Origin of the sequence: Haloferax prahovense, assembly GCF_000723845.1 — an archaeon.
Taxonomy (GTDB): Archaea; Halobacteriota; Halobacteria; order Halobacteriales; family Haloferacaceae; genus Haloferax; species Haloferax prahovense.
In genome coordinates this window covers 2,106,808-2,551,907 of record NZ_LK053000.1, presented here as the reverse complement: position 1 = coordinate 2,551,907, position 445,100 = coordinate 2,106,808, and the positions used below count along the sequence as shown (strand labels likewise).

The following is a 445,100-nucleotide window of genomic DNA, read 5'->3' as shown; positions in this document are numbered from 1 at the left end:
GACGTGGACCATCCCGTTTCGCGCGCGGACGTGAGACGTCATGACGTGGAGAAACCGAAACACGTGGTCCCGCTCGTACCGCGAGAGGAGCGACGGCAGACAGTCGAACGCGACGCGGAGTTCGGCCGGAGAGAGCCCCCCGGCGAGGCTGTCGAACTCGGTCACGTCGGTCGCGAGTTCCGCGCCGAGTTGGCCGAGGCCACCGCTCACCCGGCGTTCGCAGGTCTCGACCGCAGTCGGGACGGCGGCCGACGGTGACGATGACGCCGCTGCGCTCCGTTCGAGCGTCGAGTACCGCACCACGCGGGTCCACTCCTTCGAGCGTTGGATGTCCGTGTCGAGGCGGGTGTCGAGCGGCGTCGAGTCGTTGAGAACTAACAGGCGGCGTCGCGGCTCGTCGGGAGCGCCGAGCATCTGCTTGGACGCGCGTGAGTAGAGTTCCGTCGGAACCGACCCGACGACGAGGAGTGCGCTCCCTCGTCGCTTGAGGTCGTCCAGCCCGAGTTGGAACGTGGACGTGTCCTCCGTCACGGCGATGTCCGTGTCACCTCCCGAAACCATTCGTGTTGCACGAGGAAACCATATTTAATAATACTTTGCGTGTTGGTCTCTCGAAATGTGTCACTATGTGTCATTATTGATGGTGAACTCTGATTGGGGCGTGTTCGGCCGCTTCGCCCGCCCGAGACGGCGGGTCAGATTACCCCGTCGCCCGGACGGTCAGCACGGGCACCGGCGCGGTCCGGACGACGCGCTCGGTGACGCTCCCGAGGAGCACGCGTTCGACGCCCGTCCGGCCGTGCGTCGCCATCGCGATGACCTCCGCGCCGTGTTCCGTCGCGTAGTCGAGGATGGTCTCGTGGGGCGCGCCCCGTCGCACGGCCCCGACCGTCTCGATGCCGCGGCTCTCGCCGCGTTCGACGACCTCGTCGACGACGCGTTGGCCCTCCTGCTCCAGCGTTTCGAGGACCGTCCCGCCGATGATACCCGCGTTGTCCCGCGTCGTGTTCACGACGAACAACACGTGTACCGTCGCGTCGTACCGCTCCGCGAGGTCGAACACGTGCGGTATCGCCTGTTCGGCCGCCGGACTCCCGTCGACGGGGAGCAGGATTTCGTCGTACATCGCTGGATGTACGCGCCCTATCTGTGTGAATCCTTCGCACACACCGGTGCGCCGCTCGTTCGGTCAAGAAACGGAGTTACCGGCAGGTCGGGGCTGACGGCCGGGGCGGGGCAGGACGTCTCAGTCGCTGACGTACGCCTCGATACGGTCCATCGCCTCGCGGAGTTCGCGCATCCCCGTCGCATAAGAGACTCGAAGGTGGCCCTCGCCGCCCTCGCCGAAGACGCTCCCCGGAACGAGCGCGACGTTCTGCTCTTCGAGGAGGCCCTCGGCGAACGCCTCGTCGTCGCCGTCGGGGGCCTCGGGGAAGACGTAGAACGCGCCTTTCGCCTCGAAGCAGTCGAGTCCCATCTCCTCGAAGCGGGCGAGGACGAACCGCCGGCGGCGGTCGTACTCGCGGCGCATCTCGTCGACGGAGTCGTCGCACGACCGCAGCGCTTCGAGCGCCGCGTACTGCGCCGTCGTAGGCGCCGAAAGCATCGCGTACTGGTGGACCTTGTTCATCGCGTCGATGGCTCCGGGCGGCCCCATGGCGTAGCCGAGCCGCAGCCCCGTCATCGCGTAGGCCTTCGAGAAGCCGTTGAACACGATGGTCCGCTCGCGCATCCCGGGATGGGTGGCGATGGAGGCGTGGTCGTCCTCGTACCGGAGGTCGGAGTAGATTTCGTCGGAGAGCACGACGAGGTCGTGGTCCCTGACGAACGAGGCCACGTCGGCGAGTTCGTCGTCGGACATCACCGCGCCGGTCGGGTTGTTCGGGTAGCAGAGCACCAGCACGTCGGCCTCGTCGGCCCCGGCGGCTTCGAGCGCCTCGGGGGTGAGCGTGAACTCGTCTTCCGCGCGAGTCGGTACCGGCAGCGGTTCGCCGCCGGCGAAGATGGCTCCCGGCGTGTACGAGATGTACGACGGCTGGGGAATCGCCACCACGTCGCCGGGGTCGACGAACGCACGGAACGCGAGGTCGACGGCCTCGCTCGCACCCGTCGTGACGATAATCTCGTCTTCGGGGTCGTACTCTTGGCCATAGCGGGTGACGCGCTCCGAGATGGCCTCGCGGAGTTCGCGCATCCCGCGGTTCGACGTGTAGGAGGTCTTGCCGCGTTCGAGCGAGTCGATGGCGGCGGTCCGGGCGGCCCACGGCGCGGAGAAGTCGGGTTCGCCGACGCCGAGGGAGATGACGTCGTCGACCTCCTCGGCGAGTTCGAAGAACTTCCGAATCCCCGACGGCGGCACCTGTTTGACGCGGTCCGAAAGCTGGTCGCCGAGCGTCATGGCGACACTGAGAGCCGGTCGTCGTCGTCGCCGTCGCCGAGTTCGATGCCCTCCTCCTTGTAGGAGTCCATCACGAAGTGCGTGACCGTCTTCGTGACCTCGGGGATGGGGGCGATGCGCTCGGAGACGAAGTTCGAGACGGCGTGCATCGACGCGCCCTCGACCTCGATGAAGAAGTCGTAGTCGCCGGAGACGAGTCGCAGCGTGGCGACTTCGGGGAACCGCGCGATGCGGCGGGCGATCTCCTCGTAGCCCGTCTCGCGGTCGAGTTCGACGTCGACTTCGACCTGCGCCCGGACGTGTTCCTCGTCGACGTTGTTCCAGTCGACGACCGCCTGGTAGCCACGGATGACCCCGTCTTCTTCGAGTTCCTCGAGCGCTGCTGCCACTGCTTCGGCGTCTGCGCCCAGCTGGCGGGCGATGTCATCTACGCTCTCGCGAGCGTCGTGACGCAGCAAGTCGAGCAGTGACTGCTTGTCCATGGACAGTCCGTTGCAGGCATCCGTAAAATGGTTTGCCCAACCGGGCGGAATTGTCGTGTCACACAGTGTCATGCGACGGTCGTCGTCGCCGACCCGTCCGGCGGAACACTATTCCGCCGCCGGCGGAAACGTGTCCGCCATGAACACCGAGTTCGATTGGCTCACCCTCGACGACGACGAAGCGGTGCTCTGGGCCGACACCCCGCATCCCTACAGCCTCGTGCCCTCCTTCATCGTCGGCGTCCCGCTCTCGCTCGTCCTCGTGGGCATCCCGCTTCTCGTCGGGTCGTACCTCTCGCACAAGAACACGAACTACGTCGTCACGTCCGACGCGCTCTACCGGAAGTCGGGCGTCCTCTCTCGGAGCGTCCAACGCATCGAGTTCGACAAGGTCCAAGACACCTCCTACAGCCAGACGTTCCTCGGCGCGCAGTTCGGCTACGGCTCCGTCAACATCAGCACCGCCGGCGGGAGCGGCATCGAGATGAGTTTCCAGAACGTCGCCGACCCGCAGTCGCTCCAGACGCTCATCAACGAGCGAATCAAGCGCCGGGCCGGGCCGGAGACCGACGCCGAGGGGAAGGCCGCCGTCCTCGACGACATCCTGACCGAACTCCGCGCGATTCGGCGGGCCGTCGAAGGCGACGAAGGGGTCGCCGCGGGCGACGACAGTCCCGACGGGGACGGAACCGAGTCCGCCTCCGGCGCGTCGGCCGACGCGCTCGAACCGAGCGACTTCGAGTTCGACGCGACGACCGACGAGCGATGACGGGCGGCGATTCGAGCCCCGCGGACTCGCCGTCCGAGCGCGCCGCGACTGACTCGGCGGCCGGCGACGCCGATTCTGCGACCGCCGCGGCCATCGACGACTGGCTGGCCCGCGGCGACGACGAGACCGTCCGCTGGGCGGGTCGCCCGCGGATACAGACCGTCATCCCCGCCGCGGTCGTCGGGGGCGCAATCGCCGTCGTGGCCGTCGCCGTGGCCGTCGTGAACGACGCGCCGGCGCTCGCACTCGTGGCCCTCGTCGGACCCCTCCTGCCGGCGTGGTCGTACCTCCGCGTCACCAACACGCGCTTTGTCGTCACCGACAGGGCGCTCTACCGGAAGTCGGGCGTCCTCTCTCGGACCGTCCAGCGCGTCTCCCTCGACCGCGTCCAGAACAGCGCGCTCTCGCAGGGCGTTGCGGGGTCGCTGTTCGGCTACGGGACCGTCTCGGTCGAGGCCGCGGGCGGCGGCGCAATCCGCTTCGAGGACGTTGACGACCCCGGTGCCGTCCGCGACCGAATCGAGGGTCGGGACGACCGCGATGGCGACGAACTCCCCGGCACGGTCGAGCAGTGGGTCGCCGTCCGCGACGAGGTGCGGGCGCTCAGGGCGGCGGTAGAGCGGTAAGGAAAAACGGTAGTTTTCGGTTCGCGGCGCGGGTTTCCGTGCGTCAGTCGTCGTCCGCCGCCGGAGCGGCGGGACCGGGCTGTGCCGTGCCGTTCCCCGAGAAGCCGACGCCCGCGAGGACGAAGGCGAACAACACGAGCGGCGAGAGGTAGCCGAACATGTAGTACGGGGCGTACTGGAGGGTCGAGACGCCGAGGACGCCGGCCATGTACGCGCCGCCGGCGTGCCACGGGAGGAGCGCACCGGTCGGGGTCCCGGCGGACTCGATGGCTTGCGAGAGGTCCGAACTGTCGAGGCCGAACTCGTCGTAGGTGTCGCGGAGCGTCATGCCGGGGACGACGATGCTCATGTACTGCTGGGCGGTGAGCGCGTTGGTCAGCATCGCCGAGACGCCGGTGGAGGCGACGAGCAGGCGCGGGCTCCGAATACCGCGCTGGAGGCGGTGGGCGAGGACGGCGAGCACGCCGGTCTGTTCGAGCAGGCCGCCGAGCGTCAGCGCCGCGACGACGACGGCGATAGTCCACGCGGAGCCGGAGACGCCGCCGGAGGCGAGCAGGCTGTTGACGAGTTCGGAGCCGGTTTCGGGGCCGGTGCCGCTCATGAACGTCTGCCACGCCGTGACGAACGACGCGCCCTGCACGAGGATGCTCGTGAACGCGCCGGCGAACGCGCCCGCGAGGAGGACCGTCAGCGCGGGGTAGCCCGCCGCGGCGAGGCCGAACGTGACCGCGAGCGGCAGGAACGCGAGGAGCGTGATGTCGTACGAGGAGGCGAGGGCGGTCTGAATCTCGGCGATTTGGCCGGCCGGAATCGCGCCGGTGATGCCGAGGCTGAGGAGGACGAAGCCGACGAGCGAGAGGCCGAACGCGACGGCCGTCCCGCTTCGCATCGCGCGGATGTGGTCGTAGAGGTCGGTGTTCGTGACGGCGGCTGCGAGGTTCGTCGTGTCGGACAGCGGCGACTGCTTGTCACCCGCGTACGCGCCGGAGAGAATCGCGCCGGCCGTCATGGGCTCGGGGACGCCGAGCCCGGAGCCGATGCCGATGAAGGCGACGCCGAGCGTGCCGACCGCGGTCCACGACGAGCCGATGGCGAAGGTGGCGATGCCGACGAGGAGCGCCGTGGCGGGGAGGAACACCTGCGGCGACAGCAGGTCGAGACCGTAGTACATCAGCGCCGGAATCGTCCCCGCGGCGACCCACGTCGAGACGACGCCGTAGATGACAAACAGGATGAGAATCGCCTGTAGCCCCATCGCCAGGCTGCGTTCGATGCCCTCGTAGAGGTCCTCCCAGGTGTAGCCCCAGACGAACCGTCCGAGGAGGCCGACCAGCGCGATACTCCAGATGAGCGGGATGTGCGGGTCGAGTCCCAACCACGCCGACCCGAGACCGAGGAAGGCGACGAGTCCGAGCACCGGAACGAGTGCCTGTTTCAGCGTCGGGCGCTGCTCCGGGGCGATGTCGTCGTACGACCGCGGTGTGTACCTATCAGTTCCCATCGTAGCTCGACAAATAACTTTAGAGCATAAAATTATGTCGTGTTATGATTCAAGTGCATTGTTATGCAATGACGTACTTTCGTTTGACAATATAATTCTCGACAGTAATACTGAGGGCGAGTCGCCGCGGGCGGTCGCTCCGAACAGTCACGTATTCCGATAGGTCGATATTTCGGAACGTGTCAACAAATAGGGAAACAGCCATACCGGAGGCGCGCCACGGGTCGGGCATGGCCCTCGACGAGTTCTTCTTGTTTCCCCTCGGGTTGATCGCCCTCTTGGGGGCGGTCCCCCTCGTCATCCTCTATCTGCTGCGGCCGGAACCGGTCCGGCGCACCCTCCCGACCTTCCGGTTCCTCGCGGACTCGGCGGGACGAAACGCGTCGAACCCGATCTTCGACCGCCTGCTCCGGAGCCTGCTCCTCCTCATCCAGCTGCTCGCGCTCGTCGCGCTCGTCGGCTCGCTGGCGACGCCGTACGTGATGGTTCCCGAGTCGGAGACGGTCCAAGAGACCGTCCTCGTCGTGGACACGACCGCGAGCATGGGCGTCCGCGACGGCGGCGGGACTCGATTCGACAGCGCCCTCGCGGCGGCGCGAGACGAGATCTCCGGCACGACCTCAGTCGTCGCGGCGGGGTCGAACGCGAACGTGGTGCTCCGCCGGGGGAGCGCGACCGACGCCCGCGCCGCCCTCGACGGCCTGCGCGCGAGCGCGGCACCCGGCGACCTCCGCTCCGCGATTACCGCCGCCGCCTCCATCGCCGGCGAGGACGCCCGCGTCGTCGTCCTGAGCGACTTCGCCGACGACTCGCCGTGGAGCGACGCGGTCCGCGAGGCCCGCGCCCGCGGCCTCGTGGTCGAACTCCGGCAGTTCGCGGGCGGCGGACAGGGCAACGTCGGCATCGTCGACCGGCGCTTCTCGGGCACGAACGTCACCGTGACAGTGAAGAACTACGGCGACTCGGCGGCGACTCGGACGCTCTCTCTCGCCGGCGTCACACGGGAGGTCCGGATGGACTCCGGCGACGTGACGACCGCGACGCTTCCGGTCCCCGCGGGCGGCGGACGCGCCGAACTCTCGCCGGGCGACGCCTTCCCGACCGACGACGCGCTGTACGTCGCGGCCCCCGAGGACGCCTCGGTGGACGTGCTCGTCCTCACGAACGACGAGAACCGCTACCTGACGACCGCGCTGTCGGTCATCCCCGAGGTGTCGCTGACCGTTGACAACCCGCCGACGGCGGTCTCGACGAACTACGACGTGGTCATCTACAGCAACGTCAACCCCGGTCGCCTGCTCTCGGGCAACGTCGAGGCCGGCCGCGAGGTCGTCGCCGACGGCGGCGGCGTGGCGATTCAGGCACAAGAGGAGTCGCCGAACTACGGCGACCTGCAGCTCGTCTCGCAGGCGAGCATCGAGACGAACCCGACCATCGGGACCGTCGAGAGCCACGAGATAACCCGCGACATCACCTTCCCGCCGCCGACCGAGTACGTTGCCGGCGACCTCCGGTCGGGTCAGTCGCTCGTGACCACGACCGGCGGCACCTCGCTCGTCGCCGTCGAGCGCCGCGGGGGCGGCCGCGTCCTCTACTACGGCTTCATGGAGGACAGCTCGGCGTTCAAGTACAACTACCAGTACCCCGTGTTCTGGAAGCGCTCGGTGTTCTACCTCGCCGGGCGCTCGACGCTCTCCGAGCTGAACCGGGCGACCGGCGGGTCGCTCGCGGCGGGCGCGAACCAGACCGTCGAGACGCCCGCGGGCGAGGCGACCGGCCCGGAGGTCCGCCTCGCCGACGCCGGCTTCTACCGCGTCGGCGACGAGCGGTTCGCGGCGTCGCTCCTTAGCGAGGCCGAGTCCGACGTGGTCGCCGCGCCGCTGGATGGCGAGTCGGCCCCCTCGGACTACCCGACGCGGGTCGAAGAACGGAGTGTTCCCGACCCGCTCACCGAGTGGGCCGCGTTAGTCGCGCTCGCGGCGACGATGCTCGAATTGGCCTACCTGCGCCGGCGGGGTGACCTCTGATGGCGGCGTTCGGCTCGGCGTCGGCCGCGCTGACAGCGCTCGACGCCGTCGCCGCCACGACTCCCGCCGCCGCGACGACGCCCCTCGCGTGGACGGTCGAGGCCGCCGGACGGACGCTCGGCATCCAGCGCCCCCTGTTCCTCGTCGCGCTCCCCGTGGCCGCGCTCCTCGCGTGGGCGCTCATCTTCCGCGGGGCCGACGGGACGGCCGGCGGGCGCTCCCGGCGACTCCTGTTCGCGTCCCGGTTCCTCGTCGTCGTTCTCTTGGTCGTCGCGGCTGCGGGGCCGTACACTATCACGACCCGGATGACCGACGGCGACCCGCAGGTGACGCTCCTCGTCGACGACTCCGACAGCGCGGCCGTCACCGAGGACGTGGCGTCGCAGCTCGCGGCGGACATCGAAGCGGAGGGCGTCCCCGTCACGACCTCGACGGTCGCCCGCGGCGAGGAGTCGCCCATCGGCGACGCCGTCGCGGCCAACCTCAGACCGGACGGGACGGTCGTCCTCGTCTCGGACGGGCGGGTCACCTCGGGGCGGAGTCTCGCGTCCGCGACGACGCTCGCCCGCGACCTCAACGCGACCGTGAGCGCGGTCGCGCTCGAACCGACCGAGGCCGAACACTACGTCGCCGTCAGCGGCCCGTCGAAGACCAGCGTCGGCGTCGAGAACGCGTTCCTCGCGCAGGTCGACGGGGTCGTTCCCGAGGGCGCCGAGGGCGCGACCGTCGAACTCGTCGTGGATGTCGACGGCGAGGAAGTCGCCCGCGAGGTGGTCAACACCACCGGCGGCGTCGAGTTCTCCCAGACGTTCGAGACCACCGGGACCCACCGCGTCACCGCTCGCATCGAGAGCGACGACCGCTTCCAGACGAACGACGTGTTCCGCAAGACGGTCCGCGTGGTCGAGCCGCCGCGGGTGCTGTACGTCTCCCGGGGGGACTACCCGTTCCGCGACTACCTCTCGGAGCTGTACGACGTGGAGACCGCCGAGACCGTCCCCGCGGACCTCTCGTCGTACCACGCCGTCGTCTTGCAGGACATCCGCGCCGAGGACGTTGGCAACACCGACTCGCTCCAGCGGTTCGTCATCGACGGCGGCGGTCTCCTGACCGTCGGCGGGCGCAACTCGTTCGAAAACGGCGGCTACGACGGGTCGAGCCTCGCGTCGATGCTTCCGGTCACGACCGGCGAGGGCACGTCCCAGCAGACGAACCTCGTCTTCGCCATCGACGTGTCCGGTAGCGCGGAAAGCGGCATGCGCGTCCAGAAGTCGGTCGCGCTCGACGCGCTCGACCAACTCGGCGACGAGAATCAGGTCGGCATCGTCGGCTTCAACTACCGCGCCTACGAGGTCTCGCCGCTCCGCCCGCTCGGGCCGAACCGCGAGTCGACAGCCGACCTCATCCGCCGGCTCCAGTCCGGCGGCGCGACCGACATCTCCGTCGGCCTCGAGGGCGCGGCCCAGCAACTCGGCGACAGGCGCGGGACGATTATCCTCATCAGCGACGGACACGACCGGTTCCAGGACGCCGCGAGGGTCGCGGACCAACTCGGCCGTGACGGGGTCCGCGTCATCACCATCGGGACCGGGCCGAGCCCGAACGAACAGACCCTCCGAACCATCGCGCGGGCGTCCGGGGGGAACTACCTCAGGGCCGACGAGACCGACCGACTCCGCATCCTCTTCGGCGGGTCGAACCGCCAGTACGCCGGCGACGGCCTCACGGTCGTCGACCAGAACGACTTCGTCACCGCCGGCGTCGAACTGACCGCGAACCCCGGCAGCGTCAACGACGTGTCGGTCAGGAGCGGCGCGAACTTCCTCGTCGCGGCCGACGACGGAACCCCCGCAGTCGCCTCGTGGCGCTACGGTCTCGGCCGCGTCGCCACCATCACCACGTACGCGGGCGACGGCACGCTCGACGGCCTGCTCCAGAGCCCCGACTCGCTCCTGCTCACGAAGTCCACGAACTACGTCATCGGCGACCCGGAGCGGAAGGCGACCGGCGTCGCCGAGGTGGCGGACACCCGCGTCGACCAGCCGACGACCGTCGTCTACCGCGGCGGCGAGCGCCCGCGGGGCGTCGAGGGGCTGTCCTTCTCGGCGGTCGATTCCGGGGTCTACGAGGCGACGGTCGTCCCCACGGAGACGGGCTACCGGAACGTGCTCGACACCGCCTTCGCGGTGAACTACCCCGCCGAGTACGCCGGGTTCGGTCGGTCGGCCGCGCTCGAAGCCGCCGTCTCCGACAGCGGTGGGACGATGTACGACCCCGAAGACGCGACCGAAATCGCCGCCTCCGCTCGCGACAACGCCGCTGGCGTCCAACCCGTCCGCGACGACTGGGCGGCCGCGTTCGTCGCCGCCGCGTTCCTCCTCTACCTCGCCGAGGTGCTCGTCCGGCGTCTTCAAGTGTATCGGGGTCGAACGCAAAGTGAAGGTGGTCTGATATGAGTTCCCTGGGTCGGTCCCTGAATCTCGGTCTCGTCCTCGTCGTCGTCCTCCTCACCGCCGGAACCGTCGGCGCGACGATGTTCTACCAGTACTCGGTCGATTCGCTCGACCAGCAAAACGAGCAACTGCGCGAGCGAAACGAGGCGCTGGAACAGGACCTCTCGCAAACTCGACAAAACTTGTCGGCGACGCGGGCGGAGCTACAGGAGCTGAACAGCAGTCTCGAACGCACCCGCGGCGACGTCTCGCAGGTCGCGAACAATCTCGAAGACACGGAGTCACAGCTCGAATCGACCCAAAGCGAGCTGTCGTCGACCCGGAACGAACTCCAGGAGACCGAAAGCAATCTCCGAGACGCCCGCAACCGTATCAGCGAACTCACGGCGACGCTCGACGAACTCGAAGAACAGCGCAACCGGCTCGAAAACCAGATAGACGACCTCGAAACGGATAACGAGGAACTGGAGGAGACGAACGCCGAACTGGAGACCCAGATAGAGACGCTCCAGTCCGACATCGACGACCTCGAAGACCGGGTCGACGAACTCGAAGCCGACCTCCGGCGGGCCTGTTCCGAGTTCGAAGACGGCAACGAACCGGCGGTGTGCAGCGGTGTCTGAATCACCTCCGCCCGAACCGGGCACCGACGGCAGCGGCGTTCCCGACGCTGCCGACACGTCAGACGCACCCGACACGGCCGCCGGCTCGGAATCGGGAGCGACCCGCCGGGAGGCCATGGCCGACGCCGTCAGCGAGGTCCGCCACGAGGCCGCGAAGGCCGCCATCGTCTCCAGCGTCGTCGACGCCGCGGTCGCGACGCTGTTGGCGAACATCGCGTTCCGAGTGGTCGCGTTGCCCGTCCAGTCGTCGGTGTCGCTCGGCTTCCTCCCGCGGGTCGACCCGGCCGTCTCGGTTCACGTCGCCGTCCCAATCGCCCTCGCGGTGGGCCTCCTCGTCGGTGTCGCGGAGTACCTCATCCTGATGCGGGTACCGCCGGTCGAGCAGTTCGAGGCGGTGAATCCCTCGGTCGCCGAGGCGCTCCGGACCGCCCGCGACCTCGTCGCCGACGAGGGGAACCCGAACCGCGACTCGCGCATGTCGGTCGCGCTCTACGACGACGTGCTGTCCCGCTTGCGGGAGTCGTCGTCGGTGGAGCTCCTGCCGACCCGCCGCATCGTCGGCGCGCTGCTCGTCGCCTTGCTCCTCTCGGCGGGGAGCATCCAAGTCGCCGTCTCGGACATCCAGTTCGAGGGGCTCGCCGGCGACGGCGGGCCGGCGGGCGACAGCCTCGACCAACCCGACGAGGAGACGGGGCTCCAGAACGGGAGCTCGATTCTCGGCGACCCCGAGGACGTGGACGCCGGCTCGGAGCAGTTGAACGCTACCGTCGCCGGGACCGGCGGGAGCGGCGACGGACCAGAGTCGTCGGCCGCGGCTTACGACTCGACCGGTTACGGCGGCGACAGCGCCGTCGAGAGCCAGCGCGCCGGCTACCTCGCCGACGACACGCTCGAAGAGGCCGACCTGATTCGCGACTACACCCTGAAGATACGAGAGAACGAAGATGAGTGACAAACGAGACTGGCTCGGAGACGACGGACAGCAGACCGCGGCCGAAGGCGATATCGCGGTCGAAACAGACGACGACCTCAGCATCGAGGACCTCCAGGCGAGCGTCGCGGCGGTCAAAGACGAGGTCGGAAAGCGCATCATCGGCCAGCACGACGTGGTCGAACGACTCCTCGTCTGCGTCCTCTGCGACGGCAACGCGCTGCTCGAATCGAACCCCGGACTGGGGAAGACGACGCTCGTGCGCGCCCTCTCGGACGCGACGGACCTGCAGTTCTCGCGGGTGCAGAACACGCCCGACCTGATGCCCTCGGACATCACGGGCACCGAAATCATCCGCGAGACGCCGGACGGTCGGGACTTCGTGTTCGAGCGCGGGCCAATCTTCGCCAACGTCGTCCTCGCCGACGAGATAAACCGGGCGACGCCGAAGACGCAGGCCGCGCTCCTCGAAGCCATGCAGGAAAAGCAGGTGACCGCCGCGGGCGAGACCTACGAGCTTCCGGACCCGTTCTTCGTCCTCGCGACGCAGAACCCCATCGACCAGGGCGGCACCTACCCGCTCCCCGAGGCGCAGACCGACCGCTTCCTGATGAAGATTCTCGTCGGTTACCCCGAGTTCGATGAGGAGCGGTCCATCGTCAAGCAGTACGCCGAGGGCGGCGCGTCGCCCGAAGTCGAGCGCGTCCTGCCGCGGACCCACCTGCTGGCGGCCCAACGGCTCGTGCGGCAGGTCCCCATCTCCGACGACATCCGCGACCGGACCATCGAACTGGTCCGCAAGACCCGCGAAGACGACCAGGTCGAGTTCGGCGCGAGTCCCCGCGCGAGCATGGCGCTCGTCCTCGCCGCGAAGGCGCGGGCGTTCGTCCACGGGCGCACCCACGTCTCGTGGGAGGACGTGGTCGAGATGGCCCCGCCGGTCATCAGACACCGCATCATCCTCGACTTCCGGGCGGAGCGCGAGGGGCTCGACCCCGACGACGTGATTGCGCGGCTGTTGAACGAGTGACGAACCGATGATAGACCCCGGCTTCCTCGACGAACTCGACCGCTTCGACACCTCGCTGAAGCGCGTCTCGAACGCCCGACGGCAGGGCGACCAAGAGTCGCCGGACGTGGGCGAGGGGCTCACCTTCAGCGACCACCGGCGGTACGCCGCCGGCGACGACCCGCGGCTCATCGACTGGAAGGTGTACGCCCGGACCGAAGAGCTGTTCATCAAGCGGTTCGAGGCCGAGCGGAACCTGACGGTCCACGTCCTCCTCGACGCCTCGGCCTCGATGGACTTCGGTGAGGGCGACACGAACAAGTTCGAGTACGGCGCGAAGCTCGGCCTCGGCTTTTGCCACCTCACCGCCGAGGAGAACAACGACTTCCGCTTTTCGCTCCTCGGCGACCTGCCCGACCGCATCGACACCGACGCGTCGAGCCGCGGCGAGGTGCTTCGGCTCGTCGAGCGTCTCAACGAGACGACGCCCGGCGGCGACGGCGACATCACGGCCGCGCTCTCGACCTACGCCGAGACCATCCGCTCGCGGTCGCTCGTGGTGGTCGTGAGCGACCTGCTTTTCGACCCCGACGACGTCGCTTCCGGCCTCGCCGCGCTCGCGCGAAACGACGTGCTCGTCGCGCAGGTGCTCACCCCCGAGGAACTCGGCCCGGAGGCGACGGGCGACGCCATCTTCGAGGACCCCGAGTCCGAGGCGACCCGCCGGACCTACTTCGGCGGGTCGGCGGCGCGGCAGTACACGGACCGACTCCAATCGCATCTCGCGGCGGTGGACGAGCGGTGTCAGGCGCTCGGCATCGAGCGCGAACTCGTCGACACCGGTGCGGACTTCTTCGACACGTTCGCCGACCTCTGGCTCGGCGCGCGCCTCGGCGGGGAACGTCGCGGCCGCGGCTAATCCGACTCCGGGACCAACATCGCCGCGGACCGCGGGCTTTTCACGAATCACCCCCCATTGGCCGGTGTGACGGAGACACAGGAGCGCCGCGTGGTCGGCCTCGTCGCGGGCTCGCACGTCGTCAACCACGCCTACCTCGTCGCGCTCGCGCCCGTCATCGGCCTCGTCGCCGACGACTTCGGCGTGAGTATCGCCGCCGTCGGCCTCGCCATCGGCGTTCAGGGCGGGGTCGTGACGCTCCTGCAACTCCCCTTCGGCTACCTCTCGGACGCGCGGAGTCGGACGCTCGTCCTCGCTGTCTCGCTCGTCGTCGGCGCGGTGGGAATCGTCGCGACCGCGCTCGCGCCCTCGTACCGGTGGCTCCTCGCCTCGCAGGCGCTCCTCGGCGTCGGCATCGCGGGCCACCACCCCGCGCACTACCCGCTTTTGGCGACCGCCTCCTCGGAGACGAACCGCGGGCGGGCGTACTCGCTGCACGCCCTCGGCGGGTCGCTCGGCTTCGCCGTCTCGTACGCCATCGCGGCCGGCGTCGGCGCGCTCGGGCTCGGCTGGCGCTGGACCGTCGCGGCCATCGCCGTCTTCGGCGCGGCGTTCGCGCTCGTCGCGCTCCCAGTCGCCCGCGGCTTCCCCGAGCGAATCAAGAAGCCGGCGGCGGAGGACCGCCCGTCGTCTCGCCCCACGCTCGCGGGCGTTCGGCGGGGCGCGTCGGCACTCCTCTCGTCGGCGGGGCTGATGGGCCTCGCGCTCCTCTCGTTTCTCACCTCGGCGGCCGCGTGGTGCATCCGGACGTACTCGCCGCAACTGCTCACCGCCGGCTACGACCTCGCGCCGGGGACGGCGAACCTCCTCGTCTCGGGGATGCTCGTCGTCGGCGCGGGGACGATTCTCGTCGGCGGCGCGCTCACCGACCGCGTCGGCCCCGGAACCGTCGCCCTCGGCGGCTACGCCGCGCTTGCCGGACTGGCGGCGCTCTTGGCCAGCGGGTCGCTCCCGCTCGCGCTCGTCGTGTTGATTCTCCCCTTCAGCGGGACCATCAGCGTCTCCCGGCCGGCGCGGTCGACCCTCGCGGACCGCCTCTCGGAGCGCGCCGACCTCGGCAAGAACTTCGCCGTCGTCACCATCGGCATCTCGCTCGGCGGGGCCGTCGCGCCCCCGGCGTTCGGGGCGCTCATCGACCTCGCCGGCGTGCGCGTCACCTTCGGCGTCGTGGCGGTCCTCGGCCTGCTCTCGTTCGGGCTGACCCGGTGGCTCCTCGGCCGGGTCGACGGGTCGGCGCGGCGGCCGCAGGCGGCCCCGAGCGACTGACGGCGGCGCGTTCGCTCGCGGCGGTCACTCCGGTGCTTCGTGCTCAGTACTCGTCCCCTCGACCCACGAGCACCCCGAGCGCGATGCCGACGACCGCGCCGAACCCGGCACCGAACGGCCCCAGAAACGCGAACCCCGCGCCGCCGAAGGCGAGCGCCGGAACGAACACTGCAATCGGCGAGACAGTAGCGGACATATCCGCGATTCCGTCTCCGCGGCGATAGTTCTATTGACACTTCGGCGTCGACGGAGCTTGGGGGTGCCGTCGGTTCCCTTCTCCGGCCACGTTCATGATGCCAAGAATCCATAACTAAGCCGCTGTCTGCCGTCTCTCCGAGCGGTGGTAGAAATGGCTGCAACATCCGAGAAAGAACAACAGCACCGAGCGTCGTTCCTGCACGTGGCGGACGAACTGTGGAACAAACGCGACTACGAGGTCATCAGAGAGGAGTACGACCCGCTGGTCGAGGTCCACGCCTTCTCTGACCCCGACGGCATCATCGGGACCGACGCGGTCGAGGAGTGGGCGCGGCGGTACCACGACGCCTTCTCCGACTTCCACGTGGAACTGTTCGACGTGGCGGCGCGAGACGACAGCGTGTACGCACGGTATCACCTGACCGGCACCCACGACGGGACGCTCCGAAGCGCCCGCGGCGACATCCCCGCGACCCACCGCAAGATGGACACGTGGGGTATGGTACAGGCGCGCTACGAGGGCGGACTGTGCGTCGAAGAGTGGAACAGCACCGACATCATGACCATGCTGTCGCAACTCGGCGTCGCTCCCGAGTGAGCCGACCGAGTCGCGAAAAACGACCGTTTTTGGACGCCTATCCGGACCACTCGCCGCGAACGTCGTCGGCGACCGCGTCGCGCCACATGCCGAACCCCTGTTGACAGATGGGGCTCTCTTCGAGGTGGTCCATGAACCCCTCTCCTTCGCTCTCCAGTTCGTCGAGACAGAACGGACACCGAGTCGGGTCGTCCCACGTGTGCGCGATGACCGAGGGTTGTACTTCCTGAGACATACACACCAATATGCGATAATACTTGATAAAAATTTGCACGTGGGCTGTATATGGTCTACTTCGTCTACTTGGAACCATATTTTGTACTTGATTCTAAACTGGGTTCTCCGGTTCCGTCCCCGTGTTATTCCGGCTCGTTCACGCGGTTTCGACCCCGAATCGTAACCCTATACACGACTCGGACCTCGGTGTTATCCGTGAACTACATCTCGTGGGCGGTCGTCGCGCTCGGGGCCTACTCCCTCGTCGCGCCGCTGATGAAAGTGGCGACGACGGGACAGGGGAAGATTCCGAGCGACGTGGCCGCGCTGGTCGCCAACACCGTGCTCGTCGTGGGAACCGTCGGGGTCATCGTCGTCTCCGGGCAGAGCGTCACGGACTCGGTCGTGAGTTCGAAACTCCCCTACGTCCTCGCCGCCGGTGCCTGTCTCGCGGTCGGCATCCTCTCGTACTACCGGGCGCTCGCGCTCGGCCCCGTCTCCATCGTCGCCCCCATCTTCGGGATGTTCCTCGCGATTTCGTCGGTCGTCGGCATCGTCGCGCTCGGCGAGCCGCTGACGGTTCGTAAGGCGGCCGGTATCGCCTTCGCCGTCCTCGCAATCGCCCTCGTCTCCATCGACTGAGGGGCGTCACGGAGCCGATGAAGGCGACGCGGAACTGCCGCGGGCCAACCGCTTTTGATGCTCGCGAGCCAACGCGCTGACATGGTACTCCTGGAATCCGACTCCGAACTCGAACGCGGCGACGCCGCACCCGACTTCGAACTCCCCGGCACCGACGGCGAGACGTACTCCCTCTCGTCGTTCGCCGACTACGACGCGCTCCTCGTCGTCTTCACCTGTAACCACTGTCCGTACGCGAAGGCGAAGTTCGAGGAACTGAACCACCTCGCGAGCGCCGACGACGACCTCGCGGTCGTCGGCATCAACCCGAACGACGCCGAGGACCGCCCCGAAGACTCCTTCGAGAAGATGCAGGAACTCGTCGAGGACGGCACGATTGGGTACACCGCCTACCTCCGCGACGAGTCGCAGGTGGTCGCCGCCGAGTACGGCGCGGTCTGCACGCCCGACCCGTTCCTCTTCGAGAACACCGGCGACGGCTTCGAACTCGCGTTCCACTCCCGCATCGACGACGCGATGAGTCCCGACGACGAGGTGACCGACTACGAGATGCGCACGGCCGTCGAGGCGCTCCTCGCCGGCGACGACATCCCCGTCGAGGAGTCCCCCTCGCAGGGCTGTTCCATCAAGTGGAAAGACCAGTAAAATAGCGCACTCGGAACCGGTTCGAACGACTGGCGGACGGCCCTACTCGTCGCCGAGGAGGGCTTCCCGGGCGTTCTCCACCGCGGCTTCTTTCTTCGCCGGGTAGGCCTCGACTTTCGCGCGGAGGGTGAGCCCGCCGCCGCGGCGGGCCTCGCCCTTGAACGCGGCCTGTTTGTCCAACCGCAGGAAGAACTCCGTGTTGTCCGTGACGCGCTGGTCGAGTTCGTCGAGGAGCGTCTCGAAGTCGGGGAGGTCGCGAATCTTGGCGAGGACGTGCCGCACGTCGTTGGCGCGCTCGACGCGCGCGGAGAAGACGATGATGCGGTCGCCGTGGTGGCCGGTGCTCTCGACGCGGTCGACATCGAACTCGTCGGGGAGGAACGTCCGCAGCGCCTCCTCGACCCGTTTTTCGTCTTCCGTCTCGTAACAGAACGTTCGGAGGTCGATGTAGTGGAACGGAACGCGTGGCATAGTGGGTCTAAGAGGCGTCGGTCGGTGTCGGTCGCTTACTCTTCGTCGGCTTCGTCGGCTTCGTCGGCTTCGTCGTCGGCGTCGGCGGCTTCGAGCTGGTCCTGCGCGATGCCGACCTCCTGGCCCTCGTCGAAGCTGATGGTGTAGGTCGGCTCGCCGAACATGCTCTCGATGACCTGCGTGACCGTACCGGTCTCGCCGTCGAACTCGCTGTGCTTGTCGTGCAGAACGACCTTGTCGTCTTTCTCGAAGCTCATACGCACAGGTTCCGCGTCACCGGATAAAAGGGCGATGATTGGCCGCGAACTCGCCGGCTCCACCTCGCGACGGCGCGTGTCGAAGCCGATTTGTGGAGCCGCGCCGAACCGTGAGCTATGCCGAGTCGCCCGCTCGCACATCGACCGCCGGTCGCGCGCCGATGACGGTCGACGACCTGTGGTTCCTCGCCGACGAGGCGCGACAGCGCGCCGAGCAGGCGTACCACCGCCTGCGCCGGAGCCACGCCGACGCCGACTACCTCGAACCGGTCCACACCCGCCGCGTCTCCCGCCCGCGGTTTCGCACGCTCGCCGCCCGCGTGAAGTCCACGGGGACGCCCTACGGCGTCCACACCGTCGTCCGCCGCCGCGACGACGAGATACTGCTCGTCCGCCACGAGGGCGTCGACCTCTGGGTCCTCCCCGGCGGCGGCGTCGACGGCGACGAGGGGTTCACCGAGGCCGCCCGGCGCGAACTCGCCGAGGAGGCCGGTATCACCGCCGACTACGGCGGCCTCGCGATGGCCACCCGCGTCGACATCCGCTGCGACGGCCACCAGACGTGGGGCGTGATGCCCGTCTACCGCGCCCGCGCCGACGAGGCCGCGGAGCTCAGCGTGAACGACCCCGACGAGGAAATCTCGGCCGCGCAGTGGTTCCGCGTCTCGGAGCTCCCGCCAGACACCCGCGACCGCGACGACCTACTGTCGTGGTACGACCACGTCGCCGGCGACTGACCGGGCCGCCGGCTCAGTCGGTCGGTTCCTGCGCGTCTTCCGCGTCCTGCACAGCTCCTGTTTCGCTCTCGTCGGCTTCGACGCGTTGGCCCCAGAACCCGGGGTACTTCTCCACCCAGAGGTCGCCGAGGACGACCGTCTGGCACGCGAGTCGGAGCCCCGAGTCGGAGTCGTGCGGTGGGAACCGGAGCCGGCGGCGCTCCTTTTTCGTCCGATAGGTCACGGGGCCGCGAACCCGGACGGCGCAGGTGCCACACGAGCCCCCGCCGCGGCAGTTGAACCAGGACGAGTGACCGTTGTGCGGCGGCTCGCCGGCCGCTCGAAGCACGTCACGGAGCACGTCCCCGCGGTCGCACGCGATTTCCCGGCCGCGAAAGTGGACGGTTGGCACGTGTTGGGTGACGCCACGCGAGGCTTAAGCGGTGTCGTTCGAGCGGCGACGGGGAGGGCCGGCAAAGGGCCGCCGACCGTCCACCGCCGCGCCGCCGCGGTTCCCGAACCGAACCACGAAAAGCGGCAATGGCGTCCGAAACTCCCCGATTCGCCTCGGAGAATCTAAGTTCGTCCGTCCCCGAATCCGACCATGCGCAACACACGACGCGCGTACCTCGCCGCCACGGCGGGTGCGCTGACGCTGGGAACCGCCGGCTGTCTCGGCGGCGGAAGCGGCGGTTCCGGCGACGAAGCCGTCGCCGCCATCGGTTGCGAGGTCCCCGCGCGCGACACGGTCGATTCGCTCCCCACGCCCGTTATCGGGGCCGAGGACGCGAGCGTCGTCGTCGACGTCTGGGAGGACTTCGCCTGCCCTCACTGCGCGACGTTCGCGGTCGACGTCGCCCCGCAACTCCGGTCCGAGTACGTCTCGGAGGGCGTCGTCCGCTACCGCCACCACGACTTCCCGATTCCGGTCGACGACTGGTGGTCGTGGAAGGGCGCTTCGGCGGCCCGCGCCGTCCAGGACGAGGCCGACGACGAGACCTTCTTCGACTTCGCCCACACGCTCTACGAGAACCAATCGGAGTTCGGCGGCGGCGACGCCGAGGGCTCGCTCTCGACGCTCCGGTCGCTCGCGGACGACGCCGACCTCGACGGCTGTTCGGTCGCCGCGGCCGCCTCCCGGGAGCGTTACCGCCCGCTCGTCGAGGCCGAGCGGACCGAAGCCGTCGACGAGCGCGGATTCCAGGGGACGCCGACCGTCCTCGTCGACGGCGAGCAGGTCGCGCCGCGGTGGTCCGACCTCCAGAGCGCCGTCGAGAACGCCCGGTAATCGGATTCGACGCCCACACCACCTCTCGCGCGGGATTCGCGCACGACACCAGCGATGCTTTAGGGCGAGATTCACTAGCCACAGTTATGCACGCGACGCGACCGCTCCGCCGACGCCGACGAGGTGACGACCGGTGAGACGACGCGCCCTCCTCTCTCTTCTCGCGGGCGCGGGTGTCGCCGGCCTCGCTGGCTGTCTCGGCGACGGGTCCGCACCCGCGGAGGCGACTGAGACGGCCGAGACGACCGCCGGAACGACTTCGGAGAGCGCGTCGTCCGGGTCCGGCGACCTCCCGCTCGTCGTCGACACCGTGGAGGCGCAGGGGTCGTCGGCCGGCGAGGCTCGAATCCCGGCGGACGGGACGCCGACCGTCCTCGACCTCTTCGCGACGTGGTGTGCGCCCTGCGTCGCCCAGATGGAGTCGCTTCGGACGCTCCACGAGGAGTTCGGCGACGACGTGGCGTTCGTCTCGGTGACGAACGAGCGCCTCGGTGGCGGCCTCACGATGGACGACATCCGCGCGTGGTGGGCCGAACACGACGGCAACTGGACGGTCGGCCACGACCCCGACAGCAACCTGATGCGCGCGGTCCGCGCGAACGGCCTCCCGTACCTCGTCGTCTTCGACGCCGACGGCTCGATAGCGTGGACGCACCGCGGCCTCGCCAGCGAGGAGAACCTCCGCGCCGCCGTCGAGGACGTCGCCTGATGCCCGGGTTCGGTCTCGGTCCCGTGCTGGGACTCGACCCCGGATTCGCCGGCACGCTCGCGTTCGCCGTCAGCGCGGGCGTCGCCACCTTCTTCGCGCCCTGCGCCTACCCGCTTCTCCCGGGCTACGTCGGCTACTATCTCTCCCGCGAGGAGGCCGACCTCGGCGGTGCGGCCGTCCGCGGGTCGGTCGCATCGCTCGCCGCGCTGGTCGTTCTCGGCGCTATCGGGAGCGCGCTCGCCGTCGTCGGCGGCCGCATCGCCTCGCACCTCGCACTCCTCGAACCGCTCGTCGGCGCGGCGCTCGTCTGCTTCGGCGTCCTCATGTTCACCGGTCGCGCGCCGAGCCTCCACGTCGTCCTCCCGGAGTACCGGTCGTCCGTGACCGGCTTCGCCGTCTTCGGCGGGGTGTACGGCCTCGCGGCGGCCGGCTGCGTCGTCCCGATTTTTCTCGGCGTCGTCACGCAATCGCTCGCGCTCCCGACCCCGCAGGCGGTCGTCTCGCTCGGAGCCTACGCCGCCGCCGCGGCGCTCCCGCTGGCGGTCGTCACCGTCGCGGCCGCGCTCGGCGACGGACTCGCCCGTCTGTTTTCGGGTTACGTCGGATGGATTCAGAAGGTCGCCGCGGTCGCGATGGTGCTCGCCGGTCTCTGGCAGATTTGGCTGGCGCTGTCGTTCTTGGGACACGTCTGAGGGCGCGACTGGCTGAACACGTAACCGGGGGCGCTCGCCTCAGTCGTCCAGCCCCGGAACCTCGCCGGTCGGCGTCGGCAGCGACCGAATCTCCCGCGGCGGCACGAGGAAGTTGCCGCGGCGCTTGACGAAGATGTACTCTAAAATCCCGTTGTTGACGCGCTGGCGGACGGTCGGCACGTCGGTCAGGTCGGTGCCGTTCATCGCCTCGCGGACCGCCTCGAACTCGGAGATGCCGCGCTGGAGCGACGGGAAGTGCAGGCTCGCCACTCCGTCGTCGGCCGACTCGAAGTGCCGACGGAGCAGTCTGACGTTGCCCTCGTCGTCGCGGTTGGCGCGGGCGGCCTTCTGGGCGTGGCCGACGTGGCCGAATTCGAAGGCGTCGTCGCGGAGGCTGTCGAGCATCGCGTCGATGCCGCTTTCGTCGCCGAGGTTGTCGCCGACGCCCTCGACGAGTCCCTGTTCGGCGTGTTCCGGCGAAAATAGCTTCATGACCCGGTGGTAGCGGTCTTCCTCGTCGTACCAGTCCGAGAGGCGCTGGCGGACGTTCGCCACGTGCTTCGTGGTCGCGCCCGCGAACGGCCCGTCGTCGATGGTGACGTACTCCTCGGTGGCCTGATTCTTGGCGAAGCCGGCTTTGAACCCCATGAACAGCGGCGACTCCTCGGGGACGGGGTTCCCGTCGGGGATGCCGTTCAGGTCGGACTGGTGTTCTGCCGGGAGGCCGGCCCCGACGAAGCCCGTCCGTCTGGAGGCGACCGAGAAGACCCCCGAGAGGTCGGCGTCGACGGCGATGCCGTTGGCCTCGTCGACCTCGCCGAGGAGCGCCTGCTCGGCTTCGAGGACCGCGTCGGCGCGGTCGGACGCGAGGTGGACGAGCGCGTCCTGCCGGTCGAACTCGGGCGTCTCGAAGGGCGACAGCGCCCGCGGTTCGGGCAGGTCCACACTCGCCGGGAGCGGGTCGTCGAAGCGGTCGAAGTACCGCGGGGAGTAGGCAACCGACCAGATGACTCCCTCGTGGCGCCGCTCGTAGGCGCGGTCGAGGACGCGGAAGGCGTTCTCGACGGTCTCGCGGTCGGTCTCGGCGGGCGGTCCCTCGCCAGCGAGGTCGAGGTAGAGAAGCACCTGATGCCGAGGCATCTCGACGTTGCCGTGGTCGTCAGCCCGGCAGAACTCGTTCCACGCGTGCTGTCTGCTCGGGAGCGTCTCGAACGCGTCGGTCCCCGCCGGGACGGGGTCGTCCGGTGCCCTGTCGAGGCAGGCGGAGAGCGCCGCCGCGCCGCCGGCGGCGACCGCGGCCTTCAGGAACTCCCGGCGGGACGCAGACCCGTCGAACATACCTCGGCTAAGGACCTCGCGGGGAAGTCCGTTCTGGTGTGTGCGTCGAAGATTTCGCCGCGGTCGTGCGGAACGAGAACACGCGCGCTGGCGTTCGAAACGCACACCAAACGGCATTTGAGTACCGGGCCGCTAGCGAGGGTAATGAAACGACGAACGTATCTCCGCGCCGCGGGGGCGGGCGCGGCGCTCGGTCTCGCTGGCTGTCTCGGCGGCGGCGACGCCAATCCGAACGTCTCGCTGTCGAAGCCCGACCGCGAGAACGACGTGTCCAGTGAGGACCTCCCCTACCCGGCGTGGGGCCAGCAGGTCCCCGACGTGACGCTCTCGGACCCCATCGCGGGGGCCGAGGTGTCCGTGCGCGACATCGACGTGCCGCACTTCCACACGTACTTTTTCACCAACTGCATGACCGTCTGTCCGGTCCTCATCAGCGCGCTCCGCGAGGTCCAGATTCACTCGGTCAGCGAGGGCTACGCCGACGAGGTGTCGTTCTACCCCATCACGTTCGACCCCGCCCGCGACGACGCCGACGCCTTCCGCGCGGAGGCCGACCAGATGAACGTGGACATGGACGCGGGCAACTGGCACTTCCTCCGGCCCGCCGACGAGTCCGAGGCGAAGTCGGTCGTCGAAGACCAGTTCGGCGTCTTCTTCCAGAAGAACGAGCCGAACGACGAGGGCAACTACATGTTCACCCACCTCGGACTCGTCTCGCTCGTCAACGGCGACGGCTACGTCGAGCGGACCTACCGCGGCAACCAACCGGACGAACAGACGCTCATCGACGACCTCACCGCGCTCCGGGAGGCATGACGAGCCGGCGTCGGTTTCTCGCGGCGAGCGGGACCGTCGCAACCGCCGGGCTCTCCGGCTGTCTCGCCGAACTCGGTCGACTCTACACGTCGAACGAACCGCCAGTCGTCTCGAACCGCCCCGACGAGGTGTACGTCCCGACCCACACCGAGGGGATGCGCATGGTCGGGAGCGCGGACGCCGGCGGCCTCCGGGTGGGGGTCTTCTACAGCTATCCGCACCGGTTCTGGGTGATGTCCGACGAGGGCGACGGCTTCGGCACGTCGAAAATCTCGGTCGAGGCCGGCGACGACGTACATCTCATGGCCGCCGTCTGGGACGCCGAGACGGGCGTCGTCGTCCCCGATACCGGTCTCTCGCTCGAAATCGCCCGCGGCGGCGACCTCGTGAGCGAGGAGGTCGTCTACGCGATGCTCTCCCAGCGGATGGGCTTTCACTACGGCTCGAACTTCGGCCTCGACGGCGACGGGACCTACGAGGTGACGGTGGACGTGGGCGCGCCCTCGCTGCGCCTGTTCGGCGACCTCGACGGGCGGTTCGACTCCCCCGCGACCGCGACGCTCGACTTCGAGTACAGCGCCCGCGACCGCGACGACATCCAGTACACGATGCTCGACGACCAGCAGGGCGACCCCGGCGCGGTCAAGCCGATGGAGATGGACGGGCTTCCGCTCGGCCGCGCCCCTGAGACGCTTCCGGGGACGGCGCTCGGGTCGGCGACGACGGGCAGTCTCCGACTCGTCGGCACCGTCCTCGACGCCGACCGTTTCGGCGACGACCCGTATCTGGCCGTCTCCCCGCAGACGCCCTACAACCGCCTTCTCGTCCCGCGACTGGGGCTCACCGGGACCGTCGCGTCCGGCGGGTCGACCCGCTTCGACGGTCGACTCGAACCCGGCCTCGACGCCGACCTCGGCTTCCACTACGGCGCGACGGTTCCGGGGCTCGCCGGCGACGACGCGACCGCGGACCTCGCGGTGGACGTGCCGCCGCAGGTCGCCCGCCACGAGGGATACGAGACGGCCTTTCTCGAATTCGACCCCGTCCGCCTCGGGTAACGGCAACCGAGTCGAACAAGGACAGGGCTATTTTCGTCCGGACCGACCGACCCCGTATGGACTCGACGCGCCGCGAACGAGCGACACTCGCCCTCGCCGTCTGGGGCGTCCTCGTCTCGCAGGTGCTCCTCTACCCGGGCGTCTCCGACCTCGTGACCGCACTCGGCGGCGGACAGGGGGAGTACGACCTCTCGGCCGGGATGCTGTTTCTCGTCGCGGAGTTCGCCTCGTTCGTCGCCTTCTCCAGCGTCTGGGGCGCGCTCTCGGACGCCCTCGGTCGGCGGACGTGGCTCATCGTCGCGGGCGCGGTCGGCGGCGCGGCCAGCTACGTCGCGCTCCTCGCGCTCGCCACGCTCCCGTGGCTCGACGCGACGTTCGGAGCAGTTCTCGCAGTCCGCTTCGTCGGCGGCGCGATGACAATCGGGGCGTTCTCGCTGTCGATTACGATGCTCGCGGACCTCTCGGGGGGCAACGGACGGAACATGGGCGCGGCGGGCATCGCCATCGGTCTCGGCGCGGCGCTCGGCTCGGTCGTCGGCGGCCAACTCACTACCATCGACCCGCTCGCGCCGCTGTACGCGTCCGCCGCGTCGCTCACCGCCGTCGCGCTGCTCGTCACGACCGTCACCGACCGGACGCCCGATTCGACCCGCGTGGGCGTCGGCGTCGTCCTCAAGAAACTGGCCGCGCGCCCGGCGTTCGCAGTCCCCTATGCCTTCGGCTTCATCGACCGCATGACGGCCGGCTTCTTCGCCCTCGTCGGAGTGTACTACTTCCGCGAGGTGTTCGGCGTGAGCGCCGCCGTCGCGGGCGGGGTGCTGGCGCTCTTTTTCGTCCCCTTCGCGCTCCTGCAGTACCCCCTCGGGTCGCTGTCCGACCGCGTCGGCCGGTTCGTCCCCGTCGTCGCGGGGTCGATGCTCTACGGGGTGGCCATCATCGCCGTCGGGCTCGCACCGGTCTTCGAACTCGCGGCCGGCCTGATGGTCGTCGTCGGCGTCTTCGGCGCGCTCGTCGCGCCCGCGACGATGGCGCTCGTGACCGACCTCGCCGAGTCGGGCGAGCGCGGGGCGGCCCTCGGCGGGTTCAACGTCTTCGGGAGCCTCGGCTTCCTCGCCGGCTTCCTCGTCGGGGGCGTCGTCGCCGACGTGGTCGGCTACCTCCCGTCGTTCCTCGTCGTCGGCTTCGCCGAGGTTGCCATCGCGCTCGTCGCGCTCCGGGCGGTGAAGCGGCTCGACGGCATCGACGCGACTCAGACCCCGTCGAGCGCCGACTGAAGTTCTGCGTTCACGACGAGCCACATCCCGCGGAGGCAGACGACGACGGCGAGGCCGACGCCCGCGAGGACGAACGCCAAGAACAGGCCGACGAAGACGCCGCCGCCCCGCGGGTCGGGGACGGTCGCCGCGAACTCGCCGAGTTGGACGGCGAACGCGACGATGCCGGCGACGAGAAACGCGAGCATCAGTTCGAGGAGCCGCCAGAACGTCTCGATTCGCAGGCCGCCGCGGCCGGTGAGAAGGAGGGTGATTCGCCGCGACGCGGCCAGAAGCGAGACGGCCGTCAGCAGGAGCGTCGCGGCGGCCGCGAGCCCGAAGCCGACGTCGGCCAGCGGTAGCGACGACGCGAGCGGCGAGACGAGCGTCAGCGCGACGCCGAGGAGGACGCCGGCCGCGAAGAGCGACTCGACGCCGAGAATCGCCGTCTCCGGCTCGTCGCGGGCGATTCGAGCGAGTGTCCGGTACACAACCGACGCTCTCGGCGGGCGCTGAAGGCTGTTTCCCTTGGACCTAGTCGTGTCCGGAGACGCGGACCGGCTGGTAGGGTTCTTCGAGGTAGTCGATGTCGGAGCCCGAGAGCTTGATGTCGAGGGCCTCGACCGCGTCTTCGAGGTGTTCGATACTGCTCGTGCCGACGATGGGCGCGTCGACCCAGTCCTTGTGGAGCACCCACGAGAGCGCGAGTTGCGCCATCTTGACGCCCTTCTCGTCGGCGAGTTCCTCGACGCGCTCGTTCACCTCGCGGCCGCCGCCCTCGAAGTACGGGTGGCCCTTGGCGTGCTCGTCGGTCCGACCGCGGGTCGTCGCCTCGAACTCCTCGTGGGGGCGGGTGAGGTAGCCGCGGGCGAGCGGCGACCACGGCATGACGCCGACGCCCTGCTTCTCGCAGAGGGGGAGCATCTCGCGTTCCTCCTCGCGGTAGAGCAGGTTGTAGTGGTTCTGCATCGTGGCGAAGCGGTCCAACCCGAGCGAGTCGGCGGTGTACTGCGCCTCGGCGAACTGGTGGGCCCACATCGACGACGCGCCGACGTAGCGCGTCTTCCCGCGGCGGACCGCGTCGTCGAGCGCGCGCATCGTCGTCTCGATGGGCGTGTCGTCGTCGTAGCGGTGAATCTGCAGCAGGTCGAGGCTGTCCATCCCGAGGCGTTCCAGCGAGTTGTCGAGTTCCTGCTCGATGGCCTTCCGCGAGAGACCGCCGGAGTTCGGGTCGTCCTCGTCCATCTGGAAGTACACCTTCGAGGCGACGACGGCCTCGTCTCGGCGGCCCTCCAGCGCCTTCCCGAGGACGCGCTCGGACTCCCCGTTCGAGTACATGTTCGCGGTGTCGAAGAAGTTGATACCGAGTTCGATGGCGCGGTCGACCAGTTCGAGGCCCGCCTCCTCCTCTAAGACCCACTCGCGCCACTCCGGGGTGCCGAAGCTCATACAGCCGAGACAGATGCGGGAGACCTCCATGCCGGTGTCTCCGAGCGTCGTGTACTCCATGCCGAAACATCCCCGCGAGTCGGCAAAAAGATGGACCAAGCGGTAGCCGCGGTGGGGGACGCCCCCTTCTCGTCCGGTCGTCGACTCACGAGATTCAGGTAAAACGGCCGTTTCTCGGGGTTTGAAACCGTCTCTCTCGATTTATGCCGCTGCGAGTCGTATCATTCATCCGAGGCGTTGCCTCGGTGATTCCGATGTTCACAACGAAACAACTGGTCGCGGTCCTCCTGAGCCTCCTCGTGGTGGGGTCGCTCGCGGGCGTCGCGGCCGCACAGCAAGGCCCGGCGGCCGGCGGGGCCGTCGTCGTCGGCGAAGGCGAGACCGTCGACGGCGACCTCGACGCGGTCGGCGGCACGGTCGTCATCGCCGGGACGGTGACCGGCGACGTGTCGGCGACCGCCGGGACCGTCCTCCTGACTGAGACCGGAACCGTCGACGGGAACCTCGACGGCGTCGCGGGCTCCGCGACCCTCGAAGGGACCGTCGGCGGCGACGTGAGCCTCGCGGGCGGCGCGGTGTTCGTCCGCGACACCGCCGACATCGGCGGGTCGTTAGACGCCGCCGGCGGCACCGTCCAGCTCGACGGCGCGGTCGCCGGTAACGTCCGCGTCGGGGCCGACGAGTTCGCTGTCGGCCCGACCGCTCGGGTCGGCGGCTCGCTCGAATACGACGCGGCGACCGCCAGCATCGACTCCGCGGCCGTCGTCGACGGCGGCGTGCGACAGGTCGACGACCTCGTGGTCGCCAGTCCCGTCGTCGCCGGCGCGGCGTTCCAGTTCGGCCAGTTCGAAGCCCCGGTCATCCCCGGCTGGGTGGTCTCGGGCTACTGGCTGCTCGCCAACTTCGTCCTCGGCGCGATTATCGTCCTCGTCGCTCCCGACTTCGCCCGCCGCGTGACGGGCCTCGGGACGAAGAAGGCCGTGCGGAGCGGCGGCGTCGGCCTCCTCGCCATCGTCGCGATACCCATCGTCCTGCTGCTCCTGCTGTTGACCATCGTGGGCATCCCGCTCTCGCTGGCCGGCGGGGTCGGCTTCCTGCTCGCCCTCTGGGTCGCGGGCATCTACGGGGCGCTCGTCCTCGGGACGTGGCTCCTGTCGCTCGCGGACTACGACAACCGCTGGGCCGCGCTGTTCGCCGGCCTGTTCGTCCTCGCCGTCCTCGACTTCGTCCCCCTGGGGGGCGTCCTCGAGTTCGTCGTCCTCCTCGTGGGTCTCGGCGCGTTCGCGCTGGCGCTCCGCGGGGAGTCCGGCGACGACGGTGACGAGGGCGTGAGCGCCCCCGGTGAGGGCCCCCAAGAAGGCTCGCCGATGGCCTGACGGCTCGGCCGCCCCTGCCCAACCCGGACGAACAATTATTATGGTCTGTTCTGTCTGTCGAGCCATGGCAGTCGAGTACGAGACCGAGTCGGAATCGTTCGAGTGGGACATCCCCGAGGACTACAACATCCCCGCGGTCATCGAATCGCACGCCGACGCCTTCGGCGACCGCGTCGCCCTGAAGTTCCGCGACGCCGACGGCGGCCGCGAGGAGCGGACCTACGGCGACCTCCGGGACGACATGAACCGCTTCGCCAACGCGCTCAAATCCATGGGCGTCGGGAAGGGCGACCGGCTCATCCACCTGCTTCCCCGCGACCCCGACGTGTTCGCCGTCCAGCTCGGCGCGCTCAAGCGCGGCGCGCTGCTCGTTCCCAGCTCCTCGATGCTCAAGCCCAAGGACATCGCGTTCCGCGCGAACGACTGCGAGGCGACGACCGCCGTCGTCCACGAGTCGCTCGTCGGCATGGTCGACGAGGTGCGCGACGAGACGCCGCTTTCGAACTTCGTCGTCCTCGGCGGCGACGCCGACGGCTGGACCTCGTTTTCTGACCTCGTCTCCGACGAGTCCGCCGACCACGACGGCCCCGACCTCCGGGCCGAAGACCCGATGTCCATCAACTACACGTCGGGGACGACCGGCCAGCCCAAGCCGGTCCGCCACCGCCACCGCTGGATGCGCTGTTTCGAACTCGTCAACGCCCCCTACTGGTGGGGCGTCACAGCCGACGACGACCTCTCCGACGAACTGCTCTGGGCGACGACCGGAACCGGCTGGGCCAAGTGGTTCTGGAGCCCGGTCGGCGTCGGGCTGACGACCGGCGCGACCCAGTTCGTCTACCGCGGCGACTTCGAACCGGACACGTTCCTCGACATCATGGAAGAAGAGGGCGTCACCCGTCTCTGTGCCGTCCCGACCCAGTACCGGATGTTCGCCCAGCGCGACCTCGGCTCGTACGACCTCCGACTGAAAGAGGCGCTGTCGGCGGGCGAACCGCTCAACCGCGAACCCATCGAGGCGTTCCGCGAGGCGTTCGGCGTCATCCCGAGAGACGGCTACGGCCAGACTGAGACGGTCGCGCTCCTCACGAACTACCCCGGCATCGACGTGAAACCCGGCAGCATGGGCAAGCCGACGCCCGGCCTCGGCACGACCATCATCGACGAGAACGAGGCGGAGGTCGGCGTCGACGAAATCGGCGAAATCGCCGTCCTAGTCGGCTGTCCCGGTATCTTCGACGGCTACTACGAGAAGCCGAATCTCGACGAGAAGACGTTCTCGGGCGACTACTACCGGACCGGCGACCTCGCCTCCCGTGACGAGGACGGCTACTTCTTCTTCGAGGGCCGCGCCGACGACATCATCATCTCGGCGGGCTACCGCATCGGCCCCTTCGAGGTCGAAGACGCGCTCGTCTCCCACGAGGCGGTCGCCGAGGCCGCCGCGGTCGCCAGCCCTCACGAGGAGCGCGGGAGTATCGTCAAGGCGTTCGTCGTCCTCATCGACGGCTACGAGGGCTCCGACGACCTCGTCGACGAACTCCAAGCGTTCATGAAAGAACAGACGGCCCCGTACAAGTACCCGCGCGAAATCGAGTTCGTCGCGGAACTGCCGAAGACCTCCTCGGGGAAGATTCGCCGCATCGAACTGCGCTCGCAGGAACGGGACTGAGCCGCGTCCACCGGGAACCCATTTCCCCTTTGTCACCTTTCTTTAGGCGTCGTCGCTTGGTGACGCCCATGTACATCGCGGACCAGACGTGGCCCGAACTCGGCGACTACGTGGCCGAATCGTCGCTCGCGGTCGTGCCGCTCGGCTCGACGGAACAGCACGGCCCGCACCTCCCGCTCGCCACAGACCACCTCATCGCGGAGGCGTTGGCCCGCGAGGCGGCCGACCGGACCGGCTACCTCTGCACGCCGACCGTCAACGTGGGCGTCAGCCCGCACCACCGCCAGTTCCACGGGACCATGTGGGTGGACGCGCCGCAGTTCCGCGACTACGTGGAGTCGATGACGCGGAACCTCGCGTACCACGGCGTCGACCGGGTCGTGTTCGTCAACGCCCACGGCGGCAACGTCCAGCACCTCCGGGAGGTCGGTCGCCGCCTCCGCGACGACGGCACCATGTACGCCATCGAGTGGATGTGGGACGAGTCGATTCCGGACCTGGTGACGGACCTGTTCGACCACCCCGGCCCCCACGGCGGGCCGAAGGAGACCTCGATGATTATGCACATCGCCCGCGACCTCGTCCGCGAGGGCGAACTCGAAGCCGCCCGCGACGACGGCGTCGTGGACCTGGGCGACGAGCACCTCCGCGAACACGGCGCGCGGACCTTCTACGACGCCGTCGAGAACTCCGAAAACGGCGTCTTCGGCGACCAGACCGACGCGTCGCCGGCGGCCGGCGAGGAACTGTTCGAGGCCGCGACGGACCAGCTCGTCCGCCTGCTGTCGTGGCTCGACGACCAGCCGATTGAGGACCTGCTCGCGCCCGCGCACGTCGACCCGCAACCGGGCTCGCGTCGCTGACCCATCGACTGGCCGACACGCTCTTTTCTCCGCCGCCGAAGGGACGCCTATGACCGTCTGGGTCCTCGGCGACCAACTCGACCCGTCGGCCGCGCCGCTCCAGTCCGACGACCGCGTGCTGATGATAGAGGCGCACGGCTTCGGCGACCGACTGCCGTACCACCCCCAGAAGCTCGCGCTCGTCTTCTCGGCGATGCGGCACTTCCGCGACGACCTCCGCGAGCGCGGCTTCGAGGTGACCTACGTCGAAGCCGAGACGTTCGGCGAGGGGCTCGACCGCTACTTCGACGCCGCGCCCGGCGACGACCTCGTCGTGATGGACCCGCCGAGCCACGGGGCGGGCGAGCGGCTTCGGGAACTCGTCGCCGCCCGCGGCGGGTCGCTCACCCTCGTCGAGAACGACCTGTTTCTCACGACGCCGGCCGACTTCGACGACTGGGCCGGCGACGCCGACACCTACCGACAGGAACACTGGTACCGGCACGCCCGCCGGGAGACGGGCGTCTTGATGGACGGCGACGACCCCGCCGGCGGCGAGTGGAACTACGACGACCACAATCGAGAGACGCCGCCGGAGGGGTGGACGCCGCCTGAAGCACCGCGGTTCGAACCGGACGAGACGACACGGGAGGTCATCGAGTTCGTCCGCGAGCGCTACCCGGACGCGTGGGGGTCGCCAGAACCGTTCGTCTGGCCGGTGACGCGCGAGGCGGCGAGACAGGCGCTGTCGCACTTCGTCGAGGTCCGCCTCCCCGAGTTTGGCCCGTATCAGGACGCGATGGTCGACGGCGAGTGGGCGCTCTGTCACTCCCTGCTGTCGGCGGCCATCAACCTCGGCCTGCTCCACCCGCGCGAGGCGGTCGAAGCCGTCGAGGAGGCCTACGAGGCGGGCGACGCCCCGCTCAACAGCGCCGAGGGGTTCGTGCGGCAGGTTCTCGGCTGGCGGGAGTTCGTGCGGCACGTCTACCGGCGGTCGATGCCCGAGTTGGCCGCGGCGAACCAACTCGACCAGACCGAATCGCTCCCGGAGGCGTACTGGACCGCCGAGACGGACATGCGCTGTCTCTCGGAGGCCGTGGGCCACGTCCGCGACCGCGGCTACGCCCACCACATCGAGCGCCTGATGGTGCTTTCGAACTTCGCGCTCGTCTACGGCGTCGACCCGGCGGAACTCGACCGCTGGTTCCACCTCGGTTTCGTCGACGCGTACCACTGGGTGACGACCCCGAACGTGGTCGCCATGGGGTCGTTCGCCACCGACGTGCTCTCATCGAAGCCCTACGCCTCCTCGGGGAACTACGTGAACGAGATGTCAGACTACTGCTCGTCGTGTCCCTACGCGGTGTCGAAGACGACCGGCGAGAACGCCTGCCCGTTCAACGCGCTCTACTGGGATTTCCTGAAGGAGAACGAAGAACGCCTCCGGGGAACGGGTCGGATGGGACTCATGTACTCTCACGTCGACCGGAAGGACGACGAGGAGTGGGACGCCATCCGGGCGCGGGCCGACGAGATTCGGCGGATGGGCCGGGCGGGGACGCTCTGAGAGAGTGCAAGGAGCGGCCACGACCCGCCCGAGACCGGCGACCACGGGGCGCGAGCGCCGCGGCTCGACAGGTGATAATGCAGAACGCTGTTCGCTGTCGAGTCGCCGTCGGCCGGAACGCGCCGGACTCAGAGTCGCGTGACGTTGACCGCTCGCGGGCCCTTGTCGGCCTGCTCGATGTCGAACTCCACTTCTTGACCCTCTTCGAGGTCGGGGCCGCCGATGTCCTCCATGTGGAAGAACACGTCGTCGTCGTGGTCTTCGGTCTCGATGAAGCCGTAGCCGCCGGAGGACTTGAAGAATGCAACCTTACCTTTCGCCATTGCGTGTCGAAATGCACCGCTATCGGCCATAAGGATTCCGCCGGTTGCTACCACTGACCGTGGTACTGTTTACTATCCTTCGAGTCAGTCGTCGCGCGGCTCTCGGCCGAGCGTGTGGAACTCCTCGTTCGGCCGCATGTCGGCGAACATCGCCATGCGGTTGCTGAGGTTGAAGAAGGCCGTGACCGCGCCGATATCCCAGACCGCCTCCTCGGAGAAGCCGGCGTCGCGGAGTCGCTGGAGGTCGTCCTCGCCGACCTCGGCGGGCGACTCAGTGAGTTTCACCGCCACGTCGAGCATCGTCTTGTGCTTCTCGGGGATGTCGGCGGTGCGGTAGTTGGCGACCAGTTGGTCCGCGAGCAGCGGGTCTTTCGCGTAGATGCGGACCAGCGCGCCGTGGGCGACGTTGCAGTAGTAACAGTGGTTGACGCCGGAGACGGCCACGATTATCATCTCGACCTCGTGGCGTTCGAGGTCGGTGTCCTCGACGAGGGCGTCGTGGTACTCGAAAAAGGGCCGGAAGTGCGAGGGCTTGTACGCGAACGCGGCGAAGACGTTCGGGGTGAAACCGGCGCGCTCGGTCTCGTCGTCGATGCGCTCGCGCAGGTCGTCCGGGAGGTCGTCGCGGTCGGGCACCGGGAAGCGGCGCATGGCGTCGTCGTCCATGCGTCTCCGCTCTCCCGGGCGGACCTTAACGATTCCTCAGGTTCGCGGGGCGCTCGACGCCTCGCGTTCGGGGTCGCTCAGAGCGCGACCGAAAGGTACGCCGCCGCGGCCACGGCGAACACGCCGACGGCGAACAGGCCGTAGTTGGCGACGGTGTTGTCCGCGGTCCACAACGAGAGCGTGAACTTCCGGGACGAAAGCGGCCACAGGGGGCGGATGCCGGCCGGCGTGAGCACGTCGGCCAGAAGGTGCGCGAGGATGGTGAGCGCGCCCACGGCGAAGCCGAACGCGCCGAGCGCCGTCGCCGCGGCCTCGGGTTGGCCGGCGTTGCTGGCGAGGAGGTACGCGCCGCCGCCGCCGACGCCGCCGACGAGGGCCGCAAAGAGGACCGTGTGGGTCGGCCCGCGGTGGGAGATGCCGGGGACGCGCATGTCGTAGTCGGGGAGCATCGCCAGCCAGCACATCGCCGCGCCGGCGACGAAGGCGAGTTCCGGGCGGCCGGCCTGCACGAGCGCGAAGCCGACCGGGGCGAACACGAGGAGCGAGACGCCCCAGTGACCGAATCGGTACATCTGGTGTGCCCTCGCGCCCGCGGCGAACAAAACCTTTCGGCCTCCGCGACCGTCAGCGGAGCAATCGTTATCCCCGGTGGCCGCGATTTCCGTCGCATGAGCCAACACCTCTCGTCGTTTCTCTCGGGCCTGTCGGCGCTTGAGGTGACGGCCCTCGTGCTTCTCATCTCGGTCGGCGGCGCGTTCGTCATGGAGAAGGTGGTCATCCGCCTCCTGTTTCAGTACACCAGCCGAACCGAGACCTCGCTCGACAACATCGTCGTCCAAGAGCTTCGGTGGCCTATCGTCGTCACCGTCTCGTTGACCGGTATCTTCCTGTTCTCCAGGGCCCCCGCGGTCGCCGAGGCGCTCGTCGTCGACTCGGCGACGCTCAACGACTTCTTCGGCCTGCCGTCGCTGTCTGTCGGCATCGTCGTCTGGGCGTGGGCGCTCAACCGCCTCGTCAACCGCCTCGTCGAGGCGGTCAAGGACAAGGGCAGTCGCTACGACTTCGCGCCCGTCTTTTCGAACGTCTGGACCATCGTCGTCTCGGTCGGTACCGTCGGCGCGCTGCTGTACATCTGGGGCATCGAAATCACGCCGCTTTTCGCCGGCGCGGGCATCGCCGGCATCGCCGTCGGCTTCGCCGCCAAGGACACCGTCGCCAACTTCTTCGGCGGCATCGCGCTGTACTTCGACGACACCTACAAAATCGGCGACTACGTCGTCCTCGACTCCGGCGAGGCGGGCACCGTCGTCAAGGTCGGCATCCGCTCGACCACGCTTCTCACCCGCGACGAACTGCTCGTGACGGTGCCGAACTCGGTGCTCAACGCCGCGAAAATCATCAACGAGTCCGCGCCGAACCGCCGCCGCCGGCTGAAGGTCCCGGTCGGCGTCGCCTACGGAACCGACGTGGACGAGTTCGAGGAGTTGCTGACCGAACTCGCGCTCGACGAGCCGCTTGTCCTCGACGCGCCGCGTCCGCGGCCGCGGTTCCGCCGGTTCGGCCCCGACGCGCTGGAGTACGAACTCGTCTGTTGGGTCAACAGCCCGCTCAAGCGCGGGAAGGCGACGCACAACCTCAACCGCGAGATATACAAGCGCCTGAACGACGCGGGCATCGGGATTCCGTTCCCCCAGCGAGACGTTCACGTCCACTCGACGGACACCGAAGCGACCCGGCAGTCGCCCGCGGCCGGACTCTCGAACGGTGGGGTCCGGCAACCGGCTCGCACCCCCGACATGGCGAGCGAGGGCACGGCCGACGAAGTCGCGGACGCGGACGCGGAAGCGACGACGGACGAAGACGACAGCGCCGACGACGAGTGAGCGCCCGGAGCCGTCCGCCGCGCCCGCCGGGAGCACCCGCGATGACCGCCCGCCGGGAACGTTAACCGCAGCGCGGCCGTGGCTTGGATATGCTCCAACTCGGTCCCGTGGACGGACTCATCGAGACGTTCGGTCCCTTCGCCATTCCGGCCTTGCTGTTCGTCGCCGGGTTCGTCGGCTACCTCGTGCTCGTCGCGCTCGGGCGGACCGGGCGCGACGAGACCTGAGCCTGCTCCTCGACGACGAGACTACTCCTCGACGGCGATAGTTCCTGTCATGCCGGCGGCTTCGTGAGGCACGCAGTAGTACGCGTGCTTGCCGACCATCTCGAAGGTGTGGACGGAGGACTGGACCGCGCCCTTGCCCTCGCTCCATCCGGTCTCGGCCGCGGTCGAATTCTCGGTCGACTGGCCGTTACAGCCCGCGAATCCCGCGGTAGCGACTGCGAGTTAAAAAATTGTCAGGGCGGCTCAGTCGGCCGTCGCCGACTCGTCGCCGCGGAAGCGGTCCAGCGCCGACTCGAAGTCGCCGTCGTCTTCGACGGTGTCTTCCCACTCTTCGAGGCCGCGCTCGGCGCGGGTCCCCGAGATGGTGTTGTCGAAGAAGAAGGCGATGAGGCCGCCGACGGCCATCCCGGTCGAGCCGATGACGAAGACCGTGTCGGCGACGAGTTGGGTCCCGAGGACGGGGCCCACGAGCGCGACCTGCCGCATCCCCTCGCGGAACGCCGCCGCGCTCTCGACGTTGCCCATGTAGGCGGGGACGGCGAGGCCGGCGAACATGGCGACGCCGACGATGAACACGTTACGGGAGGAGTCGAGGTCGACGTACTTCAGGTTCGAGAGGCCGACGGCGACGATTTGGCCGAACATGGCGACGTAGAGGCCGCCGACGATGGGGTCGGGAATCGTCGCGATGAGCTGTCCGAAGTAGCCGACGAAGCCCATGACGAGCATCACGACTGCGCCGACCTGTACGACGTAGCGGGAGGCAACGCCCGTGAGGCCGATAGCGCCGATGTTCTCGGAGTAGGAGGTCGAGCCGCTACCGCCCATGACGGCCGAGAAGACGTTCATCACGCCCTCCATGCCGATGCCGTGGTTGATGCGGCGCTCGGAGGGCGCGCCGACGCCCGAGAGCCGGGCGACGGCGTGGTAGTCACCGAAGGACTCGACCATCGAGGCCGCGACGCCCGCGAGCATTCCGATGATGAAGGAGGTCGTGAACTGCGGGATGCCGAAGGCGACCGAGCCCACGACGGGGAGCGCGACCGTCGTCGTCCCCGCGCCGCCCGCGAAGCCCCACTGCAAGGGGTAGATGGTCATGAGCGCCGGGGCCTCGACGACCGTCTGGAGGTTCACGTAGCCCGCCGCGCCGGGGGCGATGACGCCCGCGACCGAGAGGCCGGCGGCGACGACGTACGAGACGATGACGCCGAGCAGCACCGGGAACAGCTTGAACGCCGGGTGCGCGGTGTCGAGGTACTGCGAGAACAGGACGATGAGCGCGAGCGTCAGGCCGAGGAGCCACCAGTTGTTGGTCGCCGACGCGACCTGCGGGGCGTTGAAAAGCGACAGCCCGATGAGCGCGATGGTCGGCGCGATGACGACCGGCGAGATGAACTTTCGGAGGCGTCCGAGCAGGCCGAAGTAGCCGACGAACACCTCGACGACGGCCGCGACGATAATCGCGCCCTGCAGTTGCAAGAGGGCGCTCTGCCACGCGACGCCCGACTGGTCGGCCGCCGTCGCGACGCCGATGACGGCGAGCGCCGGCGCGAGCATCGAAAACGGTGCCCCTTGCACGATGGGGTAGCGGTTCCCGAACGTCGTCTGCATCAGCGTCGCGATGCCGGAGACGACGAAGAACGTCCCGACGAACCGCGGCACCACGTCGGCGGGCATACCGAGGGCTCCGGCGAGGATGAGGGGGACGGCGATGTTCGCGCCCACCATAGTGAGGTAGTGTTGGGCGCCGAGAAGGAGAGCGGTCGGAAGGGGTGGTTTGTCGTCGATACCGTACTGCACGAACGAGGAGGGAGAGGAGTCGTCCGTCACGACCATCCCCCCGTGTGTGGTGGTTCGCTCCCGAGCATGGTTGTCCGAGGATTTTGTTCAGACTATATATGTCCTGCTTTTCGCGCGCGTTCGGGGGGTAACGACTTTGTTTCACCGGTTTCATTCGTGACGCGTGACCGACCGACACGGACGTTCGAAGACGGGGAACCGCGACCGGTGGCTGTTCGGTTGGGCGCTGGGCTATGCCGCGGTGGGCGCGTCGTCGCTCGTCGTCCCGCTGTACGCCATCGAACTGGGAGCGAACGCGCTGTTCGTCGGCCTCATCGCCGCGACCGCCGCCTTCGCCGGCGCGCCGGGCGCGGTGCTCTGGGGCCGGCTGGCCGCCCGCGCGAAGCGCAGGCGACCGTTCATCCTCGTCGCGCTCGTGGCGACCGCCGGCGCGCTCTTCCTCACGGCCACCGTGTCGTCGCCGGCCGCGGTCCTCGTCGCCAACGCCCTGTTGTGGTTCGTCGTCGCCGCGGCCGCGCCGGTGTTGAACCTCATCGTCGTCGAGGGCGTCCCGTCGAAGGACTGGGACCGCCGCTTCGGCGTCCTCAACCACTATCAGGGGTACGGCTGGCTCGGCGGCCTCGTCGTCGGCGCGGTCTGGTCGGCGCTGGCCCCGCGCCTGTTCGGTCTCGACGCGCTCGCGGTCCAGCGGCGGTTCCTCGTCGCGGCCGCGGTCGCCGCCGCGCTCGGTGCCGTCCTCGTCCGCGTCTGGTACCCCGAACGCTCGACGCTGTCGGCGCGGCGGTTCGCCCGTGTGTCGGCCAGTATCCGCCGACAGAGCGGCCTCGTCGGGCGTTCGGTCCGCGCGGTCCCGTACGGTCCCTCGCGGCTCTACTGGGCGCTCCAGAGCCTCGACCTCGACGACCTCCGGGCGCGGATGAGTCCCGAACTCCTCCGGTACCTCGCGGCCGCGACGCTGTTCTTCGTCGGCTTCTCGGTCTTCTTCGGGCCGCTGCCCGCGTACCTCGTCGGCTCCGGCCGGTCCGCCGACGAGGTGTTCGCTCTGTTCGTCCTGTCGAGTCTCGGGTCGGCGGTGAGCTACGCGAAGGTCGGCGCGTTCGCGGCGCGACACGACCCCCGTCGCCTCCAGGCCGGCGCGCTGGCGACCCGCGGACTCGCCTTCCCGGCGGTCGCCGTCGTCGGCACGCAGTTCGCGGCGCTCGCCGCGCTCGTCACCCTCGGCGCGACGTTCCTCGTCATCGGCGTCACGTGGGCGGTCATCGCGGTGACGGCGACCGGGATGGTGACGCGACTCGCGCCCGACCGGATTCGCGGGGAGGCCCTCGGCGCGTACACGGCGCTTTCGAGCCTCGGCGGCGGGGTCGGCTCGGCGCTCGGCGGGTTCGTCGCCGACGCCGCCGGCTACGTCGCCGCGTTCGGCCTCGCGGGCGTCGTCGTGGGTTGTGCGCTCGTCGTGGTGGTACTCACCGGCGGGCGGGGCGTCGCGGCGGGAGAGCAGTCGCTCGCCGATTAGGTTCTCGAAAACGAGAGCGGGGCCGGTCGCAGAACGTCCCTACTCGATGGCGTGCACCGGCGAAATCCAGACGACGAGGTCGCCGTCGCGCTTGATGACGCCCTCGATGGAGTCGTCTTTTTCGAGCGGCGGGTCCTCCACGTCGTCCATCGAGACGCGCACGACTTGGTACACCTCGTCGACGAGCCAGCCGGTCGCGGCCTCGTCTTCGAACTTGTTGGGGTCGAAGATGACGATGCGCTTCGACTCGCCCTCGTCGTCGATGCTGAGAAGCGACTTCGGGTTGATGATTGACGTGGTCCGCCCGCGGAGGTCCATCACGCCCTCGACGTAGTCCGGCGCGTTCGGAACCGCCGTGAGCTGGCCCTTGTCGACGATTTCGCTCACGTACTCGATATCGACGCAGTACGTCTCCGGGCCGAGTTGGAATTCCAGCACCTGTACTTCTTCGGCGGAGTCCTCCGCGTCGGTCTCGTCCGCGCTCATCTCGGTCGTGATTGCATCTTGTCGCATGGTCATCCCCGGCGGCGACATCCGCCGCCACCTGTCTGCTTCAGAGTGGTGAGATTCAGCGTATAAAGATACGTACCCGATTATCAGCCGTGATTATCCTCGCCGAGTGTTTATATACCCGATTTCCGAACCTCGGAGGTAGATGAGCGGTCAACGAAACGGCACACTAACGAATCCACCGAGCCCTCGGCGGGGGGGCCACTCGGCGTCGTCGAGTTCCCGCCGACCCGGAACCGCCGGGTGGGGACGATGAGCGCGTCCGCCGGCGCGGAGCCGACTCGCGCGGTCGTCGTCGACGACTCGCGGTTCATGCGGACGCTGATTCGCACGCTCCTCGAAGACGCCGACGTCGAGGTCGTCGCCGAGGCGGCCGACGGCCGCGAGGCGATTTCGGTGGTCGAGGCGAACCGACCGGACGTCGTGACGATGGACATCGAGATGCCCGAGATGAACGGACTCGACGCGGTCGAGGCCATCATGGAGGAGTGTCCGACGCCCGTCCTCATGCTCTCGGCGCACGCCGAGGAGGACGCCGATGTGACGTTCGAGGCGCTCGACCGGGGGGCGGTCGACTTCGTGACGAAGCCGGGCGGCGAGGTCACCTCCGAGATGCCCCGCGTCAAGCGGGAACTGGTCGAGAAGATTCAGTCCGCCGCGGCGGTCGACCTCTCGGCGACGCGCCGGGGCTCCCGGCCGCCGAAGACGGAGCCGAAGTCGACGGCGACCGCGGGGTCGAAACCGGCGTCTTCGGGGGCGACCGGGTCGCTGCCGACCGAGGGCTCGACGCTGATTATCGGCGCGTCCACGGGCGGGCCGAACGTCGTCGAGCGGTTGCTCGCGGCGCTCCCCGAGGAGGCGGGCCTCCGCGTGCTGGTCGTCCAGCACATGCCGGCCGGCTTCACGAAGCGCTTTGCGGCGCGGCTCGACGGCCGCTGTGACTACGAGGTCAAAGAGGCGAGCGACGGCGAGCGAATCGGCCCCGGGCAGATTCGCATCGCACCCGGCGGTTCCCACCTCCTCGTGACCGGCGACCGGGCTGGACGTCTCCGGCTCGAACTCTCCGACGACGAGCCGCTCCACGGCGTCAAGCCGGCTATCGACCTCACGATGGCGTCGGCCGCCGAGGCGGTCGACGCGCCGCTGGCCGGCGTGCTCCTCACCGGCATGGGCCGCGACGGCGTCGAGGGGATGACCCGAATCAAGCGGGCGGGCGGCCACACGGTCGCACAAGACGAATCGACCTCCGCGATCTTCGGAATGCCGAAGCGGGCCATCGAGGCCGGCTGTGTCGACACCGTCTCGGCCGACGGGCGAATCGCAGACGAAGCACTCCGCGGGCTCACTACCTGACCATGGACGAAGAACTCTACCAAGCATTCATCACCGAGAGCGAAGAGAGCATCACGCAGTTGAACAACTCCCTGCTGTCGCTGGAGTCGAACCCGGACGACACCGAGGCCATCGACGACATCTTCCGGCAGGCCCACACGCTGAAGGGGAACTTCGGTGCGATGGGATTCGACAACGCCGCGACGGTCGCCCACGCCGTCGAGGACCTCCTCGACGAGATTCGCCACGAGCGACTCGACGTGACGGCCGAGCGGATGGACCTCGTCTTCGACGGGATGGACCTCATCGTGGAGATTCTCCACGACATCGAGGAGAACGGCGAGTCCACCATCGACCCGACCAACACGGTCGAGGAGATTCGCGCCGCCGTCGAAGACGGAGGTGACGCGGGAAACTCGAACCCGGCGGCGTCTGACGAGGCCGACCGCGAGTCGGTCGACCTCGACTCTCTCGCCGCCGACTGCGTCGACACCGATGCGCTCGATGCGACCACGCTCACCCACGCCCACGTCGAACTCGACGCGGGCCAGATGAAGGGCGTCGACGCCGGCATCTTCCTCAGTAGCATCCCGGAGGAACTCGACGTGGTCGGCGCGAACCCGAACCGCGACGCCATCGAAGACGGCGAGTTCGGCGACGGCTTCGACCTGTTCGTGGCCGAGCGCGACGCCGCCGTCGTCGAAAGCGAACTCGACGGGCTCTGGAAGGTCTCGACGGTCGAGACGACCGACGTGTCCGACGCGCTCGCCGGCGGCGACGAGGCCGCGGACGCCGGCGACACTCCGGCGGCGGAGTCGGATATTGACGCCGGGGTTGACGCCCCGGCATCGGATGGCTCCGACCAGTCCGCTGACGCTGACGGCGCTGTCGACAGTGACAGCGACGCGGCGTCCGACGCACCCAGCGTCGACGACGGGAGCGAAGGAGACGCCGACGAGGCCGAGTCGACCGAGAGCGACGAAGAACCGGAGTCCGGCACGGAGAAGAAAAAAGAGGCCCGCTCCATCTCCGCGGTCAAGTCCGTCCGCGTGGACGTCGACCAGCTCGACGAACTCCACGAACTCGTCGAGCAGTTGGTCACGAGCCGCATCAAGCTCAGAAACGCCATCGACGTGGGCCAGACGACCGCGCTCGACACGCTCGACGAACTGGACAAGATTTCGTCGAACCTCCAGAACACCGTGATGGACATGCGGCTCATCCCGCTGAAGAAGGTGTTCGACAAGTTCCCCCGACTGGTGCGCGACCTCGCCCGCGAGCAGGACAAGCGCGTCTCGTTCAAGGTCGAGGGCGCGGACATCGAACTCGACCGCACCATCCTCGACGAGATTTCCGACCCGCTGATGCACGTCCTCCGGAACGCCGTCGACCACGGCATCGAAGCACCCGACGTGCGCGAGGCAAACGGCAAGTCCCGCACGGGGACCATCAGACTCTCCGCGCGCCGCCAACACGACACCGTCATCGTGACCGTCGAGGACGACGGCGGCGGTATCAACGCCGACGCCGTCCGCGAGAAGGCCGTCGACAAGGGCGTGGCGACCCGCGAGGAGGTAACCCAGATGCCCGACAGCGAGGTGTACGACTACATCTTCCACCCCGGCTTTTCGACCAACGACGAAATCACGGACGTGTCCGGCCGCGGCGTCGGCATGGACGTGGTGAAGACGACCGTCGAATCGCTCGACGGCTCGGTGTCGGTCGAGAGCGAACCCGGCGAGGGAAGCACGTTCAACATCCGGCTGCCGGTGTCGGTCGCCATCATCAAGGTGCTTTTCGTGCAGGTCGAAGACCGCGAGTTCGGCGTCCCCATCAAGTACATCGACGAGATAAGCCGGCGCGACCGCGTCCAGACGGTCAGCGGCGCGGAGGTCATCGTCCACGAGGAGACTATCTTCCCGCTGATTCGGCTCCGCGAGGCGCTCGAAATCGACTCGCCCGAACCCGACGACGGCATGGTGGTCCGCATCCGTCCCGACGACAGACAGGTCGCGCTACACTGTGACGGCGTGACGAAACAGGAGGAAGTCGTCGTGACGCCCCTACAAGGACCGCTGTCGGGCGTCGGCGGGCTGTCGGGAACGGCCGTCATCGGCGACGGCAACGTCATTCCGATTCTGGACGTCTCGACGCTCGAACTCCCCGCCGACGGCCAGCAGGCGATGCGCGAGTTCGACCCGAGCCAGCTCCCCGACACCGCCGAGGAGGCGGCCGACTGATGCCCTCGTCGGCGACCGACGACCCGGCGTTCGCCCGGCTCTTGGACTACATCGAAGACTCCCTGCAGTTCCAGACGAGTTCGTACAACGACGCCTACCTCGACCGCCGAATCTCCGCGCGGATGCGGCGGCGACGTGTCGACGACTACGGGTCGTACCACAACCTCCTCACCGACGACGAGGAAGAACAGCAGGCGCTCCTCGACGCGCTGTCAGTCAACGTGACGAGCTTCTTCCGCAACCCCGAGGTGTGGGAGGCACTCCGCGAGGTGCTCCGCGACCTGAGTTCGCGGGGGAGCCGCCACGACCCCATCAAGATCTGGAGCGCGGCCTGCTCGGACGGCCGCGAGGCCTACTCGCTGGCGATGCTCGCCCACGACGACGACCGCGTCGACGAGCGCCGCATCGAAATCGTCGGCACGGACATCAAACGCGAGATTCTCCGCGCCGCCAGGGCGGGTGAGTACCGCGCCTCCGAGACCAACGACGTGGCCGAACAGCTCGACCCCATCGGCCGCTGGGAGCGCTTCGTCGACCGCGACGACGACACCTTCCGGGTGAAAGACGCCGTCACCGACATGGTCCGCTTCGAGCGACGCGACCTCATCCGCGAGGAGCCGCCGGGGACGTTCGACCTCGTCGTCTGCCGGAACCTGTTCATCTACATCAACGCCGAGTCGAAGCGGGCGGTCTTCGAGACGCTCGGCTCCGCGCTGAAGCCGGACGGGTACCTCACCATCGGCATGACAGAGACCATCCCGCCGACGTGTAGACAGCAGTTCGACCCCGTCGAGAAACGACTCCGCATCTACCGCGCGAGCGACGCCGCGGTCGGGAGGTGAGCGATGAAACCCGGTGAGCAAAAACTCGGAGACACCCGCGGGCGGTTCCTCCAAGTCATCAAGAACGGCCGGGAGATACACGACGTCGACTGGACGAGCGGCCGAATTCTGCTTTCGAACAGGCGGCTCATTCTCGCGGGGACGGGCGGCAAGCGGACGATTCAGCTCTCGAAGATACAGGAGTTCGGCGGCCGGTACGACGTGAACCAGCGCATCGCGACCGTCTCCGACTACTTCAGCGTCCACATCCCGTCGGGCGTCGTCCTGCTCGCGCCCGTCGACTACGACGAGTTCGAGACGGACTTCTTCGGGGCGCTCCTCAACACCGAGCAGTTCCTCGCGCGACATCCCGCAGTCGCCGGCGGCGTCGTCCAGAACACCGAGTGGGAAAAGTCCCGGCTCAAAGTCGAAGACGAGGCCGTGAGCATGGCGACCGTCGGCGGCAAGTTCGTCGAGGTCCGCCTCGACGACATCGGCGACGTGAAGACCGGCGAGCGAACCATCGTCGACAAACACCGGAGCGTCATCGAGGTCGAACACTCCGACGACGAGGGGACGAGCCTCCAGACGTACATCTCCGGCTCCGACCGCGCCGTCAGCTTCCTCTACACGCTCCTCCGCGAGGGCGAGGAGCTTTCCGAGACCTCTATCGAACTGAGCGAGACGGACAAACAGGTCCTCACGGCGCTGTACTCCGGCGTCTCCCCGTTCGACATCCCCAGCTTCCTCGGGCTCGACGTGGACGAGGTCGAGGAACTCTTCCAGCGGCTCATCGACCACAACGTCGTCGAGGAGATTCGCGTGCGCCACGAGGTGCAACTCAACGCCCGCGGCCGCAGCATCGCCTCCGACGCCATCAACGAACAGTAGTCAGCACTCGGTTTTTCCCGGGGAACTCGCCGGACGAGAGCGACGCGTCGCGCTCGTCAGTCGTCGCTCGCGCGCCGAGAGGCGCGTTCGAGTGCGATTCCGGCGAAGAGACCACCCAACCAGAGCCCGCCCAAGAGAACCATTCCCCGAACGCGCCCGCCGGGTTCGAGGTGCAGGCCGTACGCCGCGAGGATTGGTAAGAGGGCGCTCAAGACGCCGACTATCGTGTACCAGAAGTGGTCGTTCGGTCCGGACCACCGCCAGCGGTACGCGGGAAACGCGGCGTACCCGAAGCCGGCGATTGTGTACGTGAGAAGGAGAGCGACCCCAACCCAGACCGCACCGTGTCGGAAGCCGAATGAGTAGCTGACCGCGCTCCCGACTCCCAGACCGAAGAGCGACGAGGCCCACGTTCGCATAGAAACAGAATCAATTGCACCGTTGATAGTTCTCCCCGGTCGCCGGTCGACTCCGGTTTCGGGAGAAACGCCCGCTCTCAGACGTTCACGTCTTCGATTTCTTCGTTGACGACGAACCGTCCCTGCGGTGTCAGCGAGGTCGGAAGCTCGTCGTCGCCGATGAGTTCCTCCTCGTGGAGCTTCTCCAGTTCCGCGTCGAGGACTTCCTCTTCGACGCCGAGGAGTTCGCTGAAGTCGACTTCCGCGGCCATCTCGCCGGCGGAGTACAGTCCGACGAGGACTTCGAGGCCCTGTTCCGTGACCTCGACGTTTCGGACGCCGGACTTTATCCAGTGGTAGACGAGTCGGAGGTAGCGCCCGAGGATGTTCATCTTCCGACGCGAGTCGAGCGTTATCTCGGAGGTAACCGTCTGACCCTGCTTGACGTGCTGGACCGAAAGCACCAGCCGCGTTTCGCCGTCGACGGTCCGCTCGAGCACCTCGAAGAAGATGACGCTCGCGAGGTCGATGTGGAACGGGTCGCCGTTCTCCGTGAGCGGGCCGTCGTCGTCGGGGAACGTGACGGCCTCGTAGTCGAGGTGGAGGCCGGAGGGTTGTCGCTCCGTGTCGAGGACGCGCCCGCCGATGCGGGCCGGGTGGGTGACCTGCGCGCGCGAGCCGTTGAGCGCCGCGCGGAACAGCAACAGCGAGAACTTCTCGATGGTATCTCGGTCGCCGCCGATGACGGTCGTCCGGCGCTGGCGGCCGATAATGTAGCCGACCATCACCGTGTAGTCGAAGAACTCCTCGACCTCCGGGGGGACCTGCCCGACGGCGATGTCGAAGATGGAGGTGATGGGGATGACGGTCTTGGCCTTCGACGTGGCGAGGATAAGCCGGCGCTGGCTCATCAGGACGCGGCCCTTGACGGGCTCGAACGAGGCGTTGCCGCCGGCGACGAAGTTAGCGACGAAGTCGACGACGATGGACTCGCCGTCGCTGGTCTGTTTTTCCGTCTGTCTCTTCGAGCGCGCCCGCTCTTGTTCCTCGCGTTCGTCCGACGGTTCGGACTTCTTCCGGCGGTACGCCTGTAGGAGGTCGCTTTTCGCCACGTCGCCCCCCTCGGGCGCGCGGGAACGGGCCTCCTGTGGGGTCTGTTCGCCTGCCGCGTCTGGCATCGAATCTCGGGTCTGTTGTCCGTCTTCAGTCATATACTAATCAGCGCTCCTGCGAGCGACGAGGTGGCGACCGCCATCAGGGAGCCCACCCAGACGAGCATCACGAAGTGCAGGTAGGCGTTCGCCTTGTGTCCGCCGTCGACCATCCGAATCATGAGCGACGACAGGAGGGCGTTAAACAGGATGATGAGCGTCAGCATGTACTCGATGAAGGGCACGTCGTAGACGCCCGCGTAGATGAGCGTCCCGAACTGGAGGCTGTCGAGGTTCATCTGCGTCGAGAAGGACGCCAGAATCTCGACGACTTCCAGTCCGATGAAGAACGCGAACGACGCGGAGGCCGTGATGCCGTAGAGGACGCCGATGAGGGTGACCGTCGACTGCTTTCGCTGTCGGCGGAGCTTGATTATCTCGTTCATGTTACGGCTGATGAGTTCGCCGAGGAGCTTCGGTTTGCCACCCATCGACCGGCCGACGTTGTACATCTCGGAGAACTTCTGGACGAGATAGGAGTTCGTCTCCGCGGTGAAGAAGAACCACGACCGGTCGGGGTCGAGCCGCATCCGAAGCCGCGTGTACAGCCGCGATATCTCCCGCGAGAGGACGCCGAAGTCCTTCGTCTTGAGCGTCTTCAGGACGGCCGTGGTCGTGCTCTGTTTCGCCGTCTCGGACGCCCCGAGCGCGCGGATGAACCCGGGGTACTCCTCGTCGCGCTCGCCGATGCGTTTCTCGTGGCGGCGCGCGACGATGCCGGGGACCGCAAGCGGCGTCAGCGGCGTCGAGATGAGGAGTGGAATCGGGAGTTCCATCATGATGGGCCGGACCGTCTCACCGACGACGGTCAGGTTGAACGTGCCCAACGCGAGCACGAGGACCATCGTGATAGAGAGGCCGACCGCGCCGTACAGCGTGATGTCTATCTGCCGGTCCGCCTTCGTCCGGTACTCGCGCTGGTGGAACCACAGCGGGTCGTACGGCGACATCGTCCGGATGACGAAGTAGAACCCCAACTGCACGAAGACGAAGAGTACGATGACCGCGCCGATGGTCATCGTCGCGTCGGTCCCCGTCAGGATGGGGAGGACGATGGCGTTGATGATGGCGAAGGTCATCGACAGAATCATCGAGAGATAGAGGTCCTTCATGACCTCCAGGTTCCCGAGCGCGCTCTCGTAGACGGTGATGTACTTCTGAATCATCGCGTTCTGCTCGCCGAGGAGGAAGTCGTCGATGCTCTGGCCGGCGTTGATGGAGTACGCGAGCCTGTCGAGGAAGTCGGCGAGTGGCTTCGACGGGACCTCTCGGGCCCGGCGCTGACAGGCGTCGTCGAGCGACTGGTTCCACGCGTCGACGAGCTGGACGATGCGGTTCATCTCGGTCGCTAGCTCGCCGTACTCCTCCTCGCGCGCGAGCGTTCGAAACACGGCGACACGGTCGATGTTCGTCGTCGAGAGCACGGTCATGTGCGTGATGAGGAGGTGGAGTTGGTTCTCTAAGCTGCGGCGCGTCTGCTCGACGAGGAGCCGCGGGTAGAGGACGGCCCCGCCCAACAGCAACACGCCGAGGAGGAACACGGGGATGCGGACGAGAAGGGGAAGCGGGAGCGCGATGGCGCCGGCCAGAGAGAGCATGAAGAACACGATGGCGGGGCCGAGCACCGCGAGCAGGTACCGCGGCAGCGCCATCGGCATCTTCTCGTAGGACTCGACGATGTCGCTGATGAAGTCCCGAACCTGCACCGCCTGCATCGACGCGCTCTGTTCCCCTGCCATCTCGCTACACCCTCGCCATGTCGAACGGCAGTCCCTCGACGCCGTCGCGTTGGTAGTCCTCGATGAGTTCGTTCACCTCGTGGTAGCCGAGGACGTTCTCCTGAATCGCCCGGCGGACGAGTTCGGCGCGGAACTGGATGTCGTCGTATATCTTCCGCGTGTCGTCGTAACCGAGGAGCGTCGCGACCTTCTGTTCCATGATGAAGGAGTTGTTCATCCCCTGGAAGATGATCTCGTCTTGGACGGGGTCCCAGTAGAACGCCTCGCGGGTGACGACGCCGCCCATCTCCTTCGAGTAGCCCTCGATTTCCTGCACGCTCGTCACTCGGCGCAGGATGTCGTTGCCCCGGCGGACGCGGTTCTGGAACAGCGCGATGTCGCAGTTGTCCATGAACGTCTCGGGGACGTTGATGGGGTCGCCGGTGAAACGCTGAATCATCGAGACGATGTCGGACGCGTGGAACGTGAGCATCACCGGGTGGCCGGTCTGGGCCGCCTGGAACGCCATGCGCCCCTCCTCGCCACGGACCTCCCCCACGATGATGTAGTCGGGGCGAGAGCGGAGCGCGGCCGCGACGAGGTCGAACATGTCGACTTCGGAGTCGGAGCCGCGGCCCTCGCGGGTGAGGAGCTGCTGCCACGTGTCGTGCGGCGGGAGCACCTCGGCGGTGTCCTCCGCGGTGTAAATCTTCGAGTCCTGCGGGATGAACGAGAGGATGGCGTTGAGCGTCGTCGTCTTCCCCGATGCCGTCTCGCCGACCACGAAGATGGTTCGCTCGTTCTCCAGCGCGATCCAGAGGTACGCGGCCAGTTCGGGTGAGAGCGTCCCCCACTTGGCGATTTGGAACACCGAAAGCGGCACGTCGTCGCCCTGACGGATGGTGAGCGACGACCCCTTCAGCGACACGTCGTCGGAGTAGATGATGTTGATACGCGAGCCGTCGGGGAGCGTGGAGTCCACGATGGGGTGGGCGTCGGAGACGGGGTCGCCGATGCGTTCGCCCATGTTGCGGAGCCAGTTATCGAACTGCTCCGTGCTGTCGAACTCGACGCTCGTCTCCAGCAGGCCGAACGTCCCGTGGTCGACGTCGACCTGGCTGGGGCCGATGACGTGAATGTCCTCGTTCTCCGGGTCGCGCATGATGGGTTCGAGCGGCCCGAGGCCGACGATGTCGCGGACGAGTCGGTACTGTATCTTGTCGTAGGTCGTCTGGGAGACCTCGATGCCGGCCACGTCGAGCCGCTTGGCAACCGAGCCGAGCGGCCCGCGGTCGTCGCCCTCGATGTGGACGATTTCGGAGAGCAACTCCTCGATGCGCTCTTCGTAGTCGGCGCTTTCTTCGGGCGCCGGCTTCGAGACGCTGCGTTCGAGCAGTTTGTCCTTGACCCGGCCGAACACCTCGAGTTCGTCGTCGTCCATCTCGGGTTCGATGGTGTAGTACTTCGTCGTCTCGCCGAAGTTGCCGTACACCTGGCAGAACACGGGGCCGCCCAGCGGGTAGATGATGTTCGGACGCCGGGACTCGTAGTCGCCCGGCTCGTCGACGAGCATCGGAAACTCGCCGGTGATCTGTCGGAACCGCTTGAGGTGGTCCCGCAGGTGCGGCCACTGCATCGCGAGGCGCTTGAGGTCGTCCGACAGCCTGGCGGAGCCGTGTTCGCTCGCCATCTACGCCACGCTCCTCGATTCGATGACGAGCCCGATTCCCGACCGGACCGAGAAGCCGACGCGGTCGCCGACCTGCTGGCCCATCCCCGCGAAGCGCTTCACGAAGATGTTCCGTCGGACGTCGTTTCCGACCTCCACCATCTCCAGTTCGAAGTAGACGTCGGCGATAGAGCGGAACGGACCGATAGACCCCTCGTCGACCGACGACGGGTCGACGGTGATGATGATGGTCTTGCCCTTCGTCGTCAGCTCGCGGAAAAACGAGATGATTTCGAGGGCGGCCTGCCGCTCGTCGTTCTGCCGGACCAGCGCCTCGAACTGCGGGTCGTTGCGCAGGATGGCGTCGAACGTGTCGATGATGATGACGTCGGCGTCCCAGAGTGTCTCGGCGTCCATCAGCCGCCGGAGGAGCTGCTTGCGCTCCTTCTGGCTGCTGCCGCCAGAGAGCGCGCCACTGCTGTCGATTTCGGCCTGGAGGAACAGGATTCGCTCGTCGAGCAGATGCTTGACGATGTCGTACGAAAGCGAGTGCATCTGGTCGAGGAAGCCGCGGACGCCCAGTTCGGTCGAGACGAGCGTCACCACCGTTTCCTCGTCGCAGAAGCCGTAGCTGAATCGCTGCGACAGCACGCTTTTTCCGGCGCCGTAGTCCCCTTCGATGAGGACGATTGCACCCTTGGGGATGCCGCCGCCGAGTTCCTTTTCGAGACGGTCGTGCCCGGATAGCCCGAGAGAGAATTGACTGCTCATGATACGCGGAATTCGAACACCTCTTCGTCACCGTCGACGACGACGGTCATCCGGTAGTCGCCCGAGCTCAACGCGATGTCCGTCACCGTGAGTTCGATGACGTTGCTCGGCCGCCACTCGGTGCCGTCGACGACGTTCACCGTGACGTTGGTCTGGTACTGTCCACCGACGATGATATCGAAGCCGCCGCTGGTCGCCGGGAGCGTCCTGAGGCCGGTGTTCTTGACGTATATCGAGAGGTTGTCGTTCGCACCGTCGTAGACGCCCGCCTGCGGGTCGCTTATCACTTCGATGTCGGTTCTGATCTCCGTGCTCACGTCGCCGCCGCGCTCGTCGAGCGAACTGCTGATGCCGGTCACGGTGTCGATGAGGACGCCCGAGACGCCGGCGGCGACGACGATACTGGCGATGAACAGGATGAGGCTCGGAACGGAGATGTCTGCCATTTAGTTCACCGCCCCCGTGGCGGCGACGCCGCTTCCGGTAACCACTTTCACGCGTGCGGGCGTGGGGTCGGCGTCGACGACGAGACTGAGATTCTCGCCGGCGTACCAGAGGTCGGTGCCGGCGTCGCCGTCGACGGTCGCGTTGGCCGCCGGCACGTCGACGTAGGTGTTGTCGACGAGCAAGGTGGTCTCGCTGACCGAGAGCGTCTCCGAGCCGGCGTTCGTCAGGTTCACCGTGAGGCTCTCGTTGCCCGCGTCGTAGGTCGCGTTCGTGACGGCGATGTCCGTGTTCGTCCGTTCGAGGGCCCGCTCCGCGTCGGCGTCCTGCGCTTCGAGCACGTTCTCCGACGCGTTCGACGTCGCTGTGTACAGCGTCCCCGTGGCCACGAGGACGCCGAGGAAGATGACGGCGGTCGAGCCACTAACACCGAATCCCATCGAATCTCCTCCCGTAGGCGACTAACTCCTCGTACAGTTGGCCCCGCGGGACGTCCTCCGCGAGTCGGCAGACGTACGCGAGACTCGTCTGGTGGTCGTCGATGCGGAGTTCGCCCCCGTCGGCGTCAGCGACCGACGGCGAAATCTGTCCGACGTGGGCGTTCAGTTCGCTCTCGACGGCGCGCGATATCCAGTCCTGCTCCCGATACTGGCGGAGCGCGCGCGACGCGCCGAGCGCGCCGCCGACCGCGACGAGGTGTTCGACCCACTCGAGGACGAGTACTTCGGAGACGTAGTTCGACGGGAGAGCCGCCAAGTAGGCGTCGGACTCCTCGACCGCCGCGGACGGCTCGGGTTCGGTGGCCGCGTCGTCCTCGTCGTCGGCCGAAAGCTCGTCTTTGGCCATCGCCGCGGTGGCGTACTCCGCCTCTAGCTCGTCGAGCGTCTTGCGGACGTCACCGTCGGCGTCTTCGACCTTGGGTTCGGACGGTTCGTCGCTCGGGTCGTCGGCCTCGTTGGCGACCGCTTCGAACTCGTCTTCGATGCCGTCGACCGGCTCGTCTTCGAACCCGTCTTCGATGCCGTCGACCGGCTCGTCTTCGAACCCGTCTTCGAGGTCGACCGCCGCGTCGGCGAGGTCCGTTTCGGCGTCGTCAGCCTCCGCTTCGTCCGTCTCTGCTTCGTCCGCCTCCGCTTCGTCTTCTTCGTCCCAGCCGCCGCCCTCCTCGTACTGCTCTTTGAGGTCGTCGAAACTCGCGCCGCCCGCGGCACCCGAGTCGTCGGCCTCGGCAGCCTCTTCGTCGCCGTCGCCGTCGTCGAGGGCGTCCGCGGGACTCTCGCGTTCCGCTTCCACGAGTTCGTCTTCCGCGGCGAGTTCCGCTTCCTTCGCGCCCTCCTCGGCGTCGAGTTCGCCGAAGTCGTCGTCGAAGAACGACTCTGCATCGGCGTTCGCCACGTCTGGGTCGAGGTGCTCTTCGTCCTCGGCCTCCGCCTCGAAGAGGCCGAACGACCCACCCCCGCCGTCGAGGCCGCCCATCTCGCGGGCGTCGTCGACGAACGGGTTGATGCCGCGGGTGACCATCTCGTAGATGTCGAGTAGTTTGCGAATCGTGTCGTCGAGCTCTTCGACGGTCTCACCGATCTGTTTGTTCTCTTCGCGGACGGTGTTCATCCCCGACGAGATGGCGCTTACTTCGTTCTCGAGTTCGCCGACGCGATCTTCGAGCTCTGCGAGTTCCTCGCTGTTGTCGTCGTCGAATCCGCCGAAATCGTCATCGTCGAATCCGTCGTCGAGGTCGTCGCCGAAGTCACCAAACTCGTCGGAGAGGTCGTCTATCCCCTCCTCGAATCCAAGTCCATCGTCTGATGACATGTGTTGTTCTTCCGTCTCCGTTTTGTCCCCGGCGTCAGCCGTGTCTTCGTCGTTCTGCCACTCCATCATGCTCGCAGCGAGCACCTCGGTACCGTTTGCGGGGCGCTTCGTTCGAGCGACGGCCTGTCACCCGGCCGAGCGGCGGACCGGCCGGGGCGGTCCGACGGACTCGGGGGAGCAGGTAACATTGGTGCAAGGTACGTAAGTCGGTACAAGAAAGTTCCCGTCCCGTTATCAGTAGCGATATTTTAGACGTTCGGAATTTTCGCCCGTCAAGTATGTAATAAAAGTCAGACGGCGCCGTAGCGGCGGTAAGAAGAATTATCCGGCGTCGGCACGGACGTTCTTCCGACAGCCAACACACGTTCCAACACAATCATGACAGAACTAGTCAAGACCGGTGTCGAAGGACTCGATTCCATCCTGAACGGCGGTATCGTCAAGAACGCCGCGGTGCTCATCAGCGGAAACCCGGGGACGGGAAAGAGTATCCTCGGCCTCCAGTACCTCTACAACGGCGTCGACCAGTTCGACGAGGGCGGCCTGTATCTCACCTTCGAGGAGACCGAAGACGACATCCGCGAGGCGGCCGAGTCCATCGGCTTCGACCGCTGGCACGAGTACGTCGAGTCCGGAGATATCAAGGTTTACGACAAGCGGACGCTCCTCCGCGACGGTGACTTCTCGACGACGCTCGACCGCATCCTCGGCGACCTCCAGGACACCAACTACGACCGACTCGTCCTCGACTCGCTGACGATGTTCCAGCTGTTTTTCGACGACGAGAAAGAACAGCGCCAGTACCTCCTGAAGTTCATCGACATCCTGAAGGACAGCGGCCTCACCTCGCTTCTGACCACCGAGCAGTCGGCCATCTTCCCCGAGACCGACATCGGCCTCGAGAACTTCCTGACCGACGGGAACATCTACCTCATCCAGAGCCCCGCGGGCGCGACGAGCAACCGCTACGTCTGGGTGGCGAAGATGCGCAAGCAGAGTATCAAGAACTCGATGTTCCCGCTGGAAATCGCACAGGGCGGCATCAAGATATACGAGCAGGCGGCCGGGTTCTCTATGGTCGGCGAATCCCCGCCGTGGTTCGGCGAAGAGACCGAATAACGCGCGGGCTCGGCGGCGAGCGACCGGTCCCGACGGTTCTTTTTCTGTCTTCGCCGAATCGACTGTTCTGACGGCCCCGAACGCGGAGCGCGCGCCGCGCTCGTCCACTTCGCTCGGGGTCATGTCGCTGCAGACGTCTCGCTTCGCCTCGCCTCTCTGGCCGTCTCGACTCGGCCGTGATAGTCGTCTCCCAAGCGAGTGTCGTCGATGCCGGCGGCCGAGAGCGTTGCCGTCTAGTCCAGTGCTCCTGTGTGCGCGGTGTACTACGGACACACGACAGCGCCGCCGCTCGACGGCTGAGGTGGATAAAATGAACGGAAAGCGTGAAGTCGGGTTACAGTTCGACTGGTTCGCCCTGCGTCTTGCCCGCGAGCTGCTGGGGCATCGTCAGGATGACCTGCGTCGTGCCACCCGTGCGGGAAGTGATTTCGAGGGTGACCTGCTCGCCCGTCGAGAGGCCGCCGACGAGGTCGGTCTCGTCAGCGTTGCTGTCCTCGATGGCGGCGGTGTCGATCTTGACCTCGTAGCGGTCGTTCATGCTGTTGAGGACACCGAACGAACTGTCGTCGTCGGTGACCTCGGTGAGACCGAACTCATCGGCGTCGGGGTTCGGTTCCGTCCCGTCGCCGTCGTACTGCGTCTGGTTAGTCAGAGTCTCGACGCTGTCGCCGCTGAGGTACTTAATCGAGGTCTCGTTCATGTCCACCGCGTCCGAGCCGGCCGCCAGACGAACGGTGAGCGTGATGTTGTCGATGTCCGCCTCTCCGCCGACCGTTCCGTGCGTGTTGAGGACTTCGACGCGGTTGGTGACCTTGTTCACGGACTGCTCACCGGCGTCTTCGGCAGTCGCCTGCAGGAAGCCGGCCGTGTTCACGAGGACGCCCGCCGCGATTGCAGCGACCAGAACCATCGCGATGAAGACGATGAGGGTCCCGATACCGACCTGACCGCGGTCGTCGTCAGTAATTTTGTTAAACATATGAATCTCCTTAGAGCGCGATCGGGTCGTTGTCGTCCTTACCCGCGAGCTGCTGGGGCATCGTCAGGATGACCTGCGTCGTGCCACCGTTGCGGCTGGTGATGTCGAGCTTGACCGTCTGGCCCGTCGCCGTTCCGTTGGCGGAGGTGCCTTCGACCGTCGAGGTGTTGATGACGATCTCAGCGCGGTCGGACTGCTCGTTGAGGACCTCGAACGAACCGTCACTGTCCTCGAGGACGCCCGCGGTGAAGTTGTTCCCCGTCGTCAGGTTAGCGGGGTCTGCGGTGTCAGCGTTGTTGACGGTGTCGTTGTAGGTGAGCGTCCGCGCGGTCGTCTCACTCAGGTACTTGACCGTCGTATCTTCGAGAGAGACACTTCCGGAACCGGCCGCGAGGCGGACGGTCAGGAAGACCTGGTCGACCGTGCGTTCCTCACCGGACTGGTTGACCAGCCCGTGCGCGTTCACGACGTCGACGCGGTTGGTGACCTTGTTCACAGATTGCTGTCCAGCGTCCTCGGCGGTAGCTTGCAGGAAGCCAGCCGTATTCACGAGGACGCCCGCCGCGATTGCGGCGACCAGAACCATCGCAATGAAGACGATGAGGGTCCCGATACCGACCTGACCCCGGTCTTCTTTGATGTTTTCGAACATGGGTTTCGTGGGTTTGGTCCCACACTCAGCGGGGAGCGGGGAACCGTCACTCGTCAACTTGGAGAGGTGCTACATAACGCTACGGCCCTCAATATCAAGATTGATATCATGCGGCCGGTACGTCGATAAGTAAACTTCTTCGCACGCTCACGCGAGACGCTAGTCGACACTTACCTCAGGAAATATAAGAAAAGAGTCCGGAGCCGGAGCGGTTCAGTCCTGCGTAATCTTCCGCCACACGTCGTCGAGTTTGTTCTTCACCTCCGGGCGCTCGGTGACGCTGACCGTGTAGTCGTCGGCTTCGAACCGGACGACGATTTCGTCGACTTCGCGGCGGTAAACGTTCGTCCGTCGGTGCTCGTCGGAGAGAACCCGGTCGTGAAGTTCGAGGAGGCCCGCCGCCGTCAGTTCCTCGATTCGGCGATAACAGGTCGCGATGGGGATATCCAGCATCTCGCTGAACTCCTGTGCCGAGTGCGGTTCGTCCGCGGCACGGAGGATGTCAGGGTTGTATTCGTTCCCCAGTGCGGAAAGGGTCCTGTCAGACTCCATAGATGGAAATTTATCGGAACGCACCGCTTGTCAATGTGTTGGTTGTCTCTCTGCCACGTTCTCAGTCATAGTAGTGAGTCTGTCACGCTCGGTGACGATGGGATTATATGCCACGACACCGAGCATTCGCCGATGGACGACGAGGACGAACGTCCTCCCAATCACCCGCGGGAACAGGGTGTCGTCGGGGCGGACGAACTGGATATCAGCCGCGACGAGCACGTCGCGGCGCTCGACACGGGCCGGTACGTCATCTCGACGGGAGAAAACAGGCCGCCCGCGCCGGTCGACGGCGGGGACAGTGACGGGGACGGTGACGACCGCCGACCGCCCGGCACGGACGGAACGACCCAGTCCGACTCCGAGCCGACCGGCGAGCGAGGAGAGAGCGACCGGAACACCGGCGCTCCCGAACTCGTCCTCCCGAAAGACCCGAAAAAACGGGCCGTGCTCGCCCGCCGACTGCTCGCAGAGCGCGTCGGAGCAGTCACCGCGGACCACGCGCTCGTCACCACTGCGCTCGTCGATGGCGAGGTAACCCGTCACGAGACCGTCTCCGACGACGTGACCGAGGTCGTCAACTCGTTTCTCTCGTGGTACGCCGACGCTGTCGGCAGCCCCGACACGCCGCCCGACGAAGTGCTCGGCATCCTGCTTTTAGCCTCGGAGGTACAGGTCACCTATCCCGGTCGGGCCGTCGAGGCGCTCGCGACCGCGAACGGACTCGACCGCGACGACAGTATCGGTGACCTCCTCGACGCCGTCGAAGAGGCCGGCGCTTCGTTCCCGCCGCGTCGACGATGATGCGACGGTGACAGGTTCCGGTTCGAGCATCGGAGCTCCCGAATCTTCGGTCGACACGATGTGACGCGGGCGAATCGCCCGTCCAATACCGTATCATCCTTGATAATGGGGAGGAAGGGTTTATGGTGTGATTTTCGGAAATCTGGAGGTATGGCAAGCAAGGTACTGGTCGTGGACGATTCTGCGTTCATGCGGAACCTCCTCAAACAGCTCCTCGAGGGTGAACACGAAGTCGTCGGCGAGGCCGAAAACGGGGTCGAAGCGGTGGAACTCTACCGCGAACTCGAACCTGATGTCGTCACGATGGACGTCGTGATGCCGATTCGAAACGGCATCGAAGCGACGTCCGAAATCAAGTCGCTCGACGCCGGCGCATCGGTCATCATGTGCACGTCGGTCGGACAGGAAGAGAAGATGCGCGAAGCGGTCGAAGCGGGGGCAGACGGCTACATCACGAAACCGTTCCAGAAGCCGAACGTGCTCCAGGCTATCGCCGACGTGATTCAGGCAGAGGCATGAATCTCGACGTCCGGTCGCTTCGCACGTTCAGTCGGCTCGCCCACTCGGGCGCGGAGAAAGCCGCGGGTTCGCTGACCACACTCGCCGGCATCGACACGTACGTCAACGTCACCAAGGTGGAGCTCGGGACGAAGGCGGACGTCGAAAACGAGTTCGCCGAACGCGACCTCGTGAGCGTCCACATCGGCTTTTCGGGCGGATTGGACGGTCACACCGTGTTGGCGTTCTCGCCGGAGTCCGCAGAGCGCTTGGTCGACGCGCTGATGCCGGGTATCGACGCCACCGACGCCGAGGGTGAACTCGCCGAGAGTAGCCTGAAGGAGGTTGCGAACATCATGCTCGGCGGCTTCATCGACGGCTGGGCCGACTACCTCGACACCACCGTCGACATCACGACGCCGACCTACGTCGACGACGAAAACGACGGCCCGCTCGACCACGTCGACGCCGAGGGATTCGAGAACGGCGGCGACGACGAGCACGTCCTCGTCTTCCGTAACCAGTTGGAGGCCGCGGACAACGCCATCGAGTTCGACCTGTACATGGTTCCGACCGCCTCGTCCATCGGGACCATCGTCGAGGCGAGCGGCGAGGACGGCGCGCTCCCGGTCGAGTCGTTCGCCGCCTTCTCCGAGATGATAAACGACGGCGCGAACCAGGCCTCGGAAGACATCACGGCGATGACGGGCATCGACACGACCGTCGAGGTGAGCCGGCTGAGCTTCGTCCCCATCGAGGGCGTCCCCATGTCGTTGACCGACGCGGTCCGCCGCGGCGTCGTGTTGGAGTTCAGCGGGACGCCGAGCGGTTACATCGCCATCCTCTTCGACGAGCCGTCGGCCGAGAACATCGCGAGTAGCCTCCTGCCGGGCATGGAAGGCGACGAGGCGATGCGCCAGAGCGCGATTCAAGAGATTGGCAACATCACCACCTCTGGCTTCCTCGACGGCTGGGCCAACGCGCTCGAGACGACTATCGACATCTCGCCGCCGAAGCACGTCCACGACATCGGGTCGGCCATCATCGACCCGCTCGCGACCGACCTCGCGCAGTCTCAGGAGTACGCGTTCCTCATCGATTCGACCATCCGGACGGACGACGACGAGTTTACCTGCGACATCTACGCGCTCCCCGACGAGACGGAGCTGCGCAAGGCGCTCAAGCAACTCTCGCCCGCCGCGTGAACCCTCCGTAGAGGCACCCAGTAATGCAAGTATACACCACGGACACGCCCGCGGCTCGCTCCGGTCGAATCAAGGTCGGAATCGCCGATTACGCCGTCTCCGGCGACGAGAGCACGCTGACCACGAGCGGTCTCGGCTCCTGTATCGGCGTCGCGTTGTACGACCCCGAGACCGGCGTCTCCGGTCTCGCACACGCGATGCTTCCGGAGGCGGACGACGGCAGCGAGCCGGCGAAGTTCGTCGACACCGGCATCGAACTCCTGCTCTCGGAGATGCGAGCCGCCGGCGCGGACATCGACCGCGTCGTCGCGAAAATCGCCGGGGGAAGCACCATGTTCGACTTCACCTCGGCCGACGGCGACGGCAGTATCGGCGATAGAAACGTCGCCGCGACGCGAACGACGCTCGACGGGTTCGGCATCGACGTCGTCGCCGAAGACGTCGGTGGCTCCCACGGCCGCTCGTTGGAGCTCGACAGCCAGACCGGCGACCTCCGCGTTCGGAGCGCGAAGAGCGGCAACCACGTTCTCTGAGGGCGTCACCGGCCGAAGTTCGGCTTCGACGACCGTCTCTCCTGTCTCTCGTCCGTCTCAACTGCGTCGAGCGCCGCCCGCGAGCAGGGAACCGAAAACGGCTGACGCGTGAGAACCGACCGAAGCCGGTTCGACCCCGCACCAGAGGTATCAGTTCTGATAGCGCCTCGAATAGATTTATGTCGCCTCCTTCGAATGCTTTCACCGAAACGGTACGATATCGCGTGTGACACCGCGGACAGCGCTCCGCGCTCTCCGCCGCCCTGAGTCGGGGGACTCGGGGGGAGTCGTGCCGTCCCCAACGAGGTGACCTATGTACTTGGACCCGGACGAATACGACCCAGACGAACTTCGACGTATCGCGCGTGACGCCCCACGGCCCAGACGGAACGGTGACGGCCGATTCGACGACAGCCGATTCGACGACAGCCGATTCGACGACGGCAGATTCGATGACGCCCGGTTCGACGACCGGAGTCCGTTCCGGTTCGACAACCCGCTTTTCGACCGGAGCCGACAGGAGGCGTCCGAAGCCCTCCGGTCGAGCCAGCTCGAACACCTGCTCGTCCACCAGTCTCGCGACGAGGAAGACGGCGTCGAAAAGCCGTACCTCCGCTCGCTTCCGGACAAGTACGGCGCGGAACGCGTCGTCTTCGACTGGCTCGAGTTCCTCGTCCTCAAGGGCGGGTTCAAGCGGGCGATGGACGCCCTCCGGTACTACCAGACGGTCGACTGGGTCACGCCCGGCGTCGAGGAGACGCTCCGGGACTACCTCCTCGGGTTCTCCGCTGACGTCGACGAACCGACCGACCTCGACGTCGACGACCACCTGCTGAGTCTGGTCTACGTCGCACGTCTCTCCTCGATGGTGTGACGCCGACCGACGGGTCTCGAATACGGTCTCTCCTTCCGACAACCGAGTGTATACCATGACTGCGCGAACCACCCGCCCGCCGAGTCCGAACCGAGTTGATACCGCATGACGAACGACGCAGCCGCCGCTAACGACGCTGGTGTGGCGTCCGAGTCCGACGAGACCGACGTGCCGACGGCCGTCGGCGTCAAGTTCGGGAGCGCCCGGACGGCGCTCGCCTTCGACGACGGCGACGCGGCGAGGACGGTTCACCTCCCCTCGTGCCTGACCGACGGCGAAGACGCGCTCGCCGGCGACGAGGGCGTCCACGACGGCGGAGAGACAGTCCGGGAGTCCTCCGAGCGAGTCGAGTTCATGCTCCGCTCGGGCGTGCCGGCGACCGCCCGCGACGCCGAGTCATTCGAGCGGTTTGTCCGCGAACTCTGCGCGCGACACGACCTCTCCGCCGAGAGCGCCGTCGTGTACGCGATGCCGACCGTCGACGACGATATCGGTCTCGCGAACTTCGGCACCGCGGTCGGCGAGTGCGGCATCGGTGAGGCGCTCGCGCGAGGCTTCCCCGAATCGCTGTGCGCGTCGATTCCGGCGCTCGGCGACGGAATCGAGGCGGTCGACGAGGTCTTCATCGCTCTCAACCTCGGTGCGACGAACCTCGAAGCGTGCGCGTACCGACGCGGAGAGCGGTTGCTCCCGTTCGTCTCCGCGGAGGCGTCCGGCGACCGCGTCGACCGGCGCATCGCCGAGGCGGTCGAAGCCGAGACGGGCGGGCGAGTGACGATTGACCCCGCCACCGCCCGCGGGTACAAGGAGACCCACGCCGACTTCGGCGGGTTCGACCCCTTCACCGACGCGGTCGAACGCGGGGACGAGGGCGCACACGAGTTCACCGTCGAACGGGGTGTGATGGAGCCGTTGGACGAGTATCTCGACGACGTGGTCGCCGAGCTCGGCGATTTCTTCTCGCGACTGGCAAGCTCGCACATGAAAACCTATCAGCTCGCTCGCGCACGCCCGCTCGTCGTCTCCGGCGGGATGGCGTGCATTCCCGGACTGGTTGAGGAACTCGAAGCGCGTCTCGCCGCGGAGCTCGACCGCCCGGTGAACGTGGTCGTCCCCGACGACCCGGTGACCGCCGCGGCCGAGGGCGCACACAGACTCGCGGTACGGCTCCGCGACGCGGCCTGAACGCTCGGCTCTCGGGTCTCTCGTTTTCTGTTCGACTCACCCAGTCGCTGCGTAACTCAGTCCGTCTCCGACTCGGTCGAAACCGTTCCGCCGTCGCCGACGGAGACCGCTCGGTCAGCGCTCCGGAGGCCGACGATTGCGACGGTCCCCCTGGGGTCGTTCTCCGCGAACCGGAGCCGACCGTTCGAGCGGTCGATTATCCACTGGACCAACCAGAGCCCGAGCCCGCTGATGTGTTGGAGCGGCGTCTCGGTCCCCGATTCGAGGACGGAGAGCTCGGCGTCGGGGACGCCCGGCCCGTTGTCGGCGATTCGAATCTCCACGTAGTCGGTCGAGGTCGCCCTTCGCTCGACCGTGACGCCGACTTCCGGAATGACGCGGTCGTTGTGTTCGAGCGCGTTGTCGATGAGGTGTTTGATGGCCGATTCGATGAGGTCGTCCGCGGAGACCCACATCTCGTCGGGGAGGCTCCGGTGGACGATGGCCTCGGGGTAATCGGACTCGATGTCGTCCAACTGCGCCTCGATGCGCCCGACGACCTCGACGGGTTCGATTCCGGACGACCCGCGGGTCAGTGTCGTGTCGATGTGGCGAGTCTGCTCGCCGAGTTCGACCAGCGACGACGCCTTCCGCTTTATCGTTCGAGCGTGGTCTTTCGACTCGGCGGGGATGCGCTCGTCGAGGAGGAGGTCCGCGTGGCCGAGGATGACGTTCATGTCGTTTCTGAGGTCGTGTCGAAGGACGCGATTCAGCACCCGGAGACGCTGTTCGTAGCGATGGCGACTGGTCACGTCCCGCGAGTTCAACACGACGCCGTCGACGGCGGGGTCGTCGAGGAGGTTCACACCGACCGTCTCGAACCGCCGCCACACGCCGTTCTTGTGGCGGATTCTGAACTCCGAGCGCACGGGAGAGTCGCCGGCTATCACCTCGTCGAGGCAGCCGGCGACCCGGTCTCTGTCTTCGGGGTGGACGAGGTCGAGCACCGACTCGCCGACGAGCGCGTCGGTCTGATAGCCGAGCACCTCGGTCATCGAGGGGCTCGTGTAGGTCCGTTCGCCGTCCTCGTTGAGGACGGTGATGACGTCCCGGGAGTTCTCGATGAGCGCGCGGAACTCCTCTTCGGTGTGCCGGCGCTCCGTCACGTCGTAGAAGACGAGCAAGAGTGCGCGGTCGTGCGTCTGGTCGCCGACCGCCTCGGAACGGACCTCGAAGTAACGGCAGGTGCCTCCGTCCTCGACGACCGCCTCAGCCCTGTCTCGACCCTCCAGAACCGTCCGGACCTCGGCCGGAACGCGAACGCTTTCGAGGACCGGCTCACCGATGCACTCGTCGACCGGCCGCTCTAGTAGCTCCGAGGCGGCACCGTTCGATTCGACGATTCGGTCCTGTTCGTCGAGGACGACGACTGCGTCGCGCATCTCCGAGAGAATCGCGTCGCGGGCGATGGGTGTGATGTCGAACAGCTGGTGTCTGAAGAGCGCCCAGAGCACGACGACCGAGCTGACGCCGATAGAGAGGGGAACTGGGTTGATTCGAATCGGGAAAAAGAACTCACCGGCGAGTGCGGCGAGAGGTATGAGACCGGCGACGACGAGGAACCCGGCCTGTCGTCGATGGATGCTCGAACTCCGGAGGTACGTCTTTCCGATGACGGTCAGCCCGGTGAGGGCGACGCCGGAGCCGTAAATCACGTGGACGACGAAGAGGAGCTCCGGACCGGGCGGGACGAGAAGGTGCAGACCGGCTCCTCCGGTGTTGTCCGGTGCGGTGGCCGCCCAGAGGTCGAGCGAGGACCCGAGGAGTCCGTGAGAGTGGTTCGTCAGCGCGAGGGCGATTGCGACGGCGGGCTCGACGGCGAGGAAGCCGACCATCTGGGTGGTGAGCAGTTGGTCCTCGCCGGCGTAGACGAGGGCGAAGATGAGCCATATCGTGGGGAGCACGGCCGCGCCGGCCCACGCCAGATACGCGTAGAACAACTCGGCACCCGGCGTCGTCGCGAGAAAGGCGAAGCCGTACGCGGTGGCCCAGATACTTCCGGAGAGCGTCAGGAGCGCGAACGGGAGGCGGACCCGCCGAGAGTAGAGTCGGAACCGACCGAGGACGACGAGCGTCACGACCCCCGCGAGGATGCCCGCGGCGAACAGCGCGTACGCGTACGGGAACTGCCCGACGCTGGTCATGAGTTGGTCGTGGTGCGCATCTGTGAGCCTCTGGAACTGTTCTTTCCGACGAGTGTCACATCGGAGCGATATCAAACGTGTATCCGTTTCTGAACTTAAGCGGTTCGCCCTCTTTATCAACGCTGATACTTAGTTCCGGTTGAGAGACAAGCGGCCGGTTCGAGGGGCTCTTACGCCTCAATAAGGTCTCATTCACCGAATGGTCGGTTACATTATCAGAGATAACATCACAGGGAATGCTGACGGTTCGCGCGAGTCGCAGAAATGTCGATATTCGGACGTTCGCCCGAACGCTTAATTCGGATGGATGCACACGCAGGGATAGATGCCGCGCGAGTCACGTCGTCCCAACGTCGCCGAAGCCCCGAGCGGACCCGGGCCCCGTCGGGACACCAGCGACCGGTCGTTCGACTGGGTCGACGCGCCGACGAATCGGACGTGGAGCGACGTGGCCCACGAGCGCCTCCTCGCGACGACCGCGGCGGTCACGTCGGACGGTGAGCCGTTTCTCGACGAGATTCCGCGGACGCCGCGGGCCGAGCGGGTGCTCCTCGAGTGGTGCGTTCACCTCGTCGAGCGATTGGGCGGCCGCGGCGCGCTGGAGATGGCGTCGTACTACCGCGATATCGGCTGGATCGGCGACGGGCCCCACGACGCGATTCGCGAGCGCGTCGTCTCCTTTACCGTCCCCTCGGACTTCGAGGACGCGCCGACCGAAGAGGACCACGTCCGCAGTTTCTCGTACGTCGCCCGGCTGTCGGTGATGGCCGATTCGGAGTGAGAAAAGGACGGCTTCGACGAGTCCCTAGAGTCCGAGTTCGCGACCGATGATGAGGTGTTGAATCTCGCTCGTTCCCTCGCCGATTTCCATGAGCTTCGCGTCGCGGTAGAACCGCTGGGGGGCGAAGTCGGTCGTGTAGCCGTAGCCGCCGAGCACCTGCACCGCGTCTTCGGCGACTTCGCGGGCGGCCTCCGAGGCGTCGAGTTTCGCCAGTGCGGACTCTCGACTGACCCGCTCACCGGCGTCGTACCGCGTCGCCGCCTTGTGGGTGAGCAGTCGCGCCCGCTCGGTCTTGCGGTGCATCGAGACGAGTTTGTCGCGGATGGCGTCGAACTTCGAAATCGGTCGGTCGAACTGCTCGCGCTCTTGGGCGTACGATTTCGCGTGACCGTACGCGCCCTCGGCGAGCCCCACCGAGAGCGCCGCGATGGAGATGCGGCCGCCGTTGAGCGTCTTCATCGTCTGCTTCCACCCCTCGCCCTCCTCGCCGAGGAGTCGGTCTTCCGGTACCCAGCAGTCGTCGAAGGAGAGCTCGCAGGTCGGCGAGCAGTTGAGGCCCATCTTGTCCCACTCGGTCGTCACCTCGAAGCCGTCGTCGTTCTCCGGGTCGACGATGAACGTCGAGATACCGTCGTAGCCCGCGCCGGGGTCCGTGACAGCCTTCACGAGGACGGAGCCGGCGACGCTCGCGTTCGTGATGAACTGCTTCGTTCCGTTGATGACGTAGCCGTCGCCGTCCCGCTCTGCGACGGTGTCCATGTCGCTGGCGTCGCTCCCGGAACCGGGTTCGGTCAGGGCCCAGCCGCCGAGGTACTCGCCGGTCGCGAGCGGCGTGAGCCAGCGTTCTTTCTGCTCGTCGGTGCCGAACAGTTCGATGGGCTTCGACGCGAGGCTGACGTGGGCGGCGTACGACAGGCCGATACCGCCCGAGACGCGACCGAGTTCCTCCACGACGAGGGCGTACATCAACTGGTCGCCGCCGAGGCCACCGTACTCCTCGTCGATGGGGACGCCCATCACGTCCAACTCGGCCAACTGGTCGAATATCTCCGCGGGGAACCGGTGTTCGTCCTCGATGTCCTGCGCGATGGGCGCGATTTCTTCCTCGCAGAACTCGCGGACGGTGTCGCGAATCATCCGGTGTTCGGCCGGGATGTCGAAGTCCATGCGACAAACTATCGCCGTCCCGGACATAAACTAATCGAACGACCATGAAGAATTGTGGCGGCGCGAGCGGCGAACTGGGGCCGTCCGACCCCTTTCGGGCCGACCGCCCCCGACCCGAACGCTCTCACCGCGTGGGAATAGGCGTCCGGGTCTTTTTGCGCCGCGGTCCGAGATTCTCGTATGTACTCCCACATCCTCTTTCCGACCGACGGAAGCGAGTGCGCGGACGCCGCCTTGGACCACGCCATCGAGCACGCCCGCACCTACGACGCGACGCTCGTGGCACTCTACGTCGCCGACGTGCGCGAGGTCGGCTACGCCGCACCCGCGCTCTCGCTCGAACGGGTCCGAGAGGCGCTCCTCGAAAGCGGCGAACAGGTGTTAGACCGCGTCGCCGAGAGGGCCCGCGAGGCCGGCGTCGAGGTCGAGACCGCCGTCACCGAGGGCACGCCCGCGAGCGAGATTATCCGTCACGCCGACGAGCGGGACATCGACCTGGTGGTGATGGGCACCCACGGCCGAAGCGGCATCGACCGCTATCTCATCGGTAGCGTCGCCGAGCGCGTCGTCCGCGGCTCCGACGCGCCCGTGTTGACAGTCCGACAGGAATCGGCGTAGGCCCACGAGGTTAAGCCGCCCCTCGTCTTACGGGGGTGCATGGACCTCCGTCGGCTCGTCCGCGGCCGCCTCGGGTGGCCGCGTCTGGAGACGGTCGCCCGCGAACTCGCCCGGCGGTACGACCGCGACACCCTCCACATCCGATTTCTCGAGGCGGACAACTGGCTTTCGACCCCGATGGTCGTCGACGACGAGTGGTTCGTGAAGGTCATCTCCAAACAGAACTCGCTCGTCCACGCCGTCTTCACCACCGGGCGGAACCTCGGCGCGTTCTCCAGCGGGACGGAGGGTTTCTTCGGTCACTTCGGGACGCCGCTCGAGATGGCCGAACACGAACTCGAAGCCACGAAGCGACTCCGGAACATCGGCCTGCAAGCGCCCGCGCCGGTCGAGGCGTTCGAGGTTGACGGCCTCGGCGTCCTCGTCCTCGAATACCTGCCGAACTTCCACACCCTCGACACCGCCCCGCGGGAGGAGGTCGAACGGCTCGCCCCCGAGTTGTTCGCGGCGCTCGCGGAGATGCACGACAACCACCTCGCCCACGGCGACCTCCGGGCGGAGAACGTCCTCGTCCGCGAGGACGGCATCTACTTCATCGACGCGACGAACGTCAACGACGAGGGGATGCGCGACGCCCGCGCGTACGACCTCGCCTGCGGGCTGGCGGCGCTCGAACCGCTCGTCGGTCCCAAGAAAGCCGTCGCCGCGGCGCTCGACTCCTACGGTATGGACGCGCTCTTGGACGCCGTCGACTTCCTCGACTTCGTCAACATCCGACCCGACCACGACTTCGACGCCGCGGCGCTCAAAGGCGAGATAGAAAAGCACGCGGCGTAGTTGTCTCCGGTTCCCCGTGTCTCGACGTCCTCCGACTCACTCGCAGGGGAGCGTGCCGTCGTAGCTCGCGTCGCCGACCACGACGACCCCGCACATCGCCTTCGAGCCGTGGATACCACAGTCGTACTGGTAGACGCCGGAGTCGTCGAACCGGTAGGTGACCCGCCCGTCGCGGCCGACCGTCCCGGACTGAAACGACCAGTCGGTCGCCGCGTCGTCGAAACTCGCCGCGCGGACGTTGTGCTGAAGCGCCTCTCTGTTCTCCCACGCGACCGTCGTCCCCGGCTCGACCGACAACCGCATCGGCGAGAAGGCGACGCTCTCCATGGTGACGAGCGGGTCAGACTCGTCGTCCGACGCCGGTTCGCTCGTCGGCGTTGGCGACTCGGTCGGTGTCGGCGTCGCCGTCGTGTCCGGTGACGTGGTCGTCTCCGGAGACGCCGTCGTCGCGGTTGTGGTCCCAGTCTCGGACCCGGTCGACTCCGTCTCGTCGTCCGTCTCTCCAGCGTCGTCACCACCGGTACAGCCGGCGAGCAGTCCGAGTCCGGCGGTCGCGGCGGCGAGGGCTCGTCGTCTCGTGAGTCGCATACCGGTGGTCGGACCACCCGAAGAATAAGCGATGTCCCAAATTCCGCCCGATTGGAACCCCATCTCGCCGAGAGCGGCGGGGGTCGAGGCGGAACACGGCGTTCCGTGACGGATGGACGAAGCCGCGGGGTGCGTCGCACCCGCGAGTCGCGGGCTACTCGCCCTCGACGCCCTCGTAGTCCGCGCCGCCCATGTAGAGCCGCGAGACTTCGGGGTCGTCGAGGAGGCCGTCGGCGTCGCCCTCGTAGGCGACGGTCCCCTGGTCGAGGACGTAGCCGCGGTCGGAGATGCCGAGCCCCTCGCGGGCGTTCTGCTCGACCATCAGGACCGCCGTCCCGAGTTCGTTCACCTTCTTTACGTCCTCGAACACCGACTTGACGATGTTGGGCGCGAGGCCCGCCGAGGGCTCGTCGATGAGGAGCACTTCGGGCTCCATCACGAGCGCGCGGGCGAACGCGAGCACCTGCCGCTGGCCGCCCGAGAGCGTCCGCGCCTTCGCAGAGCGCTTCTCGTCGAGAATCGAGAACTGGTCGTACAGCTCGTCGATTCTGGCCTGCAGGCCCTCGGAGCGGGCGACGCCGCCCATCTTGAGGTTCTCGTCGATGGTGAGCGACGAGAAGACGTTGTCCACCTGCGGGACGTAGCCCATCCCGACGCGGACGAGGTCCTCCGGCTCCTCGCCGGTGATGTCCTGTCCGCCGAGTTCGACCGAGCCGGTCCACGGCTTGAGGAGGCCGAACACCGTCTTGAGGACGGTCGACTTCCCCGCGCCGTTCGGCCCGATGATGCAGACGATTTCGTCCGATTCGAGGTGGAGCGACAGGTCGCGGAGGACCTGCACCTCGCCGTAGCCGCTGTCGACGCCGGAGACGTCGAGTGCGCGGTTGGTCATGGGCTGGCCCCTCCGAGGTACGCCTCGATGACGCGGTCGTCAGAGCGGACTTGGTCCGGCGAGCCCTCCATGAGCACCTTCCCTTGGTCGAGAACGATGATGGGGTCTGCGAGGTCCATGATAAACGGCATGTCGTGTTCGATGATGAGGAAGGTCTGACCCTCCTCGTTGAGTTCGCGGATGAACCGCTTGATGTCGTTTGCGAGCGTCGGATTGACGCCGGCGACCGGCTCGTCCAAGAGCAGGATGTCGGGGTTCGTCGTGAACGCCCGCGCCAGCTCGACGAGCTTCATCTGCCCGCCGGAGAGGTCGGTCGACGGCTGGTCGATGAGGTGCCCGATTTCGAACCGTTCGAGCAACTCGCGCGTCTGTTCGATGTTCGCTCGTTCCTCTTCGGTGACGTCGGAACTGGAGAAGAAAAGCGAGAAGATGGACTCGCCTTTCTGCGGTCCGGGGCCGACGAGCATCGCCTCGCGGACGGACATCCCCTCCAGCCGCCGGGGCGTCTGGAAGGTCCGAACGAGCCCCTTTCGGGCGCGCTCGTGCGGTTCGAGGTCGGTCACGTCCTCGCCGTTGACGGTGACGTGACCGGCGTCGTTCTCGTAGAAGCCGGAGATGAGGTTGAACAGCGTGGACTTCCCCGCGCCGTTCGGCCCGATCATCCCCGTGATGGTCCCGCGGTCGACCTCGATGGAGACGCCGTCGGTGGCGACGAGGCCGCCGAACGCCTTCTCCAGGTCGGTCGTCTTCAGAACGACGTCCGACTTCCCGAGGCGCGCGCCCTCGTACGCGTCGTCGTTCATCGGTCGTCACCCCCGTTCGAGGCGGTGCCGCCGTCCGGGGCAGCACCCGACGTGGACGCGCCGCCGGCACCGCCCCCGTCGCGCGCCGCCGGCCAGATGAGTTCGTCCTTCGGCGGAAGGAGCCCGTCCTGCCGGAAGCGCATGATGAGGATGATGAGCCCGCCGACGAACAGCAGTCGAAGCGGGGCCAGGTCGACGCCGAGCGTCTGGATGAACCCGATGTCGTTGAGGAAGCGGGTCCCCTCGCGGATGGCGATGACGACGGCCGCGCCGACGACCGCCCCGCGGTTCGACCCGGTCCCGCCGAGGATGACGGCGATCCAGATGTAGAACGTCGTCAGGGGAACGAGGTCGGAGGGGTCGATGTAGAGGTTCAAGTGAGCGTAGAACGCCCCGGCGACGGCCATGATGACCGAGCCGATGACGAACGCCTGCATCTTGAACTGGTAGGTGTTTTTACCGAGCGCCTTGGCGAGGTCCTCGTCGGACCGGATGGTCCGGAGGACGCGGCCCCACGGCGACCGGTGGACGCGCCGGAGGAACAGGTAGACGACCGCGATGAGGACGACCACCACTGCGGCCGTCGTCGCGGCATCGGTCAGCGGCAACCACGACAGGAGTTCCGGGATGCCGCTGATACCGCTCGACCCGGCGGTCCACTGGTCCTCGTTCAGGATGATGGCGCGGATGACTTCGGCGAGTCCGAGACTGGCGATGGCGAGGTAGTCCTCGCGCAGGCGGAGCGTCGGGATGCCGATGAGCACCGCGACGAACGCGCTCACGACGATGGCCGCGAGGAACCCGAACACCGGGTGAAGTCCGAGTCCGAGCGGGGAGTTCGGCGCGGTCAACAGCGCGGCGCAGTAGGCTCCGATGCCCCAAAACGCCGCGACGGAGAAGTTGATAAGCCCGGCGTAGCCCCACTGGACGTTGAGTCCGAGCGAGAGCAGGGCGTACATCCCGACGAGCGCGATTTGGAACAGGAGGAACCGCGGCCCGATGACGCCGGTGAGGACGCCGACGACGAGCAGCACCGTGATGAGTCCGAGCGTCGCGAAGATGCGCCGCTCGGTCACGTCGCGGACGAGCGTCTCGCTCACCCACGAGGACACGGCGCTCATCCGCTATCACCCGCGATTCCGCTCGGGCGAACGAGCAGGATGGCGACCATGATGACGAACGCGACGGCCGCGGCGTACCGCGAGCCGACCGGGATGATTCCCCACTGGTTGAAAAGCGGAACCAGTTCGTGGACCATCCCGATGACGAGGCCGCCGAGCATCGCGCCGTAGACGGAGCCGATGCCGCCGAGGATGACGGCGGCGAAGATGATAAGCAGGATGTCGAAGCCCATGCGCGGGCGGACGAGTTCCTCTAACCCGAGGAAGACGCCGCCGGCCGCGGCGAGCGCGCCGCCGATGAGCCACATGGCGAAGATGACCTCTCTCGTCCGAATCCCGCTGACGCGCGCGAGGTCCGCGTTGTCGGCGGTCGCGCGCATCTTCCGGCCGAGGGTCGTCCGCGTCAGCGTCAGGTGCAGCGCCGTCACGAGGACGACAGTGAGCATCACGACGACGAGGTTGCGCGGCGTGACCGCGATGCCGAGCGTCTCACGGACCCACGGTATCGGTCCCTGTCTGGGCACGCCGTAGCGCTCCGGCTCGGTTCCGAACGACAGGAACACGAGCGCGCGATAGACGAGCGCGACCCCGATACTGGAGATGAGCAGGCCGATGGAGTCGGACCCCTTCACCGGTTGGTAGACGACGCGGTCGGTGATGACGGAGATGACCGCCGCCGCGCCCATACCGAACGCGAGCGCGAGGAAGAACCAAAGCGGCAGGCCGAACACGCCCGCGTCGCCCAGCATCGGTCGGAGGAAGCCGACCGAGAACAGCGCGGAGAACGCCCCCACGGTCATGAGGTCGCCGTGGGCGAAGTTCGCGAAGTCCGCGATGCTGTAGACGAGCGACAGCCCGATGGCCGCGAGGACGATGATGCTCGAAAACACCACGCCGTTTGCGACGTACTGGAAGGGGCTGACTTGGAGCGGTATCACGGCTCGGTGGCCCCCCTAAGGGTCGTTCGGCGTCCGTTCCGTGCGTGCATGATTAGCTCGTGATGTAGTCGCCGAAGACGTACTCGTGGTCCTGGACGCTGTAAATCTGGTAGTAGCCCGGCGGATCGCCGTTCTCGTCGAGGTCGACCGGACCGCTGACGCCCTGATAGTTGATGTCGCTCGGCGAGCCGCCGTCGCGCAGGACGGCCGCGGCCTCCTCGAAGTTGAAGACCTCCTCGCCCTCGGGGCGGGTCACGTCGCGGACGACCGACGAAAGCGCCTCGCCGGAGAACTCGTCGGCAGCCTCGATGGCGAGCGCCGCCACCGTGACGGCGTCGTAGGCGTAGGCCGACCAGACCGTCGGCGTCGCGTCGTAGTTCTCTTCGAACGCGGAGACGAAGTTCTGGTAGTTCTCCTGGTCCTGCGGGGCGCTCTCGGTGATACCTTTCATACCGTCCATGCTGCCCGGGGCCGTGTTCTCGATGATGGAGTCGGCGACCGTGGACTCCGCGCCGTAGTAGTCGACGGTCGTGTTGTAACCCTGGTCGAACCCCTCGTTGACCATGACGGTGTACTCGTTCGCGTAGGTGAGGAAAATCCACGCCGAGGCGTCCGTCGAGGCCATCTCGGTGAGGATGCCGCTGTACGACGACTGACCCTGGTCGTGGGGTTCGTTGTAGGCGACGGTGCCGCCGAGTTCGGACTCGAACGTCTCGGCGAACACGTCCGAGAGGCCCGTCCCGTAGTCGTTGTTGATCCACGTGATGGCGACGGTGTCGTGGCCGTCGTCGCTGACGAGGCTGGCGAGCGCCTGCCCCTTCGCCGCCCCCGAGGGACTCATGCGGAGCAGTTCCGGCCGCGACGTGAGTTCGGGGCTCGTGCTGTTCTGGCTGATCTGGACGACGCCGGCGTCGTTGGTGACGCTGTCGTGGATGGCGATGGAGACGCCCGAGCCGACGGAGCCGATGAGGAGCGGCACGCCGTCTTGGTTGACGAGCTTCTGCGCGCCGTTGACCCCGCCCTGGTTCGTACTCTCGTCGTCCTCAACGGAGATTCTCAGCGACCCACCCTCGGAGCCGATGCCGACATCGTTGATCGCGGCGAGCGCGAGTTCGCGACCGCGGGTGTTGCGCTCGCCGTAGGGCGCGAGCGACCCGGTGAGCGAATCGACCATGCCGATGGTGTACGACGACTCGCCACCGCCGCTCTCTTCGGTGGTCGTGGTCTCCTCGCCGCCGCCACCGCCACTTTCCTCAGTCGTCGTGGCCGTGGTCGTGTTCTCGTCTTCGCCTTCGAGACAGCCGGCGGTCGCTCCGACAAGTGAGAGTCCCGACAGCTTCAGCAGCGTTCTGCGGTCCATGTCGTGTGGTGACATAACAAACTATGCTCTCCAGTTATCGTAAATATACCTGTAACCGTCCATGGTCGGGAGTCCGAAACCCGCCGGACGAAACGAGTATCCGCTCTTTATTTCACTAATATTTTTCAGAATGATTTGGTAGGGTCTCTCTTTAGGGTACGTGTCTCACAATAGCCGGCCATGATACCCCCCATCGCGAACAACTTCGTGGCGGGTGAGACGTCCGACGGGGCGGTCTCGCACGTCGAGTCCCTGAACCGCGACGGCATCGCGGGGATACTGAACCTGCTCGGCGAGCACTACACCGACCGGGCCGACGCCGACGCCGACGCCGACGCGTACGTCGACCTCGTCCGCCAACTCGGCGCGACGAACCTCGACGGCTGTGTCTCGGTGAAACCCTCGCAAATCGGCCTCGATATCGGCGACCACGCGTTCCGGGAGAACCTCGACCGCATCGTCGACGCCGCGGACGCCGAGGGCGTGTTCGTCTGGGTCGACATGGAGGACCACGAGACGACCGACGTCACCCTCGACGCCGTCGACGACTTGGGCCACCGGACGGGCGGGAACGTCGGCGTCTGCGTGCAGGCGAACCTCAAGCGCACGCGCGACGACCTCGAACGCCTCGCCGACGTGCCGGGGAAGGTCCGCCTCGTCAAGGGCGCGTACAACGAGCCCGCGTCCATCGCGTACAAGGAGAAGTCGAAGGTGGACGAGGTGTACGAAGAACTCCTCGAGTACATGTTCACCGAGTTCGACGACGGCGTCGCGGTCGGCAGTCACGACCCGCACATGATCGCGCACGCTCGCCATCTCCACGAGCAGTACGGGACGCCCTACGAGGTACAGATGCTCATGGGCGTGCGCGAGGACGGCCAGCGCGACCTCGCGGACGCCGACATCGAGATGTGGCAGTACGTCCCCTACGGGGACAAGTGGTTCTCTTACTTCTACCGGCGCGTCCGCGAGCGGAAGTCGAACGCGCTGTTCGCGCTCCGCGCCGTCGCCGGCATCTGAGTCGGGGCGTCCGACCTACTGCGGGTCGAGCAGTTTCGATTCCGCCTTTCGGAGGTGTTCGAGCAGCGTCGTCTTCGAGATGTCCATCTCGGCGGCGAGTTCGCGGGTGGAAACCTCGCGGGGCCAGCGGTAGTAGCCTTCCTCGCGCGCGAGTTCGAACGCCTGCCGCTGACTCCGGGTGAGCGTGTCGAGCCGCCGACTGCGCTCCGGTTCCGCGCCCTCGGACGTGGAGATGGAGGCGACGCGAATCTCGGCTCCGGTCTCGTCCATGACGGTCTCGATGCGCGGCTGTATCTCCTCGCGCGCGCCCGCGAACCAGACTTCCCACCGCTCTCGGCCGTTTTCTATCTGCGTGGGGGCGCTGTGGACGAAGCCCTGCTTGAGCAACTGCGGACACATCATGTCGCTCGGGTCGTACTCCAAGAAGAACTCGCGGGCGACCGGGCCGGGCGCGACGTGCTTCCCGCGGGAGTCGAACCGCTCTTGCAGTTCCAACACTTCGCCGGTGAGGTCCGAGTCGGCGATAACGTCGAGGAGCGTTTCGACCTCGTCGAGCGACTCGCCGTAGGCGGTGAACAGGCCGTTCGACCGCTCGACGCCCGCGGTGGGGGCGTCGTAGATGGCGTGTGCGAGGATGCCGCCGTCGTACTCGCTCGTCGATTCTATCGCCCAGCAGTTCGGATGCCACAGGTCGAGCGTGAGGCGCGTGCCTTCACCTGACGTGCGCTCGCTCATACACCGGGTAATACGCCGCTACGTAAGATGTTGTCTGTGGTCACTCGGGGGCGGGTTGACGCGTCGACTCGGGCGCGTCCCTTCCATGGGAGGGTCCGGGGTTATTAATCCTAGTTGTGACTCTAGAGTCATATGGCGCAGGACGAATATCGACACTATATCGACGGCGAGTGGACGGACGGAACCGGCGACGAGACGTTCGAAAGCACGAACCCCGCGACGGGCGAGTCGCTGGGGACGTTCCGACGAGGGACGCCCGAGGACATCGACGCCGCGGCGGCCGCGGCCGACGAGGCGTACGAGGAGTGGCGCGAACTCTCGCACATCGACCGCGCGGAGTACCTCTGGGACATCTACCACGAACTGCGCGACCGCACCGAAGAGCTCGCGGAGGTCGTCACCAAAGAGTGCGGGAAGGAGATTTCCGAGGGCCGCGCCGACGTCATCGAGGCGTACCACATGGTCGAGTGGGCCGCGGGCGACGCCCGCCACCCCAAAGGCGACGTGATTCCCTCCGAGATTCCCGCGAAGGACGCCTACATGCGCCGCAAACCCCGCGGCGTCGTCGGCTGTATCACCCCGTGGAACTTCCCCGTCGCCATCCCCTTCTGGCACATGGCCGTCGCGCTCGTCGAGGGCAACACCGTCGTCTGGAAGCCCGCCGAGCAGACGCCGTGGTGCGGTCAGATTATCGCCGAGATGTTCGAAGACGCCGGCATCCCCGACGGCGTGTTCAACATGGTGCAGGGCTTCGGCGACGCCGGCGCGACCATCGTCGACGACGAGCGCGTCGACTCCGTATTGTTCACGGGCTCCGCCGAGGTCGGCCACGAGGTCGCGAGCAAGGTGGCCCAACACCCTGGAAAACTCGCCGCGTGTGAGATGGGCGGCAAGAACAACATCGTCATCACGGAGAAGGCGGACCTCGACATCGCAGTCCACTCCGCGACGATGTCGTCGTTCAAGACCACCGGCCAGCGCTGTGTCTCTTCCGAGCGCATCGTCGTCCACGAGGAGGTGTACGACGAGTTCAAGGAACGCTTCGTCGAGAATGCGAAGAACGTCTCCGTCGGCGACCCGCTCCGCGAGGACACCTTCATGGGCCCTCTCATCGAGGAGGGCCACAAGGAGAAGGTCACGAAGTACAACGAACTCGCGGAGAAGGAGGGCGTGAACGTCCTCGTCGACCGCACCGAACTCGACGCCGACGAGATTCCCGAGGGCCACGAGGAGGGCCACTGGGTCGGGCCGTTCGTCTACGAGGCCGACCCCCACGACGACCTTCGTTGCACCCACGAGGAGGTCTTCGGCCCCCACGTCGCCTTGCTCAAGTACTCCGGTGACATCGAAGACGCCGTGGAGATTCAGAACGACACCGACTACGGTCTCGCCGGTGCCGTCATCTCCGAGGACTACCGCCAGATTAACTACTTCCGCGACCACGCCGAGGTCGGCCTCGCCTACGGGAACCTCCCGTGTATCGGCGCGGAGGTCCACCTCCCGTTCGGCGGCGTGAAGAAGTCCGGAAACGGCTACCCCTCGGCCCGCGAAATCATCGAGGCCGTCACCGAGCGCACCGCGTGGACGCTCAACAACTCCAAGGAGATTCGCATGGCGCAGGGCCTCTCCGCGGACATCAAGACCAAAGAAGACGAGTAAGGTCGGTCACCCGCCGCGGCCCCGCATCTGTCCCACGTTTTCGTTCCGTCGTTTCACCCGTCGTCCGCAGACTCTTCCGCACCGCGAGCGGCCGCCGTAACGTAGACGCCGGGCATGTCCGTCTCCTCGACGGTCAGCGTCACCTCCTCGTCCTCCTGGGCCGGGCGGTCGGTCACGACGGTCACCGCTTCGATGGGGTCGCGGCGGACGAACGCCCAGATGAGGTCGAGTATCGAGGGGTGACCGCCCTTCCGGACGACGAGCACGTGGCGCGAGTCGGCCAGCGCCCGGAGTTCCGGCGACAGGTCCTCTTCGTCGAGTTCGTCCGGCGGGATGGCGTGCAGCACGTCGCCTCGAATCGTCTCGGTCATGGTGTCTCAACGGTCCCCGGAGGAAAGAAGCGTGCGCTCCGAGACGCGACCGGTATCGGCGACCGACGGCGCCGTGGCTCGGAGCGAAGCGGTCGTCAAAAGGCGGAGGCGAATTCGCCTCCCACCGAATCTCGTGTCACCAGTTGGCGAAGTGAGACGAGGGGAGTGCCCCCACCGGGCTTGGGGGCGTGAAACGACGTGGCCACGTCGTTTCGGATGCCGCAACGGACCCCGAAACGTTGCGGCGGGTGCGGCGGATGTGGAGTCGCCGACGACTGGCGAGAAAAGCGCCTATTGCGTCGGCGATTTTCGCTTAGAAGCCGCGATGTATAAACCCTCCGCAACACGGGTTCCCACGCCCCGTGAGCGCACGGTTCCCGCGGTTCGTCGCTCCGGACTCACCGTGAATGAGCGGTCGTCTCCGGCCTCAGGCGGTCGCTTCGAACTCGCGCCGGAGCGCCGATTCGAGGTTGTCGAGTTCGCGGTCGAGGTTGCGCTCGAAGAACGCCTCGACACCCGGCAGCCGGCCGTCGACGATGAACTCGTTGACGAGGCGGCTGCCGCCGTCGTGCTCTTCGATGGTGTGTTCGCCCGTCACCCGCATCACCCGCGACTTGCCGACGAACTTGACGTGCGTCGGCTCGTCGACTTCGATGTCTTCGGTCTCGACGGTCACCGTCGAGCGGATGAGCGGAATCGGCAGTTCGAGGTACCACGTCGCGTGGCGGCCGTCGTCGGCCACGTCGAAGCGGTCGACGACGCTGATAGCCCCCGCTCGCTTGGCCGGGTCGGCGATAAACTCCCAGACGCGCTCGCCGGGAGCGTCGAACTCGAAGGTTCGTTTCACGCGGACGGTCATGGGATACCATCACACCTCCACAGTAAAAAGCCGTGGAATCGCCTCAGCTTCGGGTGACGCGCCACGTCGTCGAGCGGGCACGTCCCCACTTCTCGATTTCGACGTCCTCGGACTTCTCGGCCAGCCGCGGCAGACGGGACCCGACCTGCTTCGCGGTGAGACCGATGGCTTCGGCGATGTTCTTCGCCCGGAAGTAGCCCTCTCCACGGCTGACGCTGTCGCGGAGGTAGGCGAGAATGCGTTGTTCCTCGTCGGTGTACTCAGTCATCCTCGGGCCGTCTAGGGAATGGGCGTTATTAACGGTTACCCGTGTTCCTCAACGTTGATAGCTACTGGAACAGATGCGCACCGCAGACGGCCAGCGAGGCCGCGATAATCGCTACCATGAATCCGAGCGCCTTCGTCAACTGGTCCGGTCCGGCGACCATCAGCCCTGCGCCGACGAGCGTGAGCACGCCGAACAACGCCGCAAAGCCGATGGACTTGTCGGATTGCACCGTCTTGGTTTCCATGTTTCCGACCTTCGCGGGTGCGCACTTAGTTCATTCGACACCGCCTGTCGTGGGGCGGCGTGACGCGGGCGCGAGGCGTGCGGTGCGGTCCCACGGACCGACCCCGCGCTCGGCCGTTCGACATATGTACCACTAGTCTCGTGTGTCCACAACGATGGGACTGACATCCGCGTTGTTCGGCGGAAAACTCCGTATCGCACTCGTCGCGCTGGTGCTCGTCGCGGCCGGCGTCGGCGGGGCGTACGCGACCGGCGTCATCGGCGCGCCGAGCGTCGACCGGGTCGACAACCGGTTCGCCGGGGTCAACTCCACGGAGACGGTCATCGAGACCGACCTGTTCGTCTCGAACCCCAACCCGCTGTCCGCGAACCTCTCGGGCCTCGAAGTCGACTACGGCGTCGAGATGAACGGGATTCGGATGGCGACGGGCGAGAAGGAAGGCGTCGCTATCGGGCGGGGGACCTCGGCGGTCCCGCTCCGGACGACCCTCGAAAACGAGCGCATCCCCGAGTGGTGGGTCTCGCACATCCAGAACGGCGAGCACACGGACCTCGTCGTGGACGCCAACGTCTCCTCGGAGACGCTGGGACAGACCTTCAAAGCGCCCGAGATAACTCGGAGCATCGACACCGACCTGCTGTCGGCGTTCAACTCCACGGAGACTCGCGAGATAGACGCGGACTCGCCGGTCGTCTCGGACCCCGTGTTGTACGTCAACGAGACGAGCGCCGAGTGGGGCGAGTCCACGAGCGAGCGCACGGCGCTCGAACTCACGTTCGTCGTCCACAACCCCAAGCCGTACCCGATTGCGGTCTCCGAACTCGGCTACGACATCTCCATGAACGACGTGGACGTGGGCGAGGGGACGACGAACTCCGAGTACGTCATCTCCCCGCAGTCGACGGAGACCATCGAGGCGACGACCTACATCCAAAACGACAAACTCGACGAGTGGTGGGTCTCGCACCTCGAACGCGACCAGACGACCGACCTGCGCATCGACTTCTACGCGAACCTCGACGCCGGCGGCACGACCCTCCGCGTCCCGCTCGACCCGCTGACCTACGAGAAGACGTTCGAGACGGACATCTTCGGGAACAAGGCGGCGTCGGCGGGGAACGAGACGGCGACTGAGACGACCACGGCGACCGAGACGACCACGGAAACCGCGACCACCTCGACCGCGACTACAACTGAGACTTCGACGGACACCGCGACGGCGGCAACGACAACCGAGACGACAACGACCACGACGGACGACGAGACCACCACGTCGGACGGCGGGACCACCACGACGGACGACGGCCTCCTGTAGCGGTCGCGTTCCGCCCCGCGGCGGACGCGAAGTCGGACCGTCGTTCGACCGTCCCGATTCGCCGAGAAATCTTCGGTGATTCCTGACTTAGCCGACAACCCTTTACCGTCGGACGAGATATTCGATGATATGACACGGAGTACCCACGCTCCTGATCGAGTTCTTCTCCCGTAATGAGAACCCTGTGTCCGTCGAGAGCGACGACGAAACCATCGTCGTCTCCTTTGGCGACCAGTCCTGTGAACTGTCCCGAGACGCCGCCGCCGACCTGCAGGAGGCTATCGGCTCGGCGCTGACCGAGAAACGAGAGTTCTTCCGCACGGCCGGCGAGTACCGTCGGGACGGCAGTTACGTCGTCTCCCGCCGCGGCGCGGACTCCACTGGCAACGCGAAGGTGTTCACCAGTTTCGACGAACTGCGTCGGCTGTACGACCGCCTGCCCGAGCGCTTTACGGCCGAGGACATCGGTCGAACCGGCATCACGGGGTCGCGGCGTCACATGATACTCCGGCACTTCGGCGAGCATCCGGCGTTCGACTGCCGCATCGCCAGTCGCAACCCGCTGACGGGCGAAAAAGAGTCGTCCGAGACCGAGAACAACGACGCGATGGAAGTCATCGCCGACTGAGCGCGACGGCGCGCCGCCCGCGGTCTTTCGTTCCTCAGTCTATCGTGACGTGGTCCGACTCCTCGTTGAGCGCGAGGTTCGATGCGATTTCGGCGTTCCGCATCGCGTACTGCGCGGTCTGCTGGAGGCTCACGAGCACCTCGCGAATCTGGAGGAGCTTCTGGTTTTCCATCTCCGGGAGGTCGTTGAGGATGTCGCGCTCCCGGTCGCTTATCTCGCGGAACAGCTCTCGACACTCGATGGTGAGGTCGTAGTCGCGCTCGACGACGGCCCGAACCGCGGTCGTCGTAATCTCGTCGACGTGGTCGGTGAACTCGCGGATGCGCCGCATCGTCGACTGGTCGACGTCGATGGTGTGGCCCTCGGCGTCCATGACGATGTTGGCGATGTCCTCGGCGTTGTCGGCGGTCAGTTCGAGGTTCTTCGCCACCGAGCGGTAGCCGATGAGCGGGAAGCCGGAGTCGAGGCCGACCGCCCGCGCGAGGTTGGGGTTCTGGTAGGACGTGAAGATGAGTCGGAGCAGGAGGACGAAAATCTTGTTCGCCTGCCGCTCGCGGTTGAGCGCCCGCTGGGCGAGGTCGGGGTTGCCGTGGGCGAGCGCCTTGATGGCCTCGCCGCGCATCGTGCTCCCCGTGTTTTCGAGGCGCTCGAGCAGGTTGTCGAGGGTGAAGTCCTCCGCGTCGACCGAGCAGCGAATCGCGATTCGCTCGGGCGTCTCCTCGATGACGCCGAGGCCCATGAGCTGGGTCTCGGCCTTGTAGACGGCGTTGATGTGGTCCGAATCGAGCGCGCCCTCGCTTTTCTCGATGTGGATGACGCGCCGTCCGAGGACGTACTGCGCCACGATGGCGCGTTCGAGCGCCTCCGCGTTCAGACTGTCAGCGCGAATCGTCGCCTTCGAGTCCTCCGTGTTGACCGACTCGGGAAGCACGGTCAGCGTTCCCTTGCCGCTCGTCCGAATCGTCACCTCGTCGCCCTTCTCGACGTTGTGTTCCTTGGCCCACTCCGCTGGAAGCGTCATCGCCAGCGTGGAGGGACCGAGACGCTGGACTTTCCGGGTTTCCATGCCAGTCAGAACCCATCCAATGACCTTAAATCTCACTATATTACACCCTCCATGAATAATGGGTAGTGGGTCTCATTGCACACGGTCCCAAATATTAAATCATTCACGTCGTCCGAATTCGAGCGAGAGGGACCTCGTCGGGCACCGCCTGTTCCGAGAGACTGCGTATCTCTCGGTCGGCCCGGTGAAGTGGCTCAGCTTTGCGGAATTCGACGCGACGCAGGCGGAGGATGTGTTCAGAGGAGGTGAACGTCGGTTCACCTTTTTCGGGATGAACGTCCGGTAAAGCAGCGTATTAACTGCGCAGTTCCGCGGAACGTCGTCGATACGGTCAGATTATACATTTCTAGTTAATATATAACTTTACCATTCTGATACGTTATACTAACACACCTCCCTGCCGCATTGGGCTTCGGAGGTTCAGGGTGGGTAACACATGGTATCGAAAGCCACACAACAAGAGATGGAGGGAATGCTCGGTCAAGTCCCGGGTTGGATGGAGAACTTGGCAGAACCGGCGAGCGAACACAGTTGGGGGCTCTTCCGCGACCTCAATCTGGGCGAGAACACCGAACTGTCCGCGAGAGAGAAAGCGCTCATCGGGGTCGGCGTCGCGGCCGCCACCAACTGTCCGTTCTGTACCTACTTCCACAAGGAAGAGGCTCGGTTGAGCGGCGTCACAGACGACGAACTCCGGGAAACCGTCAACCTCGCCGCCGACACCAAGTACTTCTCGACGATTCTCCACGGGAACGAGACCGACCTCGACGAATTCAAGGCTGAAACGGACGAAATCGTCGAGTACATCACGCAACAACAGGCACCGGCAGACGACTGACGAGACGGCCGACGGGAGCGTTCTCCCGCTCGATTTTTCTGTTGGCGCGGCGCGTCGAGTCGGTCACGACCGGCCTGCGCCCCTGGTCAGTACAGCGCACCAAGCGACCGCAACTGAGTAGTTCGACGGCGACGCTCACTCGATTTTCATCATCCGCCGCTCGACGCGACCCACGCGGACTTTCGTCCACCCGCGGAGGTCCGCGTCGAGGTCCGGGTCGTCGGTGTCGACCCGAAGGACCGGAATCGCGTCGAGTTTCGACCGCGAAGCGACGACCGACACGTCGCAGCGGCGAATCACGTCGGGAGAGAGTTGAGGGTTGCCGCGGCCGAAGACGAACCCCTGTCCGCCGATTGGCGTGACGACGATGACGTTCTCCTCGCCGAGGCTCGCCAGAATCTCGGCTTCGGTCGCGTCGCGGGCGAGTACCTCGCCGTCGCGGTAGATGTCGACGCCCAGCGGCGACCCGTCGATACCCAACTCGGCTTTCACCGCGCCGACGGTGCTCCCGGGGCCGAGGACGTAGGTGACGCCCGCCGTCGCCCGGATGTCGTCGGCGACGCCCGCAGCGAGCGCCTCGACGGTTCCGCCGCCGGTCTGTTTCGACGACTGGAGGTCCTCGGCGACGGGAACGTGCGCGACCGCCCGAAGCTCCGGCCTGACCTCGCCGGCGCGGTAGTCGTCCTCGTCGATGTCCATGACCTCGCGGGCTTCGGTCCGCTCGAACGAGGTGACGACGTGGGCGGCGTCCTCCGGCGAGACGGCGAAAACGGAGGAGTAGACCTTCACGCCCGCGGGGACGCCGAGCATCGGGACGTCGGTGCCGTCGAGCGCCTCGGCCACGTCGGCGGCGGTCCCGTCGCCGCCGACGAACAACACGAGGTCCGCGTCGGCGGCGACAAACGACTCGACGGCGGCGACCGTGTCGGCCGCGCTCGTCTCGCCGCCGGACGGCTCGCCGAGCACGTCGGGGTCGAACCCGGCATCTCGGGCGGCCGACGCGCCCATCTCCCCGCCCCACGCGAGCAGTTCTGTCTCGGGGTCGGCCTCGAAGAGCCGCGAGAGCGCCCGTCGCGCCCGCTCCGGCGACCGCGGCTCCGCGCCGCGCGCTCTGGCCTCCGCGACTTTCCCGTCGGTTCCCTTCAGGCCGACCCGGCCGCCCATCCCCGCGACGGGGTTGACGACGACACCGATTCGCATGACTGAACGAACCCCCGCCCGGGGGAAAAGCGACGCGGTAGCCGGCGGCCGAACCGCCCGCCGCGAGCGACGGTGCCGCGGGCAGCGCGCGTCGACCACGGTGGCGACGTTCAGCCCGCACCGACCGTCGCCGGAACCTCACCGTTTAACAAGGGGACCGAGCAATTGTCATCCATGATTCCGTTAGAATCCGCCGGACAGGTGCTGCCGACCTCGGAGACGGCCGCGACCGTGCTTCTCGTGGGTATTCTCATGACCGCCGGGTGGCTCTGGTACCTCCAGCGCTGACCCGTCGGCCGACCGACCCTATTCTTCGTACGACTCGACTCGCGCTTCGAGCCACGCGGCCGCCGATTCGACGGTCTCCTCGTCGGCCCCGGCGAGTTTGATTCTGACGTGGTCGCCGGGGTAGCTCCCGACGGTCACGTCGAACTCCGATTGGACGGCCTCGAACCGCTCGATGAGCGAGCTTTCGGGCTCCGACGTGTGGACGAACCGGACGTGGGTCCGCTCGCCGGCGAACTCGTCGGCGACGCGGGCGAACATGGCTTTCATCTCGCCGGGGACGCCGGGGAGCACGTACACCGAACCGACGACCGCGCCGGGCGCGACGCCCTCGTCGTTCGGGAGCATCCGCGACCCCGCAGGAAGGTCGGTCGTTCCCTCCACGAGGTCCGCCGCGGAGTAGCCGCCGTTCGTCTCCAGCCACTCCTCGGCGTCGGGGTTCCGCTCCAGAGAGCGCCCGAACGCGGCCGCAACGGCCTCCATCGTCACGTCGTCGTGGGTCGGCCCAAGCCCGCCGGTGACGACGACGGCGTCGTACTCGGCGTGGTATTCGTTTACCACGCGGGCGATGTCGGCGACGCGGTCGGGGACCGTCGTCACGCGCTCGACGGAGACGCCCCGCTCTGTCAGTTCCGTGCACAACCACGCGGCGTTCGTGTTGACGGTGTCGCCGGCGAGGAGTTCGTCCCCGACGGTGACCACGGCGACTTGCATATCCCGAGGTAGCGGGCTGCGAGGCAAAAAAGCGTTCACACCGGCGAACCGAGCCGGGCGACCGACGCCGCGTCTCTCGGGCGGCCGTCAGCGGTCGTCGTCTTCGACGTCCAAGCCGAGTTCCTGTCGGCGGTCGCGAAGCGCCTGAATCTGCCGGCGGTAGTAGAGTATCCCCGCGCCGCCGACGAGCACCGAGACGGCGGCGACGGCCGCGAAGATACCGAGGTCGCGCTGGAGGTAGAACTGCACGACGACGTTCCCGTCGGTCACCTCGGGCCACCGGATGTGGACCCGGTCGTCGATGACCTCGGTGTCGTAGCCGGACGGCCGAACCGCCCCGAATATCGGGAAGTCGACGCGGCGGTCGGCGGGCAGGACGACCTCGTAGCTCCCCTCGACGAAGACGGGAAGCGAGAACCGCTTCGGCGAGGACGACGAACTGAACGCGATTTTGCCGGCGCTCCCGGCGTCCGCGGGGAGCGTGACGTTCGTGATGCGGTCGTTCTGGGTCACGTCGCCGCCGCGGGCCTTCAGTTCGGTCCCGTTGATGACGGTCCCGTTTTCGTAGCGGTAGCGGACCGCCTCGACCGGAAGCGGCGTCCGACTGCCGAAGCCGTCGAACCGGTAGAGTTCGACGAACGAGCCGTTCATCTCGTAGACCGCGCGGAACCGGCCGTTGTCCTGGACGGTGATGTGCGCGTCCGTCTCGGCGGTCCACGCGTACTCGCCGTCGGGCGCGGCGTCGAGCCGGTCGTTCGAGACGCTGGAGGTGCCGCCGAGACAGCCGGCGGTCACGAGGAGGAGGGCGAGCGCGGCGATACCGACGAGGAGTCGCCTGTTCATCGTCTTACTGGCCGATGACGCACTTCAGTTCGGCCGGCAGGTACGAGCCGATGCTGGCGAGGAGGCCCGGCGGGTCGGTCTCGTCCCGGCAGACGATGCTCTGTTCGAGGAGGCCGAGGCGCTCGACGGTCACGATGTCCTTCGCGTGACCGGCGCGGTTGACCGTTGCGCGGACCTCGCCGCGGGTCGCGCTATTGACGTTGACGCGACCGCTGCCGCGGGTCCAGTCGTAGAGGCGGTCGACCTGCTCGTCGGCCAGCCGCGAGGGCTCGTCGTCGCCGCCGTAGACGAACGTCAGCGGCATGTGCTGGACGAGGCCGAAGCGGTCGCGAATCTGGGTCGCGGAGCCGCGCCCGAGGCCGAGTTCCTCGGTCGGGATGCGCACCTCGATGCCGGCGTCGAGGACGAAGCCGTCGTCGTCCCAGTGTTCGAGCGTGCCGACGTAGGTCTCACCGGCCGAGAGGTGCGGCGTGACTTCGCCCCACTCCTCGCGGAGGACGTTGCGCGCGACCGTCTCGTCGTCGCCGGAGACCGTCACGGAGATGAAGTCGTCGTCGCGGACGCCGATGTCGTACTCCACGTCGAGGTCGCCGATATCGTTGGCGACGAGCGAGGTGAGGCTGTCGAGCGCGCGGTCGCGGGCGTCACCGTCGATGTAGCACTTCGTTGCGAGAACGACCATTCAGTTCGTCCCCGTCACTTCGACGTTGAGCTCGTCTCGAAGCTCTTCGATGCGTCGTTCCATCGCGTCGACGAGGTCGTCGTTGTCCATCGGTTCGAGGGGCGCACCGGTCTCGGGGCACTGGAAGCCGAGCTCCATCGCCTCGGAGAACTCGAAGCGGATGCCGGCGGGCTCCGAGAGGTAGAACTCGTGGTCGCGCTCGTAGTCGAGTCGTTCCTCGAGCGCCTCGAGGAGGCGGTACATCTCCTCTTCGAGGTTCTCGGGGATGTTTTCGTAGTGGAACGTCCAGAGGTAGGTGAGCCAGCCGGAATCCTCGTCGCGGACGCGACGATACGACGCGAGGTCGTTCTCGTAGAGGATAAAGAGCGCACGGCGCACGTCGTTGAGCTCGAGCCGCAGTTCCTCGGCGAGTTCCTCGTCGGTGACCTCGCCGTCCGGGGGTGCCGCCGCGACCGGCATCCCAGTGGGCCCAACCAACTCGTGGAGGTACTTCTGGATAACAGGGTCGTTCAGTAACTCCTCAAAAGCCATTGTGCGAAATGGCGTCAGGAACGCCATTAAGTCTTATTACTCCCGGGCAGCGGAGAACCGCCGGCGGGCGCGCCGACGCGTCCGATTACTCCTCGTCGGCCGGTACGACTTTCTTGCCCGTCGCCATCGGGACGACCCGGTTTTCGGCGTCCTCCCACTCGCGGTCGAGCTCGCGCCCGTCGAACAGGCGGTCGAGGAACACCGCGAGGCCGGCGACCTCCGAGTGCGGCTGGTTCGTGACGCCGACGTTCCAGTCCGCCCCCTCGTACACCTCGAAGGGGACCTTCTCCCCGCCGACGACGACGAGAAGCGGTTCTTCGGCGTGCGCCTCGCGGATGTCGGCCTCCACGTCCTGAACGCGCTCGCCGTACATCGTGAGGTGGACGACCTTACCCTCCCAGTTGCGGATGACGCCGTTGAGCGCCTCGGTGAGTTCGACCTCGAAGGGGCCGCCGAACCGGCCCGTGATGTCCTCGACGGTCTCCATCGAGTGGCCGGCGTTGTCCGGGAGGATGACCCGGTCAGCGCCGAGCGCGCGGGCCGTCAGGCCGACGTGCGTCGTCATCCGGTCGTCGCGCCCCGGCCGGTGTCCGTACCGGAGGACGGCGACCTCGGGTTCGTTGTGCATGTCTCTCCGAAGACGGTGGGGGAAAGTGGTGCTTTCGGAACGCGGGCGGCGGCGCGGCGGTCCCTTGTCCGTTCGTCCATCTGTCCGTTCGTCTACCTGTCCCCGCGGTCGAGATTTATCTACGCTCCCGCCGCAGACGTACGCATGAACCACCGCCCGGAAGTCGGCGCGGGCGTCGAGCGCGCCGACCTGTCGAACCGAACTGCGCTGGTGACCGGCGCGACCTCCGGCGTCGGCCGCGAGACCGCGCTCGCTCTCGGCCGACTCGGTGCGACCGTCTTCGTCCACGGCCGCGACCGGGACGCGGGTCGGACCGTCGCCGCGGCCGTGGAAGACGCCGGGGGCGACGCGGTCTTCTTTCGCGCCGACCTCGCCGAACAGGACACCGTGCGCCGCCTCGCGGCGGCGGTCCGCGACCGGACCGACCGCGTGGACGTACTCGTCAACAACGCCGGCGCGCACTTCTCGACGGGCGAACTGACCGCCGACGGCGTGGAGAAGACGTTCGCCGTCAACCACCTCGCGCCGTTCGTCCTCACACACGGGCTCCGCGACCTGCTCCCCGACGACGGCCGCGTCGTCACCGTCTCCTCGGAAGTCCACCGCCGATTCGAGGGCCCGCTCGACGCGACGGGTCTCGATGACTACGACGGCCTCGACGCCTACGCTCGATCGAAACTGGCAAACGTCCTCTTCACCGCCGGCCTCGCCGACAGGCTCGACGGCCCGACCGCGAACTGCTGTCACCCCGGCTTCGTCCCGTCGAGCGGCCTGTGGCGCGACGCCTCGCTCCCCGTCCGCACCGGGGTCGGCCTGCTCTCCCGACTCCCGCGCCGACTCGTCGGCGGCTTCGCGGATACGCCAGCGACGGCCGCCGACACGACCGTCTACCTCGCCGCGTCGCCGGCCGTCGCGGGAGTGACCGGGGCCTACTTCTCCGACTGCGCGCCGGCCGAGCCGTCGGCCGCGGCGACGGACCCCGAACACGTCCGGGAGCTGTGGCGGCTGAGCGAGGACCTGACCGGACTCTCGTGGTCCCGGTAGCGCGGACGTCACCGACGCCCGGCCGCGGCCCGGAGGGGAAACGGACTTATCACTCGGTCGAATCATCTGAGCCATGTCGCTGGAACTCTCCGACAAGCGCGTCCTCGTGACCGGGGGCGCAGGACTCGTCGGGTCTCACCTCGCCGCGCGCCTCTCCGAGGACAACCACGTGGTCGTCGCCGACGACCTCTCGAAGGGAGACCGCGAGCAGGTCCCCGACGGCGTCGAGTTCGTACAGGCCGACATGACCGACCCCGACGACGTCGCCGAGGCCGTCACCGAGGACCTCGACATCGTCTTCCACTTCGCGGCCTACACGGACACGAACTACGGCAACCCCCGCCAGCTGTTCGAGGAGAACACCGAGATGACCTACAACATCCTCGAACGGATGCAGGAGGTCGGCGTGTCGAACATCTCCTTTACCTCGTCGTCGACGATTTACGGCGAGGCCCCGCGGCCGACGCCCGAGGACTACGCGCCGCTCGAACCCATCAGCATCTACGGCTCCTCCAAACTCGCCGACGAGGGCCTCTTGTCGACGTTCGCCCACTCCTACGACGTCACGGTCTACATGTACCGCTTCGCCAACATCGTCGGCCCGAACCAGCGCGGCAACGTCATCCCCGACTTCATCGAGAAGCTCCTCGAAGACCCCGAGACACTCGAAATCCTCGGCGACGGCCGGCAGGAGAAGTCCTACCTCCACGTCGAGGACTGCATCGACGCGATGTGCCACATCGTCGAGCACGCCGACCGCGACTACAACGTCTACAACCTCGGCACGCGGACGACCACCTCGGTGACGACCATCGCCAACATCGTCGCCGACGTGCTGGACCTCGACCCCGAGTTCGAGTACACCGGCGGCGACCGCGGCTGGACCGGCGACGTGCCGAAGATGCGCCTCTCCATCGAGAAGCTCTCCGCGCTCGGCTGGGAGCCCGACGGGTCGAGCGACGAGGCCGTCCGCCGCGCGGCCGAGGAACTCGCCGAAGAACTCCGCGCCGAGTACGAATAACGACTGCCGATAACCGCGACGGACAGCCGCGACCAACACCGACACCGCGGGGCGACGCCCGGCAGGCCTCGCAGTTCGCCCCCGGAGCGAGCCACCTTTCTACCGCGACTCCCTACCCCGGAGCGTGCAGGTCGTCGGCTACGATACCGGAACCCCCGCGCTGTTCGTGAGCGCGAGCGGCGGCATCGACTCGGTCGCGCTCGACCCCGGCACCGAACTCGACTACCGCCTCGGCGAGCGACACTGCGCGGGCACCATCCACGACGACCGACACGTCGCCTGCGACAACGACCGCGCGCCCTACTGCCCGGACCACCGCCACACGTGGGTCTGCGCGAAGTGTACCGGGACGTGTCTGAAAGACGAGATGGACTGCGACGAGGACCACGCGGTCTACCTCGCCGCGTTCGCCCCCGACACGTTCAAAGTCGGCGTCACCCGCGAGTGGCGACTCGACACCCGCCTGCGCGAGCAGGGCGCGGACCGCGGGGCCCACATCCGAACGTTCTCCGACGGTCGCGTCGCCCGCGAGTACGAGGCCGAACTGGCGACCGAGATTCCGGACCGAATCCGCGTCCCGACCAAAATCGAGGGGTTCGGCCGGGCGGTCGACGCCGCGGCGTGGGACGCCCTCGTCGCCCAGTTCGACCCCATCGAGACGTTCGCGTTCGACTACGGTCTCGACCTCGCCGGCTCACCTGTCGCCGAGACCGTCGCCACGGGAACGGTCCGCGGCGTGAAGGGGCGCGTGCTCGTCCTCGACCACCGCGGGACGACCTACGCGGTCGACATGCGCGACCTCGTCGGCCACGAACTCGGCGACGGCGGGACCGACCGCGACCTCCAGTCGAGCCTCGGCGCGTTCGGGTGAGCGACGTCACGCTTCTCAGAGACCGTCAGCACTTTCCGGGAGGACGGCCAATTCGCTCTCATGGCTGACGACGAACCCGCAGACGAGACGCAGACGCCCGGCGAGGGCGACGACGGCGAAGAAGAGAAGTCGTTCCGCGAGCGGGTCGAAGAGATTCGACAGCGCCGCGAGAAAGAGCGCGAGGAAGGCGAGCGTCCCGACCCCGAAGAGATGATGGGCGGCGGCGGCCCCGGCGGCATGGGCGGCGGCGGCAACCCGTTCGCGCAGATGATGAGCGGCATGATGGGCGGCGGCGGCCCCGGCGGCATGGGCGGCGGCGGCGGCATGGGCGGCGGTCCCGGAAGTATGGGCGGCGGCCCGCGCGACCCCGAGCAGGGGAGCGGAAACGACGAACAGCTCGTCCGGGAGGTCCGACAGCTCCGCGACGAGGTCCGCGACGTGAACCGCGAACTGCGCCGCATCGCTGACGCGCTCGAAGGTCGCGACTAACGCGGTTTCGCAGTCGGTCTCGCTGTTTTTTTATTCCGATGCCAACCGGTCGTAGAGCGCGGCGAGTCGGTCGACAGACCGGTCGACGCTCACCTCGTCACGGCGGTCGAGACACCGCGCGCTGAGCTCCTCGCGCTCCGCCAGCGCCCGCCGGATTCCGCGCCGGAACCCGTCTAAGTCGCCGGACTCGTAGTGGTAGCCGGTCACGCCGTCGAGGACGGTGTCCTCGAGCGCGCCCTCGTTGACGCCGACGACGGGCGTCCCGCAGGCGTTGGCCTCCAGCGCGACGAGCCCCTGCGTCTCGACGGGGCTCGGAAAACAGAACACGTCGAGCGCGGAGTAGAACGCCGGCAGTTCCTCGCGGTCGAGAAAGCCGAGGAAGTGTGCGTCCACGCCGAGGTCGTCGGCGAGGGCTGACAGCTCGTCGCGGGCGGGGCCGTCGCCGCCGAAGACGAGCGTCGCGTCGAGGTCGGCCGCGGCCCGGACGAGTTCGTCGAGACGCTTCTCGTAGCCGTGACGGCCCGTGTAGCCGATGAGGGGGCCGTCGCCGAGGTCGTAGCGGCGGCGGAAGTCGTCGCCCTCGACGGGTTCGAACCGCTCCACGTCGATGCCGTTCGAGAGGACGACGATTTCGGCCTCGACGCCGACCTCGTCGACGAGGCGGCGCTCGGCGTCCTCGCTCGGGACGATGACCGCGTCGGCGCGGTCGAAGAACCACCGCTCGTACCGCTCGGCGGTGCGCTCGACGCCGCGCTCGATAGCGCCGACGGAGCTGAGGTACTCGGCGTACTCGCCGGTCGGGGTGTGGTAGGTCGCCACGAGCGGGAGGTCGCGCCGGCGAGCGAGTCGGAGTCCGGCCAGTCCGAGGCCGAACGGAGTGTGGGCGTGGACGACGTCGACGTCGTCGACGGCTCCCGGAATGCGCGGCGCGCCGATTCGAATCCCCTCGTAGAACGGGAACGGAAGGCTTCGGACGCCGTACTCGCCGGGCTCGGGGTCGTAGTCGTCGTCCGCTGGGAACACCACGTCCATGCGGCCGCCGCGGCGGTGCCACCGCTCGCGCCACGTCTGAATCGTGTAGGTGACGCCGTTGACGGTCGGTAGGTACGTGTCGGTGAACGCGGCGACCGACTGCATGGCCGTTCGTGCGACCCCGACGGGATAAACCGTTGTGACTTCCCGCTGGACTGTCGTGTGTTACCGAATCAATCGGCAGCCTCCCGGGGGTCGGCCAACGAGAGTCGCCGGACGAGAGTCGGCCACTCAGCCTTCGAGTCGTCCGGACAGCGCGTCCTCGTACGTCTCGACGAGCCTGTCGCCGACGCGGTCGAGGCTGTGTTCGGCGGCCGTCTCGCGGGCGTTCTCGCCGAGTCGCCGCCGGAGGTCGGGGTCGCGGGCGAGCAGGTCGAGCGCCCGGCGGAACTCCGCGTCGGTCGAACACTTCAGGCAGTCGTGGCCGTGGGTGTAGAACTCCTCGAACACCGGGATGTCGCGGAGGACGACCGCCTTCCCGCAGGCCATCGCCTCGAGGACGGCGATGCCCTGATTCTCGTTTTTCGTCGCGAAGAGGTAGACGTCGCCCGCGCCGAACGCGCCGCGGATGTCGTCTATCCACCCGGAGAATGTGACGTTCTCCGGGGCGTTTTCGACCCAGTATCGCACCTTCTTCGAGGCGTGCGGCCCGGTGTCGTAGGGGCCGAACCACGCGAAGTCGTAGTCGGTCTCCTGGGCGAGCGTACAGAACGTCGTGAGGCCCTTGCGCTCGAAGACGTTGCCGACGGTGAAGACGGTCATGCCGTCGAGGTCGTACTCGGCTCTGTACTCCTCGCGGAGCTCCTCGAACCCGTCGAGTGCGTCGGTGTCGACGCCGTTCGAAATCGGTCGAATCGGCGCGTCGATCGGGTAGGATTCGAGGGTTCGCTTCGTGTACTCGGAGGGACAGAGCACCACGTCTGCCTGCGAGTAGAACCACTTGAGGTACTTTCCGAGGGCGGGGGCGACCGCGGTCGACCCGCGGAAGCTCTCGGCGAAGTCCTCGCGGGTGACGTGCGAGTGGAGCACGAGCGGGATGTCGTTCCGTTTGGCGTGTCCGGCCACGGCGAGCGACCCGGGGCCGATGAGGTTGCAGTGGGCCACGTCGTAGTCGCGGATGACCCCGTCGCCCCGCAGGAGGCCCGCGGCACCCGCGGCGGCCGACTCGGGCCACGGGGAGGTGACGACCTCCACGTCGGTCGTGGCGAGGGCCGCCCGCTGCTGGTCGGTGGCGGTGCCGATGCCGCTGCGTTCGAGTTGCGAGGCGAACTCGAGGTAGTTCAGGACGCGCACAGTCGCCGTTTTTCCGGCCGAGGTTTCACGTTACCGGCTTCGGCTCCGCGTCGCGGTTCGGAACGTCTTTGTCCGGGCCGCTCGCCCGAACGTGTATGAACATCGCGGAGGAGCGCATCGACCGACTCCACGACCTCGCCCGTGAGGCGGCGAGCGACCGCGACCACGAGCGCGCCCGCGAGTACGTCCGCCTCGCCCGCCGGGTCGCAGAGCGGAACCGCTGCGGCCTCCCGAAGGCGTTCCGCCGGTTCACCTGCGACGACTGCGACGCCTACCTCCGTCCCGGCGTCAACGCCCGCGTCCGGACCCGCGCCGGCGGCCGCGTCGTCGTCAGATGCGACTGCGGGGCGACGAAACGCTATCCGTACTGACCGCCCGCCGGCGATTCCGGCAGTATCGCCCCGTTCTCGCGTGTGTACGACAACCAAACGGCCGCCAAAGCCTTACTATTGAAGCCCTCCGGCACATAGTGGAGGCCACACATGAACACGCAGGAGCTGCGAAAGGAGGCCCACGACGTCGACGTGACCGTCTGGGTGGGTAAGAGCGGAATCGAAGCGGTGGTCGGCGAACTCAACGACCAACTGGCCGACCGGAACCTCGTGAAAGCGAAGTTCCTCCGGGCGGCGCTCGGCGGCACGACGGTTGACGAGGCGGCCGCAGACCTCGCAGACCGGGTGAACGCCGAACTGATAGAGACGAGGGGGAAGACCGCGGTCTACCACCGATGAACGCGCTCGCACTCCCGCTCCAACTGCAGGGTGACGGCGGCGCTATCGGTCGACTCCTCACCCAGCAGAACGTTCCGTACGCCGAGACGCTCGGGACGCTCCTGGGCCTCGTTCTCGGCTTTGTCGTCGTCTACATCGTCGGCAAGGCGGTCGTGTCGTCCGCGCTCAACCGCGTCCTCGACCGACGCGGCGCGGAGGAACACGCCAAAAAGCCCCTGATGAAAATCGCGACCCTCGTCGTGGCGTTCGTCGCCCTCGGAGCGGGGTTCGCGTTCGCCGGCCTCGGCAACATCCTGCAGTCGCTCGCCACCATCGGCGCGGCCGCGACGCTCGCTATCGGCTTCGCGATGCAGGACGTCATCGCCAACTTCGTCGCCGGCATCTTCATCTTCACCGACAAGCCGTTCCGCATCAACGACTGGATTGAATGGGACGACAACTCCGGCGTCGTCGAGGACATCTCCTTCCGCGTGACGCGCGTTCGTACCTTCGACAACGAACTGCTCACTGTGCCGAACTCGCAGCTCACCGACGGCGTCATCAAGAACCCCGTCGCGAAGGACAAACTCCGCCTGCAGGTGCCGTTCGGCATCGGCTACGACGACGACATCCAGCAGGCGACCGACATCATCCTCGACGAGGCTGAAAACCACGAGGGAATCATGACGACGCCCGAGCCGTCGGTCAGACTGACCGAACTCGGCGACTCGTCGGTCACGCTCAAGTCGCGCATCTGGATTTCCCAGCCCAGCCGCGCCGACTTCGTGAAGACCCGCGGCGAGTACGTTACCGCCGTCAAAGAGCGGTTCGACGAGGAGGGAATCGACATCCCCTACCCGAACCGCACCCTCAGCGGCGAACTCTCGGTCGGCGGCGCGGAGCGCCTCGCGCAGTCGAACGACTGAGGAGAGAACCGAACCGGTGCCGACTGCGGGACCCACCCGCGGCGGTCGCCCGTGCGGACGACTCGGATTTTTTGACTCCCGACGCGCCGCTTAGAGTTCGATGCGCTCGACGAGCCTGTCTTCGGACTTCGTGTTGACCGCGACGATGCGGACGTGGTCTTCGAGGCCGGAGCCGTCGAGTTTCGCCTTCAGGAGGTTGTCGACCTGATAGACGCCCGCGGCGTTCACCATCTCGATTTCGACGAGGACCGGCGACTCTTCGCCGGGCTTCAGGACGACGTTGTTGATGGCGCGGCTGGAGAGCGTGTTGATGCCGCGGCCGCCCTTCTCGTAGGGGATGCGCGAGCGGCCGCGTTCCATGTCGAGCGCGTCGGCGACGCGGATGACGCCGGCTTCGAGCGTGAGCGGGTCCTCCTCGCGGTGGTGACAGAGGATGGCGTGGAGGACTTCCGCTTTGATTCGGACCGCGTCGGCGAGGCCGTAGAACTCGGGGAGGAAGCGGTCGAGCACGTCCGACGCGAGCGGAATGGAGTAGTACGCGTGGTTGTCGCGGTGGACGATGTGACCGATGTCGTGCAGTTGCGCCGCGAGGGCGATGATGACCGCTTCGTCGGCCTCGGCGAGTCCCTGCTCGGCCGCGCCGTTGAACTCGCAGTCGCCGGCCTTGAGCAGGTCGTACAGCCGAAGCGCGCGGTTGCGGACGATTTCGATGTGCTTCGGGCCGTGGTCGTTGTAGCCCTTGCGCGTCACCGCGTTCACGTTCTGCGCTTCGAGGAGCGTCGTCACTTCCTCGTCTTCGAGGAGCGCGGGGAGCACCTCGTTGAGCTTCTCGTCGGGGAAGGCGTGGTCCGCCTCGGGGTCGTAGACGCGGCCGCCGTTCAGGGTGTCTTCGGTATCGCTCATGACCCGCAAGGTGGTCGCACGGAGAGAAAAGAACTTGGGCTCCGAATCAGGTGCGCTAACGCGTCGCGTGGCGGGGTGAGCCTACGCGGCCTCGGTCGGTTCTTCGAGCTTCGCGGCGGCGGCCTCGACCGCGTCGTAGTCGGGTTCGACGCCGGGGTCGTCGCTGACCCACGCGTAGGTGACTTCGCCGTCTCCGTCGACGACGAACACCGCGCGCTTCGCCACGCGGTTGACGCCGAGGCTCGCGAAGTCCATCGCCACGTCGTAGGCGTCGACGAGTTCGCGGTTCGTGTCGCTGATGAGGCCGAAGTTGAGTCCGTTCTGCTCGGCGAACTCCGTCAGCGTGAACGGCGTGTCGATGCTGATGCCGTACACCGTCGCGCCGACGTCCTCGAAGTTGGCCATCTGGTCGCGGAAGGTGCACATCTCGGTGGTGCACGTGCCGGTGAAGGCCGCGGGGAAGAACGCGAGGACGATGGGCGCGTCGTCGAGGTTTTCGGAGAGCGTGAACGACTCGATGTCGCCGTCGATGTCGGTGAGCGGTGCGGTGAAGTCCGGGGCGTCGTCGCCGACTGATACCATACGGGTGCCATTCGACTCCGCACACATTATTTCACCGTCGTCGGAAATTCAGGGGACCGGTGGTGACGGACCGACCCAGTCGGCGCATCGGAACGGCCAAGCGCGTCCGGCAGCCTGCCACAAGTTTTTCGTAGGAGTTACGCGCCGAAACGCGTCGATTCGGCCGATGCGGGAGTTCCGGTACGCCGATATTCCGTCTTTCCAGAACCCGCAGAAGGCAAAAAGCCTATAATTGCCACTAGGTAACGCAGAAATAGCGATGTTCGAGACCATCACCCCACTGTTCCCGGGACTCCCGGGCGGGCCCGAGCTGCTCGTCGTTCTGCTCATCGTCGTCCTGCTGTTCGGCGCGAACAAGATTCCGAAGCTCGCTCGGTCCTCCGGGCAGGCCATCGGCGAATTCCAGCGCGGCCGCGAGGAAATCGAGGACGAGCTGCAGGATATGAAAGGCGACGACGAAGACGAAGACGACGCGACCATCGAGAGTTCGGCTGACTCGGTCGAGACCGAGTCCGCTTCGACCGAATCGTCGAACTAATCGCAGCTCACTCTCTCTCTTCTGCCCGCGCAGGGCGAACCACGCGATTTTTGACCAGTCCTGAGAGATTGCGCCGTAGGGCGTGTGGCCTAGTGGACAGGGCGAGAGGTTCCTAACCTCTCGATCGCGGGTTCGAATCCCGTCACGCCCGTTATCGTGACGAGCGGAGCGAGTCCGATAACGCAACGTGCGGGATTCGAATCGGGGAGCGAACGTCAGTGAGCGACCGAGGTTCGACTCCCGTCACGCCCGCTTCGCTCACTTCGTTCGCTCAGCGGCCGCGACGAACATCGCGAATCCTCCGGATTCGCTCAATCCCGTCACACCGTTCGCCACTTCGTTCGCTCAGCGGTCGTTCCTGAGTCCCACTCGCTCTGCTCGCGGGACTCCCGCCACGCCCGCTTCGCTCGTCGCGACGCTCCTCGCTGCACGGCCGCGGTAGAAATCGCAAATCCCGGAGTCCAGTCCCGTCGCAAACGTCTCTGACTCACCGCTCTTTCGTCTCCACGGCGGAACCCCGGCCCGCAACGGCGACAGCCCGTCTCCCGTGCTGCACGACATATCAGAAAACCACTATTCTACGGGCGTCCCTCGATTCGCCCCGGTTCACGCCGCGATAAAGCCCCGATTTAGCCGGCGGTCTGGATGCGTCGCCACGACCTTCCCTGATAAAATGGTATAAAAATAGAACTTAAACAGGACTTAAACTGTGAATTAGCTGAGAAAAAGACTTTTCCATCGGCCCGGATACCCGGTGACAATGGCAACCGACGACGCCGACGGAGGGGAGCGAAAGGCGTTAACGGGTGATGTAACACCGCCCGTGGAGAGCGACACCGCTCCGGAGCAGGCGTCGAACGCGCGCGTCGGGTCGTACACGTGGGCAGACTTTCTCGACGAGTACGGAACCGACGGCGACGTGGAAGCCCTCTACGGGACCGATCCGCGGACGCGACGCGACGCGCCCGGCACGTCCCGGTGGGAGGAAGACGACGAGCGGGCGGCCTCGACGCCGACCCGGACCGACTGGGAGCGCGTCGACCTCGACCCCGAAGAGTACCTCGACTGTCACCCGGTCGACGCGGCGGAGTTCATCGGTAAGCGCGGCGCGCACGCGACGGACATCAACGAGCAGTTCGAAGCCTTCTGTAACCCCGAGACGACCCCCGTCGTCAAGGACGTCTGGCTGTGGGAACACTACAAGCGGGAGTACTACTACGAGGACGACGGTTCCCGCCCGCGGGATTCCGAGGGCGACATCGTCCGCTTCGACGCCGAAGAGGCGCTCGGGTTCGACCCCGACTACATCGAGAACGCGCTCGCGCGGGCCGGCCAGCGCGCCGAGGAACTCGACGCAGTCGTCGAGGAGCGAACGGTCGATGTCGACCCCGAGTTCGACGAGGACGCGTTCTTCTCCAGCGTCGACGGCACGACCACGCTGGCGAACCGCTACGACCTCGAGAAGGCCGTCCCGATGGAGAAGAAGACGCACTTCCGCGAGGTCGAGCGCTACTGGGTGAACAAGCCCTACGCGTTCGTCATCATCTTCCACTCGGTCAAAGAAAACGAGAAGAAGTACTACGTGGTCGAACCGTACCTGAACCGCATCGAAGACGACCTGACGGAGTTCCTCACGAACAAGCTTCGGACCGCCATCAAGTACGGGGACGAAAGCGTCGTCGAGGGCGGCCGCGACAACCGCGGACGGGTCATCGAGGCCGAGACGTACGAACTGCTCTCGCGGTACGACCTCTACGACCCGCCGGCGTCGGCATCCGCGGCTGGCGAAAGCGACGACGGTTCGGCCACTGACGCGGCGGCGGAGTCTTCGGGCCTCGCGTCTCGGCTCGGACTGGACGGCTTCCTCGGTGGCGGAGGTGGGTCGACGGACGGCTCTTCGGCGACTCCCGCGACCGCCGGGCGATTCGGCGGACTCGGCGGTATCGGGTCCCGACTCGGGTTCGGTTCCGTCTTCGGCGGCCGCGCCCGCGACGCCGACGATGACGCCCCGCTCGGCGGCATCGACGGTATCGCCGCCCGACCCGAACCGGCGGTCCTCGCCGACGACGCCGACGACCTGAACGACTACCAAGTCCGGAAGCTCCAGTACTACCTCCGCCGCGACTTCATCGGCTACGAGCGCATCGACGGCATCAAACACGACATCAACGTCGAGGACATCTCCTGCGACGGCTACAACTCGCCGGTGTTCGTCTACCACTCCGACTACGAACAGATCATCTCGAACGTCTACCACGGCGAGGGCGAACTCGACGACTTCGTCGTGAAACTCGCCCAACGCTCCGGGAAGGGCATCTCGAAGCGCCGCCCGCAGGTGGACGCGACGCTCCCGGACGGGTCGCGCGCGCAACTCACCCTCGGTCGCGAGGTGTCGGACCACGGGACGAACTACACTATCCGCCAGTTCAAGGACGTCCCCTTCACGCCCATCGACCTCATCAACTGGTCGACGTTCTCGCTGGAGGAGATGGCGTTCCTCTGGCTCTGCATCGAGAACGACAAGAGCCTCATCTTCGCGGGCGGCACGGCGTCGGGGAAGACCACCTCGCTCAACGCCGTCTCGCTTTTCATCCCGTCGAACACGAAAATCGTCTCCATCGAGGACACCCGCGAGGTCGAACTGCCCCAGCGCAACTGGATCGCCTCCGTCACCCGGCCGTCGTTCGCGGACGACGACAAAGGCGACGTGGACGAGTTCGACCTGCTCGAAGCCGCGCTCCGCCAGCGCCCGGACTACATCGTCATGGGCGAGATTCGCGGCGAGGAGGGCCGGACCCTGTTTCAGGTCATGTCCACGGGTCACACCACCTACACGACGTTCCACGCCGACTCGGTCGGCGAGGTGCTCAAGCGGTTTACGACCGCGCCCATCAACGTCTCGAAGACGATGTTCACCGCCCTCGACCTCGTGTCCATCCAGACCTCGACGCGGGTCGGCGGCAACAAGGTGCGCCGGAACAAGTCGCTCACCGAAATCAACCACTACGACCCCGAGAACGACGAGATAAACGTTCAAGACGTCTACCAGTGGCAGGCCGAGACCGACGAGTTCCTCCAGATGGGTTCGTCGAACACGCTCGAAGAGATCAAGTTCGACCGCGGCTGGAATCAGGAGACGCTCGAACTGGAGGTGTTCAAGCGACAGGTCATCCTCGCGTACCTCATCGACCGCGGGCTCAACACCTACACGCAGGTCGCGGCGACGTTCCAGGCGTTCATCAACGACCAAGACACCATCCTCGGACTGATGGCGACCGACGACCTCGAACGGAGCCTCGAAGACCTCCGGGAGATGGAGTCGGTCCACATCAACATCGACCCCGAGAGCGAGGCGATGGTCCCGCGACCCGACCCGCCGGAACACGTCCGAAAGCTGGCGAAGGAAATCCTCCGCCGGGCCGAAGAGGAGCTGTTCCCCGACTACCGCGGCCGCGACGTGGGCGAGGTCGCGGAGGCGCTCAACCACATGCGCGACGAGTCGGACGTGGAGGCGACGCCCGGCGAGCGCGGCGAACTCGACTCGCTCGACGCGTCGACCCGAGACCCTGAACTCGACGAGGGAGACGACCGCGACGAACTAGACGCCGGCGACGAAACTTCCGAAATCGAGGGCGACGACGGGCCGTCGTCGCTCGACGGCGAGGACGAGACGCCGGCGCTGGAGGCCGGGCGCGACGAGGCGGACGCGGACCGCGAGGGCGACGAGCCGACCGGCTTCGGCGACCCCGGCGGGGCGTTCGGCTTCGACGACGCGCCCTCCTTCCCCGACCCCAACGGCGACGACCTGGACCTCGACGACTTCTTCGGCGCGTTCGGCATCGACGACGGGTCGGACTCGACCGCGGCTTCGGACGGCACGGCGGGGCGAGGCGAACCCGACAGGGCCGACCCCGACGACGCGGCCGACGAGACGTGGGGCGGGTTCGAGGCCGCCGAGGCCGACGACCCGCACGAGGGCGACGAGGACGACGACGCGGGCGCTCGCGGGACCGACTCCGAAGAGGGCGAGTAGATGAGCAACCTCGACTCGAAGACCTCGGGCGGCCTCGACCGCAGTACCGACACCCTCGGCGACGCCTTCTACCCGCTGTTTCAGCTCATCTTCGACGAGGACGGCGAGTTCGTCGCCGACATCGAAGAAAAGTTGCAGCAGGCACGGATGCCCGACACCGTCGAACTCTACCTCTCGCGGGCGCTCGCTATCGGCGTGCTCGTCGGCCTCGCACTGTGGCTCGTCGGGATGGCCGTCGGCTACGGCGTCTTCGCGCTCGGCCTCGTCTCGGCGGACTCGGTGAGCCTCGGGATTCCGGTCGGAAGCGAGTCCACGGCGGCCACGCTCCGGTCGCTCGCGATGCCCGCGGCCGTCGTCGTCTCGGGGCTCGTCTTCGGGTCGCTCGGCTTCGCCGGCGGCTTCGGGACGCTCGTCGCGATTCCGTACTCGACGGCGTCCGCCCGCAAGCGCGAGATAAACATGCTCCTGTCGGACTCCATCTCGTTCATGTACGCCCTTTCGGTGGGCGGGCTGAACCAACTGGAGATTCTGGAGGCGATGGCGCGCGCCGAAGACACCTACGGCGAGGTTTCCCGGGAGTTCCAGAGCATCGTCCAGGAGACGGAGTACTTCGGGACCGACTACCGCAACGCCATCCGGCAGCAGGCGATTTTGACCCCTTCGGACGACCTCTCGCAGTTCCTGACGGACATGCTCTCTATCGTCAACTCCGGCGGTAATATGCAGGGCTTCCTCGACGACAAGAAGGACAAACACCTCCGGACCGCGAAACAACAGCAAGAACAGACGCTGGAGACGATGGAGCTGTTCGGCGAGATGTACATGACGCTCTCGCTTTTTCCGCTGCTTCTCATCATCATCCTCGTCATCATGAGCATGCTCGGGGAGGCCCAGTCGAGGCTGCTGTACGCGACCGTCTACGGCCTCATCCCGCTGACCGGCGTCGGCTTCCTCGTCCTCGTCTCGACGGTCAAGCAGGACGAAATCGGCGACGGCTTCCTCAGCCCCGAAGACGAGAGCGACCGCCTGCAGGGTCAACAGCGCGAGGGGCTCGTCCACATGGGGCTCGTCGAGAGCTACGTCGGCGAGTTCAGCCTCTTTTCGCGCATCAAATCCCGCGAGGGGACGTTCAAGACCAAAGAGCTCCTGCGCCGCCCGCATCTGTTCTTCAAGCGGCACCCGCTTTTCACCCTCGCGCTGACGGTGCCCGCGGCGCTCTCGCTCCTCGCCGTCTCCGTCGTCGAAGGTGCCGCCCCGACGACGTGGGACGGGATGGTGGCTAACCCCGTCTGGGGGACGTTCATCTGGTTCTACGTCCCGGTCTACCTCGTCGCGGTGCCGCTCGCCGTCTTCCACGAGTGGAACGTCCACTCGCGGTCGGCCATCACGGGGAAGCTCTCCGACAACCTCCGAAAGCTGTCGAGCGCGAACGACACCGGCCAGACGCTCCTCGAGTCCATCAAGACCGTCTCCGACACCTCCTCGGGGAAACTCGCGGACGAGTTCGAGGTGATGTACGCGAAGGTCCACTACGGCATGAGCCTCAGAGAGGCGCTCGTCGAGTTCAACAACAAGTACCACATCCCGCGGCTCGCCCGGACGGTCAAGCTCATCACGAAGGCCCAGGAGGCGTCGAGCCAGATAACCGAGGTCCTAACGACGGCCGCGCAGGCCTCCGAGAACCAGGACGACATCGAGCGCGAGCGCATCTCGCGGACCCGGATGCAGGTCGCCATCATCCTCATGACCTACGTGACGCTGCTGGCGGTGATGGCCATCCTGAAGACGCAGTTCCTCGACGTGATGGCCGGCCTCTCCTCGCAGGCGTCGAGTTCCGGCGGCGCGACGACCGGCGGCCCGAGCTTCGGCGGCGGCATCGACCCCGACCTGCTGTCGCTTCTGTTCTTCCACGGCGTCACCATCCAGGCGATGCTCTCGGGGTTCATCAGCGGCTACATCCGCAACGCGGACCTCCTCTCGGGGGTCAAGTTCGTCGTCATCCTCCAGACGCTCTCGCTCGCGGTGTGGATGGTGGTCGGCTGATGCGGCGACGCGACCGCGGCGACGGCCGACGCAGTGACGGCCGACGCGGAGCTCCCGGCCGGAGCACCCGCGCCCAGACGACCATCGACTTCGCCGTCGGCGTCGGCATCTTCCTCCTTGCGGTCGCGTGGGTCGTCGGCACCATCCCGCAGATTCTCGACCCCTTCGAGGCCGAACAGGACCGCCCGCTCGTCGCGAACCGCGCCGCCGACTCGCTCACCCAGCGCCTGCTCGTCGACGACGAGAATCCGGACGCGCTCGACGCGGCCTGCACCGAGGCGTTCTTCGACGGAGACCCGCCGCCCGGCGACTGCGACTACGGGAGCGCCGACCCCAACGCCGCGACCGGAATCGACGCGTCCTACGGACTCAACGTCACGCTCTCGCGGGGTGGGACCGTCGTCGAGACGACCGGCGAGCCGGTCCCGACAACCCGGAGCGTCGTCGCCGCTCGGCGGGCAATCCTCCTCGACGGCGAGCTCCACGAGCTATCGGTGAGGGTGTGGTGACCGTGTCTCGCGCACAGGCCCACGCGCTCGAAGCCATCGTCGCCGCGATGGTGCTCCTCGCCAGCGTCACGTTCGCGTTGCAGGTGACCGCGGTGACGCCCCTGACCGCGAGTACGTCGAGCCAGCACATCGAGAACCAACAGGCCGCCGTCGCCGACGGCGTCCTGACGGCGGCCGCCGAGACCGGCGCGCTGAAGCGGACGCTCCTGTTCACGCACCCCGAAAACGGGAGCTTCTACGGCATCGACGCGCGCGGCTACTACGTCGACGGCGGCCCGCCGACCGCCTTCGGGACGATGCTCGACGAGTCCTTCTTGGACCGCGGCATCGCGTTCAACGTCTACGTACACTACCTCCGCGACCGGGAGGTCCGCCGGACGAGCCGACTCGTGTTCATGGGTGAACCGAGCGACCACGCCGTCTCGCGGACTCGGGTCGTGACGCTCGCGGACGACGACGCGCTGACCGAGCCGGGAACGTCGCCGGGCGGCGAGCCTCGCGCGGTCGAGACGACCAAGACGCTCGAATCGGTCGCCGCCGCGAGCGACGAGACGTATTTCATCCAAGACGGGAGCGCGGGGCCGCTCTACGGCGTCGTCGAAGTGGAGGTGGTCGTATGGCGGATGTGACCGACGCGTTCGACGGCCCGAGGGACGAGGCGACGGGAGCCGTGCGCTTCACCGGCGACGACCGCGGTCAACTGATGCTCGTCGCCGCCCTCGCAATCGCGGTCCTCCTCGTCGGTCTCGCGCTGACGCTCAACACCGCGATTTACACGGAGAACCTCGCCACGCGGACGACCGATACGAGCCTCGACGGGGCCGTGAGCCACGGCCGAACGGTCGAAGCCGGTGCGGGACTCCTCCTCGACGAAGCCAACCGCGAGGGCGGAACGTACGGCGAACTCGCCGGCTCGTTCGACGAGACGTTCGGCAACTGGAGCGACGCGACCGCGACGCTCGCCGCGGTCAGGGGAGCCGCGACGAACGCCTCGCGCGTCGACCACGTCGAGGGCACCCGAATCTCGCAGACCGACGCGGCGCGGAACTTCACGGACGGGAACGAGACGACCGACTGGACGCTCGCCAGCGGCGTCGGCGTCCGCGGCGTCCGGTTCAACGTCTCGCGCGACTCGCTCGCGACGAGTAGCGGGTCGGCGTTCGAGCTCGTCGTCGACGACGGGACGAACGCGGTCGAGACGGAGGTCTACCGGAATTCGACGCGGGTCTTCGTGACCGTCGAGGACGCCGGCGGGAGCCGGACGACCTGCGGCGTGGCGGCCGACGCGGGCGATTACGTCACGATTGACGTTGCCGACGGCCGACTCGACGGGGCCACCTGCGACCCGCTCGATGCGGTCCACACCGACCTCGACGGCCCTGTCACGCTCTCGTACCGGAACGCCGTGCAGGCCGAGGGGACCTACGAACTGTACGTGAACGAGACGAACGCGACGGTGTTCGACGCGGCGAAGTACGCGCCCGCCGGGAGCGGGTCGTCGCCGGTCGCAGAGCAGGCGCTGTACGCCGTCAACGTCTCGTACGTCTACGAGACGGGCGAGGCGTACGTCTACCGAGAGCTTCGGGTCGCGCCGGGTGAGATTGCGTGACGCCACCGATAGCCCCGGACGACCGGGAGAACCGCGTTCGGCGCGGGAGCCGCGGGCGCCGCGCCCGCTCCCGTTCGACCGACCGCGGCGTCTCAACGGCGCTCGGCTACGTCCTCACGCTCTCCATCACGGTCGTTCTCATCTCGGGGCTGTTGGTCGCCGCCGGCGGCTTCGTCTCCGACGAGCGCGAGCGGGTCACGGAGACGGAACTCGACGTGGTCGGAAACCGGCTCGCGGCCGGCATCGAATCGGTCGACCGAATCGGGGCCGCACCGGGCGAGTCGCGGGTCGAGGCGACGGTACGACTGCCCCCGAGGGTCGCCGGCACGACCTACTCCATCGAGGTGGTGTCGGGGTCGCCGAACGAACTCGTGCTCACTTCGACCGACCCCGAGGTGACGGTCCGCGTCCCCGTCTCGACCGAGACCTCGCTGACCGCGAGCCGAGTCGACGGCGGCGACGTGACCATCACCTACGACCCGTCGTCGGGGCTGGAGGTGAACTCGTGAGCGACCGCGCGGTGAGCGACACGCTCGGGTTCGTCTTCGTCTTCGCCATCGTCCTCTCGATGGTCGGTCTCGTCAGTGCCGTCGGGATGACCGGCCTCCAAGACGCCCGCGACGTGGAGCGCGTCAACAACGCCGAGCGCGCGCTCGACATCCTCGGCGACAACATGGAGGACATCGCCGACCGCGGCGCGCCGAGTCGGGCCACGGAGGTGAAACTTCAGGACGCTCGCTTGACCCTCGACCGGCCCGTCGAGTTCGTCGTCTCCGGGGAGTTGACGTCGGACCCGTCGGTCAACTTCACGAACACCTACGACGTCTCGCCGGTCGTCTACACGGCCGATTCAAGCGACGAGCGAGTCGTCTACGCGTTCGACGCGCTTCTCAGGACTCGCGGCGACAGCGGGACGTTCGTCCGGCGGCCATCGTTCGTCCTCACCGAAGAGCGGGTGTTGATTCCGGCGTTCGTGACGCGCCCCGACGAGGAGGCGACGACCTCGGTCGGCGGGTCGGGGACGTTCCTCATCCGAGCCGACAAGGCCGCGAGCGACGTGTTGGCCGCGCGGACCGACGGGCAGTACGACGTGAATCTAACCGTTCGCTCCCCGCGTGCGGCGCTCTGGCGCGAGGAGCTATCGAGCCGTCCCGACGTGACCTGCGACCCGGTCGTCCCGGCCGCGACACCCGACAGCTATCCGAGCGTCTCGTGTTACGTGAACGGGGCAGAGCGCGTCTACGTCGTCTCGACGTCGGTCGATATGACGTTCGCCGACTGAGAGACTGAAACCCGGGGTCGGACACCGCCGTGACGGTCGGTCGGGAGACGCACCCGCTTACTGGACTTCGACTTCGACCTCGTTTTCCGTGACGTGGAGGAAGGTGATGAACTGGCCGCCCTCGGCTTGGTCGTAGTCGAGTTCGCCGCGCGACCCGGACTCGTCGACGCTCTGGCTGTTGCCCGGACCGTCCGTGACGGTCAGTTCGAACTGCGGCGCGGCCAGCGAGAAGTAGTGGTTGACGACGAAGTCCATCTGAGCGGTGTCGCCGTCGGCCTTCGAGAACGTCTGGCCGCTGTCGGCGTCGTGTTCGTCGAAAGTGACGCTGTCGTAGGCTTCGCCGTCGACGATTTCGGGGGCGAACTGCCACTTGTTCTGGTTGCCGAAGCCCTTGTCCGACTGGATGTCGCCGTAGGTCATCGTCTCCGAACTCGTGAAGTCGACGGTGAGTTCGGGAGTGCTGGCCGTGCAGTCGATGCTCACCGCGTCGCTCGTGTCCGGGTCGAGGTCGGTCGCCTGCCAGCCGTGGTACTTGCCGTCCTCGGTGGCGTAGTAGAGCGTCAGGTCGAACGTGCCGTCGTAACTCCCGCTCTTGCACTTGTCGTCCGCCTGCACGTGGAGTTCGAGGTCCTTCTGGTCGCCGTCGTAGTACAGCCCCCACTCCATGTTCTGGAGGTGCTGGTCGTTCGAGAGCGTGAGCGAGAACGTCGAGACGTTGTGGTTCGCGGCCATCCCGCGCACGTCGACCGACGTGCCCTCGTTCGGCATCTGGAACTCGCCGACGAGCCCGAGCGTCTCCAGTTCCACGCTCGCGGTCCGGTTGGCGTCGTCGACCGTCACGGTGCCCTCGCTCCGCGACTCGAAGAACGAGGCCCATCCTCGGTAGTGGTCGCTGTGGACCGTCACGACGACCGTTCCGTTGCTGACGGGGTTATCGAAGCTGGCCGTCGGTAGCTCGTCGTAGCTCGCGGTCTCGTTGGGGTAGACACGCCGAGCGCGCTCGGTCGCCGAGACTCTCGCGGACACGTCGCCCGACGCGGACCCGTCGCCGGCGACCCGAACGACCGGAAGCGTCAGCGTCGCGCCGCGGTAGTGGAACTCCGGCGGCGAGACCATGGTCGTGCCGCCGTCCTGCGTGCGCCAAACACCGCCTCCTTCGTAGGCGATTCGGGCGTCGCCGTCGCGGTACTCGACGCTTCCGAGGGACTCGTTGTAGAGCTCTTGGTCGTCGCCGGCGTCCGTGTAGTTCTTGTGCGTGACGCGTATCCAGCCGGTGTCGTCGTCGACGACGTAGGTACCGCCGCCGGTCCCGCCGAGGTCGACGAACTGCGTCTCTCCCTCGCCGAGCGCGGCGATGGCGACCCGCGAGTCGAACAGCGTCATCGAGTGCTCGGCGCGCGTCAGTTGGGACTCCTGTTTCGTCTCCTCGAGGGCGACCCCGCCGAGCGCGACGACGGCGGTCGTTCCGGCGACCGTAATCGCCAACAGGAGAACGACCGCAATCGGCGAGGTCTGCGCCGTCCGGTCTCTGACGACGCGATAGACCAGTGGAACACGGGGACGACCGCTCATTACCTGACTGGAGGCGACGCGGGGTGAAAACCTCGCGGGGTACCTGACAGTCTGGTAAGTGGAATCGTTCGCTGGGACTGGCCTGCGCCGCGTCGGAGGCCCCGTGTCATGGAAAACGAATTTCACCGGGATACGAGACAGACAGACGAGTGACCAATGTCGGAGGATGCCGAGACGACGACCGGGCGGACGACGCGAAGGCGGAGAACCATCGACCACGAGCGGATATTTCGCCGCGACGACTACACGTGCCAGCACTGTGGGCGCGAGTACGACGAGGGCTCGAACGTTCTCGAGGTCGCCCATCAGCGCCCGGCGCGGGATTTCGAGAACCCCGACGACCCCGAGAATCTCGTCACGCTGTGCCCGAACTGCCACCGGAGGTTCGACATGGGCGAACTCGGCGACAGAATCGCGTCGAGCCTCCAGCGCGACTTCCGCGAGCGGGCGAAGGCGAGAAACCACGCGAGTACGGTCGAGGCGTTCGCGGGCGACGCCATCGAGATAACGAAACTGAACGTCCTCATCGCGAGCGTCTTCGGGACGGGCGTCACGGTGCTCCTCCAAGCGGACGTCGTGACGGACGTCTCCGCGCTGGCGAACGTCGGCGTCGGGTTCGGCGGACTCGCGTGGGTGCTATCCACGGGGTTCACCCTCTTGGCGTATCATTCGTGTCGCACCTCGGGAGCGAGTTCCAGCGCCATCGAGGAGGTTCTGGAGCGCGGCGACGACGACGAACTCCCCCAAGAGACGACGAAAATATACTACCGAAACGCCAGGCGAATCGGCATCGCAATCGGCCTGACGCTCATCTGCGTCCTCTTGCTCATCGCCGGAATCGCCCTCGCGGTGACGGGTGATGGTGGGCTCGCGGCGCTCGTTGGGTAACGATAGCGTGTGCCGACCGCTGGGGCGCTCACAGACGAATCCGGATTGAATTATCACCCAGTTCGATTGCCGGACTCGCCGGGAGTCCCGCGAGCAGAGCGAGACGGCACTGCCGTCTCGCATGCCATGCGGGCGACTCGCGGGTCGCCCGCAGACGGAGCGAGTGGGACGTCGGCGAGTCCACGAATGACTGAAGGGACGAAGTGACCGAAAGGAAGTGAGTGGACTCGCCGGGATTTGAACCCGGAGGAAGACGTGCTCGCTTACGATGTTCGCTCCGCGCGACTTCCAGGGCTTCAAATCCACGCGCTCGCTACGGCGAGCGCTCGTCTCGTCATTTCTTTACTTCGTTCAGAAATGGACTCGCCGGGATTTGAACCCGGGGCCTCTCCCATGCCAAGGGAGTGATCTACCCCTGATCTACGAGCCCTCAAACGCAATCATTCATTCCCCGGTCGGATAAATAAGGGCTTCGAATCGTTCGACGGCTGTGGGGTGCGGACACAGATCGCATTCCGTTGTGGTTGTCCCTTGTCTACGCGGGCCGAACTTCACAGACGTACACATCCGTGAACAGGTTTCGGAACGTCCCCATCCAATGCTCTTGGGTGTCCTGAAACTGGTCCGTGTGTGCTTTGACTTCCACGAGAACCGGGCCGCCGAACAGCTGTTGGTCGATGCCAACGAGGTCCGGTGCGCCGGAGAACCCGAGCGCCTCACGCACGCGCTCGATGGGTTCGGCTCGGTCGAATATTTCAGTGAGAACCGTTTCAGACGCGTCGGTCCGCATCGGTCCGGCGATCTCGCGGAGGCCGCGTTCAATCGCGTCCGCGAATCTGACACGCGAAAATCGACCGTGTTCGTCCAAGTTATCGGTCTCCCACGCCGGTTCTACGAACTGTTCGCCATCGAGGACGGGCTGATTCCGCGTGCTGTCGATATTGATGACGAGGCCGCCGAGACACTCGGTGAGGTAAGTCGAAACCAAGTCCTCGGCGTTGACCGCATCGCCCTCGTAGCAATACTCGTACGTTTCTGGCGATTCGAACGACTCTGGGTACGACGCCGTGTCTGTCGCCCAATCCTTCTCTAGGTAGGTTCGCCCCTCGATTGTGCTGGTCCCCGTCAACCGCCTGAAAACGAGTTCATAATCGCCGGCACCGTATTGCATCGTGTAACCGCTGTCGGCGTTATCCCGTATTGACTTGTTGGAACGGCCGAGACGCGTTCCAAACGTTTCTCCGCTCCCGGCAACGAACCGACTCGTTTTTTCCGTCGCTGACGGAACGATTCGGTATGACTGACGACGACGCTCCCGAAGTCCCGGTCGTGTGCGAGGCCTGCGACACGACCACGCGCGTTTCGCTTTCCGAGGTCGCGGACGCCATCGAGCGACACAACGAACAGGTCCACGACGGGGACGATATCGCGCAGGTCGACCCTGAGATTGTCAAGCACGTGACCGACCTCGCGGCGAAGGACATGAGCGTGTTCGAAGACGAGGCGTGAGCCGCAGGGAGGCGCTGACGCGTCGCATCTTTTCAGCCGCGGTAGCTCGGATACCGATTACCGGACTTGTGGGACGCCCATAGCGGGGCAAACGGTTGACCCGGAATCCACCAGTCCTTCGAGTGCGATTGCAGGACTCGCCGGGTTGACCCCGGGAGTAGACGTGCTCGCTCACACGGTTCGCTGCGCGCGACTTCCAGGCAAACCCACGCACTCGCTACGGCGGGTGCCCGGTCGCCATTTCTTCGCTTCGTTCAGAGTGGACTCGCCGGGAGTCCCACGAGCAGAGCGAGACGGCACTGCCGTCTCGCATGCCATGCGGGCGACTCGCGGGTCGCCCGCAGACGGAGCGAGTGGGACGTCGGCGAGTCCACGAACGACTGAAGGGAACGAAGTGACCGAAAGGAAGTGAGTGGACTCGCCGGGATTTGAACCCGGAGGAAGACGTGCTCGCTCACGATGTTCGCTGCGCGCGACTTCCAGGGCTTCAAATCCACGCGCTCGCTACGGCAAGCGCTCGTCTCGTCATTTCTTCACTTCGTTCAGAAATGGACTCGCCGGGATTTGAACCCGGGGCCTCTCCCATGCCAAGGGAGTGATCTACCCCTGATCTACGAGCCCGCACCTTCTGGTAGCCGTCGCCCGTTTAGAAGCCCTTCGATTCCGTCCGAGGCGAGTTGAGGCCGAGTCGAATCCGAGTCGAAACGGTTTAACCCGGCGCGCGTGGACAACACGATGGGAATCCAGCACGGCCGCAAATCTGACTCGCCCGGTTCGGGCTTGGGATTGCGGTAGTGCCCCAGCAGTCGGTGATACGACTGCGGGGTACTCGTTTCTGCGGTCAGTGCGGTTCCAACCCGCAACAATGGCACGAATGCACACCCGCCGCCGTGGCTCGTCCAGCTCGGACAAGCCGGTGGCAGACGAAGCACCGGAGTGGAGCGACGTCGACGCGGCTGACATCGAAGCCCGCGTCGTCGAACTTGCAGAACAGGGCAAGGACCCGAGCCAGATCGGCCTGTCCCTGCGCGACGAAGGCGTCAAGGGCGTTCCCGTCCCGGACGTCAAGCTCGCCACGGGCAAGAAGGTCACCACCATCCTCGAGGAGAACGACGCCGCAGGCGACCTCCCCGAGGACCTCCGTAACCTCATGGAGCGCGCCGTCCGCCTCCGCGAGCACATGGAGGAGAACCAGCAGGACAAGTCCAACCGTCGCGCCCTGCAGAACACGGAGTCGAAGATTCGCCGCCTCGTCTCGTACTACCGCGGCGACAAGCTCGACGACGACTTCACCTACAGCTACGACGTCGCTGTCGAACTCCTCGAAGAATAACTGAATGTCCGTGAGCCCCGCCGAACAGACACCCGCCGCCGACGCCGCCGCGACGCTCCGCGAGGCGACGTTCGTTCGCCTCCGCGTCAGCGCGAGCGGTGCCGCCGTCGCGGCCGCCGGTGTCATCGGCCGGGCGCTCAGGACACTCGACGTCCCCTTCCGCATCCGCGCGACCGACGCCCCCGACACTGTCGCAAACGACGACGTTGTGGCAGTCGTGGGCCTGTCGAACGCCGATGCGGACCTCGAACTCGACCCGACCGACGCCGTCTCTATCGTCCGCGAACTCGGAGTCGACCCCGACCCGGCGGTCGCGCTGGCCTGCTTCCACGCCGCCGGCGTAGCCCCGGACGACGACACCGACCTCGCGAACGCCGCGGCCGACGCGGGCGTCGAAGCCGGACCCGGCGTGGCCGTCCCGACGGGCGACCTCGCAGACGGGCTGGCGCACTCGACGCTCGTCCACGCGTCGTTTTCGGCCGACAGGGAGCGCGCGCAGGCGACGCTCGCCGAACTGTCGCTCCCGGCCGAACTCGACGCGGACGCCCGCAGACGCGTCGCCTCCATCGTCGCCATCGACGCGACGACCGGTGAGGCGACCGCCCGAGCGGCGACCGCCGTCGAGCGCGTCTTGCGCTCGGAGGCGACCCCGAACGGGCCGTTCGAAACCGTCGGCGGCTTCGCCGACGTGCTCGACGCGACCGTCCGGGAGTCGCCCGGGACCGCCGTCGCGCTGGCGCTCGGACACAGCGTTCGAGACGCGGCGCTCGACGCGTGGCGCGACCACGCGCAGGCGACCCACGGCGCGCTCCGCCAGGCGACGACGGGACGCTACGAGAGCCTCTACGCGCTCTCCTGTGACCTGTCGTCGCCGGGGCGACTCGCCACGGTGGCGAGGCTCGCCCGCGACTTCCGCTCGCCCGAGCCGACCGTTCTCGCGGTCGGCGTCGGTGCCGCGGCCCTCGTCTCGACCGGCCCCGCCGGACTGGACGAGGCGCTCGCCGCGGCCGCGAACGAACTGCCGGACGCGTCCGCGACCGGGTCGCCGTCGGAGGCGACGATGACGTTCGACTCCGCGGCGGAGCGGAGCGATGTCGTCGCGGCCGTCAGGGAGGTGCGCCGATGACGCGGCGTGCGACCCTGCGGACGACCCACGGCGACCCCGGCATCGTCGCCGGCGCGCTCGAACCGGACAACACGGCGTCGATGCGCACCCGAGTTGAGGGGGACGAACTCATCACCACAATCGAACGCGATTCGACCGGTGGCCTGCACGCCACGGTCGATGACTACGTCGTCAACGTGACGGTCGCCGAGACCGTCATCGAAGCCACACGAACGCACACAGACACTAACCATGAGTGAACGATCCGTCTCCAAGCAGAAGCGCGGAAAGCGATGGTACACCGTCATCGCTCCCGAGAATTTCGACCGTAAGGAACTCGGTTCGACCTTCGCGGACGAACCCGAGAAGATCAACGGTCGCACCGTCGAGTCCACCCTCGGCGAACTCAACGACGACCAGGGCGCCAACAACGTCAAGCTCACGTTCAAGATTACCGACGTGGGTAGCGACGCCGCCTACACCGAGTTCATCCAGCAGGAGCTCACCCGAGACTACCTCCGTAGCCTCGTCCGCCGCGGCGCGTCCAAAATCGAGGCCAACGTCACGGCTATCACCAAGGACGACTACCGCGTCCAGCTCCAGCCCGTCGCCTTCACCACGAAGAAGGCCGACCGCAGCCAGGAACACGAGATCCGTCGCATCATGACGGAGCTCACCCGCGAGGCCATCACGGGCCACACCTACGACGCGCTCACCGAGAGCGTCGTCGAGGGTCGCCTCTCGTCGGCCATCTACGGCGACGCGAAGGTCATCTACCCCCTGCGCCGCGTCGAGGTCAAGAAGTTCTCCCTCGAGGCCCGCCCCGAAGAGGTCGAGGCCGAAGAGGAAGCGGCCGTCAGCGTCGACGAAGACGACGTCGCAGTCGACGTGGACGAAGAAGAGACCGAAGCGTAAGCCCGTCTCGCCGACGGCTCGACTTCGAATTTCGACTTTTTACGCGACGACGCGACGGGCGAGAGCCACGCCGCTCTCGGGTCAGATGCTAAACTAAATCCCGGATTCGACGCTGCGCGCCGAGCCTATTCCTCGACGACGATGGTGCCGACCATGCCGGCCTGCTCGTGGGGGATACAGAGGTACTCGTACTCGCCGGGCACGTCGAAGGTGTACGTGTAGGTTTCGCCGCTCCCGATGAGCCCGCCGAGCGAGTTAGAGTAGGCGTCGCGGGCGGCCTGCTCAGTCTCGTAGTTCCCGCTGGCGAAGAACGCGGCGTCCTCGGGAAGCGTGCCCTCGTAGGCGGTAACGGTGTGGCCGCGCGAACTCGTGTTCCGCCAGACGACCTCGTCGCCGACCTCGACGGTCAGCGTCGGCGGGTCGAACGCGACCGCGGTCATTCCGATGTCGAAGTCGTCGCCAGAAGCCATCAAGGTCGCACAGCCCGCGAGGCCGGCCGTCGCGGCCGCTCCGGCCGCTGCGAGGAACTGACGCCGCGTCCGACCGCCGTCCGAGGACCCGTGGTTTCGCATGGTCGCCTCTCGGGACGCGACCGATAAATGTCGCATGGTTCGCTCGCCGAACCGCCGAATCGACCGAGACCGGCCGGAACGCCGCCGGTTCGGGGTCGGTGCGCGGAGCCGCCCACCGACGGACGGAACGTAAGAGGGAAAGGGAAGGTACGCAATCGCATCGGTATGAGACCCCGATTCGTCGGTCGGTTGGGGCCCGCCGACGTGGTCACCGCCGGGAACGCGGCGCTCGGATTCGTCGCGGCGGTGCTGACCGCGGTCGACGTGCGCCTCGCGGCCAAGGCCATCCTGCTCGCCGCGATGGCCGACGGCCTCGACGGCGTGGTTGCCCGGCGCTACGGAGGAACCGACGCGGGGCCGTACCTCGACTCCCTCGCGGACGTGGCTTCCTTCGGCGTCGCCCCCGCCCTGCTCGTCGTCACCGTCGTCCGCGAGATGTGGGGCTTCGACCGGATTCGGGTCGTCGCCGGCGTCGCCGTCGCCGCGCTGTTCGTCGCGGCCGCGGTCGTCAGACTGGCGCTCTACACCGCCTACGACAGCGGCTCCGACGAGACGGTCGGCGTGCCGACGACGCTCGCCGCGACGATTCTGTCGGCGGGCGTCCTCGTCGGCTTCGTCGAGCCGATGTTACTCGTCGTCCTCTCGGCGGTTATGGCCGCGCTCATGCTCTCGGACGTGACCTACCCGGACCTCCACGCGCAGGACGCGCTCGTCATGGGCGTCGTGCAGGGCCTCGCCATCGTCTGCTCGGGGACGCTCGGGCAGGGCTTTTCGTTCGGCTTGCTGTTCTTGGCGCTCGGCTATCTGTTTTTGGGGCCGCGCTTCTACTGGGGTTAATCGGCGCGACGAGAGCCGCGCGCCAGAGTCACATCCCCATGTCTGCCGCGTCGTCCGGGACCGGCAGGTCGTGCGGTGAGACGCCGAGGAGCTCCGCGGCGTGGTCCAAGGCCATGTCGAAGCCGTAGTAGCGTTCGAGTTCGTCGCCGTCGGCGGTCGGGCGGACTTTCAGCATAGCGTAGCCGTCGATGTTCTGAGCCACGGCGGCGGTTCGGCCGTCGCGGTCGAATTCGAGGACGCGCTCGGAGTCGGTGACGTAGTACCGCGCGGTGACGCCGTTCGCTTCTGCGGTTGCGTCGGTCATGCGAGGCGCTAAGGAGTAGGGCCTGTCTAAACTACCGGTTCCGGCGGGCGGGTCGGCACGGCGGACCGGCGTAGAGGGCCACCGGAACGAAAGTGACGTGTGTGTCTCAACCGAGGGGTTAACTATGTGGTTTCAGAGCGGCCGCCGGCGCGACCTTTGTGCCATCCTCTACGACGCGGGCGAACTCCGCGGACAGAAGCTGAAGACCCGACTGGAACGCTACTACGACCTCCGAATCGACCCCCAAGCGTTCTACGGGACGCTCGACGCGCTCGTGGAGGCGGACCACCTCGAACGGCGAACCGAGGGAATCTACGACGTGTACGGCCTCAGCGACGCGGGCGCAGACCGGGTCGAATCGTACCACGCGTGGCTCGCGGAGCGGGTCGGAAACGGGGAGCGCCGGGCGGCCGACGCGGACGCGTCGGTCGTCGACTGACGGTTACTTCTGGAGCCAGTCGCCGATGGTGTTGCGGAGAATCTCGCTCGTCCCCTCGTAAATCTCGTTGAGCTTCGCGTCGCGGTAGTAGCGCTCGGCGGCGAAGTCCTTGGTGTAGCCGTAGCCGCCGTGAATCTGGATGCCCTCGTTCGCCACCTCGCGGCTGATTTCGCTGGCGTAGAGCTTCGCTTGCGCGGCCTCCTTGATGAACGTCTCGTCGCGCATCTTCAGGTCCGCGGCCTTGTGCATGAGGAGCTTCGCGGCCTGGACCTTCGTGTCCATGTCGGCCAGTTTGTGTTTGATTGCCTGGAAGTCGCCGATGGGCTGGTCGAACTGCTCGCGCTCGCCGGCGTACTTCACGGCGTCGTCGAGGGCGGCGCGGGCGATGCCGATAGAGCGCGCCGCGATAGTGATGCGGCCGCCGTTGAGCGTCTTCAGCGCCTGCACGAAGCCGTCGCCCTCGTCGCCGAGGAGCCGGTCTTCGGGGATGCGCATGTCGTCGAAGCGGAGTTCGGCGGTCGGACAGCCCTTGTCGCCGAGTTTGTGTTCCGTACCCTCGACGACGAAGCCGTCGTCCTCCTCAGGGCGGACGACGAACGACGAGATGCCCTTGTTGCCCGCGTCGGGGTCGGTCTTGGCGAAGACGACGACGGTGTCCGCGACCGAGCCGTTCGAAATCCAGAGCTTGCCGCCGTCGACGACGTACTCGTCGCCGTCTTTGACCGCCGTGGTCTCCATCGCCGGTACGTCGCTGCCCGCGCCGGGTTCGGAGAGCGCGAACGCGCCGATGTCGGTGCCCTCGTTGACCGGCGTCAGGTAGGTCTGCTTCTGGTCTTCGTTCCCGAACTCGTAGAGCATGTTGCCGGCGAGGCTCGTGTGGGCGGCGACGATGGTGCCGAGGCCGCCGGAGCCGCGGGAAATCTCCTCGAGACCGATGGCGTAGGAGTGATAGTCGAGGCCGGCACCGCCGTACTCCTCGGGGAAGGGCATGCCCATCAAGCCGAGTTGGCCCATCTCGCGCACGAGATCGGCGGGGAACTCGTCGGTCTCGTCTATCTCCGCCGCGCGAGGTTTGACCTCCTCGTCGACGAACTCCGAGACCATGTCCTTGATTTGCTTCTGCTCCGCAGTGAGCGCGAAGTCCATACGTGAGTCTGTCATCGACTATGCTTATGATTTTCTCCTGCGCCGTCTCGGCCGTTTGAGAGTGGACTCCCCCACGAGACTTTTTATCCCCCCTTCCGTAATACCGGTACGCTTCGAATGTCTCGACACGCCGATGCCCGGCCACCGGCAACTGATGACGACCTCGATTGGTGTCACGATGCAGTTCAGGGGGTCTCTCGTACCTTCGCCCTCACGGTCGACGTCCTCGACGAACCGATGGCGTCGCACATCTGTATCGGATATCTCCTCTGTCGAATCGCCGACACCGTGGAGGATTCGTCTTCAATCGCGCCCGACGAGCAGGCACACCTCCTTCGACTCTACGACCGCGCGCTCGACCCCGACGACGACACCACCGTCGACGAGTTCGTGACCGCAGTACAGCCGCACCTCCCCCCGGAGGGCGAACAGTCCGACGACTGGATGGTCGTCGCCAACACCGCTCGGGTCTTCCGGACGTTCGAGGCGCTTCCGGAGGACGTGCGGGAGGCGGTCACGCCGCCGGTCCGCGAACTCGTCTCGGGCATGGCGATGTTCGTCGAACGCTACTCCCAGACCGGCGGGCTCCGCATCCAGTCACGCGAGGAGCTAGAGGAGTACTGTTACTACGCCGCCGGCACCGTCGGCAACCTCATCACGAACCTCGTGACCCGCGGCAACGTCGACAGCGAGCGCCGCTCGCGGCTCTACGACACCGCCGAGGAGTTCGGCCTGCTCCTCCAGCTCGTGAACATCGCGAAGGACGTTCACGACGACTACACGGCGGAGAACAACGTTTACCTCCCCGCCGACTGGCTCGACGACGCGGGCGTCCCCCAAGAGGAGGTCGTCGCCCCCGAGCACAACGACCGGGCGGCCTCGGTGGTCAAGCGGACCGCCGACCACGCCAAGTCGTTCCTCGACGACGCCCAGACCTACTTGGAGACGGTGCCGCTCCGCGAGGGCAACACGCTCGCCGCGTGGGCGATTCCGTTCCTGCTCGCGGTCGGCACGCTCCGCGAACTCGTCGCCAACCCCGAACACGCGGTGACGGGTGAGGGCGTCAAAATCTCCCGCCAAGAGGTGTTCGCCGTCGTCTCCGAGATGAACGGCGCGAGCGCCGAGTCGCTCGCCGAGATGCGCGAAATCATCTCGCGCCAGCCGTTCCACCGAGCGACGACGAACGCCGACTGAACGACGCAGAGGCGCTGTCGGTCGGGCCCGTTCTGTTTCGCTTCTCTTCTCGCGTCGCTTCGCGCCGAGCGCCGCCGAACGCGCCGGCAGCTTCGGGTCTCGCGAGCGCCGTGTTTCGCACCCGCGGCGGTCGCCGTCGGAACCGCGGTCCGAGACCCATGCGGTCCCGTGACGAACGCAGTTTGGGAGGATTTTTAGTAACCCAAGCATAACGGGCGTCTATGAGTACCGAAGAAGCACACGACGACCACGGCCATCACCTGCCGGCGGTTCAGGACTGGCCGCGCGGCTTCGGCGAGGCGAGCTGGTGGCCGTTCGTCACCGCCGTCGGGGGCGCGGGCATCTACGCCGGTGCCGGGCTGTACGTCATGGGACAGGACGGAATCGTCGGCCAGACGGCGGGACCCGCCGTGTTCATCGGCAGTATCTTCCTCTTCCTGGCCGGGCTCTACGGCTGGTTGTACCACGCGTTCGTGAGCCACTTCTGGTCGCGCGACGCGAGCCAGAAGAGCGCATCGAAGCTCCGTTGGGGCATGATTGCCTTCCTCGGCTCCGAACTCGGGACGTTCGGCGCGCTGTTCGCGTACTACTTCTTCATCCGCGCGGGAACGTGGCCACCGCAAGAGCTACCGCATCTCACCGGGTCGTTGGTCTTGGCTAACACCGCCATCCTCATCGTGTCCAGTTTCACGCTCCACTGGGCGCACGTCGCCATCCGCGAGGAGAACCACCGTAACTTCATCCTCGGTCTCGCCGTCACGCTCCTGCTCGGCGTGATATTCATCGGCGGGCAGGTCTACGAGTACTACGAGTTCATCGTCCACTCGAACTTCTCCATCACCGACGGCATCTTCGGGTCGGCGTTCTACGGCCTCACCGGCCTGCACGGCCTCCACGTCAGCCTCGGCGCGGTGCTTCTCGGTATCGTCTTCGTCCGCGCGCTCCGCGGACAGTACTCCGCCGAGCGTCACGTCTCCGTGAGCACGGCCTCGATGTACTGGCACTTCGTGGACGTCGTCTGGATATTCCTCGTCGTCGTCCTCTACGTCGGCGCGGAAGTCGGCGCGTAACCCCCGTCGCCGCGACGCGACGGCGACCGATTCTTTTTTAATCTACTCCTCCGAGAGCCACGGACGCCGGCACGTCCTGTCGAGGGATGGTAACGGGCGTCCACTGCCATGGGTTGTTCGGACCACGTCCTCGGACGCGACGTGGACGTGTCGGACGTCTCGACCGCCGAGCGGCGGGTCCGGCACACCGACCGAGAGCCGGGTCCGCGTCCGCGACCGAACTCTCGCCCGCGACCGCTCACCCGAACTGTTCGTTGAACCGGTAGATGTCCTCGTCCACGCCGGCGACGATGAGGTCGTCGTCGGCCTCGACTCGGAACTCCGGGCCGATTTCGGTGACGAGCGCACCGTTTCGCTCGACGGCGATGACGGTGCAGTTCGTCCGGGCGCGAACGTCGGCCCCGGCGAGCGTCCGCCCCACGAGGCTGGGCGCGTGGGTCCGGACGATTTCTATCTGCGACTGGGGCGCGATGACCTCCTCGTCGAGGACCGTCGAGGCGAGCATGCGCCCGGCGACCGTCGACAGCGCGAGGACGTAGTCCGCGCCGGCGCGGTAGAGTTTGGCGATGCTCTCGGTCTCGTTGGCGCGGGCGATGACCTCCGTCTCTTCGGAGACGCGCTCGGAGACGAGCGTGGCGAAGACCGCCGTCGTGTCGTTGTCGAGCGCGAGAAGGACGCCGCGAGCCTCGGTGACGTTCGCCTCCGAGAGCGTCTGCGGGTCGGTGATGTCGCCGACGAGGTCGACGCCGGGTTTGTCCTGCTTGTCGACGACGAGGTGCGGGACGCCGGCACTCGCCAGCGTCTCGGCCGCGGTCGAGCCGACCTCACCGTACCCGGCGACGATGACGGTCCCGCGGCGGAACCGCCGCGCCGACGACAGCGTCAGCGCGCGGAGCTCTTCGAGCTGTTTCTCGCGGCCGACGACGAGCAGGATGGTGTGCTCGTCGATGACGGCGTCCGGGGCGGGCGGGGAGACGAACTCGCCGGTGAACCACGCGCCGATGACGTTGACCCCGGTGACCTGGCCGATGCCGCTCTCGGCGATGGTCCGTCCCTCGACGGGGCTCCCGCGCTGGACGAGCAGCTCCGCGACCTCGAAGTCCTCGCCGATTTCGATGGCGTCGCCGAGTTCCGAGGAGATGGACGTGGTCGCCTTGCCGGCGAGGCTCTCGCCGAGGAGTCGGCGCGGGGAGACGACCCGGTCGGCCCCGGCGTAGCGGTGGTAGTCGGCGACCTCGGGGTCCTCGATGAGGCTGACGACGCGGGCGTCGGGGGCGACCTGCTTGGCGGCGAGGATGATGCTCGCGTTCGTCTCGTCGTCGTCGTCGGCGACGATGGCGAGCGCCTCGGCCGCGTTCGCGGCTTCGAGCGACTCGATGGCCTCGGGGTCGCCGTGGACGACCTCGTACCCCTCGCCGTACAGCTCCTCGGCGCGGTCGCGGTCGGCTTCGAGAATCACGTACGGCATGTCCATCGAGTCGAGTTCGTCCACGAGGGCGTCGCCACGGGGGGTGAACGTACAGATGACGACGTGGTCCGTGCGCGTCGAGGTCGTCGGCGGTGCGGTCCGCAGGGCGTCTTCGACGAGCGGGACGAGAAACAGCGGGAGCGTGAGGAAGACGGTCGTGACCCCCGTGAGCTGCATCAGAATCGACAGCATGAGTAGCGGCGGGTGGTCGACCCAAAACCGGGTCTGTTCGCCGTAGCCCGTCGTCGTGAACGTCTCGACGACGACGTGGACCGCCTGCAGGAACGTGACGTCTTCCCCGGCGAAAAAGCCCGCCGCCCACTGGTAGGCGACGGAGAACGCGAGCATCAACAGCCCGGCCCCCGCGAGGTAGCGGCCGAGTCGCCGCTTTGCCTTCGACAACCCGGGGCCGTCGCCCGAAATAGACATAGTCGGGCTATGAGCGCCGGTGGCTAAAAGCGTCCTGACACGGTAAGCACTCCATGAGCCGCCGACGGGACGCCGCGCTCGCGGGGTCGGTGCTCGTCCCCACCGCGGTCGCGGCGGTCCTCCTACGGACGCCGGTGACACCGGGACCGGTCCTCGTCGGCGTCGTCGGGGCGCTCGCGCTGGAAGCGGCGCTGTCGATTCGGGCGTCGAGCGTCCGCGCGCTGTGGGAGCGACGAACCGTGCAGGCCGTCTCCGTCGCGGTCGCCGTCATCGGAACCGCCCTGGGTGTCGTCGTCTTCGGACGCGCGACGCTACTCGCCGTCGCGGCCGGACTCTCGACTTATCTGTTCCTCCTCGCCGCGGTCGAACTCCGGAGTCGTCGCCGAGGAGATAGCCGCCCGTGATTCGGCTCTGCCGACCTGTTACGCGAGGAATACTTAACCGGCGTCCGTCCACCAGTACGGGTATGTGTAGCACACCGTCCGACCGCCGAGGCGACAGTCCGCGACCGTGACGCTCTCGGGGAGTAACGGGGCGACTGCTCGGACGACCCGCCGGACGAGACGCCGCGTGCTCGAAACCGGCGGCGCGGCGGCAGCGGCAACGCTGGGGTTCGGCGTGCTCCTCGCGACCGAGTGGGTGTGGCTCGTCTCGCGCGCCGACCCCTCGCCCGAGACCGCCGCGGTGACGTGGGCCGCCGGAACCCTGCTCGTCGTCGTCGGCCTCTGCGCGTACGCCTACGCGAACGCGGACGAGAACGTCGCGCCCGGCGACGGAGCGACCGAGTCGGAGCCCGGGCGGCCCTACGACAGCCTCGGCCTCCCGACCGCTGTCACGCTCGCTCGAGGCTTCCTCGTCGCGGGCGTCGCGGGCATCGCCGGCGTGGCGCTCTACGGGCCGCTGAGCCCGTCGTGGGCGTGGGCCGCAGCCGTCGGCTACGGGGCTGCGGCCGCGCTCGACGCCCTCGACGGGGCGCTCGCTCGCAGACTCGACCGCGTCAGCCGACTCGGCGCGCGACTCGACACCGCGGTCGACGCCTTCGGCCTCCTCGTGGCCCCGCTCGCCGGCGTCTTCCTCGGAGAACTCGCGTGGTGGTACCTCTCGGTCGGGGCGGCGCGGTACGTCTTTCTCCTCGGCCTCCGGCTCCGCGAGCGAGCGGGCCGACCGACGTTCGACCTCCCGCCCCGCGCGTCGCGGCGCGTCCTCGCCGGCGTCCAGATGGCCGTCGTCCCGCTGGCGCTCGCTCCCGGTGTCTTCGACCCGTGGATGCTCCTCGTGACCGGCGTCGCGGCGGCGGCGCTCCTGCTCGGGTTCGCTCGGGACTGGGGCTACGTCTCGGGCCGGTTCAGGAGGGAAGGCGACGGAAACGCGTCAGTTTCGGAGTAATCAGTCGAGTTCGGCCAACACGTCGAGGTTGTGGGCGACGTACGCGAGTTCGTCGCCCGCGAGGTCGTCGTGCCGGGCCTCGAGCCACCCGTCGAGCGTCTCGCGGTCGACCGCAGCCGACTTGCCGACCGACTCTTCGACGAAGCCGAGGACGCGGTCGAGGAAGATTCGCGCCTCGTCGTCGTGCGGCGGGTGGACGACCCAGTCCGAGCCGCCGGCGGCGACGACCGGCGCGCCGAGGTCGGGAAGGACCGAAAGGAGGTCGGAACCGGTGTCCGGCCCCGCGCGTTCGCCGCCGCGCATCGTCTCGTGGTACGCGCCGAGAACCGCCTCGTCGGCGGGGTGACTCGGGCGGAACGCGGTTCGGCCGTCGAACGTGATAGGCGCGTAGAAGAGCCCCCCGTCCGTCAGCCGCGAGAGGAGCGCGTCGACCGCGCGGCGGAGCGGGAGCACGTCGAGGACTGCGTGCGCGACCACGAGGTCGATGGCCTTCGGGAGGACCGTCATCGCCTCGAAGAGGTCGCTCGTCACGTACGTGAGAGAGACGCTTCGGCCGTGACGCTCGATGCGGAAGCCGTCGGGCGTCGGCTCGGCGGTCCAGCCGGCGGCGCGCGCCCACTTCGCGAACGCCGCGGCCGCGTGGTCGGCCATCCCGCGCTTCCGGTCGACCATGACGTACTTTATCTCGTCGTACGCGTCGAAGACGCCCCACGAGAGGAGTCGCCGACACATCGCGCCCGTCCCCGCGCCGACCGAGACGACGCGGAGCGGCTGTCCAGACCGCGACTCGGCGCGCGCTTCCAGCCGGTCGATGAGACTGGCGAGGGTCGGTCGGTGGAGCGCGCGGTCGTCCACGGACTCCTTCGCGCGGAGGTAGTGGACGAACCGGTCGTCGTGGCTGGTCACGACCGCCCCGTCTCGGCGGACTCGTATAACCGTTCTCCCGACGCCGGCCCGACGGGTGCGAGCGAACCGGTCACAGTAAACACGCTGAAGTGTGAACTGAGCGAAACGTTCACCCGATTCGCCCGGAAAGTATTTGATTCGGTTCCGGTGATGTAACCCCAAATGGATAGCGAGATTATCGACGCGGTGACCGGGTGGGACTCCGCGCCCGCCGGACGTGGCTACGGTGGCCTCCGGTCGCTCGCGGACGACGGCTTCACAGGTGCCGTCGTCGCTGGCATGACGTGGGGATTCATGCTCAACGGCCGTCTCCTCGGGGTTTTCGATGGGACGGTCGCGGATTTCGAGGGTGAATCGTTCGAGGCGCACCGCGCACCGGACCCGGCGCTCCCGCTTCTGTACGCGATGCGGGAGACCGGCGGCGACATCCGCGCGCAGTACTACACCGAGGAGACGCCGCTGGGGGACGCCGACGGAACGCTCTCGGCGGGCGGCTTCACCGGCTACGTCGAACTGTCCGAGAACGTGCTCTCGGGCGACTACTACGTCGTCTACCACGGGGGGAAGTCGATGAGCGCGGCCTTCGTCGGCAACAGCAAGCGACTCGTCACCGGCGACGACGCGTTCGAGCGCGCGAGCGACGAGGTCGGCATCTACAAAGTCTACGACGTGGACCTCGACCTCGTCGATATCCCGGAGCCCGAGTCCGACGAGGACGAGGACGAGGACGCGGCGGGAGTCGCGGCGGCGGGTGGCGAGGCCGACGCGACGGACGCGTCCGGAGAGCCGGAGACGCCGACGACCACAGACGAGCCGAGTACGACCGGGGCAGCCGACAACGAGTCCGAGCGCGCCGGCGACGGCGACGACCCCGCCGACGGGGAGCCGGAGCCGGCGACGGCCGACGCCCCGGCGAGCGCGGAATCCCCGACCGAAACCGCGGCCGACCCGGAGCCATCGACGCCCGACGACGACGGCGCCGAGACGACCGACAATCCGTCCGCGGGCTCCTCCGAGTCACAGTCCCCGGAGCCCGCCGAGACAGAGGCGGCGGCAGCGACGGACCGGCCCGCGTCCGACGAGTCGGCCTCACCGATGTCCGAAGGGCCCGTCGTCGCCGACGCCCCGCAGAAGAACGGGGAATCGTCGTCTCCGGACCCGCTCGCCGAGGACGGCGCGACCGGCGACGACGTGTTCTCCGCCGAGGCACAGTGGCGGAACGCCCGGTCGATACCCTCGCTCGACCCTCGCGACGCAAAGGACGAGGCCGTGGACGACCACCCCGGAACCCCCCGAAGCCGTCGGGGGAACACGACACAGGCGACGCATCACCGTCCGTCACGGAGTGGGACGGGCGGCGAGGCGCGACCGTCGCCGAAAGACCAGTCGAACCAGCAGCAGTCCCAGCCGACCGAACAGACGCCGGACGAGCCCGCCGTCGACCCGGGGGAAGCCGAGTCGCTGAAAGAACGAGTCGAGGCGTTGGCGTCCGAGCGCGACCGGCTCGAATCCGAGCGAAACGCTCTCCGCGAGGAGCGGGACGAACACCGCTCGCGCGCCGAGGAGCTCGAAGAGCGCGTCGCCGAACTCGAATCCGAGGTCGAACGCCTCCGCGACCGGCTCGACGAGGCGGGCGTCCGGTCGACCGACCGGTCTATGTCGGCCGACGAGGCGCTCCGTGGGACGAACCTCTTCGTCCGCTACGCCCAGAAAGGGCAGGCGACGCTAGAGAAGGCCCACGACGGGCAGGCCTCCCGTGAGGAGGTCATCGAGAACCTCCGGCTGGAACACCACACCACGTTCGACACGGAGGGGCTCGGCATCGACGGCCAGCCCTACGAGGAGTTCCTCCGCGGGACGCCCGAGTACGGCTTCGCCAAGTGGGTCGTCACCGACCTGCTCTACGAAATCGGCGAGACGGGCAACCGGTCGAGCCTCGCCGGCGTCTTCGACTCGATTCCGAAGGCCGACCGAATCGAGCTGTACGGGAGCGTCTCGGTGCCCATCGGCGACGGCGAAACCGAGTCGCGGCAGTTCGACGTCATCGTCCGCGACCAGATGGGCGAACCGCTGTTCGTGGCGAACCTGAACGACTCGCGGGACCCGGCGACCCAGCCGATGGTCACCCAACTCATCAAGGACTCGAAGGCCATCGCCGACGCGAAAGAGACCCTCGGCTCGGCGTTCGTCGTCACGAGGAGCTTCTTCGAGCCGGAGGCGCTCGAAGCCGCCACGGCCGAGACCGGCGGCGGCCTCCTGAGTCGGTCGAAGCGCAAGAGCTTCGTGAAGCTCTCGCGGAAGCAGGGCTACCACCTCTGTCTGGTGGAGGCCCGCGGCGGCGAGTTCCACCTGAACGTACCCGACCTCTGAGTCGGCGACGCCTCGCGTCGACCGGCGCCGTCGCTGCGCTGTCGCTTGTTACGTTGCGTTCCGCCCCGATAGTCGCACGCGGAGCGCCGCGGCTGTCGGCGTTACTGAACGATAGTGAAACGACCGCGGCGCTCGGAGCGCGGCCGCGGCGAGTGTCCGTGGTGTCGTGTCGGAACCGTTCGGTACCGACTGAATCGAAGCGCGGCTAACGCGGTCGGTCCGATGTCGTGCCCGGAAAGACTCGTCGGACGAAACAGGATAGAACGACCGCGTGCGCCTGAAGTGTGGTTAGTTCTCGATTTCGGCCGCTTCCTCGATCTTCATCGATTCGAGTTTGCCGACGATTTCGTCGAGCTTGTCGTCGAGTTCGTCGACGAACTCCTGGGTGCGCTCGGTGGTGATTGCGCCCTGGCTGGAGGGTTCGATGAGGTTCTCTTCTTCGAGAACGCGGAGGGAGTAGCGGACCTTGTGGTGCGGGTAGCCTGTCTCGTTGGACATCTTCACGATGCCGATTGGCTCACTTTCGATGACCATCTTCAGGACCTGGAGATGGCGCTCCAACATATCGACTTCCTTCTCAAGTCGGTCTATCATGCCATTTGTTAACTCTTCTTGGGAGGCTTTAAGCCTTGCCCTCCGGGTCGGCGAATAATGAGATAACGCGACCTTAACGAGGACACTAATTAACCGTTGTGTTATCCGTCGTCACGCCAATGCGTGTTCATGGCGTATTCTTCGGCGACGACTCGATAATTAGGCACGAATGTGCATTGCTCGTCGGCCGCGACCGTAATCTGTTTAGTGCGGCGCGGGGAACGGCCGACGTATGACTGTTACCATCGTCGGTTCGCAACTCGGCGACGAGGGCAAAGGCGCGCTCGTCGACCTGTGGGGCGGCGACGCTGACATCGTCGTCCGCTATCAGGGCGGCGACAACGCCGGCCACACCGTCGTCGAAGACGGCGAGGAGTACAAGCTTTCGCTCGTCCCGAGCGGGGCCGTCCGCGACAAGGTCGGCGTCCTCGGAAACGGCTGTGTCATCAACCCCCGGACGCTGTTCTCCGAGATTGACGACCTCCGCGAGCGCGGCCTCGCCCCCGACGTGCGCCTCGCTAAGCGCGCGCACGTCATCATGCCGTACCACCGCCGCCTCGACAACATCGAAGAGGAGGCGAAGGCCGACTCGGACCTCACCGTCGGCACGACCGGTCGCGGTATCGGCCCCACCTACGAGGACAAGGCGGGTCGCCGCGGCATCCGCGTCGGCGACCTGCTCGACCCCGACGTGCTCCGCCAGCGACTGGAGTACGTCGTTCCCCAGAAGAAGGCGCTCATCGAGGACGTGTACGGCCTCGAAGCCGGCGAGGAGTGCGACGTCGAAGCGCTCGTCGAGGAGTACACCGAAATCGGCCGCCGCCTCCGCGAGGACGACATGGCCGTCAACTGTGGCGACTTCCTCGCCGAGCGCCGCGAGGCCGGCGACAACGTGATGTTCGAGGGCGCGCAGGGCACCCTCATCGACATCGACCACGGGAGCTACCCGTACGTGACCTCCTCGAACCCGACCGCGGGCGGCGCGGCCACCGGCACCGGCGTCGGCCCGACCGTCGTCGGACAGGGCGAGGTCGTCGGCATCGTCAAGGCCTACCTCTCCCGCGTCGGCGAGGGCCCGATGCCGACCGAACTGAAAGACGACGACCGCGAGGAGGAACTCGCCGACTTCATCCGCGAGAAGGGCGGCGAGTTCGGCACCGTCACCGGTCGCCCGCGCCGCATCGGCTGGCTCGACATGCCGATGCTCCGCCACGCCGCCCGCGTCAGCGGGTTCACCGGCATCGCGGTCAACCACCTCGACGTGCTCGCCGGCCTCGACGAGGTCAAGGTCGGCCACGCCTACGAACTGGAGGGCGAGGAACGCCTGACGATGCCCGCGACGACCGAGCGCTGGGGCGAGTGCGAACCCGTCCTCAAGGAGTTCGACACGTGGCCGGAAGTGGACTGGGCGGCGGTCGCCGAGGAGGGCTACGACGCCATCCCCGACGCCGCACAGGACTACCTCGAATACCTCTCTGACGAACTCGACGTGCCGATTTACGCCGTCGGCGTCGGCCCGGGCCGCGAGCAGACGGTCCACCTGGAAAACCCGTTCGACAACTGAGCCTCGACGACCGGACACCGATTCGCGGCTGACGCGACTGCGGCGGCCGCCCCCTCCGCCGAGCCCGCCGCGACGGCGGCGAACCCGTACGCTTTTACTTCGCGCAATCCACCGTCACGACGATGAAAGAATCCCTGATGGACATCCTCTGTGACCCCCTCGACAAGAGCGAACTCGAGCTGGAAGTCGACGAGCGCGACGGCGACGAAATCATCGAGGGGCGGCTCATCGGTACGGTCACCGGCGAGGTGTACCCCATCGAGGACGGCATCCCGAATCTCCTGCCACCGGACATGCGCGACGACTGAGGCGCGCACCTCATCGGACCTGAACGTTTTTCTATTCTCGTATCGACGGTGAACCCGTGTCGAACGCGCCGCTCACCGTCACGCTGAACGACGAGCGCCCCCACGACCTCTCGGTAGCGCCGTCGTTCGCAACGAACGGCCCGTTTTCGGTCGAGCTCGCGAACCAGGGACAGGCGGTGCACGTCCACCTCCACGTCGACGACGAGCTCTCGCGCGCGGCGAGCCTGTCCGAAGGAAATCACTTCGTCGACGGCGGCCAGACCAAGACCGTCGAGGTGTTCGTCACCCCGCCGCCGGAGCCAGTGTCGGGGAAGCTGAAGATAGTCTCCGGCCACGGCTCGGAGACGAGGTACGTCGACGTGACCGTCGAACCCGGCGAGGGTGGCAAACCGCCGGTCGACGTGGACGAGACGCTCTCGAAGCCCAAGCAACCCGACCCCGAGCCGAGCGTGACCGAAAGCATCGCGGACGTGTTCCCGAGCGTCGATCCGCGAGCCGCCCCGCTTTTCGGCCTCGCGCTCGTCGCGCTCGTCCTCGCGGTGGCGCTCGCGTCGGTGTTCGAGAGCTTCGCCATCACCCTCGGTGCCGGCGTCGTCGTCGGTGGCGTCCTCGCGGCGCTGGTGCTGACGATGCGGTGACGGCGTCCGAAAAATCGGTCCGATTCCCGTTCCTCGCGGCGCGACCTACTCGTCGTCGGACGCGTCGGTCGGGACGCCGCCGAGGTTGCCCTCGTCGTCGAACAGCTTCGCGCGCAGGAACCGCGCCCGGTAGCGGTTCGCGCCCTCGTACACGTCGGCCTCGCGGATGGCGTCGGTGCGGTCGTCCGCGACGACCTCGATGATATCTTCGACCTGTTCCTTCTCCGAGGGCGTGAGTTCGAACTCGTACGTTTGGGTCTCCTCGCCCTCCAGCCGCGTCCACTTGCGGGACGCCGCGATGACGACGGAACACGGCTCGCGGCACGGGAACGCGCCGTCGCCGCCGTCCACGTCGAGGTCGGTGTCATCGTCGTACTGCCACTCGCGGCGCTTGACGCACTGGCTGTCGTCGCAGCAGGCCTCCGCGACCCAGTTGACGTGCTCGTGGCCGTCGCCGCGGTTCCACGTCTTCACGACGCTGTACATCCCGGTCTGGCGGCCGATGGCGTCCGCCCAGTGCGCCACGTCGAGTTCGCCCCGGCGCTCGCGGTACCAGTTCGGCACCGACGCGGGGTAGAACGTCTCGACGGTCTCGACGAGGTCGTGAGCGTCGAGGTCGGGGAACACCCAGCCGCCGGCGAGGTTGTTGCCGGTCTTCAGCGGGCGGTACCGCCCCTTCTCGTCGTAGGTCGCCAACTGCCGGGCCGCGAGCGGTTCGCGGTAGGGGTCGAGTTCGTCGCGGTCGGCGTCGACCTCGTCGGCGTGGCGGAGTTCGTAGGACCGCTCGCCGTGATCGTCGACGGTGACCGTGACGAGCAGTTGGCCCCACTCGCGACAGACGCCGTCTCGGAGGTCGTCGTAGCGCTCGGGAACCGAGGGGGCGTCGCCGTCGTTCTCGGTGTCGTCTGCGTCTCCACCGTCGTCGCCTCCCGCATCGACGGACGCGCCCTCGACCCAGCGGAGGAACGCCCGCCGCTGGGGGCTGGACTCGCCGACGACCTCGGACCAGAAGTACCAGTTCGTCGCGTAGTCGTCGTAGTCGGCGAGGGCCTCGCGGAGACCGCCTTCCGTGAGCCCGTTCAGCGTCGATTCGGGCGTTTCGAGGCGGAAGCCGTCGTCGGAACGGGAGACGGTGAACCCGTCGAGGGAGATTCCGTCGCCGGTCGCCGCGGCGTCGACGAGGGCGTCGAGGTGGTGCCCCATCAGTTCGCCTCCTGCGGCGTCTTCCGAGTACGTTCGCGCACGACTTCGAGAGTGTTGCCGATGTCGGCGCCCGCGTCGGCGGCGCGTTCGAGCACCACGTCGGCCATGAGTCCCTCGGTCCCGACCGCGCCGGCGTACCAGATGCGGTGGCCGTCGACCTCGGTGGGCACGTCGTAGCCCGTGCGGTAGTCGTCGGTCAGGCCCATGTCCTCCGGGATGTCCTCCTGGGTGTGGAAGCCGTCGGCGATAAACAGCGGGACGACGACCACGTCCTCGGACTCGAAGTAGTCGGTCACGTCGTCGACCTCGGGTTCCTCGTCCATGTAGAGCGCCTGCACCTCGTCGAAGCGGTCCATCTCTCGGATGCGGTCGGCGTGGTACTCGATGGCTTTCGCGGAGTTCTCGTTGCGCTCGGTGCCGTGGCCGACGACGGCGAGGCCGAAGCCCTCGCCGACGTTCGGGTCGCCGGTGACCGTCTCGGCGCGGCGGACCAACACGTCGGTCATCGCCGCGTGGGTTCCGACCGGCCCGCAGTAGTGAATCGTCTTCTCGGGCACGTCCGTCGCGGAGAGGGTGACGTGCGACGCCGACAGGCCGTCGGAGTCCCAGTCGGCCACGTCCCACCCCTCGAGACGGAGTTCGCGCGGGATGACCTGTTCCGTGAAGTAGCCCTCGCTGATGAAAAGCGGGACGACGTACACCTCGTCGGCCTCGACGGTCCGGAGCACCTCGCGAATCGACGGCTCTTCCTTCCAGAAGCCGGTCCGCACCTCGTCGAACGCGCCCACCTCGCGGACCGTGTCCGCGTGGTCGTAGGTGGGGGCGCTCGAATCCGGGTTCAGGTGCGACCCGTGCGCCACGATGACCAGGGCTTGCATGTCCGGGGGTTACGAGGCGACTGTCTTATGAACTTCGCATCGAAGAAAGGAATCTTCGGGTTCGGACAACTCGCGTTCGCCACTCGTTCAGGAGACGCGAGGCGGGGCGCGGGGAGTCGCGACCCGCGGACGACCGCGGCAGCGCCCGGCGAGCGGCGCTTTTTTGCGCGCGCCCGACGACCCGGCAGACATGTCTCTCGCCGCCGACGCGCGCGACGCAGTCCGCGAACGACCGTACCTCCTCGCCGCGCTCCGCGCGGGCGTCGTCAACTACGCCGCCGCCGCGGCCGAACTCGACCTCGGCGACGACGAGGCGGTCGCGGCCGCGCTCCGCCGGTTCGCCGCCGACCTCCCGCCGCTCGAAGCCGACCCCCGAGACGCCGCCGTGACGATGCGAAGCGGCGTCGGCCTCGTGGGCGAGGACGTCGAGGAGACCGATGGCGAACCCGTGCTCTCGGTCGCTGGCGTCGACCTCGCGGGCGGCGGCCCGCTCACGGCTATCATCGCTGAGGGCGAGGTCGACCCGACCGTCCTCGCCGCCGTCCTCTCCCGACTCGACGCCGAGTCCGTCGTCGTCGACGCCGCGGGCGTCGCGGGCGACACGCTCGCCGTGGTCGTTCCGCGCCGACAGGGGGCCGCCGCCCTCCGCGTCGTCGAAGCGGCCGTCAGCGATTTATACGTCTGATTCCCGGATATCAACCGTGATAGACGGCGGCCGGCGCTTATTACCTCGGAGCCGGTGAGTTCGTCAATGGTTTCGCCCAGCCCCCGCGACGACGACGGCAACATCTCGCTTTCATCCACGGAACTCCTCGACGAACTCGACCTCGACGCCGACGAGTTGGGCTGGCGGCAGTCGTTCGTCGGCTTCGACGACGAGGACGCCGCGCGCCTCGCCGACCTCCGGGGCGTCGTCGAGGCCCGCGACGAGGCGCTCGTCGACGGCTTCGTCGAGCCGATTCTCGCGAACGAGCGGACGACGGACGTCATCGACCGCTCGAAGACCGACCTCGACGGCCTCCGCGCGGTCGTCTCCGGCTACTACCGCTCGTTCACCGACGGGAACTACGACCAGAACCACTACGCGGCGCGCACGCGAATCGGCCTGCTCCACGACAAACTCGACATGCCGCTGCACTACTTCGGCGGGATGTTCGCCAACGTCACCGGCATCTTCGCGGACGAACTCCGCGAGCGCGCCGTCGCCGACGCCACCGAGTCGCTGTCCGGCGACGACGCCGACCGCGTCGAACACGCCGTCGAGGAGGCGTTCGCCGACATGATGGCCGTCGTCCGCGGGCTCAATCTCGACCGGCAGGTCGTCAACGCCACCTACCTCTACTCGTACTCGCTTGACGTCCGCGAGGAGGTCCGCCGAGCCAGGGAGAGCCGCGGGAATCTGGAGTCGGTTGCGTCCCAACTCCACGAGGAGACCGCCGGCACGAGCGAGAGCATCGCGGAAATCGAGGGACTGGCGGCCCGACAGGCCGACATGACCGAGGAAATCGCCGCCGAGCTATCGAACCTCAGCGCGACCGTCCAGGAGGTCGCCGCCACCGCCGACGACGTGTCCTCCCGGAGCGACGAGGCAACCACGCGGGCCGAGGAGGGCCGAGCCGAGGCCGGCGAGGCCATCGACGCGATGCGGCAGGTCGGCGACGACCGCGACGAGATCACCGTGAACGTCGAGGCGCTCGTGGCCGCCATCGACGAGATTCAGGACATCGTCGAGGTTATCGACGAGGTGGCAGACCGGACGAACCTGCTCGCGCTCAACGCCTCCATCGAGGCCGCCCGCGCCGGCGAGGCCGGTTCCGGCTTCGCCGTCGTCGCGGACGAGGTGAAGTCGCTCGCCAACGAGTCGAAGTCGCAGGCCGAGCGCATCGGCCAGATGATAGAGGACGTGACCGACCACATCGAGGACACCGCCGAGGCGCTGTCGTCGGCCGACGAGAACATCGACCACGGCATCGAGCGGGTCGAATCGACCGTCGAGAGCCTCGACGAGATAACCGACTCGGTCGCCGACGTGACCGACGGCATCGACGAGGTCGCGCGGGCGACCGACGAGCAGGCGACGCTCACCTCCGACATCGCCACCTTCGTCGACGACGCGGCGACGCAGGTCGACGAGGTGACCGCGGAGATAGACCGCATCTCCGAGAGCGTCTCCGAGCAGGCCGAACAGGCCGCCGACCTCGACACGGCCGTCGACAGTCTGGACCGCGAGGCCGACCTCGAATCGTTCCGCCGGCGCGCGGAGACGACGACCGACGGCGGCGTCGCGACCAGAGGCGGCCACTACGCGCTCGCGTCGGCGACGAACGCCGACCGCGCGGTCACGAGAGACACGGCACCGACGAACGCGACCGGCGACCGAGTCGGCAAAGCGGGTTCGGCCACGACCGACGGCGATGCGACCGACGACGACCCGACGGACCGGATTCCGGCGTTCGTCAAGCGACTGCTCTCGGAGGAGACGCTGGCGAAGATTCGCCGCGGCGAGGCCGACCGCCCGGAGTGGACGAAGTAGCGGCGACGACGGGGATGACGGCCGCGAGGGTAACGGCTACGGGGTGACGGCTACGGGGTGACGACTGCGAGGACGAGGCGATTGGCGTCGAGAGACCGACCGCGCTTCCGACGGGTTGAAAGTGGTCCCGGAAGTAGCCGAGTGTGATGACCCTGTCCGTGACCAACACCCTGACGGGAGAGCGCGAGGAGTTCGAGTCGCACGGCGACGAAGTGTTGCTCTACGTCTGCGGACTGACGGTCTCGGACGACGCCCACCTCGGCCACGCCCGCCTGTGGATGCACGCCGACCTGATGCACCGCTGGCTGGCCTACGAGGGCTACGACGTGCGCCACGTCGAGAACTTCACCGACGTGAACGAGAAGATAGCCGCCCGCATCGGCGAGGACGACCTCGGCGACGACGAGGCGAGCGTCGCCGAGCACTTCGTCGGCGACGTGATTCGCGACATGCGCGGGCTCAACCTAAAGCGCGCCGAGGTGTACCCGCGCGTCTCCGAGCACATCCCCGAGATTATCGACCTCATTCGGACGCTCGTCGACCGCGGCCACGCCTACGAGTCAAACGGCTCCGTCTACTTCGACGTGTCCACGTTCGACGACTACGGGAAGCTCTCCAACCAGAAACTCGAGGAACTGGAGTCGCGGGCGACGAAAGACGAGCGCTCCGAAAAGCGCAACCCGACCGACTTCGCGCTCTGGAAGGCCGGCGCGGTCGACCCCAAGACGGCCGCCGAACACCGGCACCCGGACCTCGAACCGCTTCACGAGCCGTGCGGCGAGACGTGGGAGTCGCCGTGGGGCGAGGGCCGACCCGGCTGGCACATCGAGTGCTCGGCGATGTCGATGACGCACCTCGGCGACACCCTCGATATTCACGTCGGCGGCCGCGACCTCGTGTTCCCGCACCACGAGAACGAAATCGCCCAGTCGGAGGCGGCGACCGGTCAGCAGTTCGCCCGCTACTGGCTCCACGTCGGCCTGCTCCAGACCGAGGGCGACAAGATGAGTTCGAGCCTCGGCAACTTCTTCACCGTCGGCGACGCCCTCGCCGAGTTCGGCGCGGACGTGATTCGGACGTTCTACCTCTCGACTGCCTACGGCTCCGAACAGACGTACTCCGAGGAGACCATCGCCGAGGCCGAAGAGCGCTGGGAGCGCCTCGAACGGGCCTACGAGGCCGCCGTCGACGCGGTCGACAGCCCCGACGCCCGGACGAAAGTCGAGGCGACGGAGCTCCGCGAGACGGTGACCGAGACCCGCGAGCGCTTCCGCGCGGCGATGAACGACGATTTCAACGTCCGCGAGGCGATGGCCGAACTGCTCGGCCTCGCCGGCGCGGTCAACCGCCACGTCGCCGACGCCGACGAGTACGACTACCGCGCGCTCCGGCGGGCAATCGAGGCGTTCGAGGACCTCGGTGGCGAGGTGTTCGGGCTCTCGTTCGGCGGTGCGGGCGAGGGCGGTGACGTGTCGGTCGCGGAAGACCTCGTGCAGCTCGTCTTGGACGTGCGCGAGGCCGAGCGCGAGGCGGGCAACTACGAGCGCGCCGACGACCTGCGCGACGACCTGACGGCGCTCGGCGTCGAGGTCGAAGACGGTCCCGGCGGCGCGACGTTCCGCTTCGAGTAACCCGAGTGGCGACGGTCCGGACCGCCCCCTCGACGCTCACATCGTAAACAGGTGCGAGTCGTCCGGGATGTCGAACAGCCCCATCCTGACGCCCGCGTCGAGCCAGCCGTAGCCGTACGAGAACGACGCCAGCGCGTTCACCCAGTCGTCGGCGGCCTTGAAGTGCCGGCCGTCGTCGAGGTAGGATTCGGCCATCTCCAGGCAGTCGGCGGCTGCGTCGCCGAGGTGCGTCTCGTCGGGGACGGCCTGCACCGCCTCGTCGAGCGCGTCGGCGAGCATCCCCTCGTAGCGGTTCGTCTTCTCCTGTAGGTCGGCGGCCATGCGGAGTGATGCGCCGGCGACGGATACCGGTCTTTCGCTCCGCGCGCTTCGGAGCCCGTGGCATGCGTTATCGTGACGGTGTTGTAGCGCTCCTCGCAATACAGCGAAACCTTAAGACACCGGTGTAGCGAACTATCGGCTATGACAGAGGACGCCGATTCGTTCGTGGAACACAGGAAACTCATCGTCGCCGGCTCGGGCATCTCCGGGCTCTCGTCGGCTATCTACGCGGCCCGCTCCAACAACGAGCCGCTGGTGCTGGAGGGCGACGAGCCGGGCGGACAGCTCACGCTCACGACCGAGGTGGACAACTACCCCGGCTTCCCCGAGGGCATCTCCGGGCCGGAACTCATCAACAACATGAAAGAGCAGGCCGAGCGCTTCGGCACGGAGATTCGCCACGGCATCATCGAGGACGTGGACGCCTCCGAGCGCCCGTTCACGGTCACGCTCAAGAACGGCGACGTGTACACCGCAGACGCCATCATCGCGGCGTCGGGCGCGTCGGCCCGCACCCTCGGCATCCCCGGCGAGGAGAACCTGATGGGCTACGGGCTCTCGACGTGTGCGACCTGCGACGGCGCGTTCTTCCGCGGCGAGAAAATCATGGTCATCGGCGGAGGCGACGCCGCCGTCGAGGAGGCCAACTTCCTCACGAAGTTCGCCTCGACGGTCTACCTCGTCCACCGCCGCGAGGAGTTCCGCGCCGAGGACTACTGGGTCGACCGCCTGATGGAGAAGGTCGACGAGGGCGAAATCGAACTCATGCTCAACACCGAGGCGACAGAGCTTCACGGCTCGCCCGAGGAGGGCGTCGACCACGTGACGCTCGTCCGCAACCCCGAGGGGCACCCGAGCGACAAGCTCGACGACCCCGAGACCGAGGAGTTCGACTTCGACGTGGGCGCGGTGTTCTACGCCATCGGCCACACGCCGAACGCCGACTACCTCGAGGGGACGGGCGTCCAGCGCGACGACGACGGCTACATCGTCGCCAAGGGCGGTTCCGGCGGCGGCCAGACCGCGACCGACGTGCCCGGCATCTTCGCCGCGGGCGACGTGGTCGACTACCACTACCAGCAGGCCGCGACCGCCGGCGGCATGGGCGTGAAGGCCGCCCTCGACGCCGACGACTACCTCGAAGAACTCGAACGCGAGGAAAAGCGGGCGGCCGCGGGCGCGGCCGAGTAAGGCGAGCGAGCGACCTCAACGCTCGGCGTTCGGGTTTCATCTCACTCGATTTCTCTTCGGCTCCCTACGTCAGCGACCGCAACAGCCACGCGAGGATGAAGCTAATCGCCACGAAGATGAGGTAGACCCCCGGCGAGAAGCGCACGTCCACGACGCCGACCGCGCCCGCGACCGCCACGGCGAAGAGGACGATCCCGACGCCGACGAGACCGTTCCCGAGGATGTTCGGGACCCCTCGTTTGGTTTCCATACCCCGCGGTTGGACTCGCCGAAAAATAAGCGTGCGGAGCGTTCCCAGCGGGTGAAACGGGACGCGGTTGTGGTCCGACGGACGCGGCCCGCCCGCAGTTGTCAGTCGGCCGCGCCCGGACTCGCGTCGGCCCCCGCGCCGCGCTCTTCGGGCGTCAGGTAACACTGCGGGTCGGGGCCGAACAGTTCGCCCGTCGCCGCGAGCGACCGAAGCCGCGAGGAGCCGCGGCACACGTCCTGATACTGGCAGGTCGCGCACTTGCCGGTGAGATGCCGTTCGCGCTCGCGGAGCTTGGCGAGAAGCGGGTTCGACTCGTCGTCCCAGATGTCTCCGAACGGGCGGTCCCGGACGTTGCCGAGGCTGTAGCCCTGCCAGAACTGCGTGAGGTGGACGTCGCCGCGGTAGTCCACGTCGGCGACGCGCTCGCCGGTCGGGTCGCCGCCGTTGACGCGGAGGTACCGGTGAATCCGCTCGGCGTGGTCGGCGTCGAGTTCGTCGCGGGCGTACTCGACCACGTAGGCGGAGTCGGCGTAGTTGCCGACCAGCAGCGTCTCTATCTCCTCGCCCTCGGCGTGGTACTCGCGGGTCATGTCGAACAGTCGGTGGACGGCGCGGCGCTGGGCCTCGTCGTCGAGGTCGGCGTCGGCGATGTCGCCGCCGCGGCCGCCGTAGTCGAGGTGGTAGAAACAGAAGCGGTCGACGCCGACGTCGTACAGCAGGTCGACCACGTCCTCCATGTCGGCGGCGTTGTGCTCGGTGATGGTGTACCGGAGGCCGGTCTTGAGCCCCACCGACAGACAGTTCTCGATGCCGCGGACGGCGGCGTCGAACGCGCCCTCTTTCCCGCGGAAGCGGTCGTTGCGCTCTTCCAACCCGTCGACGGAGACGCCGGCGTAGGAGAGCCCCGCGTCGCGGAGCGCTCGGGCCTTCTCCTCGGTGATGAGCGTCCCGTTGGTCGAAAGCACCGCCCGGATGCCGGCGTCGGTGGCGTAGTCGACGAGTTCGACGAGGTCTTCTCGGACGAGCGGTTCGCCGCCCGAAAACAGCAGGACGGGCACGTCGTAGGCCGCGAGGTCGTCGATGAGCCCCTTCGCCTCTGCGGTCGAGAGTTCGCCCTGCGCGGGGTCGAGGTCGGCCCCGGCGTAACAGTGTTCGCAGTAGAGGTTACAGCGCCGCGTCGTGTTCCAGACCACGACCGGACGTTTCTGTTTCTCCTCGCGTATCTGGTCGATGTCGGCGTCGGGGTCGTCGTAGCGGAGGCCGTCGCCCTCGGCGCCCTGCCCGCACAGGAGCTTGCTGATGGAAATCACTCGACCGACACCCCGTTTTCGGCACCGCGGGCGGCCCCCGCCGTCTCGCCGTCCGCCGCGTCGCCGTTCGCGGCGAGGTCGTTCCCGCCGAGTCGGAGGAACTCGTCGGCCGGCGCGAGCCAGAGGTCCGCGTCGCCGTCGCCGAACAGCGTCCGCGCCTGCTCGGTCGCGAGGTCCTCGGCGGGTGCGCTCACGCTGCCGACGTGGCGCATCGGCTCGGCCGACGCGTCGCGGTAGAACACTTCCCACTGGCGGCTGCCGTCGATTCGCGGTCGTCGCCTCGGGTCGTCGTCGTCCATGTCGTCGCCTTCGGGCGGGGCGGCCACGCTCGTTTCGCCCGTTTTCAGCGCGTGGGAATCGAAGCTTTAGACTTGTTCGGCCACTCACTACGGCCAGCTAATGACGCAACGGTTCACCCGGCGGTCGGTTCTCCGCGCAACGGCGGCTTCGACAGGTATCGCGCTGTTGGCGGGCTGTTCGAGTTCGTCCGGCGACGGCTCCGGCGGCGCGGACGACGGGGGCGGTTCCGGCGGCGATTCGTCCGGCGGGGAGGACACCGCCGACCGCGAGATGCGGGACTTCGGCGGCTGGTTCGACCGGACGGGGAACTACGACGGCGTCCACGACCTGACGGGACAGGACACCGTCACGGTCGCGGTCGGTGCGGCCGGCAACGGCGGCGGCTACGCGTTCGCTCCCGCCGCGGTGGAGGTTTCGCCGGGAACGACGGTCGTCTGGGAGTGGACCGGAAACGGCGGCACCCACAACGTCGTCAACCGCGAAGACGGGCTGTTCGAGTCGGACCTCACCGTCTCCGAGGGCCACACCTTCGAGTACACGTTCGAGGAGTCCGGCGAGTACAAGTACGTCTGCGTCCCTCACGAGACGCTCGGCATGGTCGGCGTCGTCGTCGTCGAGTAAGCGCACGTCGTCGTCTTCGCGTCGTTGCGGGCGAGTGAACTCCCCAGCCCCCTCAGTCCGCGGGCAGGCCGGCCGGTGTCGGCGTCATGCGGACCGTAGGACGTCGTTCAGCGGCGCGGTACAGAGGACGCAGCCGGTCTCCCGGAGCGTCCGCATCATCGGCTCGTTGACCCGATAGCGCTCGCCGCACTCGGGACAGGTCACGTCGAACTCGCGCATCGTTGCTCACCGACTAGTGGTACGCCGTGGAGGTCCGAGGGGGCGCACCCTGCATTCGCGGGGGGCTGATACCCCGTCGGTGCGTCTCATCTCGTCACCCCTGAAGAATGGCACCCATGAGCTTCTTTTGCGCCATGGCGAGGTGCTCGGAGAACGTCGAGGTCGTGATGCCGAGTTCGGTTGCGACCTCGCCCTTGTTGGCGCGCCGCGGGTGGTCGAAGTAGCCCATCTCGTGGGCCGTCTCCAGCACCTCGCGCTGGCGGTCGGTGAGCTGGCCGCGCTCGACCAACACGAGGTCCCGCGACTCGTCGGACGACGACTGGAGCAGTCGGCGCACGTCCACGGAGCCCGACGATTCCCGAAGGGAGGCGACCACGTCGCGGAGCGTCTCAACGTCGGGCGCGTGGAAGGTCAAAAACAGCGCGCCGTCGCGCGTCTGAACGTCCACGACCGGGCAGTCGAACGCCTCGACGCGCTCGCAGGGACAGCCGATGCCGCCCTCGCGGTCGAACCGGTAGACGCTCCCGTCGCCGTACGCGAACAACTCCTCCATCTCCTCCGGGACCTCGGCGTCGTCGTCGAAGACGAACTCCTCGACGACCGACCCGCGCTCGTTGGGAGCCATGCTCCGCGAGAGCGCGTAGCCCGAGGTGTCGCCCTCGGAGACGGTCGCGACCGGACAGCCGTCCGGCCCCGTCACTTTCAACTCCGCTCTGATGCCCGCTGCGCTCGTCATAAGAGTATGCAGTCTCTCCAGCCCCTGATATAAACACCCCCGATACACCGGGCCTTTATATCGTGGTTCGTTTCCACCCGCCGACTGCCGTCGCGCGGACCACGGCGGGTCACGGGGTGTATAAAGCGCCCTGTATATTCTGGGTGCCCTTCGACGGACGACGCGGCCGAAGCTACGGGTGAGCATGCAGACCGGCCTCAGACGCAAGCCGACCGGACCGAAGCCCGCCGAACTGGAGGCGGAACAGGTGCTGGAAGCGCTCTCGGACCGCGCGTGCCGGCAGATTCTCACGACCCTGCAGGGCGCGACCGAGCCGATGACCGCACAGGACCTCTCCGAGGTGTGCGACGTACCGTTGTCGACGACCTACCGGAAGGTCGAACAGCTCTCGGAGGCGGCGTTGCTCGAAGAGACGCTCCAACTGCGGGCGAACGGGACCCACACCCACCAGTACCGGTCGAGCGTCGAGTCGGTCACGGTCTCGCTGGACGACGAACGGGGGCTGGAAGTCGCCCTCAGCGGGGACCGCTGATGGGGTCGGAACCGGCACACCCGCCGGACTCGGGGCGCGAACACCCCGTGCGCCCGCGGCTCGCATCTCGGATGACTACCCATCCCGACGGGCGCGAGGAGTGCACGATTTACCCGGCCGACGCGACGCCCGAAGCGCAACTGACCCGGTGGCTATCGGCGTTCGAGGGGAGCTTCGTCGACCTCGAATCGATGGAGTAAGCGCGGCGTTACAGTCGGTCGGCGTCGACGCCGTCGTCGCCCTTGCTCCACGGGCGCGGGCTGTCGAGCGCCATGAGGTACTCTTCTAAGAGGGTCGGAAACGCCCGCCCGCGGAGGTTTCGGAGGCCGAAGTCGGCGGCCCAACTGATGATGCCGGTGTCCTCCGTGACGACGCCGGCGTTCAGTTCACGGGCGAGGATGAGGAGGTCGAAGTCCTCGCGGGAGTCGAGGACGCCCTGTCTGAGCGCGCCGCGGTAGTCCTCGCGGAGGTCGGAGATGACCTTATCCACGTCGGAGAGCTTCGACCCGCCGTTGGACCGCTGTTTCGACTCCTCGGCCTTGCGGACGGCCTTCTCGGAGACGCGGAGGCCGCGGTTGACTCGGTCGGACATCTCGTCGATGAAGCGGTAGACGACCTCCGCGGGGATGTACACCTCGTAGCGGTCGGGGTGTTTCTTGATGACCCACGTGTCGAGTTTGCCGAGTACGTCCTCCGAGACGCCGCGCTCGCGCAGGATGTGTTCCAACTCCGCGGCGATGGACGGCGGCATGTAACACGAGATGTTCAGGTCCAGTCGCGCGGCGGCGATGGTGTCGAGGAGCCGTTCGATTCCCTCCTCGAACGTCTCGTCGTCGTCTCGAATCTCCTCGGAGAGAAACAGCGAGGTGTCGAGCACGAACCGTTGTTTCAGCGGGTACTCGGCCATCGGTCGCCAATTGGTACCGCGGCACTATGACCCTTCCCCGTGATGAAAGTGAGAGGAACCGCCGGAGAGACGGTCAGAACAGCGGTTCGATGCGGTCGTCGCCGGTCGAGACGAGGTCGTCGAGCGACGCCGCGCTGGACTCGCGCTTGGCGAGCATGTCGCGTTGGGTCTCGATGGCGACCGCCTGCAGCTCCTTCACCCGCGGCACGTCGTAGACGCCCGACAGGAGCACGACCGCCGCGACGAAGTCCGAGTCGACGGGGTAGTCGCCGCCGCGAATCTCCATCGTCCCGGTCTCGTCTTCGAGCCACGTCCGCGCGCGCTCGATGCCGCGGCGCGAGAGCACGTCCGACGGGCCAGCGACGACGACGAGGCCGCGCTCCGCGCCGGCAATCTCGCAGGGCATCGTGAGCCGGCCGAGGGCGGCGCGACGCACGAGACTGGTGATGCGGTTCGTCGAGTCGCCGCCGTCCTCGGCGACGGCGTTCCCGCCGGAGAGCCGGGAGAGCAGGCCGCGCTTGGGGCGGTCGAGTTCGACGGCGGCGTAGCCGATAGTCGAGACGCCGCCGCTCCCGAGCGTGTTGATTATCTCGGAGGCGTCCACGACGGACTCCGCAACTGCCCCGGAGCCGTCGCCCTCGCCGGCGCTGAACAGCACGCCGAGGCGGCGGGCGAGCTCCGCGTTGAGGCTGCCGTAGCCGGCTTCGAGCGACTCGCCGGTCCTCCGCCAGGCGTCGTTGTCGAAGACGATGAGGTTGTCCACCTCGCGGACGAACGTCTGGAGCGACCGCGCGGCGTTGAGCGTGTAGATGCCGCCTTCGTCCCGCGCGGGGAGGATACCGAGGCCGTAGACGGGCTCGGTGTAGATGTGCTTCAGTTCGCGCGCGATGACGGGCGCGCCGCCGGAGCCGGTGCCGCCGCCGAGCCCGGCGACGACGAGAAACGCGTCTATCTCGTGGACCGGGAGGTCGTCGACCATCGAGAGCACGTCGCCCACGTCCTCCGCGGTCACCTCCGCGCCGAGTTCGTTGTCCGCGCCGACGCCGTGGCCCTTGACGCGCGTCAGACCGACGAGCACCTGCCGCGATTCGGGGACGTTTCGGAGCCCCCGGAGGTCCGCGCGAGCCGAGTTGACCGCGATAGCGTCGACGACGAACCCCGTCTTCGTCCGTCGCTCGTAGTCGACGAGGACGTCGACGACCTTGCCGCCAGCCTGTCCGATACCGATGAGTGCGAGTTTCATGTCCGTGTTCCTCTCAGAAAACGAACCACTAGACGCGCGCTCAGGCCTTGAATATGCTGTGCGTAGCGCTGTGCAACGACAGCTTAATCGGAGAACAGGTCGGCCGCCGTGTCGTCGCCAACGGCGTCGTCGTGGGTCGATTCTGTGTCGTTCGCGCCGGCGTCGGCGTCGCCCGGACCGGTTTCGCCGTCGCCGGTGCCGTCCCCGCCGGCGTCACGCTCGCGGAACGAGTCGCAGGCGAGTTCGCCGACGACCGAGAGCAAGTCACCGGGTTCGACGATGGTGCCGCGCTCCCGGAGGCGCTCGTAGACCGCGAAGCCGTCGTCTCCCGCGTAGTTTCGCTCCGAGAAGGGGCGTTCCTCGACGAGGACGAGGCGGTCGGCCTCGGCGGCCGCGTCGAGGTTGGCGAGGTTGCCGTCTCCGACCTCCACGTCGGCGACGACGGTTACGTCGGCGGCTTCGACCCGCGACTCGACCGCGGCCCGCGCGGCGTCGTCCACGGGCGAGTACGGCGGCACGGTCACGAGGTCCGCGCCGACTCGGCGGGCCGCCTCGGCGTCGGTGTCGCCCTCGTTGAGCGCGCCGGCGGAGAGGGCGTAGCCGGCCGCCGAGAGCAGGTGGAGCGCCCGCGCGCCGGTGCCGCCGCCACCGACGACGTGAACCCGACCGTTGGCGTCGTCCGACGACGGCGGGAGGGCGGTCACGTACACCGAACCGGTGACAGGGTGCCGGGAGACGACCGCCTCGGCGTCGAAGGCCTCGCGTAAGTGCTCCTCGGAGAGCACCGCCGCGGGGTCGCCCGCCGAGAGGATGCGCCCGCCCGAGAGGAGGATGAGCGCGTCGCAGTAGTGGGCCGCGAGGTTGAGGTCGTGGATGGCCGCGACCGCGGTCGTCCCGTCCGCGACGAGGTCGGAGACGAGTTCGAGCGTGCGGACCTGGTGGTTGATGTCGAGGCTGGCGGTGGGTTCGTCGAGGAGCAAGACGGGCGTCTCCTGTGCCAGCGCGCGGGCGATGAGGACGCGCTGGCGCTCGCCGCCGCTGACCTCCGTCACCGGGCGGTCGGCAAGCGACTCGACGGCGGTCCGGCGCATAGCGTCGTCGACAGCGGCGGTGTCGCGCTCGCGCCAGCCGTCGAACCGCCCACGGTGCGGGGTCCGACCCATCTCGACGACGTCGCGGACGGGGAAGTCGAAGGTGACGCTCGTGGTCTGGGGGACCGTCGCCACGAGCCGACTCGCCGCCTTCGACGACAGGGCGTGCACGTCCTCGCCGACGACGCGGACCGACCCCTCGTCGGGCGCGAGCGCGCCGTTGAGCGTCCGGAGCAGGGTCGTCTTCCCCGCGCCGTTCGGACCGATGAGGCCCACGAAGGTGCCCTCGCCCACGTCGACGGAGACGGAGTCGAGAATCCGGGTGTCTCCGAGCGAGAGCGACACGTCGTCGAGTCGAATCGCCGGGTCGGCGTCGCCGAAGGGGTCGGAGTCGGCGGAGTCCGCGTCGGCACCGAGGTCGGTGCCGCTGGAGCGGTCGAAGTCGCTCACGGCGAGCGCACCTCCCGCGTGCGGAGCAGGTAGAGGAAGAACGGCGCGCCCACGGCGGCGGTGACGACGCCGACCGGTATCTCCGCGCCGCCGGAGCGGGCGACGGTGTCGGTGGCGACGAGGAACGACGCGCCCGCCAGCGCCGACGCCGGGAGCAACACCCGGTGGTCGGGCCCGACGAGGAGTCGGAGCATGTGGGGGACGACGAGGCCGACGAAGCCGATGACGCCGGAGACCGAGACGGCCGCGGCGGTGACGACGCTCGCGGTGGCGAGGAGCAGTTGTTTCGTCCGCTCGACCTCGATGCCGAGGGCGTGGGCGTCCTCCTCGCCGAGCAGCAGGACGTTCAGGTCGCGGGCGTGGACCAACAAGACGACGAACGGAAGCGGCAGGACGAGCGCCAGCATGCCGACCTCGCTCCACGTCGCGCCCGCGAGATGGCCCATGAGCCAGAAGACGACCTGCCGGAGGCTCTCGCCGCTCTGGAGGAGGAGAAACGAGATGACCGCGCCGAGGAACGTCTGGATGGCGACGCCCGCGAGAAGCAGGGTCGCCACGGGCGTCCGACCGTTCTCGCTGGCGAGGAGGTAGACGACGAAGGCGGTGACGACGGCGCTGACGAAGGCCGCGCCCTCGAGACCGAACGGAATCGAAAGCGAAAGCACGATGGTCGCGACCGCGCCGACGGCGGCCCCCGAGGAGACGCCGACGATGGAGGGGTCGGCCATCGGATTGCGGAAGAAGCCCTGCATCACGGTTCCCGCGGTGGCGAGCGCGAAGCCGACGAGGGCCGCGAGGAGGATGCGCGGCAGGCGGACCGAGAGGACGATGATGCGGGCGGGCCTCGGCACGGAGAACGCGAACGGCGAGACGAACTCCAGCGTCGGCGTCGGAACCGACCCGACGAGGGGGAGGACCGTCGCGCCGCCGAGGGAGACGCCGACCGGGATGGGAACCGCGTCGGCGAGGATGGCGGCGACGGTCCGGGGCGGGATGGTCACGGCCCCGATGCCGGCGCTCACGACGACGACGAGAAGCAAGAGCCCGGAGAGGCCGAGCGACCACGTGGTCGCCCGCGTGCGAACGCTCATTGAACACAACCGCGCTTTCAGTAGGTAAATATTTATTGAACAGTCGCTGAGGCCACTACCGTGAACCGACAACTCGTCGTCGCCCTACTGGCGCTCGCGACCGTGTTCGCCGGGGTTCCGGCACCGGCCGCGGCCGCGGTAGACCAGACCGCACAGCAGCAGACCGCGCAGTGTACGTTCCCGATGACAGTCACCGACGCCACGGGAACCGAAGTCACCATCACCGACGACCCCGACCGGGTCGTCACGACCAACCCGAGCGCCGCCCAGACCATGTGGGAACTCGGCGCGCGCGACGAGGTCGTCGGCGTCTCGCAGTACGCCATGTACCTCGACGGCGCATCGGAGAAGGGGAACGTCTCCGGCTCCGGCGGCCTCAACGTCGAGGCCGTCATCGGCCTCGAACCCGACCTCGTGCTCGTCCCGAACTCCTCGTACAACGCCGAGCCCGACCGCGTCGGACAGCTTCGCTCGGCGGACATCTCGGTCGTCGTCTTCGAGTCCGGGAAGTCGCTCGACGCCGTCGCCAACAAGACCGAGCGCGTCGGCCGCATGACCGGGAACTGCGAGGCCGGCGTCGAGCGCGCGGGCGAGATGCGCGAGTCGATGGAGCACATGCAACAGGCCCTCGACGACGCGGAGCGTCCCGTCGGTCTCAACTCCTTTTTCGGCTACACCTCGGGCTCCGAGACGTTCATCTCCGACATTATGACGACCGCCGGCCTGCGCAACGGCGCGGCGGAGGCGAACCTCACCGGCTTCGCCCAGATTAACGAGGAACTCGTCGTCGACATGAACCCCGAGCACATCGTCGTCCCCGACCACGCGCCGGTGCCGAGCAGTCCGGCGTACAACAGCACGACGGCGATACAGGAGGGCAACGTCATCGTCATCGAGGCGCACAAGCTCCAACAGCCCGCCCCGCGAGCCGTCGAGGCGAGCGAGGAGATTCTCGAAGCCGTCCACCCCGACGCCTACGAGCGCTACCAGCAGCTCGAAGACGAGTCGGCGACGGAGCCCACCGAGAACGCAACTGAGACGACCACGGCCGCGGATGCGACCGAAACCGACGCGACCGAGTCGCCCGCGACGACCGAGTCGTCGGAATCGACCACCGAGAGCGACGCGCCCGGATTCGGCGTCGTCGCCGGCCTCGCCGCCATCGGCGCGGTCGTCCTGCTCGCGCGTCGCCGGTAACCGGACCGACTCGCGCGTCGTTTTCCATTTCTCGTCGTCCGGCTCCGTGAGACCACAACCGTATTACCGGCGGATGGCGGACACACGGGTATGGTCGAGAACGTCATCTACCCCGCCTACCTCGACGCCGCGCTCTCGCGCAGCGAGGGCCGACGGGTCGCCCAGTCCGCGGCGGTCGAAGCGCCGACCGTCGACGAGATTGCGAAGGCCGTCCAGCAGGTCGGCTACGACGCCGTCATCGAACGGGACAAGCGGTACTCTCGGGAGTTCGACACTCGCGGGCGCGTCCTCGTGAACAACGCCGACGACGCCACGAAAAACGACATCGTGCAGGCGGTCGCCGCCTACGTCGGAATCCTCCGCGACTGATGCGGCGAATCGGCACGGTCTCCCGAACGGCGCAGGGGCTCGCTATCGTCCGCCTCGACGACGACGACACGCCCGACATCGGAACCATGGTCCTCGACGAGTCGCTGTCGACGGTCGGTCGCATCGTGGACGTGTTCGGCCCGGTCGACCGCCCCTACGTCGCTGTCACGGCAGACGACGGCTCGCCCGCGCGGCTCGTCGGCAGCAAGCTCTACGCTCGCTGACGACTCCAGAGCGCAACCCCCATACTCCTCGGGTGGGAACGCCCCTGCATGTCACGCCGCGCCTATCGGGGGGTCGCCCTCGCCGCCCTCATCTTCCTCGTCGTGCAGGTGGGTGCGCTCGCCCTCGTGCCGACGTTCTTCGAACAGGGATACCAGACGGTCGAAGACCCCACCGACCCGACGAACAGCCTCCTCTACATCGGCGCGATTATCGCCATGACCGCGTTCATGCTCGCGGCGTTCAAGTACGACCTCGACCAGCTTATCCGCCTCATCATCGTGTTCACGAGCGGCCTGCTCGCGTGGTACGTCTTCGCCGCGCTCGTCCCCAACGCGCTCGTCGCCATCGCCCTCTCGGCGGGCGTCTCGCTCGCCCTCCTCGTCTACCCCGAGTGGTACGTCATCGACACCGCAGGTGCGCTCATGGGCGCTGGCGCGGCCGCCCTGTTCGGCATCAGTTTCGGCCTGCTGCCGGCCATCGTGCTCCTCTCGGTCCTCGCCATCTACGACGCCATCAGCGTCTACAAGACAAAGCACATGCTCGACCTCGCGGAGGGCGTGATGGACCTCCGCATCCCGGTCGTGCTCGTCATTCCGACGACGCTGTCGTACTCGCTTCTCGACGACGACTTCGCCCGCGACGCCAACGAGGTCGGCGATGGCGAGAACGCGACAGACGGGGGCGAACCGGCAGCGGTGGCCGACGCGGAGACGGCTGACACCACTGCCGACACCGACGCCGAGGACTCCGGTTCCGGCGAGCGCGACGCCTTCTTCATCGGTCTCGGCGACGCGGTCATGCCGACCGTGATGGTCGCCTCGGGCGCGTTCTTCTCCGAAGCGCCGTCGCTCGGCTTCGGTGCACTCCCGGCGCTCAACCTCCCGGCGCTCCTCGCCATGGTCGGGACGTTCGCCGGGTTCGCCGGGCTGATGTGGGCCGTGATGAAGGGGCGGGCGCACGCCGGCCTGCCGCTTCTCAACGGCGGCGCAATCGGCGGCTACCTCGTCGGCTCAGTCGTCGCGGGCGTCCCGCTCGTCTCCGCGCTCGGACTCGCGCCGTACCTCTGAAACGCGGCTCCGTCGAAAATCTCTGTCAGTGACAATTTGTTGCGGCTGTGCTGAATACAGGGCGCAAGTCGGTCACAGAACCTGCCGGTATCGATGTTAGGTATGGGGATTTTTATTATAACTCCCACAAGGGCTATCACTCTATAGATATCATATAACTAACACATGAAATTCATCTACATCGCTATTGCCGGTGCGATTCTTGCACTAATATCGCTCCCACTCGGCCTCATGCTAATTATTGTGGGATTGTCGTTGCATTTCTTTCAAAAGTACAACTCTCGCCGCCTTGATGAAGCGGGTGAGCGCTAGATAACCACGAGGATAGCAATGAACACCTACCTAACGACTGTTTCATCGCTGGTCGCGTGAATCGAACATCGAAATCTTGCTGAACTCATCTTCTACGTCTTGCACGCCGGTTCTATCACTTATCTAGAAGTTCAACAGCGACGTACCGCCCGGGTTCCCCGGTTTTACCTCATTCTTCGTCCGCGCCCTCGCGGACGCGAACCGCCATCCCCGTCTGGAAGTCGAGCATCGCGTCCGCGGAGAGTTCCGCGCGACCGACGCCCAGCAGGTCGCCGTCGGGGCCGACGACGCACACCTCGTCGCCCGAGCGAACCGCCGGGTCGGCGGCGGTGACGAACTTGGCGAACGCGTTCTTGCCGTCGCTGACGAACGGGACCGACTCGTCGCCGACGCGGACGACGTAGGCGTTGCCGCCGAGGGCGTCGTAGAGGCGGCGGCCGCCGGCGACGCCGAGGGTGAACCGCCCGTCGGTGCCGTAGGAGGTGACGCGGTCGCCCTCGACGTACACCTGTCGCGGGCGGCCGCTGCGCGAGCGCGAGAGTTCGATGTCCGCGTCGGTCGGGAACAGCGCGTCGCCCGCGCCGGCCCCGAACTGGTAGTCGGCGACGACCCGGAGGTCGTCCAAATCGGTCGCGTGGCCTTCGGTCATACCCCGTCGTTCGCCCCGCCGGCTAAAGTGGGTCGCGGTCCCGTCCGACCGCGTGTACCGGGTTAGCACGCACGTTCGAGACGGAAAGCCCTAAGTACGGGACAGACCCCCGTCGGAGTATGTCTGTGGACGTTCGACTCGCCGCCGTGGGGACTGTGCTGCTGCTCGCGAGCAGTATGCTTCTCACGCAGACGGCGCTCGACTGGCGGCTCCCGACGGTGCTCGCCGCCATCGCGGCGCTCGGCGCGGTCGCCACCGTCGCCCGACTGGCGACGCCAACGGCCTGACACGCCGCTCGCGGGCTCGGCCGCGACCCCAGTACGCCGCCGTCTCGACCCACCCGTTTTACGTATTATCGCATCGACACGTCGAGGTATGGCTGCGATTAGCTCCCTCCAGACCGCCCTCCGAGGCATCCGGTCGAACCCCGTGTTGTTCCTCGCCGGGCTCGCCTTAGGTCTCGTCACGCTCCCGCAACTCGCCACGCAGTTGGCGCAGATACCCATCGTCCCGACCGCCCTGATGGCGGTGACGTTCTTCGTCACGCCGTTCGTCGCCGCCGGCCTCTACGGGATGGCCGACGAGGCGGTCGACAGCGGGGGTTCGACCTCGCTGTCGACCCTGACCGACGTCGGCCGCGAGAAGTACGTCCCGATGCTCCTCGCGAACATCGTCCAACTCGGCATCGTCATCGCCTTCGGTATCGTGTTCCTCATCGTCGCGGTCGTCATGGCCATCTCGCTCGGCCTCGGCGGCCTCGCCGCCGGCGGTGGTGACGTCTCCAACTTCGCTCTCGGCGGCGGCTTCCTCGTCGGCCTCGCCGTGCTCGGCCTCATCGGGCTGGCGTACTTCGTCGTCATCTTCCTCGTTCAGTTCTACCCTGTCGCGGTCGTCGTCGGCGACAAGGGCGCAATCGAGTCGTTCGGCGAGAGCTACCGACTCGTCCGGAACAACATCGTCCCCTCGCTCGGCTACTCGGTCATCCGGTTCGTCGTCGGCCTCGTCATCAGCATCCCCGTCACGGGATTCATCGTCTTTCGGACGTTCCAGAACGTCCAGCAGGTACAGGACGCGGCGAACCCCGCGGCGGCGCAGGCGGGTCTCGGATTCTCGCCGACCGAAATCGCCGCCATCGCCGCCATCTCGCTGGCGACGCAGATGGTTCTGGCGACGTTCCAGTACGTCTACGCGGTCGCCTTCTTCGAGGCGCACGACTCGGGGTCGAACGGACCGGCCGGAACGGCCGGCCCGGACATCGACGGCGACTCGGTGATTCCGCAGTTCGAATAATCGCCCCGCGACCTACAGCAGGAACGTCTCTTTTCGTTCGGAGAGGTCGATGAACGTGTCCGCCGCCTCGACGAGTTCGTCCGCGGTGGACTCCTTGAACGCCATCACCTCGACGCGGACGCCCTCGTGGCGGAGGTGGGTACAGAGCCGCTCGAAGTCGCCGTCCCCCGAACAGAGGACGACCGTGTCCACGTGGTCGGCGAGGCTGACCGCGTCGAGCGCGATGCCGAGGTCCCAGTCGGCCTTCTTCGAGCCGTCGCCGAACGTCTTGATGTCCTTGATTTTCGTCTCGAAACCGATGTCGACGAGTGCATCGAAAAAACTCACCTCGTCGGGCGAGTCCGCTCGGATGACGTAGGCGATGGCGCGGGTGAGCGCGCGGCCCGCCGTTCCCTTCTTGAGGAGCGACGAGTAGTCGATGTTCCGCGAGTACAGACTCTGTGCCGTATGGTAGAGGTTCTGCGCGTCGGCGAGGATGGCGACGCGCTGGTTGGGGTGAATCTCGGTCATTCGTACGACGCTTGGGCGGCGCGGGCTAATAACCGTCCGGGGAGACGGGGGTGCGGCGGACGGGTGTCCACCTCGGTGACCGAAAACCGGACGGAGAGCGCCCCAAAGCCGCCGGAGGCGGGCCGTCGAGGTCCGGCAGGTCCTGCAGACGACGCAAGTTATATTACGCTTCCAGCACCTGCATCCGGTGTGAACGACGCGACGCGGCCCTCGGAGGTCACCACACCCTCGACAGCGTCGCCGTCGCGTGCCGCTTTCTTTTCGAAAAAACGTGCGTACTGAATCGCTCGTTGCGGGAGTAGCGACCCCGTCTCGGGCGGCCTTCGGCTGACGCACGTTCCGGTCACACGACCGATACCGACCTTCCCACGACCGTCACCACACCCATCACCGACACATGACATCATTCGACTTCCGCGGCGTCTATCCCGCGATGACCACGCCGTTCCACGACGACGGCAGTATCGACTTCGAACAGTTCCAGGCCGACGTGCGACGCCTCGAAGAAGCCGGCGTCGACGGCATCGTCCCCGTCGGCTCGACCGGCGAATCGGCGACGCTCACCCACGACGAACACGTCGAGGTCGTCGAGGCGGCCGTCGAGGCCGTCGAGGACGTGCCCGTCGTCGCCGGGTCCGGGTCGAACTCGACCCGCGAGGCGCTCGAACTCTCCCGGCGCTCCGCCGACGCCGGGGCCGATGCGTTGCTTCTCATCTCGCCGTACTACAACAAGCCCGAGCAGGCCGGCCTCGTCGAGCACTACCGGACCATCGCCGACGAAATCGACCTGCCCCAGATCGTCTACAACGTCCCCGGTCGCACCGGGAGCAACATCCTGCCCGAGACGGCCGCGACGCTCGCCGAGCACCCGAACATCACCGCCTACAAGGCCGCCAGCGGCGACCTCGGACAGATTTCGGAGGTCGTCGAGCGGACCCGAGACGAGCAGTTCGCGGTGCTGTCGGGCGACGACGCGCTCACGCTCCCGATTCTCTCGGTCGGCGGCGTCGGAGCCATCTCGGTCACGGCGAACGTCGAACCCGCGCGCGTCGGCGCGATGGTCCACTCGGCGCTGCAGGGCGACTACGAGCGCGCCCGGGACATCCACCACGACCTCGCCCCGCTGAACCGCCACCTGTTCTCCGAGACGAACCCCATCCCGGTCAAGGAGGCCATGGAGATTCGGGGCTACGGCCCGGCGCGCCTGCGCCCGCCGCTCACCCGCCTCACCGAGGAGAACACCGAAGAACTGCGCCGCCTGCTGTCCGACCTCGAAGCCGAACAGGCGATTCCGGACGGGGGTGCTGCCGAGTGACGGTCTCTCTCGGCGTCACCGGCGCGACCGGCCGCATGGGCGGGGAAGTCCTCGCCGCGGCCGCCGACCGCGACGACCTCGCTGTCGCCTTCGCGGTCAGTCGCTCGCCCGGCGACGAGGTCGAGGGCGTCGCCGTCGAGGACGCGGCCGACTTCGCCGACCTGCTCGCTTCGCACGACCCCGACGTCGTGGTCGACTTCACCGGCCCGGGTTCCTGCATCGAGTACGCGTCGGCCTGCGCGGAGGCGGGCGTCGGCTTCGTCACCGGCACGACCGGGCTGAGCGAGGGCGGCTTCGACGCGCTCCGCGAGTCCGCATCGGAGGTCCCGGTGCTGTACGCCTCGAACTTCTCGCGCGGCATCGCGGCGCTCCGCCGGGCCGTCCGCGAGGCGGTTCCCGCCCTCGACGGCTACGACATCGAACTCACGGAGACGCACCACAACGCCAAGCGCGACGCCCCAAGCGGGACGGCGCTGACTATCCTTGACGATATCGACGATGTGCGTGGCGAGTCCGAGCGCGTCCACGGCCGCGAGGGCGAAGCGCCCCGGTCCGAGGGCGAAGTCGGCGTCCACGCTCGCCGGGCGGGGGATATTGCCGGTGAGCACGAGGTATTACTGGCTGGAAATCACGAGTCTCTTTCACTCACGCACCGCGCGGGGTCGCGGGGGGTCTTCGCCGCTGGCGCACTCGACGCCGCGACGTGGCTCGCCGACCGCGACGCCGGGTGGTACGACTTCACCGAGGTACTCGAATGAACCTGGAATCCGATGTACGAGACCTGTGGCAGCGATACAATGACGGCGACGTCGACGCCGAATCGGCGACCGTCGACGAACTCGACACGCTCGACGCGTTCCTCGACGCCCTCGAAGCGGGCGAGGTGCGCGCCGCCGAGAAGACCGGCTCCGACGTGACCTCGTGGGAGGCCAACGAGTGGGTCAAGCGGGGCATCCTGCTCAACTTCGGCCTGCGCGAGACGCTCGCCCGCGAGTACGGCGACGTCCGCTACCACGACGTGCTCCCCCTGCGCGACACCGAGGACCTCGGCGAGCGCGGCACGCGCAACACCCCGGACGGCACCGCCATCCGCCGCGGCGCGTACCTCGGCTCCGACTGCATCATGATGAGCCCCTCGTTCGTGAACGTCGGCGCGCACGTCGGCGACGGCACGCTCGTGGACTCCTGTGACACCGTCGGCTCCTGCGCGCAAATCGGCGCGAACGTCAAGCTCGGCGCGAACACGCTCATCGGCGGCGTGCTCGAACCCGTCGAGGACGCCCCGGTCGTCGTCGAAGACGGCGCGGCGCTCGGCGCGGGCTGTCGAGTCACCTCCGGCTTCGTCGTCGGCGAGAACTCCATCGTCGGCGAGAACACGCTTCTGACGCCCCGAATCCCCGTCTACGACCTCGTGGACGAGGAGATTTACTACGGCCACCTGCCCGCGAACCGCCGCGCCTTCACGCGTTTCGTGGAGTCGTCGCTCGGCGACCACGACCTGTTCGCCGGCGGCGCGTACAAGCCCGCGGTCGTCGCCCTCGACATCGAGGACGACACCCTCGACGCGACCCGTCGGGAGGAGGCGCTGCGCGAATGAGCGGCGGCGGGCCGGCCGTCCGGCGGCTCTCGGACTGGGACCGCGAGCACCTGCTGTCGCTCGCCGACGAGTTCGGCTCGCCGCTGTACGTGACCGACCTCCGTCGCGTCCGCGAGAACTGTCACCGACTCCGCGAGGCGTTCCCCGAGGCGCACGTCAGCTACGCCGTCAAGGCCCACGCCGGGCGCGCGGTGCTCGAAACCGTCCGCGAGGCCGCCGTCGACGCCGAGTGCGCCTCCGCGGGCGAGGTCGAGCGCGCCCTCGACGCCGGCTTCCCCGGCGAGCGCGTCCGCTACACGGCGGTCAACCCGCCGGACGCCGACCTCGACCACGTCGTCTCACGGTGGGAGTCGAACCCCGAGATGACCGTCACGGTCGGCGCGGCGGACACTATCGACCGCCTGCGCGAGCGCGGCTTCGACGGTCGGCTCTGCCTCCGGGCGAACCCCGGCGTCGGCGCGGGCCACCACGAGAAGGTCACGACCGGCGGGCACGCGAAGTTCGGTATCCCCATCGACCGCGTCCCCGACATCGCCGCCGACGCGCGCGACGAGTTCGACCTCGTCGGCGTCCACGCCCACGCGGGAAGCGGCATCTCCGGCGACGACCTCTCGGCGCACCGCGAGTTGGTCCGCCGGATGGGCGACCTCGCCCGCGAGGTCGGCGACCTCGAATTCGTCGACGTGGGCGGCGGCTTCGGCGTCCCCTACCGCGAGGACGAACCGCCGCTCGACCTCGACGCCGTCGCCGACGCGACCCGCGAGGCGCTCGGCGAGGTGGACGCACAACTCGCAATCGAACCCGGCCGCTACGTCGTCGCCGACGCGGGCGTCCTCCTCTCGCGGGTCAACACCGTGAAAGAGGCCCCCGAAACGACCGTCGTCGGCATCGACGCTGGTATGACGACCCTGCTCCGACCGGCGATGTACGACGCGTACCACGCGATTTCGAACCTCTCTCGGCCCGACGCCGACCCGGTTTCGACCATCGTCGCGGGCCCCGTCTGCGAGACGAGCGACGTGTTCGCCGACGGCCGCGAACTCCCCGACCCCGAGCGCGGCGACTGTCTCGCGCTCGGCAACGCGGGGGCGTACGGCTACGAGATGGCGAGCACCTACAACTCTCGTCCGCGCCCCCCGGAAGTCGTCCTCGACGCCGACGGCCACCGACTGGCCCGCCGGCGCGAGACCCTCGACGACGTCACCGCACTCGAACGAACCGCATCCGAGCACATCCCCAACTGACCAAGCACCAACACAGAATCATGAGCGTACTCAACACCGTTCCCTTCGAAAAGTTCCACGGCACTGGAAACGACTTCTTCGTCGTCGACGCAGACGACCCGGTCCCGGACCGACCCGCCTTCGCCCGCACCCACTGCGATCGCGAGGCCGGAATCACCCTGAGCGAGAGCGAACGCCGCGGCGCAGACGGCGTCCTGTTCCTCGCGCTCGAATCGCGCTACGACCCGCCGCGGGTCGTCATGACCCTCGTCCAGCCCGACGGCTCCGTCGCCGCCATGTGCGGCAACGGCGCTCGCGTCGCGGCCGCGTGGGCCGCCGAGCGGACCGGCACGAACGAAGTCATGATAGACACGCCCGCCGGCACCCGCCGCGCGAGCCTCGACGGCACCGACGTGACCGTCGAGATGGGCGCGCCCTCGTTTGCGCCCCGCGACGTACCGCTCGCGTCCGACGACGAACTCGTCGACACCGAAGTCGAGGGACTGACCGTCACGGCCGTCAACACGGGCGTACCCCACGCCGTCGCCTTCGTCGACGACGTGGACGACGTGGACCTCGAATCGGTCGCGCCGGCGGTCCGTCACGCACCGGTGTTCACCGAGGGCGCGAACGTCACGCTCGCCTCCCCCGACGGCGAGGGCGGCTTCCGCCAACGCACCTTCGAGCGCGGCGTCGAAGGCGAGACGCAGTCCTGCGGCACCGGCGCGGTCGCCGTCGTCGCGGCCGCGAAGCGACTCGGACACGTCTCCGGTGACGACCCCGTAACCGTCACCCCGCCGGGCGGCGCGCTCTCCGTGACCGTCCCCGACGAGGGCTCCGCGCTCCTCGGCGGCCCGGCCGTCTACGAGGGCGACGGCGAAGCCGACATCGTCTTCCGCGAGCGATGAGCGGCGACGCCGACGGGTTCGACCCCGTGGCGTTCCTCGAACGGGCCGTCCCCGTCGCGTCGAACGACGACGTGGGCGAGATGCGCGACCTGCTGGTCGAGACGCTCGAAGCCGAGGGCGTCGACCCGACCGTGGACGACGCCGGCAACACCGTCGCCTCGAAGGGAGCGGCGGAGCCGGCGACGCACCTCGTCCTCAACACGCACATCGACACCGTCTCGCCGCACGTCCCGTACGACCGCGACGAGGGCGTCATCTACGGCCGCGGCTCCTGCGATGCCAAGGGCCCACTCGCGGCCCTGCTTTCAGCGTTCTTCGCCGCCGACCCCGGCCCCGACGCCCGAGTGACGCTCGCCATCACGCCCGACGAGGAGCTCCTCTCGACGGGCGCGGCCCAACTCGACCTCGACGGCGACATGTACATCGTCGGCGAGCCGACCGGCCTCGACGTCTGTACGGCCGCGAAGGGCCGGTTCGAGGGAACGGTGTCGCTGTCGGGTGTCGCCGCGCACGCGGCCGAACCGCAGTCGGGCGTCAACGCCGTGGATGCGCTCGCACCGGTCCTCGACGCGCTCCGGTCGTTCGACGACGACCGCGAGGCGCACCCCGACCTCGGTCCGGCGACGCTGACGCCGACGATGGTCGACGGCGGGGCGAACTCGAATCAGGTGCCCGCGGACTGCCGACTCGTGGTCGACCGTCGGAGCGTCCCGCCGGAGACGGCCGAGGGCTTCCGCGAGGAACTCGAATCGACGCTCCGGGCCGCCGTGCCCGACGACGTTGGCGTCGACTTCGCGCTCACGGAGCGCCCGACCCCGTTTCTCGAAGCGTTCGCGACCGACCCCGACCACGAACTCGTGACGTCGCTCGCCGCGGCCTCCCGAGACGCCGGCGGGCGGGCGGACGTCCGGCCCTTCACGGCCGCGACCGAGGCCTCCTACTTCTCGCCCGCGCCCGTCGCCGTCTTCGGTCCCGGCGACCTCGCCGACGACGAGGGCGCGGTCGCGCACGCCGACAGAGAGTACGTGCGCACCGACGACGTGCGAACTGCGGCCGCCGCGCTCCGCGCCGCCGTCGCCGCGCTCACCGCCTAACTGTTAATTAATCAAAACGTACTTGTTGTCCGAACGATACGTTTCGGACGATGCGCCCTCCCCACCTCGTCGTCGTCCTCCTCGTCGTGGTCGCGCTCTCGCTTCCGGGAGCTGTCGCCGCCGACGGCACCGTTATCGACCACTCCGGCGAGGGACTCACTCTCGACGCGGCCGATGGCGAGCACATCCACGGTTCGACCCCGTTCGAGTCCGGGACGCTCATCGGCGTCCGCGTGCAGTCCGTCGGTGACACCCACTCGTTCCTCGTTTCGAGGATCGTCCGCGTCGGCGAAAACGGCACGTTCGACGTGACGTTCGACCTCTCGGGGCTGTCCCAGCTCCGCGGCGGACCGGTTCAAGTCTCGATTCGCCACAACCAGCAGGCCATCTACCAAGAAAACGCCACGCTCGTGACGTACGACATGCCCGGTGACTCGACGCTCACGCCCGACATCGAGACCTCGGAGGCGACGACCGAAACGGCCCCGCCGTCGACGGCGACGACGACCGATTCGCTGTCCGGGTTCGAGGTACCCGGCTTCGGCGTCGGTGCGGGCGTCGCCGCGCTCTGCCTCGCGTCGCTCGCTGCGTACGCCCGGTTCTGACAGTCCGTCGCCCGCCCTCGCGCCGGAGCTCCGGAACGCAACGCCCTTTTCCCACCCGTTCCTGTGTCGGCGTATGTACGAGGCGGTCTACGCACACCCCGACGGCGAGAGCACGGCCAGCCGCGCCGCCGTCGCCGCCGGTCGGTACGACTACGACGGCGTCGTCGTCCGCGCGCTCGACGCCAGCCCCGACTACGACCGCCTGCGCGACGACCTCGACGTGGACCTCGTCGACGCCGTCGAAATCGACGCGTCGAACCCGGAACGCGCCAGCGGCGCGGTCGGGAACTACCGCCCGCAGCGCGAACTGCTCATCCTCCGCGGCGGCACGAACGCGCTCAACCGCTTCGCCGTCGAACAGCCGCGAGTGGACGTGCTCTCGCGTCCGATGGACGGCGACGGCAACTTCAATCACGTCCTCGCCAAGGCCGCCCGCGACAACGGCGTCCGCGTGGAGTTCGACTTCGGACCCGTGCTTCGAAGCGACGGAGGGACTCGCGTACAGGCGATTTCGGCCCTCCGGAAGCTCCGCGAACTCGTCGAGTACTACGACGCGCCCTATGTCGTCTCCGCGACCCCGTCGTCGCACCTCCACCTGCGGAGCCCCCGCGAGCTGGCGGGGCTGGGCGAGGTCATCGGCTTCGACCGCGAGCAGGTGCTCGACGGCCTCCGAGAGTGGGGCCGTCTCGCGGCGCGCAACCGCGAGCGCATGTCCGAGTCGTTCATAGCCCCCGGCGTCAAACGGGGACGGTATGAAGAAGACGATTGAGGAACACGCCGCCCGCTTTTCCCACATCGCCGCGGAGTACGACGATTCGCAAGACAGCGATGAGTACCGCGCGTGCGTCTCGCTCGTCGTCCACTACGCCGACCCCTCCCCCGAGGACGTGGTCCTCGACCTCGGCACCGGCACGGGCGCTATCGCCCTCGCGCTCGCCCCCGACGCGAAGCGCGTCGTCGGCCGCGATATCAGCGAGGGGATGCTCGAACAGGCCCGCGCCAAGGCCGCCGAAGTCGGCATCGAGAACGTCGAGTTCGGCGAGGGCCGGTTCCGCGAACCGAACGTGGGCGAGGACGAGCAGGTTGACATCGTGGTCACGAACTTCGCCATGCACCACCTCTCCGACGAGGAGAAACGCGAGGCCATCGGCGCCATCGCCGACCTCGAACCGCGGCGGTTCGTCCTCGGCGACGTGATGTTCTTCGGGACGCCCGACCCCGACGAGCCGTTTTACTCGCCCGAGGTGGACGACCCCGCGACCGTCGGCTTCCTCGCCGACGCGCTCACGGACGCCGGGTTCGTCCTCACGGCCGTCGAGTCCGTCCACGAGCAGGTGGGCGTCCTCGTCGCCGAGCGAGCGACGACCGCCGACGAGTGAACTGAGCCGATGAAACACCTGCCCAAACACCTCCGGCCGCGGCGGCGGTACCTCGCCGTCGAAATCGAGACGTGGCCCGACGCCGACCTCGGCCGCGGGCCGTTCCAGCGCGAACTCTGGTACGCCGCCCAGAACCTCTACGGCGACGCCGGGAGCGCCGACGCCGACCTGACCGTCCTCGGATTCGACTACGCCGACGGCATCGCCGAGACTATCGTCCGCGCCCGTCGCGGTCACGTCGAAGACGCCCGGGCCGCGCTCGCCTGCATCGACGCGGTCGGCGGCGACCCCGTCGGGGTGAGAGTGCGAGGCGTCTCGGGGACAGTGCGTGCCTGTTCGGAAAGGTATTTACACGGCCGGGCCGGAATTTCCGAGGAGAGAACCGTCGTGTTCGAGAACGAATCCCGAACCGCCGTCGTCCGCGACTCACTCTTGGACGTCGGCGGTCCGGACGGGTTCACGGGCGCGACGCAACTCGATTTCGAGTGATATTCCATGCAGGGACAAGCGCAACAACAGGCGTACGACCGCGGGATTACGATCTTCTCGCCGGATGGTCGACTCTATCAGGTCGAATACGCTCGTGAGGCCGTCAAGCGCGGCACCGCGAGCATCGGCGTGCGAACGCCCGAGGGCGTCGTCCTCGCGGCGGACAAGCGCTCTCGCTCGCCGCTGATGGAGCCGACGAGCGTCGAGAAGATTCACAAGGCGGACGACCACATCGGTATCGCGAGCGCCGGCCACGTCGCCGACGCCCGTCAGCTCATCGACTTCGCCCGCCGCCAGTCGCAGGTCAACCGCCTCCGCTACGGCGAACCCATCGGCATCGAGACGCTGACCAAGGAAGTCACCGACCACATCCAGCAGTACACGCAGGTCGGCGGCGCGCGCCCGTTCGGCGTCGCGCTCCTCATCGGCGGCGTCGAAAACGGCACCCCCCGCCTCTACGAGACGGACCCCTCGGGGACTCCCTACGAGTGGAAGGCCGTCTCCATCGGGGCCGACCGCGGCGACCACCAAGAGCACCTCGAAGAGAACTTCCGCGACGACCTGACCCTCGACGAGGGTATCGAACTCGCGCTCGAAGCCATCGGCTCGACCAGCGAGGAGGGCACCTCGCCCGACGGCGTCGACGTGGCGACCGTCTCCGCGGAGACGGAGCGCTTCGTCGAGCTGTCTAACGACGAAATCGAGAGCTACCTCGAAGCCAACGACCTGTTGGCGACCGAGGACGACGAACAGACCGAAGAGTAAACCGCGTCCCGCGGTTCCCGTTCTCGCGCGTTCTTCTTCGACTCCCATCCCCCGAGCGACTGCGCCGTCTGCTCGGACGCGGCGGGCGGAGCGGTCGCGTCGCTCACGGTCGCTCATGGGTGCAAGCGAGACGCTGGATGGGATGAAAACAGACCCGGACGGAAGGAAAACGGACCGGAAACAGAATCGGGAAAGCGGTCGTCTATCGGGTTCTCGAACGAGACCGCGGTCGTCTCAGTACTCCTCGTAGGCGAGGTTCATGAGCCACTGCGAGAAGGCGTTACTGTTGGCGTTGATCTCTTCTTCACCGATGAGCGGCGAGAGCATGTCGCCCGCCATCAGCATCGAGAAGCTGAGGTCGCGCGCGGCGGGCTCGAGGTAGTAGGTGGTGTGGCCGTTGTAGACGGTCTCGGTTCGCTTGATGAGACCGAGCGACTCCAGCACCTCGGCGATGCGGCTCCCTTTCCGGGAGGAGATGTCGAGTTCTTTCCAGAAGTCGCTCTGGTGGATGCCGCCCGACTCGCGGATGAGTTCCAGTCCCGCGTGCTCGTCGGAAGAAAGGTCTTGCTCGGCTTCGCTCGCGCTCATACCACCTACACGTCGTGCGAGCGGTTTAATCCTGACGTTCGACCGGTTCGAAGGCGGTCTGACACGGCGGGCCGTCGGCGAATTCGTACGCGAATTCCGCCTCACCGAGCGTGATGACCGACGACGAGCGCGTGCCGAACCGACCCTCCGGGTCGTGAACGCAGACGCCGAAGTCGTGGTCGCCCAGCGCCGCCTTCGCCCGCTCGCGCCACGCCGTTACCGACTCGTCGGGCTCGGGCTGAAGCGCCTCCTCCAATCGCCGGGCGTTGTCGGCCTGCCGCTCGCCCACCTCGGGCCGTCGTTCGGGGACGAACCACGACTCGGGCGTGCCGACGTTGACGACGACGCGGACGCCGGGGTCGAAGTTCCGCACCGACAGGCTCCCGTCCCACTCGAAGAACAGCGCGGCGTTCTCGTCGGCGACGACGAGGTTGAAGCCGTCGTAGGTGTGGTCGTCGACCGCGCGTTCGACGAACCGGGCGGCGCCCTCGGCGGTCTCACGGCGAAGCGCGTCGCGGACGAGATGCCCCCGCGAACGCTCGCCGCCGCCCGCGACTTCGACCCAGCGGTTGGTGATGCCGACGAAGACGCCGGCGTCGTTGTAGCCGACCCACGTCCCGCCCGCCTCGGCGTCCCGCGGGGCGACGATTGCGGGACCGTCGCCGTCGTCCCACCGCCGTGGCGGTTCGGCGGGCCTGCCGAGTTGCTCGTCGCGGTTGGCGGCGACGACGACCGGCGCGTCTTCGAACACCTGCCACGCGAGGATGAGTGTGCACACGAGGAGAGAGTAGGCACTCGGCGCAGAAAAACACCGGCTCCGACTGCTGTCCCCGCCTCCGGCTCCCGGTCCGGCACCTGATTCGGCTCCCGAACGACCGGGAGACGCCACTCACTCGTCGGACCGCTCGTCGAGTTTCGTTTCCAGTTCCGCCACTCGGCGTTCGAGGTCCCGCCGCGGTTCGAGCATCCGCGAGGCGAGCGCGTTCGCGGCGAGACCGCCGACGGGGAAGAGTATCAACAGGAGGGGAACCGCGACGACCAGCACGTGTGGGAACTCCGTCGAGAGCCAGTACGGGAGGAGGGACATACGCGAGACTAATCAAATGTGTGACAAGAATTTGTCGGAGCACGGGACCTGAGCCGGCAGCGGTGTCTCAGTCTTCGCTCTCGGGGCCGTCTTCGAACCGACTCGGGTCCCGCGAGGCGAGCGCAACGTTCACGGCCGCGACGTTCTCCGGCACGTCGTGGACGCGGACGATGTCGGCCCCGCGGTCGGCGGCGATGGCCGTGCCCGCGACGGTCGCCGCGAGGTTGTCGCCCGGCTCTTCGCCGACGAGCGAGAACATCGACTTGTGGGAGTGGCCGACGAGAATCGGACAGCCGAGCGCGGCGAACTCGTCGGCGCGCCCGAGGAGTTCGAAGTTCTCGGCCTTCGACTTCCCGAAGCCGAGGCCGGGGTCGACGATGAGGTTCCGCCGCGGGATGCCCGCCTTCTCGGCGAGTAACACCAGTTCGGTCAGTTCGTCGATGACGTCCTCGACCACGTCGTCGTAGTCGACCTCGCGGGACGGGTCGACCGGCGCGTCGATGCTGTGCATCACGATGACGGGCGTGTCGCGCTCGGCCGCGAGAAAGCGCATCTCGGGGTCTTCGAGGCCGGTCACGTCGTTGAGGATGTCCGCGCCGGCGTCGAGGGCGGCCTCGCCGACGGCCGCCTTCCGGGTGTCGACCGAGACGAGCACGTCGAGGTCGGCGATGGCCTCGATGACGGGCGCGACGCGGCGAACCTCCTCGTCGACGGGGACCTCGTCCGCGCCGGGACGGGTGCTCTCGCCGCCCACGTCGATGATGTCCACGCCGGCGTCGACCATCGCCCGCGCCTGTTCGACGGCGTCGTCGATGTCGTAGAACTCCCCGCCGTCGTGGAAGCTGTTCGGCGTCACGTTCAGGATACCCATGACGGCCGTGCCGTCGTCCCACGGGTACTCGCCGGCGCCGTCGCGGTCGGTGCCGCTCGCGCCGACGCCGAGCGCCTCCCGAATCTCCGCTGCGACCCCCGCGAGCGCGTACGGCCGGGCTTCGAGGGCCGCCGTCAGTCGCTCGAACTGGTCGAGCGTCCCGGTCAGGACCACGTCGACGAGTTCGCCGCCGAACTCGTGGCCCGAGACGGCGCAGTCGCCGCCGACGGACAGCAGTTCCTCGCGGAGCACTCGGGCCTGTCGGCGCTGGACGCGGGTGTGGACCGTCCGGTCGACCGCCCGCTTCGCGCGCGCCCCCCGGTCGGCGGCGTCCGCGACGTTCGCGCGTTCGAGCGTCCGGCAGGCGTCGTCGAGGGTGCGGTGGGATTTCGGGACGACCGCCCGCGTCCACGTCGTGCGCGCCTCGGCGACGACGTACAGCGAGCCGACGACGAGCACGCAGTCGTCGGGGTCGGCGCGAGCGCGCGCCCGGTCGAGCGCCGAGGCGACCGCGCCGCCGGTCTCCACTTCGGGGCCGTCGAGACGCTCGAAGACGGACGACAGAATCTCGGGGTCTTCGCCCCGCGAGATATCCGCCTTACAGGTGACGACTGACGCGACCTCCGGGAGCGCTCCGACCATCTCGCTGTGGTCCTTGTCGTGCATCGCCCCGTAGACGAGGTGGAGGTCGTCGTAGTCGAACTCGTCGAGGACGGTGGCGACCTGCGCGCAGGCGTCGGGGTTGTGCGCGCCGTCGAGGACGACCGTCGGCTCCGTGCCCATGACCTCGAACCGACCCGGCCAGTGGGCGTTTCGGAGGCCGCGGTGAATCGCCTCATCACCGATGTCGGGGCGGACCTGCCGAGCCAGCGATACGGCGATACCGGCGTTTTGGGCCTGATACGCGCCCAAAAGCGGGATTCGAACGTCGAGCGTCTCGTCGTCGGTCTCGACGGTGACGGCGGCCTCCTGGTGGTTGACGCGGCCGCCGTAAGAGGCGCGAACGTCGGCGTCGGAGCCGGCGTCGCCGACGGTCAGCACGTCGCCGACCTCCTCGCGGATGACCGACAGCGCCTCGCCGGTCGCCCCGGTCACGAGCGGCGCGTCGGCGGGCGCGACTGCGGCTTTCGTCTTCGCGATTTCCGCGACGGTGTCGCCGAGGACGGCGGTGTGTTCGAGCGAGACGTTGGTGACGGCGCTGGCGACCGGGTCGACGGCGCTCGTCGCGTCGAGTTCGCCGCCCATCCCGACTTCGAGGACCGCCACGTCCACGTCCGCGCGGTCGAAGTACCACAGCGCGAGCGCGGTCACGGTCTCGAAAAAGGTCAGCGGCTCGCCGTCGGCGGCCCGCTCGACGAGGTACGGCTTTGCTTCGGCCACGAACGCCGACAGCGCGGCCTTCGGAATCTTCCGGCCGTCGACGCGGATTCGCTCCCGCACGTCGTCGAAGTGCGGTGAGGTGTAGAGGCCGACGTGCGCGCCCGACTCGCGCAGTATCGCGTCGACCATCCGGGCGGTGCTTCCTTTGCCGTTCGACCCCGCGACCTGCACAAACGACACGCCTTCGTGGGGGTCGCCGAGGTGAGAGAGCAACCGCTGAATCGACTCGGTCCCCGGCTTGACCTGAAACCGCCGGAGGTCGAAAAGGAAGTTCACCGCCTCGTGGTACTCCATACGCGTGAGAAACCGGACGGTGGGCTTAGGCCTAACGCTCCACGTCACTCCTGCGACACGACGCCGGTCGCCCGACAGCCCCGACCGCCACCGCCGCCATCGGCGACGCTCCGCGAGCGCCCGGAGCGTCACCGGAGTGCGCTTAACGCGCCGGTTTCAGTCGATGTGGACGACGAGCACCGGGCGCTTGGCGTTCTCGATGACGCGCTCGGTGACGCTCCCGAGCGACGTGAGTTTGTCGCGACCGGTCCGCCCGTGGGTCCCCATCACGACCACGTCGACGTCGTGTTCGTCGGCGTAGTCGAGGATGACCCGGTGCGGCACGCCGTCGCGGATTGCGGTCGCCGTCGAGGCCTCCCCCTCGCATTTCTCGGCGCACCGCTCGACCGCCTGTACCGCGTCGTCGCGGAGCGACTGGATGACCGCGTCCTGTTGGTCGCCGCCGGCGGCGAGGTACACCCGCTGGTCGACGACCGACAGCACGTGAATCTTCGACTCCGCGTCGGCGAGTTCGAGCGCGTGTTCGACCGCCTGCATCGTCCCCTCGCTCCCGTCGGTCGGCACCAAGATGTGTTCGTACATACCTCTGTGTTCGCCTCGCCGACACTTGAAGGGACACCGTCGGTGTTAGGACGTGGGAACGGTCTCGGGAGGTCTGGAAGTGAGAGCGGAGATGCCCAGTCGTGTCTAAAATCGCGCGAGACTCGCACCGCTCGTCTCGCTGACTTCCGTCACTTCTTCACGCTGTTCAGTCGTGACGGAAGTATCGCGTCTGCGCTACGCGCGGCCACGAGTTTCAGGCACTAATCGTGCCTGAAACACCGCTGCCCGGTGAAGACCATCGCAATCCCGCGCTCGTTGCAGGCCGCAATGACGTCCTCGTCGTTCACCGAGCCGCCGGGCTGGATGACCGCCTCGATACCCGCGTCGGCCGCCTTCTCCACGCCGTCCGGGAACGGGAAGAACGCGTCGGAGGCCATGACGGCACCCTGCGCGTCCTTGCCCTCGGCGTGTTCCTCGGCCTTCATCGCGGCGAGTTCGACCGCGTCGACGCGGGAGACCTGCCCCATGCCGACGCCGACCGTCTCGGTTCCCTTGGCGAAGAGGATGCCGTTGGACTTCACGTGCTTCAGCACCTTCCACGCGAACAGCATCGTCTCCAACTGCTCGTCCGTGGGTTCGGTCTCGGTGACGACTTCGAGGTCCTCGAGCGTCGGCGTCCAGAGGTCGCGCTCCTGAACGAGCCGCCCGCCGACGAGCGCCTTCTCGGTGTAGGTCTCGGTGCGCTCGCCGAGGTCGCCCACATTGAGGACGCGAAGGTTCTTCTTCTCGGTCAGCACGTCGAGCGCGTCGTCGGTGTAGCCGGGCGCGACGACGACTTCTTTGAACGAGTCGATGATGAGTTCCGCCGTCTCGGCGTCGCACTCGCGGTTGAGCGCGACGATGCCGCCGAAGGCGCTCATCGGGTCGGTGGCGAGGGCGTCGGCGTAGGCTTCAGCGAGCGTGTCGGCGGTGGCACAGCCGGCGGGGTTCGTGTGCTTGATGACCGCCGCGGCGGGCTCGTCGAACTCCTTGATGATGTTCAGCGCGCCGTCGGCGTCGTTGTAGTTGTTGTACGAGAGTCCCTTCGCGCCCTCGTTGAGCTGGGGCGCGCCGACGACCGACGCCTCGTCGCACGTCTCGTCCACGTAGACCGCGGCGTCCTGATGGGGGTTCTCGCCGTATCGGAGTTCGTCGTAGCGGTCCTCGGAGGTGACGCGGCGCTCGGGCAACCCGGCGTCAACGTCGCCCTCGACGGTGACGGAATCGTCTTCGACCGTTACGCGGTCCTCGGCGAACCAGCGGACTGCGCGCGGGTAGGCCTTGAACTCGGCGTCGTAGAGGACGCGAGATTTGAGGTCATCCGCGTCGTCGTCGGTGTAGACCGGAACGGCCTCTTGCGTGACGATGGGGCCGGCGTCGACCTCCTCGTTGACGACGTGGACCGTACAGCCGGTCGTCTTGACGCCGGCGTCGAGCACCTGTTCGTGGGCGTCCATGCCGGGGAATGCGGGGAGCAACGACGGGTGGACGTTGAGCGTCGTCGGCGCGGCGTCGAGGAACGTCGAGGTGAGCACGCGCATGTAGCCGTCGAGGCAGACGAGGTCGAAGTCGTAGTCCGCGAGGACGTCGAGGATGCGCTCCTCGTGGGACTCGCGGGCCTCGTCGTCGCCGCGCTCGACGACTTCGCTGGGGATACCGTGTTCGTCCGCCCAGTCGAGGACGGGCGCGTCGGCGCTGTTCGAGACGACGACGCCGAGTTCCGCCCCGCCGGGGGCGCGGTCGGCGATGTTGCGAAGGTTTCGTCCGCGGTTGCTCGCGAGACCGGCGATGGTGACCATGTGAGAAAGGGGACTCGCGGCCCTCAAAGTGGTTGCGGTCCTCGACGGTAATATATGCTCGATTATGTATATATGCGACGACACGCAGCCGCAGAGTGCGTCTGAGTAGGCATACATGTGCGCAAGTATCGCCTCCGCGGCGGCGACGAACCCCCGGCGTTTAACCTCCCCCATCGTGACGATCCAGACATGACCGACGCCGACCGGCACGACCCGCTGTACGCGGTGTCCCCGCTCGACGGGCGATACGCCTCCCGAACCGCACCCCTCGCACCGCACGTGAGCGAGGCCGCCCTCATGCGCGCCCGCGTTGAAGTCGAAGCGGAGTACCTCCTCGCGCTCGCCGACCTCGACGCGACGCCGCTTTCGTTCTCCGAGAGCGAGCGCGCCGGCCTCCGGGCGCTCTACGAGGAGTTCGACGCCGACGACGCCGATCTCGTGAAACGACTCGAAGTCGAGGGCGCGGCGGGCTTCTCGGCGACGAACCACGACGTGAAGGCCGTCGAGTACTTCATCCGCACCGAGACCGACGAGTCGGTCCACCCGTGGATTCACTTCGGCCTCACCTCCGAGGACGTGAACAACCTCGCCCAGCGCCTCATGGTGAAGGGCGCGGTCGAAGAGGTGCTCGTGCCCGAACTCCGCGACACGCGAGACGAACTCGTCTCGCTCGCACAGGAGTTCCGCGACGTGCCCATGCTCGCGCGAACCCACGGCCAACCCGCGACGCCGACGACGTTCGGCAAGGAGATGGCCGTCTACGCCGCTCGCCTCGGCCGGACGCTCGCCCGCGTCGAGGCCGCGTCCGACGACCTCGCCGGCAAACTCGCGGGCGCGTCGGGCGTCTACGCGGCTCACGTCGCCGCCTACCCCGGCGTTGACTGGCGGGCGTTCTCCCGCGAGTTCGTCGGGTCGCTCGGCCTCGAACACACCGCGCTCGCCACGCAGGTCAACCCCTGCGACGACCTCGCGGCGCTGTTCGACGCCGTCCGCGGCGTCAACAACGTCCTCGTCGATCTCGACCGCGACGCGTGGCTCTACGTCTCCGACCGCTATCTGGGACAGGAGGCCGTCGAGGGCGAGACCGGCTCGTCGACGATGCCGCACAAGGTCAACCCCATCGACTTCGAGAACTCCGAGGGCAACCTCTCGAAGGCCAACGCGGACCTGACGTTCCTCGCCGACTACGTGACGACCTCGCGCCTCCAGCGCGACCTCTCGGACTCCACGGTCAAGCGGAACATCGGCGCGGCGTTCGCCCACTGCCTCATCGGCTACAAGAAGACCCAGACTGGCCTCGGAAAGGTCGTCCCGAACGAGCAGGTCATGCGCGACGAACTCGACGACACGCCGGCCATCATCGGCGAGGCCGTCCAGACGATTCTCCGCCGCGAGGGCGACACGCAGGCCTACGAGCGAGTGAAGGAACTCACCCGCGGCCGCGAAGTGACCCTCGACGACTTCCACGACCTGTTTGCGGACCTCGACGTGGACGAGGGGACTCGCGAGGAACTGCTCGCGCTCACGCCCGCGACGTACGTCGGTCTCGCGGACGAACTCGTCGACGACATCGAGAACTGAACCGCCGGTCGGGCCGTCGAACCGTCGGGCCGTCACTCCGCCGAATCGACATGCTCTCTTTTCTGCGGTCGGTCGAACGCGTCGCTGAGTCGGGCGACCGTCAGGAGAAAACCGAGACCGCCTCAGAAGCCGACGGGCACGGGGTATCGGCTTCGGCGCGGTTCGGGCACGGGTTCGGAGAGCGCCGGCACGGTTGGGCTGGACAGGCTGGTCCGCGCGAGACGGTTCGTCATGGGCTGGTGCGACGACGCAGGGCGCTCACCGTGGCTGAATTATTTACTCATCATAGAATAAGTCTTTTGGTGGGGTGGTGCATTGGTGGGGGTATGAAAGCAATCGCCGTCAAGCGCGGGGAAGACAAACCGGTCGTCATCGAGAAGCCGCGACCGGAACCCGACGTCGGGGAGGCGCTCGTCCGAACGCTTCGGGTCGGCGTGGACGGGACGGACCACGAGGTCATCGCCGGCGGCCACGGGGGGTTCCCCGAGGGCGAAGACCACCTCGTGCTCGGCCACGAGGCGGTCGGCATCGTCGTCGACCCGAACGACACCGAACTGGAGGAAGGCGACATCGTCGTGCCGACGGTCCGCCGCCCGCCGGCGTCGGGGACGAACGAGTACTTCGAGAAGGACCAACCCGACATGGCTCCCGACGGGATGTACGCCGAGCGCGGCATCGTCGGCGCACACGGGTTCATGTCCGAGTACTTCACCAGCCCGTCGGACTACCTCGTCCGCATCCCGCGCTCGCAGGCCGAACTCGGCTTCCTCATCGAGCCCATCTCCATCACCGAGAAGGCCCGCGAGCACGCCTACGCGAGCCGCTCCGCGTTCGACTGGAACCCCTCGTCGGCGCTCGTCCTCGGCAACGGGAGCCTCGGACTCCTGACGCTCGCCATGCTGAACGCCGACGACAAGGGCTACGAGGACCTCTACTGCCTCGGTCGGCGCGACCGACCCGACCCGACTATCGACATCATCGAAAAGCTCGGCGCGACCTACGTCGACTCCCGCGAGACCTCGGTCGAGGAGATTCCGGGCGCACACGAGCACATGGACTTCATCTACGAGGCGACCGGGTTCCCCAAACACGCCATCCAGTCGGTCCAGGCGCTCGCGCCGAACGGCGTCGCCGCACTCCTCGGCGTGCCGAGCGACTGGGAGTTCGAAGTCGACGCCGGCGCGTTCCACCGCGAGATGGTCCTCCACAACAAGGCGCTCGTCGGCAGCGTCAACTCCCACGTCAAGCACTTCGAGGCCGCGACCGTGACGTTCACTAAGCTTCCGCGGTGGTTCCTCCGCGACCTCGTCACCGGCGTCCACCCGCTTTCGGAGTTCGAAGCAGCATTCGAAGACGACGACACCACTATAAAAACGGCCATCGAATTCGGTACTGTATGAAGAACGTCGACGACCTCATCGCCAGCGCGGCGGAGCTCGCGGACCGTGGCCTCTCGAAGGGCGAGATTGCCGACGAGTTGAACGTCTCCCGCGAGACCGCAAGCTGGCTGGTCGAACGGAGCGGTGCGGCGACCGAACCCGAGCCCCAGGTAGAGCCCGACGGCCCCGACGACATCCACGTCGATTGGAACGCCATCGGGAGCGGCGGCAAGCGCCTCACCTACGTCGGGCGCGCGCTCGCCGACCTGCTCATGGAGACGAACGGCGAGGCCGACGTGACCGTCGGTATCGAGAAAGCGGGCGTCCCGCTCGCAACCTCGGTCTCGCGCGAACTCGAAACCACCCTCGCCGCCTACTCGCCCGCGAAACACCAGTGGGACGAAGGCGACATCGAGGACCTCGGCGGCGGCTTCTCCCGGAACTTCGCCCCCGTCGAGGGACGGAACTGCTTCATCGTCGACGACACGGTGACGAGCGGTACGACCCTCCGCGAGACTATCGACGCCATCCGCTCCGAGGGCGGCGAACCCCTCGCGTGCGTGGTCATCGTCGACAAGCAGGGCGTCGAAGAGATAGACGGCGTCCCGGTTCACTCGCTCATCAACGTCGTCCGCGTCGGCGAGCAGTAACGCCCAGCACGGGCCGCCGCGCAGTCGGAGTCGGCCCTGCGGACCGAACCCACCGGCGACGCAACTCCTTTGTCCGCCCGGCGGTTATCTGGGCGCATGACGTTCCAACCGGAGAGCTTGGACCCAGAGGAAGTACAGTCCCGCGTCGACGAAGCCGTCGCGGACAACCGCGTCGTCCTGTTCATGAAGGGTAACCGCCTGATGCCGCAGTGCGGCTACTCCGCGAAGGCGGTCGACCTCATCTCCCAGCACGTCGACGAGTTCGAGACCGTCGACGTGCTGCCCGCGCTCCCGCACTACCGCGCGGCGCTCAAGGAGAAAAGCGACTGGGAGACCATCCCCCAGACGTTCGTCGACGGCGAGTTCGTCGGCGGCAGCGACATCCTCGAAGAGCTCGACGAGCGCGGCGAACTCGAAGCGACGCTGACCGGCGCGAACTGACCGCCGGAAGCGACCCCGGCAGACCGCCGGACCGCGGCCCGACGCCGACTTCTTATCTGTCGCCTAACGAGAAGGGGAGGCCATATAAGCCTCGAACTCGTACATGCACACAGGTATCGCCATCCGGGTGCGCCCGCACCGTGGCTCTCGTCGATACCGAAGCCAACAATGTCAGGCCGCGTATATCGACTCCATTCGACGTTGGAACTGCCACTCGAAGACGTGATGGACTACTTCGAAAACGACCCAGAACTTCCGCCTGAGGTCGAGAACGTAGACATCACCCGCCGAAACAACACCCTCATCATCAAAGCCGTCTCCGCCGACGACAACCTCAGCAAGTACACGCCGACGGCCCAGTTGAAAGCGAGCGTGACGGAAAACCGCGTCTACGAGGAAGAGCCGCCCCGCGCGGGCGCGCCCAACTGGGGAGATGAAGAAGAAGAGGAGATTCCCTCCGAACTCGTCGAGTTCGCCTGCTTCAAGGGCGACCTCGAAACCGTGCTCCAGAACACGGCGCTCCAGTACCCGATGTTCCTCGTCCTCCGCGAGATTGCGATGCTCTCGGAGAAGGGGACGCTGACCGCTATCACCGAGGAAAGCGACGAACTGCAGGCGACGCGCATCGTCGAAGGCGAGGTGCGTGCCGCCTCCGTCGAAGTCGTCGAGAACCCACAGCAGAACGGTTCCTCGGACAGCGGCATCAACTGGCGCGACAACAAGTTCATCTCCTAAACGCGTCGTATCTTCTCATCCTGTCACCGCCGAGCCACGTGAGTCAGCGGCCCAAATCGTGTTCGGCGGTATCACGCGCCACACTCTTCCTCGGGCAAAAAGCATTTACACCGCCTAATTAGATGTAATTACACATCATGTCGGAAGCCGAATCCTTCCCGGACTACCTCGACGTCGACTACACCGACGGCGAAGGTGAGACGCCGGAGGACTACCCGAGTATCGAGGACAAAATCGAGAAGGCCATCGAGGTCACGAAGCAGGGACTCGAGCAGTACGAGAACCCGGCCGTGATGTGGACTGGTGGCAAGGACTCGACGCTCACGCTCTACTTCATCAAGGAGGTCGCAGAGCGCTACGACCTCGAAGTCCCGCCGGCGGTCTTCATCGACCACTACCAGCACTTCGACGAAATCATGGACTTCGTCAAGCACTGGGCCGACGAGTGGGACCTCGACGTCATCTGGGCCCGTAACGAGGACGTCGGCGCGTACGTCGACGAGAACGGCCTCGAACCCGGCGACGACATCCCCGTCTCGGAACTCTCCGAGCACAACCAGCACCACATCCGCAACATCCTCGAGTACGAAGAGGACACCTTCCCCTTCCTGCTCGACACCTACGTCGGCAACCACCTGCTGAAGACCGTCGCGCTCAACGACACCCTCGAGGAGTACGACATCGACGGCGTCATCTCCGGCGTCCGCTGGGACGAACAGGAAGCCCGCGCCGACGAGACGTTCTTCAGCCCCCGTCACAACCCCGACATCTACCCGCCGCACGACCGCATCCAACCCATCCTCCAGTTCGAAGAGAGCGCCGTCTGGGACGCCTTCTGGTACTTCGCGGTCCCGGACACCGTCGAGAACTACCCCGAAGACGGCTACGTCCCCACGAGCGACACCGACCTCCCCGAGGGCGTCACGCAGGAGGACGTGCCCGTCTCGCCGAAGTACTTCGCCGGCTTCCGGAGTCTCGGCAGCGAGGTCTCGACCGACAAGTCCGCCGAGGAACCGGCGTGGCTGCAGGACATGGAGAACACGACCGAGCGCGCGGGCCGCGCACAGGACAAAGAGGACCTGATGGAGCGCCTGCGCGACCTCGGCTACATGTGAAGTCAGTCGACGGCTAACCCGACGAGACGTTCTTTTTCGACGCTGGCTCCCCGACGCCGACTGCAGAGAGTGACTGCGACTGCGACTGTCTCGCAGCGGAAACAGGGATATCCTCAGCGAGCGACATCTGTGGCATGACCCTCGCGTTCCCCGACTATCTCGACCTCGACTACACCGACGGCCGAGACCAGACCGCCGCCGACTACCCGACGCTCGAAGACAAACTCCAGAAAGCAGCCGCGGTGACCGCGACCGCCCTCGAACAGTACGAGCGCCCGGCCGTCATGTGGACCGGCGGCAAGGACTCCACGCTCGTCCTCTACGTCGTCCGCGAGGTCGCCGCCGACATGGGCGTTCCCGTTCCGCCCGTCGTCTTTATCGACCACTTCGAACACTTCGACGAGACCGAGGCGTTCGTCCGCGAATGGGCCGACCGATGGGGCCTCGACCTCGTCGTCGCCCGCAACGAGGACTTCGCGCGACTCGGCGCGTCGCCCGGCGACGAGATTCCCCTCTCGGACCTCGACGGCGACACCCGCCGCGAACTCGCCCGCCTCGGCTACGAGGGCGAGACGGTCGTCCTCGACGCCGACTCCTTCGAGGGCAACCACCTGCTGAAGACCGTCGCGCTCAACGACACGCTCGAAGACCGCGGCTTCGACGGCGTCTTCTCGGGCGTCCGCTGGGACGAACAGGAAGCCCGCGCCGACGAGACGTTCTTCAGCCCCCGCCACGACTCCGAGAGATATCCGCCGCACGACCGCGTCCACTCCATCCTCCAGTTCGAGGAGGCCGACGTGTGGGCGGCGTTCTGGAACTACATCGTCCCCGACTCGGTCGAGGGGTATCCCGCGGGCCACGTCCCCGAAACGTCCGCCGACCTCCCCGAGGGCGTCGAACCCGCAGACCTCCCCGTCTCGCCGAAGTACTTCGAGGGCTACCGCTCGCTCGGCACCGAATCCGGCTCCGCGAAGTCTGACGACCGGCCCGCGTGGGTGCAGGACCTCGGCGCGAGCGCGGAGCGCGAGGGGCGCGCGCAGGACAAAGAGGACCTGATGGGTCGGCTTCGCGACTTGGGTTACATGTAATGCGAGCTGCTCGAAACGAGTCCGCGGCGTCCACACCGTAGCGCCTATCTCCCCCAACACGCTATCGCCTCCATGACAGCCGAGTGGGTCAGCCTCTTTTCGGGCGGGAAGGACTCCTCGTGGGCGCTCTACCGCGCGCTCGAGGAGGGTCTGAACGTCACCCGTCTTCTGACCGTCCATCCGAGCGACGACTCGTACATGTACCACGTGCCGGCGACCGACCTCGCCGCGCTCGCCGCCGAAAGCACCGGTATCGAACTCGTCGAGGTCCACCCCGGCGACCTCGAAGCGACCGACGCCGCCGACTCCGGCGCGCAGGGCGACGCCGAACTCGAACCCCTCGAAGCGGCGCTGTCGGACCTCCAGTCCGACATCGACCTCGCGGGCGTCACCGCCGGAGCCATCGAAAGCGAGTTCCAGACCAACCGGATTCAGGCGATGTGCGACCGCCTCGAAATCGACCTGTTCGCCCCGCTGTGGCAGGAAGAGCCCCGCGAACTCGGCGACGCCATGCTCGAGGCGGGCTTCGAAATCACCATCATCCAGGTCGCGGCCCACGGTCTCGACGAGTCGTGGCTCGGCCGGACGCTCGACGCCGACGCGCTCGACGAACTGGAGGCGCTCAACGAGCAGTACGGCGTCCACATCCTCGGCGAGGGCGGCGAGTTCGAGACGCTCGTCACCGACGGTCCGCACATGGACCGCCCCATCGAACTGGAGTACGAGACGGAGTGGGAGGGGACTCGCGGCAGGCTCCACATCACCGACGCGTATCTCGGCTAAGAAAGAGCGTCCGCGGTTGCAGTTCGGACCGCGTTACTGGCCGTTCGTCAGCCGCGAGTGCGCCCCGATGAGGGCGTTCGAGAGGTCGAGGCTCTCGATGTGAGTCTCCTCGTCGACGATGGAGTTCTTCAGCTCCGCGTTTCGGATGACCGCGCCGGGGAAGACCACGGACTCTTCGAGCACGGAGTCTTCGACCACCGCGTTGGCCATCACGTGGACGTTGGTGCCGACCTCGGTGTTCGTGAGCGTCGCCGACTCGTGGACGAAGTTTTCGCCGCCGAGGTACCACGCCACGGCGTCGAGGTAGCTCTGGGGCGTGCCGATGTCGAACCACGCGCCGTCGAACGTGTAGGCGAACACGTCGCCGTTCTGCTGGAGCCACTGCATGAACCAGCCGGGCTCGTCGGGGTTGTTGTCGCCGGAGAGATACTCGTCGAACTTGGGCAGGTCGTCCGCCGGGAAGGCGTAGCAGGCGATGGAGACGAGCGTGCTCTTGGGGTCTTCGGGCTTCTCCTGGAAGTTGATGACGCGGTCGCCGTCGAGTTCGACGAGGCCGTAGGACTTCGCGCGCTCCTTGTCGCCCACGTCGTAGGCGGCGAGACACGGCTCGTTTTTCTCGTAGAAGAAGTCCACGAAGTCGCCCACGTCGAAGCTGATGAGGTTGTCGCCCGCGATGACGACGAGGTCCTCTTCGACCTCCTCGCGGTCGATGAGCTGGGCGAGCGCGCCCACGACGCCGAACTTCTCGTCTTCCTCGCTGGTGTCTTCGACCGACAGCGTCGGCTTTTCGAACGGCGATTCGTCGATGTACTCCTCGAATGCGCCGGCGAAGCGCTCGTTCGTGCTCACGAACACCTCAGAGACCCGGTCGTCGGCTTCCAGGTCTTCGAAGATGGTGTCGATGACCGTCTGGTCACCGACGGGTAAGAACATCTTAGGTCGGTGTTTGGTAATCGGCCACAGACGCGTTGCGTACCCACCGGCAAGGACGACTGCCTTCATATCCCCCAAATCCCACCACGTGGACAAGGCCTTTTTGCATCCTCTCTATCTTTCTGACACTTCCGGGCGGAAGGCGGCGCAAGGGATTTTCCCTTCGACTCCCAATCGAGCGATATGACAGTCCGGGAGTCCGACACGACGGCCCGCCAGCGCATCGCCGACGCCCTCCGCGACGACCCCGCGACGGCCTCCGAGCTTTCGGCGAGCGTCGGCGTCTCGGTGTCGTCGGTGTACGGCCACCTCCAGCACGTCGCCCAAACAGTCCACGGAGCGGACGGCGAGCAGTTCCTCGTCGCGCCGCCGGAGTGCAAACACTGCGGCTTCAGCGCCTTCGACGACCCCGTGAACTACCCCTCCCGGTGCCCGGAGTGTCGAAGCGAGGGCATCGAAGAGGCCGTGTTCAAAATCGAGTAGTCGGTCTAAAACGACGCCACGGTCCGATTGTGGTAGTCGAGAAAGTCGGCGTCGAGGCCGTGGTCCTCGCGGACCGAAAGCGAGGTGCCGTCCAACTCGCGTTCGTAGGCGTGGGCGATGGTGTACGTCTCGGGGTCGACGGCTATCATTCCGTAGTCGAAGTCAGCGTGGTGGTCCGGACAGAGAACGAGGAGATTCGCCTCGACGTCCGGGCCGTCGTGGGGTCGCCCGAGCGGTTTGAGATGGTGCGCCTCCGCGTAGCCGTCGTGGACACCTCGACGGCGACGCTCTCCACAGACCTGGCACGTGTGAGAGTACCGCTCTTTCAACTCGGTCGCAAGCGCCGTGTTTCGAATGATTCGGCTTCGCGTCGTCTCGGTGCGTTCCGCGGGCGCGAGGTCGGCCGCGGCTTCTTCCTCGTCGATCCGCTCTCGCCTTTCGTGACGGCGGCGGAGCACGAATCGGTAGACGTCCCTGTCGTCTCCCTCGAACGGGCCGTGCGCGTAGTCGACGACTTCGACCTGACCCTGGTACTCCCAGTCAGCCCCGGCCGACCCTCGATGGAAGAAAAATATCGGTAACGGATGGTGTTTGGCCCGCGCGAGGAACTTGTTGCCACCGGTGAGCGTCTGGTCGCCGGTCCGCCCCTCTCCGATGTACGTGAACTGGCCGCCGGTCACGTCGTCGCCGTACGGTCCGGTGTCGCTCGAAAAGAGCCGGAGATACCGCTGGTCGTCGTCGTCGTAACAGATTTCGATGCCGCGGCCCGTCATTCCGCGGTCGAATCGGGACCGGAGTTCCGACCCGCTCAACCGCTCTCCGGGTTCGAGCGAGAGCCCTGCGAGTTTCACGACGGAACCGACGGACGAGTCACGAAAAAGGGTTCCCCACGATGGTTCGTTCCCTCCGGCCGGTGCCGTTTATGCCGCGTCTAACTCGTCCAAGAGCGCCCGCGCTGCCGCCGACGAGGAGCCGGGACCGCGTGCGGTGATGAGGTCGCCGTCGACCGTGACGCTGGTGTCGCTGTCGAGTTCGGCGTCCCAGACGCCGCCGGCGGCCTTCACCTCGTCTTCGACCCAGTACGGGAGCTTCCGGCCGTCGGGCATCAGGTCGTTTTCGTCGACGATGCCTTCCTCCCACTCGTTGGGGAAGCCGGTGACCTCGCGTCCCTCGACGAGGAACGAGCCGTCGGCCTCGCGGGTGAACCCGAGGATGCCGACCGCGTGACAGACGACGAGCGCCTTCGAGTCGTCGCCGGCGACCGCCTGCAAGAGCGCCTGTCGGGCGTGTCGGTCCTGATTGATGTCCCACGCGGTTCCGTGGCCGCCGGGGAACACCACGGCGTCGTACTCGCGGGCGTCGACCTGCGCAATCGGCTCCGGATTCTGCAGTCGCTCGTCGTTCTCGTGGACCTCGACGACGCGTTCGGCGAGTTCCTCACCGACCTCCTCGGGGTCGATAGAGCGCTCGTCGACGACCGGCGGCGCGCCCGTCGGCGTCGCGACCGTCACGTCCACCTCGGCGTCGGTCAGGGTAGTGAGCGGCTCGATACATTCCTCTCCCCAGTAGCCGTCTTCGCTGACGATGAAAAGCGCCGATGTCATCGCTCCCGGGTACGGTCCGGCCACAAAAAGGCCCCGCGGAGGCGGAAATCCGCGGGGGAGGGCGGCGCGACGGTGAGGCGTCGCGGCCGCGTCGGTGTCGGGTCAGTCGTCGCCGTGTTCGTCGACGATGACGACTTCGCCGTCTTCGACGGTGACGTTGATGAGCGTCTTGACGTGGTGGTCCGAGTCGTCGAGTTCGTTCGGGCCGGCCTTCTTGATGATGGCGACGGTGTCGACGACGTCCGCGCCGATGTGGTCGAGCGCGTCGAGGACGGCCTTCATCGTGCCGCCGGTCGAGAGCACGTCGTCGAGGACGAGCACGCGGTCGCCCTCGTTCACGTCGTTGATGAACATGTCGCCCTCGGAGTAGCCCGTCTGCTGGTGGAGCGAGACCTCGCCGTCGAGGCCGTACTCGCGCTTGCGGATGACGACGAGCGGGATGTCCGTCATGAGCGAGACGGCCGTCGAGATGTGGATGCCCATCGCCGCGGGCGTGACGATTTTGTCGACGTTTTCGAGGTTCGCCTTGCGGATAATCTTGATGACGATTTCGCGCAGGAGACCCGGTTTCAGCATCGGAACGCCGTCGCTGATGGGGTGGACGAAGTACTCGTAATCTCCTTTTTCGATGATCGGCGCGTCGAGAAGGGACTGCCGCAACTGGTCCATGGCGCTCGTTTCCCCGGTTAGGCATAAAATGTGGCGGTTCGATGGCTCTCGGACACGCCGACCCACGTCTCGCGGTATCGACTACCGTGGACCGACCGACGCCGAGCGCGACCGCTCTCCGACAACAGTCTCTGCACGGAGCGCCCCGCTCCGTGGACGGTTACATTCCGCCGAGAAGCTTCGAGGCGGTCTTCACCAGCGGCTCGACCGTCTCGTCGGGTTCGACGAAAAGCAACATGCCGCGGCCGCCGCAGTAGACCTGCAACACGCCGTAGCCGTCGCGTTCCTCGAACCGATACTCGACGCTGCTTTGCACCGGACTAAGCCCGGAAAACAGTCCGCGCTCCATGAACTCGCGCCGAGTCTCTTCGGCGAGCGAACTCAGATGCGTCACGAGTTCGTCGCGGCTCCCAAAATCCTCTCGGACGGCCTCGCCGACGTGGAATAGGTCGAACGCCGTCGCACCGTAGACGGCGACCAGAGAGACTGCCCCCTTCGCAGTCCCCCGAAGCGCGTCCATTGCGACCTCGCTGTCGGGTCCCGGTCCGTTGGCGGATGCCATTCGTGACGGGTCGATTATCATTCGTTTCCCCCCTTGCCCTGACGCTGCGCGTCTCCCTGCCCGGAGCGCGCGCCTGGACGTATCATGCATGTCCGATTGTGAGTCAGTATTATAAATTTGAGGGTCACACTGGAGGTAATAATTCGCCCCCGCCAAATCCGGCCGGAAACCACCTGACACCGGCGTTTACTGCGAGCCCTGACTCCCTGATTTGACCCCGGTCTCGAGGGCGGCGTTTCGACCCCCTCGTGGCTAGTAGGAACCGTTAACAAATGTATCCGAGAGCGCGATATCGTACAAACACACTAATTTTTGCTGAACTACGCTGCCCGTATTTTCAGTTATTTCATCCCAAAACCAACAGACAGCGTAGTGGTTCGGGTGGGGTTCCGCCTTCGCCAGTATCCTAGGACGATTCGACAAACATCCTCCTTTCATTTTGTCGATTAGCTACAAAACCCGATTGAAATATATGCTTTCGTCCCATAGATAGCGTGAGTGACCGAACGCTGCGCCCAGTTTGAGTCACGACCATACCCATGATACACCAACCACTCGTACTCGGTGGAGAGCACGCGGGTCGCGCGCTCGCCGAGCGACTACTGGAGGAGTACGAATCCGTCACGTTCATCGACGAGAACGAGGCAGTGGTCGCCCACGCGACCGAACGCGGCATCGACGCGCGAGTCGCGGCGTTCGACGAGCCACAGTCCCTCCGAACCGCGTGGAACGCAGACGCGGACGCGGTCATCGTCGTGGGGCGGGTCGACCCGACGAACCTGCTTCTCACGCAGGCCTCGCGGACGACGTTCGACGTCGACCGGGTCACCGTGCTCGTTAACGACCCGCAGAACACGGACGTGTTCGAGGACCTCGGTGTGGAAGTCATCTGCGTCACGTCGCTCGTCACTGACATGGTCGTCGGGTCGAGCGCCGAACCGGCAGAGGACGCCCGAGCGGGTGGATAACCGTGGAAAAAACACTCGAACGAGACCTCGGTCTCTTCTCGGTGCTCGCGATCAGTATCGGGGCGATGGTCGGCAGCGGAATCTTCATTTTACCGGCGCTTGCGGTCGACATCGCGGGTCCCGCGGTTATCCTGGCGTACTTGATCGCCGGCATTCTCGTGCTGCCCGCGGCGCTGTCGAAATCCGAGATGGCGACGGCGATGCCCGAAGCCGGCGGCACCTACCTGTTCATCGAGCGAGGGATGGGTCCACTGTTGGGAACCATCGCCGGTATCGGCACGTGGTTCTCGCTCTCGTTCAAGGGTGCGCTCGCACTCGTCGGCGGCGTGCCGTACCTGCTGTTGCTGTTCGACGTCCCCTCCACGGTCGTCACGCCGGTCGCACTCGCGCTCGCGGCGCTCCTCGTCGTCGTCAACCTCGTCGGGGCGAAACAGACCGGGAGGCTACAGGTCGGAATCGTCGCCATCATGCTCGTCGCGCTCGTCTGGTTCGTCCTCGGCGGGACGCCGACCGTCGAGTCGACGAACTTCCGTCCGTTCTTCAACGGCGGAGTCGGCGGCTTGCTCACCGCGACCGGCCTCGTGTTCGTCTCCTACGCGGGCGTGACGAAAGTAGCGAGCGTCGCCGAGGAGGTCGAAGACCCCGACCGAAACATCCCGCTCGGCATCCTCGGGTCGCTCGGGTTCACGACGGTCCTCTACGTCCTCATCGTCGCCGTGATGGTCGGGGTCACCGACCGCGGCGTCCTCGCCGAGAGCGCGACGCCGATGGCGCTCGCCGCGGAGGCTTCGCTCGGAACCGCCGGCGTCGTCGCCGTCGTCGTGGCTGCGGTCCTCGCGCTGGTCAGTACCGCGAACGCCGGGGTTCTCTCCTCGTCGCGGTACCCGTTCGCGATGAGCCGAGACAAACTTGCCCCGCCGTCGCTGTCGACGATCAGCGACCGGTTCGGAACCCCGAGCACGTCGATTACCCTCACGGGCGTCGTGCTGTTGCTCCTCATCGCGTTCGTTCCGCTGCTCGACATCGCGAAGCTCGCGAGCGCGTTCCAGCTCCTCGTGTTCGTCCTCATCAACCTCGCCGTCGTCGCGTTCCGAGAGGGACACGTCGAGTACGAGCCGTCTTTCACCTCGCCGCTGTATCCGTGGATACAGGTGTTCGGCGCGCTCAGCGGTCTCGTCCTACTCACGCAGATGGGGACCGTCCCGCTCGTCGGCGCAGTCGTTCTCACAATCGCGGGCGCCCTCTGGTTCTTCGTCTACGCCCGGTCTCGCGTCGACCGCGAGGGCGCGGCCGCCGACGCTGTCCGCCAAGAGGTCAGCCGCAACGCGGTCGAACGAGCCGAAGCGGCCATCCAAGCGCACCGCGACGAGTACCACGCCCTCGTGGCAATTTCGCACGACATCTCGAAAGCCAGAGAGCGGGCGCTGATTCAGGTGGCTTCGAGGCTCGCTCGCGCCAACGACGGGCGGGTCACGGTCGCGCGGTTCGAGACGGTGCCGGACCAGACGTCCTTGGCCTACGCGTCAGCGGTCGAATCGCCCGCAGACGTCGAGTTCGAACGACAGACCGACGAGCTCGACGACGAGTTCGGCGTGCCGATACGGTGCGGCACCATCGTCACCCACGACACGCGACACGCGGTCGTCAACTACGCCGACAACCAGGACGTCGACTTCCTCCTCGTAGAGCACCCGACGGGGACAAAGCGCGTGAGCGAGCGGCTCTTCGGAACCGATACGTCGTGGATTCTCCGCCACGCACCCTGCGAAGCCGGTCTACTCAAGGGACCCGAACTCGACGGGATTCACACCGTCGAACTGCTCGCGAGCCAGGGGCCGTACGACCCGACGAAAGTCGCCGTCGCGGACGCGCTGGCGAGCGAGTCCGAAGGTCGAATCCACCTGAGTCACTGCGGGGACACCACCGACTCGGCGGCCCGGCGACAGTCCCTCGAACAGTACAAAGCCGACATCGCCGAGTTGTGTAGCGCTCCCGTCGAGATGGGGACGCTCTCCACGGACGGTGGCCGCCACGCCCCGTCGACCGAGAGTGACCTCCTCGTTGTGGCCGCCGACGAGTGGAACGGGGCGTCGGACGCGAAGGCGGTCATCGACGAGTGGAGCGGTTCGGTACTCGCGGTTCACGGTCAGGACGCGGCTCGACGCGGGCGACTCATGCGCGCGCTCGACCGTCGGTTGTTCTGACCTCGGCGGGCAGTTCACCGCTTTCCGCGCGTTCATCGGTGGTTTACGCGACCAAAACACATATTTTCAGGAGCCCCATTGGTCGGCTCATGGCGTCGACATCCATCGACGAGCTCGATAGATACATCCTTTATGCGCTGCAGAAAGACGCGCGACACACGTCGGGAAACGATATCGCGTCCGCACGTAACGTCTCTTCGAGTACGGTTCGAAACCGGATTTCGAAGCTCGAATCGAGCGGGATTATCCGGGGGAGCCACCTCGACATCGACTACGAGGCGCTCGGCTACCAGCTCCACACTATCATCTTCTGTACGGCGCCGATTTCGAAGCGAGAAGAGCTCGCGAAGAACGCCCTCTCGGTCGAGGGAGTCATCTCGGTTCGGGAGATTATGTCCGGCGAGAAGAACGTCCACATCGTCGCGCTCGGTCGAAACAGCGACGACTTGAGTCGAATCGGACGCGAACTCAGCGATATGGGGTTCGAGATTGCAGAAGAAGAGATAATCCGCAACGAGTACACCTGTCCCTACAGCCCGTTCGCCGGAGACTCGACGAACGAGCCGTAACCCCGGATGTCGACGCCGTTTCAGCGGTCTCGATTGGACACCGCGACCCGCGTCTGACCGTCGGATAGCGGAAAGGGTTTTGCTTGGCTTTCGCTACAGACACGTAGTACCAATGAGCCAGTATCGAACGTCCCGACGAATCGTCCGGTCCGACTTCGGAGGTGGCTGATGCCCGATACGAGTTCCCGAATTCTCGTTCCGGTCGGAGAGTCGTCCACGTTCCGGAACACCGTCGCATACGCGGTCCGCGAGGCGCGGCGCATCGCCGCGGAAACCGGCGAAGAATCGACCGTTCACTTCGTGTACCCCGTCCGATGGCAACTGGTCGACGAGAGCGAGCGTTCGGCGGCTGACGCCGTCGCCGATGCCCTCGAACGGGCGCGCGTCTGGGCGAACGATGACCTCGACTACGACGACGACGGCGACCTCGACGCCGAGGACGTCTCGGTCTCTATCGAAACCGCCGTCGTCGGCGAGGACCGATACCTCTTCTCACCGAACGATTTCGCCGAAGTACTCCTGGAGTACGCTCGTGACCGCGGCCTCGACCGCATCGTTCTCGACCCGGAGTACCAACCCGGCGGGAGCGCTCCGATGCTCCAGCCCCTCGAGTTCGAACTCGCGCGGTCGGGGTTGCTGGTCGAAGAGGCGCCGGTCGACCGCGTCGTCGAGCGCGGCCGGCTTCCCAGCCGAGCGAACGTTTCGAAGGCCCTCGCCATGTTCGGCGTCTCGTTCGGATTCTATCTCCTCCTCGCGGGAGTCTTCGACACGTTCAACCTCGTCACCGGCGCGGTCTCCGCCGGCGTCGTGACGGCGGTCTTCGCGCGCATCTCGTTCGTAAACACGCCGTCCGCGACCGGAACCGTCGCCCGCATCGCCCGCTTTCTCCTCTACGTTCCCTACCTGCTGTGGGAGATCGTGAAGGCCAACTTCTCCGTGGCCTACATCATCCTTCACCCGGACCTCCCCATCGACCCGGAGATGCAGCGGTACCGGGCGGCGATTTGGGGCGACCTCTCGGTGACGACCCTCGCGAACAGCATCACGCTCACGCCGGGAACCCTGACCGTCGATATGGACCGGGACAGCCTCATCATCCACTCGCTCACCGGCTCCGCCCGAGACGGACTCGCGGGCGGCGCACTCGAACGCGCCGTTCGGTTCGTCTTTTACGGACGCTCGGCGGCGCGTATCCCGACGCCCGCCGAGCGCGGGACGATAGCCTCGTGGACCGACGACGACCAAACGGACGGTGACGAGTAACGATGCTCGGACAGCTCTCGACGTTCGAGACGGTGTTACTCGGTGCCGCGGGCGCGTTCATCACGTTCGCGGTCGTCCTCCTGTACCGCGTCGTCCGCGGACCGACGATGGAAGACCGCGTCATCGCGATCAACGCCATCGGGACGAACACGGTCGTCGTGTTGGCGCTCGTCGCCGCGGCGTTCGGTCTCTCCGGATTCCTGGACGTCGCGCTCGTGTACGCGCTCTTGAACTTCCTCGCCAGCATCGCCATCTCCAAGTTCATCGTCGAGCGCGGAGGTGTCCTCTGAGATGACGCCGCTCGAATACCTCGTCGTGGGACTCGTCCTCGCGGGCGTCTTCTTCAGCTTCGTCGCGGTCGTCGGAATCATCCGACTGCCCGACCTCTACACCCGCGCCCACGCGACTTCGAAGAGCGATACGCTCGGAACGGTGCTCTCTCTCGGCGGCATCGCGCTCCTGTTCGGCGCGGAGGTCTCCGCCGTCAAGACGGTCTTGCTTCTGTTGTTCATGCTCATCACTAACCCGACGGCCGCTCACGCCATCGCACGGGCGGCCCACGACCAAGGTATCGAACCGTGGACCGCGAGCGATGAGGAGGGCGACTGAACGTGCAGTTACTCCTCTACGGGGTGTTGCTGACGTTCGTCGTCTTCGCCGCGCTCGCCGTGGCCTTCCTCCGAGACATCCTCAGCGCGATTATCGCGTTCGCCGGGTTCAGCTTCGGCGTCGCAATCGTCTACATCCTCCTCAGAGCGCCCGACGTCGCGCTGACGGAAGCGGCCGTCGGGGCGGGTGTCACGACGGTGTTGTTCCTCCTGGCAATCGTCCGGACCGTCCGGCCGGGAGGAGACCGACTCTTCGAGCGCGTCGCGTGGGGGCCCGCGATAATCGCGACCGGTCTCGTGGCCGTGTTGCTCACGACGGTTCGGTCGCTCCCCACTATCGGCGACCCGAACTCGCCGGTCGCGACCTCGGAGATCACACGGTATTACCTCGAAAACGCCTATCCGCAGACCGAAGTCGAAAACGTCGTCACGGCGATTTTGGCCGCCTACCGCGGATTCGACACGCTCGGTGAGGCCGCGGTCGTTCTCGCGGCGGGGCTCGCGGTCCTCGTCGTCCTCCGCAAGGAGGTGTACGTATGAGCGCCACGGACGGCTCTCTCAGCGCGTACGTCGAGAGTACGATTATCATGACGACGGTTCGCGTCGTCAGTCCGTTCGTGTTCACGTTCGGGCTGTTCGTCATGTTCCACGGCGCGGAGTCCGCCGGTGGCGGGTTCCAGGGCGGTGCGATTGTCGCGTCGAGCATCATCATGCTCGCGTTCGCGTTCGGTATCGAGCCGACGCGAGAGTGGCTCGACGACAGCGTCATCCGACTCCTCGTCGGCGTCGGCGCGACGACGTTCGTCGGTATCGGAATCGGTGCGCTCGCGTTCGACGGGGCGTTCCTGGAGTACGCCGCCTACGGTATCAGCCACGGCGTGAAGTATGGTATCGAACTCGTCGAACTCGGTATCGGCGCAATCGTCGCGGGCGTCATCGTCTCGCTGTTCATGAACCTCGCGGGTGGCTTCAACCACGACTCCGGAGGTGACGACGCGTGATCGACCTCCTCACGACGCACTACAACTACGTCGCGAGCATCCTGCTGTTCGGTATCGGACTCTACGTCGTCATGGGCAGTCGGAACCTCGTCAAGAAGATCATCGGTATGAACATCTTCCAGGTCGGCATCTTCCTGTTTTTCGTGACGACCGGGTACGTCGACGGCGGGGCTCCGCCCGTGGTCGGCCACGGCGAAGAGGCGTTCGTGAGCCCGCTTCCGCACGTGCTCATCCTGACGGCTATCGTCGTCGGGGTCAGCCTGACGGCGGTCGCGCTCGCGCTCGTCATCCGCATCTACGACGGCTACGGTTCGCTGGACGAAGACGTCATCAAGGAGGTGCAGGTCGATGACTGACGCGCTCGTCCTCCTCGTGGTCGTCCCCATCGCCGCGTCGCTGTTCCCCGTCGTTCTCGGGGGCCGGTTCGAGCGAATCGGTTGGTTCGTCGCGGCCGCGATGGGTCTCGTCCACCTCGGACTCTCCGCGACCGTCGCGGCTCGCGTTCTCGACGTCGGCCGTATCTCGTACGCCGTCGGTGGATTCGAACCGCCGTTCGGCATCGAACTCGTCGCCGACGGCATCTCCGCGCCGCTGCTCGTGCTCGTGTCGCTTTCGACGCTCGGCGTGCTCGCCTACGCCCGCCGCGCGGGGCCGCACTCGAACGCGTTCTACAGCGAGCTCGCACTGCTCACGGCCGGCATCTCCGGCGTCTTCGCGACCGCTGACGTGTTCAACCTGTACGTCTTCCTGGAGATCACGGGGCTCGCGACCTACGCCCTCGTCGCCAGCGGTCGGTCGCCGAGCGCGGCGTTAGCGAGCCTCAAGTACCTGTTCGTCGGGACCATCGGCGCATCCCTCTACCTCCTCGGCGTCGGGTACCTCTACATCATGACGGGGACACTCAACATGGCGGACCTCACCGAGGCGGTCGCGGCGGTCGGCTACACCTCGCCGGCGATACTGACGAGCTTCGGGCTCATCGTGACGGGTCTCCTGGTCAAGGTCGCCGTCTTCCCGCTGCACACGTGGCAGCCCGGTGCCTACGCCGAGTCGCCCGACACCGTCAGCGCGTACATCTCCGCGCTCGTCTCGACGGCGGCCGGCTACGCGCTCGTCCGCATCATCTACGCGGTGTACACGACCGAGTTCCTCGACGCGGTCCCGCTCGCCAGCGACGCCCTCGTGGCGCTCGCATCGGTGAGTATCGTCGTCGGGGCGGTCCTCGCGGTCATGCAGTCCGACCTCAAACGCATGCTCGCGTACTCCTCGGTCTCGCAGTTCGGTCTGGTCGTCGCCGCAATCGGCCTCGCGAACGAGACGGCGCTCGTCGGAGCGGTCGTCCACCTCGTCGGCCACGCGGTGATGAAAGGCGGGCTGTTCCTCACCGTCGGCGTCTTCGCAACCGGCCTCGGCGTGCGGACGGTCGAGGACTTCGCGGGACTCGCCGCGAAGGCACCGGTATCGAGCGCGGCGTTCGCCGTGCTCGCCTTCTCGATGGTCGGCATCCCGCCGGCCGTCGGGTTCGTCGGGAAGTGGAACATCGTCGTCGGTGCGGTCGAAGCCGGCGCGTGGTCCGTCGCGGCCGTCGTCGTGGTGAGCACGCTGCTCACTCTCGCGTACTTCGGCCGGGTTATCGAGCGAATGTACTTCACCGCGCCCGAACCCGAGGCGGACGCCGTCTCGACCGACGGCGGAAACGACGCCGTGGAAGTGTCGTTCGGCATGCGCGCGGTCGTCGTCGCGTCGGCGGTCGCCGCAGTGGTCCTCGGCGTTCTCGGCTCCGACCTCATCGCCGTCATCCAACCGGCACTGGAGGTGTACTTTTAAATGACAGACGTTCTCTCACTGAGACCGCTCGCGGCGGTGCTAGCCGCGGCGGTCGGTATCGTCACTATCGTCGCATCGAGACGCAGCCCCAACGTCAGGGAGGGCTTTACCGTCCTTTCGGCAGTCTCCGCGCTGGGCATCGTCGCCAGCATGGTTCCGGGGGTCCTCAACGGGACGACGTACGTCACCGACCTCGGGACGTTCGTCCCCGGGGTTCGGTTCGTCCTCCGAGCCGACCCGCTCGGGATGATATTCGCCCTGCTCGCGAGTCTCCTGTGGCTCATCACGAGCTTCTACAGCATCGGCTACATGCGCGGGCTGGACGAACACGCCCAGACGCGCTACTTCGCGGCGTTCGCGGCGAGCGTCAGCGCCGCCCTCGGCGTCGCGTTCGCCTCGAACCTCATCGTCCTGTACGTCTTCTACGAGCTGTTGACGGTGGCGACGTATCCGCTCGTCACGCACGACGAGACCGAGGAGGCCCGAAAGGCCGGTCGGAAGTACCTCGCGTACACCTTCGGTGGCGGGGTCGCCGCCCTGGCCGGGACGGCGCTCGTGTTCTTGACGACCGGAACCGTCGAGTTCTCCGCCGGCGGCATCGCCGCGCTCGCGAATGCCGACCCGGTCGTCGCGCGGGCCGCGTTCGCGCTGCTCGTCACGGGATTCGGCGTGAAGGCCGCGCTCATGCCGGTCCACTCGTGGCTCCCCGACGCGATGGTCGCCCCGACGCCCGTCTCCGGGTTGCTCCACGCCGTGGCGGTCGTCAAAAGCGGCGTGTTCGGTATCGCACGCGTCATCCTCGACGTGTACGGTCCCGACGCAGTCGGCTCGCTCGGAGTCGGCCTCCCGCTCGCCGCGGTCGCCGCGTTCACCATCGTCGTCGCGAGTATCATCGCACTCCGACAGGACAACCTCAAACGGCGGCTGGCGTACTCGACAGTCAGCCAGCTCTCGTACATCGTTCTCGGATTGGCCTTGCTCCACCCCGCGGCGCTCGTCGGTGGCCTGCTCCACATCCCCGCCCACGCGTTCATGAAGCTCACCCTGTTCTTCTGTGCGGGCGTGATTCACGTCGAGACGCATACCGACGATATCAGCGACATGGCGGGAATCGGCCGGCGGATGCCGCTGACGATGATCGCGTTCACCGTCGCGAGCCTCGGGATGGCCGGCCTGCCGCTGGTCGCCGGGTTCGTCAGCAAGTGGTACCTCCTCATCGGGAGCATCGAGACGGGACAGACGGTCTTCGTGTTCGTGCTCTTGGCGTCCGGCCTGTTGAATATCGGCTACTTCTGGCCGATCATCTACCAGGCGTTCTTCCAGACGCCGGAGGACTCGGACGCGAAACCGCTCATCGAGTTCCCCATCGGCGGCGTGCGGGCAGTCACCGACGGCGGGTCGAAAGACTCGGTCGCCGAGGGTGAGCAGTACGCCGTCGACCGGAATCCGAGCGACCACGTCGCCGTGGCCGACGGCGAGGCCGACCACGACGCCGCGACCGACGGCGAATCCGACCACGGCCACGACCACCACGGCGGCCCGCCGGCCGGCGGGTGGGAACGTCGTCGACTCGGCACCGAGAGCACGTGGTTCATGATGGCCCCGATTACGATTGCCGCGGCCGGGGCTATCGTCCTCGGGGTCGTTCCCCAGACGGCGGTGTTCCTCGCGCTCGTCCAGCGCGTCGTCGCCGACGTGACGGGGGTGGTGTTCTGATGTCTACAGCCACACTCCTGCCGCCGGCGTTCGTCGTGCTCGCGGTCGCGCTCGTCATGCCGTTCGTCTCGCGTCGGGTCGGGCACGCCCTGGGCGTGCTCTCGACCGGCGGGGTGGCCGTCTGGTCGCTTCTCGCGCCCGCCGGCGCACACCTGCCGGTGACGTTCCTCGGCTTCGACGCCGTGTTGTTCAACGTCGACGAGTTCTCCCGGTTGATGGGGATTATCTTCGGCCTCATCGGCGCGGCGGCCGTCCTCTACTCGTACTCGTCGTCCGCGCGGAACATCCAGACGGCCTACGCCCTCGGCTACGTCGGGACGAGCCTCGGCGCGGTCTTCGCCGGCGACTGGCTCACCATGGTGTTCTTCTGGGAACTCATGGCGGTCACGAGCACGCTTCTCGTCTGGGACTACGGCGGCGAAGCGGTGCGCGCGGGCTACCGCTACGCGATTGCCCACGGACTCGGCGGCAGCCTGCTCATGGGCGCTATCGTCTGGCACTACGTCGAAGTGGGGTCGTTCCTCTTCTCGGCGACCGGCGGTATCGCGGCCGGCGTTCCAGCCGCGCTCGCGGCGCTCGGTATCGGCGTCAACGTCGGATACGTCGGGTTGCACACGTGGCTTCCCGACACGTATCCGCGTCCCCACTTCGCCGCGAGCGTCTTCCTGTCGGTCTACACGACGAAGACCGGGATTTACGGCCTCGCTCGCGCGTTCCCCGACGGGAACCTCGCAATCGCGTACATGGGGACCGCGATGGCCGTCGTCGGCGTCGGCTACGCGCTCATGCAAAACGACATGCGACGGCTCCTGGCGTACCACATCCAGTCGCAGGTCGGGTACATGGTCGCCGGCGTCGGCATCGGCACGGCGCTCGCGACCGCCGGCGCGTTCGCACACGTCTACAACCACATCCTCTACAAGGCGCTGTTGTTCATGACCGCCGGCGTCGTCCTCTCGCGGACCGGCGAAGAGAATCTCAAGTACCTGGGGAACCTCCGCGGGGCGTTGCCGGCGACCGCGCTCGCGTTCACCGTCGCCGCCCTCTCGATTAGCGGCTTCCCCGGCTTCAACGGGTTCGTCAGCAAGGGCATGATTACCGCCGCCGCCCACAAGGAGCATCTGGACGGCATTTTCTATCTCCTCCTCGCCGGGGGCGTCGGAACGTTCATGTCGTTCATCAAGTTCGGCTACTACGCGTTCTTCCGGGATGCGGACCGCGACTGGTCGCTCGATCGCGCCGGGACGGGCCAGTCGGTCGCGATGCTCGGCGTCGCGGGGCTCTGTGTCGCCTTCGGGCTGTACCCCGACGCGCTGTTCGCGATACTGCCCGGAAGCACCGCCGACGCGCACCCCTTCACGCTCAGCCACCTCGGCGAAGGGTTCGCGCTCGCCGTTCTCGGAGTCGTCGGCTTCGTGGTCGTGAAGAAACCGCTCTCGAAGGTCGGAGACGTGCCGGACGTCGACGCCGTGTTGAATCCCGCTGTCTTCTACGGCACCCGCGCGCTGGTTCGCGGCTCGACCGGTCTCTTCGCCGCCGTCGACCGCGCCGTCTCGACCGCGTCCTACGACGTCGCGGGCGCGATTGCGAATCCGTACCCCGCGTTGCGCCGAATCGCCGGCGGTCTCGGCCGGACCGAGGCGGACTCGATTACCGTCGGGAGCCTTCGCGCGACGATTGCGACGAGTATCGCACTCGTCGTGTTGATACTCGGCGGCGTGCTCGTCGGACTACTCGCGTAGTCCCGAGCCGGCCCGGGTCGTTTTTCACGAGAGTTCCGTTTTCAGTTCGACAGCGATGCGCGCGCCGAGTCCGTCTTTCGACCCGACGTACTCGCTCGTCTCGTCGGTGCGGACGACGAGTGCGCGGGTCTCGGACTCGCCCATGACGGAGGCGTCGTTGGCGACGACGAACGCGAGGCCGACGCGGTCCATGATGCGGCGGGCCTCGCCGACCATCGCCTCGTCGTCGCCGGTCGTCTCGGCTTTGAAGCCGACGATGGTGAGGTCGGGATGCGCCTCGCGGACCGCGTCGATGAGCTTCGGCGCGGGTTCGAGGTCGAGCGTGCGCGCCTCGCCGGAGCGAATCTTCTCGTCGGCCGCCTCGACGGTGAAATCGGAGATGGCGGCCGCGGAGACGAGCGCGTCGGCGTCGGCATCGACCGCGGCCTCGACGGCGTCCAGCATCTCGGCCGCCGACTCAACGGCGAGCACGTCGGCGTAGTGTACGTCGTCGCCGTCGTGGACGAGCGTCACGTCCGCGCCGCGAATCGCGAGCGCGCGGGCGACGGCTCGACCCGTGCGACCGGAGGCGCGGTTCGAGAGGGTTCGAATGGGGTCGATGGATTCAGTCGTCGCGCCGGCGGTGACGACGACCGACTTCCCGGCGAGCGTCTGTTCGGTCGTCGCCGTCGCCACGCCGGTGACGATGGCTTCCTCGGTGGCGATTTTCGCCTTCCCCTCCTCGATGCGCGGGTCGACGAACTCCACGCCCCACGACTGCACCCGCTCGATGGCGTCGAGGACGCCGGGGTGGTCGTACATGGGCTCGTGCATCGCGGGTGCGACGACGACCGGGACGCCCGCGCCGATGGCGGTGGTCGCGGTGGTCGTCACGGGGGAGTCGTCGACGGCGGCGGCTATCTTGCCGACCGTGTTGGCGGTCGCGGGCGCGACGAGGAACACGTCGGCCCAGCCGTCGCGGCCGCAGAGTTCGACGTGTTCGACGCGGCCGGTAATCTCGGTCACGACGTCGTTGTCGGTGGCGAACTCGACCGCCCACGGGTGGATGATTCCCGTCGCGGCGTCGGTCATCACCGCGCGGACCGACGCGCCCCGCCGCCGGAGTTCGTGCGCCAACTCGACGACTTTCACGGCCGCGATACTCCCCGTCACCCCGAGCGCGACGTTCACACCTTCGAGCATTCACTCGTCTCTGCGCCCGCTATCGGTTAAAAGGATTCGCGTCCGCGCGGGGTGGTCTCGGACCGCACCCGCGCGAATCGGAGTCGGTTATTCGTCGAGTCGCCCGAGTTCGTCGTCGACGAGACTCGGGTGGGTGCGCTGGGGCTCGTCGTGCGGTTCGGCGAAGAACTCGCGCATGACCTCGCGGGACTCGCGCTCGCGGGACTCGCGCTCGTCGGCGTCTATCTCCTCGCAGGCCGGCGGCACCTCGCGGCCGCGGTCGGTGAAGTAGCCGGCCGGCGCGACCCAGTCGTTGTAGAACGCCGTCCCCGAGTCGTGGACCAGCGTGATGGCCGTCTCCGCGGCGTCGCCGGCGGCGACGACCGCCTGGTGGTAAATCTCGGTCAGTCGCCCCGCGGCGTAGATGCCGGGGACGGCGGTCCGGCCGAGGTCGTCCACGTCGACGTAGGTCTTCGACCCGGCGGCGCGGAGGTCGACGCCCGTGTCTTCGAGGTACGACGCGTCGGACCACGACGCCGCGACGACCCGCGACGCCTCGACGGTGTCTTCGCCGTCGTCGGTCTCGACGGTCGCGCGGAACAGCGGGTCGTCGTCGCCGAGCACGTCGAGGTCGGTGACCCGGCCCGTCAGTCGGTCCGCGCCGTTTCGGTCGGCCTGTTCGGAGAGCAGGTCGGTGAACAGTCGGCTGTTGACGCCCGCCGGGAATCCGGGGACGTTTTCGAGGTGGGCGTTTCGGCGAACGATCGGCTCGCCGTCGTTGACGACGAGGGTGTCGAGGCCGGCGCGCGCGAGGTACGTCGCGGCGGTGAGGCCAGCGACGCCGCCGCCGACGACGAGCGCGTCTCGTGGATTCGTCTCGCTCATGCCGTGCGATAGCTCAGCGGCGAGTAAAACCGTGCGGATGTCGCCGAAGTCTGCCGAATCCCGTGTCGCGCGAGGCGCGCGCTACCGCCCCAGCGACGCGCTCGGGTCGTTGAGCCAGCGGTTCTCGGCCGCCTCGACGCTGACGAGCCCCGCGGAGTCGCCTTCCGGGGTCATCCGGACGCGAAGCCGCCAGCGACCGTCCGAGAGCGCCTCGCCGTCGATGAAGCGCACCGCCCGCCCGGGCGTCCGGCGGAGGAGCGACACGGCGATGGGGAGCGTCGGAATCCGGCCGGTCCGCTCCGCGAGCGCGTAGTCGCCGAACGTGAGTTCCCACGTCCGAGAGCTGTCGTCGCCGTCGGTCCGAGCGTCGGTACGAGCGTCGGCTTCGGACATCCCGCCGGCCCCGACATCGGCTCCGGCGTCGGGAATCGGCCGCACCGAGTAGCCCTCGACGAAGCCGGCCGTTTCGAGGTGCCCGAGCGTCGCGTCAACCGGGTTCGGCGTCGCAGTCGGGCAAAACAGGTCCGCGGCCGCCTCGACGACCGCCCGCTGCTCGGCGGGCGAGAGGCGGACGTCCAGTTCGCTCATCAGGCTCCACACCAAGGTGAGACAGAAGTCGTCGTGGTCGTCGACGACCTCGGCCAGCGTGAGGTACGTCTCCATCGCGGCGGTCTCGGCCTCCCGGTGGCCGAGTTCCGACAGCGCCTCGAACAGCGCGCCCGCGGTGTCGTGACAGAAGGCACTGTAGCGGGTGTAGTCGTCTTCCGACCCCGCTGCGGCCGACCGAGGCGGTCCCTTCGACACCTCGTACACCTGCGGGTCGTCGTACGGGATGTTCGGGTCGTATCGCCGAAGCGCCGCCCGGTAGTCCCTCGTCAGTTCCGCGGCCTCTGCGGCCACGCGCCGGTCCGGAAACCGCCGGCCCGTCGCGGCACCGGGCTCCGAGCCCGTGCGACCGCACACGATCGCGTAGTCGCCGTCGGGACGCGCCAGCGACCGAATCTCGGCTCTGACGTCCCGAAGCGTCCCCCCCACCATCTCGGCTCTATGTCGAGACACCGGCCGATTATAGGTTGCGATTGCGACGGCTGTCGGTCCCGCGGGAACGGGCGACGCGGCCCACAAGGCTTTGGTCCCGCCGACCCCATTCGACGCTCGTGGACGAGATAGCCGTCAGCACCGTCGTCTACCTGCCCCCCGAGGAGATATACGAGTTCCTCGTGGACTTCCCGCGGTACGCCGACTACTCGAAGCACCTGCGAGACGTGCGACAGTCGGGCGACGGGTCTCCGGGCACGCGGTACGCCCTGTACTTTTCGTGGTGGAAGCTCACCTACACCGCCGAGTCGAAGGTGACGGACGTCACCCCGCCGACGCGCATCGACTGGACAATCACCAAGGACGTCCACGCCGTCGGCCGCTGGCGGGTGGAGGAGCTCGACGACCTGCCCGACGGGGCCCCGTCGGACGCCGACACCGCCTGTCGCGTCTTCTTCGAGGTCGAGTACGACCCCGACAGCGTCTCCGCGGGCGACATCGACCTCCCGCGGTTCGTCTCGCTGGGCTGGGTCATCGACAAACTCCGACCGGTGCTCCAGAAGGAGGCCGAGCGAATCGTCGAACGAATCGTCGCCGACATCGAGGGGCGGCCGCGGCGCGTTGAACTCACGATACACGCGAAACCGGGGCCGTGAGAGACGATGAGCGGGAGATTCGAGAAGGGAAATGCACATACGCGCCCGCAGTCCAACTCAGGGGTATGACAGGGGCTGGTCTCTGGTGCGCGTGATAATCATCGGTGCCGGACAGGTCGGGTCGTCCATCGCGGCCGACCTCGACGAGACCCACGAGGTCGTCGTCATCGACTGCGACCCGGAGCGCGTCGACGAACTGAACTACTCGCTCGACGTGCTGGCGCTCCACGGCGACGGAACCTCCGTGGACACGCTCGAAGAGGCCGACGTGGAGCGCGCCGACATGGTCATCGCCTCGACCGACGACGACGAGACGAACATCGTCGCCTGCGCGACCGCCAAGGCCATCTCGGACGCCTTCACCATCGCCCGCGTCAAGAACACGGAGTACCTCCGGACGTGGCAGCGCTCTGAGAAGGCGTTCGGCATCGACTTCATGGTCTGTACGAACCTGCTCGCCGCGGAGTCCATCGTCCGCGTCGTCGGCCTCCCCGCCGCCCGCGACGTGGACCCCTTCGCGGGCGGGCAGGTCCAGATGGCCGAGTTCGAAGTCGACGAGGAGAGCCCCGTCGCCAACCAGACCGTGAGCGAGGCCGACCGGTTCGACTCGCTGACCTTCGCGGCCATCCTCCGCAACGGCGAGGTCACCATCCCCCGCGGGGACTCCGTCATCGGCCCCGGCGACCGCGTCGTCGTCATCGGCAGCCCCAAGAGCGTCCAAGGGTTCGCCAGTTCCGTCTCCCCGGACGAACCGCCGGGAACCGCCGAGGAAGTCGTCATCGTCGGCGGGAGCGAAATCGGCTACCACGTCGCCCGCCTGCTCGAAGAGCGCGGCTTCAAGCCCAGACTCATCGAGCACGACGCGGAGCGCGCCCGCGAACTCGCGGAGATGCTTCCGGGGACCATCGTCATGGAGAGCGACGCGACGGACGTGGACTTCCTCGAACGCGAGTACATCGGCGACGCCGACCTGCTCGTCTCGGCGCTCGACTCCGACGAGAAGAACCTGCTCGTGTCGCTGCTCGCCGCCCGCCTCGGCGTCGAACGCACCGTCGCCGTCATCGACACGACGCCGTACGTGGAGCTGTTCGAGGCCGTCGGCGTCGACGTGGGCGTCAGCCCCCGCGAGGTCGTCGCCGAAGAGATAACGCGGTTCACCCACGAGGGCGGCGCGGAGAACGTCGCGCTCATCGAGTCTGACAAGGCAGAGGTTCTCGAAATCGAGGTGGACGCCGAGAGCGTCCTCGCGGGCAAGCCGATTCGGGAGTCGGTCGCGACGCTCCCCGAAGGCGTCGTCATCGGCGCGATAACCCGCCGCCGCGAGTTCATCACCCCCCGCGGTGACACCGTCATCGAACCCGGCGACCACGTCGTCGTCTTCGTCGATAGCTGCGTCATCGACGACGTGACACCCAATCTGTAGGTCGGTCCGCCGCACAGCCCCCGTTCTGCGCCGAAAACTCGACCCCGTCACGCCGTCGCGCGCCCGACCGCGAACCCGAACAGGGAAGAACCCGGCGCTCGGTACGTTAGTCCACGGATGAAATTGCGGGTCGATTACAGAGCCAGCCTGCGTCTCGTGGGGACCGTCCTGAAGTATCTCGCGGTCCCCCTTTGTTTCCCGCTCGTGGTCGCGCTGTACTACGGCGAGTCGGTGCTCCCGTTCGTCGTCACGATGGCCGTCACGGTCCTCGTCGGCGCGGGGCTCGAACGGCTCGCCGACGACCCCGACATCGGGGCCCGCGAGGGGTTCCTGATGGTCGCGGTGACGTGGTTGGCCGTCACGATAGTCGGTGCGATTCCGTTTCTCATCGAGGCCCACGGCATCCCCTTCGTCGCGTCTCCCATCCACCCCGAATCGACCCTCGGCAACCCGGTGAACGCGCTGTTCGAGACGATGAGCGGCTTCACCACGACCGGGGCGACGGTGCTCGGCGACATCTCGTTTAACTCCCACACCCGCGGAATCATGATGTGGCGACAGCTCACCCAGTGGCTCGGTGGGATGGGTATCGTCGTCCTCGCGGTCGCCATCCTCCCCGAACTCTCCGTGGGTGGTGCACAGCTGATGGACGCGGAAGCGCCCGGCCCCGGCATCGAGAAGCTCACCCCGCGCATCGCCGAGACGGCCCGCGCGCTCTGGGGCGCGTACCTCGGCCTCACGGTCCTCGAAATCGTCCTCCTCTACGGCCTGCACGTCACCGGTAACGCCCCGAACATGGACGTGTACAACGCCATCGCCCACGGGCTGACGACGATGCCGACCGGCGGGTTCTCGCCGGAGGCCCGCAGCATCGAGGCGTTTTCGGCGGCCGCGCAGTGGGTCGTCGTCCCCTTCATGGTCGCCGCCGGGACCAACTTCGCGCTCTTCTGGCACGTCCTCACGGGCGACCCGAAGCGACTGTTCCGCGACACCGAGTTCAAGTCGTACCTCGGCGTCATCGGCGTCATCTCGGCCATCCTCGCCGGAATTCTCTTCCTCGGCGACGGGCTCATGTCCGTCGCGCCCGCGGGCGAGACCTACGACCAACTCTACCTCGAAGGTATCCGCACGGCCATCATCGGCAACGTCGAACCCGCGGTCCGCCAGTCGGTGTTCCAGGTCGTCTCCATCGTCACGACGACCGGCTACGCCAGCATCGACTTCAACGCGTGGAGCGCGCCGGCGCAGTACGTCCTGCTGTTCGCGATGTTCATCGGCGGCTCCGGCGGCTCGACCGGCGGCGCGGTCAAAATCGTCCGCTGGTACGTCATCGTGAAATCGCTCCGCCGAGAGCTGTTCACGACGGCCCACCCCGAGGCGGTCCGCCCGGTCAGGCTCGCGGGCCGCGCGGTCGACGAACGGGCCATCCGCGGCATCTACGCCTTCACGCTCCTGTACCTCGTGCTCTTTTTCGTCTCGACCGGTCTGCTCCACCTCGACGCCGCGCGAACCGGCTTCGACGTGAGCATCCTCGAGACCATGAGCGCCGTCGCCGCGACCCTCGGGAACGTCGGGCCGGGCTTCGGCGTCGTCGGTCCGATGGGGAGCTATCTCGACTTCTCCAACGGCTCGAAACTGTACATGGTGCTTCTCATGTGGGTGGGGCGACTGGAGATTCTCCCCGTGTTGGTCATCTTCACGCCGGAGTACTGGCGGCGATAGCGCCGGAAAAACAGAAGTCAGTGCCCGTTTTTCGTCAGGGGTTCAACCCGTAGATGACCGAGCGAGCGAACACCAACACCGGGATGATTTCGAGGCGGCCGACCCACATGTTAAAGAGGAACATCGTCTCCGCCCACGGATTCATCCACGGGCCGGTGATGCCCGTCGAGATGCCGACGTTCCCCTGCGCGGACGCGACTTCGAACAGCGCGTCGGCGTAGGTGAACTCCGGCCCGGCGAGGTTCACGAGGAGGACGCTCGACCCGACGAGCAGCAGCAGCCAGAGCATCGAGACGATGGCCGCCTCGGAGAACTCGCGGTCCATCTCGGTCCGCGAGAGTCGGCGGCCGTTCATCTCGATGTTGACAATCGCGCTCTCGGGGAGGAAGACGCGGGAGAACTGCCAGCGGATGCCGCGGGAGATGGTGTAACCGCGGATGATTTTGATGCCGCCGACGGTCGACCCGGCGGCCCCGCCGAGGGTCATCGCCCCCGACAGCAGAATCTTCCCGCCGTCTGACCACTCGCCGAGCGGCGCGGCCTGAAAGCCGGTGCAGGTGAGCGCACTCACCCAGTGGAACGCGGCGTCGCGGACGGCGTCCGACTCCGGCCCGCCGACGACGCCCGAGAGGCCGAAGTAGTCGGCGGTCGCGACGAACGCGGACCCCGCGGTCGCGGGGAGACTGACGAGGTTCTGGACGGCCAGCGCGACCGCGCCGACCGCGAAGAGGACGAGAAGCCAGCGCGTCTGGAGGTCGCCCCAGAGGCGGTCGATGTCGCGGTTCTTCAGGATGGCGTAGTGGACGGGGAAGGCGATTGCCCCCAGCGCCATGATGGGGAGCAGCACCGTCTCGATGAGCGGCGAGTCGTACGTCCCGATGGAGCCGTCGGTGACGGCGAACCCGCCGGTCGACAGGCCGGTCATCGCGTGGTTGAGCGCCTGCCACGCGACTTCCCACAGCGGGAGCGCGGCCCCGTAGTCGCTGGCGCGGATGGCGAAAAAGAGGACGACCACCGAGAAGAGCGTGTAGGCGACGAAAATCTTCCACACCGTCCGAACCGTCGAGACGACGCTCGGGTGAATCTTCTCCTCTCTGGCCTCGCCGCGGTAGAGCGCGTAGCTCCCGCTGCCGGGCCGCGAGAGGATGGAGACCGTGAGGACGATGACGCCCACGCCGCCGACCCACTGGATGAGCGAGCGCCACCACTGAATCGTCCGCGGGAGCGACGGTTCGTGGATGCCCATGGTGAGGCCGCTGCCGGTCCACCCGCTCATGCTCTCGAACAGGGCGTGTAAGGGGTCGCGGAAGTAGACGAGGCTCGACTGGGCGTAGTCGACCCCGGCGGGAACGAGCGCCGTGAACACGCTCTGCGGGGCGAAGTGCGCCGTGAGGAAGAAGGGAAGCGACCCGAAGGCGGCGGTGGCGAACCAGCCCGCGGCGGCGATTATCATCCCGTGTTTCATGCGGGGCGCGGGGGCGTCTTCGAACGCCTTCCGCGCGCCCAGCCCGACGAACGCCGTCGCGCCCCCGGCGACGAGGAACGCGATGGCGGCGTACCACTCGCCGAAGCCGACCGCGACGAGGACCGACGCGGTCATCAGCGCCGACTCCATGGCGAGGAGCGAGCCCACGTCGCGCCCGATGACCGCGAGGTCGGCGGGCCATCCCGAGACGGTTCGTCCGCGGCGGGGCATCAGTGGTCCTCGTAGTGGCCGAACACGTCGGTCACGTCGGGCGTCGCGCCCTTCGCGGAGTAGACCGTCAGGAGGTCACCCGCGCCGATGGTCGTGTTTCCGCGGGGCGTCACGGGGTCGTCGTCGCCCTCGCGCTCGATAGCGACGATGAGGGTGTCGCCGTCGAGGAGGTTCTCCTGGGCCGCCTCCTGAATCGTCATCCCCGTTATCGGCGCGTCCTCGTCGACGCGGATTTCGAACACTTCGGCGTGCTCGCCGATGCGCATGTAATCGACGATGGAGGGGCGTTTGACCGCCCGGTAGAGGTACTCCGCGATGAGTCGCTGGGGGTTCTCCATCGTGTTGACGCCGATTTGACGGTAGAGGCTCATGTGCTCGGGGTTGTGGACGACGGAGACGATGTCGGGGATGTTGAGTTCCTTCGCCAGGAGGCAGACCATGATGTTGGTCGCGTCCTTGTCCGTCGTCGTGATGATGGCGTCGGCGCGGTCCGCACCGGCCTCGTCGAGCGTCTGTTTGACCGTGGCGTCGTCGTTGAGGACGAGACAGTCGAACGTCGCGGCGGCCGCCTCGGCCTTCGCCTCGTCGCGCTCGACGACGACGACCTCGTTGCCGCCCTCGGTGGCGATTTCGATGAGCGGCGTGCCGATGTTGCCCGCACCGACGACGATGATGTACATGACGTTCCGGCGTGCGCATCGGCTGGTGGAAAATCTGTCGGCATGTCGTTTCGTTGTTCAAACGAGAACTTTCCGCGCAAACAGCTACCGAACTCGGCGTCGACGCGTGTTCGGTCACCCTACTGGATGATAAACTGAGCGTTTGTCCAGCCCGAACGCGCGTCTATGGCGTCTCGGTCGGGGTGGTGGACCGGATATTTATCAACAGATATGGTATATGTGGACACATGACGGCCCCAGCCAGTCGGTCCCGCGACCAAGCGAGGGTCGACCCGTGAGTCACTCTGGCGGGCGCGAACCGACGGTGAGTCTCAGTCTGCTCGACGCGACGATGGTCGGAATCGGCGCGATGATCGGCGCGGGAATCTTCGTGTTGACGGGGCTCGCAGTCGAGATCTCCGGCCCGGCGGCCATCGTCGCGTTCGCCCTCAACGGCGGCGTGACGACCTTCACGGCGCTTTCGTACGCCGAGCTCGCGGCCGCGATTCCGCGAAACGGCGGCGGGTACGCGTACGTCCGTGAGGTGTTTTCCGCACCCGTCGCCTTCGTCATGGGGTGGACGCGGTGGTTCACGTACATGATTGCGGGGTCGCTGTACGCGCTCGGGTTCGCCTCGAACTTCGTCGAGTTCGGGCACATCTACGGCTACACCCTTCCGGGGCCGCCGGTCCTGTACGCGCTCGGGGCCGTCGTGACGCTCGTGGCGCTCAACGCCCTCTCGACGGAAGCCTCGGGACGGGGCGAGACAGCCATCACGCTACTCAAAATCGCCATCCTCGGCGTGTTCGTCGCGTTCGGTCTCACGGCTGCGGACGCGGGGGAGTTCGACCCGCTTTTCACCGAGGGAGCGCTGTCGGTCCTCCCCGCGATGGGGCTGACGTTCATCGCGTTTCAGGGATACGACCTCATCGCCACCGTCACCGAGGAAGTCGAGAACCCGCAGGTAAACATCCCGCGGGCAATCCTCCTCTCGGTCGCCGTCACCGTGGTCGTCTACCTGTTCGTCGTCTTCGTCGCCATCGGGACGCTCGGCGCGGACGGGCTCGCCGGCGCGGGCGAGACGGCAATCGCGCAGGCGGCGGAGGGTTTCATGCCGACGTTCCCGATCGTCGGAACGGGCGCGGCGCTCATCGCCTTCGGGGCGGTCTTTTCGACCATCTCGGCGCTCAACGCGGTCGTCATCGGGTCGTCGCGAGTGGCGTTCGCCATGGGCCGCGAACGACAGTTGCCCGCCCGCCTCGGCCGGTTCCACCACCGGTACGGGACACCGCTCGTCGCCATTCTCGCGTCGGCCGTGGTGATGCTCGTCGCCGTCCTCGTCGTTCCCATCCGCATCGTCGGGAATCTGGCGAGTCTGTTCTCGCTTCTGGGGTTCATCATCGTCAACTACGCGTTGATTCGGCTTCGGCGGCGACAGCCGAACCTACAGCGACCTTTCGAAGTGCCGCTGTACCCCGTCACTCCGGTCCTCGGCATCGTCTGTAACGTGCTTTTGGCCCTCTTTATCGACTGGTTCACCTGGGTGCTGGCCATCGGCTGGCTCGTCGTCGGCGGCGGCGTCTACCTCCTCTTGTCGAGGCGCGACGACGTCGGCCCGGCGGGACCACCCGAGATTCAGGAGCCGGAGCCGATTGACCCGGCGGAGGGAGCCGACGACTGACCGACGAATCGACCCGAGAGTCCGAAGACTACCCGCCGACGAAACACCACACCGAGACGACTACTACACGCCGACACCAATTCACACGCATGCCCGACCCAGTAACACACGATTTACGCGTCGTCGTCGCCGGCGGGGGAGAGTTGGGCCTTCGGACGGCCGAACTCCTCTCCGACCGGGGCCACGACGTGGTCATCGTCGAAGCGGACCCGGACCGAATCCCGGACGTCGCCGACAAGTACATCGCCACCGTCATCGAGGGGGACGCCTCCCGCCCGGAGATACTCAGACAGGCCCAACCCGAGCGGAGCGACGTGGTGGCCGCACTCACCGACGACGAGTCGACCAATTTCGCCATCTGCCTGGCCGCTCAGCGGATGTCGGACGTTCGGACCGTCATGCGAATCACCGGGACGCCGGACGAACTCTACGAGGAGTTCGTGGACGGACTCGTCTTCCCAGAGCGACTCGGCGCGCGGGCGGCGACCAACGAAATCGCGAACGGCGGCGTTCGAACTATCGAAGACATCGGTGGCAACGTCGAAATCGTGGAGGTCGAAGTCGCCGAAGACGCGCCCGTCGCCGGCAAGCGACTCGACGAGGTTCGACTCCCACAGGGGAGTCTCATCATCGTCGACTATCAGGGGAACCGAATCGGCGGCCCCGACACCGTCCTCGAAGCCGGTCACCGCTACGTGCTCGGCGTCGAGTCGGACGTGGCCGACGAAGTGATGAATCTGTTTCGAGGATAGTCCACCGACGACGACGACCGACGACGCGGAACCGAGCGACTCGATCGGCGCTCGGTGCCGTGAAAAGTCGTGCCCGTGTTAGTTCTCGACCGCGGACGCGGCGCGGACGATGGTCTCCTCGCCGAACTTCGGGCCGATGAGCTGGAGGCCGACCGGGAGACCGTCGGTCTCGCCCGCCGGCACCGAGATGGCGGGGAGGTTCGCGAGGTTCACCGGCACGGTGTTCGCGTCGGCGAGGTACATCTGCAGCGGGTCGTCGAGGCTCTCGCCGAGTTCGAACGGCGGGACCGGCATCGTCGGCGACGCGACCACGTCCACGTCCTCGAACGCCTCGTCGAAGTCCTGTTTGACCCACGCGCGGGCGTCCTGGGCCTTCGCGTAGTACTTGTCGTGGTAGCCCGCAGAGAGGGCGTACGTGCCGAGGAGGATGCGGCGCTTGACCTCGGAGCCGAAGCCGTCTTCGCGAGCGCGGGCGAACGCCTCGTTCCAGTTGCCGTCGTAACCGCCGGACTTGCCGTAGCGGACCCCGTCGAAGCGGGCGAGGTTCGACGACGCCTCGGACATGGCGATGACGTAGTAGGCGGCGACGGCCTTCTCGACGGAGGGCATGCTGACCTCGCGGTACTCCGCGCCCTGCGCTTCGAGTTCGTCGAGCGCGGCCCAGAACGCCGCTTCGACGCCCTCGTCCGCGCCCTCGACGAACTCGGTCGGGACGCCGATGGTGAGACCGTCCACGTCGCCGTCGGCGGCCGCGGCGTAGTTCGAGTCGGCACCGGCGTCGCGGGTCGTGCCGTCTCGGTCGTCGGGGCCGGCGATGACGTCGAGGAGCGCGGCGGCGTCCTCGACGGTCGGCGCGATGGGGCCGATCTGTTCGAGGGAGTTCGCGTAGGCGACGAGGCCGTACCGCGAGACGAGGCCGTAGGTCGGCTTGATGCCGACGACGCCGCAGAACGCGGCGGGACAACGGATGGAGCCACCCGTATCGGTGCCGAGCGCGAGGTCGGCCTCGCCGGCGGCGACGGCGGCCGCGGAGCCACCGGAGGAGCCGCCGGGGACGCGGGACTCGTCGACGGGGTTCTTCGTCGGGCCGAACGCCGAGGTCTCGGTCGTCGTCCCCATGCCGAACTCGTCCATGTTGGCCTTGCCGACGATGGTCGCGCCGGCGCCCTTCAGGAGTTCGACGACGGTCGCGTCGTACGGCGGGACGTAGTCTTCGAGCATCGCGGAGCCGCAGGTCGTCCGCAGCCCCTCCGTGGAGATGTTGTCCTTGACGGCGACCGTCTTGCCGGCCAGCGGGCCGTCGTCGGAGCCGTCGAGCGTCTCTTTCGTGATGAAGGCGTTCAGCGACATCTACGACACCCGCGGGCCCTTGAAGAAGCCGTCTTCGGTCTCTGCGGCGTTCGAGAGCGCCTCCTCTTGGGAGAGGCCGTCGCGGACCTCGTCGGGGCGCATCACGTTCACCAGTTCGTCCTCGCGGTCGACTTCGGGGACCTCGTCGAGGGCGTCGAAGTAGCCGAGGATGTCCGCGAACTGCGCCGCGAACTCCTCAACCTCGTCCTCGTCGAGGTCGACCCGCGCCAACTCGGCGACGTGTCGAACCTCGTCGGCGTCGACGGGCGTATCGCTCATGTATCGGAGGTGACGGAGACCGGGAGTAAGAGTTTCGGTGTGGGTCGTTTCGTCCGGTCCCCGGTGCGGACCCGCCCGGTCGAGGCCACCGACGAGGCGGCCGAGATTGACCGTGCGAACTCAGCCCATTCCGTCCTTCTGCCGCCGTCAGATATAAGTAACGAGGGTCGATACGAATAGACGGAGAACGACCGTTCCCAGTTGCTTCTCTCGCACACAAATGACAGAAAGTGTCCGACGTTTCACGACCGGCAACGCGCGCGTGCGCAATGAGAATACGAAAGATACCGAACAGACCGACGCTGAGCGGGAGCAGACGCGCTCGTGTCCCGAGTGCGGCTCGGAGAGTCTCGTCGCCGACTCCGAACACGGCGAGACGGTCTGCGAGGACTGCGGCCTCGTCGTGGAGGAAAACGAGATAGACCACGGCCCCGAGTGGCGCGCGTTCAACTCCTCGGAGAAAGACCAGAAGTCCCGCGTCGGCGCGCCGACGACGAACATGATGCACGACAAGGGGCTGTCGACCAACATCGGCTGGCAGAACAAAGACGCCTACGGGCGCTCGCTGTCGTCCCGCCAACGCGAGAAGATGCAGCGACTTCGCACGTGGAACGAGCGGTTCCGCACCCGCGACTCCAAGGAGCGCAACCTCAAGCAGGCGCTCGGCGAAATCGACCGCATGGCCTCCGCGCTCGGCCTCCCGGACAACGTCCGCGAGACCGCCTCGGTCATCTATCGCCGCGCGCTCGACGACGACCTGCTCCCCGGCCGCTCCATCGAGGGCGTCGCCACGTCGGCGCTGTACGCCGCCGCTCGCATGGCCGACACCCCGCGGTCGCTCGACGAGATTACGAGCGTCTCGCGCGTCGAGAAGGACGAAATCGCCCGCACCTACCGCTACGTCGTCCGCGAGCTGAAGCTCGAAATCAAGCCCGCCGACCCCGAGCAGTACGTCCCGCGGTTCGCCAGCGAACTCGGCCTCTCCGACGAGTCCGAGCGACGCGCGCGCCAACTCTTGAAGAACGCCAAAGAACAGGGTGTCCACTCCGGCAAGTCGCCGGTCGGCCTCGCCGCCGCCGCCGTCTACGCGGCCTCGCTTCTCACCAACGAGAAGGTGACGCAAAACGAGGTCTCCGAGGTCGCCAACATCTCGGAAGTCACCATCCGCAACCGCTACCACGAACTCCTCGAAGCCGAAGAGCAGGTCCAACTGCCCTAACCCGGCCGGGCCGCTCGGTTCGCGCCGCCGCGTCTCGCTCCGCTTCGTTTCGTCTCGTTTCGCAACAGCCATGCCGTTCGCTCCGGAGCCACAGCCATGGAGACGACGCGACACTTCACCTCGACCGTGTACATCGTCAACGACGGCGCGGTGGCCCTCCACCGACACGAGCGCCTCGGCATCCGCATCCCGCCGGGCGGCCACGTCGACCGCGACGAACTCCCCCACGAGGCCGGCCTGCGCGAGGTCCGCGAGGAGACGGGCCTCGACCCGGAACTCGTCGACGACACGCCGACCGTCCCCGCGCCCGACGGTCGGGCGCTCCCACAACCCCGCCAGCAGATGCTCTACGACATCAACGTCCACGGCGACGGCTCGGTCGGCCACCAGCACATCGACCACATCTTCTACGCCCGCGTGGACTCCCGCGACATCGACCCCGCGTCGGGCGAGGCCGACCCCGAGGTCTGGTCGTGGTACGACGAGTCGGACCTCCGCGAGAGCGACCTCGACCCCGACACGGTGCAGTTCGCCCTGGAGGCCATCGAGGTCGTACGCGGCGACGAAACCGAAAACTGAGTCGAACAGAGGCGACGAGACCGACAGGACCCGGCCTACTCCACGAGCGATTCGACGTACCGCTGGACGTGGTTCTCCATCCGTCGCTTGAACCCCGCCTGTCGCGCGAGCCGGTCGAGTTCGCGCGAGGCGTAGGTCCCGTACTGGACCGCCTTCTTGTCCGCTTCCGCGACCGACTCGGGGAGCACGCCGCTCGCGGCCTCCCTGAGCGCGACCTTCCGCCGGTCGCCGTCGACGAGTAACGCGCCGGGAAGCGGGAGCGCCGCCGAGACTACGCGGTCGTGGAGCAACGGCGCGACGGGCTCGACCCCGGCGGCGCGGAGGACGAGCAGGTCGCGTTCGAGCTGGTCGGGGAGCGTGAGAATCATCTCGCGGGCGGCCCCGCGGACGGTTTCGGCCTCGACGCGCGGGTCGTCGGGAGCCTTCTGGACTTTGGCGTAGCCGCCGAACAGTTCGTCCGCGCCCTGCCCGACCGCGAGGCGGTCGTAGCCGTCTTCGGCGACTTGCTCAGCGAGTAGATACAGCGGGAGGACGATTTGCACGTCCATCGGGTTCGTCCGCCCGAGCGCGGCGACGATTTCCGGAACGGCGCGTTCGAGCGCCTCGTGAGTGAGTTCGACAACGGCGAGGTCGCGGTCCATCGCGGCGGCGGCCTCGCGGGCGGCGGCGACGTCGTGGGAGCCCTCGAAGCCGGCGACGTAACAGGGGGTGTCAGGCACGCCGGCCGCGACGACCGCGGAGTCGACGCCGCCCGAGAAGGCCACGGCGAGACCGTCGTCGTCGACCGACCGAACCGAATCGAAGACCGCGTCGCGGACGCGCTCGAGCGCGGCGTCGCGGTCGGTGGCTGCCGGCGGGTCGGGGAGCGACCAGACGCGTTCGTCGTCGCCGGCGGCTTCACCGGCCGTCTCGCGGGCGTGACCGGCGGGGACGGCGACCGGGTCGTCGAGGTCGCGGTGGTCGAACGACCACCGCTCTGGGTCGTCGCGTTCGGTGAAGAGGGGCTGACGACCGAGCACGTCGCGGACGAGTCGGCCGTCGAGTTCGCCCGCGAAGCCCGCGGTTCCGGGGAGCGGGTCGCGCTCGGCGAGGGCGCGTCGGACGAGGTCGGGGGAAGCGCCGCGCATCAAAAGAGGTCCGTCAGGGCGTGTTTCAGGCGTCGGGTCGCGCCGCCCGCGGCCTGCCGGAACGAGATGCGCCACGGGGTCTTGTTGCCGACGACGCTGGTTCGCCCCTCGGCGACGGCCGAGAGGATGGCGTCCGCGCTTCGGGTGTCGGTGCCGACCTCGGTGACGGCCTGTCCGACCATCTCCGCGATGTGAGCGTCGCTCCCGGCCGTCATCGGGAGGTTCCGCCGCTTGGCGAACCGCTCGGCGCGCTGGTTTGCGATGCCGGTGAGGAGCCGCGAGTTGTAGATTTCGATGGCGTCGGCGCTGGCGAGTTGCGCGCTGGAGATGTGCGGAGCGACGCCGTGACGCGACTTCTGGAAGGGGTGCGGGACGACGGCGATACCGCCGGCGTCGTGGATGCGGTCGAGCGTCTCGTCGTACGACAACCCCGCTGGAATCAGTTCCTCGACACCGAGCGCGAGGACGTGGCCCGCGGCGCAGGTGACTTCCATCCCGGGGATGCCGACCAGTCCGTAGTCGGCCGCGAGTTCCGCGGCTTCGAGGCTGGCGTCTATCTCGTCGTGGTCGGTCACGGCGAGGGCATCCAAGCCGACCGCGACCGCCTGTTCGAGGAGGTACTCGATTGGGTCCCGCCCGTCGTAGGACAGAGACGAATGCGAGTGCAACTCGACCGATAACACACCGTCTCCTAACGATGGAGGCTAAAAAAGCGCCCCGGTCCCGGTGTGATTGGCGTGTGTACCTCACGCACGGTTTCCGGTGGGGTATCGGGCACGCCGCCCGTTGATGACGCCGACGCGAGAGACCGTCCGCGTCCGCAGACACTCCGCGCGCGCCGACATACCGCCAAAACTGGTCGAAATGTAAGAATACAGAAATAATATCGCGGGCGACGAACTCCACGGACGGTGGCGCACCCGCACCGCGCGGCTCCACCGGGTGAGAGAGATGACCGTACGAGACATCGCACGACCGAGAGACGAACTGGTGACAGCGAGGGAAGACACGCCGATTCGAGAGCTAGCGAAGCTGATGGAGGACCGAAAGGTCGGTTCGGTCGTCGTCGCGGACGGCGACGACATACAGGGTATCGTGACTGACCGAGACATCGCGCTCAAGTGCGTCGCCGCCGGCGGCGACACGAACGGGATGACGGCGAGAGACGCGATGACCGAGCGACCGTTCACCGTCGACGCCGACGTGGGCGTCTTCGACCTGTTCCGGCAGATGCGGGAACACGGCGTCCGGCGCGCGCCGATAACCGACGGCGGCAGGCTGACGGGTATCGTCACGATGGACGACCTGCTCGTGTTGCTCCAAGACGAGATGCACGAGCTGACGGAGATAATCCGCGCCGAGTCGCCGCCGTACACGCCCGCGTGAGTCGGATGCGGGCGACGACGGCGGCTCCGACCACATTTTACGCACGTTCGTGCACATAGAAAGGGTTTACAATGTGCGTTCTGACCATACCAGTGAATGACGCTTTCCGACGCGGACCGCGACCTCGTCGTCGCCGAACTCGGTCGAGACCCGACGCCGGCCGAGGAGATACTCTTCGAAAACCTCTGGAGCGAACACTGCGCCTACCGGTCGTCTCGCCCGCTTCTGTCGGCGTTCGACTCGGAGGGCGACCAGGTCGTCATCGGTCCCGGTGACGACGCCGCGGTCGTCGCTCTGGACGACGACACCTACATCACGCTCGGTATCGAGAGCCACAACCACCCCTCCTACGTCGACCCCTACGACGGCGCGGCCACGGGCGTCGGCGGCATCGTCCGCGACACCCTCTCGATGGGCGCATACCCCATCGCGCTGGCCGACTGCCTCTACTTCGGCGACTTCGACCGCGAGCACTCGCGGTACCTCCTCGACGGCGTCGTCGAGGGCATCGCCGACTACGGCAACGCCATCGGTGTCCCGACCGTGACCGGCTCGACCTCGTTCCACGAGAACTACGAGGGCAATCCGCTCGTCAACGTCGCCTGCGTCGGCCTCCTCTCGGCCGATCGCCTCGTCACGGCCGAAGCGCAGAAGGCCGGCAACAAACTCGTTCTCGTCGGCAGTTCGACCGGCCGCGACGGTCTCGGCGGCGCGTCCTTCGCCAGCGAGGACCTCGCGGAGGACGCCGAAACCGAAGACCGGCCCGCGGTGCAGGTCGGCGACCCCTACACGGAGAAACTGCTCATCGAGTGCAACGAGGCGCTCATCGACGAGGACCTCGTCGAGTCCGCCCGCGACCTCGGGGCCGCCGGTCTCGGCGGCGCGTCCTCCGAACTCGTCGCCAAGGGCGGTTTCGGCGCGGAAATCGACCTCGAGAAGGTCCACCAGCGCGAGCCGAACATGAACGCCTTCGAGATTCTCCTCTCGGAGTCCCAAGAGCGCATGTGCTACGAGGTGACCCCCGAGAACGTCGAGCGCGTGCAGGAACTCGCCGCGCGCTTCGACCTCGGCAGCGCCGTCATCGGCGAGGTCGCCGAGGGCAACTACGTCTGTACCTTCGACGGCGAACCCGTCGTCGACGTGCCGCCGGAGTTCCTCGCTGAGGGCGCACCGATGAACGACCTCGACTCGGTCGAACCCGAGTCGGCGGCGCGCGACCTACCCGCGTTCGACCTCTCCGAGGCGTTCGAGGCGGTCGTCTCCGACCCCAACACGGCGTCGAAGCGCTGGGTCTACCGCCAGTACGACCACGAGGTCGGCCTGCGGACCGCCCGACGCCCCGGCGACGACGCGGCGCTCCTCGACGTGCCCGAGGCCGACACGAAACTCGCGTTCACCGGCGGCGCGGACCCCAACTGGACGACCGCCGCGCCCTACGACGGCGCGCGCGCGGTCGCCTTCGAGAACGCGACCAACCTCGCCGCGAAAGGCGCGTCGCCCCTCGCGACCGTCGACTGCCTCAACGGCGGCAACCCCGAGAAGCCCGACGTGTACGGCGGCTTCAAGGGCATCGTCGACGGCCTCGCCGACATGTGCCGGGCGCTTTCGGTCCCGGTCGTCGGCGGCAACGTCTCGCTGTACAACGACTCCGTCTCCGGCCCGATTCCGCCGACGCCGACGTTGGCGATGGTGGGTAAGGCCGACGGCTCCTCGCCCGGCCTCTCGCTCTCGGGCGAGGGCGACCTGTTTCTCGTCGGCCACTCCGGCGGGGCACTCGGCGGCTCGGCGGTCCTCGAACACGCCGGCGGCTCCGACGCCTTCCCGGCGCTCCCCGAGGACGCCGACGCCGCGACGGCGGTCGAGACGATTCAGGCCGTCGCCGCGGACGACGCCACGGTCGCGGTCCACGACGTGAGCCACGGCGGCCTCGCGGTCGCGCTGGCCGAGATGGTCACAGACGAGGTCGGCGCGGACGTGTCCGTCGACGACTACGTCTCGCTGTTCGAGGAGACGCCCGGTCGCGTCGTCGTCGAGACGACCGACGAGGCCGCGCTCCGCGACCTCGCGGGCGACGTGCCCGTGGTCGAACTCGGAACGACGACCGACGACGCGACGCTCTCGGTCGCGGTCGACGGCGACGAGGCCGCCTACGACGCGGCCGACATCGCCGACCTGCGCGACGTGCTGGCTCGCGAACTCGACTGAACCGAAAGCTAAACTGAAAAGGCGCGGTGCCGCGTCACGCCGCTTCCGTTACGGTTCGAGGACGACTTTCCCGCTGCTCTTTCTGGCTTCGATGTACTCGTGGGCCGCCGCGGCGTCTTCGAGGGCGAACGTCTCGCCGACGACCACGTCGAGTTCGCCCGCGGCGAGCAGTTCGGATAGTTCCGGCACCGCGCCGAGAATCGACTCGGGGCGCTGCTGCATGGCGCTTCCGAGGTGGAAGCCGATGACCGACTTGTTCTCGAACAGCAGGCGCGTCGGGTCCGCCTCGGCCGCGTCGCCGGACGCCGCCCCGTAGGTGACGAGTCGGCCGAAGTCGGCGAGGGCGTCCAGACTGCGCCGGAACGTCTCGCCGCCGACGCCGTCGAGGACGAGGTCGACGCCCGCGCCGTCGGTCTCGTCGGCGACGACCTCGCGGAAGTCCGCTTCGGTGTACTGGATGCCGTGGTCGAGTCCGAGGTCGGCCGCGAGGTCGAGTTTCTCCTCGGTGCTGGCCGTGCCGAACGTCTCGACGCCGGCGTGGGAGGCGAGTTGGACCGCCGCGGTGCCGACGCCGCCGGCGGCCGCCTGAATCAGCACGCGCTCGTCGTCGGCGAGGTCGCCCCACTCGTGGAGGCAGTTGTACGCGGTGAGGAACTGGACGGGGAAGCCGGCGGCCTCGGCGAACGACATCGACTCGGGGACGTCGAACAGCGTCGGGGCCGGCGTGGTGACGTACTCGGCGTACGCCCCGCCGCCGGTCATGGCGACGACGCGCTCGCCGACCTCGCGGTCGACGCCGTCGCCGACCGCGTCGATGGTTCCTGCGGCCTCCATCCCCGGCGTATACGGCGGTGCCGGGCCGTCTCGGTAGGTCCCGCGCCGCTGCATGATGTCGGCGAAGTTGATGCCGGCGGCCTCGACGGCGATGCGGACCTCGCCCGGTCCCGGCTCGGGCGTCTCGGTCTCTCGCAGTTCGAGGCTGTCGGAACTCCCGTACTCGGTGACGACGATAGATTTCACGCCGAGTCGTAGCGCCGGGTGTCGTAAAAGCGGAGAGAACGCGGAAGTTCGTACAAATTGCCGGTTCTGGGGGTCCCCGAGCGCGCTTACGCCAGCGCCAGCGGGAGGCCGAACACGACGACGAGGCCGACGACGAGAACGAGGATACCGGTCGTGACCTGACTCATCGAGAAGTCCTGCATCGGGGAGGTGACGCGGGCGTCCTCGTCCGCGTGGTGGTCGTCGTGTCCGTGGTCGCCGTGGTCGTGGTCGTCGCTCATACGCGGGGCGACGGGTTCGCGGTACAAAAACGCACCTAACCGTCGTCCGCGGACGGCGCGGCCCGCGAGTCGGCAGCCAGTCGCGGGAGAACGCCTCGCCGGACGGGGCAGGACCGGAGCAGCACGGTCAGGTTCGGGACAGATACAGCACGACCAGAAACGCGAGCGCGAGCGGGAGGAACGGAATCGCGGCGTCGAGCGGGACCAGAAGCGCCACTATCGCGGCCATCACCACGAACTCGACGACCACCAGCAGGCTGAGTAGCTCGGCTGAATCCGCCATCGTTCGAACTGGAACCCGCGTCGTGGTTCTCACGGACGGGACATCAAGGTGGCTCTGCCGCGGGGGACGGCGAGGGAACCGGCTCAGTCTCGCGGTCACCGGGCGACTCGGCGAGGTGGTCGGAATTCCGCCCACCACCTGCCGTAGTCGAAACGGTGAAACGGCTCTTTCGCCAACGATTCGGTAGCGAATGCTCACGAAGCGCATCATCCCCTGTATCGACGTCGACCTCGACGAGGACGGGAACCCGGCCGTCTACACCGGCGTCAACTTCGAGGACCTGAAGTACACGGGCGACCCGGTCGAAATGGCCAAACTGTACAACGAGGCGGGCGCGGACGAGTTCGTCTTCCTCGACATCACCGCCTCCGCGGAGGGGCGCGAGACGATGCTCGACACCGTCTCGAAGGTCGCAGACGAGGTGTTCATCCCGCTGACCGTCGGCGGCGGCATCCGCACCCGCGACGACATCAAAGAGACGCTCCGCGCCGGCGCGGACAAGGTCTCTATCAACACCGCGGCGCTCCAGAACCCCGACCTCATCGAGGAAGGCGCGCGCTCCTTCGGGAGTCAGTGCATCGTCATCTCGGTAGACGCCCGGCGGCGCTACGACGAGGATGGCGAGCACTACGTCGAGGTCGACGGCGAGTCCTGCTGGTTCGAGTGTACGGTCAAAGGCGGCCGCGAGGGAACCGGCGTCGACGTGGTCGAGTGGGCCCGCGAGGCCGAATCGCGCGGCGCGGGCGAGCTGTTCATCAACTCCATCGACGCCGACGGGACGAAAGACGGCTACGACATCCCGCTGACGAAGGCCGTCTGCGACAGCGTCTCGACCCCCGTCATCGCCTCCTCCGGCTGTGGCGGCCCTGAAGACATGTACGAGGTCTTCACCGAGGCCGGCGCGGACGCCGGTCTCGCCGCCTCCATCTTCCACTTCGACGAGTACACCATTCGGGACGTCAAGGAGTACCTCGACGAGCGCGACGTGCCGGTTCGACTGTAAACGTCCACGTCCCTTCTCCGTCTCTCTTCGTCCCTCTTTTCGCGCCCGCCGCCGGCCCCGCCCGCCGGTCGTGCGCCCCCCGCGCAGTCGGAACTAATCTTAACCCGCCGGCGCACCGTATCTCGACCCGAGATGACCGACGACGCGTGGCTCGAAGCCCTCCGCACACACCGCGAAGAGAAGGACCGCTATCTCGCCGCGGACCGCAACTCGCCGATTCCGCCGGACCAGCGGGAGTTTTTCGACGGCCTCGACTACTTCGACCCCGACCCCGACCTCCGGTTCGAACTCGAACTCCGGGCGTACGACGACCCCGAGCGCATCACCATCGGCACCACCACCGACGGCGAGCGCGAGTACCTCGCGTGGGGTCGCTTCGAGTTCGAGGTCGGTGGCGAGACGCACTCCCTCGACGCCTACCACGCCGACGCCGACGAGGACCGCCTGTGGGTTCCCTTCCGCGACGAGACGAACACCGAGGAGACCTACGGGGCCGGCCGCTACCTCGACCTCGAAGCCGCGGACCGGACCGACGACGGCCGGTGGGTCGTCGACTTCAACGACGCGTACAACCCGTTTTGCGCCTACTCCCCGCGCTACGAGTGTCCGCTCGTCCCGATGGAGAACTGGCTCGAAGTCCGTATCGAAGCCGGCGAGAAGGACTACGAAGGCCCGGGCGGCGGAGGCGAATGACCGAGAAACGCACCGCTCACGGTCGGAGCGAAACGAGAGAGAACCCGCAGATTACGCGTCGATACCGGCGCGGTAGGCGTCGGTGAAATCGTCGGCGGTGCGCTGGACGCCGCGAGCGGCCTCCGCGAGCGCGTCGAGGGGGTCGACGCCGGGTTCCGTCTTGATAGAGAGGACGGGGTCCGTCTGTCCGCCGGACTGCTCGGGGTTCACGTCGTAGGTCGCGGCCGTGACGGTGTCGGTCTGGAGGAGTTCGCCCTTCAGGACGTTCATGAAGGTGTGGTCCTCGCCGCCGATTTCGATGCGGAGTTCCTCGTCGGTCTTGTCGATGACCCGCAGTTCCATGGCTCTCCGTTCCCTCCAGCGGCGTTTTAACGTTTCGTCTCGGGGACCGCGACCAGTTCGTCGAAGTCCGGGTCCGCGTCGAGGAGTTCGTACCGCCCGTCGCCGTCTGGGGCCGCGACGACGCCCTCGGCGACGAGGTGGTCCAAGTGGGCGAACGCCTCGCCGGGGCCGTGGAGAATGTGGATGGCCGAGAGGTCGCCGAACAGGCGCGCGCTCACGGTCCACGCGTCGGCCGGGCCGTGTTCGTCGAGGACCGAGACGACGCGCTCGGTGCGCTCGCGGTGGTGCTCGGCGATGACGCGCGCCCGGCCGGCGGGGTCGTCGATGGGGTCGCGGTGGCCGGGCCACGCCTGCGCGAAGTCGAGGTCGACGAGGCGCGCGAGGCTGTCGAGGTAGGTTTCGAGCGGGCGGTCGACCCGGAGGTCCGCGCCGCCGACGTTCGGGGTGTACTTCGGGAGAATCGCGTCGCCGACGAACGCCTCGCGGCCGCGCTCGCCGTCGAAGGCGAAGGCGCTCAGCCCCGCGGCGTGGCCGGGGAGGTGGACGACTTCGAGGTCGCCGTCGCCGGCGGCGATGCGGTCGCCGTCCTCGACGGGCGTCACGTCGACCCGGTCGCCCCGGAGGTCGTCGTGGCCGTCGAGGAACGCGGTCACTTCGGCGAGCGGTTCCTCGGGAATACGCCACTCCCCGAAGCGGCGCTCGCGAATCTCGCGCTCGGCCGCGATAGCGTCTGGGTCGCCCGCGACGATGCCCGCGTCGTCGGCGTGGACGTACACCGGCGCGCCGCTTTCGGTCTGGAGTTCGCCCGCGAGACCGGCGTGGTCGGCGTGCCAGTGGGTGAGGACGATTGCTTCGAGGTCGGCGACCCCGTAGCCGGCCGCGTCGAGTCCCTCGCGGAGGTCTCGGCGGACCGAGTCGGTCGCGACGCCGGCGTCGACCAGCGTCGGCCGGTCGCCGGGGAGGAGGTAGGCGTTGTTCAAGCCCTCGAAGACGGTGTTACCCAGCCGTATCCGTTCCATGCGGCCACCTGGCCGCCGAGGTTCATGATTATTCCGAATGGTCTCGGAGGGCCTAGCGTCCCGCGGTTTGTCGGGCGGTCGCCGTCGGTCGGTCCGTTGACGGCCCGGCTTGCCGGCGAACGCCCGGTACATTCAAAAGCCGGCGTTGCATCGAATCGCACGTCGAATGCCGGTGGACTTCTACGAACTCCTCGGGGTCGAACGCGACGCCGAGACGGCGGAGATAAAGCAGGCCTTTCGTCAGCGCGCTCGGGAGTACCACCCCGACGTCAACGACGACGAGCGAGCGACTGCGCAGTTCACCGTCGTCCGGAAGGCCTACGAAGTCCTCACCGACGACGCCGAGCGCGCCGACTACGACCGGATGGGTCACGGGACGTACGTCGAGAAACGGCTCGACGGCCTGACGAAGTTCAAATACCCCGGGAAAGCCGGAGAGAACGACGGTTCCGGGTCGGAAACCGGCAGTCGGTCGACTTCGAGTCGGACGTCATCGTCGCGGTCCTCGACCGAACGGTCGTCTTCGTCCACGACGTCTTCTTCGTCCTCCGGTCGGTCGTCTTCTTCGTCCTCGTCGTCCCGGTCGTCGTCCTCCCGACGGTCGAGTTCCGGACGCGCGTCGTCTTCGTCTTCGAACGCGAGTTCGTCGCGGTCGAGTCGGTCGAGTCGGTCGCGCACCTCGGGGTCGGCTTCCTCGTCGTCCTCGTCGCGGTCCACGGGCTCCACACAGTCGACCACCGCGGGCGGGTCGTCGCGCACCCGCGCCCGAAACTCGCAGTCCGGTCGGACGGGGACGACCGGCCGGTTCGAACGCGAACGCGGCGGGTCCGAGTCGGCGGCCGCGACCGCGTCCGGGTCGACGAACCCGCTTTGGTACGGGTGGGGCGTCTCGCTCCTCGCGCTCCTCGCGTACCTCGGCGGCTTCGCGTGGCTCCTCGCGGGCGACGGCGCGGGATTCGTGACCGCGCTCGCGTCGCTCGACACCGCCGCGCCCGCCGCTGGACTCCTCGCGTCGTCGCCGCTGTCGCTGCCGAGCCTCGCGGCCCTGCAAGCCGCGGCAGCGACGCCGACGGTGCTCGTCTTTCCGGTCGCGGCGGCGCTGCTCGCCGTCTCGCTCGCCGCTGTCATCGCTCGGTTCGGCCACGCGTGGACCACGTGGTTCTACGCGCTCGCGGCGACCGTGCCGCTGGCGCTCGTGGCGGCCGGCGCGGTCGGCGTCGGGCGACCCGTCACGGTCGACCTCCTCGGATTCGTCGTCTGTCCGCTCCTCGGAGCCGGCGGATTCGTCGTCGACGCGGGTCGGTATCTCTTCGCCTCGCGGTAACGTCTCGAACCGCGGCGTCGCCGTCGCCCACGATTTTTGTCGTTCGCGTCCGACGGTTCGGTATGGCCATCCCGACCGACTCGGTCCGGCGGTTCCGACTCCGCGGCGTGAACGCGTACCTCGTCTCCGACGGCTCGGAGACGGTGCTCGTGGACGCCGGGACGCCGCGGGATCGCGACCGACTCCTCCGCGGTCTCGCCCGCGTGGACCTCGACCCCGGCGCTATCGACCGGGTGCTCGTGACCCACTTCGACCTCGACCACGTCGGGACGCTCGCCTCGCTCAGCCTCCGCGACGACGTGCCGATTCACCTCGCCGAGCCGGACGCCTCGCACCTGACGGGCGCGTCGAAGCCGTCGCTCCGGTCGGCGAAGGGCGCGGCGCAGCGCGTGCTCACGTCGTTTCTCGACCGACCGACGAACCCCGTGGAGGTCGTCCGCGACGGCGACGAGCTCGGCGACTTCGTCGCGTATCGGACGCCGGGACACACTCCCGGCCACACCGCGTTCGTCCACGAGGACCACGGCGTCGCGTTCGTCGGCGACATGGTCCGCGAGTCGAACGGGAGCCTCGGGCTGTTGCCGGGGGTACTCGCGACCGACGCCGCGGAGAACAGGCGGAGCGTCAGCGAGTTCGCGGCGCGCTGTCCGCCGGTCGACGTGGTCGCCATGGGACACGGCGAACCGGTCACGGCGTACGGATACGGCGCGCTGAAGCGACTCGCGGACAGGCTCTAATCCGACAGCGACCGCTCTCGAGAGGTATGACGGGTCGCGTGACGGCGAGAAACCGGGCTGTCGCTCGTGTCTGAGTTAAGAGCGGGGACCGCGGCCGAGCGCAGGTCCCCGGACTGACCAAGCCACTGTGAGGAGCACCAGTCTCACAGCTGCCTGACGCGCCCGGCGGAAGTGAATCGAACCACGCGCGTCAACACCACGTTGGACACTAGTTGTAAAAAGTCCTTTGTTATCGCCAATTAGAACCACGCCCTCCAGAACGACTGGATAAATATGCTCTTATGTGAGCCATATGGGCGCATCAACTGAACATATCGTAACCTTCATGGTTGTTACTGGACGAACGAACGGCAGAATCGTGAAGAATCTATCGAATCCGCGGACGACGGTCGAATACGGCGGAAAATACGCTATCTGACCAGGTACGGGTCCGCTCCGGGCATGAAGCGACCGAGGTCTGACTCGCGGCGGAAGTCGGTCGACTGGAGTTCCAGCAGGCCGGCGACGAGTTCGTCGTGGTCGCCGTCGTCCCACTCGTCGGGGTCCTTGATGGGCAACACGAGAAAGCCGCTCCCGCGGAGTTCTTTCCCGTGGAGCACCTCCATGTCGACGTCGGTCTTCCAGCCGACGGACGTGTAGTTGTTCAGGACGTGCTTCGTCGCCACCGCACCGACCGGCAGGAGGACGTGGGCGGCGATGGCGCGGAGTTCCGCGTCGAAAAAGCGCTCCATGTCGGTGTAGTCGGCCGCCGACGGCGTCCCGTCCGGCACGCACATGTGTAGATACGAGAAGAACGTGCGGTTCACCGTCGGTTCGTCGCCCGCCTCGGCCAGCAACTCGCCGCCTTCGAGCGCCGGGAACAGTCTGTCGCCCGCCTCCCCCGAAAAGGGGATGCCGGTCTCGACGCCCCCGTGGACGCCGGGGTGGTCGCCGATGACGTGGAAGTCGGCGTTGGCGTCGCCGTAGCCGGGGACGTACCGGTCACACGACGGTCGCATGTCGAACGGGTTTCTCGTGCGGTCGGTTACGTTTCTCACGGTACTCTCTGTGGGAGCGGTCGGTAAAGAAGACGTGGTTCGCCCCGATATCGTACACGAACGAGCGTGAGGGACGCGTCGAGAGGGAACGTCGTCCGCGCGGTCGCCCCGCCGAGGGCCTCGGTCAGAGTTCGACGCCCGAGGGGATGAGGCTCTGGCTCCGCAGGAGCGTCCCGTCGCCGTCGTAGACGAGGAACGTGGATTTCCCGAAGGTCTCGAAGTGGTCGCCCTCGATGGCCACGTCGACGCGGTAGCGCCCCTCGTCGTCGCCCGCGGCGCGCCCGTACTCGCGGGCCGCGCGGATGAAGTCCAACACGTCGTCGGCGCGAGCGTTGAGTTCGAGGACGTAGTCGCCGGTGAGCCGGTCCGTCACGCTCACGACGCCTCGGGCGTCCGAGTCGTCGACGGAGTCTTGCAGCCGAAAGGAGACGTCCAGTTCCTCCGCGGCGAGCACGTCGCCGCTGGTCGAGAGGAACCGCGACCGGAGCTCCTCGGCCGGGCCGTAGAAGTCGATAGATACCGTCGGTTGGCGAGGGTCGCCGTCGTCCTCGTACCAATCGACATCGCGGACATCGAGTTCGAAGTAGTCACGCCGCATTCCGTACTGTTGGTTGTACTGCGCGGCCTATTAACGTGACGCCGCCGGACCGTCGTTCCGACGTCGAAACCGGCCGATTACGCCGGTTCGACGCGCTCTCTGCACAACGGTTATCGGCCGCCGCCGCGAGCGGACCGCATATGGAACCCGTCAACCTCGACGAGAGCTTCGCGTCGTTCGACGAGACGTGGGCCCCGAGAATCGCCGCGGAGCTGAACGACTACGGGGTGAAGGTCGCGAAACTCGACGGCGAGTTCGTCTGCCACACCCACGACGAGACTGACGAGTTGTTCCTCGTCCGCGACGGGCGGCTTCGAATCGAGTTCCGCGACCGCGACGACGCGGTACTCGGGTCGGGCGACCTCCTCGTGGTCCCCCGCGGCGTCGAACACCGGCCCGTGGCGCTCGAACCGACCGAAGTCCTCCTCGTCGAGCCGACCGAGACGCTCAACACCGGCGACGCCGAGGAGAGCGACCTGACTCACGGCGACCCCGAACGGCTCTCCTGAGGGGTCAACCGGGCGTGTTCGTTCCCGCCACGTCGCCGCGATGGCCCGCCTCTACTGTCGGTAGTTTTTACCTGTCAGCCCGTGCGATTGTCCTATGGTCTGGGTCCGCTCCGAACACGCGGGTGCGCTGGCCGTCGTCTCGACGTGGCTCTGCGCGCTCCTCCCGTGGAACGTCACGTACACGCCGAACCTCTCGGGCGTGAGCCTGCTTTTCGTCCGGTTCCCCTTCGCCGAGATTCAGTTCGCGTGGGGCCTCTCCAGCCGCGTCGCGGTCAGGAGCCCGCTGTCCGCGCTGTCGCTGCAGTCGGGACAGACCGTCGCCGTCGCCTACCAAGCGTGGGTCGTCGGCGCGGCCGTCCTCGCGCTCGCGGTCCTGTTTTCCATCGTCTATTACCTGCGCGACGAGCGGGTCGAAGCCGGGCCGGTCGACCCCGTTCGAGTCCTCGGCGGCCTCCTCGGCGTCGTCGGCGTCGTCCTCGCCGCAGCGACGTATCTGCTCGCGACGCGCGGGCTTCCGGGTATCCCGCTCCCGCTCGGCGTCGTCATCTCGCTCGTTCTCGCCGGCGTGCTCCTAACGGTCGACCGGACCTGAACGCGAGCCGCGGGCCGGTCGTTCTCGCCGAGTGACAATCTCCCGCGCGGACCTTTTAAGTTCCAACCCCCCATACCTCCCGACCAACCAACCGGGTGACGATGGCACGAGATATCACGAGCGAGACGAAGGCGACGCGCGACCCGCCGGGTGACCGAGGGGTGTTGCGACTCCTCGCCGACGGGGAGTTCGACGCCGCGACCGCCGAGACCCAGCGGCTCCTGCGCCGGACCGCGGAGATGCTCCGGGGGTCGAAGCTCGACGTGTTCCCGCTGACGCCGGATGACACGCCGCTCGGGACCTACGAGATTCCCGAGGGCCACGAGGAGGTCGAGCGTTACTGGGTGAACGCCCCCTTCGCCTACGTCGTCGTCACCTACGACACGGACGCGACCGCCCACCAGTACCACACCGTCGAACCCGACCTCGACGAGTTCGAGGCGTCGCTGCTCGAACGCGTTCGCACCGACGTGCGCGACCCGCTTTTGTACCGCCGCGAGGCGGACCCGCGGACCGAGTCGGCGCTCGTCGAAGAGCTCCAGTCGCTTCTCGAGCAGTACGGGCTGGAACTCGACATGAACACCTTCTACACGCTGTTGTACTACCTCCGGCGGGACTTCCACGGCTACGGTCGCCTGGACCCGCTGATGAAGGACCCGCACATCGAGGACATCTCGTGTGACGGCTACGACCTCCCGCTTTTCGTCTACCACGACGAGTACACCGACATCGCCACCAACGTCTCGTTCGAGGCCGAGGAACTCGACAACTTCGTCATCCGCCTCGCCCAGCGCTCCGGCCAGCACATCAGCGTCGGCGACCCCGTCCTCGGGACGACGCTCCCGAACGGCGCGCGCGCCGAGTTGGCCCTCGGCGAGGAGGTCACCCCGCGCGGGTCAGCCTTCACCATCCGCCTCTACGCCGAAGAGCCGTTCACGCCCATCGACCTCGTTCGCTACGGCACGTTCTCCATCGAGCAGATGGCCTACCTGTGGCTCTGCATCGAACACAACAAGAGCCTCATCTTCGCGGGCGGCACCGCCTCGGGGAAGACCACCTCGATGAACGCGGTGTCGATGTTCGTCCCCCCGCGGTCGAAGGTGTTGTCCATCGAGGACACCCGCGAACTCGCGCTCTACCACGACAACTGGCTGTCGTCTGTCACCCGCGAGCGACTCCACGAGGGGACCGACATCTCGATGTACGACCTGCTTCGCTCGGCGCTCCGGCACCGCCCCGAGTACATCATCGTCGGCGAGGTCCGCGGCGACGAGGCCGTGACGCTGTTCCAGGCGATGAACACGGGGCACACGACGTTCTCGACGATGCACGCCGACAGCATCGAGACGGTCATCAACCGCCTCGAAAACGAGCCCATCAACGTCCCGCGCGCGATGGTGCAGTCGCTCGACCTGCTGTGCGTCCAGACGCTCACCCGCCACGACGGCGAGCGCGTCCGCCGCTCGCAGACCATCGGCGAAATCGGCGACATCGACCAGCGGACCGGCGAACTCGACTACTCGTCGGCGTTCGCGTGGGAGCCAGAGACCGACACGTTCAGCCGGAACGACAGCTCGCTCCTCACCGAAATCCAGCGCGAGAACGGCTGGTCGCGGACCGAACTCCGTCGGGAACTCCGTCGCCGCGAGGTGTTCCTCCGGTACCTCCTCGACAAGGACGTCTCCGACTACCGGCGGTTCACCGCGCTCATCAACGAGTACTACGCGGACTCCGAAGACGTGATGCGGCGCGTCGAGGCCGACGAGGACATCGTCGACGCCGGCACGGAGGCCTGAGATGGCCGCCGCGCAGTACCTGTACCTGCTCCCCCTCGTTCTCGCCGTCCTCCTCGTTCTCCCCGTCGTCCTGTCGCCGGTGAGCCGTTCGGCCGGCCTCCTCGTCTCGCGGGTCGCCCTCTCCGTCTTCGGCTTCTACGTCGCCAACGAGAACCCCCGGCGCAGGGAGCAGCGAAACCAACTGCGAGCGGCCCACGTGAGCGTCACCCACCGCGTGTACGCCTCGCGGACGCTCCTCATGGCGGCCGTCTTCGGCGTCGCCGGGAGCGTCTTCGGCGTCTATCTGGCCGCGGTGACCCTCGAAACGCTCGCCGTTCAGTCCGAGACGATTCGCGAAGTTCTTCCGGCCGCCCTCGGCTTCCTCGGCGGGCTCACGAGCATTCAGGCGCTCCCGCTCCGCGACCTGTTTCTCGCGCTCTTGCTTTCGAGCGCGACGCTCGGGGCGCTCCTCGCGCTCGGCGTCTACTGGGGTCGGTGGTACGTCCTCACCGAGCGCGCCCGCACCCGCTCGTCGGAAATCGAAGCGACGCTCCCGCGGACGGTCGCGTTCGTCTTCGCGCTGTCGCGGTCGGGGATGCCGTTCCCGCAGGTGCTGGAGACGCTGGCCCGAAACGAGGCAATCTACGGCGAGGCGGCGCGGGAGGTCAGCATCGTCGTCCGCGACATGGACGCCTTCGGCACCGACGTGCTAAGCGCCCTCCAGACGATGGCCACGCGGACGCCGAGCCCGAGTCTCGAAGAGTTCGCCGAGAACCTCGCCAGCGTGCTCGGGAGCGGTCGCAACCTCTCGTCGTTCCTCCAAGAGCAGTACGAGCGGTTTCAGGCGGAGGCGGAGGCCCAACAACAGCAGTATCTCGACCTCCTGTCGACGTTCGCCGAGGTGTACGTCACCGTCCTCGTGGCCGGGCCGCTGTTTTTCATCACCGTCCTCGTCGTCATCGGTCTCGTCCTCGCGGACACGCTGACGCTCATCCGAATCGTCGGCTACCTCGGCATCCCGCTGGCGAGTTTCGGCTTCGTCGTCTACATCGACAGCATCACCGAGTCGCTCCGGGGCGCGGCGGTCGCCGACGACGACGCGGAGGCCGCGGGCGCGTCGCTCCGGCGCATCGACGCGAACGGCGGCGTCGGTTCGGCCCCGGCGACCGACGGCGGCGAGACCGACACCCGAGGCGACCCGTGGCGCGCGAACCGCGAGCGACTCGCCGCCTACGACCGGTTCCGCGCGGTTCGCGACTGGTTCGACCGCCCGCTCGACACCCTCGGCCGCCACCCGCTCGCCACGCTCGCGCTCACCGTTCCACTGGGGCTCGTCTGGGTCGCCCTGCGGACCACGTTCCCCGCCGACCCGACGCTCCTCGGCGTCGCCGACGCGGTGGACCAACACGTCGTGGAGGCCGCAATCGGCGCGCTCGTCGTCGTCTCGGCGTTCCACGAGCTTCGGAAGCGGCGAATTCGAGCCATCGAGCGGAGCATGCCCGACTTCCTCGACCGCCTCGCGAGCGTCAACGAGGCCGGACTGACGGTCGTCCAGAGCCTCCGCCGGGTGTCCGCGTCGGACCTCGGCCCCCTCGGCGACGAGGTCGACCGCGCCGTCCGCGACATCGACTGGGGGGCCGACGCCCAGACCGCGCTCCGGCGGATGGACCGCCGGACGACGAGTCCGATGGTGTCGCGGTCGGTGACGCTCATCACCAACGCGATGAGCGCGAGCGGCGACCTCGCGCCCGTGCTCCGCATCGCGGCCAACGAGGCCCAAGACAGCCGCCGACTCGCCCGCGAGCGGAATCAGGAGATGGTCACCTACCTGCTCGTCATCTACATCTCGTTTCTCGTCTTCCTCGGCATCGTCGCCGCGCTGACAGTGTCGTTCATCCCAGCGGTCGAGCAGGCCAGCGCCGGTGCCATCGGCTCCGGCGAGGTCGCGGGCGTCACCTCCGGCGCGTTCTCCGGCCTCCGCGACGTGAACACCGACTCCTACACGCTGTTGTTCTTCCACGTCACGGCGATTCAGGGACTCTGCTCGGGACTCATCGCCGGACAGCTCGGCGAGGGACAGGTCGCCGACGGCGTCAAACACGCCGCCGTCCTGCTCGCCATCACCTACGTGACGTTCATGTTCATGTAAGTTCCGCGCCCGTCCGGCGACCCGTGACTCCCGACCGCCGCCCGCGACCCGTGCGGTCTTTGTCTCACCGCCTCGACCGACCGGCATGGACGGAGACGAACCCCGAGACGGGGTCCGCGAGACGTACGACCGCATCGCGTCGCACTTCGCCTCGACCCGCGAGTACCCGTGGCCCGAAGTCGAGTCGTTCGTCGGCGACGCGACCGAGTCGGGGGCGGCGGCCCGCGCGCTCGACCTCGGCTGCGGCAACGGCCGGCACGTGGAACTCCTCTCCGCGCACGCAGAGGAAGTCGTCGGCCTCGACGTGAGTCGCGGCCTCCTCGACGAGGCGGTCGCGCGAGCGGCCGAGCGCGGCTTCGACGCCGGACTCGTGCAGGGCGACGCCTCGCGACTCCCCTTCGCCGACGGCGCCTTCGACCTCGCGGTGTACGTGGCGACGATTCACCACCTCGCGCCGCGGCCGGCGCGCGTGGCGAGCCTGAACGAACTCGCGCGCGTGCTCGACGCCGACGGCCGCGCGGTCGTCAGCGCGTGGAGCACCGCCCACGACACGTTCGACCGCGAGGACGGCTTCGACACGACGGTCGACTGGACGCTCCCCGGCGGCGAGACGGTGCCCCGATTTTACCACATCTACGCGCCCGACGAGTTCGACGCCGACCTCGACGCGAGCGACCTCGCGGTCGTCGAATCGACGGTGTCCAGCGGGAACTGCTACGCCGTCGTCGCGGGCGCTGAGCCTCGCGGGCGCTGAGCGTCACGGGCGGTTTCGGGCGTCGGGCAGAATCGTGTTGTTTGCTAACTCGTTTCGGGTGGATGCCGGCCGCGCACAGGTGATGTGGGCTTAAGAGCGCCGCGACGAATTCCCGTGTATGACTGAAATCGACGAACCACGGGAGTACGAGGTTGTCGTCGTGGGCGGCGGCCCCGCGGGCCTCCAGACCGCGCTCTACACGACGCGACTGGGCCACGACACCGCGCTCGTGGACCGCGGCGGCGGCCGCGCGGCCATGATGCTCGACACGCACAACGTCATCGGCGTCACCGAGGACGTCTCTGGCAACGAGTTCCTCGAAACCGCGCGCGGGCAACTCGAAGACTACGGGACCGACATCCACCGCGACTTCGTGACCGACGCGGAACGGTTGGACGACGGCCGGTTCCGCCTCGTCGGCAACGAGGGCGAGTTCGTCGCCGACCGCGTCGTCCTCGGCGTCGGCTTCAACGACGAGCGCCCCGACCCGCCGCTTCCCCGCACCGGGAAGGGCCTGCACTACTGCCTGCACTGCGACGCCTACATGTTCGTCGACGAGTCGGTGTACGTGATGGGCCACTCGGACTCCGCGGCCTACGTCGCCATGATAATGCTCAACTTCACCGACGAGGTGGACCTGCTGCTCCGCGGCGACGAGCCGACGTGGTCCAACGAGACGGACGAACTCGTCCGCGCGCACCCCGTCGACATCGTCGAAGCGGAGATTTCGGGCATGACGAAGCGCGACGACGGCTGGCTGGAGAGCTTCGAGTTCGAAGACGGCACCGTCCGCGAGTACAAAGGCGGCTTCGCGATGTACGGCTCGAGCTACAACACGACGCTGTTCGAGGCGCTCGACGTGGAGCTCAACGACGACGAGACGGTCCCCGTGGACGACCACGGCCGGACCAGCGCCGACGGCGTGTTCGCGGTCGGCGACATCACCCCCGGTCACAACCAGATTCCGGTGGCGATGGGCAAGGGCGCAAAGGCGGGCATCGCCATCCACATGGAGCTCCGCGAGTTCCCCAAGAGCCTCGACGAGATTCGCGCCGAGGGCGCGGTGAGCGTCGACGACGTGCCCGGCATCTCCCCCGGACTGCTCGACAAGGCGAAACGGTTTAACGAATCACACGCGGACGACTGAGGCCGTAATTCGGCGAAATTCGGTGAAAACCGAGGCGTACGAACACCCTTCTAAAGTTCTCTCGGCCAGTACGGTCTCTCACGATGAAACGTACTGGACTTGCGACTGTCTTGCTCGCGCTCATGGTCGTACTGGCCGGCTGCGCGGGCGGGACCGGCACGCTGACCGAGACGCAGACCGACGGGGCCGCCGACGCGACGACGACCGCGTCGTCTGACGGCGACGCCGCCCGGACGGGGACCGTGAACTTCTACGTGAGCGACGAGCAGAACGCCATCGCGGACTTCGAGCACCTTAACGTCACCATCGAGCGCGTGACGCTCGTCCGCGCGGACGGCGACGCCGAGTCGGAGAGCGAGGTCGAAACCGAGGACGCGGAATCCGAGGCCGACGAGAACGACACGGACGCCGACGCGGAGGCGAACGCGAGCGTCGAGGTCGAACTCGAAGCCAACGCGACGGCGAACGCGACGAACACGTCCGTCTCGACCAACGGGTCGGTCGACGCCGACGCCGACGCCGACGCCGACGCCGACGCCGACGCCGAGGTCGAAGAATCGGCCGACGTGAACGACACCGACGCGGCCGAGGGCGAGTCGAGCGTCACCTACGAGGTCGACAACGTGACCGTCGACCTGACCGAACTGCAGGGCGAAAACGCGAGTCTCGTCGGCGAGTACGACGTGCCAGAGGGCAACTACACGAAGGTCTTCGTGCACGTGGGCGACGTGAACGGGACGCTGAAGACCGGCGAACAGGTCAACGTGAAGCTCCCGAGTAACAAGCTTCAGCTCAACACGGACTTCGAAGTCGGCAACGGCGAATCCGTTGACTTCGTCTTCGACATCACCGCGTTCGAGGCGGGCAACAGCGGGAAGTACATCCTCAAGCCCGTCGTGAGCGAGTCGGGGACGGACGTGCCGATTACGAAGGTCGGCGCGGAGAAGAAGGCCGAGGCGGAGGCGGAAGCCGAGGCCGAGGCCGAGGGTGACGCGAACGCCGAGGTCGAAGCGGGCGAAAACGGGACCGATGACGGCGAGCGCGCCGAACTCAACGCCGAGAGCGACCTCACCGTGAGCTTCGACGGGAACGTCTCCGCCGGCGAGAACGTGACGGTCGTCGTCACGCGGAACGGGGCGCCCGTGGAGAACGCGACGGTGACGATAAACGACGAGACCGCCGGCACGACCGACGCCGACGGTGAGTTAGGCATCGCCATCCCCGACGAGCGAGACGTGACGGTGGTCGTCGTCGACGGGGAGACCGAATCCGAGACGGAGTTCGAGTTCGAATTCCTCGGGAGCGCCCCCGACAACCCCGCTGGGGGCGGCGAATCGCCCTCCCTCGTCGCCTGACCGAAAAGGTAACATCCTTATTGGGGCGTCGAGAATGAAGGGATAGATGCGACGTTCGCGCGCACCGGTGTCTCGGCCGAGCGAAGCGAGGCCGAGGCTCGGTGCGAGCGAGTGAAGCGAGCGAGCACCGGTGTTGAGACGGACTCCGTCCGTCGATGCACGGTGCGAATGAAATGAGCACCGGTGGTCTAATGGTAAGACATTGGCCTTCCAAGCCAATTATCTGGGTTCGATTCCCAGCCGGTGCATCTTCTTCGGACCGCTGTTCGCCACGGAGAGCGTTCAGCGACTCTCACTTCGTCGGAACTGGCGGCTATCCTTAACTATCGTTCCCTCTATATTCGTGTGAGGTGTATTACAGATGAGTTTACTCGACGGCCGCGTCGCGGTCGTCACCGGCGGTAGCTCGGGTATCGGACGGGGAATCGCGCTGGCCTACGCCGAGGCGGGCGCGGACGTGGTTGTCTGCGACATCCGCGAAGAGCCGAAGGAAGGCGGCGCGTCGACCCACGAGAAAATCGAATCGGACACCGACTCGTCGGCGACGTACGTCGAACTCGACGTGACCGACCCGGCCGCGTTCGAGGAGGCGATGGACGCCGCCGAGGCGTTCGGCGGCGTGGACGTGATGGTGAACAACGCCGGCATCTGGCGGCCCGAAGACTTCCTCGAAGTCACCGAAGACGAGTTCCAAGAGATGATGGACATCAACCTGAAGGGTGTGTACTTCGGGACGCAGGCGGCCGCAACGCGGATGGTCGAATCCGGCGGCGGGAGCATCATCAACATCTCTAGCGTCAACGGCATCTTCGGCAACGGCAACTACCCGTCGTACAGCGCGTCGAAGGGGGCCGTCCGGACGCTCTCGTACTCGCTCGCCCACGGACTCGGCGGGGACAACGTCCGGGTGAACGCGATTCACCCCGGCGCTATCAAGACGAAAATCGGTCCCGAAGGGGCCGAGGAGACGAGCGAGGAACAGATGGCGCAGTTGAACGCGATGATTCCGCTCGGTCGGCAGGGCGAACCGGACGACGTGGCCGGCGTGGCGGTCTTCCTCGCCAGCGACCTCTCGAAGTACGTCACCGGCGAATCCATCGTCGTCGACGGCGGCTGGACCAGTTGGCGGTGACGCGGGGCTGGCCCGTGGCTGACGCGGTCAGTTCCGAGGTTGAGACGGGACCGATGCGCGGTTGACGCGGTCGGTCCGACGCTCGGTCCGTCGTGCCGCTCGAACGTCCATGAGCCCCCGAAATACGCGGACTACGGCGACTTCGGGGCTCAATCCCGGACCGTCTCTCTTATCTTCCCCCCGAACGTAACCGAACGTAATGCTGGATTCCATTCCACTGTTCCCCGGACTCCCGGGCGGCCCAGAACTGCTCATCGTCCTGCTCATCATCGTCCTCCTGTTCGGCGCGAACAAACTCCCCCAACTGGCCCGGTCGTCGGGCCAGGCGATGGGCGAGTTCCGCCGCGGCCGCGAGGAGATCGAAGACGAACTGAAGAAGGGCGCAGAGGAAGGCGAGAACGACGACGACGAAGAAGACGAGACCGAGGCTGAGGCCGAAGCGACCGAGACGGAAGCCGAGAACAAACAGTAAGCGTCTCCCCCGGGGGAACAGACCCCTTGTGCGGTATTTCAGTTCGCCGAGTACCGACAGTCGCGCGTGCGGTACGTGCCGCCGGAGCGAGGGCTCTTGGACTCTATACGTCGAATCCGCGACCGAGAGACCGGTCGGTCGGCGGGTAACTACGATGAGGTATGAATGGGTGGACAGCGAGGTTGCCCGGCGTTCCGACGTGGGGAATCCCGGTTGCCTCCTCCACCCCGCGATCCCTCGAGCGACGCACGTCCGATGGTCCGCTGCTCGCTTCCGCGCCTGGCGGGGTACCACCGATGAACCGCGCGAACCCTTCCCTGCGGAAGGGGTACGCGGAGCCGCTGTCCCCGAAGGACGAGGTTTCTACGTTGGCTTCCGGGGCCCGCGCCGGTCTGACCGGACGCGCCCGTGTTCGGTCCCCGCTGAAGACCTATTTCGCGGGTAGAGAGCAGGGCCTAACTGCCCGACCTAGTCCACTCCCTCATTATCCATCGACTGTTAAGGGCCTTTCGACTCGGATGCGGTAAAATCGGGGGACACCGTCGGGGTGGTTCGACGCGGCGCTCCGAGAGCGGAGCGCGAGAAAACGAGTCAACACCGGCATCGACTCCGGCACCGCCGACGCCGGCTTACAACACGCCGCGGGCGTACCACGCGCCGCCGACGAAGGTGACGAACGCGGCGGCCACGACCGACCAGCGGTGGTAGGTGAGCCACGAGTACTGCTGGTCGAAGCTGAACAGGAGCGTCGGGTCGATGGAGAACGACCACAGCGCGGCGATGCCGAGCATCGAAAGCGAGAGGACGAAGGCGAGTCCGGCGGCCGTCGCCGGGTCGGTCCGCTCCTGTCTGCCGGAGAGGAAGACGATGGTTTCGAGAAGCGCGAGCATCCCGACGAACGAGATGCCGACCGGGCCCGCGGCGTAGTAGGCGGCCACCTGTCCGTCCCCGCCCTCGATGGCGACGGCGGGAACCGCGACGGCGATTGCGAGGAGCAGCGCGCCGACGATTCCGACGGCCGGCGCGAGGCGTTCGGCGTCCATGGCCGGTCGTTCGGGCGACCGACTGATAAACGGTTTGAGACGTGCCGGTGAGGGATTGCCCGGTTTTAAATCGCGCTGCGACGACGTGCGCGTATGGACCGCGTAGCGATTATCGGTGCATCGATGACCCAGTTCGGGCAGCGAGACGCGTGGATTCGCGAACTGCTCGCGGAAGCGGGACAGGCCGCCCTCGCGGACGCCGACGTCTCGCCCGACGAAATCGAGCACCTCTACGTCTCGAACATGGCGAGCGGCGAGTTCGAGGGCCAGACGGGCGTGCCGAACGCCCTCGCTCACGACCTCGCGGCGATGCCCGCCTACACCGCCCGAATCGACCAGACCTCGTCGTCCGGCGGCGCGGGCGTCTACGCCGCGTGGCAGTCGGTCGCCTCCGGCGCGTCCGACATGACGATGCTCGTCGGCGGCGAGAAGATGACCCACCGCTCGACCGCCGAGGCGACCGACGTCATCGCCTCGCTGACGCATCCGGTGGAGTACAAACACGGCGTGACGCTTCCCTCCTTCGCGGGGCTGACCGCACGGCTCTACCTCGACACCTACGACGCCCCGCGGGAGTCGCTCGGGAAGGTCGCCGTCAAGAACCACAAAAACGGCGTCGACAACCCCCACGCCCAGTTCCGAAAGGAGGTCGACCTCGACACCGTCATGGACTCGCCAATCGTCGCCGACCCGCTTCGCCTCTACGACTTCTGTCCCATCACCGACGGCTCGGCGGCGCTCGTCTTCTGCCCCGAGTCGGTCGCCCGCGAGTACACCGACGACTACGCCGTCATCTCCGGCATCGGCGGCGCGACCGACACCCACGTCGTCCACGAGCGCGCCGACCCGACCACGATGGGCGGGGTCGTCAACTCCTCTGAAATCGCCTACGAGATGGCCGACCTCGAACCCGACGACATCGAGGTGGCTGAACTCCACGACATGTTCACCATCCTCGAGTTCCTCCAGTCGGAGGACCTCGGCTTCTTCGAGAAGGGCGAAGGCTGGAAGGCGGTCGAGGAGGGCGTCACGGACCGCGACGGCGACCTCCCCATCAACACGTCCGGCGGCCTGAAGTCGAAGGGCCACCCCCTCGGGGCCTCGGGCGTCGCGCAGGTGTACGAGATTTACAAACAGCTCATCGGTGACGCAGGCGAGCGGCAGGTCGACGCCGACGTGGGCCTCGCGTGCAACGTCGGCGGCTTCGGCAACTGCGTGACCACGACCATCATGGAGTCCCGATAATGTCCGACGACGTACCCGCGATGGAGGCGTACCGCTACCCCGACGGGAGCATCACCTACCCCGGCCACCCGGTCGGTCCCGGCGGCGAGGAACCGGTCGGCACGGTCGACCTCAGCGACTACACGGCGACGGTGCTGACGTGGACGAAATCGACGGCGACACCGCCGGGCGTCCGCCAGCCCAACACGCTCGCCATCGTCGAGTTCGACGTGGACGGCGAGCCCGTCCGAGCCATCGGGCAGGTCACTGGCGAGGACGACGTCGACATCGGCGACGAGGTTCGACCGGTCTACTGCGAGGAACTCCGCGAACCCGGTGCGGGCATCCGTGAGCCCGCGAGTCAGGAGTGGGACGGCTACCGCTTCGAACCGCGCTGAGCGGGCGAGTGTTGATATAACTACACCTTCTATCTCCCGTATGAACCGCACCAGCGGCGTCTCCTTCGCGCGCGACGCGGCGGTCGCCACGGCGGTACTGGCCGGGCTGTACGGGCTCGGCTACGGCATCCAGTTCCAACCGTTCCAACTGCCGACGTACCTGCTCATCGTCGGCTTCGATGCTCTCGAAGTCGCGTTCGGGTCCGCGGGTGCGGGCTACGACCTGCGTTTCGCCGCCTATCTCGTCGGCCTCGGCGTCGTCGCCGCGGGCGTCTCCCGTGTCGTCCGCGGGAAGTCGAAGACGGCCGGGCTCGCATGGTGGCGCGTCGGCGTGGCGTCGGCGCTGGCGGTCGTGGGCGTCATCTCGCTGCTGTTCGCGCTGTTGGTCCTCGTCAACGGCGTGCAGTTCACGCCCGTCCTCGTGACCGGCGGCGCGGGCATCGCGCTCCTCGCGCTTGCGGCGTGGGTCGGCGACCTGGTTCGCGTGGACGTTCGACCGGCGCGGTAACCGGGAATCGCTCGGCACGGAGGGCGCGTGTTCCGCCGCTCAGCGGTCGCTCGGCTCGTCGCCCGCATCGGCGTCGGACCCGTCACCGTCGTCGTCGCCCTTCACCTCGCGCTTAATCGACTCCAGTTCAGCGTCGACGTCGACTTTGGGTCCGTCGCTCTCGTCGTCTCCACCGTCCGGGTCGGCCTCTTCTGTCACGTCGATTCGGACCGGCCCCGTGCCGACCGGTTCGGCGTCGCTTGAGACGCGGCTCTCGTCGCGGGAACGCCGGGCGTCGTCACGCCGTTGCCACTCCGATTCGAACGTTCGTTCGTCCTCGCGCCAGCGACGCTCTCGGGTCGTTCGCTCGCGCTCGGCCTCGGTGATTCGCTCGTCGAGTTCGTCGGCGAGCGAGCGGGCGCGGTCCATCACGTCGCGCGCCTCGGGGTTCGTCGGCAGGTCGGCCTCCGACAGCGCGTTTCTGAGTTCGTCGAGGGCGCGGTCGACGCCGGAGACGGCGCTCTTCGGGACGTTTCGCATCCGGGACTCCGTCTCGCTTCTGGCGTCTTCCATCGCGCGGCCGGGGTCGGACAGCCGCATGAGACGGCGGAGGAGTTCGAGGGAGGCGATGGTCGCTTCGAGGACGGCGATGACCGTCGGGATGGTGTACGACTCGGTGAATCGCAGTACCTCGCCGAACGTCGGCGGACGCGGGGGCCGAAAGCGGTCGTCGCCGGTGACGCGTCGGCCGCGGCCGCGGTTGCGGTCGCGCTCCTCGCGGAGTTCCGCGCCGAGTTCGTCGAGCGTGTCCCCGAGTTCGTCGAGTAAATCGAGGATGTCGTCGTCGCGTCGTCGGTCGCTCATGGCCAACGGTTGGGTCGCCGCGGGGATAAGCGTTCGAGGGGTGGCGAACCCGCGCGGGCCGAGGTCGACCCCTACCGGCGCGGGACCGCGCGCTGGTACTGCGGCGGCCACTCCGCGTCGGCGTCGAGTTCCTCGGCGGCGTGGAGCGCGAAGTACGGGTCGCGAAGGTGCTCGCGGCCGACGATGGCGAGGTCGGCTCGCCCGTTGCTGACGACTTCGTCGGCGTGGCGGGCGGTTCGGATGCCGCCGACCGCGCCGACCATCATGTCGGTCTCCTCGCGGATGACCTCCGCGAAGGGAACCTGATAGCCGGGGCCGGTGTTCGGAATGCGCTGGTCGGGGTGGATGCCGCCGGCACTCACGTCGACGAGGTCGACGCCGAGGTCGTCGAGGTCGGCCGCGAGGCGGACCGACTGCTCGATGTCCCACGACTCGCGGTCGTCCAGCCAGTCGGTCGCGGAGATGCGGACGAAGACGGGCTTGTCGTCGGGCCAGACCTCCCGGACCGCTTGCGTGACCTCGCGGAGGAGCCGCGTCCGGTTCTCGAAGGAGCCGCCGTACTCGTCGTCGCGGTGGTTCGTGATCGGCGAGAGGAACTCGTGGAGGAGGTAGCCGTGGGCCGCGTGGACCTCGGCGATTTCGAAGCCGGCGTCGAGGGCGCGCTCGGCCGCGGCGCGGAAGTCGTCGACGACGCCTTCGATTCCGTCGGTCGAGAGCTTCCGGAGCGGCGGGGCCTCGCCCTCGTAGGGCCACGGCACGTCGCTGGGGGCGACGGTGGTCCATCCGCCGTCTTCGGGCGCGACCGGCTCGCTCCCCTCCCACGGCCGGGACTTGCTCGCCTTTCGGCCCGCGTGGGCGAGTTGGATTGCCGGTACGCTCCCCATCGACGAGACGAACGAGGTTATCTGCTGAAGCTTCTCGACGTGGTCGTCCGACCAGATTCCGAGGTCGTTCGGCGAGATGCGACCCTCAGGGGAGACGGCCGTCGCCTCGGACATGACGATGCCCGCGCCGCCGACGGCGCGGCTTCCGAGGTGGACGAGATGCCAGTCCTCGGCGAACCCGTCGGTCGAGGAGTACTGGCACATCGGCGAGACCATGATTCGGTTCCGAACCTCGGTGTCGCGGAGCGAAAGCGGCGTAAAGAGCGTGTCCGTCATCGACCCCGATTGGGCGGGGGCGGAAAAACCCCCCTCGGTTCCGGTGATGCAGTCCGGTTTCGGCTACTCCACCGACCCGACGAACGCGCGCTGTTCGGCGAGCAGGTCGCGGTCGAGCGTCCAGACGAGGTCGCGCTCGCCGCGGTTCAGCGCCGCCGCGACGACGCCGTCGGGACGAACGACGAGCGAGCGACCCGCGTACTCCGAGGTATCGGACCCGGAAACAGACCCGCTCCCCGTCCTGTTCGCGCCGACGAGCCACCGCACCCCGTCGAGGGCGCGGGCGCGACAGAGCAGTCGCCAGTTCGTCGAGTGAGCGGCGGGCCACGCGCCGACGACGAACAGGGCGTCGATTCGCTCGTCGGTCAACGCAGCGCTGTCGCCGACGAAGTTCAGGTCGTAGCAGGTGAGGAGTCCCGTCCGTCCGGCGGGTGTGTCCGTGACGACGAGTTCGTCGCCCGGCGTGACGACCTCGGATTCGCCGCCCCAGAGGTGTCGCTTCCGGTAGACCGCGGCGGAGCCGTCGGGACGGACGTAGGCGGCCGCGTTGTAGAGCGTCTCGCCGTCGCGTTCGAGGTAGCCCGCGAGCACGTCGAGTTCGTTGTCGGCGGCGACGGACGCGAGGAAGTCGGTCGCACGCTCCCGGGGTATCGCGCCGCTGAAGGCGCGGCTGTCCGCGACGAAGCCCGTGAGCGCGTACTCGGAGAACAGCGCGATGTCGACCGACTCGGAGAGATCGGCGGCGCGGGCGCGCACGTCATCCTCGTTTCGCGCCGGGTCGAGGTCGAACGCCGCGCGCTGTGGCACGGCGATGGTTGGACCGGTCACGCTCGGAGGAACGGATGGGCCGCGAAAAAGTGGCCCGGATAGTATCGGCGGTCGGTGCCACCCGGAGACGCGAAGCGAAGGGAAACGCTCTTTTTACAGTCGAACGGACTTCCGGCATATGAGTGACGGGGACGACGACACGACAGAACTCTCGCCCGAGAGCTTCGACGAGCGCCTGACCGAGGCCGAGGAGGCTCTCGAGGCGGCCGAGACCGAAGCCGACCTCGACGAGGTCGAGGCCACGCTCGACGACATCGAGGCCGACGTGGAGGCCGCGGACCTGCCCGAACCGGACGACGAAGACGAGGACGACCCCGCCGAGGAACTCGAATCGCGCCTGTCCGACCTGCGCGACGAACTCGAATCCCAGCGCGGTCCCTACGCCGAAGACGCCGTCGAAACGCTCGAAGAGGCCAAGTCCACCATCGCAGACACCCGGTGGACCGAGCAGGGCGAAGGCGAAATCGTCGCCGCGGTCGAGACGTTCGCCGACGAGTTCAACGGCGTGCTCGACGCGAGCGTCTCCGTCGACGGCGACGACGAGGACTCCCTCACCGCCGCCGTCGACGACGCTGTCTCGGCCGTCGAAGCGGCCGACCTCGACGCCGACGAGGACGCAGAAACCATCGCGGACCTCATCGAGGTCGCCGACGGCCTCGCGGACGGCCTCGACGACGCCCAGGAGTGGGACGACCTCGAAACCCGCGAGAAGCTCCAAGTGCAGGGCTTCTACGACGTGCTCGGCCACTACAAGGACTACCCGCCGGAGCTGTCGGCGCTGAAGGAACACGAAAAGCGCGGCAACGTCGAGATGATTGCCCTCGCGTTCGAGAGCTTCCAGTCCGACTTCATGCAGGAGTACTGCATCGAGGCGTTCACGCGGATGAACGACGACAGCGCCTACGAGACCATCGAGGGGCAGGCCAAGCGCCGCGACAAGGGCGTCATCAAGGCCATCGGCAAGATGGCCGCCGAGGAGGGCGTCGAGATGCTCGTCGACTACGTCGACACCGACAGCGACCCCGCGCTCCAGAAGGTCGTGTTCAAGGCGCTCGGCGAAATCGGCTCCGAGGAGGCGACCCAGCCCATCGCGAACAAGCTCGTCACCGAGAACGACAACGTCCGCTCGGCCGCCGCGCGCGCGCTCGGCCTCATCGGCGACACTCGCGCCGTCGACCCGCTCTCGGACGTCGTCGCCGACGACGACGTGGACTCCGTCCGCGCCAGCGCCGCGTGGGCGCTCCGACAGATCGGCACGGAAGACGCGCTCGAAGCGGCCGCCGGCTACGTCGACGACCGCTCGTTCCTCGTCCAACGCGAGGCCGAACTCGCCGCCGAGTTCCTCGGCGACGACGTCGAAGCCGAAGCGACCGTCTGAGGCCGCACGACGACGCGACACCCTCGCGGTTCTGCGGTTTTCCTCTCGTGTTCTTTCTCTCGCAACCGCTCGCGCTGAGCCACCGGTCGCGAACGTTTTTGTAGGGTGACGCGACCACCGCGTGGTGTGTCTCGTCGCGCCCTCGCCGCCGCGCTCGCCGCCTCGCTCGTGGTCCTGCTCGCGGCCGTCGTTCCCGCGCCGATAGCGGCCGCGCCGGGCGAGACGAACGCGACGAACGCGCCCGACTCGGCTACCCCCGCCGACCCGTCGGCGTCCGGCGGCCCTCGAATCGTCTCCGCGCTGCCCGACCCGGCGACGCCCGACGACCGCGGCGAGTTCGTCGCCGTCGCCGCGCCCGCGGGAACCGAACTCTCGCTGTCCGACGGCGAAGACACCGTCTCGTTCGCCGCACCCGGCGGGACGGTCGCCGTCGCCGCCGACCCGGACGCGGCGGCGCACCTGACCGACCACCCCGTCGTCGCGCCCGGCCTCGACCTCGCCAACGGCGGCGAGACGGTCACGCTCCGCGTCGTCGGTGACGACGGCTACGAAGGGAGCGTCAGCGCCCCTATCGAAGGCGGAAACGGCGTCGTCGCCGACCGCCTTACCTACGACCGGAGCCACGAGGGCGCGCTCCTCGAACGCCGGGACGGCGCGTGGTCGTGGTGGCCGCGGTCCCTCCCCCGACGGGACGTCGCGACCCACGGCCCCGCGAACGCGACGCTGTTCGTCCTCCCGGACTCACCCGAGCGCCCGGTCTCGACGCTCCGGTCCGCGGACGAGCGGATTCTGCTCGCCGGCTACGTCGTCTCCTCCGCGCGCGTCGCCGACGAACTCGTCGCCGCCCGCGAGCGCGGCGTCGCCGTGTCGGTGCTGGTCGAAGACAGCCCGGTCGGCGGCTTTCCGCGGCGGTCGGCGCGGGTCCTCGACCGCCTCGTCGACGCCGGCGTCTCGGTCCGCGTCGTCGGCGACCCGCACTCGTTTCATCACCCGAAGTACGCCGTCGTCGACGACGCGGCGCTCGTGATGACGGAGAACTGGAAACCGGCCGGAACCGGCGGGCGAAAGAGCCGCGGCTGGGGCGTCGTCGCGCGCTCTCCGAGCGTCGCAGCCGACCTCGCGGCCACCTTCGCTGACGACGCGGCGCTCCCGGAGACGGTCCCGTGGGAGACGTACCGAGTCGGTCGGTCGTTCGTCCGCACCGAGTCGGCGAACGGCTCGTATCCCTCCCGCATCGCGCCAGAGTCCGTTCGGGTCGACCGCGTCGCCGTCCTCCGCGCGCCCGACAACGCCGAGTCCGCGGTCGTCTCTCGACTCGACGCCGCCGACGCCCGAATCGACGTGCTACAGCCGACCGTCGAGGCCGGCGGGCCGTTCGTTCGCGCGCTCAAGCGCGCCGCCGACCGCGGCGTCCGCGTTCGGCTCCTCCTCGGGAGCGCGTGGTACGTGGAGGAGGAAAACCGCGCGCTCGCGGAGCGGTTGAACGAGTGGGCCGACAGGGCTGGAAAGCCGCTTTCGGTCCGCCTCGCGCGACCCGGCGGCCGGTACGGCGCGATTCACGCGAAGGGCGTCGTCGCCGACGACACCGCGCTCGTCGGCAGTCTCAACTGGAACCGACACTCGGCCCGCGAGAACCGCGAAGTCGTCCTCGCGCTGTCGGACCCGGCCGCCGCGGCGTACTTCCGCGGGGCGTTCGCGGCGGACTGGCGAGCGAGCGGGCGCGGGGCGGAGTCGAAGCCGGGGCTCGTCGCCGCGGCCGCCCTCGCGGTCGTCGTCGGAGTCGCGGCGCTCAGGCGACTGGAGTTCGAAGAATAAGTGTCCGCGTGAGCCGCGACTGCGACCTTACGCCGTCGTCGACAGCTCTTCGTCGATGTCGGCTTCGGCCATCTTCTCGACGAGGCTGTCGATGACCTCCTCGCGCATGCCGCTGACGAACTTGATGGAACCGACGACGAGGTGGCCGCCGCCGGAGACGCCGCCTCCGACGACTTCCTCGTTCAGTTCGGCGACCATCCGCGGGATGTCGAGGCGGACGCCGTCAGAGCGGAGGACGGCGAAGTCGGGACCGTAGCCGATGGTGATGACCGGCTCGCCCGTCTCCTGGACCTTGCGGTCGTGGAGCTTGCCCGTGGTCTTGCCCGGCGCGGGGTAGGTAAAGCGGTGGGCCCACTTGTCGAGGTCGATGCGGTAGAGGTTGGCCCCGCTGTCGAGGCGCTCGTGTTCGAGGTGCGGTTCGGCCGCTTCGAGCTGACGGTCCACGTCGCGCTCGGCGCGCGTCGAGAGGAACTCGACGAGCTCGCGGTGTCGCTCATCGTCGTCGCAGCCGACGTTGAGCACGTCGTTGACGATGGACGCGCCGTCGTTGTAGCGCAGCCAGTGGGCGGCGTAGTCGAGCGCCTCGCCAACGTCGAGGAGCTGTTCGCGGTCGTAGCCCTCGTCCTCGGCGAGCGCGATGTAGTTGTCCATGACCTCCGCCTTCGAGCGGTCCGACAGCCCGGCGACGGCGGGGACGTGACGGAGTTCGTCGGTCACGTCGGGGTGAATCATCCGCGCGAGTTCGACGCACATCATGCCGGTCGTGATGCGGTAGTCCTCGTCGTGGAGGTACGGGTTGACGTGCGCATCGAGGAGGTGGTTGACCGCCTCGGGGTCGGGGTGGTGGTGGTCGACGACGGCGATGGGCACGTCGTAGTGCGCGAGGTTCTCGTAGGCGGGCACGTCCTCCTCGGTCGACCCGTTGTCGAGCATGAGCAGGAAGGGGAGCCGCTGGCCGTGGCGGGCGCGACCTTCGAGCGCGAAGTTCAGGTCGCGGGTCACGTCCTCCATCTCGTAGAACGGGGCCTTGCTCGGCAGGCGCTTGAACAGGTGACGCGGCGCGTCGGGGTCGTCGTGGACCTCGGTGATGAGCCGTTCGAGGGCCAGCTGGACCGGAACGGACGCGCACATGCCGTCGCCGTCGGCGTGGTGGCGGACGCGAATCGGGCGGCCTTCGAGGACCGTCCGGCGGAGCAGGCGGGCCACGTCTTCGAGGTCGCCGCGGAGCTTCTCGAACGCCGGCCACTCCACGAGCGGTTCGACCGGCTCGGGCTCGGCGCGCTCGTCGAGCGCGGCGTCGATGCGCTGGCGGGCGTCGGCCGCGGTCTCGTCGTCGAGAACGGTCAGACCGTCGACTTCGAGCTGGCGGGTCCCCTCGTGGTCTTCGACGGTGCCGGCCATGCGGACCACGTCGTCGAGGTCGACTTCGGGGAACGCGCGGACGCCGGCCTCTTCGAAGGCGGCGGCCGCGACGATGCCGGAGTCGTCGGCGATGCGGAAGACGGTCGGACCGCCGGTCTGCTTAATCTGCGTGACGACGCCCTCGACCGTGACCGAATCGCCGACTGTAAGGTTGGAGATAGGCGTGATGGTCGGTTCGTGGTCGACGGTCAGCGTGCGGTAGTCGTCGGGCGTTTCCTCGGCGAACGCGATGTCGCCGTTCTCTCGGACGGATTCGAGGCGGACGACCAGTCGGTCGCCGACCTCGTAGTCGGTCGAGAGATTGGACTCGTGGATGAGACCGGAGACGGAGTCGGAGATGTCGACGAAGATACCGTACTCCACGACGCCGTTGACGACGGCGTGGTAGTAGGCGTCGGTCTCGACGTCGTCGGCGGTACAGTTCGGTGCGAGATCGTAGACGATAGGTCGTGCGTCCGAATTCGGACCCGAGTCGTCGCCGGAATCCCCGGCGTGCTCGTCGCTCATGGTCCCGCTAGGTTAGGGGGTAGTGTTAAGCTTTACAAAAGCATCTCACGTGCGCGACCGGTTCCCACGACTCGATTCGCCCCGAACACTGCGGGGACTGGGCGTCAGTACCCGAGTTCGTCAAGCGCGTCTTCGACCGACGGGACGTAGTCTCCTCCGAAGACGCGGACGTGTTCGAGAAGGGGAAACAGCGCGTAGACGGGCGAGCGCTCCTCGAAGAAGCCGTCGGCGATGGGTCGTGACTCGTCGTAGGCGTCGAAGAAATCGTCGCCGGCGGCGTCGAACCAGTCGATGTAGGCGAGTTCGACCTCGGGGTGGCCGTAGTAACACGCCGGGTCGAGGAAGGCGACGACGCGGTCGCCGCGGACGCGGAGGTTCGCGCCCCAGACGTCGCCGTGGACGAGTCGCGGAGCCGCCGGCTCGACGAGGAGCGCGTCGAGGTCGCCCGCGACCGACTCGATTCGCTCGGCGGTCGCGTCCGGGAGTCCCGAATCGAGCGCCGCATCGGTCCACGGGAGGAGGCGCTGGTCGCGGAAGAACTCGACCCACGAGTCGGTCCACGGGTTCGGCTGACGGTACGGGCCGGAGAGCGTGTCGTAGGGGAAGCCGAACGCCGGCGCGGTCGTCTCGTGGAGCGCGGCGAGGTGGACGGCGAGGTCGCGCTCGGCGGCGGGAGTCAGGTCGGACGTCCCCTCGACGTAGTCGAGGACGAGCAGGCCGGGGTCGGCGTGGTGGACCGCGGGGACCGGGAGCCCGGCGGAACCGAGCGAGTCGAGCATCGCGGCCTCCACGTCGAGCGGCGTGTCGCCGACCTTGGCGACGACGGGGTCGCGCCCGTCGAAGTCGAGACGGTAGACGCGCCCGACGTGCCCGCCGTCCAGTTCGGTCGTCGCGGTCGGCGGCGCGTCCGCGGAGAGCGCGTTCGTCACGCGGGCGACGAGGTCGGAATCGAGCGTCACACCGGAGTTCGGGCGAGCGCCGACCTCAGTATGGCGGTTCCGTTCCGGCGACCGACTCGGCGTTCCGGAACCCTTAGATGGAGCGCCCGCGGACGGTTCGGTATGCGACTCTTCCGGTCGCGGGAGGTCGTCGGCATCGCCGCCGACGCCCTCGACTTCGCGCTCGAAGCCTCTGCGGAGACGCATCCGAACGAGTACATGGGACTCCTCCGCGGCGAGGACGCCCGCCGACTCGGCGTCGACCGCGACGGCTACGTCGTGACGGACGTGCTCATCATCCCGGGGACCGTCTCGGACCCCTACAGCGCGACCGTCAGGAACGACCTCGTGCCGAACGACTTCCGCGCCGTCGGGTCGATTCACTCGCACCCGAACGGCGTCCTCCGACCGAGCGACGCCGACCTCGACACCTTCGGGAGCGGCCGGGTCCACATCATCATCGGCGCGCCCTACGGCCTCGATGACTGGGAGGCGTTCGACCAGTCGGGCGAGGTCCGCGACCTCGACGTGCTCGACGTCGACCTCCCCGACCCCGAATCGTTCTTCGACTTCACGCAGGACGACATCGACGCGGAGTTGGACCGATGAGACGGGTCATCGCCCAGGGGACCTTCGACATCCTCCACCCCGGTCACGTCCACTACCTCTCGGACGCCGCGTCGCTCGGCGACGAACTCCACGTCATCATCGCCCGCGGCGAGAACGTGACGCACAAGCCGAAGCCGATACTCGACGACCGCCAGCGCCGCGACATGGTCGCCGCGCTCGACGTGGTCGACGAGGCGCACCTCGGCCACGCCGAGGATATCTTCGTCCCTATCGAGAAAATCGACCCCGACGTCATCGTCCTCGGCTACGACCAACACCACGACGAGTCGGGCATCAAAGCCGCCCTCGACGCCCGCGGCATCGACTGCGAGGTCACGCGCGCGACGCCGCGCGAGCAGCGCCACGACGACGAACTCCTCTCGACGGGCCGCATCATCGACCGCATCGTCGAGCGGCGCTGTTGAGACCTCGCCCGTCTTCGACGCACGACCCGATTCGCCGACGTTTCGAAGCGTTCTCTGACGGCCGAACGCGACGAGCGCGAGCGTCGTCACTCGGCGGGGAGCGTCGAAAGAGAAGGGAGGTCCGTTACTGCGTGGAGTTCGTCGCGGTGGAGTTCGAAGACGAGGACGACGACTCGCTGTTGGCCGACTGCTGCTCGTCGAGCCAGTTCTGGTACTCTTCCTGCGAGACGACTTCGACGGTGAAGTACATCTGAGAGTGCGCGACGCCGCAGTACTCAGTACAGTAGCCCTGGTAGGTGCCCTCCTCGTAGGCGACGGTCTTGATGGTGTTCGTCGAACCCGGCATCGCGTCCTGCTTGAGGCCGAGTTTGGGGACGTGGAATCCATGTATCACGTCCGTTGCAGTCACCTGGAAGTAGACCGGGCGGTCCTTGGGGATGACAATCTCGTTGCCGGACGTGAAGTTACCCTCTTCGGGGTAGTACATGTTCCAACCCCACTGGTAGGCTTCGGCCGTGACGACGACCGGGTCGTCGTCCATGGCGATGTCGTTGCCCTGGTGCGTGACGTTTTCGTTGGCCAGCACGCCGTAGGAGGCGACGCCGACGAAAAGCAGGATAATCGCTGTCGCGATGGTCCACGTGATTTCGAGCCGGCGGTTCTCCTTGGTCGGCAGTGCGCGCTCGCTGTTGCGGAACTTGATGACCGTGTAGAGGAGGATGACCTCCACCAGCACGGTAATCGGGATAGCGACGTACAGCAGCTTCCCGTTGAGCTGGTTGATAAGTTCCGACGTGGCGGACGCCTGCGCGGCGGCGGGGGTGGCAACGAGCGCCATCACGACCGTCGCGAGCAGGGACGCGAGCGCGAAACGCGTCTTTCTCATGCTGAGCGAGACTTAGGAACAACCGCATAAATGCATACCGACTCTCGGCCCGCCGTTTATCAACCCGCCCCCGCCATATCGCGGGGAGCGGCACCCGAACGCGAGGCGGAAAAGCGCGGGTCCTAAATACGGGACGGCCCAACAGGCCCGTAGGTGAATTTCGTGGCCACGAATCGCGATTCGAACACGTTCCACGGCCTGCTCGCCGCGACGGCGATGGGCGTCTATCTGCTTCTCATCGTCGGCGCGACGACCGCGCTCACGGACGCGACCGCCGCGTGTAGCGCCTGGCCCGCGTGCGGAGACGGCTTTTCGCTCCCCGCGACGCTCGACGGCTGGGTCGCCCTCGGTCACCGCGTCGCGGCCGTCCTCGTCGGTCTCCTCACGCTCGCCACGCTCGTCTCGGCGTGGCGAACCGACACGTCCCGCCGGGTGAGAGCAACCGTCACTGCGTCGGCGGTGCTCTACCCCGCACAGGCCGGTCTCGGCGCGGTCGTCGCCACCGTCGGCGTCGGCCCCGCGCTCTCGACGCTCCACTTGGTTCTCGGGATGGTCATCTTCGGCGGCTTCGTCGCCGCGCTCGCGTGGACGCTCGAAGCGGCCACCGGCGACCCCGACGACGCGCCGGTCGGCACCCCGTCGATGAGCCCCCCGACCGACGACGGCGAGCGACCGCCGGTCCCGACCGAACCTGTCGCCCGCGCGAAGGCGACGGTCAACGCGTACTTCCGGCTCATGAAGCCGCGGCTGATGTGGCTCCTCTGTCTCGTCGCGTCGGCGGCGATGGCGCTCGCCGGCACCGTCTCGCCCGGCCTCACGCCCGAGGTCATCGCGGCGACACTCGGCGGCGGCGTCCTCTCTATCGGCGCGTCCGGCACGTTCAACCACGTTCTCGAACGCGACGTGGACCGCCGGATGCAGCGGACGAGCGACCGGCCGCTCGCGGTCGACCTCGTGCCCGTCCGCAATGCCGTCGCGTTCGGCCTGCTTCTGACGGTCGCGTCGGTGGCGCTGTTCGCGTCCGTCAACTGGCTCGCGGCCGTCCTCGGCGTCGTCGCTATCGCCTTCTACAGCGTCGTCTACACGCTCATCCTGAAGCCAAACACGGTCCAGAACACCGTCATCGGCGGTGCGGCCGGCGCGCTTCCGGCGCTCATCGGCTGGGTCGCCGTCACCGGCGACGTCGGCCTCGGCGGCGTCGTCCTCGCCGTGGTCATCTTCCTGTGGACGCCCGCGCACTTCTACAACCTCGCGTTGGCCTACAAGGACGACTACGCCCGCGGCGGCTTCCCGATGATGCCCGTCGTCCGCGGCGAGACCGAGACGCGAAAACACATCCTCTGGTGGCTCGGCGCGACGCTCGTCGCCGCCGCCGGCCTCGCGGTCATGGACGCTCTCGGGATCGTCTACCTCGTGACGAGCATCCTCTTCGGCGGCGCGTTCCTCTACTTCGTCGTGCGCCTGCACTACGAGCGCGACGACACCGCCGCGTTCCGGGCGTTCCACGCCTCGAACGCCTACCTCGGCATGCTGCTCCTCGCCATCGTCGTCGACACGCTCGCGCTCTGAGCCCCGACCGCTACTCCCCACACATGGCAACCGCATCCGCACTCCCCCGCCCCTCGCGGGCCAGTCTGCTCCGCGCCGCCTTCGCCGTGAACACGACGCTGATCCTAGCGTTCGTCTACCTGTTTTTCACCGAGGCGAGCGTCGGCGCGCCGCGCTACGCGCTCTACGGCGTCGCGTGGGTCATCGTCGGCCTCTGGGTCATGTTCGACACCGACGTCGCGCCCGCCTCCGCCGCGACGAAGCGCAAGGCGGCCGTCGTCGCGGTCGGCTACTTCGCGCTCCTCGCGGTCGCCGGCGGCCTCGTCACCTCACCCGTGCCCGGCGGCACGAACGGCGTCCGCGTCGCCTTCCTCCCGCCGGGGTGGGGCCCGGCGCTCGTCTACGGCGGCGACCTGTTCAACCTCGTCCTCATGCCGGCGCGCGTGGTCGGCTACGCGGCGCTCGCGTTCCTCGTCTACGACACGGTCGTCGAGGCGGCGGGCGCGGCCGTCTCCGGGGTCGTCGGCCTGTTCTCTTGTGTCTCGTGTTCGTGGCCCATTCTCGCGTCGGTCGCCACGAGCGTCTTCGGCGGCGGGACGGCCATCGCCGCGACCGTGACGACGCTCTCGTACGACCTCTCGACGCTGGTCTTTCTCGTCACCGTCGTCTTGCTCCGGTGGCGACCCGGCTTCGGGACGTCGTAGTGACGGTCCCAGGAGCGCTCGCGGCCCGCCCCCTCGCTTTTACGCGCTCGCCGTGAACGTCCGGTCATGACAAGCGTCGAAATCGAATACTGCGTTCCCTGCGGCTTCCTCGACCGCGCCGAGCAACTACAGCACGCGCTGCTCGAACAGTTCGGCGACCGGCTCGACCGCGTGGCGCTCGTGACGGGCGACCACGGCGTTCTCACCGTCACCGTCGACGGCGAGCGCGTCTGGGACAAGTCGGAAGACGAGTTCGACCCGGACCTCGTGCTCCGGCGGGTCCGCCCGCACGTCGACTGAACGGGGCGGGACGTGAAGTCACTCGAACACGCCGTCGTCGGGGCGGTCGCCGGGGCAGTCGCCGCGGTCGCGTTGGACCCGCCGGGGAGCCTGCCGCTTCTCGTCGCCGGCGCGGTCTTCGTGAGCGTCTTCATCGACCTCGACCATTTCGTCATCGCCCGCGTCCAGCGCGGCGACTGGGCGAACTTGCGGCTCGCGGTGACGAACCCGCGGGTCGGCCTCCTCGACCAAGAGCGGGTGTTCGAGGAGTTCGACACCGAGTTCAATCGCAAGCGACTCCTGAGTCACCACCTCGTCGGCGGCGTCGCCGTCGGCGCGGTCGCGCTCTCGGGACTCGGGTCGCTCGCGGCGTTTCTCGCGGTCGTGCTCTACGTCCACGTCGTCTGCGACTACCTGCGAGACCTCGGCATCGCGTGAAAAGAGTCGCAAGCTGGTCCGGTCGCCCGCGTCGCCCGCGGTCGCTTAGTGGCCCCAGCGCCGACCGTCTTCGTCGTAGCGGGCGTTCATGATGCGCTCCCACTGGTCGGTCGAGATGTCCACGTCGGCCGCGCCGACGTTCTCGTCGAGTTGGTCGGTCGTCCGCGCGCCGACGATGGGAACGACGGTCGCCTCGGGGTAGTCCATCAGCCAGCGGAGCGCGACCTGCGCGGGGCTGGCATCGACTTCGTCGGCGACCGCGCGAATCTCGTCGAGCACCTTCCAGCCGCGCTCGGAGACGTAGAACCGGTCGAACCGCTCGTCGAACGACCCGCGCGCGCCGTCGGGCGCGACGTACTCGGTCGGGTCGTCAGAGTCGGTGCGCTCGTACTTGCCCGTGAGGAAACCGCCCGCGAGCGGCGAGTACGGACAGACCGCGATGTCCTGGTCGCCGCACGCGTCGAGGTAGTCTTTCACGTCCTCGTAGTAGCCGGCGTGGAACAGCGGCTGGGTCACGTCGAAGCGGGCGTAGTCGTGCACGTCGGACTTCCACAGCGCCTTCGTGAGCTGCCACGACGCCATCGTGGACGCGCCGAGGTAGTTGACCTTCCCCTCCTCGACGAGGCCGTTGAGCGCCCGGAGCGTCTCCTCGATGGGCGTCTCCTCGTCCCAGCGGTGGATGTAGTAGAGGTCGAGGTAGTCGGTGTCGAGGCGGTCGAGCGTGCCCTCGATCTGGTTGCGGATGTGGGTCCGCGAGAGGCCGCGACCGTTGGGGTTGTCCTCGTCGAACGGGAAGTACACCTTCGAGGCGAGCACGTAGTCCTCGCGGTCGCGCTCGGCCAGCCAGTTGCCGATGTACTCCTCGGAGGTGCCGTTCGGGTTGCCGTAGACGTTGGCGGTGTCGATGAAGTTCCCGCCGCGCTCCTCGAACGCGTCGAGGAGTTCGTGGGCCTCCTCCTCGTCGGTCTCGAGGACGCCGCTGCTCTTTCGACCAAATCGCCACGTGCCGAAGCACAACTCAGAGACGCGGGTGCCGGTCGACCCGAGTCGTCGATAGTCGAGGCTCATGGTCGATGCCACGACGGCGGGCGACTAAAGCGTGCGAGTAGCGGCGAGACGCTCAGCCTTGTTCGTCGGCGTCGGGCGATTCGGCGCGGGTCGCGTCCGTCTCGAACTCGAACAGTCCGCGCGCGACCGGCGCGCCGCCGAGCGCGAGCGCGAGGAGGAGCACCGCGAACCCGACGGTGACGAACCCCTGCGACGGGTTCTCGGCGAGCGACGTGACGTGGAGGGCCACCCCGACCAACGCGAGTACGACGGCGAACCGCTGGAGGACTGCGTCGTCCATGGCCGACCCACACGAGCCACCCGGGAAGCCCTTGCAACTCGCCCGCACGCTTTTGCGGCTTCCGCGCGACTACTACGCCATGTTCAGAGTCGCAGGTATCGGCCTCGGAAGCCTCGGCGTGCTGGAGTGCCGCTTGCTCAACGAACTGGAGGGCGTGCGCGTCGTCGCCGGCGTCGACCCCGTAGACGAGGTGCGCGAGCGGTTCGGAGACGAGTTCGACGTGCTGACCTACGAGACGACCGAGGAACTGCTGGACGCCGAGTTCCTCGACGCGGTGACCATCGCCTCACCGCACACCAAGCACTTCGACCAGGCGCTCGCGGCGCTCGACGCCGACCTCCACGTCCACCTCGAAAAGCCGATGGTGACCGACCTCGGCGGCGCGCGGGCGCTCGTCGACCGCGCCGAGGAGCGCGGCCTCACCCTCGCGGTCGGCTACCAACGCCGCTTCGACCCGCGGTTTCACGAACTCAGGCGCGTCATCGACAGCGGCCGCATCGGCGACCCGCACATGGTGGTCTGCCACCTCGAACAGGAATGGATTCGCTGGACGAAAGACGAGTGGCGCGGCGACCCGTCCCTCTCGGGCGGCGGCCAACTGTACGACTCGGGGTCGCACCTCCTCGACGCGGTGCTCTGGGTGACGCGCTCGACGCCGGTGACGGTCGCCGCGGCGGTCGACCACCGCGGCCACGACGTGGACGTGAACTCGGCGCTCGCGGTCGTCCTCGACCGCGACGGCGACCGCCTCACCGCGAGCGTGGGCGTCTCCGGCGACGGACAGAGCGTCCCCGACCCCGGCGAGTCGCTCCGCGTCATCGGCACCGAGGGGATGGTCGCCTTCGACGGCGAGACCATCGAGGTGGCCGAGGGGGGGATGACCTACACCGCCACGCCGCCGACGCCCGACTTCGAGGAGTTGACCCGGAAGAAGCTCCGGAACTTCGTGGACGCCGCGCGCGACGAGGCCGACCTCGCCATCCCGGCCGAGGACGCTCTCCACGTGACCGCGCTGACCGAGGCTGCCTACGAGTCGGCGACGACGGGCAGGCGAGTCAACGTCGACGGCGACGCCTGAGTCGCGGACGCTGGAACGACTTGCCCCCGACCTCAGACGCCGGTCAGCCGGTTCAGCGCGCCCGACGACCCGGTGACAATCGGCCGGTCGCTGGTGCAGACGTACAGTTCGCCGTCGGGGGCGCGGCCGAACGCGAGGACGTTCGTCCCCCCGTCGTCGCGGTCCGTCACGGGAATCTCCGCGATGTCCCACGGCCGCGACTCGCTCGGGCGGGCGGCGAACAACCGTCCCTCAGACTGCCAGTCGGCGAAGACGTACGCGCCCGAGAGCGCCGAAATCGACTCGCCGCGGTAGACGTGGCCGCCGATAACGGCCACGCCGGACGGTCCGTCCCCGCTGTGGGGGTACTCCAGCACCGGGTCGAGAAGCGGTGCGCCGTCGGGCGTCTCGGTCGGGCAGTCGTCGGCGCGGAAGCAGTGTGCGCCCTCGCGAACGTTCCAGCCGTAGTTGCCGCCGCGCTCCAAGAGGTTCACCTCCTCCCACGCGCCCTGTCCCACGTCGGCGACGTAGCAGTCCTCGCCGTCGAACGAGAGCCGCCACGGGTTTCTGAGCCCCCACGCGTACTGCTCGTCGAGGCCGTCGGAGCCGACGAGCGGGTTGTCCTCGGGGATTCCGTACGGCCGGTCGTCGTCGCCGGAGACGCCGCCGGTGGAGTCCACGTCGATGCGGAGGACGCTCCCGAGGAGGTTCTCGGTCACGTCCTGTCCGTTGCCGCCCGGAACGGCGTCGTACCAGTCGTCGACGTGGCCGCGTCCCTCGTCGTTCGCGCCGCCGCCGTCGCCCGTGGCGACGTAGAGATAGCCGTCCGGACCGAACGCGACGGCTCCGGCGTTGTGGTTCGACTGGGGCTCGGGGAGTTCGAGCAGCGCCCGCTCGGAGTCGACCGAGACCGTCGTCGCCTCGGGGTCGACCGTCAGCTCACTCAGGACGAACGTGTGACTGTAGTTCGAGGGCGTCCCCGAGCGTCGCGGGGCGCTGTACCGGAGGTAGAGCCGCCCGTTGTCGGCGAACTCGGGGTGGAAGGCGACGCCGAGGAAGCCGCGTTCGTCGTAGCCGTTGAGGTCGACGATGCGGTCGGTGATGTCGAGGTACGGCTCGCTCTGTAGTCCCGAGTCGTCGTGCAGCCAGATTCGACCGGGCTGGTCGACGACGAACCGCCGCGACCCGCCGAACGCCTCGGGGATGGCCACGTCGACCGGCGAGGCGAACCCGGTCGCCAGCGTCTCGTAGGCGACTTCGAGATCCGCGAGTGAGCCGTCGGACCCGCCGTTCGCGGTCGCGGTCGCCCCGTCAGTCTCGTCTGGCGTCGCGTCGCTGTCGGTCGTTCCCCCGGCTCCGTCGTCGGTCGGGGCGCTCGCACAGCCCGCGAGGCCGCCGAGGAGGGTCGCGCCGGTCGCGGCGAGGAAATCGCGTCGGGAACCGTTCATGTCAACGTAGAGCGGCGCGACCGGAGTAAGGCTTGCTACGACCGGGCTGGCGAGCCCTCCCCCGTTCGCCCACCGCCCCGCGACTCGAATCGAGCGGCGATTCCGAATCCCTTACCACCCGATAGTGACGACGGGTACGACATGGACGCGGTACTCGCCGCCGACGACCTCAGGAAGTCCTACGGCGACGTGGAGGCGCTCTCGGGCGTCTCCCTGTCGGTCGCCGAGGGAGAGGTCTTCGGCCTCATCGGTCCGAACGGCGCGGGGAAGACGACGCTGGTTCGCGCCCTCACGGGCACGACCGCGGTGGACTCGGGGTCGGCGGCCATCCTCGGGCGCGACCCGACCGAGGTCGACCGCCAGCGCCTCGGCGTCCTCCCGCAGGAGTTTCGGCCCGCGGGTCGGCTCTCCGCCCGCGAACTCGTGGCCTACTACGCGGGGCTCTACGACGACGCCCGCGACCCCGACGCGGTGCTCGACGAGGTCGGCCTCGCCGACGCCGCCGACACGTGGTACGAGAACCTCTCGGGCGGCCAACAGCGCCGCGCCTGCATCGCCCTGACGCTCGTCAACGACCCCGACGTGCTGTTCTTGGACGAGCCGACGACCGGCATCGACCCCGCGGGTCGCCGGTCGCTGTGGGGGCTCGTCGAGGACCTCGCCGCCGGCGGGACGACGGTGTTTCTCACCAGCCACTCGATGGAAGAGATAGAGCGCCTCGCCGACCGCGTGGGCCTGCTCAACGCGGGCGAGCTCGTCACGGTCGGCGAGCCGGACGACCTCGTCGCCGAGTACGGCGGCGAGAGCCGCCTCGTGGTCCGGACCGACGGCGACGCCGACGCGGACCTCGGATCGGTGTCGCTGCCGGCCGCGCTCGACGCGACGGTGTCGGGAGACGGCATCACCGTCCACGGCGTCGGCCCGCGCGACATCGGCGACGTGGTCGCCGCCTTCGACGACGCGGGCGTCGTCTACGAGTCGCTCGTCTGGAAACAGCCCGGCCTCGAAGAGGTCTACCTCTCGTTGACCGGCGAGCAGTTCGAGGCGGCCCGGCCCGCCGCGGCCGCCGCGGTCGGAGGTGACAGATGAGCCTCGCCGCCCGCGTCCGCGCTGAGTTCGTCGCCTCGTGGCACGCGTTCCTCCGGCGGCGGACGGCGGTGTTTTTCACGTTCTTCTTCCCCGCCATCATCGTCGTCATCTTCGGGGCGCTCGTGCAGACCCAGCCGACCGGCGGCGGCCTGTTCGCCGAGCCGAAGGAGTACTACATCGCCGGCTACCTCGCGGTCGTCGTGCTGTTCACCCCGCTGTCGCGCGTCGGCAGCACCATCGCGCGCCACCGCGAGGGAAGCCGCTTCGAGAAGCTGGCGACGACGCCGCTGTCTCGGGCCGAGTGGCTCCTCGCGCACTCGCTCGTCAACGTCGTCGTCATCGGCCTCGCGGCGCTGTTGCTCCTCGCGCTGTCGGCGCTCGTGACGGGCGCGTCGATTCCGCTGGCTCCCGCGACGCTCGCCATCGTCCCCTTCGTCGCGCTCGGCGTGACGCTCTTCTGCGGCCTCGGGGCCGTCATCGGGAGCGTCGCCGACTCGCAGGACGGCGTCATCGCCGCGAGCAACGCCATCGCGCTGCCCCTGCTCTTCCTCTCGGAGACGTTCGTGACGCCCGACCTGCTTCCGCCGTGGTTCGTCCCGGCGCTGAACCTCTCGCCGCTCACGTACTTCGCCCGCGGCGTCCGGGCGCTCACCTACGGCGGCGGCGACTGGCTCACCAACCTCGCGGTGCTCGCGGTGCTCGCGGTCGCGTTCTTCGCGGCGGGCACGGCAGCGATTCCGCGGACCGACTGAGGAGGCGCACCGCCCGCCTGCGGCGCTCGGGGGCGCTCCCGAGGGCGTCCGACGCGCCTGCAAACTCAAGCCTTAACCCGCGGCCGACCCCACGTGGGGGCATGGTCGAAACTGAGACGTACACCATCGAAGGACCGGACGGAGACACCGAAGCACTCGAACTCCCCGCGGGCCTCGTCGATATCTTCTCGGAGCAGGGCGAAGACCCGACCGACGTCGTCGCCGACGTCGTCGTGCAGGCGTTCGCACAGCAGGCGCACGTCGTCGCTCACCACAGCGAGGGCGGTGCACCGGCCGACATCGCCGAAATCAACGAGAAGATGGAAGAGCTGTTCGAGGACCGCTTCGGCGTCCCGCTCTCCGACGCGCTCGGCCACTCGCACTAAGTGAGTTCGCGGTTGCTGTTTTCGCTGCCGTTCCGAGTCGAAGGCGAGAGCCGCGCGTCTGAGCCGCCGTGGCGGGTCCGCGGCGCTCAGATGAACGCCAGCGGCACCATGACGGCGAAGCCGGCGGCGAGTCCGGCGAGCAGTTCGACCCGACCGCCGCGCGGGAGGCGCTCGCCGAGTTCGAGCGCCTCGGGGATGAACTCCGTGAGGACGAGAAAGACCATCGCGCCCGCGGCGAAGCCGAAGCCGAACGGGAGGAACTCCCGCGCGATGCGGACGAAGTAGAAGGCGATGACCGCGCCGATGGGCTGGGGCAGACTGGAGAAGATAGCCCACCAGACGAGCTTCCAGTTCGAGACGTTCATCGACCGCAGCGGGATGGAGATGGCGAGCCCCTCGGGGACGTTGTGAATCGAGATGGCGAGAGTCATGAACACCGCGAGCAGCGGGACGACGAACCCGAACAGCTGGAAGCCGCCGTCGAGGCCGAGGTCGGCGAAAGAGACGCCGACGGCGACGCCCTCCGGGAAGCTGTGGACGGTGAGGATGCCGAGAATCAACAGCAGTTTGCGGAAATCGGCCTCCTCGTACTGCTTCGGGTTGACCTCCGCACCCTCGATGACGCGATGGGCGACGAGGACGAGTGCGACGCCCGCGAGCATCCCGATACCGAGTTGGAGCGGCGTCCCGTTGGCGAGCCCCTCGAAGACGAGTCCGAACAGTGACGCCGACACCATGATGCCCGAGGCGATACCCCACAGCGCCACGTTCCAGCGGTCGCTCACGTCGGAGACGAAGAAGAACGGAATCGCGCCGAGTCCGGTCGCGATGGCCGTGACGAGCCCGGCGAGAAAGACGAACGCGAGCGCAGAAAACTGGTCCATACCGAACGTAATCATTCGGTACCGATAAGTATTATCACATCCCATATACTTTTGGTTGGCCTAAACTCTGAATTGCGGATAGCTGCGCTCTACTGATTTAGACGGGCCAAAAACCCCCGTCATATTTATAATCGGTATTCTGATATATGCGTCGGCGTGAGCGATTGCTCGCCGGCGAGAGACGGTGAAGAAAAGACGTCGGTTCCGCGGTACACTCGTACCGAGCGCACCGGACGCACCGGGTGGAGCGTGTTCAGTCGTCGGCCGGCGACGCGCCCTCCGGCGAGTCGCTGTCGCCGCCCATGGGCGAGACGGGGGTGGCCGCAACGGAGCGGGCCGAACCCATCCAGCGCTCGACGTTGGCCGAGACGTAGTCGCGCGCGCCGAAGGCGACCGCGCCGCCGACGCCGATGGCGAGGGCCGCGGCGATGCCCCAGGCGAACGCCTGCGCGATGGTGAACAGGATGGCGACGTCGATGCCCATCGTGCTCAGGCCGATGACGACGGCGGTGAAGTAGAGGAACATCCGGGTGCCGACCGCGAAGACGCTCGTGTACGGCGTCTCGGTCGCTGCGCGGGTCCGCGTGATGGCGTCACCGATGAAGTCGGCGACGACGAACCCGAGGACGACGACGAGCAGGCCGGCCACGAACGACGGCGCGTACGACGCCGCGGTCGAGACCCATTCGGAGAACAGGTCGACCGCGAGCACGTCGGCGGCCGCGAGCACGGCGATGGCGTAGACGAACCACTTACCGAGCGTCCCGAACGCGCCCGAGACGGCCTTTTCGGTCCCGCCGAGAATCTTCCCGACGGGCGTTGCCAACACCGCCTTGTCGACCTCGACGCGGTCGGCGACCCGCGTGATGAGTCGGGCGGCGATGCTGCCGATGAACCAGCCGACGATGAGTATTAACAGCGCGCCCACGAGCCGCGGGACGAACGCGAGCACGGCGTTAGTCAACTCTGCGATGGACTCTGTCAACGTGACTTGTAACGGGTACATTGTTCCGGGTGGAACATCGCGCGCCCGACAGTTAGTTAAGAATATAAGAACCGTGAATAAAATCATCTCGTAATCGGAACCCTCCGATTTCGCCGATACTCGGTGAAACCGGACGGAGCGGCGGGCTACGGGTCGAAACGTCCGTTCCTCGTTCGACTCGCTCACCGGCGAGACAGTCTCGGGTGCGGGTGCGTCCGTCGTGGTTTAATCTCAGCTTGATTCGTCGCCGCGGTCGCGGGACCCAGTGCGCTCGTCGGCGAGGCGGCCGAGCTGTGTCGCGATTTCTTCCATGGCGACGACGAGTCGAGCGGCGTACCAGAGGACGACGACGGTGACGACGAGGAACACCCACGCGAGAATCTGCTGGGCGATGAGGAGCGCGTAGGCGAGCGTCAACACGAGGAAGACTACGACGGCGACTTTCGCGCCGGTGGAACGATGGAGGGGGATGTCGTCGGGTGATGGCGACATAGCCCGTTGTTCTTGGGGGGAGAAGTTATGTATTTGGCCGCCGCGGGCCGGCGGTGTCGACCCCCCTGCTGACGAGCGTAACCGGCCCAATTCTGTGGTATAAATCACGAACCATACCGATTAATTGCGCTACTGTATCGTGCCACCAAAGGCCGTGAGACGCCCCACACCACCGAGTTTATCAGTCAATGACCGGAATCAACAACCAATGGGAGAGCTATCCGAATTGTTCGCGCCGAACCGAATCGCGGTGGTCGGTGCGACCGAGCGCGAAGGAGCAATCGGGCGGGCAATCATGGACAACCTCGTCGACGAGTTCGACGGTGAGGTCGTTCCGGTCAACCCCAAGTACGACGAACTGTTCGGCCTGCAGTGCTACGGCGACGTCGGCGAGACGAACGCCGACCTCGCGGTCATCGTCGTTCCTCCGAAGGTCGTCCTCCCCGCGATGAAGTCCGCCGGGGAAGCGGGCATCGAGAACGTGGTGGTCATCACCGCCGGCTTCGGCGAGACGGGCAGCGAGGGCGCCGCCCGCGAGCAGGAACTCCGCGACATCGCCGAGGAGTACGACCTCAACGTCGTCGGCCCGAACAGTCTGGGAATCATGAACACGGACGTGGGCATGAACGCGACGTTCGGCCCCGACATGGCCCTCGACGGCAACATGTCGTTCATGAGCCAGTCGGGCGCGTTCATCACGGCCGTCATCGACTGGGCCAACGACGAGGACATCGGCTTCAAGGACATCGTCTCCTTGGGCAACAAGGCCGTCCTCGACGAGGCCGACTTCATCGAGGCGTGGAACGACGACCCCGACACCGAGGTCATCATCGGCTACCTCGAAGGCATCTCGGCGGGCCGCGAGTTCATCGACTCCGCCCGCGACGTGACGAAGGACACGCCCATCGTCCTCGTCAAGTCCGGGAAGACCGACGCTGGCGCGCAGGCCGCCTCCTCGCACACCGGCACCATCGCCGGCTCCGACGCGGCCTACGAGGCCGGCCTCGAACAGGCGGGCGTCATCCGCGCGGACTCCGTCCAGCACCTGTTCGACACCGCCCGCGTGCTGGGCGACCAGCCGCTCCCCGAGAACAAGGACGTCGCCGTCATCACGAACGCCGGCGGCCCCGGCGTCATGACGACCGACGCCATCGGCGAGTCGGAGCTGCAGATGGCCGACTTCACCGACGAGACGCTCGAAGCGTTCTCCGAGTCGCTGCCCGCCGAGGGGAACATCTACAACCCGGTCGACATCGTCGGCGACGCCGACAACGACCGGTTCAAGGAGGCCCTCGACGTGGCGCTCGCCGACGACAACGTCGGCATGGCGCTCGTCCTGACCTGTCCGACGGCCGTCCTCGACTACAACCAACTGGCCGCCGACACCGTCGAACTCCAACAGGAGTACGACAAGCCCATCGCCGCCTGCTTCATGGGCGGCGAGCGCGTCGAAACCGCGTCCGACGTGATGAAAGACGCCGGCATCCCGAACTACTTCGACCCCTCGCGCGCCGTCGACGGCCTCGAAGCCCTCTCGGAGTACGCCGACATCCGCCAGCGCGAGTACGACGCGCCCACCGAGTTCGACGTGGACCGCGAGCGCGCCCGCGACATCCTCGAAACCGTCAAGGAACGCGACGAGACTCGCCTCGGGGTCGAGGCGATGGAACTGCTCGACGCCTACGGCATCGAGACGCCGACGGGTGACATCGTCGACGACCCCGCCGACGCGCTCGACGTCGCGGAGAACATCGACGGCGACGTCGTGATGAAAATCGTCAGCCCGGACATCCTCCACAAGTCCGACATCGGCGGCGTCAAGGTCGGCGTCGAAAACGAGGACGTCTACGACGCCTACGAGGACCTCATCACCCGCGCGAAGAACTACCAGCCCGACGCCAACATCCTCGGCGTGCAGGTCCAGGAGATGGTGAACCTCGACGACGGCGTCGAGACCATCGTCGGCATGAACCGCGACCCGCAGTTCGGCCCGCTCATGATGTTCGGCCTCGGCGGCATCTTCGTGGAAATCCTCGAAGACACGACGTTCCGCGTCGCGCCCGTCTCCGAGGCGGAAGCCGAGGACATGACGAAGGAAATCGACGCCGCGCCGATGCTCCGCGGTGCCCGCGGTAACGACCCGGTCGACATCGGCGGCATCACGGAGACCATCCAGCGGCTCTCCCAACTGGTCACCGACTTCCCGGCCATCCTCGAACTCGACATCAACCCGCTCGTCGCGCTGCCGGACGGCGTGAAGGCCGTCGACGTTCGACTCACCGTGGACCCGGACGAACTTTAAACACTTCACCACCCTACCATTCAACAATGAACACGGTACTCGTCACCTCGACCGGAGAAAGCACCGGGAAGACCGCAATCACGCTCGCACTCGGCGTCCTCGCCAAGGAGCGCGGACTGGACGTGGGCTACATGAAGCCCAAGGGCACCCGCCTGCAGTCCAGCACCGGAAAAACCCTCGACGAGGACCCGATGCTCGCCCGCGAACTGCTCGACATCGACGCGGAGATGCACCAGCTCGAACCCGTCGTCTACTCCCCGACGTTCATCCAGGGTGCCGTCCGCGGCAAGGAGAACGCCGAGGAGCTTTCGGAGGTCATCTCCCACCACTTCGAGGACATCTCGGCCGGCAAGGACCTGATGCTCATCGAGGGCGGCGGCTCCTACCGCACCGGCGGCATCGTGGACCTCACCGACGGCGACGTGGCGAACCTCCTCGACGCCGAGGTCATCCTCGTCGCCGACTACCAGCACCCGAGCGACCTAGACGACGTGGTCGCGGCGGTCGAAGACATCGGCCCCGACCGCCTCGCGGGCGTCGTCTTCAACCGCGTGAGCGACGCCTCCTACGACGAACTCGAAACGGAGGTCGCGCCGTTCCTCGAAGCCCGCGGCGTCCCCGTCCTCGGCGTCGTTCCGACCGAAAAAGACCTCGCGGGCGTCACCGTCGAGGAACTCGCGAACGAACTCGGCGCGGACTTCGCGACCGACGCGCCGACGGACGCCTTCGTCGAGCGCTTCCTCGTCGGCGCGATGGGCGGCGACGCGGCGCTTCGCTACTTCCGCCGCACGAAGAACGCCGCGGTCATCACCGGCGGCGACCGCGCGAACATCCAGCGCGCCGCGCTCGAAGCCCCCGGCGTCAAGTGCATCATCCTCACCGGCGGCCACCGACCCGTCGGTGCCGTCATCGGTAAGGCCGAAGAGAAGGGCGTCCCGGTGCTTCTCGTCAACGGCGACACGCTCTCGGTGACCGACCGCGCCGAGGACATCGTCAGCACGGGTCGCACCCGCGACGAGCGCACGGTCAACCGGATGCGCGACCTGCTGTACGAACACGCCGACATCGACGCCATCATCGGAAACATCGAACCGTCCGGTGACGGCGCGGCCGACGACGACGAGTAACGACCGACGCGTCGCTATCGTCGACTACTTTTTCCGAATTCGGACTCAGACCCCGTTTCCGTCGCTCTCGTGCCTATCGAGGTAGTCGTTGACGAGCGACGGTGCGCCGACGCCGACGGCGAGGAGCGCGAGAAACGAGAGCGTGAACTGCCCGCTGGCCGCCTCCACGAGGTAGGCGGCCGGGAGGGCTGCGAGGACGAAGGCGGTGACGACGAGCGTCTGTCGAGAGACCATACGCCCGCCACGTCAGTCAGGAAGTTAACAGCTTTGCGCCTAACAGCGCCAGCCGCGGTCGGTGTCGTTCAGGAGTTCCGCGCCGTCGTCGGTGACGACGACGAGGTCTTCGATTCGGACGCCGAACTCGTCGGGGAGGTAGACGCCCGGTTCGACGCTGAAGACGTTCCCGACCTCGAGTTCGCGGTCGCTCCCGGCGACGATGTAGGGTTCTTCGTGCACGTCGAGGCCGACGCCGTGGCCGGTCCGGTGGATGAAGCGGTCGCCGTAGCCCGCCTCCTCGATGACCTCGCGGGCGGCGCGGTCGACGTCGCCGGCGGCGACGCCCGGTTCGACGGTCTCGACGGCGGCGGTCCGTGCGGCCTGCACGACGCCGTGGACCTCGGCGAACTCCGCGGGTGGCTCGCCGGCGAAGACGACGGTGCGCGTCTGGTCGCTCGGGTAGTGGTCGACGACGGTGCCGAAGTCGAGGACGACCGGGTCGCCCGACTCGATGACGCGGTCGCCGTGGCTGTGGTGGGGCATCGCGCCGTTGGGGCCAGAGCCGACGAGCGGGCCGAAGGGAATCCCCTCGCCGCCCTCGTCGGCGAGGAGGCGCTCGATTTCCGCCGCGAGTTCGTTTTCGGTCATACCGACGGCGTCCGCACCCATGTCGCGGACGCGTTCGACCGCGCGGTCGACGGCCGCGCCGGCGCGGCGGAGCGCGTCGAGTTCGGCGTCGTCCTTCCGCGCGCGGAGCGGGGCGACGACCTCGCTGGCGAGGCCGAAGTCGGCGTCGGGGAGCGCCGCCCGGAGGTCCTGCGAGAAACGGGCCCACATCGTGTCGTCGACGAGGACGCGCCCGCCGGCGAGGTCGAAATTCGAGACCACGTCGTCGAGGGCGTCACGCGGGTCGTCGTCGTCGCTCCACGTGCGCACGTCTCCGACCCACGACTCGGCGCGGACCTGCGTCTCGTAGAGGTCGGGGACGAGAAACGCCGGTTCGCCCTCGCGGGGGACGAAAAGAAGCAGGTGCCGCTCCGCGGGTTCCTCGTCGAAGCCCGAGAGGTACAGCAGGTTTCGGCTGGGGAACAGTACGGCGGCGTCGGCGTCCGCGTCGGCCAATCGTTCCTGACACGCGCGGGTCCGTCGTTCGAAGGGCGTCATGCGAGTGGATACGGGCGGCGGATGAAAAGCGTGGGCGGTCCGCGGGAGCGCGTCGAGGCGCGAACCATCGGGTGGGGCCGGTACGAGGGCGTCCCGCAGGCGGCCTACGCCCCGAGGTCGAGCGGGTCGTAGAGCTGGCCGGTGATGGACTCGAAGGCGTCGGAGGCGGTCACGAGGCCGACCACGGAGCCGCCTTCGGGGTCGCGGACCATGGCGAGTTCCTGATTCTCCGCCTGGAAGCGGTCGATGAGGTCGCTGACCGAGAGGTCCGAGGGAACCGAAAGCGGGGGCGCGGCGATGTCTTCGAGGCGGCGGTCGCCCGACTGGAGGCGGTCGATGTTCGAGAGGACCGTCGGCGCGTAGACGACGCCCCGAACGTCGTCGAGCGAGTCGCCGACGAGCGGGAACCGCGAGTGCTGGGGGTTCGCCCGAATTCGTTCGAGGCTCTCGTCGGTGCTCGCGTCGACCGAGAGCGCGACGACGCGGTCCGCGGGAACCATCACGTCGCGGACGGGTAACTCGCCGATGCGAAGCGCGTTCAGGACCTCCTCGCGGCGGTCCTCGGGGAGCGAGCCCTGCGCGAGGATGTCGCCCATCTGGCTTCGGACCTCGCCGCGGGTGAGCCGGGTGCCCTCGCCGGCGGCGTCACCGTCGCCGTCTTCCTCCTCGTCGATTTCGGCTTCCTGCCACGACCGGGTTATCTCGACGCCGACGAGCGACAGCAGGCGCTTTGCCAGCCAGTCGGCGACGACGATGACCGGGTACATGAGCTTCGTCCAGCCGTACAGGACGGGCGCGGTGTACTTCGCCACCGTGCGAGAGCGCTCGACGCCGAGGTACGTCGGCACCTGCTCGCCGAGGACGACGTGCGAGAGGTTGATGACGACGAGCGCCAGTCCGACCGACAGCGACGTGTGGGAACCCGCCGCCCCACCGCCGCCGAGGACCGCGGCGAAGGTGGCCGCGACGGCCGGTTCGGCGACGACGCCGAGGCCGACGCTAGCGATGGTAATCCCGACCTGACAGCCCGAGAGGTACACCTCCAGCCGCTCTGTCATCTCCCACGCGAGTTCGAGGCCGCGAGACCCCACGAAGGCGGACTCGTCGAACTGCGGCACGCGCGTCATCGCGAACTCCGAGACGACGAAGAAGGCGTTCGCGAGCAACAACACGAGGCCGCCGCCGAGCCGAAGCGCGGTGTCGACACCTACCATGTGGGTCGAGCGTTCGAACCGGACTCTCGTGAGCGTGTCGGCTCCGGTACGACGTTGTGGTTTTTCGAGGAATTATTTTAAACTCAAAAATGTGCCGTAACAACTATGTTTTCGACGGCCGCGGTGTCTGGTATGCGTCAGCAACACAGGCGGACGTTCCTGAAGCTGAGTGGTTCCCTCCTCGGTGGGATCGCCGCCGGGTCGACCGTCGTCGCGGCCGAGCGGACCGACCGGTTCATCGTCGACCTCGGGGGCGGCGACGCGTCGGCGGCGACGAGCGCCGACCTGGAGGTCGTCTACGACCTCTCGCCGGCCGGCGTGGTGGTCGTCGAGGGGAGCGAGTCGGCCGTCTCCGCCCTGAACGCGACCTACGCGCCCGACGTGGAGATAACGCTCGACGCGCCGGCGGTCGAAGACGCGGGTCCGGCCGATGCGGTCGACGAACCCGGCTACGCCGCGCAGTGGGACAAACAGAGCCAGCGGATTCCGGCGGTCCACGACGTGACCCGCGGGGAGGGCGCGCGCGTCGCCGTCATCGACACCGGCGTCGCCGCCGACCACCCGGACCTCGAACACGCGGTCAACGCATCGCTCTCGCGGAACTTCACCGGCGACGGCTTCGGCGCGGGCGTCCCCGCGGGCGGCGACCACGGCACCCACGTCGCGGGCATCGTCGCCGCGAACGACCGAAACGAGACGGGCGTCGTCGGCTCCGCGCCGGGGGCCGAAGTCGTCGACTGCCGCGTGTTCTCGCCGAACACGCTGGCCTCGTTCGCCGACATCCTCGCGGCCCTCGTCTACAGCGCCGAAATCGGCTGCGACGCCGCGAACCTCAGCCTCGGTTCCTACCCGGTCCCGCGACAGGGCGAAGGGAAGTTCTACGGTAAAGTGCTGAACAAGACGCTGACCCACGCCAACCGCTCGGGGACTGTCGTCGTCGTCGCCGCCGGCAACGACAGCGCCGACCTCCAGCACGACGGCGGCATCATCAGCCTCCCCAACGAGGGGGCACAGGCGCTCAGCGTCAGCGCGACCGGACCCAAGGGGACCGCCTTCGACGCGGGCGACGCCGAAGAAGGACCGAAGACACCGGCGTTCTACACGAACTACGGGACCAACGCCGTCGGCGTGGCCGCGCCGGGCGGCGACGCCCTCCTCTCCGCGCAGGAGACCAACCCCGAAACGTGGTTCTACGACCTCGTCTACAACACCGTCTCGACGCCCGCCTACGACGACGACGGGAACTACGTCGGCTCGGCGAACGGCTACGGCTGGAAGGCCGGCACCTCGATGGCCGCGCCGCAGGTCGCCGCCGCCGTCGCGCTCGTGCGGTCGGTCGAACCGGGTCTGAACGCGAATCGGGTCGCGTCGAAACTCGGCCGCACCGCGACCGTCCCCGAGGGGTCCGACAAGGCGTACTACGGGGCCGGCTACCTCGACCCGCTGGCCGCCGTCACCGAGTAACGGCCTCCGCGCCCCCGAGGAGGTTCACCGAGCGAACTGATACCTTAGCTCTCGAACACCTTTATCTCGCGAGGCGTCGCATTGTCACTCATGAGTTGGAAAGCAATCGACGCCCTCGACGACGCCCGTGACGCCACGGCGTCGCTCCTCCTCCCGTTCGACGCGGGTCGATGGGCGCGCCTCGCACTCATCGCCCTCTTCGTCGGCGGCCTCGGCGGGAGCGGCGGTGCCGGAAGCAACACCGGAACGACCACCCCGACCGGAGGCGGGTCGACCGACATCCCGGTCGACTCGCTACCCGGCTTCGTGACGCCCGAAAACGTCGTCGCCGCCGTCATCGCGATTGCGGCGGTCGCTATCGCCCTCAGCATCGTCTGGTCGTTCGTCGGCTCCGTGATGCAGTTCGTCCTCGTGGACGCCGTCGTCACGAAAGACGTGCGCATCCGAAAGCCGTTCCGCGAGCGCTTCTGGCTCGGCGTCAGGCTGTTCGGGTTCCAAGTCGGCCTCCTCGTCGCCGTGCTCGCGGTCATCGGAATCCCGGTCGCGGCGGTGTTCCTCGGCTCCGTCGCGTTCACGCCCGCGGTGGCCCTCTTCGCTATCCCGCTCGTACTGCTCGGGCTCCTGTTGGTGTTCGTGCTCGCGGTCGTCATGCAGTTGACGACCGACTTCGTCGTCCCGACGATGATAGCCGAAGACCGCGCCCTCCTGTCGTCGTGGGGCCGGGTCGTGCCGGTGTTCCGCGCCGAGTTCTCCGAGTTCGGGCTGTACGTCATCGTCCGGTTCATCCTCGGCATCCTCGCGAGCATCGGTATCGGCATCGCGGCCCTCCTCGCCCTGCTCGTCGTCGCCATCCCCTTCGCCATCGTCGGCGGCGGGGCGTTCCTCGCGCTCAACGCCGCGAACGTCGCGTTGACCTCGACGGTCGGGCTGGTCGTCTTCGGCGCGCTCGGGCTCCTGTTCGTCCTCGCGGCCATCGCGGTCGGCGCGGTCGTCCAGATGCCCGTCGTGACCTACTTCCGGTACTATTCGCTGTTCCTGCTGGGCAGCGCCGACGACTCGCTCGACCTCGTCTCGCAGTTCCGGTCCGACGACGACTCGTCGGCCCCGGAAGGCCCGACCCCCGCGTAAGGACCGGCGACTCGCTTCGCCGTTCCGCCTCCGTTTTCACGCCGTCGCCGACGTGGCCGCCTCGCGGTCCAGCCGCCCGAGAAGCACGAGAATCGGAACCATCAGCGCGCCACCGACGACGAACGGTGCCCAGAACGCGACGGCCGTGTAGAGTCCGCCCGCCAGCGCCGGCCCGAACGTCCGGGCGAGGCTCCCCGCGCTCTGGGTGAGGCCGAACGCGCCACCCTGCTCGTCGTCCGTCGCCGAGCGGGAGACGAGCGTGTTCAAGGAGACGTTCGTGAGGGCGTTGCCGAACGACAGCGGCGTCATCACGACGAGGAGCGCGAGCACGCCCGCCGGGAGGACGGGACCGACCGGGAGTATCCTTCCGAGGTCGGGGACGAACGCGCCCAGTTGGGGTGAAAAGGGAACGGCCGCGAGCGTGAGCACCTGAATCGCCGCGCCGGCGACCGCGAGTCGGTACTCGCCGAAGCGGTCGGTGAGCGGGCCGACGAGGCCGCCCTGAACGACCGCGAGGACGACGCCGACGTAGGTGAGGATAATCGCGTTCTCGGTCGCGCCGTAGCCGTACTGGTCGTTGGTGAGGAAGATGAACTGGCTTTCGAGCGCCGAGAAGGCGAAGGAGACGAGGAAGAAGGAGGCGACGAGCGTGCCCAGTCCGGGCGACCGGAGCGCGGAAAGGAGCTGTTGGACGCGGGACTCGCGGTCCCCGGCCGGCGTCCCGCGCGCTTCGGGCGGCCGCGACTCGGGCAGGACGAAGAACGCGACGACGAGGTTCGTTCCGGTGATGGCCGCGGCGGCGAAGCTCGGCAGCGAGAACTCGGAGACGGGGACGAACGCGGGCAGGAGGTCCCGGGCGGCCGCGACGACCGGCTCGCTGGCGAAGAAGCCGCCGAGCGCGGGGCCGAACACGAAGCCGAGGCCGAACGCGGCCCCGAGGAGACCGAGCCCCTTTGCACGCTCGTCCGCCGCGGTGATGTCGGCGATGTACGCCTGTGCGGTGGCGATGTTGCCGCCCATCGCGCCCGCGAGCATCCGCGCGGCGAACAGCACCGCGAGCGACCCGGCGACGCCGAACAGGAGCCACGCGAGGACGCTCCCCGTGAGCGACAAGAGGAGCACGGGTCGCCGACCGCGGGAGTCCGACAGGCGGCCCAAAAACGGCGCGGCGAGGAACTGCATCGCCGAGTAGGAGGCGATGAGCAGACTCCCGACGAACTCCGTCGCACCGAACGAGAGCGCGTACAGGGGAATCACCGGGATGAGGATACCGAAGCCGAGGAGGTCGACGAAGACGATGAAAAAGACCACCCCGAGCGCCCGACGCGGGTTCTCGACTGTCATCGTCTCCTCGTTGGCGGGGTGTCGAATAACCGCACCGATACCCTCCGTCTCGGGGGGCAAGCGGTGATTAATTAATACGTTGACAATCCTGAGTGTCAGTATGTCCTTCGAATGGGTCTCGTACTTCACGTGCGAGGAGTGTGGGCTGGAACGCCCGTCGCCGGAGGTTCCCTACGACCGCCTCGGATACGCCGTCTGTCCGAGTTGCGGCGCGGAGACGCGCCCGGCCGCCTCGGCGACGGTCGACGCCTCGACGCCGGTGGATGGGTAGACACTTCGGGCTCCGCCGCCATCCCCCGGTATGAGCTGGACGGAAGTCCGTCGGGACGACCGCATCGTGGAGTGGGAGCGAAGCGACGGTCACGCGACTATTCGGCTCCGTCGCGGGCCGAACGCGTGGCACGTCAGGGTCGACCGACTCTATCAGTCTGCCGAGGGCCGCGGCTACGAGGGTGAGCGGTTCGAGTCGGAATCCGAGGCCCGCGAGACCGCCGAGGCGTGGAAGGACGAGTACGACGTGGAGAACTGAGCTACTGGAGTCGGCGCGTCGTCTCGACCAGCGGGTGTCGCGCGTAGTCGACGATATCGATGTCCGAGATAGATTTGAGGCCCTCTTTTTCCGCGGTCCGCTGCATGCCGAGTTCGACGGGGTCGTCGACGACGATGACGTAGGCGTCCATCTCCTCGATGCCGATTCGGTCGGCCGCGAGGACGCGGTGGTGGCCGTCGGCGAGGAGCAGCGTCCCGTTGTTGTCGATGACGACGAGCGGCTCCGCGAGGCCGCGTTCGAGTTCGTACCGGCGACCGTCGAGTTCGTCGGCGTAGACGCGGGCCTGCGTGGGAATGAGGTTCGAAAGCGAGACCGTGCGGCGCTCTTGATGGACCGTGATGCCGTGAATCTGTTCGAGCGTCCGCATGAGTTTGCCCACTTTCTCCGGCGTCGCGCGCTCGATTTGGCTCCGGATGACGTCGGTGTTCGAGATGATGCCGACGAGGTTGCCCGCGTCGTCGACGACCGGGAGCTTCTGGATGCCCGACCGGAGGATGACGCGGGCGGCGTCGTTCACGTCCATCTCGGGGTGAGCGACGACGAGGTCCGTCGCCATCACCGTCTCGATGGGGGCGGCGTCGTCGGCGAGGAGGATATCGCGCGCCGTGACGAAGCCCTCGGCCTTGCGGCCGTCGCAGACGGGAAACCCGTTGTGCCCGTCGCTCTCCGCGATGCGTTGGGCGACGTCCGCGACCGTGTCGGTCGGAGAGACGGTCTGGACCTCGCGCGTCATGTACTCCTTGACGGTCGCTTTGGTACTCATCTCCCACCTCATAGGGCCACCGTCGGCAAAAACGTGTGGGCGTTCACTCATCGAGCGGGTACTCGAAGGCCACGTCGGTATCCAGACTCGGCGTCGGCGTCGCGTGCTCCAGCGTCTCGAACATCCGCCCGGCGACGATGTCCGTGACGATGGTGGCGAGCGACTCCCGCGAGTCGTCGCCCACGTCGTCGAGGATGCCCAGTGGAATCTGTGCGCCCGCCATATCCGCGTGGCCGCCGGCGCTCCCGATAGAGCCGAGGGCGTCGCGGAACGTCTCACCGAGGTCGATTTTCGCCCCGCGGGCGCGACCGGAGACGTAGACGGTGCCGTCCATCAGGCCGTAGACGACCGTCACCTCGACGCCCTCCATCCCGAGGAGGTGGTCGGCGGCCTGCGCGAGCGCGTCCCGCTCGCGGATGTCGCCGACGTTCGTCGTGAGGACGTTCCCCCGAACGTCGCGGTTCGAGATGGCGCGGGCGAGCGTCTCCATCGTCTCGGAGGTCAGACTCGGCGTCTCGACCCGTTCGAGCAGGTCCACGTCGACGTGAGGGATGAGGAAGGCGGCGGCCTCGAAGTCGGCGGTCGAGACCTCCCGCGTGAAGTCGTTGGTGTCGACCTGAATCCCGAACAGGAGGGCCGTCGCCACCGTCGTGTCGGGGACGATGCCGAGCCGTTCGAGGTACTCCGCGAGCAGCGTGCTCGTCGCACCGACGCCGCGTCTGAGGTCCACGTACGCCGCTTCGACCGGCGCGCGCGGCGGGTGGTGGTCGATGACGATGTCGATGGTCGTCTCCGGCGGCAGGCGGTCGTTGACGCCCGGCCGGGAGTGGTCGACGAGCGCGAAGCCGGCGTACTCGTCGTCCGCCGGAACCTCGTCGAGAACCCGAAGGTCCAAATCGAGGAGGTTCACGAGCGCGCGGTTCTCCTGGTGAGAGATGTCGCCGAAGTAACACACGTCTGCGTCGACGCTCGCCCGCTGGGCGATGGCCTGCAACGCCAGCGCCGCGGCGATGGCGTCGGGGTCCGGGTTGTCGTGCATCACGACCGCGAGCCTGCCGTCGAGGTTTCGGAGGACCCGCATCAGGCGGTTCAACCGCTCCGTGTGCGACGTGCCGACGGCGTCGAGGATTCGACCGGAGACGATTCGACGCGGGTCGATGACCTCGTCGGCGATCGCGTCGATGTCGGCGCGGACCGACGGGTCCGCGTCGTCGCCGAGGTAGACGACGAGCGGCGCGTCGGGGAATCGGTCGCGGGCCGCGCGCGCCGCGTCGAGGTTCGACGCCGAGGACTGCCCTCCGACGATGACGAGGTCGACCGCGTCGGGGTAGTTCGACGGGTCTGCGGGGTCGCCCTCCCTCGCGGCGATGCCGTCCGAGCGGAGGTCATCGGCGCGGCCCTTCCGGTCCGTGACGACCGTTACCGTCCCCCCGCGGTCGGCGAGTAGCCCGACGAGGTTCCCGCCGAGCGACCCGCAGCCGAGAACCAGGCGACGTACCATACACGGAGGGTCGGACTCCGGCCGCAAAACCCTACCGTCCTCCCATCCGGCGATGATATTATGTCATGCCAACGCATGACACATATACGATGGAACTCGAGACGCAACTGCTCCCCGAGTCGCGAGCCGAGTCGTTCGTCCGAACCTGTCGAACCGTCGTCGGCGACGACCTCAGGAGCGTGACGTACTTCACGCACGACCGCTGCGACCAGATATACCTCCGAAGCGACCTCGAAGCGGACGCCGACCTCACCGGGTTCGTCGAACACGAGACCGACGGGTTTCAGGCGCGGACCGCCTACCGCGGCTCCGAACTCGGGAACTACCGATACACCGTCCGTGCGTTCGACCACGGGTACCTCACCCGGGTGACGGCCGACGACAAGGGCGTGTTCGTCACCACCGACGGCCTGACGCTCAGGCGTTCCGAGGAGCTGGCGTCGGCGCTCGGCGAGTTACTGCGAGAATAAAAGAAACCGAATCGAACCGAATCGCCGAAACGCTCAGAAGAGCGCGGCGGCGACGGTCTGAGCCGTCTCGATGACGGGTTGGAAGCCGGGCAGGAGCAGGACCGTCCCGACCGCGGCGAAGATGATCGCCACGTAGAGACCGACCGGCTGGCTGCCGATTTCGAGGGGCTTCGACGGCTCCTCGATCCACATCGCCTTCACGACGCGGCTGTAGTAGAACAGCGACAGCGCGCTGTTGACCGCGCCGACCGCGGCGAGCCACCAGAAGCCCGACCCGATAGCCGACTCGAACAGGGCGTACTTCGAGAAGAAGCCGCCGAACGGCGGAAGCCCCGCGAGCGAGAACATGAAGACGGTCATCGCCGAGGCGGCGATGGGTGCCTTCGACGCGATACCGTTGTAGTCCTCGAAGGTGCGGCCGAGACCCCACTTTTCGACCATGGCGATGAACAGGAACGCGCCCGTGTTCATGAAGCCGTAGACGAACAGGTGGGCCATGCTCGCGCCGAGCACGTCACCGTTCGCGGCACCGCCGTCAGTGGTGATTGCCGCGAGGCCGATGAGTGCGTACCCTGCGTGACCGATAGAGGAGTACGCGAGCATCCGCTTGACGTTGTTCTGGGTCGCCGCCGCGAAGTTACCGAGCGTCATGGTGACGACGGCGAGCACCGCGAACAGCAGCGACCAGTCGACGCTCCCGCCGCCGACCGCGGTGACGGTTTCGAGGGGGAACGCGACGGTGAACACGCGGAAGGCGACGGCGAAGCCGGCCGCCTTCGACGCCGACGAGAGGAACGCGCTCACGGGAGCGGGCGCGCCCTCGTAGGCCTCCGGCGCCCAGAAGTGGAACGGGACGGAGGCAGTCTTGAATGCGAAGCCGCCGGCGATCATCAGCACGCCGAGACCGAGGACACCGACGAGTTCGGTGCCTTCGGCGAGCGACGCGGCGACTTCCGGGAGCACCAGCGAGCCGGTGACGGCGAACACGAGGCTGATACCGAACGCGAACACCGCCGACGACAGCGCGCCGATGAGGAAGTACTTCAGACCGGCCTCGATGCTGCCGCGGTCCTTCTTGAGGAACGCGACGAGCGCGTACGAGGGCAGGGACGCCAGTTCGAGGCTGATGAAGACTGTCGCCAGCGAGTTCGACATCCCCATGAGCGTCATGCCGGTCGTGGCGAATATCACGAGCGAGTAGAACTCACCCTGGTGGGCCTCATCCGCGAGGTAGTCGTAGGAGGCGACGGTCACCATCGCGGCGACGCTGGTGAAGATGAGCGTGAAGAACAGGCTCATCCCGTCGACGACGAGCGCGTCGCCGTACAGCGAGATAGCGCCGCCCGTGGACTCCATGCCGGTTCCGTTGATGAGGAACCAGCCGGCGATACCGCCGGCGGCGAGCGCGCCGAGCGTCGCCGTGCCGGCCAGAAGGCCGTTGTTCGTGGAGTCCGGGTCGATGGTGTCGATGAGCAGCAGCGCGAGCCCCGTCAGCGCGAGCACGATGGCGGGAGCCGTCGCCGCCCACTCTGGGAGCGTCTGGAGGGGCGTCATCTAGAACGCACCTCCCAGTTCGAGAATCGGGTTAACCGCGTCCTGAATCATCGTGAAGAAGATGTCCGGAGAGACACCGAGCACGATGGTGAGCAGGAGCAGCACCGCGAGGGGTGCGACGTCGTGGAACGGCGCTTCCGTGATGTCGTAGTCGCCGTCGAACCGGAAGGGTCCGAACAGCGTCCGCTGCATCGCGAACAGCAGGTAACCGGCGACGATGACGATACCGAACATCGCGGCGCCGGTGAACAGCGGCATGGCCTCCATCACCGTGGACTCGAACGCGCCCTTGAAGATGAAGAACTCGGCCGCGAAGCCGGCCATGAGCGGCAGACCCATGTACCCGAACGCACCGGCGACGAAGATGCCCGCCGTGACGGGCATCCGGTCGGCGATGCCGGACATGTCCGACACCATGCGCGTGTGGGTCGTGTTGTAGATGACGCCGACGGCCATGAACATGAGTCCCGAGATAAGACCGTGGGCGACCATCTGGAAGGTCGCACCGCCGACGCCGTAGGTGGTGTAGGCGATGAGACCGAGGATGACGTACCCCATCGACGAGACGGAGGAGTACGCGACGATGCGCTTGAGGTCCTGCTGGGCCAGCGCGAGCAGTGCGCCGTAGATGACGCTTGCGACGGCGAGCAGGGCGATGGGAAGCGCGAAGGCGCGCGCCGTCTCCGGCAGCATCGTGAAGTTGAACCGGAGCAGGGCGTACGTACCCATCTTCAGGAGGACCCCGGCCAGCATGACCGACACCGGCGTGGGGGCCTCAACGTGTGCGTCCGGCAGCCACGTGTGGAGCGGGGCGACCGGGACCTTCACCGCGAACCCGAAGAACATCGCGACGAACGCGACCGACGCGAGCGCGCCGGCCGACAGTCCCGCGAAGCTCCCGAGCTGTCCGGCCTGCAACGCCTGCGCGATTTCGGGCAGGCGGAACGACGAGATCGAGTCGCCGAGACCGAACACGAGCGAGATGAACCCGATGAACATCACGAGCGACGCGATGTTCGTGTAGACGAAGAACTTGATAGCCGCGTACTTGCGGCGTGGGCCGCCCCAGACGCCGATGAGGAAGTACATCGGCAGGAGCACAGCCTCCCAGAAGATGAACCAGACGAAGAAGTCGAGCGCCGTGAAGACGCCGAGCAGGTTCGCCTCCATGAGAAGCATCAGGCCGAAGAACTGGGACTGACGCTCCGAGATGGGCGTCCACGCGCTGACGATAGCGAGCGTGGTGAGGATGGTCGTAAGGACGACAAGCGGCATGCTGATGCCGTCGACGCCGACCATCCAGTGAATGTCGTACTGGCCGAGTTGCAGCCAGGCGACGTCTGTCTCGAACGCGATGTTCCCGCCGAGTAAGGCGTTCCCGCTCGCGTCGTACTGTTGCCACATGTAGAGGCTCCCGACGACGGGAGCCAGACTCAGCGCGAAGGCCGCCTTGCCGGCGTACCGGTTCGGCAGGACGAAGGTGACCAGCGCGGCGAGGAACGTGACTGCGATGAGCGCTTCGATTATCATGCGAACCAACCTCCGAGCAGACCGAGACCGAGAAGCAGCGCGGTCAGACCGAGCGTGAGGAGCGCGGCGTAGTTGCTCACCACACCGGTCTGAATGCGCTTGACGCGACCGCCAGCGAACAGGCTCACGCTGGAGATACCGTTGACGACGCCGTCGACGATACCCTGGTCGAACTTATCGAGGACGCGCGAGATGGGTTGGACGACGCCGGTCGCGATCCAGACCTGGTACTCGTCTTGGTAGTAGTTGTTGTACAGTACGGTCTTGATGCTCCCGAGCTTGTCCGTGTGTTCGACAGGCTCGGGGACGTTGTACAGCACGTGCGCGAGCGCGGCACCGCCGAGCGCGAAGCCGAGCGAGACGGCCGCCCCGATAGCAACCGTTCCGGCCTCGCCGCCGATGTAGCCCGAACTGTACGGGATGAGTTCGGCGTAGTGGTGCGCGTTCAGCGAGCTGAAGCTCCCGTCGAGGAACTGGTGTAGGAAGTCGATGCCCTTGATACCGAAGAGCTTCTCGACCGGGACCATGTTGACGAGCCCGGTCGTCGCGGCGAGCACGCCGAGGACGGCGAGCGGACCCTTGACGTTCCAGCGAACGCCGTGGGGGTCACGCGCCGTTCCGGACCGTGGCTCGCCGTGGAAGGTGAGGAACACCATCCGGAAGGTGTAGAACCCCGTGAAGAACACGGCGAGCAGGCCCATCGCGTACGCGGCGAGCAGAATCGGACTGCCGCCGAGGCCGTGGATGAGCGTCTCGTAGAGGACCTCGTCTTTCGACCAGAAGCCCGCGAACGGGACGATGCCCGCGAGGGCGAGCGACCCGGAGAGGAACGCGTAGTAGGTCACGGGCATCTTGTCTTTCAGACCGCCCATGTCCCACATGTTCTCGTTGTGGTGCATCGCGATGATGACCGAACCGGCACCGAGGAAGAGCAGCGCCTTGAAGAAGGCGTGCGTCATGAGGTGGAACGTCGCCGCGACGTAGCCACCGGCACCGAGGCCGAGCATCATGTAGCCGTACTGGCTGATAGTCGAGTACGCGAGCACCTGCTTGATCTCTTTCTTGACGACGCCCATGGTCGCCGCGAAGAGAGCGGTGAATCCGCCGATGAGGGCGATGATAGCGAGCGTCGTCGGCGTCAGCACGTAGAACCCGTACATCCGGGCGACGAGGTAGACGCCGGCCGCGACCATCGTCGCTGCGTGGATGAGCGCGGAGACGGGCGTCGGACCTTCCATCGCGTCCGGAAGCCACGTGTGCAGGGGGAACTGCGCGGACTTACCGACGACGCCTCCGAGAACGAGGAGGCCGACGACGGTGAACCACGCCTGTTCGCCCATACCGAGGAACGTGTTGACCGAGTGTTCGCCGTTGAGCGCCTCCTCGGCGAGGACCGGGAAGGCGTCCGGACCGGCGAAAGCGGCGGAGCCGAACGTCGCGAAGACGGCGACGACGCCGATGAGGAAGAAGTAGTCACCGAAGCGGGTGACGAGGAACGCCTTCTTCGCGGCACTCGGCGGGCCGTCCTGCCGGAAGTGGAAACCGATGAGCAGGTAGGAACACAGGCCCACCAGCTCGAAGAACATGAACGCCATGAGCAGGTTGTCGGCGACGACGAACCCGAGCATGGAGGCCGTGAACAGGCCGAGTCCGGCGTAGTAGCGCGGGAGGCCCGTCTCGCCCTCGTCGTTCATGTATCCGAGGCTGAAGATGTGGACGAGGAGCGCGACGAGCGTCACGATGACGAGCATCATCGACGAAAGCGGGTCGATGAGCAGACCGAACGTCAGGTTGATCGCGTCGAGGCCCTCCGCCCACGTGTAAATCGTTTGGTTGTAGGTCTGTCCGCCGCTGACGGCGAAGAACGTCGCGATGGACAGGACGAACGAGCCTGCCGTCGCGCCGATGCCCGCCAGCGCGCCTCCCTTCGGCATGTACCGTCCCGCCCCGAGTGCAATCAGGAACGAGAGGAACGGGAGGAGGACGATGGCCGGAGCGAAGTCTAAGATACCTGCCATATATTACCACCTCATCGTGGTCGCGTTGGTCACGTCCACGTCGTCGAAGTTACGGTACAGTACGAGGATGATACCGATACCGACTGCGACCTCCGCGGCCGCGAGCGCCAGCGTGAACAGGGTGAACGTTTGCCCCGTAACGTTCCCCCAGTAGAGCGAGAACGCGACGAGATTGATGTTTGCGGCGTTCAGCATCAGTTCGACCGACATCAGGAACAACAGCGCGTTCCGTCGAGTCAAGAGGCCGAAAATGCCGATGCAGAACACGGCTGCCGACAAGAGCAGATAGTATTGCGGGGGCACCATCAGCGGTCACCCTCCTCGTCGTCGAACAACGTTCGCTTGATTTCACGGCCGCCGTCGGTCAGAATAGTCCGCATCTGACCACCCTCCTCGCGCCGTGCGAGGTGGATGGCACCGTCAAGAGCGACGTCGAGCGTTACCGCGATGACGATGAACGCGGCGAGGAACCCTTCCCCGGCGACGTCCCCGAAGTCGAGGTTGAACATCGAATAGCCGATGCTCGCGGTGATGTTTGCTCCCTCTGCGAACCCCTGTGGGTTCGGGAACGACGCGCCGAGGAACACGACCGCCATCACGACGAACAGCGCGACGGCAGCCAGTCCGGGCACGAGGTGCGAACCGAGTTTCAGCTGCGGTTTCGTGGTCATGTACTACTCACCTCCGGATCGATACGCGTCAGCATCACGGCGAACGTGATGAGAATCAGTACCCCGCCGACGTAGACGAGGACTTGCATGGCGGCGAGGAACTCCGCCTGCAACATCACGTAATGCACCGCGACGCTCAAGAGCGCGCCCCCGAGCAGGAGTGCGGAATGCCAGATGTCCCGCACGAGGACGACGCCCAGGCTGCAGCCCACGGTGACGAGGGCGAACAGCGCGAACGCGATGGTTTCATAAACCATTGTGTATGTCTCCTTGAGATATCCCTTTGAACATTTCGAGAACGTCCTCAGCGTCCGGTAGCGGACGCGGGCTGACGGGACTCGAACGATTCACTCGCGGTCATGTTACTGGTAATCGACCTCTCCTTCGCCCTCGCCGATCCACGCGTTGCGGTCGGGGTTGCGAGAGTTGAGCGGGTCGATATCCTTGTACCACGGGACGTTCTTGAGCTGTTCTTTGTTGTAGACGAAGTCGTTTTTCGTGTCCGCCGTGAACTCGAAGTTCTGCGTGAGTAGGATGGCGTCGACGGGACAGACCTCCTCGCACAGCCGGCAGTAGATACACTGGCCGATGTGGAGGTTGTACTGCTCGCCGTTGCGCTTGTCGTCCTGAACGATCTGAATCGTGTCGTTCGGACAGACGTTCTCACACTGACGGCACCAGATACACCGCTCTTGGCTGAACTTGTGGACGCCGCGGAAACGCGGGCTCACTTCTGGCGCGGTCTCGGGGTACTCGACCGTGAACGTCTCGCCGTCGAGCGCGTGCCTCAGCGTCACTGCCATGCCTTTCAGGATTCCGATCATACAATCACCCCCACGATGATGGCCGTGAGAACCAGGTTGGCGAAGGAGAGCACGAGCATCCCCTTCCAACCGATTTCGAGGAACTGATCGACGCGAAGGCGCGGAATCGCGGAGCGCGCCCACTGGGTGAACAGGAAGAACGCCCAGATTTTGATGGTGAACCAGACGAATCCGGGCAGGACCGGGCCCGCCGGACCGCCGAGGAACAGCGTCGCCGCGATAGCGCCGCCGAGGAAGATGTGGATGAACTCACCGAGGTAGATGAGCACGAAGTAGACCGAGGAGTACTCGGTCTGGAACCCGGCGACAATCTCGGTCGGCGCTTCGGGGATGTCGAACGGGTTACGGCCGACCTCCGCGAGGTTCGCGATGATGAACAGCGCGAACGCGAAGGGATTCACGAACGCGAACCACGTCGGAATCGTCACGCCCGCGACCGAAAGCAGCGGCTCGGCCTGCACGGCGACGATTTCGCTCATGCGGAGCGACCCGGCGAAGATGACGACGGAGGCCGCCGTGACGACGAGCGGAATCTCGTAGGCGATGTTCGACGCGACCGCGCGGAGCGCGCCGATGAGCGAGAACTTGTTGTTCGATGCGTAGCCGGTCATGACGATGCCCAGCGAGGCGATAGACGCCGCGGCGAAGGCGAACGCGAGACCGGTCTCGGGGTCCGCGAGCTGGATGCCGTTACCCATCGGGATGACGGCGAATCCGAGCAGCGCGGAGAAGGGAATGACCATCGGCGCGAGGTCCCACGCGGGACGGTCGACGCCCTCGGGAACGATGAGTTCCTTCGACAGCAGTCGGACCGCGTCCGTGACGATGGTCAGGAGACCGAACGGGCCGATTCGGTTGACCGCGATGCGGTCACCGAAAGCGGCCGTAATCTTCCGTTTGGCCCACGGTCCGGCGAACGCCGTCATGATGAGCATGATGTTGGCGATGAGGAACGCGCCAACGAGACCCCCGACGACGTCGCCGAGGATGCCTTCGAGACCGAGGAGGCCGCTGATCGTGTCCGGAAGGACCGCTTGCAGACTCATTACCGGTCCACCTCTCCGAGAACGATGTCGAGACTGCCGAGCGAGGCAATCATGTCCGGGATGTACTCACCCTCGGACATCTCGGGGAGCGTCTGGAGGTTCGAGAAGCACGGACTGCGAATCTTGAATCGGGCCGGCTTGTCGGTGCCGTCGGCGCGGATGTAGATGCCGAGTTCGCCCTTCGCGCCTTCGACGGCGCGGTAGATCTCCGTGTCCTCTTCGGGCTTCAGGGTGCGCGGAACGTTCGCCTGGATGTTCCGCTCGTCTTCGGGCCAGTCTTCGAGCAGGTCAACGCACTGCTGGATGATCTTGGCCGACTCCTCGACCTCGCGCATGCGCACGAGCAGGCGCGAGAAGTTGTCGCAGCCGTCCTCGACGACGACGTCCCAGTCGAGTTCGTCGTAGTAGCCGTAGGAGTCGTCGCGGCGGAGGTCGTAGTCGATGCCCGAGCCGCGGGCGACCGGTCCGGTCGCACCGTAGCTCTTGGCGACCTCAGGCGGCAGGACGCCCGTGCCGACCGTCCGCGCCTGGAGAATCTCGTTCGAGGTGATCATGTCGTGGTACTCCTCGAGCGCCTGCGGGAGCTCGTCGATGAAGTCGCGAATCTTCTCGAAGAACTCCTCGCGGGGTTCCGGGAGGTCCCAGACGACCCCGCCGAGCCGGAAGTAGTTGAACATCATGCGCTGACCGGTGAGGTCCTCCAGAATGTTCTGGACGATTTCGCGGTCCCGCATGGCGTACATGAAGATGGCCGTGAAGTCGCCGTACACGTCCAGCGCGAACGTGCCGAGCGCGATCATGTGCGACGCGATGCGGCACAGTTCCGCGCCCATCGTGCGGATGATCTGGGCGTACTCGGGGACCTCGATGTCCGCGAGGTCCTCCGCGGTGCGGGCGTAGGCCCACTCGTTCAGCAGCCCCGCCGAGATGTAGTCCCAGCGGTCGGGGTACGGCATAATCTGGTGCCGGTAGGTCCCCTGCTGACACATCTGCTCCTCGCAGCGGTGGAGGTAGCCGATGTCGGAATCGAGGTCGACCACCTGCTCGCCGTCGACGACCGTCTCGACGTGCAGCACGCCGTGGGTCGCCGGGTGGTGCGGCCCGATGTTGATGTACATCGTGTTGCTGTCGCCCGCGGAGCGGTGGTCTCCTTCGAGCGGGTTGGCGTGCTCGCGGAGCGTCGCGATCTGCGGGCGGTCCTGGTCGTAGTCCAGTCCGAGCGGGTGACCCTGCCACGTGTCCGGAAGCAGGATGCGACGCAGGTCCGGGTGGTCCTCGTACTGGATGCCGACGAGGTCGTACGCCTCGCGCTCGTGCCAGTCGGCCGTCCGGAACACCGGCTCGGCGGACTGACTGACCGGGTTGTCCTTCGAGGTGGGCACGACGACCGAGACCTCGTCGGTCCGGTCGTCGAACTTCGTCAGATGGTAGATGGACTCGTAGCGGTCCTCGTACTCCTGTGCGGTCACACACGAGAGGTGGTCGAATCCGGCCTCGTCGCGGAGCTTGAACAGCGCGTCTTGGACCTCGTCGGGACGGATGACGAGGCCTGGCGCGTTCAGGTGTTCTTCGCGACCGACGACGAGGTCGCCGAGCAGGTCGGCGAGTTCGTCGCCGCGGCTGACGCCCGATTCGAGTTCCGCGGGGTCGTCGGGCTGTTGTTCTTCGAGGCTCATGGCGAATCAGCCCAGTTGTACCGCATGACGAGGTCTTCCTCGTCGATTTCCGCCGCGAGCTTGTCGACGATTTCGTCGCGCTCGAGGTCGCCGAACTGCTCCAGTTCGTACGGCTTGACCGTCACCGGGCTGGACTCGCCGTTCGCGATGCGCTCTTGGAGCTTCGCGATACCGTAGATGAGCGCCTCCGGGCGCGGCGGGCAGCCGGGGATGTGGATGTCAACCGGGATGACCTCTTCTGCGCCCTTGATGACGTTGTAGCCCTCCTGGAACGGGCCGCCGGAAATCGTACACGACCCCATGCCGACGACGAACTTCGGTTCGGGCATCTGGTCGTAGACGCGCTTCATGCGCGGGGCGAACTTCGAGACGATAGTCCCCGGCACGATAATCACGTCAGCCTGTCGCGGCGACGCGCGCGGCACACCCGCCGCGAATCGGTCGAGGTCGTGCTTGATTCCGTAGGTGTGCATCATCTCGATGCTGCAGCACGCGATACCGAACTGCAGCATGAACATCGAGGACCCGCGGACCCAGTTCATGAACTTGTCGAACTTCGTGAGGATGAACGGTGACGAGCCGAACGCCTCCCGAAGCTTCGAGTTGAACCGGTCGTCCGCCCCCGCCATCCGGGCGTCGCGAGTCTCGGTCTGTACCTGTGTGTCGTCCGTGACGAATGGCTTCTGTTCGCTACTCATGCATCTTGCCTCTCTGTCTTACGACGGTTTGCCTGCGGGCTTTTGACCCACTTGACTGCGCCGTTGCGCCACGCCCAGACGAGGCCGACGACGAGGATACCGATGAAAACGAGCATCGGCGTCAGAATCGTCGCCAGCGACGCGCCCTGTTCGAGGGCCGAGCGGTAAATGACCGTCCACGGGAAAATCAGGACGGTCTCGATGTCGAACACGAGGAACAGCAGCGCGACCATGTAGTACTGAATGTTAAACTGGACGCGCGCCGTGCCTGTCGGCACCTCACCACTCTCGTACGTGGCACTCTTTCCTTGTTCCGGTACGCTTGGGCGCAGCAGCGCCGACACCGCCATCATCGCGAGCGGTATGCCGACACCAACCAGCCCCATCGCACCGATTGCAATCCAATCACTCATGCCGTGTCTCCCTGACGTGCGGCGGTTAGAAGCGCTCCCCTATAAACATTGATTTGTGTGTTTCGGGCGCGAGAGAGCTTCTATTTGGAAAATACGCGAGAGACGCCCGGAACCCCGCACGGGCAGGGTTTCGACGCCGGGAGCGACCCCCGCTTGCGGAAGACTGACCGGCGACGACGGACGCTTCGCTACCGCGATTCGCGGAAGCCCGCGACGCCGAGGTCGTGGAGCGCGGCCGAGGTCTCGGCCACGTCGGAAACGAGGTCTTCGTGATACTCGACGAGCCGGTCTTCGAGCTCGGGGTAGCCGCGCGAGAGTGCCTGTACAGCCGACAGCGCGGCGTTGAACGACTTGCCGGCGTCGACCGCGACGATGGGTGCACCCGTTGGCATCCCGATGACCGAGTCGACCGACTTCTCCTGGACGGGGACGCCGACGACCGGAATCGGGTACGCGATGGAGGCGGTCATGTTCGGCAGGTCCGCGGACTTGCCGCCCGCGCCGGCGATGATGACCTCGACGCCGCGGTCGCGCGCGGTGTCGCCGTAGGCGTACATCAGGTCGGGCGTCCGGTGCGCGGAGACGACGTACGTCTCGTAGGTGAACCGCTCTTCGGGCGGCGCGTCGAAGTCGGTCTGCTCGCCGAACCCGAGCGTGTCCAGCGCCTCGTGCGCGCCGGACATCACGTCGAGGTCGGAGTCCGACCCCATGATAATGCCCACGTCGGGCGTCGTCTCGGGGTCGCGGTCGGCGTCGGCCTGTGCGTGCAGTTCGTCGATGAGGTCCCGTTCTGTCGTCATTGTGTATCAGTCGAAGTGTAGTCCGTCCCGGAGGTCTCGCGTGCGTGCGAGAAGCGCTTCGAGGTCGACGTCCTCGTCGCCGACGGCGGTGAGGTGGCCCATCTTGCGGAGCGGGCGCACCTCGTCTTTGCCGTACCAGTGCAGCGAAACGCCCGATTCACCGAGGGCGTCGTCGAGGCCGCCGAGCCGCGCCGGTCGGCTCTCGTCGACGGTGCCGAGGACGTTCGCCATCACGGTGGGCGACCGGCGAGTCGTCGCGCCGAGCGGCCACCCGAGCACGGCGCGGACGTGCTGTTCGAACTGCGAGGTGAGCGCGCCCTCGATGGACCAGTGGCCGGAGTTGTGCGGGCGCGGGGCGACCTCGTTGACGAGCACGTCGCCCGCCGCCGTCTCGAACAGTTCGATGCCGAAGACGCCGCGGCCGGGCAGGTGCGAAAGCACCTCGCGGGCGACGCGGTCGGCCTCCTCACGGACCTCGTCGGTCGTCCGCGCCGGGACGACGGTCTCGCGGAGAATCTCCTCTTCGTGGACGTTCTCGCCGACGGGGAAGGTCCGAATCTCGTCCTCGCCGCGGACGCCGATGACCGACAGTTCGCGCTCGAAGTCGACGAACGCCTCGGCCATCGCCGGGCCGCCGACCGCCTCGATGGCGGCCTCGGCGTCCTCCGGGTCGGTGACGGGGACGTTTCCGCGGCCGTCGTAGCCGCCGGTCCGGGCTTTCAGCATGACCGAGCCGAACTCGTCGAGCGCGTCGCGGAGGTCGGCCGCGTCGTCGACGCGGTGGAACGGCGGAATCGGGATGCCCGCCTCGCCGAAGGTGTCCTTCTGGACCAGTTTGTCCTCGATGGTCCGAAGCGCGTCGGGCGAGGGGTGGACCTCGATTCCCTCCTCGGCGGCCAGTTCGTCGAGCAGGTCCGGGTCGGCGAGTTCGATTTCGAACGTCAGCGCGTCGGCCCGCGCGGCGAGTTCCGCCATCGCCTCGGGGTCGTCGAAGTCGCCGACGATCTGGTCGGCGACGGCCGATGCCGGGCAGTCGGGTGTCGGGTCGAGCACGACGATGTCGACGCCGAGCGGTGCGGCGGCCTCGCCGAGCATACGCCCGAGCTGGCCCCCACCGACGACGCCGAGCGTGGGTCCGGGTACGGTGACGGTCACAGTCGCGGGTTCAGTACGTCGATGCATAAACGTTGCCACATTATACGTTCAAATGAGCACATCCGTGGATATAATCGGTGCAGAAGACGCAGAACGAGCCGGGCGCCCGCACGCGTCGGGCGCGAGGAAAATCGGGTCGTCAGACGCCGGCGGCCGGCGTCAGCCCCGCGTCTCGTTCGCGGCGGCGAGGGCGTCCTCGTCGATGAAGACGACCACGTCTTCGCTCCAGAGCTTGAAGGCGTGCTGGCGCGCGACGTAGCCGTCGAGTTCGGATTCGAGTTCGGTTCGGTCCCATTCGTAGGCGATGACGACGGGCGGCGCGTCGGCGGTCACCTCGGAGACGTTCGCGTCCGGCGCGCTACTGGTGCGCTCGACGCCCGAGCCCTCGAAGTACCACGGGAGCGGGAGTCGGCTGTGCCACGATGGCCCGCCGAGCGGGTTCGACTCGTTGGAGACGTAGAAGTGCGTCTCGTCGCTGTCCGGCGGGTGGGTCCCGTACAGGAGCACGTCGGTTCCGGGGTTGGCGGCCGAGACGCGCTCCACGTCGTCGAGCGTGGCCTTGAGGTCGTTTTCGGGTTGGGCCCACTGGAGCACCTCCTTATCCTCGTCGGTCGAGGCGTTCCAGTAGTCGACGTTGGCGGCCGCGACGCCGCCGACCGAGGCGACGAGCACGAGTACCGCGAGGCCGACGCCGACCGTGTCCTTGGCGTCGAGCGCCTGCACGCCGGAGCGGAAGACGAACGCCGCGCCGACCGCCGCCGGGACCGCGAGCGGGACAATCGCGTGGACGACGACCCACGGCGCTTGGATGTCGGTCGCCAGCGGGTAGCCGAAGATGCTCACGACGCCCCAGTAGGTCGCGAAGGCGACGAGCCAGCGAACCCGGCCCGCGACGACGCCGTACCGGTCCACGACGATGCCGACGAGCGCGAAGACGATGAGCACCGGCGCGCCGTAGACGAACGTCTCGAGGAAGTCCTTCAGGTACGGGAGGTACTCGTGGGACTGGTGGCTCCCGCCGAGCCAACTGCCGAACATCTCGGAAACCGCGCCGACGGTCCCGGCTCTGAGGACGGGCAGAACCGCAGTTGAGCCGCCGAGCGCGTTCCAGAGGTCGGGCCGCGGCGCGTAGAAGAAGACGAAGACGGCGAGGAACGCGAGCAGGCCCCCGAGGACGCCGACGGCGTACCGAACCCCGCCGTAGCCGAGACTGCCGGCCCCGCGTGCGCGAAGTCGGTCGCGGATGCTCGCGGGCAGTTCCGAAAAGAGGATGTCGCGGGCGGACTCGCCGGCCGAGGTCCGAGCGAGCAGTCGGTGGTCGAAGACGAGGAACGCCGCCCCGAGGAAACACGCGAGGTAGACGACGTAGTTCTCCTTCGCCGCCGACCCGGTTGCGAAGGAGACGCCCGCGGGGATGAGGTAGGCGAGGCGGCCGGTGTCGTACGCGCGGACGACGAAGCCGAGCGCGACGAACGAGAAGGCGGCCACCAGCACGTCGTTGCGCATGAACCGCGAGTAGTAGACCAAAATGGGGTTCGCCGCGAAGAAGAGCGCGAGCGCGACCATCTCGTCGCGGCGGAGATGCTCTCGGAACAGCCAGACCGAAAGCGGGAGCAGGCCGCCGACGAGCGCCACGGGGAGTCGAGCCGTGAAGTCGGTCGCCGGAAGGACGGCGAAGAGATAGTCGTTGACGACGGGGAGAAACGGGCCGTGGATGATGGGCCGGTAGGAGAACTCGCCGGTCTCGTGATAGCGCAGAATCCAGTAGCCGACGCGGCCTTCGTCCCAGTGGAAGATTCGGCCGCCGAGGTCGACGAGGCGGACGAGGAGGGCGACGACCACCGCGCCCGAAAGCGCCAGGAGGGCACGGGACCGAGTGACCGTCTCGGTCCCACTGTCAGTACTCATGCCCACCCATCGCAACGCCGACAATACAACTTTTGTGCTTGCCCGTCGCCGGAGACCAAATTCGGTCGGTGTCGGTAGTTCTTTTATCCGAGGCGGGAAGGGTCGGCCATGGTCTCACTCGGACTCGTCGTGGCCCGATTCAACTCGTCGGTCACGGAGCAGATGGAGGAGGCGGCCCGCGACGCGGCCGCCGAGCGCGACGCGGAGGTGGTCGAGACGATTCAGGTCCCCGGCGCGTACGACTCGCCCCTCGCGGCCGACCGACTCGCCCGCCGCGACGATATCGACGCCGTCGCCGTCGTCGGCGCAATCGTCACCGGCGACACCGACCACGACCGCGTCATCGCCGATGCGACCGCGAAGTCGCTGACGGAGGTCTCGCTGGACCGCGACAAACCCGTCTCGTTCGGCGTCTCCGGCCCCGGCATGAGCGGCGCTGAGGCACGCGAGCGCGTCAGCAAAGGTGCGGAAGCGGTTTACGCTGCGACTGATATGGTGGAGGCGTTGGCATGAACTTCGATTTCAGCGACCGAGTCGGCCGCGTCGAACCGAGCGCGACGCTCGCCATCTCGAACCTCGCGAGCGAACTGGAAGCGCAGGGCGAAGACGTGGTCGACCTCTCGGTCGGCGCGCCGGACTTCCCGACTCCGGACAACATCACGCAGGCGGCGAAGGACGCGCTCGACGCGGGACACACGAGCTACACCTCGTCGAACGGAATCCCGGAACTCAAGGAAGCAATCGCGGCGAAACTCCGCGGGAACGGCGTCGACGCCGAGGCCGACGAGGTCATCGTCACGCCCGGCGGCAAGCAGGCGCTCTTCGAGACGTTCCAGACGCTCGTCGACGACGGCGACGAGGTCGTTCTCCTCGACCCCGCGTGGGTCTCCTACGAGGCGATGGTGAAGCTCGCCGGCGGCACCCTCAGCCGCGTCGACCTCGCACAGCACGACTTCAGGCTCGAACCCGCACTGGACGAACTCGCCGAGACGGTCTCCGACGAGACGAAGCTCCTCGTCGTCAACTCCCCGTCGAACCCGACGGGCGGCGTCTTCTCCGACGCGGCGCTCGAAGGCGTCCGCGACCTCGCGGTCGAACACGACTTCGCCGTCATCTCCGACGAGATTTACGAGCGCATCGTCTACGACGGCTTCGAGCACACCTCGCTGGGCTCCCTCGACGGGATGGAAGACCGCACCATCACCATCAACGGCTTCTCGAAGGCGTTCTCGATGACCGGCTGGCGGCTCGGCTACCTCCACGCCCCGTCGGACCTCATCTCGCAGGCCGGTAAGCTCCACTCGCACTCGGTCTCCTGCGCCGTGAACTTCGTCCAGCACGCCGGCGTCGAGGCGCTCTCGGAGCGCACCGACGACGACGTCGAGGAGATGCGCCAGGCGTTCGAGGCCCGCCGCGACATGCTCGTGGACCTCCTCGCCGAACACGACGTTGATGTCGCCGTCCCGAAGGGCGCGTTCTACATGATGCTCCCCGTCGACGACGACGACCAGGCGTGGTGCGAGGGCGCGATTCAGGACGCGAAGGTCGCGACCGTCCCCGGCAGCGCCTTCAACGCCCCGGGCTACGCCCGCATCTCCTACGCCGCGAGCGAAGAGCGACTCCGCGAGGCCGTCGAGCGCCTCGCCGAGCACGACTACATCTGAGCCGCCCGCTGCGACCCGATTTTTCCACCGTCGTATCGAGCCCCGAGAGCGCGTACTGGCAACCAATGTGACAGTGTGCTAGGGCTGAACGTGATTTTTGTTGTCGTGTCTTCGGTTAGATTTATCTCGTCTACCCTCTATGTACTACTCGTACATACCGCTCTTCGGGTGGGATTTCCGCGGACGGGCCGCGTGTGTATGGAGCATACAACTCATGAAAATAAGACAACTACTAGCAGACGATGGTGCAGTCTCGCCGGTCATCGGCGTGATTCTGATGGTCGCGATTACGGTGATTCTCGCGGCCGTTATCGGGACGTTCGTCCTCGGACTGGGTGAGCAAACGGCGACCGCTCCGCAGGCGAGTTTCAGTTTCGACTTTGATGGAAGCGATGCTGGCAATCTGACCATCACGCACGAAAGTGGCGACGAAATCAGTGCAGCCCGTCTAAATGTGACAACCGGTGTCAAGATTGTAGACAAGGCGGATACAGTATCGGCTACTGAAGCTTCAAAGAGCCTCACTTGGGATGCACTCCAAGATGACACTGGTGCTGCTGTCTCCGCCGGGAACTCAGTGACAATTAAGCCGAGCAACGGGCCAACGGATGTTCTTCACAACCAGACTGTCCGTATCGTCTGGACCGACGAGTCAGGTTCGACTTCCGCGACTCTCCAGAAGTGGACCGGCCCCGACGCGTAACGACCCTGCAAAAAATTTTGCAGTAATCGGTCAACGCGCGGCCGACGACGCCCCATTTTTCATCAAAACTCCGCTCCCGGAGTCCCAACTACTTCCTGAGCGCCTCCACCGGCCGCTCGTTGGCCGCCTTCCACGCCGGGTACAGCCCCGAGAGGACGCTGGTGCCGACGCCGAACCCGACCGCGAGGACGATGTAGAGGAGGTTCGCCGCCTGGAAGGTCGCAAGCGGGTCGTTCAGGACGAACGCGTTGAGCGCGACGCCCGCGCCGACAGCGAGTATCGCGCCGATGACGCCGCCGGCGACGCCGAGCAGGCCGGCCTCGGCGAGAATCATGCGAATCACGTCGCCGCGCTGGACGCCGACGGCGCGGAGGACGCCGATTTCCTGGCGTCGCTCGATGGTGCTCATGAGCATGACGTTCAGGATGCTCACGCCGGCGACGACCAGCGAGATGGAGCCGATGCCGATGAGGAAGGCGTTGAGGATGCCGAAGAACTCGTTGATGCCCGCCGTGATGGACTGGAGTTCGAACACCGAGACGCGCTCTTCGCGCTCGTTGAGGGCCTCGCGGATGGCGACCGCCGACTCGTTCGCGGCCTGTCCGGAGTCGGCGCTGACGACGACCTGCGAGTAGCCCGTGCCGTTTACGTCCTCGACGGGGACGATGACGGCGTTGTTCGGGCTGACCAGCGAGATACCCTGCTGTTCGGCGAGCACGGCCGAGACGCGGTAGGTCCGACCGTCGACGGAGATGGTGTTTCCGGGCTCGACGTCGAGCAGGCCGGCGGTGCCGGAGCCGACGAGCGCGCCCTGTCTGAGCCGGTCGGGGATGCGGCCCTCTTCGGCCTCGTAGAGCGCGCCGGGGTCTTCCATCCCGTAGACCGTTGTGACGGTCTGTCGATCACCTCGCGAGACGAGTTTCGACTCGGAGCGGACGGGGACGACCGCGCCGTCGGTGACCGCGCGACGAATCTCGTCGACGTCGCGCTCGGTGAGCTCCTCGATTCCCTCCTGGAAGTTGGGCGAGACGCTGATCTCGTTGCCGATGTCGCCGAGCTGCTGGGTCGCACCGGTACGGAGCGTCGTGCCGAACATGCCGAGCGACGCGATGGCGAGGACGCCGATGATGATGCCGAGGACGGCGAGCCCCGAGCGGATGCGGTTGCGCGAGAGGTTCCGACGCGCCATCAACAGCGCGGGGACGCGCCGGAAGAGGTCGTCGAGGACGCTCACTGTATCCTCCCGTCGATGAGTTCGACCGTTCGGTCCGCGTAGTCGCCGATTTGGGGGTCGTGGGTGACGGCGATGACCGCCACGTCGTCCTCGCGGCGAATCTCGTCGAACAGGTCGAGGACGCTCCGCCCGGTCGCCCGGTCGAGGTTCCCCGTCGGCTCGTCGGCGAGGAGGATGCGCGGCTCGTTGATGAGCGCCCGCGCGATGGCGACGCGCTGTTTCTGCCCACCCGAGAGCTGGTCGGGCCGGTGGTCGAGCCGCTCGCCGAGGCCGACGCGTTCGAGCAGGCGCGTCGCCCGGTCGCGGGCGGTCGGGTCGTCGCCGAACAGCGTCGGCATCTCCACGTTTTCCAGCGCCGACAGCGTCGGAATCAGGTGGAAGCTCTGGAAGATGAAGCCGATAAAGCGCTTTCTGTGGACCGTCATCTCCCGGTCGGAGAGGTCGGTCACGTCCTGTCCGTCGAGGTAGACGGTCCCTTCAGTCGGTGTGTCGAGGAGGCCGAGGACGTTCAGCATCGTGGACTTCCCGCTCCCGGAGGGTCCCATGACGGTGACGAACTCGCCGGGGTCGGCGTGGAAGTCCACGTCCTTGAGCGCCTCGACGACCTCGCCGCCGGTGTCGTAGCGCTTCCAGACGCGTTGGAGTTCGATGATGTGGTTCATCTCGAATCAGCGTCGTCTGTAGGCGTAGATTCCGACGCCGACCACGACGAGGAGGGCGACGAGGCCGCCGACGAGGAGGAGCGTGGTGCCGAGACCGCCGCCGCCGTCGTTCGAGTCGACGGGTTGCGAGAGGTCGCTCACGTCCACCGTCGTTTCGACGGTCCGCTCACGGCCGTCGGCGAGGTAGGTCACCTCGACCGGGACGGAGGCCACGCCGTCGTCGACGGTGGCGTAGAGGTCGAACGAGGCGAAGTCGCTCGCGGGCACCGAGCCGACGAAGTACTCCTTGTAGGGGCGCTCGGGGGTGACGCCGTCGGTCGGGACGACCCGGATGACGACGCTCTGGGCGTCGCTGAGGCCGACGTTGCTCGCGCTGCCCGAGATATGTATCTTCCCGTCTTCGCGCTCCACGTCGACGCCGGTGAGCGAAATCCGACCGGGGGCGGCGACGTAGTCGATGGTCGTCGCCGCGGAGCCGTCGCGCCCGCCGGTCTCGTAGTCGGCGACCACGTCGAGCGTCGCACGGTCGACCGACGAGACGTTCAGTCGGACGGTCCGGGTGGACTCGGCCGCGACGGTTCCGACGGGGTTCCCGACGACGGTCGCGTCGCCATCGCGAAGCGAGAGGACGAGGTCTTCGAGGGGCGCGTTGCCGAGGTTCGTCACGTCGACGACGACCGCGGGGCGAGCGCCGTCGCCGAGGGTCGCGTCGAGGCGGACGTTCTCTCGGAGTTCGTCGGCGGCGAGCGGCGCGGTGGTCGTCGTCGTCCGGGCGTTGCCGTCGGCCGTGGTGTAGCGCAGCGTCGCCGTCACCTCGGAGTCGGTCGCGCCGGGCGTCACGTCGAACTGGAACGTCTGGGCCTGTCCGGAGTCGAGGCGCGGGACGACGCGGGTGTCGTTCCGCACGGTCGCGTCCTCGGCGGCCACCGACAGCCGAAGGTTGCGCGCCACCTCGTCTTCGCCGTTCGAGACGGTGACTTGCACGGGCGTCTCCGTGCCGATGACCGCGTCACCGACCTCGACGGTCACCTGCGGACCGCCCTCGCGGACGCGGACGACGACGGGGTACTGGAGTCGCTGGACTTGGCCGTCGCTCCGGCCGACGACGGTCACGCGGAGGTCGTAGGTCCCCGCGTCGGCGAGTCGGACGGAAAGCGGGATTTGCAGGTCGCTCCCGGGCGGAATCGTCCCGAGGTCTTCGGCCCGCGCGAGGTCGTTCGAGCCGCTCGCGGTGCGGACGTACACGTCCGTCACTTGGAGGTTCGACGGGCTGTTCTGTGCGTTCTGTACGATAGTCGAGAGGATGAACCGCTCGCCCGGCGTCGGCTGTGCGGGCGAGACGGAGACGTCGTCGATGTAAGCGGTCGCCTCCGCGCCGAGCGTCGGTGCCGGGAGTCCGGCGAGCACGACGACGACGAGAAGGGCGACCGGGAGGGCGCGCCTGCTCATGTGTATCACTCCATATATCGAGCAGGCGACGGAAATACCTGCCGTGGCTGACGGTCGCACGAGGCCGAACGTCTCGGCTCGGTTCGGCGGGCCGTCGGTCGGCGAACCCCCGCTCGGCGAAGGTACTTATGTGAGTCCGCCACCAGAACGGTGACAGATGCGCGTGCGTGACCTCCCGCTGTCGGCGGCCCTCGTCTCCCACTACGAGTCGAACGGTATCGAGGAACTCTATCCGCCGCAGGCCGCCGCGGTCGAGGCGGGCGTCGCGGAGGGCGGCCGCGTCGTCGCCGCCATTCCGACCGCCAGCGGCAAGACCTTCATCGCGGAACTCGCCATGCTCACCGCCGAGGGGCCGGCGCTCTACATCGTCCCGTTACGCGCGCTCGCCCGCGAGAAGTACGAGACGTTCGACCGACTCCCCGGCGTGAGCGTCGGCATCTCCACCGGCGACTTCGACGCGGACGAGGCGGAACTCGGCGACCACGACATCGTCGTCGCCACGAGCGAGAAGGTCGACTCGGCGATTCGAAACGGCGCGCCGTGGGTCGAACGCCTCGCCTGTGTCGTCGTCGACGAGGTCCACCTGCTCGGCGCGCCGGGCCGCGGGCCGACGCTCGAAGTCACGCTGGCCACGCTCCAGCGCCGCGTTCCGGACCTCCAGCTCGTCGCCCTCTCGGCGACCGTCGACAACCCCGAGGTCATCGCCGACTGGCTCGACGCGGCGTTGGTCGAGAGCACGTGGCGGCCCGTCTCGCTCCGAACCGGCGTCTACGCCGACGAGACCGTCGAGTTCGACGACGGCACCGACCTCGACGTGGTCGTCCCCCCGACCGGCCCGAACGACGACGAGGCCACCGAGGCGACCGTCGCGCTCGTCGAAGACGCCGTCGAGACTGGCGGACAGTGTCTCGCGTTCGTCCGGTCGCGCCGCGAGGCCGAGGCGCTCGCCGACCGCCTCGCCGGCGAGGACCTCTCGCCCGCGCCCGCCCTCGGCGACGAACTCGACGAACTCGGCGGCACCGCGACCGGCCGCCAGCTCTCGGAGTGCGCCCGGACCGGCGTCGGCTTCCACCACGCCGGCCTGCGGAGCGCCCACCGGGTCGCCGTCGAGAACGCCTTTCGAGACCGCCGGCTCGCGGTCATCTGCGCGACGCCGACGCTCGCCGCCGGGGTGAACGTCCCCGCTCGCCGGGTCGTCATCCGCGACCAGAAGCGCTACACCGGCGACTCGATGGCGTGGATTCCCGTCCTCGACGTGCACCAGATGTGCGGCCGCGCCGGCCGCCCGCACCTCGACCCGTTCGGCGAGGCGGTCCTCGTCGGCGACGCGGACACGAAAGCCGAGCTGTTCGACCGCTACGTGACGGCCGACGCGGAGGCCGTGGACTCGCAGTTCGACGACCCCGAGGCGCTCCGGACGCACGTCCTCTCGGTCGTCGCCTCCGGGTTCGCCGACAGCCTCGACGGCGTCGCCGACGTGTTCTCGGCGACCTACTACGCTCACCAGAATCCGAGCGTGGACCTCGCGGAACTCGTCGCCGACGTGGTCTCGGAGCTCGAAGCGATGGAGCTCCTCGACGCGACGGGGGGGACGCTGTCGGCGACGACGCTGGGCGCACAGACCTCCAGACAGTACGTCTCGCCGACGACCGGGGCGCGCATCGTCTCGGGCATCCGCACCATCGAGACGATGGCCGACGAGCACGTCACCGCCCGGACCGCCCTCGAGATCGTCTGCGACACGCCGGACATGCACGACACGTACCTCGGCAACCGCGAGCGGGCGCTGATGTACCAGTACGCCCGGAGCCACGCCGCGGAGTTCACCACCGCGATGCACGACGCCGACCCCTTCGAGGAGTGGCTGACCGCGGTCAAGACCGCCCGCATCCTCCACGAGTGGACCGAGGGCTCGGACATCGAGGAACTCGTCGAGCGCTACCGAATCGGGCCGGGCGACGTGGAGTCCCGCGTGGAGCGCGCCGAGTGGTTGCTGGGCGCGGCCGACGCGCTCTGTGCCGCCCTCGACACCGACGTGCCGGAGTTCCGCGAGGTCCGGGCGTTGCTGTCGCCCTGACGCGGGAGCCGAATCCCCCGCTCTGCGCCGAGCCGCGTCTCTTCGCGTCGAGGGGGCAAAGTCGCTTCGGGATGCCGTTTTAAGCTTCGCGGGAGCGTAGGCGAAGCTATGGGTATCACGTACGAAGACTTCCTCGACCTCGAGTACGAACCGACCGACGAGGACCTCGTCTGCACCTTCCGCATCGACCCCGCGACGGGGATGTCGACGGAGGCGGCGGCGAGTCGCGTGGCCTCGGAGTCCTCCAACGGCACGTGGGCGGCCCTCCAGACCGGCGCGGACTTCACCGACATGGGCGCGACGACGTTCGACATCGACGGCGACCTGATTCGGGTCGCCTACCCCGCCGGACTGTTCGAACCCGGAAATATGCCGCAGGTGCTGTCGTGCATCGCCGGCAACATCATGGGTATGAAGGCGGTCGATACGATTCGGCTCCTCGACTGCGAGTGGCCCGAGTCGGTCGTCTCGTCGTACCCCGGTCCGCTGTACGGGTCGTCGGTCCGCGAGGAGGTATTCGGCGTCACCGACCGCCCCATCACGGCGACGGTCCCCAAGCCGAAAGTCGGCCTCTCGACGGCGGCGCACGCGCAGGTCGGCTACGACGCGTGGGTCGGCGGCGTCGACCTCCTGAAGGACGACGAGAACCTGACCGACCAGGCGTTCAACCCCTTCTCCGACCGCCTCACGGAGTCGCTGTCGCTCCGCGACGACGCCGAGGACGAGACGGGCGAGAAGAAGTCCTACCTCATCAACGTCACCGCCGACACCCAGACGATGCTCGACCGGGTCGACGAGGTGGCCGCGCAGGGCGGCGAGTACGTTATGGTGGATATCATCACCGCGGGCTGGGCGGGCCTCCAGACCGTCCGCGAGCGCACCGAGAAACACGGCATCGCAATCCACGCCCACCGCGCCATGCACGCCGCCTTCGACCGGCTCCCGTCCCACGGCGTCTCGATGCGGGTGCTCGCGCAGATAAGTCGCCTCTGCGGCGTCGACCAACTCCACACCGGCACCGCCGGCCTCGGCAAGCTCGCCAACGAGGACACCGTCGGCATCAACGAGTGGCTCGCGGGCGACCTCTACGGGATGAACGACGTGCTGCCGGTCGCCTCCGGCGGGCTCCACCCCGGCCTGCTCCCCGACCTACTCGACGCCACGGGGACGAACGTCTGCGTCCAACTCGGCGGCGGCATCCACGGCCATCCCGACGGCACCCGCGCGGGCGCGGTCGCGCTCCGGTCGGCCATCGACGCCTACGTCGAGGGGCGGTCCATCTCGGCGGCCGCCGAGGAGACGCCCGAACTCGCCGTCGCCCTCGATAAGTGGGGGACGGAGACGCCGCGGTAGGGGTGACGAGGCGGCGCGACCGCCGCCGCGGCCGCAAGTGTTGCTAGTTCGTGACAATCTCCAGAGAAGCGTTGAGTCATTACTACAATATCGAAGAGGGTACCCTCGTCATTCCACGGGCCCCGAAGTGGTTCGGGGCTCGAATATCGTCGATAATAATTGGCGGGTGAGCTTTATACGGTTGTTTTTTCAGAGCTAGATTCAGAGCTATTCGGACACACACCCGGCTGCTCGGCGTGTATTGGGGGATGCCGGGGTTCGCCGATATCAACTAAACCATGAAGATACGAACGAAACTTATCGCGCTGTGTCTCGCCATCTCGCTGCTACCCGTGGCAGTCGTTGGCGTCGCAGGCGTCCAAGGAATGTCAAGTATTGGCGATTACGCACAAGAACAGAGCGAGGCGACGCTCGAAGCGCAGATTACCGGCGAGTTGAACCAAACCGTCGCCGCCCGGCAAGAGGAGATACAGAACCTGCTCGACGTCCGCCGAATCGACGCGCTCGCGCTGGCGGACTCGGCGCCGGTACAGAACTACGAAGCCGCCCGGGCGGGCCAGATGGAACTCGTCCAGGAACAGAGCCAGGCGCAGTTAGGGTACATGGCGCTCCAGATGCGTGCGACCGTCGAGACGACGAAAGAGACGGTGCTCGCGAACCAGTACGGCGGCCGGGACTGGGAGGAACTCACTTCGGCAGAGCAACAACAGGTGAAAGACCAAGTCGAGGCGCGAATCGCCGGAACGGCCGGAAACGGCGTCCAACAGAGTGGAACGCTCTCTGACGCGTTCCGACCGGGCTACGTCGGGTCGACCGGCTACGCGTTCGTCCTGAACGGCGACCTCGACTTCGTCGTCCACCACAGCCTCGAAGACGGAGTCAACGCCGTCGACGACACCGAGATACAGGCGTTCAATCAGGTGCCCGCCGAAATCGAGTCGAACGCCGCCGTCCGCAACGGCGAGGACTGGGGCATCGTCGAGTACGAGTGGGAAGACACCACCCAAGCGGGCAACCCCGTCGAGGAGAAGTTCGTCGCGTACGCCTACCACGAGGACTTCGACTGGGTGCTCGCGCCGAGCGTCTACTACTACGAGCTCCAGACGGCCGCCGTCGCCGACGCCCGCGGCCAGATTAACGACTCGTTCGAGAGCTACCTCAGAACGCGCTCCGTGACTATCGACGGCGAGGAGCGCCCCGCATACGACGAGATTCTGTTCACCGACGAAAACGGGCAGGGAGTCGTCCAAACGGTTCGCACGGAAGACGGCATCACCACCCGGTCGGTGTTCGACGTCTCCTACGCCGAAGAGGAATGGTTCGAGACCGCGACCGGGCTTCAGGAGGGTGAAATCCAGGTCAGTGAGGTGGTACCGACCGACGACGGGGCCACGGTCTACGTCACTACGCCGGTCTACCACGGGGGCGAACTCACGGGGACTATCACGCTCCAGTTCAACTTCGACCTCCTCAACGTGCTCATCGACGACATCCAGGTCGGTGAGAGCGGTCACATGACCATCGTGGGCGAAGGGGGCACGCTCCTGACCGATTCGAAGGAATCGCTCGGAACCGTCGAGGGCGAAGTCGCCGAGAACCTCTCGGCCGGCCTCGTCCAGCGCGGCCTCACCACCTACGAGACGGCCGGCGAAAGCGGCGACTCGGACCGGTACTTCGTCGGGTACGCGCCGCTCCACTTCGGCAACGGACAGTACAAACTCGTCGCGACCGTCCCCGAGTCGGACGTGACGGGGCCGGTCAAACAGCTCGGACAGGCGATGAACAGTCGGGCAGACACCTCCCGGAACGTCATGCTCCTGTTAATCGTCGGTATCATCGTGGTCGTCGTCGGCGTCGGCTACGTCGCCGCGCGGTACTTCTCGGAGCCGATAGAGGCGCTTCGGGACCGCGCGCAGTCGCTCGCCCGCGGGCGGTTCGACGACGACGAAGCCATCGACGCCAACGACGACGAACTCGGGGAGCTCGTCGAGGCGTTCGACGACATGCAGGCGAACCTCCAACGGCAGGTCTCGGCGCTTCGAACCGCCGGAACGGAGCTCGGCGACGGCAACCTCGACCAGAACCTCCGGACCGACCTGCCCGGCGAGTTCGGCGCCATCATGACCGACCTCGACACGGGGATTCAGAAGCTCCAGGACGGCTTCGTCGAGGTGCAGTCCGTCGCCGACGAGTTCGCGGCGGTGAGCAACGAGACGGTGTCGAGCGCGAAGGAAATCGAGTCCGCGAGCCAGGAGACCGCGCGGTCGGTCGAGGAAATCGCTCACGGCGCGGAACAGCAGACCGAACGGCTCCAGACGGTCGCAAACGAGATGAACGACCTTTCTGCGACCATCGAGGAGGTCGCCGCCTCCGCCGACGGCGTCGTCCAGTCGGCGAATCAGGCCGTGTCGCTCGCCGACGAGGGGCGCGAACACGCCGCGGAGGCGACCGAGGAGATATCTACCATCGAGACCGAGGCCGACGAGGCGGTCGAGCGGGTCGAAGCCCTCGGCGAGCAGGTGGGCGAAATCAACGAAATCGTCCAACTCATCAACGACATCGCGGAGCAGACGGACCTGCTCGCGCTCAACGCATCCATCGAGGCGGCCCGCGCGGGCGAGGCCGGCGAGGGCTTCGCCGTCGTCGCCAACGAGATCAAGGCGCTGGCGAAGGAGGCCAGTCAGGCCACCGACGACGTGGAAGCCCGCATCGACGAGGTGCGCGACCGCGCCGACGACACGGTCGACGACATGCAGTCCATGCAGGAGAGCGTCGAGAGCGGCTCCGAGACCATCGGCGACGCCATCGAGATGTTCGACCACATCTCCGGGGCGATTCGCGAGGCCGAACACGGCGTCGAGGAGATTTCGCAGGCGACCGAGAACCAGGCCGTCTCGACCGAGGAGGTCGTCTCGATGGTCGACGACGTGTCGAGCGTGAGCGAGGAGACGACCTCGGAGACGGCGACGGTCTCCGCGGCGACCGAAGAACAGACCGCCGCGATAAACGAAGTCACGCGGAACATCCGGCAGGTGTCGAAGTCGGCGGAGTCGCTCAAAGACCTCGTCGGACGGTTCGACGTCGGCGACGCCGGCGGAAGCGGGCGCGGCGGCGACGCTCCCGCGTCGGTCGGGACGTCCCCCGACGGGTCGCCGCCGTCGGGACCACAGGCCGTCGCCGACGGGTCGGGTGACGCGGCGGGTCCCGCCTCGCCGTCGGACGACTGAACTGTCGCCGACGCGCGACACCCGCCGTCCCACCGCCGATTACCGGTCTACTTCTCCCATTATCGTATCGAGACTCCCGAGCGCAGCGATGAGGTCCGGGATGTACTCGCCTTCGGCCATCTCGGGGAGTGACTGGAGGTTCGAAAACGAAGGGCCACGAATCTTGAACCGCGCCGGGGTGTCCGTGCCGTCGGCGCGGATGTAGATGCCGAGTTCGCCCTTCGCGGCTTCGACCGCGCGGTAGACCTCGGTGTCGTCGTCCGGCTTGATGGTGCGCGGGACGTTCGACTGGATGGTCCGCTCGTCTTCGGGCCAGTCTTCGAGGAGGTCGACGCACTGCGCGACGATTTTGGCCGACTCCTCGACCTCCCGGAGGCGGACGAGCAGGCGCGCGAAGTTGTCGCAGTCGTCCTCGACGGCGACCTCCCAGTCGAGTTCGTCGTAGTAGCCGTAGGGGTCGTCGCGGCGAAGGTCGTAGTCGATGCCCGAGCCGCGGGCGACCGGCCCCGTCACGCCGTAGTCCTTCGCCACCTCGGGCGGGAGGATACCGGTTTCGAGCGTTCGGGCCTGCAGAATCTCGTTTGCCGTCAGGAGGTCGTGGTACTCCCGCAGTTTCTCGGGGAGGCCGTCGACGAACGTCCGAATCTTCTCGAAGAATTCCTCGCGGGGTTCCGGGAGGTCCCAGACGACCCCGCCGAGCCGGAAGTAGTTGAACATCAGCCGCTGGCCCGTGAGGTCTTCGAGGACGTTCTGGACGAGTTCCCGGTCCCGCATGGCGTACATGAACGTCGCGGTGAAGTCGCCGACGACGTCGAGGGCGTACGCGCCGACCGCGAGCATGTGCGAGAGGATACGGCTCAGTTCGGCCGCCAGCGTCCGGAGCACCTGCGCGTACTCGGGCACGTCGATGTCCGCCAGCGCCTCGGCGGTGCGGGCGTAGGCCCACTCGTTCAGGAGGCCGCCGCCGCCCCAGTCCCAGCGGTCGGGGTACGGCATAATCTGGTGCCGGTAGGTGCCCCGCTGGCACATCTGTTCCTCGCAGCGGTGGATGTAGCCGATGTCCGGCTCCACGTCGGCGACTTGCTCGCCGTCCAGCGTGACCTGCAGGTGCATCACGCCGTGGGTCGCCGGGTGGTGCGGCCCGATGTTGAGAAGCATCGTGTTCGAGCTGGCCCGGCCGTCCTCGGCCAGCGGGTTCGCGTTCTCGTCGTACCGGACCACCTGCGGGCGCGTCTGGTCGTAGTCCAGCCCGAGCGGGTGACCCTGCCACGTCTCCGGCAGGAGGATACGACGCAAGTCCGGGTGTCCCTCGTACTCGATGCCGACGAGGTCGTACGCCTCTCGCTCGTGCCACTCGGCCGTCCGGAACACCGGCGCGGCCGACTGGCTGACGGGGTCGGTTCGGGGCGTCGGGACGACGACGCTCGCCTCTCGGGTCGGGTCGTCGTACGACTTCAGGTGATAGATGGACTCGTAGCGGTCCTCGTACTCCTGGGCGGTCACACACGAGAGGTGGTCGAGGCCGAGGTCGTCGCGGAGCGTCGAGAGCGACGACTGCACCGCGTCCGGGCGAACCTGCACCGCGGGCGCGTGAACGTGCGCTTCGGTGGCGAGGACGGCGTCGCCCAACGCCCGCCGGAGCGCGTCGGCGTCGAGGGGACCGGAGACGTCGTCGGCGAGCGCGGCGGGGTCGGCGTCGGACTCGGGGGGCTGCTGCGGGCGTTCGAGTGACATGACGGTTGACATCCGCCCGTTCGTCCGGTCGTCGGTTCGTCGTTCTGCCTCACGAGTGCGGCCGGTTTTTATGTCGCAGTCGAATCAATTCGCCGGCATGAAATCGGTCAGGCTTCGCTTCACGCCCGACGACGAACAGTTGCATCCGATGCACGAGTTCGTCGTCGAACACGAGGCGTTCGAGCGGACCGAACTTCACCACTGGAACCCGACGGTGACCGACAGGAACACCATCGTCTTCGAGGTCTTCGGGACCGACGTCGAGGCCTACGAGGCGGCGCTCGCGGAGACGGAGCGCATCCTGTCGTACGAACTCTCCCAGCTCCCCGGCGACTCCTTTTTCATCGTGGTCGACGAGCGGCTCGACGCGGCGGGAACGAGGCAGACGGCCGCCGTCACGCGGGGCGGTCTCATCGTCGTCCCGCCGGTCGTCTTCGACGGCGACGGAACGGTCTCGATGACGCTCGTCGGGACCGACGAGGCGCTCCAGTCGGCGGTCGAACAGCTCCCCGAGGGCCGCGGCCTCGAAGTCGTGCGGGTGAGGGAGTACACGGGGCCGGGGAGCGTCTCGGCCGGGTCGCTGTCGCCCCGCCAGCGCGAGGCCATCGAGGTCGCCGTCGACTGCGGCTACTACCGCGAGCCGCGGACCGGGTCGGTCGCCGACGTGGCCGCGCGGCTCGACTGCTCGACGAGCACCGCGGCGGAGCACCTGCGAAAAGCGGAGATGAAAGTCATGGCCGACCTCGTCGGCCGGTCGTGACTGCGGGTCGGTTCGCGACGACGTCTCCGCCTACGGTTCGGCCCGCGGCGACGGCTCCGCCCACGGCTCAGAAGTACCCTCGCCGAACAGTTCTCGCATCAGGATGACGATGCTCTCCGGCGGGAACTGCCCGCGCTCGGTGACGATGGCGTCCACGTATCGCGGCGGCGTCACGTCGAACGCGGGATTCTTCACGGTGGGGTTCCCGAGGTCCGCGAGCGTGTCGTCGTCGACGACCTCGGCGGTGTCGCGCATCTCGATATCGACGGTGTGACCGGTCATCGTCCCCGGGTGGAGCTTGAGCGTCTGCGCGGCGACCATGATGGGTGACCCCCGCTCGCGTGCGTTGACCGCGAGGCCGCTCGTCCCGATTTTGTTGATGACGCTCCCGTCGGCCGCGACGGCGTCCGCGCCGACGAGCACGTGGTCCACGTCGTTGAGGTAGCGGCGGGCCGCCGAGTCGACGATGAGCGTGACGGGCACGCCCAGTTCGTGGAGTCGCTTCGCGGTGATGTGTCCCTGATTTCGAGGCCGCGTCTCCTTGACGACCGCCTCGATGTGCTTTCCCTGCTCGACGGCCGCCTCGACGCACGCCAGCGCGTCCGTGGAGTGGCAGTGGGTCATGATGGTGTCGCCGTCGCGGAGGCGGTTCGCGCCGACCTGTCCGAGGTCGGCCTGCGCCCGTTCGAGTCGGGCGCAGAACTCGTCGGCCGAGTCGACAACGTTCTGTCGGAGCCCCTCGACGGTCGTACTCGACATGTCGCGGAGGACGTACCGGAGGGCGTTGGGGAGGCTCACGGCCGTCGGCCGCGTCTCGTGGAGCGTCCGGGCGGTCGCGCGGAGCTCGGCCCGGAACGCCTCGGCGTCGGCGGCGTCGCTCTCCGTGGCCTGTGTCCGGAGCGCCCGCGCGGCCGCGTCGGCGATGGTCGCCGCGCCGCGAATCTCCATCGTGTCGATTTCCGTCGCGGTGCGTCGGACCTCGGAATGTACGCGGTCGTCCATGCGGGAACTACGGGCGTCGAATGGAAAAAGGTCGCCGCGGAGACGGCGTTCAGACCCGGTCGACGAGCGCCTCGTCGGGGTGTCGCACCCGGACGGTCTCGACACGCTCTGAGAGCGCCTTCGCGTCGGCGAGTTTGTCCTCGGACTCGGCGTGGACGGTAAACAGCGTCTCGCCGCTGGCGGCCATCTCGCCGACGCGGCGGTGGAGTTCGAGGCCCGCGCCGGGGTCTCTCGGCGCGCCGGCCCGGCGAGCGACCTCGTTGACGAGGCGGTTGTTGACGTGGGTGACCACGCCGTCGCGGTCGGCGCGGACCGCGACGGTGTGTCGGCCGGGCGAGAGGTCCGCCGCCTCCACGTCGGGGTCGCCGTTCTGCGCGGCGAGTATCTCGCGGAAGGTCTCTTCGGCCTGCCCCGAGTCCAGAATCTCGGCGGCGTCGGCGTCGACGCCGACGGACTCGAACAGCACGTCGGCGAGGCGAATCGCCTTCACCCGCAGGTCGTTCGGGCCGCCGCCGGCGAGCGTGGCGAGGACCTCGCGGGCTTCGAGCACGGGACCGACCCCGCGGCCGACCGGCGCGACCCCGTTCGTGATGGCGCACTCGACCGCCATCCCGAGGTGGTCGCCGACGCGGTTGAAGTCCTTCGCGAGTTCGCGCGCCTCGGCGAGGCTCTCGACTTTCGCGCCCTCGCCGTAGGGGATGTCGACGACGACGTTGGTCGAGCCGGCGCTCTTCTTTTTCGAGAGGACGGAGGCGATGAGCTGCCCCTTGGGGTCGATAGATAGCGGCGTCTCGGCGCGGATGATGCGGTCGTCGACCGGCGAGAGATTCACCGCGCCGCCCCAGACGAGACAGCCGCCGGTCTTCCCGACGATGTCGCGTATCTCCGCGACGGAGAACTCCACGTCGCAGAGGACCTCCATCGTGTCTGCGGTACCCGCCGCGGAGGTGACGGCCCGCGAGGAGGTCTTCGGAATCTTCAGCCCCGCCGCGGCGACGATGGGGACGAGAATCGGCGTGACGCGGTTGCCCGCGACGCCCCCGATGGAGTGCTTGTCGGCGATGACCGGCTCTTCCCACGTGATGGTCTCGCCCACGTCCGCCATCGACTCCGTGAGGTGCATCGTCTCTTCCATCGACAGCCCGTTCGTGTAGATTCCAGAGACGTACGCCCCGAGTTCCACGTCGGCGAGGCGCTCCTCGTAGATGTCGCGGACGAGTTGGGACAGTTCGTCGGCTTCGAGTTCGATGTCGTCGAGCTTCTTGCGGATGTAGTACACCGAGTCGGGTTGCGGCGCGACCGAAACCTCGACCTCGCCCTCGATGTGACCGAGCCGGCGCGTCACGCCGAGAGTCCCCTCAGAAACGAGTTCGTCCGTCAGCTCCACGATGGCGATGGTCGTCCGCCCGTCTCGCCGCAGTTGGACGCGTTCGAGCGCGTGGACCCCGAGTTCGGCCGCGTCGCTCTCGTTCAGGAGGACCGTCGGCGACCGGGTTCCGATGTCGATGGGTTCGGCGAGGAGTTGCATACCCGAAGGTCGGACGAGAGCGTCAATAAATCGACCCCGAGTCTCGGGGGGAGAGAACGCTTACGCGAGGTGGGATTCGACGAGGTTCTTCAGGTCGTCGTAGCCGCGGACGCCCACGAGCTGTTCGACCGCCTCGCCGTCGGCGAAAAGCACCATCGTCGGGACGCCCCGAACCTGGTACTGTGCGGCGAGCTCCTGGTTCGCGTCCACGTCGACCTTGGCGACCGCGGCGTCGGTGTTCTGCGCGAGTTTCTTCACCGTGGGTTCGAGCATCTTGCACGGACCACACCAGTCCGCGTAGAAATCGACGAGCACCACGTCGTTCGTGGAGACGACGTCTTCCAGGACCTCAGCGCCGTCGACGTGGACGGGCTCCGAGGGGGAATCTGCGGCACCTTTCGCCGTGCTTCCGCCGTCGCCGCGGAGATTGGATTCGAGCTGTTCGCGTTTCTGCTGCCGGATATCGTTCAGTTCGTCGTCGGACATACCTACTGGTATCGGCCGCTACCTAATAACGGTTTTGCACAATTTAGGCAATAATGTCTGCGACCATTGATTCGTGGTGACGAGCGGCACGCTCCGGGATATCGCTGTGGTTCACGACCGAGAGACGTGACAGAAACGGCGGGGGCGCGACCGCGAGTTACGGGCTGGTTCGAAGGCGGTTCGATTGGACTCGGTCGGGGCCGTCCGAGAGCAGCCTCCCGAACCAGCTCAGTCGACGTACAGCGAGTAGGTGATGACCGCGAAGCCGACGAGCGTCAGCACCGAGTCGAAGAGCAGTCCGGTGGCGAGGTCGACGTTGAGAATCACGTCGAGCGCGCCGCCGAGCATCGCGCCGAGCGTGACGACACCGAAGCCGAGCGCGAGCGCGCGGAGCGACGCCGCCCCGGTGTTCCGGTACGCCTTGTAGCTGAAGTAGGTGATGAGCCCGCCGAGGACGAGGATACCCGTCTTGACGACGATGATCATCGTCGTAATCGTCGGCGAGGCGCTGAGGTGCCCCATCAGGTCTCCCTCCGGACCCGCGACCAGATGTCCGCGAGGCGTTCGTCGGGCGTCTGCTCCGGGCGGCCGACCGCGACGTCGAAGTCGCGGTCCTCGTTGAGAGCGATTCGAACCTCGTCGAAGGCGACCTCGTAGGTCGTCGCGTGGTGACCGTCCGCGCGAATCTGGGTCCCCTCGGCGAGGAGCGCCGCGTCGGTGAGCAGGTCCAACTTCCTGTACGTCGTCGAAAGCGGGATGTCACACGTGTCTGAAATTTCACTTGCCGTCATGGGTTCTTCGAGTCCTCTGATGATGGCTCGTGCGTCCGCGTCGTCGAGCGCGTCGAGCACCGCCGTCAGTTCGGCCGACTCCATCGCGGACCGGTCGCGCGCCATTACCCAGATTGACCGACGAGAGCCTTATTAACCCACCGGGTCGGGCTCGTCGTCGTCCGCCGTCTCGGAGTCTGTGTCGTATGCTCCCTCCATTCTGAGGGTTCCCGCGCGAGCCAACACGTCGGGCGTTCGACAGACGCCCGGCGCGCCCGTCGCCTGCGGCACCGCGCAGTTGTTGCAGTTCTCGCAGACGACCCGTGTGCCGGCCGGGACATCGCGGCCGAGCAGTCGCGCGGGGAGTTCCGGTTCGGCGTAGAACGGCCGAGCCATCCCGACGGCGTCGCAGGCGTCGCCGAGCAGCCGGTCGATTTCGCCGCGCTCGCGGATGCCGCCCTCGCAGAGCACGGGCACCGAGACGGCGTCGCGGACCCGGCGGCACAGGTCGGCGTTCCACGCCGGGTCGAAGTCATACCACGCCGCCTCGATTCGGTTGCCGAGTTCGACGAGTCGCGCCCGAAGCGGGCCGCCGAAGGCCGCGGCGTAGCCGTCGCGGTAGCGGTCGTCGCGCCACGCGCGGGCCGGGAACGACCCGCGGACGATGCTCGCGTCCCAGAACACCGACCCCGAAACGGGGACGAGCGCGTCGTAACCCGCCTCGTCGAGTCGACGACAGATTTCGACCGCGTCGTCCTCGGTCAGGCGTCGGCGGATGCCGGGCGGCGCGGCCGTCTCCGCCGGCACTTTCGTCATGAGCGGCACGTCGCCCACCTGCGAGCGAACCTCGTCGGCGACGACCTCCAAAAACCGGACGCCGTCGCCGAACTCGTCGTCCCGGCGGTTGTAGAACGGCGAGAGGAACTGGTGGACGATACCCATGTTCGCGCCGGCGACGTGGACCACGTCGTAGCCGGCGTCGACCGCCATCGCGGCGGAGCGACCGAAGTCGGCCGCGAGTTCGTACACCTCGTCGGCCGCCATGACGCGCGCGTCGTAGTCGAGAAAGCCGAGGGCGTCGAGGAGTCTGAGGAGTCGCGGCGGCCGGGAGACGGCGAGCTGTTGCAAATCCGGGTGGTCACGCCGGTACTCGGCGTGCCACGTCTCCATGCTCCGCAGGCCGCCGTACTCCAACTGGACCGCGACGGCCGCGCCGTGGTCGTGGATTCGCTCGGTCACCGCCGACAGCGACGCCGCGAACTCCGGGTCCGCGATTTGCGTCATCCCCGGCGCGGCGCAGCCACCCGTCTCGCGCACGATAGTCGCGCCCTGACAGATGAGTCCCGCACCGGCCCGCGCCGCGGGTTCGAGTTCGGCCGCGAGGCGCTCGGGGGTCTCGGGACCGGTGCCCGCACATTCGAGCACCGGCGCGCGGTAGAGCCGGTTTCGGAGCGTGAACCCGCCGATGTCGAGCGGGTCGTCGAGCCGAGGAGTCGCCATGAGGTCGACATGGCGCGCGAGCGACGTAAATCGACGCGACGGTCGTCGCCGCGTCAGTTCACCAACGGGTCCCGCCGCCGATATCGATAATCGCGCCGCAGCGCCCGCACTCCGACACCTGCAGGGGGTCCGAGCCGGCGTGTCGGACGACCACGCCACCGGGACCCGTGGGGGAACCGCACCGCTTGCAGACCGGACGTTTCGACGTCATCTGTGGATACACATCTCTCGAGGAGACAGACGACTGCGGCGGAGATAGCCGTATTGTCCCGCGTCTGTCCGGACGAGGCCCGAAGCCGGTCAACCTTCTTACCCGTCGGTTCCGATGAACGTCCCATGGACCCCGAACCGTTCAGGTACGACTCGGAGGTGCCGCCGGGCGAGGTGCGACACCTCAGGTACGAAATCAGCGAGACGTACCTCGGCGACCCCGTCGAGATACCCGTCACCGTCATCAACGGCGAGCAGGGCGGGCCGTCGGTCTTCATGACCGCGGCGCTCCACGGCGACGAACTCAACGGCGTGAAGGTGATGCAGGAGGTCGCGAGCCGGTACAACCCCGCCGACATCCACGGGACCATCGTCTGCATCCACGTGGCGAACGTTCCGGGCTACCTCGCCCAACAGCGCTACATCCCCATCTACGACCTCGACCTGAACCGGTCGTTCCCCGGCCGCGACGGCGCGAACACGGCCGAGCGCATGGCGAACCAGATCTACCGTCGGTTCGTCGAGCCCTGCGACCTCGGCATCGACTTCCACACCTCGACGCGCAACCGGACGACGATGTACCACGTCCGCGCCGATATGAACCGCCCCGAGGTCGCCCGCCTCGCGCGGTCGTTCGGCGCGAACCTCATCCTCTCGGGCGAGGCCGAGGCGAGTTCGCTCCGCACCGTCGCCACGAACGACGGGATTCCGACCATCACCGTCGAGATGGGCCGCGCCCACCGCTTCCAGCCCGCGATGGTCGACCGCGCGCTCGAAGGCGTCGAGAGCGTCCTCGCCGAGTACGGCGTCCTCCCGGAGAAGCCGGTCAGTTGGCCGGGCTGGACGCGCGTCATCGACTCCGCGACGGACAAGACGTGGCTCCGCGCCGACGTTGGCGGCCTCGTCGAGATGCAGTACGGCGACGTGCCGCTGGTCCACGAGGGCGACACCATCTGCACCATCTCTGACCACTTCAAGACGAGAGAAAAGCGCGTCTCGGCCCCCTTCACAGGGCTCGTCGCCGGCGTCCTCCAGAACCCGGTCGCCGCGCCCGGCCACCCGCTTTGCCACCTCGTCAGCGTCGACGACGCGACGCTCCGCGAGATAGAGCGCGAAATCGAGGCCGGCGAGTTCACGGAACGCCCGTGGAGTTAGGCCGGACGCGTCGCTTGCGCCTCCGCACCCGCTCGCCACCTCACTCTCACTCAGTCAGTCGTCCGCGCCGACCTGCTCGTGAGTGTGGTGGAAAAACCGGACGTGCGGCCGCCCGTCGCGTTCGACCGGCTCGAAGCAGACGCGACGGTACCGCTCGTTGTCGAGGAGATTGACGAGCAGGCCGCGGTCGTGGAGCGAGACGGAGTCGTAGGGCGTCGAGCAGACGGGGCACAGCACCGGGTCGGCGTCTTCGTCGGCGGCTCCGTGGGTTTCGCCCGCCGACAGGTCCGAGTCGGCCGTGTCGCCCACTGTTATTCCTCCGTCGCCGCCCCGACCGCGTCGGCGACCCGCGAAATCGTCTCGAACTCGTCGTCCGCGTAGGCGATGAACCGAACGTCGCGGAGCGAACTCGGCTCGAACGCCCGGAGTTCCTCGCAGATGAGTCGCGCGCCGTCGGCGAGGTCGAACCCGGCGATACCGCAACCGAGCGCCGGAATCACGAGCGACTCGCAACCGCGGTCGTCCGCGGCTCGCAGGGCGTTTCGCGCGGCGTCGCGGATGCTCTCGGCGGTCGCCCGCCCGTCGCCGTAGTGCGGCATCGCCGCGGCGTGAATCACGACCTCTGCGTCGAGGTCGAAGGCGTCGGTGACGGCGACCGCACCGAGGTCTCTCGGCCCCTTCGACATCGCGGCCTCGTTCAGTTCGGGGCCGCCGCCGCGACGGAGCGCGCCCGCGACACCCGGCCCCATCCGAAGGCTCGTCCCAGCGGCGTTCACCAGCGCGTCGGCCGACTGAGCGGCGATGTCGCCCTGCACGACGGTGAAGTTCATGTCAGTCGAGTCGGTCCATGTCCTCGTCGTCGAGGTCGATGTGGGAGGCCGCCACGTTGTCGCGGAGGTGCGAGACGCTCGACGTACCGGGGATGGGAAGCATCACGTCGGAGCGGTGCAGGAGCCACGCGAGGGCGACCTGCTGGGGCGTCGCGTCGTGTTTCGCCGCGACCGCGGAGACGGCGTCGGCCCGGTCGCCGAGGTCGCCCGCGCCGAGCGGGTACCACGGGATGAAGCCGATACCGTACGCCTCGCAGGCGTCGAGGCTCGCCTCGAACTCGCGGTCGCCGACGTTGAAGCGGTTCTGGACCGTGGCGATGTCGACGATGTCGCGCGCCTCGTCGAGCTGTTCGACCGAGACGTTCGAGAGGCCGACGTGCCGAATCAGTCCCTCGTCTTTCATCTCGGCGAGCGCGTGGACCGAGTCCTCGAAGGCGACGTGCGGGTCGGGGCGGTGGAGCTGATAGAGGTCGATGGTGTCCACCCGAAGGCGGTCGAGGCTCCCGAGGACGGCGTTCCGGAGGTAGTCGGGGTCGCCGTTTGGCATCCAGTCGCCGTCGGTGTTGCGGAGTAGTCCGCCCTTGGTGGCGACTACGAGGTCGTCCGGATAGGGCGCGAGCGCCTCGCCGATGAGGCGCTCGGAGACGGCGGGGCCGTAGGAGTCCGCCGTGTCGATGAGGTCGATACCGTGGACGAGCGACTCGTGGAGGACCTTTCGCGCGTTCTCCACGTCGTCGGGCTCGCCGATGATGTCGTCGCCGGTGATGCGCATCGCACCGAAGCCGAGTCGGTGAACCGTGAGGTCGCCGCCGATGTCGAACGTGCCGCTTGCGTTTTCCAGTCCCATGGGCGGAGATTGGTCGCCAGACAGGAGTTCGTTTCGGCGGGGTGGGCGGGCGACGGCCGTGCGTTCGCGGTGCCCCGGAACCGCCGAAACCCACACCCGTCGTCGGTCCTAACGGCCGCTATGGACCTCCTGTCGATGCGCTGGCGGCACACGCTGTTCGCCCACTGGCCGGTCGACCCCGACCTCGTGGAGCCGCGACTCCCCGACCAGCTCTCGGTGGCGACTCACGACGGGCGGGCGTGGCTCGGCGTCGTCTCGTTCGACATGACGGACATCCGCCCGCGCGGGTCGCCCGTGGGGCTCGGGTTCCCCGAGGTGAACCTCCGGACCTACGTCGAACCCGCCGACGGCGGCCCCCGCGGCGTCTACTTCTTCACCCTCGACGCCGCGGACCGCCTCGGCGTGGCGATGGCCCGACTGGGCTACCGGCTCCCGTACCACTACGCGAACATCTCGGTCGAGGAGCGAGACGGCGCGGTCGACTACGAGAGCTACCGGCCCGCGACGGCCGAGACGCCGGGAGCGCGGTTCGAGGCGACCTACCGACCGACCGGCGAGGTCCGAACCCTCGAACCCGGCTCGCTCGACGCGTTCCTCGTCGAGAACTACCGCTTTTACACGGACGACTGGCCCGTCGTCATCGGCGACATCGACCACGACCCGTGGCCGATACAGGACGTGGAGGCGGAGATTCGCGCGAACACGATGTTCGAGGCCTGCGGCTTCGACCACCCCGACGGCGACCCGATACTCCACTACGCGGCCGACCTCGACGTGACGGCGAAGCCGCCCGCCGTGCTTCGCTGAGGCCGCTTACTGGCCGTCGTCGGTCTCCGCCATATCCGCCGCCTCGACCGCCGGGTCGTGTCGCTCGTACCAGTCGAGAATCTGTTCCAGTCGGTGGGTCGCCCGCTCGGGCGTCGAAATCGAGTGCTGTTCCTCCGGGTAGACGACGAGTTTGGCGTCGACGCCCTGCGCCTTCGCGGAGACGTAGAGCTGTTCTGACTGGCTCGGCGGACAGCGCCAGTCCTGACCGCCCGCCATCACCAAAAGCGGCGTGTCGATGTTGCCGGCGTCGGTGATGGCCGACGAGGCGTCCAGCGCCTCCGGGTTCTCCCACGGCAGGCCGAACTCGTATCTCGTCCAGAGGTGGTTGTCGTCGGTGCCGTACGACGACCGCAGGTCGTAGATGCCGTGTTCGGGGACGGCCGCCGTCAGGAGGTCGGTCTGGGTCACGAGATAGCCCTGTGCGATGCCACCGTAGGAGATGCCGTAGCCGAAGACGCGCTCCGGGTCAGTCCAGTCGCGCGCGACGAGATCCTCGACGCCCGCGACGAGGTCGTCAACCTCGACCGAGCCCCACCGCCCGCGGAGTTCCTCGGCGAACTCACGCCCGTAGGAGGTGCTCCCGCGGTAGTTCACGCGCACGACGAGATAGCCGCGCGAGGTGAACACCGGGTGGTCGAACCGGAACGCCGGTTCGTCGTAGGCGATGGGGCCGCCGTGGATGGCGACGACCGTCGGATGCGGGTCGGGGTCGTCGAAGTCGAAGTCGGCGGGCGCGTAGACGACGCCCTCGACCTCCCAGCCGTCGCTCTCGAAGCTGACCCGCCGGACCTGCGGCATCTCGTACTCGTTGGTAACGGCCTCGTTGAGCGCCGACAGCCGGGTGAACGACTCGGCGTGGGCCGCGTCGACGGCGTCGATATCGGCCAGCGAGACGGCGTAGGCGTCCCAACCCTCTGCCGGGTCGGAGACGAGCAGGCCGGCCGTCTCGCCCGCGACGTGCAGTCCCTGTATCGCTCTAAACTCGCCCTGCGCGTCGAACACGCGCTCGGGGGCGTCGGCATCGGGGTCGAGTCGGGTGATGCGCGATTTCCCCTCGTCGGCGACGAGCGCGTAGAGTTCGTCGTCACTCGCCCACGACGGAGCAGACCCCCACGCGAGCGTCCGGTCGAGCGACGCCGAGACGGACCTGACCTCGCCGGAATCGAGGTCGGCGACGCGGATTTCGCGCGGGACGTACCAGTTCTCGTAGTCGCCCGCCTGAAACGCGATGCGGGAGCCGTCGGGGCTCCACCGCGGCGTCCCGGTCGTGTGGCCGCCGCTCGTCACTTTCCGGTCGTTCGAGCCGTCGGCGTCGATGACGAACAGGTCCTGTTCGAGCGTGTCGTCCGGGCGCTCGGCGTCGCAGGAGACGTAGGCGATTCGGTCGTCCGGTCCCCACGCGGGCTGGAGACCGCCGGCGTCGGCGAACGCGCCCGCGGCGGTCGCGTCGTCAAGGCGCTCCGTCTCGCCCGTGTCGAGGTCCACGACGAACAGGTAGGTCGTCACCGTGTCGGTCCAGCCGACGCCGTTGATTTTGTGTTGGAGTCGCTCGGTCACGACCGGGCCGCCGTCCTTTCGCTCGTCGAGGTACTCGCGCTCCTCGTCGGTCGGGTCGCGCGCGGCGACGACGAGGCGGTCGCCGTCCGGCGACCAGTCGAACTCCGAGACGCCCTCGTCGAGGTCGGTGAGTTGGGTCGCATCACCGCCGAGTTCGAGGTCGAAACACCAGACCTGCGGCTTTGGGCCGTCTTCGCCGCCGACTGGCGGTTCGTCGTCGGAGCCATCTGAATCGTCGCTATCGGCGTCGTCGGCGTCGCTCGCATCGTCAACGCCGCCAGCGTCATCAGCGTCACCTTCACTTTCTCTTTCGTCGTCCGCGCGACCGACCCGCCGAGAGAGGTCCTCGTCGCGAGCGGCGACGAACGCGAGCCGACTTCCGTCGGGCGACCACGACGGGGACGACGCGCCGGGGTGGCGGGTGAGTCGGTGCGGCTTGCGGGAGCCGTCGGCGGGGACCACGAACAGGGAGGCGACGCGTTCGTCCTCGTCGGGGTCGCACTCGGTCGCGGTGAAGGCGACCGTCGACCCGTCCGGCGAGACGGCGACCTCGCCGGTGACCGAGAGGTCGCTGAACGCTTCGGGAGGGAGTTCTCCTGACATGGCTCGAAACGTTCGGCCGAGTGACAAATAGATTTGTATCGGCGACCCCGGCGACCGCGTGCGGTCGGCCCGCCGGTCCCGACCGAGCGAAGGTGAAACCTTCAAGCATCGCTGAACTAACCCGACGGACATGGCACTCATCGACACCGTGATGGCAACGCTCCACCTCGTCGTGGGCGGTCTCTGGACGGGGAGCGTCCTCTTTTTCGCGCTCGCCGTGTTGCCGACCGCCCGCGCCGGGAACATCCGCGCCGCCGCGTTCGAATCGGTCGTCTCGCGCCTGACGATGTGGTCTCGCGGGGCCTCGCTCGTGATGTTCGCGACCGGCGGCCACCTCGCCGGCACGCGCTACACGGTCGACAGCCTGTTCGGCTCCGGCCGCGGCCACCTCGTCCTCGGGATGCTCGTGCTCTGGTTCGTCCTGACCGGCCTCGTCGAAGTCGGGCGGGCCCGCGCCAAAGACGGCCTCGCGGAGAAGAAGGTCCGCACGCCGGCCGAGAAGGCCGCGCCGTTCTACCTCGGTGCCGCGCTCGTCGCCGTCTTGCTCCTCGTCGACGCCGGCCTGCTCCTCAACTGACGCCGGAGCCGACTCCCGAGGACTCCGTAGAGTATCCATATCTACGTTCGAAAATATATATTCTGTACGACATGTTTATCATCTCGGTCCGGGTGAGTCCACGTGTATGCACGGGGACGAGACGCGCGCCACCGAGTCGCCGCTTCGAATCGAGTTGTGTCCCGACACCGGGCGGATACGCGTCCACCGGGAGACCGCGCTGGGGACGTTCACGCGGACCATCGACCGATGAGTCCGGACGCCCCGCCGACCATCGGGGAGACGCCGGTCGGGAAGTCGGCCGAGCGAGGCCCCGGCCCAGTGCTCGCGCGCCTCGCACGACCGGTCTCTGAGACGCCGACCCGGCTCGCGGTCGTCGCCGATCCGCACGTCACGCCGACGGGGTCCGGCACGTGGAAAGCCTACCACCGGAGCGAGACGCGGCTTCGGACCGCCGTCTCGACCATCGCCGACCTCGACGTCGACGCGACGGTCCTCCTCGGCGACCTGACCCGCGACGGCCGCCCCGAGGAGTACGAGGTCGTCGAGGAAATGATCCGCGACCTGCCGGGGCCGCGGGTCGCGGTCCCCGGCAACCACGACGTGCCGAAGCGCTGGGACGACTACGACGCCCCGACGCCGGGCGAGTTCGCGGCGCGCTACGCCGACGACGCCCTCCCGTTCGTCCGTCGGGTCGGCGGCGTCGACATCGTCGGCCTCGACTCCGCCAGCGGCGGCCCGGACCTCACCCTCACCGACACCCACGAGGGGGCCGTGCCCGACTCTCAACTCCGCTGGCTCGACACCGTCCTCGCTGACGCGGCGACCCCGGTCGTCGTCCTCCACCACAACGTCTTCCACCCTCGCCGCCACACCGGCCAGTTCCCCGACGCCGACTTCTACCAGCTCCGCAACGCCGACGAACTCGCCGCGGTGCTCGCGCGCCACGACGTGCCGCTGGTACTCTCCGGGCACATCCACTGGCCCGCGACGGCCGTGAGAGCCGGTGTCCGCGAACTCATCGCCCCGGCGACCTGCTCGTTCCCGCAGTCGTTCGTCGTGGTCGATATCGACCGCCGCGGGACGACGGTTCGACTCGTCCCGCTCGCGGGGCCGAAGGGAATGGCCGAGGCGTACACCCTCGCCGCCAGCGGGGCCGCCCACGGGCAGGGTATCGCCGCGCACGCCGACCGCGGACACCTGTCGGCGCTCCCACTCGTAGACGAGCGGACGCCGCCCGGGCGGGTCGTCGGCTCGGACGTTCCGGGGGCGGTTCGATGGCGGTGAGCCTCGACCGCCTCGACGACGCCCGCAGCGCCCTCCGCGCCGAGCGCCGCCGCTGTGTGGACGAGCGCGAGGCGTTCCGGGCGTTCCGCCGGGAGGTCGCCGCGTCGCAGGCGACGGCGTCGGCTCCGAATCAGGCCCCCGCGGCCGCGACGCTCGTGGGCCAGCGGGGCGGGCGAGACAGGACCGACGCGGCGCTCTCCGGCCTGCGTCGGAGCTACGAGCGGACCGTGATGTCCGTCCCGCACTACGACGAGGAGTACGGCGACTCCTTCGAAGCGAGCCTCGCCGCCGAGTTCGGCCCGGACGTGGCGACCGCGTTCCGGTCGGCGAGCGTCCTCTCGCCGCCGCTCCGGCGGACCGTCGCCGCGGCGGCCGCGTCGTCGCGAGACGAGCGCGAGAAGTTCATCGAAGTCGTCGACGAGGAAACCGAATCGGTGGCGTCGATGCGCGGCGATATCGAAGACCTCCTCGAACGGCTCGACGACCTCGACCGGACGCCGCTGTCCGAACGCGGCTTCGACGCGCTGGTGACGCTCTACGACGACCTGTCCGCGCTCCGCGAGCGGCTCTCGGAGCTCGTCGCGGCGCGACAGGAGACGATTTCCCACCACCGACGGGCGCTCTCCGGGCTGGTGCCGGACGTGACGGAGTTCTTCTACGCCGACCTGTCGGTCCGGTATCCGGTGCTCGCGACGCTCGCGGAGGTCGGCGCGACGCTCGACACCGCGACCCGCCGGGTCGAACGCCGCCTCGCCGCCACACCGTAGGCCGATTCCCGCGGCCACAGTTATTTACCCGTTCGAAGAGACGCCGGAGTATACGATGTTCACGCGCTCGGAGGGATTCCCGTGAATCGCCTCCACCCCCGTATCCGTCTCCTCTGGGTCGCCCGAGCGGTCGTGTTCGCGCTCGTCGTCGGCGGCGTGGCGACCGCTGCGACGCTGTTCGCGCCCGTCTCGATACCCTCGTACGTCCCCGTCGCGGTCGGCGGCGTCTTCCTCGTCGTCGGCGTCGCCGTCGCCTTACTCCGGTATCGGGCGTGGGGCTACGAGGTCCGCGACGACTCGCTGTATCTCCAGCGCGGCGTCCTCACCAAGGTCAATACCGTCGTCCCGTTCGTCCGGGTCCAGCACGTCGACTCGACGCGCGGCCCGCTCGAACGACTCGTCGGCCTCGCGTCGACTGTCGTCTACACCGCCGGCTCCCGCGGCGCTGACGTGTCGATTCCCGGACTGACGCCGGAGGGCGCGGAGGACCTCCAAGACCGACTGAAGCGCCTCGCAATCGCGTCCGAGGGCGACGACGCGGTATGACCCGGCTGTCGCCGCTTTCGGTTCCCTACCGGGCGGTCCAGCGCAGCGCCAGCGTCGTCTTCGCGCTCGCCTTCTTCGCCTTCACCGGCGGGACCGCCTTCGGCGGTTTCCTCGGCGGCCTCGGCTCGGTCGCGCTCGTCGGCGTCGCTGTGGTCGCAATCGCCGGCTACGAACTCGCATACTTCCGTCGGTTCGAGTACGAACTGACGCCGGACACGCTGGACATCCGCTCGGGCGTGTTCTCCCGGCGTAACCGCGAGATTCCCTACCGTCGCATCCAGAACGTCGACATCTCTCGCAACGTCGCCCAGCGGCTGGTCGGCATCGCCGCCGTGAACCTCGAAACCGCCGGCGGCGGCGAGACCGAGGGCAGTCTCCGCTTCGTCAGCTACGAGGAGGCTCGTCGCATCCAGTCGGAAGTCGCCCGCCTGAAACGCGGCGGTACCGACGGCGACGCGCCCGAACCCGAACAGGAACTGCTGTTCGAACTGACCCCCCGAGAGTTGGCCATCGTCGGCGCGCTGTCGTTCGACCTCCGACTGCCCGGTCTCGTCTTCGTGTTCGGGTCGACCGCCTTCCCCATCGTCGCCTCGTACGTGGACGTGCCGGTCCCCGCCGGGAGCGTCGCGGCCGCGGGCGTCGGCGTCGTCGCGCTGGGGCTCCTCGTCGCGCTCGTCTCGTGGGCCGCCGGCTTCGCCTCCGCGGTGGTGAACTACTACGGCTTCCGTCTGACCCGCGTCGGCGACGAACTCCAGTACGAGCGCGGCCTCCTCCAGCGCTACAACGGGTCGATTCCGCTCGACAAGCTCCAGACGCTCACCGTCGAGGACAACCCACTGAAGCGGCGGTTCGGCTACGCGACGCTCCTCGTGGAGACGGCGGGCTACGCCCCAAGCTCCGACGGATCGAACGGGTCGGGCGGCGGTCGCGGCTCCGAGGCGGCCATCCCGCTTGCGACCCGCGACCGCGTGCTCGGCCTCGTCGCCGACCTCGAGGGCGTCGAGGAGCCGACGTTCGAAGGACCGCCGACGCGCATCCGCCGGCGCTACGCCGTCCGGTACTCGCTCGTCCTCGGCGCGGCGACTCTCGCGCTCTACGGGGCGAACCGATTCCTCCCGCAGGAGATTCCGTGGTTCGTGCCGCTGGCGCTCGTCCCGGTTGCGGTCGTCGCCGGCGCGCTCCAGTGGCGGCACCGCGGCTACGCGCTCGCCGAGAACCACTTCGTCACCCGAAACGGCTTCTGGAAGCGCGAGATGCGCTTTGTCCCCTACTACCGGGTCCAGACGGCCATCGAGCGGCGGACGATTTTCCAGCGCCGCTGGCGCGTCTCGACGGTCACGGCGGACACGGCCGGGAGCATCTCCCTCGTCGGCGGCGACGCGACGGCCGTGGACATCGAAGTCGACGACGCGGCGGAGCTCCGGGAGACGCTGAACGACCGCCTCCGCGAAGCGCTGGCGGCGCGCCGGGAGGCGCGACAACAGTCCCGGCAGGCCGCGCTCGGCATCCGCGCCGCGGAGCCGGGCCGCGACCCCGACGAATCGGACTCGGGCTCGACCCCTGACGACGAGACCGACGTGAGCGAGACGCCCGAGTTCGTCGAGGAGGCCGAACCCGCGGTCGGCGGGGGCGACGAAGACGCTGAGGAGGCCGGTGACGGCGACGAAGTCGAGGCGGACGACCCCTTCATCTGGGGCGAGTCGGTCGAGTCCGAACCCGGACCCGGTCCCGAGTCCGAGAGCGAGAGGGGCGACGGAGCAGAGACCGACACCGACAGCGACACCGACTCCGACTCGGACGACGCCGACGACACCGGTGACGCCGACGACACCGAGGAATCGAGCGACGAGCGGGGAGCTATATAGACGCGCGGACGCAACCTACACCAATGACGCGAACGGTGCTGGAGTCACTCTTGGCCGGGAACGCACGGCACGTCGAGAGCCTCGCCGCCGACCACTTCGACGGCGTGCGCGAGGCGCAGTCGCCGGCGGTCGTCTCGGTGAGCTGTTCTGACTCTCGCGTCCCGGCCGACGCTGTCTGGAGCGCCGACAAAGCCGGCGAGCTGTTCACGTCGGTCAACGTCGGCAACCAAGTGTGGACCGAAGTCGACGGGAAACTCGTCGTCAACGACGCCGTCGGCTACGCCGTCTCGGCGCTCAGGACGACCGACGTGGCCGTCCTCGGGCACACGGGCTGCGGCGCGGTGACGGCCGCCTACGAGACCGTCGCCGGCGGGAGCGTCGGGGACCTTCCCCCGGCGGTCGAAGCCGCCGTCTCGCGGCTCGTTCCGCTCGCCGAGGAGGCCCGCGAACTCGGCGTGTTCGACGCGGACACGCCGGGCGGCGAGGCGGTCAACCGACTCGTCGAGTACGCGGTCGTCCGGCAGGTGGAGTACCTCACCGAGAGCGACGAGGTGCCAGAGGTGACCGACTGCTGGGGCTTCGTCTACGACTTCCAGCGCGTCTACGGCGACGACGACGGCGCGGCCTACCTCGTCGCGGCCAACGGCGAGTCGGACCCTGACGCGCTCGCGGACGTGGTTCCCGCAGGGTTCGAAGAGCGCGTGCAGTCGATTCGGTAAAAGCGATTGATGGGTGGTCAGTTCGGGTTCGGACTCAGTCGTCCCGAGCGTCGTCGATGACGGTCGAGAACTCGCGGGCCGTCTCGGTGATGACCTCGAAGTCGCCGTTTTCGATGGCTTCGCCGTCCATGAGCGCGCCGCCCGCGCCGACGACGACCGCCCCGGCGTCGATGTAGTCCGCGGCGTTGTCGAGGCCGACGCCGCCGGTCGGCATCATCGGAATCTGCGGGAGCGGCCCCTTCATGCTCTTGAGGTGGCCGGGGCCGAGCGAGGAGGCGGGGAACACCTTCACGAGGTCCGCGCCCGCGGAGTACGCGTCGACCGCCTCGGTCGGCGTCATGATGCCCGGCGCGACGAGCGTCCCGTAGCGGTTGCAGGTCTCGACGACGCCCTCGTCGAAGTTCGGCCCGACGACGAACTCCGCGCCGGCCTGGATGGCCGCGTTGGCGGTCGGCGCGTCGAGGACGGTCCCGGCCCCGACGATGGCCTCGCGGTCCGAGAAGGACGCCGATACCTCGCGGATGAGGTCCATCGCGTCGGGGTTGTCGGCCGTGATTTCGTAGGCGGTGACGCCGCCCTCGTGGAGCGCGTCGGCCACGTCGATGATGGTGTCCGCATCCGCGCCGCGCATCACCGCGACGACGCCGCTGTCGGCGAGTCGTTGCATGTCCTCGTGTACGTCGAGTGCGACCATTGCTGTCTCGACGTTTACTACAGATAGTATTAAATTGGGGGTCTCGCGGCATCGTTTCGCTCGCGACCCGCGGCCGCCGCTCCCGACCGCTCCGCCGCCCGTGACAGTCGTGTTGGCTGTCACCGTGCGACATGCTCAAATTCGCTGGGCGCTAACCCGAGGTAAGCGACGCCCCGGCGGTATGTGCCGCCTCGTCGCACCACCATGCCAACGTATCCCGATTTCGAAGCGCTGTATCGCGACGTCATCCCCTCGTTCGTCTCCGTCTACGTCGGCGGCCGCCGACGCCCCGGCGGGGCGGGGAGCGCCTTCGTCTACGACGACCGGCATCTCGTCACCAACGAGCACGTCTCTCGGCTCGCCGACGCCAGCGACGCCGGCCGGGTCGAACTCCGCTTTGCCGACGGGTCGTGGCGCGTCGGCGAGGTCGTGGGCGCGGACGCCTACACCGACCTCGCCGTCGTCGCCGTCGACGACCTGCCCGAAGACGCCGCGGCGCTTCCGCTGGCGACCGAGAACCCCGCGCCGGGACGCTCGGTCGCCGCCCTCGGGAACCCGCTGGGACTCGACGGCTCCATCTCCGCGGGTATCGTCTCGGGAGCGAACCGGTCGCTTCCCACCTCGAACGGGTTCGCCATCCCGGACGTGGTCCAGACGGACGCACCCATCAACCCCGGGAACTCGGGCGGGCCGCTCGTCGGATTCGCCGCCCCCGAGGGCGACTCGACCGCTGACGGCGGCGACACCGCCGACCCCGCCTACGAGGTCGTCGGCGTCAACCGCGCTAAACAGGGCGACAACATCGGCTTCGCCGTCTCGCCCGTCATCGCCAACCGCATCCTTCCGGCGCTCGTCGCCGACGGTCGCTACCGCCACTCGTACCTCCGGGCGCGCACCCTCGACGTGACGCCGACCGTCGCCGAGGTGAACGGCCTCGACGCGCCCCACGGCGTCCTCGTCGTCGACGCCGCCGGTGCCGACGGTGACGAGGGATTCCTCCACGGCTGTCACGAATCGGCCGACTACCGCGGTTCTCCGATTCCCGTCGGCGGCGACGTGCTCGTCGCCATCGAGGGCAACCCGGTCCGCACCCACGAGGAACTGATGCGCTACCTCATCACCGAAACTCGCCCCGGCGAACCGGTCGCCGTCGGCATCGTCCGCGAGGGCGACCCGCTGACGCTCGTCGTCGAACTCGACGAGCGCCCCGCCATCGACCGCGACGACCGGACTGGCGGGGACGGCGGCAGTCGCATCCCCGTGGAGTAAGCGGACCGCGACCGGACGAGAGAATAGAACTTTGACAGTTCCGGACGAACGTACGACTGTGCCTCCGACATCTACGACGCCGGCGGATGGCGGCTCGAACGTCGTCCCGCCGGACAAATCGCTGTTCGCCGAAATCGCGCCGCTACGGCTCGCCGTCGGCGTCGTCTTCTGTGCGTTCGCCGTCGGCGCGGTCGCGCTCGGCTGGCTCCCGCCGATGAGTGCCGACGTGGTCGGCATCGCGCTCCTCTGTGTCGTCTTCCTCGCCGGGGGATTCGTCCCGTTCAACGAGACGCTCGCGTTCTACGTCGCGCAGGCCGCCGCGTTCCTCGTCTGGGGCGCGCTCCGGCTCGCAGTCGACGGCTTCGACGTGATTCCGCTCCTCTTGGGCGCGGCCGGAGCCGTCGGCCTCGCGGTCTACGGCCGGCGGGCGCTCCGCGACGGACTCAGGGCGCTGGTCTGAGTCGGGGTCGGTTCACTCTCTGACCGTCAACACCGGCACGTCGGCGAGCCTGACGACCCGCTCTGTCGTGCTTCCGAGAACCGCGTGTTCGAGACCGGTCCGGCCGTGCGTCGCCATCACCACGAGGTCCGCGTCACCCTCGTCGGCCACGTCGAGTATCTCCCGGTACGGCACGCCGACTCGGACCGTTGTCTCGCAGGGGACGCCCGCGTCCGCGGCGAGCGACGCGACCTCTTCGACGGCCATCTCGGCGGCGTCGCGGAGGCTCGCGCGCACTCGCTCGACCGGCACGTCGGCGGCCGTCCACAGCCCGAGGTCGCCGACGTCGATGACCGAGAGGGCCCGAATCGACGCGTCGTAGGCGCTCGCGAGGTCGATGGCGCGACGGGCCGCCGCCCGGGAGCGGGCGCTGCCGTCGGTGGGGACGAGAACGGTGTCGTACATGTCATTCCATTGGTGTTCGGTCGATATCGCTTTTCGCCTTCGCGTCAGGGCAATCGGGCGGTGCAGTCGCTCAGCGGGTCGGGAAACGGAGAACGGAGGTCAGCGGAGCCGGTCGTGCGGTCGGTGCGATCGCTCAGATACGGGTTCGGGGCCGGGGAACGACCTTCCGGACGCCCGCGGCGGCCGCGACGAGCAGGCCGCCGAAGAGGACGGAGACGAGGAGTTCCGGCGCGACGGTCAGGCCTTCGATACCGCCGAACGTTGCGAACAGCGCGTAGCCGGCGACCGCCGTGAGGACGATACCGATGACGACCGCGAGGCCGATGCCGGCCTTCATCAAGTCGAGGTTGCTCATGATCGCTTGTACCTACGCGGGACTATCGAATATAAACGGAGACTGCTTCCCAGCGACCGGGAAACTGACCGGGCGTCTTCCACGCTATCGCGGGGGTTTTATACCGGTACGGGGCTCGTCGCGTGGCGGTACTGCGGCGACGAATCGGAAACTCAGGCGTCGAAACGAGCGCCCGGCCTGTCGAAAACGTGTGTCCGGGTCGTCGGTTACGCCGCCGACTCCGACCCCTCGCCGTAGAGCCCGTACAGCACGAACAGCAGGGCGAGAAAGAGGAACTCGATGACCGCCACGGCGATGAGCGGGAGCTCCACGTTGAAGAAGCCCGCCACCGTGCGCAGTTCGATGGCGACGGGGACGCTGAACGCGATGAGGATGAGCGCCCGTGCCTTCGTGAGCTTCACGCGACGACCCCCCAGAGGGTGTTGAACGCGCTCGTGACCGTCGTAAACACGAGGTCGAAGCCGGCCGAGACGGTCGCCGGGACGGGGAGGCCGCCGCCGAACAGTCCGCCGCCGTTCTGGATGATGCCGGCCAGCGGGAGCGTGTACGCGAGCACGACGAGCACCGCCGCGATACCGGTCCACATCGCGAGGTTGTCGAGGATGCGCGGGCTCCCCTCGGGCCCCGAAAGCGGCTCGGGGAGGTGCGAATCGACCGGCCGGTCGGACTCCTCGCCGAGCGAGGTCAGGAGGATGTTGAACAGGAACAGCACCACCGACAGGAACAGGAGCGTCCCGCCGAGGGCGATCTGCACCCGAAGCTCGAAGATGCTCCCGATGGGCGTCAGGAACTCGAAGTTCTGGTACTGCGGTTCGGCGGTGCGCCGCGGGATGCCGGCGAGGCCGGCGCGGTGCATCGCGTTCGACATGAACACCATGCCGACGAACCACATGATGACCTGCAGGAGGCCGATGGGACGGCTGTAGAGCTTCGTGCCCGTGACCTGCGGGACGAGCCAGTACGAGCCGGCCATCATCGTCAGCGCGACGGCCGTGCCGACGGTGAGGTGGAAGTGCCCCGGCACCCACAGCGTGTTGTGGATGAGGTAGTTGATGTTCATCCCGGCGTTGATCATGCCGGAGAAGCCGCCGGCGGCGAACATCGCACCCGCGAGCGCCATGCCGGTGAAGGCGGGGTCGCGCCACGGGAGCGCGCCGAGCCAGCGGAGGTAGCCCTTACCGCCGCGCTGGCGCGCGCCGTGTTCGACGCTGGCGACGACCGTGAACGCCGTGAGCAGCGACGGGAGGAGCAGGAACATCGTGTTCGTCATGGCGATGAACTTGAAGCCCTCCGCGATGCCCGGGTCGAGGTACTGGTGGTGAATCCCGACCGGGGTCGAAAGCAGGAGGAACAGGAGGAACACCACGCGTGCCAGCGGGTCGCTGAACAGGCGACCGCCCGCGAGTTTGGGGAGCACGGTGTACCAAAGCAGGTACGCCGGCATCAGCCAGAAGTAGACGATGGGGTGGCCGAAGTACCAAAAGAGCGTCCGCGTCAGAAGCGGGTTGACGCTCTCGATGAGACCGAGCGACCACGGGATGAGGAAGAACACCACCGAGACGGCGACGCCGAGGGTGGAGATGTACCACATAATCATGGTCGTGAGGACCATGAACGTCTGCAGCGGGATGCGCTCGTCCGGGTGGTCCTGTCGCCACGCGCGGTAGGAGAGGAACCAGTCCGCGCCGGAGAGCCACGTCCCGACGATGAACATCGCGAGCCCGATGTAGAATATCGGGTGGGCTTGGAGCGGCGCGTAGAACGTGAACAGCACGTCCGCGCTCATGCCGAGGTTCGGGACGAAGCCGCCGAGGATGGCGATGGTGGCCAGAACCGCGCCCGTCGTCATCAGGCCGACCCACGCCCACGAGAACAGCGCGCTCTCGGCGGGTCGGTCGAGGCTTCTGGCGACCGCCCAGTGGAACACGCCGCAGAGGAAGAAGATGGTAAATACGATGGCGAGCAGCACGCCGTGGCCCGTCAGCATGGTGTAGTAGTCCGCCGAGTCGATGACGCGGAGGACGTTCGTTCGGTGGAGCGCCTGAACGAGGCCGAAGAAGGCACCGATGCCGAGCGAGACGAACGCGATGAGGAAACTCGCCTTGATGACGGCCGCCTCGTCGGGGAACTTATCGACGAACTCGCCGCCGCCGGATGCGGTCGCCATCAGTTCTCAGCCTCCCCTTGTGCCTGCTGTTGCTCGTACCAACTGTCGAATTCTTCCTGTTCCATAACCACAATCTTCCCTTCCATCACGTGGTGGCCGGAGCCACAGTATTCGTTGCACAGCATCCCGTACTCGCCCGGCTCGCCGAACTCGACGGTGAACTCCGCGACCTGCCCGGGGATGGCCATCGTGTTCGCGTTCGTGCCGACGACCTCGAAGCCGTGGATGACGTCGGCGGCGGTCACGTGGAACGTGACCGTGCTGCCGGCGGGAACGCGGAGCGGCTCGGTCGTGCCGGGTTCGAAGACGAACTGGCGAGCGACGACGTACACGTCGTAGCTGTTCTCCCCGTTGCGTTCGATGCCGGGGTCGCCGAACTTCGGATGCTGGTCGAGCGTCGCCGGGTCGACCGTGCCGCCCTTGTCGTCTATCATGTCGATACCCGCGCCCGCGGCCCCGTAAGTAATCGTCCCGATGAACCCGACGATGAGGACGAGCGCCAGCGCCAACCAGAGTTTCTCGTAGGCGTGAATCTCCATCTATCCCACCACCGTGAGGCCCCGTCCGAGGAACTCGACGAAGTACATGAACACCCACATGCCGATGAGAATCGCCATGTAGATGAGGACGAGCACGAGCGTCCCGACCGGGTCGAAATCGTCGTGTCCGAGTTCGCGAACGATGCCGTCGTCGGCCGTCCCGACGATGGAGTCGACCGGGGGGTCTGCCTGCCCGGAATCACCTTGGGAATCCGCGTTTGCTGGCACGCCTCCGTCGGTGGAAGTGCGCGCGGCAGAGGACGCGGCTCCCTCTGCTGTCGAATCAACGGCCATACCCGGTCATGAGGAATAACGGGACTTTAACGCAACTCCCCATTCCAACGCGGTGGGAATGGGCGAAATCAGAAACACCGTGGTCGCGAATGGACCGGTATGGAACTCACGCCACGACGCGCCGGAACCGTCGCACTGCTCGCGCTCCTGCCAGCGGTCATCTTCGGCGTGACGAAAAACCCCCTCGCGGGCGTCGTCACGGCCGTCAACGTGCTCCTCATCTCCGCGGTCATCTACTTCCTGATGAGCCCGACCGAGGGCGGCCACGGTCACGACGGCGACGGCGACGCCGAGACCGACGGCGAACACGCCGCCTGAGATGGACGGCGGCATCTCGCTCGGACTGCCGGCCGCGACGCCCGAGGCCGTCGCGTTCCTCCTCGTCGGCCTCTTCGGCGGGGCGCACTGTCTCGGGATGTGTGGCCCGCTCGTCAGCGTCTACGCCGACCGCCTCGCCGACCGCGAGGGCGTCGATAGCCGGTCGCTCACACTCCGGCAGGTCCGCCAACACGCCCTGTTCAACGTCGGCCGGGCGCTGAGTTACGCGGCCATCGGCGCGGCCTTCGCCCTCGTCGGCGGCCTGTTTTTCGACGCGTTCGACTCGGTGACCGCCATCGGGAGCGGCGTCCGCGCGACGACCGGCCTGCTCGTCGGGGCCGCGATCATCCTCACCGGCGTCGGCTACCTCGTCGGGCAGTCGGCCGCCATCGACCGGTTCACCCCGACCGCGGTGACGAGCCTGTTCGGTCGCGTCAGCGGGTGGGCGACCGCGCGGGTCGATAGGCTCGTCGGCGGCCCGCGAATCCTCGGCCTCGGGGCGATTCACGGCCTGCTCCCGTGTCCCATCATCTACCCGGCGTACCTCTACGCCTTCTCGACAGGCGAACCGCTCCGGGCCGCCGCCCTGCTCGGCCTGCTCGGCCTCGGGACGGTACCGACGCTGTTCCTCTACGGGACGCTTCTGGGCCGCGTCTCGGCGCGCCGGCGGGCGACGCTCCACCGGGCGCTCGGGGCGGCGTTCCTCGTCCTCGGCTACATCCCGCTGTCCCACGGGCTGATGCTTCTGGGCGTGTCGGTCCCGCACCTTCACGTGCCCTTCTACCAACCGTTGTGACGATGTCGACCACGACGCGGTCCCGCGGGTCGGCCGGCGGCGGAAGCGACGCCGACGCCGAGGGCTGTGACCTCTGTGGACTACCGACGCCGACGCCGGCCGTCACCGGCGACGGCGTAGCCGGCGAGTTCTGCTGTCGCGGCTGTCTCGAAATTACCCGCGCGCTCGGCGACGCCGCGAGCGCCGACCCGGAGACTGTCGAGCGCGAACTCGCGGGCGAGGCCGACGAGGTTCCCGACGACGCCGAGCGAACGTACATGGCCGTCGACGGGATGCACTGCGCCACCTGCGAGGCGTTCGTCTCGGGAACCGCGCGGACCTGCGAGGGCGTCTACGCCGCGGAAGCCAGCTACGCCAACGACATGGTCCGCGTCACCTACGACCCGGAGGCCACCGACTTAGACGGGCTGTCGGGGACACTGGCCCGCTACGGCTACGGCACGCGCGACCCCGAGGAGCGCGAGGCGGCCGAACGGCCCGACAACCAGGTCGCGCGGTTCGTCATCGGCGGCGGCGTCTTCGGCATGATGGTGATGCTGTGGTACGTCCTGTTTCTGTACCCGACCTACGTCGGCGTCCGGCCGGTGGTCGAACTCGGCGTGTTCGACGGTATCTACATCCTCGGCAACATCTGGGTGATGACCTCCATCGTCCTGTTCTACACCGGCTTTCCCATCCTCCGCGGGGCGCTCGTCAGCCTCCGCGCCGGCCAGCCGAACATGGACCTGCTCGTCTCGCTGGCGGCGACGAGCGCCTACGTCTACTCGACGGCCGCCGTCCTCGTCGGCGAGACCCACGTCTACTTCGACGTGACCGTCGCAATCATCCTCGTCGTCACGCTTGGCAACTACTACGAGGACCGCATCAAGCGGAAGGCCGCCGGGATGCTCTCGGACCTCGCGGCCTCCCGCGTCTCGGAGGCCCGGCGGCGAGTCGCCGGCGATGCCGACGGCTCCGGCGACACCGCCGTCGAGATGGTCGCGCTCGACGCGCTCGAACCGGGCGACCTCGTGGAAGTCCGGCCGGGCGAGCGCGTTCCGGTCGACGGAACCGTCCGCGAGGGGACCGCCGCGGTCGACGAGGCGCTCGTCACCGGCGAGTCGATGCCGCGGACGAAGCGCCCCGGCGACGACGTGCTCGGCGGGACCGTCGTCACCGACCGCCCGCTCGTCGTCGCGGTCGGCGAGGACGCGACGAGCACGCTCGACCGGCTGGTCGAACTGCTCTGGGACATCCAGAGCGCCCGCTCGGGCGTCCAGCGCCTCGCCGACAAACTGGCGACCATCTTCGTCCCGACGGTGCTCGTCCTCGCCGCCGTCGCCTTCGGCTGGACGCTGTTCAGCGGCGGCACGCCGACCGACGCGCTCCTCGTGGGGCTCACGGTCCTCATCGTCTCGTGTCCCTGTGCGCTCGGCCTCGCCACGCCGCTGGCGGTCGCCTCGGGAATCAAGGAGGCGGCGAGCCGGGGTATCGTCGTCGCCTCCGAGGCCGTCTTCGAGGCCGTCCCCGACGTTGACGTGGTCGTCTTCGACAAGACCGGGACGCTCACGGACGGCGACATGGCGGTCCTCCGGGTCGTCGGAGACGAGACCGCCGCAGTCGCCGCGGCCGCCGCGTTGGAACGCTTCTCCGCGCACCCGCTCGCGGCCGCCGTCGTGGAGGCGGCCGAGGACGCCGGCGTGTCGGTTCCCGAGGTCTCGGCCGACGACGTGACCGTCCACGACCGCGGCGTCTCCGGCGCAGTCGACGGCGAGCGCGTCGTCGTCGGCCACCCCTCGCTCCTCCGCGACGAGGGCGCGACGCTTTCCCCGGCCCACGAGACCGCCGTCGAGGCCGCCCGCGACGAGGGCGCGGTCCCGGTCGTCGTCGGCCGGGGCGGGCGCTCTCTGGCGGTGCTCGTCGTCGGCGACGAACCGCGGGCCGCGTGGGACGACGTGGTCGCCGCCGTCGCCGAGGGTGGCCGGCGCGAGGTCGTGGTTCTCACGGGCGACTCCGAGCGCGCCGCGCGGCGGTTCCGCGACCACCCGGACGTGACAGACGTGTTCGCGGGCGTCCCGCCGGAGGCGAAAGCCGAGACCGTCGAACGCCTCCGCGCCCGGGGCACCGTGGCGATGGTCGGCGACGGGAGCAACGACGCGCCCGCGCTCGCCGCCGCCGACATCGGCATCGCGCTCGGCACGGGGACGGACATCGCGGGCGACGCCGCCGACGCGGTGCTCGTCGGCCGCGACATCGACGCAATTCCCGAGGTGTTCTCGCTTTCCGCCGGGGTGAACCGCCGCATCCGCGGCAACCTCACATGGGCGTTCGGCTACAACGCGGTCGCCATCCCGCTGGCCGCCCTCGGCGTGCTCAACCCGCTTTTCGCCGCCGTCGCCATGGGCACGTCGAGCCTTCTCGTCGTCGCCAACTCGGCGCGGTCGCTCGACTGAGCCGCCGACACTCCACCGGCAGCCGGGGTCGTCGCGGCCGGCCGACCGGTCGCCTTCCCGAGACGGTCGCCGAAAGCGGACCAATCAAGTCGCTCCGACCCGTCGGGAACGATAATGACAGACGACCCCTTCTCGCTCGCCGTTCCGGAGGGGTGGACCGTCGAGACCGACGTGGACACCGACGAGGCGAGCGCTAAGACCGTCTACGAGTCGCCCGACTCGGACCGGCGCGTCACCATCACCGAGTTCGCCCGGGGGCTGACGCTCTACTGGTGGGTCGACATCTTCGCCTTCGCCGACGGGGAGTGGCACCGCCGCGAGGTCGGCCTCGGCGACTCCTACCGCGACGCGGACGCCGTGAGCGACGCCGCACAGGACGCCCTCGACCGACTCGCGTCGTCGGGCGAGCGGGTCGAATCGATAGCCGACGACTGATTTATCACGGCCGCCGCACGACCAGCAAGCATGTATCTCGTCGCCTACGACGGCTCCGCGCTGGCGAACGCGGCGCTCGACAGGGCCGCGCAGTTCGCATCGGCAACCGGCCACGACGTGCTCGCGGTCGCCGTCGTCCCCGACGATTCGAAATACGCCGTCGAGGCGGGGTGGGTCCCCTCGAGAGAGGTGTTCGACCGGCAGACCGTCGTCGGCGAACTCCACAAAACCGCAGTCGACATCGCGCCGTCGGCGTCGTTTCAGGCAGTCACAGTCGGCCGGAACCCCGCTCCGGGGAACATCGTCGCGAAGCTCAAGTCAGTCGCGTCCGAGACGGACGCGAGCGTCGTCTTCGTCGGCAGCGAGAACGCGGGTCGCGTCGTCGTCCCGCTCGTCAGCGTCGGCGGGAACGTCGCCAGCGACGACTCCCACGACGTGCACATCGTCCGCCACGCGTCCCCGGAGATCCACAGACGGTTCCCGAAGTCGCATTTCTATCTCCCCTGAGTCACCGACCCGGCGTCCAGCGAACTCGCCTCGCGCACCACCGTTTCATGTGTCGCGGCCGCGAACGTCACGTATGCGAGATATCAGATACGTCTACACCGTCGGGACCGACCCCGAGACCGTCACCGAACGGCTTTCGAACGCCTCGTCGGGCGTGCTGTCGCTGGCCGACGGCGGGCGCTCCTACGCGATTCCCGCGCACGTCTCCTACGACGCCGAGGGGGGTCGACTCCTGTTCCGTCTGACCGACGACGGGCGAAGCGAGAAGTTCGCGTTCATCGAGGAGACCGAGGAGGCGACGTTCGTCTGTTACGAGGACGCGGGCAAAGACTCGTGGAGTATCATGGCCCGCGGGCCGATTCGCGTCCTCCCGGACGACGAGCGCCCCGACGCGACGACTATCAACGAACTGTTCGGCGGCGTCCGGGTGTTCGACGAGGAGGTCGACGACCTCGAGTTCCACCTCGTCGAACTCGAACTCGACGAGCTGACGGGCCGCGAAACAGCCAGATGAGCCGTCTCGCCGCCGAGGGACCGCTTGTATCGGTCGCCACCGTGGAGGCAGAACGACCCCTCTGCGACCGGGAGCCGGGTCAGTAGAATCCGACGACCGACTCGTCGGCGGCGAGCGACGTCGCCACCACTCGGTCGACGCGCGGGTGTTCACAGAGCCATCTGGCGATTGCTTCGGCCGTCTCTGCCAGTCGCTCGTCGTCGACCATGTTGAGCACCGGGACGACCCGAGCCGTCTCGGGCACGTCCTTCATCCCGCCGGCGTCGTTCGACAGCACGGCGGCCACGTCCCACTCGGATATCGGGTCGCCGACGGCCGTGCCCGACACGTCCGAGACGAGTTCCGGCCGGTGGACGCGTTCGTCGGAAAGCGGCTCGCCGACGACCCGGACGCTGGCGACCGGGCAGACGAGGTCCGCCGTGTCGGGGAGTTGCGGTTCGTCCTCGCCGGGCGCTTTCAGCCAGCGCGCCCGCGCCCCGTCGGCCTTGACGAGCACCACGTCGTCGGTGGCGCGCGCGACTCGGTCGACCGTCGCCGGGTCGTAGCCGCGGTAGCGGTCGGAGCGCTCGCGCTCCGCGACGACGCCGAGCGGGCGGGTCGGCGTCTCCGCGATGGCGGTCTCGGGGTCGTCCGTGACGATGACCTCGCCGACCTCGTCGTCGAAGATTGGGATGCGGACGGTGCTCGTGACCACGCCGTCGAGGTCGCGGGCGAGCCGGTAGAGAAGCGACTTCTTGCCACCCGCGCCGACGGCGCAGACGAGGTCGTCGGGGCCGATGCCGAGGGCGTCGGCGAGCGTCGGGGGCGATGTAGGCGACGCGAACGGCTCGTCAGTCACCGGCCGCCACCTCCGGTTCGACCGTCACGCGGACGGCGCTGTGTTTGTACTCGGGAATCTTCGCCACCGGGTCGAGCGCGTCTCCAGTCAACCGGTTCACCAACGGGTCGGCGTAGTGGAACGTGGCGAAGACGGTCCCGCGGCGGACCGCGGGCGTCACCTCGGCCGCGACCGTGACGCCGCCGCGGTCGTTTTCCACGCGGACGGCCGCGCCGTCTTCGATGCCGCGGGCGGCGGCGTCGTCGGGGTGAATCTGCAGGGAGTCCTCGCCGCGCATCCGCATCAGCACGCCCGACCGCCGGGTGAGCGCGCCGCTGTTGAAGTGCTGGAGGACCCGCCCCGTGATGAGTGCGAGTTCGCCGTCGGCGACGGGGTCCGCCGGGTCGACGTGTTCGACCACCCGGAACGGGGCGGTCTTCGACCCGGATTCGAACGCGTCGGCGTGGAGAATCGCCGTCCCCTCGGTCGCGCCAACCGGGAACGGCCAGCGCTGGCTTCCCGTGCCGATGCCCTCGTACGACATGCCGGCGTAGATGGGCGTCACCAGCCGGAGTTCGTCGAAGACGCCCTCGGGGGTCGCGGGCGCGTCGAGGCCGGCCACGCGAGCGGCGAACTCCCGGAGGATATCGAGGTCGGCGCGGGCGTCTCCCGGCGGCGCGACATTTCGGTTCATCCGGATGACCTGTCGGTCGGTGTTCGTCACCGTCCCCGACTTCTCGGCCCAGACGCTCCCGGGAAGCACCACGTCGGCGAACTCGGCCGTCTCGGTCGGGAACACGTCGTGGACGACGCAGAAGTCGAGCGCCTCGAACGCCTCGCGGACGCGGTTCGCGTTCGGCTCGGTCACGGCGGGGTTCTCGCCGAAGACGTAGGCCGCTCGCACCTCGTCGCCGAAGCGGTGGGTCGCTTCGACCTCCGTGAGTCCCGGCAGGGCGGGCGGTTCGAACCCCCACACGTCGGCGACGGCGGCGCGGGCGTCGTCGTCGGCGACGGGTCGATACCCCGGCAGGACGTTCGGAAGCGCGCCTACGTCGCCCGCGCCCTGCACGTTGTTCTGCCCGCGGAGCGGGTTGACGCCGGTGCCCGCCTTCCCGATGTTGCCGGTCAGGAGCGGGAGGTTGATGAGCGCCTGCACGTTGTCGGTGCCGTAGTGGTGTTGGCTCATCCCCATCCCGGTGAAGATGGCCGCGCGGCCGGCCTCGCCGTAGGCTCTTGCGGCGGCTCTGAGGTCGGCGGGGTCGACGCCGGCGCGCTCGGCTTCCGCGTCGATATCGAGCCCCGAGAGGTGCTCGCGGAGCGCCTCGAACCCCGTGGTCCGCTCGGCGACGAACGCCTCGTCGACTAACCTCTGCTCGACGACGACAGCGGCCATCGCGTTGAGAAGCGGGATATCGAATCCCGGCTTCACCGGGAGGTGGATGTCCGCCGCCTTCGTCGTCTGGTTCTCGCGGGGGTCGACGTGAATCATCGTCGTCCCCGACTTGAGCGCCGGGAGCAGATACGACCGGAAGATGACCGGATGCTGTTCGGCGGGGTTCGCGCCGGTCACGAGGAACACGTCGGCCTCCCCGAGGTCCGAAAGCGAGTTGGTCATCGCCCCCGCGCCGAAGCGGTCGCCCATCGCCGCCACCGTCGAGGCGTGACAGAGCCGCGCGCAGTTGTCGACGTTGTTCGTCCCGAGCGCCCGCGCCGTCTTCTGGAGCAGGTAGTTCTCCTCGTTCGTGCAGTTCGACGACGAGAAGAAGAACACCGAGTCGGGGCCGTGGTCGGCGACGACCCGGGAGAACTCGCGTTCGATGCGGTCGAACGCCTCGTCCCACGTCGCCTCGACGAGCCGGCCGTTCACTCGCACCAGCGGGGTAGTCAGGCGCTCGTCGTGTTCGACCACGTCCCACGCCGCGGCCCCTTTGGGACAGAGTTCGCCCCGCGTGTTGACCGGCCCATTCCACCCGACGGCGCTCTCGCGGTCGGCGTCGTAGCGGATGCCGCAGCCGACGCCGCAGTACGGACAGACGCTCTCGTTCGGTTCCGCCGCCCGATTAGACACGCTGACACACCACACACATAGTCGAACGTGTGACCCGGACGATATTCATCGTACCGCCGACTGCGGCGGCGTGAAAATCGCCGGTGGACATACGTCCGCTCGTGTCGTTCGGTCGAAGCGTGCACGAGCAGGCAACCGCGCATCGGGAGTCAGAGGACGCGAGCGGACGCGAGGACGTCCCGTGGCACGCGCTCGAACGCGAGGCGGCGCTGGAGCGACTCGGGTCGAGCCGCGAGGGTCTCGATGCCGACGACGCGGCCCGCCGACTCACCGAGGAGGGGCCGAACGAACTCGCCGACGAGGAGGGCGTCTCGCCGCTTTCGCTCCTCGTCTCGCAGTTCACCGGGCCGCTCATCCTCCTGCTTTTCGTCGCGGCCGGGCTTTCGCTCGCCGTCGGCCTCCTGCCCGGCCGCGACCCGGGCTACACCGACGCCGCGCTCATCCTGCTCATCCTGCTCGGAAACGGGCTGTTCGGCTTCGTGCAGGACTATCGGGCCGAGCAGGCGCTCGCGGCGCTCCGGGAGATGGCGACGCCGGACGCGACGGTCCGACGCAACGGCTCGATTCGAGCGGTCCCCTCGACCGAGGTCGTCCCGGGCGACGTGGTCGTCCTCGAAGCGGGCGACGCCGTCCCCGCAGACGCCCGTATTCTCACGGCGGCCGACTGCCGGGCCGACGAATCGACGCTGACCGGCGAGAGCGTCCCAGTTGACAAGGCGGCCGAACCGGTGTCGGCCGACACGGCGCTTGCCGACCGGGGGAGCGTCCTCCACGCCGGGACCACCGTGGTCAGAGGCCGCGCCGAGGCCGTCGTCGTCGCCACCGCGATGGACACCGAACTGGGCGCCATCGCCGACCAACTGGGGCAGGCCCGCCAGCGGGAGACACCGTTCGAAATCGAGGTCGACCGCCTCGGCCGCCGCATCGGCGTCGGCATCGTCGCGCTCATCCTGCTCATCGCGGCGGTCCAGTTGTTCCTCACCGCGACCGACCCGGTGGTCGTCCTCCTCGTCGCCGTCACGCTCGCCGTCGCGGCCGTCCCCGAGGGGCTGCCGGCGGTCGTCACGCTCACCCTCGCGCTCGGGTCGCGGACGCTCATGGAGCGCAACGCGCTCGTCCGCAACCTCGCGGTCGTCGAGAGCCTCGGCGCGGTCGACTACATCGTCACCGACAAGACCGGCACGCTGACCGAAAACCGCATGACCGTCACCCGCGCGTGGCTTCCCGGCGACCGGACGGTCGAACTAGGCGGCGATTCGGAGTCGGCCGGGACGGCCTCCGGAGACGGCGGCGCGCCGACCGCGACCGACGCGGCGGCTGCGGCCGACTCAGCATCCGCGACTGCCACGGGTCCGAACCCCGGTCCGGACCCTGCGCTCGCGGCACTCCTGTCCTGCGGTGCTCGCTGTAACGACACCAAGGAACTCGACGACGGAGCCCACCGGGGCGACCCCACCGAGGTCGCGCTCGTGAACGCCGCCGCCGACGCGGGCCTCGACGGTTCGCGCGACCCCGACGACCGACTTCGCGAAGTTCCCTTCACTTCCGAGCGAAAGCGCATGTCGGTCGTCGTCGACGCGTTCGACGCGCCCGGCGACGGCCCCGTCGCGCTCGTGAAGGGCGCGCCCGAGGAAATCGTCGCGCGGTGCGACCGCGTCCTCGTCGACGGGGAACTCGAGTCGTTCGACGACGAGCGCCGCGAGCGCGTCGACGCGACCGTGGCCGCCTTCGCCGACGACGCCCTCCGCGTGCTCGGGTTCGCCTACGCGCCCGCGGCAGACCTCGACGCCGACGACGAGACGCTCGAATCGGGGCTCGTCTTCCTCGGGTTGCAGGGCATGACCGACCCGGCGCGAGCGGGCGTCGCCGAGGCGGTCGCCGACTGCCTCGACGCCGGGGTTCGGGTGACGATGGCGACCGGCGACACCCCGCGGACGGCCCGCGCCATTGCCCGCGAGGTCGGCATCGACGCCGACTCGGTCGTCACCGGAACCGAGGTGGCCGCCATGGACGACGCGGAACTCGGTCGGGTCGTCGAGGAGACGAACGTGTTCGCCCGCGTCTCCCCCGAGCACAAGGTCCGCATCCTCCGGGCGCTCCAGGACGCGGGCTACACGGTCGCGATGACCGGTGACGGCGTCAACGACGCGCCGGCGCTCGGCAACGCCGACGTGGGTATCGCCATGGGCGACCGCGGGACGCAGGTCGCACAGGGCGCGTCGGACGTGGTGCTCCGCGACGACAACTTCGTCACTATCCGCGACGCCATCGCGGAGGGCCGCGGCATCTTCGACAACATCCGCAAGTTCGTCAACTACCTGCTGTCGGCGAACGCCGGCGAGGTGTTCGTCGTCTTCCTCGGGACGCTCCTCGGAGCGGCGCTGTTCCCCGAGGTGTTCGCGGCCGAGTCGGCGCTCGTCATCACGCCCGTCGCGCTCCTGTGGCTCAACCTCGTCACCGACGGCTTCCCCGCGCTCGCGCTCGGCGCGGACCCCAAGTCGGACGACGTGATGCGCAGGCCGCCGCGCCCACGCGACGAGGGCGTCCTCGACCGCCGGACCGTCGCTTCGATTCTCGGCATCGGCGTCGCGCTCACCGCGGCCGGACTGGGCGTGTTCTTCTACGCGCTCTCTCGGTCCGACGACCTCGTCGTCGCCCAGACGGTGCTGTTTACGTTCCTCGTCACCGCCGAGTTGGTCCGCACGCAGTCGGTGCGGCTCCGCTACCGGCTGTCGCCGCTCTCGAACCCGTGGCTCCTCGGCGCGGTCGGGCTGTCGCTCGCGCTCCACCTCGTGTTGCTCTACACGCCGGTCGCGGACCTCTTCGGCGTCGTCCCGCTCGGGCTCACCGAGTGGGGCTGGGTCGCGGGGGCGTTCGTTCCGTTCCTCGCCGCGAACCTGTGGCTGGTGTGGCTCAACGACCGGCTGTTTGCCCCGTGAGCGACCCGAGCGCGCCCATGAGCCGGTCGCGGTAGAGGTAGCCGAGAACCGATGCACCGAGCAGCGCGCCGACGAAGACCGCGGTGAGTTCGGCGTTGCCGTCGGCGGCGGCCGCGCCAGCGAGGTTCACGAGCAGGAAGCCGGGGAGCCGACCCACCGCCGCGACGAGGACGACCCTGCGGACCGGGATGTCGGTGAGGCCGGCGGCGAAGCAGATGGCGTCGTCGGGGAGGCCGGGAACGAGGAAGACGAGAAAGAGGACGGCCAGCCCGTGGGTCTCCATCGCGTCGTCGAACACCGAGAGCGCGTCGGCGGTGACGACGCGTTCGACGTACGGGCGACCGAGAGACCGCGCGATTCCGACGGCGAGCGCCGTGCCGAGGACGATGCCGACCATGCTGTAGACCGTCCCCCAGAGCGCCCCGAACAGGTAGCCGCTGGCGAACCCGAGTGCCTGTCCGGGAATGGGCGCCACGAGGACCTGCGCGATCTGCACGCCGACGAACGCGAGGGGGGCGAGCGCGCCGAACCCGAGGAGCCACGTCCGCAGCGCGGTCGGGTTGGCGAGAAACGGAAAGCGGCCGACGAGCGTCGTGCCGGCGAACGCGACGACGGCGACGACGACGGCGGCGAGCGCGAGCGTCCGCCACCGGTCGCGCGGCGACTCGAACAGTTCGGGGACGGATAGCACGGGTTGCACCTCGCACGCCGCGGAGAAAAACCCGGCGCGGGAGCGTTTTTGTGTCGAGGTGACGTAGGAATAATCGTGATGAATACGATTCTCGTCGCCGTCGACGGCTCGCCGCTGTCGAAGCGAGCGTTCGAACAGGCCCTCGCGCACGCCGATTCGACGGTCGTCGCCCTGCACGTCATCGACCCGTCGGACCCCGGCTACAGCGCGCCGCTCGACGTGGATATCAGCACGGAACCGCTCCACGGCTCCGAGGAGTGGTACGAACGCGCCGACGAACTCGCGGCCGACATCTTCGACGAACTCGCGGCGCTGGCCGACGGGAGCGGCGTGGAACTCCGGACCGAGACCCTCCGCGGCGACCCCGCGCGGACTATCGTCGACTTCGCGCGCCGGGAGGGCGTCGACGCCGTCTACCTCGGCGGCCACGGCCGCGCCGGCGAGACGGACCTGCTGTTCGGCAGCGTCGCCGAGTTGGTCTCCGGCCGTGCGCCGATGAGCGTGATGGTCGTCCGCTGAGGGTCGCCACTCATGCCTCACGGCTCGTCTGCCAGTCCCGAGCGACGCACCTCACTCGTCGTCGTCAGCCGGCGGCACGCACAGCACCGGGACGTCCGAGAGCCTGACGACCCGCTCCGCGACGCTTCCGAGCAGGTATCGCTCCAGCCCGCTCGTCCCGTGGGTGCCCATCACCACGAGGTCGATGCCGCGTTCCTCACCGTAGTCGACGATTGTCTCGTGCGGCAGGCCGACCCGAATCTCCGTCTCGACGGGCACGTCGCGGTCGGCCGCCAAGTCGGCGACGACGCCGACGGCCGCCTCCCCGCGCGTCCGGGAATCGCCGTCGTCGACGGGCGCGTCCGCGTGGCCGGTCCGAACGTCGACGACGTAGAGGACGTGGAGCGCGGCCCCGTAGGTCGCCGCGAGGTCGACCGCGTAGTCGGCGGCGCGGACCGCGTGGTCGCTGCCGTCGGTGGGGACGAGGATGTGGTCGAACATGTCGTCACAGACGCGCGCCGAGCGAATAAACCCGAACCCGGTCGCCCGGGGTTCGGCCTCCGGTCACCTCACAGCCGACCGCAGCCCCGCCACCACCGTCTCGATTCCCGGCCACCGGGAAGGAAGAGCCCGCCTTATGTCCGGAGCGAGCGTACCGTAATCTGGGTGGTGAGGAGCATGCAGACCGACCAACAACGGAGGGTAGAACTGTGGATTCGTCCGATTCGGGACGGCCTCGGCGAGGAACACCAGACGCTGGTGGTCCGACTCGAACGGCTCGCGGACGAGGGGCTCGTCGACGACGTGTGCGTCCGGACGTGGGGCCGCGAGGTGGATGTCGAGTCCGATACCGCGCCGACGAAACGAGACGCGGTCGTCCGCGAGCGACTCGCCGAGTGTCGGTTGTGGGCGCGAACGGAAGGGGTCGCGCTCCCGACGCTCGACGAGCGGGCGACGGTCGGGTCGGGCCGGATGGGTCCCGAACACGACGCGGTCGTCCTTCCGCCGACGCTGGGCATCGTCTTCCGCGACGACGAAATCGAGGCCGTCTATCCGCACGAGCGAGACGATGGGACTCGAACGCTCGCCGACTGGGTCGAGACCGCCGAGTCGTTCCTCGGTATCGATCGCGAGCACGTCGAGGTGTAAACGGGGACGAGTCGCCGACTCGTGGCTACGAAAACAACGCCACCCGGTCGAGACGGTCAATTTTCGAACGATGCGTTCCGCGAGAAACGTCGCCATCGACGGACGCGATTCCGGCGGCGTACACCCGAATCACTCGCCCCGGGACTTGGTACCGAAAGTGGGCCCGGGCAAGGCCCAACTGTGTCAGAGGCACCCCACTCGAACGACGACTGTCGTCGAGAGTGTGGGCGAATCATCGTTTCCTCGCCAGTCATCTATACTTGGTCCCTGATACATCAGGGTCGTATATACGTCCGCGGCGAAGCGTCACCCTTACTCGGAGCCGTGTAGTGGTGGGGGTATGAACGTCCCCTGCGTCCGCGTGCCCCGCGAGTCCGGCGAGGCGGCGCGCCGGCGCCTCGCCGACGCCGGCCTGCTCGACCACGACCACGAGATTACCGTCGCCGAGGGGACCCTCTACATTCCCGTCGTCGACGCCGACGCCGTTCCCGACGACCTGACGGTCGTCGACTACGAGCCACCCGCCCGCGAGACGCAGACCACGCCCGCCGACCTGCTCGGCTTCGAACCCTCGTACGAGCGACTCGGCGACATCGTCATCCTCGACGAGGACGACCCCGACCGCGCCCGCGACATCGCCGACGCCATCGTCGCCTCGGACCTCAAGGCCGAGACCGTCGTCAACCGCGCCTCGAAGGTCAAAGGCGAGCTCCGCGTCCGCGACTGGGACGTGCTCGTCGGCGACTCGACCGAGACGGTCCACCGCGAGTACGGCCACGAGTTCCGGCTCGACATCGACACCGTCTACTTCTCGCCTCGACTGGCGACCGAGCGCCACCGGGTCGTCGAGGCGATCCGCGAGGGCGAGCACGTGTTCGACATGTTCGCCGGCGTCGGCCCCTTCGCGGTCCCCGCCGCCGCCGCGGGTGCGGAAGTCGTCGCCTGCGACCTCAACGAGGCGGCTGTCGAATACCTCCGCGAGAACGCCGAGCGAAACGACGTGGTCGACCGACTCACCGCGATTCACGGCGACGTGCGCGAGGTCGCCGCCGACTACGAGGGCTGGGCCGACCGACTCATCATGAACCTCCCGCACAGCGCCAGCGACTTCCTCGACACGGCGGTCCGCCTCGCGAGCGACGAGTGCGTGATTCACCTCTACGACATCCAACACGAGGACGACCCGTTCGGACCGGGACTGGCCGCCGTCCGCGCCGCCGCCGAGTCGACGTACGAGGTCGAGGTCGTAAACGAGCACGTCGTCCGGTCGTACGCCCCCCACGAGTACAACGTCTGTCTCGACGTTCGCCTGACGAAGCGGACGTGAGCGGGCTGGTGCCGAACGGCAGACACCGGGTTGATTCGCAAGTCTTAATTACGTAACCGGGGTACGGAAGAATGCGTTCGAAAGCCCACCGCGCCGGTGTAGCTCAGCTGGCAGAGCGATTCCTTCGTAAGGAATAGGCCGAGGGTTCAAATCCCTCCACCGGCTTCTACTGATTCCTTCACCATCCCACAACTCAACCCCGGAGACGAAGGTCTCCGGTTCGGGGGTGGTCTCGCGTGACCGTCGACTGTCCCGCGTGCGGTCACGAGAGTAAGGTTCGATTTCGCTGTGAGCGCTGTGGATACGACCTCGTCGAGGTGGACCGCTGATGACCGAGGACGGCGGCGAGGTCATCGCGGAGTTCTCCGTCCTCGACGATGCAGACCTCGTCACGTCGAACGACGAGGACACCGTCGAGTCCGCTGTTGACAACGGCTACGAGCCCGGTTCGACCGTCGATGACGAGCCGGTCGACGTCGAGTTCGAGATGCCGGAGTTCGTCGCCGTCTGTCGGTACTGCCAGACGAGCTTCGAGACCGAAGAGGCCGCGCTCGAACACGAATGGAACTGCGACTTGGAGCCGACCGGCGAGTGTCGCTTCTGTGGCGGCACCCACATCCGGAAGGACGTTCGCGAGGACCATTTCTACGCCTGCTCGGAAGCGGAGGCGCACGAGCGCCGACAGAAGCGCGGCGTCCGGGCGCGGACGATGCGCGGACAGGACTCGAAGACCGCTGTCTCTGGCCTCCGGAAGTACCTCCTCCCGCAGCCCCACGAGTTCTCGGCGTACCTGAAGTGGGACGACGCGCTGTCGACCTACTTCGGACTCGTCTCGCTGTACAAGATGCACGACTTCGAGGAGTACGGGAACCTCCGCGCCGGAATCGAGTTCGGTGGCGAGGAGTGGAACGTCGAGTTCGGCTACGCCGACAACCCCGGCCTCGCGACGCCCGACGAGGGAACCGACCTCGGTCGATGGGACTGGCGACTGGAGGATGTCCCCGAGTTCCTCATCCGGGTCTATCCCGCGGCCTACCAGTCGTTCAACGACGCGAAAGACGAGAACCGGAAGCGCGCGTACTTCCGCGTCCGACCGCGCTGGCCCGGCATCACCTCGAAGAGCGGGACGAACATCCCGAACCCGTACAACATCCTCGGCGTCGACGTCGAGACGCGCGGGAGCTACTTCGAGTTCGACCAGTACCCGACTGTCCTGTTCGAGGCGCTCCGCAAGCTTCGCGAGCGCCAAGATGAGTTCGGCTGGAACTCGTTCACGGGTATCGATTACCGGGCGCTCGACCCCGACGAAGTACACCAATCGTCGAACATCACCGACGCCGAGCTGTACGTGCGCGGTAAGAAGGGTGAGACCGGCAAGGTGTTCGCGCTCGACGGGACGCTTCACCGGATTTCGATGATTCTGGGTCGCGAGCGACGCGGCTACTCGAAGAGCGTTCGCGACGACCGCGAATGCGCCGGCTACTACCACACGGCGACGATCTGCGCGATGCGTGCGTCCGAGGTCGTCGGTGGTCACCGACTTCCGAAGGAATTCAAACACTACCACATGCGGAACCCCGAGGCAGTCGCTGGGACCGAACTCGAGAACCCGAAGATCGGTGTCTCCTACCAGAACTCGCTGTACGACGACACCCTCCGGTTCTCTGATGTTGACCAGCTTCACAAGGAACTCGAAGAGGGGCTGCTGAACGTCCTGAACTGGTCGGACTTGCCGGTGACGCCGGACCACCAGCAGTACGTCGCGGACGACTACTTCAGCGTCGACGGCGAGGCGCGCATGGTCAAGGTCATCGACAACCCGCTGCCGCGTATCGCTCAACAGCAGGACGACGAAGTCCGGCTGTTCGCCGCCGCGAACAACCTCTACGAGACTGACGTGTCGATTGCCGACGAGTTGGTGACCGACGGTGGCCAGATTTCACCGGCCGACCTCGCCGAGCGAATTGGCGTCCACATCGATACGGTGTATCGCGCGCTGAAGCGCCTCGGTGATCTGGTCATCCACGAGTACGGTCACGTCGAACTCGCCTCGAAGCACATCGCCGAGGGAATCGTCGAACACATCGAGTCTGCTCGGCGCTCGGTCTCGGCAACCCTCGAAGAGGCGACGGACGACATCATCCGCGCCGATACGTACGGCGATGGGAACGGTCCGTGGGAGCGCTGGCTTCGTAACTACGTCCGCGACCGGCAGGACGGCCGTGAGGATGGTCGTGAACTGCTCGAGCTTGCACCGCAGGCGACGCGTAGGGAGGTCAAGCGTATTCTCCGAACCGGCGCTGCGAAGTGGGCAGAGGTCACGGGCAACGAGATGAAGCAGTTCTCTGGTCGCTTCGCGGTCGTCGCCGACGCGTACGATTCCACCGGAAGAGTCACCTACAGTCTGGGTAAGTTGCGTCAGCTCGTCGGCTGACGCGCCGTCTTCCGAGTGGCGACGCTGTTTTTCCGGTGAGAATGCGGAGTATTTTGCAGTATTTTCAGGAGGTTGTTGTTCGAAAAATTCTGGTGCTGTCTCGAGCCCGCAGCGACCGCGACCGCAGACACTTCGAATCAGGGGGGTCCCCCCTGATTCTGCGTTAGCTGTGTGGCTAAAGAGCCACACACCAAGATTACTTCAGCCACCTTCGGTGGCTTCAGATGAAACACTTGCAATGAGGGTCGCCGCGCCTACTCGGCGCGGCTTATCCACACGACAAAGTTTTGTGCGACGGTGGTCAACGCGGGAGTCGTTATTGTGGTCATCTATATGGTCGAAGCCACGTCGTTGGGTGGCTCAAGTCATCGTGAGCTACTTAATAGAAATTAGGAGAGGGTGATTCTCACTCTGGTTGCTCATCAAGAAGATGGGAGACTCGCTTTTCGATACTTGAACTAAGTCTCCATAAAAACAGGGAACCTCCTCCAAGTATAGTAGACGCAACCAGTAGCGCGACCCAGATGTCCGATGACGTAGAGGTCAACCGAGTGATGCCAGCGGTGATGCTAAGGCCGATCCCTGTGATGAATACATCATACGAGATTACTTCTACAAGCTCACCAGGGCGGAGAACTGAAACAGGCATCTAAACGCTACTCTGAATCATTGTGCGTTCAACCATCACACCGCCAAACGACAACAGCAGTAAGATTGGGACTGTGAACGTCGCTACGAGCCCAACTGTAGAACTCGCTAACCAAATTGATACTGCGGTTGCAACGACGGCTAACAGTAGAAAGACAACCTGTGAGATCTTTATATATGTGTCTTCCATAGTAGTGCCGGCGCTAGCCTCTTTTTGATGTTGGGGTGTCTTAGTTGCTTCACTTCCAGCAACGTTGGATTTGTCCCCAGTAATTTCGTCTAACTCGTTATTTATTGAGTCAACTTCAGTTGATAAAGAATCTATCTGGACGAGGAGATCTGAGGCATTTGTGTAGCCTAATTTAGCTTGAGCATTCCGAATTTCCATCAGTAACTGATTTAATTGGGCTATTTCACCTTCAAGATCAGTTATTTTCTTATTAATGCTTCCTGAGGTCCCTGTCAACTCAGACGTAGAACTTGATGCGAAATTCTGGGTCGCCCACGAACTCCTATCTATAGACGACCCCGATGTAGTCATTCTATTCGCACCTGTCGTTCGGAGAGATGCTGTTCCTGGCGTCCCTTTTGTTTGGATTCCCCTTGATGGGTCGGTTGTATCGGAATCACTCATTGCTAGTATCCTGTGCGTGTTTCACAAACTCATCAATATTACTTAATATTGACTCTGAATCAATTTGGTTGGTACTGTCATACCGTAGTACATGCTGAAGTCCCCAGAGGTTTGGGTTACCAACAGCGGAGGTATCAATCACAATTTGATACCAATCTGATGAACTTGGATTTGCCTTTGACTCAAATTTGGTGCTTAGCCCTTTTGCCTTGCTGCCACCTACCTCTTCTAGCAGATCAAGTGTCTCAGTTGAGAAATATTTGGACAGGTCATAGTTTTTGCCCGTCCGAACAAGCCCTTGGATAGTTAGTTCTATCGTTGCAACATCTTCAGCGATATTAACCTCGTCTTCGATCCACGAATATAAGTCCTCAAACCCGCTGAGGACGGACTCGAAGTCAACGTTGTTCGGGTTCTTTACCGTTATGAACGAAGAGTTTGAAAACCCGTTTAGGTTAGCGCTTGGTTGGAACAAAATGTTATGTCCCTGTTTTTGTGCAATCCCCTCTTCACCTTCTATACTCATTCCTTCGGGACCAATATTGAGGGCTTGCTGTGCTTCTGGTTCGATCATATTATAGCCGCTTTCTTTTAACCAACGCTCCAACCGATCTGATGACACCGGGTTGTTGTACGGAAAGATCAATCCAATCGCCAGGCTTCCAGATTCAAACTCAGGCACACTCATCACTCTCGTGTCGAGAATGTTGTTTGGGCTAATTAGAAATAGTTACCCATGATATACCTTCCAGATAGTTCTCTTTTCTGAATACTTCTGAACGTAAACCGTCGCATGCACGCACAGGTGTAGGCTATTCTCGGAACTAGTCGAAGATCGAACGGTAACTACTGCCGAGCGGTTGGTCGGTCGAACGCTCACCTTCAGGACTGATTTACCGTCTATTTTCAGCGCCAGCATTACATCAACAGCTACGGTTTGTGTCCAGCAAGTAACGACGCGAAGCTTGTCTGTGAGAATCTTTCCCGGTCGGTCAGTTCAGAAACTCCCGCTTGCTCAGCGATTTCCTCGGCAAATCGAACTCGGAGTTGATCTACTCTTCTTCGTCTTCCGGCTCGTCCGCGAGGGCAGCATACAGCTCATGATTCTCCGCCACATCTTGAGCCATCTGTTTTTCTGCTTCCCAGTTGACGCTCACACAGTATCTAATGGTTATCGCTGTGTTATGATTTCCGGCGAATGGCCTCTTAGACAGTATCTGCGTTCACTATCCAAATCAGATTAAGTATGATTTGGTTAACTCGCCACAGACTGCATCGTATTCAAAATGAGAACTCGGCATTAGTCTCTGGAGAGGCAGATACACTATTCTCAGTCCTTCCGAGCCCACACAAAAGCAAGTCAAGAACTCGTTCGGCGTCTGTTCGATCCAACTGTTTCTCACCGTGAACGAGGTTGGAATATGATCCACCGACAGCCCACGTCTTCGATATCTTGGAACGCTCAACGTGCGATTTACGCGAAGATGGCAGTCACGTTAGCTCGTGATCTGTGAGAGCTTTTCCAACGAGTTCTGTAGACCAAGGACCTCGTACTCGTCAATCCAGAACGTGTGAATTCCATCCTCTGAGAGCGATTTGAGGAAGGGAAGATAGGATTCAGAGGGCCGTTTGGTGAATACCAGACACTTGATCAGCTCCATTCCACGCCGCTCTGGGTCGTTTTGGACATCGAAGTACCCGTATTCGTGGAGCTGTCCGATAGCGGTCCGAATCTGACTTCGCTCGTTTTCGTCGTGGATGAACTTCGCTTCGGCGAGTACGAGGTACCCGTCTCGACTCGCGAGGATGTCGCTGTGTTTCGTCTCTCCCGAGTCGAACCCAGCATTCAGCAGATGGTCCTCGAAGACGTCGAGTGCGTGCTCGTGTTCTATCCAGCCACTCATCGTTTGGTCGACCGACGAGGAATAGCTCACCGTCTCTGGTGTCGACTGCTCTGGGTCGAGGTTTCTGTCACGGGAGCGTTTTCGGATCGATGACGACCCTCTCGTCGATGCATCACCAGTTGCGTCTTGAGACGTAGGGCTCACCAGAGCATTTGGACTGTCACCCCGGAGTCGCTCAACGAGTAGCGGAAACAGCTTTTCTGGATACTTGATGTTCCCTGGTGAACCCTGTGCGGGGATTCGATACCCCGCTCGTTCGTCCATCTCTGCGAACGTAATCTTGTTCTCGTCGAGGCGGTGTACATCGGCCACCATCTCGTCAGTCGATTTGTCTGCGACGGGGACATCTCGGATCGAGTCGGTGTCACCGAACCAGTGAATCTCGGAGAAGTGAATGAGGAACGGGTAGTTCCCATCTTGATGGACTTCCTCCCACCATGCTGGCTCACTTTTCGTACTTTTCGCGCCGACCCGACCGAGCCCAATTACGGCTTTTCCAGCATCCTTCACCTCCCTTCTGGGGACATCGAGAAACTTGGATGCTGACGCATGGAACAGGAATATCTCTCCCTCTTCGATTGCTTCCCATGCATCTTCCTTGTCCGGCCTGAAACCCCAGTAACCAGTATGATATGTCGTCAACCAGTGTTCGATCGGGCCCGTGAGTTTCCGAAAGCCATCTGTGAAAAAGTCCTCCTCCATGGAATCGAGAATAGCTGTCAGGCAACTATAAGTGTTGCACACAATCGCCGGACGTGACAGGGTGAACTAAACGAGTTCTTTAGGCACGGCTCTGTTGAAATCCTCAGCCGCTGATAGTTTACTTAGGCCGTGCTGAGTGCTTTGGTGACCTCGCGGCCAGAGAACGTCCTCCGTACCATCTACTGCATAAAGTCGGGCAGTTCGCGGTTCTCGAACTCGTCGGGGTCGAGGCCGAGTTCTTCGAGGTCATCGTCGGTGATGGGCTCACCACCACCCTCGTGGAGAACGAGAACCTCCGCAAGCTGCGAAAGTGCTTCTGCTCGGGTGTCGCCACCACGTGCGAGACCGGTCTCGGTATCGCAGGCGGTGATGCTCCCGTCGTCTTCGCGGATGAACCCGACCCCCTCAAAGTCGTCGTCACCGTTGCGAGTCGCACTTGCCATACTAAACTCGAATCGGTCTCAGAGGATAAGCGTTCGGACGGCGAGGAATCCCGTTTAGGCCCTTTTTCAATTTCCACGGGTCAGGTATGAATGTATACCGCATCCTCAATGTATGCACCTTCACACCCGTCAACGGTGAGTACCGTGGCATAGCTTCGGGTCGATTCGGCCAGTACCCGACACGGTTGCGGTCATGAGTCACAAGGAGTATAAGAAGACTTGAGGCTCGTTCACTCGAGACTCACGTAAATCATCCCCCAGTGCACGCGGTGATTCGGCTCTGAAACCCTCAGTCGCTGCTAGCTTGTCAAGGCCGTGCTGAATAGAGCGCGCTTAGTTATCGGCAGACAGTTCGTCCCTTTTCACGAGGAGAACTATCGCTATAACCGCTGCAAATGTCGTGTGTGACATCCTCAGAGTGTTAGTATCAACTACGTCCGAAAACTGAGTTAACACGATGACGAACGCGGAACCATAGAGAAGACACGGAACAATGAGATAAACCGTAAGCGCCCTGTTTCGCTCCATACCGACTAGTTTCTCGGACAAAACGTATACTCATCGGAGATTCGTGTTTTTACTATATTCAGCACGCGACATCTGTCAGGCCCTGGAGATTTCAACAGATCCTTAGGCACTAATCTAAACGACTGATCTCCTGACCCGGTTGGAATACGTATAGCGACTAACGCGCCCGCATTAGAATAATCTGAACCGACTCAATATATTTCTACACTCGGGGCTGTAGTTTCGGCTATGAGCGACGAGTCGAACCGACGATGGACAGACGGCCTGTCGGCGGCCGAGCGCGTTGAAGCGGTCGCACTCACCGTGAGTGAGCCGCAGACTGCGAACTGGATCGCGTCTGAGGCCGAGGTTGCCCACGAAACGGCGAGTAAGTATCTCTCGCGGCTCGCAGACGATGGCAAGCTAATCGCTGATACACGCGGCCAACAGACCACCTACGAGCCCGACCCGATCAGCCAGTACCTCAGCGAGATGCGCGAACTCTACGAGGCGCACTCGCCCGACCAACTCGCCGCGAGCCTCGAAGAGATGAACGACCAAATTCGTTCGTGGAAGACAGAGTACGACGTTGAGACACCCAACGAATTGCGAGCGAGCCTACGTCAGGCAGCAGACGAAAAAGACCAGCACGAACGCCGCCAAGCCGCTCGCGAGTGGGAGCACCTCGAGACGCGGCGTCGACTCGTCGAGGACGCACTTCGTCTCTATGATCGATTCCCGGGACAGGGACGTTCCGCCTCGGCATGAGAGGGCCCGGTATCGGCTCGTCGAGCCATGATTCTCACAGGCTACGGCGCAGCGGCACCGACGTTGTTGTTCGAGTTGTTGAACGGAAGGTCGATTTCGAGACCGTCGTAGACTAGCACGGGTTTCTTCGGGAGTCCGGGGCCACCGCCTTCGAAGTCGATGACGCCGATATCAGCCAGTTCAGTCAGGTTCCGGTGAACCTGCTTGTAATCACGGTCAACCAACTCTGCGGCTTCGCGGATGCTGTCCGGTTCAGCCTCAGAGATTGCCTCTAACAGTTCGAGGTTCTTCGGGCTGAGCAGCCGACTGAGTTCGGCGAACGAGTCGAAGTCCAGCACCGGCTGAGCGTCTTCGAGTTCCTCGCCTGCCTGTGCCGCCTTGAGCCGCTGTCTCGTGCGTTCGTCGAGGTCGTTCCCCTCACCAACCGTCACTTTGAGCTTCGTCATGTCGTGGTCACCTGTCGCGATTTCTCACGTTTCCCAGTCCCAGGAGACGGATGACATCTCCTCGGCCTCTTCTTTGAATCGGTCGTAGAGCATCAGCATCCCGGGGAAGTCAATTGTCTCGACTTCAGACCCGGTATGTCGCTCATGACCCTTCGTCCGTTCGTGGGCGTTGTCGTACCGGAGGATGGTGTCTCCACCGAGGTTGCCGAGATGGAGACTGTAGTCCCACCCACTAGGATACTTGTTATCCTCCGTTTGGCGGATGGTTACATTGACGACGTACTCGTCTTTGACAGCCTTCCAATCTGCAATCGTGATGTAGGACGCCATCCGTTACCCTATGTTATTACCTCCATAGGGATAATCATATGGGACTAAATACATACCCCAGATTGATTAATCAAGGCACATAAATGTGTAATGAATGGCAGAATGGTCTGATTTCCCAATCAATAAAGATGCAAATGACGATAATCGCCACTTTCTACTACTGAAGCAGGAGGCAGAGTACGAGAAAATCCGCGAGCGTTCCAACAGAATCCTGGACTTCGTCCTCTCCATCGTCTCTTTAGTAGCTTCATTTGGTGCTATACGCTACGTATTTTCCGGAGGGTTCAGACCAACTACCATCGGAATACCGGACGAGATAGCGAACTTTTGCTCCCCAAGAGCATTAACCCATTCTGGTGTCGTAATAAACTTTGATGGGGCGTATTTTTCGATAGCAGCCAATTTCCTGATCTTAACGCTAGTGGTTGTCTTAGAGATGTGGTACTCTAATTGGAAGCTTCAACGTATGTCTTCCCTGGGACCTCGAACCCGATCAGAACTTGAAAATAAAACGAAGGACTGGATCGAAGTAAATAACCAGAAGATTGATCGGGCCCGAGTTTTGTCGAATGCAGTAGTCCGGAGGTTACAGTATGCTGCTGTGTTTACTGTTCTTTCAGGAATAATCTTTATCGGGGTATTCCAGAACAGGGCACTAACCATCCTGCTGTTGAACGTCTTAATGATGATTTTCGGGGGAATTCTAGTGATTCATTGGGGGAAAAAGGTATTTTCCAAGTGGGGCGATGAATCCGGCTGGCTTCTTCTGAAGAGCACCAATGTCTCTCCGTTTTTCTGGGCAATTTTCTTCCTTGCTTGGTTGTGGTTAGTTTATTTCCACTATAACCTGTTACGAGTGTTGTCGAGCTTCGCAAATTGCTAGGTGATCGCTGTCTTAAGTAAATCCTGCCCTGATGTGAGTGCCATCTATGACTCCCTGTAGAAGAGAACCCCAAATCGGGGGTATTCAAGGTTGAAAAGCTTTTCCTATCGGTCTGTCCAACTCTCATAGTGTGAAACAAAGAGTGATGTCGTACTGAATACAGTCCTCTACTCAGCACGGCTTCGACAAACAAGCAGTCGCTGCTGATTTCAACAGAGTCTCACCACCCAAAGAGACTCTCAGATCCCAACTTCTGCAGCGTCAGTCGTTGCCGTCTCAAACGACGAATTATCCGCCGGCGCAATCCCGATATCGGCTAACGACCGTTCGATGAGCGGCTTCGCGCGCTCGATGTCGACCATTTCAACCGTCTCGGACAGTCGCATCCGAGCCGACGCCTCCGAAAGCCGCTGCAGCGCGTCGAGCTTCCGCGCCGTAATCGGCAACGGTGGCCCGTCGTACTCCTGTTCGCCCATCGCAGTCGCGTAGCGTTCCGGCAGCGACGTCTTCGTCTCGACGAACCACTCACGCATCTCCCGGGCGACTGCCGGGTCACGAACGACTGGCTGGACCTGCTTCGCGGCGGTGACGTAGGCGGTGAACTCGTCGCGGTCGAGTCGGACCGATGGCTCCGACTCATCTTCGTCGATGTCTTCCCCAAGTGCACGCCGGCCAGCACGATTCCGAGAGCTCACCATCTTTTCGGAGATGTCCCGAATCTTCGCTTCGTCTTCCTCCGAGCGAATCGTGAAGATGAGGTCGAACCGAGAGAGGAGCGGCGACTTCAGTTCGACCTGGTTGGCGATATCCTTCGACGGGTCGAAATGTCCACCCATCGGGTTCCCCGCCGCGAGGAGCGACGTTTCGGCCGGGAGCATCGCGTTCTTCCCCGCCTTCGAGACGTGCACCTGCTGGGATTCGAGCGCGGTGTGAAGCGCGTCGAGGTCGCTCGTCTCGCCCTTGTCGAGCTCGTCGACGACGGCGATGCCCTTGTTCGCTCGAACCAGCGTCCCCGCTTCGATGCTGAACTGTTCGGACGAGAACGAGTCTTTCACGATCGAGGCCGTGAGGCCGGCGCTCGACGAACCGGTCCCGTCGGTGAGCGCGCCGCGCGGTGCGACCTCGTAGGCCGCCTCGAGGAGCAACGTCTTCCCGGTCCCCGGGTCGCCGAGGAGGAACATGTGCGAGTCGCCGCGGTGGTGGGTGCCGTCCCGCCCCGTTCGCGCCCAGCCACCGAACTGCTGGAGCACCAACGCCTCCTTGACGTGTCGGTGGCCCTGGTGTGACGGCGCGAACGAATCGACGAGGAGTTCGAACGTGTTCGGCGCTGCTGCAACCTCGTCGATTATCGCTTCGTACTCGGAGAGGTCGGCGTCCTCGAAGCCACCCTGTTCGACCGTGTAGCCCGTCCCGACGAGGTCCTTCTCGAACACCACGTCACCGGTGTACACCGGGTTCAAGCGGCCGAAGAACGTCGTCCGCGTCCCGCCTTCGACTCGCGGGTCTCCCGCCAAGCCACCGGTGAGATGGATGTCGATGTGTTCGGTCTCACCACGGGCGTTTTCGGGCGGCTCCTGCAGGCGAATCTTCTGGTAGTTCGTCCACTCCGACTGCGTCTCGTTCAGTCGGAACGGCCCCTGCAGTTCACACCCCTGACAGCGGTGCGGTTCTTGAAGCGACCCGAAGCCGTGTTGCGGAATATAGGTCATCGTCCCGCACCGGAGGCACTCGAACGCCGCCTCCTCGACCATCGGATTGACCGCGGTTCGCTTCGTGATCTGCCCCTCGAGCGCCAGCAGTCGCCCGATCCAGTCTTCTGGTGAGAAGCCCCCGACATCGAACGTCGCGTCGTCCGGAAGGTTCACGACCGAGACCGACGCTCGCGCCATCGGTTTCTCACGCCCGGGAACGTCGAACTCTCTGACGACGTCTTCGAGTCGTTCCAGCGTCGTCTCCGGACGGGCGACGACATCGCTCGCGATGCCCGACACGGCCGACAGCGAGAGCTCCGAATCGTCGTGTTCGGCCTCGTACCGCGCGATAGCTTGCCAATCGAGTTCGAGGCGCGTTTCCTCCGGATAGTCATTGGCCAACTCGTAGATGTCGTCGATCGCGACTGCGTTGAGGACCTCCTCGAGTCGCGCTTCGTAGTTCATCCGACCACCCCGAGGAGCGATGTCCAGTCGAACGATAGCGCCCGCTCGAATACCATCGAGACGAGCTCCCGGCCGCGGCCGACGTTGAGCGAGACGACGCCGACGACCAGCAGGCCGGCGAGCGTGAGGGCGACCACTTTCGCGTCGTGTGCGGCCGTCGACGCGACGCCGGCGACGAGCGACCCCGCTTTCGAGGCCTTGTGGACGTAGCTCACAGCGACCAGCAGGGCGAGCAGCCCCATCACCGAGACGCCCTCGATACCGAAGGCGGCGAACGCCGTTTCCAGCGTCGCTCGGATAGGGTCGATCACTTGTCGTCACCGCCGATTCGGAAGACGTTCTCTGGTGCTTTCGCCTCAGCAATCCTCGTCTGCCGCCGCGTGTACCACCAGTAGCCGAGGCCACCCACAGCGAGCATCACACCGAGCACCGACGCCAGTGGGAGCGCGGTGTCGAGCGCCGACTTCACCGGCCCTGTGATGGACTCCGGCGAGATGAGCAAGATGCCGATGAAGCCAGCAACGACGAGCGCCAACAGGACGAGTGGCCGTTCGTACACCGGCTTCGAGCGCGTCGAGGATGTGCGCCGTTCGGTGTACGCGACTGCGCCTGCGACGATGACCAAGACGAGAGCGGCGACGAGACCGGGGTTCAGAACCGGCATTGCGGGGACGTAGTCGTTCGCGACGTCCGTGACGGAACCACCGCCAGACCCAAAGAATCCGGAACCACTGGATTCCGACTCGGTCGACGCCGACTTCCGGATGTGGAGAATCTCTTTGGAGTCGTCGTCCGCCAGCGACACGGTCTCTCCAGCGAGTACCGAATCACGTTGCGTCCCCTTCGTCGTCGAGTAGAGGAGGTAGGTGTCACCAGCAGACGGTGCCAAGAACTCGAAAGAAACGCCGTCGCCGAAGTGTTCACCGGGCATCACCGAAATCTTCGGTTCGGTCGTCGACGGTTCGGTGACTCGGAACCGAGCCTCTCCGGTCGCGACGTCGACACGAACCGGAACCGTCGAAACGCGGAACGTCGAGGACGCAGACGCCTCCGGCAAGTGAAGGCGGTGATATCCAGTTGCCGTCACCTCGTCGTATTCAGAATCGCCGAACGACTCGTTGTACGTGTAGTGGAGTCGAGTTTCGTCTGGAGACCCGCCCAACGAGAGATACGAGTCGTTTGCCCACGAGTCGAGTCTGACCTCGGAATCGAGGCGCTCACCGAGCGGCGTCGGGTCTGTCACCGTGAGAGAGCCGTTCGAGACCACCAACCTCTGTCCCCTGGCACGGAGCGAGACTGAATCACCACCAGAAACCGAGCCCATATCAACGACCAGTGCTGTTCCGTCGAAGTCGTAATCCGCCGGTGCCACGGTGGACCAACTTCCGCCGTTGTACCGCTTCTCGATGGACCTGATTTGCGCGACGTTTCCGGCAAACGGAATCGAGAGGGTCACACCGGTTTGGTCACCGGTGAACGTCTTGCTGACGTTGTACGACTCTCGCCATTTCGAGGACTCGTAACTAACCGATTGCTGATCGTGTGCTGTATGAGAGAGTGAGAGATTCACGCTCGGAGTCGGAGCGTCATCTGATACGGAACCGTTACCAACTCTGAAGCCAATATTGTTCTCTCCCGACTGGACCCACGATTCGTTTACCAACAGGTTTGCAGTCTGACCTTCAGACAGCGTCCCGGTGAATCCAGTCGAATGGTTGTTGATGATAATCGTCGGGTTCCTCGTCAAGGACACCTCCGTATAGTTGATTGTCACGTCGAGCTTCCCGGATCCTGACGCCGAAATCGTCGAAGTCGACGGAGAGAGCTCTATCGAACCACTCTGTTGAGTTGTCGTTGACCCGACCGAGAACGAACCACCATCACCGTCAGCGGTGATAGTCATGGCGTCAGTAGACGTTCCGGTATCGACTCTAATATTGTCGCCGTCTGCGGTTTCACCGCTTTGGTAGTCGTTGAAGTCGAAAACGATGTTCACAGAGTCATACGCCGACACATCCGTGTCGAAATATCGGGTCTGTGTAGAGCCAGAATATCCTGCGCTAAGTGTCGTGCCAGTTGTTGTAATGACCGTTCCGTCAGCTTTCTCTAAGCGAACCTCAACACTGGAACCGATATCTGAACCCGTGTCCTGAACGTCAACCCTCACTTTTTCGAGGTACGACACATCAGACACGTCAAGCGTTTTAGTGGCCGTCTCGCCTCCCGAGAGGTGGTAACCGCCTTTGTTGAACACTCTTGCAACAGGAGTCGCGGTTATCGATGCCGAATCAGCGAGATCAGACGCGAAGGAGATTGCCGCTGACGAACCACCTTCGACCGAGAATGTTTCCGACTCTGTCTCAGTCGACCGACTTCCCTCGACCAGTGCGGTGAAATTGCTGACCGCATCGACCGAGTTAACCGAGTAGGAAATTGTGGTCCCGTTCGTTGCGCCAAACGCGTTGACGCTGATATCTCCCGAGAACGTCACCACGTTCGACGAGAAGTGCGCAACGTCGAACAACAACAGGCCGGCGTCGTACCGAACTGGCGACGACCATTCAGCACCGTCGTCGTGCGTCCCATAGATTCGCTCGGGAGTGTATCCGAGTGCGTCACGAACCGCACCGGCGTCTATCGCGACCGTCCGTCCAGTCGAGTGCACGTCGTCGCGCAGCACCAGCACGACCTCGCCACCACCGACAGTTGTACCGTTGACGTACTCGGACGCGCGGTCGGGCGTCGTCGCGATGACTTCGAGCGACTCGGCATGGTCGGACGCCATCACCGACCCTTCCAAGTCTGCAGCTCGGAGTGGTGGATTCGTACCGACTGGAAAATCCTCTGAAACGTTCGCGTCAGGAACACCGACGAGACCACTCGGGGTGGCCGTCGCGACTCCGACGAACGGTGCCAGCGTCGACACCAGAATCATCGCGACCAGCAGCATGCTCAGCACCCGCTGGGGGGCCCCCAAAATGCCCCTCCCGGGGGGTATTTCAGTATCATGATTATAATACGCGCGCGGGAGGCGTGTCAGGGAATCCGACAGTTCCCGGAGATTTCGCCTCACGCCAGCTCACCCCCAATATCCGACCCCAACTTAAAGGACTGCGAAGTCGTTGGAATGCAAGCAACGACGACAGAACCAACGTCGCTTCCGGCCATCCTCACCACGACCTCCCCGTCCTCGACGGCTGGTTCTTCGAACGCCATCCCCTCGATTGGGGACGCCAACTCGTCGCCAACAGCCCCCGTCTTCGCTGATATCCACCCCGAGCCCGGGTCTCGAACGTAGAGACGGTGGTCCATCTGGTTCTGCCACGAGGCAAAGACCGAATCGTCGAACTCTGGTTTCTCGTTCGAGTCAGCGTCGACGTCCGTCGACGACGCCGGTAGCTCTGCGGGTGCACCGAGTCGAGCTCGAAGCCATCGGTTCTCGTCCGCAGGTGCTTCTGGAATGTCCTTCCACCCGAAGTACGAGAACTTCGCGGTGTTGTAGCACAGCCCTGTGCCGATCGACAGACCCGACGTGAGGTCGGTCGTCATCGGGATGTTGTCGAAGCCGAGCGGCCACGTTCCGCGGACCTTCTTAAGCGGGTTCGGCGACCCGTCCGGCATCTGAATCCGCCACTTGAACTCGCGCCGAATCTTCTCGTGGACGTTCTCTTCGTAGTGGCCGAGGTAGTATTGCGAGAAGCGAGCGCGTCGCGACTCGGCCCACAGTGACCGCAGGAGATCGATTTTGTCCCACAGTCGACGGCCCGGCGAGTTCCGGGCGGACTGCGGGACGAAGTCGCCGACTTCGTCGAAGATGAGCGCCGTCCATCCCATGTGCGTGCCGTGTTCTGTGCGCGCGAGGATGAACGCGAACCACCAGTCGGTGAGCGGCGTCGCGTGCCGCCCTTCCGACGGGTCTGCCTCCCACGTTGGGATGAACGGGAGCGGCTCGCCGACGCGTTGGGTCTCTTCTGTGAGTTCACGGCAGCCTGAAAACGACGGGTCGGGATAGACGACGTTGAACGTCCCGGGCTTCTGTTCGGCCAGCTTGTCGACGAGGTCGAGGACGTCGTCGTAGTATCGGACATCGCGAACGACATCCTCGATGGCAGCCTCGTACCGACCATCGTCTTCGTCTTCCCACGTCGCCTCAACCGTCGCGTGCTCGGGGAGCCAGACAGTCGCCCACTCTTTGAGACGAAGCCACTCGGAGCGTGCAGGAGAGCCGCGCCAGATGACTTTGTTCGCGTTCATCTCGTCGACGAACGGGAAGTCTTCCATCAGCCGAATCGCGAGCGACGCGGCCTTTGTTGACTTCCCCGACCCGCGGTCGCCTTTGATGAACGCGTCCGTTCCACGCGGTGTCGTCGTCACGTCTGGCTTCCGCTCGTGGACGACGAGGTCGGGGTAGACTCCCGACTTAACCTGCCCCGGTTCTGGGACGAACTCCTCTGGATCGAACGGAGGGATGCCGAACTTCTGGCGCATCTCGTACGCGTCTGTCTTCCAATGCTTCGGGGCAGTGTGAGAGACGGCTTGTTGCGTCCTCTCGCCCCAGTCGTGCCCCCGTGGAGGGGTCGAATTGTTTCGTGCTTTTGACATAGTTATCCACTCGGAACGTGGGTCTCTTTCGTCGCGTTCTGTGCCACCTCGGTTGCGCGGTTAGCCACCTGCCGAGCTGACGCGTTGAATCCGGACAAGACGAACTCGGCAGCCCACGACTCTCGGAAAAACCGAGCACGCTCACCGCCATCGAGCATCATCCGACGGACCGGGAGTTCGAAGTACGCGGCCTCGATGACGTCCGAATCGACCTCGGCGTAGCTCGCTTGGACGACCTCTTGGCCCCACTCGACGAACGCATCCTCGTCGACGAACCCCGCGAGGAGTTCGTCGAGGAGTGACGACATCCTGGCTTCGAGTGTTCCAAGCTCGGGACGCATGGCCGGGTGTGCCTGCGTTCGGACGTTTGGCATCGGTCCGTCGTCGTCATCGTCGAGGTAATCCTTTGCCGACCACCGGAACTCGCGGTGAGACCGACGAATGGCCGGAAGGAGGTCCATGACGGCGATAGACCGACGGACTTCAGCGGCCGTCGACGTCGAGAACGTCTCGGGAGCCTCTCGAATCGTGCCCCACGGTTCGTCGAGGAGTGCGGACATTGCGCCGGACGACGAGACGATTTCGGCGAACCATTCGTCGTCGAGCGCCCCAAGCGTGTGAATCGTCACCTCCGACATCCACCGCAGGACGTCGGAACGCATCTCGAACCCGTCCAGAAGTTGTTGGAACGTGTCGCGCTGGTCGGCCGACAGCTTTGCAAGCGCTCGACGAGGCGCACCATCTGCATCGGTCTCAGACTGGGACGGACGACGATGTCGACGGTGAGTATCACTCATCGTCCTGCCCTCCGTCTGTGGTGGCTGTTTCCCTGTAGTCACCGCCGATGTACCGTCGCGTGACGGTGTCCATCTGCGAGGCTTCTGCGCGGTCAGACAGCGCCTTGTTCTCCGCTTTGTTCTCTGCCTTCTCGGCGTGGAACCGGTCGAACAGCGTCTCCCACGACTTCACGTCCCCAATCTGGTCGGCGTGTTTCAGCATCGCCGCGAGGGCGTTGCCATAGTGGACCGGTGCGAGGTCAACGCCGAAACGGCCGGAGACCGGGCGCATCACCTTCGTCGCGAAGAGGACGCCCCCGCCGATGAGGAGTCCGAGCGACGGCGAATCGAGGAGGACGCTTCCGAGGAGCCACGACGCGCCGAGCGCGGACACACCGCCGAGAATCGCCGTCGCGTTCACGTCGAGGCGACCCTCTTCGTCGCGGGAGATGAGTTCGGGGAAGCGAATCTCGTGGCGTTCGGGTTCGTACTCGACCGGGGTCTGGGACTCGGGGTCGAGGAAGAACAGCTCCTCGTAGGGGCCGCCGTTCACCTCGATAGACGTTTGCGGCCGGCCGTTCGTCGCCATGTCCGCTCGAGCGCCACGAGCACGGGCGTAGAACCGCGCCAGTCCGCGTTTCACCGCCGACCGGATGCCATCCGGGCCGCGGACCATCCGCTGTGGGTAGACGTCGGCGATGAGTCGGCCGGGAACGGCGTCCATGTCGACCGTCTGTCGGCCCTGCGACCTGCCGTCGGTCGCGAGGTCGTCCGCGAGCGGGTCGGGACGGTCGTCGCCGTCCTGTGGCGCGGCCTGACGGACCATCGAGTCCATCCCGTCTTTCGCCCGGAGGCGGACGAAGAGCGCGAGATAGCTGTCGTCGCCGAACCACTCGGTCGCGAGGATGCCGAGGAAGATACCCCCGATGACGCCGAGCATCCACGGCGCACGGATGAGCGACGACGAGACCTGCCGCCAGAACACGACCATCGCGGTGCCGATGCCGATGAGCGCCAGTACCCACGCCAGAAGCGAGATGCCGGGATTCCCGCGGGCCTTCTCGACCGCGCGGCGACCGACGAACAGCGTCACCGACGTGAAGCCGGCAAAGGGGAACGCGATGAGGCCGATCGACCACGCCAGCCGCGACCCTTCCGAGTTCGTCTCGATGGGCTTCGCCGCCTTCGTCGAGGCGTGGTAGAACATCCAGCGCTTCGCGCCGGGGTTGGCGAGACAGTTCGGCTCCCCCGGCTCTTCGACGCACATCGTCGTCCGAACCCGGTCGTCGTAGTGCGGCAGCAGGTCGATGCGAATCGGCTTCGAGTAGCCCGCCGAGACAGTGACCTTCTGGGAGTGCGTGGTGACGTTCTTCGCGACTTCCTCCTCGACGACGGTCCCGTCCGACAGCTCCTTCGAGACGGTCCCCGCCTTCCAGTAGGCGATGCGAACGGTCACGTTCTCGGGTTCGACGCCGAAGGCACGACGGGACTCGAGTCGAACGTAGTTGCGGCGGACCGTCTCACCGGGACTCAGGAACGACCACATCGGCGAGTCCTCGCCCTCGATGACCAGCAGTCCCGTCGGGAGCGATTTCACGCCGTACTGTCCGAAGCTTCCGCTCGCTCGGACCGAGTCGGGTGCGTTCGCCGGCTTCTGCCCGCGCTCGTTCAACTGTTCGAGGGTGAGCCCCGAGTCCGCCTCAGTCGCCGTCTCGTTGGACTGTGCGACCGCACCGACCGGAACCAACAGCGCGACCAGCACCAGCGCCAGCAGCGCGAGCCTCGTGAGTCGTCTCATTCGAGACGCACCTCAGAAGGTCCCCCGTCGGAGGCCCACGATGCCGCCGATACCGAGCGCGACGATGGCGATACCGACGAACTGAATCGTCGATAGCGGGACGACACCGGAGAGGCCGGCGGTGCCGACCACGCCGACGATGATGCCCGAGATGAGTTCCGGCGCGTTGACGAAGAGGTCGCCCAGCGCGGCACCGAGGTCACCCAGCGACATCCCGGCCTCGTAGAGGCCGCCGAGGACGCCCACGGTGAGCGCCGAGAGGAATCCGACCCCACCGCCGATGGCACGCTTGGAACGCGCTCCGACGCCGGCACCGACTTCTGCGGCGGTCTTCTCGTCTTCGTACTCCGCCCACGCGAAACCGACCAGCACCAGCGCCGTGAGGCCGCCGAGTACGGCCAGCCAGTTCGACGCCAGCAGTTCGAGGACAGTCATCGACTCGCCTCCGTCGACGTCGGTTCAGTTTCCGTTCGATTCGTCGTCTGCGTGTTACTTCGTTGCATTTCGTGAACTCCTAAGTTTGAACAGCGAAACCGCGAGCATCCCGAGCGCCGCCGCGAAGAACAGCGCGTTCCACGGCAGCGCCGGGAGCAGTTGGGGACCGATGAATCGTGTGAACAGCGACGCGATACCGTACCAGTCGCCCGAGAGCAGGAACGCCGGGTCGAGCGTCACGAACGACTTGAGGTAGAGCGCCGCACCGGCGAGGACGCTTCCGAGAACCGCTGCGCCTCGTTCGAGCGGGTTCTGTTGGTCGTCGCTCACGGGAGCAACCCTCCGAGACCGGGGACCGCGTCGACGATGATCCGGACGACCAGATAGACGACGAGCGTCGCGACCGCCGCCAACAGCGCCGACGCGAACCCACCGGCAATCGGGGCGGCGAGGCCGGCGTCCATCAGCGGACCGGCGAGGAGGTCGCGGAACATCGTCGGTAGCTCCAGAACCGGCGTGAGCCCCTCCCACGCACTCTCACCGGCCGTTCCGAAAGCCGACTCCATCACGGTGGTCGTCGTCGCGACCGCCCAGTCGACGGTCTCGAACGCGAACTCAGCGGGCCGGAAAAAGACGTTCGTCACGACCCACGTCCCGATGGTCGTCACGATGAACGTCACCGGAGCCTTCAGGAACGACTCGAGTTGGTCCGGGTTGTCGGAGAACGATGTGAGCGTACCCAAGACGCTGAGGCCGCCGCCGTCGCTCTCGGTGTCAGTATCAGCCGTCTGGTCGGGACCGGAAGGTGCGCCGGAGTTGTTGTAGGTCTCACCGCCGGTGTCCGGCGCGTTCACGAGACGACCCTCCGAAGGTCCCAGATGGTCGCGACGATGACGAGCACAGTGACCGCTTCGAGGGCTAACAGCACCGGCGCAAACGGGCCGAACTCGACCGCCGCGACCGCTGCTGCTCGCCAACTATCGGCCACGACTCCCGCACTCTCGCCGAGCGCGTTCGAGACGAACGCCGTCAGAAACCGCCCGACGAAGTCGATGAGCGCGACCTGCGCGCTCACCAGTACCGACAGCAGTTCGATCTGGACCGAACCGAAGAGCGTCACGGCCGCCGCGAGAAGCGTTCCGACGAGCCGTTTGACTCGGATAGAGCCGTCGTCCGCGACGTACTGCGCGGCATCAGTTCCCGACATGAGTCACCCCCAGGTGTCGTCGGGAGCCGACCGCGCCACGGTCGCGTTGCTGACCCACCGTCATCACTCCTCGTCGGTGAAGTCGCCGTCTTCGTCGTTTCCGATGACCGGCAGGTCGACGCCGAGTCCCGGTACGTCCGAGTCCCGGCGGTCGAGATACCACGTCAGGATCATGACCACGCCGATGGCGACGATGGCCGCAATCCACGGGAGGAACGGTCCGAGTTCGGCGAACGGCCCGGTGAGGAGCGAATCGGCCGCCGATTGGAACGACGCCGAGACGAACTCCGCCGGGTCGCGAGTCAGCGCGAACACCCACGCCTCGCCACCGATGCCGAAGGCGTCCAACAGCGTGACGGGGAGGTTGACGACCGACTCGCCGAGCGCGATGACCGCCGACCCGGCGAAGACGGCGATACCGCTCACGGTCGCGATGAACGCCTGACCGAAGTTGTCGAATCGGTCGGCGAAGTCGATGTAACTCCGCGCGCCGTCGAGGCGCGGTCCGCTCGACCCGCCCGACCCGCTCGACGACGACCCACCCCCAGAGCCGCCAGGCGCGTTCACCATCGGTTTCAGGCCCCCGAGCGCTTCGATGCGATGCCGACAGTCGCGGCGATGGTCGCGAGGCCAGCGGCGATCCAGTTCGTGAACCCAGAGAGGAACGAGAACCAACCGCCGTCGTCCGACGAGAAGCCTGCGCCGCCGAGCGCCGACGGCTGCATCGCGTCGTACTGGTCCTCGGTCACCTTGTACTCGTACTTGATGACCGTGTCCTGTCCGGGCTGGACGGTGTCGTCGAGCGTGACCGACGCGTTCAGCGACGTGTACAGCGCCGTCTTGTCCGTCCACGACTCGATGTCCTCGAACGCGGTCGACTCCGAGACGCCCTCGGCGAGTTCGACCGAGAGGACGCGGTCGCGCGTCACCGACTGCTCGTCGGTGAGCGTCGGGAACTGGTAGTCGAGGTCGTACACGTCCGGCAGCGCCATCCGGTACTGAACCGTGACGGTCCCGAAGTAGCCGGGATACTTGTTGCCGGTCTCTTTGAACTCGACGTCGACGTCCTCGGCGTCGAGTCGCTCGGCCGTGAAGTTCGCGTCGAAGGTCAGCCCCTTGATGGCCGCCGAACTCGCCCACGACCCGAGCGAGGAGAGCTCGTTCACCGCGAGCGTTCCCGAGGCGTTCTTCTCGTACACGTCGACCGTCTCGAGTTCGTCGTCGTCGTCCGTATTCTCGAGGCGCGTCCCGAGCTTGTACTTCGAGAGCTTCTCGAGGTTCAGCATCGACATCGTCACGTCCGCGTCGCCGTCGCGGACGACGACCTGCACCGATTCGAGCGTCCCGACGGAGCCGTCGCCCGCGGTGACGAGGTCCATCTGGCCCATCTGTTCTTGGAAGACGTAGCCCGAGCCGGTCGCGTTCGCGATGAGGTTCGAACCGGACGTGCGAGACGCGTTGATTTCGGCAGCGTAGTAGTCGCCGTCGTCGTCGACCGCGCGAAGCACGACGACTGCGCCGGCGTCGAGTTCGGCGACGTCGACGGCGGTCGCGAGATGCTTCTTCTGGATGTCGCTGTCGATAGAGAAGTTCGAGAACTCGAAGACTGCCACATCGCCGCTCGTCTGCGAGGTCGTCGAGAACCGCACGCCGTCGATGCCGGACACCGGCGAGTCGGACATGAGCGTCACCGTGCCCGCCGTGTTGGACTCGTTGACCGTCCACTCGCTCGCGTCGAGTGCGGAGACGTTCTCCTTGTCGACCGGGAACGCGCCGAAGTCCGCGGCGTCGACGTGCGTCGGGTAGAACGAGTACGGGTTGTCGACCGAGTCGTTCACCTCGGCGTCCGCGAGGACGAGCTCACCGTCGTTGTTCTCGTAGCGAAGCGGCGAGTCCCACGAGGCGTTGTGCGTCGCCTTCGTGAGTTGGACGCCGTACTGCGGGTTCGGCGTCGCGTCCGCCGAGAAGTCGATCTCCGAGGATGCGTCGGCGGCCGCGGCCGGCGTGGTCAACAGGAGGACGGCCATCGCGACCGACAGAAGCGAGAGCAGGCGACTACTCCCCGACATGGCTCACCCCCGCTGCGGCGGACCGGTAGGCGATGACGCCGACTCCGGCGGCGGCACTCGCGGTGACGAGCGCGGCGAACTGCATGCCGCCGCCCGCCGACGCCCAGAGCCACCCCGCGACCGACGCGAGCAGCATTGCCCCCGCCATCGCGTAGTCTCGGGTCTTGCCGGCCAGTCCGTAGCCGTCGACGCGACTCCGGGTGTGTGCGCGCACCCCGCCGTCGGCTTCGAGGTCGTCTTCGACGTAGGACACGCACACGTCGGTCGGGAGTCGGACGCGGGGGTCAGTGGCCGCGTCCACGTCGACTTCGATGTCTCCCTCGAGGTCGGAGACGGCCATTGCGTGGGTGTGCCCGTTCGCGGTGACTGCTACGTCACCCATCGAGCGGGTCCTCCGTCGCCTCGATGGTTGCTTCGTCGGACGCGAAGAGCGACTCCCACTCTTCGACCTCCGAGCGTCGGTACTCGACGATTTCTCCGTGAACTCCAGTCGGAGTTCGGTCAGCTCCCTCAGTCATGGTTCGCCGGCGACCTCGTTCGGCGTCGCCGACGATTCAAGAAACGCTAGAAGACACGATAAGACGCTGAAAATCCGGACCTGTCGGGAATCGTTGGGGCCCGTCTCGCGCCGTCAAGACGGGTCATCTCACCAAGATTGTTATCTAGATTGGTACAGCAGGTTCGTCCATGGCAGTCACCGAAACAGACGCCGAGCGAATCGAAGTCCTGCAAGCGCTGTTGAACGCCGACAAGCGGTCGGCGTATCGGTCGGGGAACGGCGTCGTGATTTCGCCGCCGCAGATCGAAGCCGGCGTCGAGTACGCCGTGTTCGGCGGCGATGTGGATGTTCCTGAGGTGCTGGAGGAGCAGTGTGTCGCGAAGATTTACCGCGTCGACGGCGCGGGTTCGACGCGGTCGGTGTAGACTGAGAGTTCAGTACGGGATCGACAGTCGTTCAACCCCCAACAGATCCTATCGATCGAGTGGGAGACCACCAACGCTCTACTTGACCGTTATCGTGCCCGTCATCCCTGAACTCTCGTGTGGGATGCACACATACGCGTACGTCCCAGTAACGTCGAAGGTGTGTTCGTACGTCTCGTCAGTCGCGAGTAGCCCTCCGCTCACGTCGTTTCGTGCGGCCCGTTCAGACTCGAATCCACCACTCGCGAAATACGGTGCCTCAGTTGGTATCTCGTCCTCGTAGGCCGTTACTGTGTGCCCGACCTCACTCTCATTCACCCATCTTACTGTTGTGCCGGCGCTTACGGTGAGCGTTTTTGGATCGAACGCGAAGTCTTCGTTCATCGAGACGTGTGCCGTCCCGTCGGGGTTGGTGTTGGACGAACAACCCGCGATTGCCGTTGCTACAAGAGCGCTTCCACCGAGTTTGAGAATATCCCGTCGATTCATTTCTTGTATGAAGGCTCGTCGAGGGAGTTCAGAGTGCAACGAAGAGGTCAGTAACGTACATCACGACAAGCCCAACGAGGAACGTCACGAGATTCAGCGCAGAGCCGACACGTCCATTCCGGCTGACCATCTCTCGAAGCTCCCAGATGACCTGGAGGATTGCACCCACGCCAACAGCGAGGAAGAACGCCCCGAGTGTCGGCGAAAAGGCAAGGCTACCCAGCCAGCCACCAAGGATGACCGGAGCACCTGCAATGAATCCCAGACCGAGGAAGTGGAGGACGTTCGGACGCTCACCGCGTGCAACGGGTGCGACGACAGCTGGTCCTTCAGTCACGTTATGAAGCATGAAGCCGATGACGAGGAACGCACCGAGTGAGACCCGTCCGAGTGCGAACGAACTCCCGATTGCGAGCCCCTCAGCGAGATTGTGGAGGCCGATTCCGAGCGCAACTAGGTAGGCAACCCACAGACCGCTCTGGGCACGCGCATCACCTGCTTCCGCACGGCCCTTTCGCCACGCGCTGACGGCCTGAACGGCGAGAAGCGCGCCAATAATGCCGAGCGCGACGAGGGCGGGCCCCTCGAACGCTCCTGGTACCTGCTCGCTGAGTTCGAATGCCTCGAACCCGGCGTCGATAGCAAGGAAGGCCAGGATGCCCGCCGAAAAGGCGAGAATCGCGTGGAGCCAGCGGTCACTCATCGACTGGAGGAATGGGAACCACAGCATCCCGAGTGCAACGGGGATGACGCCGACGAACAGGCCGATGACGGCCATCGTCACCAACAAGTCGGTCGTCAGGCCCGGTGACTGGCTGGGGGCGATAATGGTGTGGTGAACGGTTGCGCCGTCCGAGAGCAACAGAGCCACCTCAAGGTCCCACCCCGGGTTCCAGTGGTATGGAATAACGACTTCAGCACTCTCACGAGGAGCGAGTGTGTTATCACCACCTGCACCCTGTACATCGAAGTTCCAGTAGGCCTCTGCGACAAGAACCTGTGAGATAGTCACTTCGTCAGGGCCGTTATTCGTAACGTGTAGGACGACGGTCTCGTCGTTCGGTAGGGTCGTATGCGTCACCGACACGTCTGGGAGTGGCGCACCACCGTTGTCGAGCGACGCGAACGGCGTCGCCGCGAAGAACCCACCTGCAATGAGTGCGAGAAGGACGACCGGAAGTAGTGCTGCAGCCCACTTCGGAAGGCCCAGCGGCCGCTGGGATCGGTTCGCAGTCGTTCCGCCATCGGTGTTTGGTTTGCTCATTTAGACCACCTCGAAGAAGCTCATCCAGCCGAGTTCAGCAAACTCTGACTGGTGGGCGTGGAACATGTACAGTCCCGGGTCGTGGTTCGAATAATCCAGTTCGATGATGCCGCGCTGTGCCTGACACTGCATGATCGTGTCCACGGTCTGGTTCGTCGGCAGCAGCGTCGTTCCGTGGTCGTAGTAGTCGAAGAACTGCGAGTGGGTGTGGAACGAGTTGATGAGGTCGAACTCGATTGCGTTGATGAGATACACCCGCTGGCGCTGGTTCTTGTCGATCTGGATCGGGCGCTTGGTTTCACCAGCTTTCCAGTTCCCTCGACCGTCGGTCTCGCCAACACCATAGGCGAACGCCCGTGTATTGGCTGCGTACACCTCGTTTCCGCCGTCGAAGTTGGTGTCGAAGCCGTTCATCACCATTACCATCTCGTTGACGGCGTCGTTTTCGGGATATTCGTGGTTCCGCGTCTTCGCCTCAGCGACGAGTGCTGCGCGGAGTTCGTCGGTGATCTGCGAGCGGTGGAAGTCACAGTACTCCTCAGGTCGCTGGGCGACACGCTCCGGATCGGGATCGATGATGATCGCCCCGTACAGACCCCGGTGGATGTGCTCTTTCAGCGGGAGCGAGTGACAGTGATAGAAGTGAACGCCTGCGGGTTGGGCGATCCACTCATACGTGAACGACTCACCCGTATTGAGGACGCCCGGTCCGTTCTGCGGGATCCCGTCCATCTTCGGATTGAGATTCCGAAGGTGTGGGTGGATAGTGTGGGCGTGTCGTCCGAGGTTTTCGAACTTCACGCGGATAAGATCGCCCTCAACGGCACGAATGGTCGGACCGGGCACTTGGCCGTTGTAGGCCCATGCCGGGAATTCGATGCCGGGTGCGATGGTGACTGTGGTGTCGACCGCCTGGAACGTGAACTCGCGGACGGTTCGGCCGTTCTCCTCGTAGATGTCCTGCGGGACGTTCTCTTGTTCACCACGTCCCGTATTGAACTGGTAGAGAAACTCGTGTGGGTCGAAATCCGTGTCGCTATATTCTCCGGTCGCGCCGAAATTCCCGTGTGAGTCCCCTCTTGGGCCATGGGAATCGTCGCTGTCTGCTCGTCCGATTCCAGTAAGAGCGGCACTCCCTGCGAGACCAAGCCCGCCGAGAACTGCCCGCCGAGTGGTCTTGAAATCCGACTCGAGCGAATCAACCAGTCGTTGCTCCAATCTCTCTGATAACTTTGCTGCTTGTGAATAATCTTGTGAAGGCATGTATTACGCCTCGTTGTACTGTCTGTGTCCGTTTTCAGCCGGTTCAGCAGGCCGTGATACGTATATTTCTGCAGCGACGTCAGTCGGAAGCGAGAGCGGCTTTTCTGTCGAACTCACGTCGCATGTAACCATCCCGAACGGCGCGGTTTCGACGACCTCGAGTTGCGTTCCAAGCGAGACTCCAGAGTCCGCAAGATACGACAGGACGTCTGTGCTGTTTTCTCGCACCTCAGAGACGACCGCAACCGTGCCCTCTTGACACTCCGCTAACGACTGCTGTGTCTCGCACTCTCGAATTTCGAGGTCAGCTGTCGGAATCGGTTCCCCATGTGGATCTACCACAGGTGACCCAAGGAGCACTTCGATTCGCTTGACTAACTTCTCGCTCAGATGGTGTTCGAGGACGTCTGCTTCGTCGTGTACCGCTGCCCAATCGTATCCGAGTTCCTCGGTCAGGAAGAGTTCGACTAGTCGATGGTTGCGGAGCACTTTGAGCGCCGTCTTCTCGCCACGCTCGGTGAGACGAGCACCCTGATAACTCTCGTAATGTACGAGACCATCGTCGTCCATTCGCTGCAACATCGTCGTCACGGTTGGTTGTGTGACCCCTATCGCGGACGCGATCTGGGATGACGCGACCGGGACGTCTCCGTCCTGAAGACAGTATATCGCCTTCAGGTAATCTTCGACTCTTGGAGTCACCATAGGAATTAATTTGATGCCTCTAAATATATAGTTTCTCATAGAGAGAATACAGTTTAGAAAGTACATCAACTCACACAGGCTGTATTTTTCATCCGAACTAGGTCAGCCACACGAGGAGGAACCTCCTTGAGGAATACGCGAGTAGTTTGCTTACCGAACTATTTTTGACTCGAATATCCTACACCCTTTTCAAACACCTATTACGGGCCGAGGGGCGCTACACCCCCGGAATTCACGGGTGTACATGGACGCCAAGTTCCCGCAAGGGTGTACCCGATAATTCCCGACCATGGGTGTAGAAATTTGACGACGAAAACGAGGGTCCCACACTCGATACGAATCCAAATCCCTCGATTTGTAGGATAGGGCCACCTCTCCCGGCTTTGTAGCTTTACCAACAAGTCTCTAGACACCGCTCAAACGGGCACCTGAGCGGGTCGAATCGACCTCCTCAAACACCCGAATCGCCGGTACACCCCAACAAAAGTGGGGTGTATCGGGTGATTTCAGAACGCGATTGCATCCCGATTTCGGGTGTGACGCAGCATCTGTGTGCGCTGGTTCGACGCTCTCTGAACACCCTCGCTTTCGTCGCTACTGCCAGTTGTGGGGCCGCTCGACTCGAACTGTGGGTTCGTTCGATTGCGTCGTGAAACAACCGTGCTTCGGTTCGACCCCATGCATCCGCGATTCGATTGCGATTCGAGCGTGTTGTTCCGGGAAAAATTGTGGGTGTACAAGCACTTGATTCGGCCAATTCGGACAGCCCTCATTACCGATTAAGTACCCCCCACATCGATATCTCCAGCAAAATGATCGCCCGAGAGGAAGTATTCGACGTCGACGCCTTCGTGCCCGCCGATCTCGTCCACCGGAACCACGAGTTAAATCTCCTCTCGACGGCTCTCTCACCCATTCTCGACGGGAATTCGGGATCGAACACCATCGTCACCGGGCCCTCCGGCGTGGGGAAGACGACGACCGCGCGATTCGGACTCAAGCAGCTCCAAACCGAGGCCGACGTCGTTACTCGGTACGTCAACTGCTGGGACGACCACCGGCCGTGGGTCGTCCTCTACGACATTCTCTCGGAGGTCGGGACGGTGTGGGACCTCCACCGACGGTCGACGGCCCACGACATGATCCTGACTCGGCTTCGGGAGTCGGTCGACAAGCCGTACGTCGTCATCCTCGATGAAGTCGACCGCCTGGACGAGACGGACCTGCTGTACAGCCTGGATGCGATTCCGGAGCTGACGCTCGTGTTGATCACGAATCGCGAAGAAGAGCTGTTCGCCTCGATGGACGAGCGGGTTCACTCGCGGTTCCGGTCGGGCGTGCGGATTTACTGTGAGCCCTACCGTATCTCGGAGCTGGTCGAGATTCTCGATGCACGGGTTCGGGAGGGACTGCAGTACGACGTGCCGACGGAGATTCTCGAACGGATCGCCGACCACGCCGCCGGCGATGCTCGCGTGTCGATTCGGTCGCTCTATCGCGCCTCGAAGTTGGCCGGTGATGACGTGATCACGTCGGCCGTCGTCGACGAGGCGGTTCCGTTGGCACGTGGGGAATTACGACAGAAGACCACGAGTCAGTTGAAGGTGCACGAAGCGACGCTGTTGGAACTCGTCCGCGAGCACGGCCCGCTGAAGATGGGTGAGTTGCGGCCGCTGTATATCGAGGAATCCGGAGAGGAACGGGCGGCGCGGTCGCTTCGGCGTGACCTGCAGAAGTTGGCCGATTACAATTTGGTAGAAGCGCGAGGGGAGACGAACGGGCGGCGGTATGTGGGGCTGTGATTCTAGCCACCAGACAGTATTAATAGACTGAATATAATCGCAGTAAACATGCCGATTGGCAGACTGTTTAGCGATCTCACGGTTTTCGATCTCCTCGGGAACTTCATTCCTGGTGCAATCTTTCTTGCAGGAGTTTCTGTACTGTTACCTGCAGACCGGTTCTCTGAGATATTGTCTGCTCCAGTAAACGGCATCCTCCTATTGTTCATTGTAGGATTCTCTGTCGGCCATCTTCTCCAGAGTTACTCTGCGAGAGCAATCGGCAAACGGGAATCATTCAAGAACACAATCATCTATATTCAGTCGTTCGAGGGCAAATTCTCCCCATCCGAATTGGACTTTGATAACTATCCGACACGATATCCCCGCTTACACGATATCTATACCTGGATCGGAGGACAGTCGAGGACCATCGAAGATATCGAAGCAGATCTTGAAAGAGAGTTCACAGAAGAGATAGATGATGAGGGCATCCTAAGTGGCTCTATACGGTCTACCATACGACGTGGAGTCGCTCGGTTTCTCAGAGCACACGTTGAAGCCTTGCTGTTAATTCGAATCAAGAGAGACCGACCTCTACTAGGCAACATTCATCTCACATCTCGTGTCTGGAAGATCTGTATTGAACGGTACCAATTGAACGACATTGATGAGAACCGCGGAGACTTCTATAGCGATTTACTGCATCTGATTTCGAGCGACCTCGAACGACTTGAGACATCGCCAAGGGCACTCCGTTTTCAAGCGATACGGAACTTCCATCGAGGACTCTGGATTGCGTTTTATTTCATAACTGTTCTGCTAACTGTGAGTTGGCTTGGCCAACTCCTGAGTGGCGTTCTCAATCCAATCTATGGAATTGTCGGTGTCACTCCGTGGACACCAGTTATTGAGGAATTGTGGAATCCCACTCCGTTACTTATTCTTGGAACTGCAGTAACGAGCTACCTGTTCTGGGAACTGACCGAAGAATATGAAGAAGAGTTCATCGAATACCTGCTGGTAGACTTCTTGACGGCATATCAGCCACAACAACAGTCAGACGACGTAGAGAAGACAACTGGTAGCGGGCCTGTCACTCAGTTGCTGTCGAAGATTATGGAGTGAGTTGTCTTTCCTCAGAGATGTCGTCAAACCGCCAGACAGTGTTCAGCTTATCTTTGCTCTCTAATTGAGCTTCGATCCTATCGCCTTCTTCCAGGTCTTCAATCGACTCGGCCAATTGGTTTGAGTAAGCGCTATCGGTCCGCTCAACAGCGACAGAGATGGCTGACTGGCCCTCCATCTTCAACCAGATGTTATGTGGAGTAACCTCGTCAACAACGAAATTAGACCGATTCACACTACTCATGACGGCCGTTAGTTGTAGAATTGCAGTAAAAAAGGCTTCCCAATATTTCCATTGAGCATAGGTGAACAAATGTCTGGGGCCGGGAGTCCAACGGCAGATCAGGGTACCCAATCTAACAGACAGCAGCCATCTCACGACCTCAGCCTTCGAGAGTTCTTTTGCAGAGCATAGGCCGAGTCGAACGCTTCGAACACTAAACTACAGAAGTTGCGGAACGTAGTAGACGTGGTCGTTGCTTTTGCATGGAGATTGATCTCTTCATCCTCAACCGTGATCTCGAACGGTTCGCCGGTGTCTTTGTCAAAGACGAAGTAGTTCCCGTGTTCCCAGACAGAATACTCGTACCTTCGTTCGTGGTCAAGGATGCGCTCCGCGAGGCAGTCCGCAGTATCTCGTTTCTGGGTGTCGTCCCTCGAGTTATTACTCAGCCTGAGCGTGGTTGCACCCTCGATTGTGAATCCGCTGTTGAACGTCTCTCGAGTCGGTCTGTACCTGATCTTGTAGCTCGATAGTTCAGTGGTCATCGCCGTAGGTTTCGCTCGTCTTCCAGCTCTAATTACTCCATTGTGAGCTCTGGAAGTCGTTCCTGAAACAACTGATCCAGAATAGCCCAGAGTATCTCTGTCGGAATCTGCTTCTCAAACTGTGCAGGCTCGTGATTGGTCTCTCCCAGCTCCGGAACATAATGCTGGAAGTGAACTGCTCCGAGTTCAGGGTGATCGTCGTCGCGATGCCACCCACAGTTGAACCCAGTATTCGGGTCTGCGTAATGTACCCGAAACGCCGGGTCGTCCCCAACGAACCGCCACTCAACGTCGAGTGTCGGTGGCTTTGGACCAGTCGTCGGCACAACCCGATTGGGGTCGACCTGTGCTTGGATGAACTTCTTGACGATGCTATCCGGTTCGTAAGCTACTGACGTGATCGCAGGATGTCGCTGCAGGACGTCTTTCAACCCTTCGTAGACCGAACTGTCGATAGTTCCTGATAACCCCATTTCGTCACGCGGAGATGGAATCTCGCTTGGTCGCCCAGTCGTACTCGTTGAGCGCCGCCCGGACGATAGAGACACGGTCAGCAAGGTGTTCCCATTCACTAGCGACTTCGCGACGTGTCTCAACATCGTCGTCATCGTCGGCGTCTGCGATGCTTGCTCGGAGCTCTCCTGGTGTCTCGACGTCGTATGACTGCTTCCAGTCCGTAATCTTGCTCCGCATCGAATCAAGAGCATCCGTCAACTCCTCGCGGCTGTGTTCTCGCTGGAGTGCTGCGACCTCTCGGTAGGTCGCCATCAGCTGGTCAACGCAGTAGAGTGTCTGATCCCCCTGTTCGGTCTTCCGGAGGACGTTGTCCTCGACGAGTTGGTTGAGGTACTTCTGTGCCGTTTTGACGGAGGTCTCTGTCTCGTTCGCGACCCACGACGCAGTCCGAGGCGTTCGGAGCGTCCGGGCGGCGGCGCGGATTCGCTCACCACGGGTCATCGAATTGCGGGAGTCGTTCTGATCTTTGTCGGGCATACTCGGCTCTACGAGATGCTTGAACATATATCCACTAGGTTAGAAATATAGGCGTCTCAACGGATACTGTTCGTTTGGTGATGGGTCTGAGGACGCATTGACTACATAGAAAATACGCTTTACCGGTCTCCGTCCTCTAAGAGATAGTTCTAGTTCGTCAACAGTGTAATCTCACAGGAGTTCGTCTGAAACTCATCGGTGACGCCGGCCACGCTCGCGACCCCGGCCAGCTTCAATCCCACAAGGGTTCGTCTGAAACCACCGTCTCGACACGACGGACTGGCATGGGCTGTCGGCTTCAACACCAGCTTGGTACGTCTGAAACAAGCGAACTACACCGCTGAGTATGCCGGACATACCGCTTCAACACCAGCTTGGTACGTCTGAAACGACGTCTTCGGGGTCTGCCTCCTCAAGTCGTGCGGCGCTTCAACACCAGCTTGGTACGTCTGAAACTGGTTCCCGATGGTGTTCGGGTGGACGCCCAACTCGTGCTTCAACACCAGCTTGGTACGTCTGAAACGAGTCTCCTCGATGACGTGGACCTCGAGCGGCTTGCTTCAACACCAGCTTGGTACGTCTGAAACGAGTCTCCTCGATGACGTGGACCTCGAGCGGCTTGCTTCAACACCAGCTTGGTACGTCTGAAACCCACCGCCGATGCCCACAAGGGCAAGTGTTGTTATCTGCTTCAACACCAGCTTGGTACGTCTGAAACGGCCTCCAAGACGGCGAAGAATATGACATCCGCGTGCTTCAACACCAGCTTGGTACGTCTGAAACCCGCGCCGGCCGGACGGCGGACGGCGAGGGCTACTATCGCGAGCGGAGCTTCAACACCAGCTTGGTACGTCTGAAACGGTTCCACGCATGGTCGAGGACGAACCGCACAATCTGCTTCAACACCAGCTTGGTACGTCTGAAACGGGCGTCGAGCGCGACCGCGAGCGCATCGCCGAGTTCGCTTCAACACCAGCTTGGTACGTCTGAAACCGTCGAACGCATAGGTTGCAGCTCCACTCGAGGAGACGCTTCAACACCAGCTTGGTACGTCTGAAACACTCGTCCGGAAGGTCGCTCCGCGTCGCGTAGCTCCCGCTTCAACACCAGCTTGGTACGTCTGAAACAACGGTCAACACCTCGTTGTTGACCGCGGTTATCCGCTTCAACACCAGCTTGGTACGTCTGAAACACCTTCTCTGCATTGACCTCTGGCACCGGGTTCGCTTCAACACCAGCTTGGTACGTCTGAAACTCATGGCCGGACACCTCCATTGCAAGCCACCATCTTGCTTCAACACCAGCTTGGTACGTCTGAAACTCTTTGTCAACCTTGACGCGATTGAATTTCGTTGGTTGCTTCAACACCAGCTTGGTACGTCTGAAACGGGCGAATCGGGTCGTGGATGACCGCCCAGACAGAGCTTCAACACCAGCTTGGTACGTCTGAAACTGAATCTGCCATTGCCATACTTGCCTATTTCTCTGGCTTCAACACCAGCTTGGTACGTCTGAAACAGCGCGTTCCTGCTCGTGACTGCGGTGTTGCTGATTGCTTCAACACCAGCTTGGTACGTCTGAAACGCTCAGGAGTTCGAGCGAGGGGTCGCGATGGTCGAAGCTTCAACACCAGCTTGGTACGTCTGAAACCCGCATCCGGATGCGGGATGTCGAACTCCTGCCAGCGAGCTTCAACACCAGCTTGGTACGTCTGAAACCCGCTCCTGCGACACCAGCCGAAATGATGACCACTGGCTTCAACACCAGCTTGGTACGTCTGAAACGCGGTCTGCGGGGTTAGAACCCGGACCAGAGCGAGCTTCAACACCAGCTTGGTACGTCTGAAACGACGACGTAGACCATGAAGCGCTTGAAGTCGTACGTGCTTCAACACCAGCTTGGTACGTCTGAAACCATCTCTCTGACGCGAATCAAACGGCCATCATCGTGCTTCAACACCAGCTTGGTACGTCTGAAACAAGAAGCCTATGAAGACATGGATATAGGGGGAAAGCTTCAACACCAGCTTGGTACGTCTGAAACTGGTGTCGACCAGAAAGATATGCGCGACGCGGCTGGCGGCTTCAACACCAGCTTGGTACGTCTGAAACCTCCCCGCAGTCGACACAGACACGTTCGCGCTGCTGGCTTCAACACCAGCTTGGTACGTCTGAAACCAATCCCTGTGCCGCTTCCGAAGTGGATCACTCAGGCTTCAACACCAGCTTGGTACGTCTGAAACAGACCGCCCACGGGTCGGATGCGAACGCTGAGAGCGGCTTCAACACCAGCTTGGTACGTCTGAAACACAAGCGTTGACGTGACACTTTATAACGATGCAAGCTTCAACACCAGCTTGGTACGTCTGAAACTCGGTGGCCACATTTCGGGCAGTATCGTTTCATGATAGCTTCAACACCAGCTTGGTACGTCTGAAACTCCGTCTTCCCGGCGTTCTCCAACTTCTGAAAGTCGCTTCAACACCAGCTTGGTACGTCTGAAACACCGAGCTGCTACTGTTGCTGAAAATTCCCATCGTGCTTCAACACCAGCTTGGTACGTCTGAAACATGAAGATTGGAGTGACAATGTCCGTCCTGCACGGCTTCAACACCAGCTTGGTACGTCTGAAACGGATCATCACCGCTCGATCGATGTTGACGTCGTCTTGCTTCAACACCAGCTTGGTACGTCTGAAACGCATCCCCACCAACCAAATCGCCGCTTAACGCATTGCTTCAACACCAGCTTGGTACGTCTGAAACAATCGACGGCCGCGCGGGCGAGATGGCGCGAGAGTGCTTCAACACCAGCTTGGTACGTCTGAAACCTGCTGACCGACTCGGAGTCGATGTTGGTGATGTCAGCTTCAACACCAGCTTGGTACGTCTGAAACTCGCGGGTCTACTCGGGCTCGCAGTCGCTCTACACGGCTTCAACACCAGCTTGGTACGTCTGAAACCGTCCCGGTGACTTCGAGAATCATGCCGGGATAGAGCTTCAACACCAGCTTGGTACGTCTGAAACCGCCGTTGGAACTCGAAATCCCCAACCCGGCCTATCGCTTCAACACCAGCTTGGTACGTCTGAAACGTCCATGAGCGCGAGGTCCGTCGAGTCGAGTTCGCGCTTCAACACCAGCTTGGTACGTCTGAAACGATTTGCACCCGACTCGCTCCGTTTCTCCGACCGTGCTTCAACACCAGCTTGGTACGTCTGAAACCGTCATAATGCACGGTTGCTCTCTGGTCGTGCAATCGCTTCAACACCAGCTTGGTACGTCTGAAACTCGCGCCTCCGGGATGCCGCCCGTCACTGATCCCGCTTCAACACCAGCTTGGTACGTCTGAAACTTTCTCCTCTTCTTCTGGCCCTCGATCTTCTTCCTCGCTTCAACACCAGCTTGGTACGTCTGAAACCAGGAGGTGATGCTCGGGACGATGATGCTCGCGGGGTGCTTCAACACCAGCTTGGTACGTCTGAAACAGGTATAATAGTCGATGGTGAGCACTCTTGTAGGTCGCTTCAACACCAGCTTGGTACGTCTGAAACCTCCTGATTCAATCCGTGCAAACGGTCGGTTTGGAGCTTCAACACCAGCTTGGTACGTCTGAAACCGCCGCTGGTGGTTTTTCCACGTTGAGCCTGAGCGCTTCAACACCAGCTTGGTACGTCTGAAACGTGGGCTTCGGGGATGACCCGACCGCCGCATTGGGCTTCAACACCAGCTTGGTACGTCTGAAACACGAATCCCTCCCTCGTCTGGTTCTGTCATAGTTACTGCTTCAACACCAGCTTGGTACGTCTGAAACCGCGAGCGACTCACTCCAGGCGTCGGAGTGGTCAGAGCTTCAACACCAGCTTGGTACGTCTGAAACCCGGGGAGTGAGGTTTCCGTGCTCCCGAAGGAGCTCGCTTCAACACCAGCTTGGTACGTCTGAAACGCGACCGACCTCGACGACCCTGCGGCCGTCCTCGACGCTTCAACACCAGCTTGGTACGTCTGAAACACTACGCCGGCCTTGACGTCGAGGAGTGGTCGACCGCTTCAACACCAGCTTGGTACGTCTGAAACCCCGGTCGAAATTCCACCCTCAAGGCTCATAACTGTTGTTTACAAGGACTAGTTTCCATCGACCCTCAGTAGCGGGTTCGTTTAAGTAGGTTGATGGTCAGATGAGCCGATGGTCATCCATTGGGTCAGAGCCATAGATTTTCCGATTCAACCAGTTGTCGTCTCGTAGTTGGTACAGAATCACAGATTCGTTCGGCTTAACTGTCTCTTCAATTTCTTCGGTTAAAACCGCATACTGCGCATCAGTCAATTCACCTTCACAAACAGAATTTTGCACGTGTGTGAGATATCGTCGAAGCAGAGAGAGCATCAGCTGAGTTCGCTCTGCTTCCATATCATATACTGCAATGACGTACATTACCACCACCTTTTGAACGGCTCATACTCTTTGTCACCAATCACGTGTTTATGTAATTTGTACGCCTCTAAGCGCAACAGATACTGATACGAAACGTGGCGTTTCAGCGTTGGATGCTCAACGGTACGCTCTAAAGTTTCCTCAAATTCGCGTACGAACAGTCGTCGACCGCTGGTAGTTAACAGACAACCGTTCATTCCACTATCAAAATCGTCCTCAGTTATCTGTTTTCGATTGAGTAAACGGAAGATCAGGCGATCAACGATAAGCGGCTTGAAAAGTTCACTCAAGTCCAAACAGAGTGAGTATCTTCTCTCTGCTGGTTCGTGTAGGTAGCTAATTGTGGGGTCCAGATGTGTTGAGTAGATTTCGGTGAGAATCGCGCTATAGAGTAAGCTGTTACCGAACGAAATGAGTGAGTTTACTTCGTTCGGTGGTGGTCGGAATTCCCGTTTAATGAACGGAAGGCTGTCCGGGGTAACCTCTCGAAAGAGACTGTAATACTCACTACGAATTGAACCTTCGATGCCACGGAGCGTATTAACGTCGTCTGATTCAGGGACAGCAGACAGACGTTCCTCAATACGATCCACAATAGAGGTGAGACCATCCTGCTTACGAGCGTAATATCTCACGTTTGAGATCATCTCTCGAGCAGCCCCGGTGACGATTGCTCGTGCAATTGGAAGCCGTTCTGCTGTTCGTGCGTAATGTAGCGCTTGATCAACTGTTGACCGGCCTGAAACGAGTGATTTACGCGGCATATACGTTCCAGCGTAGTAATCTTGCCAATTGAACACGTGCATGACAATTCCCTGTTGGCTGAGGAAGTCTAAGGCGCGTGTATTGAAGTCCAGCTGGCCATGGCAGTACAGCGAGCCAACGTTCTCTACCGGAAGATAATGTGGGCCACTACCCTCTTCCGTGATGACACGGAGTGTATTCTGATCGCGCTCAAACCGTCCGTTTTTGAACAGGTGATAGCTCTGTCTCATGATTAGACCCAACAAAAGTCGTGATAGGCACACGTGTCGCAGATTGGCTTCAACTCAGGGTCTGGTGGCGCCGGGCGTTCAATAATCTCCTGTATCTCCGGGATTATTTTGCAGATATACTCCTCATCTTCAGTAGTGAGTTCTACTGACTCACGCTTTCGTTCTCGAGGGTACGACAGTTGACCATCGACGTCTAGGCCTTTGTTGGTCTTCAAATACCAGAGATAGAATTTAAGCTGCCACTCACCGGGCTGTTCGAGTTTGCTGGATCGCTTGATTTCTACAACAGTTCCATCTTCAAGCACGTCAATTGCGATCGTACCGTCAATGAATACTCTCCGGCGACCGTCGGTGTAGGTCGTGTCATCAATCTTCGAACCGTGCACGATACCAGTATTTGACCGGTCAACATCGAGCTTGTTCGAATAAAACCACAGTTCTCGATGACACGTGTGGTAGTACTTAACCATCAGTCCGGTCACATCTCGGCTCATAAGAGCCTCGACTCCACTGTAGATTCGGGGAGGCGAAGCCCTGTTTTTTCGCTGTACCACGCTTTGTACTCCTCCTTATGGGCCGGAAGCAAGTAGACACCAAGTTCGTCGTCGGGGAGTGGCAATCGTTTGATTTTCTCAGATCGTTCTGAACGCGGTGAGTAAAGGTTCACACTTACGACGCAATCGTAGAAATCCGGCTTTAACTCGCGAGCACGCGCTCGTTTATTATATCTTACTGCTTGGGCATAATCGTCGTACAACTCGTGGTCTGATTCCTCGCTGTCTGATCCAACGACAAATACGTCGACAGAGAAAGAGTCAGGGATTAGCCTTATTCTCGCACTGTCGAACTGCCACCGTTGTAGTTCTGGAATTGAGCCACCAGTATTCTTTATATTTGATAATTCTGAAAAGTAAGAAGACACAACCTCAGTAGTTACCACCGATTCACTCAGCGAAGTAGAACCACTAAGAACGTTAGTGAATGCACGGCGCGTCGCATCGAGACGGGGTGAATCGTAGATCGCAGTTGCTGGTTCAGTTCCATCATCGTCAACTAAACAGACAAAATCTACCCGACCACCACTACCACCGATTGCGTGTCGATTACAACGACCTGCTGCTTGGACAAGCGAGTCTAGTGGTGCAAAGTCTCTGATGACGATATCGAAGTCTAGGTCAACACCCGCCTCAATAACCTGTGTACTTACAACGACACGCTGTTCCCTGTCAGTACTTCGGAGTGCAGTAATTCGATCTCGGCGATCTCGAGGACGGACCGCGCTGGAGAGATATTCTAATCGAAGTTCCTTGGAGTCGGTCTGTAGTTGGGAACGAATCGAGTCGAACACTTGTCTTGCAGATCCGATCGTGTTGCAGACAACGAGTACGTCAGACGGAGAAGAACGAACTTCAGAGACAACCCGCTCGCTCAATGTTTCAATCGAGAGGGGCTGGTCAAAGACGCTATCGTCGATCTCGAATCTAACACGGTCAAGCTGTTCGAAATAGTCATCTGCGTTGGGGACGAGTGACGGTGCGTCAGCGAAGATTCCCGGCTGAGTCGCGGTCATCGCAATGAACGTGCAACCCCAGTCGGCAGCAAGTTGCTCACAACAAGCCCGCACAACGTCCCAGTACTTTGTGGGAATCGCCTGCACTTCGTCAAGAATAATCACCGCGTCTCTGAGATTCGGCAGCTTGATTGATTGGCTATTGGACGGAACAACGAGACTTTCGAGTAACTGCACGAACGTCGTAGTCGTTACTTCACTCTCCCATCGATTTGTGAGCATCAAGTCGCGCCAAAACTCACCGTCAGTTGCCTCGGAGTCATGGCTCCCCGTGACATAATCGTCTCGAGAGCGATAGTGGTGCTTGAGTAGGACTTCAGGGATACTCTCAACACCAGCGTGTTCGAGAACTTCGCTGAATACTTCGAAGTTCTGGTCGATAATCGAGGTAAACGGAAGTGCATAGACGATTCGTGGCCTATTTTCTTCGGCCAGTTGCTTCCGCTGACGTATCTGTAGTGCTAAATCGAGGGCAGTGAGCGTTTTACCACCACCCGTCGGTAACGTGAGTGTGAGGATACCAGGGAGTGAGTCAAAATCGCGTAACTGATCACGTGCACTCTCTCGAGCATCAGCACGGAGTTGGTCAATCGTCTCTGCACTCGGAGAACCAAACCGGTCTTGAATGTACGATTCGACTGCATCCGCTGGCACGTGTTTCCGAGAGGGGAGGTCATACCCAGCCGCGTTCAACTTATCGGCGGCGACGAGTTGTGAAAATAATTCTACGACTTGAAACGAGGAGTCAAGTGGCTGCTCACTAACGCTACCAGCATACGACAGCGATTCCGCGACATCTTTGATATACTGACTGGACTTGATCCACGTACAGAAAGATTCGATATCGAGTTCAATACCGAGATCGTCGTAGAGTGTTTGGACCTGTGTTCGCCGCGTCAAGATGTCCTCAGCCTGTTGGACATACGTCTCTCGAGGAGCATTAGAAGCGAAGAGCGTGCGTTGAAACGTTTCTCCGGTATCTATCAACGGAGAGTGATGCCGAGAGATCACGAGCCATCCCATTGCACACTCTCTGAGAGAGAACCCTTCCGCACGGAGTGCGTGAAAACACGCGAGTCCAGAAATCGCGCTGTGATTCGTGAGTTGGCTCTGTGGTCGATCGTCCGCTAGATACTCTTGGAAATATCGGGTTGCCTTCCCGAAGTCGTGGCAGGCACCAACAATATACCGAAGCCGTTGTGCTGACTCTGCACGACCCTCAGCACAACTGTCGGCAACATCTTGGAGATGTCTCTTTAGAGTCGTCTCAGGGTGTGAGAGCAGTTCATCCGAACACAACTGTCTCACCACCAACCTGTGCATAATTGATGTCTCGTATCTCGATGCTCTGTCCATTCCGTTCGTACGTCACCGTCTGGAAGCCGTCAGACACACGACCGTCAGCCGTCGAGCGCATGAATCCTGGTACGCGTTCAGTAACATACCTACTCTCAGAATCGGGGACAATTCCCAGACTTTCACCGGGGATGACCGAATCGACTACTGCGTCCCCTTGTCCCCGCTGAATCTCGTATCTCCCCTGGAAGTCGTGTGTTGCGAGATGCTCACTTAATCCCAGTGAGAGTGCGTAGTGTGACTTGCCAGCAACGAGATATTGCTCGAGTTTATCCATCAACCTCTCGTCATCTAACGAAACGTACAGCCGATATTCTGGATCGCAGAGCGTTTCAAAGACGTTCTGCTGCCGCTGGCTCGTCACGAATCTCCCGGGACGTGCACCCTTGGTCTTCGAAGAGCTACCTTCAGTAGTGAGAATGTTGATCCCAAGTGAGATCCGCCGAATCGGCGAACGAAGCTGAACAGCGATCCGACTCGATTCCCGACTAAAGGTGTCGTAGTAACTATCTCGATCGAGGCCGAGAATCGCGGCGGTCATTCCAGCAACTGTTGTTCGAGGAGGGATGCCAAACGTCTGAGCTGGTGATGTCGTCTCAGGCTTCCGAAAGTGTGCGAAGTCTCCGCTCACATCGAAGACGAGGCACGACTCACTCATACGTAATCGTTACCGAATCGGAACCGACGGCTTCCCCGAGTGCCTTCTCGAGTATCTCTGCCTCACCGTGCTCACCGTCAAACTGTATTTGGAGTCGACGGCTCGCTCGAACGACGACAGTCGCGATGTCGTCGGCATCATCGGCTAACGTGGCTACGAGATCATCGATAACAAGGTCGAGGTCGCTAATGTCTCGCATCGCTTTCGGACCCTCAACACGAGGATTAAGATCGATTGTTCGGTGTAGGTCTCCCGAGTGGTACGCATCTTCGTCGTACTCGACTCGAAGAAGGAGTCGCGGCTCGTGACCTCGCTTCGAAGACGTGTTAGTTTGTGATCGGAGACCCTGCCAAAGTGCATCTTCGAGCGACTCAACATCAGCTTCCGTTAGACGGGTGTCTGTTGCAGCATGCTCGTCGATGACTCCATGGAATCGAATTAGTGCGTACGCCAGACGGTGTTCAGAGAACATATTCCCGCCAGCGCCCCCCTCTTCGCTGTCAGCAGAGAGAACCGAGGTCTTTCCGTGCGTCGTTTCGTGAACAGGATGCATCGAGCGACCGAAACCGAACTGCACCGGGCCGGTGTAGGAACCGTCGACTGGTGAGTCGTCGAAGGCCATGCTGTCTCCGAACAACCGGATGTCTGTCACCTCGTCGAGGAATGCAGCCTCCAATTCTTCGTCGGTGTATCCCTCGTCCAGACCGGCATTCTCGAGGATTGTCTGGTAGCGGTCTCCTTTGTCGTCCCGCTGCCCACTCCCGGATTTCTTCACAAAAATCGTCTCTCCTTGTCGGTCAAGATAATCCCGAACGTACCGCTTGAGTCGAACGTCGGTCACGATCGCTTCTTCGGTGTAGTCGTCGACTCGGGGACGATTCTCTTCGGTCAGCGGGTCGCCGTTGGGATTCGCATCAACAGCATCGTAGAGATACACGATTTCAGAGCGGTTCGACACGGTTTCGATTTCGTTGGACATGAATTACTCCTCCTGTGAGGACGTGGCTGCGATGGGTTGGTCGTCTGTGGTACTCTCGTCTGCATCGGCACGGTTTTCGCGAGCAATACTCGCGATTCGAGGGCCAGCGTTCACGCCGAGAATGAAATGATACTGTAGCTCATCTCTCGTCGCATTCCAGCCGTCTTCACGGCCTGCCAGAACAGCATCGTGGAACAGTTCTTCAGCGTCGCTCCACGGAATACCGTAGTTCCCCGCCTGTGCGTTGTACGTCTTCGCTTTCTCCCAGATGTCTCGCTGCCAGCGGGTCAGTTGATGCGTGGTGAGTTGTTCGACGTCGCGATTCTGGATGAACGTTCGGTTGAGTCCACGTCGCTTCTGCCAGTTCGAAAGTTGCGCGGCGGCCGCACCGAGGACAAACGCCGCCTGACGTCCAGGCGACTCGCTAATACTCTCGTGAGCAGCGATGAACTCGCCGAGTCCTTCGCCGAATGTCGTGAACTCACCGGTGATGTTGCTTGGAATCATTGCTAAGGATGTTCGTGAATCCGAGAGAACGCCTAACTCGGCGAGGACTCTCAGAAGGCCGTAGGCCCGCAGGGCGTGGAAACCATCATACGGGTAATCACTCGTCTCGTCGTCTTTCACTCGTTTGTTGAACCGTGCGACCGCTTCCCGTGTGAGCGCACTCACGAGCGCGTCGTACTGGATTGTTGAGTCCGTGAGAATCGATTGCGTGAACTCGACCCACTGGTTTTGGTCTCCAATTCGGCTCCCCTCGTGGTCGCTATCGGAAACCTCACACAGGAGACCGAAGAGCCACATCCCGGTGAAAATCTGCTTCTCACTCGGTACTCTGAACGAGTCGGTGTCGACGAGCAAACGGTTCTCGAAGACCGGGTTCGAGCTGTGGATGCGCTCGTAGCTTTCCGCGATAGCATCCAGTTGGTTGACTGAGACACCGTCAATCCATCCGACACCGTGTGTTTTCGCACTATCTCGATAGTAATGGACGAACGCGAGTCTGAGAATTGGCTCTTTGATTCCGAGTTCTTCAACGAAGGTACGGTGAACGCTCCACGCATTCTGGAGCGGCCGGTCCGTGTCCTCCTTGAGCAACTCTTCTCGTGAGTTCCGAATCAGTTCACGGAGAGCCTCCTCTCCTTCTGGTGTCGGTAGCGCGTAGGGGATAACCCGACATCTGATTCCGGGTGCGCCGAAGGACTGCCGACTCAGGAAGCGGTCGGTTGCAACCTCGATGTTCAGAATGCAGTCGCCACAGAGCGGCCGCGATTGCCACGCCTTCGAGGCGTTGTAGAACGGGAACGGCCATTGCTTCTTACTCGTGTACATCTGGTCGAGCTTCGCACCGAGACCATAGGTCTCAGTCCGAGTGTCGCAGACAGCACACACGGCTTCACCACGAGAGTCAGTCGCACTCTGTGAGTCTTCCGAGAGGGCATCCGAGTAGGCCACGAACGTCGCCTTCGCAAACTCCTCGATTTCGCCGGGATACCGACCTTGACCGCCTGACTGGATTCGAATAGTCAGAAGCGCTTTGTACTCAATTTCCTCGTCGTACCGTTCAACATCTGACTGAATCTCGTCTTCATACTTTTCGAAAGCCTCGTCGAGGGCCTGGAGGAGTGGTTCGTCCCGCTCCGCCCCCAGACTCTCGTCTGTCGGCCAAGAGAACATCCGTTCCAGTTCGGTCAGGACGCTACTACTCGCCCGCTGTGTCAGACTGTGGTCGTACTGGTTGTACCGATTGACGTACCCATACTTGACTGCCATCTCGAGTGGCGTGTCCGGGTCAACCGTCCGAGCACCACGGTACTCTAATCCATCGCCGTCCCCATCAAAGTCAAGGACGACGACGGAGTGGACCTCTTGATTACCGGCGAGTGCATCAGGGTCGCTACAAGCGACGTATTTCGTCGGAAACTCTTCGGCAGCGATCTCGTCACCGATGACCGAGAGCGCTTGGAGGAGCATTAGATGTCCTCCGTCCGATTGATAAAGCCGAATCCCAACCCGTTGAGTTCGCCGAGCCCGGCGTCAAGCGCCAGGTTCAGAATCCGGCGATGAGCAGCGCTTCGGATCTCATAGTCGAATTCCCACTCAGTTCCGACGTAGGTCACGTCACCGTCTGCATAGGTGACAGGCTTCGGAACAACTTTCTGGAACGAGTAGCCGCTGAAATATGGCGGACTCGGTGCAGATTCGTCGTACACACGTTCGTACTTCTTCTGTAGGTTCCCGTAGAGGGAGTCGAAGAACAGGTCCATGCCGTGTTCGGGTCGCCAGTACGTCCGGTCGTACTCTGTCTCAATCCCGTACTCTGCGGCGGTCTCAGTCCCGAATCGAATGACGATTGGTGTCCCTGTGGTGAGCGACCCGGATTCACCAACTTTCGGGTCGAGTGTAAACGCCTCTTCCGCTCGGAGGGGCATCTCCCCGATATTCACCTCCGGCTCAGAACAGAGTCCATAGGCGACCGACGTCACCAGATCTTGGTCCGATGCTGCGAAGATGAGACTTCGGGAGTCGCCTGCTTCGGCATCTCGAGGGGGAAAAATGTTCGAATAACTGAACGTCTTCGGACCCTCGTCGAGGACTGCCCCGTATCCGTTGTCACGGAGGTCGTTGTACAACCGTCCCTGTAACTTGTGATTGTATGTATTGTCGTACGCAAAATCCCTCTCTGCGCGTAGTTTGACGAGTGTTCTCATTTCATATTTCACAGGAAAATCGTGGCAACTAAGCATAAAGTTTTGGTAGGTGAAAAATGGCCGTGAACTCGAGGCAAGGTGTCAAGTCGATACTGGCGGCTCGATGTCGATTCAGTATCTGTTTGGTTCGTCTGAAACGAACTTCTTCATGCACTCCGGTCGAGTGGCGAGCGGTTCCAACACCAGTTTGGTTCGTCTGAAACAAGCCGACATACCGCCACCCGTGGTCTCGGTCCGAACGCTTCAACACCAGCTTGGTTCGTCTGAAACTCGCGGGCAAGTTCCGCTTCGTGGTCCTCAACCAGGCTTCAACACCAGCTTGGTTCGTCTGAAACGCGGCCAGATGGCAATTTCGGCGTCGGGTGTCGTGGCTTCAACACCAGCTTGGTTCGTCTGAAACTCGAGGACACGGTGAAACGCCCGAGTGTGAGCCTGCTTCAACACCAGCTTGGTTCGTCTGAAACCTTATTGGATTGAATCCACCATTGAGTTTTCTGTTCGCTTCAACACCAGCTTGGTTCGTCTGAAACACACGGCGAGCGCGAGGAGTTCGAGGCACTACGTCGCCGCTTCAACACCAGCTTGGTTCGTCTGAAACCGATTTGGTTGGTGGGGATGCGATTTGGATTCAACGCTTCAACACCAGCTTGGTTCGTCTGAAACACGCCACAGAAGGACCGCGTGGGCGTGGTTCCTTCTAGCTTCAACACCAGCTTGGTTCGTCTGAAACCCCGGGCGCTGGAGACGCCCGGAGTGACTTGGGTCTGCTTCAACACCAGCTTGGTTCGTCTGAAACCGGACCGTGTGGTAGGTGTCGCGTCCGCCGGACGTGGCTTCAACACCAGCTTGGTTCGTCTGAAACCATGCCGGCCCATAGGGCCGCTGTTATCAGTCCCTGCTTCAACACCAGCTTGGTTCGTCTGAAACTACCGCCTCCTCACGTTCGCGGAGCGCGCCGACGGTGCTTCAACACCAGCTTGGTTCGTCTGAAACCGGAATGAGAACGTCGAAGCGTCCCAGAAGTGGCAAGCTTCAACACCAGCTTGGTTCGTCTGAAACAATCGCAACGTTGGAGTCCTGCATGCCGTACATGCTGCTTCAACACCAGCTTGGTTCGTCTGAAACAAATCGGGGGGAACCATGAGACTAGCTAGGACGTTGCTTCAACACCAGCTTGGTTCGTCTGAAACACCTATTCGCCGAGGACGCCGACTTCCAAGATGGACTGCTTCAACACCAGCTTGGTTCGTCTGAAACTCCCCTCAACATTGTCTTTGGCGTGGATGTTTCGGAGCTTCAACACCAGCTTGGTTCGTCTGAAACACGCTCCTCGGCGCGGCCTACAACACCATCATTGGCGGCTTCAACACCAGCTTGGTTCGTCTGAAACCTCCCACGCAGTCGGCGGAATCCCGCCGAGGTCAAAGCTTCAACACCAGCTTGGTTCGTCTGAAACGACGAGTGAGAGCGATTCACTCGGTCGTGAGTACGCTTCAACACCAGCTTGGTTCGTCTGAAACTTTTCCATCTTCATGTGTCTGTTTTCCTCACAAAGGCTTCAACACCAGCTTGGTTCGTCTGAAACCCTAATTTCCCCCCCGACATCATTCGAAAGCCGACTGCTTCAACACCAGCTTGGTTCGTCTGAAACCTGTGTTCTTTCACCGACTTCCTCACCGAAGGCCAGCTTCAACACCAGCTTGGTTCGTCTGAAACCTCACCCCGCGGTTCGACCGGCGCGTCGCACTCCGGGGCTTCAACACCAGCTTGGTTCGTCTGAAACGAGCGGCGACCTGAACGCCTCCCACACTATCGCCGTGCTTCAACACCAGCTTGGTTCGTCTGAAACGACGGGCAAGAAGTCCAACGAAGAGAGTTATCCAGCTTCAACACCAGCTTGGTTCGTCTGAAACGCGCCCGGTCCACCGAGCCATTCTTGGGCGAACTCGCTTCAACACCAGCTTGGTTCGTCTGAAACAGTGTGGTCAGTCCTCACATCCTCTACCGTCACATGCTTCAACACCAGCTTGGTTCGTCTGAAACGACACACGATCTGTTCGGCCACGGTCTCCTCGGTCGCTTCAACACCAGCTTGGTTCGTCTGAAACTCGAGTTGTCAACGGCTTCAAGTGCCTCTGCGAAGAGCTTCAACACCAGCTTGGTTCGTCTGAAACGAGAGGATGGTGATGTTCGCGCCCGCGGAAAGTCGCTTCAACACCAGCTTGGTTCGTCTGAAACGCTCCCAACAACGTGGGATGACGAAGGTGTCATTTAGCTTCAACACCAGCTTGGTTCGTCTGAAACACTGGCTTGAGAACACACCTGCAATTCGGGTGTGGCTTCAACACCAGCTTGGTTCGTCTGAAACGCGCCGCTGCCAACTCCTCGTCCGTTCGCGTGTCGAAGCTTCAACACCAGCTTGGTTCGTCTGAAACACGCTTACGGTGCTCCCGTCAAAGAACACTTCGCGCTTCAACACCAGCTTGGTTCGTCTGAAACGTTACGACCACATGGATGGGACTGTCAACACGACGGCTTCAACACCAGCTTGGTTCGTCTGAAACCGAAGTCGAGAGCGACGACGAGGACGAGGACGAGGCGCTTCAACACCAGCTTGGTTCGTCTGAAACGGGAAACTGATAACTGACGGTGGCTGGACGATCCACGCTTCAACACCAGCTTGGTTCGTCTGAAACCCGTGAGTGGCGGCAAGGACTCGTCGGTGATGATGGCTTCAACACCAGCTTGGTTCGTCTGAAACGAGGTCACGACAGATCTCCTCCTCGACGCCATCGACGCTTCAACACCAGCTTGGTTCGTCTGAAACGATTCATTTGGCGACTTGCCCGGTGATGATGTTGTCGCTTCAACACCAGCTTGGTTCGTCTGAAACGAGTTGCCCTGTGAATGGGTTGACGTCGGATTCAAGCTTCAACACCAGCTTGGTTCGTCTGAAACGTCTCGGTCCCACACGCGCCATTCGTCTGCCGGTGGGCTTCAACACCAGCTTGGTTCGTCTGAAACAGTACGACGTTCTCCTGTTCGTGGCGGATTTGGGTGCTTCAACACCAGCTTGGTTCGTCTGAAACCGGCCACTCGACTTCGTAGGATTCAACCTGTGGGAAGCTTCAACACCAGCTTGGTTCGTCTGAAACGCGTCGGCTCCCACACGCCGCGACCAACCGGCCGGACCGCTTCAACACCAGCTTGGTTCGTCTGAAACACTTGCCCGGTTTTGAAGCCGGCGAACCCCGCACCGCTTCAACACCAGCTTGGTTCGTCTGAAACCCATCCATCTGCCCCGTCATCTACCGCGTCACTTATCGCTTCAACACCAGCTTGGTTCGTCTGAAACCTCAGCGCCTGCTTCGCGGTCTTGGGTCTCGTCAAGGCTTCAACACCAGCTTGGTTCGTCTGAAACTACCGCCTCCTCACGTTCGCGGAGCGCGCCGACGGTGCTTCAACACCAGCTTGGTTCGTCTGAAACGGTTGGAATGTCGTCTTTCGTCGCGTAGACTGGAGCTTCAACACCAGCTTGGTTCGTCTGAAACGCTTTGTTGTCCGCTGGTCCTGTCCCGTCCTTGATCCGCTTCAACACCAGCTTGGTTCGTCTGAAACGCTCTCGGCCTCATCGGCCTCGCTGGCTTCGCCGAAGCTTCAACACCAGCTTGGTTCGTCTGAAACACGGTGGTCATCTACCAATCCAACACCTCATCGCTTCAACACCAGCTTGGTTCGTCTGAAACTCTCATTATCACTAAAGGTCGCCGGGCCACGGTAGAGAGCTTCAACACCAGCTTGGTTCGTCTGAAACAGGTCGAGCGCCGACAGTCCGAGGACGCCCGCAAGCCGCTTCAACACCAGCTTGGTTCGTCTGAAACTATCAACGACTGGAACGCTAAGACGACACAAATCGCTTCAACACCAGCTTGGTTCGTCTGAAACACTATCTCTATGTTAGTGACTGCGGCATTGTCCCCAAGCTTCAACACCAGCTTGGTTCGTCTGAAACTCTAATGTTTCCACGTCAACGTCCTGCCCCGTAAAGTAAGGCTTCAACACCAGCTTGGTTCGTCTGAAACGTCTACGCCGGCGCGCTGGCGGCGCTCTACTACGTGCTTCAACACCAGCTTGGTTCGTCTGAAACCCCGGTCAAAATTCTACTCTCAAAGCCCATAACTGTTGTTTACAGGCGCTAGTTTCCATCGACCTTCAGTAGCGGGTTTGTTTAAGTAGGTCGATGGAAGATGCTGCAGTATCGGCCAATCCGGACACCACCCAATCATCCCTTTCTAACTAACCACCCTCGGCTAACGTGCCGTGGTCACGAACAGCGAGACATCACAAAAACAGCTACTCGTCGTCAGCAGGCTCCAGCGTCGAGGCGTCCAGCTCCTCGTCCAAGTACGCGAGACCGCCGTCGGTGATGCCGTAGAGACCTCGACTGATTCGAGTGAGGAGACCGTGTTTCACGAGTTTCGAGCAACGAGTGCTCGCGTGATCGGGGACAGGGCCACCAAGTTCGTTAATCGCTTGCGGCGTCAGATTCCCGTGTTCCCGAATCAGTTCCAAGATTCGGTCATCGGACGGGACCATCCACTCAGCGGCCTTGCGCATGTTATCAGATGAAGAGTCTACTATTGGCATATTTGCACCGATTACTGGTATCTAACAAGACTTCACAGATAGTCGTTCAGGTATCAAGTGCTTTCACTAAGACTTTCTGAGTAACGGTTAAGTAGAATAGACTATAACGAGGGACTGGAAGCCATGTTCGCACAGCAGTAGAGTGCGACGGGTGCTGGAACACCCGCCACGTGGCTTCCGAATCGAGACTTCCGAAGCCATGTCCGAATACACGCACGACCGACTTAATTCGTCGGTCACACGGCCAGCAGCAGCACCGAACCAATCGAACTGCCCCGTCTGCACCACGCCCATCGAGGGCTTCACCACCTCGGCACCCGGCAGCCACACCGTCGTCCCGTGCGGGTGCGAACTCGGATTCGTTCGCGCGAGCGACCTCACCGGAGGCAACCGATGAGCGACTGGGAATCCCCGGTCCCCGACGCGCAAGCGAACGCCGGCGCGAACGAACTCGCCGTCACGCTCGACATCGAATCGACGACCGTCAGGGGAAGCATCTCCGCGGAGGTCGAAGACCGTGTCAACCACCTCTACGTCGAGGTCGCTCACGGCTCGGTCATCTTCGAGGTCGGCGAGGAGTTCCGAAGCCTCAGTACGGCGACGACGTTCACGCCCGAACAGGCCCGGGCGCTCGCGACCGCGCTGGAAGCCGCCGCCGAACGCGCCAGCGAGTTCCGCGACGGGCTCATCGTCCGCAAGTACAACCTCGCCGGAGGCGACGAATGATTCCCACCGAGGCCGTCCCGCCGCGGGGGAACTGCGGGCGCTTCGAAGCCGATGTCGACGAGGACGCCGATACCGACCTCCCGGACCATCTCGTCCCGGTCACGAATCCGAACCACACCGCCTACTGCACGGTCTGCGGCTTCTGGATTACCGTCGGCCCGGACCGCACGGAGTACGGCCACGGCCGGGCGGCCAACCGCGGCCCCGACGAGGACGGTGAACGGCGCGACTGTCCCCACCGCCCCAACCGGAGGGTCGACCCATGAGCCGCGCCGAGTCGCCGCCGCGCGACACCCTGACCGAAGAGGAGCGCGAGCTATTCGAACGACTCTACGAGCAGTTCAAAGACGACGACATCGGGCGCGTGTTCGAAATCGCGCTTCAGGCTTCGTCGGAAAGAGAGAATCGAGAGGCCAACTCGTGAAGCTCCTCGGTGTCCATCATCGCCGGGCGCTCGTCGAGCGTCCGCCGAGCGCGCAGCAGGTCTCGGCGAGTGTCGGCGTCGTCCGCCTCGACCACCTTGTCGTCGATGGCGGTCCCGATGCGGTCGAGGAGCTCCTTCGACTCGATGTCGAGCGACTGGTTGCAATGGATGCAGAAGCCGCGCTCCCGCGGCGTCTCCTTCTCACAGCGCGGGCAGGTGACGGGCGCGAGTTCCTTCGTCTCCGTCTCGACGGCTTCGAGGCCGTGCATGGCCGCGTACTGAATCTCTTGGGTCTCGCCGGAGAACTTCGCGACGTACCGGGAGATGACGGGCGACCCGCGGGCGCGACCCTGCCGGTCCTCGATGAACGCTTGGGACTTCTCGCGGGTCGAGAGCCAGTAGGCGTTCGACTTCCGGAAGTTCGTCGGCGTGACGGGCTTTCGAATCTCGGCGCGCTTGCCCGCGGCCTTGAAGCATTGGAGGAAACGCGTGTAGCTGAACCGCTCGGGTTCAGTGAGCTTCGTCCAGAGGTAGTCCTCGTGGTCGCCAGGGTGTTCGGCCAGCCAGCGGTTGACGTACGGGACGGCCACGATGAGGTGGACGTCGTGTTCGCCGCGCTTCCCGTCGACGCGGACCTTCAGCGAGTGCTTGCCGTCCGTGATGTCCTCGACGCGCATGTCGTACAGTTCGCCGCCGCGGAATCCGCCCTCGAACTGCAGCGCAATGAGCGCCTTGTCGCGGGGGTTCCGCGCCGCCTCGATCATCGGCTCGACGTCGCGTTCGAGGTCGAGCATGTCGGCTTCGTCGGGTTCGGGCTGGTAGTCCCGGCTGGTCTTGGTCGAAATCCACGAGTGCGTGTCCGGGATGTCGTCCCCCCGGGTGACGTGCTTCGCGAAGAGCCGGAAGGCGACGCGGTAGTCGCGGTTCGTCTCTTGGGAGCCGTCTTCGATGTCGTAGGTGCTGTGAATCCAGCGGACGACGACCTTCGCGGCGTCCTTGGCGTCGTAGAACGTCTCTTCGTCGTCGGCATCGCCGTCGTGTTCTCGTACGAGCGTCTCGTGGAGACACGTCTCTGCGTTCTCACTGATGCGGACGTTGTGCCTGAGGAGCTTCTCGTGTCGGTAGTGGCCGTAGTCTTCGCGCAGCAGGCGAAGTTCGTCCGAGAAGTCGAGGAGCAGTTCGCGGTCGCGGTCACAGCCGCCGCGGGTTCCGTTCCGGAGTTTCTTCCGGAGGGTCGCGACCGACTGCTTCGGGTCGGAAGGCATGAGAGAATCGACAGCCGATGGGCTGGTAAAGGTTCAGTTGAGAGCCCTCCACCGGCTCTTTCTGCCGAACTCAAAACCCAGAGATGTTGGTTCACCTCGCAGCCGCCGCGTCAGAATCACGCGCCCACCTCTGAGTAGGTGTGGGCGCTCCGAAAAGGGGGGGTCGACTAACGGGGGGGTCGACTAACCCGTTCGAGTAGTCGCCGTGCGAACGGCGGTTAGCCCGCGTCGAAACGTCCTCGTTCTCGAACTCGAACCGGACCCAACCGGACCCGGGCGCGTCGAGACCCGAACGCGTCTTCTCGCCCGGTTCCGACCAGTAGGCAACCACTACACCGACGGTCGCGGCGGACGGCGGGGCGTCACAGGAACGGCCTAAAATCCGATGTGTGACGTCGAACTCGGAATATCGTCGTCGTCCTCGTCATCCTCGTCGTCCTCGTCGTTGCGGGCCGCGCCCTCGTAGAGATAGGTATACTCGTCGTCAATCAGGAAGACGCCGCCGTCGGCGACCGTGACATCCACCTCGGGGAGACTGGTACCGGCCGCCTCGCCGTTTTCGCACGCGCCGGAACAGGCGTCGAACATCGACCCGTGTTTCGGGCAGATAATCTCGCCGTCACGCATCGCCGCGCCGGTCCCGCGGTCGAACCGCTGGTTCTCGTGGGTGCACGTGTTCGGCCACGCTTCGATGCCCGGCTCGTCGTCGCATCGGACGAGGATGAGCTCTTTCGTCCGCGAATACGCGTCCTCCGCGGTGAACAGGTACGACCCGTTTTCGGGGACGTCGTCTACGGCCGCGACTCGGGTTCCATCGACCATCGAACACAGCTATCGGCCGGGTCGAAAAGTAGCTATCGGCGACGCTGGGGGTGAGTAACGAGACCGGAACCGGCCCCGCCGATTACGCCGACGTGAACCGGTCCCAAACTACCCGACAGTCACTACAGAGGAACCCGGTGAACTCGTCTACCGCGTGTCTCCGAACCGTCGTATCTCGTCCGCACCGTTCACACCACATACCCACTCGTTCGAGGGAATGTCGTATTGTTATGAATCTCATATCCGCTGACTCGACACTCGGCGGGACTGGGGTGCGGAATGTAGGTCAGCGGTCCCCGTCGAGGTTCACACCGCAGACGCCCGCTTCGTCGCCCATCTTCTCCACGCCGGGTGCGAACCGGCCCAACTCCCACGTAGGGTCGTGTCCGGTCGCCGCGCGGTGTGCTTCGATTCTGAGACGCGCGTCGGCGAGCTTCGAGAAGTGTTCTTCGAGGCCGCACGTCGGACAGGAGACCGTCGCACGAGGTGTCGACATCAGTCGAACGAAACGCGGCAGTCGAGAAAGTTCCGTCGGGTTCGGCGCCGAGGCCCAAAGAACGGTCGCTGGTGCGCGGTCGTCAGCCCATGACGAGACTCATCCACCGGTTACGCCGCACAAACTCCATGTTCTCGAGGTAGGCGTCGACGCCGAGGATGCGACCCGCGCCGAACGCGCCGAGGCCGAACAGCAACACCGCGTAGACGATGTGGTCGTCGACGACCCAACCGTGAGCCAGCGGTAGTCCGGCGAGGATGCCGCCTTCGAGCGCCGCCGCCCAGTAGAACAGCATCATAACTGCGCCCCAGAAGGCGCTAAATCGGACGAACGCGCCGAGGATAAGCGCCAACCCCGCGAGCGTCAAGCCCCACATGTTCAGCATGTCGATGAGCGGGCTCCCCGCCATCGAGCCCCACAGCCCCATCAGGGGGTTTCCCTCGGGGATCGCGTTGGCGAGGTAGCCCGCCGCGGTCCAGTTGTTCGAGGGGTCCGCATCGAGGTACGTCACGAGCTTCGTGATGCCGCCTTGGAACAACGTCCACCCCATCACCACTCTGAGGAGGAACAGCGAGTAACCGACCCACCGCTCCGAGTAGTCGAACCGCACCGCTCGTCCGAACATCTCCGTCTCTAGTGTACGACTATCGGTTGACATACAGAGGTAACATTTTCCGCCAAACTACAATAGTGTGTTGGGTAATCTCACACGATGGGTATCGGCCGTCTCGCCGGAGGTCACGCCGCTTATCACCGCCCGCGACAGAACACGGACATGCTCACTTTCATCGGCCTCGGTCTGTACGACGAGCGCTCCATCACCGTCGAAGGGCGGGAGGCGCTCGCGGACGCCGACCGCGCCTTCGCGGAGTTCTACACGAGCCACCTCGTCGGCGCGACCGTCGAGGAACTCGAAGCCTACCACGACATCGACATTGAGGTCCGCGACCGCGCCGGCGTCGAACAGGACCCCGAGCCGATACTCGACGCCGCGGAGGACGAATACGTCGCGTTCCTCACCGCCGGCGACACGATGATTTCGACCACGCACGTCGACCTGCGCCTCCGGGCCGAAGAACGCGGTATCGAGACGCGACTCGTCCACGGCGTGACCGCCCAGTCCGCCGCCAGCGGCCTGACTGGACTCCAGAACTACCGCTTCGGGAAGGCCGTGACGCTCCCGTTCCCGTACGTTCACGGCGGCGACCCGGTTCCGAAGAGCGTCGTCGACTCGCTCGAAGCGAACCGCGAACTCGGCTTGCACACGCTGGTCTACCTCGACATCAAGGTCGACTGGGAGGGTCGTCGCGGCGTCGAGGTCGACGGCGACCAGTACATGACCGCGGACTACGCCGCCGAACTCTTCGCCGAGCATTGGGACGGCGACGCCCTCGGCGTGGCCGTCTGCCGGGCCGGGAGTCCGGACCCCGTCGTCGCCGCGGACCGGTTGTCGGCGCTCGCCGAGCGCGACTTCGGCGAACCGCTGCACATGCTCGTCATCCCCGGCGAGGTCCATCACGTCGAATCCGATGCGCTCTCGGCGCTCGGCGGTGCGCCCGAGGAGCTGTTCGACGACGAAAACTGAACCGAGACGAAAATCGAACAAACGAGAACGAAACTGGGGCTACGTCCGCACGGAGCCGACTACGCCCGGCCGTCGAGGCCCAACTCAGTTCTGAGGTCGTACTCCTCGCCGGTCACCATGTAGAGCACGTCTTCGATGACGGTGAGGAGTTCCGGCACCTCTTGGACGACGAGATACGTGATGCCGACGAGCGCGACGACCGCGAGCGCCTGGCTGATGATGCGGTCGGAGATGAAAAACGACACCATGTAGGGGTCGGACGAGCCGAAGAGGAACAGAACCTCGTCGACGAACCACTGGAAGTACTGCTTGCCGACCGAGATGGTGATGAACGTCGTCCGAAGCAGGTTCAGCGCGTAGATGATGGGGACGGCGATTGCGAGTCCGCGGAGCTTCCGGCGCATCGGGGCGTCGACGGCGGCGATGAGGCCGGCGAAGATGGCGATGCTGCCGAGACCGGTACAGGCGAGGACGACCGAGATTTCGATTCGGTGAGAGCCCTGCATCCACAGGAACGTGTTCAGGTACCCCTCGTCACCGGGAATCATCTGGGGTGTGTAGCCCAGCGACTCGATGAGGAAGCGCGTCTGCGCCGCGACGGACTCCATGAGGACGCCGCGGGGAGCGGGGACGGTCGTCCCGAACAGCGTCAGCGCGGGAATCGTCTCGAAGGGGAGGTAGACCACGCCCATGGCGGCGACGGCCCGCGAGAGAACGAACAGCGTGTCGCGGCCGTTGTAGAGGAGCCACCCGGCGTAGAGTGACGCCGGGACGGCCGCGATGGTCAACAGCCCCTCGATGTAGCTCTTGTGAACGAGCGTGAAATGCGGGATGAGTTGGAGCCAGAAGACCGCAAACAACACCCACGCTGCGGTCATCACCCGCCGTCCGAGCTCGCGGTCCCGCCCGTTGGCGACCGCGCCGGCGACGAAGGTACCGATGACCAGCCACGCGAGGACGTCGGAGAGGAGACCGGGCATACGTGTTCGATGCGGTGGAGCGAATAAATCCCTTGTCGTTCCGGGCGTCGACTCCACGCGACCGTTGGGTCGACCCGAACGCGCAGCGCCGCCGCTGTGCGGGCGGTCGATAAAGAAGTGTTGAGGGGACCGGGACAAAGCCCGGTGGTGGGTTAGCGGTCGTTAGTTGTCGCGGCGGACTGCGAGGAGTGCCGCGGCGACGAGGGCGACGAGGGCGACAACGACACCGAAGCCAGGCGTGCTGGACTCGGTGGTCTCCTCGGTCGCTTCCTCAGTCGGCTCTTCGGTCGCGGTTGCCGTTTCCGTGGGCTCCTCGGTCGACTCTTCGGTGGTGGTCGTTTCCGTGGATTCCTCGGTGGTGGTCGTTTCCGCGGCCGTCGTCGTCTCCATGGCTTCGCCGACGATACCGTCAGCGGTCGCGTCAGCGGCCGTGCCGGAGTCGACGGAAGCCGTCACTTCGAACGTGTCGTTGAGGTTCTGCTCCGAGAAGTCGAACGCGGAGGAGAACGTGCCGTCGGCCTGCACGTACACCGAAGCGGTCTTCAGGAAGCGCGGCTGGGTGTCGCCGTCGGAGGTCACGCGGATGGTGAGCTCCGTACCGGGGGCGACAGTGGCCGTGCCCGAGAGGGACTGCTCGGCGGCGTTACCGACTGCGAACTCGTCCTGGTCCAGTTCGAGTTCGGGGGTGACGACTTCGAACTCGTCGGAGGCCGACTCGTCGTCTTCGGCGAGGTCACCGTCTTCGAGGACGGTGAACGTCGCGTTGAACGCGTCGTCGTCCTCGACTTCGTAGAGCGTCGAGGTGTTGTCGTAGTAGTCCGTGCGCGAAGCAGAGACGTCGTCGAGGTCGTAGACGATGAAGTACGTGTCGTTGTCACCGTCAGCGATGATCGTGGCGCTCGAGCTGTTGATACCCAGAACCTTCGCGTCGCGGTTCGGGCCGGGGTTCGTCTGCTCGACCGTGAGGTTGAACTGCGTGCCCGAGAGGGCGTCGAAGTTCGACGCGTCGAATGCGCCTTCGAGGCCCGTCGCGGAGACCTGCGTGACGACGACGTCGCCGTTAGCAAGCGAGTCCGTCTGCGTCAGGTTCTCGTTCTCGATGGCGTCGTAGACGTCTTCGGTCTCGGTGAGGTCAGCGCCCGTGGGTGCCGTCCAAGTGGCGACACTGTCGGTGCTGCGGTCTTCGAGGACGAGCGTCGCGACGTTGTCCGCGTCGCCGCCGGTGGCGACCTCGAGGTCGTAATCGCCGGCGTCGAGGGTCTCACCGCTCGGGATATCCGTGGTGATGTCCTCGACCGTGTACTCGTCGTCGCTGTCGTCAACGTCGAACGAGGAGGTCTTCTTCGGTGCGTAGCTGTTGAACAGAAGGACGACCTCACCGTCGTCGTTGTCGTCTTCGACGGTGACGTTCGCGCTGTAACCGAGACTGTAGTCACCGATGGTGACCGTTCCGGTGTCCGTGCCGTCGAGCGTGACGGTGATTTCGGCAACGTCGCCGACCTGTTCGTTGATGACGGACGACGCGAAGTCACCCGTGGAGTCCTTGGCCTTCGAGACGGTGACCGTGTCGGACTCGAGCGTGACGCCCGTGAAGGCGTCAGTCGCCTCAATCGTGTACTCGCCAGCGTCGACCGAGCTCAGGTTGAAGTCAGCTTCACCCTGGCCGTTGAGCGTGACGGTGGTTTCGGTGTCCTCGACCTCGTCGCCGTCGTCGTCAAGTGCGACGACGTCGACGGTGCGGTCGCCCGCGTTGGCCGAGACGGAGCCTTCGATACCGTCCTTGGTCGTGATGTTGAGGTCGTCGACGGTGAGTTCGAGACCGAGGTCGCGAACGTCAACCTGCGCCTTCTGGGCGCCGCCGACCGTGAACTGGTACGTGTCGAGGGTCTTGCCGTCCGTGTCGAAGACGAAGACCTGACTGTTGGGGCCAGTGGAACCGGAGAACTGGTAGTTGTTGTCGTCGTCAGCGCCTTCGACTTCGACGTCGGTGTCCACCGCGCTCGCGACGAGCGCGACGTTGGAGCCCTGGTAGGCCGTGTTGTTGGACTCGTTTGCGACGTAGACCGGAGCGAAGGTGACGTCCTCAGTCGCGGTGGCCGTGTTACCGGAGGAGTCGGTCACGTCGTACGTGACTTCGAGGTCGTCGGTGTAAACCTGGCTGAGGGTGACGTTGACTTGGCCGCTGGAGACGGAAACGGACTGCGAGAGGTTGGTCTCGCCGTCCGTGACGTTCATCTCGTTGACCGTGACGTCCTCGTCGAAGGCGACTTCGACCTTCGGCGTGCCATCGTCGAAGTGGATGGCGGAGCTGAAGTCAGCAGGGTTGGCGGCAACGACGTCGAGCGTGTCGTAAGCCTCCTGCTGGGTGGTACCGGCGGTCAGGCTAGCGCTCTCTGCGGCGGAGACGTTGTACTCACCGGCGGAGACGCTCTCAGGAATCGAGAGTGAGAGGGTTGCCGGGGAGCCCGCGGTATCCGTGGTGTTTGGTTCCGAGGCGTTGTAATAGCCATCGTCGTTCAGATCGAGCCATACGTGAACATCGTTCGTTCCGCCGGAATTAACCGTAACATCGACGGTCGCAGACGGGCCTTTGTCGACGGTATCAGGAGATACCGTTGCCGACGTAGCCGCTGCGGCGGCAGTGCCCGTGAACGCGATGGACCCGGCAAAGACCGAGAAAACCATCAGCGCAGCGAGCAGAACCGCGCGAACTTGTTTGTTTGCTGTCATTGTTGTAGATGAGTCTATAAGCGGCGAAGCAGCTTTTTCCCGTACGCCCGTGGGTAGGTCGGGCGGGGGGATTACTCGCTGATTTTCACCTTGGGTAGGGGTACGAAAGCGACTCTCCGGAGATTGGATAAATACTTTGTGGAATGTCTCTCCACGGAGAGCATCGAGACTCGAGTACTGTTCAGCGAATAAACAGAAACGACGACGTGTTAGAAGTTCTATCTGTTATTCCGGTGACTCGAAATCGGCCGGGATGACTTCGATTTCGTGGCCGTCGGGGTCCTTCGTGAACGCGAACATGTCGTCGCAGGACTCGGGGTCGCGGTAGTCCTCGGCTTCGCGCTCCATGAGCGTCTCCCAGTAGTCGTGGAGGTCGTCGGCGCTGACGGCGAGGTGGCCCCACGCGTCGCCCATCTCGTAGCTCCGGCCGTCGTAGTTGTAGGTGAGTTCGACGGCCATCGCCTCTTCGGCCGCGCCCTCGGGCTTCATGAAGTAGTTCGCGAAGGTGTCGGACTCCCAACGACCGGTGTGTTCGTAGCCGAACTTTCGGGTCCAAAATCCGAGCGCCTCGTCGGCGTCCTCGACGCGAATCATCGTGTGGTCGAGGCTCCACTTCGCGCCGTGATCGCGCTTGACGATTTCGACCTCGTGACCGTCGGGGTCCTTGACGAACGCGTAGCGGCCGCCGCAGGACTCGGGGTCGCGGTAGTCCTCGACGCCCTCGTCCATGAGCTGCTGGTAGGAGGATTCGAGTTCGTCCTCGGGGACGCGGACCGCGATGTGGCCCCACGCGTCGCCCATCTCGTAGGTGTGGTCGCCGTGGTTGTAGGTGAGTTCGAGGACCGCGCCCTCCTCGTGGAGGTCCTCGGGGCCGAGGTAGACGTTAGTGAACGTGTCGGCCTCCCAGCGACCCTTCTCCTCGTAGCCGAGGTGGGTCGTGTACCAGTCGAGCGACTCCTCGAGGTCTTCGACGCGAATCATCACGTGGTCGAGGGTTCCGGACATACCCGAGTGATGTGTCGCGCCGGCGAAAAACGTACCGAACGCGGAACCCACCGTCGATGGTTGCCACACGCCGTCTACCGGAACTTTCGGTCCGTTACGTGGTGCATAAGTACCCCCCGAAGTTACGATTCAGCAGTGTTTCCGGTCCCCAATCCCGTTCGCCTCCTCATCCTCGGCATCGGGCTGGCGCTCGCCCGACTCGGTCTCCTCGACCGCGAGCGCGCAGTCCGCATCGCCGACCTCTCGTGGCCCCGCGTCGTCACCGGCATCGCCCGGATGTCGAAGAACGCCGTCGACGTGGCGATGGTGGGTATCGCCTCCGGGACCGTCGCCATCACCGGCGTCGGCTTCGCCGGACCGTACTGGGGGCTCGCCTTCGCACTCGGCGGCGGTATCGCTGGGGGGACCATCGCGCTCGTCTCCCAGCGCTTCGGCGCGGACGCGATAGACGAGTTAGGACTCGCGGTACGGTCGAGCGCGCTCTTGACCGTCGTCGCCACGCTCCCCGTCACGGCCGTCTTCTGGCTGTTTCCCACCGAACTCATCTCCGTGCTGAGCAGCAACCAAGGAGCCATCGAACTCGGGGCGGCGTACCTCCGAATCGTCGGCCTCGGCGTCCCCTTCGCCGGCCTGAACCTCATCGGGAGTCGCGTCCTCGTCGGCAGCGACGATGCCTACACCGCGATGACGCTCCGCGCGAGCGGCGCGGTCATCAACATCGTCCTCAACGCGGTGCTCATCTTCGGCCTCGACATGGGCGTTGAGGGCGCGGCCCTCGGGACCGTCCTCTCGAACGTCGTCGTCGCCGGCGCGTTCGCAGTCGGCCTGTCTCGCGGGTCGCTTCCCGGCGTCGGCGCGTTTCCCGTCACCATCGACCCCTTCGGGTCGTTCGTCGACCCCCGGACGCTCGTCGACCTCGTCAAAATCGGTCTGCCCGTGATGGGTCGCGGGCTCGTCTGGACGGTCGCCGAGTTCCCGATGCTCGCCATCCTCGACAGCTTCGGGCCGGACGTGGTGGCGGCGTTCGTCATCGCCCGCCGCATCTGGGGACTGATGAACACCCCCGGTTGGGGCTTCGGACTGGCGTCGTCGAGCCTCGTCGGGCAGGCGCTCGGCAAGGACGACGAGCAGACCGCCGAGGCTTACGGCAACGAAGTCATTCGGTTCGCCGTCGCCACGTACATCGTTTCGGCGGCCCTCGTGGCGATATTCGCTCGCCCCATCGTCCTCGGGTTCGTGGACGACCCGACGGACCCGGCGATTCCCATCGCCATCAACCTCGTCTACGTCGCCTGTATCGCAGTCATCTTACAGGGCGTCTCCGGCGGGTCCGCGGGTCCGCTCGACGCCAGCGGCGACACCCGCTGGACGTTCGGCAGCCAGTTCGTCGGGATGTTCCTCGGGTCGATTCCGCTCACCTACATCGGCTCCGTCACTTCGCTGGGGCTCGTCGGACTTTATCTGGCGTTCATCGCCGAGACGACGATTCCAGCGGCGCTGAACTACTACCGCTTCAAGACGGGGACGTGGAAGGCCGTCAGCCGAAACTACCGGCCCAAGACGGCCGCGGACGACTGAAGCGGCGTCACCGTGGGTCGCGCCCGTTCGCGCGTGACCAATATATGAACCCCGCCACGGCCCACAGGAGAACGGTACCGACCGGCCACGCGGTCCGACCCGGTTGGACCGAAAACCCGCGGGCGACCTCTAACTGAGTCACGCCGGCGAGCGCGAGCCCGGCCGCGGTGAGTCGAACGTCCTCGCGGCCGAACAGGACGCCCGAGAGCGCGCTTCCGAGCGCGACGGCGTAGCAGGCGACGCCGACCGGCCACACGAGGATGTAGTCCGGAAGCCCCATCGTAAAACGCAGGAAGAAGTCGGTTATGGTCGTCACGCTCCCGGTCGAGGGGCCGACGAGCCCCCACAGGAACAGGAGCGTGAGGGGCCCGGTCGTGAACGTCTGGACGGACCACGGAACGAGACCGAGGACGAAGACGAGGAGTAGCTGGAATCGGCGGCGCGCGGGCGACCGCGGAGCCGACCGGGCCGCCGGGTCGGTCGTCACCGCTGGGCGATGATGCGGAGCACGTCCTCGTCGGCGAGGACGTGGTCGCGGCCGACCTGCTGGTCGTCGTGTTTCGCGCTCGGACCGGAGACGCGGGCGAACCGGAACCGCTCGTCGAGTTTGGCTCCGAGTTCGTGGATGGCGTCGTCGATGGTGTCGCCCTCGCGGAGGACGAGCGGTTCGTCGTAGTCGACACCGCGGCCGGGCTTGTCCATGTAGATGCGGATGAGCCCGAGGGCGTCCCAGATTTCCTCTTTCAGCGCGTCGAGACCCTTCTCGGCCTCGGCGCTGATGAACGTGACCTCGTCGGGGTCGAGGCCGATCTCGCGGAGGTTCTCCTCGACCGTCGGGAGGTAGTCCTTGTCGATGAGGTCGGCCTTGTTGACGGCGACGATAGACGGCAGGTAGACCCGGTTTTTCATGATGCCGTCGACGAGTTCGTCGATGGTCGTCTCGCCGCGGAGGGTCACCTCGGCGTTGACGAAGCCGTGCTCGCGGAGGATGCCCTTGATCGTCTCCTCTTCGAGGTCGACGCTGTCGCTTTTTGTCACGTTGATGCCGCCTTTACCCTTCTTGTTGATAGAGAGGTTCGGCGGGGACGTGTCGAGCCGAATTTTGTTGTTGTAGAGTTCGTGTTTCAGCCGCTCGTAGCGCTCTATCTCGAACACCGAGAGCATGAACACGACGAGGTCGGCGGTGCGGACGACCGAAAGGACTTCCTTGCCGCCGCCGCGACCGCCAGCGGCCCCCTCGATAAGGCCCGGCACGTCGAGTATCTGGATGTTCGCGCCCTTGTACTTCAGCATCCCCGGATTCACGTTGAGCGTCGTGAACTCGTACTCGCCCGTCTCGCTGTCGGCGTTGGTGAGGGCGTTGATGAGCGTCGATTTGCCGACGCTGGGGAAGCCGACGAGCGCGACCGTCGCGTCGCCGGTCTTCTCGACGGCGTACCCTTGGCCGCCGCCGGCCGAACTCTGGTTTTCGAGTTTCTCTTTCAGTTCCGCGAGTTTCGCCTTCAGCCGACCGATGTGCGCCTCGGTCGACTTGTTGTACGGCGTGTTAGATATCTCCTCGCGGATATCTTCGATCTCCTCCTCCAGTCCCATCGTCAACAGTTCCGCCGCGTCCGTCGAAAAACCCTTTCCTTCCGCGCGGCGGATTTCGACGCGCCGACGCGTCGAGTATCGTGGTAGTCTCGCGTGCGCGAACAGACAAGTATCGGCACGGTTATACACGACCCCTTCGACCGCCCGATGAACACCGATGCCCGACCCTCGGACGCTCCGCGATAGCACGCAAATCGTGCTCCCGTGCGACCTCTTGGAGAGCGTGCGCGACGACCTCGAAGCGGAGTTCATCGTCTCCGTCCACCGAAAAGACGGAGGCACGTGCCGAATCATCGGGAGCCCGGTCGAAATTCGTGCGGTCAGCGACTTTCTCGCGCGACAGGGCATCTCCCTCCGCTAGTCTCGGTTCCGAAGGGCTTGTTACCACACAGTCCAACGGACGGGTATGGACGAAGCGCCGGGACTTTCCGACCAGTACCGCACGGCCAGTCCGTGGCCCGTGTTCATCGCGCTCGGGATACCCATCTCCGAGTTGGGTCTGTTGTTTGGCCTGTTTCCACTCGCCGTCGGCGGCCTGCTCCTGTTCGGCGGGAGCGTCGTCGGCATCCTCAAGGAGTCCGGCTACGTCACCTCGACGATTCGCGCAGTCACCGCGCTTGCGGTCATCTTCCTCGCGTTCGGCGCGGGACTCGCGTTCACCGACATCGCCCTCGTCACCCGCGGCTACGCGGTCATCGCGGCCGCGATTCTGCTGGTGGTCGGCGGCGTCGTCTTCGAACTGTTCGTCCGCGAGCAGCGACAGACCTTCTGACCGCCGCGGACGCCCACGCGACCGTCCCAGCCCACACCCCCGACCGGACGAGAAACCAACAATCTATTTGAACGGCGTCCCCGAGTGTCTCGATATGGCAACCAAGACGTTCGACAAGGAGACCATCCTCGACCTCACGGTCAACATGGTTCCGCTGGCCATCATCCTGTTTTTCGTGGTGGCTTTCACCTTCGTCAATCCGTTTGGGTTCGAATCGCTCGCCTCGGGGCTCCAGTACACGCTTCTCATCGCGCCGTTCGTGCTCCTCGCCGCGCTCACCTATCTCTCGGGGAAGGCCATCGCGGGCTCCGAGAAGGAAGGCACCGTTTACGCGCCCGGACAAGCGACCGTTCCCGGCGCGAAGCCGCTTCACGAAAAGGAGGGCGAAGAGACGGCCGAACTCGAAGAATCGACGGATGACGACGCCGTCGAAGCCGCGGACGAGACGGCTTAAAGCACCTCGAATCGCAGGGCGGTCCCGAATCTTTCATTACCCTGCACTACTCAGGCACTTCCATGGAGGTTAACGGACAGTTAGCACTGACGGTGCTCATGGGGGTCTTCCTCATCGCCGTCGCCGCGTGGCTCGCGCGGGTCGAAGACTGGCGGTCGTACACCCCGCTCGCGGGCGGAGGCACGGTCGGTGGTACCGCAGAGCAGTACGTCTCGGAGGAGAAACCATCCGGGGTCATCCGTTGGTTGACGACGGTCGACCACAAGGACATCGGGATGCTCTACGGCGCGTACGCGCTCGTCGCGTTCGCCGTGGGCGGACTCATGGTCGTCCTGATGCGGATTGAACTGGCGGACCCGTCGATGACGCTTATCTCGAACACGTTCTACAACTCGTTGCTCACAAGCCACGGGATTACGATGCTGTTCCTGTTCGGGACGCCCATCATCGCCGCGTTCTCGAACTACTTTATCCCGCTTCTCATCGGCGCGGACGACATGGCGTTCCCGCGCATCAACGCCATCGCCTTTTGGCTCCTGCCGCCGGCGGCGCTGCTCATCTGGGCCGGGTTCTTCCCCATCCCGGACGTCATCCCGGCGCAGACGGCCTGGACGATGTACACGCCGCTCTCCGCCGGTGTCGGCTCCGGCAACCAGATGAACGCCGGCGTCGACCTGATGCTCCTCGGCCTGCACCTCTCCGGTGTCTCGGCCACGATGGGTGCGATCAACTTCATCGCGACCATCTTCACGGAGCGTAACGAGAAAGTCTCGTGGGCGAATCTCGACATCTTCTCGTGGACGATTCTGACCCAGTCGGGCCTCATCCTCTTCGCGTTCCCGCTTCTCGGCAGCGCCATCGTGATGCTGCTTCTCGACCGGAACTTCGGTACGATGTTCTTCTCGGTCGACGGCGGCGCGATTCTCTGGCAACACCTGTTTTGGTTCTTCGGCCACCCCGAAGTGTACATCCTCGTGTTGCCCCCGATGGGCATCGTGAGCCTCGTGCTCCCGCGCTTTGCGGGCCGTCGGCTCTTCGGGTTCAAGTTCGTCGTCTACTCCACGCTCGCCATCGGCGTCCTCTCGTTCGGCGTCTGGGCGCACCACATGTTCGCGACGGGTATCGACCCCCGTCTCCGCGCTTCGTTCATGGCCGTCTCGCTGGCCATCGCGATACCGAGCGCGGTCAAGACGTTCAACTGGATCACGACGATGTGGAACGGGAAGATTCGCCTCACGACGCCGATGCTGTTCTGTATCGGCTTCGTCTCGAACTTCATCATCGGCGGCGTGACGGGCGTCTTCCTCGCGTCGATTCCGGTGGACCTCGTGCTCCACGACACCTACTACGTCGTCGGACACTTCCACTACATCGTCATGGGAGCCATCGCCTTCGCCGGCTTCGCCGGGCTCTACTACTGGTTCCCCATCTACACCGGCCGGATGTACCAGGTCACGCTCGGTAAGTGGCACTTCTGGCTCTCGATGGTCGGGACGAACCTGACGTTCTTCGCGATGATTCTGCTCGGCTACGGCGGGATGCCGCGTCGCTACGCGACCTACCTGCCGCAGTTCGCGACGCTCCATCAGGTCGCCACGGTCGGCGCGCTCATCCTGCTCGTCGGCCAGATAATCTTCGTCTGGAACTTCGTCCAGTCGTGGCTCGAAGGCCGCGAAGTCCAAGACGGCGACCCGTGGGACCTCGCCGACGACGACCTCGTCACGGCCGAGTGGACCTGGTTCGAGCGCAAACTGGAGACGGCCGTCACCGACGGCGGCGAAGAAGAGACAGAACTCGCCACCGACGGCGGACAGACGGTCGACGACGCGAACGCGGAATCCGCGGACGACGCGTAGTCGACGCCGCTCGCCGGCGTTTCGGTTTCATTTTTCGGACGCTATCTTTCGAGAGCGAACGCGCCCGACGACGCTGACTGTCCGTGCGACCGCACTGTCGTTATCGTAGCTGTCGGTCGCTCGCGTGCGCTGAAACATCACGATATCGCCTGCGCCGCCGCTCGCGACGACGGTCACGGTGGAGAAAAGCGACTGCTCTCGATGCGGTGGCGCGGAAAACCGGGGGGTGCTCAGACGACGAGGAGGACGCCCGTCGCGAACATCAGTATCGCGATGGCCCCGAGCACGAGTCCGAGGATATCGGTATCCGACATAGCTCACCCTTAGCGCGTGCGGCAAAAGGTGCATCGGTACGCGGACGGGAACCGCCACCTCCCGAGGCGAACGGAAACCCCTAACAGCGTCCGACCCCGAGCGTGGACCGTGAGTTCGAACGTCGGCGGTCACCGCTTCGTCCTCGGACTGTACGCCGCCCTCGTCGCCGTCGCCGGGGCCGCGGGCTACCTCACGGGCACGTTCGTCTCGGGGCTCAGCGCCCCCCGGTTCCTCTTTCTGGTGCCGTTCCCGCCGACGCCCCTCGGCTTTGCGGCCTACGGCGCGCTGACCATCGCGCTCGTCCTCGGCGCCCCGCTCGCGCTCGTGGTCTACGTCTCGGCGGGACTCGACGACGCGGCCTAATTCGCACGAACGTTCAGCACAAATACTAAGACCGGCGACCGGGACGTGGTAGTATGTATCACGTGGTAATCGGTGTCGATGACGACGCGGAGCACGCGCTCGCGTGCGTCGAAGAGGTCGCGAATCTCCCCGGCGAACCCGACGAGAAGGAGGTGACGCTCGTCCACAGTTTCACCGACAACCCGAGCGGGGCGTCGGCGACGCAGATTCACTCGGTCCGGGAGGCCGGCGAGTTCCTCGAAGACCGCGGTATCGAGTACGACGTCAACGAGTCGTCGGGCGACCCCGCGGAGGTCATCATCGAGTTCGCCGACGAGGAGGACGCAGACCTCATCGTCACCGCCGGGCGGAAGCGCTCGCCGGCGGGGAAGGCGCTGTTCGGGAGCGTCACGCAGACGGTGATTCTGAACTCCGAGCGGCCCGTCATGGTGACGGGCACGACGAAGCGAAAAGACTAGTAGACCCGGTCGAAGAATCCCGCGACTTCGTCGGGGGTCTGACGGCCGGACGCTTGTTCTCGCAGTTCGCCGTCGCGAACGTACAGCACCGTCGGCGCCGCGTCGACCTCGAAGGACCGACAGAACTCGTCGGCCGTCTCGCCGTCGACGCCCGCGGCCGCAACGCCGTCCGGGACTCGGTCGAGGATAGCGCTGAGGTCCTCCTTCATCGCGTCACAGGGCTCGCAGAAGCGTCGCCAGACGAAAACGACGGCGTCCGGGTGGTCTGCAAGGTAGGATTCGAAGGTATCGTCGTCGAGTTCGTCGAGCGCGGCCGGCACCGGCGACGACGAGGTCATCTCGACGAGCAGGCCCGCCATGACCAACAGCGAGTCCTGTTCGACCGGCACGTCGAGGAACGACTTCGCCGCGAGGTAGGCGACCACGTCGGCTCTGGTGACGCCGAACTCGTCGAGTCGCTCTTCGACGTTCTCGGGCGCGACGCCGAAGAGGTCCGAGACAGTCCGGTGGAACTCCTCGGTCGAAACCGCGCCGTAGATGTCGTGGTAGACGGCGAGCATCTGCTCGAACTCCGGCGTTGTCGAGAGCGTCCCGTCGGGCGCTTCGTCGACCGCGCCGGCGGCGATGAGCGTTTCGAGCGCCGTCTCGGGGTCGGCGTGGGTCGCGGCCACGGTCAGACCCCCAGATACCGCTCGCGGGTCTCGTCGTCCTCGCGGAGTTCGTCGGCGCTCCCGTCGAAGACGATGCTCCCCTGGTCGATGACGTACGCGCGGTCGGCGAGCTTGATGGCCGCCGCGGCGTTCTGTTCGACGAGGAGGATGGTCGTGCCCGCGTCGCTGATTCGCTCAACCGCGTTCTCCACGTCCTCGATAATCTTGGGCGCGAGCCCCTCGTACGGCTCGTCGAGGAGAAGCAGGTCCGTGTTCTGCTTCAGAGCGCGCGCGATGGCGAGCATCTGCTGTTCGCCGCCCGAGAGCGTCCCCGCCCGCTGGTCCTTCCGCTCGTCCAGTCGAGGGAACTGGTCGTAGACCTCCTCGGTCGACATCCCCTTGTGACCGAACGACAGCGACCGACCCCACGTGTTGGACTTGTTGTTGACCACCTCGGCGAGGTGGAGGTTCTCCGCGACCGAGAGGTTCGGGAAGATGCGTCGCTCCTCGGGCACGAGGGAGATTCCCTGCACCGACACGTCTTCCGCGGCGACGCCCGTGATGTCGCCGCCCTTGAACCGAATTTGCCCCTTCCGAACGTCGGGCGGCGTCGCGCCGGCGATACACCGGAGCGTGGTGGTCTTGCCCGCGCCGTTGCGGCCGAGGAGCGCGCATATCTCGCCCTCCTCGACGCTCATCGAGAGGTCGCGGATGATGTGGCTCTCGCCGTAGTAGGCGTCGATACCGTCGATTTCGAGGAGGCTCATAGCTCGACACCTCCGAGGTACGCCTCTTGGACGGCTTCGTTGCCCCGAATCTCGTCGGGGGTCCCCTCGGCGATGATGCCGCCGCGGCTGAGGACGACGATGCGATCTGAGATGCTGAAGACGATTTCCATGTCGTGTTCGACGAGGACGAACGTGAGCCCGTGGTCGCGTTTGACCCGCTCGATGAGGTCGACCGTCGACTTCGTCTCCTCGGGAGACATGCCGGCGGTCGGTTCGTCCATGAGAAGCAGGTCGGGCTCGCTCGCGAGTGCGATACCGATTTCGAGGCGACGCTTGTCGCCGTAGGGAAGGTCGGTCGCGATAGTGTCCGCGCGGTCCAACAGCCCGACCGAGTCGAGCGTGTCGCGGGCGACGCCGTGTACGTCGGTGAGGCTGTCGCGGTGTTTCAGGAACTCGAAGCCGAACGCGCCGCGCTCGGCCGCCAGCGCCGCGATTTCGGCGTTCTCCCTGACGGTGAGGTCGGGGAAGATAGAGGCGGTCTGGAACGACTTCGAGACGCCGCGTTGGACCACCTGATGCGGTTCGAGGCCGACGATTGACTCGCCTTTGAACCGGATATCGCCGCTCGTCGGGTCGAGCCGTCGCGTGATGAGATTGATGAGCGTCGACTTCCCCGCGCCGTTCGGGCCGATGATAGAGACGCGCTCGTCCTCCTCGACGGTGAGGTTCACGTCGTCGGTCGCGACGAGGCCGCCGAACTCCTTGACGAGGTTCTCCGTTTCGAGGAGGGTCATTGGCCGCCACCTCCGTTCTCGGAGCGCGCGCGAAGTCGCTTCGCCGCCTTCGAACCGAGGTCGACCGCGAGTTCGCGGAGCCGGTTCAGGATGCCCCACAGGCCGTCCGGAACGACCCAGACGACCGCGACGAAGACGACGCCCAAGAGCAGGTGCCAGTAGAACCCGAAGTCCCGGACGAGCACGATGCCCGTGAAGGGAATCGTCAGCGCCTGGATGGTGCTGACGATGTTCTCGATGTAGAGGTACAGTCCGACACCGAGGACCGGTCCGAACATCGAGCCCGCGCCGCCGAGGACGGTCATGACGACGATGTCGCCGGACTCCGTCCAGAACAGCGACTGGAGCGGAACGTACGCACCGTGGATGGTAAAGAGGCTCCCGGCGACGCCCGCGAACCCACCCGAGATGATGAACGCCATGAGCTTGTACCGCCAGACGTTGAGTCCGACGAACTCCGCACGCTGTTCGTTCTCCCGGATGGCGCGAAACACCATCCCGTACGGGGAGTTGAGGATGCGGTAGGCGACCGCGACCGCGCCGACGAAGAAGACGCCGACGAAGGCGTAGAGCCACGTTCCGAGTAGCATCCCGCCGATTGACGGCACGTCCGCTTCGAGGTGGATGACGCCGAGGAAACTGCCGACTTCGACGCCGGTCAGGCCGTTTTCGCCGTTGGTCAGGAACGCCAGCGGCGACGCGGCCATGTAGTAGAACATTTGGGCGAACGCCAGCGTGAGGATGGAAAAGTAGATGCCGCCGCGGCGGAGCGACAGGAAGCCGAGCACCCACGCGAGGAGCACGGCGAAAAGCGTCCCCGAGACGACCATCACGATGGGGTCGCCGCTGACGTTCTTGGCGACGATGCCCGCGGCGTACGCCGCGCCGCCCCAGAAGGCCGCGTGGCCGAACGAGAGCAGTCCGGTGTAGCCGAGCAGCAGGTCGAAGCCGATGGCGAAGATGCCCCAGATGAGGATGAGCGTCGCGAGGCTCTGGTAGCCCTGCAGGAACCCCGAGACGACGGGTGCGCGGGCGAAGAGGTACGGGAACACCGCGACGAGAATGGCCGTGATACCGACGACCGTCCCCTCCCGGCCGCGGAGTTTCTCCCAGCGACCGAAGAGGGTGCCGCCGACGAGCGCGTCCTTCGCGCTCGGGTTGGCGTCCTTCTCGCTCATGGCGTCACCTCTTCGTCGCCGAGGAGGCCCTGCGGCCTCGTCAGGAGGACGATGGCCGCGATGGCGTACAGGCCGACCTGCGACCACGCGGGCGCGAAGGAGACGAGCGCGGCGGTCGTGAGGCCGAAGACGATGCCGCCGAGGACCGCGCCGGCGATGCTTCCGACCCCGCCGATGACGACCGTCAGGAACGCCGGGACGAGGATGTTCGTCCCGATGGTCGGGTTGACGACGTTCAGCGGGCCGCCGACGACGCCCGCCACCCCGGCGAGCGCCGCGCCGATACCGAAGACCACGATGTACGGGCGGGTGATTTTGATGCCGAGGAGTCGGACCATCTCGGCGTCGCGGGTGCCGGCGCGAACGACGAGACCGAAGTCGGTGTACTCGACGAGCAGGTACACGAGCGCCACGAGGACGGCCGTGATACCGATGACCCAGAGCCGCCACTGCGGGAAGTTACCCACGATGGGCAGCGCTATCGGGCCGGAGACGGGGATGCCGGCGAACGAGCCGACAGAGAGGATTCGCTCGGGCTGTTCGAACGGCAGGCTGTTGCTGCCGAACAGGACGCGGAACAGCTCCTGGACGACGATTGCGAGGCCGAACGTGACGAGAATCTGGTCGGTGTCGGGACGGTCGTAGAACGCTCGCGCGAGGTACCGCTCCATCAGCAGGCCGACCCCGAAGACGAAAAGCGGGACAAAAAGCAGGGCGGCCAGAAAGCCGATGTCGAGCCCGAAGCTCGAAAAGCCCCACTCGGCCAGTTTCCCGTTCGAAAGCGGGACGTTCAGCGCGACGAACAGCCCCGCGTACGTGCCGACGAGATACAGCGCGCCGTGCGCGAAGTTGACGAACTTGAGCGTGCCGAGGATGATGGAGAGACCGACCGCCAAGAGGACGTAGATAGCCCCCTGCTGCAGCCCGTTGAGCAGGATGACGAGTACGTCCGACAGAAGGCTCATCGCCCCCCACCTCCGCCTCGGATGTTCGAAGCGCGAACTACCATGGGTATGCTAAACTTACTCATTTACGTGTGCGTGGTTGTCTGCGATTAACTTTCATTAAGATAACGGTGGGGGTGAGTGTCTACTCGTAGGACCCGAGTTCACACTCGGCCGCCGGCCCGGCGTCGCACGCGTAGCCGAGGTCGTCGCGGCTGGTGATGTTGACGATGTTGAAGTACGTCCCCTCGCTCTGCTCGGAGGCGGGAAGCCCCTGGACGACCGGCACGTCTCGCTGCGCCTGGTGGTCACAGCCGCGCATCGTCTCCGAGCCCATCCCGATGTTGTCGTACTCGTAGTCTTCGAGTTGCTTGATGACCTCCGGCGGGTAGAACGTGCCCGCGCGCTCGACGGCGGCCGCGTACTGGAGCGTCTGTGCGTACGCCAGTTGAGCGGGGCCCGATGGCGTCCGGTCGTACTCGTCTCGGAACGCCTGCGTGAACTCCTGCGACGGCGTGTTGTCTATCTGCGAGTCCCACGCGACGGTGCCGTAGATTCCCTCTATCGCACCGCCCGCCGCCTCCGCCATCGGGCGGTTGTACAGCGGAACGATGATTTCCATGTCCTCGTCGATGCCGGCGTCGATGGCCTGCTGCATGGAGTTCGCGCCGTCGAGGCCGTAGTGGTTCAAGATGAGCACGTCCGCACCGGAGCTCTGTGCCTCCGAGAGGTATGTCGAGTAGTCGGACGTTCCGAGCGGGGTCGCGACCGACTCGATCTGCTCCCACCCGGCCACGTCCGTCATGAACTGCTCCATCGACGCCTGCTGGGTCTGCCCCCAACTATAGTCGGCGTAGAGCTGGTAGAACTGCAGGCCCTCTCCGTAGGCGTCACGGACGACCGGTGCGAGCGCCTGCCCCGTCATGTAGGCGTTGAACATCTCGCGGAAGGAGTAGCGGACGCAGTCTTTTCCGGTGGTGTCGTTCGAGTGCGTCAGACAGCACATGAACATGACTTTCTCGTTTTGACACAGCCCCTGCACCGCGATGGCGACCGCCGAGGACGACCCGCCCGAAATCATGATGGCGTCGTCGCGCTGAATCATCCCCGAGGCGGACTGCCGCGCCTGGTCCGCGTCCGTGGCCGTGTCCCCGTCCACGTGGTCGATGGTGTAGCCGAGGACGCCGTCGCCGGAGAGGTCGTCGAACTGCGAGTCGACCCAGCCGCCGCCCTCGTTGAGGTGCTTCACCGCGAGCTGATAGGCCCGAAGCTCGTCTTCACCCTCCGAGGCGTACGGTCCCGACTGCGGGACGTTGAAGCCGAACGTGGCCGTGTCACCCTCGATGGGGAAGTTGCCCAGCGCCGGATACTCGTCGTCTCCGCCGCCACCCCCTCCACCGCCGCTTCCGTCGCCACCGTTACTCCCGTCGCCGCCGCCGGTGCACCCCGCCAGCCCTGCCAAGCCAGCGGTCCCAACAGCACCAGTCGCCTTCAGCACGTCTCGTCGATTTAGAGACTTGTTATCCCGTGCCATAGACACATCGGCGGATACATCGTTAATAATAGTTATGTATGGATTCCCTATTACTTGTATTAACAATAATGATAGAACCGAGTCGTCTACGGGATAGTACAAGGGCCACCAGCCGGAGGCACCGGTGGAGCGGGCGCTTCGTTACGTCCCACGCGTTGCAGACGTAAAATACGCGCCGGTGGCGGACTTGCTCGCCACGTTCGTCCCCCTTAGGCCGGTCGTCGAAGGCGGTAAACAGAGCCAACGAACTCGATTCAGTGGGGGCGCTGCGCCCGCGAGTCCGCAGCGTCGCCGACCGCCTGAGCGAGTCGACTATCGGTTCACAACTATCAGAATACTAGATATATATACGCGGATTCCACCGTTTCAACGTGATTCTCCCGGTTCGACAGCGACCGTTAAGCTCCTGCTCTTCGTGAATGTCCGATTTATAACTAACCCGGCAAAGCGCAAATAACGCATCAGCCACACTCGTGGCAGCCACTATGACAAACGACACGAACGACGGATTCAGACCGACAAGACGCTCCGTGCTCCGACTCGGCGCGATGTCGGCGATCGGTATCGGTATCGGCATCCCCGCGGTCTCCGGCTCCGTGGCGGCGACCATCGATTGTCCCAAGACGCCCGGCTACTGGGCGAACCACCCAGAAACGTGGCCTGGCGACGAACTGACAATCGCGGGTGTAACGAAATCGAACGAGGACTGGCAAGAGATTCTGCTCGACCCGCCGAGAGGTGACAAGGCGGTCATAATGCTGAAGCACTACATCGCCACCGTCCTCAACCTTCGGACGCTCCAATCGGGGTGCACCAGCGCGACAATCAAGTACGGCTATTACGAGGGCTACACCATCGAGGAAGTCAAGAACATGGCCGGCACGTGGCTCAGACACACCTCGTCATGGCAGAACGGTAGCAAGCAGACGAGCTGGTACGCCAACGACATGGACGGCGAGAAGCTCAAAGACACCCTCGACGCGTTCAACAACAATCCGGCCTCGCTCGGCCTCGACTGCGGCTGCGACGACCGCTGAACCGCGCTCGGCCCTCGAACGAAAACCAGACCCCGCGACCGCGGTTAAGAGTCGGCTACCCGCAGAAATGCGGACTTAACGCGGTCGTTCCTATCCTTCCCCGACCATCCGCCCTTCGTCTTCCCACTCCCGCTCGCGCAGTTCGTACTTCTGAATCTTCCCGGTCGCGGTCTTCGGGAGTTCGGCGACGAACTCGATTTCCTTCGGCACCTTGTACGTCGCGATGCGCTCCCGGCAGAACTCGATGAGCGCCTCGGCGGTGACACCCGGCGCGTCGGGGTCGCCGCTCGTCGGCACGACGAACGCCTTCGGCGACTCGCCCCACTCGTCGGACGGAACGGGGATGACCGCCACGTCGCCGACGGCGTCGTGGTCGAACAGCGTGTCCTCCAGTTCGATGCTGGAGATGTTCTCGCCGCCGGAGATGATGATGTCCTTCTTGCGGTCCTGGATGCTGATGAAGCCGTTCTCGTCGACGACCGCGAGGTCGCCCATGTGGTAATATCCTTCCAGCCGCGCCGAGAAGGCCTCCTCCGTCTCCTCGGGTTTGTTCCAGTACTTCTCCATCACCTGGTTGCCCGCGACGACAATTTCGCCGATGGACTGGTCGTCTCTCGGCACGTCGGTTCCGTCCTCGTCGACGACGCGAACGTCGGTGCCGAGGTAGCCGATGCCCTGTTTCTTCTTCACGCCGAAGCGGTCGTCGCCGTCTGTCAGGTAGCGACCGGCCTCCGAGGTCGTGATGAGCGGTCCGGTCTCGGTGGCTCCGTAAACGTGCATGAGCCGCCAGCCGAACTCGTCTTCGACGGTCCGAATCGTCGCCTCCGGCGGGGCCGCGCCCGCGGTCGCCGCCCGGACGGGGCTCGCGCCGGTCGTCTCGACGCCCCCCGCCTCGCGGTAGTGTTTCATCAGGATGTTCAGCACCGTCGGCGCGGCGCAGAGATACGACACGTCCTCGTCGCGGATGGCGTCTAACACGGTCTCGGCGTCGACCCCGCGGGTGCAGACGTGCTTCGCGCCGTGTCCGGTAATCGCGTAGATGTGGCCCCAGCCGTTGACGTGGAACATCGGGAGCGTCCAGAGGTAGACGTCGTCGTCGGCGATATCCTGGTGCATCGAGACGAGGTAGGCGTGAATCGTCTCGGCGCGGTGGGTCCGACAGACGCCCTTCGGGTCGCCGGTCGTCCCCGAGGTGTAGTTGATGGTGACGATGTCGTCTTCGTCCATCTCCGGGCGCTCGTAGTCGGTCGACTCCGCGACCAACTCGTCGAAGTCGAGCCACTCGCCGTCGGTCGATTCGGCAGCCTTCTCGGGGTCGTTCGTGACGAAAATCTCCGTCGGAATCTCGTCGCGGACCTCGTCTATCTTCTCGGCGAAGGCGTAGTCGGCGTAGACGGCCGTCACGTCCGCGTCGTTCAGCATGTACTCGAAGTCGGCCGGGACGAGCCGGTAGTTCAGCGGCATGTGTACGGCTCCGAGCTGCATCGACCCGTAGGCGGCTTCGAGGTGGTAGTGCGTGTTCGGGTCGAGCACTGCGACCCGGTCGCCCTTCTCGACGCCGCGGGACTGGAGCGCCGCCGAGAAGCCGTCGGCGCGCTCGCCGAGTTCGTCGTAGGTAAAGCGCTCGCCCGTCGTCGCCACGACCGCCTCCTCGTCCCCGTAGTACCGCCGCGCGCGGTCGAGGAACTCCGTCACCAGGAGTGGTTTCTTCATACGCGATATCCTTCACTAACGTTCAAAATAAATGTGCGGGCTGGTACCGCGGCGCGAATCATTGTGAACAATTCGCACACCGAGCGACAATAGCCCACGACTCGGGCCGCGAGAGACTATATTACTACACAAACTATGCAGGAAAATACCTTATTCGTGGAGTTCGTAGCGCGCGTATGGCGCTTTCAGACTACACCGGGCGCTCGCCGACGGGGCGGGACGAGACCATCGTCCGCGTCGTCCCCCACCGACTGTGGCGTCCGGGCGACGAGCGAATCGAACCGTGTACCTACAGCGGCGAGGAGATTCGGCTCTCCGAGAAACACCTCCTCGCCGTGGTCGAACGAGACGGCGTCCGGGAACGGCTGTACTTCCGCGACGAGCCGTCGCTGTCGGCGTGGGTCGAAGAAAAGCCGCGATAGGACGGAGCCGACGGTGGTGGAGCCGGTGGTTACTCGCTTTCGACCTGCCGCTGAATCGACTCGACGATTTCGGGGTTCCGGAGCGTCGTCGTGTCACCGAGTTCCTCGCCGTTCGCGATTTCCTCGAGGAGGCGGCGCATGATCTTCCCGGACCGCGTCTTCGGCAGTTCGGGCGTGAACACGACCATCTCGGGGCGGGCGATGGGACCGATGGCGTCCTCGACGCCCTCGATGATGCGTTTTCGCATCTCGTCGTCTTCGTCCTGTCCCTCCTCGGTGATGACGTAGGCGTAGACGGCCTCGCCTTTCACCTCGTGATTGCCGCCGACGACCGCCGCCTCGGCGACGCCCTCGACGCCGACGATAGCCGACTCGATTTCCATCGTCCCGAGGCGGTGGCCCGAGACGTTGATGACGTCGTCAACGCGCCCGAGGATGGTTATGTAGTCGTCGCCGTCGATTTTCGCGCCGTCCTCGGGGAAGTAGACCCAGTCGTCGGGGTCGTCGCTGTCGGTGTCGGAGTACTCCTGCCAGTACTCCTGGATGAAGCGCTCGTCGTTCTTGTAGAGCGTCCGGAGCATCCCCGGCCACGGCTTGTTCACCGTGAGATAGCCCGCGCGTCCGGCGTCGACCTGCTTGCCGCTCGTGTCGACGATTTGGGCGTCGATGCCCGGGAGCGGCGGCCCGGCGGACCCGGGTTTCATCTTCTTGACGCCCGGCAGGGTCGTTATCATCATGCCGCCGGTCTCGGTCTGCCACCACGTGTCCACGACCGGGCAGTCCTCGTTGCCGATGTGCTTGTAGTACCACTTCCACGCCCGCGGATTGATGGGCTCACCGACTGTGCCGAGCAGGCGGAGGCTCGACAGGTCGTGCTGTTCGGGGAACCTGCTGCCCCATTTCATGAACGCGCGAATCGCCGTCGGCGCGGTGTAGAAGATGTCGACGGCGTACTTCTCGATGATGTCCCACAGGCGGTCGCGGTTGGGGAAGTCGGGCGTCCCCTCGTACATGACCGTCGTCGTCCCCAGCGCCAGCGGCCCGTAGACGATGTAGGAGTGGCCCGTAATCCAGCCGATGTCGGCCGAACACCAGTACGTGTCTTCCTTCTCGATGTCGAGGACGGTGTGGGAGGTCCACGCCGCGTACGCGAGGTAGCCGCCGGTGGTGTGCTTGACGCCCTTCGGCTGTCCCGTCGTCCCCGAGGTGTACATCAGGAACAGCATGTCTTCGGCGTCGCGCTCGACGGGGTCGACGCGCTCGCCGGCGTGCTCGTCGAGGAGGTCGTCCCAGTCGTGCTGGTTGCCCTTCAGGTCGTGGCCGAAGCCGTCGTCGCCGAGGCGGTCGACGACGACCGTGGCGTCGACGCCGTGGTCGACGCCGTCGAGGCCCTCGTTGGCCTTGTCGAGGTGGTCGAGCGGGTCGCCACGGCGGTAGTAGCCGTCGCAGGTGACGAGGAACTGGGAGTCCGCGGCGTTCATCCGCGTCGCCAGCGCGTCGGCGGAGAAGCCGCCGAAGACGACCGAGTGCGGCGCGCCGATGCGAGCGCAGGCCAGCATGGCGATGGGCAGTTCGGGAATCATCGGCATGTAGAGCGTGACCACGTCGTCCTCCTCGACGCCGAGGTCGCGCAGCGCCGCCGCGAACTCGTTCACCTCGCGATAGAGGTCCTGATAGGTGTAGGTCCGCGTCTCGCCGTGTTCACCCTCCCACTTGATGGCGACGCGGTTCTTGTCCCCGTTCTCGACGTGGCGGTCGACGCAGTTGTACGAGACGTTGAGCTTGCCGCCCGTGAACCACTTGTAGAACGGCGGGTTCGAGTCGTCCAGCACCTCGTCGTACTCTTCGTCCCAGTCGAGCATCTCGGCGGCCCCCTCCCAACACTCGGGCCAGTTCTCCTCGAACTCGTCGTAGACGGCCGGGTCGGAGACGTTCGCTTGCGCGACGAACTCCTCGGAGGGTTCGAACTCCTCTTGCTCGACCAGCCGTGCCTCCAGTTCGGTGTCACCGTCTGCCATAGTACGTGCTAACTACACCAATCCTCCATGATAAATCTATGTAGTCCAGCAGTCCGAGCGGGGACTCTCGCCGCGGGTGGTCACCGGTCCGTCGGTCGGTTACGCGAGCCGGCGGTGCGCGTTCCAGTCAGCGAACGTTCATGTCATCCCCAACGTTTCGGGCGGGCTCGCCGCGCCGGCGACGCTCACATCACGCCGATAGTCTCGCGGTAGGTGCCGTACTCTTCGGCGAACACACCCATGATTTCGCCCATCGTAACGTACTCCTTGGCGGCGTCGACGAGCACCGGCATGACGTTCCCGCCGTCGCGGACCGTCTCGCGGAGTTCGTCGAGGGCGGCTTCGACCGCCTCGTCGTCGCGGTCGTCCTTGACGGATTCGAGGCGCGAGAGCTGTCGGTCCTGCACCTCGTCTTCGACGTGCAGCAGGTCGGGACGGCTGTCGTCGTCGCTGGCGTACTTGTTGACGCCGACGACGACCTCCTCGCCGTCTTCGACCCGCGACTGGTACTCGTAGGACGCCTCGCTTATCTCGCGGTGGTAGTAGCCCTCGTCGATACCGGCGAGGACGCCGTCGCGGACCGAGCCGTCGCCCATCTCTCGAATCTCCTCGATGTAGGCCATCGCCTCGGCCTCGATTTCGTCGGTCAGCGTCTCCACGAAGAAGCTCCCGCCGAGGGGGTCGATGACGTCGGCCGCGCCCGACTCCTCGGCGATTATCTGCTGGGTCCGCAGGGCGACGGTGACGGCCTCCTCCGAGGGGAGCGCCAGCGCCTCGTCGAAGCTGTTCGTGTGGAGCGACTGCGTGCCGCCGAGGACGCCCGCGAGCGCCTGAATCGTGACGCGGACGATGTTGTTGAGCGGCTGTTGGGCCGTCAGCGACTGCCCCGCCGTCTGGGTGTGGAACTTCAACTGCTTCGAGCGCTCGTCTTCGGCGTCGTACCACTCCGACATCACGTCGTGGTAGATGCGACGGGCGGCGCGGAACTTCGCCACCTCCTCGAAGATGGAGTTGTGGGAGTTGAAGAAAAACGACAGCTGGGGGGCGAACTCGTCCACGTCGAGGCCGCGGTCCACCGCGTCTTCGACGTAGGCGAAGCCGTCGGCGAGCGTGAACGCGAGTTCCTGAATCGCCGTCGACCCGGCCTCGCGGATGTGGTAGCCCGACACCGAGATGGGTCGGATGCGCGGAGTCTCCTCGGCGGCGAACTCGACGGTGTCGGTGACGAGTTTGAGCGACGGTTCCGGCGGGATGACCCACTCCTTCTGCGCGATGAACTCCTTGAGCATGTCGTTCTGGAAGGTGCCGCCTATCTGCTCGCGGGGGACGCCGCGGTTGTCCGCGAGCGCGACGTACATGGCGAAGACGACCGGCGCGGAGGGGTTGATGGTAAAGGAGGTCGTGACCTCACCGATGTCGATGCCGTCGAACAGCACCTCCATGTCGCGGAGGGTGTCGACGGCGACACCCTCCTTTCCGACCTCACCGTCGGAAAGCGGGTCGTCGGAGTCCTTGCCCATGAGGGAGGGCATGTCGAACGCCGTCGAGAGCCCGGTCTGACCGTTCTCGATGAGGTAGTGGAAGCGCTCGTTGGTCTCTTTCGCCGTGCCGAAGCCGGCGAACTGCCGCATGGTCCACGTCCGCCCGCGGAACATCGTTGGGTACACCCCGCGCGTGTACGGGGACTCGCCGGGGAAGCCGAGGTCCGATTCGTAGTCGAGGTCGGCCACGTCGTCGGGGGTGTAGAGGTCCTCGACCTCGTGGTTCGAGACGGTGGCGAACCGGTCTTTGCGCTCGCCGCCCTTCTCCACGAAGGGGTTGCGGGTCTCCGATTCCCACTCGTCGCGCGCCTCGCGGATGGACGCCAAATCTTCCTCGTCGTACATGCTCGTGAATCCGTATGGACGATGATTAAGGATTCGGGTCGAAGTCGCCCCTTCGGTCGGTTCGCCCTCGACCGCGAGGCTTCGACGCACAGACCATCGCGCATATCACCCCCCGAAGACCTAGCCACCGGCATGTACGACCGCTCGACAGGCACGGGGACCCTCGATGCGGCGGCTCACCCCGCCGGGGCCCCCGCATCCGACGGGGTCGAGCGCTGACCGATGGCGCTCGTCACGCCCGAGACGACCCGCTGGGTCGCCGCCGCGACGGCGCTCGTCTTCGTCCTCGCGAGCGTCTCCTTCGTCGTCCCGGCCTCCGGGTCCGTCGCGCCGGTCCCCTTCGACGACACCGTCAAGACCGGCGGCACGTCGGTCGACGTTCGCACGGCCGAAGTCGAGGGCTTCGAAGTCCCGCTCGCACAGGTCCACTTCTCGCGGTACCGCTTCATCATCGGCTACTACGACGTGACCACGGCCGCCGCCGACGTGTCCACGTCCGAGAGCGCCCGCCAGTTCGGCGACCCCCTCGCGGTGTTCGTCACCGACTACGCGACGGTCTCGCCCGCACTCGACGACGACGGCTACCTCCGAACCGAACACAACCGCAACCCCGGCTGGACGAAAGCGTCCGAGGCGTCGTTCGTCGTGGACTCCGGCGCGCGAGTCCCCTCCGGGCCGATTGCCGTCCCGTTTTCCGACGCCGACGCGGCCCGCTCGTTCGCGGAGGCTCACGGCGGCACGGTCGTCGATTGGGCGACGCTCCGCGACCGCGCCGGCGACCCGCTTTCGTCACGGCTCGACGCCTTCGAGTCGTCGGTCGCCGCCCACCACGAGTGGGCGAACCAGACCACCGCTGCGAGTGATGCGCTGTTCGACAGGCCCGTCTCGACCGTCGTCGGCGAGGACGCGCCGACCGTCGAAGCCGCCGTCACGTCGGCCCCCGCGAACACGACCGTCTACGTCCCCGCGGGCACCTACTCGGTCGACGCGGTCGAACTGAACCGCTCGATTACGCTCCTCGGGGCCGGAGCCGAGACGCGACTCGTTGGCGACGGAAACGGGAGCGTCGTCCACCTCCGCGCCGAACGGAGCGCGGTCGGGAACCTCTCCGTGTCCGGCGTCGGCGAGGTTGGAACCCGCCGGGTCCGCGCCAGCAACGAGTCCGTCGACTGGGACACCCGGGTCGAACTCGCCTACGGCCGCGGCGACGCCGGGGTCGTCCTCGACGGCGCGAACGAGTCGGCCGTCCGCGGGGTCGAAATCGACACGCCAGCGAGCGGCATCATCGCCCGCGAGAGCGCCGACAGCGTCGTCGACGATGTGACCGTCCGCGGGGCCGACGAGCCCTCCGAGGGCTTCATGGGCGTCGTCCTCATCGGCGAGCGGTCGGTCGTGCAGGACTCGACGTTCATCGACGGCCGCGACGGCGTCTACACCCACCGCGCCGACGGGAGCGTCGTCCGCGACAACCGCATGGAAGACGGTCGCTACGGCGTCCACCAGATGTACACCTCGGACGCGCTCGTCGCCGACAACGTCGTCCGCGGGGACCGCATCGGCGTCGTCCTCATGACCCGGCCCGTCGGCAACCTCGTCGTCGGAAACGACGTGCGCGAGTCGGAGTTCGGGTTCATGCCCGCCGGGAGCGACACCTACGTCGCTGACAACGTCTTCGCCGGCAACGCCTACGGCATGGACGTGAGCGGCGACCGGCAGGTGTACGTCGGAAACGTCGTTGCCGGAAACGGGGTCGGCATCCGCGGGAGTTCGACGTTCCCGACGAACGTCGTCGTCCGAAACGACATCGTCGACAACGACGTGCGCGTCGAGTCGTCGCTCGGCCCGATGCGGACCTGGACCGCCGGCGGCGAGGGCAACTACTGGGGCGACCTCCCGCTCGAAGACGCCGACGGCGACGGGGTCTACGACCGAGCGTACCAACCCTCCGGGGCGGTCGACGCCGAACTCGGCCGCGAACCCGGCGCGCTCGCGCTCTCGGAGTCGCCCGCGGTGCGCGCGCTCCGCCGCGCCCGCGACGCGGTGTCTGGCCTCCGCGGGTCCGGCGTGGTCGACGCCGCGCCGCGGACCGAACCGGTCCGCCCCGAGACGCTCGCCGCCCTGAACGCGACGGAGGAGACCGATGACTGACCGCGACCGGACGAACCCGGCGACTGACGAAAGCGAGACAGACCCGACGGCCGATGGAACCACGACGCCACCGACGACCGACGGAGACACCACGATGCCGAATCCCGAACCAGCGACGACCGCCGAGACCGCTTCCGACGAATCGACGGGCGAGAGTGCCGCCGCCGACGCCGACGCCGCGACCGCCGAGAGCGGCCGACCGGCCATCGCCGCGACCGACCTCAGCCACGCCTTCGGCGACGTGCGCGTCCTCGACGGCGTCTCGCTGTCGGTCGCCCCCGGCGAAATCGTCGCGCTCGTCGGCCCCAACGGCTCGGGGAAGTCCACGCTCCTGCGGTTTCTCGCGCGGGTCCGCGCGCCCGACGAGGGAACGGTCACCATCGGAGCCAGTGACGGGCGCGCCCGCGTGGGCTACCTCCCGCAACAGCCCGGCTTCCGCGCCGGCTTCTCTGCGACCGACACGCTCGACTTCTACGCGCAGTTCGTGGACGACCCCGTGGACGTGGCCGACGCGTTGGAGCGAGTCGGCCTCGCGGGCGCCGCCGACCGCCGGGTCGACGCGCTCTCCGGCGGGATGACGCGGTTGCTCGGCCTCGGGCGGGCGCTCGTCGGCGACCCGGCCGTGGTCGTCCTCGACGAACCGGCCAGCGGCCTCGACCCCGGCATGGTCGAACGGCTGTTCGACATCGTCTCCGACCTCGCCGACGCGGGCGTCGCGGTCGTCCTCTCGTCGCACAACCTCGGCCCCGTCGAGCGGACCGCCGACCGCGTGGTCGTCCTCGACGGCGGGCGGTTCGTCGCCGACGGCGACCCGCGAGCGGTGGTCGAGTCGGTCGGCGCGGCCGACCTCCAGACCGCCTTCGGCGACCTCGTGGCGACCGAGGAGGTGACGGGGAGATGAGCGCCGACGGCCGAGACAGCCTCGGCGACCTGTTCGCCATCGCGGCCCGGGAGCTTCGAACGGTGGTCAGAACCCCGGCTGTCGTCGCGCTCTCGGTCGTCTTCGCGCTGACCGTCGTCGCGGTCGCGGCCGCGGGCTCCGGCGCGCGCGGCGGCTACGTCCCGCTCGTCCTCGACTTGGCCCCGTTCGTGGAGGCGCTCGTCCCGCTTCTCGCCGTCGCGCTCTGCTACCGGGCGGTGCTCTCGGACCGCGAGTCGGGCGAACTCGACGTGCTCAGGACGTTCGACGTGTCTCGCCCGGCCTACGTCGGCGGCGTCTACCTCGGCCGGGGGCTCGCGCTCGTGTTCGTCGTCTTCGGGTCGCTGCTCGCCGCGGGCGCGACCGTCCCCGTCCTCTCGCCGCCGGACCCGACGTTCCTCGCGCTGAACGAGGCCGCCGACTCGCCGGTCGCGTTCCTCCGGTTTTCGGTCCTCGCGGTCCTGTTCGCCCTCGCGGTCGCGGCCGTCGCGCTCGCCGTCTCGGCCGCCGCGCGGACCGCTCGGCAGGCAATCGCGCTCGCCGTCGGCCTGCTCGTCGCCTTCGTCGTCGGCGTCGACGCCGCCGCCGTCGCCGGACTGGCCTCGGGGAACCTCGGCATCGACGCGGTCCCGCTCGTGCTCGCGGCGAGCCCGAACGGCGCGTTTCGGTCGCTCGTTCTCGGCGTCGCCGTCGAGACCGGCGGTTCGACCTCGCCGGTCGCGGCGCTTACGGGCCTCGTCGGGTGGGTCGCCGTCGCGCTCGCGGTCGCGGTGCTGACGGCGTGGCGACCGGTAGAATAGTGCTGGGCAGTGCTGGACAGCGCTGGGCGGGCGAGCAGGCGGTCGAAGCGCCTACCCGAAGTTCTCGACCTTCGCCGCGTCGGCGTCACCGCCGGCCGCTTCGACCGCGTCGGTCGCGCGCTCGACGAAGTCGGCGAAGCCGTAGACGAACACCTGCTCGCCCTCGTCGCCGGTGAGCGCATCGGAGACGGCGTCGGCGAGGTCGGAGTCGTCGCCGGTGACGACGACGCTCGCGCCGTCGTCCCGGATCGCCGCGAGGCGTTCTTCGTGCGCTGGCGCGTCGTCGAGGTAGACCACGGCGGCCTCGTTGCCGTCGGCGACCGCGGCCTCGGCGATGCCGACCGCGGGGCCGACGCCGGGGCCGCCCGCGAGGACGACCACGCGCGACTCGCCGTCGTAGTAGCTCTGACCGAACGGCCCGGAGACCTCGACGTCGTCGCCGGCGACGAGCGAGTCGAGGTGCTGGCTGAACGGCCCGGCCTCCTCGGGGTCGATGCCGACGGTCACCTCGAACGTGTCGCCGACGCCGGGCGACGAGAGCGTGTAGAACCGCGCGTACGACTCGCCGTCGACCTCGGCGGAGAGCTTGACGAACTGGCCCGGTTCGGCCTCGAAGCCGTCGGGCGTCTCGAACTCGATGGCGACCGTTCCGGGGCCGACGTCGCGGACCGCGGCGACGGTGACGATTGCGTCCATGCGAGCGGCTTGGTCGCAGGCTCACAAGGGCCTTGCCTTCCCGGACGCGCGCGCCGGAGAGCAGGACAAACCGTCCCGGCCGTGCACATAGTGTGAACCGGAAAGAATTGCCACGAGAGGGCAAAACACACCTTGATTGGATGTTCGTCCAGTTATTCCCCGTATGTGCGGCCTCTTATTTCATATAACCATCTCAATCAGCGTCTCTAAAACTTGTTCGTTAAATTTCCATATGTTACCGGTACCGTCGTTTAACACCAATTTTCAGAAGGCTTTTGACCCGGCTATGGGTAGATTTCACTCAGCATGCCTGCGGACTTCAACTGGGCCATCGGCGGCGAGGCTGGCGATGGCATCGACTCCACGGGGAAGATTTTCGCTCAGGCGCTATCCCGGGCTGGACGCCACGTGTTCACCTCTAAGGACTTCGCTTCGCGAATCCGGGGCGGATACACCGCGTACAAGGTTCGGACTGCCATCGACCCCGTACAGAGCGTCGTCGACCGACTCGACGTGCTCATCGCACTCACACAACGAACAATCGACGAGAACCTCGACGAACTGCACGAGGGCTCCGTCATCATCTACGACGGCGACCGCTCGACGATGGCGGACGTCGAAATCCCCGAGGGAATGGTCGGGCTGGACATCCCCCTCAAGGCGCTCGCCGAGGAGGCGGGCGGCGCTATCATGCGCAACGTCGTCGCGCTCGGCGCGGCGTGCGCCGTCGCGGACTTCCCCATCGAGAACCTCGACAGCGCACTGCAGAAGCGCTTCGGCGGGAAGGGCGAGGCCATCGTCGAGAACAACAAGAAGGCGGCTCGCGCGGGCCTCGAATACGTCCACGACGAGTACGACCACGAGTTCGACTACGACCTCGAGACGACCGACGAGGACTACGTGCTCATCAACGGCGACCAAGCCATCGGCATGGGCGCCATCGCCGCCGGTTGCCGCTTCTACGCCGGCTACCCCATCACGCCCGCGACGGACGTGATGGAGTATCTCACCGGCCGTATCGAACGCTACGGCGGTCACGTCGTACAGGCGGAAGACGAACTCGCGGCCATCAACCTCGCGCTCGGTGCGGCACGCGCCGGCGCGCGGTCGATGACCGCGACGTCCGGTCCGGGTATCGACCTGATGACCGAGACGTTCGGTCTCGTCGCCACCTCGGAGACGCCGCTCGTCATCGTCGACGTGATGCGCTCGGGCCCCTCGACGGGGATGCCGACCAAGCAGGAACAGGGCGACCTCAACATGATGCTCTACGGCGGCCACGGCGAGATTCCGCGCTTCGTCGTCGCGCCGACGAGCATCGACGAGTGCTTCTGGAAGACCGTCGAAGCGTTCAACTTCGCCGAGAAGTATCAGGTTCCGGTCTACGTCGCGGCCGACCTCGCGATGGCGGTCACGGAACAGACGTTCTCCCCCGAGGCGTTCGACATGGACGAAGTCGAAATCGACCGCGGCAAGGTCGTCGACGACGACTCCATCGACGAGTGGCTCGACGAGGAAGGTCGCTTCCAGCCGCACGCGCTCACTGACGACGGCGTCAGCCCGCGCGCGTTCCCCGGCACGGAACAGGGCGCACACATGTCGACCGGTCTCGAACACGACGAACTCGGTCGGCGGACCGAAGACCGGTCGATGCGCGTCGAGCAGGTCGACAAGCGCGACCGGAAGGTCGAGACCGCAAAGGAGACCGAGGACTTCTCGCCGCGCGAGTTCGGTGACGCCGATTCCGACACGCTCATCCTCTCGTGGGGCTCCAACGAGGGCGCGCTCGTCGAGGCGCTCGACTTCCTCGAAGCGGACGGTATCGACGTTCGGTTCCTGTCGGTCCCGTACATGTTCCCGCGGCCGGACCTCACCGAGGAAATCGAGGCGGCAGACGAGGTCATCGTCGTCGAGTGTAACGCGACGGGGCAGTTCGCCAACGTCGTCGAGCACGACACATTGACCCGTGTCAAGCGCATTAACAAGTACGACGGCGTCCGCTTCAAGGCGGACGAACTCGCAGACGAAATCAAAGCCACCCTCGACGCAGAGGAGGTCTCAGCATGAGCTCAAACGTCCGCTTCACCGACTTCAAGTCAGACAAACAACCGACCTGGTGTCCCGGCTGTGGGGACTTCGGGACGATGAACGGCATCATGAAAGCCCTCGCCAACTCCGGCACCGACCCCGACAACACGTTCATGGTCGCCGGCATCGGCTGTTCCGGGAAAATCGGGACGTACATGCACTCGTACGCCATCCACGGCGTCCACGGGCGCTCGCTCCCGGTCGCCGCCGGCGTCAAGCTGGCGAACCCCGACCTGACCGTCGTCGCCGCCGGCGGCGACGGTGACGGCTACTCCATCGGTGCGGGCCACTTCATCCACGCCGTCCGCCGCAACGTGGACATGGCCTACACCGTCATGGACAACCGCATCTACGGCCTCACGAAGGGTCAGGCCTCGCCGACCTCGCGCGAGGACTTCGAGACCTCGACGACCCCCGAAGGACCGAAGCAGCCCCCGGTCAACCCGCTCGCGCTGTCGCTCGCGGCCGGCGGCACGTTCATCGCGCAGTCGTTCGCGACGGACCACAAGCGCCACGCGGAAATCGTCCAGGAGGCCATCGAGCACGACGGCTTCGGCTTCGTGAACGTGTTCAGTCCGTGTGTCACGTTCAACGACGTGGACACCTACGACTACTTCCGCGACAACCTCGTGGACCTCGCGGACACCGACCACGACCCGACCGACTACGACGCGGCCAAAGAGAAGATTCTCGACTCGTCGAAGGAGTACGAGGGCGTCATCTACAAGGACGAAAGCTCCGTCTCCTACGAGGAGAAGTTCGGCGTCGACCAGAACATGTCGGACATCCCGTCGGGCGCGCCCGACGACGCGATGGACCTCGTCCGCGAGTTCTACTAACGACTCCCGCCGAACTCGCGGTCGACGCCGCGCCGCTCGCTCATCGAACTTCGACCGTTCTTTCGACCGTCCCCGGATGCTCGACAGCGCCCGCGAGCGCCGCGACCGCCTCGGTCTCGTCCACGTCGGCCCCGTGGACCGCGAGAACGACCACCACGTCGCCGTCGTGTTCGACCGTCGCGAGGTGGAGTCTCACTTCGGCCGTCCCGCCCTCGTAGGCGACCGTCTCGCCGTCGACTGCGGTCTCGCCGGCTTCGACTTCGACCGTGCCAGCGTAGGTGACGAGTTCCGTCTCCGACCCGAGCATCGTGACGTTCCGTGCGCCGACCTCGCGGACGCCGTTGACCTCTGGGACGTTTCCGAGCGCCTGCGCGTCGGCCAGCAAGTCGAGACCGGCCGCGACAAGGTCGCGGTTGCCGAGGTTCGAAAGCGGGTTGACCGACTGGCCGGCGACTTCGGCGTTCGGCGACGAGACGACCACGAGGGCCGTGATATCGTCGTCGTCGGTCGTCTTCGAGTATCCGGACACCCAGACGTCCGCGCCGACGGAGCGAGAGGCGGGACCGACGCCGACGTCGTACGAAATCGGGACGACGGTGCTGTTGCCGTGGACGTAACCGTGTGCCTCGTAAGCCGACGCGGGAATCGTCGCGGGCTGGGCCGCGAACGTGGTCGAGCCGCCGAGTCCACCGAGGCATCCCGCGAGCGCGACGACGAGCGCGAGCGCGAGGGCTGTGCGTAGTTGAGGCATGCTACCTAGAGGCGCTCTGAGAGTATGACAGTCTCGCCGCCGCGAAAAAGACCGATTCGGACCGCTCCCGAAAGATTTCCGTCGACCGCTGGTTACTCTACCGACTCGACGTGGAGTCGGTAGCGCGTCCCGCAATCGAGACACCGGGCGTCGTCGGATTCGATGAGTTCCGTCACCAACACCTCGCCGAACTCGCAGTTCGGACACTCGTAGACGAGCGAGTCACCCGCGATGCGGTGTGCGAACGCGTTCGTGTTCTCTTCTGTCAACGGCTCTGATGCGGACGACATTCCTGATCACCGTTCAGATATGCTACCACATGTCACATAAACTATCCGCCGCCAAGCGTCGAGCGGCGTCGGGAGGCATCGGGGAGCGAACATCTGAGACCCCGTGTGACACACTCTCGGGCCATGGGAGCCGGAAATTCGCCCGCCCTTTCGGAACGCCTTTTCAACTCGCGGCCCACGGTCCGACCATGACGGAGAACGCCGCTTCAGCAGACGATGCACCGCGGGCGAACGGGATGCCGATGCTCGGGCTCGGGACGTGGCAAAACACGAACGCCGACGAGTGTCGCAACGCGGTGCAGACGGCGCTGGAGATGGGCTACCGCCACATCGACACCGCCCAAGCGTACGAGAACGAAGCGGAGGTCGGCGAGGGCATCGCTGCCGCCGACGTCGACCGCGACGAGGTGTTCCTCGCGACGAAGGTGTGGGCCGACAAGCTGTCCCACGACGACGTCATCGAAAGCACGGAAGAGAGCCTCGAAAAGCTCGGCGTAGACTACGTCGACCTCCTGTACGTCCACTGGCCGTCCCGCGAGTACGACGCCAAAGAGACTCTCGCGGCGTTCGACGAACTCGTCGAACGCGGGCTGACAAAGCGCGTCGGCATCTCCAACTTCGAGCCCGAACAGGTCCGCGAGGCCGTCGAACTGTCCGAGTCGGGCGCCTTCGCCAACCAAATCGAGATGCACCCGCTCCTCCAGCAGGAAGAGCTCCGCGAGGTCTGCGCCGAGGAGGACATCGAAATCGTCGCGTACTCGCCGCTCGCCCGCGGGAACGTTTTCGACGTCGACGTGCTGTCCGACATCGCCGAGAAGCACGACGCGAGCGAGGCGCAGGTGTCCTTGGCGTGGCTCCGCGAGAAAGGCGTCACCGCGATTCCGAAGGCGACGAGCGAGGGCCACATCCGCGACAACTGGGAGTCGCTCGCGCTCGACCTCGACGACGAAGACGTGGCCGCCATCGACGCCATCCAGACCGAAGAGCGCTGCATCGACCCCGACTTCGCGCCCTGGTAAGCGACTGAACCCGCGTTTTTCCGGTTCGCCTCTCGATTCGCCGTCGGAAGACGCAACGGATTTGTCGAACGGGTCCCGACAGAATCGCATGGAGTTCGACCTCCCCAAGACAGTCGCGTTGCTCGTCGCGCTCGTCGTCGTCGGAACCGCGGCCCTCGTCGGGATGGGCGTCATGGCCACGAGTACCGTACTGATGATGGTGACGCCCGCGATGCTCGTCTTCGGGGCCGTCTGTCTCGCCATCGGCGTCAAGCACGGCGAGTACCGAGCGGCGAACTAACGGCGCGGAACGAAGCGAAAAAGCGGCACGGAAGACCGCAACTCTCGTTTTCTCACGGCGTGTCGACCACGTCTTCGAGCGCGTCGTCCGAGACGCTCGCCGAGATGCGGACGCCCACGACGCTCACGACGATGCCGGCGACGATGAACATCGCCAGCCGCTGGACCGGCGTGAGCGCGAGTCGCCCGAGCAGTTCGAGGTTCGGCAACTCCCCCTGTCGTTCGAGGAGGAAACCGGCGAACCCGCGGACGACCAGCCCGATGGCGACGACGCCGAACGGGAGGTTCATGTACGACGTGGAGACGCGCTCGCTCCCGATGAGTTCGTCCAAGAGACGGCCCGCGCTCGCGGTTAGCGCGGCGAGCGCCAGCCACGGGACGCTGTGGTAGACGAACAGGAGCGACGGGACGAGCACCTCCTCGCTCCCGCCGACGCCCGGCGTCCGGATGGCGAGCGCGCCGAGGAACAGCCCGACGATGGCCAGCCCCGCGGCGACCGCGTAAGTGACGACCGACACCTGTCCGGAGTAGAGGGCGTCGCGAATCTGGTCGGGTGCGTCCGAGAGGAACTCGTCGATAGCGAGCCCCTTGTAGAGGAGCACCGCGCCCATGAGGGCGGCGAGCCCGGCCATCGCGACCGCGGGAGTGAACTGGACGAGAAGCAGCGGGACGAGGAGCAGTCCGACCCCGAGCGGGACGAGTATCGTCGAGCGAAGCTCCTCGTCGCCGAGGAACTGCTTGAGCAGGTAGTACGTCGACTCGATGTCGTGGGCCTGTCGGACCACCACGCGGTCGACCGCGTCGACCCGGAACCGGCTCTCGACGACGGGGACGAGTCGCTCGTCTTCCGCGCTGTCGATGACGACGACCGCGGACTCGACGTCGAACTGCTCGGCGAGGTCGTCGAGCTGTCGTGCGACGGCGCGGTCGGCCCCGACGGGGCTGTCGCTCGTCCCCGAGATAACCGCGATTTCGGCGTCTTCGCGCTCGTCTCTGAGTTCGCGCGTCGTCCGCAACGCCGCGAGAAGGCAGTTGACGCTCGAATCCTCGGGGTCGGCGAGCCCCACGTCGGTGACGAGCGACCGGACCGCTTCCCAGCCGACAACGGGCGTCGAGAGCCCGGTCTTGCGGCCGATGTCGTTCGCCCGGTCGACACAGAGGACGAGCGTTGTCACGTCGAAGACGAACGCGGGCGCGGGCTAAAAAGCCTCCCAGTCGTCAGAACCGAAACGAAAAGCCGTCGTCCGGTTCGACCGACGAGGCGACCCCCGCACCGAAGGCGTACGCCGCCCCCTCGACACCGCCGCGGAGCCGGTCGGTGAGGCCGACCTCGGGGGTGAACTCCCGCACCGAGACCTCGTCGCGGCCGAGGAGTTCGGCGAGTCGGGCCTCCACGTCGTCGCGGGTGCCCAGCGAGTCGACCAGCCCGAGTTCGTGGGCCTCCTCGCCGAGGTAGACGCGGGCCTCAGTATCGCGGACGACCTGCGGGTCCATGTCGCGCCCTTCGGCCACGCGCTCGACGAAGTCGTCGTAGTAGTCGTCGATGAGCCCCTGGAGGTACTCGCGTTCGTCCTCGGTCGGCTCCTTGAGGGCCATCCCCGCGTCCTTGTACTTCCCCGCGGCGAACCGCTCGTAGGAGAGGCCGACCTTGTCGGCCAACTCCGAGGCGTTGACCGACGAGCCGATGACACCGATGGAGCCGACGACGCTCACGTCGTGGGACCACAGTTCGTCACAGCCGCTGGCGATCCAGTAGCCGCCCGAGGCGCAGGTGTCCGTGGCGTACGCGACCGTCGGGCCGTCGAAGTCGGCGGCCGCCCGGCGGATGTCGTCGCTCGGCAGCACCTCGCCGCCGGGCGTGTTCAGTTTGACGAGGAGCGCGTCGACGTTCTCGTCGTCGGCCGCGGCGTCGATCTGTTCGACGATGTCGTCGGCGGGCGTGCCGCCGCCGCGACCCGGAACGGGGCCCCCGCCGCCGTCGCGGGAAATCGGCCCCTCGACGGCGACCTCGGCTACGTCGTAGTCGGGGAAGGCCGAGGCGGCGAGCCTGCCGCCGACGCGGAGCGCGGCGACGACGGTTCCGATGACCAAGAGGAGCCCCGCGAGGTCCGCGAGCGTGTCGGGGACGCGGTAGAACAGGACCCAGCCGACCGCCGCCGCGACGACGGCGAGGACGACCACGATAGTCAGCCGGTAGATGCGCGTGAAGCTGTCGGTCACGGTGAATCACTCATGGCTGTCGCTGGGGCTTCGAACGGGATAAAAATGATACGTCGCAAGCGCGACGAAGAGAGAGAAAGTGACCGGGGTTTAGAGCAGACCGGACTTCTGAAGCTTCATCAGGTCCTCGGTCTCGAGGGTCTCGCCTTCCTTGAACTTCTGGTAGATCTCCTCGGCCTCGGCCTTGGCGGCTTCGCGCTCCTCGGCGCGGGAGTCCTTGCGCTGGCGCTCTTCCTTCTTGTCCAGCTCGCGGAGGCGCTTCTGGACGCGGACGAAGTCCTCGTGGTGACGGTCGGCCGCTTCCTGGGCTTCGACGAAGAGCTCGTGCATCTCGTCGGCCTTGTCGCGGATGTCGTCGGCCTCGCGGTAGGCCTCGATCATCTGGTTGTGGTGTTCCTGGGCGTCGTCGGCCAGCTCTGTCACCTTCTGGTGGTGCTGGGACGCCTCGGAGCGGACCTCTTCTGCCTCTTCGATGAGCGCTTCGAGGTCACCGCTCTCTTCGACCTTGTCCTTTTTTTGGCGAAGTTCTTCGCGCTTGTTCTCGATCTTCTCGATGAGCTCGCGCTCGTCTTCGGTCGAGAGGACTTCGGTCTGCTGGCGGAACTCGAGTTGCTCGATCTCCTCTTTGAGCTCGTCGATGTCCTTGCCGTCGTCGAGCTCGAGGTCGCTTTTCATTTCGTCGACCTCGTCGAACAGCTCGTTGGCTTTCGCGTTGAGCTCGTTGCGGCTCTGCTTGTGTTCCTGCACCTGCGAGTTCATCTCGTCGCGCTTCTCGCGGTGCTTCTGGGCTTCGTCGACCTTCTCGCGAGTCTTCGCGTTGAGGTCGTCGCGCTTGGATGCGCGCTCAGAAGCCATCTGGTTTAGTTCATTGCGGCGGTCACGGAGTTGACCGGCGAGTTTGATGAGTTCGCCTTTCGAGCCGCTCTCGAGCTTTTCGTCTGGGAGATCGATGTTTCGTGCCTCGTCGAGTTCCTGCACGTCGAACTCGCTAAGTACTTCCTGCTTCGTTACCATGCGTAATCAATCCTCGATACCATCACCACTCCGTGCGTGGCGGCTGCTCGTGGGAGTGCGACCGACCGTGGATAAGAATTCCCGATCATTCTGCGTGCGATGCCGCCGGAACGCCGGAGGCGCTCAGGTACATACACATACAGGCGACCAGTTAATAAATACTTCGGTGGAAATTCGGGTGAAAACAGTTACCACACCGCTCGTATCGACCGTATTCACCATGTCAGTGTTTGCCATGGACGTATATAAATGGGATGCGAACCGTGGGGGCTAAACCGAGTCGGGTCGGATGCCACGCCATGAGAGAAGTCATCCGCGCACGCGGCCACGAGCACGTGTGCGCCGAGCACGCGAGCACGTTCGAGGTGACGACAGACGACTGGCTCACCCCCGCGGGCGACTGCATCATCGGCGTCGAGGCCGACCGCACCCCCGCCGACTTCGACCCGTCGTTCGTCGAGGCCTGTCAGTCCCACGACGCCACTATCGACGTGCGCGTCCGCGTGGACGCAGACGGCGACACCTACGAGCAGGCGGTCCGCGCCCGCGGACACCCGGACCTCTCCTTCGAGGGCGACCGCAGCGTCGTCTTCCGCACGAGCGACTACGTGGACGACCGGACGGGCGCGGTCGGCGCGGCCCACGCCGCCGCGGGCTTCGACCGCGACCTCGTCTCGGCGCTCGCCGACGGCGCGGAACTGACGGTCACCATCGAAGTCGAATAGCCCCGCGCAGACGGCGGACCAACGCGAGCCGACCGACGGAATGCGCTTTTCACCGCGCGGTCGTAACCTCCGGGCATGCCCGAAGAACCCTCCGAGAACATCAGCGGCGGCACGAGCGGCGGCGGTCGAGAGACGGCGGTCGACCCCGCCGATCCCGAGACCGCGACGCGCGCCGAGGTCGTCGTTGACCGACTCGGCGAGCGCTACTGGCGGAAGGCCTACGGCGGGCAGGGCGGCTTCGAGTGCCTCGTCCGGACGATTCTGAGTCAGAACACGAGCGACAAGGCGAGCCAACCCGCCCACGACGAACTCATGGCGCAGTACGGCGGCGGCGACCTCGCCGAGTCGCTGGCGGCGGCCGACCGCGAGGGCATCGTCGAGGCCATCCGCTCGGGCGGGCTCTACAACCAGAAGTCGAAGCTCATCCAAGGCGTCGCCGAGGACGTGCTGGCCGACTTCGGGAGCGAGGCCGATTTCGACCGCTACGTCCGCGAGGAAGTGCCCGCGACGGTCCGCGACCGACTCCTGGAGATGAAGGGCGTCGGCCCGAAGACCGCCGACTGCGTCCTCCTCTTTGCGGGCGGCCGCGGCGGCGTCTTCCCGGTTGACACCCACGTCCACCGCATCGCTCGGCGAATCGGACTCGCGCCGGCTGACGCCGACCACGAAGGCGTTCGCGCGGCGCTCGAACGCGACATCCCCGACGAGAAATGCGGCTTCGGCCACACCGCGATGATTCAGTTCGGTCGCGAGTTCTGCACGGCCCGAAAGCCCGCGTGTCTCGACGGACCGGAGGCGTGCCCGATGGCCGACGTGTGCGACATGGTCGGCGTCGACGCGGCGGCGCAGGCCGTCACCGACCCCGCGGCCGCGGACGACTGACTAACAGGACTTCGTTTTGAGTCCGCTCACCGGCGAGCCGTCGTCCTCGTAGCTCGATTCGATACCCGAACCGGCGAACATCGGGAGGTTCATCGAGTAGTCGTAGACGACGCTGAATCGCGAGAAGGGGTTCGAGAGGAACGCCGACGCGGGGCCGACGCCGTCGAACGCGACGCCCGCCCGGAGTTGGACGATGGAGTCGTTGCCGACGGAGCCGCTGGCTTCCATCCCGAAGCCGCCCTCGCCGCCGAGGTTCTCGAAGACCGAGAGGAAGACGACGAGGTCGATGCCCGCGCCCTCGCCGCCGATGTCGAACTGGTGGCCCTCGCCGGGGAAACACGGCGAGGTCGGGCCGGTCGCGGCGGCGACCGGGGCGGTCGCAACGGTGAGAATCACGGCGAGCGTCAAGGACGCGCGGGTCGCGGCGTTCATACCGTCGCCTCCGGCGCGCTGGTAATTAAGGATACGTCGCGATTCTCAGGGGTGATACCACGAGTCGGCGAAAAACGAGACGAGAGACGGGGGTCGCGGCGGGGCGCGGACCCGGCGATTACTCCTCGCCGTCGAGCTGTCTGATGAGTTCGTCGAGGACGGCGTCCGCGCTGGCGAGGTTGGTCGCCAGCGGCGTCTGATGCACGTCGCAGATGCGGAGCAGCGCGGTGATGTCCGGCTCGTGGGGCTGGGCGGTCAGCGGGTCGCGAAGGAAGATGACGCCGTCGCAGGTCTCGCTGGCAATCTCCGCGCCGATCTGCATGTCGCCGCCGAGCGGCCCGGACTGCTTGCGCTCGATGTCGAGGCCCGTGGCGTCGATGAGTCGCTGCCCGGTCGTCCCCGTCGCCATGAGTTCGAAGCGTTCGAGGTCGGCCTGTCGCTCCTCGGCGAACGAGATGAGGTCCGGCTTCTTCTCGTCGTGAGCAATAAGTGCGAGACGCATGGCAAACACTCGTTCGAGCGTCGTGATTAATCTTCGCCCGGAAGCCGTCCGTGAGAAATCGTCGCGCGGCGGCGATTGATACGTCGACGCGGGTCGCCGTGGACGAGAGTCGTTACTTGAAGCGGAACGTCTCGAGGTTCTTCGGCGCGAACGTCCGCATGTTGTAGTCGTGGTAGAGCGCCGACGAGAGGTCCTGCACGGAGCGCTCGTCGCCGTGGACGCACAGCACCTTCTCCGGGCGCGGGTTCATCGTCTTGACGAAGTTCTCGAGGCCCTGCCGGTCGGCGTGACCGGAGAAGCCGTCGACGGTCTCGACGTCCATCTCGAGTTTCAGCGTGTCAGACCGGCCCATGCCGTCGCGGCCGTTGACCGGAATTTCGTCCCAGCCGTTCTGGATGCGGCGACCGAGCGTTCCCTGCGCCTGGTAACCGACGAAGACCAGCCGGGACTTCGGGTCGGGACCGACGTGGCGGAGCCACGACATGATGGGGCCGCCGGTGACCATCCCGGAGGTCGAGAGGATGATGGCCTGGTCGCCGTCGGCGACGTCCTGTCGCTCCTCTTCGCCGCCGTCGATGTGGTTGAACTCCTCGGCGAGGAACGGGTTTTCGTCTTCGTGGAAGATGCGGTCGCGGAGGTCGTCGCGGAGGTACTCGGGGTAGGTCGTGTGGATGGCCGTCGCCTCCCAGATCATCCCGTCGAGGTGGACGGGCATCTCCGGAATCTTGCCGGAGCGCATCGCCTCTTCGAGGACGAGCATGATCTCTTGGGAGCGACCGACGGCGAACGCCGGGATGACGACCTTGCCGCCGCGGTCGTACGTCTCGTTTATGACCTCGATGAGGCGCTTTTCGGAGTCCTGCTGGTCGGTCTGGTAGTCGTTGCGGCCGCCGTAGGTCGATTCGAGGACGAGCGTCTCCACGCGCGGGAAGTCGTTGACCGCGCCGTTGAACAGGCGGGTGTCCTCGTAGTGGATGTCGCCGGAGAACGCGACGTTGTAGAGGCCGTCGCCGATGTGGAAGTGCGAGACTGCGGAGCCGAGGATGTGGCCCGCGTTGTGGAACGTGAGCTTCACGTCGGGCGCGATGTCGGTCACGTCGCCGTACTCCAGCGGGATGGTGTGCTTGATGGCCTCGCGGACCATCTCGGACTCGTACGGCGGGGTGCGACCTTCCTTCGAGGCGACGTCGAGGTAGTCGAGCGTGAGCAAGCCCATGAGGTCGCGGGTCGGCTCGGTCGTGTAGATGGGACCGTCGTAGCCGTACTTGAACAGAAGCGGGACGAGCGCCGAGTGGTCGAGGTGGGCGTGGGTGAGAACGACCGCGTCGAGCGAGTTCGCGCCCGACCCGAGCGCCTCGGGGACCTGCAGATACGGCACGTCGTCGGAGCCGGGCTTGTCGCCGCAGTCGACGAGGATGCGGGTCTCGGGCGTCGAGACGAGGAATGACGCGCGACCGACCTCGCGGCAGCAGCCGAGGGTCGTGATTCGGACCCACTCGTCGTCCGAGAGCTGTTCGCGGTGAATCTGCCGACCGGTCCGTTCGAGGATGCGGCGACGGTCCTCGCGTTCCTGTTTCAGGAAGTTGCGGACGTTCGAGACCGTCGAGGACTCGATGGGCGGGGTGCGGACGACTTCGGGCGTCCAGCCGACTTTCTGTGTAATCTCGCGGAGCGTCGAGCCGTGGCGACCGATGACCATGCCCGGTTTCTCGGCCTCGATAACGACTTCGCCGGTGTCGATGTGGAAGTCGAGGTCGGTGACGCCGGCCTCCTCGGGGATGACGCTCAGAATCTTGGGTTCGGCCTCCCGGGGGTCGGACAGCACGTCCGGGTCCGGGCGAACCGTGATTCGCTTTCGGAGCTTACTCGCGAGTTTCCGGATGAGGTCGCCGTTCTGAGCGAACTTCTTCGGGTCGCGCGTGTAGACGACGAGTTCGGGACCCTCGTACTTGACGTCGGAAACCGAGATGTCGCGGGGGAGTTCGTTCGTAATCTCTGCCTTCAAATTCTCGAGTTGTTTATCTACGGAGCTCATAGTTACGAGCGACCCGTCCGGTCCTGCGCCGGCAGGTCTCGGGAACCCCTACCTCAGGAGCGTCGACACGAGACGGTCCACGTGTACGAGTGCCAGTCTCGGCCAACTGCGGAGAGAGCATAGTGAACTGAATACGGTGGTATCTCGACTGCGGGAAGAGGCAGGGAAAACCCGCTTACCCGACAGTACCATGTCGCCAGTATAAAACCCTTCGCAAAGTCGAAGCGTCTCGGGGCCGACCGACGACCATGGAACTCACACCGGCGGCCGTCTCGGCGGAACACGATTGGGTTCGAGAGCGCGCGGACGTGGTCGTCCCGCTCATCAACGAGACGCGGAGCCGACTCGGCGAGCAGTTCGGCACGCGCGTCGGCGAGGTCGACGACGCGGCCTACTTCGACGCGGTCGACGCGGTGTTCGCCGACGGCGAGGTCGGCGTCAACGTCGCGGCCTACGTGCGCATCCTCAAACAGTTGGACGTGCAGGACGACTATCCCGGGTTCGTCGTGGACGAGGTGCTCGGCCGCGAACTCGCGGCGACCATCGCCGGCGGCGAACCGCTGCGACTGCTCGCGCAGGCGACGTTCCACTTCGCGGACGTGGCCGTCCACACCGACGGTCCCGCCGGACGCGACGACCTCGATGCCGCGCTCGCCGCGGGGTTTCAGACCCGCCTGCCGGGGTGGTCGTGGCGCGAGGGCGACTCACCGTTCGACAGCCGGCGCTGACGACGGGACGGCGTCGCCGGAAAAAACCGTGTTCGGACCGCTTACCACTCGATTCGGACGCGCTCCGACGACTGCTCGGACTCGCGTTCGGCCTGCGAATCGAGGTCGCTGAGACGTCCGCGGAACGCACCGATGCACTCCTCGCACGCGGTCACGTGCGCGAGAACGCCGTCTTCGTACTCCGCCATGACCGCCCGCGGGGTCCGCCGCGTCGGTCGCTCCGGCCCCATCCGGCCGATGCCGCGCACCTCGGGGTCGCCTAACCCCGCCAAGCGCTCGCCGCGCGTCGCCGCCCACCGCGCGTACGACGCGAGTCGGTCGCGGGTGCGGCGCTCGCGCGGACTCAACCTCCCAGAGAGGTCCACGAACCGGTCCCACGTCTCGACCGTGTACTCCGAGACGAGACCGCGTTCGACGACATCGTCCAGTCGCTCGATAACCGGTGTGAACTCCGCGCGTCGCCCGCTCGGAACCCACAGTTCGATTCGGACCGCCTCCTCCCGAGGAGTCGGCCGCTCGTCGCTCACAATTGTGTCCATTGTTAGCACGCCAACCACCACGTTCTGGTAGGACACCCGACGATATGTATCTATGCGTCCGCCGGAGTCGCCGACGGTCGTCGGCGAGAGACGGTCCGCGTGGCGGGGCGGCGCGCCGGCACCTTCGGGGCGTTTAAGGGTTCGCTGCGGCTACCGATGGGCAATGAGCGACGAGCAGGAACTCGGAATCACCGAGTCGAAGCAGTACAGCACCGGCGAGTGGTACGCCGAGGTCGTCCAGAAGGCGGGCCTCGCGAACTACGGCCCGGAGGGGATGAGCGGCTTCATCGTGACCCGCCCGCGCGGCTACGCGCTGTGGGAGGCCATCCAGAACTACCTCGACGGCGAGTTCAAGAAGACGGGCGTCCAGAACGCGTACTTCCCGCTGTTTATCCCCGAGAGCTATCTCGAACGCGAGAAGGACATCGTCGAGGGCTTCGACCCCGAGGTCGCGTGGGTCACCCACGGCGGCCACGAGGAACTCGAAGAGCGCCTCGCCGTCCGCCCGACCTCCGAGTCCATCATCGCGCCCTACATGGCCCGGTGGGTCCGTAGCCACCGCGACCTCCCGCTCCGCGTGAACCAGTGGGCCTCCGTCGTGCGCTGGGAGGCCACGGAGACGAAGCCGTTCTTCCGCACCAAAGAGTTCCTCTGGCAGGAGGGCCACACGGCCCACGAGACCCGCGACGGCGCGTGGGACGAGACGATGACTCGCCTCTCGCAGTACCGGTCGCTCTACGAGGACGTGCTCGCCATCCCCGTGCTCCGCGGCGCGAAGCCGGAACACGACAAGTTCCCCGGCGCGGACACGACGACGACCGTCGAGGCGCTCATGCCCGACGGCAAGTCCGTGCAGGCCGGCACCTCCCACTACCTCGGCACCTCCTTCGCCGAGGCGTTCGACCTCACCTACACGACCGAAGACGAGGACGAAGAGCCCGCCCACACGACCTCGTGGGGCCTGTCGTGGCGCTCGCTCGGCGCGCTCATCATGACGCACTCCGACGACCAGGGCCTCGTCCTGCCGCCGACCATCGCACCCGAGCAGGTCGTCATCGTCCCCATCTGGCAGGCCGACACGCAGGAGAAGGTCCTCGAGTACGCCGAGGACATCGCCGACGAGCTCGAAGACGCCGGCGTCCGCGTCGAACTCGACGCCCGCGACGAGCGCAACCCCGGGTTCAAGTTCAACGAGTGGGAGCTCAAGGGCGTCCCCGTCCGCTTCGAAATCGGCCCGAACGAGGTCGACGACGACGTCGTCACCGCCGTCCACCGCCCCGACGGCGAGTCGGTCGAACTCGACCGCGAGAACATCGCCGAGGCCGTCCAAGAGCAGTTCGACGAGGTGTACGCGAAGCTCTACGCCGCCGCCGAGGAGAACCTCGAAGAGAACGTCCGCGAGGCGACCGCTCGCAACGAGATTCTCGGCACCATCGGCCAGCACGGCGGCTACGTGAAAGCGCCGTGGTGCGGTGACGAGGCCTGCGAGGACGAGATTAAAGATCAGATCGCCGCCGAAATCGTCATGGTTCCCCTGAACGACGAAGACGCGGAGATTCACGACGGCGAGGACTGTGCGGTCTGCGGTGACGACGCCGAAGAGACCGCGTACTTCGCGAAGTCCTACTGAGCCGCCCGCCGCGCCGTTCTACACGATTGTTCATATTTTTCGTCGTGCGTCGAATCATCATTAGTCGACATACTATGTATGGATACATCCTTATATGACATTGTAACACCCTTATGGTTTCAGGAAAAGTTGCTTATGGTGGTAGCTGTACCATTGGCGTATGACCAAGCCACACATAGACGCACCCTTCGCTCAGGGCGGGTTAGCCGACCCGACCGACGAGCGGTCGAACTGCGGCGTTGGGGCCGTCGTAGACCTTGAAAACGGCGCCTCGCACCGAGTCGTCGCAGACAGCCTCGAACTCCTCGAGAACCTCGAGCACCGCGGCACCACGGGCGCCGAGGAGAACACCGGAGACGGGGCGGGTATCCTGTTCCAGCGACCGGACGAATTCTTCGAAGCAGTCCTCGAAACCGAGCTTCCGGACCGTTACGCGGCTGGTTCGGTGTTCATGCCGACCGACGACGAGGTCCGCGAGCGCGTTTCGGCGGTTGTCGAGGATTCGCTGGCCGACCACGGGCTGTCCGTGTTCGACTGGCGCGACGTGCCGACCGACAACGCCGAACTCGGCGCGACCGCGCTCGAATCGGAACCCGACGTCTGGCAACTGTTCGTCGAGCCGGCCGGCGAGATGACCGCAGACGAGTTCGACCGGGCGCTCTACCTCGCCCGTCGCGCCGCCGAGAAGGCGGTCGATACCCTCGCCATCGAGGGCGCAGGCCGGTTCTACGTCTGCTCACTCGACCGCAAGACCATCGTCTACAAGGGGCTGCTCACGGCCGAACAGCTCCCGAACTACTACCCCGACCTCGGCGACGAGCGGATGGTGACCGAACTCGCGCTCGTTCACGCGCGCTTCTCCACCAACACGCTGGGCGCGTGGCACCTCGCCCACCCGTACCGCCAGGTCATCCACAACGGCGAGATAAACACCATCCGCGGTAACGTCAACTGGATGCGCGCCCGCGAGACGGACCTCCAGCACGAGGCCTTCGGTGACGACATCGAGACGCTCAGGCCCATCACGAAGGCCGACCAGTCAGACACCGCGAGCGTCGACAACGCGGTCGAACTGCTCCTCAAGGGCGGCCGCGAACTCCCGCACGTCCTGCGGATGCTCATCCCCGAGGCGTACCGCAACGACGACGCGATGGACCAGGCGCGCCGCGACTGGTACGACTTCCACGCCTCGCTGGTCGAGCCGTGGGACGGCCCCGCGCTCGTCGCGGCGACCGACGGTGACCGCATCGCCGCCGTCCTCGACCGCAACGGACTCCGACCGTGCCGCTACGAGGTGACGACCGACGGTCGCCTCATCGTCGCCAGCGAGGTCGGCGCGCTCGACACCGACCCCGCGGAAATCGAGTCCCGCGGCCGCCTCCAACCCGGCGAGATTTTCATGGCCGACCCCGACGAGGGTCGCGTCATCCCCGACGCCGAGGTGTTCGACTCCCTCACGGACGAGAAGTACGGCGAGTGGCTCGACGAACAGCAGCGCCACCTCGACGAGCTCGCCGGCGACGCGGACTCAACCTCGCGCGGACAGGTCGAGTCGCTTCGGGCGACGCAGGCGGCGTTCGGCTACACGCACGACCAGCTCAACCACATGATAGAGCCGATGGCCCGCGACGGCAAGGACCCCGTCGGCTCGATGGGCGACGACACGCCGCTTTCGGTGCTGTCGGACCTCAACCGCCCGCTGTTTACCTACTTCAAGCAGCTGTTCGCGCAGGTGTCGAACCCGCCTATCGACTACATCCGCGAGAAGCTCGTGACGAGCCTGGAGTCGCGGCTCGGCTTCCAGCGTAACCTGCTCGACGAGTCGGCCGACCACGCGCGCCAACTCGTCCTCGACTCGCCGGTCCTCACGGACGCCGAGACGGCGGCCATCAAGGACCTCGACGACGACATGCGCAGCGCCGTCGTCGACATCACCTACGAGCAGGGCGGCGACCTCCGCGAGGCCATCGAGGCCGTCCGCGACGAGGCCAAGGCGGTCATCGAAGACGGCGCGGATATCGTCGTCCTCTCCGACCGCAACGTCGGCTCCGACCGGGTTGCCATTCCGAGCCTGCTCGCGACGGGCGCGGTCCACCACAGCCTCGTCCGCAACGGCCTGCGGAACCACGCCGGCCTCGTCGTCGAGTCCGGCGACCCCCGTGAAGTCCACCACCTCGCCACGCTCGTCGGCTACGGCGCGGGCGCGGTGAATCCCTACCTCGCCTACCAGACCATCGAGGACGTCGTCGCCGGCCCCGACGGGGCCGACGAGGGCGAGGCCATCGACGCGTACGTCCACGCGCTCGAAGACGGCCTGCTCAAGACGATGGCCAAGATGGGTATCTCGACGGTCGAGAGTTACCGCGGCGCGCAGATCTTCGAAGCCGTGGGCCTCGCCTCCGACTTCGTCGCCGAGTACTTCGAGGGCACCGAAATCCGCACCGAGGGAATCGGACTCGACGTCATCGAAGAGGACCTGCTGACCCGCCACGCCGCCGCCTTCGGCGCGGACCCGAAGCTCGAACGACAGGGCGAGTACGAGAACCGCTCGGCCGGCATCCACCACGGCTGGAACCCCCAGACCGTCGGCACGCTCCAGCAGTCGGTCCGCGCCGGCGACTACGAGAAGTACAAGGAGTTCGCCGAGCTGGTCAACGACCAGTCGGAGCAGCTGAAGGCGCTCCGCGGCCTGCTCGAGTTCGACTCCGACCGCGAGCCCGTGGACATCGACGAGGTCGAACCCGTCGAGGACATCGTCAAGCGCTTCTCGACGGCCGCGATGTCGCTCGGCAGCCTCTCGCCGGAGGCCCACGAGAACAACTCCATCGCGATGAACCGCATCGGCGGCAAGTCCAACTCCGGCGAGGGCGGCGAACCGCCGGAGCGCTTCGGCACCGAAAAGGAGTGTAACGTCAAGCAGGTCGCCTCCGGCCGCTTCGGCGTCACCTCGCATTACCTCTCGTCGGCCGACGAGATTCAGATCAAGATGGCGCAGGGCTCGAAGCCCGGCGAGGGCGGCCACCTCCCCGGCAAGAAGGTCAACGAGATGATCGCCCACGTCCGCTATGCGACGCCGGGCGTCGGCCTCATCTCGCCGCCGCCGCTGCACGACATCTACTCCATCGAGGACCTCAAGCAGCTCATCTTCGACCTGAAGTCGGCCAACTCCGACGCCGACATCAACGTCAAGCTCGTCTCCGAGGCCGGTATCGGCACCATCGCCGCCGGCGTCTCGAAGGCGAAAGCCGACGTGGTCCACATCTCCGGTCACGACGGCGGCACCGGCGCGTCGCCGAAGACCTCCATCAAGAACGCGGGCCTCCCGTGGGAACTCGGCCTCGCCGAGGCCAACCAGATGCTCCGCGCGACGGGGCTTCGCTCCCGCATCCGCGTCTCCGTCGACGGCGGCATGAAGACCGGCCGCGACGTGGCCATGGCCGCCCTCCTCGGCGGCGAGGAGTACATCTTCGGGACCGCGTCGCTCGTCACCTCGGGTTGCGTGATGGCCCGCCAGTGCCACGAGAACACCTGTCCGGTCGGCGTCGCCACGCAGGACGAGAACCTGCGCCGCCGCTTCCCCGGCGAGCCCGACCACGTCATCAACTACATGACGTTCATCGCGCAGGAACTCCGCGAGATTATGGCCGACCTCGGCTTCACCTCGCTCGACGAGATGATCGGCCGTCCCTCCCTGCTCCGGCAGGTCGAGACGGACCACGAGAAGGCCAAGCACCTCGACCTCTCGTCGGTGCTGGCCGAGCCCAAGACGGGCGCGCGCCGCAAGACCGAAGACCAGGTCCACGCGGACATCGGGACGCACGTCGACCACAAGCTCATCGACGAGGCCGCGGAGGCAATCGAGGACCGCGAGCCGGTCGTCATCCGCCGCGACCTCTCGAACGTCGACCGCGCGGTCGGCGCGATGCTCTCGAACCGCATCTCCAACGCCCACGGCGGCGAGGGCCTTCCGGACGACACCATCCGCTGCGAGTTCGACGGTATCGCCGGCCAGACGTTCGGCGGCTTCCTCGCCCGCGGCGTCACGATGCGGCTCACCGGGGCCGCGAACGACTACGTCGGCAAGGGCCTCTCCGGCGGCCGCGTCATCGTCAACACGCCCGCCGAGGCCAACTACGAGGCCGCAGAGAACATCCTCATCGGCAACGTCGCCCTCTACGGCGCGACGCAGGGCGAGTGTTACGTCAACGGTCTCGCCGGCGAGCGCTTCGGCGTCCGCAACTCCGGCGTGAAGGCGGTCGTCGAGGGCGTCGGCGACCACGGCTGCGAGTACATGACCGGCGGCGTCGTCGCCGTGCTCGGCGAGACGGGCCGCAACTTCGCCGCGGGCATGTCCGGCGGCGTGGCGTACGTCTACGACCCCGACGACGAGTTCGCCGCGAAGGCGAACACCGAGATGGTGACGCTCGAAGACCACCTCGACGACAAGGACGAGGCGATGCTCACCCGCCTCGTCGAGAACCACCTCGCGTACACCGACTCCGACCGCGCGGCCGAACTGCTCGACGACTGGCAGTCGGTGCTCGGCGACTTCGTGAAGGTGATGCCCGACGCGTACGCCGAGGTCATCGCCGAGGACGGCCGCGAGGACGTCCGCAACGAACTCCCGGCGAAGGCGGGCGCAATCGTCGACGCCGGTACCGACAGAGTCGGCGCAGCGACGACGAGCGACGACTGAGGACCGACTCGACCGTCAGCGACTGACGGTTCGGTCGCCGTCCCGCGTTTTCTTGCTGTTCGGCGTGTTTTTTCGGACTGTTTCGTATCACTTACCGAACAGATAATGATGTGCCGTCCGGGGCCATGTCGGCGTGGACATGACCCGAGATTACTCGCGGCGGACAGTCCTCGCCACGCTCGGTGCACTCACGGCATCCGGCGTGGCCGGCACCTCGCTCGCGGACAGTCACTCGACGCCAGACTCGGACACGGTCACGACCGAGGATTGGTCGCAGTCTCGTGCCGAACCGGGACGCACCGGCGCAGTCGCTCCCGAATCGGCGCCCGACGACGAGTACGCCGCCCTGTCGTGGCTGGACGGAACGTGGCATAAGACCAGCGCGAACGAGGTACTCGTCGACGACGAGGCCGTCTTCCAGACGTTCTACACCAACGACAGTACGTTCCGCGGGGGCGTCGTCGCCTACGAGGCCGACACCGGTGAGGAACGCTGGAAATACATCGCGCCGGAGTACGGAGCGTCAGAACCCGGAATCGGCCGGGTAACCGACACACCAGCAGTGGCAGAAGGGACGCTCTTCGTGACGAGCGAGGCAGGATACACCGATTCTGACGTCAAATACGGTGGTCTCCACGCGCTCGACCTGGATACCGGCGAAATTAATTGGCAGAAGACACCAGCGGACTACGAGAGTCCGGACGCCAAGTGGCTCGGGACGCCGCTCATCGCCGACGGCTCCCTCTACGTCCAACACCTGACAAACGCCAGCGCAGACCCGGACCAACAGGAGTCGGTCGTCGCGGAACTCGACCCCGAAAGCGGCGAAGTCGTGTGGCGCTCCGACGCGTCGTACCGGTCCTATCCCTACATTGGCGACGACGAGACGCTCTACGGGATGGCGACGTACACCGACGCGGCGAACGAACTCGTCGCGTGGAACTCGAACGACGGGAGCAGGCGGTGGACGGCGGTGCTGGAAGACGGTGTGAACTTCGTCGACTCGGCCCACAAAAACGGTCGCATCTACCGTTCCTCCGGGAACCGGTTCCGAACGGACGAGATAAACCGAGTCGTCGCACACAGCGACGAGGACGGGAGCATCGAGTGGGAGACGAGACTCACACCCGACGGCGAGGAGTCGGCGCGGTTCATCAGCGCACCGGCCGTCGCCGACGGAACCGTCTACGTCACCACCGCGCTCGACGTGGATTCGGTGGCCGAGGAGGGTATCCTCTCGACGGTCTACGCGCTCGACGCCGACACCGGTGACATGCTGTGGACACACGACACCTCGACGGAACTCCACGGCGACCCGAGCGTCGCCGGCGACACCGTCTACCTCGGCGGGAGCGCCATCCCCAAGGCTATCGGAGACCTCGAACGCGAACGCCGACACCCCACGATACACGCGCTCTCGACCGAAGACGGGTCCCAGCAGTGGTCCTATCTGGTTCGACACGAGCAGGACGCACCGTCCCGAAAAGCATCGACGCCGGCGCTCGCGGGCGGACGAATCCTCACGGGCTATCTGGAAGAAGAGTCCACCGAGCAAGCCGGGGTGTTCGCCCTCGAAGGGAGTCCGGAGGCCCCCGATTCGAGGAATCTCCCGCGCTCCTCGGACGCTCCGGTCGCCCGCATCGTCACCGACCCCGAAGACGCCGACTCGACGAACCTCGATTCCGGGACCACCGTCGGCCTCGACGGAACCGCCTCGACGGGTGAGGTGGCGACCTACGAGTGGCAACTCGGCGACGGAGCGCAGTTCAGTGAGGAGGGAGCGACCACCGAAGTCACGCTCGACTTCTGTGGCACCCTCAACGTGACGCTCCGCGTGACCGGCACGGATGGGAACCAGAGTACGGATACCGTCAGCCTCTCTACCGACTGATTCCATCCGGTAGCGTCGTCATCTCCGAGAGGACTGACCGTTCCCGAACGAACTGTTTCACATCACTTACCTAACATATAATGATGGGTCGGTCGGGGATACGTCGGTGTAGAGATGTTCGAAGACCACTCTCGACGAACGTTCCTCTCGACGCTCGGTGCCCTCACGGCATCCGGCGTCGCGGGCACGGCGCTCGCGGACAGTCACTCGGCGACAGACGACGGTACTACCACGGCCGGGTGGTCGCAGTTCCGTGCAGGACCGGAGCGAACTGGCACCGTCGCTGGCGAAGCAGCACCCGACGGACCGGAAGTCACCGAGTCGTGGGTCGCCAACACCGGTGCAACGCTCATCGGTGAGAGCGTTGACGTAGACGAATCCATCGTCGCGCACGGAACCGTCTACCGCCCGTATCTGAGAGAGGGGACGACGTCCGAGGCGGGTGTTACCGCGTTCGATGCCGAGACAGGTGACGAACGGTGGGACGGCCCCGAAGAGAGTCACATCGGGCGCGTGGCCACCGAACCGGTTGTCCACGATGGCCGACTCTACCTGATAAGTGAGACACATCACTCGTCCAACTGGGAGACAGAACTCACTGGTCTGCACGCGCTCGACACGGAGACGGGCGAAGTCGTCTGGGAGACGACGCACACAGACTGGGAGTGGTCACCAGACGAGTTATGGACCGGGCCACTGCTCGCTGCCGACGGCACGGTGTACGTCTCCCACGTCACCAACGCGAGTGCAGGCGGGCAGGCGTCGACGACGATAGAGGCAGTTGACCCGGAGACTGGAGACGTGCGGTGGCGAACGGCGGCGGCCTACCGGGTGAACGTGGCCGCGTACAGCGACGGAGTCCTCTACGGTGTCGAGACGAACCTCGACGCGGCGAACGAACTCGTTGCGTGGGACACGACCGATGGGTCGGAACTCTGGTCGGCTCCCCTCGACGGCGGCGGGACGGAACTCGACATGGCAGTCGAAGGCGACACGATATACCGAACACCCGACGACTACTACTACGACGGCCCCAACCGCGTGTACGCCCACGACACTGCCGACGGGAGTGTCCGATGGCAGACTACGCTCTCGAGAGAGTACGAACCGACGTATCTCAGCGCACCGGCCGTCGCCGACGGCACTGTCTACGTCACCACCGCGAGGATAGACGCCTCGGTCGAAGACGACGGCTTGTTGTCGACGGTTTATGGCCTCGATGCGACGAGTGGAGACGTTCTGTGGTCACAGAACGTTGCGACGGAACTCCGTGGTGACCCGAGTGTCGCCGGAGACACCGTCTACGTCGGCGGTAACGCCCTCCCAGCGAACGAGGACGACCCAGCGTACCGCTACCCCGCCGTCCACGCCTTTTCGGGGACAGATGGAGCCGAAAAGTGGAGCTACCTCGTCAGAAAGACCGACGATTTGGGGACGTACCCCTACGAGGTCATCAGCGCCGAGACACCGACAGTCGCCGACGGGAAAGTGTACGTGAACCGACGGACGCAAGACGAGTATCCGTATCAATACGACGAGTTCCCCGATGGGATGGTCGCTCTCGAGGCGAGCGACACCGCGCCAGACGATGCGAACCAACCACGCACCGTCGACGGGCCCATCGCCCGCATCCTCCCTGACCCGTTAGAGGCAGACAACAGGGACTTCGACTCCGGGGTGACGGTCCACCTCGACGGGTCCGTCTCGACTGGTGACATAGAGACCTACGAGTGGCAGTTCGGAGACGGAGCACAGTTCAGTGAGACGGGTGCGACTACCGAGGTGACACTCGACTTCTGTGGCACACTCGACGTGACACTTCGCGTCACCGGCCCCGACGGCAACCAGAGTACGGTCAGCATCAGCCTCTCCACCGAGAGATAGTGGAGACAGTCAGTACCGAGACTGGTAGCTGACGGTCTATTTTTCCACCGGCCGTCCGAATTCGCCGATATGCCCCGCGAGTACGACAAACTCGTCCGCGACGACATTCCCCGAATCGTCCGCGAGTCGGGCGAGATGCCGGTCGTCCACGCCGCCGACGACGAGGAGTTCGACCGCCGACTGCGCGAGAAACTGGTCGAAGAGGCCGAAGAGTTCGCCGAGTCCGGACGCGTCGAAGAACTCGCAGACGTGTACGCCGTCGTCGACGCGGTCCTCGCCCGACGCGACGAGGATTGGGAGACGGTCCAGACGACAGCACGAGAGAAAGCGGCCGAGCGCGGTGGATTCGAAGACGGCATCGTGCTCGAACGGGTGGAGTGAGGTCCGCGCCGGCTACGCCGACGCGTGGTTAGACACAGTCGTCGGCACCGTCGCCAGCGTTTCCGTCGTCAGTCGACCCGCTTCCGTCGTCGGTCGAATCGTCGCTATCGGCGGGTGCGACGAAGACGTTAATCTGCGCATGCGCCTGCCGGCCGTAGATGTCTTCGACGTCCACTTCGACGAGTTCGTACTCGCTGTAGTCGTAGACGACTGTCTCGCTTCTGTCGTCTCCGTCGCCGTCCACGATGGTCGTCGGCCCCTGGAACTCCCAGTTGTACGAGTCGAACTTGCCCTCTCCGGTGACTTCGAAGGTTATCGGCTCCTCCGCTGTCGGGTCTTCGGTGCGGAGTTCGATGCTCGGGTCCAGTTCGCCCTCGCACTCGACGACGCTGAACGTCGTCGTCGCCTCCGCGGTCTGGTTGTACCCGTTCCGAACGACGAGTCTAGCGGTGTACTCTCCGATTTCGTACTCGTGTTCGGCGCGGACGAACCCACCCCCGGATTCCCGAACGTCGACTGTCCCGTCACCGTCGAAGTCCCACTCGTAGAGGAGGTCCGCGCGTTCCTCGTCGGTGAGGTCTTCGTCGAAATCGACTGCGAACGTCGTCGGCACACAGGCACCGGGCGTCGTCTGTTCGGGTTCGATGCTCGGCGTCGGTGCCGCGGGGGGGTCGGGGTGCGTCTCGATTGCCTCCCCCTGCGTGAAGAGCGTATCACCGCCGTGGGCCATCGCGTATTCGCCGCCCACGTCGGGTCTCCAGTTCTGCAACGCTCCGGACTGTGCGTCGAAGACGACGAGACCGCCAGCGACGTCCATATCGAGGTTGACGTAGAGGTTGTCGTCGGCAATCAACGGCGGTGCGTTGAAAGACACGTCGTATTCGGGGAGCGTCTTGCCGGGTTCGCTCCACCGTTCTTCGCCGGTCGCGGCGTCCAGTGAGACGAGAGTCCCTTCGGTAGTTGTCGCGGCGACCGTCCCCGCACCGACGGCGAGCGTCAGGGCGGGGTCGTACCCGCCGACGTCCGGAATCTCGTGTCGCCACGCCGTCTCCCCGGTGTTCGAATCGATGGCGTAGACGGACGTCGTCTCGGCGGTTCCGACGACGAACACGGTCCCGTCGTGGACGCTCACCGACGAGACACACGTCGCGTCACTCGCTGACGACCACACCGTCGACCCATCAGACGGATTCAAGGCGAGAACGCCGGACACCGTGGGGACGTAGAGCGTCCCGTCCGCCACCGCAGGCGACGTCGAACTCTGGATGTTGCTCAGCACCCGGTCGTCTTCGAAGCGGCGGAACGTCACGTCACGACGCCACAGTTCGGTCCCGTCCGAGACGTCGGAGGCGACGACGCTGTCGGGGTCCCCGTCGCCCGTCGTATCTTCGCCGACGAAGACGGTCCCGTCCGCGACGACGGCGGTGGTGAAAGTGGGGTTGCTCGTTCGCCACTGGACCTCGTAGGAACTCGTGTCCAACGCCACGAGTCCTTCGTCCGTCGGTACGAGGAGCGTCCCATCCGCGACCGCGGGCGTCAATTTGTAGTTGCCGCCCATAGTGCTGCTTCCAATCTCGACTAACGAGCCGTCGGTGGTGAACGCACCAAACAGGCCATCGCCCAATCGCAACCCCATGTAGACGACGCCGTCCGCGACGACGATGCCCGTGGACCCCTCGGGAGTGACCTCGAATTCGACATCTGCCCACGCATCTCGCAACGCCGCCGTTCCGAGCGAGTCGGTCGCCCTCGACCCGGTGTGCGCCGCGTCGCCCTGCAACTGCGGCCAGGCACCGGAAGCGTCCGCGACATCGGAGCCGTCAGCCGCGAGCACCTCGCTGCCGACGAGAGACCCGCCAGCAAGGAGCGCCGTCGATGAAAGCACAGTGCGTCTGGTCAGCGAGTTTTGGTCGTTTGTCACGGCTTACGGTGCACACCCGTGATGGTTCATTACACACCCGATAAACCGACTGCAACAGTCGGACGCGAGGCGCGCAATCCGCCGCGGTCGAGCGTTTCGCTGCGTGTCCCCTCGAACCGGCACCCGCCACCGATTCTCCCACGTTTTTCACCGCGCGCGCCCTCGACCGAGACATGGACAACGCACTCGTCATCGGCGGCACGCGGTTCATCGGCCGCCACCTCGTCTCGGAACTCCTCGACGGCGGCTACGCCGTGACCATCTTCAACCGCGGCAACCACGACAACCCCTTCGAGGACGACCCGCGCGTCCAGCACGTCCAGGGCGACCGAACGGACGACGAGGCGCTCCGGACCGCGAAGCTGACCGTCGAC

The 445,100-nt window shown here is 66.1% G+C and carries 454 protein-coding genes, 5 tRNA genes, 1 other RNA gene, 2 pseudogenes and 2 CRISPR repeat arrays (2 of these 464 only partly in view); of the genes and pseudogenes, 232 read left to right on the top strand and 230 right to left on the bottom strand.

What is annotated here, in order from left to right; genetic code table 11:
* From BN984_RS12850 to BN984_RS12835, 4 genes are all read right to left on the bottom strand, one after another.
* On the bottom strand, positions 1-561 hold the 5' portion of the coding sequence (locus BN984_RS12850; protein WP_008093002.1) for a DUF7504 family protein. It extends 156 nt beyond the left edge of the window; the window shows 561 of its 717 coding nt (coding positions 1-561); its start codon is at positions 559-561; its stop codon lies off the left edge, out of view.
* A 139-nt stretch (positions 562-700) separates the two neighbouring features.
* On the bottom strand, positions 701-1,126 hold the full coding sequence (locus BN984_RS12845; RefSeq protein ID WP_004977289.1) for a universal stress protein: 426 nt from the start codon (positions 1,124-1,126) through the stop codon (positions 701-703).
* Positions 1,127-1,246: 120 nt separating this feature from the next.
* Complete coding sequence (locus BN984_RS12840) at positions 1,247-2,398, bottom strand: pyridoxal phosphate-dependent aminotransferase (RefSeq protein WP_008092998.1); 1,152 nt, start codon at positions 2,396-2,398, stop codon at positions 1,247-1,249.
* Positions 2,395-2,880 (bottom strand): Lrp/AsnC family transcriptional regulator, encoded by a 486-nt coding sequence (locus tag BN984_RS12835; protein WP_004977292.1) that lies wholly within the window; start codon positions 2,878-2,880, stop codon positions 2,395-2,397. Before BN984_RS12835 ends, BN984_RS12840 begins: the two co-directional genes overlap by 4 nt.
* A 139-nt stretch (positions 2,881-3,019) precedes the next feature.
* Between BN984_RS12835 and BN984_RS12830 the strand changes: the two genes are divergently transcribed.
* Entirely contained in the window at positions 3,020-3,649 is a 630-nt protein-coding gene (locus tag BN984_RS12830) for a PH domain-containing protein (RefSeq protein ID WP_049968628.1), read from the top strand.
* A complete protein-coding gene (locus BN984_RS12825; protein WP_049968384.1) occupies positions 3,646-4,275 on the top strand; it encodes a PH domain-containing protein in 630 nt (209 codons plus the stop codon). The genes BN984_RS12830 and BN984_RS12825 overlap by 4 nt, the downstream gene beginning before the upstream one ends.
* 43 nt (positions 4,276-4,318) lie before the next feature.
* Here the strand turns inward: BN984_RS12825 and arcD are convergent, their stop codons facing one another.
* The gene (arcD, locus tag BN984_RS12820; protein WP_008092990.1) at positions 4,319-5,776 is read right to left on the bottom strand and encodes an arginine/ornithine antiporter ArcD; all 1,458 of its coding nucleotides are present in this window, start codon (positions 5,774-5,776) and stop codon (positions 4,319-4,321) included.
* Positions 5,777-6,006: 230 nt separating this feature from the next.
* On the opposite strand from arcD, the gene BN984_RS12815 reads away from it, so the two are divergent.
* The 7 genes from BN984_RS12815 (at position 6,007) to BN984_RS12785 (ending at position 15,043) form a co-directional block, all read left to right on the top strand.
* A complete protein-coding gene (locus BN984_RS12815; RefSeq protein ID WP_049968383.1) occupies positions 6,007-7,803 on the top strand; it encodes a vWA domain-containing protein in 1,797 nt (598 codons plus the stop codon).
* Positions 7,803-10,259 (top strand): VWA domain-containing protein, encoded by a 2,457-nt coding sequence (locus BN984_RS12810; protein ID WP_081909199.1) that lies wholly within the window; start codon positions 7,803-7,805, stop codon positions 10,257-10,259. Before BN984_RS12815 ends, BN984_RS12810 begins: the two co-directional genes overlap by 1 nt.
* Positions 10,256-10,879, top strand: a complete 624-nt coding sequence (locus tag BN984_RS12805) for a hypothetical protein (protein WP_008092984.1) — start codon at positions 10,256-10,258, stop codon at positions 10,877-10,879. The genes BN984_RS12810 and BN984_RS12805 overlap by 4 nt, the downstream gene beginning before the upstream one ends.
* Positions 10,872-11,831, top strand: coding sequence for a DUF7502 family protein (locus tag BN984_RS12800; protein WP_081909198.1), 960 nt, complete (start codon positions 10,872-10,874; stop codon positions 11,829-11,831). Before BN984_RS12805 ends, BN984_RS12800 begins: the two co-directional genes overlap by 8 nt.
* A complete protein-coding gene (locus BN984_RS12795; RefSeq protein WP_049968382.1) occupies positions 11,824-12,840 on the top strand; it encodes an AAA family ATPase in 1,017 nt (338 codons plus the stop codon). Before BN984_RS12800 ends, BN984_RS12795 begins: the two co-directional genes overlap by 8 nt.
* A gap of 7 nt (positions 12,841-12,847) precedes the next feature.
* Positions 12,848-13,738 carry a DUF58 domain-containing protein gene (locus BN984_RS12790; protein ID WP_008092978.1) on the top strand — a complete coding sequence of 297 codons (891 nt, stop codon included), beginning with the start codon at positions 12,848-12,850 and terminating at the stop codon, positions 13,736-13,738.
* A 66-nt stretch (positions 13,739-13,804) separates the two neighbouring features.
* Positions 13,805-15,043: an MFS transporter gene (locus tag BN984_RS12785; RefSeq protein ID WP_049968381.1), complete on the top strand. Its 1,239-nt coding sequence runs from the start codon at positions 13,805-13,807 to the stop codon at positions 15,041-15,043.
* A 43-nt stretch (positions 15,044-15,086) separates the two neighbouring features.
* Here BN984_RS12785 and BN984_RS19785 read toward each other — a convergent pair whose 3' ends face one another.
* Complete coding sequence (locus BN984_RS19785) at positions 15,087-15,239, bottom strand: hypothetical protein (protein WP_162832765.1); 153 nt, start codon at positions 15,237-15,239, stop codon at positions 15,087-15,089.
* Positions 15,240-15,392: 153 nt separating this feature from the next.
* Here BN984_RS19785 and BN984_RS12780 point away from each other — a divergent pair, with 153 nt between their 5' ends.
* Positions 15,393-15,839 (top strand): ester cyclase, encoded by a 447-nt coding sequence (locus BN984_RS12780; protein WP_049968380.1) that lies wholly within the window; start codon positions 15,393-15,395, stop codon positions 15,837-15,839.
* A gap of 37 nt (positions 15,840-15,876) precedes the next feature.
* Here the strand turns inward: BN984_RS12780 and BN984_RS12775 are convergent, their stop codons facing one another.
* The gene (locus tag BN984_RS12775) at positions 15,877-16,074 is read right to left on the bottom strand and encodes a DUF7501 family protein (RefSeq protein ID WP_004063678.1); all 198 of its coding nucleotides are present in this window, start codon (positions 16,072-16,074) and stop codon (positions 15,877-15,879) included.
* A gap of 197 nt (positions 16,075-16,271) precedes the next feature.
* On the opposite strand from BN984_RS12775, the gene BN984_RS12770 reads away from it, so the two are divergent.
* Both BN984_RS12770 and BN984_RS12765 read left to right on the top strand, forming a co-directional pair.
* Positions 16,272-16,697: an EamA family transporter gene (locus BN984_RS12770; RefSeq protein ID WP_008092972.1), complete on the top strand. Its 426-nt coding sequence runs from the start codon at positions 16,272-16,274 to the stop codon at positions 16,695-16,697.
* 81 nt (positions 16,698-16,778) lie between these two features.
* On the top strand, positions 16,779-17,342 hold the full coding sequence (locus BN984_RS12765) for a thioredoxin family protein (protein ID WP_008092970.1): 564 nt from the start codon (positions 16,779-16,781) through the stop codon (positions 17,340-17,342).
* A gap of 42 nt (positions 17,343-17,384) precedes the next feature.
* Here BN984_RS12765 and BN984_RS12760 read toward each other — a convergent pair whose 3' ends face one another.
* Together BN984_RS12760 and BN984_RS12755 are read right to left on the bottom strand one after the other, a co-directional pair.
* Positions 17,385-17,813 carry an RNA-binding protein gene (locus tag BN984_RS12760; protein WP_004977322.1) on the bottom strand — a complete coding sequence of 143 codons (429 nt, stop codon included), beginning with the start codon at positions 17,811-17,813 and terminating at the stop codon, positions 17,385-17,387.
* Positions 17,814-17,848: 35 nt separating this feature from the next.
* On the bottom strand, positions 17,849-18,070 hold the full coding sequence (locus BN984_RS12755; RefSeq protein WP_049968379.1) for a hypothetical protein: 222 nt from the start codon (positions 18,068-18,070) through the stop codon (positions 17,849-17,851).
* Between the two features lie 161 nt (positions 18,071-18,231).
* Between BN984_RS12755 and BN984_RS12750 the strand changes: the two genes are divergently transcribed.
* Positions 18,232-18,807, top strand: a complete 576-nt coding sequence (locus tag BN984_RS12750) for an NUDIX hydrolase (protein WP_049968625.1) — start codon at positions 18,232-18,234, stop codon at positions 18,805-18,807.
* A 13-nt stretch (positions 18,808-18,820) separates the two neighbouring features.
* Here the strand turns inward: BN984_RS12750 and BN984_RS12745 are convergent, their stop codons facing one another.
* Positions 18,821-19,198 carry a 2Fe-2S iron-sulfur cluster-binding protein gene (locus BN984_RS12745; RefSeq protein ID WP_008092965.1) on the bottom strand — a complete coding sequence of 126 codons (378 nt, stop codon included), beginning with the start codon at positions 19,196-19,198 and terminating at the stop codon, positions 18,821-18,823.
* A 192-nt stretch (positions 19,199-19,390) separates the two neighbouring features.
* Between BN984_RS12745 and BN984_RS12740 the strand changes: the two genes are divergently transcribed.
* The 3 genes from BN984_RS12740 to BN984_RS12730 all read left to right on the top strand — a co-directional run bounded on the left by BN984_RS12740 (position 19,391) and on the right by BN984_RS12730 (position 21,475).
* A complete protein-coding gene (locus tag BN984_RS12740; protein WP_049968378.1) occupies positions 19,391-20,074 on the top strand; it encodes a DsbA family protein in 684 nt (227 codons plus the stop codon).
* 133 nt (positions 20,075-20,207) lie between these two features.
* Positions 20,208-20,783 carry a TlpA family protein disulfide reductase gene (locus BN984_RS12735; protein WP_049968377.1) on the top strand — a complete coding sequence of 192 codons (576 nt, stop codon included), beginning with the start codon at positions 20,208-20,210 and terminating at the stop codon, positions 20,781-20,783.
* Complete coding sequence (locus BN984_RS12730) at positions 20,783-21,475, top strand: cytochrome c biogenesis CcdA family protein (protein WP_008092959.1); 693 nt, start codon at positions 20,783-20,785, stop codon at positions 21,473-21,475. The genes BN984_RS12735 and BN984_RS12730 overlap by 1 nt, the downstream gene beginning before the upstream one ends.
* 39 nt (positions 21,476-21,514) lie before the next feature.
* Here BN984_RS12730 and BN984_RS12725 read toward each other — a convergent pair whose 3' ends face one another.
* Positions 21,515-22,813 carry a DUF7405 family protein gene (locus BN984_RS12725; RefSeq protein ID WP_049968376.1) on the bottom strand — a complete coding sequence of 433 codons (1,299 nt, stop codon included), beginning with the start codon at positions 22,811-22,813 and terminating at the stop codon, positions 21,515-21,517.
* 144 nt (positions 22,814-22,957) lie between these two features.
* Here BN984_RS12725 and BN984_RS12720 point away from each other — a divergent pair, with 144 nt between their 5' ends.
* Genes BN984_RS12720 through BN984_RS12710 form a run of 3 tightly spaced genes read left to right on the top strand, consistent with a single transcriptional unit; the run spans position 22,958 to position 25,961 of the window.
* On the top strand, positions 22,958-23,629 hold the full coding sequence (locus tag BN984_RS12720) for an SCO family protein (protein ID WP_049968375.1): 672 nt from the start codon (positions 22,958-22,960) through the stop codon (positions 23,627-23,629).
* The gene (locus BN984_RS12715; protein ID WP_049968374.1) at positions 23,626-24,687 is read left to right on the top strand and encodes an iron transporter; all 1,062 of its coding nucleotides are present in this window, start codon (positions 23,626-23,628) and stop codon (positions 24,685-24,687) included. Before BN984_RS12720 ends, BN984_RS12715 begins: the two co-directional genes overlap by 4 nt.
* A gap of 56 nt (positions 24,688-24,743) precedes the next feature.
* The gene (locus BN984_RS12710; protein WP_008092951.1) at positions 24,744-25,961 is read left to right on the top strand and encodes an MFS transporter; all 1,218 of its coding nucleotides are present in this window, start codon (positions 24,744-24,746) and stop codon (positions 25,959-25,961) included.
* Here the strand turns inward: BN984_RS12710 and BN984_RS12705 are convergent.
* Positions 25,937-26,431 (bottom strand): hypothetical protein, encoded by a 495-nt coding sequence (locus BN984_RS12705; protein WP_049968373.1) that lies wholly within the window; start codon positions 26,429-26,431, stop codon positions 25,937-25,939. The two genes, BN984_RS12710 and BN984_RS12705, sit on opposite strands and share 25 nt — an antisense overlap.
* Positions 26,432-26,474: 43 nt before the next feature.
* A complete protein-coding gene (locus BN984_RS12700; protein ID WP_008092948.1) occupies positions 26,475-27,449 on the bottom strand; it encodes an aldo/keto reductase in 975 nt (324 codons plus the stop codon).
* Positions 27,450-27,643: 194 nt separating this feature from the next.
* Here BN984_RS12700 and BN984_RS12695 point away from each other — a divergent pair, with 194 nt between their 5' ends.
* From BN984_RS12695 to BN984_RS12680, 4 genes are all read left to right on the top strand, one after another.
* A complete protein-coding gene (locus BN984_RS12695) occupies positions 27,644-28,765 on the top strand; it encodes a bactofilin family protein (protein WP_049968372.1) in 1,122 nt (373 codons plus the stop codon).
* A gap of 64 nt (positions 28,766-28,829) precedes the next feature.
* Positions 28,830-30,437, top strand: a complete 1,608-nt coding sequence (locus BN984_RS12690; protein WP_049968371.1) for an acyl-CoA synthetase — start codon at positions 28,830-28,832, stop codon at positions 30,435-30,437.
* Between the two features lie 68 nt (positions 30,438-30,505).
* Positions 30,506-31,300 carry a creatininase family protein gene (locus tag BN984_RS12685; RefSeq protein ID WP_008092943.1) on the top strand — a complete coding sequence of 265 codons (795 nt, stop codon included), beginning with the start codon at positions 30,506-30,508 and terminating at the stop codon, positions 31,298-31,300.
* Between the two features lie 49 nt (positions 31,301-31,349).
* A complete protein-coding gene (locus tag BN984_RS12680; protein WP_049968370.1) occupies positions 31,350-32,846 on the top strand; it encodes a cryptochrome/photolyase family protein in 1,497 nt (498 codons plus the stop codon).
* Between the two features lie 128 nt (positions 32,847-32,974).
* Here the strand turns inward: BN984_RS12680 and BN984_RS12675 are convergent, their stop codons facing one another.
* From BN984_RS12675 to BN984_RS12665, 3 genes are all read right to left on the bottom strand, one after another.
* The gene (locus BN984_RS12675) at positions 32,975-33,169 is read right to left on the bottom strand and encodes a cold-shock protein (protein WP_004967996.1); all 195 of its coding nucleotides are present in this window, start codon (positions 33,167-33,169) and stop codon (positions 32,975-32,977) included.
* 84 nt (positions 33,170-33,253) lie between these two features.
* The gene (locus BN984_RS12670; RefSeq protein WP_008092937.1) at positions 33,254-33,835 is read right to left on the bottom strand and encodes a peroxidase-related enzyme; all 582 of its coding nucleotides are present in this window, start codon (positions 33,833-33,835) and stop codon (positions 33,254-33,256) included.
* Between the two features lie 77 nt (positions 33,836-33,912).
* Complete coding sequence (locus BN984_RS12665) at positions 33,913-34,407, bottom strand: metal-dependent hydrolase (RefSeq protein WP_049968369.1); 495 nt, start codon at positions 34,405-34,407, stop codon at positions 33,913-33,915.
* 96 nt (positions 34,408-34,503) lie between these two features.
* Between BN984_RS12665 and BN984_RS12660 the strand changes: the two genes are divergently transcribed.
* Together BN984_RS12660 and BN984_RS19780 are read left to right on the top strand one after the other, a co-directional pair.
* Positions 34,504-35,718, top strand: coding sequence for a mechanosensitive ion channel family protein (locus tag BN984_RS12660; protein WP_008092935.1), 1,215 nt, complete (start codon positions 34,504-34,506; stop codon positions 35,716-35,718).
* Between the two features lie 89 nt (positions 35,719-35,807).
* The gene (locus BN984_RS19780) at positions 35,808-35,945 is read left to right on the top strand and encodes a hypothetical protein (protein WP_008092934.1); all 138 of its coding nucleotides are present in this window, start codon (positions 35,808-35,810) and stop codon (positions 35,943-35,945) included.
* A 21-nt stretch (positions 35,946-35,966) separates the two neighbouring features.
* On the opposite strand, the pseudogene BN984_RS19970 reads toward BN984_RS19780, so the two are convergent.
* Both BN984_RS19970 and BN984_RS12655 read right to left on the bottom strand, forming a co-directional pair.
* A pseudogene (locus tag BN984_RS19970) lies at positions 35,967-36,119 on the bottom strand (plastocyanin/azurin family copper-binding protein); the annotation flags it as partial.
* Between the two features lie 69 nt (positions 36,120-36,188).
* Positions 36,189-37,781 (bottom strand): uracil-xanthine permease family protein, encoded by a 1,593-nt coding sequence (locus BN984_RS12655; protein ID WP_049968368.1) that lies wholly within the window; start codon positions 37,779-37,781, stop codon positions 36,189-36,191.
* A 127-nt stretch (positions 37,782-37,908) separates the two neighbouring features.
* Between BN984_RS12655 and BN984_RS12650 the strand changes: the two genes are divergently transcribed.
* Positions 37,909-39,258, top strand: a complete 1,350-nt coding sequence (locus BN984_RS12650; RefSeq protein WP_049968367.1) for an MFS transporter — start codon at positions 37,909-37,911, stop codon at positions 39,256-39,258.
* Between the two features lie 39 nt (positions 39,259-39,297).
* Here BN984_RS12650 and BN984_RS12645 read toward each other — a convergent pair whose 3' ends face one another.
* Entirely contained in the window at positions 39,298-39,771 is a 474-nt protein-coding gene (locus BN984_RS12645; protein WP_042662095.1) for a chemotaxis protein CheW, read from the bottom strand.
* A gap of 249 nt (positions 39,772-40,020) precedes the next feature.
* Here BN984_RS12645 and BN984_RS12640 point away from each other — a divergent pair, with 249 nt between their 5' ends.
* Genes BN984_RS12640 through BN984_RS12625 form a run of 4 tightly spaced genes read left to right on the top strand, consistent with a single transcriptional unit; the run spans position 40,021 to position 45,052 of the window.
* Positions 40,021-41,121, top strand: a complete 1,101-nt coding sequence (locus tag BN984_RS12640) for a protein-glutamate methylesterase/protein-glutamine glutaminase (protein ID WP_049968624.1) — start codon at positions 40,021-40,023, stop codon at positions 41,119-41,121.
* Between the two features lie 2 nt (positions 41,122-41,123).
* Positions 41,124-43,340: a chemotaxis protein CheA gene (locus tag BN984_RS12635; RefSeq protein ID WP_049968366.1), complete on the top strand. Its 2,217-nt coding sequence runs from the start codon at positions 41,124-41,126 to the stop codon at positions 43,338-43,340.
* Positions 43,340-44,182 carry a CheR family methyltransferase gene (locus BN984_RS12630; protein ID WP_049968365.1) on the top strand — a complete coding sequence of 281 codons (843 nt, stop codon included), beginning with the start codon at positions 43,340-43,342 and terminating at the stop codon, positions 44,180-44,182. Before BN984_RS12635 ends, BN984_RS12630 begins: the two co-directional genes overlap by 1 nt.
* Positions 44,183-44,185: 3 nt before the next feature.
* Positions 44,186-45,052, top strand: coding sequence for a CheF family chemotaxis protein (locus tag BN984_RS12625; protein ID WP_008092927.1), 867 nt, complete (start codon positions 44,186-44,188; stop codon positions 45,050-45,052).
* Between the two features lie 56 nt (positions 45,053-45,108).
* Here BN984_RS12625 and BN984_RS12620 read toward each other — a convergent pair whose 3' ends face one another.
* The 8 genes from BN984_RS12620 to BN984_RS12585 form a co-directional block, all read right to left on the bottom strand.
* On the bottom strand, positions 45,109-45,471 hold the full coding sequence (locus tag BN984_RS12620; protein WP_008092926.1) for a hypothetical protein: 363 nt from the start codon (positions 45,469-45,471) through the stop codon (positions 45,109-45,111).
* A gap of 77 nt (positions 45,472-45,548) precedes the next feature.
* Positions 45,549-46,562 carry a CheF family chemotaxis protein gene (locus tag BN984_RS12615; RefSeq protein WP_181950712.1) on the bottom strand — a complete coding sequence of 338 codons (1,014 nt, stop codon included), beginning with the start codon at positions 46,560-46,562 and terminating at the stop codon, positions 45,549-45,551.
* Between the two features lie 95 nt (positions 46,563-46,657).
* Positions 46,658-48,400 carry an archaellar assembly protein FlaJ gene (flaJ, locus tag BN984_RS12610; protein ID WP_049968364.1) on the bottom strand — a complete coding sequence of 581 codons (1,743 nt, stop codon included), beginning with the start codon at positions 48,398-48,400 and terminating at the stop codon, positions 46,658-46,660.
* 4 nt (positions 48,401-48,404) lie between these two features.
* Positions 48,405-50,069 (bottom strand): type II/IV secretion system ATPase subunit, encoded by a 1,665-nt coding sequence (locus BN984_RS12605; RefSeq protein WP_004977357.1) that lies wholly within the window; start codon positions 50,067-50,069, stop codon positions 48,405-48,407.
* Entirely contained in the window at positions 50,070-50,819 is a 750-nt protein-coding gene (locus tag BN984_RS12600; protein ID WP_004970800.1) for an ATPase domain-containing protein, read from the bottom strand.
* Positions 50,816-51,265, bottom strand: coding sequence for a CARDB domain-containing protein (locus BN984_RS12595; protein WP_004977358.1), 450 nt, complete (start codon positions 51,263-51,265; stop codon positions 50,816-50,818). Before BN984_RS12595 ends, BN984_RS12600 begins: the two co-directional genes overlap by 4 nt.
* The gene (locus BN984_RS12590) at positions 51,266-51,703 is read right to left on the bottom strand and encodes a fla cluster protein FlaF (protein WP_008092920.1); all 438 of its coding nucleotides are present in this window, start codon (positions 51,701-51,703) and stop codon (positions 51,266-51,268) included.
* Entirely contained in the window at positions 51,687-53,159 is a 1,473-nt protein-coding gene (locus BN984_RS12585; protein ID WP_181950699.1) for a flagella accessory protein C, read from the bottom strand. Before BN984_RS12585 ends, BN984_RS12590 begins: the two co-directional genes overlap by 17 nt.
* 294 nt (positions 53,160-53,453) lie before the next feature.
* Here BN984_RS12585 and BN984_RS12580 point away from each other — a divergent pair, with 294 nt between their 5' ends.
* Positions 53,454-54,194, top strand: a complete 741-nt coding sequence (locus BN984_RS12580) for an RAD55 family ATPase (RefSeq protein ID WP_004977361.1) — start codon at positions 53,454-53,456, stop codon at positions 54,192-54,194.
* A gap of 334 nt (positions 54,195-54,528) precedes the next feature.
* Here the strand turns inward: BN984_RS12580 and flgA2 are convergent, their stop codons facing one another.
* From flgA2 to BN984_RS12565, 3 genes are all read right to left on the bottom strand, one after another.
* Positions 54,529-55,173 (bottom strand): flagellin A2, encoded by a 645-nt coding sequence (flgA2, locus tag BN984_RS12575; RefSeq protein WP_049968363.1) that lies wholly within the window; start codon positions 55,171-55,173, stop codon positions 54,529-54,531.
* A gap of 10 nt (positions 55,174-55,183) precedes the next feature.
* Positions 55,184-55,825: a flagellin A1 gene (gene flgA1 / locus BN984_RS12570; RefSeq protein ID WP_008092915.1), complete on the bottom strand. Its 642-nt coding sequence runs from the start codon at positions 55,823-55,825 to the stop codon at positions 55,184-55,186.
* Between the two features lie 213 nt (positions 55,826-56,038).
* On the bottom strand, positions 56,039-56,377 hold the full coding sequence (locus BN984_RS12565) for an ArsR/SmtB family transcription factor (RefSeq protein ID WP_008092913.1): 339 nt from the start codon (positions 56,375-56,377) through the stop codon (positions 56,039-56,041).
* Between the two features lie 132 nt (positions 56,378-56,509).
* On the opposite strand from BN984_RS12565, the gene BN984_RS12560 reads away from it, so the two are divergent.
* The 6 genes from BN984_RS12560 to BN984_RS12535 all read left to right on the top strand — a co-directional run bounded on the left by BN984_RS12560 (position 56,510) and on the right by BN984_RS12535 (position 61,476).
* Positions 56,510-57,181 carry a DUF7500 family protein gene (locus tag BN984_RS12560; protein ID WP_049968362.1) on the top strand — a complete coding sequence of 224 codons (672 nt, stop codon included), beginning with the start codon at positions 56,510-56,512 and terminating at the stop codon, positions 57,179-57,181.
* A 150-nt stretch (positions 57,182-57,331) separates the two neighbouring features.
* Positions 57,332-57,700 (top strand): chemotaxis protein CheY, encoded by a 369-nt coding sequence (gene cheY, locus BN984_RS12555; protein ID WP_004043735.1) that lies wholly within the window; start codon positions 57,332-57,334, stop codon positions 57,698-57,700.
* On the top strand, positions 57,697-58,884 hold the full coding sequence (locus BN984_RS12550; RefSeq protein ID WP_049968361.1) for a chemotaxis protein CheC: 1,188 nt from the start codon (positions 57,697-57,699) through the stop codon (positions 58,882-58,884). Before cheY ends, BN984_RS12550 begins: the two co-directional genes overlap by 4 nt.
* Positions 58,885-58,907: 23 nt before the next feature.
* Positions 58,908-59,417, top strand: a complete 510-nt coding sequence (locus BN984_RS12545) for a chemotaxis protein CheD (RefSeq protein ID WP_004977367.1) — start codon at positions 58,908-58,910, stop codon at positions 59,415-59,417.
* A gap of 313 nt (positions 59,418-59,730) precedes the next feature.
* Positions 59,731-60,291, top strand: coding sequence for a FlaD/FlaE family flagellar protein (locus tag BN984_RS12540; protein WP_049968360.1), 561 nt, complete (start codon positions 59,731-59,733; stop codon positions 60,289-60,291).
* A gap of 105 nt (positions 60,292-60,396) precedes the next feature.
* Positions 60,397-61,476: a hypothetical protein gene (locus BN984_RS12535; RefSeq protein ID WP_008092902.1), complete on the top strand. Its 1,080-nt coding sequence runs from the start codon at positions 60,397-60,399 to the stop codon at positions 61,474-61,476.
* Between the two features lie 56 nt (positions 61,477-61,532).
* On the opposite strand, the gene BN984_RS12530 is transcribed toward BN984_RS12535, so the two are convergent.
* Positions 61,533-63,659: a histidine kinase N-terminal 7TM domain-containing protein gene (locus tag BN984_RS12530; protein ID WP_008092900.1), complete on the bottom strand. Its 2,127-nt coding sequence runs from the start codon at positions 63,657-63,659 to the stop codon at positions 61,533-61,535.
* A 325-nt stretch (positions 63,660-63,984) separates the two neighbouring features.
* Here BN984_RS12530 and BN984_RS12525 point away from each other — a divergent pair, with 325 nt between their 5' ends.
* Positions 63,985-64,440: a FlaD/FlaE family flagellar protein gene (locus BN984_RS12525; protein WP_008092899.1), complete on the top strand. Its 456-nt coding sequence runs from the start codon at positions 63,985-63,987 to the stop codon at positions 64,438-64,440.
* 24 nt (positions 64,441-64,464) lie between these two features.
* On the opposite strand, the gene BN984_RS12520 is transcribed toward BN984_RS12525, so the two are convergent.
* Positions 64,465-65,607: an acyl-CoA dehydrogenase family protein gene (locus BN984_RS12520; RefSeq protein ID WP_049968359.1), complete on the bottom strand. Its 1,143-nt coding sequence runs from the start codon at positions 65,605-65,607 to the stop codon at positions 64,465-64,467.
* Between the two features lie 180 nt (positions 65,608-65,787).
* On the opposite strand from BN984_RS12520, the gene BN984_RS12515 reads away from it, so the two are divergent.
* Positions 65,788-66,225 (top strand): universal stress protein, encoded by a 438-nt coding sequence (locus BN984_RS12515; protein ID WP_008092897.1) that lies wholly within the window; start codon positions 65,788-65,790, stop codon positions 66,223-66,225.
* Positions 66,226-66,264: 39 nt separating this feature from the next.
* Positions 66,265-67,062: an RIO1 family regulatory kinase/ATPase domain-containing protein gene (locus BN984_RS12510; protein ID WP_008092896.1), complete on the top strand. Its 798-nt coding sequence runs from the start codon at positions 66,265-66,267 to the stop codon at positions 67,060-67,062.
* A gap of 36 nt (positions 67,063-67,098) precedes the next feature.
* Here BN984_RS12510 and BN984_RS12505 read toward each other — a convergent pair whose 3' ends face one another.
* From BN984_RS12505 to BN984_RS12480, 6 genes are all read right to left on the bottom strand, one after another.
* A complete protein-coding gene (locus BN984_RS12505; RefSeq protein WP_008092895.1) occupies positions 67,099-67,650 on the bottom strand; it encodes a cupredoxin domain-containing protein in 552 nt (183 codons plus the stop codon).
* Between the two features lie 154 nt (positions 67,651-67,804).
* Positions 67,805-68,542 carry an ABC transporter ATP-binding protein gene (locus BN984_RS12500; RefSeq protein WP_008092893.1) on the bottom strand — a complete coding sequence of 246 codons (738 nt, stop codon included), beginning with the start codon at positions 68,540-68,542 and terminating at the stop codon, positions 67,805-67,807.
* Positions 68,539-69,345, bottom strand: coding sequence for an ABC transporter ATP-binding protein (locus BN984_RS12495; RefSeq protein ID WP_049968358.1), 807 nt, complete (start codon positions 69,343-69,345; stop codon positions 68,539-68,541). The genes BN984_RS12500 and BN984_RS12495 overlap by 4 nt, the downstream gene beginning before the upstream one ends.
* Entirely contained in the window at positions 69,342-70,466 is a 1,125-nt protein-coding gene (locus BN984_RS12490) for a branched-chain amino acid ABC transporter permease (RefSeq protein WP_049968357.1), read from the bottom strand. Before BN984_RS12490 ends, BN984_RS12495 begins: the two co-directional genes overlap by 4 nt.
* Complete coding sequence (locus tag BN984_RS12485) at positions 70,463-71,404, bottom strand: branched-chain amino acid ABC transporter permease (protein WP_004977385.1); 942 nt, start codon at positions 71,402-71,404, stop codon at positions 70,463-70,465. Before BN984_RS12485 ends, BN984_RS12490 begins: the two co-directional genes overlap by 4 nt.
* Positions 71,405-71,456: 52 nt before the next feature.
* Positions 71,457-72,764, bottom strand: a complete 1,308-nt coding sequence (locus BN984_RS12480; RefSeq protein WP_049968622.1) for an ABC transporter substrate-binding protein — start codon at positions 72,762-72,764, stop codon at positions 71,457-71,459.
* Between the two features lie 180 nt (positions 72,765-72,944).
* Here BN984_RS12480 and BN984_RS12475 point away from each other — a divergent pair, with 180 nt between their 5' ends.
* Complete coding sequence (locus tag BN984_RS12475) at positions 72,945-73,784, top strand: proline dehydrogenase family protein (RefSeq protein ID WP_008092886.1); 840 nt, start codon at positions 72,945-72,947, stop codon at positions 73,782-73,784.
* Between the two features lie 15 nt (positions 73,785-73,799).
* Here BN984_RS12475 and BN984_RS12470 read toward each other — a convergent pair whose 3' ends face one another.
* On the bottom strand, positions 73,800-74,519 hold the full coding sequence (locus BN984_RS12470) for a helix-turn-helix domain-containing protein (protein ID WP_004977390.1): 720 nt from the start codon (positions 74,517-74,519) through the stop codon (positions 73,800-73,802).
* Positions 74,520-74,651: 132 nt separating this feature from the next.
* Here BN984_RS12470 and BN984_RS12465 point away from each other — a divergent pair, with 132 nt between their 5' ends.
* The gene (locus BN984_RS12465; RefSeq protein ID WP_008092885.1) at positions 74,652-76,178 is read left to right on the top strand and encodes an aldehyde dehydrogenase family protein; all 1,527 of its coding nucleotides are present in this window, start codon (positions 74,652-74,654) and stop codon (positions 76,176-76,178) included.
* A 53-nt stretch (positions 76,179-76,231) separates the two neighbouring features.
* Here the strand turns inward: BN984_RS12465 and BN984_RS12460 are convergent, their stop codons facing one another.
* The 4 genes from BN984_RS12460 to BN984_RS12445 all read right to left on the bottom strand — a co-directional run bounded on the left by BN984_RS12460 (position 76,232) and on the right by BN984_RS12445 (position 77,920).
* Positions 76,232-76,549 (bottom strand): DUF7526 family protein, encoded by a 318-nt coding sequence (locus BN984_RS12460; RefSeq protein ID WP_008092884.1) that lies wholly within the window; start codon positions 76,547-76,549, stop codon positions 76,232-76,234.
* A 427-nt stretch (positions 76,550-76,976) separates the two neighbouring features.
* Positions 76,977-77,408: an SRPBCC family protein gene (locus tag BN984_RS12455; protein ID WP_049968356.1), complete on the bottom strand. Its 432-nt coding sequence runs from the start codon at positions 77,406-77,408 to the stop codon at positions 76,977-76,979.
* A 43-nt stretch (positions 77,409-77,451) separates the two neighbouring features.
* On the bottom strand, positions 77,452-77,676 hold the full coding sequence (locus tag BN984_RS12450; RefSeq protein ID WP_004043755.1) for a DUF7123 family protein: 225 nt from the start codon (positions 77,674-77,676) through the stop codon (positions 77,452-77,454).
* A 61-nt stretch (positions 77,677-77,737) separates the two neighbouring features.
* Positions 77,738-77,920 (bottom strand): DUF7525 family protein, encoded by a 183-nt coding sequence (locus BN984_RS12445; RefSeq protein WP_004043756.1) that lies wholly within the window; start codon positions 77,918-77,920, stop codon positions 77,738-77,740.
* 154 nt (positions 77,921-78,074) lie between these two features.
* On the opposite strand from BN984_RS12445, the gene BN984_RS12440 reads away from it, so the two are divergent.
* Complete coding sequence (locus tag BN984_RS12440; protein WP_049968355.1) at positions 78,075-79,235, top strand: LEA type 2 family protein; 1,161 nt, start codon at positions 78,075-78,077, stop codon at positions 79,233-79,235.
* A gap of 184 nt (positions 79,236-79,419) precedes the next feature.
* Positions 79,420-79,863, top strand: a complete 444-nt coding sequence (locus BN984_RS12435) for a DUF7528 family protein (RefSeq protein WP_008092878.1) — start codon at positions 79,420-79,422, stop codon at positions 79,861-79,863.
* Positions 79,864-79,897: 34 nt separating this feature from the next.
* On the opposite strand, the gene BN984_RS12430 is transcribed toward BN984_RS12435, so the two are convergent.
* On the bottom strand, positions 79,898-80,929 hold the full coding sequence (locus BN984_RS12430) for a phosphate signaling complex PhoU family protein (RefSeq protein ID WP_004977402.1): 1,032 nt from the start codon (positions 80,927-80,929) through the stop codon (positions 79,898-79,900).
* Between the two features lie 463 nt (positions 80,930-81,392).
* Here BN984_RS12430 and BN984_RS12425 point away from each other — a divergent pair, with 463 nt between their 5' ends.
* On the top strand, positions 81,393-81,767 hold the full coding sequence (locus BN984_RS12425) for a carboxymuconolactone decarboxylase family protein (protein WP_008092877.1): 375 nt from the start codon (positions 81,393-81,395) through the stop codon (positions 81,765-81,767).
* A gap of 135 nt (positions 81,768-81,902) precedes the next feature.
* Here BN984_RS12425 and BN984_RS12420 read toward each other — a convergent pair whose 3' ends face one another.
* From BN984_RS12420 to BN984_RS12395, 6 genes are all read right to left on the bottom strand, one after another.
* Complete coding sequence (locus BN984_RS12420) at positions 81,903-82,967, bottom strand: ATP-NAD kinase family protein (RefSeq protein ID WP_049968354.1); 1,065 nt, start codon at positions 82,965-82,967, stop codon at positions 81,903-81,905.
* Positions 82,968-83,273: 306 nt separating this feature from the next.
* Complete coding sequence (locus tag BN984_RS12415; RefSeq protein WP_008092874.1) at positions 83,274-83,966, bottom strand: competence/damage-inducible protein A; 693 nt, start codon at positions 83,964-83,966, stop codon at positions 83,274-83,276.
* An 87-nt stretch (positions 83,967-84,053) separates the two neighbouring features.
* Positions 84,054-84,809, bottom strand: coding sequence for a DUF5803 family protein (locus BN984_RS12410; RefSeq protein ID WP_008092873.1), 756 nt, complete (start codon positions 84,807-84,809; stop codon positions 84,054-84,056).
* 4 nt (positions 84,810-84,813) lie between these two features.
* Positions 84,814-85,491, bottom strand: coding sequence for a DUF2110 family protein (locus tag BN984_RS12405; protein ID WP_004977408.1), 678 nt, complete (start codon positions 85,489-85,491; stop codon positions 84,814-84,816).
* A complete protein-coding gene (locus BN984_RS12400) occupies positions 85,492-86,022 on the bottom strand; it encodes a transcription factor TFIIE subunit alpha (protein WP_004977409.1) in 531 nt (176 codons plus the stop codon).
* Between the two features lie 85 nt (positions 86,023-86,107).
* Positions 86,108-86,650 (bottom strand): tRNA (cytidine(56)-2'-O)-methyltransferase, encoded by a 543-nt coding sequence (locus tag BN984_RS12395; RefSeq protein ID WP_004970839.1) that lies wholly within the window; start codon positions 86,648-86,650, stop codon positions 86,108-86,110.
* A gap of 144 nt (positions 86,651-86,794) precedes the next feature.
* Here BN984_RS12395 and BN984_RS12390 point away from each other — a divergent pair, with 144 nt between their 5' ends.
* The 4 genes from BN984_RS12390 (at position 86,795) to BN984_RS12375 (ending at position 90,075) form a co-directional block, all read left to right on the top strand.
* Positions 86,795-87,694, top strand: a complete 900-nt coding sequence (locus BN984_RS12390) for an SDR family oxidoreductase (protein WP_115827982.1) — start codon at positions 86,795-86,797, stop codon at positions 87,692-87,694.
* A 73-nt stretch (positions 87,695-87,767) separates the two neighbouring features.
* Positions 87,768-88,715: an NAD-dependent epimerase/dehydratase family protein gene (locus BN984_RS12385; protein WP_008092866.1), complete on the top strand. Its 948-nt coding sequence runs from the start codon at positions 87,768-87,770 to the stop codon at positions 88,713-88,715.
* A 124-nt stretch (positions 88,716-88,839) separates the two neighbouring features.
* Positions 88,840-89,586, top strand: coding sequence for a DUF2797 domain-containing protein (locus BN984_RS12380; protein ID WP_008092864.1), 747 nt, complete (start codon positions 88,840-88,842; stop codon positions 89,584-89,586).
* Between the two features lie 60 nt (positions 89,587-89,646).
* Positions 89,647-90,075, top strand: a complete 429-nt coding sequence (locus BN984_RS12375; RefSeq protein ID WP_004043771.1) for a hypothetical protein — start codon at positions 89,647-89,649, stop codon at positions 90,073-90,075.
* 30 nt (positions 90,076-90,105) lie between these two features.
* Here the strand turns inward: BN984_RS12375 and BN984_RS12370 are convergent, their stop codons facing one another.
* Positions 90,106-91,212 carry a glycosyltransferase family 4 protein gene (locus BN984_RS12370; protein WP_049968353.1) on the bottom strand — a complete coding sequence of 369 codons (1,107 nt, stop codon included), beginning with the start codon at positions 91,210-91,212 and terminating at the stop codon, positions 90,106-90,108.
* Positions 91,213-91,338: 126 nt separating this feature from the next.
* The gene (locus tag BN984_RS12365) at positions 91,339-92,400 is read right to left on the bottom strand and encodes a glycosyltransferase family 4 protein (RefSeq protein WP_049968352.1); all 1,062 of its coding nucleotides are present in this window, start codon (positions 92,398-92,400) and stop codon (positions 91,339-91,341) included.
* Positions 92,401-92,495: 95 nt separating this feature from the next.
* Between BN984_RS12365 and BN984_RS12360 the strand changes: the two genes are divergently transcribed.
* From BN984_RS12360 to BN984_RS12350, 3 genes are all read left to right on the top strand, one after another.
* Positions 92,496-92,771 carry a ribonuclease P protein component 4 gene (locus tag BN984_RS12360; protein WP_004977416.1) on the top strand — a complete coding sequence of 92 codons (276 nt, stop codon included), beginning with the start codon at positions 92,496-92,498 and terminating at the stop codon, positions 92,769-92,771.
* Positions 92,772-92,882: 111 nt separating this feature from the next.
* On the top strand, positions 92,883-93,131 hold the full coding sequence (locus tag BN984_RS12355) for a YhbY family RNA-binding protein (RefSeq protein ID WP_004977417.1): 249 nt from the start codon (positions 92,883-92,885) through the stop codon (positions 93,129-93,131).
* A complete protein-coding gene (locus tag BN984_RS12350; RefSeq protein ID WP_008092858.1) occupies positions 93,128-94,036 on the top strand; it encodes a mechanosensitive ion channel family protein in 909 nt (302 codons plus the stop codon). Before BN984_RS12355 ends, BN984_RS12350 begins: the two co-directional genes overlap by 4 nt.
* Positions 94,037-94,126: 90 nt before the next feature.
* Here the strand turns inward: BN984_RS12350 and BN984_RS12345 are convergent, their stop codons facing one another.
* Positions 94,127-94,939 (bottom strand): HD domain-containing protein, encoded by an 813-nt coding sequence (locus BN984_RS12345; RefSeq protein WP_008092857.1) that lies wholly within the window; start codon positions 94,937-94,939, stop codon positions 94,127-94,129.
* An 81-nt stretch (positions 94,940-95,020) separates the two neighbouring features.
* A complete protein-coding gene (locus tag BN984_RS12340; protein WP_008092856.1) occupies positions 95,021-95,521 on the bottom strand; it encodes a redoxin domain-containing protein in 501 nt (166 codons plus the stop codon).
* A gap of 259 nt (positions 95,522-95,780) precedes the next feature.
* Here BN984_RS12340 and BN984_RS12335 point away from each other — a divergent pair, with 259 nt between their 5' ends.
* The 9 genes from BN984_RS12335 to BN984_RS12295 all read left to right on the top strand — a co-directional run bounded on the left by BN984_RS12335 (position 95,781) and on the right by BN984_RS12295 (position 105,535).
* Positions 95,781-96,059 carry a Sec-independent protein translocase subunit TatA/TatB gene (locus BN984_RS12335; protein ID WP_008092855.1) on the top strand — a complete coding sequence of 93 codons (279 nt, stop codon included), beginning with the start codon at positions 95,781-95,783 and terminating at the stop codon, positions 96,057-96,059.
* Between the two features lie 78 nt (positions 96,060-96,137).
* Positions 96,138-96,210 (top strand) — tRNA-Arg (locus BN984_RS12330).
* A gap of 609 nt (positions 96,211-96,819) precedes the next feature.
* A complete protein-coding gene (locus BN984_RS12325; RefSeq protein ID WP_049968351.1) occupies positions 96,820-100,092 on the top strand; it encodes a type II/IV secretion system ATPase subunit in 3,273 nt (1,090 codons plus the stop codon).
* Positions 100,093-102,135 carry a type II secretion system F family protein gene (locus BN984_RS12320; protein ID WP_008092853.1) on the top strand — a complete coding sequence of 681 codons (2,043 nt, stop codon included), beginning with the start codon at positions 100,093-100,095 and terminating at the stop codon, positions 102,133-102,135.
* Positions 102,135-102,644, top strand: coding sequence for a DUF7287 family protein (locus BN984_RS12315; RefSeq protein WP_008092852.1), 510 nt, complete (start codon positions 102,135-102,137; stop codon positions 102,642-102,644). Before BN984_RS12320 ends, BN984_RS12315 begins: the two co-directional genes overlap by 1 nt.
* Positions 102,638-103,273: a DUF7288 family protein gene (locus BN984_RS12310; protein ID WP_049968350.1), complete on the top strand. Its 636-nt coding sequence runs from the start codon at positions 102,638-102,640 to the stop codon at positions 103,271-103,273. Before BN984_RS12315 ends, BN984_RS12310 begins: the two co-directional genes overlap by 7 nt.
* Positions 103,261-104,253 carry a hypothetical protein gene (locus BN984_RS12305; RefSeq protein WP_049968349.1) on the top strand — a complete coding sequence of 331 codons (993 nt, stop codon included), beginning with the start codon at positions 103,261-103,263 and terminating at the stop codon, positions 104,251-104,253. Before BN984_RS12310 ends, BN984_RS12305 begins: the two co-directional genes overlap by 13 nt.
* Entirely contained in the window at positions 104,250-104,762 is a 513-nt protein-coding gene (locus BN984_RS12300; protein ID WP_008092847.1) for a DUF7266 family protein, read from the top strand. The genes BN984_RS12305 and BN984_RS12300 overlap by 4 nt, the downstream gene beginning before the upstream one ends.
* Positions 104,759-105,535 (top strand): DUF7289 family protein, encoded by a 777-nt coding sequence (locus BN984_RS12295; protein WP_008092845.1) that lies wholly within the window; start codon positions 104,759-104,761, stop codon positions 105,533-105,535. The genes BN984_RS12300 and BN984_RS12295 overlap by 4 nt, the downstream gene beginning before the upstream one ends.
* Positions 105,536-105,592: 57 nt before the next feature.
* Here BN984_RS12295 and BN984_RS12290 read toward each other — a convergent pair whose 3' ends face one another.
* On the bottom strand, positions 105,593-107,107 hold the full coding sequence (locus BN984_RS12290; protein WP_049968348.1) for a DUF7289 family protein: 1,515 nt from the start codon (positions 107,105-107,107) through the stop codon (positions 105,593-105,595).
* Between the two features lie 156 nt (positions 107,108-107,263).
* Here BN984_RS12290 and BN984_RS12285 point away from each other — a divergent pair, with 156 nt between their 5' ends.
* A complete protein-coding gene (locus tag BN984_RS12285) occupies positions 107,264-107,995 on the top strand; it encodes an HNH endonuclease (protein ID WP_008092840.1) in 732 nt (243 codons plus the stop codon).
* Positions 107,996-108,353: 358 nt separating this feature from the next.
* On the opposite strand, the gene BN984_RS12280 is transcribed toward BN984_RS12285, so the two are convergent.
* Both BN984_RS12280 and BN984_RS12275 read right to left on the bottom strand, forming a co-directional pair.
* Positions 108,354-108,425: transfer RNA gene (locus tag BN984_RS12280), tRNA-Ala, on the bottom strand.
* A 105-nt stretch (positions 108,426-108,530) separates the two neighbouring features.
* The gene (locus BN984_RS12275; protein WP_081909197.1) at positions 108,531-109,166 is read right to left on the bottom strand and encodes a VRR-NUC domain-containing protein; all 636 of its coding nucleotides are present in this window, start codon (positions 109,164-109,166) and stop codon (positions 108,531-108,533) included.
* Positions 109,167-109,291: 125 nt separating this feature from the next.
* On the opposite strand from BN984_RS12275, the gene BN984_RS12270 reads away from it, so the two are divergent.
* Positions 109,292-109,504, top strand: coding sequence for a hypothetical protein (locus BN984_RS12270; protein ID WP_004977436.1), 213 nt, complete (start codon positions 109,292-109,294; stop codon positions 109,502-109,504).
* Positions 109,505-110,053: 549 nt separating this feature from the next.
* Here BN984_RS12270 and BN984_RS12265 read toward each other — a convergent pair.
* Positions 110,054-110,125, bottom strand: a tRNA-Ala gene (locus BN984_RS12265).
* Positions 110,126-110,369: 244 nt separating this feature from the next.
* On the opposite strand from BN984_RS12265, the gene BN984_RS12260 reads away from it, so the two are divergent.
* The 4 genes from BN984_RS12260 to BN984_RS12245 are packed head-to-tail and all read left to right on the top strand — an operon-like array spanning position 110,370 to position 112,857.
* Positions 110,370-110,837, top strand: coding sequence for a 30S ribosomal protein S15 (locus tag BN984_RS12260; RefSeq protein ID WP_004977438.1), 468 nt, complete (start codon positions 110,370-110,372; stop codon positions 110,835-110,837).
* A 4-nt stretch (positions 110,838-110,841) separates the two neighbouring features.
* The gene (locus BN984_RS12255; protein ID WP_049968346.1) at positions 110,842-111,963 is read left to right on the top strand and encodes a hypothetical protein; all 1,122 of its coding nucleotides are present in this window, start codon (positions 110,842-110,844) and stop codon (positions 111,961-111,963) included.
* Positions 111,960-112,202 carry a KEOPS complex subunit Pcc1 gene (locus tag BN984_RS12250; protein WP_008092830.1) on the top strand — a complete coding sequence of 81 codons (243 nt, stop codon included), beginning with the start codon at positions 111,960-111,962 and terminating at the stop codon, positions 112,200-112,202. The genes BN984_RS12255 and BN984_RS12250 overlap by 4 nt, the downstream gene beginning before the upstream one ends.
* Entirely contained in the window at positions 112,195-112,857 is a 663-nt protein-coding gene (locus BN984_RS12245) for a 30S ribosomal protein S3ae (protein WP_049968345.1), read from the top strand. The genes BN984_RS12250 and BN984_RS12245 overlap by 8 nt, the downstream gene beginning before the upstream one ends.
* A 125-nt stretch (positions 112,858-112,982) precedes the next feature.
* On the opposite strand, the gene BN984_RS12240 is transcribed toward BN984_RS12245, so the two are convergent.
* On the bottom strand, positions 112,983-113,429 hold the full coding sequence (locus tag BN984_RS12240; protein WP_008092816.1) for a cupredoxin domain-containing protein: 447 nt from the start codon (positions 113,427-113,429) through the stop codon (positions 112,983-112,985).
* 165 nt (positions 113,430-113,594) lie between these two features.
* Here BN984_RS12240 and BN984_RS12235 point away from each other — a divergent pair, with 165 nt between their 5' ends.
* Positions 113,595-114,266: a protein sorting system archaetidylserine synthase gene (locus tag BN984_RS12235; protein WP_008092815.1), complete on the top strand. Its 672-nt coding sequence runs from the start codon at positions 113,595-113,597 to the stop codon at positions 114,264-114,266.
* Positions 114,267-114,294: 28 nt separating this feature from the next.
* On the opposite strand, the gene BN984_RS12230 is transcribed toward BN984_RS12235, so the two are convergent.
* Positions 114,295-114,570: a DUF7111 family protein gene (locus tag BN984_RS12230; protein ID WP_008092814.1), complete on the bottom strand. Its 276-nt coding sequence runs from the start codon at positions 114,568-114,570 to the stop codon at positions 114,295-114,297.
* 124 nt (positions 114,571-114,694) lie between these two features.
* Between BN984_RS12230 and BN984_RS12225 the strand changes: the two genes are divergently transcribed.
* Positions 114,695-115,009 carry a hypothetical protein gene (locus BN984_RS12225; RefSeq protein WP_049968344.1) on the top strand — a complete coding sequence of 105 codons (315 nt, stop codon included), beginning with the start codon at positions 114,695-114,697 and terminating at the stop codon, positions 115,007-115,009.
* A 3-nt stretch (positions 115,010-115,012) separates the two neighbouring features.
* On the opposite strand, the gene BN984_RS12220 is transcribed toward BN984_RS12225, so the two are convergent.
* Positions 115,013-116,155, bottom strand: coding sequence for an acyl-CoA dehydrogenase (locus tag BN984_RS12220; RefSeq protein WP_004977450.1), 1,143 nt, complete (start codon positions 116,153-116,155; stop codon positions 115,013-115,015).
* A gap of 117 nt (positions 116,156-116,272) precedes the next feature.
* Here BN984_RS12220 and BN984_RS12215 point away from each other — a divergent pair, with 117 nt between their 5' ends.
* A complete protein-coding gene (locus BN984_RS12215; protein WP_049913411.1) occupies positions 116,273-117,349 on the top strand; it encodes a phytoene/squalene synthase family protein in 1,077 nt (358 codons plus the stop codon).
* A gap of 221 nt (positions 117,350-117,570) precedes the next feature.
* Positions 117,571-118,419 carry a cytochrome c oxidase subunit 3 gene (locus tag BN984_RS12210; RefSeq protein ID WP_008092807.1) on the top strand — a complete coding sequence of 283 codons (849 nt, stop codon included), beginning with the start codon at positions 117,571-117,573 and terminating at the stop codon, positions 118,417-118,419.
* A 238-nt stretch (positions 118,420-118,657) separates the two neighbouring features.
* On the opposite strand, the gene BN984_RS12205 is transcribed toward BN984_RS12210, so the two are convergent.
* Complete coding sequence (locus BN984_RS12205) at positions 118,658-120,316, bottom strand: potassium channel family protein (protein WP_049968343.1); 1,659 nt, start codon at positions 120,314-120,316, stop codon at positions 118,658-118,660.
* Positions 120,317-120,369: 53 nt separating this feature from the next.
* Here BN984_RS12205 and BN984_RS12200 point away from each other — a divergent pair, with 53 nt between their 5' ends.
* Complete coding sequence (locus BN984_RS12200; protein ID WP_008092801.1) at positions 120,370-120,720, top strand: hypothetical protein; 351 nt, start codon at positions 120,370-120,372, stop codon at positions 120,718-120,720.
* A gap of 166 nt (positions 120,721-120,886) precedes the next feature.
* Entirely contained in the window at positions 120,887-121,702 is an 816-nt protein-coding gene (locus BN984_RS12195; RefSeq protein ID WP_049968342.1) for a CDP-alcohol phosphatidyltransferase family protein, read from the top strand.
* Here the strand turns inward: BN984_RS12195 and BN984_RS12190 are convergent, their stop codons facing one another.
* Positions 121,703-122,608, bottom strand: a complete 906-nt coding sequence (locus BN984_RS12190; RefSeq protein WP_049968341.1) for an SAM-dependent methyltransferase — start codon at positions 122,606-122,608, stop codon at positions 121,703-121,705. It lies immediately after the preceding gene.
* 162 nt (positions 122,609-122,770) lie between these two features.
* Between BN984_RS12190 and BN984_RS12185 the strand changes: the two genes are divergently transcribed.
* The gene (locus BN984_RS12185) at positions 122,771-124,978 is read left to right on the top strand and encodes a DUF7527 domain-containing protein (RefSeq protein WP_049968340.1); all 2,208 of its coding nucleotides are present in this window, start codon (positions 122,771-122,773) and stop codon (positions 124,976-124,978) included.
* Between the two features lie 288 nt (positions 124,979-125,266).
* Here the strand turns inward: BN984_RS12185 and BN984_RS12180 are convergent, their stop codons facing one another.
* Entirely contained in the window at positions 125,267-125,572 is a 306-nt protein-coding gene (locus tag BN984_RS12180; protein WP_004043804.1) for a hypothetical protein, read from the bottom strand.
* 232 nt (positions 125,573-125,804) lie between these two features.
* Here BN984_RS12180 and BN984_RS12175 point away from each other — a divergent pair, with 232 nt between their 5' ends.
* From BN984_RS12175 to BN984_RS12165, 3 genes are all read left to right on the top strand, one after another.
* Positions 125,805-127,136 (top strand): adenylosuccinate synthase, encoded by a 1,332-nt coding sequence (locus tag BN984_RS12175; RefSeq protein ID WP_049968339.1) that lies wholly within the window; start codon positions 125,805-125,807, stop codon positions 127,134-127,136.
* 122 nt (positions 127,137-127,258) lie between these two features.
* Positions 127,259-127,444, top strand: a complete 186-nt coding sequence (locus BN984_RS12170; RefSeq protein WP_013035425.1) for a methytransferase partner Trm112 — start codon at positions 127,259-127,261, stop codon at positions 127,442-127,444.
* Between the two features lie 56 nt (positions 127,445-127,500).
* Positions 127,501-128,082 carry a DUF7524 family protein gene (locus BN984_RS12165; RefSeq protein ID WP_008092789.1) on the top strand — a complete coding sequence of 194 codons (582 nt, stop codon included), beginning with the start codon at positions 127,501-127,503 and terminating at the stop codon, positions 128,080-128,082.
* A gap of 45 nt (positions 128,083-128,127) precedes the next feature.
* Here the strand turns inward: BN984_RS12165 and BN984_RS12160 are convergent, their stop codons facing one another.
* A complete protein-coding gene (locus BN984_RS12160) occupies positions 128,128-129,285 on the bottom strand; it encodes a DR2241 family protein (protein WP_049968338.1) in 1,158 nt (385 codons plus the stop codon).
* On the bottom strand, positions 129,285-130,163 hold the full coding sequence (locus BN984_RS12155) for a CbiX/SirB N-terminal domain-containing protein (RefSeq protein WP_008092785.1): 879 nt from the start codon (positions 130,161-130,163) through the stop codon (positions 129,285-129,287). The genes BN984_RS12160 and BN984_RS12155 overlap by 1 nt, the downstream gene beginning before the upstream one ends.
* A 190-nt stretch (positions 130,164-130,353) precedes the next feature.
* Here BN984_RS12155 and BN984_RS12150 point away from each other — a divergent pair, with 190 nt between their 5' ends.
* From BN984_RS12150 to cysS, 3 genes are all read left to right on the top strand, one after another.
* On the top strand, positions 130,354-130,848 hold the full coding sequence (locus BN984_RS12150; RefSeq protein WP_008092784.1) for a DUF7523 family protein: 495 nt from the start codon (positions 130,354-130,356) through the stop codon (positions 130,846-130,848).
* Positions 130,849-130,914: 66 nt separating this feature from the next.
* Positions 130,915-132,696: a globin-coupled sensor protein gene (locus tag BN984_RS12145; protein ID WP_049968337.1), complete on the top strand. Its 1,782-nt coding sequence runs from the start codon at positions 130,915-130,917 to the stop codon at positions 132,694-132,696.
* Positions 132,697-132,842: 146 nt separating this feature from the next.
* Positions 132,843-134,327, top strand: coding sequence for a cysteine--tRNA ligase (gene cysS, locus BN984_RS12140; RefSeq protein WP_049968336.1), 1,485 nt, complete (start codon positions 132,843-132,845; stop codon positions 134,325-134,327).
* Between the two features lie 36 nt (positions 134,328-134,363).
* Here cysS and BN984_RS12135 read toward each other — a convergent pair whose 3' ends face one another.
* A complete protein-coding gene (locus tag BN984_RS12135) occupies positions 134,364-134,648 on the bottom strand; it encodes a DUF357 domain-containing protein (RefSeq protein ID WP_049968335.1) in 285 nt (94 codons plus the stop codon).
* 141 nt (positions 134,649-134,789) lie between these two features.
* On the opposite strand from BN984_RS12135, the gene BN984_RS12130 reads away from it, so the two are divergent.
* The gene (locus BN984_RS12130) at positions 134,790-135,839 is read left to right on the top strand and encodes an NAD(P)/FAD-dependent oxidoreductase (protein ID WP_008092776.1); all 1,050 of its coding nucleotides are present in this window, start codon (positions 134,790-134,792) and stop codon (positions 135,837-135,839) included.
* 64 nt (positions 135,840-135,903) lie between these two features.
* Here BN984_RS12130 and BN984_RS12125 read toward each other — a convergent pair whose 3' ends face one another.
* From BN984_RS12125 to BN984_RS12115, 3 genes are all read right to left on the bottom strand, one after another.
* Positions 135,904-136,089 (bottom strand): hypothetical protein, encoded by a 186-nt coding sequence (locus BN984_RS12125; RefSeq protein ID WP_049968334.1) that lies wholly within the window; start codon positions 136,087-136,089, stop codon positions 135,904-135,906.
* A gap of 101 nt (positions 136,090-136,190) precedes the next feature.
* A complete protein-coding gene (locus BN984_RS12120; protein ID WP_049968333.1) occupies positions 136,191-137,399 on the bottom strand; it encodes a TIGR04347 family pseudo-SAM/SPASM protein in 1,209 nt (402 codons plus the stop codon).
* The gene (locus BN984_RS12115; protein ID WP_008092771.1) at positions 137,396-137,725 is read right to left on the bottom strand and encodes an Htur_1727 family rSAM-partnered candidate RiPP; all 330 of its coding nucleotides are present in this window, start codon (positions 137,723-137,725) and stop codon (positions 137,396-137,398) included. Before BN984_RS12115 ends, BN984_RS12120 begins: the two co-directional genes overlap by 4 nt.
* Positions 137,726-137,798: 73 nt before the next feature.
* On the opposite strand from BN984_RS12115, the gene BN984_RS12110 reads away from it, so the two are divergent.
* Positions 137,799-138,320 (top strand): halocyanin domain-containing protein, encoded by a 522-nt coding sequence (locus BN984_RS12110; RefSeq protein WP_049913410.1) that lies wholly within the window; start codon positions 137,799-137,801, stop codon positions 138,318-138,320.
* Positions 138,321-138,404: 84 nt separating this feature from the next.
* Here BN984_RS12110 and BN984_RS20070 read toward each other — a convergent pair whose 3' ends face one another.
* Both BN984_RS20070 and BN984_RS12105 read right to left on the bottom strand, forming a co-directional pair.
* Positions 138,405-138,539 (bottom strand): DUF7560 family zinc ribbon protein, encoded by a 135-nt coding sequence (locus BN984_RS20070; protein ID WP_008092767.1) that lies wholly within the window; start codon positions 138,537-138,539, stop codon positions 138,405-138,407.
* Between the two features lie 94 nt (positions 138,540-138,633).
* On the bottom strand, positions 138,634-139,275 hold the full coding sequence (locus tag BN984_RS12105; RefSeq protein WP_049968332.1) for a helix-turn-helix domain-containing protein: 642 nt from the start codon (positions 139,273-139,275) through the stop codon (positions 138,634-138,636).
* Between the two features lie 184 nt (positions 139,276-139,459).
* Here BN984_RS12105 and BN984_RS12100 point away from each other — a divergent pair, with 184 nt between their 5' ends.
* Together BN984_RS12100 and BN984_RS12095 are read left to right on the top strand one after the other, a co-directional pair.
* Complete coding sequence (locus tag BN984_RS12100; protein WP_049968331.1) at positions 139,460-139,807, top strand: winged helix-turn-helix domain-containing protein; 348 nt, start codon at positions 139,460-139,462, stop codon at positions 139,805-139,807.
* Positions 139,807-140,007, top strand: coding sequence for a DUF7511 domain-containing protein (locus tag BN984_RS12095; RefSeq protein WP_008092761.1), 201 nt, complete (start codon positions 139,807-139,809; stop codon positions 140,005-140,007). Before BN984_RS12100 ends, BN984_RS12095 begins: the two co-directional genes overlap by 1 nt.
* 8 nt (positions 140,008-140,015) lie before the next feature.
* Here the strand turns inward: BN984_RS12095 and BN984_RS12090 are convergent, their stop codons facing one another.
* From BN984_RS12090 to btuC, 4 genes are all read right to left on the bottom strand, one after another.
* Complete coding sequence (locus BN984_RS12090) at positions 140,016-140,714, bottom strand: RNA ligase partner protein (protein WP_008092760.1); 699 nt, start codon at positions 140,712-140,714, stop codon at positions 140,016-140,018.
* 73 nt (positions 140,715-140,787) lie between these two features.
* Positions 140,788-141,957 carry a tubulin-like protein CetZ3 gene (gene cetZ3 / locus BN984_RS12085; RefSeq protein ID WP_049968330.1) on the bottom strand — a complete coding sequence of 390 codons (1,170 nt, stop codon included), beginning with the start codon at positions 141,955-141,957 and terminating at the stop codon, positions 140,788-140,790.
* 83 nt (positions 141,958-142,040) lie between these two features.
* On the bottom strand, positions 142,041-143,393 hold the full coding sequence (locus BN984_RS12080; protein WP_449404898.1) for an ATP-binding cassette domain-containing protein: 1,353 nt from the start codon (positions 143,391-143,393) through the stop codon (positions 142,041-142,043).
* Between the two features lie 101 nt (positions 143,394-143,494).
* Positions 143,495-144,589, bottom strand: coding sequence for a vitamin B12 ABC transporter permease BtuC (btuC, locus tag BN984_RS12075; RefSeq protein WP_008092755.1), 1,095 nt, complete (start codon positions 144,587-144,589; stop codon positions 143,495-143,497).
* Between the two features lie 60 nt (positions 144,590-144,649).
* On the opposite strand from btuC, the gene BN984_RS12070 reads away from it, so the two are divergent.
* From BN984_RS12070 to BN984_RS12055, 4 genes are all read left to right on the top strand, one after another.
* A complete protein-coding gene (locus BN984_RS12070) occupies positions 144,650-145,786 on the top strand; it encodes a PGF-CTERM-anchored ABC transporter substrate-binding protein (protein ID WP_049968328.1) in 1,137 nt (378 codons plus the stop codon).
* A 90-nt stretch (positions 145,787-145,876) separates the two neighbouring features.
* Positions 145,877-146,155 (top strand): signal recognition particle subunit SRP19, encoded by a 279-nt coding sequence (gene srp19 / locus BN984_RS12065; RefSeq protein ID WP_008092751.1) that lies wholly within the window; start codon positions 145,877-145,879, stop codon positions 146,153-146,155.
* On the top strand, positions 146,155-146,379 hold the full coding sequence (locus tag BN984_RS12060; protein WP_004977496.1) for an H/ACA ribonucleoprotein complex subunit GAR1: 225 nt from the start codon (positions 146,155-146,157) through the stop codon (positions 146,377-146,379). The genes srp19 and BN984_RS12060 overlap by 1 nt, the downstream gene beginning before the upstream one ends.
* A 48-nt stretch (positions 146,380-146,427) precedes the next feature.
* Positions 146,428-147,447, top strand: a complete 1,020-nt coding sequence (locus tag BN984_RS12055; protein WP_049968327.1) for a presenilin family intramembrane aspartyl protease PSH — start codon at positions 146,428-146,430, stop codon at positions 147,445-147,447.
* Positions 147,448-147,928: 481 nt separating this feature from the next.
* Here BN984_RS12055 and BN984_RS12050 read toward each other — a convergent pair whose 3' ends face one another.
* Complete coding sequence (locus tag BN984_RS12050; protein WP_049968326.1) at positions 147,929-148,408, bottom strand: PUA domain-containing protein; 480 nt, start codon at positions 148,406-148,408, stop codon at positions 147,929-147,931.
* Between the two features lie 119 nt (positions 148,409-148,527).
* On the opposite strand from BN984_RS12050, the gene BN984_RS19470 reads away from it, so the two are divergent.
* Complete coding sequence (locus BN984_RS19470; RefSeq protein WP_008092747.1) at positions 148,528-148,695, top strand: hypothetical protein; 168 nt, start codon at positions 148,528-148,530, stop codon at positions 148,693-148,695.
* 88 nt (positions 148,696-148,783) lie between these two features.
* Positions 148,784-149,698, top strand: a complete 915-nt coding sequence (locus tag BN984_RS12045; RefSeq protein WP_049968325.1) for a DUF7847 domain-containing protein — start codon at positions 148,784-148,786, stop codon at positions 149,696-149,698.
* Positions 149,699-149,710: 12 nt separating this feature from the next.
* Here the strand turns inward: BN984_RS12045 and BN984_RS12040 are convergent, their stop codons facing one another.
* A complete protein-coding gene (locus tag BN984_RS12040) occupies positions 149,711-150,208 on the bottom strand; it encodes a LabA-like NYN domain-containing protein (protein WP_008092745.1) in 498 nt (165 codons plus the stop codon).
* Positions 150,209-150,605: 397 nt separating this feature from the next.
* Here BN984_RS12040 and dapA point away from each other — a divergent pair, with 397 nt between their 5' ends.
* The 11 genes from dapA (at position 150,606) to psmA (ending at position 159,583) form a co-directional block, all read left to right on the top strand.
* Entirely contained in the window at positions 150,606-151,523 is a 918-nt protein-coding gene (gene dapA, locus BN984_RS12035; protein ID WP_008092744.1) for a 4-hydroxy-tetrahydrodipicolinate synthase, read from the top strand.
* Entirely contained in the window at positions 151,520-152,281 is a 762-nt protein-coding gene (gene dapB / locus BN984_RS12030; RefSeq protein WP_008092742.1) for a 4-hydroxy-tetrahydrodipicolinate reductase, read from the top strand. Before dapA ends, dapB begins: the two co-directional genes overlap by 4 nt.
* Positions 152,278-153,120 carry a 2,3,4,5-tetrahydropyridine-2,6-dicarboxylate N-succinyltransferase gene (locus BN984_RS12025; RefSeq protein WP_004977509.1) on the top strand — a complete coding sequence of 281 codons (843 nt, stop codon included), beginning with the start codon at positions 152,278-152,280 and terminating at the stop codon, positions 153,118-153,120. Before dapB ends, BN984_RS12025 begins: the two co-directional genes overlap by 4 nt.
* Positions 153,117-154,364 (top strand): diaminopimelate decarboxylase, encoded by a 1,248-nt coding sequence (lysA, locus tag BN984_RS12020; RefSeq protein ID WP_008092739.1) that lies wholly within the window; start codon positions 153,117-153,119, stop codon positions 154,362-154,364. The genes BN984_RS12025 and lysA overlap by 4 nt, the downstream gene beginning before the upstream one ends.
* 20 nt (positions 154,365-154,384) lie before the next feature.
* The gene (gene dapF, locus BN984_RS12015) at positions 154,385-155,251 is read left to right on the top strand and encodes a diaminopimelate epimerase (RefSeq protein WP_004977511.1); all 867 of its coding nucleotides are present in this window, start codon (positions 154,385-154,387) and stop codon (positions 155,249-155,251) included.
* Entirely contained in the window at positions 155,248-156,345 is a 1,098-nt protein-coding gene (locus BN984_RS12010; RefSeq protein ID WP_049968324.1) for a M20 family metallopeptidase, read from the top strand. The genes dapF and BN984_RS12010 overlap by 4 nt, the downstream gene beginning before the upstream one ends.
* A 50-nt stretch (positions 156,346-156,395) precedes the next feature.
* Positions 156,396-156,950: a BGTF surface domain-containing protein gene (locus BN984_RS12005; RefSeq protein WP_008092734.1), complete on the top strand. Its 555-nt coding sequence runs from the start codon at positions 156,396-156,398 to the stop codon at positions 156,948-156,950.
* A gap of 73 nt (positions 156,951-157,023) precedes the next feature.
* The gene (locus BN984_RS12000; protein ID WP_008092732.1) at positions 157,024-157,719 is read left to right on the top strand and encodes an RNase P subunit p30 family protein; all 696 of its coding nucleotides are present in this window, start codon (positions 157,024-157,026) and stop codon (positions 157,717-157,719) included.
* The gene (locus BN984_RS11995) at positions 157,703-158,329 is read left to right on the top strand and encodes a class I SAM-dependent methyltransferase (RefSeq protein ID WP_049968323.1); all 627 of its coding nucleotides are present in this window, start codon (positions 157,703-157,705) and stop codon (positions 158,327-158,329) included. The genes BN984_RS12000 and BN984_RS11995 overlap by 17 nt, the downstream gene beginning before the upstream one ends.
* 9 nt (positions 158,330-158,338) lie before the next feature.
* Positions 158,339-158,818 (top strand): Rpp14/Pop5 family protein, encoded by a 480-nt coding sequence (locus BN984_RS11990; protein WP_008092728.1) that lies wholly within the window; start codon positions 158,339-158,341, stop codon positions 158,816-158,818.
* Positions 158,819-158,824: 6 nt separating this feature from the next.
* Entirely contained in the window at positions 158,825-159,583 is a 759-nt protein-coding gene (psmA, locus tag BN984_RS11985) for an archaeal proteasome endopeptidase complex subunit alpha (RefSeq protein ID WP_004977517.1), read from the top strand.
* Positions 159,584-159,817: 234 nt separating this feature from the next.
* On the opposite strand, the gene BN984_RS11980 is transcribed toward psmA, so the two are convergent.
* From BN984_RS11980 to purH, 6 genes are all read right to left on the bottom strand, one after another.
* The gene (locus tag BN984_RS11980; protein WP_004977518.1) at positions 159,818-160,171 is read right to left on the bottom strand and encodes a helix-turn-helix transcriptional regulator; all 354 of its coding nucleotides are present in this window, start codon (positions 160,169-160,171) and stop codon (positions 159,818-159,820) included.
* 25 nt (positions 160,172-160,196) lie between these two features.
* On the bottom strand, positions 160,197-160,949 hold the full coding sequence (locus BN984_RS11975; protein WP_049968322.1) for an NRDE family protein: 753 nt from the start codon (positions 160,947-160,949) through the stop codon (positions 160,197-160,199).
* A 111-nt stretch (positions 160,950-161,060) separates the two neighbouring features.
* Positions 161,061-161,258 carry a hypothetical protein gene (locus tag BN984_RS11970; protein ID WP_008092724.1) on the bottom strand — a complete coding sequence of 66 codons (198 nt, stop codon included), beginning with the start codon at positions 161,256-161,258 and terminating at the stop codon, positions 161,061-161,063.
* Between the two features lie 67 nt (positions 161,259-161,325).
* On the bottom strand, positions 161,326-163,803 hold the full coding sequence (folP, locus tag BN984_RS11965; RefSeq protein ID WP_008092721.1) for a dihydropteroate synthase: 2,478 nt from the start codon (positions 163,801-163,803) through the stop codon (positions 161,326-161,328).
* Between the two features lie 156 nt (positions 163,804-163,959).
* Positions 163,960-164,385, bottom strand: a complete 426-nt coding sequence (locus BN984_RS11960) for a universal stress protein (protein ID WP_049968321.1) — start codon at positions 164,383-164,385, stop codon at positions 163,960-163,962.
* A gap of 221 nt (positions 164,386-164,606) precedes the next feature.
* Positions 164,607-166,184, bottom strand: coding sequence for a bifunctional phosphoribosylaminoimidazolecarboxamide formyltransferase/IMP cyclohydrolase (gene purH, locus BN984_RS11955; RefSeq protein WP_049968320.1), 1,578 nt, complete (start codon positions 166,182-166,184; stop codon positions 164,607-164,609).
* Positions 166,185-166,373: 189 nt separating this feature from the next.
* Here purH and purB point away from each other — a divergent pair, with 189 nt between their 5' ends.
* The 8 genes from purB to BN984_RS11915 all read left to right on the top strand — a co-directional run bounded on the left by purB (position 166,374) and on the right by BN984_RS11915 (position 173,956).
* Entirely contained in the window at positions 166,374-167,765 is a 1,392-nt protein-coding gene (purB, locus tag BN984_RS11950) for an adenylosuccinate lyase (protein WP_049968319.1), read from the top strand.
* Between the two features lie 326 nt (positions 167,766-168,091).
* On the top strand, positions 168,092-169,165 hold the full coding sequence (locus tag BN984_RS11945) for a glucose 1-dehydrogenase (RefSeq protein WP_008092714.1): 1,074 nt from the start codon (positions 168,092-168,094) through the stop codon (positions 169,163-169,165).
* Entirely contained in the window at positions 169,162-169,794 is a 633-nt protein-coding gene (gfcR, locus tag BN984_RS11940; RefSeq protein ID WP_004977525.1) for a transcriptional regulator GfcR, read from the top strand. Before BN984_RS11945 ends, gfcR begins: the two co-directional genes overlap by 4 nt.
* 96 nt (positions 169,795-169,890) lie before the next feature.
* Positions 169,891-170,235 carry a glutaredoxin family protein gene (locus BN984_RS11935; RefSeq protein ID WP_049968318.1) on the top strand — a complete coding sequence of 115 codons (345 nt, stop codon included), beginning with the start codon at positions 169,891-169,893 and terminating at the stop codon, positions 170,233-170,235.
* A gap of 168 nt (positions 170,236-170,403) precedes the next feature.
* A complete protein-coding gene (locus BN984_RS11930) occupies positions 170,404-170,970 on the top strand; it encodes a DUF7110 family protein (RefSeq protein WP_004043858.1) in 567 nt (188 codons plus the stop codon).
* A 137-nt stretch (positions 170,971-171,107) separates the two neighbouring features.
* On the top strand, positions 171,108-172,085 hold the full coding sequence (locus BN984_RS11925) for a phosphoadenosine phosphosulfate reductase family protein (RefSeq protein ID WP_008092707.1): 978 nt from the start codon (positions 171,108-171,110) through the stop codon (positions 172,083-172,085).
* A 134-nt stretch (positions 172,086-172,219) separates the two neighbouring features.
* Positions 172,220-173,173, top strand: coding sequence for a phosphoadenosine phosphosulfate reductase family protein (locus BN984_RS11920; RefSeq protein WP_049968317.1), 954 nt, complete (start codon positions 172,220-172,222; stop codon positions 173,171-173,173).
* Between the two features lie 72 nt (positions 173,174-173,245).
* Positions 173,246-173,956: a diphthine--ammonia ligase gene (locus BN984_RS11915; protein WP_049968316.1), complete on the top strand. Its 711-nt coding sequence runs from the start codon at positions 173,246-173,248 to the stop codon at positions 173,954-173,956.
* Positions 173,957-173,989: 33 nt separating this feature from the next.
* Here BN984_RS11915 and BN984_RS11910 read toward each other — a convergent pair whose 3' ends face one another.
* The gene (locus BN984_RS11910; RefSeq protein WP_004977531.1) at positions 173,990-174,958 is read right to left on the bottom strand and encodes a sugar phosphate nucleotidyltransferase; all 969 of its coding nucleotides are present in this window, start codon (positions 174,956-174,958) and stop codon (positions 173,990-173,992) included.
* 114 nt (positions 174,959-175,072) lie between these two features.
* On the opposite strand from BN984_RS11910, the gene BN984_RS11905 reads away from it, so the two are divergent.
* Positions 175,073-175,372 (top strand): transcriptional regulator, encoded by a 300-nt coding sequence (locus BN984_RS11905; protein ID WP_008092701.1) that lies wholly within the window; start codon positions 175,073-175,075, stop codon positions 175,370-175,372.
* A 5-nt stretch (positions 175,373-175,377) separates the two neighbouring features.
* Here BN984_RS11905 and BN984_RS11900 read toward each other — a convergent pair whose 3' ends face one another.
* From BN984_RS11900 to BN984_RS11885, 4 genes are all read right to left on the bottom strand, one after another.
* The gene (locus tag BN984_RS11900; protein WP_008092700.1) at positions 175,378-176,223 is read right to left on the bottom strand and encodes an HNH endonuclease; all 846 of its coding nucleotides are present in this window, start codon (positions 176,221-176,223) and stop codon (positions 175,378-175,380) included.
* A gap of 69 nt (positions 176,224-176,292) precedes the next feature.
* A complete protein-coding gene (locus BN984_RS11895; RefSeq protein ID WP_049968315.1) occupies positions 176,293-176,976 on the bottom strand; it encodes a type 1 glutamine amidotransferase domain-containing protein in 684 nt (227 codons plus the stop codon).
* Positions 176,977-177,078: 102 nt separating this feature from the next.
* Positions 177,079-177,645, bottom strand: coding sequence for a hypoxanthine/guanine phosphoribosyltransferase (gene hpt / locus BN984_RS11890; protein WP_008092696.1), 567 nt, complete (start codon positions 177,643-177,645; stop codon positions 177,079-177,081).
* A gap of 160 nt (positions 177,646-177,805) precedes the next feature.
* Positions 177,806-178,207, bottom strand: coding sequence for a hypothetical protein (locus BN984_RS11885; protein ID WP_008092693.1), 402 nt, complete (start codon positions 178,205-178,207; stop codon positions 177,806-177,808).
* A gap of 539 nt (positions 178,208-178,746) precedes the next feature.
* Here BN984_RS11885 and BN984_RS11880 point away from each other — a divergent pair.
* The 12 genes from BN984_RS11880 to BN984_RS11825 all read left to right on the top strand — a co-directional run bounded on the left by BN984_RS11880 (position 178,747) and on the right by BN984_RS11825 (position 190,105).
* The gene (locus BN984_RS11880; RefSeq protein ID WP_049968314.1) at positions 178,747-179,175 is read left to right on the top strand and encodes an NAD-binding protein; all 429 of its coding nucleotides are present in this window, start codon (positions 178,747-178,749) and stop codon (positions 179,173-179,175) included.
* Positions 179,176-179,177: 2 nt separating this feature from the next.
* On the top strand, positions 179,178-181,379 hold the full coding sequence (locus tag BN984_RS11875; protein ID WP_049968313.1) for a universal stress protein: 2,202 nt from the start codon (positions 179,178-179,180) through the stop codon (positions 181,377-181,379).
* An 89-nt stretch (positions 181,380-181,468) separates the two neighbouring features.
* Positions 181,469-181,948 (top strand): Lrp/AsnC family transcriptional regulator, encoded by a 480-nt coding sequence (locus BN984_RS11870; RefSeq protein ID WP_004977538.1) that lies wholly within the window; start codon positions 181,469-181,471, stop codon positions 181,946-181,948.
* Between the two features lie 168 nt (positions 181,949-182,116).
* On the top strand, positions 182,117-183,211 hold the full coding sequence (locus BN984_RS11865; protein WP_049968312.1) for a monovalent cation/H+ antiporter subunit E: 1,095 nt from the start codon (positions 182,117-182,119) through the stop codon (positions 183,209-183,211).
* A 2-nt stretch (positions 183,212-183,213) separates the two neighbouring features.
* Positions 183,214-183,501 carry a cation:proton antiporter gene (locus tag BN984_RS11860; protein WP_008092688.1) on the top strand — a complete coding sequence of 96 codons (288 nt, stop codon included), beginning with the start codon at positions 183,214-183,216 and terminating at the stop codon, positions 183,499-183,501.
* 1 nt (position 183,502) lies between these two features.
* Positions 183,503-183,820 carry a monovalent cation/H(+) antiporter subunit G gene (mnhG, locus tag BN984_RS11855; protein ID WP_004977541.1) on the top strand — a complete coding sequence of 106 codons (318 nt, stop codon included), beginning with the start codon at positions 183,503-183,505 and terminating at the stop codon, positions 183,818-183,820.
* 2 nt (positions 183,821-183,822) lie between these two features.
* On the top strand, positions 183,823-184,359 hold the full coding sequence (locus BN984_RS11850) for a DUF4040 domain-containing protein (RefSeq protein ID WP_049968311.1): 537 nt from the start codon (positions 183,823-183,825) through the stop codon (positions 184,357-184,359).
* Positions 184,356-184,820, top strand: a complete 465-nt coding sequence (locus BN984_RS11845; RefSeq protein ID WP_004977543.1) for an MnhB domain-containing protein — start codon at positions 184,356-184,358, stop codon at positions 184,818-184,820. The genes BN984_RS11850 and BN984_RS11845 overlap by 4 nt, the downstream gene beginning before the upstream one ends.
* Entirely contained in the window at positions 184,817-185,176 is a 360-nt protein-coding gene (locus BN984_RS11840) for a cation:proton antiporter subunit C (protein ID WP_008092672.1), read from the top strand. The genes BN984_RS11845 and BN984_RS11840 overlap by 4 nt, the downstream gene beginning before the upstream one ends.
* On the top strand, positions 185,169-186,647 hold the full coding sequence (locus BN984_RS11835) for a monovalent cation/H+ antiporter subunit D family protein (protein ID WP_008092670.1): 1,479 nt from the start codon (positions 185,169-185,171) through the stop codon (positions 186,645-186,647). Before BN984_RS11840 ends, BN984_RS11835 begins: the two co-directional genes overlap by 8 nt.
* Positions 186,648-188,363 (top strand): cation:proton antiporter, encoded by a 1,716-nt coding sequence (locus BN984_RS11830; protein WP_049968310.1) that lies wholly within the window; start codon positions 186,648-186,650, stop codon positions 188,361-188,363.
* Positions 188,363-190,105 carry a Na(+)/H(+) antiporter subunit D gene (locus BN984_RS11825; protein ID WP_049968309.1) on the top strand — a complete coding sequence of 581 codons (1,743 nt, stop codon included), beginning with the start codon at positions 188,363-188,365 and terminating at the stop codon, positions 190,103-190,105. The genes BN984_RS11830 and BN984_RS11825 overlap by 1 nt, the downstream gene beginning before the upstream one ends.
* Before the next feature lie 24 nt (positions 190,106-190,129).
* Here the strand turns inward: BN984_RS11825 and coaBC are convergent, their stop codons facing one another.
* From coaBC to BN984_RS11810, 3 genes are all read right to left on the bottom strand, one after another.
* Positions 190,130-191,287: a bifunctional phosphopantothenoylcysteine decarboxylase/phosphopantothenate--cysteine ligase CoaBC gene (gene coaBC / locus BN984_RS11820; protein WP_049968308.1), complete on the bottom strand. Its 1,158-nt coding sequence runs from the start codon at positions 191,285-191,287 to the stop codon at positions 190,130-190,132.
* A gap of 87 nt (positions 191,288-191,374) precedes the next feature.
* Positions 191,375-192,151 (bottom strand): NAD(P)/FAD-dependent oxidoreductase, encoded by a 777-nt coding sequence (locus BN984_RS11815; protein WP_049968307.1) that lies wholly within the window; start codon positions 192,149-192,151, stop codon positions 191,375-191,377.
* Positions 192,152-192,232: 81 nt separating this feature from the next.
* The gene (locus BN984_RS11810) at positions 192,233-193,189 is read right to left on the bottom strand and encodes a DUF7551 domain-containing protein (protein WP_049968306.1); all 957 of its coding nucleotides are present in this window, start codon (positions 193,187-193,189) and stop codon (positions 192,233-192,235) included.
* Between the two features lie 119 nt (positions 193,190-193,308).
* On the opposite strand from BN984_RS11810, the gene BN984_RS11805 reads away from it, so the two are divergent.
* The 3 genes from BN984_RS11805 to BN984_RS11795 all read left to right on the top strand — a co-directional run bounded on the left by BN984_RS11805 (position 193,309) and on the right by BN984_RS11795 (position 196,990).
* Entirely contained in the window at positions 193,309-193,845 is a 537-nt protein-coding gene (locus BN984_RS11805) for a type II toxin-antitoxin system RatA family toxin (protein ID WP_004977551.1), read from the top strand.
* An 85-nt stretch (positions 193,846-193,930) separates the two neighbouring features.
* Entirely contained in the window at positions 193,931-195,268 is a 1,338-nt protein-coding gene (gene trkA, locus BN984_RS11800; protein ID WP_049968305.1) for a Trk system potassium transporter TrkA, read from the top strand.
* A gap of 117 nt (positions 195,269-195,385) precedes the next feature.
* Positions 195,386-196,990, top strand: a complete 1,605-nt coding sequence (locus BN984_RS11795; RefSeq protein ID WP_049968304.1) for a TrkH family potassium uptake protein — start codon at positions 195,386-195,388, stop codon at positions 196,988-196,990.
* A gap of 34 nt (positions 196,991-197,024) precedes the next feature.
* Here the strand turns inward: BN984_RS11795 and BN984_RS11790 are convergent, their stop codons facing one another.
* Positions 197,025-198,686: a TrkH family potassium uptake protein gene (locus tag BN984_RS11790; protein WP_008092655.1), complete on the bottom strand. Its 1,662-nt coding sequence runs from the start codon at positions 198,684-198,686 to the stop codon at positions 197,025-197,027.
* The gene (locus BN984_RS11785; protein ID WP_008092653.1) at positions 198,686-199,366 is read right to left on the bottom strand and encodes a potassium channel family protein; all 681 of its coding nucleotides are present in this window, start codon (positions 199,364-199,366) and stop codon (positions 198,686-198,688) included. Before BN984_RS11785 ends, BN984_RS11790 begins: the two co-directional genes overlap by 1 nt.
* Positions 199,367-199,640: 274 nt before the next feature.
* Between BN984_RS11785 and BN984_RS11780 the strand changes: the two genes are divergently transcribed.
* Both BN984_RS11780 and BN984_RS11775 read left to right on the top strand, forming a co-directional pair.
* A complete protein-coding gene (locus tag BN984_RS11780) occupies positions 199,641-201,026 on the top strand; it encodes an APC family permease (RefSeq protein ID WP_049968620.1) in 1,386 nt (461 codons plus the stop codon).
* 89 nt (positions 201,027-201,115) lie between these two features.
* Entirely contained in the window at positions 201,116-201,778 is a 663-nt protein-coding gene (locus BN984_RS11775) for a potassium channel family protein (RefSeq protein ID WP_008092649.1), read from the top strand.
* Between the two features lie 78 nt (positions 201,779-201,856).
* Here BN984_RS11775 and gatA read toward each other — a convergent pair whose 3' ends face one another.
* Together gatA and gatC are read right to left on the bottom strand one after the other, a co-directional pair.
* Entirely contained in the window at positions 201,857-203,128 is a 1,272-nt protein-coding gene (gene gatA / locus BN984_RS11770; RefSeq protein WP_008092647.1) for an Asp-tRNA(Asn)/Glu-tRNA(Gln) amidotransferase subunit GatA, read from the bottom strand.
* The gene (gatC, locus tag BN984_RS11765) at positions 203,129-203,407 is read right to left on the bottom strand and encodes an Asp-tRNA(Asn)/Glu-tRNA(Gln) amidotransferase subunit GatC (RefSeq protein ID WP_008092645.1); all 279 of its coding nucleotides are present in this window, start codon (positions 203,405-203,407) and stop codon (positions 203,129-203,131) included.
* Positions 203,408-203,669: 262 nt separating this feature from the next.
* Between gatC and BN984_RS11760 the strand changes: the two genes are divergently transcribed.
* Both BN984_RS11760 and BN984_RS11755 read left to right on the top strand, forming a co-directional pair.
* Positions 203,670-204,626 carry a transcription initiation factor IIB gene (locus BN984_RS11760; protein WP_008092643.1) on the top strand — a complete coding sequence of 319 codons (957 nt, stop codon included), beginning with the start codon at positions 203,670-203,672 and terminating at the stop codon, positions 204,624-204,626.
* Positions 204,627-204,722: 96 nt separating this feature from the next.
* The gene (locus tag BN984_RS11755) at positions 204,723-205,205 is read left to right on the top strand and encodes an NUDIX hydrolase (RefSeq protein ID WP_008092641.1); all 483 of its coding nucleotides are present in this window, start codon (positions 204,723-204,725) and stop codon (positions 205,203-205,205) included.
* Between the two features lie 35 nt (positions 205,206-205,240).
* Here BN984_RS11755 and BN984_RS11750 read toward each other — a convergent pair whose 3' ends face one another.
* Entirely contained in the window at positions 205,241-206,332 is a 1,092-nt protein-coding gene (locus tag BN984_RS11750) for an asparagine synthase C-terminal domain-containing protein (RefSeq protein WP_008092640.1), read from the bottom strand.
* Positions 206,332-207,015: a PHP domain-containing protein gene (locus BN984_RS11745; protein ID WP_004977563.1), complete on the bottom strand. Its 684-nt coding sequence runs from the start codon at positions 207,013-207,015 to the stop codon at positions 206,332-206,334. The genes BN984_RS11750 and BN984_RS11745 overlap by 1 nt, the downstream gene beginning before the upstream one ends.
* 268 nt (positions 207,016-207,283) lie before the next feature.
* On the opposite strand from BN984_RS11745, the gene BN984_RS11740 reads away from it, so the two are divergent.
* Positions 207,284-207,718: a CBS domain-containing protein gene (locus BN984_RS11740; protein ID WP_049913405.1), complete on the top strand. Its 435-nt coding sequence runs from the start codon at positions 207,284-207,286 to the stop codon at positions 207,716-207,718.
* Positions 207,719-207,814: 96 nt separating this feature from the next.
* Positions 207,815-209,923 carry a phosphoribosylformylglycinamidine synthase subunit PurL gene (purL, locus tag BN984_RS11735; RefSeq protein WP_049968303.1) on the top strand — a complete coding sequence of 703 codons (2,109 nt, stop codon included), beginning with the start codon at positions 207,815-207,817 and terminating at the stop codon, positions 209,921-209,923.
* Between the two features lie 48 nt (positions 209,924-209,971).
* On the opposite strand, the gene BN984_RS11730 is transcribed toward purL, so the two are convergent.
* The 3 genes from BN984_RS11730 to BN984_RS19770 all read right to left on the bottom strand — a co-directional run bounded on the left by BN984_RS11730 (position 209,972) and on the right by BN984_RS19770 (position 211,486).
* Positions 209,972-210,943 carry a quinone oxidoreductase family protein gene (locus BN984_RS11730; RefSeq protein WP_049968302.1) on the bottom strand — a complete coding sequence of 324 codons (972 nt, stop codon included), beginning with the start codon at positions 210,941-210,943 and terminating at the stop codon, positions 209,972-209,974.
* Positions 210,944-211,029: 86 nt separating this feature from the next.
* Complete coding sequence (locus BN984_RS19775; RefSeq protein WP_162832764.1) at positions 211,030-211,203, bottom strand: DUF7550 family protein; 174 nt, start codon at positions 211,201-211,203, stop codon at positions 211,030-211,032.
* Between the two features lie 127 nt (positions 211,204-211,330).
* Entirely contained in the window at positions 211,331-211,486 is a 156-nt protein-coding gene (locus BN984_RS19770) for a hypothetical protein (protein WP_181950698.1), read from the bottom strand.
* A gap of 190 nt (positions 211,487-211,676) precedes the next feature.
* Between BN984_RS19770 and hisF the strand changes: the two genes are divergently transcribed.
* Together hisF and BN984_RS11720 are read left to right on the top strand one after the other, a co-directional pair.
* Positions 211,677-212,489, top strand: a complete 813-nt coding sequence (gene hisF, locus BN984_RS11725) for an imidazole glycerol phosphate synthase subunit HisF (RefSeq protein ID WP_008092627.1) — start codon at positions 211,677-211,679, stop codon at positions 212,487-212,489.
* 132 nt (positions 212,490-212,621) lie between these two features.
* Positions 212,622-213,182 (top strand): DUF1684 domain-containing protein, encoded by a 561-nt coding sequence (locus BN984_RS11720; RefSeq protein WP_049968301.1) that lies wholly within the window; start codon positions 212,622-212,624, stop codon positions 213,180-213,182.
* A 51-nt stretch (positions 213,183-213,233) separates the two neighbouring features.
* Here BN984_RS11720 and BN984_RS11715 read toward each other — a convergent pair whose 3' ends face one another.
* Positions 213,234-213,524, bottom strand: a complete 291-nt coding sequence (locus BN984_RS11715) for a DNA-directed RNA polymerase subunit L (protein ID WP_004970976.1) — start codon at positions 213,522-213,524, stop codon at positions 213,234-213,236.
* A 26-nt stretch (positions 213,525-213,550) separates the two neighbouring features.
* A complete protein-coding gene (locus BN984_RS11710) occupies positions 213,551-214,543 on the bottom strand; it encodes an MBL fold metallo-hydrolase (protein ID WP_008092623.1) in 993 nt (330 codons plus the stop codon).
* 166 nt (positions 214,544-214,709) lie between these two features.
* Here BN984_RS11710 and BN984_RS11705 point away from each other — a divergent pair, with 166 nt between their 5' ends.
* Positions 214,710-215,867, top strand: a complete 1,158-nt coding sequence (locus BN984_RS11705; protein WP_049968300.1) for a J domain-containing protein — start codon at positions 214,710-214,712, stop codon at positions 215,865-215,867.
* 62 nt (positions 215,868-215,929) lie between these two features.
* Positions 215,930-216,604: an MBL fold metallo-hydrolase gene (locus BN984_RS11700; RefSeq protein WP_049968299.1), complete on the top strand. Its 675-nt coding sequence runs from the start codon at positions 215,930-215,932 to the stop codon at positions 216,602-216,604.
* Positions 216,605-217,014: 410 nt separating this feature from the next.
* Here BN984_RS11700 and BN984_RS11695 read toward each other — a convergent pair whose 3' ends face one another.
* A complete protein-coding gene (locus BN984_RS11695) occupies positions 217,015-217,641 on the bottom strand; it encodes a uracil-DNA glycosylase family protein (RefSeq protein WP_049968298.1) in 627 nt (208 codons plus the stop codon).
* A 124-nt stretch (positions 217,642-217,765) separates the two neighbouring features.
* A complete protein-coding gene (locus tag BN984_RS11690; protein WP_008092612.1) occupies positions 217,766-218,239 on the bottom strand; it encodes a DUF5793 family protein in 474 nt (157 codons plus the stop codon).
* Between the two features lie 140 nt (positions 218,240-218,379).
* Here BN984_RS11690 and BN984_RS11685 point away from each other — a divergent pair, with 140 nt between their 5' ends.
* The 10 genes from BN984_RS11685 to BN984_RS11640 all read left to right on the top strand — a co-directional run bounded on the left by BN984_RS11685 (position 218,380) and on the right by BN984_RS11640 (position 228,124).
* Entirely contained in the window at positions 218,380-218,748 is a 369-nt protein-coding gene (locus BN984_RS11685) for a cupin domain-containing protein (RefSeq protein WP_049968297.1), read from the top strand.
* Positions 218,749-218,842: 94 nt separating this feature from the next.
* Positions 218,843-219,340: a DUF7549 family protein gene (locus BN984_RS11680; protein ID WP_049968296.1), complete on the top strand. Its 498-nt coding sequence runs from the start codon at positions 218,843-218,845 to the stop codon at positions 219,338-219,340.
* A gap of 101 nt (positions 219,341-219,441) precedes the next feature.
* Positions 219,442-221,136, top strand: coding sequence for a type II/IV secretion system ATPase subunit (locus BN984_RS11675; protein WP_049968295.1), 1,695 nt, complete (start codon positions 219,442-219,444; stop codon positions 221,134-221,136).
* 1 nt (position 221,137) lies between these two features.
* Complete coding sequence (locus BN984_RS11670) at positions 221,138-223,264, top strand: type II secretion system F family protein (protein WP_049968294.1); 2,127 nt, start codon at positions 221,138-221,140, stop codon at positions 223,262-223,264.
* 85 nt (positions 223,265-223,349) lie between these two features.
* Positions 223,350-224,018 (top strand): class I SAM-dependent methyltransferase, encoded by a 669-nt coding sequence (locus BN984_RS11665; protein ID WP_049968293.1) that lies wholly within the window; start codon positions 223,350-223,352, stop codon positions 224,016-224,018.
* Positions 224,019-224,136: 118 nt separating this feature from the next.
* A complete protein-coding gene (locus BN984_RS11660; RefSeq protein ID WP_049968292.1) occupies positions 224,137-225,165 on the top strand; it encodes an NAD(P)/FAD-dependent oxidoreductase in 1,029 nt (342 codons plus the stop codon).
* Between the two features lie 122 nt (positions 225,166-225,287).
* Positions 225,288-226,520, top strand: a complete 1,233-nt coding sequence (locus BN984_RS11655; protein WP_049968619.1) for a DUF4382 domain-containing protein — start codon at positions 225,288-225,290, stop codon at positions 226,518-226,520.
* A gap of 177 nt (positions 226,521-226,697) precedes the next feature.
* Positions 226,698-226,768: transfer RNA gene (locus BN984_RS11650), tRNA-Gly, on the top strand.
* 113 nt (positions 226,769-226,881) lie between these two features.
* Positions 226,882-227,652 carry an SDR family oxidoreductase gene (locus BN984_RS11645; RefSeq protein WP_049968291.1) on the top strand — a complete coding sequence of 257 codons (771 nt, stop codon included), beginning with the start codon at positions 226,882-226,884 and terminating at the stop codon, positions 227,650-227,652.
* 199 nt (positions 227,653-227,851) lie between these two features.
* Positions 227,852-228,124, top strand: a complete 273-nt coding sequence (locus tag BN984_RS11640; RefSeq protein ID WP_008092600.1) for a twin-arginine translocase TatA/TatE family subunit — start codon at positions 227,852-227,854, stop codon at positions 228,122-228,124.
* Between the two features lie 167 nt (positions 228,125-228,291).
* Here the strand turns inward: BN984_RS11640 and ffs are convergent.
* Both ffs and BN984_RS11635 read right to left on the bottom strand, forming a co-directional pair.
* Positions 228,292-228,603: signal recognition particle sRNA (gene ffs, locus BN984_RS19100), an RNA gene on the bottom strand.
* 150 nt (positions 228,604-228,753) lie between these two features.
* Positions 228,754-229,167, bottom strand: a complete 414-nt coding sequence (locus BN984_RS11635; RefSeq protein ID WP_008092598.1) for a DUF7548 family protein — start codon at positions 229,165-229,167, stop codon at positions 228,754-228,756.
* Positions 229,168-229,260: 93 nt separating this feature from the next.
* On the opposite strand from BN984_RS11635, the gene BN984_RS11630 reads away from it, so the two are divergent.
* From BN984_RS11630 to BN984_RS11620, 3 genes are read left to right on the top strand one after another with little or no spacing between them, the layout of a single operon-like run.
* Positions 229,261-230,412: a thiolase family protein gene (locus BN984_RS11630; RefSeq protein ID WP_008092597.1), complete on the top strand. Its 1,152-nt coding sequence runs from the start codon at positions 229,261-229,263 to the stop codon at positions 230,410-230,412.
* The gene (locus BN984_RS11625; protein WP_008092595.1) at positions 230,412-230,789 is read left to right on the top strand and encodes an OB-fold domain-containing protein; all 378 of its coding nucleotides are present in this window, start codon (positions 230,412-230,414) and stop codon (positions 230,787-230,789) included. Before BN984_RS11630 ends, BN984_RS11625 begins: the two co-directional genes overlap by 1 nt.
* A gap of 40 nt (positions 230,790-230,829) precedes the next feature.
* The gene (locus BN984_RS11620) at positions 230,830-231,297 is read left to right on the top strand and encodes a hypothetical protein (protein ID WP_008092593.1); all 468 of its coding nucleotides are present in this window, start codon (positions 230,830-230,832) and stop codon (positions 231,295-231,297) included.
* A gap of 39 nt (positions 231,298-231,336) precedes the next feature.
* Here BN984_RS11620 and BN984_RS11615 read toward each other — a convergent pair whose 3' ends face one another.
* The 3 genes from BN984_RS11615 to BN984_RS11605 form a co-directional block, all read right to left on the bottom strand.
* Positions 231,337-232,140, bottom strand: coding sequence for a DUF7547 family protein (locus tag BN984_RS11615; RefSeq protein WP_008092591.1), 804 nt, complete (start codon positions 232,138-232,140; stop codon positions 231,337-231,339).
* A 71-nt stretch (positions 232,141-232,211) separates the two neighbouring features.
* The gene (locus BN984_RS11610; RefSeq protein ID WP_049968290.1) at positions 232,212-233,300 is read right to left on the bottom strand and encodes an NADH:flavin oxidoreductase/NADH oxidase; all 1,089 of its coding nucleotides are present in this window, start codon (positions 233,298-233,300) and stop codon (positions 232,212-232,214) included.
* A 63-nt stretch (positions 233,301-233,363) separates the two neighbouring features.
* Positions 233,364-234,128, bottom strand: a complete 765-nt coding sequence (locus tag BN984_RS11605) for a carbon-nitrogen hydrolase family protein (RefSeq protein ID WP_008092589.1) — start codon at positions 234,126-234,128, stop codon at positions 233,364-233,366.
* A 118-nt stretch (positions 234,129-234,246) separates the two neighbouring features.
* On the opposite strand from BN984_RS11605, the gene BN984_RS11600 reads away from it, so the two are divergent.
* Both BN984_RS11600 and BN984_RS11595 read left to right on the top strand, forming a co-directional pair.
* The gene (locus BN984_RS11600; RefSeq protein WP_049968289.1) at positions 234,247-235,506 is read left to right on the top strand and encodes a HEAT repeat domain-containing protein; all 1,260 of its coding nucleotides are present in this window, start codon (positions 234,247-234,249) and stop codon (positions 235,504-235,506) included.
* Positions 235,507-235,632: 126 nt separating this feature from the next.
* Positions 235,633-237,321 (top strand): phospholipase D-like domain-containing protein, encoded by a 1,689-nt coding sequence (locus tag BN984_RS11595; protein ID WP_049968288.1) that lies wholly within the window; start codon positions 235,633-235,635, stop codon positions 237,319-237,321.
* Between the two features lie 27 nt (positions 237,322-237,348).
* Here the strand turns inward: BN984_RS11595 and BN984_RS11590 are convergent, their stop codons facing one another.
* Both BN984_RS11590 and BN984_RS11585 read right to left on the bottom strand, forming a co-directional pair.
* Positions 237,349-239,250, bottom strand: coding sequence for a DHH family phosphoesterase (locus BN984_RS11590; RefSeq protein WP_008092584.1), 1,902 nt, complete (start codon positions 239,248-239,250; stop codon positions 237,349-237,351).
* A 104-nt stretch (positions 239,251-239,354) separates the two neighbouring features.
* Entirely contained in the window at positions 239,355-240,209 is an 855-nt protein-coding gene (locus BN984_RS11585) for a fructosamine kinase family protein (protein ID WP_049968287.1), read from the bottom strand.
* A gap of 102 nt (positions 240,210-240,311) precedes the next feature.
* On the opposite strand from BN984_RS11585, the gene BN984_RS11580 reads away from it, so the two are divergent.
* A complete protein-coding gene (locus BN984_RS11580; protein WP_004977600.1) occupies positions 240,312-240,797 on the top strand; it encodes a Mov34/MPN/PAD-1 family protein in 486 nt (161 codons plus the stop codon).
* Complete coding sequence (locus BN984_RS11575; RefSeq protein ID WP_008092579.1) at positions 240,794-241,222, top strand: adenylyltransferase/cytidyltransferase family protein; 429 nt, start codon at positions 240,794-240,796, stop codon at positions 241,220-241,222. The genes BN984_RS11580 and BN984_RS11575 overlap by 4 nt, the downstream gene beginning before the upstream one ends.
* 124 nt (positions 241,223-241,346) lie before the next feature.
* On the opposite strand, the gene coxB is transcribed toward BN984_RS11575, so the two are convergent.
* On the bottom strand, positions 241,347-242,108 hold the full coding sequence (gene coxB / locus BN984_RS11570) for a cytochrome c oxidase subunit II (protein ID WP_008092577.1): 762 nt from the start codon (positions 242,106-242,108) through the stop codon (positions 241,347-241,349).
* Between the two features lie 162 nt (positions 242,109-242,270).
* Here coxB and BN984_RS11565 point away from each other — a divergent pair, with 162 nt between their 5' ends.
* From BN984_RS11565 to BN984_RS11550, 4 genes are all read left to right on the top strand, one after another.
* Positions 242,271-243,677 (top strand): heme o synthase, encoded by a 1,407-nt coding sequence (locus BN984_RS11565; protein WP_049968618.1) that lies wholly within the window; start codon positions 242,271-242,273, stop codon positions 243,675-243,677.
* Between the two features lie 23 nt (positions 243,678-243,700).
* A complete protein-coding gene (locus BN984_RS11560) occupies positions 243,701-244,360 on the top strand; it encodes a DUF7546 family protein (protein ID WP_049968286.1) in 660 nt (219 codons plus the stop codon).
* Positions 244,361-244,426: 66 nt separating this feature from the next.
* Positions 244,427-244,660, top strand: coding sequence for a SelT/SelW/SelH family protein (locus BN984_RS11555; RefSeq protein ID WP_008092573.1), 234 nt, complete (start codon positions 244,427-244,429; stop codon positions 244,658-244,660).
* Positions 244,661-244,672: 12 nt separating this feature from the next.
* Positions 244,673-245,077, top strand: coding sequence for a metal-dependent hydrolase (locus tag BN984_RS11550; protein ID WP_008092571.1), 405 nt, complete (start codon positions 244,673-244,675; stop codon positions 245,075-245,077).
* Positions 245,078-245,122: 45 nt separating this feature from the next.
* Here BN984_RS11550 and BN984_RS11545 read toward each other — a convergent pair whose 3' ends face one another.
* On the bottom strand, positions 245,123-246,145 hold the full coding sequence (locus BN984_RS11545) for an aldo/keto reductase (RefSeq protein ID WP_049968285.1): 1,023 nt from the start codon (positions 246,143-246,145) through the stop codon (positions 245,123-245,125).
* Positions 246,146-246,197: 52 nt separating this feature from the next.
* On the bottom strand, positions 246,198-246,425 hold the full coding sequence (locus tag BN984_RS11540) for a hypothetical protein (protein ID WP_008092568.1): 228 nt from the start codon (positions 246,423-246,425) through the stop codon (positions 246,198-246,200).
* Between the two features lie 79 nt (positions 246,426-246,504).
* On the opposite strand from BN984_RS11540, the gene BN984_RS11535 reads away from it, so the two are divergent.
* Positions 246,505-247,503 carry a Gfo/Idh/MocA family protein gene (locus tag BN984_RS11535; protein WP_049968284.1) on the top strand — a complete coding sequence of 333 codons (999 nt, stop codon included), beginning with the start codon at positions 246,505-246,507 and terminating at the stop codon, positions 247,501-247,503.
* Between the two features lie 32 nt (positions 247,504-247,535).
* On the opposite strand, the gene BN984_RS11530 is transcribed toward BN984_RS11535, so the two are convergent.
* Complete coding sequence (locus BN984_RS11530; RefSeq protein ID WP_049968283.1) at positions 247,536-248,930, bottom strand: PQQ-dependent sugar dehydrogenase; 1,395 nt, start codon at positions 248,928-248,930, stop codon at positions 247,536-247,538.
* A 141-nt stretch (positions 248,931-249,071) separates the two neighbouring features.
* Between BN984_RS11530 and BN984_RS11525 the strand changes: the two genes are divergently transcribed.
* The 3 genes from BN984_RS11525 to BN984_RS11515 all read left to right on the top strand — a co-directional run bounded on the left by BN984_RS11525 (position 249,072) and on the right by BN984_RS11515 (position 251,157).
* Complete coding sequence (locus tag BN984_RS11525; protein ID WP_049968282.1) at positions 249,072-250,019, top strand: ABC transporter ATP-binding protein; 948 nt, start codon at positions 249,072-249,074, stop codon at positions 250,017-250,019.
* On the top strand, positions 250,016-250,771 hold the full coding sequence (locus tag BN984_RS11520; protein WP_008092545.1) for an ABC transporter permease: 756 nt from the start codon (positions 250,016-250,018) through the stop codon (positions 250,769-250,771). Before BN984_RS11525 ends, BN984_RS11520 begins: the two co-directional genes overlap by 4 nt.
* Before the next feature lie 101 nt (positions 250,772-250,872).
* On the top strand, positions 250,873-251,157 hold the full coding sequence (locus tag BN984_RS11515) for a DUF7545 family protein (protein ID WP_008092543.1): 285 nt from the start codon (positions 250,873-250,875) through the stop codon (positions 251,155-251,157).
* An 86-nt stretch (positions 251,158-251,243) separates the two neighbouring features.
* On the opposite strand, the gene BN984_RS11510 is transcribed toward BN984_RS11515, so the two are convergent.
* The 3 genes from BN984_RS11510 to BN984_RS11500 form a co-directional block, all read right to left on the bottom strand.
* A complete protein-coding gene (locus BN984_RS11510; RefSeq protein ID WP_008092541.1) occupies positions 251,244-252,041 on the bottom strand; it encodes a ZIP family metal transporter in 798 nt (265 codons plus the stop codon).
* Between the two features lie 253 nt (positions 252,042-252,294).
* The gene (locus tag BN984_RS11505) at positions 252,295-253,047 is read right to left on the bottom strand and encodes a mechanosensitive ion channel family protein (protein ID WP_008092539.1); all 753 of its coding nucleotides are present in this window, start codon (positions 253,045-253,047) and stop codon (positions 252,295-252,297) included.
* A gap of 210 nt (positions 253,048-253,257) precedes the next feature.
* On the bottom strand, positions 253,258-253,518 hold the full coding sequence (locus BN984_RS11500) for a hypothetical protein (protein WP_008092536.1): 261 nt from the start codon (positions 253,516-253,518) through the stop codon (positions 253,258-253,260).
* Between the two features lie 208 nt (positions 253,519-253,726).
* Between BN984_RS11500 and BN984_RS11495 the strand changes: the two genes are divergently transcribed.
* Complete coding sequence (locus BN984_RS11495) at positions 253,727-255,820, top strand: acetate--CoA ligase family protein (RefSeq protein WP_049968281.1); 2,094 nt, start codon at positions 253,727-253,729, stop codon at positions 255,818-255,820.
* 26 nt (positions 255,821-255,846) lie between these two features.
* Entirely contained in the window at positions 255,847-256,947 is a 1,101-nt protein-coding gene (locus BN984_RS11490; protein ID WP_008092532.1) for a phosphotransacetylase family protein, read from the top strand.
* A 45-nt stretch (positions 256,948-256,992) separates the two neighbouring features.
* On the opposite strand, the gene BN984_RS11485 is transcribed toward BN984_RS11490, so the two are convergent.
* The 3 genes from BN984_RS11485 to BN984_RS11475 all read right to left on the bottom strand — a co-directional run bounded on the left by BN984_RS11485 (position 256,993) and on the right by BN984_RS11475 (position 259,541).
* The gene (locus BN984_RS11485; RefSeq protein ID WP_008092530.1) at positions 256,993-257,181 is read right to left on the bottom strand and encodes a hypothetical protein; all 189 of its coding nucleotides are present in this window, start codon (positions 257,179-257,181) and stop codon (positions 256,993-256,995) included.
* Positions 257,182-257,220: 39 nt separating this feature from the next.
* Positions 257,221-258,327 carry a M24 family metallopeptidase gene (locus BN984_RS11480; RefSeq protein WP_008092528.1) on the bottom strand — a complete coding sequence of 369 codons (1,107 nt, stop codon included), beginning with the start codon at positions 258,325-258,327 and terminating at the stop codon, positions 257,221-257,223.
* A gap of 104 nt (positions 258,328-258,431) precedes the next feature.
* A complete protein-coding gene (locus BN984_RS11475; RefSeq protein WP_008092526.1) occupies positions 258,432-259,541 on the bottom strand; it encodes a CNNM domain-containing protein in 1,110 nt (369 codons plus the stop codon).
* Between the two features lie 132 nt (positions 259,542-259,673).
* On the opposite strand from BN984_RS11475, the gene BN984_RS11470 reads away from it, so the two are divergent.
* Complete coding sequence (locus BN984_RS11470) at positions 259,674-261,005, top strand: S8 family peptidase (protein ID WP_049968617.1); 1,332 nt, start codon at positions 259,674-259,676, stop codon at positions 261,003-261,005.
* A gap of 90 nt (positions 261,006-261,095) precedes the next feature.
* Positions 261,096-262,133: a DUF7544 domain-containing protein gene (locus BN984_RS11465; protein WP_008092522.1), complete on the top strand. Its 1,038-nt coding sequence runs from the start codon at positions 261,096-261,098 to the stop codon at positions 262,131-262,133.
* A 36-nt stretch (positions 262,134-262,169) separates the two neighbouring features.
* Here the strand turns inward: BN984_RS11465 and BN984_RS11460 are convergent, their stop codons facing one another.
* The gene (locus BN984_RS11460; RefSeq protein WP_049968616.1) at positions 262,170-263,477 is read right to left on the bottom strand and encodes an MFS transporter; all 1,308 of its coding nucleotides are present in this window, start codon (positions 263,475-263,477) and stop codon (positions 262,170-262,172) included.
* Positions 263,478-263,577: 100 nt separating this feature from the next.
* On the opposite strand from BN984_RS11460, the gene BN984_RS19765 reads away from it, so the two are divergent.
* Together BN984_RS19765 and BN984_RS11455 are read left to right on the top strand one after the other, a co-directional pair.
* The gene (locus tag BN984_RS19765) at positions 263,578-263,748 is read left to right on the top strand and encodes a hypothetical protein (protein WP_008092516.1); all 171 of its coding nucleotides are present in this window, start codon (positions 263,578-263,580) and stop codon (positions 263,746-263,748) included.
* A gap of 30 nt (positions 263,749-263,778) precedes the next feature.
* The gene (locus BN984_RS11455) at positions 263,779-264,006 is read left to right on the top strand and encodes a DUF7543 family protein (RefSeq protein WP_008092514.1); all 228 of its coding nucleotides are present in this window, start codon (positions 263,779-263,781) and stop codon (positions 264,004-264,006) included.
* A 1-nt stretch (position 264,007) separates the two neighbouring features.
* Here BN984_RS11455 and BN984_RS11450 read toward each other — a convergent pair whose 3' ends face one another.
* The gene (locus BN984_RS11450; protein WP_004977633.1) at positions 264,008-264,790 is read right to left on the bottom strand and encodes a CBS domain-containing protein; all 783 of its coding nucleotides are present in this window, start codon (positions 264,788-264,790) and stop codon (positions 264,008-264,010) included.
* Between the two features lie 43 nt (positions 264,791-264,833).
* Entirely contained in the window at positions 264,834-266,291 is a 1,458-nt protein-coding gene (locus BN984_RS11445) for a DHHA1 domain-containing protein (RefSeq protein ID WP_008092513.1), read from the bottom strand.
* An 89-nt stretch (positions 266,292-266,380) separates the two neighbouring features.
* Here BN984_RS11445 and BN984_RS11440 point away from each other — a divergent pair, with 89 nt between their 5' ends.
* Entirely contained in the window at positions 266,381-266,761 is a 381-nt protein-coding gene (locus BN984_RS11440) for a DUF7522 family protein (RefSeq protein WP_008092512.1), read from the top strand.
* 33 nt (positions 266,762-266,794) lie between these two features.
* Here BN984_RS11440 and BN984_RS11435 read toward each other — a convergent pair whose 3' ends face one another.
* The 14 genes from BN984_RS11435 to BN984_RS11370 form a co-directional block, all read right to left on the bottom strand.
* Positions 266,795-268,315 carry an NADH-quinone oxidoreductase subunit N gene (locus BN984_RS11435; RefSeq protein WP_008092511.1) on the bottom strand — a complete coding sequence of 507 codons (1,521 nt, stop codon included), beginning with the start codon at positions 268,313-268,315 and terminating at the stop codon, positions 266,795-266,797.
* Positions 268,316-269,845, bottom strand: a complete 1,530-nt coding sequence (locus BN984_RS11430; protein ID WP_008092510.1) for a complex I subunit 4 family protein — start codon at positions 269,843-269,845, stop codon at positions 268,316-268,318. It lies immediately after the preceding gene.
* Complete coding sequence (gene nuoL, locus BN984_RS11425; RefSeq protein ID WP_008092507.1) at positions 269,842-271,863, bottom strand: NADH-quinone oxidoreductase subunit L; 2,022 nt, start codon at positions 271,861-271,863, stop codon at positions 269,842-269,844. The genes BN984_RS11430 and nuoL overlap by 4 nt, the downstream gene beginning before the upstream one ends.
* A 3-nt stretch (positions 271,864-271,866) precedes the next feature.
* Positions 271,867-272,169, bottom strand: a complete 303-nt coding sequence (gene nuoK, locus BN984_RS11420; protein ID WP_008092506.1) for an NADH-quinone oxidoreductase subunit NuoK — start codon at positions 272,167-272,169, stop codon at positions 271,867-271,869.
* On the bottom strand, positions 272,169-272,534 hold the full coding sequence (locus tag BN984_RS11415) for an NADH-quinone oxidoreductase subunit J family protein (protein ID WP_008092505.1): 366 nt from the start codon (positions 272,532-272,534) through the stop codon (positions 272,169-272,171). The genes nuoK and BN984_RS11415 overlap by 1 nt, the downstream gene beginning before the upstream one ends.
* On the bottom strand, positions 272,531-272,791 hold the full coding sequence (locus tag BN984_RS11410; protein WP_004977641.1) for an NADH-quinone oxidoreductase subunit J: 261 nt from the start codon (positions 272,789-272,791) through the stop codon (positions 272,531-272,533). The genes BN984_RS11415 and BN984_RS11410 overlap by 4 nt, the downstream gene beginning before the upstream one ends.
* A 105-nt stretch (positions 272,792-272,896) precedes the next feature.
* A complete protein-coding gene (locus BN984_RS11405) occupies positions 272,897-273,358 on the bottom strand; it encodes a NuoI/complex I 23 kDa subunit family protein (RefSeq protein ID WP_004977642.1) in 462 nt (153 codons plus the stop codon).
* A complete protein-coding gene (locus tag BN984_RS11400) occupies positions 273,355-274,404 on the bottom strand; it encodes a complex I subunit 1/NuoH family protein (RefSeq protein WP_004977643.1) in 1,050 nt (349 codons plus the stop codon). The genes BN984_RS11405 and BN984_RS11400 overlap by 4 nt, the downstream gene beginning before the upstream one ends.
* A complete protein-coding gene (locus BN984_RS11395) occupies positions 274,404-276,080 on the bottom strand; it encodes an NADH-quinone oxidoreductase subunit D (protein WP_049968280.1) in 1,677 nt (558 codons plus the stop codon). The genes BN984_RS11400 and BN984_RS11395 overlap by 1 nt, the downstream gene beginning before the upstream one ends.
* Positions 276,077-276,778: an NADH-quinone oxidoreductase subunit B gene (locus BN984_RS11390; RefSeq protein WP_004977645.1), complete on the bottom strand. Its 702-nt coding sequence runs from the start codon at positions 276,776-276,778 to the stop codon at positions 276,077-276,079. Before BN984_RS11390 ends, BN984_RS11395 begins: the two co-directional genes overlap by 4 nt.
* A complete protein-coding gene (locus BN984_RS11385) occupies positions 276,775-277,191 on the bottom strand; it encodes an NADH-quinone oxidoreductase subunit A (RefSeq protein ID WP_004977646.1) in 417 nt (138 codons plus the stop codon). The genes BN984_RS11390 and BN984_RS11385 overlap by 4 nt, the downstream gene beginning before the upstream one ends.
* A 188-nt stretch (positions 277,192-277,379) precedes the next feature.
* A complete protein-coding gene (gene purE, locus BN984_RS11380) occupies positions 277,380-277,991 on the bottom strand; it encodes a 5-(carboxyamino)imidazole ribonucleotide mutase (protein WP_049968279.1) in 612 nt (203 codons plus the stop codon).
* A gap of 6 nt (positions 277,992-277,997) precedes the next feature.
* On the bottom strand, positions 277,998-279,146 hold the full coding sequence (locus BN984_RS11375) for a 5-(carboxyamino)imidazole ribonucleotide synthase (RefSeq protein ID WP_008092495.1): 1,149 nt from the start codon (positions 279,144-279,146) through the stop codon (positions 277,998-278,000).
* A gap of 159 nt (positions 279,147-279,305) precedes the next feature.
* A complete protein-coding gene (locus tag BN984_RS11370) occupies positions 279,306-281,054 on the bottom strand; it encodes a flippase activity-associated protein Agl23 (RefSeq protein WP_008092493.1) in 1,749 nt (582 codons plus the stop codon).
* A 108-nt stretch (positions 281,055-281,162) separates the two neighbouring features.
* Between BN984_RS11370 and ribH the strand changes: the two genes are divergently transcribed.
* The 3 genes from ribH (at position 281,163) to BN984_RS11355 (ending at position 283,421) form a co-directional block, all read left to right on the top strand.
* Entirely contained in the window at positions 281,163-281,567 is a 405-nt protein-coding gene (gene ribH / locus BN984_RS11365; protein ID WP_008092491.1) for a 6,7-dimethyl-8-ribityllumazine synthase, read from the top strand.
* Positions 281,564-282,718, top strand: a complete 1,155-nt coding sequence (locus BN984_RS11360) for a pyridoxal phosphate-dependent aminotransferase (RefSeq protein ID WP_008092489.1) — start codon at positions 281,564-281,566, stop codon at positions 282,716-282,718. Before ribH ends, BN984_RS11360 begins: the two co-directional genes overlap by 4 nt.
* Before the next feature lie 214 nt (positions 282,719-282,932).
* The gene (locus BN984_RS11355; protein WP_049968615.1) at positions 282,933-283,421 is read left to right on the top strand and encodes a type IV pilin; all 489 of its coding nucleotides are present in this window, start codon (positions 282,933-282,935) and stop codon (positions 283,419-283,421) included.
* Positions 283,422-283,509: 88 nt separating this feature from the next.
* Here BN984_RS11355 and BN984_RS11350 read toward each other — a convergent pair whose 3' ends face one another.
* The 3 genes from BN984_RS11350 to BN984_RS11340 are packed head-to-tail and all read right to left on the bottom strand — an operon-like array spanning position 283,510 to position 286,766.
* Positions 283,510-284,655, bottom strand: coding sequence for an ABC transporter permease (locus BN984_RS11350; protein WP_008092486.1), 1,146 nt, complete (start codon positions 284,653-284,655; stop codon positions 283,510-283,512).
* Positions 284,652-285,317 (bottom strand): ABC transporter ATP-binding protein, encoded by a 666-nt coding sequence (locus BN984_RS11345; RefSeq protein WP_008092484.1) that lies wholly within the window; start codon positions 285,315-285,317, stop codon positions 284,652-284,654. Before BN984_RS11345 ends, BN984_RS11350 begins: the two co-directional genes overlap by 4 nt.
* 6 nt (positions 285,318-285,323) lie before the next feature.
* Entirely contained in the window at positions 285,324-286,766 is a 1,443-nt protein-coding gene (locus BN984_RS11340; protein WP_049968278.1) for a COG1361 family protein, read from the bottom strand.
* 157 nt (positions 286,767-286,923) lie between these two features.
* Between BN984_RS11340 and BN984_RS11335 the strand changes: the two genes are divergently transcribed.
* The 4 genes and pseudogenes from BN984_RS11335 (at position 286,924) to BN984_RS20160 (ending at position 293,423) form a co-directional block, all read left to right on the top strand.
* On the top strand, positions 286,924-288,843 hold the full coding sequence (locus BN984_RS11335; RefSeq protein ID WP_008092480.1) for a DEAD/DEAH box helicase: 1,920 nt from the start codon (positions 286,924-286,926) through the stop codon (positions 288,841-288,843).
* Between the two features lie 108 nt (positions 288,844-288,951).
* On the top strand, positions 288,952-290,196 hold the full coding sequence (rbcL, locus tag BN984_RS11330; protein WP_008092479.1) for a type III ribulose-bisphosphate carboxylase: 1,245 nt from the start codon (positions 288,952-288,954) through the stop codon (positions 290,194-290,196).
* A 278-nt stretch (positions 290,197-290,474) separates the two neighbouring features.
* Positions 290,475-292,205, top strand: a pseudogene (locus BN984_RS20165) (cache domain-containing protein); the annotation flags it as partial.
* Positions 292,200-293,423 (top strand): methyl-accepting chemotaxis protein, encoded by a 1,224-nt coding sequence (locus BN984_RS20160; RefSeq protein ID WP_394295174.1) that lies wholly within the window; start codon positions 292,200-292,202, stop codon positions 293,421-293,423. The pseudogene BN984_RS20165 and the gene BN984_RS20160, both read left to right, overlap by 6 nt.
* Positions 293,424-293,462: 39 nt before the next feature.
* On the opposite strand, the gene BN984_RS11320 is transcribed toward BN984_RS20160, so the two are convergent.
* On the bottom strand, positions 293,463-295,157 hold the full coding sequence (locus BN984_RS11320) for an NADH-quinone oxidoreductase subunit D (RefSeq protein ID WP_049968614.1): 1,695 nt from the start codon (positions 295,155-295,157) through the stop codon (positions 293,463-293,465).
* Between the two features lie 97 nt (positions 295,158-295,254).
* Between BN984_RS11320 and BN984_RS11315 the strand changes: the two genes are divergently transcribed.
* Positions 295,255-295,917 carry a helix-turn-helix domain-containing protein gene (locus tag BN984_RS11315; protein ID WP_049913385.1) on the top strand — a complete coding sequence of 221 codons (663 nt, stop codon included), beginning with the start codon at positions 295,255-295,257 and terminating at the stop codon, positions 295,915-295,917.
* 30 nt (positions 295,918-295,947) lie between these two features.
* Here BN984_RS11315 and BN984_RS11310 read toward each other — a convergent pair whose 3' ends face one another.
* The 6 genes from BN984_RS11310 to BN984_RS11285 all read right to left on the bottom strand — a co-directional run bounded on the left by BN984_RS11310 (position 295,948) and on the right by BN984_RS11285 (position 301,203).
* Entirely contained in the window at positions 295,948-296,919 is a 972-nt protein-coding gene (locus BN984_RS11310; protein ID WP_049968274.1) for a ribose 1,5-bisphosphate isomerase, read from the bottom strand.
* 49 nt (positions 296,920-296,968) lie between these two features.
* Complete coding sequence (locus BN984_RS11305; protein ID WP_008092471.1) at positions 296,969-298,447, bottom strand: AMP phosphorylase; 1,479 nt, start codon at positions 298,445-298,447, stop codon at positions 296,969-296,971.
* A 60-nt stretch (positions 298,448-298,507) separates the two neighbouring features.
* On the bottom strand, positions 298,508-298,933 hold the full coding sequence (trxA, locus tag BN984_RS11300) for a thioredoxin (RefSeq protein ID WP_008092469.1): 426 nt from the start codon (positions 298,931-298,933) through the stop codon (positions 298,508-298,510).
* 228 nt (positions 298,934-299,161) lie between these two features.
* Complete coding sequence (locus tag BN984_RS11295; protein ID WP_008092467.1) at positions 299,162-299,455, bottom strand: DUF7521 family protein; 294 nt, start codon at positions 299,453-299,455, stop codon at positions 299,162-299,164.
* Positions 299,455-299,829 carry a helix-turn-helix domain-containing protein gene (locus BN984_RS11290; protein ID WP_004971053.1) on the bottom strand — a complete coding sequence of 125 codons (375 nt, stop codon included), beginning with the start codon at positions 299,827-299,829 and terminating at the stop codon, positions 299,455-299,457. Before BN984_RS11290 ends, BN984_RS11295 begins: the two co-directional genes overlap by 1 nt.
* 27 nt (positions 299,830-299,856) lie before the next feature.
* Positions 299,857-301,203: an oxidoreductase gene (locus tag BN984_RS11285; protein WP_049968273.1), complete on the bottom strand. Its 1,347-nt coding sequence runs from the start codon at positions 301,201-301,203 to the stop codon at positions 299,857-299,859.
* A 336-nt stretch (positions 301,204-301,539) separates the two neighbouring features.
* On the opposite strand from BN984_RS11285, the gene BN984_RS11280 reads away from it, so the two are divergent.
* Positions 301,540-302,568, top strand: coding sequence for a succinylglutamate desuccinylase/aspartoacylase family protein (locus BN984_RS11280; protein WP_049968272.1), 1,029 nt, complete (start codon positions 301,540-301,542; stop codon positions 302,566-302,568).
* Positions 302,569-302,622: 54 nt separating this feature from the next.
* Here BN984_RS11280 and BN984_RS11275 read toward each other — a convergent pair whose 3' ends face one another.
* The 3 genes from BN984_RS11275 to BN984_RS11265 are packed head-to-tail and all read right to left on the bottom strand — an operon-like array spanning position 302,623 to position 304,245.
* On the bottom strand, positions 302,623-302,853 hold the full coding sequence (locus BN984_RS11275) for a hypothetical protein (RefSeq protein ID WP_049913402.1): 231 nt from the start codon (positions 302,851-302,853) through the stop codon (positions 302,623-302,625).
* 26 nt (positions 302,854-302,879) lie between these two features.
* The gene (locus BN984_RS11270; protein WP_049968271.1) at positions 302,880-303,398 is read right to left on the bottom strand and encodes a macro domain-containing protein; all 519 of its coding nucleotides are present in this window, start codon (positions 303,396-303,398) and stop codon (positions 302,880-302,882) included.
* Position 303,399: 1 nt separating this feature from the next.
* Complete coding sequence (locus tag BN984_RS11265; RefSeq protein WP_008092457.1) at positions 303,400-304,245, bottom strand: aldo/keto reductase; 846 nt, start codon at positions 304,243-304,245, stop codon at positions 303,400-303,402.
* A 120-nt stretch (positions 304,246-304,365) separates the two neighbouring features.
* Between BN984_RS11265 and BN984_RS11260 the strand changes: the two genes are divergently transcribed.
* Positions 304,366-305,052, top strand: coding sequence for a YqjF family protein (locus tag BN984_RS11260; RefSeq protein WP_049968613.1), 687 nt, complete (start codon positions 304,366-304,368; stop codon positions 305,050-305,052).
* Positions 305,053-305,058: 6 nt separating this feature from the next.
* On the opposite strand, the gene BN984_RS11255 is transcribed toward BN984_RS11260, so the two are convergent.
* Positions 305,059-307,233: a S9 family peptidase gene (locus BN984_RS11255; RefSeq protein WP_049968270.1), complete on the bottom strand. Its 2,175-nt coding sequence runs from the start codon at positions 307,231-307,233 to the stop codon at positions 305,059-305,061.
* Positions 307,234-307,363: 130 nt separating this feature from the next.
* On the opposite strand from BN984_RS11255, the gene BN984_RS11250 reads away from it, so the two are divergent.
* From BN984_RS11250 to BN984_RS11225, 7 genes are all read left to right on the top strand, one after another.
* Complete coding sequence (locus BN984_RS11250; protein WP_008092453.1) at positions 307,364-307,810, top strand: hypothetical protein; 447 nt, start codon at positions 307,364-307,366, stop codon at positions 307,808-307,810.
* A gap of 106 nt (positions 307,811-307,916) precedes the next feature.
* Positions 307,917-308,042: a hypothetical protein gene (locus tag BN984_RS20065; RefSeq protein ID WP_004043988.1), complete on the top strand. Its 126-nt coding sequence runs from the start codon at positions 307,917-307,919 to the stop codon at positions 308,040-308,042.
* Positions 308,039-309,076 carry a metallophosphoesterase family protein gene (locus BN984_RS11245; RefSeq protein WP_049968268.1) on the top strand — a complete coding sequence of 346 codons (1,038 nt, stop codon included), beginning with the start codon at positions 308,039-308,041 and terminating at the stop codon, positions 309,074-309,076. Before BN984_RS20065 ends, BN984_RS11245 begins: the two co-directional genes overlap by 4 nt.
* Entirely contained in the window at positions 309,067-309,843 is a 777-nt protein-coding gene (locus tag BN984_RS11240) for a DUF7260 family protein (protein ID WP_008092451.1), read from the top strand. The genes BN984_RS11245 and BN984_RS11240 overlap by 10 nt, the downstream gene beginning before the upstream one ends.
* 81 nt (positions 309,844-309,924) lie before the next feature.
* On the top strand, positions 309,925-310,389 hold the full coding sequence (locus tag BN984_RS11235; protein WP_004972329.1) for a PH domain-containing protein: 465 nt from the start codon (positions 309,925-309,927) through the stop codon (positions 310,387-310,389).
* The gene (locus BN984_RS11230; RefSeq protein ID WP_049968266.1) at positions 310,386-312,254 is read left to right on the top strand and encodes a PH domain-containing protein; all 1,869 of its coding nucleotides are present in this window, start codon (positions 310,386-310,388) and stop codon (positions 312,252-312,254) included. The genes BN984_RS11235 and BN984_RS11230 overlap by 4 nt, the downstream gene beginning before the upstream one ends.
* 23 nt (positions 312,255-312,277) lie before the next feature.
* Positions 312,278-312,973: a carbonic anhydrase gene (locus BN984_RS11225; RefSeq protein WP_049968265.1), complete on the top strand. Its 696-nt coding sequence runs from the start codon at positions 312,278-312,280 to the stop codon at positions 312,971-312,973.
* Positions 312,974-313,007: 34 nt separating this feature from the next.
* On the opposite strand, the gene BN984_RS11220 is transcribed toward BN984_RS11225, so the two are convergent.
* The gene (locus BN984_RS11220) at positions 313,008-313,667 is read right to left on the bottom strand and encodes a bifunctional 4-hydroxy-2-oxoglutarate aldolase/2-dehydro-3-deoxy-phosphogluconate aldolase (RefSeq protein WP_008092448.1); all 660 of its coding nucleotides are present in this window, start codon (positions 313,665-313,667) and stop codon (positions 313,008-313,010) included.
* A gap of 204 nt (positions 313,668-313,871) precedes the next feature.
* Between BN984_RS11220 and BN984_RS11215 the strand changes: the two genes are divergently transcribed.
* Positions 313,872-314,936 carry a S1C family serine protease gene (locus BN984_RS11215; protein ID WP_049968264.1) on the top strand — a complete coding sequence of 355 codons (1,065 nt, stop codon included), beginning with the start codon at positions 313,872-313,874 and terminating at the stop codon, positions 314,934-314,936.
* Positions 314,937-314,994: 58 nt separating this feature from the next.
* On the top strand, positions 314,995-315,396 hold the full coding sequence (locus BN984_RS11210; protein WP_008092446.1) for a hypothetical protein: 402 nt from the start codon (positions 314,995-314,997) through the stop codon (positions 315,394-315,396).
* A 12-nt stretch (positions 315,397-315,408) separates the two neighbouring features.
* Here the strand turns inward: BN984_RS11210 and BN984_RS11205 are convergent, their stop codons facing one another.
* The 6 genes from BN984_RS11205 to BN984_RS11180 all read right to left on the bottom strand — a co-directional run bounded on the left by BN984_RS11205 (position 315,409) and on the right by BN984_RS11180 (position 319,129).
* Positions 315,409-315,840, bottom strand: a complete 432-nt coding sequence (locus tag BN984_RS11205; protein WP_008092445.1) for a universal stress protein — start codon at positions 315,838-315,840, stop codon at positions 315,409-315,411.
* Between the two features lie 133 nt (positions 315,841-315,973).
* A complete protein-coding gene (locus BN984_RS11200; RefSeq protein ID WP_008092444.1) occupies positions 315,974-316,195 on the bottom strand; it encodes a hypothetical protein in 222 nt (73 codons plus the stop codon).
* Positions 316,196-316,401: 206 nt separating this feature from the next.
* On the bottom strand, positions 316,402-316,596 hold the full coding sequence (locus tag BN984_RS11195; protein WP_004971074.1) for a hypothetical protein: 195 nt from the start codon (positions 316,594-316,596) through the stop codon (positions 316,402-316,404).
* A complete protein-coding gene (locus BN984_RS11190; protein ID WP_049968263.1) occupies positions 316,593-318,362 on the bottom strand; it encodes a b(o/a)3-type cytochrome-c oxidase subunit 1 in 1,770 nt (589 codons plus the stop codon). The genes BN984_RS11195 and BN984_RS11190 overlap by 4 nt, the downstream gene beginning before the upstream one ends.
* A complete protein-coding gene (locus tag BN984_RS11185; protein ID WP_008092442.1) occupies positions 318,362-318,901 on the bottom strand; it encodes a cytochrome c oxidase subunit II in 540 nt (179 codons plus the stop codon). Before BN984_RS11185 ends, BN984_RS11190 begins: the two co-directional genes overlap by 1 nt.
* Entirely contained in the window at positions 318,902-319,129 is a 228-nt protein-coding gene (locus BN984_RS11180; protein WP_004044002.1) for a hypothetical protein, read from the bottom strand.
* Positions 319,130-319,294: 165 nt separating this feature from the next.
* On the opposite strand from BN984_RS11180, the gene BN984_RS11175 reads away from it, so the two are divergent.
* The 6 genes from BN984_RS11175 to BN984_RS11150 all read left to right on the top strand — a co-directional run bounded on the left by BN984_RS11175 (position 319,295) and on the right by BN984_RS11150 (position 324,197).
* Positions 319,295-319,513: a hypothetical protein gene (locus BN984_RS11175; RefSeq protein WP_004972354.1), complete on the top strand. Its 219-nt coding sequence runs from the start codon at positions 319,295-319,297 to the stop codon at positions 319,511-319,513.
* A gap of 1 nt (position 319,514) precedes the next feature.
* A complete protein-coding gene (locus BN984_RS11170; RefSeq protein ID WP_049968261.1) occupies positions 319,515-320,309 on the top strand; it encodes a sulfite exporter TauE/SafE family protein in 795 nt (264 codons plus the stop codon).
* 2 nt (positions 320,310-320,311) lie between these two features.
* Positions 320,312-322,741 carry a heavy metal translocating P-type ATPase gene (locus tag BN984_RS11165; RefSeq protein WP_049968260.1) on the top strand — a complete coding sequence of 810 codons (2,430 nt, stop codon included), beginning with the start codon at positions 320,312-320,314 and terminating at the stop codon, positions 322,739-322,741.
* 114 nt (positions 322,742-322,855) lie between these two features.
* A complete protein-coding gene (locus BN984_RS11160) occupies positions 322,856-323,176 on the top strand; it encodes a hypothetical protein (RefSeq protein ID WP_008092439.1) in 321 nt (106 codons plus the stop codon).
* Between the two features lie 30 nt (positions 323,177-323,206).
* A complete protein-coding gene (locus BN984_RS11155) occupies positions 323,207-323,683 on the top strand; it encodes a universal stress protein (RefSeq protein WP_008092438.1) in 477 nt (158 codons plus the stop codon).
* A 73-nt stretch (positions 323,684-323,756) separates the two neighbouring features.
* On the top strand, positions 323,757-324,197 hold the full coding sequence (locus BN984_RS11150) for a pyridoxamine 5'-phosphate oxidase family protein (protein WP_049968259.1): 441 nt from the start codon (positions 323,757-323,759) through the stop codon (positions 324,195-324,197).
* A 79-nt stretch (positions 324,198-324,276) separates the two neighbouring features.
* Here BN984_RS11150 and yqeC read toward each other — a convergent pair whose 3' ends face one another.
* A complete protein-coding gene (gene yqeC, locus BN984_RS11145) occupies positions 324,277-325,035 on the bottom strand; it encodes a selenium cofactor biosynthesis protein YqeC (protein ID WP_008092436.1) in 759 nt (252 codons plus the stop codon).
* Positions 325,028-327,082, bottom strand: a complete 2,055-nt coding sequence (gene fdhF, locus BN984_RS11140) for a formate dehydrogenase subunit alpha (protein ID WP_049968258.1) — start codon at positions 327,080-327,082, stop codon at positions 325,028-325,030. Before fdhF ends, yqeC begins: the two co-directional genes overlap by 8 nt.
* A gap of 83 nt (positions 327,083-327,165) precedes the next feature.
* On the opposite strand from fdhF, the gene BN984_RS11135 reads away from it, so the two are divergent.
* Positions 327,166-330,021, top strand: coding sequence for a cation-translocating P-type ATPase (locus BN984_RS11135; RefSeq protein WP_049968257.1), 2,856 nt, complete (start codon positions 327,166-327,168; stop codon positions 330,019-330,021).
* Here BN984_RS11135 and BN984_RS11130 read toward each other — a convergent pair.
* On the bottom strand, positions 329,996-330,712 hold the full coding sequence (locus BN984_RS11130; protein ID WP_049968256.1) for a TVP38/TMEM64 family protein: 717 nt from the start codon (positions 330,710-330,712) through the stop codon (positions 329,996-329,998). The genes BN984_RS11135 and BN984_RS11130 overlap by 26 nt on opposite strands.
* Positions 330,713-330,790: 78 nt before the next feature.
* Here BN984_RS11130 and BN984_RS11125 point away from each other — a divergent pair, with 78 nt between their 5' ends.
* Positions 330,791-331,231 (top strand): universal stress protein, encoded by a 441-nt coding sequence (locus tag BN984_RS11125; protein WP_049968254.1) that lies wholly within the window; start codon positions 330,791-330,793, stop codon positions 331,229-331,231.
* A gap of 51 nt (positions 331,232-331,282) precedes the next feature.
* Here BN984_RS11125 and BN984_RS11120 read toward each other — a convergent pair whose 3' ends face one another.
* Positions 331,283-331,711 (bottom strand): universal stress protein, encoded by a 429-nt coding sequence (locus BN984_RS11120; protein WP_049968252.1) that lies wholly within the window; start codon positions 331,709-331,711, stop codon positions 331,283-331,285.
* Between the two features lie 177 nt (positions 331,712-331,888).
* Here BN984_RS11120 and BN984_RS11115 point away from each other — a divergent pair, with 177 nt between their 5' ends.
* The 4 genes from BN984_RS11115 to BN984_RS11100 all read left to right on the top strand — a co-directional run bounded on the left by BN984_RS11115 (position 331,889) and on the right by BN984_RS11100 (position 336,120).
* A complete protein-coding gene (locus BN984_RS11115) occupies positions 331,889-332,359 on the top strand; it encodes an HTH domain-containing protein (RefSeq protein ID WP_004044015.1) in 471 nt (156 codons plus the stop codon).
* 340 nt (positions 332,360-332,699) lie between these two features.
* Positions 332,700-333,686 (top strand): class I SAM-dependent methyltransferase, encoded by a 987-nt coding sequence (locus BN984_RS11110; RefSeq protein WP_049968251.1) that lies wholly within the window; start codon positions 332,700-332,702, stop codon positions 333,684-333,686.
* Positions 333,687-333,778: 92 nt separating this feature from the next.
* Positions 333,779-333,851: transfer RNA gene (locus tag BN984_RS11105), tRNA-Thr, on the top strand.
* A 163-nt stretch (positions 333,852-334,014) separates the two neighbouring features.
* Complete coding sequence (locus BN984_RS11100) at positions 334,015-336,120, top strand: DUF7845 domain-containing protein (RefSeq protein ID WP_049968250.1); 2,106 nt, start codon at positions 334,015-334,017, stop codon at positions 336,118-336,120.
* Positions 336,121-336,769: 649 nt separating this feature from the next.
* Here BN984_RS11100 and BN984_RS19465 read toward each other — a convergent pair.
* The 4 genes from BN984_RS19465 to BN984_RS11090 all read right to left on the bottom strand — a co-directional run bounded on the left by BN984_RS19465 (position 336,770) and on the right by BN984_RS11090 (position 340,451).
* Positions 336,770-337,402 (bottom strand): hypothetical protein, encoded by a 633-nt coding sequence (locus BN984_RS19465; protein ID WP_156037894.1) that lies wholly within the window; start codon positions 337,400-337,402, stop codon positions 336,770-336,772.
* Positions 337,395-338,090, bottom strand: a complete 696-nt coding sequence (locus BN984_RS19460) for a hypothetical protein (protein WP_156037893.1) — start codon at positions 338,088-338,090, stop codon at positions 337,395-337,397. The genes BN984_RS19465 and BN984_RS19460 overlap by 8 nt, the downstream gene beginning before the upstream one ends.
* A gap of 808 nt (positions 338,091-338,898) precedes the next feature.
* A complete protein-coding gene (locus tag BN984_RS11095; protein ID WP_049968249.1) occupies positions 338,899-340,008 on the bottom strand; it encodes a hypothetical protein in 1,110 nt (369 codons plus the stop codon).
* 179 nt (positions 340,009-340,187) lie between these two features.
* On the bottom strand, positions 340,188-340,451 hold the full coding sequence (locus BN984_RS11090) for a type II toxin-antitoxin system HicB family antitoxin (RefSeq protein WP_049968248.1): 264 nt from the start codon (positions 340,449-340,451) through the stop codon (positions 340,188-340,190).
* Between the two features lie 756 nt (positions 340,452-341,207).
* Between BN984_RS11090 and BN984_RS11080 the strand changes: the two genes are divergently transcribed.
* Entirely contained in the window at positions 341,208-341,726 is a 519-nt protein-coding gene (locus tag BN984_RS11080) for a DUF7342 family protein (RefSeq protein WP_049968247.1), read from the top strand.
* 41 nt (positions 341,727-341,767) lie between these two features.
* Here BN984_RS11080 and BN984_RS11075 read toward each other — a convergent pair whose 3' ends face one another.
* On the bottom strand, positions 341,768-342,172 hold the full coding sequence (locus tag BN984_RS11075; RefSeq protein WP_049968246.1) for an HVO_A0114 family putative DNA-binding protein: 405 nt from the start codon (positions 342,170-342,172) through the stop codon (positions 341,768-341,770).
* A 24-nt stretch (positions 342,173-342,196) separates the two neighbouring features.
* Positions 342,197-342,502, bottom strand: a complete 306-nt coding sequence (locus BN984_RS11070) for a toxin-antitoxin system TumE family protein (protein ID WP_049968245.1) — start codon at positions 342,500-342,502, stop codon at positions 342,197-342,199.
* Between the two features lie 94 nt (positions 342,503-342,596).
* On the opposite strand from BN984_RS11070, the gene BN984_RS19455 reads away from it, so the two are divergent.
* Positions 342,597-343,385: a hypothetical protein gene (locus BN984_RS19455; RefSeq protein WP_156037892.1), complete on the top strand. Its 789-nt coding sequence runs from the start codon at positions 342,597-342,599 to the stop codon at positions 343,383-343,385.
* Between the two features lie 239 nt (positions 343,386-343,624).
* Here the strand turns inward: BN984_RS19455 and BN984_RS11060 are convergent, their stop codons facing one another.
* The 14 genes from BN984_RS11060 to BN984_RS19450 form a co-directional block, all read right to left on the bottom strand.
* A complete protein-coding gene (locus BN984_RS11060; protein ID WP_049968242.1) occupies positions 343,625-345,541 on the bottom strand; it encodes an ATP-binding protein in 1,917 nt (638 codons plus the stop codon).
* Positions 345,538-345,852, bottom strand: coding sequence for a hypothetical protein (locus tag BN984_RS11055; RefSeq protein ID WP_004972425.1), 315 nt, complete (start codon positions 345,850-345,852; stop codon positions 345,538-345,540). The genes BN984_RS11060 and BN984_RS11055 overlap by 4 nt, the downstream gene beginning before the upstream one ends.
* Positions 345,849-348,491: a hypothetical protein gene (locus tag BN984_RS11050; RefSeq protein ID WP_244877465.1), complete on the bottom strand. Its 2,643-nt coding sequence runs from the start codon at positions 348,489-348,491 to the stop codon at positions 345,849-345,851. Before BN984_RS11050 ends, BN984_RS11055 begins: the two co-directional genes overlap by 4 nt.
* A gap of 119 nt (positions 348,492-348,610) precedes the next feature.
* On the bottom strand, positions 348,611-350,029 hold the full coding sequence (locus BN984_RS11045; RefSeq protein ID WP_049968240.1) for a hypothetical protein: 1,419 nt from the start codon (positions 350,027-350,029) through the stop codon (positions 348,611-348,613).
* Positions 350,030-350,145: 116 nt separating this feature from the next.
* Complete coding sequence (locus tag BN984_RS11040; RefSeq protein WP_244877464.1) at positions 350,146-350,805, bottom strand: hypothetical protein; 660 nt, start codon at positions 350,803-350,805, stop codon at positions 350,146-350,148.
* Between the two features lie 127 nt (positions 350,806-350,932).
* The gene (locus BN984_RS11035; RefSeq protein WP_049968239.1) at positions 350,933-352,717 is read right to left on the bottom strand and encodes a hypothetical protein; all 1,785 of its coding nucleotides are present in this window, start codon (positions 352,715-352,717) and stop codon (positions 350,933-350,935) included.
* Positions 352,718-352,729: 12 nt separating this feature from the next.
* Positions 352,730-353,152: a hypothetical protein gene (locus BN984_RS11030; RefSeq protein ID WP_049968238.1), complete on the bottom strand. Its 423-nt coding sequence runs from the start codon at positions 353,150-353,152 to the stop codon at positions 352,730-352,732.
* Positions 353,153-353,206: 54 nt separating this feature from the next.
* Positions 353,207-353,482: a hypothetical protein gene (locus tag BN984_RS11025; protein ID WP_049968236.1), complete on the bottom strand. Its 276-nt coding sequence runs from the start codon at positions 353,480-353,482 to the stop codon at positions 353,207-353,209.
* Complete coding sequence (locus BN984_RS11020; protein WP_181950696.1) at positions 353,479-354,006, bottom strand: hypothetical protein; 528 nt, start codon at positions 354,004-354,006, stop codon at positions 353,479-353,481. The genes BN984_RS11025 and BN984_RS11020 overlap by 4 nt, the downstream gene beginning before the upstream one ends.
* Positions 354,003-354,359 (bottom strand): hypothetical protein, encoded by a 357-nt coding sequence (locus BN984_RS11015; RefSeq protein ID WP_049968235.1) that lies wholly within the window; start codon positions 354,357-354,359, stop codon positions 354,003-354,005. Before BN984_RS11015 ends, BN984_RS11020 begins: the two co-directional genes overlap by 4 nt.
* Positions 354,360-354,422: 63 nt before the next feature.
* Entirely contained in the window at positions 354,423-354,929 is a 507-nt protein-coding gene (locus tag BN984_RS11010; protein ID WP_049968234.1) for a hypothetical protein, read from the bottom strand.
* 5 nt (positions 354,930-354,934) lie between these two features.
* Positions 354,935-356,428, bottom strand: a complete 1,494-nt coding sequence (locus tag BN984_RS11005) for a hypothetical protein (RefSeq protein ID WP_049968233.1) — start codon at positions 356,426-356,428, stop codon at positions 354,935-354,937.
* Complete coding sequence (locus tag BN984_RS11000; protein ID WP_049968232.1) at positions 356,415-356,810, bottom strand: hypothetical protein; 396 nt, start codon at positions 356,808-356,810, stop codon at positions 356,415-356,417. Before BN984_RS11000 ends, BN984_RS11005 begins: the two co-directional genes overlap by 14 nt.
* Positions 356,803-356,946, bottom strand: coding sequence for a hypothetical protein (locus tag BN984_RS19450; RefSeq protein WP_156037891.1), 144 nt, complete (start codon positions 356,944-356,946; stop codon positions 356,803-356,805). Before BN984_RS19450 ends, BN984_RS11000 begins: the two co-directional genes overlap by 8 nt.
* Before the next feature lie 169 nt (positions 356,947-357,115).
* On the opposite strand from BN984_RS19450, the gene BN984_RS10995 reads away from it, so the two are divergent.
* Positions 357,116-357,352, top strand: a complete 237-nt coding sequence (locus BN984_RS10995; protein WP_049968231.1) for a hypothetical protein — start codon at positions 357,116-357,118, stop codon at positions 357,350-357,352.
* Positions 357,353-357,430: 78 nt separating this feature from the next.
* Here BN984_RS10995 and BN984_RS10990 read toward each other — a convergent pair whose 3' ends face one another.
* The 4 genes from BN984_RS10990 to BN984_RS10975 are packed head-to-tail and all read right to left on the bottom strand — an operon-like array spanning position 357,431 to position 361,073.
* Entirely contained in the window at positions 357,431-357,841 is a 411-nt protein-coding gene (locus BN984_RS10990) for a plastocyanin/azurin family copper-binding protein (RefSeq protein WP_049968230.1), read from the bottom strand.
* 28 nt (positions 357,842-357,869) lie between these two features.
* On the bottom strand, positions 357,870-359,105 hold the full coding sequence (locus BN984_RS10985) for a ZIP family metal transporter (protein ID WP_049968229.1): 1,236 nt from the start codon (positions 359,103-359,105) through the stop codon (positions 357,870-357,872).
* On the bottom strand, positions 359,106-360,368 hold the full coding sequence (locus BN984_RS10980; RefSeq protein WP_049968228.1) for a multicopper oxidase domain-containing protein: 1,263 nt from the start codon (positions 360,366-360,368) through the stop codon (positions 359,106-359,108).
* 3 nt (positions 360,369-360,371) lie between these two features.
* The gene (locus BN984_RS10975) at positions 360,372-361,073 is read right to left on the bottom strand and encodes a metal-dependent transcriptional regulator (RefSeq protein ID WP_049968226.1); all 702 of its coding nucleotides are present in this window, start codon (positions 361,071-361,073) and stop codon (positions 360,372-360,374) included.
* A 695-nt stretch (positions 361,074-361,768) separates the two neighbouring features.
* Here BN984_RS10975 and BN984_RS10970 point away from each other — a divergent pair.
* Both BN984_RS10970 and BN984_RS19445 read left to right on the top strand, forming a co-directional pair.
* On the top strand, positions 361,769-362,875 hold the full coding sequence (locus tag BN984_RS10970; protein ID WP_244877462.1) for a Cdc6/Cdc18 family protein: 1,107 nt from the start codon (positions 361,769-361,771) through the stop codon (positions 362,873-362,875).
* Positions 362,876-362,923: 48 nt separating this feature from the next.
* Entirely contained in the window at positions 362,924-363,982 is a 1,059-nt protein-coding gene (locus BN984_RS19445; protein ID WP_147302764.1) for a hypothetical protein, read from the top strand.
* Here the strand turns inward: BN984_RS19445 and BN984_RS10965 are convergent.
* The 13 genes from BN984_RS10965 to BN984_RS10920 form a co-directional block, all read right to left on the bottom strand.
* Positions 363,972-364,226 (bottom strand): hypothetical protein, encoded by a 255-nt coding sequence (locus tag BN984_RS10965; protein WP_049968224.1) that lies wholly within the window; start codon positions 364,224-364,226, stop codon positions 363,972-363,974. The two genes, BN984_RS19445 and BN984_RS10965, sit on opposite strands and share 11 nt — an antisense overlap.
* A gap of 131 nt (positions 364,227-364,357) precedes the next feature.
* The gene (locus BN984_RS10960; protein WP_049968223.1) at positions 364,358-364,750 is read right to left on the bottom strand and encodes a hypothetical protein; all 393 of its coding nucleotides are present in this window, start codon (positions 364,748-364,750) and stop codon (positions 364,358-364,360) included.
* Between the two features lie 32 nt (positions 364,751-364,782).
* Positions 364,783-365,223, bottom strand: a complete 441-nt coding sequence (locus BN984_RS10955) for a hypothetical protein (protein ID WP_049968222.1) — start codon at positions 365,221-365,223, stop codon at positions 364,783-364,785.
* 4 nt (positions 365,224-365,227) lie between these two features.
* A complete protein-coding gene (locus tag BN984_RS10950; RefSeq protein ID WP_081909233.1) occupies positions 365,228-365,743 on the bottom strand; it encodes a DUF7342 family protein in 516 nt (171 codons plus the stop codon).
* Between the two features lie 295 nt (positions 365,744-366,038).
* Positions 366,039-369,817: a CRISPR direct-repeat array (repeat unit 30 nt; unit sequence GCTTCAACACCAGCTTGGTACGTCTGAAAC).
* Positions 369,818-369,914: 97 nt separating this feature from the next.
* A complete protein-coding gene (gene cas2, locus BN984_RS19095) occupies positions 369,915-370,175 on the bottom strand; it encodes a CRISPR-associated endonuclease Cas2 (RefSeq protein WP_004972490.1) in 261 nt (86 codons plus the stop codon).
* Positions 370,175-371,170, bottom strand: coding sequence for a type I-B CRISPR-associated endonuclease Cas1b (gene cas1b / locus BN984_RS19090; RefSeq protein ID WP_049904936.1), 996 nt, complete (start codon positions 371,168-371,170; stop codon positions 370,175-370,177). Before cas1b ends, cas2 begins: the two co-directional genes overlap by 1 nt.
* Positions 371,171-371,172: 2 nt before the next feature.
* Positions 371,173-371,640 (bottom strand): CRISPR-associated protein Cas4, encoded by a 468-nt coding sequence (gene cas4, locus BN984_RS10945; RefSeq protein WP_049968221.1) that lies wholly within the window; start codon positions 371,638-371,640, stop codon positions 371,173-371,175.
* 20 nt (positions 371,641-371,660) lie between these two features.
* The gene (gene cas3 / locus BN984_RS19085; RefSeq protein ID WP_244877477.1) at positions 371,661-374,063 is read right to left on the bottom strand and encodes a CRISPR-associated helicase Cas3'; all 2,403 of its coding nucleotides are present in this window, start codon (positions 374,061-374,063) and stop codon (positions 371,661-371,663) included.
* Positions 374,026-374,754 carry a type I-B CRISPR-associated protein Cas5b gene (gene cas5b / locus BN984_RS10940; protein WP_049968220.1) on the bottom strand — a complete coding sequence of 243 codons (729 nt, stop codon included), beginning with the start codon at positions 374,752-374,754 and terminating at the stop codon, positions 374,026-374,028. The genes cas3 and cas5b overlap by 38 nt, the downstream gene beginning before the upstream one ends.
* The gene (cas7b, locus tag BN984_RS10935; RefSeq protein ID WP_004972494.1) at positions 374,747-375,733 is read right to left on the bottom strand and encodes a type I-B CRISPR-associated protein Cas7/Csh2; all 987 of its coding nucleotides are present in this window, start codon (positions 375,731-375,733) and stop codon (positions 374,747-374,749) included. Before cas7b ends, cas5b begins: the two co-directional genes overlap by 8 nt.
* Before the next feature lie 3 nt (positions 375,734-375,736).
* Positions 375,737-377,707 carry a TM1802 family CRISPR-associated protein gene (locus BN984_RS10930; RefSeq protein ID WP_049968218.1) on the bottom strand — a complete coding sequence of 657 codons (1,971 nt, stop codon included), beginning with the start codon at positions 377,705-377,707 and terminating at the stop codon, positions 375,737-375,739.
* A complete protein-coding gene (gene cas6, locus BN984_RS10925; protein WP_049968216.1) occupies positions 377,707-378,444 on the bottom strand; it encodes a CRISPR-associated endoribonuclease Cas6 in 738 nt (245 codons plus the stop codon). The genes BN984_RS10930 and cas6 overlap by 1 nt, the downstream gene beginning before the upstream one ends.
* 108 nt (positions 378,445-378,552) lie before the next feature.
* Positions 378,553-382,591: direct repeats of the CRISPR family, unit length 30 nt; unit sequence GCTTCAACACCAGCTTGGTTCGTCTGAAAC.
* Positions 382,592-382,797: 206 nt separating this feature from the next.
* Complete coding sequence (locus tag BN984_RS10920; RefSeq protein WP_181950695.1) at positions 382,798-383,061, bottom strand: type IV toxin-antitoxin system AbiEi family antitoxin domain-containing protein; 264 nt, start codon at positions 383,059-383,061, stop codon at positions 382,798-382,800.
* Positions 383,062-383,484: 423 nt separating this feature from the next.
* On the opposite strand from BN984_RS10920, the gene BN984_RS10915 reads away from it, so the two are divergent.
* From BN984_RS10915 to BN984_RS10905, 3 genes are read left to right on the top strand one after another with little or no spacing between them, the layout of a single operon-like run.
* On the top strand, positions 383,485-383,817 hold the full coding sequence (locus BN984_RS10915; protein WP_049968214.1) for a hypothetical protein: 333 nt from the start codon (positions 383,485-383,487) through the stop codon (positions 383,815-383,817).
* Positions 383,814-384,083 (top strand): hypothetical protein, encoded by a 270-nt coding sequence (locus BN984_RS10910; protein WP_049968213.1) that lies wholly within the window; start codon positions 383,814-383,816, stop codon positions 384,081-384,083. The genes BN984_RS10915 and BN984_RS10910 overlap by 4 nt, the downstream gene beginning before the upstream one ends.
* Positions 384,080-384,241, top strand: coding sequence for a hypothetical protein (locus tag BN984_RS10905; RefSeq protein ID WP_042663211.1), 162 nt, complete (start codon positions 384,080-384,082; stop codon positions 384,239-384,241). Before BN984_RS10910 ends, BN984_RS10905 begins: the two co-directional genes overlap by 4 nt.
* Here BN984_RS10905 and BN984_RS10900 read toward each other — a convergent pair.
* The 4 genes from BN984_RS10900 to BN984_RS10885 form a co-directional block, all read right to left on the bottom strand.
* A complete protein-coding gene (locus BN984_RS10900; RefSeq protein WP_049968211.1) occupies positions 384,199-385,506 on the bottom strand; it encodes a tyrosine-type recombinase/integrase in 1,308 nt (435 codons plus the stop codon). The genes BN984_RS10905 and BN984_RS10900 overlap by 43 nt on opposite strands.
* A gap of 375 nt (positions 385,507-385,881) precedes the next feature.
* Positions 385,882-386,328: a Rieske (2Fe-2S) protein gene (locus BN984_RS10895; RefSeq protein ID WP_049968210.1), complete on the bottom strand. Its 447-nt coding sequence runs from the start codon at positions 386,326-386,328 to the stop codon at positions 385,882-385,884.
* Positions 386,329-386,614: 286 nt separating this feature from the next.
* Positions 386,615-386,824 (bottom strand): DUF7542 family protein, encoded by a 210-nt coding sequence (locus tag BN984_RS10890; RefSeq protein ID WP_008092424.1) that lies wholly within the window; start codon positions 386,822-386,824, stop codon positions 386,615-386,617.
* Between the two features lie 82 nt (positions 386,825-386,906).
* Positions 386,907-387,449, bottom strand: a complete 543-nt coding sequence (locus BN984_RS10885; RefSeq protein WP_008092422.1) for a DoxX family protein — start codon at positions 387,447-387,449, stop codon at positions 386,907-386,909.
* A gap of 150 nt (positions 387,450-387,599) precedes the next feature.
* On the opposite strand from BN984_RS10885, the gene dph5 reads away from it, so the two are divergent.
* Positions 387,600-388,409 (top strand): diphthine synthase, encoded by an 810-nt coding sequence (gene dph5 / locus BN984_RS10880; protein WP_008092420.1) that lies wholly within the window; start codon positions 387,600-387,602, stop codon positions 388,407-388,409.
* A 59-nt stretch (positions 388,410-388,468) separates the two neighbouring features.
* On the opposite strand, the gene artA is transcribed toward dph5, so the two are convergent.
* The 3 genes from artA to BN984_RS10865 form a co-directional block, all read right to left on the bottom strand.
* A complete protein-coding gene (gene artA / locus BN984_RS10875; protein WP_008092419.1) occupies positions 388,469-389,389 on the bottom strand; it encodes an archaeosortase A in 921 nt (306 codons plus the stop codon).
* A 162-nt stretch (positions 389,390-389,551) separates the two neighbouring features.
* Positions 389,552-392,119: an ArtA-dependent S-layer glycoprotein gene (locus BN984_RS10870; RefSeq protein ID WP_049913383.1), complete on the bottom strand. Its 2,568-nt coding sequence runs from the start codon at positions 392,117-392,119 to the stop codon at positions 389,552-389,554.
* A gap of 225 nt (positions 392,120-392,344) precedes the next feature.
* Positions 392,345-393,124 (bottom strand): VOC family protein, encoded by a 780-nt coding sequence (locus BN984_RS10865; RefSeq protein WP_049904940.1) that lies wholly within the window; start codon positions 393,122-393,124, stop codon positions 392,345-392,347.
* Between the two features lie 135 nt (positions 393,125-393,259).
* Here BN984_RS10865 and BN984_RS10860 point away from each other — a divergent pair, with 135 nt between their 5' ends.
* Positions 393,260-394,702, top strand: a complete 1,443-nt coding sequence (locus tag BN984_RS10860; RefSeq protein WP_008092417.1) for an MATE family efflux transporter — start codon at positions 393,260-393,262, stop codon at positions 394,700-394,702.
* A gap of 7 nt (positions 394,703-394,709) precedes the next feature.
* Here BN984_RS10860 and BN984_RS10855 read toward each other — a convergent pair whose 3' ends face one another.
* Complete coding sequence (locus tag BN984_RS10855; RefSeq protein WP_049968209.1) at positions 394,710-395,189, bottom strand: TIGR04206 family protein; 480 nt, start codon at positions 395,187-395,189, stop codon at positions 394,710-394,712.
* A complete protein-coding gene (locus BN984_RS10850) occupies positions 395,186-396,295 on the bottom strand; it encodes an OBG GTPase family GTP-binding protein (RefSeq protein ID WP_004972516.1) in 1,110 nt (369 codons plus the stop codon). Before BN984_RS10850 ends, BN984_RS10855 begins: the two co-directional genes overlap by 4 nt.
* A 157-nt stretch (positions 396,296-396,452) precedes the next feature.
* Here BN984_RS10850 and BN984_RS10845 point away from each other — a divergent pair, with 157 nt between their 5' ends.
* The 6 genes from BN984_RS10845 (at position 396,453) to BN984_RS10820 (ending at position 400,513) form a co-directional block, all read left to right on the top strand.
* Entirely contained in the window at positions 396,453-396,656 is a 204-nt protein-coding gene (locus BN984_RS10845; protein ID WP_008092415.1) for a VNG_1110C family protein, read from the top strand.
* 45 nt (positions 396,657-396,701) lie between these two features.
* A complete protein-coding gene (locus tag BN984_RS10840) occupies positions 396,702-397,067 on the top strand; it encodes a DUF7541 family protein (RefSeq protein ID WP_008092414.1) in 366 nt (121 codons plus the stop codon).
* A 94-nt stretch (positions 397,068-397,161) separates the two neighbouring features.
* A complete protein-coding gene (locus BN984_RS10835) occupies positions 397,162-397,521 on the top strand; it encodes a DUF6684 family protein (protein WP_049968207.1) in 360 nt (119 codons plus the stop codon).
* Between the two features lie 98 nt (positions 397,522-397,619).
* Positions 397,620-399,377 (top strand): cbb3-type cytochrome c oxidase subunit I, encoded by a 1,758-nt coding sequence (locus BN984_RS10830; protein WP_049968609.1) that lies wholly within the window; start codon positions 397,620-397,622, stop codon positions 399,375-399,377.
* A 423-nt stretch (positions 399,378-399,800) separates the two neighbouring features.
* Positions 399,801-400,055: a DUF7520 family protein gene (locus tag BN984_RS10825; protein WP_004972521.1), complete on the top strand. Its 255-nt coding sequence runs from the start codon at positions 399,801-399,803 to the stop codon at positions 400,053-400,055.
* Positions 400,056-400,108: 53 nt separating this feature from the next.
* Positions 400,109-400,513, top strand: a complete 405-nt coding sequence (locus BN984_RS10820; protein ID WP_004972522.1) for a universal stress protein — start codon at positions 400,109-400,111, stop codon at positions 400,511-400,513.
* Here BN984_RS10820 and BN984_RS10815 read toward each other — a convergent pair.
* The 6 genes from BN984_RS10815 to BN984_RS10790 all read right to left on the bottom strand — a co-directional run bounded on the left by BN984_RS10815 (position 400,510) and on the right by BN984_RS10790 (position 406,269).
* Positions 400,510-401,184, bottom strand: a complete 675-nt coding sequence (locus BN984_RS10815; RefSeq protein ID WP_049968206.1) for a thioredoxin family protein — start codon at positions 401,182-401,184, stop codon at positions 400,510-400,512. The genes BN984_RS10820 and BN984_RS10815 overlap by 4 nt on opposite strands.
* A 2-nt stretch (positions 401,185-401,186) precedes the next feature.
* Positions 401,187-401,930: an ABC transporter ATP-binding protein gene (locus BN984_RS10810; protein WP_049968205.1), complete on the bottom strand. Its 744-nt coding sequence runs from the start codon at positions 401,928-401,930 to the stop codon at positions 401,187-401,189.
* Positions 401,927-402,685 carry an ABC transporter ATP-binding protein gene (locus BN984_RS10805; RefSeq protein ID WP_008092404.1) on the bottom strand — a complete coding sequence of 253 codons (759 nt, stop codon included), beginning with the start codon at positions 402,683-402,685 and terminating at the stop codon, positions 401,927-401,929. Before BN984_RS10805 ends, BN984_RS10810 begins: the two co-directional genes overlap by 4 nt.
* Positions 402,682-403,863, bottom strand: a complete 1,182-nt coding sequence (locus tag BN984_RS10800) for a branched-chain amino acid ABC transporter permease (protein ID WP_004972526.1) — start codon at positions 403,861-403,863, stop codon at positions 402,682-402,684. The genes BN984_RS10805 and BN984_RS10800 overlap by 4 nt, the downstream gene beginning before the upstream one ends.
* Positions 403,860-404,828, bottom strand: coding sequence for a branched-chain amino acid ABC transporter permease (locus BN984_RS10795; RefSeq protein ID WP_008092402.1), 969 nt, complete (start codon positions 404,826-404,828; stop codon positions 403,860-403,862). Before BN984_RS10795 ends, BN984_RS10800 begins: the two co-directional genes overlap by 4 nt.
* Positions 404,829-404,952: 124 nt before the next feature.
* Entirely contained in the window at positions 404,953-406,269 is a 1,317-nt protein-coding gene (locus BN984_RS10790) for a substrate-binding protein (RefSeq protein WP_199514432.1), read from the bottom strand.
* A gap of 557 nt (positions 406,270-406,826) precedes the next feature.
* On the opposite strand from BN984_RS10790, the gene BN984_RS10785 reads away from it, so the two are divergent.
* Positions 406,827-407,378 (top strand): hypothetical protein, encoded by a 552-nt coding sequence (locus BN984_RS10785; RefSeq protein WP_049913381.1) that lies wholly within the window; start codon positions 406,827-406,829, stop codon positions 407,376-407,378.
* 90 nt (positions 407,379-407,468) lie between these two features.
* Here BN984_RS10785 and BN984_RS10780 read toward each other — a convergent pair whose 3' ends face one another.
* Positions 407,469-409,091, bottom strand: a complete 1,623-nt coding sequence (locus BN984_RS10780) for a long-chain-fatty-acid--CoA ligase (RefSeq protein WP_008092398.1) — start codon at positions 409,089-409,091, stop codon at positions 407,469-407,471.
* Between the two features lie 176 nt (positions 409,092-409,267).
* On the opposite strand from BN984_RS10780, the gene BN984_RS10775 reads away from it, so the two are divergent.
* Positions 409,268-409,513 carry a hypothetical protein gene (locus tag BN984_RS10775; RefSeq protein ID WP_004972531.1) on the top strand — a complete coding sequence of 82 codons (246 nt, stop codon included), beginning with the start codon at positions 409,268-409,270 and terminating at the stop codon, positions 409,511-409,513.
* A gap of 29 nt (positions 409,514-409,542) precedes the next feature.
* Here the strand turns inward: BN984_RS10775 and acs are convergent, their stop codons facing one another.
* Positions 409,543-411,531 (bottom strand): acetate--CoA ligase, encoded by a 1,989-nt coding sequence (gene acs / locus BN984_RS10770; protein WP_049968204.1) that lies wholly within the window; start codon positions 411,529-411,531, stop codon positions 409,543-409,545.
* A 185-nt stretch (positions 411,532-411,716) separates the two neighbouring features.
* Positions 411,717-413,417 (bottom strand): acyl-CoA mutase large subunit family protein, encoded by a 1,701-nt coding sequence (locus tag BN984_RS10765; protein WP_049968203.1) that lies wholly within the window; start codon positions 413,415-413,417, stop codon positions 411,717-411,719.
* A 222-nt stretch (positions 413,418-413,639) separates the two neighbouring features.
* On the opposite strand from BN984_RS10765, the gene BN984_RS10760 reads away from it, so the two are divergent.
* The 3 genes from BN984_RS10760 to BN984_RS10750 all read left to right on the top strand — a co-directional run bounded on the left by BN984_RS10760 (position 413,640) and on the right by BN984_RS10750 (position 417,284).
* The gene (locus tag BN984_RS10760) at positions 413,640-415,565 is read left to right on the top strand and encodes a NosD domain-containing protein (RefSeq protein ID WP_049968202.1); all 1,926 of its coding nucleotides are present in this window, start codon (positions 413,640-413,642) and stop codon (positions 415,563-415,565) included.
* Between the two features lie 94 nt (positions 415,566-415,659).
* Positions 415,660-416,466, top strand: coding sequence for an ABC transporter ATP-binding protein (locus BN984_RS10755; RefSeq protein ID WP_081909232.1), 807 nt, complete (start codon positions 415,660-415,662; stop codon positions 416,464-416,466).
* Positions 416,463-417,284, top strand: coding sequence for an ABC transporter permease (locus tag BN984_RS10750; protein WP_008092393.1), 822 nt, complete (start codon positions 416,463-416,465; stop codon positions 417,282-417,284). The genes BN984_RS10755 and BN984_RS10750 overlap by 4 nt, the downstream gene beginning before the upstream one ends.
* Positions 417,285-417,335: 51 nt before the next feature.
* On the opposite strand, the gene BN984_RS10745 is transcribed toward BN984_RS10750, so the two are convergent.
* Complete coding sequence (locus tag BN984_RS10745; RefSeq protein WP_049968199.1) at positions 417,336-417,980, bottom strand: FAD-dependent oxidoreductase; 645 nt, start codon at positions 417,978-417,980, stop codon at positions 417,336-417,338.
* 306 nt (positions 417,981-418,286) lie between these two features.
* Here BN984_RS10745 and BN984_RS10740 point away from each other — a divergent pair, with 306 nt between their 5' ends.
* Both BN984_RS10740 and BN984_RS10735 read left to right on the top strand, forming a co-directional pair.
* Positions 418,287-420,047: a 2-oxoacid:acceptor oxidoreductase subunit alpha gene (locus BN984_RS10740; RefSeq protein ID WP_008092391.1), complete on the top strand. Its 1,761-nt coding sequence runs from the start codon at positions 418,287-418,289 to the stop codon at positions 420,045-420,047.
* Complete coding sequence (locus BN984_RS10735; RefSeq protein ID WP_004972539.1) at positions 420,044-420,907, top strand: 2-oxoacid:ferredoxin oxidoreductase subunit beta; 864 nt, start codon at positions 420,044-420,046, stop codon at positions 420,905-420,907. Before BN984_RS10740 ends, BN984_RS10735 begins: the two co-directional genes overlap by 4 nt.
* 40 nt (positions 420,908-420,947) lie before the next feature.
* Here BN984_RS10735 and BN984_RS10730 read toward each other — a convergent pair whose 3' ends face one another.
* A complete protein-coding gene (locus BN984_RS10730; RefSeq protein ID WP_049968198.1) occupies positions 420,948-421,658 on the bottom strand; it encodes a DUF6517 family protein in 711 nt (236 codons plus the stop codon).
* Positions 421,659-421,750: 92 nt separating this feature from the next.
* Positions 421,751-421,948: a hypothetical protein gene (locus BN984_RS10725; protein ID WP_049904942.1), complete on the bottom strand. Its 198-nt coding sequence runs from the start codon at positions 421,946-421,948 to the stop codon at positions 421,751-421,753.
* Positions 421,949-422,184: 236 nt separating this feature from the next.
* Here BN984_RS10725 and BN984_RS10720 point away from each other — a divergent pair, with 236 nt between their 5' ends.
* The gene (locus tag BN984_RS10720) at positions 422,185-422,967 is read left to right on the top strand and encodes an aldo/keto reductase (protein ID WP_049968607.1); all 783 of its coding nucleotides are present in this window, start codon (positions 422,185-422,187) and stop codon (positions 422,965-422,967) included.
* A gap of 88 nt (positions 422,968-423,055) precedes the next feature.
* Positions 423,056-423,247, top strand: a complete 192-nt coding sequence (locus tag BN984_RS10715) for a DUF7333 family protein (RefSeq protein ID WP_004972543.1) — start codon at positions 423,056-423,058, stop codon at positions 423,245-423,247.
* A 52-nt stretch (positions 423,248-423,299) separates the two neighbouring features.
* Here BN984_RS10715 and BN984_RS10710 read toward each other — a convergent pair whose 3' ends face one another.
* The 3 genes from BN984_RS10710 to BN984_RS10700 all read right to left on the bottom strand — a co-directional run bounded on the left by BN984_RS10710 (position 423,300) and on the right by BN984_RS10700 (position 426,480).
* The gene (locus BN984_RS10710; RefSeq protein WP_049968197.1) at positions 423,300-424,421 is read right to left on the bottom strand and encodes a DUF373 family protein; all 1,122 of its coding nucleotides are present in this window, start codon (positions 424,419-424,421) and stop codon (positions 423,300-423,302) included.
* A gap of 43 nt (positions 424,422-424,464) precedes the next feature.
* Positions 424,465-425,466, bottom strand: a complete 1,002-nt coding sequence (sppA, locus tag BN984_RS10705; protein ID WP_049968196.1) for a signal peptide peptidase SppA — start codon at positions 425,464-425,466, stop codon at positions 424,465-424,467.
* 90 nt (positions 425,467-425,556) lie between these two features.
* Positions 425,557-426,480: a coiled-coil protein gene (locus BN984_RS10700; protein WP_008092382.1), complete on the bottom strand. Its 924-nt coding sequence runs from the start codon at positions 426,478-426,480 to the stop codon at positions 425,557-425,559.
* Between the two features lie 299 nt (positions 426,481-426,779).
* Between BN984_RS10700 and BN984_RS10695 the strand changes: the two genes are divergently transcribed.
* Positions 426,780-427,205: a DUF371 domain-containing protein gene (locus BN984_RS10695; RefSeq protein ID WP_049968195.1), complete on the top strand. Its 426-nt coding sequence runs from the start codon at positions 426,780-426,782 to the stop codon at positions 427,203-427,205.
* 75 nt (positions 427,206-427,280) lie between these two features.
* Positions 427,281-428,087, top strand: a complete 807-nt coding sequence (locus tag BN984_RS10690; RefSeq protein WP_008092378.1) for an endonuclease III domain-containing protein — start codon at positions 427,281-427,283, stop codon at positions 428,085-428,087.
* On the opposite strand, the gene BN984_RS10685 is transcribed toward BN984_RS10690, so the two are convergent.
* From BN984_RS10685 to BN984_RS10675, 3 genes are all read right to left on the bottom strand, one after another.
* Positions 428,088-428,519 carry a DUF7332 family protein gene (locus BN984_RS10685; protein ID WP_049968194.1) on the bottom strand — a complete coding sequence of 144 codons (432 nt, stop codon included), beginning with the start codon at positions 428,517-428,519 and terminating at the stop codon, positions 428,088-428,090. It abuts the gene before it with no gap.
* A gap of 118 nt (positions 428,520-428,637) precedes the next feature.
* Positions 428,638-429,021: a methylglyoxal synthase gene (locus BN984_RS10680; RefSeq protein ID WP_004972550.1), complete on the bottom strand. Its 384-nt coding sequence runs from the start codon at positions 429,019-429,021 to the stop codon at positions 428,638-428,640.
* Positions 429,022-429,133: 112 nt separating this feature from the next.
* Positions 429,134-431,056 carry a beta-CASP ribonuclease aCPSF1 gene (locus tag BN984_RS10675; protein WP_049968193.1) on the bottom strand — a complete coding sequence of 641 codons (1,923 nt, stop codon included), beginning with the start codon at positions 431,054-431,056 and terminating at the stop codon, positions 429,134-429,136.
* A gap of 248 nt (positions 431,057-431,304) precedes the next feature.
* Between BN984_RS10675 and BN984_RS10670 the strand changes: the two genes are divergently transcribed.
* Positions 431,305-431,784 carry a hypothetical protein gene (locus tag BN984_RS10670; RefSeq protein ID WP_008092370.1) on the top strand — a complete coding sequence of 160 codons (480 nt, stop codon included), beginning with the start codon at positions 431,305-431,307 and terminating at the stop codon, positions 431,782-431,784.
* 41 nt (positions 431,785-431,825) lie between these two features.
* Here BN984_RS10670 and BN984_RS10665 read toward each other — a convergent pair whose 3' ends face one another.
* Positions 431,826-432,323, bottom strand: coding sequence for an HTH domain-containing protein (locus BN984_RS10665; RefSeq protein WP_049968192.1), 498 nt, complete (start codon positions 432,321-432,323; stop codon positions 431,826-431,828).
* A gap of 163 nt (positions 432,324-432,486) precedes the next feature.
* On the opposite strand from BN984_RS10665, the gene proS reads away from it, so the two are divergent.
* From proS to BN984_RS10640, 5 genes are all read left to right on the top strand, one after another.
* Complete coding sequence (gene proS / locus BN984_RS10660; protein WP_049968191.1) at positions 432,487-433,953, top strand: proline--tRNA ligase; 1,467 nt, start codon at positions 432,487-432,489, stop codon at positions 433,951-433,953.
* 160 nt (positions 433,954-434,113) lie between these two features.
* Positions 434,114-438,649 (top strand): glutamate synthase large subunit, encoded by a 4,536-nt coding sequence (gltB, locus tag BN984_RS10655; RefSeq protein ID WP_049968190.1) that lies wholly within the window; start codon positions 434,114-434,116, stop codon positions 438,647-438,649.
* Between the two features lie 139 nt (positions 438,650-438,788).
* Positions 438,789-440,540, top strand: a complete 1,752-nt coding sequence (locus tag BN984_RS10650) for an outer membrane protein assembly factor BamB family protein (protein ID WP_049968606.1) — start codon at positions 438,789-438,791, stop codon at positions 440,538-440,540.
* Between the two features lie 114 nt (positions 440,541-440,654).
* A complete protein-coding gene (locus BN984_RS10645; RefSeq protein ID WP_049968189.1) occupies positions 440,655-442,424 on the top strand; it encodes an outer membrane protein assembly factor BamB family protein in 1,770 nt (589 codons plus the stop codon).
* A 69-nt stretch (positions 442,425-442,493) separates the two neighbouring features.
* Complete coding sequence (locus tag BN984_RS10640) at positions 442,494-442,805, top strand: nucleoside triphosphate pyrophosphohydrolase (RefSeq protein WP_049968188.1); 312 nt, start codon at positions 442,494-442,496, stop codon at positions 442,803-442,805.
* Positions 442,806-442,833: 28 nt separating this feature from the next.
* Here BN984_RS10640 and BN984_RS10635 read toward each other — a convergent pair whose 3' ends face one another.
* Positions 442,834-444,690, bottom strand: a complete 1,857-nt coding sequence (locus BN984_RS10635; protein WP_156037890.1) for an outer membrane protein assembly factor BamB family protein — start codon at positions 444,688-444,690, stop codon at positions 442,834-442,836.
* A 209-nt stretch (positions 444,691-444,899) separates the two neighbouring features.
* On the opposite strand from BN984_RS10635, the gene BN984_RS10630 reads away from it, so the two are divergent.
* Positions 444,900-445,100: the 5' portion of an NAD-dependent epimerase/dehydratase family protein gene (locus tag BN984_RS10630; protein WP_049968186.1), read on the top strand. It continues 789 nt past the right edge of the window; the window shows 201 of its 990 coding nt (coding positions 1-201); the start codon lies at positions 444,900-444,902; its stop codon lies off the right edge, out of view.

What these genes read in the sequence shown, in the direction of transcription:
- BN984_RS12845 (WP_004977289.1), bottom strand. Translation starts at nt 1,126, where the DNA reads ATGTACGACGAAATCCTGCTCCCCGTCGACGGGAGTCCGGCGGCCGAA.
- BN984_RS12840 (WP_008092998.1), bottom strand. Translation starts at nt 2,398, where the DNA reads ATGACGCTCGGCGACCAGCTTTCGGACCGCGTCAAACAGGTGCCGCCG.
- BN984_RS12835 (WP_004977292.1), bottom strand. Translation starts at nt 2,880, where the DNA reads ATGGACAAGCAGTCACTGCTCGACTTGCTGCGTCACGACGCTCGCGAG.
- BN984_RS12830 (WP_049968628.1), top strand. Translation starts at nt 3,020, where the DNA reads ATGAACACCGAGTTCGATTGGCTCACCCTCGACGACGACGAAGCGGTG.
- BN984_RS12825 (WP_049968384.1), top strand. Translation starts at nt 3,646, where the DNA reads ATGACGGGCGGCGATTCGAGCCCCGCGGACTCGCCGTCCGAGCGCGCC.
- arcD (WP_008092990.1), bottom strand. Translation starts at nt 5,776, where the DNA reads ATGGGAACTGATAGGTACACACCGCGGTCGTACGACGACATCGCCCCG.
- BN984_RS12815 (WP_049968383.1), top strand. Translation starts at nt 6,007, where the DNA reads ATGGCCCTCGACGAGTTCTTCTTGTTTCCCCTCGGGTTGATCGCCCTC.
- BN984_RS12810 (WP_081909199.1), top strand. Translation starts at nt 7,803, where the DNA reads ATGGCGGCGTTCGGCTCGGCGTCGGCCGCGCTGACAGCGCTCGACGCC.
- BN984_RS12805 (WP_008092984.1), top strand. Translation starts at nt 10,256, where the DNA reads ATGAGTTCCCTGGGTCGGTCCCTGAATCTCGGTCTCGTCCTCGTCGTC.
- BN984_RS12795 (WP_049968382.1), top strand. Translation starts at nt 11,824, where the DNA reads ATGAGTGACAAACGAGACTGGCTCGGAGACGACGGACAGCAGACCGCG.
- BN984_RS12790 (WP_008092978.1), top strand. Translation starts at nt 12,848, where the DNA reads ATGATAGACCCCGGCTTCCTCGACGAACTCGACCGCTTCGACACCTCG.
- BN984_RS19785 (WP_162832765.1), bottom strand. Translation starts at nt 15,239, where the DNA reads ATGTCCGCTACTGTCTCGCCGATTGCAGTGTTCGTTCCGGCGCTCGCC.
- BN984_RS12780 (WP_049968380.1), top strand. Translation starts at nt 15,393, where the DNA reads ATGGCTGCAACATCCGAGAAAGAACAACAGCACCGAGCGTCGTTCCTG.
- BN984_RS12775 (WP_004063678.1), bottom strand. Translation starts at nt 16,074, where the DNA reads ATGTCTCAGGAAGTACAACCCTCGGTCATCGCGCACACGTGGGACGAC.
- BN984_RS12765 (WP_008092970.1), top strand. Translation starts at nt 16,779, where the DNA reads ATGGTACTCCTGGAATCCGACTCCGAACTCGAACGCGGCGACGCCGCA.
- BN984_RS12760 (WP_004977322.1), bottom strand. Translation starts at nt 17,813, where the DNA reads ATGCCACGCGTTCCGTTCCACTACATCGACCTCCGAACGTTCTGTTAC.
- BN984_RS12755 (WP_049968379.1), bottom strand. Translation starts at nt 18,070, where the DNA reads ATGAGCTTCGAGAAAGACGACAAGGTCGTTCTGCACGACAAGCACAGC.
- BN984_RS12750 (WP_049968625.1), top strand. Translation starts at nt 18,232, where the DNA reads ATGACGGTCGACGACCTGTGGTTCCTCGCCGACGAGGCGCGACAGCGC.
- BN984_RS12740 (WP_049968378.1), top strand. Translation starts at nt 19,391, where the DNA reads ATGCGCAACACACGACGCGCGTACCTCGCCGCCACGGCGGGTGCGCTG.
- BN984_RS12730 (WP_008092959.1), top strand. Translation starts at nt 20,783, where the DNA reads ATGCCCGGGTTCGGTCTCGGTCCCGTGCTGGGACTCGACCCCGGATTC.
- BN984_RS12725 (WP_049968376.1), bottom strand. Translation starts at nt 22,813, where the DNA reads ATGTTCGACGGGTCTGCGTCCCGCCGGGAGTTCCTGAAGGCCGCGGTC.
- BN984_RS12720 (WP_049968375.1), top strand. Translation starts at nt 22,958, where the DNA reads ATGAAACGACGAACGTATCTCCGCGCCGCGGGGGCGGGCGCGGCGCTC.
- BN984_RS12715 (WP_049968374.1), top strand. Translation starts at nt 23,626, where the DNA reads ATGACGAGCCGGCGTCGGTTTCTCGCGGCGAGCGGGACCGTCGCAACC.
- BN984_RS12710 (WP_008092951.1), top strand. Translation starts at nt 24,744, where the DNA reads ATGGACTCGACGCGCCGCGAACGAGCGACACTCGCCCTCGCCGTCTGG.
- BN984_RS12700 (WP_008092948.1), bottom strand. Translation starts at nt 27,449, where the DNA reads ATGGAGTACACGACGCTCGGAGACACCGGCATGGAGGTCTCCCGCATC.
- BN984_RS12695 (WP_049968372.1), top strand. Translation starts at nt 27,644, where the DNA reads ATGTTCACAACGAAACAACTGGTCGCGGTCCTCCTGAGCCTCCTCGTG.
- BN984_RS12690 (WP_049968371.1), top strand. Translation starts at nt 28,830, where the DNA reads ATGGCAGTCGAGTACGAGACCGAGTCGGAATCGTTCGAGTGGGACATC.
- BN984_RS12685 (WP_008092943.1), top strand. Translation starts at nt 30,506, where the DNA reads ATGTACATCGCGGACCAGACGTGGCCCGAACTCGGCGACTACGTGGCC.
- BN984_RS12680 (WP_049968370.1), top strand. Translation starts at nt 31,350, where the DNA reads ATGACCGTCTGGGTCCTCGGCGACCAACTCGACCCGTCGGCCGCGCCG.
- BN984_RS12675 (WP_004967996.1), bottom strand. Translation starts at nt 33,169, where the DNA reads ATGGCGAAAGGTAAGGTTGCATTCTTCAAGTCCTCCGGCGGCTACGGC.
- BN984_RS12670 (WP_008092937.1), bottom strand. Translation starts at nt 33,835, where the DNA reads ATGGACGACGACGCCATGCGCCGCTTCCCGGTGCCCGACCGCGACGAC.
- BN984_RS12665 (WP_049968369.1), bottom strand. Translation starts at nt 34,407, where the DNA reads ATGTACCGATTCGGTCACTGGGGCGTCTCGCTCCTCGTGTTCGCCCCG.
- BN984_RS12660 (WP_008092935.1), top strand. Translation starts at nt 34,504, where the DNA reads ATGAGCCAACACCTCTCGTCGTTTCTCTCGGGCCTGTCGGCGCTTGAG.
- BN984_RS19780 (WP_008092934.1), top strand. Translation starts at nt 35,808, where the DNA reads ATGCTCCAACTCGGTCCCGTGGACGGACTCATCGAGACGTTCGGTCCC.
- BN984_RS12655 (WP_049968368.1), bottom strand. Translation starts at nt 37,781, where the DNA reads ATGGTCGTGACGGACGACTCCTCTCCCTCCTCGTTCGTGCAGTACGGT.
- BN984_RS12645 (WP_042662095.1), bottom strand. Translation starts at nt 39,771, where the DNA reads ATGCGACAAGATGCAATCACGACCGAGATGAGCGCGGACGAGACCGAC.
- BN984_RS12640 (WP_049968624.1), top strand. Translation starts at nt 40,021, where the DNA reads ATGAGCGCGTCCGCCGGCGCGGAGCCGACTCGCGCGGTCGTCGTCGAC.
- BN984_RS12635 (WP_049968366.1), top strand. Translation starts at nt 41,124, where the DNA reads ATGGACGAAGAACTCTACCAAGCATTCATCACCGAGAGCGAAGAGAGC.
- BN984_RS12630 (WP_049968365.1), top strand. Translation starts at nt 43,340, where the DNA reads ATGCCCTCGTCGGCGACCGACGACCCGGCGTTCGCCCGGCTCTTGGAC.
- BN984_RS12625 (WP_008092927.1), top strand. Translation starts at nt 44,186, where the DNA reads ATGAAACCCGGTGAGCAAAAACTCGGAGACACCCGCGGGCGGTTCCTC.
- BN984_RS12620 (WP_008092926.1), bottom strand. Translation starts at nt 45,471, where the DNA reads ATGCGAACGTGGGCCTCGTCGCTCTTCGGTCTGGGAGTCGGGAGCGCG.
- flaJ (WP_049968364.1), bottom strand. Translation starts at nt 48,400, where the DNA reads ATGGCAGGGGAACAGAGCGCGTCGATGCAGGCGGTGCAGGTTCGGGAC.
- BN984_RS12605 (WP_004977357.1), bottom strand. Translation starts at nt 50,069, where the DNA reads ATGGCGAGCGAACACGGCTCCGCCAGGCTGTCGGACGACCTCAAGCGC.
- BN984_RS12600 (WP_004970800.1), bottom strand. Translation starts at nt 50,819, where the DNA reads ATGAGCAGTCAATTCTCTCTCGGGCTATCCGGGCACGACCGTCTCGAA.
- BN984_RS12595 (WP_004977358.1), bottom strand. Translation starts at nt 51,265, where the DNA reads ATGGCAGACATCTCCGTTCCGAGCCTCATCCTGTTCATCGCCAGTATC.
- BN984_RS12590 (WP_008092920.1), bottom strand. Translation starts at nt 51,703, where the DNA reads ATGGGATTCGGTGTTAGTGGCTCGACCGCCGTCATCTTCCTCGGCGTC.
- BN984_RS12580 (WP_004977361.1), top strand. Translation starts at nt 53,454, where the DNA reads ATGACAGAACTAGTCAAGACCGGTGTCGAAGGACTCGATTCCATCCTG.
- flgA2 (WP_049968363.1), bottom strand. Translation starts at nt 55,173, where the DNA reads ATGTTTAACAAAATTACTGACGACGACCGCGGTCAGGTCGGTATCGGG.
- flgA1 (WP_008092915.1), bottom strand. Translation starts at nt 55,825, where the DNA reads ATGTTCGAAAACATCAAAGAAGACCGGGGTCAGGTCGGTATCGGGACC.
- BN984_RS12565 (WP_008092913.1), bottom strand. Translation starts at nt 56,377, where the DNA reads ATGGAGTCTGACAGGACCCTTTCCGCACTGGGGAACGAATACAACCCT.
- BN984_RS12560 (WP_049968362.1), top strand. Translation starts at nt 56,510, where the DNA reads ATGGACGACGAGGACGAACGTCCTCCCAATCACCCGCGGGAACAGGGT.
- cheY (WP_004043735.1), top strand. Translation starts at nt 57,332, where the DNA reads ATGGCAAGCAAGGTACTGGTCGTGGACGATTCTGCGTTCATGCGGAAC.
- BN984_RS12550 (WP_049968361.1), top strand. Translation starts at nt 57,697, where the DNA reads ATGAATCTCGACGTCCGGTCGCTTCGCACGTTCAGTCGGCTCGCCCAC.
- BN984_RS12545 (WP_004977367.1), top strand. Translation starts at nt 58,908, where the DNA reads ATGCAAGTATACACCACGGACACGCCCGCGGCTCGCTCCGGTCGAATC.
- BN984_RS12540 (WP_049968360.1), top strand. Translation starts at nt 59,731, where the DNA reads ATGTACTTGGACCCGGACGAATACGACCCAGACGAACTTCGACGTATC.
- BN984_RS12535 (WP_008092902.1), top strand. Translation starts at nt 60,397, where the DNA reads ATGACGAACGACGCAGCCGCCGCTAACGACGCTGGTGTGGCGTCCGAG.
- BN984_RS12530 (WP_008092900.1), bottom strand. Translation starts at nt 63,659, where the DNA reads ATGACCAGCGTCGGGCAGTTCCCGTACGCGTACGCGCTGTTCGCCGCG.
- BN984_RS12525 (WP_008092899.1), top strand. Translation starts at nt 63,985, where the DNA reads ATGCCGCGCGAGTCACGTCGTCCCAACGTCGCCGAAGCCCCGAGCGGA.
- BN984_RS12520 (WP_049968359.1), bottom strand. Translation starts at nt 65,607, where the DNA reads ATGGACTTCGACATCCCGGCCGAACACCGGATGATTCGCGACACCGTC.
- BN984_RS12515 (WP_008092897.1), top strand. Translation starts at nt 65,788, where the DNA reads ATGTACTCCCACATCCTCTTTCCGACCGACGGAAGCGAGTGCGCGGAC.
- BN984_RS12510 (WP_008092896.1), top strand. Translation starts at nt 66,265, where the DNA reads ATGGACCTCCGTCGGCTCGTCCGCGGCCGCCTCGGGTGGCCGCGTCTG.
- BN984_RS12505 (WP_008092895.1), bottom strand. Translation starts at nt 67,650, where the DNA reads ATGCGACTCACGAGACGACGAGCCCTCGCCGCCGCGACCGCCGGACTC.
- BN984_RS12500 (WP_008092893.1), bottom strand. Translation starts at nt 68,542, where the DNA reads ATGACCAACCGCGCACTCGACGTCTCCGGCGTCGACAGCGGCTACGGC.
- BN984_RS12495 (WP_049968358.1), bottom strand. Translation starts at nt 69,345, where the DNA reads ATGAACGACGACGCGTACGAGGGCGCGCGCCTCGGGAAGTCGGACGTC.
- BN984_RS12490 (WP_049968357.1), bottom strand. Translation starts at nt 70,466, where the DNA reads ATGAGCGCCGTGTCCTCGTGGGTGAGCGAGACGCTCGTCCGCGACGTG.
- BN984_RS12480 (WP_049968622.1), bottom strand. Translation starts at nt 72,764, where the DNA reads ATGGACCGCAGAACGCTGCTGAAGCTGTCGGGACTCTCACTTGTCGGA.
- BN984_RS12475 (WP_008092886.1), top strand. Translation starts at nt 72,945, where the DNA reads ATGATACCCCCCATCGCGAACAACTTCGTGGCGGGTGAGACGTCCGAC.
- BN984_RS12470 (WP_004977390.1), bottom strand. Translation starts at nt 74,519, where the DNA reads ATGAGCGAGCGCACGTCAGGTGAAGGCACGCGCCTCACGCTCGACCTG.
- BN984_RS12465 (WP_008092885.1), top strand. Translation starts at nt 74,652, where the DNA reads ATGGCGCAGGACGAATATCGACACTATATCGACGGCGAGTGGACGGAC.
- BN984_RS12460 (WP_008092884.1), bottom strand. Translation starts at nt 76,549, where the DNA reads ATGACCGAGACGATTCGAGGCGACGTGCTGCACGCCATCCCGCCGGAC.
- BN984_RS12455 (WP_049968356.1), bottom strand. Translation starts at nt 77,408, where the DNA reads ATGACCGTCCGCGTGAAACGAACCTTCGAGTTCGACGCTCCCGGCGAG.
- BN984_RS12450 (WP_004043755.1), bottom strand. Translation starts at nt 77,676, where the DNA reads ATGACTGAGTACACCGACGAGGAACAACGCATTCTCGCCTACCTCCGC.
- BN984_RS12445 (WP_004043756.1), bottom strand. Translation starts at nt 77,920, where the DNA reads ATGGAAACCAAGACGGTGCAATCCGACAAGTCCATCGGCTTTGCGGCG.
- BN984_RS12440 (WP_049968355.1), top strand. Translation starts at nt 78,075, where the DNA reads ATGGGACTGACATCCGCGTTGTTCGGCGGAAAACTCCGTATCGCACTC.
- BN984_RS12430 (WP_004977402.1), bottom strand. Translation starts at nt 80,929, where the DNA reads ATGGAAACCCGGAAAGTCCAGCGTCTCGGTCCCTCCACGCTGGCGATG.
- BN984_RS12425 (WP_008092877.1), top strand. Translation starts at nt 81,393, where the DNA reads ATGGAGGGAATGCTCGGTCAAGTCCCGGGTTGGATGGAGAACTTGGCA.
- BN984_RS12420 (WP_049968354.1), bottom strand. Translation starts at nt 82,967, where the DNA reads ATGCGAATCGGTGTCGTCGTCAACCCCGTCGCGGGGATGGGCGGCCGG.
- BN984_RS12415 (WP_008092874.1), bottom strand. Translation starts at nt 83,966, where the DNA reads ATGCAAGTCGCCGTGGTCACCGTCGGGGACGAACTCCTCGCCGGCGAC.
- BN984_RS12410 (WP_008092873.1), bottom strand. Translation starts at nt 84,809, where the DNA reads ATGAACAGGCGACTCCTCGTCGGTATCGCCGCGCTCGCCCTCCTCCTC.
- BN984_RS12405 (WP_004977408.1), bottom strand. Translation starts at nt 85,491, where the DNA reads ATGGTCGTTCTCGCAACGAAGTGCTACATCGACGGTGACGCCCGCGAC.
- BN984_RS12400 (WP_004977409.1), bottom strand. Translation starts at nt 86,022, where the DNA reads ATGGCTTTTGAGGAGTTACTGAACGACCCTGTTATCCAGAAGTACCTC.
- BN984_RS12395 (WP_004970839.1), bottom strand. Translation starts at nt 86,650, where the DNA reads ATGCACAACGAACCCGAGGTCGCCGTCCTCCGGTACGGACACCGGCCG.
- BN984_RS12390 (WP_115827982.1), top strand. Translation starts at nt 86,795, where the DNA reads ATGAACCACCGCCCGGAAGTCGGCGCGGGCGTCGAGCGCGCCGACCTG.
- BN984_RS12385 (WP_008092866.1), top strand. Translation starts at nt 87,768, where the DNA reads ATGTCGCTGGAACTCTCCGACAAGCGCGTCCTCGTGACCGGGGGCGCA.
- BN984_RS12375 (WP_004043771.1), top strand. Translation starts at nt 89,647, where the DNA reads ATGGCTGACGACGAACCCGCAGACGAGACGCAGACGCCCGGCGAGGGC.
- BN984_RS12370 (WP_049968353.1), bottom strand. Translation starts at nt 91,212, where the DNA reads ATGCAGTCGGTCGCCGCGTTCACCGACACGTACCTACCGACCGTCAAC.
- BN984_RS12360 (WP_004977416.1), top strand. Translation starts at nt 92,496, where the DNA reads ATGAACATCGCGGAGGAGCGCATCGACCGACTCCACGACCTCGCCCGT.
- BN984_RS12355 (WP_004977417.1), top strand. Translation starts at nt 92,883, where the DNA reads ATGAACACGCAGGAGCTGCGAAAGGAGGCCCACGACGTCGACGTGACC.
- BN984_RS12350 (WP_008092858.1), top strand. Translation starts at nt 93,128, where the DNA reads ATGAACGCGCTCGCACTCCCGCTCCAACTGCAGGGTGACGGCGGCGCT.
- BN984_RS12345 (WP_008092857.1), bottom strand. Translation starts at nt 94,939, where the DNA reads ATGAGCGATACCGAAGACACCCTGAACGGCGGCCGCGTCTACGACCCC.
- BN984_RS12340 (WP_008092856.1), bottom strand. Translation starts at nt 95,521, where the DNA reads ATGGTATCAGTCGGCGACGACGCCCCGGACTTCACCGCACCGCTCACC.
- BN984_RS12335 (WP_008092855.1), top strand. Translation starts at nt 95,781, where the DNA reads ATGTTCGAGACCATCACCCCACTGTTCCCGGGACTCCCGGGCGGGCCC.
- BN984_RS12325 (WP_049968351.1), top strand. Translation starts at nt 96,820, where the DNA reads ATGGCAACCGACGACGCCGACGGAGGGGAGCGAAAGGCGTTAACGGGT.
- BN984_RS12320 (WP_008092853.1), top strand. Translation starts at nt 100,093, where the DNA reads ATGAGCAACCTCGACTCGAAGACCTCGGGCGGCCTCGACCGCAGTACC.
- BN984_RS12315 (WP_008092852.1), top strand. Translation starts at nt 102,135, where the DNA reads ATGCGGCGACGCGACCGCGGCGACGGCCGACGCAGTGACGGCCGACGC.
- BN984_RS12305 (WP_049968349.1), top strand. Translation starts at nt 103,261, where the DNA reads ATGGCGGATGTGACCGACGCGTTCGACGGCCCGAGGGACGAGGCGACG.
- BN984_RS12290 (WP_049968348.1), bottom strand. Translation starts at nt 107,107, where the DNA reads ATGAGCGGTCGTCCCCGTGTTCCACTGGTCTATCGCGTCGTCAGAGAC.
- BN984_RS12285 (WP_008092840.1), top strand. Translation starts at nt 107,264, where the DNA reads ATGTCGGAGGATGCCGAGACGACGACCGGGCGGACGACGCGAAGGCGG.
- BN984_RS12275 (WP_081909197.1), bottom strand. Translation starts at nt 109,166, where the DNA reads ATGCAATACGGTGCCGGCGATTATGAACTCGTTTTCAGGCGGTTGACG.
- BN984_RS12270 (WP_004977436.1), top strand. Translation starts at nt 109,292, where the DNA reads ATGACTGACGACGACGCTCCCGAAGTCCCGGTCGTGTGCGAGGCCTGC.
- BN984_RS12260 (WP_004977438.1), top strand. Translation starts at nt 110,370, where the DNA reads ATGGCACGAATGCACACCCGCCGCCGTGGCTCGTCCAGCTCGGACAAG.
- BN984_RS12255 (WP_049968346.1), top strand. Translation starts at nt 110,842, where the DNA reads ATGTCCGTGAGCCCCGCCGAACAGACACCCGCCGCCGACGCCGCCGCG.
- BN984_RS12250 (WP_008092830.1), top strand. Translation starts at nt 111,960, where the DNA reads ATGACGCGGCGTGCGACCCTGCGGACGACCCACGGCGACCCCGGCATC.
- BN984_RS12245 (WP_049968345.1), top strand. Translation starts at nt 112,195, where the DNA reads ATGAGTGAACGATCCGTCTCCAAGCAGAAGCGCGGAAAGCGATGGTAC.
- BN984_RS12240 (WP_008092816.1), bottom strand. Translation starts at nt 113,429, where the DNA reads ATGCGAAACCACGGGTCCTCGGACGGCGGTCGGACGCGGCGTCAGTTC.
- BN984_RS12235 (WP_008092815.1), top strand. Translation starts at nt 113,595, where the DNA reads ATGAGACCCCGATTCGTCGGTCGGTTGGGGCCCGCCGACGTGGTCACC.
- BN984_RS12230 (WP_008092814.1), bottom strand. Translation starts at nt 114,570, where the DNA reads ATGACCGACGCAACCGCAGAAGCGAACGGCGTCACCGCGCGGTACTAC.
- BN984_RS12225 (WP_049968344.1), top strand. Translation starts at nt 114,695, where the DNA reads ATGTGGTTTCAGAGCGGCCGCCGGCGCGACCTTTGTGCCATCCTCTAC.
- BN984_RS12220 (WP_004977450.1), bottom strand. Translation starts at nt 116,155, where the DNA reads ATGGACTTCGCGCTCACTGCGGAGCAGAAGCAAATCAAGGACATGGTC.
- BN984_RS12215 (WP_049913411.1), top strand. Translation starts at nt 116,273, where the DNA reads ATGTCTCGACACGCCGATGCCCGGCCACCGGCAACTGATGACGACCTC.
- BN984_RS12210 (WP_008092807.1), top strand. Translation starts at nt 117,571, where the DNA reads ATGAGTACCGAAGAAGCACACGACGACCACGGCCATCACCTGCCGGCG.
- BN984_RS12205 (WP_049968343.1), bottom strand. Translation starts at nt 120,316, where the DNA reads ATGTCTATTTCGGGCGACGGCCCCGGGTTGTCGAAGGCAAAGCGGCGA.
- BN984_RS12200 (WP_008092801.1), top strand. Translation starts at nt 120,370, where the DNA reads ATGAGCCGCCGACGGGACGCCGCGCTCGCGGGGTCGGTGCTCGTCCCC.
- BN984_RS12185 (WP_049968340.1), top strand. Translation starts at nt 122,771, where the DNA reads ATGGATAGCGAGATTATCGACGCGGTGACCGGGTGGGACTCCGCGCCC.
- BN984_RS12180 (WP_004043804.1), bottom strand. Translation starts at nt 125,572, where the DNA reads ATGATAGACCGACTTGAGAAGGAAGTCGATATGTTGGAGCGCCATCTC.
- BN984_RS12175 (WP_049968339.1), top strand. Translation starts at nt 125,805, where the DNA reads ATGACTGTTACCATCGTCGGTTCGCAACTCGGCGACGAGGGCAAAGGC.
- BN984_RS12170 (WP_013035425.1), top strand. Translation starts at nt 127,259, where the DNA reads ATGAAAGAATCCCTGATGGACATCCTCTGTGACCCCCTCGACAAGAGC.
- BN984_RS12160 (WP_049968338.1), bottom strand. Translation starts at nt 129,285, where the DNA reads ATGGGGCACCACCTCGACGCCCTCGTCGACGCCGCGGCGACCGGCGAC.
- BN984_RS12155 (WP_008092785.1), bottom strand. Translation starts at nt 130,163, where the DNA reads ATGCAAGCCCTGGTCATCGTGGCGCACGGGTCGCACCTGAACCCGGAT.
- BN984_RS12150 (WP_008092784.1), top strand. Translation starts at nt 130,354, where the DNA reads ATGTCTCTCGCCGCCGACGCGCGCGACGCAGTCCGCGAACGACCGTAC.
- BN984_RS12145 (WP_049968337.1), top strand. Translation starts at nt 130,915, where the DNA reads ATGGTTTCGCCCAGCCCCCGCGACGACGACGGCAACATCTCGCTTTCA.
- cysS (WP_049968336.1), top strand. Translation starts at nt 132,843, where the DNA reads ATGACCCTGTCCGTGACCAACACCCTGACGGGAGAGCGCGAGGAGTTC.
- BN984_RS12135 (WP_049968335.1), bottom strand. Translation starts at nt 134,648, where the DNA reads ATGGCCGCCGACCTACAGGAGAAGACGAACCGCTACGAGGGGATGCTC.
- BN984_RS12130 (WP_008092776.1), top strand. Translation starts at nt 134,790, where the DNA reads ATGACAGAGGACGCCGATTCGTTCGTGGAACACAGGAAACTCATCGTC.
- BN984_RS12125 (WP_049968334.1), bottom strand. Translation starts at nt 136,089, where the DNA reads ATGGAAACCAAACGAGGGGTCCCGAACATCCTCGGGAACGGTCTCGTC.
- BN984_RS12110 (WP_049913410.1), top strand. Translation starts at nt 137,799, where the DNA reads ATGACGCAACGGTTCACCCGGCGGTCGGTTCTCCGCGCAACGGCGGCT.
- BN984_RS20070 (WP_008092767.1), bottom strand. Translation starts at nt 138,539, where the DNA reads ATGCGCGAGTTCGACGTGACCTGTCCCGAGTGCGGCGAGCGCTATCGG.
- BN984_RS12105 (WP_049968332.1), bottom strand. Translation starts at nt 139,275, where the DNA reads ATGACGAGCGCAGCGGGCATCAGAGCGGAGTTGAAAGTGACGGGGCCG.
- BN984_RS12100 (WP_049968331.1), top strand. Translation starts at nt 139,460, where the DNA reads ATGCAGACCGGCCTCAGACGCAAGCCGACCGGACCGAAGCCCGCCGAA.
- BN984_RS12095 (WP_008092761.1), top strand. Translation starts at nt 139,807, where the DNA reads ATGGGGTCGGAACCGGCACACCCGCCGGACTCGGGGCGCGAACACCCC.
- BN984_RS12090 (WP_008092760.1), bottom strand. Translation starts at nt 140,714, where the DNA reads ATGGCCGAGTACCCGCTGAAACAACGGTTCGTGCTCGACACCTCGCTG.
- cetZ3 (WP_049968330.1), bottom strand. Translation starts at nt 141,957, where the DNA reads ATGAAACTCGCACTCATCGGTATCGGACAGGCTGGCGGCAAGGTCGTC.
- btuC (WP_008092755.1), bottom strand. Translation starts at nt 144,589, where the DNA reads ATGAGCGTTCGCACGCGGGCGACCACGTGGTCGCTCGGCCTCTCCGGG.
- srp19 (WP_008092751.1), top strand. Translation starts at nt 145,877, where the DNA reads ATGGTCGAGAACGTCATCTACCCCGCCTACCTCGACGCCGCGCTCTCG.
- BN984_RS12060 (WP_004977496.1), top strand. Translation starts at nt 146,155, where the DNA reads ATGCGGCGAATCGGCACGGTCTCCCGAACGGCGCAGGGGCTCGCTATC.
- BN984_RS12055 (WP_049968327.1), top strand. Translation starts at nt 146,428, where the DNA reads ATGTCACGCCGCGCCTATCGGGGGGTCGCCCTCGCCGCCCTCATCTTC.
- BN984_RS12050 (WP_049968326.1), bottom strand. Translation starts at nt 148,408, where the DNA reads ATGACCGAAGGCCACGCGACCGATTTGGACGACCTCCGGGTCGTCGCC.
- BN984_RS19470 (WP_008092747.1), top strand. Translation starts at nt 148,528, where the DNA reads ATGTCTGTGGACGTTCGACTCGCCGCCGTGGGGACTGTGCTGCTGCTC.
- BN984_RS12045 (WP_049968325.1), top strand. Translation starts at nt 148,784, where the DNA reads ATGGCTGCGATTAGCTCCCTCCAGACCGCCCTCCGAGGCATCCGGTCG.
- BN984_RS12040 (WP_008092745.1), bottom strand. Translation starts at nt 150,208, where the DNA reads ATGACCGAGATTCACCCCAACCAGCGCGTCGCCATCCTCGCCGACGCG.
- dapA (WP_008092744.1), top strand. Translation starts at nt 150,606, where the DNA reads ATGACATCATTCGACTTCCGCGGCGTCTATCCCGCGATGACCACGCCG.
- BN984_RS12025 (WP_004977509.1), top strand. Translation starts at nt 152,278, where the DNA reads ATGAACCTGGAATCCGATGTACGAGACCTGTGGCAGCGATACAATGAC.
- lysA (WP_008092739.1), top strand. Translation starts at nt 153,117, where the DNA reads ATGAGCGGCGGCGGGCCGGCCGTCCGGCGGCTCTCGGACTGGGACCGC.
- dapF (WP_004977511.1), top strand. Translation starts at nt 154,385, where the DNA reads ATGAGCGTACTCAACACCGTTCCCTTCGAAAAGTTCCACGGCACTGGA.
- BN984_RS12010 (WP_049968324.1), top strand. Translation starts at nt 155,248, where the DNA reads ATGAGCGGCGACGCCGACGGGTTCGACCCCGTGGCGTTCCTCGAACGG.
- BN984_RS12005 (WP_008092734.1), top strand. Translation starts at nt 156,396, where the DNA reads ATGCGCCCTCCCCACCTCGTCGTCGTCCTCCTCGTCGTGGTCGCGCTC.
- BN984_RS12000 (WP_008092732.1), top strand. Translation starts at nt 157,024, where the DNA reads ATGTACGAGGCGGTCTACGCACACCCCGACGGCGAGAGCACGGCCAGC.
- BN984_RS11995 (WP_049968323.1), top strand. Translation starts at nt 157,703, where the DNA reads ATGAAGAAGACGATTGAGGAACACGCCGCCCGCTTTTCCCACATCGCC.
- BN984_RS11990 (WP_008092728.1), top strand. Translation starts at nt 158,339, where the DNA reads ATGAAACACCTGCCCAAACACCTCCGGCCGCGGCGGCGGTACCTCGCC.
- psmA (WP_004977517.1), top strand. Translation starts at nt 158,825, where the DNA reads ATGCAGGGACAAGCGCAACAACAGGCGTACGACCGCGGGATTACGATC.
- BN984_RS11980 (WP_004977518.1), bottom strand. Translation starts at nt 160,171, where the DNA reads ATGAGCGCGAGCGAAGCCGAGCAAGACCTTTCTTCCGACGAGCACGCG.
- BN984_RS11970 (WP_008092724.1), bottom strand. Translation starts at nt 161,258, where the DNA reads ATGTCCCTCCTCCCGTACTGGCTCTCGACGGAGTTCCCACACGTGCTG.
- folP (WP_008092721.1), bottom strand. Translation starts at nt 163,803, where the DNA reads ATGGAGTACCACGAGGCGGTGAACTTCCTTTTCGACCTCCGGCGGTTT.
- BN984_RS11960 (WP_049968321.1), bottom strand. Translation starts at nt 164,385, where the DNA reads ATGTACGAACACATCTTGGTGCCGACCGACGGGAGCGAGGGGACGATG.
- purH (WP_049968320.1), bottom strand. Translation starts at nt 166,184, where the DNA reads ATGGTCACCATCGCCGGTCTCGCGAGCAACCGCGGACGAAACCTTCGC.
- purB (WP_049968319.1), top strand. Translation starts at nt 166,374, where the DNA reads ATGACCGACGCCGACCGGCACGACCCGCTGTACGCGGTGTCCCCGCTC.
- BN984_RS11945 (WP_008092714.1), top strand. Translation starts at nt 168,092, where the DNA reads ATGAAAGCAATCGCCGTCAAGCGCGGGGAAGACAAACCGGTCGTCATC.
- gfcR (WP_004977525.1), top strand. Translation starts at nt 169,162, where the DNA reads ATGAAGAACGTCGACGACCTCATCGCCAGCGCGGCGGAGCTCGCGGAC.
- BN984_RS11935 (WP_049968318.1), top strand. Translation starts at nt 169,891, where the DNA reads ATGACGTTCCAACCGGAGAGCTTGGACCCAGAGGAAGTACAGTCCCGC.
- BN984_RS11930 (WP_004043858.1), top strand. Translation starts at nt 170,404, where the DNA reads ATGTCAGGCCGCGTATATCGACTCCATTCGACGTTGGAACTGCCACTC.
- BN984_RS11925 (WP_008092707.1), top strand. Translation starts at nt 171,108, where the DNA reads ATGTCGGAAGCCGAATCCTTCCCGGACTACCTCGACGTCGACTACACC.
- BN984_RS11920 (WP_049968317.1), top strand. Translation starts at nt 172,220, where the DNA reads ATGACCCTCGCGTTCCCCGACTATCTCGACCTCGACTACACCGACGGC.
- BN984_RS11915 (WP_049968316.1), top strand. Translation starts at nt 173,246, where the DNA reads ATGACAGCCGAGTGGGTCAGCCTCTTTTCGGGCGGGAAGGACTCCTCG.
- BN984_RS11910 (WP_004977531.1), bottom strand. Translation starts at nt 174,958, where the DNA reads ATGAAGGCAGTCGTCCTTGCCGGTGGGTACGCAACGCGTCTGTGGCCG.
- BN984_RS11905 (WP_008092701.1), top strand. Translation starts at nt 175,073, where the DNA reads ATGACAGTCCGGGAGTCCGACACGACGGCCCGCCAGCGCATCGCCGAC.
- BN984_RS11895 (WP_049968315.1), bottom strand. Translation starts at nt 176,976, where the DNA reads ATGACATCGGCGCTTTTCATCGTCAGCGAAGACGGCTACTGGGGAGAG.
- hpt (WP_008092696.1), bottom strand. Translation starts at nt 177,645, where the DNA reads ATGGACCAGTTGCGGCAGTCCCTTCTCGACGCGCCGATCATCGAAAAA.
- BN984_RS11885 (WP_008092693.1), bottom strand. Translation starts at nt 178,207, where the DNA reads ATGGCATCCGCCAACGGACCGGGACCCGACAGCGAGGTCGCAATGGAC.
- BN984_RS11880 (WP_049968314.1), top strand. Translation starts at nt 178,747, where the DNA reads ATGATACACCAACCACTCGTACTCGGTGGAGAGCACGCGGGTCGCGCG.
- BN984_RS11870 (WP_004977538.1), top strand. Translation starts at nt 181,469, where the DNA reads ATGGCGTCGACATCCATCGACGAGCTCGATAGATACATCCTTTATGCG.
- BN984_RS11865 (WP_049968312.1), top strand. Translation starts at nt 182,117, where the DNA reads ATGCCCGATACGAGTTCCCGAATTCTCGTTCCGGTCGGAGAGTCGTCC.
- BN984_RS11860 (WP_008092688.1), top strand. Translation starts at nt 183,214, where the DNA reads ATGCTCGGACAGCTCTCGACGTTCGAGACGGTGTTACTCGGTGCCGCG.
- mnhG (WP_004977541.1), top strand. Translation starts at nt 183,503, where the DNA reads ATGACGCCGCTCGAATACCTCGTCGTGGGACTCGTCCTCGCGGGCGTC.
- BN984_RS11845 (WP_004977543.1), top strand. Translation starts at nt 184,356, where the DNA reads ATGAGCGCCACGGACGGCTCTCTCAGCGCGTACGTCGAGAGTACGATT.
- BN984_RS11835 (WP_008092670.1), top strand. Translation starts at nt 185,169, where the DNA reads ATGACTGACGCGCTCGTCCTCCTCGTGGTCGTCCCCATCGCCGCGTCG.
- BN984_RS11830 (WP_049968310.1), top strand. Translation starts at nt 186,648, where the DNA reads ATGACAGACGTTCTCTCACTGAGACCGCTCGCGGCGGTGCTAGCCGCG.
- BN984_RS11825 (WP_049968309.1), top strand. Translation starts at nt 188,363, where the DNA reads ATGTCTACAGCCACACTCCTGCCGCCGGCGTTCGTCGTGCTCGCGGTC.
- coaBC (WP_049968308.1), bottom strand. Translation starts at nt 191,287, where the DNA reads ATGCTCGAAGGTGTGAACGTCGCGCTCGGGGTGACGGGGAGTATCGCG.
- BN984_RS11815 (WP_049968307.1), bottom strand. Translation starts at nt 192,151, where the DNA reads ATGAGCGAGACGAATCCACGAGACGCGCTCGTCGTCGGCGGCGGCGTC.
- BN984_RS11810 (WP_049968306.1), bottom strand. Translation starts at nt 193,189, where the DNA reads ATGGTGGGGGGGACGCTTCGGGACGTCAGAGCCGAGATTCGGTCGCTG.
- BN984_RS11795 (WP_049968304.1), top strand. Translation starts at nt 195,386, where the DNA reads ATGAAATTGCGGGTCGATTACAGAGCCAGCCTGCGTCTCGTGGGGACC.
- BN984_RS11790 (WP_008092655.1), bottom strand. Translation starts at nt 198,686, where the DNA reads ATGCCCCGCCGCGGACGAACCGTCTCGGGATGGCCCGCCGACCTCGCG.
- BN984_RS11785 (WP_008092653.1), bottom strand. Translation starts at nt 199,366, where the DNA reads ATGTACATCATCGTCGTCGGTGCGGGCAACATCGGCACGCCGCTCATC.
- BN984_RS11775 (WP_008092649.1), top strand. Translation starts at nt 201,116, where the DNA reads ATGCCCGACCCAGTAACACACGATTTACGCGTCGTCGTCGCCGGCGGG.
- gatA (WP_008092647.1), bottom strand. Translation starts at nt 203,128, where the DNA reads ATGTCGCTGAACGCCTTCATCACGAAAGAGACGCTCGACGGCTCCGAC.
- gatC (WP_008092645.1), bottom strand. Translation starts at nt 203,407, where the DNA reads ATGAGCGATACGCCCGTCGACGCCGACGAGGTTCGACACGTCGCCGAG.
- BN984_RS11755 (WP_008092641.1), top strand. Translation starts at nt 204,723, where the DNA reads ATGGAGACGACGCGACACTTCACCTCGACCGTGTACATCGTCAACGAC.
- BN984_RS11750 (WP_008092640.1), bottom strand. Translation starts at nt 206,332, where the DNA reads ATGCGCGGCGCTTCCCCCGACCTCGTCCGACGCGCCCTCGCCGAGCGC.
- BN984_RS11740 (WP_049913405.1), top strand. Translation starts at nt 207,284, where the DNA reads ATGACCGTACGAGACATCGCACGACCGAGAGACGAACTGGTGACAGCG.
- purL (WP_049968303.1), top strand. Translation starts at nt 207,815, where the DNA reads ATGACGCTTTCCGACGCGGACCGCGACCTCGTCGTCGCCGAACTCGGT.
- BN984_RS19775 (WP_162832764.1), bottom strand. Translation starts at nt 211,203, where the DNA reads ATGAGCGACGACCACGACCACGGCGACCACGGACACGACGACCACCAC.
- BN984_RS19770 (WP_181950698.1), bottom strand. Translation starts at nt 211,486, where the DNA reads ATGGCGGATTCAGCCGAGCTACTCAGCCTGCTGGTGGTCGTCGAGTTC.
- hisF (WP_008092627.1), top strand. Translation starts at nt 211,677, where the DNA reads ATGCTCACGAAGCGCATCATCCCCTGTATCGACGTCGACCTCGACGAG.
- BN984_RS11720 (WP_049968301.1), top strand. Translation starts at nt 212,622, where the DNA reads ATGACCGACGACGCGTGGCTCGAAGCCCTCCGCACACACCGCGAAGAG.
- BN984_RS11715 (WP_004970976.1), bottom strand. Translation starts at nt 213,524, where the DNA reads ATGGAACTGCGGGTCATCGACAAGACCGACGAGGAACTCCGCATCGAA.
- BN984_RS11710 (WP_008092623.1), bottom strand. Translation starts at nt 214,543, where the DNA reads ATGGAACGGATACGGCTGGGTAACACCGTCTTCGAGGGCTTGAACAAC.
- BN984_RS11705 (WP_049968300.1), top strand. Translation starts at nt 214,710, where the DNA reads ATGCCGGTGGACTTCTACGAACTCCTCGGGGTCGAACGCGACGCCGAG.
- BN984_RS11700 (WP_049968299.1), top strand. Translation starts at nt 215,930, where the DNA reads ATGGCCATCCCGACCGACTCGGTCCGGCGGTTCCGACTCCGCGGCGTG.
- BN984_RS11690 (WP_008092612.1), bottom strand. Translation starts at nt 218,239, where the DNA reads ATGCGGCGTGACTACTTCGAACTCGATGTCCGCGATGTCGATTGGTAC.
- BN984_RS11685 (WP_049968297.1), top strand. Translation starts at nt 218,380, where the DNA reads ATGGAACCCGTCAACCTCGACGAGAGCTTCGCGTCGTTCGACGAGACG.
- BN984_RS11680 (WP_049968296.1), top strand. Translation starts at nt 218,843, where the DNA reads ATGGTCTGGGTCCGCTCCGAACACGCGGGTGCGCTGGCCGTCGTCTCG.
- BN984_RS11675 (WP_049968295.1), top strand. Translation starts at nt 219,442, where the DNA reads ATGGCACGAGATATCACGAGCGAGACGAAGGCGACGCGCGACCCGCCG.
- BN984_RS11670 (WP_049968294.1), top strand. Translation starts at nt 221,138, where the DNA reads ATGGCCGCCGCGCAGTACCTGTACCTGCTCCCCCTCGTTCTCGCCGTC.
- BN984_RS11665 (WP_049968293.1), top strand. Translation starts at nt 223,350, where the DNA reads ATGGACGGAGACGAACCCCGAGACGGGGTCCGCGAGACGTACGACCGC.
- BN984_RS11660 (WP_049968292.1), top strand. Translation starts at nt 224,137, where the DNA reads ATGACTGAAATCGACGAACCACGGGAGTACGAGGTTGTCGTCGTGGGC.
- BN984_RS11655 (WP_049968619.1), top strand. Translation starts at nt 225,288, where the DNA reads ATGGTCGTACTGGCCGGCTGCGCGGGCGGGACCGGCACGCTGACCGAG.
- BN984_RS11645 (WP_049968291.1), top strand. Translation starts at nt 226,882, where the DNA reads ATGAGTTTACTCGACGGCCGCGTCGCGGTCGTCACCGGCGGTAGCTCG.
- BN984_RS11640 (WP_008092600.1), top strand. Translation starts at nt 227,852, where the DNA reads ATGCTGGATTCCATTCCACTGTTCCCCGGACTCCCGGGCGGCCCAGAA.
- BN984_RS11635 (WP_008092598.1), bottom strand. Translation starts at nt 229,167, where the DNA reads ATGGACGCCGAACGCCTCGCGCCGGCCGTCGGAATCGTCGGCGCGCTG.
- BN984_RS11630 (WP_008092597.1), top strand. Translation starts at nt 229,261, where the DNA reads ATGGACCGCGTAGCGATTATCGGTGCATCGATGACCCAGTTCGGGCAG.
- BN984_RS11625 (WP_008092595.1), top strand. Translation starts at nt 230,412, where the DNA reads ATGTCCGACGACGTACCCGCGATGGAGGCGTACCGCTACCCCGACGGG.
- BN984_RS11620 (WP_008092593.1), top strand. Translation starts at nt 230,830, where the DNA reads ATGAACCGCACCAGCGGCGTCTCCTTCGCGCGCGACGCGGCGGTCGCC.
- BN984_RS11615 (WP_008092591.1), bottom strand. Translation starts at nt 232,140, where the DNA reads ATGAGCGACCGACGACGCGACGACGACATCCTCGATTTACTCGACGAA.
- BN984_RS11610 (WP_049968290.1), bottom strand. Translation starts at nt 233,300, where the DNA reads ATGACGGACACGCTCTTTACGCCGCTTTCGCTCCGCGACACCGAGGTT.
- BN984_RS11600 (WP_049968289.1), top strand. Translation starts at nt 234,247, where the DNA reads ATGAGTGACGGGGACGACGACACGACAGAACTCTCGCCCGAGAGCTTC.
- BN984_RS11590 (WP_008092584.1), bottom strand. Translation starts at nt 239,250, where the DNA reads ATGAGCGACGAGCACGCCGGGGATTCCGGCGACGACTCGGGTCCGAAT.
- BN984_RS11580 (WP_004977600.1), top strand. Translation starts at nt 240,312, where the DNA reads ATGCGACTCTTCCGGTCGCGGGAGGTCGTCGGCATCGCCGCCGACGCC.
- BN984_RS11575 (WP_008092579.1), top strand. Translation starts at nt 240,794, where the DNA reads ATGAGACGGGTCATCGCCCAGGGGACCTTCGACATCCTCCACCCCGGT.
- coxB (WP_008092577.1), bottom strand. Translation starts at nt 242,108, where the DNA reads ATGAGAAAGACGCGTTTCGCGCTCGCGTCCCTGCTCGCGACGGTCGTG.
- BN984_RS11560 (WP_049968286.1), top strand. Translation starts at nt 243,701, where the DNA reads ATGGCAACCGCATCCGCACTCCCCCGCCCCTCGCGGGCCAGTCTGCTC.
- BN984_RS11555 (WP_008092573.1), top strand. Translation starts at nt 244,427, where the DNA reads ATGACAAGCGTCGAAATCGAATACTGCGTTCCCTGCGGCTTCCTCGAC.
- BN984_RS11545 (WP_049968285.1), bottom strand. Translation starts at nt 246,145, where the DNA reads ATGAGCCTCGACTATCGACGACTCGGGTCGACCGGCACCCGCGTCTCT.
- BN984_RS11540 (WP_008092568.1), bottom strand. Translation starts at nt 246,425, where the DNA reads ATGGACGACGCAGTCCTCCAGCGGTTCGCCGTCGTACTCGCGTTGGTC.
- BN984_RS11535 (WP_049968284.1), top strand. Translation starts at nt 246,505, where the DNA reads ATGTTCAGAGTCGCAGGTATCGGCCTCGGAAGCCTCGGCGTGCTGGAG.
- BN984_RS11530 (WP_049968283.1), bottom strand. Translation starts at nt 248,930, where the DNA reads ATGAACGGTTCCCGACGCGATTTCCTCGCCGCGACCGGCGCGACCCTC.
- BN984_RS11525 (WP_049968282.1), top strand. Translation starts at nt 249,072, where the DNA reads ATGGACGCGGTACTCGCCGCCGACGACCTCAGGAAGTCCTACGGCGAC.
- BN984_RS11520 (WP_008092545.1), top strand. Translation starts at nt 250,016, where the DNA reads ATGAGCCTCGCCGCCCGCGTCCGCGCTGAGTTCGTCGCCTCGTGGCAC.
- BN984_RS11515 (WP_008092543.1), top strand. Translation starts at nt 250,873, where the DNA reads ATGGTCGAAACTGAGACGTACACCATCGAAGGACCGGACGGAGACACC.
- BN984_RS11510 (WP_008092541.1), bottom strand. Translation starts at nt 252,041, where the DNA reads ATGGACCAGTTTTCTGCGCTCGCGTTCGTCTTTCTCGCCGGGCTCGTC.
- BN984_RS11505 (WP_008092539.1), bottom strand. Translation starts at nt 253,047, where the DNA reads ATGTACCCGTTACAAGTCACGTTGACAGAGTCCATCGCAGAGTTGACT.
- BN984_RS11500 (WP_008092536.1), bottom strand. Translation starts at nt 253,518, where the DNA reads ATGTCGCCATCACCCGACGACATCCCCCTCCATCGTTCCACCGGCGCG.
- BN984_RS11495 (WP_049968281.1), top strand. Translation starts at nt 253,727, where the DNA reads ATGGGAGAGCTATCCGAATTGTTCGCGCCGAACCGAATCGCGGTGGTC.
- BN984_RS11490 (WP_008092532.1), top strand. Translation starts at nt 255,847, where the DNA reads ATGAACACGGTACTCGTCACCTCGACCGGAGAAAGCACCGGGAAGACC.
- BN984_RS11485 (WP_008092530.1), bottom strand. Translation starts at nt 257,181, where the DNA reads ATGGTCTCTCGACAGACGCTCGTCGTCACCGCCTTCGTCCTCGCAGCC.
- BN984_RS11480 (WP_008092528.1), bottom strand. Translation starts at nt 258,327, where the DNA reads ATGACGCCCTTCGAACGACGGACCCGCGCGTGTCAGGAACGATTGGCC.
- BN984_RS11475 (WP_008092526.1), bottom strand. Translation starts at nt 259,541, where the DNA reads ATGGTAGGTGTCGACACCGCGCTTCGGCTCGGCGGCGGCCTCGTGTTG.
- BN984_RS11470 (WP_049968617.1), top strand. Translation starts at nt 259,674, where the DNA reads ATGCGTCAGCAACACAGGCGGACGTTCCTGAAGCTGAGTGGTTCCCTC.
- BN984_RS11465 (WP_008092522.1), top strand. Translation starts at nt 261,096, where the DNA reads ATGAGTTGGAAAGCAATCGACGCCCTCGACGACGCCCGTGACGCCACG.
- BN984_RS11460 (WP_049968616.1), bottom strand. Translation starts at nt 263,477, where the DNA reads ATGACAGTCGAGAACCCGCGTCGGGCGCTCGGGGTGGTCTTTTTCATC.
- BN984_RS19765 (WP_008092516.1), top strand. Translation starts at nt 263,578, where the DNA reads ATGTCCTTCGAATGGGTCTCGTACTTCACGTGCGAGGAGTGTGGGCTG.
- BN984_RS11455 (WP_008092514.1), top strand. Translation starts at nt 263,779, where the DNA reads ATGAGCTGGACGGAAGTCCGTCGGGACGACCGCATCGTGGAGTGGGAG.
- BN984_RS11450 (WP_004977633.1), bottom strand. Translation starts at nt 264,790, where the DNA reads ATGAGTACCAAAGCGACCGTCAAGGAGTACATGACGCGCGAGGTCCAG.
- BN984_RS11445 (WP_008092513.1), bottom strand. Translation starts at nt 266,291, where the DNA reads ATGGTACGTCGCCTGGTTCTCGGCTGCGGGTCGCTCGGCGGGAACCTC.
- BN984_RS11440 (WP_008092512.1), top strand. Translation starts at nt 266,381, where the DNA reads ATGGAACTCGAGACGCAACTGCTCCCCGAGTCGCGAGCCGAGTCGTTC.
- BN984_RS11435 (WP_008092511.1), bottom strand. Translation starts at nt 268,315, where the DNA reads ATGACGCCCCTCCAGACGCTCCCAGAGTGGGCGGCGACGGCTCCCGCC.
- BN984_RS11430 (WP_008092510.1), bottom strand. Translation starts at nt 269,845, where the DNA reads ATGATAATCGAAGCGCTCATCGCAGTCACGTTCCTCGCCGCGCTGGTC.
- nuoL (WP_008092507.1), bottom strand. Translation starts at nt 271,863, where the DNA reads ATGGCAGGTATCTTAGACTTCGCTCCGGCCATCGTCCTCCTCCCGTTC.
- nuoK (WP_008092506.1), bottom strand. Translation starts at nt 272,169, where the DNA reads ATGGTGCCCCCGCAATACTATCTGCTCTTGTCGGCAGCCGTGTTCTGC.
- BN984_RS11415 (WP_008092505.1), bottom strand. Translation starts at nt 272,534, where the DNA reads ATGACCACGAAACCGCAGCTGAAACTCGGTTCGCACCTCGTGCCCGGA.
- BN984_RS11410 (WP_004977641.1), bottom strand. Translation starts at nt 272,791, where the DNA reads ATGGTTTATGAAACCATCGCGTTCGCGCTGTTCGCCCTCGTCACCGTG.
- BN984_RS11405 (WP_004977642.1), bottom strand. Translation starts at nt 273,358, where the DNA reads ATGATCGGAATCCTGAAAGGCATGGCAGTGACGCTGAGGCACGCGCTC.
- BN984_RS11400 (WP_004977643.1), bottom strand. Translation starts at nt 274,404, where the DNA reads ATGAGTCTGCAAGCGGTCCTTCCGGACACGATCAGCGGCCTCCTCGGT.
- BN984_RS11395 (WP_049968280.1), bottom strand. Translation starts at nt 276,080, where the DNA reads ATGAGCCTCGAAGAACAACAGCCCGACGACCCCGCGGAACTCGAATCG.
- BN984_RS11390 (WP_004977645.1), bottom strand. Translation starts at nt 276,778, where the DNA reads ATGAGTAGCGAACAGAAGCCATTCGTCACGGACGACACACAGGTACAG.
- BN984_RS11385 (WP_004977646.1), bottom strand. Translation starts at nt 277,191, where the DNA reads ATGAGTGATTGGATTGCAATCGGTGCGATGGGGCTGGTTGGTGTCGGC.
- purE (WP_049968279.1), bottom strand. Translation starts at nt 277,991, where the DNA reads ATGACGACAGAACGGGACCTCATCGACGAACTGCACGCACAGGCCGAC.
- BN984_RS11370 (WP_008092493.1), bottom strand. Translation starts at nt 281,054, where the DNA reads ATGAGTACTGACAGTGGGACCGAGACGGTCACTCGGTCCCGTGCCCTC.
- ribH (WP_008092491.1), top strand. Translation starts at nt 281,163, where the DNA reads ATGGTCTCACTCGGACTCGTCGTGGCCCGATTCAACTCGTCGGTCACG.
- BN984_RS11360 (WP_008092489.1), top strand. Translation starts at nt 281,564, where the DNA reads ATGAACTTCGATTTCAGCGACCGAGTCGGCCGCGTCGAACCGAGCGCG.
- BN984_RS11355 (WP_049968615.1), top strand. Translation starts at nt 282,933, where the DNA reads ATGAAAATAAGACAACTACTAGCAGACGATGGTGCAGTCTCGCCGGTC.
- BN984_RS11345 (WP_008092484.1), bottom strand. Translation starts at nt 285,317, where the DNA reads ATGAACCACATCATCGAACTCCAACGCGTCTGGAAGCGCTACGACACC.
- BN984_RS11340 (WP_049968278.1), bottom strand. Translation starts at nt 286,766, where the DNA reads ATGAGCAGGCGCGCCCTCCCGGTCGCCCTTCTCGTCGTCGTCGTGCTC.
- BN984_RS11335 (WP_008092480.1), top strand. Translation starts at nt 286,924, where the DNA reads ATGCGCGTGCGTGACCTCCCGCTGTCGGCGGCCCTCGTCTCCCACTAC.
- rbcL (WP_008092479.1), top strand. Translation starts at nt 288,952, where the DNA reads ATGGGTATCACGTACGAAGACTTCCTCGACCTCGAGTACGAACCGACC.
- BN984_RS20160 (WP_394295174.1), top strand. Translation starts at nt 292,200, where the DNA reads ATGCAGGCGAACCTCCAACGGCAGGTCTCGGCGCTTCGAACCGCCGGA.
- BN984_RS11320 (WP_049968614.1), bottom strand. Translation starts at nt 295,157, where the DNA reads ATGTCACTCGAACGCCCGCAGCAGCCCCCCGAGTCCGACGCCGACCCC.
- BN984_RS11315 (WP_049913385.1), top strand. Translation starts at nt 295,255, where the DNA reads ATGAAATCGGTCAGGCTTCGCTTCACGCCCGACGACGAACAGTTGCAT.
- BN984_RS11310 (WP_049968274.1), bottom strand. Translation starts at nt 296,919, where the DNA reads ATGGACGACCGCGTACATTCCGAGGTCCGACGCACCGCGACGGAAATC.
- BN984_RS11305 (WP_008092471.1), bottom strand. Translation starts at nt 298,447, where the DNA reads ATGCAACTCCTCGCCGAACCCATCGACATCGGAACCCGGTCGCCGACG.
- trxA (WP_008092469.1), bottom strand. Translation starts at nt 298,933, where the DNA reads ATGTCCGACGACGAACTGAACGATATCCGGCAGCAGAAACGCGAACAG.
- BN984_RS11295 (WP_008092467.1), bottom strand. Translation starts at nt 299,455, where the DNA reads ATGGGGCACCTCAGCGCCTCGCCGACGATTACGACGATGATCATCGTC.
- BN984_RS11290 (WP_004971053.1), bottom strand. Translation starts at nt 299,829, where the DNA reads ATGGCGCGCGACCGGTCCGCGATGGAGTCGGCCGAACTGACGGCGGTG.
- BN984_RS11285 (WP_049968273.1), bottom strand. Translation starts at nt 301,203, where the DNA reads ATGGCGACTCCTCGGCTCGACGACCCGCTCGACATCGGCGGGTTCACG.
- BN984_RS11280 (WP_049968272.1), top strand. Translation starts at nt 301,540, where the DNA reads ATGGACCCCGAACCGTTCAGGTACGACTCGGAGGTGCCGCCGGGCGAG.
- BN984_RS11270 (WP_049968271.1), bottom strand. Translation starts at nt 303,398, where the DNA reads ATGAACTTCACCGTCGTGCAGGGCGACATCGCCGCTCAGTCGGCCGAC.
- BN984_RS11265 (WP_008092457.1), bottom strand. Translation starts at nt 304,245, where the DNA reads ATGGGACTGGAAAACGCAAGCGGCACGTTCGACATCGGCGGCGACCTC.
- BN984_RS11260 (WP_049968613.1), top strand. Translation starts at nt 304,366, where the DNA reads ATGGACCTCCTGTCGATGCGCTGGCGGCACACGCTGTTCGCCCACTGG.
- BN984_RS11255 (WP_049968270.1), bottom strand. Translation starts at nt 307,233, where the DNA reads ATGTCAGGAGAACTCCCTCCCGAAGCGTTCAGCGACCTCTCGGTCACC.
- BN984_RS11250 (WP_008092453.1), top strand. Translation starts at nt 307,364, where the DNA reads ATGGCACTCATCGACACCGTGATGGCAACGCTCCACCTCGTCGTGGGC.
- BN984_RS20065 (WP_004043988.1), top strand. Translation starts at nt 307,917, where the DNA reads ATGCACGGGGACGAGACGCGCGCCACCGAGTCGCCGCTTCGAATCGAG.
- BN984_RS11245 (WP_049968268.1), top strand. Translation starts at nt 308,039, where the DNA reads ATGAGTCCGGACGCCCCGCCGACCATCGGGGAGACGCCGGTCGGGAAG.
- BN984_RS11240 (WP_008092451.1), top strand. Translation starts at nt 309,067, where the DNA reads ATGGCGGTGAGCCTCGACCGCCTCGACGACGCCCGCAGCGCCCTCCGC.
- BN984_RS11230 (WP_049968266.1), top strand. Translation starts at nt 310,386, where the DNA reads ATGACCCGGCTGTCGCCGCTTTCGGTTCCCTACCGGGCGGTCCAGCGC.
- BN984_RS11225 (WP_049968265.1), top strand. Translation starts at nt 312,278, where the DNA reads ATGACGCGAACGGTGCTGGAGTCACTCTTGGCCGGGAACGCACGGCAC.
- BN984_RS11220 (WP_008092448.1), bottom strand. Translation starts at nt 313,667, where the DNA reads ATGGTCGCACTCGACGTACACGAGGACATGCAACGACTCGCCGACAGC.
- BN984_RS11215 (WP_049968264.1), top strand. Translation starts at nt 313,872, where the DNA reads ATGCCAACGTATCCCGATTTCGAAGCGCTGTATCGCGACGTCATCCCC.
- BN984_RS11205 (WP_008092445.1), bottom strand. Translation starts at nt 315,840, where the DNA reads ATGTACGACACCGTTCTCGTCCCCACCGACGGCAGCGCCCGCTCCCGG.
- BN984_RS11200 (WP_008092444.1), bottom strand. Translation starts at nt 316,195, where the DNA reads ATGAGCAACCTCGACTTGATGAAGGCCGGCATCGGCCTCGCGGTCGTC.
- BN984_RS11190 (WP_049968263.1), bottom strand. Translation starts at nt 318,362, where the DNA reads ATGGCGACCGCATCCGGCGGCGGCGAGTTCGTCGATAAGTTCCCCGAC.
- BN984_RS11185 (WP_008092442.1), bottom strand. Translation starts at nt 318,901, where the DNA reads ATGGAGATTCACGCCTACGAGAAACTCTGGTTGGCGCTGGCGCTCGTC.
- BN984_RS11175 (WP_004972354.1), top strand. Translation starts at nt 319,295, where the DNA reads ATGGAACTCACGCCACGACGCGCCGGAACCGTCGCACTGCTCGCGCTC.
- BN984_RS11170 (WP_049968261.1), top strand. Translation starts at nt 319,515, where the DNA reads ATGGACGGCGGCATCTCGCTCGGACTGCCGGCCGCGACGCCCGAGGCC.
- BN984_RS11165 (WP_049968260.1), top strand. Translation starts at nt 320,312, where the DNA reads ATGTCGACCACGACGCGGTCCCGCGGGTCGGCCGGCGGCGGAAGCGAC.
- BN984_RS11160 (WP_008092439.1), top strand. Translation starts at nt 322,856, where the DNA reads ATGACAGACGACCCCTTCTCGCTCGCCGTTCCGGAGGGGTGGACCGTC.
- BN984_RS11155 (WP_008092438.1), top strand. Translation starts at nt 323,207, where the DNA reads ATGTATCTCGTCGCCTACGACGGCTCCGCGCTGGCGAACGCGGCGCTC.
- BN984_RS11150 (WP_049968259.1), top strand. Translation starts at nt 323,757, where the DNA reads ATGCGAGATATCAGATACGTCTACACCGTCGGGACCGACCCCGAGACC.
- BN984_RS11125 (WP_049968254.1), top strand. Translation starts at nt 330,791, where the DNA reads ATGAATACGATTCTCGTCGCCGTCGACGGCTCGCCGCTGTCGAAGCGA.
- BN984_RS11120 (WP_049968252.1), bottom strand. Translation starts at nt 331,711, where the DNA reads ATGTTCGACCACATCCTCGTCCCCACCGACGGCAGCGACCACGCGGTC.
- BN984_RS11115 (WP_004044015.1), top strand. Translation starts at nt 331,889, where the DNA reads ATGCAGACCGACCAACAACGGAGGGTAGAACTGTGGATTCGTCCGATT.
- BN984_RS11110 (WP_049968251.1), top strand. Translation starts at nt 332,700, where the DNA reads ATGAACGTCCCCTGCGTCCGCGTGCCCCGCGAGTCCGGCGAGGCGGCG.
- BN984_RS11100 (WP_049968250.1), top strand. Translation starts at nt 334,015, where the DNA reads ATGACCGAGGACGGCGGCGAGGTCATCGCGGAGTTCTCCGTCCTCGAC.
- BN984_RS19465 (WP_156037894.1), bottom strand. Translation starts at nt 337,402, where the DNA reads ATGAGTGATTCCGATACAACCGACCCATCAAGGGGAATCCAAACAAAA.
- BN984_RS19460 (WP_156037893.1), bottom strand. Translation starts at nt 338,090, where the DNA reads ATGAGTGTGCCTGAGTTTGAATCTGGAAGCCTGGCGATTGGATTGATC.
- BN984_RS11095 (WP_049968249.1), bottom strand. Translation starts at nt 340,008, where the DNA reads ATGGAGGAGGACTTTTTCACAGATGGCTTTCGGAAACTCACGGGCCCG.
- BN984_RS11090 (WP_049968248.1), bottom strand. Translation starts at nt 340,451, where the DNA reads ATGGCAAGTGCGACTCGCAACGGTGACGACGACTTTGAGGGGGTCGGG.
- BN984_RS11080 (WP_049968247.1), top strand. Translation starts at nt 341,208, where the DNA reads ATGAGCGACGAGTCGAACCGACGATGGACAGACGGCCTGTCGGCGGCC.
- BN984_RS11075 (WP_049968246.1), bottom strand. Translation starts at nt 342,172, where the DNA reads ATGACGAAGCTCAAAGTGACGGTTGGTGAGGGGAACGACCTCGACGAA.
- BN984_RS11070 (WP_049968245.1), bottom strand. Translation starts at nt 342,502, where the DNA reads ATGGCGTCCTACATCACGATTGCAGATTGGAAGGCTGTCAAAGACGAG.
- BN984_RS19455 (WP_156037892.1), top strand. Translation starts at nt 342,597, where the DNA reads ATGGCAGAATGGTCTGATTTCCCAATCAATAAAGATGCAAATGACGAT.
- BN984_RS11060 (WP_049968242.1), bottom strand. Translation starts at nt 345,541, where the DNA reads ATGAACTACGAAGCGCGACTCGAGGAGGTCCTCAACGCAGTCGCGATC.
- BN984_RS11050 (WP_244877465.1), bottom strand. Translation starts at nt 348,491, where the DNA reads ATGCTGCTGGTCGCGATGATTCTGGTGTCGACGCTGGCACCGTTCGTC.
- BN984_RS11045 (WP_049968240.1), bottom strand. Translation starts at nt 350,029, where the DNA reads ATGCGCCAGAAGTTCGGCATCCCTCCGTTCGATCCAGAGGAGTTCGTC.
- BN984_RS11040 (WP_244877464.1), bottom strand. Translation starts at nt 350,805, where the DNA reads ATGCGTTCCGACGTCCTGCGGTGGATGTCGGAGGTGACGATTCACACG.
- BN984_RS11035 (WP_049968239.1), bottom strand. Translation starts at nt 352,717, where the DNA reads ATGAGACGACTCACGAGGCTCGCGCTGCTGGCGCTGGTGCTGGTCGCG.
- BN984_RS11030 (WP_049968238.1), bottom strand. Translation starts at nt 353,152, where the DNA reads ATGACTGTCCTCGAACTGCTGGCGTCGAACTGGCTGGCCGTACTCGGC.
- BN984_RS11015 (WP_049968235.1), bottom strand. Translation starts at nt 354,359, where the DNA reads ATGTCGGGAACTGATGCCGCGCAGTACGTCGCGGACGACGGCTCTATC.
- BN984_RS11010 (WP_049968234.1), bottom strand. Translation starts at nt 354,929, where the DNA reads ATGGTGAACGCGCCTGGCGGCTCTGGGGGTGGGTCGTCGTCGAGCGGG.
- BN984_RS11005 (WP_049968233.1), bottom strand. Translation starts at nt 356,428, where the DNA reads ATGTCGGGGAGTAGTCGCCTGCTCTCGCTTCTGTCGGTCGCGATGGCC.
- BN984_RS11000 (WP_049968232.1), bottom strand. Translation starts at nt 356,810, where the DNA reads ATGGGTGACGTAGCAGTCACCGCGAACGGGCACACCCACGCAATGGCC.
- BN984_RS19450 (WP_156037891.1), bottom strand. Translation starts at nt 356,946, where the DNA reads ATGACTGAGGGAGCTGACCGAACTCCGACTGGAGTTCACGGAGAAATC.
- BN984_RS10995 (WP_049968231.1), top strand. Translation starts at nt 357,116, where the DNA reads ATGGCAGTCACCGAAACAGACGCCGAGCGAATCGAAGTCCTGCAAGCG.
- BN984_RS10990 (WP_049968230.1), bottom strand. Translation starts at nt 357,841, where the DNA reads ATGAATCGACGGGATATTCTCAAACTCGGTGGAAGCGCTCTTGTAGCA.
- BN984_RS10985 (WP_049968229.1), bottom strand. Translation starts at nt 359,105, where the DNA reads ATGAGCAAACCAAACACCGATGGCGGAACGACTGCGAACCGATCCCAG.
- BN984_RS10980 (WP_049968228.1), bottom strand. Translation starts at nt 360,368, where the DNA reads ATGCCTTCACAAGATTATTCACAAGCAGCAAAGTTATCAGAGAGATTG.
- BN984_RS10975 (WP_049968226.1), bottom strand. Translation starts at nt 361,073, where the DNA reads ATGGTGACTCCAAGAGTCGAAGATTACCTGAAGGCGATATACTGTCTT.
- BN984_RS19445 (WP_147302764.1), top strand. Translation starts at nt 362,924, where the DNA reads ATGCCGATTGGCAGACTGTTTAGCGATCTCACGGTTTTCGATCTCCTC.
- BN984_RS10965 (WP_049968224.1), bottom strand. Translation starts at nt 364,226, where the DNA reads ATGAGTAGTGTGAATCGGTCTAATTTCGTTGTTGACGAGGTTACTCCA.
- BN984_RS10960 (WP_049968223.1), bottom strand. Translation starts at nt 364,750, where the DNA reads ATGACCACTGAACTATCGAGCTACAAGATCAGGTACAGACCGACTCGA.
- BN984_RS10955 (WP_049968222.1), bottom strand. Translation starts at nt 365,223, where the DNA reads ATGGGGTTATCAGGAACTATCGACAGTTCGGTCTACGAAGGGTTGAAA.
- BN984_RS10950 (WP_081909233.1), bottom strand. Translation starts at nt 365,743, where the DNA reads ATGCCCGACAAAGATCAGAACGACTCCCGCAATTCGATGACCCGTGGT.
- cas2 (WP_004972490.1), bottom strand. Translation starts at nt 370,175, where the DNA reads ATGTACGTCATTGCAGTATATGATATGGAAGCAGAGCGAACTCAGCTG.
- cas1b (WP_049904936.1), bottom strand. Translation starts at nt 371,170, where the DNA reads ATGAGACAGAGCTATCACCTGTTCAAAAACGGACGGTTTGAGCGCGAT.
- cas4 (WP_049968221.1), bottom strand. Translation starts at nt 371,640, where the DNA reads ATGGTTAAGTACTACCACACGTGTCATCGAGAACTGTGGTTTTATTCG.
- cas3 (WP_244877477.1), bottom strand. Translation starts at nt 374,063, where the DNA reads ATGCACAGGTTGGTGGTGAGACAGTTGTGTTCGGATGAACTGCTCTCA.
- cas5b (WP_049968220.1), bottom strand. Translation starts at nt 374,754, where the DNA reads ATGAGTGAGTCGTGCCTCGTCTTCGATGTGAGCGGAGACTTCGCACAC.
- cas7b (WP_004972494.1), bottom strand. Translation starts at nt 375,733, where the DNA reads ATGTCCAACGAAATCGAAACCGTGTCGAACCGCTCTGAAATCGTGTAT.
- BN984_RS10930 (WP_049968218.1), bottom strand. Translation starts at nt 377,707, where the DNA reads ATGCTCCTCCAAGCGCTCTCGGTCATCGGTGACGAGATCGCTGCCGAA.
- cas6 (WP_049968216.1), bottom strand. Translation starts at nt 378,444, where the DNA reads ATGAGAACACTCGTCAAACTACGCGCAGAGAGGGATTTTGCGTACGAC.
- BN984_RS10920 (WP_181950695.1), bottom strand. Translation starts at nt 383,061, where the DNA reads ATGCGCAAGGCCGCTGAGTGGATGGTCCCGTCCGATGACCGAATCTTG.
- BN984_RS10915 (WP_049968214.1), top strand. Translation starts at nt 383,485, where the DNA reads ATGAGCGACTGGGAATCCCCGGTCCCCGACGCGCAAGCGAACGCCGGC.
- BN984_RS10910 (WP_049968213.1), top strand. Translation starts at nt 383,814, where the DNA reads ATGATTCCCACCGAGGCCGTCCCGCCGCGGGGGAACTGCGGGCGCTTC.
- BN984_RS10905 (WP_042663211.1), top strand. Translation starts at nt 384,080, where the DNA reads ATGAGCCGCGCCGAGTCGCCGCCGCGCGACACCCTGACCGAAGAGGAG.
- BN984_RS10900 (WP_049968211.1), bottom strand. Translation starts at nt 385,506, where the DNA reads ATGCCTTCCGACCCGAAGCAGTCGGTCGCGACCCTCCGGAAGAAACTC.
- BN984_RS10895 (WP_049968210.1), bottom strand. Translation starts at nt 386,328, where the DNA reads ATGGTCGATGGAACCCGAGTCGCGGCCGTAGACGACGTCCCCGAAAAC.
- BN984_RS10890 (WP_008092424.1), bottom strand. Translation starts at nt 386,824, where the DNA reads ATGTCGACACCTCGTGCGACGGTCTCCTGTCCGACGTGCGGCCTCGAA.
- BN984_RS10885 (WP_008092422.1), bottom strand. Translation starts at nt 387,449, where the DNA reads ATGTTCGGACGAGCGGTGCGGTTCGACTACTCGGAGCGGTGGGTCGGT.
- dph5 (WP_008092420.1), top strand. Translation starts at nt 387,600, where the DNA reads ATGCTCACTTTCATCGGCCTCGGTCTGTACGACGAGCGCTCCATCACC.
- artA (WP_008092419.1), bottom strand. Translation starts at nt 389,389, where the DNA reads ATGCCCGGTCTCCTCTCCGACGTCCTCGCGTGGCTGGTCATCGGTACC.
- BN984_RS10870 (WP_049913383.1), bottom strand. Translation starts at nt 392,119, where the DNA reads ATGACAGCAAACAAACAAGTTCGCGCGGTTCTGCTCGCTGCGCTGATG.
- BN984_RS10865 (WP_049904940.1), bottom strand. Translation starts at nt 393,124, where the DNA reads ATGTCCGGAACCCTCGACCACGTGATGATTCGCGTCGAAGACCTCGAG.
- BN984_RS10850 (WP_004972516.1), bottom strand. Translation starts at nt 396,295, where the DNA reads ATGGGACTGGAGGAGGAGATCGAAGATATCCGCGAGGAGATATCTAAC.
- BN984_RS10845 (WP_008092415.1), top strand. Translation starts at nt 396,453, where the DNA reads ATGCCCGACCCTCGGACGCTCCGCGATAGCACGCAAATCGTGCTCCCG.
- BN984_RS10840 (WP_008092414.1), top strand. Translation starts at nt 396,702, where the DNA reads ATGGACGAAGCGCCGGGACTTTCCGACCAGTACCGCACGGCCAGTCCG.
- BN984_RS10835 (WP_049968207.1), top strand. Translation starts at nt 397,162, where the DNA reads ATGGCAACCAAGACGTTCGACAAGGAGACCATCCTCGACCTCACGGTC.
- BN984_RS10830 (WP_049968609.1), top strand. Translation starts at nt 397,620, where the DNA reads ATGGGGGTCTTCCTCATCGCCGTCGCCGCGTGGCTCGCGCGGGTCGAA.
- BN984_RS10820 (WP_004972522.1), top strand. Translation starts at nt 400,109, where the DNA reads ATGTATCACGTGGTAATCGGTGTCGATGACGACGCGGAGCACGCGCTC.
- BN984_RS10810 (WP_049968205.1), bottom strand. Translation starts at nt 401,930, where the DNA reads ATGAGCCTCCTCGAAATCGACGGTATCGACGCCTACTACGGCGAGAGC.
- BN984_RS10805 (WP_008092404.1), bottom strand. Translation starts at nt 402,685, where the DNA reads ATGACCCTCCTCGAAACGGAGAACCTCGTCAAGGAGTTCGGCGGCCTC.
- BN984_RS10800 (WP_004972526.1), bottom strand. Translation starts at nt 403,863, where the DNA reads ATGAGCGAGAAGGACGCCAACCCGAGCGCGAAGGACGCGCTCGTCGGC.
- BN984_RS10795 (WP_008092402.1), bottom strand. Translation starts at nt 404,828, where the DNA reads ATGAGCCTTCTGTCGGACGTACTCGTCATCCTGCTCAACGGGCTGCAG.
- BN984_RS10785 (WP_049913381.1), top strand. Translation starts at nt 406,827, where the DNA reads ATGACAAACGACACGAACGACGGATTCAGACCGACAAGACGCTCCGTG.
- BN984_RS10780 (WP_008092398.1), bottom strand. Translation starts at nt 409,091, where the DNA reads ATGAAGAAACCACTCCTGGTGACGGAGTTCCTCGACCGCGCGCGGCGG.
- BN984_RS10775 (WP_004972531.1), top strand. Translation starts at nt 409,268, where the DNA reads ATGGCGCTTTCAGACTACACCGGGCGCTCGCCGACGGGGCGGGACGAG.
- acs (WP_049968204.1), bottom strand. Translation starts at nt 411,531, where the DNA reads ATGGCAGACGGTGACACCGAACTGGAGGCACGGCTGGTCGAGCAAGAG.
- BN984_RS10765 (WP_049968203.1), bottom strand. Translation starts at nt 413,417, where the DNA reads ATGTACGACGAGGAAGATTTGGCGTCCATCCGCGAGGCGCGCGACGAG.
- BN984_RS10760 (WP_049968202.1), top strand. Translation starts at nt 413,640, where the DNA reads ATGGCGCTCGTCACGCCCGAGACGACCCGCTGGGTCGCCGCCGCGACG.
- BN984_RS10755 (WP_081909232.1), top strand. Translation starts at nt 415,660, where the DNA reads ATGCCGAATCCCGAACCAGCGACGACCGCCGAGACCGCTTCCGACGAA.
- BN984_RS10750 (WP_008092393.1), top strand. Translation starts at nt 416,463, where the DNA reads ATGAGCGCCGACGGCCGAGACAGCCTCGGCGACCTGTTCGCCATCGCG.
- BN984_RS10745 (WP_049968199.1), bottom strand. Translation starts at nt 417,980, where the DNA reads ATGGACGCAATCGTCACCGTCGCCGCGGTCCGCGACGTCGGCCCCGGA.
- BN984_RS10740 (WP_008092391.1), top strand. Translation starts at nt 418,287, where the DNA reads ATGCCTGCGGACTTCAACTGGGCCATCGGCGGCGAGGCTGGCGATGGC.
- BN984_RS10735 (WP_004972539.1), top strand. Translation starts at nt 420,044, where the DNA reads ATGAGCTCAAACGTCCGCTTCACCGACTTCAAGTCAGACAAACAACCG.
- BN984_RS10730 (WP_049968198.1), bottom strand. Translation starts at nt 421,658, where the DNA reads ATGCCTCAACTACGCACAGCCCTCGCGCTCGCGCTCGTCGTCGCGCTC.
- BN984_RS10725 (WP_049904942.1), bottom strand. Translation starts at nt 421,948, where the DNA reads ATGTCGTCCGCATCAGAGCCGTTGACAGAAGAGAACACGAACGCGTTC.
- BN984_RS10720 (WP_049968607.1), top strand. Translation starts at nt 422,185, where the DNA reads ATGCCGATGCTCGGGCTCGGGACGTGGCAAAACACGAACGCCGACGAG.
- BN984_RS10715 (WP_004972543.1), top strand. Translation starts at nt 423,056, where the DNA reads ATGGAGTTCGACCTCCCCAAGACAGTCGCGTTGCTCGTCGCGCTCGTC.
- BN984_RS10700 (WP_008092382.1), bottom strand. Translation starts at nt 426,480, where the DNA reads ATGGTAACGAAGCAGGAAGTACTTAGCGAGTTCGACGTGCAGGAACTC.
- BN984_RS10695 (WP_049968195.1), top strand. Translation starts at nt 426,780, where the DNA reads ATGAGAGAAGTCATCCGCGCACGCGGCCACGAGCACGTGTGCGCCGAG.
- BN984_RS10690 (WP_008092378.1), top strand. Translation starts at nt 427,281, where the DNA reads ATGCCCGAAGAACCCTCCGAGAACATCAGCGGCGGCACGAGCGGCGGC.
- BN984_RS10685 (WP_049968194.1), bottom strand. Translation starts at nt 428,519, where the DNA reads ATGAACGCCGCGACCCGCGCGTCCTTGACGCTCGCCGTGATTCTCACC.
- BN984_RS10680 (WP_004972550.1), bottom strand. Translation starts at nt 429,021, where the DNA reads ATGCGTCTCGCACTTATTGCTCACGACGAGAAGAAGCCGGACCTCATC.
- BN984_RS10675 (WP_049968193.1), bottom strand. Translation starts at nt 431,056, where the DNA reads ATGAGCTCCGTAGATAAACAACTCGAGAATTTGAAGGCAGAGATTACG.
- BN984_RS10670 (WP_008092370.1), top strand. Translation starts at nt 431,305, where the DNA reads ATGGAACTCACACCGGCGGCCGTCTCGGCGGAACACGATTGGGTTCGA.
- BN984_RS10665 (WP_049968192.1), bottom strand. Translation starts at nt 432,323, where the DNA reads ATGGACACAATTGTGAGCGACGAGCGGCCGACTCCTCGGGAGGAGGCG.
- proS (WP_049968191.1), top strand. Translation starts at nt 432,487, where the DNA reads ATGAGCGACGAGCAGGAACTCGGAATCACCGAGTCGAAGCAGTACAGC.
- gltB (WP_049968190.1), top strand. Translation starts at nt 434,114, where the DNA reads ATGACCAAGCCACACATAGACGCACCCTTCGCTCAGGGCGGGTTAGCC.
- BN984_RS10650 (WP_049968606.1), top strand. Translation starts at nt 438,789, where the DNA reads ATGACCCGAGATTACTCGCGGCGGACAGTCCTCGCCACGCTCGGTGCA.
- BN984_RS10645 (WP_049968189.1), top strand. Translation starts at nt 440,655, where the DNA reads ATGTTCGAAGACCACTCTCGACGAACGTTCCTCTCGACGCTCGGTGCC.
- BN984_RS10640 (WP_049968188.1), top strand. Translation starts at nt 442,494, where the DNA reads ATGCCCCGCGAGTACGACAAACTCGTCCGCGACGACATTCCCCGAATC.